Origin of the sequence: Nitrosomonas aestuarii, assembly GCF_003046585.1 — a bacterium.
GTDB classification, from domain to species: domain Bacteria; phylum Pseudomonadota; class Gammaproteobacteria; order Burkholderiales; family Nitrosomonadaceae; genus Nitrosomonas; species Nitrosomonas aestuarii.
This window is the reverse complement of record NZ_QAAE01000001.1, coordinates 1-343323: the sequence shown is the minus strand read 5'-3', so window position 1 is coordinate 343323 and position 343323 is coordinate 1. Positions and strand designations below refer to the sequence as shown.

The window sequence follows — 343323 nt, the reverse complement described above, 5'->3', positions numbered from 1 at the left end:
CTCGCTTTACATGATGGATATCATGCGCCCAGCCTCTCAGCGTTTCTCGTTTCACCACAATGTGTTCATCGGTCTCAAGCTTTTCAGCAAGGTGCTGCAAATTCAAATCAAAATACTTGTCTTTAATTAAGGCTTGCACCGTTTTTTTAATCGACGTTGGCGTTTTATTTGACGGTAACTTGCCACTGTTACCATGCACGACAAACTGAATACCGACTTGCTGATATCGCGTCACATAGCGTTCAATGGTGCGTCGACACTTACTGAGTAATTTGGCACCATTAGCAATTGTTATTCTGCCTTCAACAATTTTAGCAATTATATCAACGGTGAGTTGAGCTTTAGAATCCATCACAATCATCCTCAACATGCCTCCAGTATTCAAAAAAAGAACACTAACAAACATGTAAAAAAGAGACCGACAGTTTCCCTTGGTAATTAGCGATTACGACAGAATCGCCTGGTAATTAAGATACGACAAAGTCGCTTGGTGTTAACAATGAGTCATGAGGGTTACTTCCTTATGGTTGTAATAAAATATTACACTTCTATCAAAACCGGCAACTCTCACTTTTTCAAGTCAAATAACAGATTAAGTCTGAATCAGCACCCCTTATCCGTGTTTACAACTGTGTTTCACCAATACAACTTATCTCGATCCTCAAGGACAGACCGCCCCCCTTGGCTCGGAGAACAACAAAGTAAGCTTGCGCGCATCGGCAATGTTGACAATACCATCTCCGTTGAGATCGAACCGATCGTCTGTCGATGCTGCGCGAATGGCATTCAGGAGGATCGACATATCCCCAACTCGATCAACGCAACCATCTCGATCGAAATCCCCTGGCAGCTCTCGAACTTCCGGCACAGATGAGTAGACAAACTTGCCCGGAGCCGGGATAGCGGAATGTCTGCCAATAATAGTGTTCGTTTCTGGATCCAGTCGGAGTATCCCACTGAATGCGTCACTCCGACTTATATGCAGAAAGCCATCCGGGCCAAATGCCAGTCCTCCCGTACACGAAAACACTGCTCCATCAGGCAGTTCAGTGGCATCCACGAATTGGCCAGGATTTATATCGAACGGACCCTGATAACGATGCACAGCGTAGGTATTCGAATTGCCCACTGAAACATAGAACTGTCCATCTGGGCCGAATACGCTATTGTAGATCTCTGCACTAGCGGCAACAAAGACGCCCATATCTGCACCCGGATTGATATTGAACGGTCCCTGGAACCGCGAGACCTCGGTGCCACCACAGTTGACTACGTAGAGATTGCCATCCGGGCCAAACAAGGTCTTTCCTGGTGAGCGCAGTGTATTCTCAGAAACAAATGTATCTATGAAGGCGCCAGTTTGCCCATGATAGCGCAAAATCCCACCCGTCAGATCATCACTGACATAAAGGTTACTGTCAGGCCCGAAAACTAATCCGCCAATACTCTCAAGGCCTCCCTCGCCGTAATTGACAAAGGCAGCATTAGGATCAGGATCATTGAAGTCGTTATATTTTCCTGTAGTTCCGTTATATCTTTTCACCGCAATGCCAGTCGGAGCGAACCCGAACGATCCAATCGGAGCGTCTGCAACATAAAGTTTCTGATCAGGTCCATACGTCATATCAACTGGATTCTCGGCAGCTCCTGGAATTGAATCGCACTGCCCCAACGGATCCACGCTTGAGCAGTTCGGGATAAACTCGTCGATGAAAACACCAGACCTTCCGTCATATCGCAGAATACTGCCAGCGCCGAGCGGAAAACCAAGCCTGTTAATGACCAGTACCTGGTCACCGGGTGTGCAGGGAACTGGAACCTGGTCCGTTTTCAGGTTGAGACTCGTGATAAGCCTGGGAATGATCCGGTCTGCGTTCTTGAAATTGCTGTAATTTCCTGAAGCATCCAAGGTAAAGTTTCCGCCGGCTGGTCCCGCGACCTTTGCCTGAATGCTCAGAACATTACCACTATTGAAGGTATAGTCTGCCTCGTTAATATCTGGGTTTGTCGATGCACGCAAATCCTGCACTAAATTTGCCAATGTCTCGCTTATCGCTAAGCGTTTATCCTGGTTCACACCAATCTCAGTTTGATTTGGCGCGTTCTTTTGGTTGACGAATGTCCACACAACACCGTTCAGTGTCATGGTTTCGTTGTGTACCGGGTTTCGACTGAAAAAACCATCAGCGCGGGCACGCGTCATATGATTATCCGACCATACGACGTGCGCGACACAGCCATCGACCGCGACACCGATGTATTCAGCGTAATCGGATTTGCTCGTCAGGTGGGTGCCGTGGTTGGATTCGTCGGATTCTGCATCTGCAATCGCGATGTTAGGACTGAATGTCCGTCCGCCATCCACACTGGTAGTCAGATATGTCCTTACTTTAACATTGTCGGGCTGGTCGCCGCGGGTGTCGTACCATACAACACTTACAGTGCCGGTCTTCTGGTCAACATCCAGCCAGGGCAGGAACTGCGTTGCACCAACGTTGTCGTCATTGAGACGGATGGGCGGCGTCCAGGTCTGTCCGTTGTCACCGGATCGTACCAGGAAGATATCGTAGTCGTACGTACCGAGAGGACCTTTAACGACGTAAACTACATAAATTGAACCACTATAGGGCCCGCCACTGCGATCGACATCGATGACTGGGCCGGTATAAATGTTTCGCTCGGGTTGTGCTGGAACACTAGCGATAAAATATGTGGCATTTGGGTCGGCAGCGAGCTCTGGGCCGAAATTTTGTCCGCCATCCGTCGACCGAGCGACACGGATTCCATCACTACTCATCCATGCCACATAGACATCGCCATTTGCGGCAACAACAGGGCGTGGGAACTGCCCGTCCCCTAGTTTTTGGTTTGACTGCTGGAATGTTTCGCCGCGATCATATGAATAGCTCACATGTATCGGTCTGGTAAGCAAAAAACCACCTTCTGCTGCATACGCCATATATACATTTTGGGTCATGGGATCCCCTGGTGCGGGTCCAGCACCGATATGCCACTTGTCGGCGGCTGGCGTCACTGAGCAGGTAGAGGGAACTGGATCATGTTCAAATGCACCATTTTCAAAGCGGCACACGGCTACCTGTTTTGAACTCGTGCTACCCATGGCAGCATACAGCGTGCCTTCATCATCGAAGGCCAGCGATGGGTCTGTTAAAAAACCTGTCACTTGACTGGGAATTTGTACATCAACACTTCGCCAGCTATATCCTCCATCAAGGGATGAATAGAGGAAGTGTTCCGTATTTGCTTTCACTACAAGATGCTTCGGATTCAACGGATTGACTTCGATAATGACCTCACTTGCCTGATCAATATTATCGTCTTGTGCGGACTCGCTGATATTTACGTCTTTGCCCACGCTAACAGTTTGTGCGTAGACGATGCGGACCGCATCCTGCATCGCGTTCACAGACATCATAATGACAATACACAGTACACTATGTAATGAGTATCTCATAATTGAACCTCCATGACTATATTGCACAAACAAAGAGCAAAACTTAGCAAGTGATTTGCATATTATATATTAGGCAAATTCATCTCTTGAAATATTTAATCAAAAATTAACTAATATTTTGTTCTGCAGTCAGAGTCCTTAAAGGAGGTCAAAACTATTGATTATTAAATCTTCTACCTTACACATTGACGCTGCCAAATGTGCGTTTTCGTTAATTCACAGTTCAAATTTTGCAACTTAACCTGACTCGCTGCCATAGTGACTTAACCCAAACTGTTCTACAATGTCGTTTAATGGTTGACCAGTCATTTCCGGCATTTCCGCGTCAGCAGATAATTCAGAATGAACCGACTCTCTAAAATTATCACTGCCCACCACTAAAGTTGCGACACGTGGAACTTATTAATATAAATTGACACGTATCGCAGACTATTAGTTACAGCTTATTCGAAGATCCGAAACTAAAAAGAACCTGTCGGACTTCCTAGCCAGAGACAATCAGAAATCAAACACATACCGCCCAAGTCTTTCATTATTGGTTGTATTTCAGTTAGCAATTTTTGTGCTTTCTCTTCTTGACAGGCAAGAATAACAATAACATTTTCTTCATTAAGGATCACATCACCAGGATCTACGGCGCCACTGGATCCTAAACCGCCAGCCTGTTTAATAACGGTATAGCCACGTACCTCAGTTTTCGATAGCAAACTAACTATTTTAGAGAGTTTATCTTTTCTTATGACTATCTCGAATCTTTTTATTTCTACAGTATTATTCATAGTTTCTCCCAAAGAATGATTAGAAAATAATTATGCATAGAGGCCTGCAAATTCGATCGTTTTGCAATGGCAATACCAAAACAGACTCACAGTTTGTCTTATTGAAAAACAATTCAATGTTTAAATTTCATAATTGCATTTATCAAAGTGCTGGCTTCAACCGTTACAATTTTTTGTAACAGAGCATTCAAAATTACTTAAGTCAGAATTGATCTCTTTTCTCGATTATTGCTATCACAGTCCTCCCGAATATTTGGCTTGACAGATACTGATCTGACCTTGCTCATCATATGCAACTAAAACCATACTAAAATGACTGCAACAAAATAATAATATTTCATAGTATCAATCTCTTATAGTTAATTCATGTCAGATGTGAAATATGGTTCTATCGAAAATATTAAAAAACTGATTTTTACGTTACCAGGCTGTAGTTGTCTCCATTTTTATAACATAACCAATGTTAAATTCTCGTTAAAAACCTTTGATATTATCGGTTTCCCGGAAAATTATGCGCATTCCAATTTAATGTTCTGTGGCAGAATTCCAAATATCAAGGGAATTATCAGTGGACTTCATGCATGACCAGCTGGAGGATAGCCGAAGCTTTCGGCTACTGAATATACTGGACGACTGTAACCGTGAAGGATTGGGTATTGAGGTGGATTTTTCCTTACCTGCGGAGCGCTTCATACGCACACTGGACCGTCTGATCGAATGGCGTGGCAAGCCTGTGACCGGCTTCGCTGTGACAACCGCCCCGAATACATCAGTGGTGCATTAGTCGCGTGGGCGGAAAAGAAAGGTACACAACTGGCATTCATTCAACCGGGCAATCCCCAGCAAAATGCTTATATTGAACGTTACAGCAAAACCGTACGCTATGACTGGTTAAACTATCACTGCTTTGAATCAATCAACGAGGTTCAGGGCTGTGCAACAAAATGGCTGTGGACCTATAATCATGAACGGCCTAACACCGCCATTGGAGGAATAACACCGAAACAACAGCTTGCTCTATTGGCTCATTAACCCCTACTTTTAACTTCGGTTAATAATGGGGGAATTACCAAGAAGAAAACTGCCAACTAAAAAGATACATGTTGAGGAGCGAACAAAATCCGAGTTACCCATATACAAATCATGACGCACGGTTATTAGCATATATCATTGACTTGCCATTACAATTTACCAATGCTGTGGCATTAACACATATAATTGATTGGTTATACTTTACGAGTAAGCTCTAAATTGAGAAAGCAGACATGAAAGAAGCCGGTAATAAAAAATAATCAAAACGTCATTGGTACTCTAAAGTTCAGGTTAATATCCTGCGCATTATTAGTTGTTCCCACACCTACCGACAAATTGTAATTCGTTCGTTTGGAGTATTTAAATGAATAACCCAATAATAATTGTCCGATATCCAGCGCACTACCCCCAATTTTATCTCCGCTGACGTAAGTATTGAAAAAATGCCGGTGTGAATATCCCAGGTTAAATGACGACCGGTTATTGACTGCAAACCCCATTCCAAAAGTTAAGCCAACAGCATCGCCTGGGTTGATTTTACCTGCATTCTCATTGGTACTCATGGTATAGGTATAATTGATATTGCTAAAAAACACCGCTGGGTCAGTTGGATAAAGCGCAGTTACACTGGGCTGAAAAGTAAAAAACCCGATACCAGTAGGGGCTTCTGTCGGAAACATGGCGCCAGGGACCTCTTGTGATTCAACGAATTCAATGTCAAACGGGCTTTTTCCGGTGGGTAGCGTTGTAATTAAATTACCGACCAGAATAGGCCAGCCATTTGAGCCAGTGGTGAGCTGATAACGTGCGGCCAGCTCGATATCACCGATGTTATTTCCATCCGCGTTAAAAGTTTCATTAATACTGGCACCAATGCTGACAGGCCGAGACCGTTGTATATCTGCACGATAAACGTAAGGTACTCTGGCCTCCACCTCGAAGCGATTTGTCACGCCATAGCGTAGCCCAAGGCTGGCAAAAAGGCTGTGGCGCTTGACTTCACGAATATCGGTCAAACCAATGACGATTGCCGGCAGAAATGTAAAAGCGTCCAGAAAGACCCGATTGTTGTCTGAAAATGCATAAGCCAGAGAAGGCTCAACAACGATATTTCCTTTTTTTGTTAATACGCCGCCAACCGTTTCAGATAATCTTGGCATTTCAGGCGGTCTTTCTGGGTCGGTTGTCTGCGGCGGGGCTTGACCGACTGGTCCGGTGGGTGGCTGATCAGATGGTTTTTTTTCTTCTTCTTTTGCCTGTGGGGTCGAGGCAGTTGCCTGAGTCGGCAAACTTTCTTTCGGAGGACTTACTTTTTCTGATATGTTCGCCGTTTGTTGAGACAACGCATCCAGACGTTCTCTTAAACGTTCAAGCTCTTTACCCTGTTCATTGAGGAGTTGACGTTGTTGTTCAAATTTCCTTTCCTGTTCAACAAGTAATTCTTTGTATTGTTCCAGTGTGCCTTCTGATTTACCGGTTTGAGCAAAACTCCCGGTCATAAAAAAAAGGCAAATAAAAAAAATTATGTATTGGATTGGTTTGATCACAAGGGAACTCATATAAAAAATTTTTTATTCATTTTATTGAAGTCTTTTATCATTCGGATTAAATCGGCAAGACTTTATAAATAAAACAAATATCATTATAACTGCCTTATATAATCAGTGTTATTAGAAATTGCGATATAAAACAGCGTCTGTTTTTTATATATATGCGTTACTTATGATTAATAGATTCTAGGTAAGTTAATCATCAAGGCGTGTTTGTGCATTTTGCTTTCTAAGCACCAGGTATTTATGCACAAAAAGAATCACCGGTTACAAAGAAGTAACCTAATAGCATTATGAATCTACAACGATTATCTGAAAAAGAAGTTAATCTAATCATCGAGAAAAAACAGGTGCCTGAAAATCATTACTGCAACATCGGCAAAATAGAATCAAAGTGAGTGTGATGGTTGCTATGATCAAATCCGGCATTTTGCAGATTACTGATTTCTATGTTGATTTCGTTAATTGCTTTGATAATTTGATCGTCCAGGCTATTCTGGATGACAGTACCCAATGTTGAACCAATCGAGTCCGGTGCCATGTTCTCATTGCCACTTTGTAGCAGCAGTGTATTATTTTCCGGAAATTGAAAGAAAGTGGAGCTGGTTTCTATTCCATTGAGAAGAATAATTCGCTCCAGACTAATATCGATTGTTACGCCATTAGGCAGTACAAATCCGCCTCTTTGTAGCGCTAGTTCTTCATCGGTTGCAACAACCCAGTATTTATCAATGCTGTTAATGACAGCCGATTTACTTGAATAATTATGCGCCCATACTTGCCCGGCGATACTTGAGCCCACGACTATAATGAATACGGATTTTAATAATTTTTGGCAGATATTTAACATATATACGCTCGCTTTAAAGACCCGAAAATTTTAAAAGTCTAATGGGCCGGGAGTAGTGTTACCTCGCATTAATACATGATATTCAGCTAAACTTGATCGGTCGATTGCATTAGCCAGCGGTGCCATACGCGTTTGCCATTCTTCTTGATTCTGAAAGTTGCCTGCCATCAAATCATTATCTGTCTGTATCAGAAACAATATGCGGTTCTCCCACATTTCTTCAAACTGGTCACGCGGTATAATATTTACACCTATGGCCGGATCACCGACAAGAACCTGTCGCTCCGTCAATCCCTTAATAATAATAAAGTGCAAATAACCATCGGCATTGATAATCGTTATTGCCGGACTGTTAGCATCATGCAGACGATCCAATTCCATTTTGAAGCCGTTTGATCGATAACCGCGGCGATCAAGATAATTTTTCATGTCCAGCAGCGAGAATCCTAATTCCTTTATTTTTTCCTGATCACCGTTCTGGAACATATCAAGAAATACATTCTGTTCATTTACATCGTCGTCATAATGGAAAGTAAGCAGGCTCGCTAATGCCGCCGAGCCACAGCTGAAATCAAATTGCTGTTTGTAAACTGTGCTAAAACGCATATCGGCAAAACTTTTTCCCGATATATTAAAGTTCCCTCCACCTGCAATACTATTAATATCAAGAGTGTATGCTTTGGTGCTAATTAGAGCAATCATCGATAGCAAGGCGTATTTGATATGTTTCATATTCGCAGGGAGGCATTTAAAATGCTGTCATTATAAATATCAGGGAAGTATCGTTACATTCACGATGGTTGAATCCTGAATAATAACATTATTGCCTGTGTTCTGAATAACCGAAAACATGCCGCTTGCACCAGTAAATGCGCTGGCATCAATCATGTTAGTACCTGTTAAATTGTTGTTAGCAGTATTGCCTGTTAATGTCGCGCTGACATCCAGATTGTTAAGAGCAGTAATATCAATGCCCTCGCGCCCTCTTGCATTATCAAGTTCGTCCAAAGATGCTTCTTTCGCAGTAAAATGCTGCAACGCAATTTTCTCATCCGATTGTGTTGATGTCGCACTCGCCGAATGGAAGGGTAACACCAGGATCAGGAAAAAAAACCTAAAGTTCTTTAAAATCCATTCCATATTATCCCCCTAGTTCTTATATATTTATTATTATGTTTTGCCCGAACTTGCCGGGAGGGAACAAGTCCCGCCCGGCAGTTTTGATCATCAACTAAAGTTACATATGGGCGGCAACTTTAGCTAACAGACAAAATTAAGGGTTAACATTTACGTTGCCTTGGAATGACACTTGTTGTTGTGCCAGTGCGCCGGGAGCGTGATTCTGAACCACCTGATTAATACCTGCGGCGCCGTTGAAGGATCCGCTGATGGTGTTATCAGCTGTATATGCAGCATCGGCAGATCCAGATGCGACAGATACGCCCGTGCTACCTTCGCCTGTTACCGAACCGCTTAGAACAGAATCGTTAACTGAGTAGGTGGCAGTAGCATTTCCAGTTTGTGCTGATGCAGAGCCATCACCGTTTGCAAGCGTCTGGCTGTTATCGCTGTTATCGGTATTATCGACTGTTGCGGTACTGCCATTATTGGCTGAAGCTGAGCCACCGACTGAATCAGCGAAACTATTGTCGCTATTATCGCTGTTGTCTGCTGTTGCGGTGCCGCCATTGTTAGCTGATGCGCCAGAAGATGCAGTAGCGGTACTATTGTTGCTATTGTCACTGTTATCTACTGTCGAAGTGCTGCCATTGTTAGCTGCTGCTGAACCAGCGCCACTGGCGTCTGCACTGCTATTATTTGAGCGATCTGACGAAGCGGTGCTGCCGTTATTCGCAGCGGCATCGGTTGCATTAGCTGAACTGTTGTCTGAATGATCATCAGTGGTTGCGACCTGACTGTTGTCACTGTTGTTGCTGTTGTCGCTATTGTTGCTGTTGTCGCTGTTGTTGCTGTTGTCTGAATGATCATCAGTTGTTGCGAGCTGACTGTTGTCACTGTTGTTGCTGTTGTCGCTGTTGTTGCTGTTGTCGCTGTTGTTGCTGTTGTCACTGTTGTTGCTGTTATCTGTATGATCATCAGTCGTTGCGAGTTGACTGTTGTCGCTGTTGTTGCTGTTGTCGCTGTTGTTGCTGTTGTCACTGTTGTTGCTGTTGTCTGAATGATCATCAGTGGTGTTTAGCACACTATTATCAGTGTTATCAGAAGCAGTTGAATATTCATTAGCAGCGATGCCAGAAGAATTCTGGTCGCTGGTTGCTGTCGCTGTCTGATCATTGACAAATTCTGCATTGTTGGTTGGATTTGCCCATGCATTTGCACTGACACCAAAGGCAAGCACAATACTTGCCGCTATAATTCTTTTGTTAAATTGATTCATTTTATTTCTCCCAAGAGATTTAAGATCAAATAATAGTGTTGTAGCGTAGCTTTAAACTGTTTGTGACAGTATTAAGGTCCAACAGCAGCGGGATTGACATTAACGTTACCCTGGAATGAGACTTGCTGCTGCGCCAGAGCATTGGCACCATGATTTTGCACAATTTGGTTAATACCAGCTGCGCCGTTAACGGAATCGGCAATAGTGTTGCTCGCTGTATAAGTAGCTGCGCCACCACTGTCTCCAGAAGTCACAACTGCGCCAACACCTGCACCTGTTACAGTACCTTCAAGCATTGAGTTGTTAACTGAATAGGTAGCAGTTGCATCCCCATTTTTTGCAGCTGCAGATCCGGCACCATTGGCTTCGGTATAGCTGTTATCACTGTTATTGGTGTTATTCACCATGGAGCTGCTATTATTGTTGGCAGATGCAGCACCGGTCTCAGCATTTGCAAAACTATTATCGCTGTTGTTGCTGTTATTTGCTGTTGCAGTGCCACCATTGTTGGCAGATGCGCCATCTGTTGCGTCAGCAACGCTATTATCACTGTTGTTGCTGTTGTTCACAGTTGAGTTGCTGCCGTTGTTAGCTGATGCTGAGCCATCTGCAGACGCATTTGCAGAACTGTTATTTGAGTTATTTGACGTAGCGGTGCTGTTGTTATTCGCAGCTGCATCAACCGCGGTAGCTGAGCTGTTGTCACTATTGTTGTCAACAAAAGTCTGCACGCTGTTGTTGCTGTTGTCGCTGTTGTTGCTGTTGTCGCTGTTGTTGCTGTTGTCGCTGTTGTTGCTGTTGTTGTCAGCAATATTCTGGACACTGTTGTTGCTGTTGTCGCTGTTGTTGCTGTTGTCGCTGTTGTTGCTGTTGTCGCTGTTGTTGCTGTTGTCACTGTTGTTGCTGTTGTTGTCAGCAATATTCTGGACGCTGTTGTTGCTGTTGTCGCTGTTATTGCTGTTGTCGCTGTTATTGCTGTTGTCGCTGTTGTTGCTGTTGTTATCAGCCGTAGTTGTTTGACTGTTATTTGTGTTGTCTTCCGCCGTTGAAAATTCGTTGGCAGCAATACCTGAGCCACTTTGATTGCTATCAGCAGTTGCTGTTTGGTTGCCAACAGCCTCAAAGGCGTTATTAGTCGGATTTGCCCAGGCATTACCTGCCGCACCAAAGGCGAGCGCAATACTCGCCACTAAGATTTTTTTGTTAAATTGATTCATAGTTCATTTCTCCTTGATAAAAAGTAATACCAGGTAACAACCAAGCTATAAAATTAAATAGTCGAGGCTTAATCCATTATTGTGGATTCATAAAAAATTTAATATAAGCAAATTGCTTAATCCCCACTAAAGAATTTGCTTAAAAAGCTTCCTGAATGGTTAATCTTCTCTGCAGGCAGGCCTCTGGAATAGAAAGCAAAAACAAGAGAAAGAGATTCCGAGTGAAAAACACTGGCAACAATGAATAACATTCAATTTCAGGCCGACATATCGCTGCGTGATTTTCTGCGGCGGTAAGGCACTGAGGCGCAATATCAAGCAGCATTGTTTGCTTCAAAAAACAGGGCCGCAGGATTAATAATGTTTACGCTGCGGCAGAAAGTGATATACCTGTACCCATAACGATCGCAGTCTATGGGGATGTCTGAATTGTAGCTACCAATAATTTCCAACTGCAGGTACTGTACTGAAAATACCAAACTTCCACTGACAATCTGGAATCTGGAATCTGGAATCTGGTCATTTATATGATGACGTAATGGAAGAAAGCGACAAGCGCTCAGGAACTCAAGCGCCAGCTGGATGTGACAGTTTTTACACATGAGGCGCTTAAACAAAAACCAGCCTAAACTTTTAACAGTCAAGCACGTTAATTCGGTAGAAAAATGCTGCGTTATCAGGATATATGGGCTATCTTCTAGCTCTGCAATTTCTATCTGAGATCGGCACTTCGGTTCTCAAAAAATAAATTACGGGCAAATAATATTGCAGCGAATAGCCAGACGTATGAGCTGAAGGTTATTTTGCAGTTTCAATTTTTTCATGATATTTGCATGATGAACGCCGACAGTTTTCGGGCTGATTGAGAGAATTTCAGCAATTTGCGCAATTGAATTTCCTTCAGCCAGCAATTGAAATAACTGGAACTCACGTTTGGACAGCACGTCCAGTGGTTCGTTAGAAGAATTCATTGAAAGTTCGGTAAGTGCGATTGAGTTGATTTCTGGGTCAATGTACATACGCCCCTGACTTACCTGGCGTACCGCTTTGAGTAATTGTTCAGCGCTTTCCTCTTTTGTTATATATCCGGAAACGCCCATTTGCAATACGCGTTTTACTATTGGCTCATTGGTATGCATGCTGAAAACAAGTATTTTTGCATGAGGATTTTTTTTCTTGATGCGATAAATAGTTTCCAGCCCTCCAATGCCAGGCATATTCAAATCAATAATAGCAATATCAGGCTTATACTTCTGGTACAACACGCAACCCAGTTCGCCGTTATCCGCCTCTGCCACAACCTTGATATCCGTTGTGTTCTCGAGCAAACGTCGATACCCGGAACGCACCACAGGGTGATCGTCAATCAACAATACAGTAATAGTTTTGTTTGCGGTCATTACGATAGCTTTCTACTCATTTGTAACAACAAACTGCGTTGATATTGCGGCGTTAACAACAAGAATTCAAGGCCCATTTAGTATGCATCAGCCCTTCTTTCTCATCCTGTTTTGTCTTACATTCGCTATCTAAAAAGTGTTTCTCAACGGCCTGTCAGGGGTAGTTTGGCAAGTATTAATGTGCCCTCTCCGGGCTTGCTACGCAATGTAAAGTCACCGCATGCCGCAATGGCTCGTTCCCGCATCCCCAGCAGTCCATACCCTTTTGTGTTTTTGTTAGGATCAAAACCAACTCCATTGTCCTTAATTCTCAGGCATAAGTGATCCAAATTTACATATTCATTCTTTTCACAACTTAAACAAATCTGAACTTTGGTGGCCTGTGCATGTAAACAGACATTATTGAGTGCTTCCTGAATTATGCGGTACACAATAATACTGATTGATTCATCAATGTTTTTAAAGTCATCCTCGATAATCAATTCATAGTCGATTTCAGGGTGGCGGGTACCCCAGTCTTTTTTTTGCTCGTGTAAGCATAGCGTCAGTCCAAGTGTATCAAGCAAAACAGGACGTAGTTTCTGCAACATGCTGCGGATTACTTTATGCATGCTCTTAGCATATTTTTGAACGGCTCGTATACTTGACTGTAACGGTTTATTTTTACCGGCAATTTTTTTTATTTCTTCAACCTCTGTCTGGATGGCAATAAGCCATTGACCCAGCTCGTCGTGTAGATCGCGTGCAAGGCTACGACGTTCATCTTCCTGAACACTAAACAGTTTTTGTGTAAGCAATCTGTTTTCGCGCAGCAAGTTGTTATTAACTAAAGATGCTCTCATAGAGTGACTGATGTCATCATGGGTACCGACCAGTCCGGCAATCTGTCCCTCGTTATCATAAAAAGGTGCAATGAATATGGATAAATACAGATTTTCTCCATGGTCATTGGTTGGCCATTGATAAATATTGGTTAATTTTCTTTCAGTTTTCAATGCAAGCTTATAGCTTGCTTGAAGTTTCTCTGCTTGTTCAGCGGGGAATAAATCGGTAACGGATTTACCGACAATGTTTTCTGGGGGTTGACCTACAAATTGAGCGAATGCTTGATTGACGGAAATATATCGCAGATTTAAGTCCTGATAAAATATTGCAAGCGGTATTTCATTAAATAACGTGCTCTTTAACGCATTTTGAATACAATCATCCCTTCGTCTGCCTGGAATTTTCCTGTTATATTGAAACATGTTTTTTTGTATTTTTTTACTGGTAGTATTGCTCTGTTCATTTGTTTCAAACATTTCCATTTTTAAGTTGATCCCGGTATTCACATTGACCTCACTTTTCTTAGTAACAGGCGGTAAACATCACTCAATCAAGCAACTTGGCTAAAATTTAAAAGCAGGAACAAAGTAATCAAAATGACACGATCACACTATGATCAAAACCATAGAGTTCGTTAATAAAGTATTTTATATATAGGCCAATCTCTATCGAAATTTTTACTTATTATACGTGATGCAAGAAACGTGCCATGTGTTATTAACAATTAATTACAATGACTTATAGGATATAAATTATTCGACTGTAAGGTATTCCGACATTTTACCGAAGGCTATGTGACAATTATTTGTTGATTTTCTGTAACTCTCAGATTCAAAAGGAATTGAAATAATCTTCAGACTTATGATTGATATGAGCTTTATTTTATTGAGTATCGGATCAATTTTAGTAATTAATTGCTATGTAACTTTATCGAACTTGTTTCTCTAATGCCAGCAAATCAGCTTTCTAATTTTGAAGCAATCATTTCAGTTATAAATCTTGGATTCAAATAGTTAATATATTAACTGCAAGACAAATTAGAAATTTAATGTACAGGAATATTAACTTCTGGCAGCGACCTCAAACGCCATGTGACGGGACCAATAGGAGCTTACTGATTTACTGATTCGGAAATTCTAAGCTGTAAAATATTCTGACACATTGTAAATTACGGGAACTTTATGCCAACTAGCTAAATTGACATGTTTAATGTTAATTAAGAGATGACATTAACACGCAAGTAATTTCAGGAAAATATCGCGGCAGCTAACTTGCCGAATATATACACCGGGACTTTTACACAATGACCTCAGTGACAAAGTGGTGGAGGACATGGCCAATGTCAGTCTGCATGTCATGCGCTTTTCGGGACTATCCCTTGTGGATGATGTTTCCAATCACTCAGTATTTTCACGTTTCAGCATCCACCTGACAGCTGTCAAAGCATGGGATAGCCTGCTCGAGCAAAATCAATCAACAAATACACGCGTATCATCTTAATTGCCAGCACAGGCTATCACGTAGATGCGAGCATAACGCACAGCCCTCACAGACCAAAAAAACTGACCTGTAGCAAAGGGTAAGCGTTAGAAATTCTGTGTCATTCGGCAATTCCCCGAAACATAACCAGAGTCAAAAGTAAAATTTTCTTGAAAAGGGGTCAATTCTATTAACTAACTATTAAATTTTCTACTTTGTGCGGCAATTCTGCCTTTTGACATAACAGATTTAAAAAAGTCAACTAACAACAGCGCACGTAGTGCATATGTGGATCAACCGGCTGTTACGCCGCCAATAGCGCATATTGACGGAGCATTCGCACCAGAACCGCAGGCGTGTTAGCACTATGGCAAAGGCTTAAACGCGTTTTTTAAATTCATTGGCTTGCGGATCAATTTCAATGCGATCGCCTATTTCCACAAATGCCGGCACCTGAATCTCAAAGCCGGTTCCCTGCAAGCGTGCCGGTTTCATGACCTTGCCGGTGGTATCACCCCGCACAGCAGGTTCTGTATATTCGACTTCACGCACTATGGTGGATGGAAGCTCAACTGAAATTGCCTTGCCATCATAAAACGTCACCTGACAAACGTCTTCCATGCCATCAATCAGATAATTTAATACATCCTGCATGTTGTCCGCTTCCACCTCAATCGGATTATATTCAGCATCCATAAATACATGAAGCGGATCGGCATAATAACTGTATGTACAATCCTGGCGGTCCAGTACCACCATATCAAATTTTTCATCCGCCTTATAAACGGATTCGGCTGTTGAATTGGAAAACAGATTCTTTAACTTCATCTTTACCACAGATGCATTACGTCCGGACTTTGTGAACTCAGCCTTCTGCACGACCATAGGATCGTTTCCAATCATCACAACATTTCCTGAGCGTAGTTCCATTGCGGTCTTCATAGTTCTTCCTACTAAAAGTGATTGTAAACAACTTGTTGCACTACAGTATTTGCAGGCAAACGCTTTTAAAAAAACAGGGAATTATAGCTGATTTCTGACATACTTTACCAGATTGCACGTCAAATCATTCTGTAATGCCAGCTGTCGCATCCAATCCATACTATGTAGTGCAATCGCATGAAAACAATCGACAAATGCCAACCAGTCAGTTGAGTCGATTGCACTCATTGCATTCCAGCCGTACCAGAGCTTGTGTATTACATCGGCCGTTTCTTCTGATATCTGGCTGACTGCCTGATCGGTATAGCAATCAAGAAATGCGTCGAGTTTTTTCCAGTGAGTATTATCCAACTGTGGATAAATATGCCAGACCAGCGGTTTTCCCGCCCATTGCGCCCGGACGAATGAATCTTCACCACGTACAAAATTCAGATCGCAAGCCCACAGCAATCGGTCATACCGGGATTGTTCCAAAAATGGAATAATCTGTATGGATAACTGACCAGATTTGATTACACTACTATCTCGCTTCGATCGCGTATGCATTATCCGCACAACCTGATCCGCCACAACACCCTGCGGAATGATCAAAACAACGGAAACGGGAGATCGTATCCATACATCGATCAATTCCGCCAGTGGCGCATGTTCATAACAGAACAGCGATACACGGTATTCGTCAGCGCTGCGTTCTGGCAAACCGATAGATTGCCAGAATTGCCATTCTGCATTTTTATCAAATGCCTGACGCTGCTCAAGCAGATCCTTTTCACGCAACAGCCCGCCGGTACCCGGCACAAACCCCGGGAAAAAAAAAGTTTTATTCAAATGATGCCGCGGATGCGGCGAACACAAACCATGATATTCCGGCACCCAGCGCTCCGCGCTCAAGTATTCCAGATTGATCCAGATTGGGGAATGCTCTGACTGCACCATTGCGGTGACAAAAGTGTCCGGCAGATCACAGGCAAACATCTCAATCACGACATCTGCCGGCACCGCTGCCGAAAACGGCTGTTGCCAGTGGCAAATCTCGACACCGTGAAGGAATTGCCGCGTCAAATCAGGTTTTATTTGTGGCGCGATACATGCCAGGCTTTTCAAGTCATCCACCCATAGACGCACTGCCTGCTGATAATCCAGCCGCAATTGACGTGCAAGCCGCCAGCTTACGCCGATATCCCCGAAGTTATCAATTACCCGGCAAAAAATATCCCAGCTTAAGGCATTGTCCTTATCAATTTTCTCGGCTTCAAACATGGAATGTTTAATAATCAGGTTTGTAACGGTATGATGCCGCAATGTGTCATTAAAACGCTTTTCATTTATATCTCAAATATAAACAGAATTTAAAACTGAATGCCGCTGGCCAGTTCAGATGTTGTAAACCTGGACTTGGTAAGTCTTTTATATACAAGAAACAACACTTTTAAAATAGAATGAACATTCCCATCGAATACTGGCTGCATCATGCGGTTTTTTACGCATTATTATTTTTGATTCAGTACCTGAATGGGTTATTGGTTATTTATCGAGATTTAAAAGTTAACTATACACGGAAAATAAATCACTTCGCTTTCTTCTTCCTTCCGGTCTTCTTGTTGTCCGTAATCGAGTACTCATACAATGCAGCCACATTCTTCATGGATATGGTATGTGTATTTATTTTTCTAGCCTGCTTTATCACCCCTGTACGTAACAGGATTAAACCGTTGTTTATCATGTTTCGCTCATTTGACAGGCCGGAAGACAGGCCGCTGACACTGACCTGGCTTTATACACAGTTTATCGCAAGTTATGCAGTACTCATTCCATTGTTAATGTATTTCGAAAGCCATGATATGTTACCGCTCATCATGGTTATTATCATAGCCAACGGCGTGGGTGACGGCCTTGCTGAACCCATCGGCATACGTTATGGAAAACGAAAATATACCACCTATGCACTTTTTACCCGGAAAAAATACGTGCGCAGCTATATTGGCAGTGCCTGCGTATTTCTGACAACCTTGATCGCGATTGCAGCGTTTCAGCAACATTTTACTTTTGCGCAATTTATCGTTGCGCTGCTGACATTGCCGATATTAATCACACTGGCCGAAGCTTTTTCTCCACATACCTGGGACAGCCCTCTCATTTATGGTGTTGGCGGAATTACAATGATCGGCATCAGTTTTCTTGGCTAAAAGTTACAAAAACCACAGGGAAAGCTGTGCAGCCATCGTGTAGCAATTAACCTTGTTCATGATTGATACCGGGATTCGACCCATTCACGCAATGTCACATAATCGATTTTTCCAGTAGCCAATAAAGGAATTTCATCGATGATCAGAATGGTCTTAGGAATACTTAATTCGCTGATCCCATGTTGTTGTGCGTAGCTGATCAGCGTTTCACGCTGTGCATTGGCATGCGTTGTAACCAGAATAATCTGTTCGCCCTTTTTTGGGTCCGGCAAATGCGTTACCGCATGATTATAATCGGGCCAAAGCTGACTCACATAATTTTCCACTGCAACCAGCGAAACCATTTCACCACCGATTTTGGCAAAACGCTTTACGCGACCGAGAATAGCAAGATAACCCAGCGCGTCGACCGATACGATATCTCCGGTATCATACCAGCCCTCCCCCGGTGGCTGCAGCACAGCCGGTTGATCCGGCAGATAGTATCCTTTCATAATATTGGGGCCGGATACAAGCAGTTTACCGCCATTCTGAATGCCCGGAATCGCCTCCAGCCGATAGCACATACCCGGCATCAAACGCCCGACCGTGCCGGGTTTGGTATGCATGGGCGTATTGAGGCTCAGAATCGGCGCAGTTTCAGTTGTGCCATATCCTTCAAAAATTCGCACACCAAACTTATCCGCCCATAGCTGACGTGTTTCCTCTCGCAACCTCTCCGCGCCGGCGAACACATAACGCACACTCTGAAAATCGTAGGCATGCGCAAAACGGGCATATCCGGAAAGAAAAGTATCGGTCCCGAACATGAGCGTTGCGTTGGTATCGTAAACAAGCTCCGGAATGACACGGTAATGCAGTGGTGACGGGTAAAAGAAAGTTCGGATACCCGCCAGCACGGGCAACAGCGTGCCACCTGTCAATCCAAACGAATGAAAAACCGGCAGTGCATTAAAAACGATATCGGCCGGACCGAAATCGATACGGGATGAAACCTGAAAGCGGTTTGCCTGAATATTTTTATGACTGAGTACCACGCCTTTGGGTACATCCTCCGAGCCCGAGGTAAACAAAACAACCGCCGTTGCTTCTGAGTCACGGCTTTTATTCATAAAACGGTAATAAGTCTGTGGCGCGAGACTCGCCAGCATTCCCATGAGTTTAGCCAATGGTGAAATCTGCTGCACCAGATCTTCCAGATAGCAGACTTTAATCTGAGCTGATTCCAGGCCTTCGATCAAGTGAGTCAATTTGCCCGCTTTGATAAAGCGCCTGGAAGTAATCACTGTAATAATTGCCGCAGTTTTGCATGCGGACATCAGGTTTTTTTGGCTGGTAGAATAATTCAGCATCGCCGGTACGCGTCCGTAAGCCTGCAATCCAAAAAAACTGATCAGGGTACTCACCATATTCGGTAATAAAATACCTACAATCTCGCCGCTGTCTGTCTGTTTTTTTAACGCAGCACCCAATATGAAACAGCGCATAACGAGCTGCGAATAATTAACCGGCTTACGCTCCACATCCTCGGCAACCATATGGCGGCGACCATGAACAGTACGGGCATCCAGTAATGACTGAAACAATGTCTGGTTCAAATCGTTGCTTCGAAACATCATATTGGACATCACATCATACAGTTTGATACCGGCCATCTGCCGCCGTTTTCTGCCGTGCAGATCATCCGGCAGATCAAACTGTAAAGGTGGCATGACGGTAAGTGTAATTTTTGGAAACCAGCGTATACGCACCTTGCCGCGCAATCTGGAAAAAGTCGTGTATTGTGCGCCGGAGATAATAACTGGTAGTACCTGTGCCGCAGTTTTATCCGCAATCATCGCCGGACCTTCATAAATTTTCATTAACGAACCGGTTACCGTTAGTCGCCCTTCTGGAAATATCACGATTCTGCGCCCTTTTTTAACCCGGTCAATCAGTGACCGGGTTGACATGGGATTCGCCGGATCGAGTGCAATGGTATCGGTCAGGAACAAAAATGGCCGTAACCACCAGCGCCTGGCCATATGCGTGTTAATTGCAAAACTGACATGATGCGGGATGCTGGCGCCAATCAACGCTGCGTCAAGAAATGACAAATGATTGGCGACGATAATGGTTTTACTGTCCATTTTACGAAGATGCGCGGCACCTTTGATATCGAGCCGGTAGCAGACATGAAAAATCCAGTACAGGATGGATTTGACCAGTGCTTCCGGCAGCAGGCTGGAAATATAAACAGCCACCCCACCATTGATAATGGCGATTACCAGGAACACGTCGATGACAGAAAAATCAAACGCCAGCATAACGCTGATGCCGATGGCTGAAACCACCATGAACAAGGCATTCAGAATATTATTGGCAGCAAATGTGCGTGACATATGCGACATCTCGGCACGATCCTGAATAATCGCATAAAGCGGCACGATATAAATACCACCGCAAATGGCAATACCCAGCAAATCAATCAGAATACGCCAGTGCATGAATGATTCCAGGAAAAGAGTAGCGCCGATTAATGTTTCTGGGTTACTGCGTATCAACTGATTACTGGCAAAATACATATCCACGGTAAACACAGTCATTCCCAGAATGCCCAGTGGCACATAGGTTGCAGCCACCTCCCCTTTGAGCAGCCGGTTGCAGAATAATGCGCCGATCGCAATACCGATTGTAAACGTTGCAAGAAAAAGGGTGACGACCTGTTCATTGCCGCCAATGACATCTTTCGCGAATGTTGGAAATTGCGATAAAAAGCTGGCACCAAACAACCAGAACCAGGAAATTCCCAGAATAGAACGAAAAATAACCGGATGCTGGCGCACTTGCCGAATGATGGCGTGCGTTTCATGCAAGAAATGATAACGAATCTTCAGAGTGGCATCTGCACACTGGGTGGGCGGTATCGATAAACTGCTGACCAGACCCAGAACTGCAACAACAATCACGATACACGAAATAATAAACGCACCGTTTTCCGCCATAATCAATAAACCGCCACAAATTGTACCGAGCAGAATGGAAACAAATGTACTGCTGTCGATGAGCGCATTGCCGCCTATTAATTCGTTTTCCTGCAACTGATCAGGCAAAATACCGTATTTAATCGGGCCGAAAAAAGTCGATTGCGTTCCCATCAAAAACAAAACAGACATCAACAGCCAGGTCTGCTCTAAATAAAACCCCAGTGCAGCACCGAGCATCAGTACAATTTCAATCGCTTTGATAATACGTATCAATCGCGCCTTATCATATTTATCCGCGATCTGGCCGACAATCGCCGAAAACAAAAAAAACGGCAAAATAAATATACCGGCTGCCACGGTTACCATGATTTGCGGACTCAGCATTGATTCCTCAGCCAGTGTGTAGGTAATCAGAATCACCAACGCGTTTTTAAACACATTGTCATTAAACGCACCCAGAAACTGGGTCAGGAAAAGTGGCAAAAAGCGTCTGCTTTTGAGCAAGTGCCATTGGTCAGGGTACATATATTTCCTTTGTAAGCATGCTATCGCCAAACATCAATTAATAACATATTGTTAATTAATCGGGTCCTCTCAAATATCTGGAGGATTCAAGCACAACAGTTTTTCAACAAATTATTTTTACTCGTAAAGTACTCTGCATCAATGGACCGAGCGACAAAATTGTTTCTCTGATTCTACAGATTTGACTTGATGACTTTATTAATTTTTTCACGCTTAATTTTATTAACTTTAGGTTGACATTGTTCCCCAGTAAACTTTAATATGCACTACCAGTTACGTATTAAATATAACTTAATACTATATATAGTGGTTATATCCGTTATTTGGATTTTTTAGATTTAGCTTAATATTTTCCAAATAACACATTGGAATCATGGCGCTTTATATCACACCAATGAATCAGGGAGAGTCGAAAACATGCAGCTAGTCACTGAAACTTCAAACCAGAAGCCCATATCTGAAAACAACGCTTTTTTAGATACCCAGACCGATCACAAGCAATTTTCACACTACAAGATTATTCGTCGCAACGGTGCTGTCGTTGCATTCGAGCCGGTCAAAATTTCAGTGGCGATGACCAAAGCGTTTATTGCTGTCGATGGCGGACAGGGCGCTGCATCGGTTCGCGTACGAGAGCTTGTAGCCCGCCTGACTCAGGATGTCGTCAGTGCTCTGCTGCGCCGCAAACCTGAGAGCGGCACTTTTCATATCGAGGATATCCAGGATCAGGTTGAACTCGCGCTGATGCGCTCAGGCGAGCATGATGTGGCACGCGCTTATGTGCTATACCGTGAAGAACGCGCCCGCGAGCGTGCCCGCCTGAAGGAAAAAAATACAGCCAAGGCGCAACAGGACACACTATATGTTACCGATAACGGACAAAGAGTACCACTTGATACTGCTCGTTTAACCGCTTTAATCGAATCATCCTGCGCAGACCTGGGGGACACAGTCAATCCCGCCCTGATCCTCAAAGCCACTTTGCGTGAATTATACGATGGCGTCACACAGGAGGAAGTCAGAAAATCCGCAATTATGTCAGCACGGGTGTTGATCGAAAAAGAGCCTGCCTACGGTTATGTTACCGCACGCCTGCTGCTCAATAACATCCGTGCCGAAGTGCTCGGTGAAGAAGTATCGCATCAGGACATGCATACGCAATATGCGGAATACTTCCCGACCTTTATCAGGAAAGGTATTGAATCCGGCTTGCTTGATGAGCGTCTTGCGCAGTTTGATCTCGCAAAGCTGTCCGAAGCCCTGCTTGCTGATCGCGACCTGCAATTTGATTATCTTGGACTGCAAACGCTGTATGACCGTTATTTTCTACATATCAAGGAAAAACGCATCGAATTGCCGCAGGCGTTTTTCATGCGCGTCGCCATGGGACTGGCACTCAATGAAATTGACCGTGAGACCCGCGCCATCGAGTTTTATCATGTTCTCTCCAGTTTCGATTTCATGAGTTCGACACCTACGCTGTTTAACTCCGGTACCTGTCGCTCGCAATTGTCTTCCTGCTATCTCACCACTGTTTCCGATGATCTCGACGGCATTTACGAAGCAATCAAGGAAAACGCCCTGCTCGCCAAATACGCAGGCGGGCTCGGTAACGACTGGACTGCAGTACGCGCCATGGGTGCGCGCATCAAGGGAACCAACGGCAAATCCCAGGGTGTGGTGCCCTTTCTCAAAGTAGTATCGGATACCGCTGTCGCCGTGAATCAGGGCGGCAAGCGCAAAGGCGCCGTATGCGCCTATCTGGAATGCTGGCATCTGGATATCGAGGAATTCCTGGAATTGCGTAAAAATACCGGTGATGACCGCCGCCGCACGCATGATATGAACACTGCCACATGGATTCCCGACCTGTTTATGAAGCGCGTCATGGAAGGCGGCGAATGGACGCTGTTCTCACCCTCCGATGTACCGGATCTGCATGAAAAGTTCGGCCGTCAGTTCGAACAGGCGTACCTGGTGTATGAGGAAAAAGCAGCGCGTGGCGAACTGGCATTATTCAAAAAAATTCCAGCGGTACAACTATGGCGCAAAATGCTGAGTATGCTGTTTGAAACAGGTCATCCCTGGATCACTTTCAAAGACCCCTGCAACATACGCTCACCGCAAAATCATGTCGGTGTCGTGCACAGCTCGAATTTATGCACGGAAATCACTCTTAACACCAATGAAAAGGAAATTGCCGTTTGCAACCTGGGGTCTGTCAATCTGGTTGCGCACCTGAACAATGGCGAACTGGATAAAGACAAATTAAAACGCACTATCCGTACCGCGATGCGTATGCTGGACAATGTCGTGGACATTAATTTCTACGCTGTACCCAAAGCCCGAAACGCCAACCTGCGGCACCGCCCTGTCGGCATGGGTATTATGGGTTTTCAGGATTGTCTGCACCGCCTGGGCATCCCTTACTCTTCTGCTGAGGCCGTCGAATTTGCAGATCGTTCCATGGAACGTATCGCCTACGAAGCCTACTGGGCTTCCAGCGAGCTCGCCAAAGAACGGGGCTGTTACAATTCCTATAAGGGGAGCCTGTGGGACAGAGGCATACTGCCGCACGAATCGCTGAATCTGCTGCAGGAAGAACGCGGCGGCTACGTCGAAGCAGACATGTCTGCCACGCTGGACTGGGATGCCTTGCGCAAACAGATTAAAAAGCACGGCATGCGTAACTCCAACTGCCTGGCCATCGCGCCGACAGCAACAATTTCCAACATTATCGGTGTATCGGCCAGCATCGAACCGACCTATCAGAATTTGTATGTCAAATCCAATCTGTCAGGCGAATTCACCATCGCCAACAAATCGCTGGTTAACGACTTGAAACAGCGCAATCTGTGGGATGAAGTGATGATCTCCGACCTCAAATATTTTGACGGCGCGATCAGTAAAATCGACCGCATTCCGGATAACATCCGTACCCTTTACGCTACCGCGTTCGAAATGGATCCGGTCTGGCTCATCGAAGCGGCCGCACGGCGGCAGAAATGGATCGACCAGTCACAGTCGTTAAATATTTATATCGCAGGCGTCTCTGGAAAAAAACTTGATGAAACTTACAAACTGGCCTGGCTGCGCGGCCTGAAAACAACCTACTACTTACGATCCATGGGCGCGACAGCAGCGGAAAAATCCACTGTTCAGGCTGGTTCGCTCAATGCCGTGCCTGCACATGGCGGCATTTCCAGCGACAGCAAGAAAGAAGCGGCTGCAGAAATCAAGTACTGCGCCATTGATGATGAAAGTTGCGAATCCTGCCAATAAATCTGGCAACCCAAACTGTACATCCAAGCCATAACGAAAAGGAGTAATCACATGCTGACATTTGAAGATGAACCGACACAACCCGGAAAACCCGCGAACCCTACGAATCCCGCATCCTCTTTACCCAAAGGACTGATGCAAGCCGATAAGAGCCGGAACAAAACAGAAGCGTTTGCAACCCTGACGGTTGACACAATCGACTCATCAGACGGTGAACAGGCCGGTGCACAGCCGGTAGCCGGCAGCACGCAACGGCGGGTATCGGTTGAAGACAAAAAAATCATCAATTGCAGCGCGGATGTCAATCAACTGGTTCCTTTCAAATACAAATGGGCCTGGGACAAATACCTTGCCGCGTGCGCCAATCACTGGATGCCGCAGGAGATCAACATGAGCCGCGACATCGCATTGTGGAGAGACCCCAACGGATTAACCGAGGATGAACGCCGCATTGTCAAACGCAACCTGGGCTTTTTCGTCACTGCCGATTCCCTCGCCGCCAACAATATCGTGCTCGGCACTTACCGCCATATCACCAATCCGGAATGCCGCCAGTATCTGCTTCGCCAGGCGTTTGAAGAAGCGATTCACACGCATGCATATCAATATATTGTCGAATCGCTGGGCCTGAACGAAGGCGAAATCTTCAATGCGTACCATGAAATCAAATCGATCCGCGACAAGGACGAGTTTCTGATTCCGTTCATCGACACACTAACCGATCCGAACTTCGAAACCGGCACACTTGAAACCGACCAGCAGCTACTCAAAAGCCTGATTGTTTTCGCCTGTATCATGGAAGGCATGTTCTTTTATGTCGGCTTTACGCAGATTCTTGCACTGGGACGGCAGAACAAAATGACCGGATCAGCGGAACAATACCAGTACATTCTGCGCGACGAATCGATGCACTGCAACTTCGGCATTGATGTCATCAACCAGATCAAAATGGAAAATCCGTCTCTATGGACCAAGACTTTCCGCGAAGAAATCGTTGCCTTGATGCGCAAGGCCGTTACCCTGGAATACCATTACGCGGAAGACACCATGCCGCGTGGCGTACTCGGCATGAATGCTCCGATGTTCAAGGAATACCTGCGCTATATCGCCAACCGCCGTTGTCAGCAGATCGGACTGGATGTGCTCTATCCGGACGCCAACAACCCGTTCCCGTGGATGTCCGAAATGATTGACTTGAAGAAAGAAAAGAACTTTTTTGAAACGCGTGTCACCGAGTATCAGACGGGTGGTGCATTGAATTGGGAATAAGCCGTGCCTAAATTGACGGCTGGCGTATTGAGCAGGCTGATTGCAGTATTGGAGGTATTTTATGAGTTACCGTGAAGAACGCGACGCCATGGGCGTAGTGCAAGTGCCTGAATCCGCACTGTGGGGCGCACAGACGCAGCGTTCGCTGGAAAACTTTAAAATATCCGGCGAGCAGATGCCCGCAGCCTTTATTCATGCGCTGGCGCAGGTCAAGCGCTCGTCCGCCACCGTCAATCATAATCTCGATTTACTGAACGCCGCTTCCACCGCTGCCATTATACAGGCGGCGGATGAAGTCATCAGCGGTCAGCATGATGATGAGTTCCCACTGGTCATCTGGCAGACGGGTTCGGGCACGCAGACCAATATGAATATGAACGAAGTGCTGGCCAATCGTGCCTCGGAACTGCTCGGCGGCGGGCGCGGCAGCAATCGCAAAATTCACCCCAATGATGATGTCAACAAAGGCCAGTCTTCCAATGACGTATTCCCGACGGCAATGCATGTCGCTGCCGCACAAAGTATTCACCATCAGCTTATACCTGCCATTCAGCTGTTGCGCGATACGCTGGCCAACAAGGCCGAAGCCTTTTCCGGTATTGTCAAAATCGGCCGTACACATTTGCAGGACGCCACGCCGCTCACGCTCGGGCAGGAATTTTCCGGCTATGTTGCGCAACTCGATCATGGTCTGCAACATGCCGAAGCCGCCCTGCCTCACCTATATGAACTTGCGCTCGGCGGCACCGCAGTCGGCACCGGATTGAACGCACATCCTGAATTCGCCGCCCGCGTGGCAGCAGAAATCAGCTATCAGACCAAGCTGCCATTTGTCACCGCGCCAAACAAATTTGAAGCACTGGCGAGCAATGACGCACTGGTGCATGCGCATGGCGCTTTGAAAACGCTGGCCGCTTCGCTGATTAAAATTGCCAACGACATCCGCTGGCTCGCATCCGGCCCGCGTTGCGGCATCGGCGAACTCAAAATCCCTGAGAATGAACCCGGCAGTTCGATCATGCCCGGCAAAGTCAATCCGACCCAATCAGAAGCCATGACCATGCTGTGCTGCCAGGTCATGGGTAACGACGTTGCCATCAATATGGGTGGTGCAATGGGAAATTTCGAACTCAACGTGATGAAACCGCTGATTATTCACAATTTCCTGCACAGCGTGCGCCTGCTTGCAGACGGCATCACCAGTTTTAACGATCACTGTGCTGTCGGCATTGAAGCCAATCATGAACGTATCGACGCACTCATGCAGCATTCACTGATGCTCGTTACCGCGCTTAATCCGCATATCGGCTACGATAAAGCTTCGGAAATCGCCAAAAAAGCACACCACGAAGGCACAACACTCAAGGCCGCTGCAGTTGCCACCGGTTACGTTACTGCGGAACAGTTCGACGCCTGGGTTGTTCCTGAAAAAATGGTCGGAAAGCGTGACTGAAATGATTAACCAAATCAAGATTAACAATTTGATTTGTTGCACGAAACTTCACTGGTAATAAAACTTTAACAATCGACACTTAAACTTGCGCTGTAAACAAAATTACATATAAGGAGAACTACATGTTTTGTTACATCAAGGAATGGCCCAACAAAATGGCGACACTCATGACCGCCGACGGCGTAGTACTGTGCACCTGCCAGAACGCCGATGAAGCAAAAAAAGTCTGGCATGACTGGAAGCAACAGCAAAAACCGCAGGCACCGGGAGCAGCTGAAGCGGAACTGGAAATATTACCTTATTCGCCGACAATTTCGGATTGGTTGAAAGGGATTGTTTCTATTTGTTACGCGGGGATGAGTAAAAAAGTGGTGAATGAGTAATTTTATTGAAAGTTTTATGTAGATAGTCGTGATTCTTTACGATCCGTCCAGTTCTGGTTAATGAAAGGCCATGAACAGAATTTTAACTATTCAACTGGAATGGAAATATCCTCCCGTAAATTATCTGGAGGAACCGATTTCATTTTCTTTTGAGACTGGTGATCTTGATATTAAGAATGGAGTTGCAATCGCAAATATAGATCCCGATCTATATCATGCGGATAGCTCAATACAGGAAGTTTTGACCCGAAAAATCGAAAGTAGATTGCATGCTGTTCAAGTCATGACGCATAGAGACTTCGAATTGAGCGGTCCGTCCCGAACAGATATTCGAGAAGATGGAAAAAAGAATCACTTTCTAGAAGTTGAATCTTGTATACATGCCGTGAGCCTTGGAACAATTGACCTGATAGTAAAAGATAAAGATGGAGATGTAGTTTCAGACACAAAAAAAAGCGCTTAGAAAAACAAAAGCATTTTGCATCTCTTGTAGACAAGCATAGAAATTCCGATGCCACACTTGACCAAATGCTAAAGAGTTATCAAAAATCAGTCAAAGACGCTGATAATGAGCTAGTACATTTATACGAAATTAGAGATTCTCTCTCCGAGAGGTTTGGATCAAAGAAAAGCGCAATACAGAAATTAGGTATCACAAGTACTGTGTGGGATGAAATTGGAAAACTGGCTAATTCTCTTCCGCTCAAACAAGGCCGACACAGAGGCAAAGCATTAGGTGCGCTCAGAAACGCTGAACAAACGGAGCTGGATAAAGCACGCAAATCTGTGACTCATCTAATTGAAAAATACCTAGCGCATTTGGAACATGATAAATCCACTGATAATCACATGCATTCAAAGAATTAGAGTCCCTATATTTACGATATCAAATCACGCCACGCCCACGGAAACCACAAAACACCCTCGGTTCAGCAGACCCAAACAAACCAGACGATGAACAGGACGCAATCCGTTTCCTAGCATCGCTCTCCAGTCAGCCCGGACAATCCCATGCTGATGTGACTCAGTTATCGAACAGTGTAACCACTTTAAAAAAATGAAACTGTTCGATAATTTATAACTGTATCAGGTTAAATTGTAACTATTTCAGTTTTATTGCTGCGCTTCCTGCTGGAACAGGTCTGATGCGATTGTTTGGACTTTCTCCTGTAATTGAGTATCAGATTGGATAGTCTGTCCCATTGCATTGTACTTATCCGCCGTCAATCCGGTCTGCTCAAGTACCAGCAGCATCTGCTGATTGGTCGTTTCCATAACTTCCCGCTTCTGCTGATCAGACTCCATAGATTGTATCTGAGCGACAGCCTGTTGTTGCAGTTGATAAAGCCCGGCGTTTGCAATAATAAAAGACTTGAGTTCTTCATTACTGTATGTAACCTCAGCACCTTCGGTCTTCATCTGATCCTTGGCAAAAACCGGCGTCAGACAAAAAATACCTAATATAAAAGCCACAACTATACTGATAGTCCACTTGTTATGCATGCATAACTCCTTTGATTTATTGAAAATTAACGAGCCTGCCAACGGGCAGATTTGCCAGCCCGAGGGCTTGCTCCGTGGTCACCCTAACAGATAATCTGGTCGTATTCAAACGAACCTTTCGAAAAATTCACGTTCATTGTTTACAGATTAGCATCCCATTAACTTTGTAATAACCGATTCAAGCAACTTGTTCATATTACTGGCCGGGTAATGGTGGTTAGCATAATTTTGCATCGAAAACCACATTGCTGTAAGTTGTGAATATACCCAAAACTTGTAGTCATTAAATAAAATGTAAGACCAGATTCTCAGGTATCGGAATCGATACCGATTCTCAATATTCAGTCCATGAAAATCAATAATGTGCGATGAAGTATTAAAATTCTGGTTTGAAGAAATTGCTCCTGCCAAGTGGTGGTCGGCGCAGCAAGGGGTTGATGAATTGATCAACAAACGATTCCTGGAGTTGCATCAACGCGCTTCGCAGGGAGAGCTATATACCTGGAGAAACAAATCAAAAGGCCGGCTTGCCGAGATCATTGTTCTCGATCAATTTTCCCGCAATATTTATCGAAATACGCCTTGCGCATTCGCGCAAGACCCGATGTCGCTTGTCCTTGCACAAGAAGCAGTGGCGGCCAGTGTGCATTATTCACTATCACCCATCGAATGCAGCTTCCTGTTGATGCCTTACATGCACAGCGAATCCAGACAGATTCACATTCAGGCGGAGGCGCTCTATCGCACTTTTGCGCCACAAAAAGGTTATACATTCGAACTTCGCCACAAGGCGATCATTGATCGTTTTGGACGGTATCCACATAGAAATAAAATTCTTGGTCGCGTATCAACAGCTGAAGAGAATGTCTTTCTGGCGCAGCCTGGTTCCAGTTTCTGAACGTTGAAATCAGTTTTTTAACCATCAAATGGTCCAAGCAGTCTTGCTCTGTTTCAATTACGCTCTGAAAACTTTTTCCTGATTGCAAACGGGCGCATCGCTGAAGCATAAAAAACCATACCGGCATCATGTTTCATGTTTCATGTTTCATGTTTCATGTTTCATGTTTCATGTTTTTTTGAGGATAGATCGCTCTGCACCTTCTGCTTGATCGGTGTGCGCACTTCGGAACACACAAACAATCCGTCAGTGCTGGAATCTGGCTGAAATCATGCGCGGTTGTAGCTGTACCCATCAACCAGGCGTTGCCACCGCGGCAGTTAAGGAACGTAAAGGCGGTTTTCTCTCAAGGATATCAAAGGAAACAGGCCTTGTATTGCCGGAATCACTTTGGTAATAAATTGCATCCGGTTGCCTGTATTAATTAAAATCTGTTAATCCAATTTACGAGATCATGATCTTACGCCGTTTAATGCAGCGCGCGTTGAACAGCCTTAAATCATGACCTTTTACCGGAATACCGCATTTCTCACCAGACTGAAGAAAGGAAAAGGAAATCATGGATCCAAACGAAATCAAAGACTGGTTGATTCCCATCGCATCATTTGTTGGCATTATTTCGACTTCAGCAGGTGTATGGCTTGCACTTAAGGAATACAGACTAAAACTGAAGGCAGAGCAGCGTCTGGCGGAGAGTGCCCGGGCAGAAACCGATATCCGTCTATTTACTCATTTTACAGATATTCTTGAGGTCGCCACTGGAAGAAGAAGAGATCCGGTATATTCCAAGGAAGTAGCAGAAAAGGTTTTAAAAACATTGCGCATTGAACCTGACGATGAAAATTTCGATTATCGCGCGCTGCGGGAAAAAATCGCAAAAGCGGCACTGCTCCAGTCATGGGTCGGTAATTCGTCTTCTGATGCGGCTTTTGCCTCTATCACAACCTTGGCCCAAAGACACAAAGTTCTGGTTCCTTCAACCATTCAAGCTTTAGAGTCATTTTCTGACTGGAAGCCGGAATTGGCAAATAAATATATCAAAATATTGAAGAATTTAAAGACTGACACCTGACAATTATCTTAAACAAAGCTTACACGCAATGGACATCAACATGTGCAGGTCCAATTCACACAGCGTAATCCGGCGAATGCTATTCATCAACCTCAACTGACGGATTCACTACAGGATTCTAGACACGCCAACGCGACTTCAATTCGATACTGGGATATTCTTTCAACCACGCTGCCAGTTGTTCGTGCGGGGGTTGGCTATCGCGTCGCACCAAGTGCGTCCAGGCAAGTACGGCAATCGGTGCAATAATAAAAGTGCCTGCCAGAAACAGTTTCCGTGTCTCCGCAACAAAGCTCTCACGCTCGGCGGCGGTTACATGTTCAAGGTCGTATCCCCAGCCCAGCCATGCTGTGACTCCCAACGCGAAGACAGCAATACCGAACCAGAACAGCGGCGCAAATAACCCCTTACCGGGTATATACCGCAATTGCAGTGGCCTGTTTCCAGACAATTCACATCTGTTCAGCGCTGCATCCACCCGTTGGTTGATGAAAATGATCGTCCATCCGACGATGAACCAGCCGGCATAGTTGGCCAGCGTAATATCAAAATGCCAGCCAGGCGCGGGATAATGATAGATGTCCCCCAGAAACCAGTGTTTGCCGAGATGCGCGACAGGGTCAATGATTAGATCCAGTACCATCATGAAAAAAGCGCCAACGAACAGTACAGAGGTGCTGTTACGAAGATTACGAGTCGTCACGCGCTGCACGTTCCAGCCGCAACGCCAATGCGCAGACAGGAAAAACTGGGCAAACGTGAAGCTCACGTAACTCAAGAAAACAAATGAAAGCGAATCGAAAAAAGGAACGCCGAAAACAACCAGATCACGCGCCAGCACTTCGTAATGGTATGCGTAGTAACCAAACGGAATACCATGATTGATACTTCCCCACTCGGCAGCTAGCGCAACCAGACAGCCTGTCAACAACCAGATGCCGGTTCGCAGTCCGCCCTGCTCAAGCCAGCTCATAGTCAGAAATGCCAACAGAAAAAGGGTTACATAGGGGCGAAACGTGAAGCTGTAAAAAAGCTCGAACATGGATATATTATTTATTATTAGTTCATAGACGCATTCAACCGAATGCAACGGCATTGATAAAGGCGCCGACATCGGCGTGACAATATATGACGCAAGATAAACCGGAAATTGATGGCAGGATATTACCTGTGATTAGACTAAACTGCGCATTAACGTCGGGTTAAAAACAGGCTTCTGCAATTGAACGTCATTTTCTAGTCATGTTGCGCTTCTACTATGCACGTGTTGATATTCATGTGCACAGAAGAAAGTCTAACAGAAGAATGCAAAAAATACTGACATACACAACCACTCTTGCCATGCGTGCTTCAACCACTTCGGCCGCATGCCTGCCTTGCATCTGTCGCGCAACCCAGTTCCGTTTCGCTCAGAGAGCTGATTATTGAGAATTTTCCTGATTTTTATGCGAAAGCGCCAGTTGTGCACACTAATGATTCTTTTGCCGAGTGGCACTGGCAGCAGTTTATCCTAATGGAACAGCAGAGCGAGACAATTTCTGATTCCCTTTTTGATTCCTGACGATATGCACGTGACCCTGATCGAACAAACGAACCACAAATTTTCTTAACCGGAAAACCTATATACTATCGAAACCAAACTTGCCAGAACCTCCAGCCTGCGTTTACCGTAAGACAACAACAGCCTGTCAACACCACCGAAATCAGAAAAGGCTCATTTGCGGTTATAGCTGCGCCTGCCCGGAAAATAAGGCAAAAAACAAATACCGTGAAAAAGATAATTGCTTATAAAATTTTGGGGCGGCATAATTATCTACTAATCATTATGCTGCCCCAACGTTACAAAACTACAACGTGTGATGTGCCGGGATTCATATGTCTATCCCTGCACACATACTGTCAAGCTAATAATAGGTTAGTGTGCTCCACCACGACGGCGTAAACCTGCTATTGTAACCAAACCCATCACTACAAGCGCCAGAGAAGCGGGTTCAGGTACTTGATTTGGATTTTGTGTTTCTATACGCAATTTTTGCTTAACACCATTCTCGAAATCAGCAAAATCGGTGGCATGTATAGAAAAACCATTACTGGTTATTACATTGTTATTATAAAAAGTATTAATGGAACTTGATCCAATTGTAATACCGTTAACAGTCACACCAGCCGCTTGAGCTGCATCGCGTGCGGCCTGAGTAGGAGATGTGCTTGAGGTACCATCTCCCGAGACATCCATAATCAGATTAGTACTTTCAAAGCCGTTGTCTGCAAGCAAAGTGGCTAACGACTTATTCATACCAGATGAAATGACTGTTCCACCACTGCCTGGCCGAGTAAAATTGTCAAGGATGTCGGCAAATGCATTGATGCTAGCAGCAGAGTTCAACAATGTATAAGAATCAAGACTGGTCGTGTAAGCACTAGAATCAAAAAATATTGCATTGACAGCAATTGCACCATTCGTGCCGCCATTCAGAATGTTATTTTGAACAGTCGAATCACGAAATGCATTTGCATAACCATCCATCATCAGGTTGTATTCACTGCTACTTACACTACCTGAAACATCAATTACCAACGACAATTCCGAATCAACAAGTACGGCTGAAGCAAATGTCGAACTCATCAGTAATGGAATTGCTGCCAGGGCACTTTTCGTTGTTATTTTCATAATATGTATCCTCTTTTTTTAGTTTTAAAAATCCATACTTCATTATTACAAAGTATATTCAGGACATAAGCAAAAACCATGCCATAATTATTTTTACCAAACAATCAAATAGATAAGCTGAGCATCAATTGACTTTAAACGCAGGGTGTCAAATATGCCGACGTTTGCACATAAAGAAAAGAAATAATGAACTGCCCTTGAACTGTACCGTTAAGCAGTAAATTTTCTCGCTTCTATTGCTTGAACATCAATAGTTGTTCCGGTCAGCAGTACTTTTTGCACGAAACGGTTATGTCATTTTGGAATGGAAAATGAATATCAATGAGAAGTGATGCTGACACCAGGCACCGATTCGCAGTCTTTTTTGCTCAAGCCAGCGCATAGTCAGAAATGCCAGCAGAAAAAAAGTTACATAGGAACGAAACGTGAAGCTAAAAAAAATCTAACCTGGATATATTATTTTTTATTGGTTCAGAGACACATTCAACCGAATACAGCCATGCTGACAAAGATGACGAAAGCGGCATGACAACATATGACGCAACACAAACGGAAACTGATGACAGCCCATTATCTGTTATTAGACTAAACTTTTTGTTAACAATAAGTTATAAATAGATTTTTGCAATCAGTCATGGTTCTATAGTAATGTTGCCCATTTACTGTCCACTCGTCGATTTCATGCACACAGAAGAAAGCCGAAAATACTGGTATACAGAGATTGTAACGACCACTCTTATTATTGCGTACCTCAATCACTTCCATTTCGGCCGTATGCCTGCATTACATTTGACGCATAACCCTATTCAATAATATTCAGAGAGGTGATTATTGTGAGTTTTCCTGATTTTTATGCAAAAGCGCCGGTTGTGCGCACTTATGATTCCTTTGCCGCCACGCTGGGCGCCGCCCGTGACGGTCTGCTTGATTACCATTATGAGGATGCCGTACGATTGGCCGGACATTCTTGTCCTACCGTTGCCGGTGCATTTCTGATCGGCCGCGCGGCGCTGGCGGCACTTTATCCTGACGAACCGGCCGAACGCGGCAATATTTCCGTGCATATGCCTGCACCAGAAGATGAGGGCACGACCGGCGTCATGGCTCAGGTATTGACGCTGCTGACCGGTGCAGCCGCAAGTAATGGATTTCAGGGTATCCGCGGCCGCTTTAAACGCAAGGGACTGCTTAGTTTTGCGAATGATCGTCAGGGCGAAGCCATTGTCTTCAAACGACTTGATACCGGTGCCACTGTCTCAGTGACGCTCGATGTTTCCCTGATACCGGTCGATCCGGCTCAGGGGGAACGTTTGATGGCGATCCTGCAAAATTGTGCCGATGCCTCACAACAGACTGCCTTCGCCGATGCCTGGCAGGAACGTGTACGCCGGCTGCTGCTGGAGTTTGCCGACGATCAGCGCGTAATACGTGTCACACCTCTGCACTGAGCAGGTTATTTTATATATGCCATACGGAACATGACAAATTGTATCGTCGTTGCGAGAAACATTCATCATGCACGATGTGATTTGGACTGTTCCTTATATCCTTCATCCTATGATTCTTGTTACTTCATTCAGCAGAATGACCAGTGTCAGTATGAACAAGCGAAAGTGCATGGCATCTTCCGCTTTCCGTACCGATCTGTATCGCACGGTCAGATTGAGCTGGAGTGAATTTCGCCATTCATGTAGTTATATAGATTGATCAAATCACTGAAACGCTCATAGGGCAATTATCATGAATTTCAAGTATCCGGTATGGCACCGCCTGCACAAGCAGACAAACAAAACAGTTTTGCGCAGCGCTGCGGATAAATCCGGATTACCGGCAGGCTCACTGGTGCATATCGGCAAAAAACACGAGACTGCATGCCGCATATCGATCACGCAATACAACGAGGATACGTTGAAGCAGTGTGAAATCAAATCGATATCGGAATTACAGCAATTGCAAGATAATAAGTCGATTATCTGGGTTAATATTGACGGATTAAGTGACACCAGCATCGTTGAACACATTGGTGCTGAACTCAATATTCATCCCCTGGTACTGGAAGATATTTTAAGCACACATCAGCGGCCCAAACTGGAAGAATATGAAGATTATATTTATCTGGTTATCAAAAGCATCAGCGCACAATACAACGGCAATCTTGATTTACGATATGAACAGATCAGTATTTTATTACTCGCAAATTATGTCATTACTTTCAAGGAAAAAGCCGATGAGATTTTCAAACCTGTTTACTACCGCATGCAGAATCGTAAGGATCGTCTGCGGCAAAGTGGCAGTGATTACTTAGCGTATGTATTGCTCGATACCATTGTGGATGAATATTTTGTGGTTGAAGATTGCTTGGATGACATTATCGATCCACTGGAAGACAGTTTACTATCCAATCCAACCAAAGAAATGCTGCATACCATACAACTGCTTCGTCGCAATCTGATTGCCATGAAGCGCAGCATTTCTCCGCTACGCGAACTGCTGACGACAATACAACATGCCAATACTGCCCTGCTGCATGAAAAAACACTACGTTATTACGGCGATGTGCATGATCATGTGCTGCGTGTAACCGATTCACTTGATTCCTACCGGGAAAGAATTGCCTCCATCCAGGATATTTACCTCTCCAGTATCAGCAATAAATTGAATGAAACCATGAAGATTCTGACTATTTTTGCGTCCATTTTCATACCGCTCACATTCATCGCCGGTATATACGGGATGAATTTTGAGCATATGCCGGAATTGAAATGGCGCTGGGCCTATCCTGCTTTATGGATCATTTTTATTGCTATCGGCATTGGCTTATTGATTTATTTTAGGAAGAAAAAATGGCTGTAGTTCTTCAAGCCTGATGGCAGTCGGGTATCAGCAAGTGAAAGCGTATAGCATCTTACATAATCACAAAAATATCTATACCAGCAGAATTTCACAAGAATCAACTTGCAAAACTCCCGGCGGCCAAATCTCCCTCTACACCTGCAGTAAATCTGTAGGCCGTAATTCCCTCGTTCAAATTAAAGTCGATAGATATTAATTTCTCTGCAAGTGCGTTGCTATTTCAAAACATGCGCATGAATGGACGCTGTTTTATTTTCACATATACCCACAATATATGTAGGTATATTATCAGGACACGCATAAATAAGAATGATAAGATATGCCCTTTCATTAAACACAGCTTTTCTGTATGGTAAAAATCTGTTGTTTCCGATCACTTCAAGTGTCTATTTAATAATAATAATATGCCTCAGAATAAATTCGAAGTATTTCCATGGAATAAAAATTTTGAAATAGGCATTGAAGTAATCGATGAACAACACAAAATGCTCATTTCATTGTTAAATGAACTGGCCTCGACAATTACGCGAGACAACCCGATTGAAATTAATCATGTTTTTAGTGAATTGGCAAAATATGCTGAATATCATTTTCAAATGGAAGAGGCGATCTGGGTAGACTACTTTGGGGATGATTCGTGGCTGTCGTCCCACCAGCTCAGTCACTCATTTTTTTTACCCAAAGTGATCGAAATCAAAGAGCAGGAAACCAATAAATCACAGACAGAAATCATTGAATGCATCATATTGTTCCTCATTCGTTGGCTGGCATTCCATATTATGGATAATGATAAACGCATGGCACTGTGCATTGAAAATATTCACAAAGGGATGCCGCTTGAAGAAGCCAAGATTGCCGCCGACAAAAAAATGAACGGCTCAATCAGAATTCTGATCGAAACCGTAATGGAGATGTATGACAGTTTATCCACCCGGACACTGGCGCTCATCCGTGAAAGTCACGCGCGGCAGAAAATTGAAAAGAAGCTGCACAAAACCAATAAGCAATTGCGAAAAGCTAATTTACGATTGGAGTCGCTCTCCATTACCGATCAGTTGACGGATCTGTATAATCGCCGACATTTTAACAGTATATTTATGCGCGAACTCAAGCGGGCAAGACGGGAAAAATTACCTTTAGCACTTATCTTCATCGACATCGATTTTTTTAAACAAATCAATGATAATTACGGACATAGCGAAGGCGACCACATATTGATCAGGATAAGCCAGCAATTAAAAATAATTTGTCAGCGCCCCGGTGATTATGCCTTTCGGCTTGGCGGTGAAGAATTTGGTATTATTTCGTCCAACCTGGACATACACGGCACTGCAGAATTTGCTGAAATTATCAGAAAAGAAATTGAGGGCCTGCATATTCCGAATAAATACAGCAGTGTCTCACCATATTTGACGGTCACCGTTGGTACAGTCACCAGGATACCTGATGAAATCGATACCATAGACAGCTATATGTCTGCTGCAGATAAACATCTTTATGAAGCAAAGGAATCTGGACGCAACCGGATTATCACCACAAAATAAGTTTACATACGTCCAGTTCTTTTCAGGCGTTTTCTGACCATCCGTCGGTAAAGAGTCGACAACATTGGCCGTATCAGCGGCAAACTGATCAACCAGGCCAGCGGTTTGAGTCGCGGTACCCGTTGCATCAACAGTATATAGGCATCCAGTTCTGACACGACCCGCTGATGCTCATCACGCACATGCAATTCGGTCATCGCTTTATGGGGATCAATTCCGATTCCACGCAATTGCGTATCTTGTCCGGTAATATCAAACCAGCATACATCCTCCCCTGCTTTACCGGCCATTTTTTCATAACTGTCCCGGTCCTTTACACAACTGGGACAGGCGCCATCATAATAAACAGTAATTTTCCTGTTGCTTTGATCCATATGCGCTCTCCCTGAAAATAACTGATGAAACGATGAAGTAATATTCTTGGAAAAATTGGAGCTGAAGCTGACTCCTTAAAATTTTTTCAACAAACTGTTAATGCCAGCCGATGCAGGGCTAACTCAATTCCATCACGTTGTGATGCGCTGCACTGCTGATTTGTCGGAACCCCAGTTTTTGATACAACCGATACGCGCCCTGGTTGGCGTGTAATACGCGCAGACGCAACGGCAAACTCAGTTTTCGTGCGCGCAGGATGAGCTGCACAATAACTTCTGTGCCGATACCCTGGTTTTGATATTGCGGATGTATTTGAATTTCATCCAGCCACAAATAATCATTTTTACTATCGATAATAAACATACCCACAGAATTGCCTTGCTTCATAATGATATCGATTTTCTTTGTCTCCCAGGCTTCAAGAAACAATCCAAGTTCTTCATCATCATCCCAGTATCCAAATTCTTTTATAATCAATTCACGATAGACGGTATGATGAAGGTCTAGCAGCCAGTCGTAATCAGAATGTTCAACAGGTCGAATCCGAACGGTCATAGAAATCATGCTAATTGTCAATAATACTGGCACGAACAAGCTGTTGAAAATTTTTCTGCATCACATCACAGTATCAAAAATTATTGATCGTACTATCTGCATCGGTATCGGATTAAACACTTAACACCTGTTTCCCGAAAGCTGGTAAATTCTAAAAGATTGCATGAAAAAGAAAAAACCACCAGGTTACGCTGTTCAGAAAGGCATTCATTTTCAAATGATACACGTACTTTCCGGATATTTTAAACGTATTTGGCATAAGCATAAAAGGAGCATATACGATGAATTCCAGTCAGACTGATCAAAAGCAACAAACCGGACTCATAGATAAAATGTGTAAAACCATAGGTCTTGGCAAAGTTGAACGACGTACACTTGAAGTCAATGAACCGCCTGAGGACAGAGGCAATCGCCTGTGCGTCAGTGTTAGCGATATTCATTTAACAGATGGCACGGTTGGATTCCAGAACTTAAATGATGCGATCTGGAATTCCTTTTACGACACCATAAAGCAGCGCTGCATTCGATATGCCATTAACGAGCTTGTCTTTGTGCTGGACGGCGATGTCGTCGATATGATCCGCAGCAGTAAATGGGCAGCGCATGAGCCGCCTATCTATCCATGGGAACGGAATAGAAAAGAAGAATTTTCCGCTGTCGTCAATGCCATTATTCAAGATATCGTAGAAAATCAGCATGCATACTTTTTCCAATGGCTGCGTGAACTGGAAAGCAAACTCAGACAGGAAAACCAACTCAGCAATATCTCGGCCAGAATAGTGATCACGATCGGCAATCATGACAAGGAGCTGTTTTGTGATCCAAAAGCATTAAAGTATTTTTACGAACAAGGACTGGGGCGCAATGTCAGTCAAATTCCAGAAGAAGAACGCAGAATGCTGGGTCGCATGTACGGTGACGAAATCATGTTTCTAGATCCAGATCAAGCACCGTATCTACCTTTTTACTATGGTGATACCGGTTTTCGGTTTTTTACCACGCATGGACAATGGCGTGATGAAGCAAACAGTCGCCGTATCAAAGCAGAAAAAGGCCGACCCGGCTGGAAAGTTGCCAACGGCTGGCAAATTGAAACCTGGCAGCAATTGAAATTTTCACCTTTTTTCGAACCTTGTTTCGGTGACTCGGTTGCCGCCGGGGTATTGTCAACCTTTATATATAAAGCCAAGAAAAAACTGGATGACGCCAATTGCAATGACCCGCGCCTAGACAGTATTCTCGATGAACTGGATCTTTACCGTCCGACTTACGCCGCTGTCAATAGGGTACTGGAAGAAGCAGCGAAAATGCGCGAGCAGAACAAGGATCAAAAAATTATCGACATCATTGAAGACACACTATATGAATGCATTCTTGAATGGCTCAGCTGGGACTTTACTTACCAGTCTTCTCCGGCGCTGCGCAGAAAAGGGCTCAAGCTTGCCAAGCGTATTTTGGAAATCATGAAATCAATTGGCCATGGACTAGAAATTAAATCAATTGCTGCTCTGATGCGTATTCTGGCATTTTTCGACAGAATGCAACAACCCAGTGTCAAGCTGTCGGTGATGAAAACATTCCCCAGTTTTTTGCCCATATATCGTCACTACAATTTCCAGATTCACGGTGAAGGGCATACCCACAAACCGTTGCAGGAAGAACCTAATCTGAACACTGAGTACCCGGTAACCTATATCAATTTCGGTACCTGGCGGGATCAGATTGTTTCCAGAAAAAAGACCGGCTATCGCCGCCGCGGTGTTTTGCGCAGCTTATTTATTCTGGACATTATCAACTATAACGAAAAAACAAAAAGTGCGATGCCGCGCACTTTTGACTATTTTGTTGAAGATACCGTCAACTGGAGTGATGCCAAGGATGCGCTGGATGTAACCGGACATATTGCTCCCAGACTTTGATTATCAATGGCACTGCGCCTGAAAAAAACAGTCGCAGTGCGTCCCCAGAAACTAGCCATATGGCATAAAGTTAATACCGGCCTGCAATTCACTACACTGTCCAGATTAAAATACTCTGTTTACACCAGACACCAGAGCTGATTTTTTACGTTAACAATCAATTTATACCAAAACAAATGGCAGGGATATCAATATCACCAAAGATTTGACTGCACCTGTTAACAACCACCTCTCCCGCCGTGTGGCATCTGATCGCCGGCTACGAATCATTCTGAACTACCAGCCAATCAATCAATATCAGCCTAAAGCTGCACATAAACACTAAGAAATTTTCCACAAATAGACAATAGTTATAAGGAACAATTGCTTAGCCAGTAGTTTCTAAACGAAAATTCTTCATTGAATCAGCATTACTACACCATCAAAGAAGTTCACACTACTGTCGTTAACAATTTTATTTTTTTATGTAAACCGATTGAACAACGCAACGTTAATGTAGCGTTACCATTCTGCCTCGAAGATATGTGGTGCTCTAAAAATTTTACAGAAATGATTCCAACCTATGAAACCCCTTCTTATGTCTAACTTTATAAATTAATATCAATGTTGAGCATGATCATGTGTTTTGTTAATCGGCCGATGGAGGTTCTTTCTGAATATTTATTGACTTGACCCGGTTCACCTGAAAGACAGGTTTAATTTTATCAACTTTGCCTCAACCATGAAAAAACTCAATATTGCTTATACTTGTAACGTTAGAAAACCGGGTATGGAAGATGAACGATATGGTGAATTTGAAAGTCCTGCCACCATTGAAGCCGTGACGGCCGCACTGGAACGTACCGGCGCACATGTTGAACTGATTGATGTAGGTCCCGACATTTATTTTCAACTCGAAAAACGCAGGCATCGCATTGACCTTGTGTTTAATAATGCCGAAGGTCTCGATGAAAAGGAATTACGTGAAGCCATAGTTCCATTCTTTTGCGAACACCTGCATATTCCGTATACAGGCAGTAGTCCAAAGACATTTATCAACAAAATGGACAAAGCAACAGCAAAAAAAATCGTCGCGTATGATGCTGTGCCGACTGCGCGATTTCAACTTATGAAACCAGGAGAAAAGCTTAAGGATTTGTCCTTTCCCCTGATGGTAAAACCCTGCAGTGAAGGAACAAGCATTGGTATCAGTCAGAAAAGTAAAGTAAACGACACGCTGGAATTGAATGAAGTCGTTGAGTCGATCTACACACAGTTCAATCAGCCTGCACTGGTCGAAGAATTTTTACCTGGAAATGAATATACGGTAGGTCTTATCGGGAACCATATGCTACCGATCTTAGAGATTGACTTTGCCAAGATTCCAGGGCAACCACAAGTACGTGATCCACATGTAAAAGATATTGAGAACCCTTATATTTCGCATCTTGACTGGACTGACAGAGCAAAACAATTTGCTAAGTTTGCAATTGCAGCACATGAAGCGCTGGAAGTACGTGATTATAACCGCATGGATTTTCGTGAACGGGATAACCAACTCTATTTTCTTGAAGCCAATGTCATTCCCGGCATCCATCCAACAGAAGCTGATCTTACCAACATGTGCCGCCATGCAGGTATCAAACATGATGACATGGTTGCACTGATCGTAAATGCAGCAGCACAACGACTCACCAAGTCATATCCGACAAGATTCGCTGACAAGACCGAATTACTTGAGAATCTGGCAAATTCTGTGATTAATAATGTTGCGAAAGCTGGCACGATCATCTACCAGGACCGGACGTATACACTTTTAGGCAAACGGGCAGGAGAACAATGAAAACCGTAATCGTGCCTATCTCAGAAAACGTTTACCCAGACCTTGTGAAGATCGCCCTACAGGACATTGGTGCCATGTACCAATCTGACATCAATGATGAACTTGAGGATATCAAGCGCGGCAAGTGTTTTGGTATCTGTGTGATGCACAACGAACATCCTGTTGGCTATGTGATTGTTAAAAAAACGGTTGATACCTACCACTTACTTACCATCGCTGTAGACAAAAATCATCGCGGCCAAGGATATGGCTCACTACTGCTGGATGGCATCTTTGTCGAACTCGAGAAACAAGGAGGAAGAATCCTGAATGTAACTACAGATGCTGATGCAAACGAGAGCTTGAGCTTCTACCTCAAGAATGGATTTGTACTTACAGGTATTGTTCAGGATGAATTTATTTCAGGCGTGGCGCAGGCGCATCTGACAAGACGGATGGGTTATAAACCTTACTGAATATTTAAATAATGATCACTTCAGGATCTTCTTCGGAAAACCCGCCTAAATTTGAACTACCCATAATTAGAAATATTTATACCCCGGTCAATTTGTAGCCAATTTTTTATTCCAGCGCATGAGGCGATAAGACAATGAGAATCAAAGCAACGAAGATGGATGGATGCGGTAATTCTTTCTTGGTGGTCGATGAAATGAGAACACCTCTTGCGGGATTTGACCGAGCGCAGATTGCAAATGCATTAGCGACGCAGCATGATACCGATGGCATTCTCTATGTAGATAGACAGCAGGATTTTCCTACAATGCGGATTTTTGATAGTGACGGCACCGAAGAAACCATGTGCGGCAATGGATTACGATGTGCAACGCGCTATTTCCGTGATGCCTATATTCCCACCGACAGGTTTTCAATCTTGACCGGTGACGGCAAAAAGGATGTGTTTGTGCACGATGGTCTTGTTGAAGTAAATCTGGGAGAGGCACGCAGTTACCAACAGATTGATCAACATCTGCACTTCGTCTTTACCGGTGTCCCCCATGTCGTTGTTATCGGTTCCAGCCTTGATGAAGAAACCGCAAGAGCTGTGGGCAGATCCTTACGGGAAGAAAAATCCTTATGTGAATTCCTCGGTCATCCGGAAGGCGTTAACGTGAATTTTATCTGGCGCGATGAAGAAAGTATTTCTGTACGTACTTATGAAGTAGGTGTTGAGAATATCACCCAAAGCTGCGGAACCGGCAGTGCGGCAAGTGCTTTTGTTGCATCCCGTGTTTTCGGAACAGCGTTTCCGATCATCACACATTCACTGGGAGGTAGGCTTGAAATCAAAGACAATGACGGACATTTATCAATCAGCGGTCTGACGCGCTATCAGGGTAAGGTTATCGGATTTGTTAATACACTTCACCCGAAATCTGTATCACCTACCTTTCATTGGCCGCGAGACTATGCATGGTTAAGCATGTAAAAAATGTATGCCTCACATTAAACTGAACTAACGTTGCCACGGAAAATTACTATATCGCAAAATTGACTGAGAGAAAGCGTACTGAGCATTTACACGGCTAGCAATGTAAATGCACTTCCGAGCTTTAAAATGAGTTATCACCATATGCAGGATTTTGACATGGAATTTTCAGTTACGAAGTTTTTACTAATCATGATGGCAATGGCACTTGCAGATGTTTTCTGGACTCTTTATTTTATTGATGTAGAAGGAAGAAAAGCACACCCTGCATCGCTTTGGTCAGCGATGATAATTCTGGTTACTTCATTCACTGTGACTAATTATGTAGAAAATCAGATATATATATTTGCTGCCTTTATTGGTGCCTACCTGGGAACATACCTGACAATTAAATGGAAACGAAGAATCGAAAGCGGGGAAGAAAATTTCTGACAATAATTCGAGCATTCAATGCTCTCATATTTAGATGAAGCTGTTCCGAACATTTCAGACTAGATGAAACTAATCTCTTGTGCACAAAAATCCTGCAGATTCAAGCCCCGAGACAATCAAATGATGCACTCTTTGAATACGAATCTGCAGGATCATAAAATTTGCCACTATGTCGCCGGTTTATTTAATTTAAAGGCTAATTTACTTGGCTACAAGATCTGAATTTTCTGATTTTCTAGAGAAAGTTGAATTGCGCGCTTTCAAACAGGCCTTATTTGCTGTACGTGATGAACAGGATGCATTGGACATTGTACAGGATTCAATGATGAAGTTAACCAGCAAGTATGCCGACAAGCCTCCTGATGAGCTTCCTCCGCTATTCCAACGAATATTACAAAATACCATTCACGATCACTACCGGCGCCAAAAAACGCGTTCTTTATTTAGTTCACTGCTTTCCACATTTGCACCACAACGAATCCAAAACGAGAAAGAAATTTACGATTATGAATTTTCGGAAATATTACCCTCTCCAAGCGATCAGAGTTATGGTAAAAATCCAAATTTAGTACTAGAGCAGTCGCAATTAATTAAAATTATTGAGAAAGCGCTGGAAGCTTTACCTGCACGTCAACGGGAAGCCTTTTTATTACGTTATTGGGAAGGAATGGATGTAAGCGAAACCTCCAAAGTCATGGGATGTTCAGAAGGAAGTGTAAAAACACACTGCTCACGCGCAGCGAATACACTTGCTATACTTCTGAAAGAAAAAGGAATCACATTATGAATCACGATGATCAGATAAGTAAGACAATAGTCAGGTTATTGAATCAAGACTTGAAAAATATCAACCAAAACACTGCAACAAAACTGCAAACCGCACGTAGCGCTGCTTTGGAAAAACTAGAATCATCGAAAAATTTCATCCATACCGGAAAAAATATTGCAGCGCATGAAGGCATCTCATGGCACAAGAACACATCCTTATTGCTTTTTTCTTTGATTTTGTTATTCCTGATGTGGTTAAGTTTCTCATGGCAAGTTAATCATGATAACAGCGAGACTACAACTACCGAAACACGATTAGTTGACGATGACCTGACAGATGACACTTTTCTGGACGATGAATTTGATGAATAGTCTGGTATTTTTCGTCCGCCCCAAATCTGGAATATTGTTCTGCTTTTTAAATATGTCGTTTTGAGCGTTCAATGCGATTTTCTATTTTTTCACCGGCTTTATTAACTGTTTATCTAGACAATCAAAGTAAATAATTGCATCCGGTGCAGTCTGATTACGTTGCGCCTGCCACAGCATCTCGGCCAGACATTCCATCACCCGATGGGTTGCCTCGTGCTCGCTGCCTGTCTGTTGTTGTAATCGCAAGAAACGCTCGCAGATACCGATCGGTTGATCAATGGACAACTGCTCTTTAATCGCAACATGCATACTCATGTGCAAAAATGGATTGGTATCGCCCATTTCCGGAAGATAATCTTGATCGCGGTAACGCACTTCATTCTCAAGGATGCTGTGGTACTCAGGATGCAACAGGATCACTTCCAAAGCAATTTGTTCAATTCCCGTCAATACTTCTTTGCGGCGATATTTACCCCAGGTATCAAAGAATAATTGGCGTGCCTGATCTCTGGTTGGTTTGAACATATCATCAAAAGCTTAAATTATTAATTAAATCGTTTTGTCCTTGAATTCGCACAAATGCGCAATAATGCACTTGGCACATTCCGGTTTTCTGGCCTTGCAGATGTAGCGTCCATGCAAAATCAACCAGTGATGGGCATCATGCCTGTATTCTTTAGGTACCACCTTAAGCAACTTTCGTTCGACTTCCAGCACATTCTTACCGGGCGCAAGCCCCGTGCGGTTTGCGACACGAAAAATATGTGTATCGACTGCAATCGTAGGTTCCCCAAATGCGGTATTCAAGATAACATTTGCAGTTTTGCGGCCGACACCCGGCAATTTTTCCAGCTGCGCCCGTGTACGCGGCACTTCGCCGTCATATTGTTGAATCAAAAGTTGACAAGTTGCAAGAATATTTTTAGCTTTGGTTTTGTAGAGTCCAATACTTTTAATACAGTCGAGCAGCCTTGCCGCGCCTAACTCAAACAATTGTTGCGCTGTATTGGCTTGCGGAAACAGCTTTCGTGTGGCCAGATTGACACTTTTGTCAGTAGCCTGCGCGGAAAGAATTACCGCTATCAATAACTCAAAAGGCGTTTGATACTCCAGTTCCGTAGTAGGGTGTGGATTCGCAGATTTCAGGCATACAAAAATCTCGTGTCGCTTGACTGAATTCATACAATTACCTGCAATTGACTCAAATCAAGATTATTTATTCGCCTGCGCACGCATGGCAGCAGCGCGTTTAAGCGCCGCTTGCACAATGGCATGCTTACGTTCTTCATTTGGAAGTAGCGGGCCATCCGACCTGGACGGGGCTTCCAGAATGGTTTTTTCTTTTACACTGACTTTCTTCCGTCCAACCCTTTTCTGCCTGAATTGATAGCGCATACGCGCCCGATCAGCTCTCTTGCTGTATTCTTCAGTGGCATATTCAGATTGCTCGCTGACAGAGACCATACTAATACAATCCATTGGGCAAGGCGCGACGCATAACTCACAGCCGGTACATTCATCAGCGATCACAGTATGCATAAGCTTTGCAGCTCCGACTATGGCATCCACAGGACAAGACTGAATACAGAAGGTACAGCCGATACAAAGATTCTCATCAATCACTGCAACCGCCCTGGGTTTCGGCAAGCCGTGACTTGTATTTAACGGTTTGGGGTCGATATCCAACAACGCGGCAATTTTCTGTATTCCACTGGCGTCACCTGGCGGACATTGATTAATATCTGCGCGTCCTTCCACAATTGCAGTTGCGTAAGGTTCGCAACCATCAAACCCGCATTGACCACATTGCGTTTGTGGCAATACAGCGTCAATCTTTTTTATGAGTGCTTTGTCAAACTTCAAACAATAACCTGTTTATTTTTAATAAAAATTTAAAATTTATGGATATAAGTAATGGTGGACTCAAATAGCAACAGAGATTATCTTAAATGAATCAGCTTGACGGTCGAAAGCTGGTTACACCGTAATAGGCAGCAACAATAGTGGTTAAGAAACCACCTATCCATATCAGTAATTCCTTAATCTCACTGATACTTGCCATGATACCTTTACATGTTTTTTCTACCACGCACACACTTATCCCGTCATGCACTGCACCAAAAATCAAGAAAATCATGAACACGATTATAGCTATCAATGAAAGATAAGCCATGCGCCTGCGATTATTAAACCGGGAGACCGAGAAATCAAATAACCACGCCTTGGTATTGCTATCAATATCAGGATCTGCGGCAATTTCCATTAATATTCGCAACGGATCTCTCGCACTCTCGGGCGATTCCTTCTTGGTCAGGGGCGGAAAGGAAATTTTACCTTTCGTTGAATCTTTATTATTTTCAGTTGATTCATTGTTCATATGTACATCACCTTTTTTTACAGATCTCTACTTTCATTGGACAGCTGAACTATATCGAGTTTTGCATCAATAGAAAAGCTGCTTTCAATTCAGCACAGTCATTCAGTAAAATGTCCGTAACTCATATAAGCATTACCTGACAAATAAAAAATGTTTGTCGAAATTTCATCACGGAAGCTGAATTATTATAATTCGCCCGATTTAAATACTCATCAATGTTCCTGTGTGTTGTTGACTATGGAGTCCACAGGATTAAGCTGCCGGTATTCACTTGCACAATACTGACTTCGACGGATACGAGCGCAGAATCAGCCCCGCAGATGAATGTCTATCCGCTGTTGACCGAAATAATGCTTGTATAACCAGTTTCCTGGCAATATTCTCACTCATCGCAACCCTCCAGTCTACCACCAAATAAATCCTTTATTTCGGCCAGATTCAACCAGCCTTCAGCAGTAGCACTATAAGTAAGATCGCTTACCCGCGCTTTGTCAGGCGCGCTAACAGCAATTTACCGATTCAAAACAGTGGGAGCGACTGGCAAAGATTCTCTGGAATCAGTCGTCATTTTGAATTTTTGCATCTGTTTACAACGCAAAACCAGTTTCTCTCGTAATGTTCGCACGCCACGGTCTGTCAAATCACTATGCAGGCGCTTTACTCTATAGGTTTCCCGGATACACTGATGCGCAGCCGGCATTTCTATTTCAAGTCGTCCTTTCTCACGTTCCTGTTCACACTTTCGGCCGAAATATCCATGCGTGAAAGCCACTCTCTGAAACATCAAATACCCGACACATGAAAGTTGCCGGATAAGTTTGTCGCATAGAATCAACTATCCCGTATTTCACCGTAATTCCTTCACAAGAAGGACCGCACACTTTTTCATGAAGTCCCGATCCATCTTGGCTTCTGCCAATTCGCGTTTGACTCTCGAAAACTCAAATTCAAGTCCGACAAACAATTGGCTTTAGTTCTATACTAACGCAACAGCAATGGTAAAACATCCAAAATAAGCGACTCATAATCTGTAAGGCATACCAATAATTCACTTACTTGACAATTGATTCAACTTACCGTAGCTTCTGTGAATAAAAGCTTTTTTCCAGACTCTGCTACGTTTCCAGCTGCTTTTATGTTTACTGTTTGCAGAAATCAATGGAAAAGAATGCAGCAGATACAAATAGTTCTAAGACCCGTTCATAAAGCCATGGGGAATGCAAATGCAAAACCTGGAACCTGCTGTTGTTATCGGCCTTTTTGCACTGCTTATATTGTCTGCACTGTTGGGCTTGCTTTGGTTGTCCCGATGGCTGGGCGGCTACCGGTCACAGTGGGATAAAGAACAGCCTTATGAATGCGGCATTCCTCCAACAGGTGACGCGCGTGCGCGTATGCCGGTGCGTTTTTATATAGTTGCCGTCTCTTTTCTGGTGTTTGATATTGAAGCGGTCTTTCTTTTTATCTGGGCTGTAGCATATTGGGAACTGGGTGCCAGAGGTGTGGTTGGCGCTTGCATTTTTATCGCGATCCTGCTGCTTGGTTTAATTTATGAATGGCGCAAAGGAGGTTTGGCATGGGCCCCAGACAAAATAACCAAGGACCTTTGACAGCCGTTTTCGGCAAACTGGAAGAGGTCGTGTCCTGGGGACGGAAGTACTCCCTATGGCCGTTCAATTTTGGACTTTCCTGCTGTTTTGTTGAAATGATGGCAACTTTTACGCCGCGCCACGATATAGCCCGTTTCGGTGCCGAAGTCATGCGCGGCACGCCGCGCCAGTCTGATCTATTAATCATTTCTGGTACCGTATTCATCAAAATGACACCCATGATCCTGCGTCTCTATCATCAAATGCTCGAACCCAAGTGGGTTATTTCCATGGGTTCTTGTGCCAATTCCGGCGGCATGTATGATATCTACAGCGTGGTACAGGGAATCGACCAGATTCTTCCAGTGGATGTTTATGTACCGGGCTGCCCGCCGCGGCCAGAAGCATTGTTAGAGGGATTGGTCTTACTTCAAGAATCAATTGGTAATGAGCGTCGCCCACTAGGCCTGAAAGTCGGAGAGTAACTGATGACTGACGGCAAAATGACGCTAAGCACGCAATTAGAAACACGTTTTAACGCCACTCCCTGCGAGCTGTCGCATGATAGGGTCAAAACCCTTTCAGTACCGCTTGAACGCGTTACTGAAACGCTCGAATTTCTCAAATACGAGGCAACACCCCACTTTGAAATGCTTTTTGATCTGTCTGCCATAGACGAAACAGAGAGAAACGGCGGACTGACCGTGTTCTATCAGTTGTTATCCTTGTCAGGCAACGCCGATTTGCGCATCAAAGTCAATTTACCTGCGAAAAACCCGGTACTGCCCAGCATCTGTTCTGTCTGGCGAGCCGCGAACTGGTACGAACGCGAACTCTACGACATGTTCGGGATTCACGTAGACAATCACCCTAATTTAGTACGCATACTCATGCCTGAATACTGGGAAGGTCACCCTCTGCGCAAAGAGCACCCTAATCGCGCCACCGATATGCCACCCTACCAGCTACCTGAGGCACATTATCGTGAAATTATGGAAAGTTACCGTGCCGAAGATTATCGCGAACCGATGGATGACACTGAAGAGTTGACGCTCAATATCGGCCCCACGCATCCCGGCACGCATGGTTTACTTCGTCTGGTGGTAAGGCTGAAAGGAGAGGAAATTCGTGATGTTCGTCCCGATATTGGATTTCATCACCGCGGTGCAGAAAAGATGGCTGAACGTCAAACTTTTCACAGTTACATACCCTACACTGATCGTATAGACTATCTGTCCGGCGTACAAAATGAACTCCCTTACTTACTGGCAGTGGAACAGCTCGCCGGTATAACAGTACCGGAACGTGCTCAAGTAATCCGTGTGATGCTCTGTGAATTATTCCGTATTTCCAGTCACCTGGTCTGGCTAGCTAGTTACTCACATGATCTGGGCGCGTTGGCGCCTCCATTCTATGCATTTCGGGATCGCGAATATCTGTTCGACGCAGTAGAATTGATTACTGGCGGACGTATGCATCCAGCTTTTTTTCGTATCGGCGGCGTGGCTATGGATTTGCCCGAGGGCTGGCACGAAGCGATACAGGCATTTCTAAAACGCATGCCAGCTGCAATAGACGAATACCAAGCGTTGCTTACACATAACCCTATAATGCGTGGCCGTACCCGTGGCATTGGTATCCTGTCAGTTACGGAAGCAATCGACTGGGGCGTCAGCGGACCCAATCTTAGAGCCTGCGGCCTTGCGTGGGATTTGCGCAAGTGTCGTCCCTATAGTGGTTATGAACAATATGATTTCGAGATACCTACCGCCATTGAGGGCGACTCTCTGGCCCGTGCCGAAGTACGCCTGGAAGAAATCCGTCAAAGCTTGCGTATCGTCGAACAGGCCATACAAAACATGCCAAATGGCGCTGTACTTTCCGACCAGGCGCGCTACGCTTTTGCGCGCAAGGAAGCAACGCTGCAAGATATTGAAACACTGATTCACCATTTCATCACTGTCGGGCAGGGAATGACTTTTCCGTCTGGAGAAAGCCTATTTATCACCGAAGCACCCAAAGGAATGAACGGCTATTTTGTCGTCAGCAACGGCACAGAACATCCTTACCGTCTGCGTATTCGCACACCTTCATTCCCGCATATGCAAGCTCTTGCACCACTGGCTACCGGGCACCTTTTAGCAGACCTGATTGCTATTCTCGGATCCATAGACTATATCCTCGCCGACATTGATCGTTAAAGGAAACGCTGATATGAACACGTTTGAAGTCCTGCAAAAAAATCTAGCTCACCTGTCACGTACTCATCCAAGAAGACGAGCGGCGGCGGTGCCGGCCATGCAGAACCTGCAGGCCGAACTTGGCTATCTTGACGACATGGCAATTACAAAACTCGCTCAGATCACCGGCTTGTCAACAACCGAATTAGAAGAACTGGCCACCTTTTACAGCCTGATCTACCGTCGCCCTCCCGGTCGTCACGTTGTTCAAATCTGCGACAGCGTATGCTGCAACATGCGCGGAGCCGATCAATTATTGGAGTCAGCTGAAAAATATCTTCACAGACCTTTAGGCGCGATTACACCGAATGGCGCCCTTAGCGTGTTACCAAGTATTTGCCTGGGTCTCTGCGATAAGGCACCTGCGGCGCTTGTTGACGGAGAAGCACTGGGGCCATTGAATAATGCCTCTCTGGAAGCATTGCTTCAGCGCTTACAAAAAGGAGATTAGTATAGTGGAAACCCTGCTGACTCGTCATCTTGATGCTACCACCCCCCTGAACCTGGCCGCTTACCAAGCGATCGGTGGTTACTGCAGTCTGTCCGCCGCATTCGATCTCAAACCCGAGAAAATCATCGAAACAGTGGAAGCCGCTGATCTGCGCGGACGTGGCGGAGCAGGGTTTTCATGTGGACTGAAGTGGCGCCTACGGGGTGCAGATGCTCCATCACCACGCTATTTAATCTGCAACCTGGATGAATCAGAACCTGGCACTTTCAAGGATCGTTATCTGCTTTATGGCGGTCCACATCAGATCATCGAAGCTGTCATCGTTTCCGCATATGCACTCCAGGCTGAACGTGCTTTCATTTTTGTTCGGGGTGAATATGCCAAAGGCGGTCATAGTTTGAATCAGGCTATCCAGGAAGCAGAAACAGCCGGACTACTGGGGTCCAGTATTTGCGGCAGCGGCTTTAATCTGCAAATTGAAGTGCATCTAAGTGGCGGGCGTTATATTTGTGGTGAAGAGACCGCTCAGATTAACGCCATCGAAGGCAAACGCCCTAACCCGCGCCCTAAAATACCGCGACCCAGCACACATGGATTATGGGGTCAGCCCACCACCACGAACAATGTCGAGACACTGGTCAATATTCCCCATATTCTGCTCAATGGCGCAGACTGGTTTCGTAGTCTTGGTGTCAACGGTGGCTGCGGCCCCAAATTATTTTGTGTCAGTGGCAAAGTACGGCATTCAGGCTTGTTTGAATTGCCCTGCGGCACGCCGGCGGGGGAATTGATATTTGAACATGCCGGCGGTCTAGATGAGGGAAGAACACTGCTCGGCTTTTTACCCGGCGGTGCCTCAACAGCTTTTTTGTTGCCCGAACATCTTGATTTGCCCATGGACTTTGACCCGGTCGCTAAAGCGGGGTCACGACTCGGCACTGGCAGTCTTATCGTTTTGGATAATAGCACCTGTCCCGTCGAGTTTACGTTGAATTTAATGCGCTTCTTTGCGCGCGAATCGTGTGGCTTCTGCACACCCTGCCGTGACGGATTACCTTATCTGGCGCAGATCTTAACTGCCATTGCTAGCGGTGAAGGCCACGCTGACGATCTGGCATTACTGGATGAACTGTGCGCCACTGTTGCTTCACAATCTTTCTGCGCTTTCGCGCCAGGCGCCGTGATGCCACTCATCAGCAGCATACAGTGCTTTCACACCCACTACGAACAACATGTCACAAACGGACATTGTCCTTTTGACACAACCACTCAAGGTGAGAGACAACCATGAGTACGATTTTGATTGACGGTCGCACCATTGCTTTCAAACCTGGTGATAATATACTTCGCGCTGCGCTGGAAGCCGATGTGGAAATTCCCCATTTTTGCTATCATGCCGCGCTTGACAGTCTCGGCGCCTGCCGCCTCTGCGCCGTGGAAATCAAACCCAAAAATTCCAACGAGGCCCCACGACTGACAATGGCTTGTCTTGAGCCCGCCAAAGAAGGTCTGGAAGTTTCCGTCTCAGCTGCCGCAGCACAACAGGTAAGGCGACATGTTATAGAATTGTTGATGATCAATCATCCTCATGACTGTCCGATCTGTGATGAAGGCGGCGAATGTCATTTGCAGGAAATGACTGTCACTTGCGGTCCGCCCTATCGGCGCTACCGCGGCCGCAAGCGCACTTTCACAAATCAGGATCTGGGCCCCTTGATTCACCATGAGATGAACCGCTGTATTACTTGTTACCGCTGCACTCGCTTTTACCAGGATTATGCATTGGGTAATGATCTCGGTGCCATGCGTTTGCGCAACGAAGTTTATTTTGGACGCTTTCAGGATGGGCCGCTAGAAAGCCCCTTTGCCGGCAATCTGGTCGAGATCTGTCCGACTGGCGTTTTTACCGACGCCCTATTTCGGCAACGGTTTGCGCGTGCCTGGGATCTGAATACCGCACCTTCCATCTGTCCTCACTGCAGCGTCGGTTGCAATACGCTACCCGGCGCAAGAGACGGCACGCTGCGCCGGGTCCGCTCTCGGACGCATCCCGAACTCAACCGCTGGTTTATCTGTGACCGCGGGCGCTATGGTCATCAGTACAGTGAACATTGCGCCCGTCTGCTGTCACCACGCGTCTCAGGTGAAAACACAAGTTACCACAAGGCACTTAACGCAGCCACAACACGGATCAAAGCGACTCAAAACTGTATTGGAGGGATCGGTTCGGCACGGGAGGATCTGGAAGGTAACACAATGCTGCAAGCCTTGCTTAATGAAGTAGGCGGGGTCTTTACAGCATTTAATGATCCTGCACTGGAAGCTGCAACAATCGCTGCCGTCAGCTGGCTGCAAAATTCGGCAGGCGCCCCGTCCCTAATTGAAATGGAACAGATTGACGCAGCATTGATTATAGGTGATCTGACCGCACATGCCCCGATGATTGATCTGGCCTTACGCCAAGCGTATCGCAAAGGCGCTGAACTGACACTGTTTCACAGTAGCCCCACGCCGCTGGCCCAGTTCACAACCAGTGCAATAACGGTGCCGCCTCGGGAAATGTATGCAAAGCTATCACATTTGTGCACACTTATTAACGCCCTATTGGCAGGCAGAGACATTTCTGATGACCCAATGGCAGTCATCGCGAAATCCCTGATAAAAGCCCGGCAACCGCTACTGATCGGCACGATCGAAACGCTAACGGCAACGGATGCGTCCGTTCTTGCAAAACTGGCAATTACGTTAGGACCCAATGCCAGGCTCACATACGCATTATCCGGTCCCAATGCTTATGGAAGTGCTTTACTTGCACCGGAGGGCAATGCCATGCAGATTCTTGAGTCAGTTGAAACAGGAAAAATCAAGACTTTGATTGTTGCGGGTAATGATCCATTCAGCGACCCGCGTTTTGGCTTGCGCTGGCGTGCAGCATGCAGGAATCTCAACACGCTGATCGTTCTCGACTGTATTCTGACAGCCACTGCAGAAGCAGCTGATATTCTGTTTCCTGTAGCCGCATGGACAGAACGCGGGGGTACTTTTGTCAACTACGAAGGCCGTGCCCAGAGCTTCTTACCTGTTTTCCATCGCCCTGAATACCTGCCCAGTGCAGCGGACGTGATTGCAGACCTGGCCAAGTATCTCGAATGTTCACGGCAAGATGTTTTATCTGTACTGCAAGATACTTTTCCTGATTTCCAGGTACCTGCACCGGGTACCTTAGGATCACCGATCCCCGTATCCTTGCCACCCATATCAGACTCTCCATCTGCGGGCTCCCCACTGCTATCCAGCAATAATAGTACATGGCAGACTGCTCTGATGAGCTGGTACGGCGATGAAACGCTTGCCAGCTTTGCACCAGGCCTGACTTCGCTTGCACCAGCAACTATTGCAATGATTGAACAGGCAACTGCCACTGCAACAGGCATTGTGGATGGTTCTAAAATCAGACTGCGTGGCTCTGCCGATTCAGTAGTACTCCCCGTGCAGCTTAATCAAAACATAGCTGCTGGCACAGTCGGCATCGGACGTAACGTGCTCGTTAGACTAGGCCTCGGCCACGGCGACCCAATTGAACTGGAAAAAGTGTTATGAATCTCATTCAATGGCTTCTGACGCTTTCAGGGCTGGCGCTAGTACTGCTGGTATTGTTTTCTATCGCGGCCTTGATGGTTTATGGTGAGCGCCGGATAATCGCGCTGCTGCAGGATCGCCTCGGCCCCAATCGCGCCGGCCCTTTTGGCATATTGCAACCCGCTGCCGATTTTCTGAAACTGGTAACCAAAGAACACTTCGTGCCTCCTTTTGCCGATCGTAAAATCTATATTATCGCTTCAATTATTGTCCCTTTCACCGCGCTGCTCAGTTTTGTTGTCGTACCAGTAAGCTATAACTGGTGGCTGGCAGATATTAATATCGCTTTACTGTTTATAATGGCACTGTCTTCGTTGCGGGTTTACGGCATTATGCTTGGCGGATGGGCTTCCAACAGCAAATATCCGTTGTTTGGCGGCCTGCGCTCTGCTGCACAAATGATCAGTTACGAATTACCGATGGGACTCGCGCTCATGGGTGTCGTGATATTAAGCGGTTCATTTAGCCTGGTAGATATTGTTTCGGCTCAGGAAATACCGTTTATTATTTTGCAACCCATCGGATTCATTATCTTCCTGATATGCGGCATTGCCGAGACCAATCGCTTGCCATTCGACCTTCCTGAAGCTGAAAACGAACTGGCATCCGGTTACAATACTGAATACGGCGATATCAAATTCGCTTTCTTTTTTCTGGGCGAGTACATTGGTGTACTCCTTATTGCGGCATTGGCAACGGTTCTGTTTTTAGGCGGCTGGCATGGCCCATGGTTTCCTGGTGCCGTCTGGTTCACCATAAAAACACTAGCATTGATTTTTCTATTCTTCTGGTTGCGCACAAGTCTGCCGCGACTGCGTTACGATCAACTTATGCATATTGGTTGGAAGTTCTTATTACCCGCAGCCTTGGTTAACCTCATGGTTACAGCGGTATTAGGATTGTTCTGGATGGAAGGTTAATAGCCATGCAAAAGAAACGAACGAATAAACCCGTACCAACACTGATTTTGGGACTATGCCGCTCACTATGGACAGTGCTGCGCCACGCTTTTGTAAAACGTGAAACGGTGTCTTATCCCGAAATCAAACGCCCGTTACCCTCACGCTGGCGCGGGCGCATTGTGCTTACACGTGACCCTGACGGCGAAGAGCGCTGTGTTGCTTGTTACTTATGCTCGGCGGTATGCCCGGTGGATTGTATCCATCTGCAGGCACGTCAAAATGATGACGGGCGCCGCTATCCGGAAACCTTTTCCATTGATTTCAGTCGCTGTATCTTCTGTGGATTTTGCGAGGAAGCATGTCCAACGCTTGCAATTCAACTCACACCGGATTTCGAAATGTGCGAGCGCCGTCATGAAAGTTTGATATATAACAAAGAACAGCTATTGATCGATGGACAGGGAAAATACCCAGGCTATAATTTTTACCGGCATGCTGGTGTTGCGATAAGCGGAAAAAAGATTGGTGCTGCTGAAACCGATATGTCGCCAGTGGATCGTGATAATAATCTACCCTGACAAAAGACGGCCCCTTTTTGATGCGATGCATCATACAGCAATTGACAGTCAACTGAAGAGTACAAAAAATTGCCATAGTAACCCTCAATCCAATGAATACAGACTATGTATGAAATTATTTTTTATCTCACCAGCGCCATCGCAGTGCTTGCTGCCAGTGCGATATTGATAGCGCCTCATCCGGTGCATGCCGCACTCTATCTTGTCATATCTTTACTGGCGCTGGCATTGTTATTTTTTCTGCTCGGAGCACCACTGCTGGCCGCTCTTCAAGTCATGATTTATGCCGGAGCAATCATGGTATTGTTTTTATTTCTGATTATGGTGATGAATCTGCGACCCGGACAAAACCAGTCAGCGCCACTGGCATCCGGCTGGAAAGGACCTGCATTCCTGGCGCTGATACTATTACTGGAACTGTTGTGGATACTCAACAGATTCCAGATTACAGCAACAAATAATATTACAGCAATTGAACCCAAAGCAGTGGGACTTGCATTGTTCGGGCCCTATCTTCTGGTAGTAGAAGTCGCTGCCGTTTTATTATTGGCGGCACTCGTAGCCGCGCTTTATCTCAGCCGTAAGGAACGCTCATGATTCCGCTCAGCCACAGTCTTACTATTGCAGCACTCCTGTTCGTACTGGGGCTTGCAATCATACTGCTACGACGCGAACTGCTTTTCATTTTGATGGGCTTAGAAGTCATGTTCAACGGGGTAGCCTTGACGGCCATAGCAGCCGGTCAATACTGGAATAATCCTGATGGTCAGGTATTGACCATTTTCCTGATGGTAGTCACTGCAGCCGAACTGGCCGTAGCGTTGATTCTGGTGTGGTTAGCTTTTGAACACCTCAAAACGACACAGGTGGACATGCTCACCCGGCTTAAGGATGACACCAAAGGTGGAGCGCCATGAGCCAGTTTCTGTGGTTGATTCCCGGTTCACCCATGCTCGGTGCACTGATAATCGCCTTGCTGGGAGGATACCTAAAGCAAAGACATTTCTCTATTCTGGCAAGTTGTGCCGCAGCCGTTGCTTTTCTGACCGTGCTGTTGGCATGGTTGATGGGTGCCGCCACCAGCCAGCCGCTCCAGCAAACGCTTTACACATGGATAGGAGTAGGCAACTGGATGCCAACAATAGGATTTACGCTTGATCGCCTTGCCTTGGTAATGGTGAGTGTAGTCAGTAGTATCGGTTTGCTGATTCATATCTACTCGATAACTTTTATGGCCGGTGACAGCGATCAACGCCGCTACTATTTTTTTCTCAATCTATTTCTGGCGGGCATGCTGCTTCTGATACTTGCCGATAATCTGTTGTTGCTCTATTTGGGATGGGAACTGGTTGGACTCTGTTCTTTTGCCCTGATTGGATTCTGGTACCGGGACCCACTGCGTGCCAGTGCAGGTCGTAAAGCGTTCATCACCACCCGTATCGGTGACCTATCACTGGCGCTCGGTATTTTCCTGCTGTTCAACGAGTTTAATGAACTGTCGGTGTCAGTCCTACTTGCAAATGCCACGGTACAGTGGGAAACAGGTTCACAGATGCCCATCCTGGCAGCATTGCTGATCCTTGGCGGCGCTATCGGCAAATCGGCCCAATTACCGTTACAGATTTGGCTACCGGACGCCATGGCAGGACCCAGTCCGGTTTCTGCATTGATTCACGCCGCCACTATGGTTACAGCCGGCGTTTACTTGATCGCACGTACTTATCCTTTGTTCGAACTGGCACCTCAGGTTCAATGGTCTGTAGCGGCCATCGGCACGCTGACCATTATCTATGGGGCCAGCGCGGCACTGGCACAAAACGATATCAAGCGAGTACTGGCATATTCTACAATCAGTCAGGTTGGTTATATGTTTCTGGCACTGGGTTGCGGCGCCAACGCGTTGGCATTGCTCCATCTAACTACACACGCCTTTTTTAAAGCCTTACTGTTCTTGACAGCCGGCACAATGATCCGTACCAATGACAATGAACACAATATTCACAATCTGGGTAAACGCGGCAATCACTCATCACTGATACGCTGGTGTTTTCTGATCGGTGCTGCATCGTTAGCAGGCTTTCCTATCATTACCGCTGGCTTTTATAGTAAGGAAGCCATTCTAACCGCCACATGGTCTGCACCTACAGGCCCTTTATTATGGGCTTTTGCAGCTTTCGGTTCGCTGTTGACGGCAGTTTATATTTTTCGCGTTTACTTTTTTGTATTCCAAGGTTCACGATCCGGCTCACCAATGCCTCCAATCCCCGCTCCAATGACATGGTCATTGTCTATCCTAGCCCTTGCAAGCCTTGTCGTTGGCTTTGTTGAGTTTCCCGAAGGTTGGCCAGGCCTGCACCTGTGGAGTGACTGGCTGAGGGATGAACTTGGATCAGCAAGCCATCCCACACTTGCGACTGCTTACAGTCTGCAATTCATCGCCTGTGTGCTGCCGTTGATCGGTATCGGGGTCGCACTCGTTCTTGTGCGCCGTGAAAAGTTGGGATTCGAGCTGCCTTTGGCAGCGTTTTTGCGTACCGGCTGGAATTTTGACGCGCTCTATCAAATTATTCTGATACGTCCTTATTTCACGCTGGCTCGCTTTTTTAAGAATGTGGAAGCGCTCTTAATTGAGGGGACGCTGCAAAAAATGACACGTTCAGGTATGACTGTTGCTACAGCCTGCCGAGATGGCCTGGAGTACGGCGTGCTTAATAAAAGTATCACTGGATTGTTGGCAGGACTCCGGCTCGGACATATGCGGCTAAGCGCCACACAAAATGGCTTGTTAAGTCGCTACGCCCTGATGATCAGCGCTGGAGCCGTTTTCCTATTGGGTTATTGGCTATGGTGAGAATACTATGAACTGGTTGTTAAGTGTATTAATATTCCTGCCTTTGTCAGGCGCGCTCATGATCGCACTGACAGGCCACAACAAAACAATCTACGTTCGCTGGGCCGCGTTAACCATCTCCACTGTTGAGCTGTCTATTGCACTGGGTCTCTGGTGGATCGCAAGCCCTGACTCTGACGGCTACCTATACATAGTTCAGGTTCCCTGGATTCCGACAATGGGTATTCAGTTTCTGCTGGGGATGGACGGCCTGAGCCTGCTGCTGGTATTGCTAACCACACTGCTTGTTCCGATAGCGATACTCGTTTCATGGCGCTCAATTAGCCATAACTGGTCCACTTTCGCTGCACTGCTGCTTGCCACCCAGGCGGGTATTATTGGCGTCTTTCTGGCATTGGATCTGATACTGTTCTATGTGTTCTGGGAGCTTATGCTGGTGCCAATGTATTTTTTGATTGGATTATGGGGACATGAGCGACGGCTCTACGCTGCCTACAAATTCTTTCTTTTCACAGTAACGGGTTCTTTGCTGATGCTGGTAGCGATTCTCGGACTGTATTTTATTCACGGTGAGCAGACCGGCATTTACACCTTCGATTACTTTAAGCTGCTACATACCAATCTGTCTGGTGACACCGGAATGTGGCTAATGCTCGGATTTTTTGTTGCCTTCGCCGTTAAAATTCCGCTTTTCCCCATCCACAGCTGGCTGCCCGATGCTCATACAGAAGCGCCGACTGCAGGCAGTATTATTCTCGCTGGCCTATTGTTAAAAACCGGAGCCTATGGCCTGCTGCGTTTTTGCTTGCCGCTTTTCCCTGAAGCTTCTATAGATTTTGCACCATTTGCTATGGCACTAGGCGTGGTCGGCATCCTCTACGGCGCCTTACTGGCCTTGGTGCAGGAAGACATAAAGCGGCTGATTGCTTACTCCTCTATCAGTCATCTTGGTTTCGTCGTGTTTGGCATCTATACTTGGAACCAGGAAGGCCTGCACGGCGCCATGCTTCTGATGCTTGCGCACGGTGCAACAACAAGCGCCATGTTCGCGACTATCGGCATGTTGGAAGAACGAACCGGCACCCGCTTGCTGTCTTGTATGGGCGGTTTATTGTCACCGATGCCTCGCTTGGGTGCCATGCTGCTACTCTTCACACTTTCTGCTATGGGTATGCCGGGATTGGCCAATTTTGTGGGTGAATTTCTAGTTTTAGCCGGTGTATACCAAGTCTCAGCTAGTCTTGCCATAGCAGGCGCCATGGGTATTGTCGCCAGTGCTATCTATCTGCTATGGATGTACCAACGTGCAATGCTGGGTGAGCAAAGCAGCGATCGTATCTGGGTAGACCTTGATCGCCGTGAAATGCTGATACTGACGTTACTGGCAGTGACTGTGCTTTGGCTGGGTCTGTACCCAGCACCCTTCCTCGATTACCTGCAAGTCCCCGCAACCGGCATCATCGAATCTAATCCCGCAATAATGACAGGAACGGAAGATGCATTCCGCTGACCTGATTAGTCTGGCACCTTTTATTGCTCTCATCCTGGGCGGACTAACGATACTTGCTCTAGGTGTCTGGCCCAAACCTGTCTCGACGCAAATATTAACAATGGTTGCGATAGCTTTTTTATTCCTCGGGGCTGTAGCCACTTTGTTCTGGGATGCACCGCATGAAGTGAATGGCATGCTGGTAACCGACAACTTAAGCCGATTGTTTACTCAGTTTTTTATGTTTGGCACCGCAGTCATCATCATTCTCTCTTCCGGTTACACGCCGATTAAAAACGAGGTACGCGAAGAATATTTAAGTCTGCTTCTGTTTTCCACATTGGGCATGACGCTGCTCATAGCTTCACAAAATCTTATGATGGCCTTTGTCGGGCTCGAAATTTTAACGGTGCCTCTATTCGCTCTTGTTGCCTGGCAACCGGCACGCAACGGCGCAATTGAGGGTGGCGTAAAATATGCTCTACTTGCCGGTTTTGCAGCTGCATTTTTTCTATATGGAACTGCTCTGGCATACACAAGCGCCGGCACCATAGACTTAACGGTATTGGGCGCTGTGACCACCAACGCAGAATTGCTTGCGATTTCTGTAACCTTGATTCTGGTCGGTGTGGGGTTCAAACTGGCATTGATACCCTTTCACATGTGGGCACCGGATATTTATCAGGCTGCGCCCGCACCGATAACAGCATTGTTTGCAAGTATTGCAAAGGTGGCTGCTCTGGTATTTTTGATTCGGCTATTATGCATGCAGTTGCAACATATATGGGAAGCTTTGCTGCCATTAATATGGATGCTTGCGGTAGCCAGTATGGTAGCAGGCAATCTTCTGGCACTACATCAACAGAATTTAAAAAGATTGCTAGCCTATTCGTCCATTGCGCATCTCGGCTATATCTTTGTTGCTCTGGCAGCAGGGAATTCCCTGGGTCGTGACGCAGCCATTTATTATGCTCTAACCTATGCGCTGATGAATCTGGGAACTTTTGCAGTCATAACCGCATTCACTCGCCACGACCAGGATCGACAAGATCTGGAAGAATTTCGTGGACTGGGTCGACGCCACCCTGTACTGGGAATAGCTATGGGAGTATGTCTGCTGGCTCTCGCAGGTGTTCCTCCAACCGCAGGATTTATTGCCAAACTGATCGCCTTTGGCGCCGCCATTGAAGCCGGTCATACAATACTCGCAATCATAGCGGTACTCAATACGGCGCTTGCTTTTTATTACTACTTACGCATCTTAAATGTATTTTATGATACAAATGAAACAAACCTGGGTGCTGCACAATATTCACAGGGAACACTGATCATTGTAGTTACTATCACTCTGCTTATAATAGCTTTCGGTATTTTTCCTGAGTGGGTACTCGGACTTATTTAAATTTCTGATCACTACCTACTCGATGTTATATAAAAATAAAACTGCCACTATACATATAGTCACGTACTAAATAGCAAAATAGAACGTTCAAAATGCGGCTTTCAATGAAGCTTGCATAACTTAATTTCGATATGCCAGCTATTAATTGACTAACACCAGCCCCATCATCTCTCCGGTTAAAAGTTATACAGGATATCAAGGTCAAGGCGCAACGCGCTGCGGCATTGGAGTCGGGATTGATTGACGTCTTACCGTGCCATCCCCATGCCGATATACAAACATGCTAGTCGCGTTATCCTCATACAACACTAATACATTATTTCTAATATCATAATACATGAGTGACTCTTTCCTGGCATTTGGCATACCTGGTATGTTTAGCATCTCAATTTTATTTGTAACTGGTTCGTACGACCAGAACTTGCCTTGACTATGGAAAAACAGCAAACCATTGACCGGGTCATAAGCCACCGCAGTCCCCCCTGATTGTAAATTCAGCGGCCAAAAATTCTCTTCTTTTGTCCATTGGTTTGTTACCAGATCGTAGGTAAACTTGCTATGATGCTCCCAAGCGATGATTTTGCCGTTACCAACATACTCCATACCTAAACGATCCCTTGGAGTATTATCAAAGTTTTCAAAATATAATTCGCGGTTTGACAAAAGCGTCTCTACTTTGCCCGTTGTTAAATCTACTGACTGCATTCCCGAACCATCCCAGTTCCCGGCGTAGGTAATCAGTCGATTAACGTCAGGAAGCAGCACTGTTGCGCATCCAAAACCATTTTTGAGAGCATTCATATCCTGCAAAGGAAAAGCCTCCCACGTCTTTGTGCTTTTTCGCCACTGTATCAAATAAATATCGGGATCCGGATCTTGCAATAAAGGCCATTTACCGGTTGCATCACTGATTCTCGCATATTGGATTAACCTATCTGAAGCATCATCATAATCCAGGCACCAATAGGTATGAAGCGTATGGACTCCCGGCGTCGGCACACTCTCCATTGTCCAAGTATTCGTAACTACATCATATGACCAGACATCGTCATACTTGTGAGGTACACCATGATTACCGCCAGCATAATAGGCTTTTCCATTTTTTAGCGAATAAGGAAATTTTTGACTCCAGTCTCTAATACCTGGTCCATGGGTAGCAAAATTATGTAACTTTAAGCCTTCTGCCGAGCCTTCCACTTTAAACCGCGGCAATATTACTCCTTCTCCTACCTGTAGCTCAGGCATAAAATTGGACGGACTTGCTGGCGCACGGGACCTTGACATCACAGTTGCAGAATCATTTGTGTCTATGTTTCGAGCCATCACAATTGGTTCAGAAGCAAACGATACATTGCCGGAAACAGTTGGTGATGCATCTGATGCGGATTTTGAACTGCTTGTGTCGACTGAAGTAAATAATTGCGTGTTTGCTGTTGCCATAACCGGCACAAGAAACGACAGGATCAGAATGAGTCTAAACTGAATCATATATTTATAACCAATTGAATTAAAATTGATAAATAGCATATAGAAATAAGTGTTTTTACACAAATTTATTATACGTTGCCCCAACATTAAGTCAAACACACTCCCGAATGAACAAGAAAATATCTGTTTTTAGTCGCATTAATGTCAGGCAACTGACACTCATGCTGACAGGTTTAAACATGCCTGGACGCTTCAATTGACAAAAACTGCAGGTCTGGTTACAACAATCGTCCGAGAAATATTTTCATAAGCCTTCAGCTCAGGGTAACCGGGTTGTGCCCATTAAATAACGGTCGCATTCACGCGCGGCACCGCGCCCCTCGTTGATAGCCCAAACCACCAGGCTCTGACCACGTCGTATATCGCCCGCAACGAATACCCCATCAACATTAGTTCTGTATGCCCCTTCGTCGGCCTTTGCATTTGAGCGCGCATCCCGCTCAATGGCCAGTTCATCAAGAATCGTGTCTTCTGGGCCCAAAAATCCCATGGCCAGCAATACCAGGTCAGCCGGCCAGATTTTTTCAGTTCCGGGTATTTTTTTAGGAAAAAGACGGCCATGCTCATCCTTTGCCCATTCGATATCAATAGTATGTAACGCTTTGACATCGCCGTGCCCGTCTCCAACAAATTCTTCGGTCATAATAAGATAATTACGGGGGTCAGCACCAAAACGAGCGGCAGCTTCCTCCTGCCCATAATCAAGCCGGTATACTTTCGGCCATTCCGGCCAGGGATTGTCAGGTTGACGCACATCGGCAGGACGAGCCAGAATTTCAAACTGGGTAAGGCTTTTACACCGATGCCGCATCGCAGTGCCGACACAGTCCGTCCCGGTATCTCCTCCACCGAGCACGACAACATGCTTATTCTTAGCTGAGATATGGTTGCGGCATTCGAGGCCTGAATCCAGCAAACACTTAGTGTTGGCATGCAGAAATTCCATGGCAAAGTGAACACCCTGAAGATTGCGTCCTTCAATCTGCAAATCGTGCGGCTTTGTCGCACCACAACAAAGAACGATTGCGTCAAAATCTTCATGCAGCTTGATTGACGGCAGATCAATCCCAACAGTTGTATTGGTGATAAAACTCACTCCCTCCCGACTCAATAGATCAACACGCCGCTGCACAACAGCTTTATCAAGCTTCATATTCGGAATGCCATACATCAGCAGACCACCGATGCGATCGGCACGTTCATACACGGTTACCAGATGACCGGCACGATTCAATTGAGCAGCACATGAAAGCCCTGCTGGACCGGAACCCACGACAGCGACTTTCTTTCCCGTACGATGCACTGGCGGTTCTGCAACCACCCAGCCTTGTTCAAAGCCCTTATCGATAATTGCGCATTCGAGGTTTTTAATCGTAACCGGTGGATCGGTAATACCCAATACACAGGACCCTTCGCATGGCGCCGGACAGACTCGCCCGGTAAAATCCGGAAAATTATTGGTTTTATGCAACCGCTCCAGCGCCTGTTTCCATAGGCCACGATAGACCAGATCATTCCATTCGGGAATCAGATTATTGATCGGACATCCGGAAGCCATACCACCTATCAGTGTCCCCGTATGACAGAAAGGTATACCGCAATCCATACACCGCCCGCCCTGTTCCTGCAACTTATTTTCCGGCAAATGTTCATGAAACTCCTGCCAGTCATGAATTCGTTCCAGTGGTGGTCGATCTTTCGGCAGTTCACGCAGAAACTCTATAAATCCAGTCGGTTTTCCCATGCTATCGATCCCTCCCTGCTATGCCAATACTTGGTTCGAATAATTAGTAGTTTTAGTTCCCACTGACACGGACAATATCATTTTTGTTTTCTTCAAATGCAGCCATAACCGCACCCTCACCACTCAATCCATCATGCTCAGCACGCTGGATAGCCTCAAGCATACGACGATAATCCTTTGGCATCACTTTGACAAATTGATGCACTCTGCTGTCCCACAAGGCAAGAAATTTCCAAGCGAATTCGCTTTGGGTACACTCGGCATGCCTTCGAATCATTTCTTTAACTTCGCTCATATCTTCCGCGTCAAGACCTTCAATGACTACGCTGCCAGGATTGCAGCGTTTGCTGAAGTCTTCTTGCGCGTCAAAAACATAGGCAATACCACCGGACATACCCGCGCCAAAATTACGTCCGGTTGCCCCAAGGACTACAACGCGTCCACCGGTCATATATTCACACCCGTGATCGCCGACACCTTCGACCACGATGTTTGCACCGCTGTTGCGTACGCCAAATCGTTCACCAGCCATGCCCCGCACATAAGCTTCGCCGCCAGTGGCACCGTAAAACGCCACATTTCCGACGATGACATTTAGTTCAGGTATAAACGTAGACTCTGAAGGGGGGTAAACGATCAACTTACCCCCGGAGAGACCTTTGCCGAAATAATCATTGGCATCCCCTGCCAGTTCGAGCGTTAGGCCGGGTGGTATAAATGCGCCAAAACTCTGCCCGGCAGAACCTTGAAAATGAAAATGAATTGTATCGCACGGCAATCCTTCCGGGCCGTAACGCCGGGTAATCTCGCTGCCGAGTATTGTTCCTACCACACGGTTTGTATTACGGATTGGCAAAGTTGCCTTAACTTTTTCACGACGCACCAGCGCGGGTTCAGCCAAATCAAGGAGCACTAGATTATCAAGCGCGTTCTCAAGTCCATGATCTTGCGGAAACTGGCAATAACGTCCCACCTCTGGCGCAACTTCCGGCTGATAGAGAATATACGAATAGTCCAGTCCCTTTGCTTTCCAGTGCTCGATTGCCTGCTTAACTGTAAGTCTGTCCGTACGACCAATCATCTCGTTGACTGTACGAAAACCCATTTGCGCCATTATTTCTCGCATTTCCTGCGCGATAAAATACATAAAATTAACCACGTGTGATGGATCACCCATAAATTTTTTACGTAAAGCCGGATTCTGCGTGGCTACGCCAACAGGGCACGTATCAAGATGACAGACCCGCATCATAATACAGCCGAGCGATACCAGAGCTGTAGTTGCAAAACCAAATTCCTCAGCACCCAACAGGGCCGCAATCACTACATCACGCCCTGTCTTCAACTGACCGTCGGTCTCCACCACAATGCGACTACGCAGATTATTGAGTACGAGTGTTTGATGCGTCTCCGCCAGCCCAAGCTCCCACGGCAAACCGGCATGTTTGATACTGGTTTGCGGCGCTGCCCCAGTGCCACCATCATGACCACTGATCAGCACAACATCGGCGCGTCCTTTTGCTACACCGGCGGCAATGGTTCCCACACCCGCTTCAGAAACCAATTTAACACTGATACGGGCATGATGATTTGCGTTCTTTAAATCATGGACCAACTGAGCCAGATCCTCAATCGAATAGATGTCATGATGTGGCGGTGGTGAGATCAGGCCCACTCCAGGTGTCGAATGGCGTACTCTTGCAATCCAAGGATAGGCTTTGCGTCCCGGTAACTCGCCTCCCTCTCCAGGTTTGGCTCCCTGTGCCATTTTTATCTGCAATTCCTTCGCCTGCGTCAAGTAATAACTGGTGACGCCAAAACGTCCTGAGGCTATTTGCTTGATGGCGCTGTTACGTGAATCCCCATTTGAATCCGGAATATAACGTGCGGGATCTTCTCCGCCTTCACCTGTATTGCTTTTACCGCCAATACGGTTCATCGCTATAGCAAGCGCTTCGTGCGCTTCCTGACTGATTGAACCATATGACATTGCTCCGGTTTTAAAGCGCTTGACAATTGCCTCAACCGGCTCCACTGTTTCAATCGGAATAGATTCAGGCACCATCTTCAGTTCCATCAAACCACGCAGAGTCGCAAACCGTTTTGATTGATCATTCACAAGTGCAGTGTATGCTTTGAATGATGCATAATCGGCGTTACGACAGGCTTTCTGCAGCAAGTGGATTGTTTTCGGGTTAAACAGATGCAGTTCTCCATCGAAACGATACTGATACTGGCCATAGTTGTCCAACGTGCGCTGCGAAAGCACTGAGAAAGCACGTGCATGCTGCCGCTTGGCTTCCAAAGCGATCTCTTCCAAGCCGATGCCGCCAACACGAGAGACCGTACGGGTAAAATATCTATCAACCAATACCTGATTCAGACCGACGGCCTCAAAAATTTGCGCACCGCAGTAAGACTTAATCGTGGAGATACCCATTTTTGACATGACTTTCACGACGCCTTTGACTGCTGCCTGGATATACTTCTTAACCGCCTCCGAATATGTTACGCCGGTCAACATTTCCTCGCTGATCATACCGTTCAGGCTCTCAAAAACCATATAGGGATTGATCGCTTGCACACCATAGCCGAGCAGTAAACAAAAATGATGTACTTCTCGCGGCTCACCGGATTCAAGTACCAGTCCCACGCGTGTTCGTGTTCCTGTGCGGATCAAATGATGGTGCAAGCTCGCCGACGCCAGTAGCCCGGATATCGGTGCATGGTCACAGCCAAAGCCCTTATCAGATAATATCAGAATCGTAGCGCCCGTTGCGATAGCCTGGTCAGCAGCCTGAAATAGCTCATCCAGCGCCTGCTCCAACCCTGCTCTGCCGTCAGCCACCTTGAACAGAATCGGTAGCGTTACCGAATTGAGTCCGGGCTGATTGAGTCGTCGAATCTTTTCCAACTCGACATTATTGAGAATAGGTAGCTGCAATCTCAGTTGACGGCAGTTTTCCGGCTTCGATTGCAGTAGATTACCTTCAGACCCAAGGGTCAGTGTTGTAGCAGTAATCAATTCTTCACGTATTGGGTCGATAGGCGGATTGGTCACTTGAGCAAAAAGCTGTTTAAAGTAACTGTAAAGCAATTGAGGTTTGTCGGACAGGACAGCCAGCGGCGTGTCCGTGCCCATCGACCCGATAGGTTGAATCCCATTGGCCGCCATGGGGCCAATATTGACGCGCAAGTCTTCAAAATTAAACCCAAAAACCAGTTGCCGCTGCAATGTAATATTGCGTTCATAGGGCAACTGTGTTTCCTCGATGTCAGGCAATTCACTAAAATGCAGGAGATTGTCGTTCAACCATTGCCTATAAGGATGCTCACCGGCCACTTGCAATTTCAGTTCTTCATCACTGATGATCCGTTGTTTCTCAGTATCCACCAGAAACATACGCCCTGGCTGTAACTGTCGCTTCTCGAGTATCCTGTCCGACGGCACATCCAACACTCCGACTTCCGAAGCCATGATTACCAGATCGTCTTTGGTGACATAGTAGCGGGAAGGACGCAAACCGTTACGATCAAGCACAGCACCAATGCTGGTTCCATCGGTAAAAGCAATCGACGCCGGACCATCCCACGGTTCCATGAAACTGCTGTGGTATTCATAAAAGGCGCGTTTCTCATCTGGCATATTGGTATGATTTTCCCAGGGCTCCGGAATCATCATCATCATCGCATGCGGCAAGGAACGCCCACCCAGTGTCAACAACTCGAGACAATTATCGAACTTGGCCGAATCGCTGCCATCTTCATGAATGACCGGAAAAAGCTTAGACATGTCGGCACCAAACAAATCGGAAGCCAGCATCGCCTGACGTGCATGCATCCAATTCTCATTGCCCCGCAGCGTATTAATTTCTCCGTTATGTATGATGTAACGACAAGGGTGCGCACGTTCCCAGCTTGGAAATGTATTCGTGCTGAAACGTGAATGCACCACCGCCAGCGCCGACTCAACCAAAGGATCAGAGAGATCCGGGTAAAAAGTGACGACTTGCCGCGGCGTTAACATACCTTTATAAACAAGCGTCTTACAGGAAAGGCTGGGCACAAAAAAATAATCACCGCCGGCAATATCTCCGCTGCCAATAATATTTTCAGCTTGCTTTCGAATCACATAGAGCTTTCGCTCAAATGCCATATCATCCGAAAGCATTTCATTGCGGCGAATAAAAACCTGGCGTATAAATGGCTCGCACGATTTCGCGCTTTCTCCAAGATAGAAATTGTCTGTAGGAACGCTGCGCCACCCAATAACATCCTGACCTTCACGGCGCACGATATCTTCCAGGCGTTTCTCACAATCGTGACGCTGCTCTCTATCGGATGGCAAAAAAATCATCCCTACGCCATACTGCTTCGGCTTAGGTAGCTGAAAACCGAGACCTTCGCAAGCATATTGGAGAAAAGCGTGCGGAACTTGCATTAAGATACCGGCTCCATCACCGGTATTTTCTTCACAACCACATGCACCACGATGATCCAGGTTTTGCAGTACAGTGAGCGCCTGTTCCACGATCAGATGAGAAGTATTGCCCTTAACATTCACCACAAAACCAATCCCACAGCCATCATGCTCAAAGATGGGATCATACAGACCCTGTTTAGGCGGAATGTTGGATTTTGTCATATTCATGCCCTCCCCGACTTGCAACACATGGTTGAACCCATTAAACAAACTGATGCAGCACTGTTCATTTTAGCACCAGTGATTGTCTCATCATACGGCTGTCAAAAATTCCCAGCAACCAGTCCACGAGCCTGTGACTTTCACAGTCAAAGAATAACACCTTCAGGATCCATTGTATCCCTTTAACTCAATTGAACAACCAAAGCGTGCTTTCGTAATAGCATACAAATTCAAGCCAGTTCTTGCGAATTTGGGGGATGATGTGGCTCCGGATAATTGGACACTGGAATGCCGAAGCTGAGGAGTTTTTTTCTGTATGATTATTTTTATAAATAAAATGAGTATAGAGAACGAGCAAGAAACGCAGAAGTCATTCACCGGAATTTAAATCAAAAGTTGCGCTGGCTGCGATCAAGGGCGATAAGACGCTAACTGAACTCTCTCAGCAATATGGCATCAACAGCAATCTAATCGTGAAATGGAAGAAACATGTGTTTGTCGAACGTTTATGGCGCAGCGTCAAATACGAGGAGGTTTATCTCAATGCTTATGAATCAGCACCTGAAGCGAGACAATCGCTGACAAAATACTTTCGCTTCTACAACGAAAACCGGAAGCATCAAACCTTGAAAGTAACACCCGATCAAGTTTATTATGAGTCCAGTAAGTTGCCGAAGGCGGGTTAATGGTTTAAGAAAATAACGCCTAAGACACCTGTCCAAAAAATGGGGCCCACTTCTTATTCCACCGGCAGAATTTGAAATGGCATATTATCGCCAATTGGAAGAGTCGGCTGATGCAGCCTGACTCAAACAAAAAAATCTCCGAAAAAGCCGGGCCGATTCACACTCTGTTTTTTTAAAGTTGCTCACCCAATATAGCGATAGATGCAGGTTTTCAATGCCGACCAATTAATACATTGCTTTTATAGTTAAAATCTCATGACGTAATGTGATTGCTTATAGTTGTGGCCGGAATATTTTTTGCCAGTTTATTGACATCCCGAAACTGGCAGCCAATTGGATAACGGGCCCGCATTTTGCAATAATCCGTCTTCAGCTTTCATGTAATAAACATGATTATCAGCTGATGAAACACCAAGATAGGTGTTAGTCGACGAGTAATAACGATAGCTGTAAGCGTTCGAAACCTCTGTAGAAGCGCCCGTTGGCGCCAGTTCATTAGGATATGTTCCTTCCGCCCAAGCGAAAAAGCACTCAAGTGTTGTTGCTGACAACTGGTTTATAAATTTATTAACAATAGTACGGCCACCTGAAATAACCAGATCTGGATATTCCAATATTTTAAATTTCTCGAACGGATTGCCTCTTACTGCAATAACATCAGCCGGGGCACCGGGTGTTAATGTGCCTAAAGGAGCCAAACGCAGGTGTTCTCCGGCTTTTGAAGTTACTGATTTAAATACGTTTACAACATCGGCAAAATCTATGGATTCTCCGCTTGTCAAGTGCAGTATTTGGTGAAGCTCTTCCCCATTAATCCCCCAAGGAACGTTGTCGTGTCCAATTTCGGAACCGTAGATAAATTTTGCTCCCTTACTTGCCAAACTCACTGTATTGGAATGAATGCCTTTTTGTGTAGCGGAATTCACACATGACGAAAGCGTATCTATTGTCGTTACGAAAGTAACGCCTTGATCCACTGCACGTTGCAGCAGGTCTTCATCGATTTCGGCACAGGGAATGTGGGCAAATTCATCAACTCCGGCATTAAGCGCTCTTTCGAAACCAGTATTCTCACCGACATGTACAAGAACTCGCTTACCCAGCTCGTGAGCTTTAGCTACAATCGCGTTCGTTATATCCTGTGAAAGGATGGGCCATGGCGTAGGCGGTGGAAGGACACCCGCATGCGGTTGCATCCACGGCGCTCCCATTTCGCCACCGGGTTCCAGTGCTATCTTGATGGCTGTCGCACCTCCCGCAACAAGGGTGGTGACAACTTCTTCGGCTTCTGTAATGGATGCTACGTGAATGCCAATCTTGTCATATCCTCCATCACCGCCCCCGAATATATTCAGCGGATATCCGCCAACAGCCTGGATAATAGGGCCAACGCTAAACAATCGCAGCGTACCTTGTCCCCCTTCAGATGCAAATAATGGCCCCCCCGTTTCCTGCACAGTAGTTATTCCATGTTCCAGCACTATATTTTTATCTACGTTCTGGAATCTGATATGTGCATGCGACTCGATAAAACCAGGCAAAATAGTTGCATCACCCAGATTGATCTGATTGACGCACAACCCATTCAGCTTCGTGAGTGAGTCCACTTGTTTAATCGTATTTCCCTCAATAAGTACAGCCATATTTTCTTGAGGAAAGTTGATACCATCAAATAACCGGGTAGCTGCCAATATTTGGCAATCCGGGAGTTCTGGCACTTCCGATGTACCCGAACCCGTATGATCAACACCCTCATGACTGAAGGCGCTGAGACTAATCCCTTGCCAGAGCATCATGGAGAGCACAAGATTTTTTATATTAATACTGTATTTTCTATTTCTCATTTTATAGCGTGTTTCCTTTAACAAAGGTGGCATTCAGAAATTACTGCCTAATCTTTGGACACAGATTATCAGTTATCACTTGATCATTAGCAATGCGACAAATTGCCGCATTCTCACTCCCAATCTGGGTCAATGACCAGTGCTTTGAAAACTCTGATCCACTTGTTATTGACAGAGTCCAATATACGTGGACTCTGTCAGCCCGGATAAGTGGCATGTCACGCCAAACCATATACAAGAGCCGAAAGATGCTTAAAGAAAAAGGCCCTCAGACACTCAAATGTACATATCGCCAAGATCACCACCATAAAAAACGCACGACAAAGCGATAAAAAATGTGGTGATTGCGTTATCACTGGGAGCTCCTCACTTGTGACAAGCTCAGATCTCTGCTCAGCTCAAAGCAAATGACCAAATTGAATTAAGTCCAACTTGCTTTAGATACGTATGGTTGAGAGAAAATATGCAGACCAGCGCCCTAGAGTTCAACGGTCAAAATCATCACTAGTTGTAGCATAGCGATGATTGATTCATTGCCAGGCTAGTGACCTTACTGATAGGATGTTACGACAAAGTTCCATGGTAATTAGTCCGCCAGTTTCCCCTGGTAATGACGCCAATACACATTACGTCAATACACGAGTGGGTCAAGCTTTGATGCGATACAATACGGATCATATATACCAGCAGCGAACCATCTTTGGCGAGAAATGTTTGCGGGAAATCTGCTCACGATAGACAATGCGCCAAACCGTAGCAATTGAGAAAAGTGGATCTTTTTATTTGATGCTGACAGTACGCTTCTTTATACTTATTGATGATGGTTATTTCAGGCAATCGAAATTATTGTTCTTGAGACTGCGTCGTGCATAATAGGCAAAACCGATAGCGCTGCGTTGAGAACGCAGAATCCAGTCGTGTGCTTCACGACCTAATCCGGAATTGATTGGCTTAATCTCGCCTGCAGCAAGTGCGAGCAGTTGCATTTTGGCTGCCCGTTCAAATGCCATCGCCAGCAGACAGGCTTCTTCAATACTAGGACAAGCCACAAGCAAGCCGTGATGCGCCAGCAAAATAGCACGCTTTGTGCCAATCGCCTGAGCAATTAACTCACCTTCTTCATTTCCGACAGGAACACCCGGCCATTTTGGCAGGAAAGCAACATCATCGTAGAGTACGCAATTATCCATATGGGAAATTTCCAGTGGCATTTCGAGCATGCTCAATGCAGCCGTGTGCACAGCATGGGTATGTATAATACACTGAACATCCGCACGGGCACGGTATAACCACGAATGAAAACGATTAGCTGGATTGGCCATACCATCACCCTGCAATACTTCCAGATCTTCATTCACAAGCAATAAATTACTCACACAGATCTCATCAAATCCCAGGCCCAGACGCTGGGTCAGATATGTACCCGGTTTTTCACCACGTGCTGTAATTTGACCGGCTAGCCCAGAGTCATGGCCATTATCAAATAATATCCGGCAGGTTAATGCCAGCTTTTGTGCCTGGTTATACTGCGCACCCTGCAAATGCGCGTCCATCTGATTGAATGATTGATTGATTAATTCCTTTTTATCCAGATCGAAAGTTTTTCCAGTCATATTTTTGGTTTCCCTCAGGCGCAATGTACTTTTTTACAGATAATATTTTACAAAACCCAGCCAAGTCACTACCAAGGAACAATCTGACCATCAAAAGCAAAAAATTTTCCCGTATCCGTGTGCGTCAGTCCATCAATGACATGCCGCATTCCCGATACGCTTTTTTCAGCAGAAATTAAACCATTGGGGCCGCCCATATCTGTTCTGACCCAACCAGGGTGCAATAAAGCAACGATAAATCCTTTTGATTCTAAGTCAATGGCCAGACTTTTCATGACAATATTAAGAGCGGATTTGCTTGAACGATACACATAGCTGCCACCACCACGATTATCCGCCACACTACCCATTTTACTGGTTATGGTAACAATCTTTTTCAATTCGCTTCTTGAAATCTGGGAGAAAAAAGCATCCGCCATCTTCAGTGGCGCCATTGAATTGACTTTAAATGCATGGCCCCATGCATCATAGTCAACTTGATGAAAAGTAGCGCCTCGCACCGTAGGATAAACACCCGCGTTATTAATAAGTAGATCGATTTTGTCTGTTGACAGCTCATGCGACAGTTGTGCGATCTGTTCATGATTGGTGACATCCAGCGCGTGAATATGAATAACATCAGGAAACTGCGCTGCCAATTGATTCAGTTCACTTGAAGTTGACGGGTTACGTGTACAAGCCAGCACTCGCCAGCCGTCATCGGCATATTGGCGTACAAACTCCAATCCTATGCCACGGTTTGTACCGGTGATTAAAACAGTTTTCATTTGATTCGCTATTCCTATATTTTGCTGTTATGTTATTCAAATTGCCATATGCATAACCAATTCAAATAACCCATGCATTCGTCATCACCAACGATTATAAACGTATTCACAATGCGAACATTCCATATTTTCATCCAATTGGATAACATGAAAGTTCTATTCAGAATTATAAACGCCTCATTTTGTTCAAAATCAGATTTGAATTTCTAGTTATAATAATATAGGTGTAGGGCAGAAGCAGAACACAATTTTTGTGATCGCCTACAACCTCCAAAGTAATCACCTGAACGAAAACATCAACACAATCCCGCTGCAGAATTTCCAGAACATCTGATAATGATCAATATCACCGAAGAAAATGCAGCAGGTGTCACGCTGGTTAACTCTTTTCCGTGCAAAGTAGCTGTATTCAAATACGCTGCGTTCGGTATGCTGCATATTTCAAATCAATCTGACAATTCCTAACCAGAAAACCACGCTTCAGATTTAAGTTTACATCAAGAAGGAAAGCAGTTATTTTTAACAAGTATGAAGTAATCATTATTTTTCATATTTAATAAAAATCTCAAGTAATAGCGCTAGATCATTACTAAATTAAAAAAAACTTATAACTCACAATGTACAGAGCGCCGCCTTTGAATATTAATAATTATTTGTACGGCTTATGGAAAAAGCTGCTTGTCTGGCTGTCATTGATTCCATTCACAATATACCCTTCCACTATTTATCCAGCGGGTATTCCAACGCTCAGTGAAATCGAAGTGCGCGCCAATACCAGAGAATTGATGGGAGTTGCCAACTCTGCCAACGAAGGTACCGTACTCAAAGAACAACTAGACCAACGAACAGTATATCGCCCCGGAGAGCTACTGGAGACGGTCCCAGGATTAATCGTTACTCAACACAGTGGCGAAGGAAAAGCGAATCAATATTTTATGCGCGGCTTCAACCTGGATCATGGGACCGATCTGAGAATTGTTGTGGATGGGATGTTGGTCAATCAGCGTTCACATGGACACGGACAAGGGTGGGCCGATACCAATTTTGTAATTCCGGAGTTGATCAATAATCTGCATTATCAAAAAGGGCCTTATTATGCTGATCAAGGCGACTTTTCTTCAGCAGGGGCTATCAGTATGCGTTATCTCAATAAATTGCCGGTTGGTATCGCCAGTTTTAGCGCAGGGCAACAGGGATTTATCCGTGGATTGGTTGCAAAATCGCATGCAATCGGTCAGGGTGATTTATTGTATGCACTGGAATTGCTCAAAAAAGACGGGCCCTGGGTCAACAATGAAAAATACAAAAAATTTAATGGCGTACTACGATATAGCCAAAATACGGGCAAGACCAGATTCAATATTACTGCAATGGGTTATGGCGGCCGATGGAACTCGACTGACCAAATTCCTCAACGCGCAGTCGACAACAAGCTTATTTCGCGACTGGATACCATAGACCCGAGTGATGGGGCTGAAGCGCACCGTTTTAGCCTATCAAGTGCACTTGAACATACCAGCCGGTATGGACTTACCAAAATCAATCTTTATACATTGCATACTAATCTGGCCTTATTTTCGAATTTTACCTACTTTTTAGAGGATCCGGTCAACGGTGACCAGTTTTCACAAATTGACAAACGCTTCCAGTCTGCACTGGATCTAAGCCATGCATGGGTCAATAATTTCGCCGGGCTTGCGCTGGAAAATACAGTAGGATTTCAATTCCAGAATGATGTCATTGATAATGGATTGTTAAAAACAAAACAGCGCCAAAAATTATCTACCACTCGCAGAGATCATATACTGCAGAACAGTATCGCCCTATACTATCAGAACAGCGTACAATGGCTGGAAAAATTTCGAACTGTGGCGGGTGTTCGCAGCGACCTATACTGGTTTGATGTAAATAGCAATCTGGCTGCAAATTCCGGTACTGTTCATGACAGCATGACTAACCCCAAATTAAGTCTGATTTTTGGACCATGGTTTCAAACCGAATATTATTTTAACTATGGAAGCAGTTTTCATAGTAATGACGCGCGTGGCACGACAACCACGATAGATCCCAAAACCGGAACGCCGATAGATAAGGTAAGTCCCCTGGTACGCTCTACAGGATTTGAGGCTGGACTTAGAACGGCCATCCTGCCAGGATTGCAAGCTGCACTTACTTTTTTCCGGTTGGATATTGATTCCGAGTTGTTGTTCGTAGGAGATGCGGGTACCACTTTTGCAACCCGGCCAAGTACGCGAGAAGGCTTTGAGATTTCAACCTTCTATAAACCCCTGGATTGGTTAACCGTCGATCTTGACTATGCACTGACCAAGGCCCGGTTTTCAGATTCTGATCCTGCGGGAAACTATATACCGCAAGCTGTACAGGGTGTCGGAAAGGCTGCAATCGCCTTTAATCACTTAGGACCTTTTTTTGGCAGCTTGCAATTCCGTTATTTCGGCAAACGCCCACTTATAGAAGATAATAGCGTCCGTTCAAAATCCACCATTACATTGAATGGCCAGGTCGGGTATAAAATTGGCAAAAAAGTTCAGATAATGCTGCAAGCGTTTAATTTACTGAACTCACATGATCACGCCATAGATTATTTCTATACATCCAGACTACCTGGAGAATCTACTCAGGGTATCGATGACAGACATTTTCATCCAATTGAAACCCGCTCGCTCAGAGCCAGTATAGTTGCCAACTTTTGATAGCAGCAGTCAAGATAGCCTCATAAATTAAACTTTGAAAAACAAAGCAATGTACAGCAAGCTCAAATCAACACTTCTCTGTTAAACTTGAAACAATAGGCTTTTTCAACATAAAAATTAAACTATCAATTTCCATTGTCAACATCCAGTCGTTTGGAAAATAATATGATGCACTTGATTAAGCTTGGCTAATTTTATAAATTTTTTAAATATTACTTGCATGAAGCGTTTTACTATTTCACTGGATAATCAGTTGTCAGCACAATTTGATAAATTGATGCGATCAAGTGGTTATACGAACCGTTCAGAAGCTGTGCGTGACATGATTCGAAAGCAACTTGAAACTGAGCACCTTAAAAATGAAAGTGATGGCGACTGCGTTGCTTCGCTGAGTTATATATATAATCATCATGAAAGTGATTTAGCAAATCGGATTACTGCTATCCACCATAATCATCACAATTTGACTTTATCCAGTATGCATGTACACATGGATCATTTTAACTGTCTCGAAGTCGTTTTTCTGCGCGGATCTATCCAGAATGTTACAGATTTTGCCAATCAGGTTATTGCGACGCGTGGCGTTCGGCATGGAAAGCTATTTATGGTTCCGGTTGAAATTAAACAGGAACAGCATTTGCACGAACCTTCATCACATACTCACAGCAACCCACTCATTTGATTTTGCAAATGTACTGATCAAGAACGCGAATATGGAACTAAACACTTATTAAATGCATCAGATGATGTAACCATATTTAATTACAGAAAACAAGGAGTTGAACCATGTGTAACACAGAAAATCATACCAGCATCATTGAACAGAATAACCAGCACAGACGCTCTTTTCTGAAATTAACAACTGCATCCATTCTTGGATTGGGGCTTACGCCATTGGGAAATGTTCACGCCACTTCCGGTGTTATGAAATCTCCGCCTTTACCTGAAAATGTACTCACACCTGAAGCCGCATTAGAACGCTTGATGAAGGGTAATGAACGCTATGTTTCCGGACAATCGATACCACTCAATTTTAGTGACGAGCGTCTGGATTTAATGCGCGGGCAAAACCCATATGCTTGCGTTTTGAGCTGCTCGGATTCCAGAGTGAGTCCAGAATTCTGCTTTGACGAACAACGTGGGGATCTGTTTGTCGCACGTGTGGCCGGTAATTATTTGACAACCGACTTTATCGCAACACTGGAGTATTCTGCTGCTGTATTACATACACCCTTAATAATGGTATTGGGTCATGAAAATTGTGGCGCAGTAAAAGCTGCTATTGATGCGACAGATAATAATGAACAATTTCCAGGCCATATACAATCCATCGCTACCGCACTAACCCCGGCTGTAAGAGCCGTACAAAAAAAACCAGATTATGTTGCCGCCAATAGATATTACGAAATCGTCAAAATGAATGTTATATTAACCGTTAGAGAATTAAGAAAGCAACCGCCGATTTTGAGCAGTTTGGTTGACAATGGAAAATTAAAAGTTGCAGGCGGGGTGTACCAATTGGAAACGGGTAAAGTTAGGCTGGTCGCATAACCTTTTATATTTAGATTCAAGAATTTTTGGAGAATCTGATCGCGTATTTTGCACTCTCAGATTCTCCAATCCCAAACATTAGTTTGACCAGTGTTTCGACATACCTGCTGCAAATAAAAACATCCACATAACAAGCACAAACGGAAATGTTAATGTTGGCAAACCAATCGGCGCCAGAAAATTAGCCAGGCCAGCCTGACAAATAACAGTTAGAATTCCGGCTATGAGCGCTAGAAAAGCCGTGCCGGTTGAGGGCTTGAGAAAAACCCATCCGATAGCCATCATGGTTAACACCGGGTTAAACGCATACAGGCCCATTTCTATCAGATTCTGATTTGCACCAAGCAGTACCGGCACCAACACCCCCACGAAAGTGCCACAAAGTGCCATAAAAGCGCCACGCCACGAGGTTATCGCTATACCGATTAAAAATAAAATACCAACCAGAACGTTATCAGCAAACATGACTTCTGCGACGCCTTTTGTCAATGCCACGTACCACATTTCGGTTGTCTCTGCCGTCATGGACGAAAGCCAGGTTGTGGCAGGAAGGTCAGCGCTTGCGATTGCCGCCGGAATTTCCGGTGACGGCAGCACAGGCCCACGTGAGAAACTATCAAATGAGTAGACTGCAACCATAAACATCCAACAAGTCAAAACAAACGGAGAAGTAGATGCCGGTATTTTATAGGGTGTCAAAATCCTAATCAGGGCTGCCAGCACAACGCTTGACAAAATCGAAGCAAGAACGACATAAATCCACAGTTGCGGCGTGTTCTCAAGAAACAGGAATAAGCAGGGCCCAACCAAAGTACCATTAAAACCATATAAGCCGGCATCAATATCATCGTCAGAAAAACCGAGCAAATAAGCTGTAATCGTACTCGTCACGACACCAACTGTAGCAGCTAGCCCGGCGGTCACACCGCCAACATACAGTGCGATCAGAAAAATCAATCCAGTTACGGCATTACCGCAAAAAAATACTTGGCCTACACCTCTCAGAATTACACGCACAGGAACAGGCAGCGCCATGTCTACTTTCATTGACCATTGCATTATAGTTATCTCCAGGATTATTTTTTAATGAAAATGTTTATCAGGATCAAAATCTCACTATCTACAAATTTGCTTCTCGTAAATGTTGCAAATAATGCCAAGCAAATAACCCGTCTGAACTACTGTGTTTTCATTTCTTCCAACAGACCTTGCTTGACGATAAAATCAATAATTTCCTGTACACCCTGTCCAGTGCGTAAATTGGTAAAGACAAAAGGTCGATCTCCGCGCATTTTTTTAGCATCTCGCGCCATAACATCCAAATCTGCTCCCACATACGGGGCCAGATCGATTTTATTAATGACAAGTAAAGCCGAGCGCGTAATGCCCGGTCCGCCTTTCCGCGGTATTTTCTCACCTGCAGCCACGTCAATCACATAAATAGTTAAATCGGACAGTTCGGGGCTGAAAGTAGAAGCCAGATTATCACCACCGGATTCAACCAGAACCAGATCGAGGTTTGGAAAATCCTGGGTAATGCGTGCAATCGCCTCAAGATTAATTGATGCATCTTCTCTGATTGCGGTATGCGGACAACCGCCGGTTTCAACACCAATCAATCGTTCTGCGGGCAGTGCATCAGCACGTAACAAGATTTCCAGATCTTCTTTTGTATAAATATCATTGGTAATGACAGCCATGTCATAATGATCACGCATTCTTTTGCTGAGTACTTCACACAGCGCCGTTTTACCGGACCCAACCGGTCCGCCTATGCCAACACGCAGCGGATTAGATGTATTTGCCATTCTATATTCCAGTGTAATTGTTGAAATTGCTCATGATCGATAAATTCTACTATATTGTATTTCATGCTGCATCGAGAGTATGGACAGGCCTGGCGCCCAATTGGACAATTCATCATCGGATAAATTTTGTGCCCGGTGAGCTATCTCTTCGATTTTCGGATGAAGGGAAAGCAGTAACCGTTGACCTGAAACCTGCCCGAGCGGAACAGATTTCACACATACCAACACCTGATTCTCAACTATGGAAAATAATAACCCCAACAATGCCGCTTCATGCGATATCTCCAACGCAACAGCTGCAAAAGCAAAAGCTGTCGGCAATGGAATTTCAACTTGATCGGCCATAATCTTCTGCAGTGACTCATCCGCAATTTTTAAATCCAATACCAGCTTATTGAGCGAGTAACCCATTTGAATGGTTTCAGCACGAAATTCGTTGGTATCGCGTGCCGCGATAAAACGTTCCGTCCAATAAGTGACTGTTTGTTCATCACGGTTTGAGAACGCTTGTAGCAAACGCCAGAATATGGGCGCTTCAAAATCAGCAATTACTGCTAAAGACTCAGTAATCCAGGCATGTGCTGACGCTTCGTCTTTAACTTCGCCATTCTCGATGGCTGCTTCCAGTCCTTGCGAATAGGTATACGCGCCAATCGGAAGTGACGGGCTTGCCAGGTGAAGCAAACGAAGCAGTTCAGTATTTTGTTTTTCACGCAACATTTGTTCATCAAGTCCTATGTAAAATTCAACTTTTATTTAATAAATAGAAAATGTGCTGAGTGAATACACGGAGTCTGTCTTGTGGTATTTCCAGCCACCAACCACCATGATTGTTCACGAATGCATTAATAGGGCCAATAATATGACACCTAATGATTAATACCGCCCTCAATTCGTTTTGACAACAATATGGACAGTAAAAGGATATTCACTTTATCCTTTTACTGTTGGCATAGAAGCTGGTTTATTAAAATAAAAAGTACCGCTGAGCCATAGGGAGGGTATCGGCAGGCTCGCAGGTCAACAATTCACCATCGGCGCGAACTTCATATGTTTCTGGATCGATTTCCATTTTAGGTGTTGCACCATTATGGATCATATCTTTTTTGCGCAGACCACGCGTATTCTTAACAGCTATCAATGGCTTGTCAGCCTTAAGATGATCAACCAAGCCAGCTGCCAGAGAAGCTTCAGAAACAAAAGTGTAACAGGTGTGTTTAAGCGCTGATCCATAGGCACCAAACATATATCGGTAGTGCACGGGCTGTGGCGTTGGAATCGATGCGTTTGGATCACCCATGAGCGCAGCTGCGATCATGCCACCCTTTAGAATTACTGATGGCTTAACGCCAAAATGCGCTGGTCTCCAAATCACCAGATCAGCATATTTGCCGACCTCAATAGATCCCACCGCATGTGAAATACCATGAGTAATTGCTGGATTAATAGTATATTTTGCGATATATCGTTTGACTCTGAAATTATCATTTCTTGCAGAATCTTCCTTGAGCGCACCACGCTGTACTTTCATTTTATGCGCGGTTTGCCAGGTACGCGTAACAACTTCACCGATACGTCCCATGGCTTGTGAGTCGGAAGCCATCATGGAAATAGCACCGATATCATGTAATATATCTTCAGCCGCGATGGTTTCTTTACGAATTCGTGACTCAGCAAACGCAACATCTTCAGGAATATTAGCACTCAAATGATGGCAGACCATGAGCATGTCCAGATGCTCATCCAGCGTGTTCCGTGTATAAGGGCGTGTCGGATTGGTTGATGACGGCAAGACATTTTCCAGCTCAACCACTTTCATAATATCCGGCGCGTGCCCACCACCTGCGCCTTCAGTGTGAAACGTATGGATTGTTCTATCTTTGAAAGCATTGATTGTGTTTTCAAGATAACCGCCCTCATTAATCGTGTCGGTATGAATGGCAACCTGTACATCCATCTTGTCGGCAACTGACAGACAATTATCAATCGCGCCAAAAGTCGTACCCCAGTCTTCGTGCAATTTTAATCCACATGCTCCAGCAAGTACCTGCTCAACGTTGGGCTCCGGTACACTGACATTGCCTTTTCCAAAGAAACCGGTATTCATGACCATACCATCAGAAGCGCGCAGCATGGATTGAATATGCCATGGTCCAGGTGTGCAGGTGGTTGCATTTGTGCCCGCTGCAGGTCCAGTGCCGCCACCCAACATGGTGGTAATGCCGTTCATCATAGCGTCTTCTTCTTGTTGCGGACAGATGAAATGAATATGCACATCCAATGCGCCGGCGGTTACAATTTGACCTTCACCGGCAATAATTTCTGTTGCTGCACCAATAGCCATAGTCACACCCGACTGCGTATCAGGATTACCAGCTTTACCGATATTGGCTATTTTCCCGTTTTTAATGCCAATATCGGCTTTAACAATTCCCCAATAATCGATAATGACCGCATTGGTTATTACGGTATCCATAACGTTATCGTGTACACGCTGTGATTGTCCCATGCCGTCACGGATAACCTTGCCGCCGCCAAATTTAACTTCTTCACCGTATGTGCAGAAATCATCTTCGACTTCAATAAATAATTCGGTATCGGCCAGGCGAATTCGATCGCCAGTTGTCGGACCCATCATTTCAGCATAAGCCTGTCGAGAAATTTCAAAACTCATGTCTTATCCCCTATAAATTTAAAATAAAAATCCAAGTATCAGTTCAAGCCTATGATTTTGGGACTGCTTTTTGCGTCAAGGACCCCATCACTTTCTGGTTAAAGCCATACACAATTCTGCTTCCGGCGAGATTGACTAATTCGACAGTGCGCTCCTGGCCAGGCTCAAAACGAATTGCCGTGCCTGCCATAATATTAAGTCGCATACCGTAAGCTTCTTCCCGTTCGAAACTGAGCGCTGAATTGACTTCGTAAAAATGGAAATGTGATCCGACCTGCACTGGCCGGTCACCAGCATTTCGAACTCTGATTGTTTTCGTCTTACGGCCAACGTTTAATTGAATGTTACCCGCCTCAATGATTATTTCACCTGGAATCATTATGTTATCTCCTTTAAATTTTAAGAAATCGGGTTGTGAACGGTGACCAGTTTGGTGCCATCTGGAAAGGTGGCTTCAACCTGAATATCGTGAATCATTTCCGGCACGCCTTCCATAACATCCGCTCGCGTCAAAATACGTGTGCCTTCTGACATCAGTTCGGCGACGGTACGTCCATCACGTGCGCCCTCCAGTACTGCACAGGTAATCAATGCGATTGCTTCGGGATAATTGAGTTTAACACCACGCGCTTTGCGCCTTTCCGCAACTAGTCCTGCAGTAAATATCTGAAGTTTATCTTTTTCTCTTGGGGTTAGATCCATGGTTTTCTCCTCAGTAACAAATAATTAATAAAGGCCTGCCTGAAATAAATACTGTGATTACCCATCTACCGCTATCCGCTACACTAGGTATTCCACATGCGCGGAACTTCTGCTTTACGTCCAAGCATGGCTGGCCGCAAAATGCCCCAGATCCTGAGCATGATTTGACGAGCAATTTCGCTTGAGTCACCTAAATAACGCGCCACCAGAACTGACTTTACTTGTGACACACCCAGATGACCAACGCCATTTGCCAGCTTATCTGCATCCTCACGCAAAGTGTTAATCAATTCACTCGTGTGCGTCCTATCGCTCACCGCAATCAGTGTTGCACACACTGTTTTGTCAGCTAACACCAACGGACTCTTCATTGCCATACCACCGCCGGCTAAATTTAATTGTTCATACCAGATCAATTTACCGTCACAACGGATATTAACCTTCTGCCTGATTCGCCCGCCATTAAAAGACTCCCCAAAAGCGGTACGGCCAAAACAAAATATTTCACAACCTATATAAGATGAATCTTTCGCTAACGTTACAGTATGATCGAGTTCTACTTCTGCATTATCGAAGAAAATGGTTTCCTGCGGCAGCCACTCCAGCGCTCCGCCCGCTTTCACATCAAGCTGGACATTCTGGTGTGAAACATGGCCGTTTGCCTTGTACCATTTAGCTGCACCCGGCGTCGTTATCTGCACATTTGCAGCAGCGCCAACGCGACTGGCGATCTCAAGCCTGTCCCCACCGACAACGCCTCCGGGGGGATGCACAATGACAACATGGCATACTTCCGGACCTTCGGGATAAAAGGGTTTTTGCACGTATAACTGGCCAAAATGGTCACGCCCAACTAATCTGCATTTTTCATCTTCTCTGCTAAAGGCTAATGAAATACTTGCATCGGGTTTTTTATCCAACGCCGATGATGGCAGTTTGTTCTGTTCCGGCTCTTTATTGTTGAGAGTCTGATCTAGTGACAAACAATTAGCGTCTATTTTGTTCAATGAAAAAACAGAAGCATTTTTTTGGATTGTTTTTTTTTTAGCTGGTTTTGCGTCGTGAATATTAGAATTCATGAAATCTATATGCTTAATTTGAGGTATGTGCGTTTTCGTTTTTTTGCAAACACATTCAAAACAGATTATCAATCTTTTTTGGAGTGTCGATACATTAACCTTTGTACAAACATTACACTCAATTTCTGGCGATGTAAATATTGTAAATACAGAAAATTACATAAACATCAATATGATTTTTCTATGGTTTTTCATACTGAAGCAACTGTTGCCAGAAACCAGCACAAACGAATGATTATAATTTTGGCGTATACTTATGCTATTAATCCATTAAAAATGATCAGTTAATGGACTAATAGCATGAAAAATGGTCTTGATAAAACGCATTTGGTAACTAGATTTGTATCTGGAACGACAACTTAAATACATTGACTTTTTCGCCAAATGCGCCGGGTGCATAGTTTAAGCCTTTCGTAAACAAATCTCCGTACTGATAATACGCAGATATGCGCGCATTAAAACCGTCAATTATATAATTCATGCCGCCCTCAACCTCTTCACGGTTACTGCTGTTATCAGGTTGCACGCTGGTATATCTACCATAGGGCTGGAATTGACCAATTCCGATTTTGGTGGGAAACAAATAAAGTCCGGTTACAGTCCAGGATTGCCCGTCAAAAATACAAAAACAATCGGGATCAGCGAATGCTCTTCTGTCGTAATCCGCATAAAAATGCTTATACTCGCCGTTCACAGTGACGACACCGAGATTTTGCGGTAACACTTTTTCAAACAAAACATCGGTCACCAGTCCGAGAAAATCGCTGCGGCTCGCAAAGGAACCGGCACCATTCTTTTGATAAGCAAAGCCAAAAGCGACAGCCAGAATATCACCGGCGGTTCCGTAATAAGTACTGCTGGTATAGTAACCCGGATTATTTTCAGGGTTCAGGAAATTATACGTTACACGTCCAGCCCATTTTACGTCATCACCCTGATTGGGCCCCAGATCATTTTTTGAAGACAACCCTCTGTAAACGCCACCTGCGTAACTCAGTGTACCGGGAATAAACCTTGGTTCAACGCTGCCCCAGATTGTACCGCCGTCATCCCGGCCGTATCGCCCTGCGCCCCCGGCACCGAATTTAGTACTAAAGTCACTGGGGAAAAAAGGGGTTTTAAAAGGGTCGTGCGTAGCTTGATAAAAGGGACCGCTCAATTCTCCACGTTCGGTCGGCACCAGCATGCGCCCGCCCCAGACGTTAAAATGACTGTTGTATTCAAATTTACCCACTGCGTCCAGCACCGTAAATAGAAGTTTTGGGCTATCACCTGCATGTGTATTATTGCACCAGAAGCATTCGGTATTAAACTCAAACTTGAGAAAGCGATGAATCTGGCCATTCACATAGATACGGGCGTTGTCATTGCTATAACGATCACGGTAGTTGTTCTGCGCATTTTGCGCCCAGACCCCTGAGCCTCGGTAACCGGCGCCTATTGTTAACCATCGATAGTCATCATACTCCATTCGGAATTTGAGTTTATCAAAGCCAACTTTTACGTTCCCTATTTTGGCATGATTGGTTTTGAAGTCATTGCCACTAAGCCACCAATCTTGTTTTTCTCTATCACCAACACCGCCTGTTTCATCATGACCGGGATCAGCTTTGAAGTCATCCGCATGAACATTTGACACCGGAACCGCGGCAACAAGTAATGCAATTACTAAAGCAAAAATGAGGTAGCTGCTTTCTGGTCTATTACCCAAAAAAAAGCTATGTAACTTATTTCCCAGCTTACAACTGTCTGGACCGGATTCGTGATGCGTCTGCTCAACATTAATCTTCATTCATGAATCTCCCTTTAATTTATGATGCAAGATAAAACACAAACACTTCGAAGGCGTTAAACAAGAACTGTTATTAATGACCTCTAAATTACAAACATGTAAACATGTAATTACTGTGAAACAAAAACGGCTGCTGAAACTTGGCAGGTAATTGCGAGAATAATCTTTAAACTTCGTTGAAGTTGTTATTTTTTTTGAATATAGCTTTAAAATTTTTGAAAGTAAATAATAATTTTCCAAAAAACTGCAATACACCGGGGTATGTCAGCAAACATATTTATATGTGTGGTGACAAAGTGACCTTACTTATTTTTTTATTGATGCTTCATCAGCGTCATTTTGAATGTCACGCCTGTTGTCACGTGGATGAGAATGGATTAAATTGCCATGACGGTGCATATTGGCATGCAACATTCTTTTTTCCCGAATATGCCTGATCAAAACAGCAAAACAGAATATTAGTGCACCGAACAGTACAATTGTTGCGCCAGAAGCTATATCAAAAGCATAACTCAAATACATCCCACCTGCTCCGATCAGAGCGCCGACTGCGATGGAATATAGTTGCATCGTGCTAAAACTGTCCGTCATCATTCGCGCTGTCATTGCCGGCATGATTAAGGTTGCCGCGATCATGGTTACGCCAACGATATTCATTGAAACAATAATAGACAGTGTTAGCAGCAGTGCAAATATCAATTGCACTGCTTCTGTTTTAATGCCGAAAATCTTTGCAGCCTCGTTATCGAAAGTAGAAAAAAGTAATGGCCTGTACAAAAAAAACATTGCAACCATAGTTGCTGCAGTAACTAGTCCAATTATAATCAGATCGTAACCGGTAATACCCAGAATGTTACCAAACAAGGCAGAATCAAGACTGCGGTTTAAAGTACGCTGCTGGCTGATAATGACCACACCTAGGGCAAACATGGCGGTTGTTACTATACCGATAGCCGCATCGGATTTAATCTTTCTGTTTTTTGTCATTTGATTGATCAGCAATGCTGCAAGCAAACCCATGGCGCCAGCACCTACGTAATAATTAAAGCTGAAAACGAATCCAATGACTGCGCCACCAAATGCAGCATGTGACAGGCCATGCCCAACATAGCTCATACCGCGCAGTACAACATGCACACCAATTAATCCACATAACGCACCGACCATGACTGCAGCCAGCAGACCGTGTCGAAAAAATGCATAATCGAGTGGTTCTAACAAAAATTGCATCAAGGATTGTGATTGAGTTTCAAAGGCGTGCTATTGGCGATCAAATAATACTCGCCATGTTTGATTATGACGATTTCACTGCCATATGTCTTAGCGAGAATTTCATTGGTAAAAATATCGCCTGGGCGGCCTTCTGCGACAACACCGTTATTGAAGCAAATTACCCAGGGCAAATGCGAGGCAACAGCATTGAGGTCGTGTGTTGTCAGCAAAATCGTCATGCCCTGGCTGTTGATGTCGCCCAACAGATGCAGTACTTCGTGCTGGGTTTTAATATCCACACCGGAAGTCGGTTCATCAAGTACTAGAAACTGTGGATTATTGATTAAAGCGCGCGCAAGAAACGCGCGCTGGCGCTGTCCACCCGAAGTATGCGCGATATGCTGATGCAGGCAATTATAAATACCCAGCTTTTCAGCCAATTCATGGACACGTTCCCGCTCTTCCCTGCTTTGCCACGGCAGGCTGCATTTGTTGGTATACAATCCCATTAAAATGACTTCTTCCACTGTAACCGGAAAGCTCCAGTCCACACTTTCCAATTGAGGAACATAGCCAATTTTCTTGCCCGGCACACTATTTACTGGCTGAGTGTTCAACAATACCTCACCGGATAATACGGGTTGCACGCCTAAGATAGTTTTGAGCAAAGTTGTTTTACCGCAACCTGTAGGACCTACTATACCGGCAAACTGACCCGCATGAATATTAAGCGATAAATGTGTAAATACGATAGTGCTGTCATAACCGGCAGTCACATCGATCAAAGTGATGGCAGGGTTCATCCCGCAGATTTAACAGGCTGTTGAAAAACTATCTGGTTTACCGTTGCAGCATTAAAAACAAACTCAAGATGCTCATTTTTTACACATAGACTCTGCTTTCTAACCCCCACGTTCTGGGCTTCGTCCTTTGGGTCGGTTACCAGTCGTACAAAAATTGCCTGCAGCAATTTTGACACCTGTCTTTGCCTTGTACCGGCTGCGTCGGAAATGTCTTTCTTCGGTCTGTTAATGGATAAGATTACGGGTGTCAACATTTGCTGCACAATCTGGATCACCTCCCAATGCTTCTGACATAATGGTCATATTATTAACCATCATGCCAATAAAAGAATCGCTGGGTTTTGCGGGCAGCTCGTCATCAGAAAGTTCTTCAATGAATCTGGCGCCGGATTCACGGGCAATTTGCGCCATTATTTTACTGGGAAAAACTTCTGAGCCGAAAATGGCCGGAATTTTTTCATTCTTGATTTGCTCGATAATGCGTATTACTTCACGGGGGCCAGGTTCAGTAAAACTTGCCGGCTGGATTGCCGCAATCACTTTCATACCGTAACGGGGCGCAAAATAAGCAAAAGAATCATGATAAGTAACCAATTTCCGATTACTTTCCGGAATGGACTTGACACAAGCAAAAATCGCCTCATCCAATTGCTTTAATTTGGCAATATAAACAGATGCATTAGCCTCATAAGCATCTTTATGCAACGGGTCAAACTCAACCAGATAGTTCCGGATGATTTCCACATATTTTATTGTCAAAGCGATATTAGGCCAGAGATGAGGATTCGGATGACCGTGCTCACGCGGAAAACTGAAATCATATTGCCACTCTTCTTTTCGCAGCGTTTTATTGCCCAGGTGCACAATGGGGGCATCGGATTTCTTAACTTTTTCTGCCAGCTTAATCGTGGGCAATTCAAGATCCAACCCATTCACAAAAATGATATCTGCTTCGGCCAGTGATTTTGCGTCCGCGGGCACAGGCTCAAAGGTATGTGAATCGACTCCGTTTGGGACTATACCAACTACGTTGACATATGTACCGCCAACATTTTCAACAATATTGGTGATAGGCGGCACTGTTGTAGCGACGCGTATGTTTTTGCCGGACTCTTCAGCATTTGCGGGATTTAAAATTAATAAAATTACGAGAAATACAAAAACGGTCGATACAAATAATTGCGGTCTTTTCATGCCAGATATTTTAATTTGTCTGCTAAGCAGCATAGAGCACTCTATTAGGGGGTTTTTGTGTCTGTTGCCCGATGTATCTTCTGACGAGTCGGAATTGGTGCAAGAGGCCCATGCGCATGGCTATGACCATGATCTTGACCGTCATTATGATGGTGATGTCCGCCTGCACTATAAGCGCCAGATTCCGGTTCAAATTGCGCACTTTCTTCGATCACAACTGCGCCCAGTCCTTCCAGCATTTCTTTCAATACACTGTCTTGACAGATACGCAAAAAACCGTCACCCACCTGCGTCATCGTATGACGGTTCCCGAGATGAAAGGCGCAACGCAAAAGATCTAACGGCGTGCTGCAAGTAATGCGATAAGTTGGTTCATCTGCAGAAACTATTTGTACAACTCTGCCATCGTCACTGCTAAGCAGGTCATTATTGCGCAGAACAGTCCCTCTCTGGGTAAAAATGGCAACTTCCTCTCCCGAAGTCAATGCTGTACGTAATCGACTATTTTCTCGCAACTCATAAGGCAGAATCAATTGCGCAAAAATTGAATCTGCATGCGTAACCTTCGCATTCAATATAAGCATTTATACTCCTTTAAAATTAGAAGAATTTCATAATTGCTGTGATATTTATGTAATCAATTTCCTGTTCTGACTTTTTCAAACAGCTGTTTAAACAAATCTCACGACCATAGAATTATTATTGTATATAAGCCTTGTGAACAATCAACAGTCCACAAATCTGCCGGGATTTAGCAGAATTAAAGTGTCAAGTCAGCAGACAATCGACTTGTTTGTCATTATTGTAGAGTGAAGACCGGGCGACCAAGGGAGCTACGTTGTTCTGTTTCCGTTTGTCTCCTGATTTTCTACTATCCGGCAGATATCTCCGGTTCAATTTGCATTGAATCTATCATCAGCTAAGACTGTTCATCACTCTTCTTTAGGAATGACTAATACCGGATGTTTTGTCATTCTTAAAACTTTTTGCACTGTACTGCCAACAAATAAATTACCCAGTGCACCACGGCCCTGTCCTGTCATGACAATGATGTCTATTGGATAGCTATTAGCGTATTTACATATTTCAGACGCGACATCCTCATTGCAGACAATTACATCAGTTTGTACTTGCTTACCGGTAAAATATTGTGCAGCGATTGAATCAAGCTTAGCTTTCGTTTGCTTCAGCACATCCGCCCGATATTCCTGAACAGCATTGGGATTGGGCATTTGTTTTAATAAATCAGGCGGCACGTCTCCAGATTGCACAATACTCAACAGCGTAATCTGATTTACTTGCATTTTTGCAGCGTAAGTTAAAGCAGCAAATGAAACAGTTGAAAAATCGGTAGTGACTAATATATTTTGAGATTGCATATGATTCAGTCCTTCTTAACTAGTTGAAAACTGTTTTTCTTTATGCCAAACAAGCTTTGAAAGCTTTTTCGTGCTGGGGCGACTAATGTTCCTTCAACTACAACCTGACAATCAACAAGTCCCGACAAAGATCATTAATCATTTTATCCATAATAACTGACAGATTTTCTCTTTGACTTTGCCAGTACTCCATCAACATAGGGAATGCTGTGTTCAATTTGCTTTCCAACGATACTGGCAAGTCAGGTATCGCCAGCAAAAGACAATACAACCTTCGTCAAAAAGTCTAACGCAACCAATATCGTTTAAATAGCTAACCAGTCGCGTGTGATCAGAGTATGTTTCATCACCACGTAACAGATTCGCCAAGGACGACCGACATTGTTCGCACGCCGCGCCCTTCCTGTAACGAAACGATTTGTGAACGCTGCATCCAGCATTTCTAGGTTCATGGATTACAAGTAGACTCCATCTGATACAATACTGTCAAGATTTTCATAAAAACGATCTCTATTTTTTCAGCCAAATAACCGCAAATACTTTTTTCGACACCACCTGTGTTTTTTTAAATTCGTCTGAAAACTTTTCAAAACGGCGGTCGATCCTTTCTATTTTCTATAAAAAACTGCAAGACAATTGCCATTTCTTTCTACGAAGCTGTAAGAATTGTACTCACCCTTCCTTTACAAGGTTCCGAACCAACCGCTTCATACTATCTATCAATAGATTAAATTAAAAATATAGAGTATAAATATTCAAAAAAAAAGCATGAAAAAATCATCTTAAGTCTTGTCTTAACCACTACTGCTAGGGTATAGTGCGCGCACAGCCAACATATGTTCAAGCAGGAGAGCGCGCTAATGCAATTGCACAATCATAGCGCCGCCGAAGGCGTAACCCCCCCGGAACCGCTCAGGCATGGTAGTCACGACAATTCCCTAAAAACCGCTTGAAACAGGCAATCTGGAGAGTGTCAAGGTTTAACTTGACCACCGAAGGGGCACGCGGTTTTTCCGTAAATCTCTCAGGTAAAAGGACAGAGGGGTGAAATTATTAAGAACATCATGGATATGATGACTTATTTTTTATTAACGGGAGAAAACCGTGCTGAAAAAAACACCCCTTAATCAAGCTCACCGTGAAATGAATGCCAAGATGGTAGATTTCGGTGGCTGGGATATGCCATTACATTATGGTTCACAGCTTGAAGAACATCATAAAGTCCGCCAGGATGCCGGCATGTTCGATGTCTCGCATATGCTACCTGTCGATATTAAAGGCGATAACGCACGCGGCTTTTTACGCCAGCTTGTCGCCAATAATGTTGACAAGCTCACCATCCCTGGCAAAGCTTTGTATACCTGCATGCTGACGCCACAAGGCGGCATCATTGATGATCTTATCGTCTACTTTTTATCCGAATCATGGTTTCGTGTTGTTGTGAATGCAGGCACCGCCGACAAGGATGTTGAATGGATTCTTAAACAACGTGACGCCCTTGCAACCGCCTTAGAAATTACTCCCCGCCGCGATCTGGCCATGATCGCAGTACAAGGACCCAATGCCCGCGCGAAATTATGGCAGGTCATCCCAGATTCTCAAGCTGCAACAGAAGAGCTCAAATTATTTCAATCCACCACACACAATCAATTTTTTATCGCTCGCACCGGTTATACAGGTGAAGATGGTTTTGAAATTATTGTACCCGCCGACGAAGCGCCCGCATTCTGGAAAGCGTTATATGCAGCCGGAGTAGCTCCAGCCGGGCTTGGTGCGCGTGATACGTTGCGCCTAGAAGCCGGCATGAATTTGTACGGCCAGGACATGGATGAAACCAAAACACCACTGGAATCAGGGCTTGGCTGGACAGTCGACCTAAAAAGCGAACGCGACTTTATCGGAAAACAAGCACTCCTGGACGCAAAAGTAACGCAGCAACTGGTCGGCCTGGTTTTACTGGATCGTGGCGTGCTGAGAAGTCATCAAAAAGTTGTTGCGCAACACAATGGCAGCGAACTGGAAGGTGAAATTACCAGCGGCGGTTTTTCACCGACCATCAATCAATCGATCGCCCTGGCACGCATACCCGCTGAAATTTCTCCCGATGATGACGTACATGTTTTAGTCAGAGATAAGAAATTACGCGTCAAAGTGGTAAAATACCCATTTGTACGGAACGGAAAAGTTCTGATTTAATTCGGCATCGTCAATCAATATTATTTCTGGAGTAAAAATATGAGCATTCCATCAGATCTGAAATATACTAAATCACATGAATGGGTTAAATCCGAAGCAGACGGCACTGTCAGCATAGGCATTACCCATCATGCCCAGGAATTGCTGGGTGATATGGTATTTGTTGAATTACCCCAAGTTGGGGATACCTTTACACAAAAACAGGAATGTGCTGTCGCCGAGTCCGTCAAAGCAGCTGCAGACGTCTACTCACCGATCTCCGGTGAAGTTGTTGAAATCAACACGCCGCTTGTTGATAATCCTGAAAACATTAATCAGGATGCCTTTGGCGCTTGGTTATTCAAATTAAAGCCGAGCAACCCTGCTGAATTAGATGGACTACTGGACGCTGCAGGCTATCAAGAAGTGCTGGATAACGAAGATCACTAGGACTTGATTACCATCATACAGTGCGAACAGCAAGCAACTGGTTGTTTATTTTTATATTGATATTCATTAGATTTTTTCATAATTAATCATGCCGTTTATCCCACACACAAAAGAAGATATTGCCGAAATGCTTGACAGCATTGGCGCAGAGTCGATTGAAACACTTTTTGATGAAATCCCAACCGATTTAAAAAGTGGCCAGTTAACAGAAGTTCCACCCGGATTGAGCGAAATGGAAATCACCCGGCTCATGATGGAACGTGCTAATCAGGATGGCTTATACCAGAATTTTATTGGCGCAGGCGCATACGAGCACCATATTCCTGCTGCAGTCTGGCAAATCACAACACGGGGTGAGTTTTATTCTTCATACACGCCTTATCAGGCGGAAGCCAGTCAGGGCACACTGCAATTGCTTTATGAATATCAGACAATGATGGCGTCACTGACCGGCATGGACGTTTCCAATGCCAGTATGTATGACGGCGCCACTGCGCTGGCCGAGGCTGCGTTGATGGCCGTACGTTCTCACAGAACATCCCGCCGCATTTTAATCCCGCAAACCGTTCATCCAGTCTATCGGAAAGTAGTACGCGCAATTGTCAGTAATCAGAAAATCGACATTATCGAACTGCCTTTCTGTACAAAATCCGGCCAGGTCTTACCCGATACACTGGAAGAATTCGGTAAGGAAGATTTTGCAGCATTGGTTATACCTCAACCCAATTTTTTCGGCGTTCTGGAGCAAGTCGACGCGCTCACCGATTGGGCGCACAGTAAAAACGCTTTGGCCATCGGCGTTGTAAATCCAACAGCGCTGGCTTTATTAACACCACCCGGCGAATGGGGTAACAAAGGCGCTGATATTGCAGTCGGTGAGGGACAACCCTTGGGAATACCATTATCCAGTGGCGGTCCTTATTTTGGCTTCATGGCCTGCAAAAATAGCTTAATCCGCCAGATCCCCGGTAGAATCATCGGCCGCACAAATGATCTGGATGGAAAAACCGGCTATGTGTTAACACTACAGGCCCGTGAGCAGCATATCCGCAGATCCAAGGCGACATCCAACATCTGTACCAACCAGGGTTTAATGGTTACCGCCGCTACTATTTATATGTCTTTGCTGGGCCCCGAGGGGTTGCGCCGGGTAGCTGAACATTCACATGCCAATACGATGGAATTAGTTCAAAAACTTGAAAAAGTTTCTGGTGTTGATAGAGTGTTCAGTGGCCCGATCTTTCATGAAGCTGCCCTCAAATTATCAAAGCCTGTTGGCGCCATTCTGGACAAACTTAAAAACAAAAAAATATTGGCTGGACTGAATCTGCAAGAATTTTACCCAGACTTGGAAAACACATTATTAGTCTGCGCCACAGAGACAAAAACTGCCGCTGATATTCAGGCTTTTGCCGAACAATTTGAACAGGCATTTGACTAACTAATCGAAGACAGCCGCAGCCACATGCACCACATCGAATTATTTTTTTAAAAGCTATTAATTATTAAGGAAAAAATATGGTCACTCATTTAGGCAATCCAATTCGTATCGACGGTGCTTTTCCCAAAGTTGGTCAAAAAGCACCTGCATTTTCACTTGTGAACCGTGATTTAGCCGATGTCACACTCGAAAATTTTGCCGGTAAGAAAAAAGTGCTGAATATTGTTCCTAGCCTTGATACACCGGTATGTGCCCTATCCACCCGTAAATTCAATGAACAAGCCAGTAACATGGATAACACGGCCGTCCTTATTATTGCGGCTGATTTACCATTCGCAATGAGCCGTTTTTGCGACGCCGAAAATCTGGATAAAGTAGTTACACTTTCCACCATGCGCGGAACAAACTTTATGAAGGATTATGGTGTTGCCATTGCAGAAGGCCCTTTTGCCGGTATCACAGCACGTGCAGTTATCGTTCTGGATGAGTCAGATACAATCGTGCATGCAGAGCTTGTATCCGAAATCGCAGACGAGCCTAATTACGAAGCCGCACTGGCTGCATTGAAATAACTCTTAACACACATCCAATACATCTATAACAACCCTGACCATGCTGATATTTGAACATGCGCGCCCCGGGCGTCGTAATTATTCCCAGGCGCCGACAACAACTGCAAGTGTGGATGGCATTCCAGACCATCTGTTGCGCAAGAAACAACCGCTGTTACCAGAAGTCTCCGAAATGGACACGGTTCGCCACTACACGCGGCTATCGCAAAAGAATTTTTCCATTGATACCGAATTCTACCCACTCGGTTCTTGTACCATGAAGTACAACCCGCGTGCGTGTAATTCACTCGCCATGCTGCCTCAAAATCTGGCTAGACATCCCTTAGCGCCTGAGGACACCGGGCAGGGATTTCTCGCCTGCATGTATGACTTACAGGAAATCCTGAAAAATATTACAGGCATGGCAGGAGTTAGTCTGACACCCATGGCGGGCGCTCAGGGTGAGCTGATCGGGGTCATGATGATTCGCGCTTACCATGAATCACGTGGTGATTTTGCACGTACGGAAATTATTGTACCCGATGCAGCGCATGGCACTAATCCGGCTACCGCTGTCATGTGCGGTTTTAAAGTTGTTGAAATTGCCACTGACAAAGAGGGTAATGTCGATCTGGATGCTTTGAAAGCGGCTGTCGGCCCGCAAACCGCAGGCTTAATGCTGACCAATCCTTCCACACTCGGTGTTTTTGAAGAAAACGTAACCGAAATGAGCCGCGTCGTTCATCAGGCCGGTGGCTTGCTGTACTACGATGGCGCCAATTTGAATGCTGTGTTGGGTAAAGTTAAACCAGGCGATATGGGCTTCGATGTGATACATATCAATCTGCATAAAACTTTTTCGACACCGCATGGCGGCGGTGGGCCGGGTTCCGCACCGGTCGGTGTCGCCAAGCGTTTGCTTCCATTTTTACCGGTACCCTTTGTAACTCAGGAAGACGGCAAATACCGTTGGGTAAACGAAAAAGAAAGACCACAATCAATTGGCCGGCTTTCTGCGCATATGGGTAATGCCGGCGTACTTCTACGTGCTTATATCTATGTACGTCTGCTAGGTAAAGACGGCATGCATCGGATCGCTGAATTTGCAACACTGAACGCTAATTATTTAATGGCTGAACTCAAAAAAGCCGGATTCGAAATTGCGTATCCGACGCGGCGCGCGAGTCATGAATTTATCGTAACGCTAAAAGACATAAAGGATAAAACCGGAATAACAGCCATGAACCTTGCCAAACGTCTTTTGGATAAGGGCTTCCATGCACCGACAACGTACTTCCCGATGCTGGTACCCGAATGCTTGTTAATCGAACCAGCGGAAACCGAATCCAAACAAACACTGGATGCATTTGTAACCGCCATGAAAGAAATTCTGACCGAAATAAAGGAACAGCCCGATATGGTCAAGAATGCACCCCACACTATGCCATTGCGTAAGCTAGACGACGTTAAAGCTGCGCGCGAACTGGATCTTTGCTGGAAACCTGACGCTTAGACTTCTTTACACAATATCTACAAAAACGCATACGCGTTACACATATTAAATGTAAACTCAATTTATTTTTTCCCTTGCGCTTCAGATGCGCAAGGGAAAACAATAACACAGGCATCCTTTCAATTTGCTTGACACTCAGTTACGAAATTTTGGCAATTCTGATGTGCAAGCCAATCATCTTCTAATCATTCTCTAAATTAAAAAACTATGCGTACATTGATCTGCGGCTCTATCGCCTACGATAACATCATGGTCTTTCCTGACCACTTCAAAAACCATATTCTTCCCGAAAAAATTCATGTACTGAATGTTGCATTTCTGGTACCGGAAATGCGTCGGGAATTCGGTGGCTGCGCGGGAAATATTGCCTATAACTTGAAAATGCTGGGCGGTGAACCGATCATGATGGCCACGGTAGGCGATGATATTCAGCCCTACTCTGAGCGTTTTAGTCAACTGAACCTGGATCAGTCTTGCATTTTTCATGTAAAAGATACCTTCACCGCACAGGCGTTTATTACCACCGACCTGGACGACAACCAGATTACAGCTTTTCATCCGGGCGCCATGAACTTTTCGCATCTCAATTCCGTTAATGATGCCGCAGAGATCAAACTCGGTATTATTGCACCGGATGGCCGTGATGGCATGATACAACATGCCAACGAATTTCATAAAGCCGGTATCCCGTTTATATTCGACCCTGGCCAGGGATTGCCTATGTATAATGGTGAGGAACTGACCGATTTTATTAACAAAGCGGATTATGTCGCGGTGAATGACTACGAGGGCCAGCTGCTGCAAGAACGTACCGGACTCACCATGGAAGCCATAGCGGATAGGATCAAAGCGCTTATCGTTACTTTGGGTGGAGAAGGTTCAATCATTTATGCCGATAACAAGCAAATCAAAATTCCCAGCGTCAAACCTGCAGAAATAGTCGACCCTACCGGGTGTGGTGATGCATATCGCGCGGGATTGCTCTATGGTATTGTCAATGACATGGACTGGCAGACAGCCGGACAACTTGGATCATTGATGGGCGCATTGAAAATTGCGCAGCGTGGCGGGCAAAATCACCAGTTCACACGTAACGAAATTGACCAATACTATTTCGAGCATTTTGCAAGCCGTATTTTCTAGGCGCGCAACTTATACATGCTGTGTTTTTGGAAAAAAATAAGCACCTGCCAGTAATACCCATCAATCACTCACGTCCCTCTTGGTAATGAACTGTTAGACAAGCAAAAAAGTAATCATGAAATTATTAAGCTGGAACATTCAATGGGGGCGTGGCATGGATGGCAAGGTTGACCTTGCACGAATTCTCACGACCATTCAACAACTGGGTGATTTTGATATTATTTGTCTGCAGGAAGTCGCGATCAATTTTCCCGGCCTGCCAGGCAGTGAAGGTGAAGACCAGTTTAAAATACTTTCGGCCGGACTGCCCGGCTATACGGCAATTTACAGCCCGGCAACTGATGTTCCAAACAGGCATGATAACCACACTCGCAGCCACTTTGGCAACGCAGTTTTTTCCCGGCTGCCCGTAGGACAAATCTGGCGCCATCTCTTGCCATGGGCTGCAGAGCCAGCCACACCCAGTATGCAACGTTCTCTGGTAGAGGCTGTAATAATCTCTGATGATTTCGTGCCGATACGGATAATGACAACGCATCTTGAATACTACTCCCGGCAGCAGCGCGCATTGCAAATTGAAACTATCCGTCATCTGCATGCAGAAGCCTGCCGCATGTCGCAGCATTCAATGCAAACTGTAAAACAAAGCGGACCTTTTGAAACTTTTCCACGACCTGCTGAGGCCATATTGTGTGGGGATCTGAATTTTCCCGCCACAGCATGCGAACGCTCGCAGATACTCGCACCGTTTGATAGCGGCATTCCGGCCCTCCATGATGCACGCACACTGTTATATCCGTACGAACCACATGCCCCGACCGTTGGTATCCATCCGGTAGACTTTGTTGATCAACCGGAATGTTTCGATTATATTTTTATCACTGAAGGATTGAAAAGACGCCTCAGGTCTTACGGCACCGATTCAATCACGCAGGCATCCGACCATCAACCAGTATGGATTGAACTTGCTTGAGATAAACTGCCAGCAAGCACCCTTTACCCATAGTCAGTCGCACATTGCGACTCCTTCTTTAGGCGAACTCGACGTACGACCTGTTCGTTTCATATTTCACTGACAATTCTTTCAAATTGTAACAAACAACTTTTTTTGTAACCAAAGCACCTTGATTTTTTAATCCCGGAATAATTCGATTCTCTCTCAGCGAGCGACTACATGTGCTAGGATTTTTGTTCTATCCACGCAACAGGGGAAACAACAATGAAACGCATAATTGCAGCACTCGTCTTTTTATCCTCAACCACCACAGTACATGCCGCCGGGCCATTTGACGGCATATATGCATTCAATTATAACGGCGATGTGGCTGGTTTTGCCTCAATTCATGAAAATAATGGCTTAATGATCGCAGTTATTCTGGAACCTTCCCCGTTTGATTCAACCTGGGAAGCGCTTCAAGGTGCACGCAACGGCAACAATGTCCGTTTAAGCTCAATTTTCGGAACCATTCATCTTGTAATCGACGCAACATTTAATGACGACAATTTTACGGGAGCAGCGACAATAATTTCGTGCAGCGATAATGATGACGATTCGTCAAACGACAATGACAATTGTGATACACCAATCGGTACTGTTCTAGATTTAACCAAGATTTTCTAATCAATAACCTGCACAAATATGCCGCCGGTTGAAAACCGGTGGCATCCGGCTCTCTTTCCATTATCCCCTTTTCACCTCATTCGCTCTCAACCAGCTCGCTATCAACCTACAAGCCAGTGAGAAGGGTTATCAAAGTGAGCGGCGCAAAGTAGTAGCAAAGGACAAAATACTTCAGACAAAGCTTCTGACCGGCTAGAAATCGGCAACACATCATGTAACGCTGAAAAATTAACTGAACTTATTTCTAAATTGATGAAGTACCTATACGCTTTGCTCCGCACAGATTTTCTTTACGAATGTTTTTGCACTGAATGGTGGCAAGCACAGCTAATATCAGAGCACTGGTATTGGGCGTCATCATCCACCATCAATAGTTCGCAGACCCGTGCAACTTAACACAATCAGAAGAAACTATGCTTGACTAAACTAAAGTCTAAGCATTAAATCAAAGTACGATACCACTATCTGTTGATAGTAATCAGATATAATCAGTCTTAACAAACTGCTTAATAACTACACTTGCATCAATTTGACCGCAATCATTTTCAGTTCTCGCGCCTGTTGATTAGGCGCGACACTAAAATGTTTAGGTCTCAATCTAATTAACCATAAACTGCAAATCTAACAGAATCATGCAAATAACTAACGCACTATGATCAGATTATTCTGGGAGAAACTGCTTACGACGATTTGGTTTGTACCGACAATCATTGCAACAGGTCTCGTTATTACCGCTATTGGTCTTTTAAGCCTTGATCAACTTGTTAATGTACACAGTTGGTCGTGGACAGGCATATTTCAGATTGGAACCACTGGCATTCGACAAGTACTCGTCGTGACAACAGGCGCTATCATATCGTTAACCGGCGTTGTCTTTTCAATTTCAGTCGTCGCACTTACACTGGCGGCGAATCAGTTCGGATCAAAAATCCTGCACAACTTTTTACGGGACAACAAAAATAAAATCGTATTGGGAATACTGATCGGAAGTTTTTTATATGGTCTCACCTTACTCTCTTTTATTGACACACATCCAGACTCCACACAGCAAGTACCTATTATTTCCGTTATTGGCAGTTTATTACTGACTGTATTGGCAGTCATCGGTTTGATCTATTTTATCCACTATATATCAACAACGATACAAGCCGATCAGATTATTTCACTGATAGGACAAGAACTTAATCAGGCTATCGAAAAAACCTTACTTGATTTGGATGATCGGCAGACCATCCAGTCTGCCAAACAAAAATGGGATATCGCTACACATGCACTGCCTGTGGAGACAGTTTATGCTGCCACCAGTGGCTACGTTGAATTTATAGATCTGCTCAAGCTCAATAAAATTGCCGAAGAAGAAAACCAGCATATTGAATTGCTGTTACGTCCAGGCCATTTTGTTATTGAAAGCGCACCGATGATGCGAATATATGATAGTGAGGATATCAGTGAGAGCTACCCAGACACGCTGCGAGAAAATATATCGTTAGGTCGAAAAAGAACGCCGTTTAGTGATATTGAGTTTGCAATCATGCAGTTATTACAGATTGCGTTACGCGCATTGTCACCCGGCATTAATGATTCGTTGACGGCAATTTCTTGTATCGACTGGCTCAGTTCTTCACTTGGGCGCATGACCAATAAACGTTTTCCCTGTGATTATCTGGAAGACCAGAACGGCATTATACGGATAAAAAAACATGAATTTGGTTTTGCAGACGCTGCAGATACGATGTTTCATCCTCTGAGGCAAAATGCCAGAGGTAATGAAATGGTAATGATTCATCTACTTGAAACGATTTCCCGAATCCTTCAAGTCAGTAAAAATTCCCAGTATTCTCAGGCATTATTTCATCACGCAGAATTAATACTGGAAGCATCAAAAGAGAGTTTTCAAAGCACATCAGATAAAAATGAAATAATCGAGCGTTTTGAAAAATGTCAGGCAATTTTTGAACAAGGCCAGAAAATATTTCCTGACACGAATCAATCCGCGATTTGATTTTGAAGCTATTTTTCAATAAAGCAATAATTAACAAGAATGAAAGATAGAAAGGTAACTACCATGCGAAAATCGTTCACTGCATTCGTACTTTGGATGACACTCGTTGTTAGTCCGTCATATGCAGATCAACTGACAGACTTGATAGCGGGCGATACAGAATCACAAACGACACCTGGTGCCGACAAGGTCATTGACGTCAACAGTTCTGTCCAGGACGATAAAAAAATCCAAGAACGTCTGCAGAAAATTTTTTCTGAAATGGATAATTTGAAAAATATAAAGATACTGACTAGCAATGGCATTGTAACGTTACAGGGCGAAGTGAATTCTGCTCCAGCAGAAAAAAAAGCCATACAACTTTCCCAGCAGGTTGAGGGTGTGGTTGAAGTAGAAAGTGAACTGGTTATTACCCATGATGTGCAAGAACGTCTGGAAACAACATGGCAGAAACTTGTAAAAACTGCAAAAGCACTGGTTACAGGTTTTCCTCTTTTTTTACTGGCGATCATCGCGTTCACACTCACCGTGATTTTTGGCCGCTGGTTATCGCGCCGTCAAAGCCTTTATCGCAGAATCGCGCCAAATTATTTTATAGCAAGCCTATTGGGGCAAATTACACGTCTTTTATTTATCTTACTGGGACTGGTGATTGCACTATCCTTACTGGACCTCACCGCTTTGATAGGCTCAGTACTGGGAGCCGCCGGTATTATAGGTCTTGCGGTCGGTTTTGCAGTCAGGGATACGGTTGAAAATTACATCACCAGTATTTTATTAAGCCTGCGTAATCCATTTGAAGTCAATGATCTTGTAAACATTGACGGTAATGAAGGTAATGTTGTCCGTTTGACCACGCGTGCAACCATTTTACTCTCTCCAGATGGCAATCATATACGTATTCCCAACTCAATCGTATTTAAAGCTGTCATCATCAACTATACACGCAATGCTGAGCGGCGTTTTCAGTTTGACGCAGGCATTGACGCAAATCAGGATTTACAAATAGCACAATCGCTGGCCCTGCAGACTCTGGGTTCAATAGAAGGTGTGCTGGCTGAACCGAAACCAATGGTTATTATAGAAGAACTGGGTAATTCAAGCATCGTACTACGAATATATGCCTGGACTGATCAAGACAAATTTGATTTTCTGAAAGTTCGCAGCGAAACCATCCGGCAGATAAAACTGGCTTTTGACCAGGCAAATATTGTCATGCCCGAGCCAATTTATCAGATCAAGATAGGAAACGAAACAGGTATCGACTTAAAGCAAAAAAACAACGCCGACCAGGAACGCGTTTACCCTGCGCATAAACAGCCACGGATAATCACCCATGCAACGATTGATATCAGTACAGACAACACGATCGAAAAGAAAGTGGTGGAAGAACACGAGCATGGCGATACTGAGAATTTGCTCGGCAAAAATGCTTCGCAGGAATGATTGAATGCACCTTGACTTCATGTCAGCCACATTTCTCATAATAACGTTAATATTGGTTGCTCTGACTATGTTGCCAATCTGCCGTTATGAAGTATGGTGGATACGTTCCCTGGACTTTCCCCGGTTACAGCTGTTCCTGATTATTCTGACGGCATTTCTCCTGGAATTAGTATTACTGGATTTATCATTGCCACTAACATGGATACTTGTTGCGATTGCATTGCTGTGTCTTAGCTACCAGGCCTGGTGGATTGTGCCTTATACGCGATTATTCCCAGTGGAAGTGAAGGCTGCAGACACTGTTGATTATAAAAACCGGATAAAAATTATTACCGCCAATGTCTTAATGTCCAACCGGAACGCAAAAGGATTAGTTGCGCTGGTTCATGAATATCAACCGGATATTCTGGTAACGCTGGAATCAGATATATGGTGGCAAGCACAACTGGATAGTCTGGAAACAAAGTATTCCTTCACGATCAAATGCCCACTGGATAACTTTTACGGCATGCATGTCTATTCCAAAATTCCACTGATGAACAGTCAGATCGCATATCTGGTGGAACAGGACAAACCATCTATGCATACACTTGCACTTTTACCATCCGGGCATAAAATCCGTATTCATTTTTTACACCCGGCACCACCGAGCCCTACTGAAAATGAAGAATCGTCCGAACGCGATGCGGCATTAATTATAATAGCCAAAAGTGTGGCCGAAACCAACGTTCCCGTTATCGTAACCGGGGATTTAAATGATGTAGCCTGGTCGGAAACAACACGATTATTTAGAAAAACAAGCGGATTATTTGATCCAAGAGTGGGGCGAGGTATGTTTAATACCTTTCATGCAAATTACTGGTTTATACGTTGGCCGTTAGACCATCTGTTCCATAGCAAACACTTTACGGTTCACAATATAAAAAAACTCAGAAGCTTCGGTTCGGATCACTTTGCACTGTTTACTGAGCTCATACTAAAAGCTGACAATGATAACGAGCATAATGGACTGAATGCAGACACTGATGATTTATCCTGGGCTGAAGCCAAAATGAGCGATCAGAATGTCGACAAAAAAGATGTTCCGCGGCCTGAAAAAACCGAAGTGAACTAGTGTGCGTTTTCAGGCGCGCGGTCTTTCGTTTTACGCTCACAACTCAAGCTTGATTCTTGGTATCAAATAACTTATAACAGAATGATTACTTTGACAACAACAGTATTTGATAAATGAACAGATTTTTATCGGGGCGGCCCTCTTCTGCCTGACAACCAAAACACTAGCGCCAGTAACAATCCAATAAAAAAAGCTATTTTTGCCAATTCTACGGCAGTACCAGCAATGCCTCCGAACCCAAGTACACCGGCGATGATTGCAATAATGAGAAATACAACAGCCCAGTTAAACATACCTTTTTCTCCTTATAAGCGTAACCGCGCCATCAACTGATGAATGAATTGCACGGTTAATTCGATTCATCCCAACTGACCTGAATATTGCACCGGAACGATAAATTTCGGCTTGTAACCCTTATGCCTAATGTTCTTTGGGGAATTGAAAACAAATTATATTTGTGTTCAATTCCTTACTTACAAGTGGTGAAATATTTAGGCTAAGTTAAAGGAGCACTAATCATCGATAACATTCTTCATTTCATCATATTTATCTACAACTGCGTCAGTTGATTCCTGCAAACGATTTTTTGCTTCCTGTTTCAAACACTCAGTTTCACTTTTCATACAGGCCGCTTCTTCCAGCCGATTCATTTTTTGATTAGCTTCGCGCCGAGCGTCATTTTCGATATCCTGCATGGTTTCATGCATTGTTTCTGTTCCATTTACCTGAAATGACAAACTCAGCAGCAGGATCATTGGGATAATGAATATTTTTTTCATGTCAACCTCTCTGATAAAAATATTTCTGTGCAACAAAACAATATAATCGCTTCTATACACAACCTTGTTTGTTTCAAAAAATGATGCTTATTTGAAACGATCACTCGCCTTTTTAAAAGAATCTGCTACACGACTCCAAGCTGCTTCCATGCCATCGCGCATATCCTTCCATGCATCTCCGCTGGCACTTTTCAACTCTTCATACTTTTGCTTCATTTCATTGCGCTCGGATTCAAGGCTTTCTACTTGTTTGTTTAATTCGATCTTTGCATCAGCACTGGCCCCCGACATTTTCGCTTTCAGCGCATTAATATCAGCATCCCATTCATCCAGTTTTGCCTGCATTTTTTGTAAGTAAGCTTCTTTATCAGTCATTGTTTATCCTTCCTTAAATCAAGTTGAAAAATGATTGCTTTTAAAACACAAGCATATCGTCTAATAAAGCATACGCCCATTTGAATTTAATGCATTAACAATTGATAAAGCCGTTTAAAAAAATGACTTAAACGGTTACTAGTATAGTCCTCTATAACGCAAACGATGTTTTTGCAAATGAAATGGGTTCAAGATAGCTTTCATCGAAGTCAGCCATTGAAGCCAATACAGCAAGGTTCTGTAAAACTATACGTCCGGGAAATCGTTCAATTAACTGATGGTTCTCCAACTCACGAAAAACCCGGTGAGTATGGATATGACTCAGCCCTAATGCATCGCTCAAAAGTAGTTGATTGACCGGCAGAATAATAGCCTGCTCACGCGTATAGCCGCATAGTCGCAACCTTCGGTACAATTCGATGAACAAATGCGCCATACGCTTGGCAGATCTTCTACGACCAATCCTGACAATCTGTTCTTCAAGAATGCGCTCATCCTGTCCGGCCATCCAGGCCAGCGCAAGCGCCAATCGTGGCGCATCACGGAAAATCTCAATCAACTGACTCGCAGGAAAACTACCCAGTTTCATAGGACTGATGGATTCAACAGTATGTTCGGAATGCTGAAAAATGGGAGAAAACATACCGATGATGTCTCCCGGTAAAACAAAATTTACAATTTGTCGATTGCCGTCTTCCAGTGTTTTATACCTGACGGCCCAACCTTCTTGTACAAAGAATATACTCTCTTGTAAAAGGCCCGCTTCAATGATGACCATGCCTGAATCACGAATGTCCACATTCTTGATCAGATTTTCAGCAAACACAAAATCCTCAGAATTTAATAGTTCGAGTTTTTTTATTCGATACGCAAAAGGGGACAATGTGTCCATGTTTTTATATGGCGCGTTGTTAAAAAATGATTTTAATTAACGATTCTCAATGCGATTATAATCCAGCACACCATATTCAATTGGATTATGTTGCTGAAAAATCTGATGCAGGTAGTCACTGAACTGCCAGAATTCGTTATGAGAACGTCTGATGCCAAACTGATGCATTAACTGTTGATAATCGTTTTCTTTTTTAAGATTAACAAGCTTCGTAACAAAATCCTCTAATAACTCGGATTCAACCTGCCACAAAGCATCCGGATAAGCACCCACAAATCCCGGTATTACTGTCACATAATCCTCTTTTGGCACGCGATTGGATTGTTCCATCAGCATACTGGCTATGTGCGTATGTGCACTATTACGTATGACAGTATAAACCTTGTCACCTTGTTGCCTGTCACGCACCATTAACAGTCCCATTTCCGGCAACAAACTGGCCGACGTTCCCCGAACAGCATGTAATTGCTTTAATGACCGTCGATGCGCCTCTGGCACAGATGCTTGTTCCAAATGATAGCGTTCAGATAAAATTCTGAACAACCTTTGTTGCAGCTCTTCAAATAAATATTCCTTGGCGGGCTTATCTTTCGGATATGTAATGTCCGGTTCAATGTCCAAATAAGCATAACCGTAAACATAATTCTTCACCGCATTACTGGCACCTCGATACCAGTGTTCACGTAACAAAGTGCGTGCTTCTCCAGGCAGCAAGGCGAGAAAATTAAATTCACTTTCCATGCGAAGAAAATCCATATAGAGACGTGTTGACAGCTGGTGCCCGATATTACCGTATACATCATAACCGGCGACCAGCAGATAATGTATACGCTCGAGAATCGGGTAATCGATCAACCATGCTGTCTTGGGTGGCTGACCGACCAGGCCTTTAATGACGCTGGCACTGTCAAAATGCCTGAAAACCGTCAATGTAGCATTCTGGTTATGACCATCACCATCCCAAATCCAGTCCAAATTCAAACCGAAACCATCTTTTAATTTTTTATTGAGCGCATCGCTTTTTTCTTTCAGGTAAGACTTCTGCAATGTGGAATATTCGGTCCAGTGACTTAAAATACTGGCGTTGCTTTCCTGTTCGGATGGAATATTCAGTTGTTCGCTGTGCGTACTTAAAAAACGATCAATTTCAGCCAGTGCATCTAGATCGGGATTGACAAAAAATACCCAGAAATGATCGTTAATAACATTCAATGCAACTTGTCCGCGACAAACGGCGCCTTTAATAAAACCGTTTATCGTGAATTTAGCATGCTCGAGCATGAAGCGATAACGCACACTAACAGGAATTTCTGCAAAGGTTTCAAAAGGATTGGAAGCCTGTTTCGGTATATACCCGGCAAGTTCTTTTACTCGGTAAGGTGTTTCAAGAAATAGAGCCTTGAAGCGCAGCAAACGCTCCTCATTTAACGCGTAGGGCAAATGCTTTTTAGCAACAATACTATTTTGTATGCGCTGCAAACGATAGTAGACTCTGTCGACCTGCGGATCATCATAGGGTCTGCGGGTACTGATAATCTTGATCGCCTGTCCGGGTGGCGTGCGGGAACGTACAATATTAAAATAAGCTTGAACCTCGCTATTGTTATTTTCCAACACTTCAAAATATAAGTGCCCCAGAAACAAATGCTCGTAAATATAGCGTGCTACCAAGCGCTCTTTAATCGAGTCACCGTTTAAGAATTCTTCCCAGACAGCAATCTGTTGCTGATAAACGGCGTCCAGTTCCGGTAAATCAGTTAATGGCGCGCCAGCTTGCAGCCAGTGTTTCAAAACGTCAAGTTCAGATGACGCCAATTCTGGTAGACCATAAGGCATTCCCCAGTTTGGGTGTTCCGCTGCGTAATTTTCAAATTCACTCATATCCGGACAGATATTTTTAGGATTTAATGAAAAGTCAAATGCATCATCTGGAATGATTTCATTGTGTCCTGCAATTGTGGCCAAAGGGTTTTGTTTCTTAAGTGACAACATCTGATATAACAAACTGCCATTAAGTGGATCAGCTGCTGAATTTTCATCTAAGACTGCGAAGAATTTCTTTTCTCGCCATTCACGCACGGTTTGCGCATCCTCAAATAACCGCGTCAAAGGAGCGGCAGTCAAACGTGTACCGTTATAAACAGCTTGCGTATTGGCACCCCTATCAACACCCTGAGCAGATGCCAGATTTAATTGGCAAGGCGCATCATAACAACCATGACAAACAATGCATCGTTTATCTAACAGCGGTTGGATTTGTTTCCGGTATAACTGGCCGTGGTCTGTTTCGAATGCGACATATCGATCCGGAATCGAATCCGGGATCGATTGTTGATCAGTCCCACATGCCATTATCAGGCAGCAAATAACAAACATTACATATCTATTCAAGATCGCCTCATCATGCCTATGTGCAAAAACAAACCATCTTACATGAATAATGCACAGCAACAAGAATATGCGATAACTAGCTGGCCGTTTAAAAATTGAGTGGTTTACTGAGGAAAAGTAATTTGAGTTATATGAGATTTTTATGAACTTGCAAAAAATAATGCGCGATATTTTTTATTCTGATAACCATTTTGCCCAGAAATATTTAAATAAACGCGGATTTCCTGATCAATATGTCCATACGAAAAACAGACTTAATTCATTACCACCGACCGGTTAAATGTATTTTTCCGGTGTAACCAAGCGCCAGAGCATAATCAATCCGGAATGTTACACATGCGACACAGGTAGAATCTAGAACTGACTGTCAGCAGGATATAACGCAGATTCAAGAAATATGAACATGATGTGTTGATCACACACAGAGACTGTCCCATTAACTGTGTAATTGTCTACCATTTCTTTTTTTACAAATCTTAAGAACAATTGCATGAATCCGTTGCTATATCTTCCCCTTTTTGAGCCTTGCGCCGATATTGATAAACCCGTATACCGCCCTGCAAGACCATCTGACCCATTCATCAGCATCACTTAAAAAATAACAAACAATACTAGCTTTAAAGATTTTTGATTTTAGCTGCCAGTGCAGTCCTATTATGCACACCATATTTGGCGAAAATACGCCTCAAATGCGTTGAAACCGTGTATACACTAAGGGAAAGTTTGACAGCAATTTGTTTATTCAGAAATCCTTTTGCAACAAGTGTCGCAATTTGCAGTTCTCTTTCAGTCAGGGAAATAGCGGAACCGGGATCAAACGCTTCTTCTAATCCAGCCACATTTGTACTTATTTCCTGGTGTTTTGTGACTACGCGATAAAAAATTCCGTCAAGCACAAAGTCTCCCAGTAGTAGCAATCCCGAATATTGTTTTAGATTCCGTTCATCAGCATGACTTAAATCTCTTGGCAGAATAAAACAATCCTTACCATTATTTTTAAAACTGATTAAACAGCTGTCATCAACCTCCGCGATAATCTGGTCAATTTCAAAATTACTAAGCATATATCCACCTTATTTATCAGCAAAGTAATTTCCTGGCTAAAAACTGAATCCAGTAACTTTTATTGTCAGCCGTCTTTAGTTCTTCCAAATCAAATATTTCAACCAGAGAAAATCCACTTTGTTTAAGCAAAGTTAAAACAACTTCCAATGGATACCATCGCTGCAGATGTATTTCTGAAAAATGTGTGCTGGATTTTTGATTTTTTTTTACGGTAATCTGTACACGGCTTAAATTCTTGTCCGGGTATGTTTGAATATTCCAAAAAGACATCCATTGTCCATACCGTATTTTTCGTTTTTGATTCATTGTACAAGCACCGCTGCCTGTAATTAAATCAAACAACAAATAACCGTCAGGATTTAACGATTGATAACAGTTATCAAATACTTTTTTTACATCCTCCTGTTTTAATAGATAGTTTAATGTATTAAATTGACAGGTAATCATGTCAACCGGCTTAGACAATTTCAGTTCCCGTAAATCTTGCCGAAAAAATTGAATAGGTAAAGTTTTCTTTTTGCTAATTGCAATATCAAGCATTTCCTGTAAATTGTCCACGCCAATCGCCAATATTCCTTTACGTGCAATATAGCGCAAAAAATTACCCGTCCCACATCCCAGATCCGCTAATAACTCAAATTGTGCTTTATTCCGTTTAACGGCATGTTCGAACGCGCCGCAAAGCAATGGAAAAACGGGAAGCGCAACAGCCGAATCATATATATGCGCCAAAATTGAATAATCAGGTGAAGAAATGGATTCTTTTTTTTCAATACCATCCAGTTGCAATTATCATTGTTTTGAAATCAATCTTTTTTCCGGAAACTGAATGCAGAATTCGCTGCCTTTGCCAACTTCGCTATTTATCTTCAGCCGCGCCTGATGCCGGTTTAGAATATGTTTCACAATTGCCAGTCCAAGCCCGGTTCCACCTGTTTGTCTTGACCGGCTGTTATCAACCCGGTAGAAACGTTCTGTCAGACGCGGGATATGTTCCGGTTCAATACCCATACCGGTATCCCGCACGTAAAACATGCCCTTTCCATCCTTGACTTCCCAGTGAATATTGATTTCACCGCCTTCCGGTGTATAGCGAATCGCATTGCTGACCAGATTCCCGAATGCACTGCGCAGCTCTTCCCGACTACCCAGGATCTGGTCTTCACTGTCTATACCTGAATGAATAGTATGTCTGCCGCCACTCAATGATTCGGCTTCAGTTCTCAATTCACGCAGTATGGACGCAATATCCACTGAGCTTTCATTGAGCTTGTTAAGGGTATTTTCCAACCGCGAAAGCGTTAACAAGTCTTCCACCAGATGTTGCATGCGTGCAGCCTGTTCGGTCATTGCAGTCAAAGCATGGCGTTGCATTTCCAGATCAATTTCCGATTCAGCAGACAGCATTTCGAGATAACCGCTGATTACAGTTAATGGCGTGCGCAGCTCATGAGAAACATTCGCGATAAAATCCCGCCGCATGGCATCAATTCTTTCGTAACTTGTAATATCCCGGCTAATCAGCAGCTTCTGTTTATTTCCATAGGGAACAAGCTGCATTAATAACGTCAATCGATGATGACGCATTTGCTTCAGAATCAATGGTTTATTGAATTTACCCGAAGCCAGATATTCCACAAAAGGGCGCTGCCTGACCATATTGATTATCTGCTGACCAACGTCAAGTTCAAGATTAATTCCCAAATGTTTTTCCGCCACAGGATCGCACCACTCAATGTGATCCCGTTCATCTAAAATCACAATGCCATCCGGCATGGCAGCAGTTACACTTTGCAACTGTTTTAATTCAAGATTGATCAACCGCTGGCTCTGGTCTTGACTGCGCACATACCGCGCCAGATGTGCAAAAATATTGTCCCATATTCCTGAACCGGGCGGTATGCTCGACGGTGTATGGTCTGATACCAGCAACCACTGTTCCAGGGCCACCAGGTGTCTGGTATGGTGAATCACCAACCATAACAAAGCGACACTAAAAAAAATCAATCCACTCAAAGTTCCTGCAAACATCGCTATTAACAATGCCATTATTGCAATAACAACTATCCACCCCAGTCGCTGCCAAAAACCAAACACACTTTATTCCTGTAATAAGTAATAAAATTTTAATTGCGCAAAACTGTCCCAAGGTCTGCAGAAAAACAATAACCTGCCCCTCTGACCGTCTTAATCAGATTATCTTTGCCGACTGTTTCCAGCGCTTTGCGTAATCTGCGGATATGAACATCAACCGTCCTCTCTTCAACAAAGACATGATCACCCCAGACCCGATCCAGCAATTGACTGCGAGAATAGACTCGCTCAGTATGCGTCATCAAAAAATGTAACAGACGATATTCAGTAGGACCCAATACCACCAGTTCATTTCCCACGGCGACACGATGATTCACCGGATCGAATATTAAACCATCAATTTCAACTGTATCATCTAAAGCTTCAGGTGCACGCCTGCGCAGCACTGCCTTAATGCGCGCTATTAATTCACGTGGAGAAAAAGGTTTGGTGACATAATCATCAGCGCCAATCTCCAGTCCTCTGACTTTATCATTTTCATCCACACGAGCAGTCAGCATAATAATGGGTATCAGCCTTGTACGCGCGTCACCACGCAAAATACGTGCAAATTCAATACCCGTCATATTCGGCAGCATCCAGTCCAGCAAAATCAGATCAGGTAAAGCTTCATTGATGAATCGCATCGCTGCTTCCGCATCAATGGCACAAACCGGCGTATAGCCATTCTGCTCAAGGTTAACGGCAATCAGTTTCTGAATAGCCGGTTCATCTTCGACTATCATGATTTTGCCAGCCATTTATGTACACCTTATTAAGTTTATCGTTTTTCTTACGGGGTCTATTTGCAAACTTCAGTATTATCTACTAATCTTTAGCAGCCTGTTACAATTCTTATTCTAGCGATAAGGCAGAAAAAACCAACCGTGTTCGCACCGGATCGCTTTGACGGAATGGTGGCAGAACAGCGCACGAAGCATTTCAGCTGCCTGCAAACACAGTGCATTGTAAAAAAATTATTTTACCTACTCATTAAAAAGCATATATGGCCGGCCTAACAAAAAATACACCTGTTCCCACGGAAATAAAATTACACAAAAAATCCAAAATACTAGAAATAACTTTCTCCGATAACAAGACATTTCAATTTACCTGTGAATTTTTGCGTGTACACTCTCCTTCAGCAGAAGTATCCGGCCACAGCCCCGGACAGGAAATCCTGCAAATCGGAAAAAAAATGGTCAATATACTGAAGATCGAACCTGTAGGTCACTATGCGGTACAGCTTCATTTCAGCGACGGACATAACACCGGACTGTATTCCTGGGATTTACTCTACAAATACGGGCTTAATCAGGATAAAATGTGGCAAAACTATCTGCAACGACTGGAAGAAGCGCGGGCAAGCCGGGAACCGGAAAGCTCTGCACCAACACCGCTGCATAACGACCAACAAAGCAAAACTTGCGGTTGATCAGAACGCATAAAATCGACTTATTCTAATTCAATTATTTTAAAGCATTATGTCCAAGACTACACATTTCGGTTTTAATACCGTATCCGAAACAGAAAAAGCCGGCAGGGTTGCTGATGTTTTTCATTCAGTCGCTGAACGCTACAATCTGATGAATGATCTTATGTCTGTAGGATTACACCGTTTATGGAAACGTTTCGCCATTGATGTCAGTGGCGTCAAGACCGGAGACAAAGTATTGGACATCGCAGGCGGGACAGGCGATCTCAGTGCACTTTTTTTAAAGCAGGTCAGCAAAACGGGTGAAGTCTGGCTATCCGATATTAATAACTCCATGCTCTCCATCGGTCGCGATCGCCTGATTGACGAAGGCACACCGGCACCGGTGGCGCAATGCGATGCCGAAAAATTACCGTTTCCGGATAATTACTTCAACTGCGTAAGCGTTGCCTTCGGCTTGCGCAATATGACACATAAAGATACCGCACTGAAGGAAATGCTGCGCGTCATAAAACCGGGTGGCACCGTTATCGTACTGGAATTCTCCAAGGTATGGGAACCCTTGCGTCCCATGTATGACGCCTACTCATTTAAACTCTTGCCGGTCATGGGAAAAATGATAGCAAATGATTCCGAAAGTTATCGTTACCTGGCTGAGTCTATTCGCGTGCATCCTTCACAAGAAGCACTCAAGGAAATGATGGAAGAGGTGGGTTATGAACGTGTGGAATACTTCAATTTAACGGCGGGTATCGTAGCATTGCATCGTGGCTATAAATTTTAGCCTTATAACAAATCTCTGAATTCCAAGGTAACTGAACCTGTTTGAGCTAAATCTCACAATAAACAATTTGAACTTTACTCTATGCGCGGCAAATACAACGCGGACGATTATTGACACGCTGCCAATCGCAGACCGAATCAAGATTCGGGTTTCAACAAAGATCCACCCACATTTCCTGTTACATCCACCCACAAATGCGGCAGCCCTAAATCACTCAGCCAAGCTGGCCCCTGTGACTCCTTAAGCATGCCTATAGTGGATGCGCTGCCCGCGACAACACAGAGCTCCCCCACTACACTGACCGCCGCCAGATACCGCACGGGCCAGCCCGTTTTGGGATTGAGCACATGACCGTAACGAATACCGTTAAGTGTAATGCAGCGCTCATAATCGCCGCTACTGGCCAGCGCGCCTGCTTGAAGTAACAATGTTTCTAGAACGGAATCAGGCCGACGCGGATGGCGGATTGCGATCCGCCAGGGACTACCGTCCGGATGTGGGCCGACAATTTTAATATCCCCACCCAGATTAACGATACCATGTTGGACACCTGCTTGCAGACACAAGGCAGCAGCCCGGTCTACAGCATACTCCTTGACCACACCACCAAAGTCTATTTCCATACCGGGCACGTCGAAAGACAATACAGGACGCGCCCACTTCAGCTGATGCCAGCCTACTTTTTCTTTAATACGAATGATTGCTTCCTCTGTCGGCAATTGATGGGATTTAAAATCCCATATCTTTCGCAAAATACCAGAAGTTATATCAAAGAGGCCATCGCTTTGTTGATAGCAAGTTGCCGCGTAATCAAGCAATCCGGCAGTTTCATCGTCTACAGTAATGCATCCTCCGATGGCTGCAACGCGGTTAATTTCAGATAGAAAACTGTCTGTGCGATAACGCGAATAAAACTTTTCCAGCCGGTACACATCATCCATTACCATCCTGGAAGTATTGCGGGCTTTTTTATGGCTATCGGCATAAAACTGAATGGTGCATGGTGAGCCCATTGCTTTGAAGTCAACATGATTGTATTTCAGCTTTGCCATACCTGATATGTCTAAATCATACTTATTCGGGTATTGACAGTGAAAAAACGCATAAAATAAATCAATAATACGTCATTAGTGATTTAAAACCGATAACTCCACGACGCCGCCAAAGCACCCTTGCGGTCCAGTTGAAAGCCATTCACATCCGTGCTCACTGGTTGCAGCCATTCAAATCCAAAATGATTACCTGAAAAACGGCCACCCGGTATCATTGCATTCACACCAAAGCCGACATTCCAAAATTGTCCGCCATAATTCACCGGAAAATCCATCGGTCCAATACGTGCGTTAAATGAATTGAAATCGCCGTGAATTGAATCCTGTATCGTATAAACACCGCGAATACTGGCAGTCAGCCAATTGGTCAAATCAAAGCCACCCCATGTTGTTGCCTGAAAGATATCGCCCAGACGATAGCCTGATTCGTTTCGGTTTTCCATACGCTTAACGCCATTGACTTGCGCACCCCATGACCAGCGGTTGTGTTCACCGGTATATGTCAGGCTCGGTACGAAATCCCAGGTTCCACTGCCCAACTGCATGCCAAAGTGAATAGAACCCCCATCAATTTTTGCAATGCGGCGAAGCTGCAAATCAGTTTTTCCGGTTGGTGCATTCACACCAATACCAGCATGTATGCGGTGGCCCGGTATTTCATAGAGTTTAATCAAAGCGGAAATATTGGTATCCCCTATAATGCCGGTTGTATGACCCGCAATGCCGGTGTGTTCATGCACGTCCGGAACCGGCGGCGGCCTGCCATCCAGTTCGCGCAGATTCATTTCCATGTCCATAAACTGTGGCATCACCATCAAATTCAACCATTTAGTCGGTGCATACATAATATCAAGCATATGCATTTTCATGTCCATATAAGTAGGCGCGAAACGACATAACGCCGTATCACTGCAACCCTGATCGACTATCAATTGATCATGGGCTGCCTTGGTTCCATGTAATAGATTTCCCGCTGATCGGCTATACATGAAGCGGTATCCCACCATAAATTCACCCGCTTTATCCAGCATATGTCCAAACATTAACCCTGCCGGTTGATTGTGCATGTGATGCAAAGCGGGTAAATCGCCGCTTTTATCATTTTCATTGTGATGATGATGGTGGTGAATACGTCCGCCTGATGTAGGCAAACGCAACGATTCCAGGTTCAGCTTCAAAGCGGCATTGGCCACATAATAATCAAAGTCCGCAAAACTGTTACCGCCACCACCGCCCAGTTTCATTGAACTCGCACGCGTGTAGTATTCGAACCCGGCTTCGAGCGCGATCCCTTTGGCGAATTGTTTACTCAGCGTAAATCCGCCACTGAGAGAACCAAAGCCCGCCAGACGGTGATCACTTGAAAAATTATCCGGTAATTTTTCGGAATCAAACGCGATTGTTTTGGGCTGCACATTCAACATCGACTCGTCAACCGGATTACCTTCGCCGTCGAGTAGATTAAAATTCTCGTCACGCACGAATTCCATCTCAGGATTCAATGCGTTCACCCAGATCTCACGCCCCAGGCTATCAAATGCTCTGCTGGAGAAATTTTGTTGAGAAACCAGAAACGGATCGTAAAAATTGGCTCGATCCTGTGAGTAATATCGAATTCTTGGCGTAATAGTCCAACCAAAAGGCAACGGTTGAATCCAGTTTGCACTGAACGTATTGGTATTGATACCCCAGTCATCAGTGGTAAATTTGTAGTTCAAATGCAGCGCCGCATCCAGAGGCGTAATATGCTGAATATATTTGGTACTGAACGCCCACTGATTACGCTGATTGGGTCGCTGTTCAAGCAAAGCGCGTACATCGCCTAAAACAGGCGTACTCAGGCCGTCATTCAAAACGTCTGGATCTACAAAAATAACCGTCATTGCTTTATACGGGTTTTCCAGAAATCCGCTGCTATGCGTATAACCGAGATTGGCATCAATGAGCGCATGCTGAGTCAGCACCTGGCTTAATCCAAGATTAGCCGCCCAGTCCTGCCGTTCGCCATGGAGTATTTCTGAACCACCGCGAGTTTCGATTTGCCTGGAAAAGGCTGTTTTAGTCAGGTATGGCGCCGAATCATGATCGAGGATAGCACTGATATTGCTGCTGGTGTAACCCGCACCGAATTTAACGCTGGTTAATTTTTGATTAAAGTCCATGCGCCCACCCAGATTGCCAAAACTGGATCGATAGTCGTTTTCCAGAGAAAAACCGGCGCTGGCGTCAATTGCCGCATCATCCCACTCGTATCCCAATCTAAAATTGGCCTGATTGCGTACTTCAGGCGAAGCCGATGCAAGCACTAATACGGAACGCGTGTCCGTACCTAATTGCTGACCACTGACCGGATCCTGCATGATGGGATTTAAATCACGGTCCAAAAGTAGTCCTTGAGGATTAATGAGGGGTGATGCACCGACAACAGTAGCGCCGGAAGATGAGTTACCTAAAATGGACTGATAAGGATTGGCAGCTAAAGGAGAAGTTGTGATCGGTGTAGCACCTGACCAGACATCCTGCGTATAGCTGAAAGAGAATTTTGCACGACTGGTCAGGGAAAAGATTCCACTGCCATGCAACACATCCGCACGTATTGGTTCGAAATTATTTGGTGCACCGAACAGATTGCGCTTGCCTTCCTGATAGCGGCTGAACTGAAAATTTATGCGGTCTCCGCCCGCAACTTCTGTGGCATGTGCAGTAGTCAATAGCAAGCCGGGCAAAACCATGGCAGCAGAAGTCAGCGCTTGGAGTGTTTTACTGGCGCAGGTAGTGGCTTTTGCATGACCACCGGTTTTGTTCAACTGCGAAGGAAACGCATTTTTGTTATGAATTAAATACGAACCACCATGCGAACCATTCGATGGTTTTTTATATCTTACGGCCATTTAAATCGGACAAACTCAGTAGCAGCCGCAACCACCACCGCCGTCAGCGGAGTGGGTACTGGCAGCAGCCTCCCGACTCGAATAATTATGCAATTGAATATGATTCTGTAATGGATAAGGATCAATAGCCATCTGCGGCTTTGCCAGATGACCACGTTCCCACGCAGCGACATGCGCACAACCCGATATCACTGTACCGAGTACAAGTATCGATAAAATCACTAAAAACTGTTTCAATGTCATGTTGAATAATATCAAGGTTGATAATGGAGAAGCTGCTCAACAATTAAGCGCAATTCTTTTGTTTCTCCAGGACGAAAACCACGATGGATATAACGCACAATACCCTCCCGGTCAATTAAATAGGAAGAAGGCATGGCAATCACATCAAAATCTTTCGCACACTGCTTGGTTGGATCGGTAGTAATGGTAAATTCAGCCGGATATCTGGTCAGAAACTTATCAGCATCAGCCACTTTCTCATCCAGATTAACACCGATAATCTGGAGTCCCTGTTCTCCATAATCTTTCTGCAGTTGATTTAAAAATGGAAAAGACTGCGCGCAGGGCGGACACCAAGAAGCCCAAAAATCAACATAAACGACCTTACCCTTCAATGATTGCAGGCTTTCGACCGGTGCTCCATCCAGTGTGGTAAGTTCACACACAGGCGGCGGATTGTCAGCCAGTTGTGCTGCTATCACTGACGTTGCAGTCATAATTGGGCAGGTAACCAGCACTGCGCCCAATAAGATTAAATGCATGAATTGCCTTTTTATGAGACTTCGCGCTTTATGTTTAAAAATACACGTTCTATGGTTGACTGACACCATAACGATTACCCACTATTAATGCTCAATTAAATTGAGACACGGAAATATCCGTACCGGTATGGATGCCATCAACCGTTTGACAATGCCATTCAACGTCAAATGAACGCTCACCCGCATTTGTTTTATTAATAATCATAAAATAAACGCCCGGTCCGCCATGCAAGGTGACAAAAGGACTGTAATCCGCATCGCCCGAAACCGTATCTGTGATATTGATCGCTTTATTGCCTTTAAATAGTTGCAGATTAACCAACAATCCCGGTACAGGTGGTGAATTATCCCGAATTCTCGCAATCAGATGCTCAGCCGGTCCGTTACCATCGTCAAAACAGCTAACCAAAACCACACCGGTAAATGTTCTTGACAGTCCTGCCAGATCCATAGTGGCACCGCCACCGTGTGCATTGATTAGACTCGAGTAACCACTGACAACTAATAAAGATAGGCCGAATAATGTTTTTTTGACTATTGCCTGCCGCATGATCTTAAACTCCTTTTGTTACAGGCGCAGACAGGATATCTCGTCTGCGCCTTTATTCTTTGGTTATTGTGGCCAGATTTGCTGTCCATCAACTTTAATAGGCATATCACGATTAACTTGCGCACTCGAAGGCTTCAACTCTACCGCCACACCCTGGCCGCAATTGTCAGGGAGTGGATTATTCGCAAGGTCACGACTGATGGTAAATGATGCAGGACCTGGATCTGTTCCGGCTGCTACTGAGAAATGAAGATCACGGTCATAGGGTGTTCCCAATCCAGCATGTGTCCACAACTCAACGGTTCCTTCACCAAAACCATCCGTACCAGTCACCTCACAAATATCAACAATCGATATATACACCTTTACACTTGCTGCACAGGATGTCGGTTCAATACTCGCTGCAGTCAGTCTGAAAGGAAGTGCCACACTCAGATTTCCAGGCATACCAGGAAGGCCACCCGCCCAGAATCCTATCACATTACCGTTAGCATCTGTTTTCTCATCCATAAAATCAAAAGCAGAACGATCGTAAAACATTGACACATTATTGCCGTAGTTGGTCAGAAAATCGGTTATCGAACCGGTATGCTGAACGCCATCCACCAGCACAGCAGAATCAATACCATCCGGAAATACTACAGAAGTGCCAATGGTGCGCGTTGTTTCATCACAGGAGTGACCAATCATAATATGGTTAATGGCACGTTCACCCTCAGTAGCCGTTGGCACATTGAGCCGCGTATGCGCATGCACATTTTGTACCATACCAGCCATCATAACACTCGTTATTGCGCAGGTTAGCAATTTCATTTTATTCATTTTTTATTCGCCCTTCTTTATTATAAGTAGTATTCAGTCAGACACTTACGCTATTGATGCAAGCTGACGATCTACTTCATACGTTAATCTCTCGTTACAGTATCTGGCTTTCTAAAGCAAAAGACAATGCGACAAATTGTCGCACCTCGATTTTTCTCAACTGAAAAAACAAATAACCACCCGTTTTAGCGGGTGGTTATTGAGTGTAGATTTGATATCGTTCAGGCTAGATAAATACCTGGGCGAAAATAATACCGTTGATCAGTATTAAGGCAATGGCCATACCTGTTGATCATCTATTTTTACCGGCATATCACGGTTGAGTTGCGCTGCCGATGGAATAATACGCACAGCAAGACCTTCTCCGCAGCTTTCCGGCAGCGGGTTGTTTTCAAGATCACGCTCGACGGTATAGGTAGCAGGATAGCTCCATGATGGCGCGTCATAAGGTGAACCTACATCCGGTGCAGTCCAGAAATCAACATTGGGATTATCCGGATCCTGGCTGTTGATTTCAGCCATTGAGGTAATATTACAGATATTGGCTATTGCTGGAACCAAGACGACTTTACTGGCACAGGATTCCGGCTGAATAGCGACCGATGTAATATTAAACGGAAGCTGCCCAACCCAGTTATGCGCGGGTAATTCACCGCCAGCCGCCCAGAATCCGATTGGATTTCCCAATGGGTCCTTGATAAATTCCTGGTGGTCAAACACGTCCCGGCTTTTAATCAAACGAATGAACGGCGGATTGACAATGTAGTTCAGTGCAGTTGCGCCTTCGGGTGTTTCAAAATTGGCAAAATTATCTGTTGAAGTCTGAACGATAGCGCTGTCAGTATCCGGCAGAAATATGACATTCCCTATCACTGGATTATCACCACAACCGTGCGGTACATTCACAGCCGTTGTTGTGGTGCCATGCGCCGAAGAACTTTCGGGACTGGAATTAACTGTTAATCGTGTATGTGAAAAAGCGTTTTGGCTTGCTGTGGCCAACAAAACAGATGCAACCGCCACTAATGCAAAGTTGTTTCTAAAATGATTCACCATGTTTTTATTCTCTCCCGTCGAAACATGTTTCTAAAGATTTAGATTTATTTTATTTACTATTCTGATAAACAAGAATTGGACTGTATTCTTCTATGTCAAATACTTTTTTATGATGATTTAAACTACAAAAAAAAACAACGCGACAAATTGTCGCACCCTTGTATTTATTGCTATTCATTCAAAAACGCCATTATGCGCTACTGACAGATGAAGTATGGGAGGCGGGAGAATTGCAAACAGTCGTCAAGATCAGTTGTAAAACTGATACAGCGCTATCAAATTTTTGTATTGATCCAATACAGTTTTTCTGCCTACAAATCTCCCGTGGAGGAAAGAACTATTTAACAAAACAAATTCAGAACGAGTTATTGGTACCTATGGTCAATAACCAACCACATATTGTCTCCTGAACGTTTATTACTATGTCGCAAAAAAGCACAGGAAGCAATGTGGCATAATGCCGCATACAAGCGCAACAAATTCAACGAAGCGTAATAAATGATTGCATAGATGACGGACATGATAGCTGCCTCAACGTGGAATATCTGATAGAGGTGGGAATGCTGATAACGGTAGCTTACTTTATCAGTGATAATCCAGATGACAAACAGAGGGCTATCCATTAGTGAGACAGGATTATCAGATTCAGTAATTTTCCGCTAAACAGCACTCCCATAAAGGTTAAACTGAAACACGCTTAGATATATTCAGCCTGTAATCAGAAGCTTTAAGCAGACGCTTAAAAAAGCAACACATTGCTGTTTGTGTTATCTGAACTTTTTTACTATCGCGCAAAAAAGCCACAAATGCAATGTGACAAAATGCCGCACTCGACAACATTGCGCTTACACAAAATATAACTTGTAGCATGTTGATCAAAATGAGTGGAAGTGTTGACGGTATAAACAAACTTCATTTTTGACGACCCAGGCAATGAAAAGAGGGCTATCCATGTTGTCAGACAACAGATCATCAAATTATAAGTCATCATCACCATACAACACTTCCGTGGAGGACCGTTACATCACAGCAGCGAATACTGAGAACAGATTACATTCACGCATATAGCGTTTTTGTACAAAACCACCCTGCTACGTGTTTGTAATCTTCGATATGTTTCTACTATGCTCCACAAAAACCATAAAAGCAATGTGACATTTTGCCGCACTACGCACGATCTGTTTTATTAACACACTCAATTGATTTCTAGAATAAAATATATGATTGAATTGCATTCAGCCTGTATCAACCGAGAAACATCCGGTTAATATCCTACTGCTCTGAGCTCACAAAAAGATTGAGTAAAAAAACCAGAAAAACAAGGCTGGGATGTTGGTAGCGGCTATTCATATTTCCCTGATCTTTTATAAACTTGCACACAACTTAAGGGAGCGTACAAGATTCAACGAAATACAAACTTACCGTTACACAACAAACCCATGGAGGAAAAGATACAATAAAACAAATATCATGTTTCATTCAGCTTATAACAGCCATTAATCAAGAGTCAGTGAGCAAGTTTTTTAAATCTGACCATTTGCTGTTCAACGCTGAACGGTTTTTACTATCCAGCATATTCGCCGAAGAAGCAATGCGGCATAATGTCGCATCCGCTAAATCGTTGCATTTCAGGCAACAGATGCGACAATTTGTCGCATCACCGCAACATTGTCCTCATATACAATAAATACACTTACAAAGATTACATAGCGAGTTGGGGCTGTTCTTCATTCTGTTTAAATATATTGCAGATTTAAACTGACACGAACGCCTACTCCTTAAATTTTATGTAATTTCTTTTTAAAACCCTATATGGAATAGAATGTTAGATTTATTCATATGCTTAAAAAAACAATAAATATTTTTGTTGAGAGGAAACAGTGTTTTTTAACAATCGAATTATTGAAGTTGGTGCATATGACCAACTGAACAAAAAATGCAGAAAAAACTTGATTTAGGTGATGCAACTATTTTGCCTGGCTTTATTGAATCACATGCGCATATCTCGGTTCAAAATATTTCAAGCGAAACAGTCTTACGACATGGTGTAACAACAGTTAGAGATACCGGTGGACCATTATACAAACCATTAGGCGGTGACGGTGAATTGCGTATGCGGAACAAACCAATTCAAAATTTATTTATGGCTCTGAAATCGGTCATGACAATGTGCCCTAGGGAATCAATGGACAAGAAATGGGATTGATGCTCCAGCTAACCAGTGGCGAAGAAATTGACTTTTCAGATGTGTTAAAAGTATTCAAGGCGGCAACGTCAGAAGCCGGAAAGAATTTGGGATTGCCGTTGCTAGGCACCTTGATGCCGGGCGCACCGGCAGACATCATGGCGGTACGCGGCAATCCTTTTGAGTGGAATACCCTGACCTGGTACCTTCCGGCGACCATACTATTGTGAATAATTTTAAGAAAATTAAAAACCACCGAAACGATTACGACGATTATAACGATCACGACAAATAAATGAACGAACCTTCATCAAATATTCTGAAACATGCGTGGCTATACTGTACTGTTTTTTTAACTGGCGCCGCAGTCATGGTCATCGAACTGCTTGGCACGCGACTAATAGCACCTTTCTATGGAGCCAGCCTGTATGTCTGGACTTCCGTCATTTCGGTAACGCTGATCGCACTGGCATTGGGCTACTTCATTGGTGGACGTTGGGCTGACCAAGCAAAACGCACCGGACTGGCGTTGATTATCGCCTTGTCAGGTTTTCTGACATTGCTGGTACCCTGGTTAACCGGGCCTGTTTTACTGGCGACTGATCCTTTGGGTCTGCGGATGGGCACTTTTGTCAGCACACTCATCCTGTTTACGCCGAGTCTGCTCATGCTGGGCATGGTCGGTCCATTTGCTGTCAAGCTGGCCACATCCAGTCTGGAAGGCATTGGCGCCAGCACTGGTTCGATTTACGCTGTCAGCACTGTTGGCAGTGTCATCGGTACTTTATTTCTCGGCTTTTATCTGTTTCCACAAGTAGGTTCACGTGAAATTTTTATGGGTCTAGGTATTGGGTTGTTGTTGTTGTCGCTCTGCGTGGCATTTTTTGAACGCAATCGCATCAAGCCCGCTGTTGCGCTGCCGCCCGTTGCAGCGCTCATAGTTGTCAGTATCCTATCCTTACCTTATATCGCAGATTCCGGTAAACAGATTATGGGTAATGAGAACTATCAAACACGCTTTGAACGCGAAAGCCTGTATGGCTGGGTACGTGTGATTGACAATCCTGCCGGCAATTACCGTTTGCTGACAGTCGATGCTTCCACCATCGGTGCAGCCAGTCTCAGTCATGGTGAGAATGTATTGACCTATCAACAGATAGTTACATTTCTGCCTGATCTGGCACCCGATATGCGGCGAGCCCTGTTAATTGGACAAGGTGCTGGTCATATGGCCATGACGCTCAAACAGTATGGTATCCAGACAGACACACTGGAAATAGACCCGGTGGTCTCCGAAGCAGCACGTGACTACTTTGATTTTGAAGCCAGCGGAAAAACAATTATTGGTGATGCACGCTACGAAATCCGCAAACTGCAAGGGCCATACGACTTAATTATAATGGATGTTTTTACCGGTGGCTCCGAACCCGTGCACCTGCTGACAGTTGAATCCATACGTCAATTACAATCCCTGCTGTCAGACCGCGGTATTATGACACTTAATTTTGTTGCCTTTCTGGAAGACGGCAAAAATGCAGCGCTGGCTTCTGTCGCGAAAACACTGGCTCAGGTATTTCCACACCAGACTGCGTTAATCTCTGAGCCGGGTAGAGAATTCAACGATTTCATTTTTATTGCATCCGACCATCCGGTTAACCTTGAGACGGCTACTTTAAGTCCTGCACAGCGTATCTGGCTCAAACAAAGACGGATCAATCTGGATCAGAATTACGGGGTCATTCTAACAGACAATCTGAATCCATTGGAATCGCTTCAAACCCGAAAATCAGAACATTACCGGTGGATGATAGTTGACTCTATTGGATTAAATCATTTTGTCAGGTAAATCAAATAGATTCAATATTTCAGTTTTTTTCAAATTTGCTAAGATGCAGCATTTCGGCCGCATGCTTGCGTGTTGCCTCGGTAATTTTAACACCACCGAGCATGCGCGCGATTTCATCCACCCGCCCCTGTTCATTTAGTACCGTTATCCGGCTCAAAATCTGCTGGCTGTCACTTTGCATTGACTTGACCACCTGCCAGTGATGATTACCTGTCGCCGCGACCTGTGGCAGATGTGTTATACACATGACCTGCCGCGCGCTGCCAAGATGTCTCAGCAATTGCCCGACAATTTCCGCAACATGTCCGCCGATACCCACATCGACCTCATCAAAAATTAATGTCGGTACGGTTCCAGTTTGACTCGTTATGACTTGTATCGCCAGGCTGATACGCGACAATTCCCCACCTGAAGCAGCCTTGGCCAGTGGCCTGAGCGGCAATCCCCTGTGCGCGGCTACCTGAAACTCGATCTGTTCCAACCCATGCGCGTTGCCCTGCTCCAAAAAATCCAGCGTAACAGAAAACTCACCCCCTTCCATGGCAATTGTCTGCATCGAATCGGTGACCGCACGTGCTAGTTCTTTTGCCGATTTAAGACGTTTCGCGCGCAGCTTTTCCGCCAGTTTCCGGTATTTTTCCTGCGCTGCGTTCTCCTGTTCAACATACTTCTCAAGGTTACCGCCACTGTCAAGCGCCACTATCTGGGTATTTAATTTTTCCAGTAAATCCGGCAATTCATCCGGCGTTACCCGGTATTTTCTGGCCATACCATGAATAGCGGTAATGCGCTGCTCTACTTCCTGCAAATACTGCGGATCCAGATCGAGTTGCTGCCGGTAATGTCTGAGTTCATAAACACTCTCCTGCACTTGAATTTGTGCGGATTCCAGCAAATCAACCACTGCTTTCAACTGATGATCATATGCCAACATGTTTTGCAGCTGGCTTTTAACTGTATTAATCTGTGAAAGAGCGGCTGTTTCATGCTCCGATAACTGATTGATTCCTGCTTCAGTCGCTTCCAGCAAACTTGCCAGATGCGAAAGGCGATTATGATCTGCCTGTAGAGCGTCCCACTCGCCAGCTATAAAGTTGAGTTCCGAAAGCTCACGCTGTTGCCATTCGAGTTGTTCATGCTTTTCCCGGAATTCGGATAACTGTTGTTCACAGGCAATTCTTTGGCGTTGTATCGCCTGCCAATCCTGATACGCAGTTTTAACCGTCAGCGCATGCGTACGGCAGCCCGCAAAAGCATCCAGTAAATCGCGTTGCGCATCTTTCTGCAGCAAAGCCTGATGCGCGTGCTGGCTATGAATGGAAACCAGGTATTCCCCAGCCGTGCGTAATTGTTGCAACGTAGCCGTATGTCCATTGATAAAAGCACGCGAACGGCCATTGGCATCCAGTACACGACGCATTAAACAGACACCCGGATCACCTTGCAAATCATATTCAGTCAACCATGCAGCCAGTTCCGGCGACGCTGTGATATCAAACAGCGCACTGATCTCAGCGCGGTCATGCCCTTGACATATCTGGCTGGCATCGCCGCGCTCGCCTAACGTTAATGACAATGCGTCAATCAGGATAGATTTTCCGGCGCCGGTTTCACCTGTCAACACAGTAAAGCCAGATAAAAATTCCAGCTCCATCTGCTCAACGATAACAAAATTCCTGATGTTTAACAGTTTGAGCATGGTCACATGTTGGGCTAATGCAGTTCGCTCCAGCCCAGTTTTTCACGCAGCATACGGTAGTAACTATGGTTGACAGAATGCAGCAGGCGAACCGTTTTTGGAAATCGCCGAATAATAATCCGATCCGACTGTTCCAAATCATAATTAGAATGACTGTCGCAATGCACACGTGCATCCAATGAGCTGAGCACATGTACTTCCACGCTGGCATCGGGACCGATCACAATCGGCCGGTTACTTAACGTATGCGGACAGACCGGCACCAATGCAATCAAATCCAGACTCGGGTGCAAAATCGGCCCACCCGATGATAAAGCATACGCTGTTGAACCCGTCGGCGTGGCCACGACAAGACCATCAGATCGCAATGTAGCGACATATTCATTGTTGATGCTTATCTGAAACTCGATCATACCGCTGCTCATACCCCGGTACAGCACGACATCATTAAACGCCAATGCGCTGAATAGACTGTTATCATTACGCACCACTTCCGCATACAACAGCATCCGCCGTTCAGTCGTATATTGCCCTTGAAGCATTGCATTCAACGTTTCAAACATGGTATCGGTCGACAAATCAGTCAGAAAACCTAATCTTCCCTGATTGATGCCAATCAAAGGCACATCATACGATGCCAGCATACGTGCAATATTCAGCATCGTACCGTCGCCCCCCATGACAACAGCCAGATCAGCCTGACGGCCAATTTCCTCAAGTGTCAAGGCCTTATACACATCTGTGGGCAAATAGGAAGCTGTCAAGTGATCGACAAAGATTTCAAAATGAAGCTTCGACAGATATTCAGCAAGTTCCAAAATAGATGTCGCAATTTCTGAATTTTTATGCTTACCTATCAGTGCTATTGATTTAAAAGGAAAACTCATTACTGAATATTAAGATTAAGATTAGATACACTCATTCGGGAGATTTTTAAATATTTTTATGATTAATTAACTTGTTATCTACTGACATGAAATGAACCGATTTACTGAATTTTCGTCTATACGAAAGCAGAAAAATTAGCACAACGCAGCAGCGTAAAACAACTGTAAAATATCGAATACTTTAAACCAGTTTAAAAACCCATTATTTTTAAAGCGGGAGTCGAAACTTTCTTTTTAAAACAGGGGTAGAAAAAAAGCGTCACAAACATATATTCAAGTGAAGTTTAGCATTATATGAAAGGAATTAGGCAAGCGCGCCGTTTTCAAGCAGTATAAGACGGCATTATAATTTAAAGGTTGTTGTAAAATCACCATATGCTTAATGAAAGAGCTCAAATATTATTAAAAACACTGGTAGAACGATATATCCATGAAGGTCAGCCAGTTGGCTCGCGTTCGCTTTCCAAATTTTCCGGTTTGGAATTGAGTCCTGCAACCATTCGCAACGTCATGGCTGACCTTGAAGAGATGGGCCTTGTGATGAGTCCGCATACTTCTGCAGGCAGAATACCGACTGCCAAAGGTTACCGGCTTTTTGTTGATCAGTTACTGGTTATCAAATCGTTGCGCGATGAAGAGCTCCATCACCTGGAAAATCAGTTACACCCGGACAACCCATCACGTCTGGTTAACGCGGCGTCACAACTGCTCTCCGAATTAACACACTTTGCCGGTGTAGTGGTGACGCCGAAAAGAACGGGCGCTGTATTCCGCTATATTGAATTCATGGCGCTATCAGAAAAAAGAATTTTGTTGATTATCGTCACCCCCGAAGGCGACGTACAGAATCGCATCATTTTTACTGATACGCCCTACAGCCAATCAGATTTGATCGAAGCCGGTAATTTTATCAATCAGCATTATGCAGGCTGTACACTTGATCAAATTCGTGGCCGTATTCATACCGAACTCAAACAGCTCAGACAGGATATGACAACTTTGATGAATGCCGCCATTGAAGCCGGTGGCGACGCAGTCAATGAAAGCAGCGAAGTAGTTGTACTTGCCGGAGAACGCAAACTGCTGGACACGCTGGATGCTTCTGAAAGTCTGGCCAGTCTCAAAAAATTATTTGCACTTTTTGAACGCAAAACGAAACTGCTGCAGTTACTAGAGCTCAGCCGTCATGCACATGGTGTAAAAATTTTTATCGGTGGAGAATCCGATAATGCCGCTTTTGATGAGTTCAGCGTTATCACCGCGCCTTATGAAATGGAAGGTGCAATAGTGGGCACTGTCGGTGTTATCGGCCCCAGACGCATGGCTTACGAACGCGTTATCCCCATTGTCGATGTCACTGCCAAACTGCTGTCAAGCAGTCTGTCACAACAATAAATGGGTGTTGAAATTCTATTACGCACTTAAGTTCAGTGATAAAAACTGGCTTAAAATATTATTTTACACGCGATAAACTCCGCTCTCTTCACCAATTTTTGCCTGGAACCTGGTTTCGCTCACGACGAATTTCAACAACCTTATAAAAAACATTCATGTAGAATAAATTATAGAACTCCGTGCGCAAAGCAAATTAAAAATTAATAAGGCCACAATCCATGACAGCTGAACCCGACTACCGACACGGCACCCCCAGCAAAACAGGCGTACTGCTCATTAACCTTGGCACACCGGACGCGCCGACTGCAAAAGAGCTGCGTCCGTATCTTAAAGAATTTTTGAGTAATCGACGTGTTATAGAAATCCCACGTCCGATATGGTGGCCGATACTGCATGGATTCATCCTGCCTTTCAGGCCGAAACAATCCGCCGAGAAATATGCGCTGATCTGGATGCCGGAAGGTTCGCCGCTGAAAGTACATACCGAACGGCAAACGGCATTACTGGCACAGTCACTACAATCCAGCATGACGACTGCACCGGTGGTTGAGTACGCCATGAATATCGGCAGCCCTTCTGTCGCCAACGTACTCAATAAAATGAGAAATGAGGGTTGTGATCGCATTCTGGTTATCCCACTGTTTCCACAGTATGCAGCCAGCAGCACTGGCGCCGCTATGGATGCTGTATTTGCAGCACTTGAACAAATGCGCAATATGCCTGCCATTCGCACCGTCAAACAATACCACGACCACCCCGGCTACATCACTGCTTTGGCGGGAAACATACGCGACTATTGGAATCAACACGGCAGTCCCGACAAGTTAATTTTCAGTTTTCACGGCGTGCCACGCAAAACGCTTGACAAGGGCGATCCCTATCATTGCTTTTGCCACAAAACAGGCCGTCTGGTCGCTGAAGCGCTAAATCTGAGTAGTGAGCAGTACCAGGTCTGTTTTCAATCGCGCTTTGGCCGCGCAGAATGGTTGCAGCCCTATACCGCACAAACACTTGAAGATCTTGGCAGGGCGCACACCAACCGCGTCGATATTGTCTGTCCCGGATTCGTTTCAGACTGCCTTGAAACACTCGAAGAAATCGCCATCGAAGGCAAGAAGATTTTCACTGAAGCCGGCGGCAAGGATTACCACTATATCCCCTGTTTAAATGAACGTGGTGATTGGATTGAAACTCTAACCGATATTACGCGTGCCAATCTTCAAGGTTGGTTGGAGCCGGAGCCTTCTGAAGAAGTACTCGAACAATCAAAACAACGGGCGCTGGCTATAGGAGCACAAAAGTAAACCTGCCCTTTTCTGCAAAATCTGTAGTTAGTTACAGATAAAATATTTACTAATGTTTATAATGCTAGCGTCCACTGATGATGAATAAAACTCTGAGGTAAAAAATTTTCAACGCCGATTGACCTCTTTGGCTAAAGAGGTCAATGATCGTTCACAGACACCAGACTATTCCAGTTCAATTTAAGCAAATCAGTCGTTTGCCTGCATTGGCGATCGTGAGAAGCGCTGCTTCTGCAAATACACCCCGGCCAAGTACCCTAATGGCGACAATCAACGCCAATAGTGTTTTAGCCGTGTCTTCTGGATCTATTCCTTCTGGCATATCTCCTCTAGCCTGACCCACCTCAATACAACGCCGAAAAAACGCTTCAATCTCTCTTACACCATTGGTGACGATTTCGTTTACTTCCTCATCGTGTGCGGCGATCTCCGAAGCTGTATTGATCAAAAAACAACCTTTATGATCCCGGTCAGCCACAGTTTCGGCAACGATGGTATCGAAAAACGCGACAATCGCCTCTTTCGGATTGTCCAAAGCTTCCAGCTGCGCGAGTCTTGACTGACGAATGTCCCGGTCATACTTCAGCAAGGCTTTGACAAACAACTGCTGTTTGCCACCAAAAGCGTTGTAAAGACTGCCTCTGTTCAGTCCCGTCTCTTCGAGCAGGTCAGCGATGGAAGCAGGCTCAAATCCCTTTTGCCAAAATACCTTCATGGCCTTCTCCAGGGCGATTTCTTCATCAAACGACTTTTCCCACGGCATTTTCGGTTTCTCCTTTTCTTTTGTTTATAGCTCTTACATATTGACTATACCGTTCGATACAAATTAAGTCGACAGAATACAATATCAGGAAAATAACTTACAAGATCCGGCACAATACAAACTACTTTTTTATATATATATCAGACATATTTTATGCTTGACAGTATTAACATATTCATAAATGACGTTATAATTGTATTGACTGATCGGTATATACAGAGCTAGTCTATACTATCTGATACAAATAAACAGACTGCATAAGACAACTCAGCGGAGAACTTAATGACTGACTTTACTTTCCACACCGAAGACAGCGCACCTGAAGCCAGCAAACCATTCTTGACAGCAGCCAAACGTGCGTACCGTTTTATCCCAAATCTCCAGGCCGGTATGGCTGAAGCACCTGCACTGCTAGAGGGTTACATGGCCCTGGCTGGTATATTAGACAAGACCGGCCTCAGCGACACCGAACGTCAGATAATTCTGATGACTAATAACCGCTTAAACGGCTGCACTTATTGTATGGCAACCCATACGACCATATCCCAAGCCGCAAAAATCCAGACAGATGTGATTGAAGCGCTGCGCAAAGGCACCGTGATTCCTGATCCGAAACTGGAAGCCCTGCGTCAATTTGCGATTGTTATGAATGAACGCCGTGGCTGGGTCAATCAAGATAACCTTGACAAGCTATTCACTGCCGGTTATACCAAACAAACCGTGCTCGAAGTCATTCTTGGCACAAGCCTCAAAATTATGTCCAACTACACCAATCACGTCGCCAAAACGCCGGTTGATGCTGTATTCCAAGCTAATACCTGGCTGCCTCCGACAGCCAGTCAGCGCAAGATGTTTCATCCGGTGACAACCTGACTTCCCTTCTTCCCCACCCTTAAGGACTGCCATCGCGATTTTTTAGTAAGTAGTGATAGATTATTGGATACACTTGAAGCACAAACCGAATGGCAAAGCCAACCCCAACACAGAAAATGCTTAAACACAGGAGAAACTAATCATGAGTACAGTTCATGCGTATGCAGCTAACAAGGCCAATGGTGACCTAGAACCCTTTGAGTATAAGCTGGGCCCAATTGGTCCGGAACAAGTCGATATCGCAGTGGAGTCCTGTGGCATCTGTCACAGCGATCTGAGTATGCTCGAAAATGCCTGGGGTATGACGCAATTTCCTTTTGTTCCAGGACACGAAGTGATAGGAAAGATTTCAAAAATTGGAAATCAAGTTTCACATTTCTCAGTGGGTGATCGAGTAGGATTGGGTTGGCACGCAGGTTATTGTATGACCTGCGATCAGTGTTTAGGCGGGTATCACAATTTATGTTCAGGTGCTGAACCCACAATTGTTGGTCGTCACGGTGGGTTTGCTGATACAGTCCGCGCTCATAATGCGAGTGTTGCTAAATTACCTGATGCCCTTAATGCCAGGATTGCTGGCCCACTGCTCTGCGGTGGCATAACTGTGTTTAATCCACTGGTGCAATTCGGCATTTCGCCAACAGACCACGTCGGCGTCATCGGGATTGGCGGCTTGGGACACTTGGCTTTAAAGTTCGCGCAAGCCTGGGGCTGTCATGTCACTGCATTTACTTCGGAGAGAGCGAAAGCGCAGGAAGCCCTGAACCTGGGCGCTCACGAAACAATCAACTCGCGTGAACCGGATGCCATCAAGGGCGTTACAAACCGCTTTGATTTGTTACTCTCGACCGTCAACGTCAAACTTGATTGGAATAACTATATCAGCTTGCTCAAACCGCGCGGTCGATTACACATGCTGGGGGCAGTCACTGATCCTTTGGATCTGAACCTTATCCCAATGATGTTTGGCCAGTTATCAGTTAGCTCATCGCCAGTCGGCAGTCCCGCAACTATCCGTAAAATGCTTGAGTTTGCTGCACGTCACAATGTAGCGCCAGTGACTGAGCATTACCCAATGGATAAAGTCAACGATGCAATGGAACACCTTCGCTCCGGCAAGGCGAAATATAGGATAGTATTAGATCGATAGCAAATTCTCATAAACTGTGAAGCATCAGCTACGGACTACTTTGGATTCATCAATGGTGTTTTCTAGATTATGTTTATAGCGGTGCCTTGGCGGGACTTGCCGCTGTATTCTGAGGATTGGCGTATGGAAAAACTCCTGAAAATCCTGGTTGATACCCCTGATTATGAATCATGCGTCCCACTGCAGGGTTCATTCATATGTTTTGGGTGCTTGAGTAGAAGTTGAACGTAACCTGGTCAAAGACAGTACTTGTTCATGACGAGTGGCAACTTGTACCTAAGGTCGAACAGGCGAATGACTCAACTAGCTGGAAGCCAGCGAACACCAGTTGGTGATTGAACTATATCAAGAAAAGAAATTGCCAATGAAGACAATCTGCGAGATGATGAATATCTCAAAATCAACGCTTAATACGTATGTGAAGGAAGCTAACTTACAATCAGGCAATCCTTGACACAAAGGACACATGACTTACCTTCGCTGGAATTTCATTTTATACAGTCAAAGATGCCAAGAGAACGTAAAAAAACCGGGACACCTTGACCAGACCTCAATTACAGAGCACAACAAAAATTAAATGGGACTGCAAATGCCATTAATAGCGAACAACCCTAAATCTGACTTAATTAATACGTTTTTCGAACGTGATTTAACACAACTACAAAAAGATTATCGCTCCATCAAAGAAATTAGCGGCCCGAGCAAAGCTTTTCTTTATCGCCAGGGTGATCGTTGTTCGGATGTCTTTTGGATAAAGAGTGGCATCGTCAAGCTCTCTCATATAACAGAAGAGGGAGTTGAAGTTACCATTACTATTCTTGGAAAAGGAAGCGTCATTGGTTGTTTCTGGAATAATTCCACCAGCCCGGAAGCAGAAGAGACTGTGCAAGCATTGGGTGAAGTTATTTTCTACCGCATAGCAATAAGTGATTTCAAGGCATTAATGTCTCATCAATCAGAGTTGGCGTGGCATGTTTTTGAGGAAACATATGCGCGCAAGCAGAAAGTCGAACGCAAACTTCGAACTGTTCTGACACAACCAGTTGAAAATCGTGTTATTGCAACATTATTAGAATTAGCTGAAATATTTGGAATAAAGTGTACTCATGGATATGCACTGGAAATTCATTTAACCCAGCAGGAAGTTGCCGATTTAGTAGGCGCCAGTCGTTCGGTGGTAAGTACAATCTTAAATGATTTTAGGAACCGCGGAATGCTTGACTATACACGTGAACAGATTTGCATTAATGATGCTGCGTTCATTAGCCTCTAAAATGACCATTACTAATAGCTAAGTGCATTTATGTTCTGTAGCTAACAGACATTGTGTTTGGGCTGTATTAAAGTTTGAGCCTTAGTGACCCTTGAGGTTACCATCAACTTAAATACAGGAGAATTTACATGAAAGTAATTTCACCCCATATGCACGGCTATCTTGATTTTCTGACAGTCGTCATTTTTTTACTCGCCCCTACGCTGTTAGGATTAAGTCAAGTGCCAGCCATACTTGCCTATGGTCTGGCTGCAGTCCATCTGACGGTTACTCTCGCTTCTGATTCTCCCTTTGGTGTAACTAAGCTAATTCCATTTACCATTCACGGTTGGATTGAACGCCTGGTTGGTCCTTTACTGATTGCCTTGCCTTTTATTTTTGGCTTTGCCAATGAAGAAGTCGCAACAAATTTTTATATCGTAATGGCCGTTGTGGTTATCGTGGTTGGTATGCTCACTAATTATCAAGAAGAAGCAAGACACAGAAGCGGTAATGGAAAAGTAAGCACACAATAGCATTATTACCTATCATGTTGATGTATAGGTTGTTAATAGAAAATCAGAGACAAATACATACAAACCAAAATTGTATTTATTTAAACCCAATAAATGTTATTTAGAAAATTATTATTATGAGAACGATTAGTCAGATTGTAGATGACGGTGCAGTGACACCCGAAATTGATGAAAGCTTTAACCTGATAAAAAAGGCATTAAAATCACCCTTTACACCAAATTTTTTTCGAGTTTGGGTCACTTCCCCTGAATCGCTAAAAGGCATATGGCCGGTAATGAACCATATACTAACCTGTGGCCGGGTCGGGCGTCGACTCAAAGAAATGATCTTTGTTGCTATCTCGTCATTAAAGGGATGCCATTATTGTGAAGCAGCGCATCATGCATTTTGCCTGCATATCGGCGTTACGCCTGAACAGATAGACAGTCTAATTAAAAATTACACTGTAGAGACATCGGAACCCAAAGAGAAAGCTGCTATAGATTTTGCTGTCAGGCTTGCAAAAGATTCCCATTCTTCCAGTGAAGAGGATTTCCAGATGCTAAGAGAACTGGGATTTGATGACGAAGAAATCATGGAGATTATTGCCATGTCAGGCATGAGTGTTTTCTATAATCATCTGGCAAATGCTACAAAAATAAATATTGACGAAGGATTCACCAAGATAATCTCCAGGAAATGAACCTATATATTACTTAAGAATATCAGAGTACTCAGGGTTTACGGATTGACGATAATTGTTATAGGTTTCGCTTGGTTTTAAGCTACAACGGTGAAGTATTAAAAGAATAAATACATGACAACCACTTGCTTTTACAGTTTTTTTAACAAGTATCACAAACAGCGTATTTTCATTCACACAAATTTATAGTAGCCTATCTGACGTAAGCAAGGATATGATAGGAGTCCGTTGTGACGAGAACACGTGAATTTGATGTTAATGAAACTCTGGACAAAGCGATGCATTTATTCTGGGAAAAGGGCTATGTCGAGACTTCAGTGCGTGACCTGGTTAAGTGCACGGGTGTTGCCCATGCGGGTTTGTACTCGGCCTTTGGCGACAAAGAGGGACTTTTCAAGGCTGCTGTTAGAAAATATTGTCTCAAAATAGCTGATGAGATGTTTGGCGTTCTTGATCATGACAATGCCGGACGCGCTGAAATTGAACACGTTTTCGAAATCATTCTACAAATGAATAAAGACGGTCGATTGCGTAAAGGCTGTATGCTGGTCAATACAGCCGTTGAGTTTTCAGGAACAGACGAGGAACTCAATAACCTGGTATTGGGCAACTTTAAGAAACTGGAAAATGCACTGAGCAGAGCGCTCACGCATGCTGTTGCAGCGGGAAAGGTCCGTAATGACCTTCCTGTCAAGAGGATAGCCACTTCAATGGCAACAACAATTCATGGTTTATCCGTGCTATCTCGGGCTGGGATTTCAATTGCTACAATAGAACAAGTTATACTTGCTACGCTTGAGCAACTGGATTAAAAAAATTTTTACATTTAAGATCGATTGATCTTAAATGTGTGATATATTCAATGCACGTATTGATATAGATAAACCCAGGATTTTAGTCAATACTTATCAATTTCAAACATGCATTAACTAGGTTTGTTACGCGATTTTAAAAAAATTTAGACTTTAAAAGATCATCTGTTCTTAAATGGAGACTGCAGTGACTGCAATTAAAAACGAAACCAAACAAGTAAACAAAACTGATCGTTTTGCACTTCAATGGGCAGAATTCGTCATTAAAAATCGCCTGAAGACAATTTTTTTCGCAATTATTGTCTTTTTGATTTTTGCCGCAGGATTGACGCACATTCTGACTTCACATAATTATCGCGTCTTTTTTAGTGATAAAAACCCTGATCTGCTCACATTTGAAAAGTTTGAGGAAACTTATACAAAAAATGATAATTTTCTTTTTGTTTTTAAACCCAAATCAGGAACGATTGATCAACCCTTTGTTGCTCAGGCTATTGAAGAGTTTACAGCCCGCGCCTGGACCATTCCGTTCGCGATACGGGTCGATTCAATCACCAACTTTCAGCATACCTATGCGATAGATGACGATTTGATTGTTGAAGACCTGATTGAAGAGGCATCAAATCTTTCACAGGCAGAAATAGCCAAGCGCGTTGATATCGCACTTAACGAACCATTACTTGCCGGCAATCTTGTGGCGCTTGATCGTGGCGCATCAGGCATCAACGTCACACTGCAGTATCCGGGAGAGAGCCTGGATGAGCTACCGGAAGCCATTAATTTCGCGCGCGCACTCGTTGCTGAATTCGAACAAAATTTTCCAGACCTGAAGATTGCGCTTACGGGTATATCGGCACTCAATAATGCTTTTTTTGAGGCCACAATCAATGATGCAAAGACACTCTATGGGCCAATGTTTTTGGTGCTGATTGTTATCACATGGCTCATCATACGAAATCTCTCCGGTGTTGTTGCAACGGTACTTGTTATTACATTGGCTACACTGGCCGCCATGGGATTTGCAGGCTGGGCAGGCATCACTATTTCGCCATTCTCGGGCAGTGCGCCGGTCGTAATCCTAACACTCGCAATTGTTGACTCTATTCATATACTGATTACGATGGTACAGCGTATGCGTGTAGGGGATGACAAAATTGCGGCCATCAAAGAAAGTATTCGCGTCAATTTCCTGGCGGTTTCAATTACCAGTTTAACAACAATCATTGGCTTTCTAGCACTCAATTTTTCTGATGCGCCACCTTTCAACGCCTTAGGGAATATTTCCGCAGTCGGCATTGCTGCCGCCTGGTTTTATTCGCTGACGTTTCTACCGGCTTTGTTAGCACTTTTGCCATTTAATGTACAAACCTATGCAGATAAATCTCGAGGACCGCTTCAGGAAGCAATTAATAAACTCGCCGAGTTCGTTATTGCCCGAGCACGTGCTACGCTGGTTTTTGTCGGTCTCCTTTTTATTGGGCTGGCTGCCGCTATACCAACAATTGATCTGAACGATCAATGGGTTGAATACTTTGACGATAGAGTAGAATTTCGTGGTGACGCGAAATTTGCCATCAATCATCTGACAGGACTTTATATTCTGGAATATTCGGTACCTGCCGGAGAGCCTGGCGCCATCAGTGAGCCTCAATATCTGAACGATCTTGATGACTTTGCAAACTGGCTGCGGGAATATTCAAAAGTACGCCATGTATACTCGTATACAGACATCATCAAGCGGCTGAGCAAAAACATGAATGCCGACGACCCGGCCTATTATCATATTCCCGACGAGCGCGAACTCGCTGCACAATATCTGCTTCTTTATGAATTGTCATTACCTTACGGGCTAGACCTCAATGACCGCATCGACATTGATAAATCGTCAACTCGAGTTTCAGTCACGCTCGATGAAATTACCACAGGAGAAACGCGGCAATTCCTGAAAGATATTGATGCCTGGTGGGAAGCACGCTCACCCGGGAACGAAGTATATGGCACTGGCGCAACCTATCTTTTTTCCTTTATCTCCGAGCGCAATATACAGGACATGATCGGTGGCAACATCGTCGCTGTCCTTTTGATTTCCATGATTATGATAATCACGTTGAGAAGCTTCAGCTTCGGGCTTCTTAGCTTGATTCCTAATATTGCACCACTCATTATGACGTTTGGCGTATGGGCGCTGTTAGTAGGAGAAGTTGGTATGGCTGCAGCGACAGTATCAGCGACTTCACTCGGCATTATCGTCGACAACACGGTGCATATCCTTACGAAATACCAGCGTGCTCGTGAAGAGTTGGCACTCTCCATTGAGGATGCGATTCGCTACACCTTTGATACTGTCGGGGCTGCGGTTGTGGCCAATGCGCTGATTCTAGCGTTTGGCTTTAGTGTTCTCATGTATTCTTCATTCAAGATTACGGGTGATATGGGAACGTTGACGGCACTTGCCATTATTATCGCCTTGATTGTGGATCTGTTGTTGTTACCGGCGCTGCTCATGCTACGCGCTCAACCTAAAACAAAAGGAGTTCCTTATGTTAATACTAAAAAGACTCAAACAATTTAATACATTTAATTATGTAATTTTAGCAGGCGTTCTTGTGCTGGCAAGCTTCGCTAATATGCCTGTTGCTGCAGAAGATCTTGATCAAAAGGGATATGATGTTGCTGCGCGCAATGACCGCTCAGATCGAGGTTTTAATAACAGTCGGGTAGAACTTGAAATGGTGCTAAAAAACGCTTCGGGTGCAGAATCTCGACGTGTACTTGAGCAATCAACCCTGGAACTTCCAGATGAGTCTGTCGGTGATAAAAACCTTATTGTTTTTTTCTCACCCGCAGACATTGAGGGAACAGCTCTTCTTTCGTATGCCAAAATATTGGATCCGGATGATCAATGGCTCTATTTGCCAGCACTCAAACGCGTGAAGCGCATCTCATCAAAAAACAAATCCGGACCATTTGTCGGCTCAGAATTTGCATTTGAAGATATTACCGGCCAGGAGCTTGAAAAATATGAATATACCTGGTTGCGTGAGGAAGCATGTGGAGAGCTGACCTGCGACGTGGTCGAACGTCGCCCACTTTATAAAGACTCTGGCTATACACGGCAAATTGGTTGGGTTGACCAGACCGATTATCAAGCGCGCAAGCTTGAATATTACGATCGCAAAGGCAGTCTGTTAAAAACCCAACTGTTTGAAGATTATAAACTTTATGATGATAAATACTGGCGGGCACATGTATGGCGCATGAAAAACCACCAAACGGGTAAAAGTACAGATCTTTTTTTCAAGGATTATGAGTTCAATGTAGGCCTCAGCGACGGAGACTTTGTCAGAGGCGCGCTGTCGCGTCAACGTTAGAAAACCCGAGCAAGTACCATGAAGAAATTACAAAAGATTCTTTTATCAATGCGTATCTTAATCAGGGTACTTGCTGTTTTATTTCTATTCAAATTGCCTGTTGTGTTGGCGCAATCATTCGACTATAGCGGTCAGGTTGCTTTAGAGGTGCGTGGATTTCCTGAAGAGTCATTATGGCCCGGCCAGGTTGAAGGTGCACAGTTCTCAAGCTTTCTGGAACCAGAATTTCGCTGGCGCAATGCAGACCGTGACTCATTGTTAAAATTCACCCCCTTCATACGCGTAGATGCAGCAGATGATAAACGCACACATTTTGATATCCGGGAAGCAAACTGGCGAAAAATTGCTGGCGACTGGGAATTTCTGGTTGGTGCCACGCGTATATTCTGGGGAGTTACAGAATCCCGCCATCTGGTTAATATTATCAATCAGATTGATTACGTAGAAGACATCGATGAAGAAGATTTTCTTGGCCAACCTATGGTACAGATAGGCCGTCAGTCAGATTTCGGTCGATTTGATATCTTTTTAATGACAGGGTTTCGTGAACGAACATTTCCCGGACGCGATGGGCGGATTAGAACACCGCTTCCTGTTAAAACGGGAGATGCAGTTTATGGCAATAGCACTGAACAGTGGCATCCCGATGTCGCCTTGCGTTATTCACATTTTTTTGGCGATTTTGATCTCGGGTTGCATGTCTTTCGCGGCATAAATCGAGAACCTTCCTTTGTTCTATCGTCTGATAACCAGAGCTTTACACCACACTACACTTTAATTACCCAGGCAGGTATTGATCTTCAATTTACTCGCGATGCCTGGCTTTGGAAGTTTGAAGGCATCGTCCGTGAAGGACAGGGTGATACTTTTGCCGCGGTGGTTGCCGGGCTGGAGTATACATTCTTCCAGGTTGCCGAAAGCGACATCGATCTTGGTCTCATTGTCGAAGGACTGTATGACGGCAGGGATAAACTGAATTTTAATAACATTCGGGACAAACAGATTTTTCCATCAATTTTTGACAAAGATATTTTTCTGGGTGCGCGCCTCGCTTTAAATGACGTTCAGGATTCATCTGTCCTCGTCGGTTTTATAACTGATATTGAGGATGGACCAGCAACTTTGCGTGTTGAAGCGGAACGCCGACTCGGTGAAGACTTGAAAATTGAACTTATCGGGCAAGCATTCTTTGAAGAGGCCCCTAAAAATCCTGCGTCTTTCTTCATGCAGGACAGTTTTGTTACCTTGAGGTTGTCCAAATTCTTTTAATTCAGTCTTGTCAAGTTGTGCAATTGACATATGGAATATGCAAAAAGTAATCGTAAGAATGACGCATTCGTCCTTTTATGAATTTAAACTCAACAATCAAGTACCACATACCCAACACTTCTTATTTCAGGAAATGTGCATTAGAATCCTTATTTATTATATTATTAATTAGTAAACCTTCAATGAACGAGGTACTGAATCCATCACTGTTCCGGCGATACGAGAGCGAAAGCTGTTATGGTGTAATCACTTGAAAGAGTTGTGCTGCGTTCAATAAAACGCGACAGCAGACAGATGAAATCATAGCTTTACTTGTACTAGTGTGATTACCAAGGGAAACTGTCGGTCTAATTACCGAGCGACTTTGTATGATGCCTATTATAGCGTGCAATAAAAAACCCCCTCAGTTTAATACTGAGGGGGTTTTTTATTTGGTATGCCTGGCGGTAACCTACTTTCACATGCGTATACACACTATCATCGGCGCTACTTCGTTTCACCATTCTGTTCGGGATGGGAAGATGTGGGTCCAAAGTGCTATGGCCGCCAAGCAAAACTTGTAATACGTAAAATTAAGTTCGTTAATTAAACGTATGAATATTCTGGAAAGTATTTGTTAGATTGTATTTTTGCAACTTTTGTTCAGTATAGCAAAAGTTCTAAAATTATAGGATCAAGCCTCACGGTCAATTAGTATCGGTTAGCTTAACATATTACTATGCTTCCACACCCGACCTATCAACGTCGTAGTCTTCGACGAACCTTTAGGAGGATTAAATCCTCGGGAAGTCTTATCTTGAGGTGAGTTTCCCGCTTAGATGCTTTCAGCGGTTATCTCTTCCGCACTTAGCTACCCGGCAATACGACTGGCGTCATAACCGGTACACCAGAGGTGCGTCCACTCCGGTCCTCTCGTACTAGGAGCAGGTCCACTCAAACTTCCAACGCCCACGGCAGATAGGGACCAAACTGTCTCACGACGTTTTAAACCCAGCTCACGTACCACTTTAAATGGCGAACAGCCATACCCTTGGGACCGGCTACAGCCCCAGGATGTGATGAGCCGACATCGAGGTGCCAAACTCCCCCGTCGATATGAACTCTTGGGAGGAATCAGCCTGTTATCCCCGGCGTACCTTTTATCCGTTGAGCGATGGCCCTTCCATACAGAACCACCGGATCACTATGACCTGCTTTCGCATCTGCTCGACTTGTCAGTCTCGCAGTCAAGCACGCTTTTGCCATTGCACTATCAGCACGATTTCCGACCGTACCTAGCGTACCTTCGTACTCCTCCGTTACAATTTGGGAGGAGACCGCCCCAGTCAAACTGCCTACCATACACGGTCCCCAATCCAGATAATGGATCTAGGTTAGAACCCCAACAACATCAGGGTGGTATTTCAAGGTTGGCTCCATGAGTTCTAGCGAACCCACTTCAAAGCCTCCCACCTATCCTACACAAATGTTATCAAAGTCCAATGTAAAGCTACAGTAAAGGTGCACGGGGTCTTTCCGTCTAGCCGCGGGTAGATTGCATCTTCACAAACATTTCAACTTCGCTGAGTCCCAGGAGGAGACAGTGTGGCCATCGTTACGCCATTCGTGCAGGTCGGAACTTACCCGACAAGGAATTTCGCTACCTTAGGACCGTTATAGTTACGGCCGCCGTTTACCGGGGCTTCAATCAAGAGCTTGCACCCCATCATTTAACCTTCCGGCACCGGGCAGGCGTCACACTCTATACGTCCACTTTCGTGTTTGCAGAGTGCTATGTTTTTAATAAACAGTCGCAGCCACCATTTTATTGCAACCCCATTCCGCTTCACACGCGAGGTGCTACACGTACCAGGGGCACACCTTCTCCCGAAGTTACGGTGCTATTTTGCCGAGTTCCTTCTCCTGAGTTCTCTCAAGCGCCTTAGAATTCTCATCCCACCCACCTGTGTTGGTTTACGGTACGGTCTTTATTTAACTGAAGCTTAGTGGCTTTTCCTGGAAGCATGGTATCGCTCACTTGGCACTCCGAGGAGTGTTGCGTCATCACGTCTCAACTCAGCTGCCCGGATTTACCAAAGCAGCACGTCTACTCGCTTAAACCGGGACATCCAACACCCGGCTGAGTTAACCTTCTCCGTCCCCACATCGCATTAAATAAAGGTACTGGAATTTTAACCAGTTTCCCATCAGTTACGCATTTCTGCCTCACCTTAGGGGCCGACTCACCCTGCGCCGATGAACGTTGCACAGGAAACCTTGGGTTTTCGGCGAGGGAGCTTTTCACTCCCTTTATCGCTACTCATGTCAGCATTCGCACTTCCGATACCTCCAGCCACCTTTACAGGTAACCTTCTCAGGCTTACGGAACGCTCTCCTACCACTTACATTAAAAATGTAAATCCCTAGCTTCGGTGCACAGTTTGAGCCCCGTTACATCTTCCGCGCAGGACGACTCGATCAGTGAGCTATTACGCTTTCTTTAAAGGGTGGCTGCTTCTAAGCCAACCTCCTGACTGTCTATGCCTTCCCACTTCGTTTCCCACTTAACTGTGTCTTGGGGACCTTAGCTGAGGGTCTGGGTTGTTTCCCTTTTGACACCGGACGTTAGCACCCGATGTCTGTCTCCCACGCTTACACTCTTTGGTATTCGGAGTTTGCAATGGTTTGGTAAGTCTCAATGACCCCCTAGCCATAACAGTGCTCTACCCCCAAAGGTGATACGTGAGGCACTACCTAAATAGTTTTCGGAGAGAACCAGCTATTTCCAGATTTGTTTAGCCTTTCACCCCTACCCACAGCTCATCCCCTAATTTTTCAACATTAGTGGGTTCGGACCTCCACGAGGTGTTACCCTCGCTTCATCCTGGCCATGAGTAGATCATCTGGTTTCGGGTCTACACCCAGCAACTAAACGCCCTATTAAGACTCGCTTTCGCTGCGCCTCCCCTATTCGGTTAAGCTTGCTACTGAATGTAAGTCGCTGACCCATTATACAAAAGGTACGCAGTCACTCGATATAAATATCAAGCTCCCACTGTTTGTATGCATGCGGTTTCAGGATCTATTTCACTCCCCTCCCGGGGTTCTTTTCACCTTTCCCTCACGGTACTAGTTCACTATCGGTCGATTACGAGTATTTAGCCTTGGAGGATGGTCCCCCCATATTCAGACAGGATTTCTCGTGTCCCGCCCTACTTATCTCAATCCTAGTTCCACATTCAAATTTTCATCTACAGGACTATCACCTACTATGGTTTAACTTTCCAGAAAATTCGATTAATTTGAATGCTAAATATTGATGGCTCCTCCCATTTCGCTCGCCACTACTTTGGGAATCTCGGTTGATTTCTTTTCCTCTGGTTACTTAGATGTTTCAGTTCACCAGGTTCGCCACACTTAACCTATATATTCAGTTAAGGTTGACCCTTGCTTAATCAATTCTTTATTCAAAACTGATTAAGCAAGGGTCAGGTTTCCCCATTCGGACATCTCCGGATCATAGCTCGTTTGCCAGCTCCCCGAAGCTTTTCGCAGGCTTCCACGTCCTTCATCGCCTGTAATCGCCAAGGCATCCACCACATGCACTTATTCACTTGATCCTATAATTTTAAAGCTTTCACTATTAGCACAAAATACATACTATTATTAAGCTACTTAGTATAGGTATTGCATATAACTTTGAATCATAATTTGCAATGTTGATACAATCTAACCCTTATTCAATTCTTAAACTTACCGAGTATTTACATCCATACAAATGGCTTATAAATAACATCAGCTCATTTTCAAACTAAATAATTAATACTTTCCAAATTTTTAAAGAACAAATAAAAAAAACTTTTGTTTTAGACAGCAGCTACCTTGACTTATCTTACACAGCTCACAACCCCAGTTTAACTATAACTTCGTTAAAATTTGGTGGAGGTGAACGGGATCGAACCGATGACCCCCTGCTTGCAAAGCAGGTGCTCTCCCAGCTGAGCTACACCCCCATGTTGTTGGTGGGTCTGGGTGGACTTGAACCACCGACCCCACGCTTATCAAGCGTGTGCTCTAACCAACTGAGCTACAGACCCTTATTATGAGTCTAAGCGCCATCTTTAATCAAGACATAAGTCAGAGTATGATTATTGGTTCTTAGCTCTGTCTAATAAAAACAATCGATAGGTTGTGAGTACTTAAGCTTGGATTACTCTAGAAAGGAGGTGATCCAGCCGCAGGTTCCCCTACGGCTACCTTGTTACGACTTCACCCCAGTCATGAATCTCACCGTGGCAAACGCCCTCCTTACGGTTAGACTATCTGCTTCTGGTGAAACCCACTCCCATGGTGTGACGGGCGGTGTGTACAAGACCCGGGAACGTATTCACCGCGACATGCTGATCCGCGATTACTAGCGATTCCGACTTCACGGAGTCGAGTTGCAGACTCCGATCCGGACTACGACGCGCTTTCTGAGATTAGCTCCCCCTCGCGGGTTGGCAACCCTCTGTACGCGCCATTGTATTACGTGTGAAGCCCTACCCATAAGGGCCATGAGGACTTGACGTCATCCCCACCTTCCTCCGGTTTGTCACCGGCAGTCTCATTAAAGTGCCCAACTAAATGATGGCAATTAATGACAAGGGTTGCGCTCGTTGCGGGACTTAACCCAACATCTCACGACACGAGCTGACGACAGCCATGCAGCACCTGTGTTAGCGTTCCCGAAGGCACTATTTTATCTCTAAAATATTCGCTACATGTCAAGGGTAGGTAAGGTTTTTCGCGTTGCATCGAATTAATCCACATAATCCACCGCTTGTGCGGGTCCCCGTCAATTCCTTTGAGTTTTAATCTTGCGACCGTACTCCCCAGGCGGTCAACTTCACGCGTTAGCTACGTTACCAAGCCTAGTAAGGCCCAACAACTAGTTGACATCGTTTAGGGCGTGGACTACCAGGGTATCTAATCCTGTTTGCTCCCCACGCTTTCGTGCATGAGCGTCAGTGTTAACCCAGGGGGCTGCCTTCGCCATCGATGTTCTTCCATATCTCTACGCATTTCACTGCTACACATGGAATTCCACCCCCCTCTGCTACACTCTAGCTTTGTAGTTTCAAACGCAATTCCCAGGTTAAGCCCGGGGATTTCACATCTGACTTACAAAGCCGCCTGCGCACCCTTTACGCCCAGTAATTCCGATTAACGCTTGCACCCTACGTATTACCGCGGCTGCTGGCACGTAGTTAGCCGGTGCTTCTTCTGTCGGTACCGTCATAAGTTGTGATTATTAGTCACAACCTTTTCTTCTCGACTGAAAGAGCTTTACAACCCGAAGGCCTTCTTCACTCACGCGGCATTGCTGGATCAGGCTTTCGCCCATTGTCCAAAATTCCCCACTGCTGCCTCCCGTAGGAGTCTGGGCCGTGTCTCAGTCCCAGTGTGGCTGGTCGTCCTCTCAGACCAACTACTGATCGTTGCCTTGGTAGGCCTTTACCCCACCAACTAGCTAATCAGGCATCGGCCGCTCCAAAAGCACAAGGTCTTTCGATCCCCTGCTTTCCTCCGTAGAGAATATGCGGTATTAGCACATCTTTCGATGCGTTATCCCCCACTTCTGGACACGTTCCGATGCATTACTCACCCGTCCGCCACTCGCCACCAGGTGCAAGCACCCGTGCTGCCGTTCGACTTGCATGTGTAAAGCATGCCGCCAGCGTTCAATCTGAGCCAGGATCAAACTCTTCAGTTTAATTCTGTTAAATCTCGCTTGACGTTTTATGTGTTTACAATTATTGCCAAAGCAATTAATTGTCATTCGTCTTGCGTACTTACTATATACTTGTTTATTTATCACCATTTCTGGTGAAAAATAATTCATCTCAAGTTAAGTACTCACACCTATCGATTGTTATTTTTTAAAGAGCAATTTGCTTTTTTCGTAACGCTTATTTATCGCGTCAGCAGCAAAGAAACGAGATTATACATGAGCTACGGGTTTGGTCAACACCTTTCTCTGCCAATTTCTAAAAGAAATTGCTTATCAGTTTTTTTTGGCAACTCTCTTTTTACAAATTGTTCCAAAAATACAAGTATATCTACTCTTTTCCCACAATTTGTACACATTAAAAAATTTTTTAATTGATTTGTTTTTGCCTCAAATCACAATTTATCTTGTGCGGATTCTACTCCCGACTACCTATATACCCTTGTGCACAGCACCAATAGCAAGCCTCTTTCTCCGTATATGAAAAACTCTTTCAGCTCTTCCCTTTTATATTGCTGTTTTGCTCTCCGGCAGACTGCTGCTTTTAAATCCCGCACCTTCATAGCTGATGTTTGCATATACAAAACTGGTTAGAAAATATCCATTAAGCCAACTCATTCCCCGAACAATGCGTGTCTTAATCAGTGGAACCTGGGAATCGCAATATATGCGCTGAACCTTTTAAAGGTGTTTTTTTTATCAATGCTCGCAAGGCTAACGGGAATTCCCTTTGTAATCGTGTCATGATCTCTGACAAGCTTTCGCGATAGTAAACGGCATCATATGTAATGGGCTGAACAAGCGTAGTTCTTTTTTTTCGCTGGAAGTTTTGCCACGCAATATCAATCCAACATTTCCGCTCACCATCGATAAAAACAAATTCATCTGCATCCACAATCGCCATATACTGCATACTGCGAATGGGAACAAACAAGTGTTTATTGTCGCTACGCGCTAGCAAAGTGATAGCCAAATTATATGTATCCGCAAGTAATTCGCGTGATTCTCGACTTTTCTCATTGTCCCGGTAACAAGTAATTTCCATAGCTAATATTTAATTCGGAATATGATTTCAGTTAATTGCACAAAATAACACCTACAATAAATGATACCTTACCATTTACTGCGACATTTTCAATGATAGACACACTTATTACACCATTACTTCTTGATATTGATCAGCAACGTTTATTTCTAAATACATTCCAAACCAAAACTAAACGATAACAATGACAATCCCAACAAAACTTTTTAATGGTTTCCTTTCAAAACTAGGACCGGGGTTACTTTATGCTGGCGCAGCAATCGGTGTTTCTCACCTAGTGCAATCCACCCGCGCCGGTGGCATGTTTGGATTTGATTTAATAATCGCCATTCTCGTTATCCATGTAATTAAATATCCCTTCTTTGAATTTGGACCACGTTATACTGCAGCAACCGGGAATAATATCTTGCATGGTTACCAGAAACTTGGCGAATGGGCAGTCTGGATTTATCTGCTGATGACCCTATCTACAATGTTCATTATTCAGGCCGCCGTAACCGTAGTCACTGCCGGGTTATTCACACATATCTTTGGACTTGAAGAACTGGGTGGTCATGATCCGCAAGTTATCGATGCCATTATCAGCAGCCTGATACTGATCATCTGTTTTACGTTATTGGTAAGCGGACGCTATATGCTTCTAGACAAATTGATCAAAGTGATCGTCCTGATATTATCAGCCACAACTATATTTGCTGTAATTGCCTTGACACTTGATAATTCGAATCACTATTCATCCGGAGCTCTTCATTTTGACATCACTGATACTGCACAGTTGTTATTCCTGGCCGCATTTCTAGGGTGGATGCCCGCACCAGTTGAAATTTCGGTATGGCACTCGATCTGGTCGGAAAGTAAAAATGATAATGAAGGCAGAGTAACCAGTATGCAAGAGACACTTTTCGACTTCCGCGTAGGCTTTATTGGAACCGCCTTTCTGGCAATGTGTTTTTTGGCAATCGGCGCAATGGTCATGCATGGCAGTGGCGTAGAGTTTAAAACTGGTGGCGCAGCATTTGCCGAGCAACTTCTCGACATGTATCGACAAGCTCTTGGTGACTGGGCCTATCCGATCGTTGCGATTGCTGCACTCACCACCATGTTCAGTACCACATTAACTTTATTGGATGCTTTTCCCAGAACCATCAGCATTTCACTCGAACGCATATCACCGCAGAAATTTCAGCATAACAAGAATAATCGTACTTATATCTCATGGTTGTTAATTACCATTACAGGCACACTTTCTCTGCTGTTCTTCTTTACTCCTTCAATGGGAGAAATGGTCAAAGTTGCCACCGTTATCGCATTTGTCGCCGCGCCGGTTCTCGCCATACTGAATACTCTGGCAATGTTTGACAAATCAATTCCCGCAGAATACCGTCCAGGAAAAGGCATGCTGATCTGGTGTTTGATGGGATTGGCGTCATTGATCAGTTGTTCAATCGGTTATTTGTGGTTAATGTAAGCCCGAACACAAACTGGTAATCTCTGATTAGTGTTGGTGAATTTGCTGCTTATTTAACAACTCAATGTCAATCACTCACTCTGAAAAAATTTCAACTTCTCAAAGCAGTCTAAAAACTATCGCCTCGCTGCTACCCTATTTATGGGAATTCAAGGCTCGAGTTATGCTTGCACTTAGCTTGCTGGTACTCGCAAAGCTAGCCAACGTTGCGGTACCACTGGTGTTGAAGGAAATCGTCGACGCGTTGAATCAACCACAAGCCATGCTGATGATTCCAGTTTTTTTATTGATCAGCTACGGCATATTACGCCTATGCAGCACTTTATTCGGTGAGTTACGCGATGCCGTGTTTGCCAAAGTGACACAACGTGCCATTCGGCGCATTGCCAACAAAGTTTTCACACATCTACACGCATTGTCATTGCGTTTTCATCTGGAGCGACAAACGGGCGGTGTATCCAGAGACATCGAGCGCGGCACACGCGGAATTTCGTTTCTGATGAATTTTATGTTGTTCAATATTTTACCGACATTACTTGAAATTGGACTGGTAATGGCGATACTGATCAATCAGTACGATATCTGGTTTGCCGTAATTATTTTTATTACGCTGCTGGCCTATATTACTCTGACATTGGTAATCACCGAATGGCGCATGATATTTCGCCGCACCATGAATATCATGGATTCAAAAGCGAACACTCAGGCCATCGACAGTTTGCTCAATTACGAAACGGTGAAATATTTCGGCAATGAAGCATGGGAAGCCAGACGCTATGATGAACACCTGCAGTCCTGGGAAAAAGCTGCAATACGCAACCAGACCTCTCTCGCCGCACTCAACTCCGGACAAAGTGTAATTGTCGCAATTGGTATTACATCGCTGATGTTTCTGGCAGCCGATCAAGTCATCCAAGGCGCCATGACTATCGGCGATCTGGTACTGGTGAATGCTTATTTACTGCAATTATATATGCCGTTGCATTTCCTGGGTTTTGTCTATCGCGAAATCAAGCATTCGCTCGCTGACATGGAACGCATGTTTTCTCTGTTAGATGAAAACCAGGAAATTAAGGATGAACCGGAAGCTGGGACACTGAACACTCAAAAACCGACCATACGCTTTGATCATGTTGATTTTGGCTATGATACCAATCGCCAGATATTGTTTGATATCAGCTTTGACATTCCCGCAGGACATACCATTGCGGTTGTCGGTCAAAGCGGTTCCGGAAAGTCAACACTGGCGCGTCTGCTGTTTCGCTTTTACGATATTCAATCAGGAGCCATTCGCATAAATAATCAGGATATTCGCGATGTCACACAGCAAAGCCTGCGCGCATCCATGGGCATTGTGCCGCAGGACACCGTATTGTTCAACGACAGCATTTATTACAACATCGCCTATGGCCGTCCAGATGCCACACACGAAGAAGTTTATGCTGCAGCAAGATCGGCGCAAATTCACGATTTCATTGAAAGTCTACCGAAAAAATACGAAACTGTCGTTGGCGAACGCGGCCTGAAACTTTCCGGTGGTGAAAAACAACGCGTCGCTATCGCGCGCTCCATCCTGAAAAATCCGGCTATCCTGATTTTCGATGAAGCCACCTCAGCACTGGACTCCAACTCCGAAAAACAAATACAGACCGAACTCAAGCGCATCGCCCAAAACCGCACTACTCTGACCATCGCCCACCGCCTCTCTACAATCGCTGATGCAGACCAGATTCTGGTAATGGAAAATGGCCGCATTATTGAACAAGGCAAACATACAGAGCTACTAGCGGCCAATAAAACCTATGCTCGTATGTGGGCTTTGCAACAACAGGCACAAAAACTACAGCTGATAGAAAAGCACAATAAATAGTAGTTACAAAACAATCCTGTGCAACACAACACACGTCAACATTCGAATAGGACTGTTATTAAGGCCGCTCCTGAGCTTCAGGTCACTTAATTTTCGGGTGAATTTTAACGCAGAAATTACAAGCGCAAGCATCCTGTTAGTCCTTTCTATCCACCACCACATGCTCTTTCTGTGCACTCAACGTGCCCTGTTCGATAATTGCAAGCGTCAGCCGGGAAATGGCAACACGCTTGCCTGTGGTTTCTTCAATGATATCGGTTTGCCAGACTTGGGTGCGGCGCCCGGTATGCAACGGCGAACACGTGCCGATGACATGCCCTTTGGTCACGGCACGAATATGATTGATGTTTAGTTCCAGGCCAACAGCGCGGTATTTATCGGGATCAATGGTCATCCAACCAGCAACACTACCGAGTGTTTCAGACATTACGCAGCTTGCGCCACCATGCATGATGCCAAATGGCTGTGTCGTGCGTTTATCGACCGGCATACGCGCTTTGAGAAAATCAGGGCCTGTTTCAACAAAATGAATACCGATATGCTCACCCATATTGGCATTGCGTAAACCTTCCAAATATTCAACTGTATAATCTTTAAACCAGATACTGTTCATTAACATTCCTTGATAAAATCATTTTGATGAGAAAAATTGTTATAACTGAATTCAAGTAATCACAGTGTTAATTTCATTCAACATTTTTTGATGATCGAGATATTCCACTTTAATGGGATGGATTTTTTCGTCTAGCATTAAGCACAAAGTTGGAAATGAAAATGCATTCAGCTTGCGCGCCACCTGAATTTCTTGTATCAGCGTGTTATTGATACTCTCACTCACCAAATCGGTTTCGAATAACGTTACATCGAGCCCAATCTCACTGGCACATACTGTTAAGGTTTCGGGCAAAGACGGATTCTGAGCTTTTTGATAGTAAGCTGTCTGAATCGCGCACAACATGTCAATAAGTCCGGCAATGCCTCTTTGTTTTTTCGCAGCCAGTATCGCCCGGCATGCAAGATAGGTCGAGCGTCTCGGTGTATTGCAAACCCAGAAGTCATGATTAAATTGAACACCTGGCACCATTTTTTCTATTTTTTGCCATGTATGTTGAATCATGATACGCATGGTTTCAGGCATGGGTTCTTCCGTATCCGGCGCCAGTCCACCCACGATATAAATAACCTGGACCTCTGCAGGCAATACCAGCCGCAACGCATGCCAGCTTTTAACAAAAGCATAGCACCAACTGCACATTGGATCATAAATATAAAACAGGCGGGGTGAAGTATGTGCTGAAATGGGGAATTCTGGCATCAGTTACGAGATTAAACAAGACAAGACAAAATAGAGGAACACACCACAAATTGTATAATTAATCCAGCACAGGGCTTATCCTTCGGTTTAGCCTGACGCACTGCGGTATCTGTGAGCATTTGACGGTATCTCGTGTAACAGTATCAAAAAGTACCGCCAAAAATACCGTCATTTTGTCAGTATGTCAAAAGACGTTATGCAATCTTCTGATACAAACAATTTAAATAAAACTGAATAAATACAATGAATTTGATGTGACGTGAGACTTTCTGAAAGTCCCTGTTGGTGCCAAGGGGGAGCAACAAGAATATAATTATATCAATCGTTTATAAAACAATTCCGCAATTAATCCGTAATTGCTTTTTGAAAGCAGAAATTACGAAACCTAATTGTAACAAATTGACTGTTAAATTTGAATCCGGGATCGATATTGATCCCGGATGTTTGGATTGGATTAAGGCATTGCGTTTAACATGGTATCAAGCTCTGTTGTATCACCTTTTGGACAGGTGAACGCATCGACATACTGTCGCGTTGTGTCATCGTTGCAAGTTGCTATCTCGCCCATGATTGACACGCCTAGATGTTGATCGCTGCACTCCTGATTAGTCAATCCGATTGTCGGGCAGTTATGCTTATCTCCGGCCAAAGGTGTGCCTGCAGGATAATCACGCGATGACATGACGTAATCAGCTTCTTGCTCATAAAAATAGACCTTGAAATCGTCGCCTTGAACTTTATTATACCCAAACACATAAAGCCGCGAATGCACGTTTAAAGTTGACAATGAGAACGGTGAAACGATGCTTGTCACGATGTCTGCCGGTACAGTTGACAGGTTGGGGTTAGATGGTCCTGTATTACGTTCAAACTCTACATCGCGCAACAGTGTATTTTTAGGTCCAACCAACGGGGAATGATCGGCGACATTAGCATAGTTACGCATATAAGAATTGTCTACCAAAATCAATCTTGGCGGTACCGGCCCAATCGGTTGATTGGTGTCTTGCATAAATGCGGGTAGATCAATGCCTAGGCTGAACCCTTCGATGTGCATGCCTTCAAGAACCACTGTTCCTGACTGATAACGCGGGTTAAATAGGTCGACACCTATTGTATAGGCTGGCAGATAATTTTGATTCGATAAAGCCTGGTCATTGTATAGCCGAACATTTGTATACTTCGCGTAATTGTTCCGCTGCGAGTAAATACCTTGCTGGCTGGTGTGCCAAATTAAAGTATCTTTCGTTTCACCTACGTTGCCTGAAAATCCATTCCAGATGCCAACTGTTGATGCATATACCTCATTGTTGCTGTAGTCGATAATTTCGGGTGCAAACTCAAGATTATATTGATACCATTCCGATTCGTTCGTTATGTCTGCGCCACGATGCAAAGGTACTTTCGGATAATGGTAACCAAAACCTGATGCGCCGCGTGCATTATCCATGACGCCAGCATAAGCGCAGGTGGCTGCTACATTGCCACGAAGAATATTGCTGTTTCCGGTGAGCCAATAACATGAACCTTCCCAGCCAAAATCATCCCACCTTTCCTTTCGGTACGGATTGAGGCCAGCAGTGCCGCCATATCTCGGATCATAGTAGTTATTAAATGGTGTTCCTGACAATATCGCAATATTATCAAGAATTTCGTTTGCAGTTTCGTTGCCATCCTCAGTCATAAAACTGGAACCAGTAGCGCCATAAAGCACATTATTTGAAAATAAACTCCAGTGTGCATCGTGGTAACTGACACACCACTTTTCACAGTCTACAAACGCATTGCCTGATACTATCGCTTGATAACCTTCATTAGCTGCATTTACCGGTCCCATATGATGGTGCAGGTGTACTGGGTAGCGGCCAATCTGGTTAGTCCCAATATGCGTGACATTGCCGTATGCATCGACCTCGGTATTATCCAGAGGATCGGCTGTGGTGCGCCCCATATTTATCCACGAAGAAAATCGAATTTCAATCCTGGCGCGCTCAGTCATCATGCCATGCGCCCGTACACCTCCAGCACTCTCAGAGCGAAAAATGACATTGCGAGTAGTATTGGCAACGTGCGGCAATGCAATCAATACCCCGTTACTATCCCGAACGCCTTTATGATTAAATGATAATGGCTGCGCAAGTGTGATCGTATTACCGCTGATCGCGGATATAGCACGCTCTTCGATGTTTAAAATGGTCAATTCCATAGGGTTGATTGTCCATTTATGCTTGATTACTCGTTGCCGTGAATCAGGCAAAACAAGAATATCGCCGACTTGCCAGCCAGGCGGAACAGATTCAAGTGTAATAGTATTCTGATTCGCAAGCGCCTCGGCGGTTAATCTCCGCCACGTCTCACCAGTTTCCGCGCCATGAACATTTATCTCCCCGAGGACGATCAATCCGTTTCCGTATTGCATAGGATCAAATTTGGTATCGATTGGCCGGTTGCTGAAAACAATCTCAGCAACAATATTTGCAGGCAGAGGATTTGCTGTTGTACCAACATCCAGTCGCCCCTCACGATACACAAGAATCGTCGCAACATTGATGCGGGTGTTTACGGTGTTGCTAAACTGTAGCGTGCCTTTGACGCCCAACGCTGTCAGCGAATCATTACTGACGCCGTTATACATAACTGCATGACCCTGATCAACCAGCGCAATATCATTTGTGGTTGGAACACGGCCACAGTCCCATGTGCCAACACTGAACCAGTTGCCGCTCTGTGTTGTCGTACAGGTTGGATTTGCTGCGAAATCTGGTATTGAATCCGTGGGTGTTACAATTGCGGCCTTAACTGCCACGGCAAACGCAAACACGAAAACACTTAAAAATAATCTCATCTAATTTAAATCCCTATTAATTGTACCAAACTAGTCCTGAGATTCATCCTGACTAGTCCAATCCGAAACATTGACGTTGATAAAGAAATCGCCGAGGCAAAACAGCGCCTGTATGATCAGATTCATGGGGTTGTTAGTTTTAAAAAGCATGGAGCGACCATTACTATTAAATTGGATCGTCCTGTATATGGCTTACATAATCCAGATATGATTATTGATCGCCTATTTGGTGCAGATGGGTACATATATTTTAGGTTCGACGCATGGATAAAGATTCGGCGATGAACACCCAGGACACAAGCATCATAGACCAACTGGCCGAAGCCATAGCACTGCGCGCACCACCGCCAGTGCCCATTGAAAAACAGGTATGGAACGCGAAACAATGCGCAGCTTATATCGGCAAAAGCTATCAGACTTTTATGAGCTATTACGCCCCGCTGCCATCGTTCCCCAGGCGCATCAACTTCCCGAGCACATCGGGAGGTAGGCCAGGCCCAATGTGGAAAGCAATCGACGTTATTAACTGGGTGTTTTCTCATCAGGAGAAGAGATGAAAAAAAGATTGACAAAAGCATATTGCACAACAAATCCGGAATATTTAGATAACCTTCTCTCCTGCCTTGCAGGGACCACAGAGGATTCATTGATACAAAACGGAGCGGCTCCGGGGCTAGACTATACTATCCTTGATTTGTACAAGCTAGCAAGCCCGTACGCACAAGTCATATTTGCTGACGAATCACAATGTATAGGATTCACAACATCATGGAGTCATTATATGGATTCAGAAAAAGAAGGTTAGCCAATTCCGTGATCACATGTAAATCAAATACGCCTTGCCACATCCTCCATCGACTCCCGGTAATCCTTGCCAGCGTCAGGATATCAACTTTGGCAGAAAGCCAGGTGATCGCCTCGGCGCGAGTATCATCAAAATTCAAATCATCAATCACGGATCGTTTTACCGCCTTGCGAAACAGCGCATTAACCTGCGATGTTTGCAGGTTAAAAACAGATTCACTATCCTTGTCCATTTGACCGATCAACCGCACCGCCTCAGCAGACAATGACACCTTGCGCGAAAATCCGTTTTTTGTTTTCGGCAAATTGCTACACGCGCATCAAGGTCAACGTCACGCCTGGTTAAACCACAAATCTCACCGGCGCACATGACTGTCTCAATCGTAAACAACATGGCACAACCGACCCGGGCGGATACTGTGCCAGGCTTTGCATCAAACTCATATCCAAGCACATACAAATAGCCTGTCAATCTCATCCTGGGATAACCGTCGGCCACACGCTGGCGGTGGCTTCGGTCTCTTTACGGATTTTAACGGATTGTCATTGAGCCAGCCCCAACTCATCAATCGCAACATTGATCGCGTGATTGATCAGATTAAATTCCCGCAACACAGTGCCAGGCAAAACAACCTCCAAACGGCGGTCACGGAACTCGACAAAATCAACTGCGCTTAAATCAGGCAGCATCACAGCAACAACAGGATCGCGGCAAATCGCATTGATGCGCAACACCTCCCACCTGCAACCGCACTTGGTTGGTGATACCTTTGTGGCATATTGTTGCAGCAAATCAGAGAACGGCCTGTTCTGAATACCGGAATATTTATTATTTGATAAAATATCCCGCTCGACATCAGCAGCCCATGCTGCGGCCTGCGCCTTGGTGCGTAAAGAATTGGTAAGGAATAAGAAAAGAGGGGGGAAACCAAAAAGACAGATTAACTTATTAAGTTAGAAAGTATTTTATTTTTTAAAGAGCAAAGTACCATCAATTTTGTTGACTGAACACTAAATAATAGATCATTTTTGCTATTTCAGAGGCACCGTCAAATTGCCCTACTGTACAAAAAATGATTTAAAAGTAAACAGTACAATTTAACAATTATCTACACTCACTCAACAAACTGAATATTATTATTGGGCACTTTTTGTATGCTAAATTTACTCGTTTAGCAATTAAAGTTTAAAATTTCAATTTTCAATTTCTAGCGTTTTTACGCGGTTTGCATTACCCGCATGGATGAAAGTTCAGAGAGTACCTTGTTGATATCTGTATAATAAAACTTCATTATGTACAAAGCAATAATTATGCCACAGTCATATACAATAATTTATTTGCATATATATCAAATACATAAATTGGCATAAACTAATTTAGTCTGAAAATTAGTTAAAGAATTAATGTATTTATTCAAGAAAGTGTAAAAAAATCCGACCATAGGAAAAACTCTCCTACCCAGCAACCACATCAAACACTAGCAAATTTATGCTCTTGTTTTCTTTCTATTTCTAAATCTTGAAAAATTTTATCAAGGGCAGACTGACCTGGTCAATTAAAACCGGACACACCAGTTAAGCGACTTTCATCGTTTTTTCTACTTTTGCCTCATATTGATTAGGGCTTCTGTATCCCAGGTATGAATGTAGCCTGTAGCTATTATAAAACACAGCGATATACTGCAAAATATCCTGTTTCGCCGCGTATCGGGTTTGATTGTGCCGCCACTGGCAGCGTTCCTGTTTAAGACTGCCAAAGAAGCTTTCAGCAACTGAGTATCCCAGCAGTTCCCCAAACGGCTCATGCTGCCGATATAGCCATGAGATTTCAATAATCTCCGGTATGCCTTGCTGGCATACTGTGAACCGCGATCCGAATGGACAATCAAGCCAGCCTGTGGCCGGCGCTGCCAGATGGCCATCCTCAATGCATCGCACACCAGCCTTGCTTTCATTCTTGCGCTCATGCTCCAGCCAACCACCTTTCTGGAAAACAAATCAATGACAACAGCCAGATACAGCCAGCCTTCCAACGTCCAAATGTACGTAATGTCGCTGACATAGGCTTGATTGGGTCTTGCAACATCAAATTGCCGATTCAGCCTGTTCTCAAATACCGGTTGCTTGTGGTTGCTATTCGTTGTTACCTTGCACTTCTTCCTGTATTTCACTTGTGCTTCGGCTTCCCTCATCAAGCTTCGTGTTTTCCAGCAACCGACCGGATAACCCAGCGCATTCAACGCTGTCTTCATTCTGCGGTGGCCATAGGTATAATGGCACGATTGCGCAATTTCTCGAACTGTTGCAAGCAGCTTCTTATGACAGAAATCATCAGTTTGACTTCTCTGGCGATGCTCATAATCATAGTAAGCGCTGCGACTCACACCCAATAGTCGGCACATCAGGCCAACCGGATAGGTCTTCTTATTTTGGACAATAAACAAATATTTTACTTCGTTTCTTCTGCAAAGAAGACCGCTGCCTCCTTTAAAATTTGTTTCTCCAGCTTGAGTTGCCTGACCTCGGATTTCAGTCGCCTAATTTCTTCCTGTTCCGGCGTCAGCTTCCTATTGCCGCGGAATGCCTGTCCATCATCACCAGCCTGAAACTCCTTGATCCATCGTCTGAGCATGTTGGTGTTAATTTCCAGGCTTCGGGCTGCTTCTGCTATCGTAAATCCTTGATCCTGAACCAGACTGATTGCGTCTAATTTGAATTCCTTCGTATATTGCTTCCTCGTTACCATCTCTTCCTCCAGTTAAGAATATTTTCTCTTAATTGGAGTGTCCGGGTCTATTGAACCACATCAGACTGAAAATCCTCTCTTTGTATTTGGGTAATTAAGGGTTCTCTTTTAATAGAATCAAAAAAATCTAATGCAGCTTTTACTCGTTGCTGGGATACTTTAACTTGTTGGTTTTCAAGCCGATAGCGTGTGTCTACTACGTTTCCTGCATAAAGTTGTAAATCATAGTAATGATTTGATCTTATATCTATTTCGGTTAACCAATCTCTGGCTGTACAGTTGGCCAAACCATTATAATTATCAAGCTTAAACCACGATGGAATTTCTTTCCAAGTTTTCATAATTATCTAAATTAAAGCCACAATTCAAATTTTACTAAAAGTTACCACGTTGGCACTTATCGCCAGTTAACCCAAATAATCCGCCCACCATTGCATCATTTCCTTACGCTTCGGCAAGTGCTGCTCAGCGAAGTTATAAGCCGCAGCAATCTTGTTACGTTCGGCATGGGCTAATTGCCGTTCTATGACTTGTTGCGGCCATCCATGTTCATGTAACAGTGTATTGGCTATACTGCGGAAACCATGCCCGGTCATTTCATCTTGTGTATAGCCTAAACGCCGTAATGCGGCATTAACGGTATTTTCAGACATTGGGCGTGAATTGCTGCGTATACTCGGGAAAACATATTTTCCGCTGCCTGTCAACGGTTGTATGGATTGGATAATTGCAACGGCCTGTTGTGACAACGGGACAATACGCAATTCTTTCATCTTCATTTTATGACCAGGTATGCGCCATTCTTTTTTATCAAAATTAAATTCCGGCCATTCAGCATGACGCAACTCACCCGGTCGAACAAATACCAGCGGGGCAAGTTGTAACGCGCATTTGGTAATATAAGAGCCGCTGAAACCTTGAATAGATCGCAGTAACGCCCCTACCCCTTGTGGATCGGTAATACTGGGATGATGTTTTACTTTGACGGGTGTCAATGCGCCCCTTAAATCGCCGCCAGGATCGCGTTCAGCGCGTCCGGTTGCCACAGCATACCTGAACACCCGCCCGGCATATTCACGGCAACGGTGCGGTTACATCTTTGATAAGACGATTACCCAACCAGGGAAAAATATCTTTTTCAAGATAGCGCTTGATATTATGCGCGGTGGAAGCTGCCCAGGTATGGATATGTTTTGTGTGCCATTCAAGCGCTATGGCTTTGAAAGTGTTTTCAGCGGCATGAAGTTTTGCTTTTTTGTTGATTGCTTTGATTAAAGCTGGATCGGTATCGTTTGCGAGGTGTTCTTTTGCTGTATCACGCTTTTTTCTGGCTTCAACCAATGACACCGTTGGATAGACACCGATTGCAAGCGTTTTTTGCTTACCTGCAAAGCGGTAATTCATACGCCAATATTTGCCAGTAGGTTTAATCAGCAAATACAACCCGCCACTGTCACTGATTTTATAGGGTTTGTCCCTTGATTTGGCTTGACGTACCGTAATATCGGTAAGCATTTGTTGGCACCTCGCTTGCTGGTATCTAAAAGTACCATCAAAAGCACCAACTATTTGTCGGTATATCAAAAGATGTTATGCAATCTTCTGACACAAACAATTTAAATAAAACTGAATAAATACAATGAACTTGATGTGAAGTGAGACTTTCTGAAAGTCCCTGTTGGTGCCGAGGGGGGGAATCGAACCCCCATGATGTCACCATCGCGGGATTTTGAATCCCGTGCGTCTACCAATTCCGCCACCTCGGCAAGCTGACTCTGGCTGTACCCTTGTTTCATGGTACGAAAAAAAGCAATTATCACTGAATTTATCTATCACAGCAAGTTGCATCGTAAAAATTAGCAGCGACAGTATATAATTTCACCTTTTTTGATGTATTTCCTGGAAAATTCTGATTGAACTTCCCAATTTATTAGCTTAGGTGTTTCACTCCAAGAGCCTTCTAACAGGCCAGACAACTATGAGACTGCTCCCAAAGACTGCATACTCGCGCCAAGTCACATGAAAACACAGGATTTTGATTTTGATTTGCCACCGGCGCTTATCGCAAAATATCCGGCAGAACAACGTACCAGCAGCCGGCTGCTTTATCTAGACAGCACCCAGAACCGGCTTCACGATGCACAATTTTTGAATTTGCCGGATTATCTCCGACCGGGAGACGTCATGGTATTTAATGATACTCGTGTGATCAAGGCACGCCTGCTTGGGCAGAAAGAAAGCGGTGGAAAAATTGAAGTAATGATTGAACGAATACTGGATGAGCATCGTGTACAAGCGTCAATTCGTGCCAGCCACGCACCCAAATCAGGCAGCAAACTGTTACTGGCGAACCACATCTCAACAATTGTCTCGGAACGTAAAGACAGTTTTTATACACTGTGTTTCGAGCATGAAAAATCGATTTACGAACTGCTTGAATATTACGGTCAATTACCTTTGCCGCCTTATATAGATCGCGCAGTATCAGCAGCGGATGAATCCCGGTATCAAACGGTTTATGCAAAAAATGCGGGTGCAGTAGCTGCGCCAACCGCTGGTCTTCATTTTGATGATGACTTACTGGCTCAGTTAAAAATAATGGGAGTTGTGATTGTTTATGTGACTTTACATGTGGGAGCCGGCACATTTCAGCCGGTACGCGTAGATAATATTGCTGACCATACCATGCACAGCGAGTTGTTTCATATTCCGGAAGAAACGGTCAGAACGATCGAACAAGCAAAAAAAACAGGCAACCGTATTATGGCAGTGGGCACGACATCGTTGCGTGCATTGGAAGCCTCAGCAACGCAGCACCAGGGTAAATTAGTTGCCGGTTTAAGCGAAACCAGTATTTTTATCACGCCGGGTTATCGATTTCAGATTGCCGAGCGCTTGCTGACCAATTTTCATTTGCCGCGCTCTACGTTATTAATGTTGGTTTCTGCGTTCGGCGGAATGGAAAACATACGCACTGCCTATCACCATGCCATCGCTAATAAATATCGATTTTTCAGTTATGGCGACGCCATGCTTATTGAGAGAAAGTCATGAAATTTGAAATACAAAATACAGATCACGCCGCCAGACGCGGCACGTTGACGCTGGCGCATGGCCGGGTGGAAACGCCCGCTTTTATGCCCGTAGGCACCTATGGCGCGGTCAAAGGTATGTCGCCAGCGATGTTACAGTCGGTTCATGCACAAATTATTCTCGGCAATACCTTTCATTTGTGGCTACGTCCCGGTTTAGACGTTATTGAAGCGCATGGTGGGTTACATGGCTTCATGAACTGGCAAGGACCGATTCTGACGGACTCCGGCGGATTTCAGGTGTACAGTCTTGGTGATTTGCGGAAAATTACCGAAGAAGGCGTAAAATTCAGCTCACCAGTAAACGGTGACCGCTGCTTTCTGACTCCGGAAGAATCAATGCGTATTCAACGTATATTAAATTCGGATATTGTGATGATATTCGATGAATGTACACCCTATCCGGCAGATGAAGCAACGACAAAGTCTTCCATGCAACTAAGCTTGCGGTGGGCCGAGCGCTCCAGACAGGCGCATGGCGACAACTCCAATGCCTTGTTCGGCATCGTACAAGGCGGCATGTATGAAAGCGTACGTGATCAATCGCTGGCCGGATTGATGGCAATCGGCTTCGATGGTTATGCGATAGGCGGCCTCTCGGTCGGCGAACCCAAGGCCGAGATGAGACGCATTCTCGAACATACGGCCCCGCTACTGCCTGTCGACAAGCCGCGTTACCTGATGGGTGTTGGTACACCGGCTGATCTTGTACATGCAGTCGCACAAGGAATAGACATGTTTGATTGCGTACTGCCAACTCGGAATGCACGTAACGGCTGGCTGTATACACGCCAGGGCGTCCTCAAGTTGCGTAACAGCCGATACCGGTTGGATACCACAGCGCCAGATGCGCATTGTGCCTGTTATACCTGTCGTAATTTTACCCGTGCCTATCTGCATCATTTACAACGCATTAATGAAATGCTCGGTGCACAACTGAACACGGTTCATAATCTGTTCTATTATCAGGAATTAATGACTGAAATACGCAGCGCAATTGAACAGAATCAATTGAGTCAGTTTATGCAAAAATTTACGAGGGAATTTCAGTGATATGGCCGCATCATGCTAATATGTGCACTTTTTAATTAATCGTTCCTGGAGAAATATCATGCTGATTAGTGATGCATACGCACAAGCCGCCGGATCTGGACAAGCTGAAGCAGGATGGGCGAATCTCATTTTGTTAATAGGTATTTTTGTTATTTTCTGGCTCTTGTTGATTCGGCCGCAAGCCAGACGCGCAAAAGAACATAAACAAATGGTCGAAAACCTTCAGAGAGGTGACGAGGTGATTACCAACGGCGGCATTCTGGGTTTAATCCTCAACGTCAGCGAAAGCTATGTGGTTGTTGAAATTGCACCCAGCCATGAAGTGATCGTACTTAAATCTTCCGTTCAAACGCTGCTGCCAAAAGGCACGCTAAAAAGCATCGAACCTTCCAAAAACATCAGACAGCCGAAAAACAAACCTGCCAAATCGGTTTCTACGCCTGCTCAGGAAAATAAAAGTACTGAAAACAAGGATACCACCTCGGACACTACAGCGAATGGTGACACGGATGACAGCGCCAAATCAGGTGACAAAAATTAATACATAAAACTGCAAATAGTGATTAAAGCACATTCAATACAGTCACCTTCTGATTTTTTTCTTTTTTTCAAATTATTTACTGAATAGTCATGAACCGCTACGCGCTTTGGAAATACCTGATTATTGCGGTTTCCTTATTACTTGGACTGCTCTACACCCTGCCGAATTTTTTTGGTGAATCGCCCGCTGTACAGATTTCTCCACTCAGAATGACAACCCAAGCTGATACCAGCTTGCTGCAACGGGTTGAAGACATCCTGGAGAAGGCGAAAATCACCAGCGACGGTCTTATTCTGGAAGAAGGCAGCATCAAGGTACGTTTTGAAGATACCGACACACAGATCAAAGCAAAAGACCTGTTGCAATCAACGTTGGGTGACGAACATATGGTCGCACTTAACCTGCTGCCTAATTCTCCGCAATGGCTGACTGATCTGGGCGCATTGCCCATGTACCTGGGGCTTGACTTGCGTGGCGGCGTACATTTCATGCTCGAAGTCGATATGGAAGGTGCTGTCAGCAAATCGCTGGATCGCCATAGCTCGGATATCCGCAGCACACTGCGTGAAAAAAGAATTCCCTATGCAGGGGTTGAAAAACTCGGAGAAACACTTACCATCAAATTTCGCGATGCCGAATCACGCACACAAGCTTTAAGCGAGTTAAGAACTGATTATGAAGATCTTCAATTTAAAGAAGAACAGTCAAATAATCGTTTTCATCTGATTGCATCTATCAAACCTGATACGCTGATCCAGATGCAGGATTCCACGGTTCAACAAAACATTACGACATTGCGTAACCGTGTCAATGAACTCGGTGTGGCTGAGCCGATTATTCAAAAAGCCGGCGCAGACCGCGTAATTGTGCAGTTGCCCGGTGTGCAGGATACGGCCAAAGCGAAAGAAATCCTCGGACGCACAGCGACACTTGAAATCCGTATGGTTGATGATGAACGCGATCTGGATGCCGCCCTGCAAGGTCAGATACCATTTGGAACCGAGCTGTACGAAGAACGGGGCGGTGGCCCGTTACTGGTCAAAAAACAGGTTTTGTTAACCGGTGAACGTATTACCGATGCACAACCCGGCTTTAACGAAGACAATCAAGCTGCAGTGCATATCAGGCTGGATAATAGTGGCTCACAAATATTTAAGAAACTGACACGCGAAAATGTAGGCAGGCGTATGGCGATTCTGTTGATTGAACGCAACCAGACCGAAGTCGTCACCGCACCTGTGATTCGCGAAGAAATCGGCGGCGGACGCGTGCAGATCAGTGGTCGCATGAGCACCATTGAAGCACGTGATGTAGCATTGCTATTGCGCGCAGGCGCATTGGCCGCACCGATGGATATTATCGAAGAACGTACTGTCGGTCCAAGCCTCGGAGCCGATAATATTGCCAGGGGATTTAATTCGACCCTATATGGTTTCTTGGCCGTCTCCATTTTCATCGCGATCTACTATATGTCGTTCGGTGTGATTTCGGTACTCACGCTCAGCTTGAACTTGCTGTTGCTGGTGGGTTTATTGTCTATTTTACAGGCAACTTTAACGTTGCCCGGCATGGCTGCGCTGGCACTGACTGTCGGCATGGCGATTGATGCTAATGTACTGATTAATGAGCGAATACGGGACGAGCTGCGTGCCGGCATTTCACCGCAGCTTGCCATCAATGCCGGTTATGAACGTGCAACCGGCACAATTTTGGATTCGAATATCACCACGCTCATTGCCGGTATTGCACTTTTTGCTTTTGGATCGGGACCGGTTAAAGGTTTTGCCGTAGTGCTCTGTCTGGGCATTCTGACCTCAGTATTTACGGCGATCTTTGTATCACGGGGTATGGTTAATTTCATGTATGGCAGCCGCCGCAGACTGGATGTTGTCCCTATTGGAAAAATCTGGATTCCGGAAAATGAAAGTGCCCGTAAGCAATTTAGATACGAAATTACCAATCCATCAGATGCTTCATCTGAAAATAATGCATCTGATGCAAACGAACCCGAAATTGAGGAAAAAACAGGGAAAAGAACCACGCAACCTGTAGTCACGGAAGCAGAGGCGTTTCAGGAGAAAAGCCAACCGGCAGCAGGTGAAAACACCCAGTCCGAATCAACGGCTCCACCAAAAAAAACATCAGTTAGCGCACGAAACAAACGAAAAACGGCCGCTCGGAAATTAAAGAAAAAATAATTTGTCCGAAAGAACCCATCCAAGGATATAGCAAAGGAATTTACAATGGAATTTTTTAGATTTAGCCGTGACATCTCCTTCATGAGCTGGAAACGGACTGCGGCTGTGATCTCACTTGTTACTTTTATTCTCTCCGTCTTTTTTATTGCCACAAGAGGACTGAATTTAGGTGTTGATTTTACAGGTGGAACGGTTCTTGAAATCAGTTATGAACAGACAGCTGATTTAAATAAAATCAGAGATGTTCTGGCTGGTTTGAATATGACTGATGTAACTGTGCAGAATTTCGGTACTTCACGCGATGTGATGATTCGGCTGCCGGTAATGCCGGAATACTCCAGTGCGCAGTTATCTGAAACGGTACTGGAAGCATTACGCCAGGCGGACGATACAGTTGAAATGCGCCGTGTCGAGTTTGTCGGCCCTCAAGTCGGTAAGGAATTATTGGAAAATGGCGCACTTGCCTTGTTATTTGTTTCACTCGGCATTGTTGCCTACCTGGCGGTGCGTTTTGAGTGGAAATTCGGCATAGCCGGCATCATCGCCAATCTGCACGACGTGATCATTATTCTGGGTTTTTTTGCATTCTTTCAGTGGGAATTTTCGTTGACGGTACTGGCTGCAGTATTGGCTATACTGGGTTATTCAGTGAATGAATCGGTAGTTATCTTTGACCGAATTCGCGAAAACTTCCGCAAGTTGCGTAAAGTATCTGTAGAAAAAGTCATCAATAATGCGATAACACGCACCATGGCACGTACGATAATGACTCACGGCAGCACTCAGATGGTCGTGATTTCCATGCTATTATTCGGCGGCGAAGTGTTATTTTATTTTGCACTTGCATTAACCATAGGCATCTGGTTTGGCATTTATTCTTCCATCATGGTTGCCAGCCCAATATTGATATTGCTGGGCGTTAAACGTGAAGATCTGGTGAAACTGGAGGAGAAAAAACCCGAAAACGATGGTGCCGTTGTCTAAACAGCTGTAATTACATACTACAGGGCAGACAGGTTTGATCGCGGAAATTATTGAATGGATTGTCAATACTATCGGTAGCCTGGGCTACCCGGGAATTTTTCTCCTTATGCTGCTTGAATCCAGCTTCGTGCCTTTTCCAAGCGAAGTGATCATGGTTCCCGCCGGATACCTCGCCTCAAAGGGTGAGATGCAAATTATCATCGTAGTCCTCTGCGGCATTTTCGGCAGCCTGTTGGGTGCGTTGATTAATTATTATCTGGCGGTATGGCTTGGACGACCGTTTTTACTGCATTATGGAAAATATGTCATGTTCAATGAGGTCCATTTACAAAAAATGGAGGTTTTTTTCCACCGTCATGGCCACATTTCCACTTTCACCGGCCGCCTGATACCGATGGTACGTCAATATATTTCCATTCCGGCCGGTCTGGCACGCATGAATCTACCCATGTTCTGTTTTTACACGAGTCTCGGCGCAGGCATTTGGGTCATCATTTTGACTTTACTGGGATATTTTATCGGTGAAAATGAAGCGCTGATCAAAGAATATCTGCGTGATATTATTGTTACCCTCTTTGTCGCTTGCACAATTGGTGTTGTCATCTATTGGCAGCTTCAACGCAGATCAAAATAACGCGTTTATTTTAAGATGAAGCCTACCCCCTCAAAATCGACCATCATCAAAAAATCCGGGCGTTTAACGATCCGGAATGCATCATTGAAGGATGTCCCTGCACTGGTAGCACTGGTTGATAAGGTATATGAAGGCTCCAACATTCCAAGTTATTCGGAAGGTGCTCTGAATGGTCAGATTAACAATTTCCCGGAAGGCCAGTTAGTCGCAGTTTATGATCAGGAATTGGTTGGTTACTGTGCTAGTTTTCGTATTACAGGCAAACTTGCATTAAGGTCACATACCTGGGTTGAGATAACCGGTAATGGTTATGCATCGCGACATAATCCCGAAGGCGACTATTTATATGGCATGGAAGTCTGCGTTGATCCAAATTTCCGGGGTTATCGTATAGGCCATCGGTTTTACATTGCCCGCAAACAATTGTGTCAACAATTTGGTTTGAAAGGCATAATTTTTGCTGGAAGACTGCCCAGTTATGCCAAAAAAGCCAAGCGCTATCCAGATGTAGAAGATTATGTGCAACAAATCGTAGAGAAAAAGCTGCGCGATCAGGTACTGTCGTTCCAATTGCGCAATAATTTCGAGGTCTTGGGTGTCATCAAAAATTACCTGCCTGCAGATACCGAATCATTGGGTTATGGCGTGCATCTTATCTGGCGCAATCCCAGTGTGCCGGAAGAATCAGAAATAAAGCGCAACAAGAATTTTGGTGGCCGGGTCCAGGAAACAGTCCGCGTTGGCACCGTTCAATATAAGATGCGGAAAGTAAATTCGTTTGAAGAATTCACCAGTTTTGTGGAATATTTTGTAGATGTGATCGCCGACTACAATGGTGACTTTGTCGTTTTTCCTGAACTTTTTACACTGCAATTACTGTCCATCGAGGATCAACACCTGTCACCAGCAGAATCAATTGAAGCACTGACCAAATATACAGATCGTTTTACCAAAGCTATGCGTGATATGGCTTTGCGCTACAATGTCAACATTATCGGTGGGACGCATCCTACGCATATGTCTTCAGGACGGGTGGAAAATATCTCTTATATATTTCTGCGTGACGGTTCCATCCATAAACAGCCTAAAATTCACCCTACACCCGATGAAGTCTACTGGTGGAATATCGAAGGCGGCGACACGCTGAATGCCATAGAAACGGACTGCGGCCCTATCGGAGTTTTAATTTGCTACGATGCCGAATTTCCGGAGCTGTCGAGACACCTTGCAGACCAAGGGGTTTATATGATTTTTGTGCCATTCTGCACGGCTGTACGCCAGGGGTATTTACGGGTACGGTATTGCAGTCAGGCGCGCGCTGTGGAAAATCAGGTCTATGTGATTATGTCCGGCAATGTAGGCAACCTGCCCAATGTAGCGAATATGGACGTTCAATACGCACAAAGCTGCATTCTGACGCCTTGCGACTTTCCATTCGATCGAGACGGCATCGCAGCTGATACCACGCCGAATGTGGAAACAATTGCCATTGCCGATTTACGCCCGGATTCGCTGCGTACGGCACGCAATGCCGGAACAGTACAGAATCTGAAAGACAGACGCCATGATTTGTATTCCGTACACTGGCGTGGCAAATAATACTTAAATTTACGGCTTATGTTTAGACGCTATAACTTCCCTCGATTGGGTATCATTATTGCAGTATTGGCCGCACTGCTTGCGATGCTGGCCGTCGTCCTGCACCGGTTTGAAGCAGTCGGTTTCCAAATCGCACTGCCGATGCTGGCGGTATCAGCACTTTCAGGTCTGCTGGCTGTTGTTCTAAGCGCGATCGGTCTCATTACCGCATGGCAACAGCAAAAAAGTGTTTTACCCGTTTTAGCGGGTCTTTTACTCGGACTTATTGTGGCGGCACCGACTATACTGACCATGCTGTCGGGTTCAGGTGTTCCACGCATACATGACATCACCACAGATATTGATAATCCACCGGAATTTAAAGCTGTTCTGGCTTTACGCACTCATACCGATAACACATTAGACCGCAAATCTCCGGAAAATCTTACGCAATTGCAACAGGAAGCTTATCCGGCGCTAAAACCATTGCTGTTAGACCGTTCCAGAGATATTGTATTTATACAGGCCCTGCAACTGGCCAAATCACACGGTTGGAAAATTGCAGCAGCCTCTGCAGATAAAGGCACCATCGAAGCAACAGCCACAACACCGATCATGGCTTTCAAAGATGATGTCGTTATTCGCATACAAAGTGTGGAAGATAAGACACGCGTGGACATGCGTTCAGTTTCACGTGTTGGATTAAGTGACCTGGGTGCAAATGCCGCACGTATTCAACAATTTATGAATGAACTCAGCACTAGTCTGAAATACCCTGGCAGATAGCTGCTTACCTCTATCAATAATCAATGGGCAACTAAAAGTGGATAGTTATTATACGAATCCAAGATTTATTTATTTTTAATCATTGAGTATAAGCCACTACAACTGACTATACATACATCTACCATCCAACCTAAACCAAAAAAGTTATTTGAACAAATACGCGATAAGATCTGTTTTAACGGTTATATCTGATGTTTATGCACCCACCTGTCTGTCCTGGTGCTTTCCTTCTAAACGACTCGATAGGCATGAGTAATTCCATACCCTGATCGCTCATTTGATGACTGACCGTATTGTGCATATTCGGCCTCTCGAGTATTGCTTTTCCTTCCATCATACTGCCACGCCATAATACAATATACACAGTTGTGAGTCAGTCCAATTATTATAACAAGGAGGCACCATGAAAATTGAAGGCATGAATCATTTTACTGTGATCAGCAGTGACCTGGAAAAAACCAAGGCTTTTTATCTGGAAATACTGGGTCTGCGTGAAGGTTACCGACCACCTATGGAATCAACTGGTGCTTGGCTGTACGCAGCAGACCAGAAACATTCCCTCCTGCACATTATGGCCGAGCGACCGATGCCGGAAAGTGCGCCCGGTGTCATTGACCATATGGCATTTACCGCGACCGGTCTGCAAACGACGATCAATATACTCAAGCAGCACGGCATCGTATACAAACTGAACCGTATGAAAGAACTGGGCGTCTGGCAGTTGTTTTTTTATGACCCGGATGGTGCAAAAGTTGAATTGGATTTTTCCGCTGATGAACCTGAACCGCAGCAATAATATTCCTTTGAATCCAACCGATACCAGTTAAAGCAAGCACCAGCCCAAAGAAGAATACCTGTCATACAAATAGCTACCCTTACAATCATCCAGAAGCCGCCCTGACCCTTATTTAACAAACTATTGACTGTTAACCCCGAGATTACTCAAATCGGGAAGTCGTTTTTTTCATGTACTTATGCTCATCGCCTGACTTTTGGGTTTTGGGTCAGAGGTGATGCAGGCTAAGCCTTTTTGTTGCAACTCAAATGGCACCAAGTCTAACAAAATAATAATAAATGCTGTATTGCAGGACCTGGTACCTTTTTGCTGTTAAACCCAGGCGCGCCCTAGTGCACCAGCATGGCCTTGCGACGGCGAAATCCAATGAGCAAACCGACCCCTGCCAAAATTAGCATGCCTGAGGAGGGCGAGGACACAACAACGGGCGGGTCAGGCGTGAAGAACGCCCCACCCACCGAAAACCCGGGGTTCAGGGGTATCGTACTAAGACTGCCAGAGCCATTGGTGTTGGTGAGCAGATCCGACAGAGTCGCGTAGGTCTGCACGAACAAATCAAGCCCACCCGCAGAGGCCGTGTCCCGTTCCAGCAGCAGATGGTAGGCCCCATCGTAAAACGCCCCACCCACCGAAAACCCGGGGTTCAGGGGTATCGCACTAAGACTGCCAGAGCCATTAGTGTTGGTGAGCAGATCCGACAGACTCGCGTAGGTCTGCACGAACAAATCAAGCCCACCCGCAGAGGCCGTGTCCCGTTCCAGCAGCAGATTGTAGGCCCCATCGTAAAACACCCCACCCACCGAAAACACGGGATTCAGGGGTATCGCACTAAGACTGCCAGAGCCATTGGTGTTGGTGAGCAGATCCGACAGACTCGCGTAGGTCTGCACGAACAAATCAAGCCCACCCGCAGAGGCCGTGTCCCGTTCCAGCAGCAGATTGTAGGTCCCATCGTAAAACGCTCCACCCACCGAAAACCCGGGGTTCAGGGGTATCGCACTAAGACTGCCAGAGCCATTGGTGTTGGTGAGCAGATCCGGCAAACTCCCATAGGACTGCACGAACAGATCAAGCCCGCTCCCGGAAGGCGTATCCCGTTCCAGCACTAACGAAATTAGTGCTGCCGACGCAAGCGATGGAAACAAAATGAATAAAATTATAACAACTTGAGTTTTAAGGTATTTCATAATCCATCCCAATTAAGAAAACATACAAAAACACTATTCAAATGAAGGCGAATCTAATCTGCTGAATGAACAAGAAAGTGTCAGCTTTTGCGTAAAGGTGCATTAAATTTTTAAAAACCAGAGACATGCTGGTTAGCGGGTTTTAGCTGGGCTGGTGGGTTAATACCCAATTTATTGGCGATTATTGCCCGTCACCGGCTTGCAGCAACATCAAATTAATCATTACCCTTCCGGCGGCGAACCAGACCTAGCATGGCAAGGCCAAGTCCCAAGAGGCCCAAACTGGCTGGTTCTGGCACGCCTGAGCTCGGATCGGGCAGGCGGCTACCGACCCCATTGAATCCTTCGACGGACGACACATAATAGCCTTCAGGCAATATAAATCCGAGCACAGCAGTCGATCCGAAAGTAGCAATCTGATCGCTGCGAACCAACAAGTCAATGATCGTGGAAAATGAAAAAGTCGAGTCGACGAGCACATCCAAAGAATAGGTCAAAACTTGATCGACGTTTATAGGGTGTGCCGCTTCATAATAAAAAATGGAGCTGCCAGCCACAAAGGCGCTGCGCCCAAAAGTTCCAAACCCAACTGCAGTGTTGGCGAGCGGGGAGCGAATCCCGGTCACATCCAATGTCGCAGAGACTGGCACAAGTCCTGTGCCAGCGGGACCGTGGAGTGTATAAGTATCCGCATGGCTCGCGATAATTCGACCACCCGCATTCATCCCATTAATATTCGCTTTTACTTCGGTGTGATTCACCGAACCGCCCGCTGACATGCTTAGGCTCCCGAGTGTTAAATGCCTGGTCCACGTTTGATCAGCGATAAAGTTCGTCCCTTCAGCGCAATAACCTGCGCAAGCGCCGCTGCTTTCGACAATGATATAACCGCCAGTTGGAGATGGCCCAGTTAGTGGTATAGCCTGCGCTGAAGTTGTAACCCCAAAAAACAAGAAAGCACCCAGTATTGAAACCAGTTTATTGTTCATACAAAAATTCCTCTTATTATTTATATTAATGAGCTTGTTATGAGTAAAATATGAGCAATATTCATACCAAAATAAATATAATCAATATTTCAGAGAGTTGGATGTTTTCTCATACAGGTTCTGTAAAAATTTTCGACACTTATAAGGGAGGCAAGGCAGGAGAGGCAACTGTCGACGGGTATTGTCAACTTCACCTTAAATCGGTCAAACTATAAGTATGAAAGACACGAAGCAGTTATAGCGAGTTTGCATATACTGACTTAAATGACTTTTTCGCATGTCAATAGTGATAACCTTTCTTGGTTAGTTAGGACAGCGCCTATTTATAAGGAGAAATGAACCAATGGATAGAATCTCAATTGAGATTCATGGTGCTTAGTGATCTTAGAGAGCATATTCCTGATGAGTATTTTGAAAGTGAAACCGAGAGGTTTAATTTGAATGAGTCTTTCGACAAAAGGGGTTTCTTATCAAAGGAGCTTAGATGGGGGTATTTAGCGGGGGATCTTGGTAGAAGGCTATGCTTTAGTAACGAAATTTTAATGTCTGCGAAGCAAAAATCAGCGGCAGAAGTCCTAATGAATTTAGGAATGTACGTGGCTGCAAAAGCAGCACATGAAGCATGCGATAAAATACAGAAACTTGTTGCTGAAAAAGAAGCAGATGAGGGAAATGCGGGGGAAGTCGCAAGACAGTTACAAACAAAACAACTGCCTGTACTTGAAAAGAATGTTACTGGATCGCTAAAGCAATACATTCGATATCTTAGCAACGAGGAAGCGAAGCCATTTGTACCTTTGTTAAGTGATAAAGACCAAATAGAACTTGGCTTTAAAAAAAGTATCAAGAATGAAGTATTGCAGTGGTCATTGAAAAAACTTGATTACATTTTCGGTCTATTATTGGCTGCATTGTTTGCTTATTTCGGTCTAAAATAGCCGTATCCAGTCGACTGGCTGCCCACTCTTGTTTGGTGCAATTTCGTTATTGCAACGTTATTGAATAAAGCTTGAGTAGGGATTAAACAGTTCAGAATCAATGGGGTCACCCATTGATTCTCTTACAAACAATTTGTGATTGACGCCTTTAATTATGTTTTATTTGACATGTACCGTGATACTTTGTCGCATAGCGAAACCATATGACCGATGTGCGCCGTCAGCAAATTGCAGTGTTAATGTATGTTTTCCTGGAGGGAGCGTTAGTGTGGTTTTAGTTTGTCCTTTGCCAAAATGCAAATGCGTAGGAGAACTGGGAATGACTTCGTTTTTTCTAACTGGACTTTCATCAACTAGCAAGTGATGATGGCCAGTGTTGGGTGTCATGTCTCCGGCGGGTTTGATCGCCATCCCTCTGATACCCATTTTAATAGTAAATTCCTGGTCAACAGTGGCATTGTTTTTGGGTTCAATAAAATACACAGCCTGGTCGGGTTCCGCTGCATTGCTGGGATTCGCTGTATAACCGCCACTGCCATATGATAGGGCATCTGCGCTGGCTAAGATAAAGATAGACATGGATGCATATATGAATAAGCGCTTGATAGATAATCTAGTTGTATACGAACTCATGACATTTTCTCCATATTGATTTTGTTTGGTCAGTTGTTGTCAAATTTGCCTGTAATAGAAGAGTGCGGCTACATAATTTTATGACTGCCCGGATTGGGTTTTGTTCCATCTAACAATGCGCTATAGCTCCCCCAGTCAAAATAGCAACATTGGGAGCAGGTCTTTCAATACAGCAATTCAACATCACAATACCCATCAAAGGGATCAAAACCATACTTTTCAGCACTGAATTTTTAAGAATCGGCAATATGAACACGTTACAAGCTCATTTTGCGCAGCGCGGATTTTTCCCGGCAGCATGTGCCTGCTGCATCAGAGCCATTGCTTCAGGCATTAAAGCCTGCAAATCTTCTATCCGGGTTCCATGCGATGGGTGCGTAGATAAAAATTCAATTGGTTGCGCACCCTGACTGGCCTGTGCCATTTTTTGCCATAGTGTAATGCTTTCCCTCGGATCAAATCCTGCCTTTGCCATGAGTTCGACACCGATATCATCCGCTTCACTTTCATGCAGACGGCTAAACGGCATAATAACACCGTATTGCGCACCCACGCCCAGCAAACTGACGGCAGTCTGCCCCAATGCGGTTTGTGGTGCTGCAACTGCTGCAATTAATGATACGCCCACCTGTGCACCCAGCTTCTGTGACATACGCTCATTGCTGTGTCTCGCCAATACATGCCCCACTTCGTGGCCAATGACAGACGCGAGTTGACCCTGATTATCGACCATATCCACCATTCCTGTGTGGACGCCGATCTTATTGCCCGGCAATGCAAATGCGTTAAGTGTTTCGTCTTCAAAGACGACCACTTCCCAGTTACCACCGACCTCGCGTGTAATCGCGTCCGCAATACACTGAACAAAAGCGTTTTCTTGCACATTGCGATTAATCAGCTTTTCAGATTTCAAATTATCAAAAGCCTGTAACCCCATTGCATCGACTTCATCGTCCGGCATAAAAATCAACTGGCTCCTGCCGGTTGGTGATGTCGCACAGGCCGTGATCATGACAAGCATCAACAGAATAATGATTGTTCGGATATTCATCAGTAACAGCTCCTTTAGAAAAGCTTCATTCATTTTCACTTATTTTATACCGAATAACAGTGTCAACTGCAGCTATTCTTTCAGCAAAGCAATCACCTCTTCGTCGCTGACCTGCTGAAACACTCGATAAAACTGTCCGACTGCATAAAAGAATTGTGGGGATTCAAGGCAAATCGTTTCATCTGCATAAGATGCCACTTTATCCAGCGTCTCTGGCGGTGCAACGGGTACCGCGCAGATTAATCTCTGCGGATGCTTCGCACGTAAGGCATGCAAGGCGGCAATCATGGTCGATCCGGTAGCCAGACCGTCATCTATCACAATTATAATACGTCCTTCTGGATTCAACGGCGGCCGCACAGGTGTATACATTTTTCGCCGTACCTGCATGGTTTCAAGCTGTTTTTTCTTTTCGGTCTCAATATATTCCTGATCGTGAACAATCAGCTCGGCTTCCTTGGTCAGATATATCCAACCGGTTTCGTCAACCGCACCAATGGCCAATTCAGGGTTACCGGGTGCACCCAGTTTACGGACAAGGACTATGTCCATGTCACCACACAATCTTTCAGCAATAATTTTTGCCATCGGTACCGCACCTCGCGGTATCGCTAAAACCAATGGGTGTTGTTCCTGATACGGCAATAATCGTTCTGCCAATTGTGCGGCAGCATCCTCACGATCTTGAAACATTGCACTATTCTCCCTTCGAGCAAGATTACGCACTGACAACCTTAGTAGTCATTAACAGGCTGTTAAAAACTATCTGCGTTGTCGTCCCGGCGTTCAAAACCTGCTTGCAAAAATTCGTCTGTTTTTACCTTGCATCGGTTGCCTTGAAAAAGTTTTGCAACGGCCTATTAAACCGATAAAATAGCAGAATAACGTATTTTGTGCGTTTTTTTGGAGAGAAATTTTGAAAAGAGCGGCTGCACTAAAAGCCTTGTCAATGGATCACCACTACGGTCTGGTGCTGGCACGAAAGGCCAAAATGGCAGCATCTGGCGAAAAAACACAGAATTCTGAGAAACAACAAATCTGGACAGAACTGCTTGCACATGCAAAAAGCGTCTTGATATCACACTTTGTCATTGAAGAATCCTATCTTGCAGCCGCCTTAAAAGCACTCAATGACCCGAACGTCGATCAATTGGTAGATCAGCTTTATGCTGAACATGAAACGTTACGCCAACTGTTATCCCCAAATACCGTGCGCGATACTGCCAATTTAAAAATGCTGGGCGAATTACTGGAACAGCATATCCGTTTTGAGGAACGTGAATTGTTTGAAATCGCACAAATGAAACTGGATGATCAAACGCTGCAGACAATTGCTGCTGCCTGCAGCACAAAACACAACTAAAAACAAAGTGTTTTCACTTACAGATTACAACATCCGGCTTTTATCGCCCTTGACAAATCCGACCAGCGGCTGTGCAATGTTTCTGCCAAAAGCAATCACTTTGAACAATTCCCCCATCTCAGCAGGACTGACCAGCTTCTGCAACTGATTGGCTGCTGGCAGGTAATTTTGCACATCCTCTACTGGAATCCGAGCCAGTATTTCCGTAACACCGCAATTTAATAAAAAATGGGCCTGGGTAGTATAACCCATCAATGACAATTCCGTTTCTTCAGCGATTTCCATCAGTGCGCTGAAATCTATGTGACTGGTAATATCCTGCAACCCCGGTAGGAAAAAGGGATCCGGGTGTGAATGATGGCGATAATGACACATGAGTGTTCCCTGGCTACGTTGCGGATGGTAATATTCACGACCACCAAATCCATAGTCGATCAGTATTGCAGCACCCTGCTCCAACATTCCGGCAAGACTGCGCATAAAGTATCTTGCAGCCAGATTGACCTCACTGATGTAGTTGAAGGCAGGATCCTGATCCGGATTTATCCGGGCCGACAGCAATTCAGCGTGGAACTTGAGTGTTTCATTCGCTATTGGCCGGCTCTCCCAAACAAAAACGCCATTTTGTTCGTGCTCATTCCAGGCAACGCCCCGTTCAAAAACTTCATTGCCCCGCCACTCAACCAGATGAACCGGCATCGCATCAATTACTTCATTGGCGAGCACGGTCCCGCAGAACCGGTCGGGCAACCGATCCAGCCAGACCACACGCGCCATCAGATGTGAAGCCTGCTCGGCCAGCAGCTTTTGCTGCCGCTCGCGCAGCTGGGCACTGACTTCGAGTATATAATAACACCGTGGCAAAGCATCCAGTTGTTCCAGTTCCCGCAACAGATCTAACGCCAGTTTGCCAGAACCTGCACCAAACTCAAGCATGTCTGCAAAGCCGGTATGTTTTGCAACATGTTCGTCAATCTGGCGCACCTGCCTTGCCAGCGTGCGGCCATATAATACGGAAATTTCGGGCGCGGTGACAAAATCACCGCCACCGCCCAGCTTTGTTGCACCACCACTGTAATAGCCCAGCCCCGGATGATAAAGTACCTTGTCCATATAACGTGCAAATGAAATCCAGCCACCCGCCGATTCAATTTCATCACGAATGATGGACTGCAGTTTATGACTGTGGGCCAACGCAATTTCACTACATGCCGGCAAGGTTGATAACTTCGAAAGGGTTGTCATGACTTCAGTTGGTGTCGTTAAAAAAGTATCATTTATGGTAAATTGTCGGAAACATGCTGTAGAACACGCTGTATTGTTTCAAAGATAACCTAATAATAATCGAAAATTGGCTACTGGAGAAAACTGTGCAAGAAAAAGTGATTCTGGTAACAGGGGGTGCAAAACGCGTAGGCGCGGCGATATGCCGCAGATTACATGCAAAAGGCGCGCGTATTACCATTCACTACCGCAGTTCGGCGGAGGAAGCGCGCGCATTACAGCATGAGTTCACTCGAAAAAGACCTGATTCAGCTTCCGTGGCGCAGGCCGATCTACTGGATATTGATCTGTTACCGGAATTGATCGAAAAAATAATCAAACGCTACGGCCGTCTGGATGCCTTAATTAATAATGCTTCAAGTTTTTTTGCAACGCCATTGAAAGCATGTACGACTCAAGCCTGGGACGATTTGATTGGCAGCAATTTAATGGCGCCGTTATTTCTAACGCAGGCGGCCGCACCGTATCTCAAGGCACAACGTGGCTGCGTGATTAATATCGTGGATATCCATGCCGAGCGGCCACTGAAAAACTTTGTCATTTACAATGCTGCTAAAGGCGGCCTGCTGGCACTTACCAAGTCCCTGGCACTGGAAATGGGGCCGGAAGTTCGTGTAAACGGTGTTTCGCCGGGTCCGATACTCTGGCCGGAAGAAAGTGCATGGTCGGATGAAGCAGCACGCAGGAAAATCATTCAGGGAACATTATTGAAACGGATTGGAGAACCCGAAGATATTGCCAAAACAGTACAGTTTCTGATTGATGACGCACCTTACATTACCGGTCAGATTATTGCAGTCGATGGCGGACGCAGCATTCATTTGTAAAATTATTCGCCAAAAGCATCCCTGACCCATTCAATTCTCGGGTTATGCGTTCCTGTCATGAGTATCGCATCAAAGCGGCAGGCGGGTTCATGTTGCAGTCCAGATAGATAATGGCGCGCAGTACGCAGCAGTTTTGTCTGTTTGGTTGTTGTTATACTGGCGGCCGCACCGCCAAAAGCATCACTGGCGCGCATTCTGACCTCTACGAAGACCAGTATTTGTCCTTCGGACATGATGAGATCGATTTCTCCAAAGCGGCAACGATAGTTTTGTTCGACCAGCTTAAGCCCCTGGCGCACTAAATAAGATGCTGCAATCTGTTCGGCATCATGCCCTTTCATCAATCGGCATACACTATTGTAATTATTTCAGTAATTGCACCTTACCATTTTCAATCTTGGCGGCAACCGGGACACGTACAAAGTAAGCAGGGGCGACAAAATGAATCTGGCCGGTAACGCCATCAAAGGCAATTTCATAGGGTGAACGCACTTGCAGCATATAGCTCATCAGACGAAATGCATCAATGCCTAACGCATAGAGACGTTCAGTATCTTTTTTTTGTTTTTTATCTGGACCTTGATACGCCATTACTGCCGGATGATCCGGCAGTAACAACCAGGGCATGTCCATAAATTGAATACCATTCAAATCGTGATTGAAGAGCGGATCCTGATTAGTAACAAAAATACGTGAAGTAGCATAAACAGGGGTTGCAGGATTCAGATATGCACGAATACGGCGTACTTTATCAGCATCCAGCGCCAGAAAAACCAGATTGTCTTCACCCGCGGTATGTCTCCGAAGCTGCGAAAAGAAAGCCTGGTTCTGCTCATATTCGATTGATTCAGCCGTATTGCCGTAATCGGACAGCCAGCGATTGGCAAAAGCGCTTTGTAAACGTACGGATAGCCCGCCAGCATCCTTGATGATAATGGCATGTCTTTTGCCGGCAGACAGGGCCATTTCCGCGACCTGAACAGCTTCGCTTTCCGTTTGCAAGCCAAACAAATATAAATTGGGCGGCAATAGCATGTCCACATCCGCGCTGTTTAAGGCCAATGTCGGCACTTCTACAACATGACTTGAAGCCAGCGCGGTTACACCATTACGCGTCAGTGGTCCGACAACAAGCACAGCGCCTGCATCCAGTGCCTGATGATAGGTAATCAAAACATCCAGCGGATCATCTGATGTTGCGTAAACCCGGATCGTCAAGGGTATTGCTGCTTCACGTTTTGCGGCGGCCTCAAAACCTTTTCTTACTGTTTCCGCTGCATCGCGAAAAGATGGCGAATCCAGCGGAAGCAATAACGCAATATGTGAAACGGGCATATAAACAGGTGCCGGCATCGGAACATTCGCATCAGGGAAATAACCTTCCGGATGAGTAGCAAAAGCGCGCGGGCTGCCGTATAGTAGTGCCACGACTGCCACCAAAATAACGATATAAAAACGTTGCATTGTAAAAAATTTGTTTATGCCAGTTAAAAGCGCATTATATGTGGTTGCAACACCAATAGGAAACCTAAACGATATCAGCCTGCGCGCGCTGGAAATACTTGCTCATGTTGACGTCATTGCAGCCGAGCATATTCAGAACTCCAAACACCTGTTGTCACATCACTCAATTTCAACGTGCGGTACGAAATTGGTCGCGTTGCATCAACACAACGAAATAACCGCTGCCAACAAAATAGTTGATTTTTTGACCGCAGGAAAATCTGTCGCTTTTATCACTGATGCAGGTACGCCGGCCATCTCAGATCCCGGTGCGATCCTGGTTCAGCATGTACGTGGACACGGTTTTGCTGTCATCCCGGTTCCAGGCGCAAATGCAGCCATTTGTGCATTATCGGCTGCAGGCATAACCGAACCACATTTTCTGTTTTATGGTTTTCTTCCAGCAAAATCCGGGCTGCGCCGACGCGAACTGAAGATAGTCGCGTCGCTGCCCTATCCGATCATTTTTTTTGAAGCACCACATCGTATTCATGAGAGTCTGGGCGATATGGCAGCCACACTCGGTATGCAACGTCAATTAACCATTGCGCGCGAGCTCACCAAATTGTTTGAAACAATCCATGTCTGTACGCTGGGTGAAGCAATTCCCTGGATGGAGGCCGATACACATCAACAAAAAGGCGAATTCGTTTTACTGGTTTCCGGTGCGGCAATCCAGGATAAATCCGAAATCAGCGAGCAGGCTCAAAACACGCTCAAAATACTGCTGCACGAATTGCCATTGAAACAGGCAGTCAAATTAACCGCGGAAATTTCTGGGGAGTCTAAAAAAGTACTGTATCAACTGGCGTTATCAATGAAGGAATAGCCCGAACAACATGAGAGAATGCATCGCGTATAATAGAGACATTTTTTCTAAAGCGACTCCGAGTTAAATCCCTTGAATACACTCAATACACTCTACATCACCCGCCCAGACGACTTCCATCTGCACCTGCGTGATGGCGCACATATGCAGGCTGTGCTGCCTTATTCCGCCAGACAATTCGCACGCGCGATTATCATGCCCAATCTGAAACCGCCGATTGTAACCACGGAACTGGCACGCGCATACCGGCAACGCATTCTGTCAGCGCTTCCGGATCACCTGAAAAATGATTTTGAACCGCTAATGACGCTTTATCTGACCGACAATACCACGCCGGACGAAATTGTCCGCGCAAAAACAAGCAATATTGTGCACGGGGTAAAACTTTATCCCGCCGGTGCGACAACCAATTCCGATGCCGGCGTTACCGATATCACGCGGTGCTATAACACTCTGGAGGCCATGGAGAAAAACAACATGCCGTTATTAATTCACGGTGAAGCCACCGATCCTGCCGTGGATATTTTCGACAAGGAGAAAGTTTTTATTGATAACGTATTAACTCCGCTCACCCAGCGCTTCCCGGATTTGCGCATTGTGCTGGAACATATCACCACAAAGGATGCCGTTGCTTTCGTGACCGCCACCCCCGGCCATATCGCAGCGACTATCACCGCACATCATCTACGCTATAATCGAAACGCCCTTTTTAAGGGCGGCATTCGTCCGCATCACTACTGTCTGCCGATACTCAAACGCGAGCAGCACCGTCAGTCACTTCTTAAAGCCGCAACCAGCGGAAATAAAAAATTTTTTCTCGGTACCGACAGCGCACCGCATGCACGCAGCCTGAAAGAAACAGCCTGTGGCTGCGCAGGTATTTTCACTGCCCACGCTGCTATCGAACTATACGCAGAAGCTTTTGAACAAGCCAATGCACTCGACAAACTGGAAGCGTTCGCAAGTTTTAATGGTGCCGATTTTTACCAACTGCCGCGTAACAGTTCGCATATCACGCTTAAAAAGGAAAACTGGCAGATACCCGAACAAATCAAATTCGCGGAAGAAACACTTGTACCGATCGGTGCCGGTGAAATGCTTGGATGGAAAATTTGTGCCTGATTGATTGAACACCCCCGCGTTGCTACCGCGCTGTTAAAAAAGACTCAAAACACCGCTCAACAGCCTGTCAGGTTCGACTTCTGGCAATGATACCGTTTGCTTTTGCCGGGCAATCGAATACTTTTTCAGTATGGTATTTTCAAAAATTATTGATTGTTGCCAGTAATTGCAGTTGGTAATTGCAGTTGGTACTTGAATCCATCACACATTAAAAAATTTCATCCAGAAAATTGGCTATGGACTGATAAGCTCTGTTTGCAGCCGTTTCCCTGTAAACCGTACCAAAATCAGGGTTATTAGCTACCGGATTGGTAAAGGCATGCATTGTGCCGCCATATACATGCACCTGCCAGTCAACTTTGGCATCAGTCATTTCCTGTTCAAAAGCAAGTACCTGCTCGGGTGGCACCATAGGATCATCGTGACCGTGCAAACATAAAACTTTAGCAGTTATGGCTTCATTGGCGACATTCCCCGGTGCGAAAATACCGTGAATACTGATCACGCCTTTAACATCAGCACCTGAGCGGGCCAGCTCCAATACGCACATACCCCCAAAACAAAATCCCATTGCTGCAATGCGCGATGCATCCACTTGCGGTAAATTGCGCACAGCTTCGAGTGCCGCATTGATTCTTTGTCGCAATAACGCCCGATCTGTAGCGAAAGGACTCATGAGCGCACCGTTTCCTTCAATATCGCCGTCGCGGCCATAAATCCCCTTTCCGTACATATCCAGCGCAAAACCCACATACCCCATCGCCGCAATCCTTTCCGCCGCCTTACAGGCGAATTCGCGCCGTCCGCTCCAGTCATGCGAGACTATCACTGCAGGTTTGGCACTAGCGGTATCCTCATAGGCCAGAAAACCTTCCAACAGCGTATTTCCGTCCTGATAATCAATATTTTTTGTAATCATATTGTCCAAGTCCCTATGTAATTCCAAATTTAGGATATCTTTGGCCCATCAGCCAAACATTCCGCTTATTCTTTTTATCCGCAACATACTAACATTGAGTATATTTATCATAAAGTTGCAATTTTTTGTAAATATATCATTGTTTTCAGCACCATTTCGTTATAATCTGCACAAGAAAAAATTATACACGCTCGTAACGTTCATATGCATCACTATAAAAGCATGATTATAAATACTTACATAAATACTTTAATAATAATGGATTAAAAAATGAAATCGCTAAAAAACAAACTTTGCTTGACTGCGGCAATCGTGCTTCTGTGTATGATGAGTACCGCGTTAGCAGAAAGTGTCATCATAAAACGTGATCGCATTTTCATCGCGGACAGAGGATTGGTTGTAAAAAACTTGGGTACCGGACAGATCAATCAGTGCACGGCCCCTCCTTTACTTGATCCAGCAGGTCATGATGTAACGCACCTGCTGCATACCGCAACCGATGTCGTGATTAAACATGATTATGCAGTCGTTACGGTGCACCCGCAGGACAGTAACGGTAATCCTTTCGTAGATACCGTAACCGTTGATGTTTCCAACTGTTTTGAAGTCAAAACAGTCAACGTTGATGCATGTATCTCAACAGTCGACATCCAGCAAGGACTGATGATTATCCCATGTGTCGAGATAAACGGCTCATACGTTACCGTACATATGGCTCGCCGCGGCAAATCTGAAAATTGGGAAGTTACCTTCCTCGGTGATAATATTCATATAAATAATTACAAACACCATCATCATGATGACGATGACGATGATGATGACGACGATTGACGAACTCGTTACGCCGGCGACCACCGTCCAGGTAAGCGTCGACGTTATCAGAATCTGAATTGAGAGGTGTTACAATCATACTCGCGACAGTATTGCTTCATGCTTAGTCTTAGCATGTTTTTACTGTGATACATCACATAGTTCTGGTATGAGTACCTTGACTGGATCGGCTGAGAGCGCAAGTTTGCACACCCGGATCGCATGACCATCCACACTGTCAGCAATGCCGTTCCCCCGGCGTTGCTGCCACGCTTTCTGTAGCACTTGGAACAAGAAATTCATATCCGTTGTTTCATCGACAACCAGCAAAATATAGTGCAGCGGCACCACGCTGACCAGCGTGTTCAGTTCGTGGATACAGCCAGGCTTTCTTGCGCTAAAGCTGCGCAAATCCATCAATACCGTATTTTGCTGTTTTACCAATTCAGCTAAGGCCAGTTTCCAGGTATCAGCATAGCAAAACAATTCGTTGATTCGAAAACGGCCATCGAAATCTTTCTGGGTATCCAAAGCTGCCAACCGTTGCTGCAGTGTTTTCTCATCATGAATAAACTTCTACTTTAAGCGCCCAGACAAAAAAGTGAGAAATTCATGCGGCTCTATCGTTGCTATAGCAAGATCTGGTCCGGCGATTAACTGCACATTGCCCAGATAACGCCACCGTTGGGTAATAGCCTGAAAGAGTGCTTCACTTTTATTTCCAAGTGAAAAAACGCGCAATACCAGCAGCGGCATCACTGGAGAAGAGCGGTGAGCAACGTACTTCATTCCTTGCCGCACAATAAGATTGTAGGCCACAAAAGCCGCCACACCGGAAAGTACCCATATTGGGCCTTCAAAAGCGATGTTAATTGCATAATAAATCGCAAAAATCAACATCACTGAATCGACAACCAACGACTGGTCGCTGATAATACGGGATGCATACACTTTGCCAATGCGTTTAAGCAGCAACCACCCACCAATGGAGAAAACAACAAAACCCGTCACTAGAATGAACGCAAAAATACCTGTGGCCTCGAATGAAACCGTTGCGCCCAGCTGGGTTAATACGCTCAACAACATTTCACTTGCATCGACCAGGCCTAGTGCTAACAAACTGCCTGTAATGGCAGCAAGCATAAAAACCCAGACCATGGGTCCAACAGCCCGTATATGCCGGTTTAGAAATGCCACCAGTACTAACGTCGGCGGCAGATTATAGGTTGCCCACACAACAAAAAGGTCAGCAAACCCCATGTGCGGATTACGCATCAAAACAATACTATTGATCATCAACAATGCGGCAAAATAGAACATCATGTTGACGAATGCCCGCTTGAAAGCGGTTGTCGTCAACTGATTGAAAACGAGCACAACAGGCCAGAAAAAAATAGTACCCATCACAATTAGCTGCATGGCGACAATTTCCTCAATGCCGGAAATCAAATATACCGACGCCATTATCAACGCAAACACTGAGCCTGCAAACAAATGAACGCAAGCAGCCCGCTGAAGTATTTTCAAAGACTTCAACCAGAGACTGTTCTCGGGTTTACTGGAAAAACGCTCGCGATCAACGAACTGCAGTCGTAGTCGCGATGCGTCGTCCAAAAGGAAATTATCGGATTTCGAGATGGATTTTACGCGTATTTCAGGCTGCATCTGAAACTGTACAGTCGGCTGACTGGCCCGTTCAGACATAATTTTACTGACCGCTTTACGGTAACGCCAGAGTAACAACCAGGACAACGGCATTGCCAGAACAGCTGAAGCAATCAATATAAAGGGCAACTGTCCCGTCAATAACGTGATAAAGAAATCATCCTGCATTGCGTTTTCGCCCTTTCAGATACAGACTTGGTCCAGCAACACCCACTCCACTTGTTAAGTATTAATCGGTGCTTGCTTTGGATGCTACAGACTGTCCCTCGTTTGCAGCTTCCCGGCTTTGCCAGAATATTTGTTGCTCTTCAGCAATAATCTGTTCGATTTGCTCAACAAACAACCGGTAAGCCCGGTCTTCGTCTTTCATCGTTGAATAAGATCCGGCATTATTAATATAAAGACGGTACTCACGTTTCATACTTTCTGAAGCTTTTCGGAAACTTACCCAGGATTCCTCGAATTTACCGATACGGTCTACGCCCTTGGCCAGCGTTATAACTAAACCCAGACAGGCCGTCAGGATTGTAACCCAACGCGCACCGGCATCAACTGGAAGCAACTGAACTACCGACACAAGTGAACCGGATGCAATTATCACGACACTCAAATGCTGTCCCCAACGTTTATATGAAGACGCTTTTTGACTGTACCACTCCCGCTGGCCGTTTAAATGAACCTGAAAATATTCGTCCGCTCGTTGTTGACGTTCAGTAGTTAGTGCGGGAACAACGGGTGTTTTATTCATCGTGCATACCTATATTAAATTTGTATAACAGCAGGTACGTTTTCCCAATTCTTATAACCTATTGAACCAACGCTATTCAAAAACCATAAAAAAGCAAGCGATAATACGAGCTCAATTTCGGTTACTGGATGTATTGTCAATAACACTGCTTACAGCCTATGCAATACCACCATTAAAATCGATCTTAGTTCGAGTATTTGTAATCGTCCAGTTCAGTGTCATGCGCAAGTTGCGCCAATTCTAATAAATTAGCTGCACCTGTCTTGTGCATAATATTGCCTCTGTGAATCTCCACAGTACGATGACTGATATCCAGTTGCGTTGCAATTTCCTTACTTGAAAACCCCTGGACAACAAGTACCATGACTTCTTTTTCACGCTCAGTTAATTTTGACAGGCGAGATTTCGCTTCACAGTTGTGCCTGTTTGTTTCCATCAACTTTTTACATTCAATGAATGCCGCGCGAATACTCACAAGCAGCTTTTCACGCGTGATCGGCTTAGTCAAAAAATCCACTGCGCCGGCCTTGATCGCCCGGACACTCCTGGGAATCGTACCGTAACCTGTAAGAAAGATAACCGGCATTGTGTACTGATGATGATGCAGTACTTCCTGTAGCTGCAAACCATCCATACCCGGCATGTTGATATCCGTAACAATACAACCTGTGAAGTCGGGCTTAAGCGCCTTTAGAAAAACCTCGGCGTTTTCAAAATCCTGTACGCGAATGTTCTCCTGTTCAATTAACAGCTTCAGGGAACGTCGCACAGCCGCATCGTCATCAATGATAAAAACTGTAAATTCAGAAAGACTCATGATGCGAAAGGCAGCGTAAAGTGAAACTGTGCGCCTTGCCGGAAGTCAGGATCGACCCAGAGCTGGCCGCCATTCGCTTCAATCAGCGCACGGCTGATAGACAAACCCATACCAAAACCGGTCGGCTTGGTTGTAAAGAACGGTTCGAATATACGACTGATGGTATTTCGATCAATACCCGGCCCATTATCCTTGATTGTTAACATCGACATACTCTCATTCGCCAGCGTTTTTACTGCAATGGTAATTTCTGAAACAGGTACACTCTGCGCACGAATGGCTTCAACCGCATTTCTGATTAAATTCACAAGAACACGCTGGATTTGTATCTTATTGGCTTTCACTGTACAAAGACTCGATTCCAGCTCAAGTATCAGATGAAATTCCCCATAACCATCTCCCCGTGCCTGTTTTAACGCGTCTTCCACGACATGGTTAAGGTTCAGCGCTTCGGTTTCAACTTCATTGCCCTGGAGAGAACTGAGTAATTCCCTAAGTTTATTACCGGCTTTCTGCACCTGATCAACACAGCCTGCAAACGCATCTCTTAGTTTGTCATGATCGATTATCTCATCGCCCAAAGTGCGCTGCGCAACTTCGCTATACGCCGATATTGCGGTCAGCGGAGAGTTAAGCTCGTGGGCGATAGCTGACGCAGTAATAATTGCAATCTGCTGGTTAGACAGCATCTCAGTTTCGTTGCGTTGCTGCTGAAGTGTCCGTTCGAGCATTTTTCGCTCAGTGATATCCCGTGCTATGGCAACAATGCGTTTTGCAGTGCCCTTTTCAAATTGTGTTTGTCCTAACGCAGCAATCCAGCGCTCCTCAAGATTTTTCGATTGTACAACCCGAAACTCTATCCGGCACAGACCATCCCTAGCTGGACTGGCCGCTTCGTCCAGTGCTGCCTGACACCGTGGACGATCATTAGGATGAATTTTATTTAAAAGTGCTTCCAGCGACATGATTTCATCAGCTTCATACCACAAGAGCTCGCGCATCCGTTCATCGCAATAAACTCTATCCCTCATGCAATCGATATCAAATACGCCCACACCAGCCGACTGCTTGATTAACCATAGACGTTCCTCACTCTCCCGCAGTGCATTTTCAGCTTGGCTGTGCTGAACCAGAACATTCAATGTCAATAAGGTGTAAACCTGCTTATTTAACGTTATGGAGTTCAAACCAAGTTCGACATCAATTTCCTGACCGCTCCGGTTCAAAAGCACGAGACCTTCACCATTACCCATTGACCGTTTGCGTGGTTGAGCAAAATACTGCCTGCGATACTGTCGGTGATGCTCCCGAAAACGAAGCGGTATGAGTTCCTCAACATTCAATCCAATCAGTTCACTCTGCACATATCCGACCACTTGCTGCGCAGCCGGGTTGGCTAACACAATTTGTCCCGACTCGCTCACAAGTAGCATTGGTTCCGTCACTGTATCGAACAATTCCCGGCAATCTGCTCCGCAGAGCGGTTCCTTCAATGAGTGATCGATATTTGATTTTTTGTTCGCCACAAATGATCCCTCATAACCAAGCATGACTGAAATTTCACCGTATTTAGACTAGCCATACAATCTCACAAGATACAAATATAAGGGTTATCACGTACGTGTCAATACGTATATTTTTTTATTTTACGTTTTGGTAGACTTTTCTCAGATAAAACACAGCGTAAGAAAAATCCAGAAACGCACATTTCAGCCATGTCCGTTACTCGGACATAAAGCGAATTACGTCTTTAACAAGGAGACCTGGATGGAAACAATAGTGACCAAACCTCAAAATAGCAACATCAATCCAAAACCAACTACTAGACGCGTCAAAACGACAGATCCCAGTGCTGATGATATGTCTCTATCACAATTGCGCATCAAAGAAGCAGCTTACTATAAAGCACTCGAACGCGGATTTGCATCCGGTCATGAACTGGATGATTGGTTGGCAGCAGAAAAGGAGGAGAACCAATGAAAACGCAAACGAGAGAAATGACGACAGACAATCAAGGGCAATGGCATGTTAATAATGTTAATCGACACAAAGATACACCGGCCATTCTTATGCTTTCAGACGATGGCATAATACTGAATACAAATAAAGAAGGCGCGGCATTACTGGGTTATTCAGAACACTCAAGCAAACTGCATGTTTCAAAAGTAATACCACAGTTGACCAAAATTGATTTGTTGGAAGATGGGAAGCGCATAAATTCATATTTACGCTTCCTCTCACGTATCGGACGTCGTTTTGAAGTGATCGGTTTGAACGGCACTCGGTTTATGGGCGAGTTGTATTTCAACGACATCAAAGTGTCTTATAAGCATCAGATAATTGTCATGATTTTCCCTGTTTATCATGACAGCGGAAAGTCAGCACATTTAATCATTTAGTTAATTATTGATATAAAAATGTATCAATAACAACCACAAAATAACAACGATATTCAAGCCGCTCCAGACTATTCTTACGGCTTGATATCATCTTTTCACTGATGATGATAGGGCACGTTTTCATTCGCCTGCTTCATAGTCAGAGCAAACTGTCGTGATGGCGTCGGCGCAACAACCAAGTACCTGATCATGTACGTAATGGAGACGACACGCTTAAAACGCACAACATCCAAGTTGATCAACTCTATTCGCCAGCAGCATGGTACATGAAATAACTCGTTTCTATAGATCACTGCCTCAATCAGTCTTCTGGATTGAAGTGAAAGGAGAGATTGTGCTCAAGCAAAAAACAGTTCGAGCGCATACCTGAATTTTTGTTGTAATTCAGTAATCTTTTGAGTATTGATCTGTTCGGTTTGTTCATCCAGCCAGCCTTTTTCAAGATAGAGCCTGCGGTTTAACTCTATCTGGATACAAGGTACCGGGTTGTTGCCATAATGCTTTGTAATATAGCCACCCGCAAATGGTTGATCGATCGTTAATTGATCTGCTTTAAGTTCAAATGCACGACGCATTGCATGTGCCATTTGTTTTACTATTGACGGGCCACAGCTTTGACCATAACGGCTGCCCAGGCAAATAGCCGGACGCTCAATACCCTGATCAGGGCCAATGACGGGGCCGACTGCTTCCATGGAATGACAATCGAGCATGAGTTCGAGGTTGTTGTGCTGCCCAAGTATCGTCTGTATTTTCTGATGATAGGGGTGATAATACTTTTCCAGCAAAATATTAACCAGTGATTGATTCTGCCACAAATCATGGCGATAAATCCGCACACCGTGACAGCTTTGGCTTTTGATAATGCCGTCCGGATTGACAGGCGGCAAATCTGACGCTGCACGATTCAAGTCCACATAAATACGTGCAATCGAGGTATCGACAATAAAAGCCACGTCTTTTTTTATACCATATATCTCGCGCGTAAATGCATCGCTGTCAGCCAGCATGTCCTGCTTTGAAATAACCGCATGCGCCACAAGCTCGGACGGAATTTGATCGCCTCCATGAGGAATAGAAAGTAAAACCGGAAATAACGCCATGAGTTGATATCCTAGACCTATATTATAGTCCTGCCGCGAAACCATCCCTTCGAATTTCAGCAACGCCGTGAAATAATTCATTGGTCTGACATTTGAGCACCGCATGCACAGCCCCAAGGTAAAATGAATATGGCTCGCGCAGGTCCATTTTGTAGCCCACTGATTGCAAATAGTCCAGCACTTCCACAGGAAACCGATCAGCCTCTATGCTCAATGTACCACCGACCGAACAGTGAAACCTGGGATGAATCATCGCTGTACTCATCGGCATATCGCCATCAATCATATGTGTCAGAAACTGGCTCATGGTAGAAAAAATTCTTTCACTTCCCGGACTGCCTGCTACCATCCACAATTTATCTTTATAAAAACAAATAATAGGAGCGACAGAACTCCAGGGCCTCGCATTGGGGCGCAAGTAATAAGGATGCGAAGGATCCTTAAACTCCAGCGAACTCATGTAATTGTTATATAAAAATCCCAGGCCCGCAGCAGCCACCTTGGAGCCGTACACAAGCTCAATCGACTGCGTTATCCCGATGGCATTGCCCTGATTATCCATGACTGATAAATGCGTCGTGTCGCTTTGTGCGGGATACAAGTCGTGCAGGGGCAAATCGGGATCTATCACATCACGGATTGATGCCGATAATCTTTTAGCATAAATACTGCTCAGCAGTTTTTTATCATCCGGCAATTGCGGATAAACATTGGGATCAAATGGACGTTCCTTATGATTGAGCAGCGCTTTCCTGAATGCCTCCGCAATAAAATGAAATGACTTTGGATCACGTTCCAGTAAAAAACGGGCTGGAAGATTCTTTAAAATCTGCAGTGTTAACAGCAATGTTCTACCCGCTGAAGGTGGCGGACAGGTAAATACTCTGACACTCCGGTAATTTCTGTGTAACGGCCTTCTTTCCACTGGCCAGGGGATGTATGCCAAATCTTCTGCCCTCAGAAATCCGTCATATTGACGCATATCTTCATCTATCTGTTCCGCCACAACGCCGGTATAAAATGCTTTGATACCATGCCAGGCTATTTTTTCCAGCAATCTGGCCAAGTCGGGCTGCTTGAAAATATCGCCGGCATCATAGGGTTGTACGCTATCTTTTAGGAAATAATGTGCGCCAGATCGTCCGGGAGCACCTAAAAATTTTTTCAGTTCCCGCTGCTGCAACTGATGCTGCAATGGCGTAATTGCATAACCACCGGATGCTATCTGAATGGCTGGCTCGAGAATTTCTGACCAATCCAGTGAACCATAGCGAAAATGTAAATAGCCTAAAACAGCGGGCGTACTGGGCACGGTAGTAGCACGATACCCTTTGATCAGTTCCCTGTTATCGCTAATTTGATCCAAGTGAGCCAGGGAAGGCACACGACTTGAACCGTCTATGGCAACAGTCTTTCCCTGAAAATGCAGCATAGCATGCGATTGCCCCCCCAGTCCGCTGGCCTGAGGCTCGCAAACACCCAGTGCAAATGCCGCCGCACAGGCTGCATCAACGGCGTTACCTCCCCGGCGCAGCATTTCAACGCCCGCTTCTGTCGCTTCCGGAAAAGCAGTTGAAACCATGCCGTTTTGCGCAACAGCACACTTACCATCCTCGGAGGGAACGAAACACCCTTCAATTTTATCGAGTTTCATCAACCGAATTGTCTACCGATTTTGTAAATCAGATAAGCCAGTAATACACTACGATCTATCATACTGTCACGCACAATATATTCATCTTTGGATCCGTAACCGCCTGTCCTCGGTCCCAAACCATCAACTGCAGGCACTCCTGGCGCAACATTAGCTAATAATGAAGTGATACCCGTTTCCTCTTTATTGATGCGAACCTCAACAACCTTGGCGATTTTTTCAATCTGATCATAAAACTGCAACGTACTGTTATTACTCAAAAAAGGCTTTCTTTGCGCACCCTTGGTAACATTGACACGCACCGATCCATGCGGTTTGGGTTCAAAAATACGCATAATCTGAACATCCATTTTTTTGCTCTGTTCCGGATTTTGATACCGTAATATAAAAGAGAGCGCGGCATGATAAACCGGTTGATCCTCATTGCCGCGTGTCTCCATCCCGGTCAAGGTCACAAAAACACTGTTTTCTTCAGAATTGAGTTTCTTCAACTGATTGATTTTCTGCGCACAATACAAAACGGGATCATCTTCATCCGAAAAAAACTGATTACGCACCTTGCTCCGGGTACGATTAACTTCGATATTAAAGCAGGTTGATCCAAGACTTGCCGTGATAATTTCACCACTCAGACCGGCGCCATTAAGACCGAGTACATAATTTGATTTGGCGGAAAGTTCCTGCATAATAGTCCGTGAAGAGCTGCCGCCTTTGGAATCATCGGTAATAAATAAAAGACCGATTTTCACGCGTTTGACGGTGCGCGTATAACGCAGCGCTTTCAATGCGCCCAAAAGTACTGCAATGCCCCCTTTTCCCCTGGATACACCCGTTCCGTAAATCCGTCCACGTTCTTCAGAAAACGAAATATAATCCTCATAATCAACCGGATTATCCAGATTGCCAACGATCAGAACATCATTGGCTTCCCCGGCATGATTCGTGAAGTAAAGTACATTACCGACCTCAGACATTGAAAATACCTGCCGATCGAAACCGGAACCAGACAATTGACTGGAAATCCATCGACCCAGCAAATTAACACCATCGATATTTTCCACGAATGAATTGATATCCACCATTTTTTCCAGATAATCTTCCATCGTGCCGATATTACTGCGCAGAAAACTCCGGAGTCTGACGCGCAGCGGATCTTTTCTGGTTATAGTCGTTTCTTCCTCTCGATTGAGTGCAGCATCATCAAATTCTTTGCCAAAATAACGTTCCACCGCCACATCCAGCATACGGTTAATCAATGATTCATAGGTATAGCCCGCTGCTTTGGCGGCACAAACGTAAGTTCCCGTCATACCCAGGCTGGCCATTGAATTCAATTCGAGGATATACAGGTTGCCATCTTCATCCATACGAAAATCGACCCGGCAAAAATCAAAAATACCCAACACTTTAAAGGTTTCTCTGGTAAGTCTGCGCAATTCATTGGCAAGCTTGTCATCTATTTGTGCCGGGCAGAGTTTGTTTTTAGGTTTTCTCAATTTGTCTTCCAGACTCTGGATACCAAATGCATCTCCTTCCAGATCAATTTCCACGATGGGTAGAACTTCAGGATCGTGGTTACCCAACAGGCCCACAGCAAACTCCCTGCCCGGAATAAACTGTTCCACTAAAACAGGTTGTTTGAACTGAGCCACCAGCCCGGTAATTGCTGTCCGCAGAGAATTCATATCATGAATTACCTGAATACCGAGAGAAACCGCTTCCATCTTCGGTTTTGTAATGACAGGGAAAGGAAGATCACCTTGAATCTGATCTGCATTATGAAATACCCAATATGGCGCAGTCGGAAGTCCTGCTGCTTGAATCATCACTTTAGTAGTCACTTTGTCCAGCGCGATGCCGTGTCCGGCAGGACTTGAACCAACGTAAGGAATACCGAGCATTTCCAGCAGGGAAGGAATATGTGTATAGCGGCTGACACCCTGAATGCCATACGCCATATTGAACACCATGCCAGGCTGATCACCTTGCATCACGCGTGGCATAAAGTCCTGCAACTGTTCAATGACATGAATATTGCCATCAATTACACGCACATTATGTCCGCCCTGTTCAAGTGCCGCAGCAACACGCTCCACCGTCGCAGGATTATAGGTCTCTTGATTTTGTGCGCCAAAAACATTGATAACGCCTTCGCCTTCAGTATTCTTGCGCTTATTAAAAATAACAGCAACTTTCACAGCGACACTCCAGCAAAAATTATATTTCCCCAGATGATCATTATGACACGCATCAAACACGCCAAAACACCGATTTTCCAAAAACTGGATATAGGACAACGCATTAAACTGATACTACCTGGTCCGTCTTTATATAAAAACAAACATTTTGAACCTGTTACCAACATCGTAACGTCAACATAGAAAGTTTTTTAACGACTTGCTAAACACTACTGTCAGTCGGTTGTATCTTAAAAAAGCCATAATAATTGCTTGTTATTTACCATATCGTTCTTCAGTAGGATATTTCATAATTCATGACATCAATTTCAGGAGCAAAAGTAATATGGCTGACAAACCAGACGCAGATAAAACAGAAAAGAAAAGTGGGAAGAAGGGAATGGTCATCATGATTTTAGTCGCCATCATTGCAATTGGGGCAGGTGCAGGTGGCGCATGGTTTTTCATGCAAGGACAACAAGAAGATGAATTTGAACGGGGGCAAACCAAAAAAATGCCGACTGCATTCAAAGAACTCGACATCTTTACGGTTAATTTGCAGCCTGAAGAAAAAGGACAATATCTCCAATTAGGACTTACCATAAAAATACGCGACACCGATGTGTCAATTGAGATAGATCGACTCATACCAGAAATTCGTAATCGAATTCTTTTGATATTGACCAGCAAAACAGCAAAAGATCTCTCCACGCTGGCAGGCAAGCAGTTCCTGAGTTCTGAATTAACTGATGAAGTAAGGAACACACTTGATTCTGAAATACATCGCGAGGCAATACTGGAAGTTTTATTTACCTCATTTGTTATTCAATAAAACATCATGGCTGAAGATTTTCTCTCACAAGACGAAGTTGATGCACTATTAAGAAGTGCAAATGGCGAACAGGATGAAGAAAACCAGGAAGAAAATGAATCCGGGGTTCGGACGTATAATCTCGCAACACAAGAGCGTATCGTTCGGGGGCGCATGCCCACCTATGAAATCATCAATGAACGCTTTGCACGTCAACTGCGTATTGGCTTGTTTAACTTTATTCGCAGAACGGTTGATATCGCGGTTGGACCGGTTAAAGTAATCAAATTCAGTGAGTTTATACGCAATCTGGTTGTGCCAACCAATCTCAACATGATTCAAATGAAACCATTGCGCGGCACCGCTCTAATGGTATTCGAGCCCGACCTGATTTTTTTGATTGTAGATAATCTGTTTGGTGGCGATGGTCGCTATCATTCGCGTGTAGAAGGACGGGATTTCACTGAAACCGAACAACGTATCATCAGACGATTACTCAATGTGGTTTTTGAGGAATTTGAAAAAGCCTGGAAACCGGTTTATTCAGTTCAATTCGAATATATCCGGTCGGAAATGAATCCACAGTTTGCATCTATAGCGACACCTAACGAAGTCGTCGTCTGCGTTTCTTTTGAAATTGATTTAGGTGGTAGCGGTGGACAATTTCATATATGCATACCCTATTCAATGGTTGAACCGATACGTGATTTACTTTACAGCACTTTACAAGGTGATCATATGGAAGTCGACAAACGCTGGGTCCGATCGTTATCTAAACAAATACAAGGGGCCGAAGTTGAATTAATTGCAAACCTGGGTCAAGCCAAAGTGACCTTTGAACAGATTCTCAGCATGCAGGTAGGTGATGTAATCCCCGTTGATATTCCTGAGACTGTGACAGCGCAAGTGAATAGTGTGCCGGTTATGGAGTGCCGTTACGGCATCATCAATGGCCAATATGCACTTAAAGTAAATTCAATGATTTCCCAACACGAAGCCGAATAAACTGGAGATTCAAATGTCAAATACAACAACGACCGAAAAAATCGCTGACCCAAGTGAAGCAGACAACTGGTCAGAGGCTATGGCTGAGCAGGAGGCAGGTGAAAACAATGTTACCGAGCCTACAAAAGAAAAAGCCCTGGATACCCCACCCAGTGAGAACAAGTCCGGCAATACAAATATCCAAAGCGGAAATTTTTCAGGCACACCATCCGCCAATGCGTCTGTTTTTAAAGACCTTGCCAGTGAAAGCATATCAAAAAGTACTTCAAATGATATTGACCTGATTCTGGATATTCCGGTTCAGCTGACAGTTGAACTCGGACGTACAAAAATTGCGATTAAAAACTTACTTCAGTTAGCTCAGGGCTCGGTCGTCGAGCTGGATGGATTAGCCGGTGAACCGATGGATGTGTTGGTCAACGGGTGTCTGATCGCCCAAGGTGAAGTAGTGGTTGTGAACGATAAATTTGGCATCCGGCTGACAGATATCATCACCCCGAGCGAACGGATTCGTAAACTTAATCGATAGCGTGAAATTCGTCATGTTAAAACGCCTGTGCATACTTTTTCTATTAACCATACCTTTACAGGTTTTTGCCGAAACAGCGCAAAAAACGCCTATGCCGGCACCAACTTCGGTTATTGCAGCAGAAAGTATGACGCAAATGATCACCGGCCTGGCACTGGTGCTGGTAATCATCATTGCCATCGCCTGGCTGTTAAAGCGCTTTTCAATTTTGCCTACAACCACAACGGAACATATCAAAATTGTTGCCATGACAAGCGTAGGCCAGCGGGAACGTATTGTTATTGTTGACATTGGCGAAACCAGGCTGGTATTGGGTGTTGCACCCGGTCAGGTTAACAAATTGCACAGCATGGAAAAATCTTCAATGGACACTGTGGACAAAAAATCTGCAAAAAAAGCCTCGCTGTTTTCCGAAAAACTGGATAGCAGCATTCATAAAGACAATCAATGTTAAAAATACTTTTTCTGTCAGTTATATCCATCAAATCGATAACATGCGCAAGTAAAATGTGCATGTTATCGAAGTTTGCCATTTTTGGCATCGGTTTTGTCGCAATGCCAGCCATGGCGCAGCAATCCGGTTTCCCTGCGTTTACCAGCACTCCAGGACCCGATGGCAGCGCGACTTATACACTGAGTCTGCAAGCCTTAATACTGCTCACTTCACTCACGTTTTTACCGGCGGTCGTTTTAATGATGTCCAGTTTCACACGTATCATTATTGTGCTGTCACTACTGCGCATGGCACTGGGCACGCAGTCGTCTCCACCCAACCAGGTGCTGATCGGACTTGCGCTGTTTTTAACATTCTTCGTAATGTCACCTGTTATAGATCGTGTCTATAACGAAGCTTATCTTCCATTTTCAGAAGACCAAATCGATATTATGCAGGCCGCAGAAATCGCAAGCGTTCCGCTTCGTACATTTATGTTGCACCAGACAAGAGAAAGTGATCTCGCGCTATTCGTTCAGATTTCCAATCATGATGATATTGAGTCACCCGAACAAGTTCCTTTTAAAATATTGGTTCCGGCTTATATCACCAGTGAATTAAAAACAGCATTTCAAATTGGTTTTATCATATTCATCCCGTTCTTGATCATTGACATGGTAGTAGCCAGCGTACTGATGTCCATGGGCATGATGATGCTCTCCCCCATGATTATTTCACTTCCTTTCAAGCTGATGCTTTTTGTTTTAGTGGATGGCTGGCATTTATTAATTGGTTCGTTGACACAAAGTTTCTTTACATGACAGGAAAATAAGAAAACCATGACTCCAGAAAACGCAATGACCATCGGTCGGCAGGCACTTGAGATCACATTTATCATTTCCGCACCATTATTACTGGCGGCACTGGTTACGGGTTTGATCGTTAGTATTTTTCAAGCGGCTACACAAATTAACGAAATGACTCTGTCTTTTATTCCCAAATTACTTGTCATGTTTCTGGTCATGGTGCTGGCTGGCCCTTGGATGCTAACCATCATGACAGATTATATGGAACGTTTATTTACCGGGATTCCCTGGCTGGCGGTCAGTTAGCCATTATCTCTAACAGGCTGTCAGCTTCGTCAAATCGCTCAAAACCATGCGTGTTATCTGTCATGTCATACAAAGCGGACTGCTTATGCTGTTTATTAATAAACTGATCCGATAAGTTGAATGATCAGCATTACCTCCGCTGAACTGCATGCCGTCATGGCGGCGTTTGTATGGCCACTTTTCAGAGTCATGGCGTTGATTGCCAGCGCGCCCATACTAGGCAACCCAAGTGTACCTGTAAGAGTAAAAATAGGTCTTGCTGTTTTAATTACATTCTTAGTTACACCGACCATTGAAGATCCATTGCCACAAGTTGACCCCTTTTCAGGTGTGGGCCTAATGATCCTGATACAGCAAATGATTATCGGAGTCGCAATCGGACTGGTGATGCGTATCGTTTTTGTTGCAGTCGAGATGGCGGGAGAGATAATCGGTTTGCAAATGGGGCTTGCCTTCGCCATATTCTTTGATCCGCAAAGTTCCGGCCAGGTAGCCCTGGTCGGTCGTTTTCTTGGCATCATCGCAAGTCTGGCATTTCTGGCTATCGACGGTCATTTGCTCATGATCGCCCTGATCGCACAAAGCTTTAATACGCTGCCTATAGGAACCGACGGCATCGCATTCCCGACTTTCAACACGTTGGCAAACTGGGGAAGTGAAATATTCAAATCAGGCCTGCAGCTCGCCCTGCCGGTATTGACAGCCTTATTGATTACTAATTTGGCACTTGGCATCTTGACACGTGCAGCGCCACAATTGAACATTTTTGCCGTCGGTTTTCCGTTAACGCTATCAATAGGATTTTTGATGCTTGCAGTGAGCATCACCTTTTACACACCCATTCTAGAAGCATTAATTCTCGAAGGATTCGAGTTCATGTCAAGCCTTGTCAATCTGGCAGAAATCAAAGTTCCCTGACTTTTATTTTCTGCTATCACCATCATATTTCCCATAACCACAATTCATTGTGTAAAATTACAATAACTTAGCTGTCTTTTAGCACACAATGTATTAGAAAGCTGATTAAAATGAGAAATAAGGTTTTTTTCATCCTTTATCTTCACAGCATCGCTTCTAAAAGCTGATAGAATATTTAATAAATAATCAGTTAGATTAAATTTTGGCTACTTTGTGGGTAACTACTTGACAGAAAAATGACATTCAAGTCCCGTTTAATAAAATCATTGCGAAAAATATCACCGGCTCATGAATCTCCAAACGGTACGGTCACTGACGCACCCGACGATGATTTGTATTTGTTAGATCCACCTAAAACACCTACCCAGCCACTTCAATCTTCTCAACCGGTATCTGCTGCTCCCGTCACTGCTGCCGAAATCGAGCAGGCAATCAAAAGCGAACACAGAGAACGCTTAAGCGCTGAAGATCGCGCAATCAAAGAAGCACAAAAAAGATTAGAAACCGAAACAAAAGCCAGGGTTGCGGCGGAAGCCAGAGCAAGAGCTGAAGCCAATGCACGTATGGCCGCCGAAGAAAGACTAAAGACTGAAACAAAAGCCACAGAGGAAGCCAGGGCACGTGCGCAAGCAGAAACACTTGCCATAAATGAAGCCAATGCTAACAGAGAAAGAGATATTCAGGCCAGACACCTTACTGAAGAAAAACTCAAAACCGAGCAAGAGCTGGCCGTATTGTTGCATACCAAAATCAAAACAGAATCAGCAATAGTAGAGGAAGCACGCGAACGTGCCCGCCAAGAAGCACTCGCACTGGATAAGGTAAATGCCCAACTGATTGCAGAAAAAGAAGCCGCCGAAATTGCACAGACCAGTGCAAAAAAAGCCGAAGAAGCACATCAAACTGCATTGGCTGTTATTGAGGCTGAAACCAGTGCCAGGGAAATAGCGGAAGCAAAAATCCGTGAAAATGAAAAACAGCTGGCTTTAGCCAGCGCTAACGCTGAAGCCGAGAAAAAAGAGTTTGAAGAAAAACAGATACGCACACGCCTGGAAACTGAGTTACAACAACAAATAGCCATGCGTCTGGAGGCTGAAACCAATGCCAGAATAGCAACAGAATCCAAACTACAGGCAGAAGCTGAAGCCACTCAGGCTGCTCTAGAAAAAGCTGAACAGGAATCACAGGCAACAGAAGCTGCTATTGAGGCAAAACGGCGTGCAGAACTGGAAATTGGTTCGCTTGCAGAACGAAAGAAAACAGTTGAAACAGAAGCTGCACAAGCCGCCCAGGCACAGTATGAAGCAGATCAAAAAGCTATCGCAGAAGCGCAGGCACGTATCCAGGCGGATACTGGCGCCAAAAACGCGGCACTAAAAAAAGCAGATGCTGAATCACGCGCACGCGAAGCTGCCGAGGCAAAAACAAAAGCAGATCTATTGGCAGCTGATGAAGCCAGTGCCAAAGCTGACATTGAGCAGCGTCAGCAAGCTGACGCTGAACTTCGTGCGCAAGCCATAGCGGACGCAAAACGGGCTGCGGCAGAACGTCTGGAAACAGAGCAGCAAATTACAGAACTTGCTGTTACCCGGGCACAGGCAAAAATTGCGGCTGCAAATAAAACCAGAATGCTGCTAGAAGCTGAAAAGAAAGTTGCTGAAATGGCCATTGCCAAAGCCAATGCGGAATCTTCCGCGCTGGCAATGATTGAACAACGCATTCAATTAGAAGCAAAAGCGCTTGAGGAAGCGACACAACGGGAAGCAGTCGAGCGCATGGCAAATGAAGCGCTCATTGCACGCTCTGAAGAAAACAAAAAAGCGACTGCAGCGGCAACAGCAAGGTTACGTGCTGCACTGGCAGCATCCGGACATTCTCGCGAACAATCGTCAACACCATTGCAACGCCGTGAAACAACAATAGAATCCGCACCACATACATGTGATCAATCTGATTTCGATACCTTGCCCAATACAGCTGAGAAAAATTTGGAACAATCAGCCAATATTGCAACAACCCGAAAATTACGCAAAGATTAACAGGCTGTAAAAACAGATACAGATATCATCTTTCAGCAACAGAAAAATAGCCATGAAAAAATTTTTGCACAACAAATTTTGCTTTATCAGTTTTAACAATTTTTCAGTCTGGATTGGCCTGATTATACTGTCTACAAGTCATCTGGCACAGGCTGCATCTGCTTCCAATGAAAAAACCGCAACTCCTGACGACCAGATAGAAATAACTATTTCACTCTATCAGCATGATCTTGCATTAATCAAAGATACACGTCGTGTTGCGCTTGACAATGGTAAGAATCACCTGGTTTGGCAGGATGTTTCCGCAAAAATAAAACCGGAAACAGCCTGGATAAGTGACCCAACACATCCAGGTCAAATTCATGTCATTACACAGCATTTTGATCTTGATACACTGTCACCTCAGAAATTACTGGAAAGTCATATAGGAAAGTCGGTCACGGTTATGCACACAAACCCGGTTACCGGAAAAGAACAGAAGGAAACAGCAAGTGTGCTGACAACAAACGGAGGAATCATCCTCAAATTTAGTGATCGCATAGAAACAGGAATACCTGGTCGCCTGGCATTTTCTGAAATACCTGCCAATTTGCGCGACAAACCTGCAATGATGACTTCATTAAATAATCTTGTGCCCCCAGTAAAGGATCTGCAAAATATTCAGTTGACTTATCTTACCCATGGTTTGTCCTGGCAGGCCGACTATATATTAGAACTTGATCCGCATGATCGCCATGCAAATCTTATTGGGCTGGCCACAATTATCAACCAGAGCGGCATTGATTACCCTAATGCCAAGCTGCAATTGATAGCAGGAGATGTCAACCAAGCAAGAACCGACAGAGCACCTGCTGCCAAACGATTAAGAGAATTTGAATCTGTCAGTGCTGCGTACATCACTACGAAAACCGAGCCTCATTTTGAATTGCACCGCTATCCACTGCAGGACCGAACTACTTTGCCTGACAATCAAAGCAAACAAATTGCTTTCATGTCAGCAAATCAAATTCCAGTTGAAAAGAATTTTATTTTGCAAGGACAGAGTCATTATTATTCTAGCCACAATCATCACCTCGAACAAAGACACGCCGTCGAGGTCTTTTTAAATTTTAGTAACACAGACGTTGGGCCGGACGTGTCTTTACCAAAGGGAGTTATACGCGCATACAAACGAGATGCAAACGGAGACCTGCATTTTGTTGGCGAAGATACCGTCCTGCATACGCCTAATAATGGAACCGTACGATTAAAGCTGGGGCATGCATTCGATATTACGGCTGAAAAAAAGCAAACTGATTTCAGAAAAATCCCGTCATCTGACCAGAATACCCGCCAATTCGAAACAGCACATCAGATAAACCTGAGCAATGCAAAAAAAGAAGCGGTCACTGTAATTATTCGCGAACCTATACCCGGTGACTGGACCATGATTTCCGATTCTCAACCGCACAAAAAGATTGCCTCGAATACGGTGGAGTGGCGCCTCAAATTGCCTGCCGAAAGTCATACCGAATTAACTTATCGTGTTCGCACACTATTATAAACACATTAAACATCACGATTTGATTGGGTGAAATGACCCTGTCCAATTACTCTTCCAACGCCATTTCCAGTTCCAGCCACCCTTCTTCCAGCTCGGCGACTTTCTTTTCAAGCGTCGCATGCACTGCACTTAATTGGTCTATCTCCTCGCGCGAGCGGGACGTATAGGTAGCAGGATCGGCCAGTAGACGGTTTATTGCAGCAAGCTCTTTCTGCGTAATGGCCAGGGTTGTTTCCAATTTTGATCGTCTGGATAATAATATTTTTTTATTGGGTTTGGCAGGTAATTTTTGCTTTGTTTTTTCTGCAACAGACTGCGATTGGGTTGCCTCATCACGCGTACGGCGTGCATCAATCCACTTCTTATAATCCTCCAGGTCGCCATCAAATAATTGCACCCGACCGTCTGCCACCAACCACAGTTCATCTGAAACCGCGCGCACCAGGCTGCGATCATGCGAAACCAGTACCACGGCTCCAGCATAGGCTTCCAACGCCAGAGTCAATGCATCGCGCATGTCCAGATCCAGATGATTGGTCGGCTCGTCCAGCAGCAGCAAATGCGGCTTCTTCCATGCAAGCAAGGCCAGTGCCAGACGACTTTTTTCGCCGCCCGAGAAAGTTGCCACCGGTCGGTTCTCAGCCTCGCCGCCCATTCCGAAACGACCCAAAAAAGTACGTAGCGTCAACTCGGTCTGTTTAGGGGCCAATCGCACCATATGCTGTAAGGGCGTAGCATCCGCATCCAGATTGTCCAGCTGGTGCTGGGCAAAATAGCCAATACTGATATCGGGCGCAAATTCCACAGTCCCAGAAACAGGTGTGATTTCACCGGTCAGCAGTTTGATCAAGGTAGACTTACCCGCACCGTTCGGACCCATTAGCGCAATCCGCGCACCCGCCTGCAATACCAATTGAACATTCTCCAGCAACGGGTTCTCCTCCTCATATCCAAAACTGACATGATTAACCCGCAGCAACACATCCGGACTTCGTTCGGGTGCATCAATCTGTAATTCAAAATACCCATTCTCAACATGCGCAGGCGCTAACCGTGTTAACCTTTCCAATGCTTTAATACGGCTTTGTGCCTGTTTGGCTTTGGTCGCTTTGGCACGAAAACGACGCACAAAATCTTCCATATGCGCGATCTGCTTCTGTTGTTGCTGATGCGCCTGTGCCTGCTGCTGAAAACGCTCAGCACGCGCACGCTCGAATGCATCATAGTTACCCGTATATAGTTCGATTTTATGATTGTTTATATGTGCAACACAATTCACACAGGCGTTTAGAAACTCCCTGTCATGCGATACAACTATAAAACTACCCGGGTAGCGCGCCAGATACTGTTCCAGCCAGAGTATTGCTTCCAGATCCAGATGATTAGTCGGTTCATCGAGCAGCAGCAGATCGGCCCGGTACATCAGCGCACGCGCCAGATTCAGCCGCATGCGCCATCCACCGGAAAACTGACTGACAGATTGATTCAATGCATCATTAGCAAAACCGAGCCCATTGAGCAATTGTGCTGCACGCGCATGTGCGCCATAACCGTCAATCATCTCATAACGCTGTTGGGCATCAAACCAGGCTGCATCATGCTCCGCTTGCGCCAGTATTTTCTCCAGTCGGCGCAGTACAATATCGCCATCAAGTACAAACTCAATAGCTGACTGACTTGAACTGATAATTTCCTGTTCTACAAACGCAATTGTTTTTCCTGCCTGCAAAGACATTTCTCCGGTATCCGGCTTTGCTGCACCGCGAATCAGACGAAACAACGTTGATTTCCCACAGCCATTCTTACCAACCAATCCCACCCGCTGACCTGAAAAAATTTGCAGGTTGCAATTTTGTAACAGTGGCGTTCCACCTTGTAGATAAGTCAGTGATCGGATATTCAGCATACAGTCTAGAAACTCAATAAACAGGAACTTTAATTGAAAAAGCTGACAAAACGATGATGATTTAACCATTCGTTCAGTTAAGGCCAGCGCAACGCAATGAACAAAAAAATGAATATTACCAGTCATATGAATGACACAATTCTGTCAATTATAAAATGATAAACAACAGGGGTTTACCACGTTTACTTCACTTACTGGTTCAATTTCTCAAACTTCTCCAAGCCTAATAAACGCAATTTTAATTCAAAAACTACTTGACAACTAAAAATCATCCACATTTTTGAAAAAATTACCAGATGATCTGGCTTAAACCCACATGAGCATTGACATCAATATAACCGTATGATTTTTATTATCATTTTAATCGTCTAAAAATTAATCGAATTAAAAAAAATCGTTATGTACAATTAAGTTAATAGCAAAACTTACAACCTATCCACAAAGTTATCCACAAATTTTGTGGACAAACCATTTCACCCCTGAAAGTCAGCTAATTACAAAAACAAAAACGATCCAAAGAAAGCATTGATAGCTGACAAATGTACATTTTGAATCTGTTTCAACACCGCAATGGTAGCGCTAAAGTTTTCAACAATCTGGCAGGGACAGAATCAAAATTTAAGAACGGGCGTACTTGAACACATCGTTTTTTATGTTGGATTTTACCAGAATCGGCAGGTGCCGATTGAAGACAACATTGTTACGCAGGAGAATATTAAAAATTTGGCAGCCAGATTTGATGAAGCGGTAAAAAGCCGCCTTAGTGTCTGCCGTGCCAGCCGCGTTCAAGAAATGCTATCAGCTGAGCATTACGGGAGGTTTTTAAGAAAAGAAATGATTTTATTTTATGCTATATCCCTTCACCCCCACCCGTACTAGCAGGCGGCAATTATAAGAATAAATAGCTCTGATGCATGGCTACAATATTTCAATTGTTATCTGGTTATTATTCATGATCGTAAGGGTAACCTTTGTTATCGGTTGAAGAAGTTGCAATGATGCCATGATCATTATTTGAATACTTAATGCTTTCAGTTGCCTTACCCGTTGCGAAGAACAAGAAGGCAGAAAGAGTACCTGCATAGAAAACCAGTGTAACAACACTTCCAATAAATTCACGCTTAATTAACATGAAAAAACTCCTTCTAAATTTGTACATTCGATAGAGCTGTTAACTGGCACAAAGTCATATTTACAAAATCAACGTAAAAAAACTAAAATTGATTGCATGCCCATACATAAATGATGTTGCATCAGTATTGATGCATATCATAAAAACAGTCCATCAATTAAAAGTGAGACGGCAATATATCGAGGAAATTATCAATAACTGCTTTCTAAGAACGTTTACAATAATAGTATTAATCGAGTATTGTAGATTTATTAAAAAAAGGGATAATTCGACTTCTTCTCAGTGAAGTAGCATCTAAGCTATGATGCGGAAACCACATTTTTAAACATGGCGCAACTACAACTCTCAATCAGGCTCAATAACAGATAACTTACAACCGGCAACGCTCACTATTGCAAATGATGTGTCTGATTAGATCGAATTAATACACATAAAAAGCTCCGCCTCACCGCGTTTTAAGCATTTATTTTGACCCAATAGATCACGCAACCATGCTAAAACGTTAAATCCCATTGCAACCAGAATCGATGGTCGGATTGATTTTGAACGATCAAGTGGCTGACTTGAAAATTTAGTTTGTTTAAGTGGCCATTAATGAAATAAGTCATGACACCACTGATTTCTTCCTGTAAGTCGTTATTCAACCTTGCATCAGGATCCACGAATGCATATCGTCCGGCAAACTCCAGATTCCTGGGTATAGACGGAATAATGTAGTGAGGGAAATAACCTGCTTGAATTAACCCGCCCAAAAGATTAGTCTCTCTGGCAGAATCGTATTGACCTTTAAGTGTATCGATAATTTCTTTCCAGTGCATTTCATGTTGCAGTGAAAAACCTCGCCATTTGAAACGCACTTCTTCCATCATCTGGTTGATACGGTATTGTCCATCCTGTCCTGCTTCGAATCCGGGCAAATCGCGGCAACTTCGGTTATCGGTCTGAAATGCTGTACATTTACTTCGATTTGTCGCGGCTGCAAAAGCAAAACTGAGTGCCGGTTTCTCATGAAATTCAAGGTCGGACTGGGAAAATGGTAATTCTCCTCCAAGCGCATTCCATTGGATTCGTCCAGAATACATCATATGATCGTCATCATTACTGCCCTCTCCCACTCCCAGACCGGAAAAAACACCTGCAAAATAACTGATATCATACCAATAACCGGGAAATAAATTACCGAATATCTGCACACCCTGCTGCCGATCAACAGTAAATATATCATTGACGATAGAACGATTTACGAACTGCTGACTGGCGGAAGAAGTGACACGTTCATCGTTATATATAACTTTTCCGCGACCAGCCCACACTCTGGCCCATTTAAATTTGTCTATAGTCAAATTTAAATCACGCAAGACAGGCTGAGACCAATCATATTGCAGGTAATATTTCAGCCAAGGCCTATAGGCATGTCCCCTAAGTCTCGTACGCGCACGGCGGATTCTGAATGAACTTTCCTCACGTTCAAGGTCGTCAATTGAACGCGGATCACTGTCAAAAGGATTGGAATATCGGGTTTGTATCCTGTTCTGAATCGCTAAAGAAAACTTGTTATCGTCAGTTCTAAATTCAAAACCATTCTTGCCATAGCTTAAGTTTGCGTGCGCACTCTGCGGTTTAGATTCTGTTACTTCAGGTTTTTCCGAAGTTTGAGTGAGCGTGATTTCTTGCTTTTTTGCTGCTTCAATATCACCAGACACTGTAGGCCCTGATATAGATGCAGACTCTAATGCAGATTCTAATTTTTCGAGTCGTTCCAGTTTCTCGTCAAGCGCCTTCAGTTTAGCATCAAGACGCTTTTCAATGGCAAGCAGCTCCTGTTTTAAAAGCGCTGGATTTTTTAACTCAGCCGATGATACGTAACCAGCAACGAGGCTTAACTGCCCAAAAATGATTACGTAAAACACCATCAAGAAACAATATTTTACACTCATAACTGCACACTTTTACATTATCAAATGCAATAATTATGACAGTTTTGTTACATTTTTATGACAATGTCATGGTATTAAGCACCCCTCTCCCTATAAAATATATACGCTCAAATCAGAACGAGCACTATATCGTTTTAAATACAGCCGGCTGAAAAAATAGGACAAAAGTGAAATTCGTCAAACTGTTGCGGCGTAATAATCGAGGGATTATTTCAAATTCATACAATTAGCATAGTAAGTAGTTGTTGCGGGCCAGTCAGAGAAAATGCCAGCGACGCCGACGTCTCTCGCCAACACATGCAAGGCATTCAACATATCGCTATCGTTGTTGATGACGTTGTCGGGATCAACTGGATTCGGGTTCTGACCATTCAGTGTCTGGAAATACCAGCCGCCTATGCTTTTCGACGAACCGTCGCGTTCAAAAGTCCAGGTAATAATATCCAATCCGGCGTCTCTGGCAGATTTTGCATAGCGTGAGGGAACAATCTGTCCGCCTTCGATTTCCAGCAGCATCCACATGGGCGGCGCGATAACCTGTATCCCGTTACCGACCAGTTGTTCCATCGAAGGTGACCAGGTTGCGGGGTTGCGATGGTCAAAGACCGGGTCGTCATAACGGCCGTCAAGGTAAACGGCCTGTGTGCCAAAATCCGGATCGTTTTGAATCCAGTACAATACATCGTTAATATTGAATGACTGCACCCATACTTTTGAAGCTCGCACTCCGGCTTCCCTGTATTCATCAATCATTTTCCGGGCGTAATCTTCCTGGGAGAATCCGTCGAAGGGCATTGGAACGTTCGGGGATTTCAGTTCCGGTGTCATTTTTACGCCCAGCTTCAGGAACAGCGCGATACTTTCCTTATGGGTTAACAAAGTACCGCGCGCTGCATACAGATCCGTTCTCCAGTCAGCTGTGCCTTCCATATAATCGGCAACTGTAGTGGCGCGCGGATTGGAAGCATCCATTTTGCCTTTGAGCGATCTGAATTCAGCCAGCGTAATATCACTGGTGCAGCACTGCACGCTGGCGGGTGTTATCAGATTGCCATTCGCGTCAAAAACTGCGGGCTGAAACGGCACCGAGCATTTATCTGCCAGTGTGGTTTGCAGAATGTCGGTCGTGGTATGCAGATCGCATTGCGAATGACGGCAAACCAATTCCTTATCCTGAGTGAAAGTCACATCACACTCGATAATGCCAGCACCCATTCTGGCAGCAGCTTGATAGGATTCCCGGGTATGCTCCGGATAATGCCTAGGCGCGCCACGATGCCCGATGGAAAAATCGGAGCGTTTGAACATATTGGCTAAATCGGACGCACATCTTTCCAATTTTTCCTTCAATGGACTATGGTCCATATTACGGATCAAAAACAATGGGCGAGCACCTGGCCGCACAAGGCTTATCGACTTTTTTTCGTAGCTTTTGACGGAAATATCTTCTGTCATATGCAAATTGGCACAGCTCGTTACAAATAACAACATAACAATCGTAACCGAAACGGTCACAATAAAATGATTGCCGCAACGAACAGGTTTATAATAATTTTTCTGAGTGATCAATGCTTGTTTTTACCTGGCCTATCAAATTGGCGAAACTAATGAACAGTAGCCAAAGTGATTACACCCGCTGTAAACAAATAATACAACGTTGGAATACTGTTCATCCGGATAATGCTTCCTTCGCGACCTAACAAACCCACTGTCGCCAGAGGCTGCAACTACATTATGAATGGCAATCATATTACCTGCCGCGGCGCCAACTGCTTGTGCGGCGACCAGCAAGCCACCCGACACTCCAATCAACTGTGCCGTATCAAACTGTAATTGCGCCAGCATCAAGTTAGATACCGAATCGGAGCCGGCAATAAACGCACCCAAGGCGCCTACTGTCGGTGCAAAAAACGGATAGATATCTCCCAAATTTCCGGCAACAAGTTGCGCCATGACTTGTGGCATTGAAGGCAGATTTTCCAGATTGACATCAGAATTGATCAAAATACGCACCATCGGTATGGTGAACACCAGTACAAATCCCGCTCCAAGCACCGTATGTGTAGCTTCTTTCAAGGCAGCTCTGAATACTGGAAATTGCATACGGTTAAGTAAACATGTCGCCAACACAACCAGATTCATAATACCGCCCGGCAAATACAGAAACTGGATGTTTCCGGAAATGTCCTGTTCACCGAGAATACCAACCCAGTCCAGTGTCAGATGAGTGCTCAGAAACACTTTCACATCTATACTGATGCAGGACAGCACCAGCATGGCAGCCAAAAACACATAGGGAAGCCATGCCAATCCAATAGAAACCGGCGAGTAGGCGGTCAGATTTTCCAGTCTGATTTCGACGCTGCCCATCCACGCCGCCGGCCAGTCTTTTGCAGCAGAAAAATTCCATTGTTGTTGTGGTATCAGAAAACCTGAACGGGCAGCAGGCGCGAGTGCCAGTCCTTCCAACCAGGATTTATTACTGCCGAGAAACCGCGTCAACATCATGCACATGAGCAGCGGCATCAACACACCGGATATTGCGTGGATTATGGTGACTTCTGCTGTAACAAGACGATAGAATCCATCCCAACTGGAACCTTCGGCAAGCAGCTTTTCAGATATGTTTATTTTATCCAATCCATCGATGTCACCAGCAACAATCAGCGTGCCCACCGCACCAAACGATACCGGTGTGGACGGCACCATCATGCCAGCCATCACCGCTGCCATTGCGGGAAAACCAAGCGCCACAAGCAAGGAAGCAATAATCGCTGCGGACGTACCAAATCCAGAAGCGCCTTCGATAAAGCAACCGAATAGCCATGCTACAATAATCACTTGTACACGGCGATCAGGAATGATATTGGAAAAGCTGTGCCGAATCGTGGCAATTGCACCGGAATACTTCAGGGTATTCAATAATAAAACAGCACCAAAAATAACCCACAGAATCGAAACCGCCAAAATCAAACCCTGCAATGTGGATGCAATTACGCGATTAATAGTCATTTCCCACGTAAAAAATGCAATTATTACTGTCGCAACAAGCACCAGCGGTATAGCCTGCCGCACTAACCAGTTCAGTCCCACCAATATGAGGGCATTGCAGAAACAGGCACGTTGATCTTGTGGCCTGATGCGCATGAGCCGCGTTTAATGTCGCTGGTACCGCCTGTACATATTGCTTTACTGGAAAAGTCCAGAATTTACAGTACATTCGTCGAAGCAGTAGAAGTACAAGGCTGGGAAAAACAGAATTACCGGCAAATATACTTTTGGTTTCGGGTCCTTCCAAATCGGCCGATATTGAGCAGACAATGACTTATGGCGTACATGGACCCAAAGAATTGGTGGTCATCTTACTATGAGCTAAAGATAATTGTTTATTTTCATTACAAAAATTATCTTTTCTTCAGAAAAAAAACAAATTCCATGCCGATCTCTGACATTGATAACAAAGTATTCCCTGTTTGCTCAGCAAAAACCTGAAAGTCAATCTCAGCACCAGGGTCCGTAGCGACAATTTTCAAAACCTGCCCACTGACCATGGCCGCAAGTGATTGTTTAGTGCGTAGGATAGGCAATGGACAAACCAGCCCACGCGCATCGAGTTCTTGATCAAATTTCTGCATTTCTTGTTATGTACATTTCCAAGTGCAGCTTTCAAAGCTTATTAGAATTTACAGACATAATCTGTACTAGCCTTCAACAACTTCAATCCACCAGCTTGTTTTTTATAGCATAGCGTATTAATTCCGAATTATTATTTAATTTAAGCTTTTCTAAAATGCGAGCACGATAAACACTTACAGTTTTGGGACTTAGAAACAGTTCTGCAGAAATATCTGATAAGGTTTTCCCCGATGCAATAAGACATAGCGTCTGGAATTCACGATCAGATAGTATGGTGTATAGCGGTTGATCGCTATCAGAGTTGATTGAGTTTGCAAGCTCTTGGGCTACAGCCGGACTGACATATTTATCACCGGATGCAACTTGACGAATAGCAATCACCAGTTGAGCAGGTGCGCTTTGTTTATTCAAATATCCCGCAGCACCTGCTTTTAAGGCACGAATGGCAAATTCATGTTCATTATGCATGCTCAAAACCAAAACTGCCAAATTCGGTTTATCTTTCTTTATCTGCTTTAATACTTCTATTCCATTCCTGTCTGGCAGTGAAATATCAAGCAACATGACGTCAAAATCATGATGACGAACAATCTTGATTGCCTGAAATCCTGTCTCAGCTTCACCAGTTACTCTGATATCCTCTGTTTCGTTCAATATCTGTTTCAAACCCTGGCGAACAATTGCATGATCGTCAGCGATCATCACATGGATCATTGTTTTCTCCGGCTATCGATTTTTACGAAACTATTTTGACCAGCGTCATGCCCGGTTCCAAAATTTTCTGCCAGATCATCTATGTACAGCGGCTTCACCTCTTGAATCGGTATTAAAATACTCGCTTTGGTTCCTTTGTCCTGCTGACCGGAGATATTAAAACTTCCCTTTAATTGCTGACAACGCTCGCGCATTCCTCTAATACCGAATGAATCTTGCTTCTCCATATCTTGTTGATTGATTCCACGGCCATTATCGAGTACTTCCAGCACGATTTTTCCTTCAGATTCTGCAAGTGTGACCCAGACATCAGTCGCCTGCGCATGTTTGGATATATTAGTTAATATTTCTTGAAAAATACGGAAAATTGCGACCGACAAATCCGAATCCAGCAAAATTTCTTCCTTATCACATGAAACATGGGCCGTAATGCCCGTACGCCGGCCAAATTCTTTAGCCTGCCACTGGACGGCCGCCACAATTCCAAAATCAAGTATCCCAGGCCGAAGATCTAGAGATATCCTTCGTGTACTGTCAATTACATGGTCTACTAAACCTTCTATTAATGCTGCTTTCTTTTCATAAAAAGTACTGGGCCGTGGCGTGGAATCCATACAAGGCACCAGCTCACATTTTATGGCGGTTAATGTGCCACCAATATCATCATGAATCTCGCGCGCAATGCGCGCACGCTCATGTTCTTTGACTTTTTGCAAATAAGAAGACAATTCAGCCAATTGCTCTCGGGAATAAGCAATTTCTCTTTCGGCTAATTTATTCCGGGTAATATTAATCATAATACCACCCCATAAAATACCCCCATCGGCAGCCATTCTCGGTGTTGCCCGAAGACTGATCCACTTAATATCGGCATCACCCTTGACTTGAATACGCCCTTCCCAATTTAATGTAGAGAGCTTTTCAGCTGAAACTTGTAGTAATCGCTCATAATTTTTTTTATCATCAGGCAAAATCAGCCGCGCAAACAATGACGCGTTTGACATCAATGTGTGCGGCGACAACCCCAACAATGTTTCGGAAGCACTACTCACATAAGGAAAGCTTTCATTTTGATCAGGCGCCAGCAAAAACTGAAAAACCACACCGGGGAGATTGGTTGTAATTGCACGAAAACGCGCTTCACTTTTTTGCAGTGCAACTTGTGTAATATTAATACGTCGATTATTTTCCGCCGCTTTTAAGCTACGACGAATAATTGGTGCAAGTCTGGCCAGATTCTTTTTTACAATGAAATCACACACTCCCTTTTCCATCAGAGAGATAGCCGCTTCTTCATTGTCTTGTTCTGATAAAACAATCAATGGAACGTCATGACCACGATCCAACAATAGGTGCAGAATCTCATCGACACCCAACTGCTGCAAATTAGCATTTGATAGCACAACATCCCAAACATTTGTTCTAAGTGCGTCGCGTAATTCATGCGCGGTATTTACCCGCTTATAATTCAATTGCAACCCACTTTTCACAAGCGCATCATGTATTAAATCTGCATCAGCGGCAGAGTTTTCAACTATCAAAATCTTCAGAACTCTTTTTTTGATCACTCAAATCCCAACTATATCTTGATTCAAATCAAACTTATCACCATTAATAATTACATAACCCTATGAACAACAGACTAATTGAGTTAAGTTGGCCAGCTAAAAGAAGCCACTTTGCAGTATTATAGTCCAACTCTTTCTTATCCATAAACGCCTGATTTTCTATTTCTTAGCCACACAGGGGTTTTACAAAGCTGACCGAGGAGCTGCCCAAAACTGCCATGTAAGCTCTAAGTGTGGTGGTTTTATCTTTTCCGTCATCTGACCTTCGGCCATACAAAATATCCTTAAACACACAAAAATATCTATCTCCGTATTATTTTTCCTCAGATGAACAAATTTCAAAACAGATTACTCAAACCGTTTGATCTTTATTTGGACTAGTCACCGCGTTTGGTAATGACATCTACGAAGTACAATCGACAGTATATACACATAATAAGTCCGAATCACCACACTCTCCTATAGATCTGCTTTCAATTGATTACCGTTTCTGCCGAAGCAACTCCCTTGCTCCTTCGGCTATTCCCCTTTTAGGTTTTGTATCAATAATTCGGTGAAATGGTATTCAATCTGACAAACCATATAGACTCCATATCTATAGCCCATATTACTCCACCAGCATGAAATATTCTCTCATCTTAACCAGTAGTTACAATCCGATGATAATGGAAAAGACTTTCAAAAATTGGTCTAAAAAAAATAAAAGCCCTTAACTTTCCAAAAAGTCAACCGATTACAGCTACAACGATGGTTAACTACCTCTTAAAGCGCAGGATTAAGCCACCGTAAAGGATTTAAACCACATATAAAGCATTTAAATAAGGAGAAACCAAATGCCACAAACAATTAACTCAAATATTGCATCACTGAACGCTCAACGCAACCTGAATATGTCACAAACTTCCCTCAACACTTCTCTGGAACGTTTGTCTTCCGGCCTTAGAATTAACAGTGCTAAAGATGATTCTGCAGGTCTAGCTATTTCTGAAAGAATGACTTCGCAAATTCGCGGTCTTAACCAGGCTGTACGTAATGCTAATGACGGCATTTCACTGGCACAGACCGCAGAAGGTGCAATGAATGAAATTGGCAACAACTTACAACGTATCCGCGAATTGTCCATCCAGTCAGCGAATGCCACCAACAGCGCCAGTGACCGCGCAGCACTGCAAGCTGAAGTTTCGCAATTAACCTCAGAGATCACACGTGTTGCAAGTCAAACACAGTTCAATGGCACAAACCTGCTGGATGGTTCATTTTTGAACCAGAGCTTTCAGGTTGGCGCCAATGCAAACCAAACGATTGATGTTACCTCAATCGGTGATTCACGTTCTACAGCATTAGGCAGCAACATTCTATCAACGAATGGCACCGCAATGGGAACCGCAACTGCTGCGGCAGCTGATGTTTCAGGTGGCAACGGTGTTCTTGTAGAAGCTGACCTGGTAATCACAACGAACAAAGGCGCAACCGGCGCAATTAGTTATGCAGTAGGATCTGACGCCAAAACAATCGCTGCTGCGATTAATTCTGCCGGAGCAAGCGTTGGCGTCACCGCAACAGCCAGCAATAGTGCCACACTGGGCAGCATTGGCTCTGCAGGCACTGTTACAATGACTTTAAATGGCAATTCCATCTCCGCAAATGTAACAGACACTTCCGATTTAAGCGGTTTGGCCTCAGCTATTAATGGCTTACAGTCTCTTACCGGAGTTACTGCCTCGTTTGCAGATCCCACTAACAAATCAGCAATAACATTAACAACAACTGACGGACGAGATATTTCACTGCAAGATTTCAATAATTCCGGCGCAACGAAGACTGCTGATTTCACCGCTGGTGTTACCACAAGAACATTAACTGGTGGCGCAGCAACTGATTCAGCAATTGCTACCGGTACTGTTGAACTTACAAGTTCTGCTGGACAAATTACTGTAGGCAACGGAAATGCTGATGTTTTTGGTGCTTCGACCAGTGCGTTTAATTCAGTTGCCACAGTGGACATCACATCGGCGTCAGGCGCACAAACAGCGATTAGAACTCTGGATGCTGCATTAGCTCAAATTAACAGCTCACGCGGCGATCTGGGTGCGATTCAGAATCGTTTTTCTTCAGCAATCGCAAATCTGCAAACAACTTCTGAAAATCTGTCTGCATCACGCAGCCGCATTCAGGATGCCGATTTTGCTGCAGAAACAGCCAATATGACACGTGGACAAATTCTGCAACAAGCGGGCACTGCGATTCTGGCACAAGCTAACTCATTACCCAACAACGTTCTTTCTCTTTTACGTTAAGAAAACGGGTATCAAAACTTAGATATGAAACGCGAAATTCTCAAATCGATAATTTCGCGTTTTTTTAAACTTAAGGAGTTATAAACATGGCAATAAATCATATAAATGATACAGCAGGCAGTTTCCTGCAGCCGTTGCTTACATTGCCAGTCTCGCAAAATTCGCAAACAAACAGTAATAAAATTGTATCTTCAGAATCAACTAATCTTGCCAGTATCGAACAAAACTCCAACTCGGATAAACATATCGAACAGGCCATTGAAAAGATACAAGAAACTGTCAATAACATGGCACAAAACCTGCGTTTTTCTATAGATGAGGACACAGGCAAAACTGTTATTAAAGTAATGGATGCGCAAACACAGGAATTAATCAGGCAAATTCCGTCACAAGAAGCTATCTCCATTGCACGAACACTGGATAAAGTCCAAGGCTTGCTATTAGACGACGAAGCCTGAAAAATGCAATCAATTAAAAAGGAGCAAGAATAATGCTATCAACACCGGGAATAGGCTCTGGACTTGATGTCAACGGCATTGTAAGCAAGCTAATGTCCGTAGAAAGCAGACCACTTGTAGTCCTTGATGCCAAAGAAGCAAAGCAGCAAACACAATTGACGGCATTCGGCACGCTCAAGGGAGCACTCTCCTCGTTTCAAAGCAGCCTTTCCGCACTCAAAAGTCCGGCAAATTTTTCTGCCATTACGGCTAAACTGACAGATACTTCGCTGGCAAGTGTCAGTGCAAATTCTTCTGCTGTTACCGGAAGCCATGATGTAGAAATCCAAACACTTGCACAATCACAAAAGTTAAAATCCGGCAATTTCGCATCGTCCAACACATCAATAGGCAGCGGAACACTCACTATACAGTTTGGCACCTATGACAGTGGTACATTCACACTGAATCCCGAAAAAGCAGCACAAGCCATCATAATATCCCCTGCTAATTCTTCTCTCGCAGGTATACGTGATGCGATTAATCAATCCGACGCCGGGATTTCTGCAAGTATCATAAATGATGGCTCAGGAGATCGACTGGTTATTGCTTCAAAAGATACAGGGTTAAGTAACGCACTCAAGATTACAACATCAGATGATGATGGGAATAACATTGATAACTCAGGCCTATCACAATTCGCCTACGATGCCACAATTGGTGGCACAGCTAACCTTTCCGAAACCGTGGCTGCAAATAACGCCACCATGGTTATTGATGGCATTCCAATCAGTAAAGCATCCAACAAAATCACAGATGCGATTGATGGTGTAACGTTTAATCTATTAAAAGCCGATTTAGGCACAACAACAACGCTGAACATAACACGAAATACCGCCGGTATTGAAAAATCTATTTCGTCTTTTGTCAAAGCCTACAACGATTTGAATCAAACGATCACAGATTTATCTAAATATAACGCAGAAACAAAAAAAGCTTCTATTTTAACAGGTGACTTCACAGTGAGGTCTCTGCAGAATCAACTACGTAATGCACTTTCCGATCCCCTAAAAACTGCGGGTGGCGGCTTGAGCATATTGTCTGAAGTAGGCGTCTCCTTTCAAGGTGATGGCTCACTTAAATTAGATTCAAGTAAATTAAGTGAAGTTGTTAACGATCCCAGCAAGGATATAGCTACGTTATTTGCTTCTGTAGGCAAAACCAGTGATAGCCTGGTTTCATTTGTCAGTGCGAAATCGGATACTGTAAACGGAAAATATCTACTGGATATCAATCAAATCGCCACTCAAGGAACAGCTACAGGCTCCGCCCCGTCTGCTCTCACAATTACCTCTGGCATAAACGACACACTCGATCTTACAATTAACGGCACTGCCGCCAGCATTACTTTAGGAGCAGGGAATTACAGTGCTGACTCACTTGCAGCTGAAATACAGTCAAAAATCAATGGCAAATCTGCTTTTTCATCAAAAGATATTGATGTTACAGTCACACAGTCAGCCGGGATTCTAACCATGACATCAAATCAATATGGTTCTTCATCTTCAGTAGAAATTACCGGAGGAAACGGCGAGCTGAGCTTATTTGGCACTGCTACTGAAACAATTGGTTTAGACGTAGCGGGCACTATTAATGGCATCAATGCCACAGGTTCTGGTCAAACGCTAACCGGAGCAGGCGACAGTAACGGGTTAGTACTTCAAATAAAAGGCGGCAGCACCGGTTCACGTGGAACAATTGACTTTGCACATGGCTTTGCCGCCAAACTGGACCAAGTAATTAACAAAATGCTTGATGGCAAACTGATTAACAACCGTATTGATGGTATTAATGCAAAAATTGATGACATCAATTCACAGCGCGAAACATTGTCCCGGCGTCTCGGTGATGTAGAAAAACGGATTCGCGCACAATTTTCCGCGCTTGATACGATGATTGCCAGCATGACTCAAACAAGCAATTTTTTACAGCAACAATTATCAAGATTACCTACTATTGGTAATAGTTAATTTATCCGTTTGTACAACAAAATTTCAGTTCTGAGAATATCTATCAAAGGAGTACTCGATGTATGCGACTATGAATAGTCCTATTTCCGCATATCAGCGGATTGGCGTTGAAACGGGTGTTGAGTCAGCCAATCCACACAAACTCATTCTAATGTTGTTTGAAGGTGCTCAAGAAGCACTTGCAAAAGCAAAAATGCATATTCGGCATAATGAAATTGCCAAAAAAGGAGAAATGCTTTCAAAAGCGATCATGATCATTGATCATGGTTTAAAAGCCAGTCTAGACATGAATGTTGGTGGCGATTTGGCACAGCAACTTCAGGCACTTTATGACTACATGACCAATCGCTTGTTAGTTGCAAATCTTAAAAATGACATTGAAATTATCGATGAGGTTAATGGGTTATTAAATGAATTAAATGGCGCGTGGAAAGCCATAGAAAATACTAACGGCATACATGACGGCACAAAAAAACCATAAGTTGATCTTACTTACAAAAAACTCAGAAGGTTCCTGGCAGAATGAATAGCGCACAACTTATCAATACATATGAACATATTCTGGTCATCACTCAAAAAATGCTGGCGGCTGCACAAAATAGCGAATGGGACAAATTGATAAAATTAGAACAAGAATGTAAACAGTTAACGAACATACTCATTAAAGACAAAACGGAACCTCTGTTAAGTCACGAATTGCAGCAAAGAAAATTAGTAATTATTCATCAGGTTCTTGATCATGACGCACAAATCAGAGCAATCACAGAACCATGGATGGAAAAACTACAAGTTCTTTTCAACACCAGCGAACGCAGGCGTAACCTGCAACAAGCTTACGAGGCTGGCAATGCTTACTGACTGCGAATAAATCTTTTTCTTTTTTATAGCATGCATTTGTAGCGGAAGCACCTTTTGTACTAAAAACAACCGTGATCCCTACTACGATAAAAACTGATCCGATTTCAAGCCAAACTCAAGCAAAGAGTGTTGCAGCCGTCAAACCCATTGTTCCCGTTGCACCAGTAGCAACTGGTTCTGATTCTAAACATGCCTCACATGAATTTGTACAAGGTCAGAAATACCAAGCACTTGTTGAGGCGCAGTTATCCAATGGCAACTTCAGGGTATTGATTTCAGACAAATTGCTCCAGATGCATCTGCCTGAGAATATCCGGCCCGGTGATAAACTGGAGCTTGTGCTGTTATCAAACATGCCAAAACTCAAGTTCGCCCTTGAACATCAAAGCCTCGGAGAAACAACAAAAAACAATACATCAATCAGTGCAACAGGCCGATTCCTGGATGTACTCACCCAGGAATCCGGAAAATCCGCAGCATCAAATATACTCACCAGCACCCATCCCATACTTACAGATTCTCCTTTAAATAGCCGGGAATTGTCGCTTTTATTACAAAAAGCAATTCATCAAAGTGGTTTATTCTATGAATCGCATTTAGCGAAATGGCTTAAAGGAAAAAATACAGTTGAAAAGTTACAACAGGAACCGCAGGGCAAAATAAGTACCACGACATCCACGGCCGCATCCGATTCAATGTCAGTCATACCTGTTAATACACAAAGTTTATCACTTGTACAACAACAGTTACTGGCACTAGAGACTGGCCATATTGCGTGGAATGGTGAGATATGGAAAGGACAAGATTTGCAATGGGACATTTATGAAGACACTACAAATAAAAATATTGCTGATGATAATACTGCGCTTCGATGGAAAACAACATTAACGCTAACATTGCCGCAGCTAGGGAAAATCATAGCGTCTATCACATTTAATTCACAAGGCACGCAAATTTCGATAGATATTGCAGACGACACAACCGTTAACCTATTGAAAACAGAAATAATTCATTTTAAGGTTAATATGCAGGCAGCCGGCATCACTGTTCAATCACTTGACATTCATCACAATGACTGAAAATAAGGCTAATCAGAAAGCTGTTGCACTGGCATATCGTGAAGGCCAGGCTGCACCTAAGATAATCGCTAAAGGACGTGGTTTAATCGCTCAGGAGATCATTAAACGCGCGAAAGAATCAGGTGTTTATGTGCACGAATCCCAAGAATTGGTGGCATTACTCATGCAAGTAGATCTGGACGACAGAATCCCCCCTCAACTATATGTGGCAGTCGCTGAATTATTAGCTTGGTTATATCGCCTAGAGCAAAATCAAAAAAAGATTACGCTGTAAACGGATTTTATTAGCAAATACATAGCCACTCTCTATTGGAGTACCAAATTATGGTTGAATCAATCCACAATGCCGATTCCTCGGACGCCAAGCACGACAGCAAATCATTACCACATAAAGATGAAGTTTATCGTATTTATTCAAAAATCGACATACTGTACATTCTGCGAGATATGATGCAGAAGAATACCTTGATTACGCTTTATTTTGATCGAAGCAACCAGTTTATCTTAACTTCCATTCTTGCCTTGGACGAAAATAAAAATGAAATGTTAATTGATGTTGGTGCTGAGCCAAAATTCAATGAAGCGGCTTTAGCTTCGAAACATTTAACTTTCATCACTTCACAAAATAGAATCAAAATTGAATTTACATGCGATCAAATCAAGACTAAACAATTTGAAGGTCGAAGTGCCTTTGCGGTCGAACTACCAGCATCCTTGATTCGCATGCAAAGAAGGAATTACTTCCGTATATCCACACCTACAACTAAACCATTAAAGTGCATTATTCCCTTACAAACCAGAGATACACCAACAAAGGCAGAAATCACGTTACTTGATATCAGCTGTGGTGGAATAGGCGTCATAGATCACCACCCGGTGATCCATTTTGATCCTGGAGTTTCTTATCACAATTGTCAAATCGACTTACCTGGCACAGGACGAATTACCACCACTATCCAGGTAAAAAACACATATGAGATTACGCTCAAGGGCGGCCAAACATGTAAGCGCGCAGGCTGTCAATTTATAGATCTCCCAAAATCAATGGAAATCATGATACAGCGCTACATAACAAAACAGGAGCAAACCAGGATCAACTCCTAGTTGCCGATTATTTATTTCCAGAATAAATTATGAGAAACTCACATCGAGTAGCTAAAAAATCCAATCTTCTGCAATCGACTGCAATGAATTTTTCGGAGTCACAATGATTTTCTCAGATCTTAATTTGACCGACAAACGAATCAGTGACAATGATCATGCTTGCCATAACCATTTACAATCAAATGAAATTGTAATTATTGATCAAGGCATCAAGGACTATCCAATACTCAGAGACAATCTGAGAAGCGATTTGATTGTCCATATACTGAATAGCAAACATGATGGCGTAGTACAACTCACCAATATCTTACGTCAATATACCAACCTAAATGCGATCCATATTTTTGCACATGGCCGAGAGGGTTATTTGTCATTAGGTGACAGTATTCTCTCAAATGAAACAATCGCACAATATCAAAACGCTCTTTTTTCCTGGCAAGCAGCGTTTTCTGGCAGTGCCGACATTTTGGTTTATGGATGTGAAGTTGCCAAAGGTGCAGCGGGTGAAATGTTTATTCAGCAATTAGCTGCGCACACCCATGTCAATATTGCCGCTTCACGTAATTTAACCGGAAATAGAAAATTAAACGGAGATTGGGAACTCGGTTATCGTGTGGGCTCAATCAGCACGCAATTACCTTTTAATTCAGACATAACTGATAGTTATCCATCCGTTTTGACACTGGAGGGTTTTACCGGGTTTGTGCATAATACCCACCGCGCCCCTTCGTTTGCCTTCAATGGGTTCACCTACGCAATTAATGATCCAAGTCCGGCATCAAGCGACCTGCGTGAAATGGTGTTTGGAGGAGACCCTTATCTGGAGCTGGGTGGCGGTCTCGGCACCACTATATTCAGCATTACCAGAACAGACGGATCAGAATTTAGCCTGTCTTCACTGACCATCCGGGATCAGTTTTTTTTAGGAGACACCTATTCCGTAAGCGGCTGGCGTGACGGCGTAAAAGTTACTGCTAACCGCAACCATACATTAACTGGAAGCGATGCGAATACGAATTCTTTTTCAGGCGCATCGGATATCGGCTTTCAAAATATCGATAGAATTGAATTTTCTGGAAACGATATCGGTTTTAGTCTGGAAGACTGGACATTTGGTGCTGCTGTTGGTAGCCCCACTATTACTTCAGCTACATATAATGCTGCAACGAATTCACTGGTAGTAACTGGCGCTAACATGACGGCCACAGCAGGTGCTGTCAACGATATAAATGTATCAAAATTGACTTTGACTGGACAAGGCAATACATCATACACGCTGACATCATCAAATGTTGAGATCGATTCCGCTACTCAGTTTACTGTCGGGCTCAATACGACCGATCAGATAAATGTGGAAGGGCTATTAAACAAAAACGGCACATCCGCTGTCGACGCCACCACGTTTAATATCGCAGTAGCCGATGACTGGAACCCTTCTCAGACAGGCAATGCAGATCTGACAGGTAATGCGGTCACCGTCAGTAATGTACAGACGCCTACCATTACATCCGCAACTTATAACGCTAATACAGGCAGTCTGGCAATTACCGGGACAAATCTAGTCAAAGCCAGTGGCGCCGCCAACGATATTACCGCCAGTAAATTCACGTTGACCGGTGAAGGCGGCGCAACTTACACGCTGACTGATTCCGCCAACGTCGAGATTACCTCAGCTACTGCATTTACCCTGACGCTGAGCGCAACCGACCGTGCAGCCGTCAATCAGATACTGAATAAAAACGGGACAACTTCCAGTGATATAAGCACCTATAATCTGGCTGCCGCCGAGGACTGGGCAGCGGGTGCCGATGCCGCAGTCGTGGTTGCCGACCTGACTGGCAATGCCATTACGGTCAGCAATGTCGCTGTACCTGCGATTACTTCGGCAACCTACGATGCCAGCACCGGCGCTCTGGCCGTTACAGGAACGGGTTTCCTGGCCAGTAACGGCGCTGCCAACGATATCATCGCCAACAAATTTACTTTGACCGGTGAAGGCGGCGCAACTTACACGCTGACTGATTCCGCCAACGTCGAGATTACCTCAGCTACTGCATTTACCCTGACGCTGAGCGCAACCGACCGTGCAGCCGTCAATCAGATACTGAATAAAAACGGGACAACTTCTACTGACGCTACTACTTACAACCTGGCAGCGGCTGAAGACTGGGCAGCCGGTGCTGATGTCGCTGTCAATGTGGTCGATATGACCGGCAATGGTATTACTGCGACAATTCCAGCACCCTCTTCCGGTGGCGGCGGCACACCTTCGACGCCACCACCTACAAAACCTGCGATTACTGTAACAACAAAAGTTATTGATGGCGTCACAGCAAGCATTCAGTCTGAAGCAGATAATTCTGTCACAATCAATGTTCCAGTTGTCGAGAGCACCCGTACCGAAGATCATAAAACCTTATCGGATATGCATGCGGACATTTCTGTTTTGATCAATGCCAGGGAAAAACCTATCCTCACTGTCAGCCTTCCTACAGGCGTGGGTCTTGTCATTAATGGCCAATCTAAACCAATGCACACACAGGATGCCCTCGTAGATTTAATTCAACGCATTGAACAAAAAACGGCTACCGACAGCGATGAACAATTGAAAATGACGATGCATGGCAAGAATTTCATTTCTTCATTGTCAGAAAACGACGTCATTTCAATACAGACCATTACCCCAACTGTCGACACTGACCAAATTCCCGGTTTACCCATTATTATCACCGGTTCAAATATATCGGGTGATGGCAAACAGGCTTTGATTATCGATGCCACCAATCTTCCTACCGGAACTGTTGTCCAGTTGGATAATGTCGCATTTGCAGCCATTATCGGCGCAGTCCGTGTTGTCGGCGGCGCCGGTGAAAATTTTGTTATGGGCAATGATGCTAACCAGTTTATTGTTCTCGGCGCTGACGATGACATTTTATTTGGCGGTGGCGGTGATGACACCATTGGCAGTTTGGGCGGAAATGATAAAGTCTCTGGTGATGCCGGTAACGACAAAATTTTTGGCGGAGCGGGTCATGACATCCTGACAGGTGGTACTGGAGACGATGTACTCAATGGTGGAATAGGTTTTGACACCGCCGTACAGATGGGTCAACTGAGTGATTATCAAATCAAGGTCAGTACAGATCATATTACACTCACAAAGAACAATGGTGAAAAGGACACGCTGACCGATATTGAGCTGGTTCAGTTCGAGCAGGGCGGCAGTCTTGCAATCGCACATTCTGTCGCTGAAGCGGCGGCGCATCATCTGGTCAAAACCTGGCTCGGTCGGGATTTGACTTCTGCTGAAGGCAACGCCGTACAAGGTTGGGTCGGGGCAGATACCGACAATATTGTGAATGCATTCCTGCATCTTCCAGAGGCCGTCGACTTACGAGAAAAAACAGCAGAGGAATTGCTTGCCGGTCTGGATGAAAACCCTAACATCATACAGGTGGACATTGTACGCAATCTCATTGGCGGCAATGGTAATGATCGTGGCTATCTACCTTTAGGATTGGCCTTCAATGTTGATGGCGGCGGCGGGTATGACGTGCTGCAGATAACTGGGAATCGCACCAACGTCCATCTTGAACAAGTCAGCGATGCGCTGGAAATTACAAGATTGCAGGATGGCGCCATGCTCAGTCTCAGAAATATTGAAATGATCTCTTTTGATAGCGGAGAAAACGTCTTGCTGGCACATAATCAAACAGAGAGCATACTCGGTCGTTTATTTCAAACTTTCTTCAACCGTGATGCCACAGTCGATGAATGGCAACTGGGACGCGAAGCCATCGCAAGCAAAATGAATCCAAACGTTATTCTGGATTGGTTCCAGAGCAACGCAAATTTACGCGATCTGAATGACGCAGATTATATCCAAATACTTTACAATCAAACACTGGGAAGACAGGCAACCGAATCCGAGTTCGCTCGTTACCAAACCCAACTCGGAAGCGGCGACATCTCACGCGAATGGCTTGCAGTTGATATTGCCAATAGTGGTGAAGCCATCTCCACAATCGGCAGCGTCCTCTTATTGGAAGGCGGCATATAGCTTATAATCAAGGCTGAAATAATCAGGACCCTACGCCAGCATGCCATCGACCAACCGAATTTGACGCGAACAGCGTTGCGACAATGTTTCATCATGCGTGACCAACACAAGCGTAGTTCCATGTTCACGATTAAGCTCAAACATTAATTCGATAATTTGTTCACCAGTAGCTGAGTCGAGGTTCCCGGTAGGCTCATCAGCAAGCAATAGTTTTGGGTCGGTAGCAAAAGCACGCGCAATAGCAACACGTTGTTGTTCACCGCCCGAGAGCTGTTTAGGATAATGATTCAAACGTAAAGCCAAACCAACTCGCTCCAGCAACTTCTGGGCTGTAGGCTCGGCTGAGCTTACACCGGCAAGTTCGAGCGGCAACATCACATTTTCTATCGCCGTCAGAGCGGGGAGCAGTTGAAATGATTGAAACACAAAACCCAGTATTTTCCCACGCAAAGCCGCCCTGCTATCCTCATCCAGCGTAAAAATATCGGCTCCATCAAGATGAACTTTACCTGAAGTGGGTATATCCAATCCAGCAAGCAGACCTAACAAGGTCGATTTGCCTGAACCGGATGCGCCGATGATTGCAACGGCTTCACCAGCATTCACATCGAGACTGATGTCTTTTAGAATAGTCAGTTTTTTATCACCGGTGCTTACCTGTTTAGTAAGCGCATTTGTCCACAAAATAGGTTTATTAGCAAGATTACTTACCATGAAAAATTTCCTAGCAATTTTAATATTATTTTTATTTGTCTTAAACGATGCAACTGCAGCGACCAATCAACAAATGCCGGCCAAAATAACAACTATAATGATATTTGGAGACAGCCTGTCAGCAAACTATGGCATCCCAACTGAAGCCGGGTGGGTCCATTTGCTGAAACAACGGTTGCAATCTTTGTCTCCCGTTTTTCAGGTTATAAATACCAGCATAAGTGGCGAAACAACACTTGGCGGACGAAATCGTATCGAACAGGCACTTAAAACACACCGACCTGATATCGTCATCCTTGGATTGGGTGCCAATGATGGTCTGCGAGGTTCCGCAATCAAAACAATTTACGAAAATCTGGAAGCGATTATCAAAATCTGTCAACAAAACAACACATCCGTACTGCTTATCGGGATGCAGCTACCGCCCAATTATGGCATGACCTATACACAGAAGTTCAAGAATATTTATTCACAACTCGCAGAAAACTATCAAATCGATCTAATTCCATTTTTATTGGCTGGATTTGGAGAAAAACATGAATTTTTTCAAGCCGACGGAATTCATCCAACAGTATCAGCTCAGGAAAAAATCGTTGAAAATGTCTGGAATGTTTTGCATACAATGATTTACGAAGATAATGCAACAATCAGGGCCGGTAATGAGCAATGAAATGTCGACATTATCTGATAATTCACGCCGTCATTTGCGTTCATTTAGATTTTCATTCAATTCCAGATGATTGATAAAAGTTTTCAAATCGGTGGGCAGCGGCGCAATCAGTTTCAGTCGTTGCCCACTCAATGGATGTTTAATCTGCATGTTACTCGCATGTAAAAACATCCGCGCTAAGCCTGGATTCAAGCATGATTCGCTTCGATTTTTCGCTAACTGCTTGTTAATTGAAAAATCACCGTATTTATCATCACCAACGATAGGAAAACCCAAATGTGCCAGATGTACGCGGATTTGATGCGTACGTCCTGTTTTAAGTTCGGCATCCAGCAAACTGTAATCCTGCCACGCCTTGATAAGATTAAACAGGGTATGCGAATCCATTTCTTTCTGCCCATGATGTTTATGCGGCCCCGGTTTACTATCTGCGACCGCTACACGTCGCTCACCTGCAACAGTTACATACTTGATCAATGGCAGCTTTACATTCTGTTTTGTATTAGACCATTGGCCTTTTACCATAACCTGATAATGCTTTTCAGTCTGACCAGAACGAATTTGCCGGTGCAGTTCAACCAGTGCGTTACGTTTTTTTGCAAGCAATAATACGCCTGAAGTCTCCCGGTCCAAGCGATGAACCAGTTCGAGAAATTTGAGTTCCGGTCTCTGAGCCCGTAACTGTTCAATAACCCCAAAACTGATACCACTTCCTCCATGTACAGCCAGTCCAGACGGCTTGTCAACGACAAGCAAGGCTTCATCTTCAAAAATTACATGAAATGAAAAATGCTTGGACTGTGGAATTTTCTGATGACGGATATCTTGTTTTTCAGTTTTATTGATAGGCGGAATGCGTAAAATCTCTCCTAACTGCAAACGATAATGAAAACTCACGCGCTTTCCATTTACACGCACCTGACCACTGCGCAGTAATTGGTAAATATGGCTTTTCGGTATATTTCTAAAGCGTTTAAAAAAATAATTATCAATACGCTGACCATCGCCATCTTCGCCGATACTTTCCATAACAACCGATGCACGCAACAGATTTCTTTTGCCTATAGTCCGAGTTTTACCTATAATTCTCAATATGTGGTTGGTATATTCTTTTTTCGCTAGCAAAATATTTAGACCCAGACAAAACTTCTTGTCCTATTCTCCCCTAAAGCTGCTGGTATTATAGTATAAATACCGATCGATAACTTTAACGCTATAAGAACAATACTTGATTTTACCAAAATTTGTGATTTTAATTAAAATTGTTTTTTTAAAAAAATACCGAGACAAGCATAATATTTAAATTTTAACAAACCAAGTATTCTAAAAAAATAAAATTAGATTTTTTTAACATAAGAAAATTGTCAAATAAAATTATAAACTACCAATCCGGCTAAAATCTCGTCATCAATTATGTTTTTGAATAATTTATCAATTGGCTTGTGTAGATACACGTAAAGCATATGTAAGGCATATAAATGAGACGAATGTTATTTAATGCAACACAACCTGAAGAGTTGCGTGTTGCAATTGTCAATGGTCAGAAACTGGTTGACCTAGATATAGAATCTATCAGCAAAGAACAACGTAAAAGCAATATATACAAAGCAGTCATCACGCGGCTTGAACCTAGTCTTGAAGCAGCATTTGTCGATTATGGCTGCGAACGCCATGGATTTCTGCCATTTAAGGAAATTTCCCCTTATTGTTTCGGCGAACAATCTGATATGTCGCCAAGCCGCATACAGGATTTCTTGCAAGAAGGACTGGAACTGATTGTTCAGGTAGATAAAGATGAGCGTGGCACCAAAGGTGCGGCGTTAACCACCTACATTTCCCTTGCAGGCCGCTATCTGGTGTTGATACCTAACAACCCCAACAGTGGCGGTGTATCACGGCGTATCACTGGCGATGAACGTAATGAAATGCGCGAAGTACTCGCAAAACTTGAAATCCCTGACGGAATGAGCGTGATTGCACGGACAGCAGGGATTGGTCGCAGCGAGGAAGAGTTACAATGGGATTTGAACTATCTCACTCAACTCTGGCGAGCCATCGAGGAGGCTGCCCACCATCAAAGCGGCGTTTTTTTAATCTATCAGGAAAGCAGTTTGGTTATTCGCGCCATCCGTGATTATTTCAATTATGAAATCGGTGAAATCCTGATTGACAGCCGAGAAATTTATGAACAGGCATGCCAATTCATGACGCATGTCATGCCGGTTAATGTTGATCGCTTAAAATACTACCATGATGATGTTCCATTATTTTCACGCTTTCAGATTGAACATCAAATTGAAACTGCCTATTCGCGACAAGTCACACTACCCTCAGGTGGGTCTATCGTAATTGATCATACTGAGGCACTGGTGTCAGTTGATGTCAATTCTGCACGCGCTATTCGTGGCGCCGATATTGAGCATACGGCACTGAATACAAATCTGGAAGCCGCTGATGAAATTGCACGGCAACTACGTTTACGCGATCTTGGTGGGCTGATTGTCATTGACTTTATTGATATGGATGCTTCACGTAATCAGCGTGAAGTTGAAGCCCGCCTCCATGAAGCACTGCGTCAGGATCGTGCGCGCGTACAGGTCGGAAGGATTTCCCGCTTTGGTCTACTGGAATTATCCCGTCAACGGTTGCGCCCGTCACTGGGTGAAAGCAACTACATGCCCTGCACACGCTGCCATGGCACTGGACACATTCGTGGAACCGACTCGTCAGCATTACATGTGCTGCGAATCATCCAGGAAGAAGTGATGAAAGAACATACCAGCGCATTGCATGTGCAATTACCAATTGATGTTGCCACATATTTACTGAACGAAAAACGCGCTGAAATTTATGAAATTGAAGAACGGCTCAAAGTTGATATTATCCTGATCCCTAATATTCATCTTGAAACACCGAAATACAAGATTACACGCCTGCGCCACGATGAAGTCAAGCAGATTGAGGCACAGGCCAGCTATAAAATGGTTGAAAAAGTCACCGATGATCTTATTCCGGAATTGACAGAAAAGAAACTAAAATCAGAACGCCCCAAAGCAGCGGTCCAAGGTATTACACCTGCGCAACCCGCACCAAACCGTGAAGAAAAACCCAGAGAGTCCTCGCTTCTAGATAAGTTTTTCGGTTGGTTCAAACCCGCCCATACCGAAGAAACAGGCAAAGATGCTGAACAAGCTGCAACCTCTCAAGAAAAGACCATATCACCGCAGCAAGAAAGAACCGAAAAAACAAAAAGAAGCGGTCGGGGGCGCGGGCGCTCACGCAACCGTAACGGTCGAAAAGATCAAACGCACACAAAACAATCCAGCGACAGTTCAGCTAATCCGAATCCAGAGGAAAACAACAACTTATTGACTGAATCCACAGTTGAAAGCAAACTTTCTGTTGCAGCATCAAATAGCGGGCAAGCCAAAACACAAGACCAGCAGCAAGAATTGAGTCAGGATCAGATTCAGCCGCAATTGCTTACTGCAGATACACCTTCAGTCACAACAGATAATGAGTATGAGAATTCCACTGTAACCAAGTCTGAAGAAAAGAGACGTCCACGCAGACGCCGTAATCCTAGACAACGCGACGGCTCAAAACATACCAAAGAAGCCGCAACATCAGAAACAGATACTACTGAGCCATTACCTGCAGATAAAAAATCTGAGAACTATTTATCCCAGAAACCGGATCAAATGGCTGCAGCAGAAATTCAAGTGGGACAAATAGCAGCCAACAATGCCGTTGCAGAACAATTAGAGTCAAAAACTGCCCAACAGCTCAGTCCAGCTGAAGCCACGATTCATACAGATGAATCTTCTGTAAAAGAAGATAAAAGAGAAACGCAGCATCAGGATGAAGATGCGTTGGCAGCACCTGCAGCTCCCGTCATTTCTGCACAAACGACCCAACCAAGTCAGTCACAGGCGAAAAACCTGAATCTCGAAGAAACCGGTTTAGTCATGATTGAAACGCCTCCGGAAAAAATAGAATTGACGAATGCTGAACCCTCTCAGCCAAAACGACAAAGACGCAAAGTTAAAAGCACGACTGTGGTTGAACCTGAAGAACTAATGCAGGCTGAAACACGCAAATAACAGCTACTAACGCTTCTGCTACAAACAGAACAGGCATACTACAGAAAAGTTAATGTGCCTGTTCCCAGTTTTTACCCACACCCACCTCAACTAATAGTGGCACATCCAGGTTAATAACATCACCCATATATTCTGGAAGTTTTGACCTGACCGTTTCAACTTCACTATCAGGCACCTCCAGGACAAGCTCGTCATGCACCTGCATAATTAATTTACTTTGCAAGTTTGCACCATCTAGCCATTGATGCACTGCAATCATCGCAAGCTTGATAATATCAGCAGCTGTCCCTTGCATAGGTGCATTAATGGCTGCACGCTCAGTTCCCTGTCGACGGCCAGCATTGGCATTTGCAATATCCGGCAACCACAATCTACGCCCAAGCACCGTTTCAACATAGCCGGATGCCTTGGCACTTTCCCGGCTACGATGCATATAATCTGCCACGCCCGGATAACGCGTGAAATACCGATCCATATAGGCACGTGCCGCACTGCGCTCAATACCAAGTTGTGTTGCCAGACCGAATTCCGACATGCCATAAATCAAACCAAAGTTAATCACCTTGGCATATCGGCGTTTTTCCTGATCAATCTCACTTTGTGGCAAAGCAAATATTTCAGATGCGGTAGCACTATGGATATCTTCCCCAGCGGCAAAAGCTTTAAGCAGACCTTCATCTTGGGAAATATGCGCCATAATTCGTAGTTCGATTTGCGAATAGTCGGCCGACACTATTTTATGGCCCTGTGGCGCAATAAATGCCTCACGAATACGGCGGCCTTCAGCAGTACGCACAGGTATATTTTGCAAATTGGGATCGGAACTGGCCAGACGACCTGTAACAGCGACGGCCTGCGCATAATTGGTATGGATTCGTCCGCTATCCGCGTTAATCATCTGCGGTAATTTATCTGTGTAAGTCGACTTCAATTTGGCAAGCACACGATAATCCAGCAGAATCTTCGGTAAAGGATAGTCCAGCGCCAACTTCTGAAGCACCTCTTCATTAGTGGATGGTACGCCTTTTGGCGTTTTCTTGATCACAGGTAATTTAAGCTGATTGAATAATATTTCCTGTATCTGTTTAGGTGAATTGAGATTAAAAGATTGCCCGGTGATTGAAAATGCCTGTTGTTCCAGATCATTCAATTTTTCGTTCAGCTCCCGGCTTTGTTGTTGCAATAACGCCTGATCCAGCAATACCCCATGGCGTTCCATTTCAAAAAGAACCGCCATAGCCGGTATTTCTATATTACGGTAAATATGGTCTTGCCGAGAGTCGGCCTGAATTTTTGGATAAAGAAACTGATGCAGCCGAAGCGTCACGTCCGCGTCTTCGGCAGCGTAAACTGTAGCCGATTCAATCGGCACTTGATCGAACGTGATGCGATTCGCGCCCTTCCCGGTTACTTCATCATAACTGATGGTTTTGATATCCAAATGTCGTTGCGCAAGACTATCCATATTATGCGGTTTATGCGATTCAAGCACATAAGATTGCAATAACGTGTCATGCACAATACCGTTTAAACAAATTCCATGATTGGCAAAAACATGTTTATCGTACTTCAGATTCTGCCCTAATTTAAATTTATCTGGGTTCTCCAGCCAGGATTTAAGTTTCTCCAGCACAATATCCAACTGCAATTGTTGTGGCGCATCGATATAATCATGTTTAAGCGGAAGATAAGCGGCATGCAAACTTTCTATGCAGAACGAAATGCCCACGAGCTGTGCTTGCATCGGATTTAAACTGGTTGTTTCAGTATCAATAGAAACCAGAGATGCTTTATTCAGTCTGTCTATCCATTCTGTCAGTTGCGCCTCAGTCAAAATAGTCTGATAGTCAACCGCAAAAGAGTTTTGCATATCTTGGACACCGTCCCCGCGTGTTTCAGCTGAGGCCGCATCGTTTTGCTGTCGTAATTCCTGCAATGCGGTTTTCATGCTTAACTCTTCATATAGCGCTGCCAGCCGTTGGGTATCCTGGGGCTTAGGTGCAAGATCAGCGATCGTTAACGGCAATTCGACATCACACTTGATTGCAACCAATTTTCGCGCGGTCTCAAACCACCCTGTCGCCTTGCGTAAATTTTCACCCGCAACACCCTTAATTTCGTCAGCGTGCGCAACAAGATTATCCAGCGAACCATACTGTGAAAGCCATTTGACGGCGGTCTTAGGGCCCACTTTATCTACACCCGGAATATTGTCAGCACTGTCGCCAACCAACATCAGATAATCCAGCATACGCTCAGGTTTGACACCAAATTTGGCATAAACCTTTTCCTCATCAAGCACCTCATTGCTCATGGTATTGACCAGTGTGACATGAGCGTCGACCAGCTGCGTCATATCCTTATCCCCCGTAGAGATAACACAGCGCTTATTCTCAACAACAGCCTGCCTGGCAAGCGTACCGATTACATCATCCGCTTCCACTTCATCAACAATCAAAATAGGCCACCCCATGGCTTCAATGCACGCATGCAGGGGCTCAATCTGCACGGCCAAATCAGCCGGCATAGGCGGGCGATGCGCCTTGTATTCGGAATAAATTTCATCACGGAAAGTTTTACCTTTTGCATCAAACACACACGCGCTATAATCGGCATGAAAATCCTTGTGCAAACGGCGCAGCATGTTGAGCACGCCATGAATCGCACCTGTCGGTTTATTTTGATGACTGCGCAAATCCGGCAAAGCATGGTAAGCACGATAAAGATAGGATGAACCGTCAACCAGCAGTAATGTTTTCATTTAAAAAGAGTTCCTATGAGCCTGCAAAATAAACCTGCCATGACACTGTCGCTTGAAAAACTATGGTCCGCTAAAGAATCATGGCGCTTATTCGGAATTATGGCAGAATTTGTCGAAGGAACGGAACGTCTTGATACGATTCAGCCTGCTGTCAGCATTTTTGGCAGCGCACGCACCGATTCCAATCATCCTCACTATAAATTGACCGAACAGATCGCCCGGCAGCTTTCAGACGCAGGATTTTCGGTAATTTCAGGCGGCGGACCCGGTATTATGGAGGCAGCCAACAAAGGTGCTTTTTATGGAAAATCTCCCAGCGTCGGCCTGAATATTCAACTGCCGCACGAACAACATCGTAATGCGTATCAGGATATCAGCCAGTCATTCCGTCACTTCTTTGCACGCAAGTACATGTTTGTTAAATTTGCTACTGCCTATGTCGTTATGCCAGGCGGATTTGGCACCTTGGATGAAATAATGGAAGCGCTGACACTGATACAGACCGGAAAAACACGTAAAATGCCCATTATTCTCGTGAACTCGGAATTCTGGAAAGGCCTGATTGATTGGTTTCAAAGCACCCTGATTACGGAAGGATTTATTTCACCTGAAGACATGCATCTCGTCGAAATTATTGATGAACCGTGTGAAGTCGTCAATGCTATATTTAAATACTATGAAACGCGTGGCTTTGAGCCCAATGCCAAAGAAAGAGAAATTCAACTGAATCTGTAACCAAGATTCACTAAATTAGGTAAAATACATTATACGAAAGCTCAAATCTCCTACGGGAACTCTTGGAACCACCATGCGCAGATTATTTTTGATTATATTGTTATGTTTCTCGCTATCCTTTGCCATGTCGCTGGTAGCGCAGTCCAACATACCCAAAAATCTGGTACCGCTGCCGGAAATTCCAGAGTTACCCGAATTACCACCTGACTCTGATTTGCCGGAATTAACCGCACCACCGCCACTGCCGCCAGATATGGAAATCGATCCAGATCTGGAGCCCCAGATTACCATTATCAAACGCGGAGAAGATACGATTGAAGAACATCGAATCAATGGTGAGCTTTATATGATCAAGGTGATTCCACGCGTAGGCTTTCCCTATTATCTGGTCAAAAATCGTGGCCGTTTGGACGCACATCCTGGTGAGCCTGGCAGTAATGTCAGCGCACCCATGTGGCGAATTCTGGAATTCTAGAATTGGTAAAAAAAACCGATCAATATAACCCAATTGTTTTTATACACCTTAGTCACTTAGCCGCACCCCTTATTCTATTTTCCTTCTTTTAACGCATGTCTGTTTTTACACCTGTCACTGAAAATCAACTCTCGGACTGGCTGAAAAACTATGCACTGGGCGAACTCATCAAGCTACAGGGTATATCTTCCGGTATTGAAAATACAAATTTTTTTGTTACCACTTCCCAAGGCCGATTCGTACTGACACTATTTGAAAAATTGACAGCCACTGAATTACCTTATTATTTGAATCTCATGGCACATCTTTCAAGTCATCACATTCCCTGTCCCGATCCGGTACCCATGCTAAACAATAGTTTACTGGGTGAATTAAATGGAAAGCCTGCTACTATTGTCACCTGTTTACCCGGAAAATCGCTGGAAAAACCCACCAAGGAACATTGTATTCAAGTCGGCAGCATGCTGGCCAAAATGCATTTACGTGGTCAGACATATCCCGCCCGCATGGAAAACCCGCGTGGCTTAAAATGGTGGCAAACCAAAGCGCCCGAAATCAAATCATTTCTCGATCAAGACGCACAAACGCTACTGGATGAGGAGCTTAACTTCCAGTTATCACAACAACTCCAGGATCTTCCCAGAGGCGTCATTCATGCCGACCTTTTTCGTGACAATATTCTGTTTACAGACCATAGTATTGGGGGCGTTATTGATTTTTATTTTGCTTGTAACGATTGCTTATTATACGATCTCGCTATAGTCGTGAATGACTGGTGTATTACCGAAAACAAAAAACTCGATGAAACGCGCACTTTGTCACTGATTGAAGCGTATCACACCGTCCGGCCGTTATCGCCTTCAGAACATTATTTCTGGCCTGTCATGTTACGTGCCGGGGCATTGCGTTTCTGGATCTCCCGTTTGTATGACTTTTATTTGCCACGCCCCGGAGAACTGACACATGCCAAAGACCCGGATGACTTCAAAATGCTGCTAAAAAGTCATGCAGCCAATAACGACGGACTGAAACAACTCTGGATATAGGAAATCAATTCTTTGAAGATTTCCAAGATAATTAATTCATAAAATCGCCATATCGAACTTAACAACTGGAGAAACATTAATGGAAATTCGTCAAGTCAGCGCAAAACATGGATGGCACTGGATAGCCAATGGTTTTCATATGTTCCGCAAGGCTCCAATGATCTGGGTATTGGTCTGCTTCACCCTTCTCTTAATCGCCATGACACTCGCTCTGATTCCTATGCTGGGACAATTTGTATTTACCCTCATCTCGCCGGTTTTTCTGGCCGGTATTATGATCGGATGTCGTGAACAAGACCAGGGAAGACAACTGGAAATTGCTCACCTATTTATTGCTTTTAAAACCAACGTCACGTCTCTGGTTACTGTTGGTGGAATTTATCTCATCGGACAGGTATTGATTCTCGGCCTGGTGATGATGATCGGTGGCAGTCAGATGACCGACATGCTGCTTTACGGAAAAAGAGTAGATGAAAATGAATTGATGGTCGTTATGGACAACATGTTAACGGCTTCGCTAGTTGCATTGCTGTTTTCCATTCCATTGATGATGGCTGCCTGGTTTTCGCCGTTACTGGTCGTTTTTCATAATCTGCAGCCAATCCCGGCAATGAAAAAAAGCTTTTTTGCCTGCTTAAGAAACATCATACCCTTTCAGCTTTATGGCATCTTACTAATTATATTTACAATATTTGCATTTATGCCTTATGGTGCCGGCTTAGTGATACTGATTCCAACCATTTTTGCCTCTATCTACGTGAGCTATAAAGATATTTTTCTTGGAGAAGACACCAGTATTACGGATGATTATCAACCGGAAACAAATTATCAGAAAGCGACCTGGTCTAACGAAGTGGATGAGCCTGAACCCACCCAAAAGGAAGAACAAAAGGAAAAAAGCAAACGCAGCGATACCTATAATGAAGATAGCCCACTCGCAGCAGAAGGTGATATCGTAGCTTGCGATGTATGCAAGATTCTTATCCCTAAAGAAGAAGCCATACGTTTTAATGGACGGTTCTTCTGCAGTGATGAGCATTTCCAGCAATATCAAGAAAACATGGATGCTGATACAAAGAAATAAGTCGGCAATAAAACTGGAAAGTTAGCTGTATTCCGGTTAATTCAACTTCAACAATGCTTCAGGGCTGATCACATGTCAGCGCTGAGGCGTGTTTAAGGTTTGCGTGAAACAACGACAAGACTATTCACAATGATACCTGTCTAACTATTGACATCACCACGAGTCTTTTTACTTTCTCTTTTGACAGTAGTTTCTTCAATAATCTCGGCATCTTCCACGATAATGGATTCTGAAGATTGAGCAGCCTGTCCTGAATGATCTGTATTTGCCTGTTCCATGGCACGCTGAAATTTTCTTCGCAACCACCAGATTCTCACACCAACAACAACCGCTATGATGGAAAACAAAGCAACGAAAATGGTAAAAAAGAACACACCCAGCACCGCCATCAGTGCTAAAACCGGAATCATAATCGCTAGCGCAACCCAACGATTGATCGATGACACCGATCCACGATCTTGCGAATCTGATCCCGCCTGTCCGTAACCGGAGATTCTTCTGATTATAATTCTGCGTTGTTCATCATTCATTTCATTAACTCCTCTATCTCTGTCACTGTTTTGGGTGCCTCCGCTGTCAAAAGTTCATTGCCATCTACAGTAACCAGTACATCATCTTCGATACGCACGCCAATTCCCCAAAAATGTTGCGGGACATTTTCAGCAGGTCGAATATAACAACCCGGCTCGACAGTCAACGTCATTCCTGGACAAAATTCCCGCCATGCACCTTGTTGCTTGTATTCACCTACATCATGCACGTCCATACCCAGCCAATGGCCCGTTCGATGCATATAAAAGCGCTTGTAATCTTCCGATTCCAGTACACCTTCCACACTGCCCTGACATAATCCGAAATCAATAAAACCCTGAACCAACACCTGCAGTGCCGCATCATGCGGATCATTCCAGGTATTACCCGGTCTCACTTTATCAATGGCTGCTTGCTGCGCGGATAATACTAATTGATAGATATCCCTTTGTACTGGTGAAAACCGGCCATTGACTGGATACGTGCGGGTTATATCGGAGGCATACCCTTCCAATTCACAACCGGCATCAATCAATAACAAATCACCTGACTTCAATTGCGCATTGTTATCGATATAATGCAAAATACACGCATTTGCACCGCCCGCCACAATAGATGTATATGCAGGTGTACGCGCACCATGACGATGGAAGGTGTATAACAACTCGGCCTCTATTTCATATTCGTACATGTCAGGATGTGTTGTCTGCATGGCTCGGCAATGCGCCTGCACCGAGATATCAGCCGCGTGGCGCATGATCTGCAACTCAAATTCATCCTTGATCAGGCGCATTTCATCCAGCAAGGTACGATAGTCGCGAATTTCACTCGGCGCTATCACACCACTTCGACCTTCAGCACGCACTTTATTGATCCAGCCGGCAATACGCTGGTCCCAGGCAGTATCATGTCCCAATGGTGAATAAACAGCAGGTTGATCACCCAAAAGCTTGGGCAATATCTCATCCAGTTTCGAGATGGAATAAGCCTCGTCAAAACCGAAGGCTTCTTTGGCAAGCTCCGGGCCACAACGAAAACCATCCCATATCTCACGTTCCACATCCTTATCACGGCAAAACAAAATATGTCTGGTGGGCTTTTCTTTCGATGCAGCCTCAATCACCAAAACTGCTTCCGGCTCCTTAAACCCAGTTAAATAATAAAAATAACTGTCAAATCGATACGGGTAATGCACATCCCGATTACGCAATTGCTCAGTTGCGGTTGGAATAACTGCTACCCCACCCTGCATTTTAGACGCCAGTTGCCTGCGTCGTGTTACAAAACGTTCAATATCATTCATAATTTTTTAACTTTAATAATGCGCTATACCTATTGCTTTTGAGCACTCAACTGTCTGTCCAGTTGCTGAAGTCGCTCAGGCGTACCAACATCCAGCCAGACACCTGCAAAATGCTCTCCTGTCGCTTTTTTTTCATTGATCGCAGCACGCAGTATCGGCGCAAGCTTGATCGGCATACCTGGTTCCACACTTTCAAATAACAAAGGGTGATAAATACCTATACCGCTGAATGTCAGATAGTTTCCGTCACCATTCAGTGCCAGTTTGTCATGAGTGAGCGCAAAATCACCCGAAACATGATGTACTGGATTATCAACCAGAACCAAATGTAAAAGGCGATTGGAACTATATTGATACATGGATTGCAAAACAGGCAAAAGCTTCCCGTAATCAAACTCACAATAAATATCCCCATTGACCACCAGGAACGGCAGATTACCCGCATCATCGGTTAATAATGGCAATGCATTGGCTATACCACCGGCTGTTTCTAAAACAAACTGTTCTGCCGAATATACAATCTGAACGCCATAGCGTTCACCATCGCCCAACGCTGCTTCGATCACTTCTCCGAGATAGGCATGATTTATGACGATATTCCTGAAGCCCGCCTGCGCAAGACGCATAATTTGATATTCAATCAACTTGTATTTACCAGCCTGCAACAGCGGTTTCGGCATGGTATCTGTCAGCGGACGCATCCGTTCTCCACGACCGGCAGCCAGAATCATGGCTTTATAAGGTAGTTTCAAAAGGTATACCCAACTCTCTCGTCCGACGATTCATTATTATCCAGCTCATCCAGCAACTTAAGGAAGGGACGCAACTCCTGATAGCGCTCACATGCTTTACGCAGATAAGTCATCACTAAAGGCATATCGTTCAGATAAGATTGCTTGCCGTCCCGATATGCTAAACGTGCGAATATACCCAATACCTTGATGTGGCGCTGGACACCCATCCACTCGAAATCACGATAAAAATTACCAAAATCACTCGATACGGATAAACCAGCCCGGCGCGCTCCTTCCCAATAACGAATGGCCCAGTCAAGTATATGCGTTTCATCCCAGCAAATATAAGCATCCTTTAGCAATGAAACCAGATCATAGGTGATAGGCCCCAGCACGGCATCCTGAAAATCAAGAATACCCGGGTTAGGAGTCGTTACCATGAGATTTCGGGAATGATAATCCCGGTGCACAAAAACGCGCGGCTGAGATAAATTATTCTGTAAAATTCGACCAAAAGTCTGCTCAAGAACCGTTTTCTGATTTGCAGTCAAATCAATCTGTAAATGCCTGGCGACATACCATTCAGGAAACAAATTCAGCTCATATCGCAATAAATTTTCATCATAAACCGGCATGCCGTCCAGTGGCACGATCAATTGCATATCGATCAGTGCCCTAGTTGCATCCGCATACAAAGCCTTTGCATTTTCAGGTCGGTCTGTCAGTGCCTGCAAATAAGTCAGATCACCCAAATCGGATAACAACAAAAATCCCCGCTTCATATCGCTTGCTTGTACTACTGGCACATGTGCCGTCCCCGCCAGCAGTTGCGCCACTTGCACGAAAGGCGCACAATCTTCGTGAGGGGGCGGCGCATCCATAGCAATCAAAGTTTCATCACCCAGTGTAACGCGATAATAGCGCCGGAAACTGGCATCCGCCGATGCCGGCTGCAACGTAAACGACTTTTCAGGAAATTGCTGTGCTATCCAGTTTTCAAGCAATTGCAAACGTTTCATGCTGATAATTAGAAAATTTAGATTGACTAAAGATGACCCTGTTGCTAAATCCTGTTACGATCAAAGATGATTAATGTATTCATATTAATTAAGAAAAGAAATAAAACCGTAATCCGTAACAATCGATAATAATACATTCATAAAAAACAACCGTCATCAAGTTACCGACGATCAAAATGGGATTTTACCACGTCAGAGTCGTTCCCTATTTCATCGATAGTTACAATTTAAACCATGGAGAAAAAAATGCTTAACAAAAATGTTATTGAAGAAATTAATTCAAAGGTTAGCGAGATACTTCAAAACAGCCCCGCCAAGGACGTTGAAAAAAATATGCGTGCTGTATTATCAGGCGTTTTTTCCCGTCTGGACCTGGTTACACGTGATGAATTTGATGTACAGCAGGAAGTCTTACAGCGCACAAGAGAAAAATTGATTTTACTGGAAGCCAAGGTAAAAGAAATAGAACAACAGTTCGGCCTGTCTGAAACAGGATCCAAATCCGCACCGGAATCTGAGATCACGTCCGAAAATTCACAAACAACCGGTGCAGAACAGCCTAAAGCAACTTCATTATAAAACGCGCTGATTGGTTATTTGCATACACGGTAACATGGAAACACTATTATTGCATTTACTGCCAGCATCTAGACACGCATAAAATTGACAGACCCCGATCATACAAATGTCTCTGGCTGTTCTTTATAGCCGCGCACTTTCCGGTATGCATGCACCGCTCGTGACGGTTGAAACGCATATCGCCAATGGACTACCGAGTTTCACTATTGTCGGTCTGCCGGAAACAGAAGTCAAAGAAAGCAAAGACCGGGTTAGAGCCGCTCTACAAAACGCGCAGTTTAAAATTCCGGCACAGCGTATTACCATTAATCTGGCACCAGCAGATTTACCCAAAGAAAGCGGTCGCTTTGACTTGCCGATCGCTTTAGGCATTTTGGCCGCCTCCGGACAAATCCCTGCCGACAAACTGGATCAATATGAATGGGCGGGCGAACTGGCTCTGACTGGTGAATTACGTCCGATACATGGCGCCCTGGCAATGACCTACAGCGCCGCAGAATCGGGGCGCAGCTTTGTTTTACCACAACAAAACGCAACCGAAGCTGCACTGGTTAAAAAAGCACATATTTATGCCGCACAATCGCTCCTGCAGATCAGCGCGCACCTTTCAGGAGACGCGCCTTTATCCGTTTATACGCGTTTACCGGGCACGCAAAATGACGCTGTCAATTACCTCGACATGGCCGAAGTCAAAGGACAGGCGCGAGTCAAACGCGCACTTGAAATTGCCGCTGCCGGAAATCACAGTGCATTGATGATTGGACCGCCCGGCACTGGCAAATCCATGCTTGCAGCGCGTTTTCCTGGCATACTGCCGCCCATGTCGGAAGTCGAGGCACTGGAATCAGCTGCCATACAGTCCTTGAGTCAAGGCAGCTTCGACATTGCCAATTGGAAGCGCAGACCCTACCGTTCACCGCATCACACCGCATCCGGGGTTGCGCTCGTAGGTGGCGGTAGCCACCCACGCCCCGGCGAAATCTCTCTGGCCATGCATGGCGTACTGTTTCTGGATGAATTAGCTGAGTTTGACCGCAGAGTGCTGGAAGTTTTACGCGAACCACTGGAATCCGGAAAAATCACCATTTCAAGAGCAGCACGCCAGGCCGAGTTCCCTGCCCGCTTTCAATTGCTTGCAGCCATGAATCCTTGCCCTTGTGGCTACTTAGGTCACCACAGCGGCAGATGTCACTGTACGCCCGACCAGATTACACGTTACCGTGGCAAAATTTCCGGGCCGTTAATGGATCGCATTGATCTTCAAATTGAAGTTCCGGCGGTGCCACAGGAAGAATTGATGCAACAACGCTCAACCGGTGAAAAAAGCAGCACCATACGAAAACGTGTTGAAGCGTCACACCAGCGGCAACTCAACCGACAGGGAAAAACCAACAATCGCCTGGGCGTCAAGGAAATCGATCAATTCTGCACACTGGATGCCACCAGTGAAACCCTGCTCAGACAGGCAATCAGCCGTTTGAATCTATCTGCCCGCGCATATCACCGTATTTTGAAGGTAGCACGAACAATTGCGGATTTATCGGCTGCTGAAAAAATAAACAATCAACATATCGCAGAGGCGGTCCAGTACCGCAGACTGGATAAACTCTAAGCACAAGTTCGTCTGAACTGACAAAACAAATTATCAATCGAGTCAGACATTTATAGTTTGTCATATGGGAATCACCCAATCAACGACTCCGTTACAAATCAAAAATCGTCGTCTACCAAACTAGCTTGTCTCTTTACAGAGACAAACAATATCCCTAAAAAACAATATGTTGATATTTATTCACAGTCCGCTGAATCATTGAACAACAACAAGATTCTTGCATAATTAACACACAACCATAACCCTTTGTTTATAGACAATAACATGATTGGCACAAAATTTGCTTTGCAATCTTGCAAGCAGAGCCATAGTAACAACTAACGATAAAACCATCTTTTTCAAGTAATCAGGTAAGCAAGAATAAACACAACCAGTATTGACAACGCGCTGCGCAAGCCAGTAACTATCAAAGAGATAATCAATAATATGAATTTAAAATGGCAAAATCTTCAAAAGAAGCATATCAAAAGAACAAATACCTGCATTAATGGCATGTAAGCGCCAGTATCCATAACAAACGATTCAACGATGAATGGTGTAGTTCTAGCCAATGCATAACGCACCTTTCAATTTCCCAACACCTAAAGGAAAAAAATAATTACACAATTAATTGTGTAATTACGTATTTTAACAACCAACCAACGGAGAAAAATGTGACGAACAACAATAAAACAATCACTACCAACAATGCACCTGCATTACTTGTGTCATCAAAAAATATATTCATCTTAACCATTCTCCAGCGCCGCACACATCATTGTCTGGCTGCTACCATCTTTGCTGGATTTGTATACTTCATATTTTTCACATCGGCTATTTCAAGCGCCGCGCCACCCACGCACGCTAACGGGCACGCTCAAAACAATATCACCGGCAAGGCTTTGCCAGACAATGTACACTCAAAGCGTGGCAACTCAAAAGAATGGGCCAGAGGTCGTATTCTGGTCATGCCGCGCGCAGGCTTGCCTGCCAAGGCACTCGCTAATATCCTGAAAGAACATGACGGCAAGGCCAGAAAAATAGGCCAAAGCGATTTGTATGTTGTCGATCTGCCCGAATATACAGAGGAAGGCGTAATCGCAAGACTCGCGCACCATCCGCATCTTAAGTTCGTGGAACTTGACTATCTCGAATCGCCCACCTATATCCCGAACGATACTTACTATCCAAACGCCTGGCATCTCCCCAAAATCGGTGCACCTCTGGCCTGGGACAACACCCTGGGCGCCGGCATAACCATTGCCAGCCTCGATTCGGGTGTTAACAGCGCACATCCTGATCTTGCAGCACAACTGGTTCCCGGATGGAATTTTTATGACAACAATTCCAATACATCGGATGTTTACGGCCACGGCACTATTGTCGCGGGCGCGGCTGCAGCAGCAAGCGATAATAGCACCGGCGTTACATCCGTAGCAGGGCAAGCCAAGATTATGCCAATCCGGGTAGCCGCTCCCAATGGCAGCGGCTATACCAGTATGATTGCCAATGGTTTGATTTACGCCGCCGACCGTGGCGTGCGCGTGGCCAGTATCAGCTTTGCTAATATGCCCAGCAGGTCGGCCGTAGTCAACGCTGCTCAGTATATGAGAAATAAAAACGGTCTGGTTTTTGTCAGCGCCGGAAATAGCGGCATTGATGAAAATTTCAACCCGACCACCGCGTTGATCCCCGTATCGGCAACCGGCGGCAATGATGCTAAAACCAGCTGGTCAAGCTATGGCAACTATGTCGCTGTATCTGCGCCAGGCCTGAGTATCTGGACCACAAACAATAATGGTGGTTATAGTGCATCTTCTGGCACTTCGTTGTCCAGTCCAGTTGCCGCGGGTGTCGCGGCACTCATGATGGCCGCCAACCCTGGAATGCGCAACACCGATATCGAAAATACTTTGTTTTCTACAGCGGTTGATCTCGGCGCTGCCGGGCGCGACCCATATTATGGCTATGGCCGGGTAGATGCCGCAGCGGCCGTACAGGCTGTTGTTTCAGACATACCTGAATTGGATAACGAAGCGCCTGTTGTAGCTATTCTCGATCCTCTGGGTGGCGCTTCGGTATCAGACCTGGTTCCAGTGGATATCGAAGCATTTGATAACGTTGACGTGACACGCGTCGAACTTTGGGTCAACAATACCAGTGTGGCCGTAGACACCACCGCGCCATTTGCCTTTACCTGGGATTCCAAGGGTGTTGCAAATGGCCCTGCCAATCTCATTGCGCGCGCGTTTGATGCAGCAGGCAATGCCGCATCCTCTGATACTGTCCAGATAATTGTGGATAATCCAAATACTATCGAAGAAACAAATGCAGGCGGTCCCACCCCAACAACAGCCATCGACACCAAGCCGCCAGTTGTTCAAATCATTAATCCAGTTTCTGGAAATGTTTCGGGTAACATCACCATCTCAGTCAATGCTTCAGACAATAGTGGCGCCGCCGATATTAATTTATTCATTTACGTGGATGGAAATCTAGAAGCAACCGGTACGGGCAGTACATTGAGCACTAACTGGAATACTCACCCCAAGCGCATTGAAGCTGGCACACACACCATTAAGGCAGTAGCCACAGATGCAGCAGGCAATTCCGCTTCCGCTTTCGTCAACGTAATCAAGCAAAGCCATAAAAGATAGATAACATACATCTCAGGATAAAGCGGGCTAATTACTCGCTCAGAGTTATTGCTTGCAATTATTGTCGATTTTTTTTACACAAGACAAATCTGGAGTTTGAGTTAATTAAACAAATCCTTATATTTCAATATATTATTATTTTGGCATGAATATTGCTATATTTATTAATAGCAATATTGAACAACTGCCGTACTGTAGCTCAACAACACCTAGAAATTTAAAAAGGATCAAATTACCATGAAAAAATTTAGAAATTTATCCATGTCTGTCGTCGCCATGGCAATTGGTTCGCTGTATGCGATGCCAAGCGCCTTTGCAGTTCCAACATTGCAGCTTTATGCGGAAGGCGCCACTTACGACACCACTACCGAAACATGGGTCAGCAGTTCAAACAGTTTTAAACTCTGGGTACTGGGTGATGTTGGAGCCTTTGGATCAATTTTTGATGTCAAGCTGGCTGCAGCCGTAAACAGCTCGGAAACCGGGAGCATCGCGCTCACATCGACCACTACAACTTTGCTGACAGACCCCAGCACACCGGGCGCCCCGATTTATAACGGTCTTTCTGCCGACGGCGCAAGACCTGTTCTGGGTGATGGTTCTTTGCTGCCGGCACATGGAATCTACGGAGCAGGCACCAGTTTCGAGGAATGGAGCATTGGCGATTTCACGTTGACGGACTCGCCGATTGGAGACTTTGACGGAGCCTCTCCATTTCCAACAACATTTCCGGATTTTGGACAGATCAATGTCTATAACGTTACGATAACGGGTTATACGAACGTTCATTTTGACGTTTACGATCACATCGTAGGCGGAAGAGACTTTAGATATATAAACGCCCCTTTCTCACATGATGGTCAAGGTGGCGGTGATCCTACTGATCCTCCGGTCGTTATACCAGAGCCCACGACACTTGCTTTGCTAGCTCTTGGTTTATTGGGTTTTGGCGCAATTCGTAGACAACAAAAATAATAAATATTTTTAATATACTCATTTACCCGCTTCGGCGGGTTTTTTTTAATGTTTCATTATGCAACGTTAACAATTAACTGCATTATCATTTTCATGTCTTTCCCCGCTGCAGCCACCATTATTTCAGCACACCTTGTCTCGAGTATATAACACGGCATTTTGCGCTTCGCCATCGCGTTGTCGATTTATTTTACACTTGCACCAATCTCAACAGCAAAATAAATAAATTTGATTTTTCCCTCAAAGGAAGAATCGAATGTGCCGTAATGCTTCTCAAAATACCCCGGTATTTTTTACTTGATGGAAGATGATGGTTATCGGTTTCGTTTACGGCCAGCAGATTACATCAACTTTAACAGGGCAAACCTCGCGAAAGTGAGGGACGCAAAGTCATTGATCTACAGGGCCAATGCCCCAGGATAGCAAGACTGCAAAATAGTGCGATTAGTTACTTTAACCATATTAATAGTTTTGGTAAATTTCGAACAAAAATTGTTCACCGTTAATTAGCTTTTGAGTTCGTAAGAATAGAGCTTTAGACGGGAGACTTAAGCAGTTCCTTTTCGGGGCTTCCCCTGAATTTAAATAGGATAAATTCATGGAAAGCATTCATCAACCAACTTTAACTCAGCATTCCTCTCCCATTTCTTACTCCACGCCAGGATTTTGGGATCTAAATGGCATATCTCGGGCACGTTATTTTTTCAACACCGCGGCTTTAACATGCCTTATGGTACTCACCCCAGTTATCTCGGACGCCGCGCCACCCACGCACGCTAACGGGCACGCTCAAAACAATATCACCGGCAAGGCTTTGCCAGACAATGTACACTCAAAGCGTGGCAACTCAAAAGAATGGGCCAGAGGTCGTATTCTGGTCATGCCGCGCGCAGGCTTGCCTGCCAAGGCACTCGCTAATATCCTGAAAGAACATGACGGCAAGGCCAGAAAAATAGGCCAAAGCGATTTGTATGTTGTCGATCTGCCCGAATATACAGAGGAAGGCGTAATCGCAAGACTCGCGCACCATCCGCATCTTAAGTTCGTGGAACTTGACTATCTCGAATCGCCCACCTATATCCCGAACGATACTTACTATCCAAACGCCTGGCATCTCCCCAAAATCGGTGCACCTCTGGCCTGGGACAACACCCTGGGCGCCGGCATAACCATTGCCAGCCTCGATTCGGGTGTTAACAGCGCACATCCTGATCTTGCAGCACAACTGGTTCCCGGATGGAATTTTTATGACAACAATTCCAATACATCGGATGTTTACGGCCACGGCACTATTGTCGCGGGCGCGGCTGCAGCAGCAAGCGATAATAGCACCGGCGTTACATCCGTAGCAGGGCAAGCCAAGATTATGCCAATCCGGGTAGCCGCTCCCAATGGCAGCGGCTATACCAGTATGATTGCCAATGGTTTGATTTACGCCGCCGACCGTGGCGTGCGCGTGGCCAGTATCAGCTTTGCTAATATGCCCAGCAGGTCGGCCGTAGTCAACGCTGCTCAGTATATGAGAAATAAAAACGGTCTGGTTTTTGTCAGCGCCGGAAATAGCGGCATTGATGAAAATTTCAACCCGACCACCGCGTTGATCCCCGTATCGGCAACCGGCGGCAATGATGCTAAAACCAGCTGGTCAAGCTATGGCAACTATGTCGCTGTATCTGCGCCAGGCCTGAGTATCTGGACCACAAACAATAATGGTGGTTATAGTGCATCTTCTGGCACTTCGTTGTCCAGTCCAGTTGCCGCGGGTGTCGCGGCACTCATGATGGCCGCCAACCCTGGAATGCGCAACACCGATATCGAAAATACTTTGTTTTCTACAGCGGTTGATCTCGGCGCTGCCGGGCGCGACCCATATTATGGCTATGGCCGGGTAGATGCCGCAGCGGCCGTACAGGCTGTTGTTTCAGACATATCTGAATTGGATAACGAAGCGCCTGTTGTAGCTATTCTCGATCCTCTGGGTGGCGCTTCGGTATCAGACCTGGTTCCAGTGGATATCGAAGCATTTGATAACGTTGACGTGACACGCGTCGAACTTTGGGTCAACAATACCAGTGTGGCCGTAGACACCACCGCGCCATTTGCCTTTACCTGGGATTCCAAGGGTGTTGCAAATGGCCCTGCCAATCTCATTGCGCGCGCGTTTGATGCAGCAGGCAATGCCGCATCCTCTGATACTGTCCAGATAATTGTGGATAATCCAATCATATCCATAGCCAACGATACCGAACAACCAGCTGTTCAAATCATAAACCCAGTTTCTGGAAATGTTTCGGGCAACATCACCATCACTGTTAATGCTTCAGACAATAGTGGCGCAGAAGGCATTAGCCTGTCCATTTATGTCAATGGCAAACTCGAGGCGACTGGGACTGGCAGCACCTTAAGTACGAATTGGAATACACGCCCCAAGCATATAAGTAAAGGAAAGCACACGATAGAAGCAATAGCGATAGATGCTGCAGGCAATTCTTCAGCTTCTTATGTAACTGTAAATGTTGTGAAATAAAATAGCAGACCCCACCGGCCAAAAGCCGGTGGCTTCTAGTCACGATTGAAAACGAGAGTATCCCATTTGCTCTCTACATGTACATACTCAATTCTAAATAGTATTTTATTTAAAATATTATGTTATAATCGTCTGTTACTCAATTTGCGCATCTCAGTTATTCCGGTTTTAATTTTATCGTTTCCTGACCTCTCTTCAGATTCTCAATATCTCCTAAGTATATTTCTATATTTATGGCAACTCTGGTTAGTGGCGATGCTTTATTGCGCTGGTAATATTCCAGTCATATGTTTTATGTCTGGTTGACAAGTGCGCCTCTCTCACTTTTTTAGGAAAATATTGTGTCATTTGAAGATCTCAATCTACATCCCTTGATAATTAAAGCCATTCAAGAATCAGGATATACGGCCCCCACACCGATTCAACAGCAGGCGATACCGGAACTCATATCCGGGGCTGACATCATCGCATCCGCACAAACCGGCACGGGTAAAACAGCCGCCTTTATGTTGCCTGCACTCCATCATCTGGCTGAACCCCCAAAAATACGCAGCCGTGGGCCGCGCGTACTGGTTCTCACACCTACGCGCGAATTGGCTGAGCAGGTTTCAAATGCGGCGAAAAAATACGGCAAGTTTCTACCCCGCACCAAAGTCATCAGCATACTGGGCGGCATGCCTTATCCATTGCAAAACAAGATGTTATCTCAGTCAGTCGATATTCTGGTAGCCACACCAGGACGGCTTATAGATCATATTCAGCGTGGTCGTATCGATTTTTCCCGTCTGCAAATGTTGATTCTGGACGAAGCAGACCGAATGCTCGACATGGGGTTTATTGCCGACGTAGAGCAGATTGCATCCGCCACACCTAAAGACAAACAAACAGTAATGTTTTCAGCAACACTGGATGGGGGGATCGAAAAGATCGCCACACGCTTATTAAGATCACCCAAGCGCATTCAAATTGCTTCTCAGAAAGCAAGACTCGACAACATCGAACAACGCTTGCACTATGTGGACGATCTTTCTCATAAAAACAAATTACTGGATCATGTATTGCAAGATACATCTCTTAAACAAGCAATTGTTTTTACAGCAACCAAACGTGATGCCGATCTACTTGCTGATAATCTCTACGCCAGAGGACACACGGCCGCAGCCTTACATGGCGACATGAATCAGCGCGAACGTAACCGAACATTGACCAGGTTGAGAAAAGGCGGACTCCGTGTACTGGTGGCTACCGATGTCGCGGCCAGGGGTATCGATGTTTCCGATATCACCCATGTGATTAACTTTGACCTGCCCAAATTCGCCGAAGACTATGTGCACCGCATTGGCCGTACAGGACGTGCAGGTGCTTCAGGTATCGCTGTTTCATTTGCGTCTAATAAGGATGGTATACATCTAAAGCGCATAGAACGTTATACGGGGCAACCAATAGCTTCCCATACAGTGCCTGGTCTTGAGCCACGTTTCAAGCCTAACCAACGCAGCAACGGCTTTAAAAAATCTGCCACGCCTGCACAGCAAAAACGCAAACGCACGCAGTCAGCCTTTGGAAAACCTCAAGGATTCAATGCTAATTTTGCACGTCCGTCCAGGCCAGCAAGAGCCTCTCTGAGCAAAGGCGGTTTCGAAAGAAGATAGCAGGTTTGTTTTATATCTATTGAATTGGAGCAACACACTTTTCAGTAAGATATATTTTTTTGATAACCGTTAGTGTTATCAGATCATACGCAAAAATTCCTGCAGCACTCGTCATTAAACGAGTCTGCAGGAATGATTTAAGTTATGCGCTTTGTTTTTAATAACATACAAATGTGACAGCATGACTTTCCCCGGTTGATCTCAAGCACCGTCTTACGGCTTCTGTTCAACCCGCTTCATTATCGCTGAAAGTACAATGCCAACCAGTACCGAAGCTAACCGGCGACATTCAAAACGCAGCAGGCGCTGCTGTTTATTCTGGCTTTTTGCCGGTCCCACGTACGGCAAATAGTTTAGAGATGGCATCGAACCAGAATGGCGCGCCAAGTGCACCGGCCAGCGCCGTAAGAAGCCAGCCAAGCCAGAAAAATCGTACATCTTGATGTGGCAGCAACAACGAGTCTGATTTTTCAGATAAATTCCAGCCGATTGGCAATCCCAAATGCTTAAATTCGTCAATCTTATGATTGATTTTCTGAACTTCTTTCAGAAAATCATCATCAATGGATTTCCTTTGCCCGGTTGCATCACTGTCTTCATCTATAAGGTTGTTGCTGCGAAAAGACGGCAAATTTCTTTCAACCTCGTCCGCTTTCAAAGAGAGCCTCTCTGCCGCTTGTACAAGCGTTTCAACCTGCGCCGGATTTCTTTGAAGTTGTTGTGCTATATAAATGGAGTCAACGTTTAAAACACTCGCGAGAACAAGTCCAATCAAGAAAATGACGACCTGAGCACGGCGTTTATACCAACCACCCACTCGGTCCATTACCGCATTAAAATGACTTTCAACTTTGGCTTTAAATTTCTCCAAGTCACCATTGGCTTCATCAAGCATGGGACCGAGTAATTTGCCCAGGGAAGTAGTGCGATTATCCAGTTTTTGACTGAGCGTCATAAACGAGCCATCGCTGGTCAGCACCTGCACAAGTGCCGTGGAAAAAGTCGAAGCCGATATATAGGAAGGTCGCGAACCACCCGGTGGTGATAACGTATCGATTAATGGGTGCTCGTAGAGCGATTTGGTTAAATGGGCGTTCTGATCCACGCCAAACCCGAGTTTGTGCCTCGCCTTCCTAAACCAACTTTTAATGCCAGCCCCGGTTTCTTTGGGCAATTCACCCAGCATCATGACGATGCCTTCGAATAAAATTCGACCACGCATCGCGAAAATTTGAACGATCATTTCGTTAATGCCACTGACCAGGCTGGCAAACAACGCATAAATCAAAAGAATTGCAATAATGATTTCGAGCATTTTAACTCCTCGTTTTTAGTGATTCCTAATGATGCTTTTTATTGCAAGAAGGCACCCGTATATTTATGTTTTAAACATTTTATACTGTCAATCGCGTATTTACTTTAGCAACGAAAAGGGAAATTCATGCTTAAATGTCCTGAGACAGAATGTAAAACTAACCGATTAGCTGCTTCGTATCCAGTGGACTATTTTAGACGCAACGCTTTATTTTTACAGGAAAAATGAATCCAATAACAGAATGATTATTCCCCTTGGCGAAAGACCAGCTACAGGACGAAACATATCTACGATTTATGACTACCCGTGATCGCTTCGAACCCCGAGACCACGTCCAGCAGCTCCGAGGTGATTACATTCTGACGTGCACGCCGGTAGTACATTGTCACTTCCTCCAAGCGTTCATCAAGGTTACGCTGCGCGGACTGCATTGCCGATAACCGGCTGGTATGTTCGCTTGCCTGAGATTCTGCGCATGCGCGAAAAAGTGTGACAAAAAGATATTGCCGCAGTAAACGGGTGAACAACAATTCGCGGTCAACACTGAAAGTGGGCAAACAGCGCGATGGCCAGGTTTCCTCCTCCAGGCGGTGAAAGCGGTGAAGATTGATAGGCAGCAACTCAAATCCAGTCGGGCGATAATTCTTACTGCCGGAATGCCGGTTATAAAACAGATAAACGTAGTACACATCAGCCTGCTCTCTCCATTCATCAATTTTGAGCAAAATCTGCTGCACAGTGATCGTTATCTGAGACGCCGAGCCTGGCACCAGGAAGTCATTTTCAACCACCTGTCCGGCCTGTTCAAGACTGGCAGCCACGCGCGCGCCAACAGCGAGCAACAAATGATTTTCTGTATCAGCAGCCGCTGATTTCATCCGGTCTAATGCATAACGCGTAATATCTTCGTTGAATCGACCGCACAGACCGTGATCAGAACCAAATACGATGGCGGCAAGACGTAACGGTTTCTGTATGCGCCTCGCGGTACCCGGAAATGACTGGGTATCTTTTAAAACCACGTGCAGTCCACGTTCTACTGTCCGGTAATATCCGGCAAGCGCACTGACCGCTTGCTCATACTGTCGAATACTGGCTGCTGATAACGCCTTCATGGTTTTAACAATCGTTCGCAATTCTTCCAGGTTATCCAGTTGTTTATGTAAGTATTCGAGGGTATGCATTTGATTTTACGCTTCTGTTGGTGTCCTAATAGTGGCTATTGCTTTGCGGGCCACATCAAGGACTTGCTCCCATTGTGCATCGTCAAGCTTTTTACCTGTTTCCATTAGCTCACAAAGCTCAGGTAATTCATCCAGGATCCGCTTTTGAATCAAAACTTCAGCATCGTCAAAGCTATTCAGCTCGAGAAGTGCAAATAAGCCAGCATTAACAGCCTTCAATACGACCATTTGTAGACTGCTGCGCAGCGGGTGATGCTCAGCCTGCTTTAAGATTTCCCGTACACGTCGGCCATGCTCAATGGTGGCACGGGTTTCGTCGTCAAGACGCGTGGCAAAACGTGCAAATGCTTCCAGTTCCTCAAACTGAGAGTAAGACAATCGCAAGTCTCCGGCCACACTGCGAAATGCCGGATACTGTGTCTTGCCCCCTACCCGGGAAACCGATTTCCCCACATCAATAGCTGGCAGCAATCCTTTATGAAACAAGGTCGGAGAAAGATAAATCTGGCCATCCGTAATGGAAATCAGATTGGTCGGAATATAGGCCGAAATATCCTGAGCCTGGGTTTCGATAATGGGTAGCGCTGTCAGCGAACCGCCACCACTTTCTTTGTTAAGCTGGGTAGCTCTTTCCAGTAACCGGGCATGTAGATAAAAAATATCACCCGGATAAGCTTCCCGACCAGGCGGGCGACGCAATAACAAAGATAACTCTCGGTAAGCTCGCGCATGCCGGGTCAGATCATCATAGACAATCAACACATCCTTGCCTTGCTGCATAAAATACTCGGCCATTGTCGTTGCTGCATAAGGCGTGATATAACGTAATCCCGGAGGGTCTTCATCTGAAGCCACCACTACAATGGTATTTTCCATAGCGTGATGCGTGCGCAGCGTTTCAACCACCCGAGCCACAGCTGTACCACGCTGGCCAATCGCACAATAGATGCATATCACCTCCTTGTCGCGTTGATTGATTATGGTATCGACAGCCACCGAGGTTTTACCCGTCTGCCGGTCGCCGACTATCAGCTCGCGTTGACCACGGCCAATGGGAATGAGCGCATCAATTGTTTTAATACCCGTTTCCAACGGCACCGTAACAGGCGCGCGTTCGATAATTGCTGGCGCCAACCGTTCTACCGGCCACCGCTCGCTGAAACTTAGCGGCTTACCACGGTCCAATATACTGCCAGTGGCATCAATCACGCGACCTAATAAATTTTCACCCACAGGAGTGTCTGCTTCACGGCCAGTGGCGTTGACATCGGTACCTGTCATTAACTTGTCGCTATCGCCCAACAATATAACCCCGACTTCATGCGGCTCCAGATTAACGGCAATACCCAGCACACCTCCGGGAAAACGTACCAACTCTTCAGAGGTGATACTGGATAGCCCCTTTATGCGTGCAATTCCACTACCCACATAAACTACTCTACCCGTTTCTTTTGCGCACAACTTAGGCTCATGCTGATCAACCACCCTGTTTATGGTTGTTAAAGCATCTTCCACCAGATGTTGTAACAAATGTGTACTCCTACAGTTTCTCGGGCGATGTGGTTGATACAAGCACATTTTCAATATGCTGATTCAGTTGCTCAAGATAATCAGCCAGATTCCAGCTCAACTGCCCTTCTCCAACAGTGAGTGCGATGCCGCATAACAACTCGGGCGACTTGCTATATTTCACATCAATGCCATCAATAAGGTGCTCATGAATTGCACGGGTAAGCCGGCTGCGTGCACCAGAGTCCAATTCAAATGCGCTGGAAATGCGAGCCGGTTCAGCAGAGTCATCAGATGAACCCAGCATCAATGCGCGGGATTCTTTATCCAGAGATACTAACCGACCAATAAACGAATGAACAATCTGTTCCTCAAGGTCGGCGTTGGCCAGATCCCCCAAAGCCTTACGCGCAATACCCTGAACAGCATTGGAAACTTGATGGCGCAAATTATCCAGCAATTCCTCTTTTTCCAGCCGGACCTGATTCTGCCAGTGCTCGCGGACTTTTGCCACTTCCAGACGCGCTTCATCCAGCAATTGTCTTTTTTGTTGCTCGGCTTTCTCTTGAGTCTTTGCCAGAATCTCATCGCGTGTACGCGCCAGTTCATTCATCTTTTCCAGATAATACTGCATCTTTTCATTGGCCTTCTGTTCACGTGCTTGCGCATCATCCAGTTGTTCAAAAATGTGTTGCTCACGACGATCCATCGCCTGCATGACCGGTCGGTATAAAAAACGTTTCAGCAGCCAGACCAGGATCAGAAAATTGATAATCTGAGCGGAAACCGTAATCCAGTCTATGCTCATGTGTTATCCTCCCGCTGCAATCACATGTTCCCAAAACGGATTAGCAAAAATCAAAATCATAGCCACTACAAAACAGTAGATTGCTGTAGATTCAATCATGGCCAATCCTACAAAAAGCGTACGTGTAATAGTGGCTGATTCATCAGGTTGCTGGGCAATGGCGCTCAAAGCCTGCGCCACAGCGCGTGCTTCACCGAGTGCCGGACCAATTGAACCGATCGCGATGGTTAAACCCGCCGTGACGATCGATATCATTCCAATGAGAGAAATACTATCCATACCGATACTCCTTTTTTCTGTTTCAGTATTTTTTATAAGTGCTTTCCGTATGCGCCGAAGTTGCCGCAGCGATATATACCATAGCCAGAATCGCAAAGATATAGGCTTGAATCATGCCTGTCAGCAGACCAAGTAATTGCATCACAACTGGAAAAAAATATGGTGTCAGGCTCAATAAAATGGCTACAATTACAGTACCGCTCATGATATTGCCGTATAAACGGACGGCCAGTGCAATGGTTCGTGAAATCTCACCAATGATATTGAATGGCAGCATCAGTATTGTTGGCTTAATATAGTGCCTTAAATAGTTGAACGGGCCTTCATAAGCAATGCCATAAAGCGGCACTGCGGCGAAAACGCATATCGCCAATGCGGTTGTCGTTGAAAGCGAACCGGTTGGCGCCATGTAACCCGGAATCATGTTAAGTATATTAGCCACGGCAATAAACAAAAACAACGTACCAATAAAAGGCAGATATTTATCCGGCTTTTGATGGCCGACCTCCCTGATCTGATCACGTATCCCTGAGACGAGTACTTCCAGCAAATTCTGCCAACGTGAAATTTTTGTTCCCGTAGATAATCGACGCATTACCAGCCATGAAATCAACGTCAGCAAAATCATCACAATCCAGGTGAATACAATCGTGGCATTCAGCGAAAACAATCCCCATCGCCAGAAAACAATATCATCTGGACTAATTGTCATGTCCGCTTCTCCTTTGTAAAATCCCATGCCGACAGTTGATGACGCATTCTGCTCGTGGACACAATACGCAACATTACAAATCCGGCGAGTGCCGCTAATAAATGTCCCCAATGGCCAAACTTTAAAATAAAATAAAACGCTGTCAGTAACAACAGCATGCGCAAGGCCAGACTGATGATCAACCAGAAAACCGGTTTTTCCGTATACTGGATGCACTTAACAGTAAACCAAAGACTTGAAAGGTACAACGCAGCCAGCATCACGCCACTAATAAACATCAGGAACAGGAATAACGCTTCATTCATGTCCGCTCTCCTGTTTGATCCAATACCAGGCGTTAAGACATCCAAGCGCAATGCCAATAATAAGGAAGGTCAACGTCCAGGAAGCCTCTCCCGGCCACTTACGGTCAAGCCAGATCCCGATCGCAATACCCATCATAGTCGGTATCGCAACGGACCAACCGACCAATCCGAACATACCGAAACCGAACCACACCGTGCGCTTGCTTCGTTCTCGTGCCTGCTGTTTTCGCTTGGCGCGATGTCCCACCTGTTCACCGAATTTATCCAGTTGACTGCGTTTATGTTCTTCTGTTTCTTTAACCATAATTTTTACCCTGCAATTCTCTGAAGCTGCGTAGCGTACCCGCTTCAAGCCGCGCTAGCGCCGTGCGAGCCTTGCGTTCATGCTCATCCAGTTCGAGAAAGCGTTCATCAATCAGTGTTTGCAAGTGACTCAGGTTGGATCCCCGGACACCGTTCAATGTCGAAATGAACACTTCACGGTCACACTTGACCAAAATGCCTTCATCTACAGCGGCAAAACATTCGCTGCCGTCAGAGGTGTAAAAACTCAGAATACCCGGCACCAGCGCGGATACAAAGTCAATATGACGCGGCAGCAGGCAAAAGGAACCATTCTCCGCTTCAGCAATGACCTTCACGACCCGTTCGTCCACCAGCACCTCAGTCGGCAGAAGCACTTGCAGACGCATGCCTGGTGTGCGCTCCGTATCACGTGCTTCCATATTTATCCTTCACTGCTGATTTCATCAACTGCACCAATCATGTAGAAAGCTTTTTCCGCTACCGTTGCAAATTCGCCTGCCAGTATACGTTCACACCCTTCAATCGTTCGATTCAATGGAACCCTTTGTCCCTTATGACCGGTAAATTGCTCAGTTGTTATAAAAGGCTGCGTTAAAAAACGCTCCAATCTACGCGCCTTGTTGACTGTCGTGCGGTCCTCGCGAGAAAGCTCTTCCATGCCCAGCATGGCAATAATGTCTTTGAGATCTTCATATTCAGCAAGTGTGCTGCGCACTGCCTGAGCGACACGATAATGCCGTTTGCCCACCACAGCCGGCGTGAGCATTTTGGATTCGGTCTGCAATGGATCAATCGCCGGATAAAAACCCTGGCTGGCGCGCTTACGGGAAAGCACAATAGAGGCGGACAAATGTGCAAATATATGCGTTGCAGAAGGGTCGGTCAGATCGTCAGCGGGCACATATACCGCCTGTACAGAGGTAATACTGCCGCTTTGCGAGCTGCAGATACGTTCCTCCAGTTTAGCCAGCTCTGTCGCCAGCGTGGGTTGATAACCTACCCGTGAAGGAATATGCCCCATTAAACCTGATACTTCTGTTCCCGATTGCACAAACCGAAACACATTATCAATAAGCAACAATACATCCCGTTTGATGACGTCGCGAAAATATTCAGCAACGGTCAGAGCTGCATGTCCGACACGAAAACGCGCACCCGGTGGTTCATTCATCTGGCCGTAAAGCAATATTGCCTTTTCCAGAACCCCTGATTCTTTCATGGCGCGGTACATCTCCTCGGCTTCGCGCATACGCTCACCAATACCGCAAAACAGGCTGATACCTTCATATTGTTCTGCCATATTGTTGATCAGTTCATTGATCAACACGGTTTTGCCTACACCCGCGCCACCGAACATGCCAGATTTACCACCACGCTCGAGCGGCGCCAGCAGGTCTATGGCTTTAATGCCGGTTTCAAAAATATCGGTACTCGTAAGCCGCTCAGAAAGTGGTAACAACGGACGATGGATGGGCCAATACTCCTGGGCGTCAATAGGTTTATGAATACCATCAATGGCTTCACCGAACACGTTAAGCATGCGTCCCAACAATGCATTACCTACCGGCATCTGAAGCGTGGCTCCCGTATTAAGTACCGACATGCCTCTCCCTAAACGCCTGGTGGGATTGAGTGCAATACAACGCACTGTCGTTGGATCCAGATGCGTCTGCACTTCAAGCACGACGCCATTTTCTGAACCGGCAAGTAATTTGAAATTATGCGCCGGCAGTGGCGGCGGGAAACGCACATCAACGATATTGCCGAGTACCGCAACAATTTCGCCTAGTGGATGGTTAGCATCAGATGTTCTCACCTTTAGCGCATTCATTTTGATACCAACATAGCCTGTTATATCGGATACTTTATTGCTGCTTTAGTAAGCAATAAAGAAATTCTTTTGCCTTCAGTTCATTTGGTCCTGAACAAAACCGGACTGAACATTCTATCAAGGTATACAAGATTTTCATCAAAAAAGGGGGTTTATCAGACAATAAACCGACTATCACCTTATGCCCGGCTTTCTTTCTTATACACTTTTAACAGATTAAGTTGTTGAAAAACTATCTGCGCAGTTAGAAACAGGCTCACTTATTACGCGAAAACTCCGTTTTTGCCTGTTTTTGCTTTGCATCGCCTGCTTAAAACGTTTTTAAGCGGTCTGTTAACGGTGCCGATAAATGACATCATAAACTCGCCAGGTCAGATCCAAAACAAATCAGCTTTCTAATTGTTGCTATAAGGCAGAGTTTTTTATGGAATTTCCCAAGTTTCCAGAAGTATCATTGAACAACATGTAAAAAAACAACCACCGGCTATAGCCGGTGGTCTTAGCTTTAAGGGTTACGTTCTATGGTGGACATAACTTATTCTAATAAATATTCAATTTCAAGTGCAGGCCGCAAAGTTGCATCTTCAGCATAATCACTGCTTACAAAAGTCTTTGTATTACTGTTGCCACTCACGGGTACCAATTTCCATCCAAAGTTTGCCCTGCCATTCTGAATCGCCTGTACTCCCTGGGTAACATCAATGGTTAACCATCCCGGGCTCCATGAAGCAGAAGCTTCACCATCAAATTGACTATCGATATCCACTCCCATACTGGTAGCACCAGCATGCCCCCAAAAAACTGCTAATTGACTTTCTTGCCAGGTAACTTGATCTTCATGCCAAGGTAATAACAATGGATGTGCTCGATAGACATGATCATAATAGGATGACTTATAGAGCTTTAATTTTGCTGAAGTAATTACCGCCTGATCAGGGATAAAACCACCTTCTGATTCAAAAATTGCAAATTGCACCAATGTACTCAAGCGAGAACCTGTCGATTTGTCGACCAGCTTTACACTTTTGCCAAAGTTTGAAAAATTATGAAATTCATATATATAACTGTCCCACACATTTGAAAAAGCATTTAGACCTTTCTGTAACGTAACGCGAAGGCTATTATTCGTTGATTGCGTCACGTCAATTCCCAATGAAGCCGAACTTACAGTTAACGCACCATCGTCGGTCGCCACTACGTGCAATGTATGCATACCCTCAGCAGCATTTAACCAGGTGAATTCATAGGGTGATTGCGTTATTTCTCCAAGCAAAGCACCGTCAGCATAAAAAGCTACTTTTGTAATGTTACCATCACTATCACTGGCATCTGCCGTGATCAGTATAGGAACGCCAATTTCAAATACCGCCCCGGCATTAGGGGCTGTCAATGTCACCACAGGTGGTTGATTGGTCAAGTTTGATATAGTAATTGACGCACTTAAAGAAGTTGCTTGCTTGCCATCATCATCAGTAGCTACAGCATATAGTGTGTGCGTGCCAGCTGATGCATTAGTCCAGGAAAATTCATAGGGACTGCTGACATCTTCACCCAGTAAAACACCATCTGCGTAAAATTCTACTTTGGTAATGATGCCATCGGGATCGCTCGCATTGGCTATCAATAAAACGGATGATCCCTCCGCAAATTCCGCACCTGATGACGGCGCCGTCAAACTGACATTAGGCGGTAAATTTATAGTACCAGTATCCGGTATATATTCAATTTCCAGCTTGGGCCGAAGCGCTGGATCAATCTCATATTCACTGCTGGCGAATTTTTTAGTATTATTATTTCCACCTGCCGGCACAAGCCTCCAGCCATAGTTCTGTCCGCTTGTACTCATGGCCTGAACACCATTTGTTACATCCAGATTTAGCCACCCAGGATTCCATGTCGCAGCGTCTTCTCCATCATGAATGGCAGCGATATCCTGACCAAAACTGAGTCCTCCAGCTACATCCCATAAAACTCCGGATTCTCTTTGTTCCCAGGTTACATCACTCTCTGACCAATTTAGCAAAATCCGGTGAGCACGAAAAATATGATCATAAAATGATGTTTTGTACACAGACAGCTTTGCGGATGTAATGGTAGAACCATCGGGCACTGGGCCGCCTTCACTATCAAAGATTGCAAAACGAACAATTGAGGCCAGACGGCTTCCGCTTGGTTTATCCAGTAACGAAACATTTTCTCCGTAATTGGCAGCACCAAAATATTCATATATATAGGAATCGGTAGTCCCTGTATAGCCGTCCAATCCTTCCTGCAAGGATATTTTTATACTATCGCCTGAGCTGGATTCAGTAACGGTAATCTGATTGACCTGTGATGCTGTCGCACCCCCGCTATCATCTGTCACAACTGCATTTAGATTATGCGTCCCAATTGTCGGATTCGCCCAGACAAACTGATAAGGTGCACTCAAAACCTCACTGAGTAAAGTACCATTAGCATAGAATGCCACTTTGGTCACAAAACCATCAGAATCATCCGCTGTTGCACTTAGTTGAATGGAAGAACCAATCTGAAAATTAGCACCCGAAACCGGTGAAGTTAAATTAACAGTTGGCGGTAAATTACCCGCAGTTGAAGAATTAACCGTAATCGACACACTTGTAGAAGTTGTTTTTTTATTATTATTGTCAATGGCAGCAGCTTCCAGTGTATGCGTGCCAGCTGATGCATTAGTCCAGGAAAATTCATAGGGACTGCTGACATCTTCACCCAACAAAACACCATCTGCGTAAAATTCCACTTTGGCAATACTGCCATCTGCATCACTTGCATTGGCTACCAATAAAACGGATGATCCCCCCGCAAATTCCGCACCTGATGACGGCGCCGTCAAACTGACATTAGGCGGTAAATTTATAGTACCAGTATCCGGTATATATTCAATTTCCAGCTTGGGCCGAAGCGCTGGATCAATCTCATATTCACTGCTGGCGAATTTTTTAGTATTATTATTTCCACCTGCCGGCACAAGCCTCCAGCCATAGTTCTGTCCGCTTGTACTCATGGCCTGAACACCATTTGTTACATCCAGATTTAGCCACCCAGGATTCCATGTCGCAGCGTCTTCTCCATCATGAATGGCAGCGATATCCTGACCAAAACTGAGTCCTCCAGCTACATCCCATAAAACTCCGGATTCTCTTTGTTCCCAGGTTACATCACTCTCTGACCAATTTAGCAAAATCCGGTGAGCACGAAAAATATGATCATAAAATGATGTTTTGTACACAGACAGCTTTGCGGATGTAATGGTAGAACCATCGGGCACTGGGCCGCCTTCACTATCAAAGATTGCAAAACGAACAATTGAGGCCAGACGGCTTCCGCTTGGTTTATCCAGTAACGAAACATTTTCTCCGTAATTGGCAGCACCAAAATATTCATATATATAGGAATCGGTAGTCCCTGTATAGCCGTCCAATCCTTCCTGCAAGGATATTTTTATACTATTGCCTGAGCTGGATTCAGTAACGGTAATCTGATTGACCTGTGATGCTGTCGCACCCCCGCTATCATCTGTCACAACTGCATTTAGATTATGCGTCCCAATTGTCGGATTCGCCCAGACAAACTGATAAGGTGCACTCAAAACCTCACTGAGTAAAGTACCATTAGCATAGAATGCCACTTTGGTCACAAAACCATCAGAATCATCCGCTGTTGCACTTAGTTGAATGGAAGAACCAATCTGAAAATTAGCACCCGAAACCGGTGAAGTTAAATTAACAGTTGGCGGTAAATTACCCGCAGTTGAAGAATTAACCGTAATCGACACACTTGTAGAAGTTGTTTTTTTATTATTATTGTCAATGGCAGCAGCTTCCAGTGTATGCGTGCCAGCTGATGCATTAGTCCAGGAAAATTCATAGGGACTGCTGACATCTTCACCCAACAAAACACCATCTGCGTAAAATTCCACTTTGGCAATACTGCCATCTGCATCATTCGCATTGACTGTCAGCAAAATGGCGGCACCCTCTGCAAATTCAGAGCCCGCAGATGGACTGGCCAGACTAACCGCTGGTGGAAAATTAATTGGACCGGAACTTGAAACATATTCTATTTCCAAGGAAGGTCGTAATAGTGGATCGTCAGTAAACTCACTGCTTGAAAATCTGACAAGATTATTGTTCCCTCCCTTGGAAACCAGTTTCCAGCCAAAATTTTGCCCATTTGTGCTGATGTCTTGAACACCAGATGTCACATCAATTTCAAGCCACCCCGGATTCCATTCCACTTCTCCTTCACCATCCGAATTGGTCGCATAATCAGCACCAGGTGTACTGGCCCCTGGTGTATCCCATAATGATCCGGATTCCTTTTGTAACCATGTCACACTACTCCCATTCCAATCAGATAGTATTCTGTGAGCGCCATAGACATGATCATATACAGAATATTTATTAAGTGATAACTTTGCCTTGCGGATCAAAGCACCATCGGGAATTGGTCCGCCTTCACTTTCGAAAATTTTAAAACGGACCAGGGGTACCAAACGGGATCCGGTCGGCCGACTAAATAGAGTGAAACTGCCAGACGCGTTACTCGTACTTGCAAATTCATCAAGATATGTATCGATAGCCCCTGTATACTCATTCAAACCATTCTGAAGGTTCAATGTTTCAATCGTATCAGAGGACACAACAACGTTTATGGCACTGGATTCGGCTGATGAGCCATCAGTAAATAAAGCAACAGCTGTTAATACGTAGGAACCCGGTATTCTGTTGGTCCAATCAAAACTATAAGGAGCGACATCGGATGAACCAATAACAGTTCCATCAAGAAGATATTGCACGCTCGATATCGTTTTTCCTAACGCATAAACCGAAATTTCAACAGACTGATTTGAGTATACAGTTTCGCCTTCTTTTATATTTGCAATAGATACGCCTTCACTCACAAGTTCGGGTTGCCAGTTTGCTGGCTTATACAACCAGACATCTCCAGACCACGGGTCAAATAGTCCTATGTAAGCATCAAGTGCTCGCGCATATTTCCATTTTCCAAGAATTGGGTTCACGACACTGTTCTGTTGGGGTACAGAAAGACCTTGTGGTGTAACACGATTCAATACCCAGCTTCCGGATGTCAAATCCTGCGGAGGTATCAATTGCCAGACATCCTGGTTACCATCCCACAAAAGAAAAACCTGCCGCAGATGATCATAATCAAGCCCATAGTCTCTCAATCTATAGAACTCAAATGTTCCTCCAACCACATCGGGTGAGAAAATTACATTCTGCGCAGTTATGCCCTGCGGTTGATTGAGGTTCCAGAAGGTAAATATACTGCCGGAAGTCCGTACAAAAATTTTACGCTGTGGATCATATGCGCCAGCACCTTGACCAGAAAATGTAGATCCTGATGCTACGTTACCAACCACTTCATAAGTATCCTGCGATGAATCCGAATTTGAATAAGCAGAATAACGAAACAATCGATTATTAGCCTGAAGATATAAAACATCCACACCATTTTCTTCAGCATAAGCGGTCGCCGTATTGATAAAGTAACTAGGCAGAATGTCGCCAGGTGTAGCAGGAATCAGATTATCCCGATTACTCCACATGTTTTTACCAACTACATTTGGAAATAACTGCGAATTAACCTGCGATCCAGTTGTGCCGCCAACAGCATCACCGTCTGCCAATGCGGGATTGAAAAAATAAGGCCCTGTAGGAGAGCCATCAGCATGAACAAATCGCGTACCTGTATTGAAAGCTGCTCCACCAAATGTGACAAATCTATCCAGAACTGGAAAAAACTCTGAATTATCATAGGTATGAGCAGCTACCGGCGCGTTAAAAACACCATCAATACTTTCGTAATGCCCACTGGCGATAAATTTTAATTCTGACGGTAATGAGGCACGCGCCCAATTGAGCGTTGAAGACTCCCAGAAATAAAGTTCATTCCCAGGATAATTCGCATGCCCGCCACCATAGATAATTATATTTCCTCGGTTGGCGTCCCATGCCATCGAACTCCATGCACCAATGATGCTATGAGGCGCACCAACAGCAGGTGCCTCTGGGGGTCTTGGTCGCTGCTCAAACGGTGTCCAAACGTCATCATATCGATTTGTATTTAGTTTTACCCAACTATTTTCAGGCGCGAGCGCCAGAATGCGAGCAATTTCAGAATCCAAACTTAACTTCCAGTTACCTTCGCTCTTTCCTGTCACAGACATTAAGCACACAAACAAAACAGAGAGGCAAATATTGCTTAACACTTTGATGCGCGGCGTGTTTTGTGATTCTTTCATACTCTGTTGCCTACAAAAAGGTGGTGTGATTTGCAGCTACTATGAGACTGTTTATCAAATTATAAAAGGTCATTAAGTACCTACAAATCCAAAAGGGAAATGATCAGTCCTGAAAAAGTTTTGAATACATATTTTTTCTGAAGGTATATTTGGCACGGATATCATTATCATTGGAAATATAAATATTTATACCCAACTTTATATGCAAGAAATATATCACAGTATTTATATGCAAGAAACATACCAAATAATTTTTATATCAATATAATCAATGACTAACCATGTTAGTTTTTGGCAAATGCGGGCAATACTTGACAGTACTGTAAAATATTCCGACAAAAGATCACAAAAAATTAGATTTCTCGACTAACAGGCATGTTCTGAAGTTAATCGGAGCGCGATTGGGAACGAAACGTGAAACAGTAAGTTACAGGTGTCGACACCTTATTAAGGAACAACTGACTGGTTTCAAAAGATAGGACTGCGATCGAACGTGACTGCAAGCTTTCGCCAACGGATACTACGAAAATGCAGACGTGTGAATGACACATCTCCGCCAACAGAGAGCCTGGACACCGGCAATGCCTCGCCATGACACACGTAATTGCTATTTGAATTTTAAACTGGAGCGTGTGGCTTAAATCTGAAATGACGAACCCTGTCATAAAAATTTGTTAAACCAGTTTTCTGGTTTAACATAAACAGTTAATTAAAATAAGACAGGCTTGACTACAACCAGCATCACAATTGCAAACAGGATCAGTACCGGAAATTCATTGAACCAGCGATAGAAGACATGACCGTGTGGATTGCTGTCCACTTTGAAGGCTTTTACGTACTTACCACAATAATAGTGATAGACAATTAATGTCAAAACCAGCGCAAGCTTGGCATAAAGCCAGTCACCCGTAAAACCATAACCCAGCCATAGCCAGACACCAAAAACAATTGTCAATACAGCACCCGGCGTCATAATGCCATAATAAAGCTTACGCTCCATTATTTTGAATCGCTCTTTGCCTGGTGTATCTTCACACATGGCATGGTAGACAAACAGGCGTGGCAAATAAAACAACCCGGCAAACCAGGTAACCATGAAAATAATATGCAGTGACTTTATCCAGAGCATGACAATGTATTCAGTTTGTTAAAATATTTTTTAGATTTGTTGCGAGCGTCAGATTTCATGCCTGATGAACATAATCTGTCAACTGATGACGTAAAATGCAAGCGATACAACTAGGGTGCAGAGTAGTCAATGGTCATTTTTTACGATGTACCAAAGCAGGAGACTCCAATAGTGAGAGTCATTTTACATACCAAAGCTGCTAGAGATAAAAAAATCCAAGTAACCGAATGGCACTCAAAACGCGGGTGACATTCAATCAAAAAATCATTCTCTTAGTGTAAAACCGACTTTAATCGTTACTTGCCAGTGTTTGATCGTACCTTGATCAATCTGACCACGCGTTTCTACAACTTCAAACCAGCGCATATCCTGAACGGTTTTGGCTGCTCTGGCAATGGCATTCTCAACCGCATTTTCCATGCTGACTGAAGATGAACCCGTAAGTTCCATTATTTTATAAATATGATCTGACATGATTTCACTCCCTTTCTAATGAATATTATTTATATTCAATCCCGCCGCTCACAATGTAAAAAACAACTATACTGATACTCTCACAAGTTCATCCTGTAAACAAGATGGCTTTTCGAATAAACCCTCACATAAAAACCTAAATAATCATTATGTGTTTTTCAACAGAAGCTAAGCTTTATCGTAGGCGGCTCTCTGGTCATTATGGCAGGGCCATTATCAAGAAAATTCAATATCAGGGAGATATTCCTGTCGTACTGATACCACTTATTTTTGCTTCACAGCAGATCATCGAAGGCTTACTGTAAGTCTCATTGCACAATGACTACTTGCAAGCTCAATTCTGGTTGAGCCATATTTATGGTGCTTTTTGTAGGCGTCATCTGGTCGCTTTATGTTCCTTTTGCAATTTGTTGTATAGAAACAGAGACGGAACACACAGAAAGAAATAACCGCAGCTGCCTGACTCCCCAATCTTACATTGGCACGCCACACCATCGGAGGTATCATCAATCAGCCGATCTCAGTCGAGATCATCAATAATCATATTTACTATGAACATGATATTCACATTTACCCGCTGGTTATCCTGGCATACCTACTCGCTACCTGCATACCTTTTATAATTTCGGGGTTTAGAAATTTGCATTTGACAGGTTTCACAGTCATGTTCGTTTTTTTTGTAGCCTATTTTATTTACACCAAGACTGTTGTATCTGTCTGGTGCTTTTTTGCAGCCATTGCAAGTGCATTAATTTTTCTGTATTTTATAAAGAGAGTTCGAAAACTGCTTATTCCGATATCTTAGTGATCAAAGCGAATACATTACGATCAACATCGTTATCAGTGTATCTTTTCAAAATTTAAGATCAACCTGTGCTCAAATAACAACCATTTTTTAAAATAAATATATATTGTTATGAAATCACAAAAAACCAATTCATTTTATTCCACTATTCTGCTTATAGTAGCCATACTTTTGTTTGTTTCAACATCTGCTGCAGCAAATAAGTCGGTTTATGGCTTTCTTGAACCTGTAACGTTGACTCCTGACAAAGTTACACTGACAGCAAAGCTGGATACTGGCGCGGAAACAGCTTCATTATCCGCAAAAGACATTCAGTTATATGAGAAAGAAGGTGAAGAGTATGTTAAGTTTAAAGTCTCGCACCCCAAGCTGGAACAAGCGCTCCACTACAATTTGCCGATTGTTCGCCATACAAAAATAAAAAAACGCGCGACCGAAGGCGCTAAAACCAACAAGTACCATTCTCGCCCCGTCGTAAATATGAAAATCTACTTTGACGGCAAACCGCATAAAATAATGGTCAATCTGATTGACCGTTCCCATTTTTCAACACCCATGCTGTTAGGCAGAAAAGCACTAGAAAAAGTCGGCGCCATTGTAGACAGCACTGTTGAAAACACACTTCTGACAAAAAATGAAGATTACTAATATTGCCTCTCACGCTCTGAACATTTGAGGAAATATTTTCTGAACATTGCCCACGCCATTACTAAGTTGGTGGAGTGCCGGTTTTATTGATTCTAACGCAGCAAATGAAACGCGGCCAACGCTGTCCTGTTTCAGTACAATTTCGAGTGTACCCGAAGCATTAGCTAACGGACTGTTGAAAACTATCTGTGCTGCAGCAGCAGCGCCAAAAACAAGCTTAAACACTTATTCATTACATATAAACTCTGCTTCATCGCTTGTTTTTGTCTAGCACCTGGCACTGCCTGCCTCGAAAACATTTTCTAACGGCCTTTAAAGGCCGAAGCTTTTACACCTTATCAAGACAGCGAACAATCCAACGGCTGGTTAATTTTTCCTGTGCGCTATTTTGCCGCAGGCGTGATGCCAGACCTGCAAAATCGACCTGATCCAAAGGTTGATCCTGATTAAAGCATGAAAATACATAAGTAATTTCTCCGGTAACAGGATCTTTATGTGGCTGCAGACATTGCGCACAGATTTCTTTCATCATGCATTGCATCGGTGAATTAATCGAGCCTATCGCAAAATGCTCCGCTTTTAAATACGGCTTTAACTGGTTATGCCGTGCCGCACCCACTGCAGCCATCATACGATCGGAACCAATTGCAATAATACGATCAGCTTCTATAAGCGGAACAGACTGCTCGCCCAGCTGGCCGCTTCCATAAGCCGTCATTGCTTCCACAATATTACCCACAAATTGCTTATCACCCGGTCGCGTCGGCTCAAATCCCGGTGCTTCATCGCAACACCATATCACCGTATCTGCGGCTGCTTCAATTTCTGTTACTTTATAGCGGTCCACCAGCTTCTTATAACCCGCGAAATAAAGTACTTTAGACCCTGCAGCACGCGCTGCAGCACCAATGGAAAACAGAACCGCATTACCTAATCCGCCGCCAACAAGCACCACTGTCTCGCCGGGTTCAATTTCAGTCGGCGTACCTGTTGGACCCATTAATATGACCGGATCACCCGGTTTCAGCGTAGCGCATAAATCTGCAGATCCGCCCATTTCCAATGCAATCAATGATACCAATCCACGTGAAACATCTACTGAAGCACCTGTTAACGCGATACCTTCCATTGCCAGACGGGTGTCGTTTGAAATGGGTGCAAGTGCAGCGTAATTCTGAAAGCGATAAAACTGTCCTGGATGAAAACGTTCTGCAGCTAAAGGTGCATGCACCACTACTTCGATAATATTCGGTGTCAGTCTCTCAACTTTATGTACTGTCGGTCGCAATTGACTATTGAAGTCAGCAAAAAATTGTTTGGCAGTTTTTTCAGAAGCTGATCCAATCCGCTCAAGTACCCGACAAACAACGGGATAACCTAGCTTCGCACTGGACATGGCTTTCACGACATTACCTGAATAGGATGGGTGCAGGTCACCGAAGAAACTGATAAAGCGGCCGTCCTGCGCATTCCTAAAGCGGGCCAACAGAACGGATGCGCCCGACTTGGGATTGCCATATTCAGGCACCACCATATTCCCCATCTCATCACAAGAGGCAAAATAGCGGCCATCAAGCTTGTAGATTTCCGCATCTTCCCGCGCCAGCACTGTATTCGGTTGCGTGCCCGCAGCTACCAAAAGCGCATGTGCGGGCAGCTCCACTTCGCCTGTTTTCTGCCATTGCCCTGTCTCATCGCGCTTTTGTACCATAAACTGCACAGACTGCACATGTTCCCATTGATCAATATTGATACGCACAGGTGTCAGACCTTCGGCAAAACTGATACCTTCCTCCAGTGCTTTCTCGACTTCTTCATGGTTTAATGTATAGGATGGACTGTCCACCAGACGTTTGCGATAAGCAATCGTAGCTCCCCCCCAGGACTGCAGTAACGACAAAATATCTGGCTCCCGCCCTTCCTGCTCGGCGGCTTTCCGTTCTGCACGAATAACGCGCGCATGCTTTAGAAACTCGTCCGCAATTTCTGTTTCTTCTGCATCCCAAATTGCACGAATTGTTTCCTCGCCTTGTACGGCGGTCAGCACTTCATATCGTTGCAGAAATTTTTCAACCTGCACTGGATAATAGGCCAATGCTTCTGTCGCAGTATCAATTGCCGTCAAACCACCGCCTATCACAATTACCGGTAATCGCAGCTGCATATTGGCAATCGAATCACTTTGCGCTGCACCGGATAATTGTAACGCCATCAAGAAATCAGAAGCGGCGCGTACCCCGCGCGCAAGTCCATTCGGCAAATTCAGCACCGTGGGTTTACCCGCACCTGCTGCCAGGGCGATGTGATCAAAGCCCATAGCAAACGCATCATCGGTTGTCAGTGTACCGCCAAAGCGCACACCGCCGAATAACGCAAACTGTTCCCTGCGTTCGAGTAACAAACGAATCAGCTTGAGGAAGTTTTTATTCCAACGTACAGTAATGCCATATTCTGCAACGCCACCAAAACCACTTGGCATCCGCTCATCCAGATTTTCTTCCAGTTCGCTGGCATACCGAATCGCCTGAAACGGCACACGTTCACCACGCATATTGACACCGGAAATATACTCCGGTAATGGCTCAATCTTGAGTCCATCAATACCCACAACAGTATGCCCTTCGTTCATTAGATGATGCGCAAGCGTATAACCGGCCGGCCCCATACCGACAACCAATACTTTCTTACCTGTCAATGGCTTAGGAACGGGTCGCTGCAAGTTTAATGGATTCCAGCGTGTCAGTAGGCTGTATATTTCATAACCCCACGGCAGTGCCAGCACATCTTTCAAGGTGCGTGTTTCCGCTTGGGGAATATCAACAGGATCCTGTTTCTGATAAATACAGGATTTCATGCAGTCATTACAAATACGGTGTCCCGTGCCTGCGCACATCGGATTATCCAGTGCAATCATGGCCAGGCTGCCTATCGAAACACCTTGTGATTTTAGCATCTGAAATTCCGAGATACGTTCCTCAAGCGGACAGCCGGCAAGCAACGCGCCCAATTCGCTTTTTTTGAAGGCAGGCACTTCATCCGGCGATTTGGCTTTTTCTTTCAAACCTTTTGAACATGAATCCTTACCCTGTTCATGACACCAGATACAGTAATTTGTCTCATCCAGCGCGCCTACCAGATCAGTACCCTCGTCGGTCAGAGCAAACCCTTTTCGCTGCCTTAGGTGACCAAGTTGGTGTAATGGAAAACCTTTTGATTCGTCGGTTTCCAAAGACAATAAATTTTGGAAATCAAGCTTTGCCGGTGATTTGAACAAAACACCAGCTTGTGTATGCGCTTGACCCTCCTGCGTTCTTAGCGCCCATGCAGCATAATGCAGCGCCATTTTCAAACGTTTCTCATGACCTGTTTCATCTTCCATCCACTGCGCCACTCTGGTAGCAAAAACCAATTCGGAGAAAGGTTCACCAAATTCAGCAGCCAGTTCTTTTTCCAATGCCAGACCATCAATTCCAGCCAATTCATCTGCACTGACTTTTCCTCTGGCCCGGCGCTGAACAAACTGCCGTTTACAAAAGTACAGTGGTGCGAGTTCATGATGTTTCGCAGCCAGTGCCTTGACTTCGGTCTCAATATTAAATAGCTGCGCAATAAAATCTTCTAGCCAGGGTGCGATTTCAATCAGCAATGCCGACTCATCTTTTGGCAGTAACGACTCTGATTGATTGCGAACCATACGCAATTTTTCATACACTGCTTCGTTGCCTTCGCGAAGAAAATTCAGAAAAGCCTGGTCAATCTTGAGTAACCCTTCCCGCTTGTATAAATCCGGCGTAGAGATATTAAATTGATAATTAGGTGAAGTATCAGCCAACTGGTCGTGGGATGTTAAATCCAAATTTGTCATAGATTAGTTAAAATTAAATTTTAAAGATAAAATAGTAAATTATTTATGCGTAAATATTGAGTGACAGGAAACTTTCAGAAGCATGGGATTGCCTCATTGCCATCACAAAAGAGCCGGCAAAACAGTTTATTCAATTCTCTTTTACACGCCCACGCTGAGCCTTGTGACGAAACCTCCTGTGAACGCTGTATCCATATTCCAAGCTGATGAAATCCAGCTTAAGGAATTGATCAATCTGATTCTCAGCGTACACCAACATGTATGATCCAGTGATTTCTCACCTGGCCTTGCCAACCGGCACCATACACTTGCTCGATGCAATGTTATTTTGTATGGAAAAACCACCTGCGATATAAGATAAAGTTACACGCGCTGCGATTTTGAAAACAATTTATTAATAAATATAATACTTATTGTGCTTATACGGTTAATTTGTCGCAGCACAAATCATGCCCGCCGCCACCGTATTATTGCTGCTCTCATCTATGACGATAAAGCAACCTGTTGCACGGTTACGTTGATAATCATCGCAAATCAAGGACTGTTGTACTTTAAAACCTACATGCGCAATATCATTCATTGTTAAAACGTCTGTTTGTTCATGATCCATTGTATTCACATCAACGCGATAATCAATACGACTGACTACCGCCTTGACAACGCGTGTAGTATGTTTGACCAGATACTTTCGACCTGGATCTAGCGGTTGTTCAGAAAGCCAACATAACATTGCATCAAACACTTTAGTCACCTGGGGCAAATCGCCTGTCTTTATCAGAACATCTCCACGTGAAATATCGAGGTGGTCTTCAATTGTTAGCGTAACAGACTGTGGCGCATCGGCTTCTTCAATATTACCTTCATATAACACAATTTCCTTGATGCGGGAGTGAAGCCCGGAAGGCAGCACCGTCACTGCATCGCCGACGCTAATTGAGCCCGATTCAATACGGCCCATATATCCTCTAAAATCATGTAACTCTTTAGTCTGTGGCCGACAAACCCACTGTACCGGGAACCGGAAATCCTCACGATTGACATCATGACTAATAGAGATATTTTCCAATAAATCCATTAGGGTCGTGCCTTTATACCAGTTCAAATGATTACCACGTTCGACAACCATGTCGCCAAGCAGGGCGGACATGGGAATAAAATCGACATGTCTCAGATCAAGCCGCTCAGCAAAAGCAGAAAAATCCTTGCAAATCGCATCAAATACCGATTGAGAATAATCCACCAGATCCATTTTGTTGACAGCCACAACCAGGTGCGGAATACCCACCAGACTGGCAAGATAGGCATGGCGTCTTGATTGAGTCAGCACTCCTTTGCGCGCATCAATCAGAATGACCGCCAGATTTGCTGTTGAAGCCCCGGTGACCATGTTGCGTGTATACTGCTCATGCCCGGGCGTATCCGCAATAATGAACTTGCGCTTAGGCGTTGCAAAGTAACGATACGCCACATCAATAGTAATACCTTGCTCGCGCTCAGCCTGCAATCCATCTGTCAGCAAGGATAAATCCACACCCTCCATACCGCGCTTGCGTGTGGTATTGGTAATCGAGCTCAATTGATCCTCGAAAATAGATTTTGAATCATGCAATAAACGGCCAATCAACGTGCTTTTACCATCGTCCACACTGCCTGCGGTAATAAAGCGCAACAATTCGGTCTGATCAAGCGAAATTTTTTCAATTTCAGACATTTGGATCCTTTCTAGAAATTCATGTCACCGCAAAAAAACAAATTTCTTGTAACTGATAGTTGGGAAATATTTGAATTGACTGAAAGCGGTGTTTTTTCTGTCAACAAAACCTACCCGCAAGAAATGTGAAAATGCTAGAAATAGCCCTCTTTCTTGCGCAATTCCATGGAAGCATCAGAAGTCTGATCATCCATACGTGTAGCGCCACGCTCGGTAATCCGTGTCAATGCTGTCTCGGCAATGATATCCTCGACGCTGGCCGCATTCGAAGCAACAGGACAGGTGCAGCTCATATCACCGACTGTGCGAAAACGTACGACTACTTTTTCAGCCTGTTCACCTGCGCCTGGCTGAACCAGATGAGAAACCGGCAACAGACCCGCGTCTCGCCGGATCACTTCCCGCTCATGCGCGAAATAAATGACCGGCACCTCGAGTTTCTCGCGTGCGATGTATTCCCAGACATCCAATTCAGTCCAGTTACTAATTGGAAAAACCCGAATATTCTCGCCCGGATGTGTTCGGGTGTTATATAAATCCCATAATTCAGGACGCTGGTTCTTAGGATCCCACTGACCAAACTCGTCACGAAAGGAAAAAATCCGTTCCTTGGCACGCGCTTTTTCTTCATCACGGCGCGCACCGCCGATACAGGCATCAAAACCGAATTCAGCAATCGCATCAAGCAGTGTCACCGACTGAAATGCATTGCGGCTTTGTGTTTCTGAACGCAACACCACCCTGCCTTTTTTAATGGAGTCCTCCATACTGCGCACAATTAGACGCTCACCCAATTCCTTGGCACGATGATCACGAAATGCGATCACTTCCGGAAAATTGTGCTCTGTATCGATATGCATTAGTGGAAACGGAAACCGTCCAGGTCGAAAAGCTTTCTCAGCCAGACGTAACAACACAATAGAATCCTTACCACCCGAAAACAACAGTACCGGATTGGCACATTCTGCAGCCACCTCTCGCATGATATGGACGGACTCACTCTCCAATGCATCAAGATGGGTGAAGGGACGATTACTCATACATTTTTTCTCTCTCTACTCGCAAAAACTTCAACAGGTATTGTTATCTGTTGATAACACCATCATTATCCGCACGTTATAGCTTTATTTCAGTGGAATAACATTATTCGTATGCAAACCACACTCTTTATTTTCCGGCGTTTCCCACCACCAGCGTCCAGAGCGGATATCTTCGCCCGGCGTAATTGCACGCGTACAAGGTGCACAACCTATACTGGGATAAAAATTATCATGTAGTTTGTTATAAGGCACTTCATATTTTTTGAGATAACCCCAAACATCGTCATGGGTCCATTCAAGCAGCGGATTCACCTTCTGCATGCGGTTTTCGATATCGTAAGAAGACACTTTCAAATCCACGCGCGTAGCCGCCTGCTCGCGCCGGATGCCCGTTACCCAGGCACGTTTGCCAAATAAAGCGCGCCGCAATGGTTCAACTTTACGCATATGACAACAAGCCTTGCGTAATTCGATGCTTTCATAAAACCCATTTACGCCATTTTTTGCAACGTATGCTTCGACCTGTTTGACATTTGGAAAATAAATACGCAGAGGTGTTTGATAACGATCACGTACTATCTGCATTAAATCATAGGTTTCTTGAGGCAAACGCCCGGTATCCAAACTAAACATTTCAATATCAAGCTTGTAGCGGTCAATCAGATCGGTCAATACCATATCTTCTGCACCCAGGCTGTTGGCAAAAGCTACCGGCGCATATTCATGTACGGTTTCAGTAAGCACTGAAACAACTTCTGCAATTTTCGATGTTAAATCTTCATTTTCAGCCATTTGCTATACCGACGAGGATTTACTCTGCCGCTGGGTACGCCTAAACAGAGGTTGTTTCTGGTCAAAAGAAGTTTGGTAGACTTCAGAAAAATCTTCAAATCCTTTTAACGCATCGTGAATATCACGATCCGCCCGTGGCGCAAATGCATCAAAACCAACACGCTGCATATAAAAAAGCTGATCACGCAAAACATCGCCTATCGCCCGTAACTCACCTACATACCCGAGACGCGCTCTCAAATTATAGGCAATTGAATATCCACGTCCATCTGAAAATTTTGGAAAGTCTACTGCAATAACCTGAAATTTCTGCACGTCTCCCTTCAAATCTTCAGGTCGTTCATCGCTGGCAAACCAGACACCCAATTCACCACGCTGCTGCAATTTGTCACGCTGCGCTAGCCAGACTTTAAGTGGCACAATCACTTTGCCATCATGCACAGTAACCTTTTCTGCCGTTTCCTGATCGCTTAACCGCAAAACTTGCCAGCTATCTTCTACGAGTGTTTTATTTTTTATAATCATAATGATTAAAACCTTGGAGAATAAAAAGGAACCACATATTCTGCAGGCGTAACAGACCTCTCGCCATCACTGCTTTGACCCGGTTCATCTTCATAATCCATCGAGTAAACATGTTCTTTAAACGGTTGATGCCCGATCCGACGCACCGTATCGATAAAACGTTCACCTTCGTCGATTCGTTCACGCAGATAAACCTGCAGAATACGTTCGATTGCCTGAGGAACCTGAAAAAAAGTAAAGGAGGGTCCCAGAATTTTACCAATAGAACAATCGTTTCCTTCAGCACCACCAATCGCTATCTGATACCACTCTTCGTGATTCTTTTTTTCAACGCCGGTTACACCAATATTACCGATATGATTCTGCCCGCACGCATTCATACAACCTGAAATATTTAGCGTTATTTCACCGATGTCATGCTGGAAGTCAAGACTCTCAAAACGCTCGGCAATCAGCTTCGCTAACGGAATTGAACGTGCATTCGCCAATGTACAAAATTCGGCGCCGGGACAGCTTATCATATCTGTCAACAAGCCAATATTCGGCGAGGCCAGTTCCAGTTTATTGACTTCCTGCCAAAGTTCGACCAAATCGGATTGTTTGACATCTGCAAAAACAACATTCTGCTTATGCGTGATACGCATTTCGCCAAAACTATAACGATCCGCCAAGTCTGCAATCGCGTCCATTTGCACATCGGTTACATCACCCGGTGCATTACCCGGTTTTTTCACAGATAAAACGACTATCGCATAACCCGGCACACGATGCGGTTTCACATTGCGCAACATCCAGTTGGAAAAATTGCGGTTATCCACCTTGAATTCATTCAGCTTTGAATCATGATCAGGCAGTATTTCATAATTCGGGTCGGTAAAAAAACTGGCCATACGCGCCACTTCTTCAGCAGTCAGCGTGCCCGGTCCATCTTTAATATCAGCCCAGTCTGCCTCAACCAGACGCCTGAACTCATCAATCCCTAAAGCTTTTACCAGAATTTTAATACGTGCTTTAAATTTATTATCGCGTCTGCCAAACTGATTGTAGATACGCAAGATCGATTCGACATAGGTCAAAATATGCTGCCACGGTACAAATTCACATATTTCGTTGCCAACAATCGGTGTACGTCCAAGACCGCCACCGACCAGTACCCGGAAGCCTACTTCGCCCTGTGCATTTTTGGTAACGGACAAACCAATATCATGCGCAAGAATAGCAGCACGATCCTCCTTGCCCCCACTGATAGCTATTTTGAATTTACGCGGCAAATAGGCGAATTCCGGATGAAAAGTACTCCACTGACGCAAGATCTCGGCAAATGGGCGAGGATCAACCACTTCATCCTGTGCCACACCGGCATATTCGTCAGAAGTAATATTGCGTATGCAATTACCGGATGTCTGGATAGCGTGCATTTGTACAGAAGCCAGATCCGTCAGAATATCGGGGGTATCTTCGAGTTTAATCCAGTTGAACTGGATATTCTGACGCGTAGTAAAGTGACCATAACTACGATCATATTTACGCGCAATGTGCGCAAACATCCGCATCTGTCTTGAAGAAATCATGCCATAGGGCACAGCAATACGTAGCATATAAGCATGCACTTGCATGTATAATCCGTTTTGCAATCTGAGTGGTAGAAACTCTGTTTCAGTCAATTCGTTTCCTAAGCGCCGACGCACTTGATCGCGGTATTGCGCAACACGTTCATCAACAATTTTTTGATCATACTCATCGTAGCAATACATAATTTATAACCTCCGTTTATTCATCCCATCATCTGGTCAGGCCACTCAGATTGTTCGGCCATATACACCATATTCCAACAGGAATACCCATTAAGTATAGCAATTTCTCTCGACTGACAATTCAAGATTCAGCTTTGGTGTAATCTTTGGAAACAGGTAGCAACAATGCCGCATCCAACGGGAACTTGGCGCCATACTTCATAATATGATCTACATCATCGTCTTCATCATGTCTTAATGCCATGCCGATGTATGCAAAATCACCCTTCTCACCTACTACAACGCCAATCCGTCCGCCACAACCATTAAACCAGGTAACCTGTTTCGGTTTATTTTCTACATTTGTACTCATAAAAATCAATCCTTTCTTTCGTACTTATTGATCTTAAAAATCACTAAAGTCACTCAGAGCCATAACTAAATTTACAATGCTGAACAGATTTCTTCGATCTCAAGTCTGTCTGATTCAAACTTTTTTAACCAATTATAAAACAACTATGGCATACACCTTAATGTGCATTGCCCTTTTAAACTGCATGGCTTTTTATCAAATTAGCTTGATACCAATCAGAATAAGCACCGTTGACAACACCGGGCGCAACAAACGGTCCGGTATGCGTTTACTGACATGACTGCCTATATATATGCCTGGCAGAGAACCCACTAACAAACTTGCCAGTAAGCTATAATCCACTGTACCCATATAGGCATGCCCCAAACCTGCCACCAGCGTCAATGGCACAGCATGGGCAATATCACTGCCCACCAGGGTCACCGCCGGGAGACGCGGATACAGCATAAACAAAACGACCATACCCAAAGCACCCGCACCGACTGATGAGATAGTGACAAGCACACCCAGAACAAAGCCGGTAATGACCGTGGCAGATACAATATGCTGATCCCGCCATTCTACCAAAAAACCAAAATGCGCCCTGCCCAAGCGCGTTAATTGCTGGCGAAATAATAGTGCCATTGCAGTTAAAATCAACGCAATACCGAGTGTGCTGGTTATCAGATTAGAAAAAAGTGCATTATCAACACTAATCGCATTTAAAACCAGAATTGTGATAAAAGCCGCTGGCACACTGCCCAGCGCCAAGCGCCCAACCAGTCCCCAATGCACTGTTTTCTGACGGCCATGCACCCAGGCACCGCCCGCTTTTGTCAAGGCAGCATAAAGCAAATCTGTTCCCACCGCAGTGGCCGGTGAAACACCAAACACCATAATCAATAGTGGCGTCATCAAGGAACCGCCACCAACGCCGGTCACACCAACGATAAATCCAACGACCAATCCCGATAACGTATAACCCCATTCCATTCACTATCCTAATTATTATTTTCAAAACTTTGGGAAGGCGGCATGATAACAACATCTCTATATAATTCAAAATAATATTGTGTTAGATTATTATAACTAAATATTATTTGGATGAATTGCATATGAAACTACAACAGTTACGTTACCTTTGCGAAGCCGATAATCAAAAACTCAACCTGTCAAAGGCCGCGCAAAAATTGCACACGTCCCAGCCTGCAATTAGCAAACAAATACAACTGCTTGAGGATGAGCTGGGAGTACCCATTTTTATTCGAAACGGAAAACGGTTAATTCAAGTGACACCACCTGGACAAATCATCATTCAAATTGCGCGCAAAATATTACAGGAAGCAGAGAATCTGAAAAAAGCCGCACAGGAATATACGCATGAAGGCAGAGGAACATTGACCATCGCCACTACACACACTCAGGCGCGCTATGCGCTGCCGCCTGTTATCAAACGTTTCACAGCACTTCACCCAAAAGTCCGGCTCATTTTACGTCAAGGCAGTCCTGTTCAAATTTCATCGCTGGTTACTTCCGGCGAGGCAGATATCGCTATTGCAACCGAGGCAATTGAACATTTTCACGAATTAATCATGCTGCCATGCTATCAATGGAACAGATGTGTTGTCGTACCACCCGATCACCCGCTATTGCATGAAAAAAAACTCTCACTGGAAGCGATCAGCCAATACCCTATTATTACTTATGACTTTGCTTTTACCGGCCGGTCAAAAATAAATCAGGCATTTGAGAAAAAAGGATTGACACCCAATGTCGTTTTAACCGCAATTGATTCGGATGTGATTAAAACTTATGTGGAACTAGGCCTTGGCATTGGCATACTGGCAAAAATGGCTTTTGACCCGCAACGTGACGAACAGCTTCGCGCTATTGATGCAAGCCACCTATTCGAGCCTAGTACAACACGCATCGGAATTAGTCGCACCAGCTATTTACAGCAATTTGTTTTTGATTTTATAGAGATGTTTGCACCACATCTGAACCGCGCCAGCATTCAAACAGAATTGAAAAACCATACAGTTTAATCACCCACTTCGCGCACACAGCTTCATGAAATCCTGGTGCGTTGAAAGTTTAGCCATGTAGTTCAATTGCCGCAGACAGCCCGATATAGAAATTGAAGTTTTCGCAGTGATTAACTGTCGCCATTTTCTGATCATCATTCAAACAATACGCTCCCACACGACATATTGCATTTATTAATAATAATCATTATCATTAGCATTATTATCAAAAATAACTTAATGATTAAAGTGCTATCAATATCACCAACTACCGCGGTTCTTTTACACTACAAGCCCGTCGCATCAACGATGAGGAGATTTTCTTTGAGTTAGATAATTTGTTACTCGCGCCGTGAATTTCTCACAACCACCCAGCTGCATCACCTTGCAAGCCGAATAAAACATGCTGTTTTAAAAAACTTATACGACTATTTTTATTATTAATTGGAAAGGACATCACTTGTTACAAAAAATACATTTGTGGGTCGGAATTGTTATCGGTGCAATTTTTAGTCTGTCAGGATTAACGGGAAGTATTCTCGTTTTCGATGATGAACTGGACGTCTACTTTAATTCCAACCTCTGGCACGTCAATCCGCAACCCGAACCTGTCCGGTTGGACGAAGCAACTGATAAGGTTCGGATCGAATTTCCAAATCACACCCTGTTACTGGCTCGTTTGCCACGAGAACCACACCGCAGCATCGAATATTGGATAGAAAATGATAAAGTGATACAGCTTGTATACGTTAACCCATGGAGTCTGGAGATCCTCGGCAAGCGTGATGAGCACGCTGGTCTATTAGGTTTTCTGCATGATTTTCATGTACACCTACTGGCAGGCGATAACGGATTGCTTGTTAACGGATTCATAGGAATAGTCTTATTGCTAACAGTTTTAACCGGATTATGGCTGGCATGGCCAGGCTGGCGGAAACTATTAAATGCACTGCGCATACCTCGTAAAGAGTCTCGATTAGCGCGATGGTTTGCGCTGCATCGCTCAGTTGGATTGATTTCAATGATATTGCTTTTTACTGCTGCGCTGACAGGCACCGCTATGGTTTTCTACAAACAAACCAACGCTGCGCTGATCGCGGTTTTTGGTGGTCCAGGACTACCCGAACCGCCGCTAATTGAAATTGCAGCACCGCAAGTCACACCTATTACACCCAGTGAACTACTGAAGACTGCCGAGTCTACTGTACCTGATGCGCAGGCGACCTGGTTGCGATTTCCAAGCCATCCGCAAGCACCTTTTGTTGTCAGACTGAAACATCCGGAAAATTCGCATCCAAATGGCACAAGTTATGTCGCATTAAATACTGTGACGGGCGAAGTGTTGATGAATCATGATGCTAAATATAGCGGGACTGGTCAACAAATTGCAGATCTAAAATACCCTTTACATATTGGAACCGCTGCAGGGTTGCCGGGCCGTTTACTGATGTTTGCAGCAGGACTGGCCCCATCTCTATTGTTTGTTACTGGCCTGTATACCTGGTGGTATCGGCGGCAGAAACCGCAGGCGAAATTCACAAAGGCACGGCTAACATGATGAAATATATAACCTGCGAAATATTTCATCATTTGAGACAAAGCAAGCACAGTTCAATACAAATTGCAAAATGGAATCAGCCGTTAACAACCGATTATTAGCAAGGCCTAAAAAATAGAATCGATCTTCTTGAGCCAATAGCTCAAACCAGCGATTTTTTTAAAAATACCACAAGTAGCAGTATCAAAAATAACGATGAATGTAATTCGATACATCCAATAAATTTTATATTTATTGAATGCTAATCATTATTGCTTAGTTTATTTTTCTCATTATTATATTAAAACTAAAATGACAACAATATTTAATTTAATCTACAGATGGCATCGCATGTTACCCGTTCAACTATTGTTGATTGGAGGCACATTATCCAACCAACTTTTCGCGCAGGACACATCTGGCCGCAATAGCGCTATGGAACCAGTCGTTGTCACGGCCACGCGGACTGAAACGCCCGTCTCGGAAACAACCCGTTCAGTGACCGTGATATCCAATAAAGATATTCAGCAACAAGCGGCATTTGCACGTAATTTAAGTGATGTTTTGGCCAAAACCGTACCTGGGCTGGGACCCAGCACGGAAGCACTTTCATCGTTCGGCCAGACGCTGCGTGGTCGTGATTACCTGGTGTTAATCGATGGTATTCCGCAGTCAACTGCCCTTCGCACATCCAGTCGTGATCTGAATACCATTGATGTCGATGCGATTGAACGTATCGAGGTTGTGCGGGGCGGCACTGCCGCTTATGGTTTTGGCGCAGCCGGTGGCCTGATTAACATTATTACCAAGCACGCCTCCAAGAAGTTGAGAGAAGGTTTTTCAAAAGGCGGCATACGTTTCTCAACACAGCATTTTGATGACTCAATTATGTGGGAGACAACACATCGGATTTCCGGTACACGGGACAATATGGATTATCTGGTGTCCGGTACATACGGTGAACGTGGCCAATTTTTTGATGCGAGCGGTGATCGTATTGCCCCCGATCCAATTGGCGTGCAGGGCGGACTGGCCGACACCAATACCTTTAATATTCTCGGGAAATTGGGTTTTAATTTTGACAATGACCGGCAGCGTGTGCAATTCACTGTTAACCATTTTAATATCAGACAGGACACCAACTATACATTCGGCCTCGGAGATCCGGCGAATGGCATCAAAACTCCGGCGGTGCGCGGTCAATTTAATCCATTTAATCCCGGGACAAAAAACACACTTGTGGGTGTTGACTATATCAATAAAAACTTTTTTGGCAGCCATGTTTCTCTGAAAGGCTATTATGGCGATCAGATCGCGCGCTTTGCCAAATTTCCAGGGTTTGCACAAACTGAAGTCAGGGCTGAAAAATTTGGCAGCCGGTTAACGATTAACACCCCCATTACCATTAAAAATTACGAGTTCAGTGCAATCTGGGGTCTGGATTATCTGCGCGATCAGGTGGTTCAGGCAGGACTTGATGGACCAACAGTCGTGCCTTTCATGCGACAAGATGCGCTTGCAGGATTTTTAGAGCTTGAATTACCGATTAGCGACTATGCGATATTGCGGGGCGGCGTCCGTCAGGAAGCCATCTCTGTCGACATTTCAAATGTAATCAATCGCGGTGGAAACAGCGTCAGCGGTGATGAGGTGGATTATAACAACACATTGTTTAATGGCAGTGCAGTTGTATTCATTACGGACTACCTTGAGCTCTACGGCGGCTATTCCCAGAGTTTTTCTATTGCGGATATCGGACGTGCAATCAGAGACGCAAATGCGGCAATTTCCAGCGCCGGTCAGCTGGCCTCCGAAGCAGCAAAGGTCGATAACTTCGAACTGGGCCTGCGCGGCCGCTATGGACCTGTGCAGGCGTCAGTAGTGGGTTTCTACAGCGACTCGAATAATGGCACTACCTTTAACAAAGACCTGAGCATCATTAAGCTACCCGAACGTATCTGGGGCGTTGAAGGCGAATTGTCTTATCAGGTGAATGAACAAGTAAATGTTGGCGGCACCGCAAGCTGGGCGGAAGGCGAGATGGACCTGGATAATGACGGCAAGTTTGATGAAGATTTACCGAATACCCGAATTTCGCCAGTGAAGTTATCAGGTTTTCTCGAATATAGCCCGTTAAGCTGGTGGCAAAACCGAATGCAGGCATTATATATCGGTGACCGAACACCCAATTCAACACAATTTGGCGGGCTGCCTGTAGATGATTATGTCATTGTCGACCTGACATCAAGTATTGCAGTAGGGCCAGGACATTTTACTGTTGCCGTCAAAAATCTGTTAAATGAAAATTATTTTCCATTAGTCAGTCAGGCTTCGGGTACGCCTTATGGTTTTGCCACGGGCCCGGGACGTATCGTCGGTTTTACTTACGCATTCAACTGGTAACAACAGTGACACATTCTATAGATTCAGAACAATCCAGCAAGACGATTGTTGGACGCACACACATACAGCAATTTAATCCAAAAAGAACAAGGTGTTATATATTTAACCAAATCAACCACAACACATAGAAATCAAGAGCAATATCATGACAATAACAACAGTTCTAATTAAATTTACAAAAAGCTTTATTACATTTTTGTTCATTTCAGTGCTCGGCATCAATGCAAGCCAGGCAACGTTAATGTTAAGAATAACGGATACACCACTTACAGGCGCGCCGACAGTTATCACGGCCACTGACCAAATAACCACTGGTGGAGCGAGCACAACACCCGATAATAGTCCGGGTATATTGGGTTTGCTCTCAACATCTTTCAGCACGCCAAATTTCTTTCTGACCGCCTCCTCAGGCGTATCAAAGCCCCTGCCCCCAAATACCAACACCCAGGCAGACCTTTTTTTGCGTGAACTTGCTGTCTCCTCTGCAAGCGGCGGCACACTCACCATTGAAATTTCAGATAATGATTTTATGCTGGATGGGTTGGGTGTTAACGGCTTTTTAAGCGCCGGAATTGCAGGAAGACTCGGCACAAATCCATTAAACACGGTTGAAGTAAATTACTTCTACAATACCTCTAATTTAAATTTTGATACGGTCGGCGCGACAACACTGGGCAATGGTATTTTCAGTGGCGGCAATGGATTTAATGGCAGCTATGGCCGAATTGCTGTCAATGACATTAACCAGCCTTTCTCCATTACCCAGATAATCAAAATTCATCTAGAGCCCAATTTTCAAATTATGTCCTTTGAATCCGGTCTGCAAGCGGTTCCGGCACCAGACACCCTGTTTCTGGTGGGACTGGGGCTGAGCGCTTTAATATTCGCCGCCCGACGACGCAACAAGCAGCAAGAACCATTTATATAACTCATCGTTTCCACAGCAGCATTTTGCCCTTAAAGAATGTTTGCACCTTTAAGGGCAAAATGCGAGCCACTTATACGCGGCACCTGATGCTTGCGACGCAATTTATATTCGCGTTCTAATCTTTAAAACAACTGTTTTATAACGTTGATCAGAATTTGAATATGAACCGGAATATAAATCTCAGGTTAAAAACACAAATAATATTGATAATCTAAATACAAATGATTATAATTCTCATTAATGTGAACAAACTAGTCTTGAATTGATTGAGATTGTTTTTAAAGTACTCATTTTTTCTTTACTGCTGATCACAGAGATAGCGCACGATAGTGTGACCAAACGAAAACCAATAATCAATTAGGAGTGAAGTATGACTGAAATTGTACGCGGCACTGGCCTTGTTTTTGGATCTAACGAAGGTGAAGTGATATGGACATCTGGTTCATCAGTAGTGCTTGCTGGTGGCGGTGATGACGGACTCAGGCTCGGTTACGAAAACGATGTTGCTTATCTGGGCGATGGCGACGACGTTGTTTACGCTGAAGCAGGTAATGACCTGCTATTCGGAGAAGCCGGCAACGATTTGATGTATGGCGGCTCCGGCAATGATTGGCTTGAGGGTGGCTTGGGCGCCGACCTTTTGTGGGGCGGAGTGGGCAACGATCAGTTGTTCGGTAATGAAGATGGCGATACATTGTACGGTGTGACAGGTACCAACGCTTTATATGGCTCACTCGGTAACGATTTGATTATCGGTGGTGATGGTACCGACGTTATTTTTGGGGGTGAAGAAGACGACGTTATTCTAGGTAACGGTGGAAACGACTGGATTAGCGGCGGTTCGGGTCACAATCAGATTTTTGGTCAGGCTGGCGACGATCTGCTCTATGGTTCAGGTTCACGAGACGATCGTTCGAATGAGCTTGTCTATAGAGGTGATGATGGTAATGACACGGTAAACAGTTTTAATGCCGAGACAGACCAGTTCATGATCGTCGCTGATATCAACGGCACAGGTATTCAGACCGCTGATGATTTTGCAACCCGCATTACCAGTTATGGAGAAGAAGGCAGCGATGACTTTGGAACCACAATTGATCTGGGTGGCGGCAGTACAATCCAGTTAGTAGGCGTATCGGTTGATGATGTCAGCGCTAATCTTACCGATTTCTTCACTGTAGCCGCATAATATTAATTTTATAGGGGAAAGAGCGCAGCGTAAATTTGTACCGCTGGGCTCTTTTTTGTGTTGACGGTATCTTTATTCGATGCAATGTCAAAATTATCGTATCTTCACTTAAAAGATAGTTTGATGTTAGTGCATAACAAACTGAACGTTTAAGCACTGGTTGTCAGCGCCCGCCGGAGTTTCGCGCTGGCAGGTATCGCCATAAGAGCAGATATTGCAGCGGCAACAAGCGGCAGGTGTGAAGCGATCTCGAACAAAGGACCGGCAATCGTTACACCCAGCAGATGCCCAAGAATTCGCGCAGTGTAAAGATCGGCACTGGCATGCGCCTGAGCTTTCGGATCACGGCCTGCAACAGCACCGGTAGCCGAGGCTGGCAGCAGCAAGGCAAGTGAAATCGCGATTAACATCAATCCTGCAGGCAATGTCGATGGATAGATAGCTGCAATAAACGCGCCCAACGCCATCCCTGCTGGAGACCAGATCAACAACTGACCGGGTTGGAGACGATAACGTAGACTTATGAATTGAGTAAGCATCATGCAGGCAGCTATGCTTGCGAGAAGAAGCGCTGTATAGATTAATGTGTTGCCAAGCGTAATCCCCCACTCAACGGAGAGATAAGGGCCGATAATGAACTCTGCGATCCCCAGACTCATGTGAACCAGAACTGCCGGCAGTACAATGGTAATTTCAGGCCATCGGTTTACAGGCGCGGCAAGCGATACATTGATTAATGGTATTTGCTCCCGGGGCAACAACAACAGCGCTGCAAGTGGCAATCCGATCAACAGCGCCAACACCATCTCAGATTGATACATTATCAGTCCTGACGCTATCAATGGAACCAGGACACGGGCAGCATTAATTGTCACGCTCATGTATGTCAGCGCTCTATGGCGAATCTGCTCAGACTCCGAGTGCTCACTGACCAGCCAGGCCTGTACTGTGGGATAAACACCCGATACGGTAAACCCGTAGATGAATCTTGTGACAAATAATGCGCTCAGCAGAATAAATGCGCCGAATATTTCGTAAGTACCGGCAAATAAGAGGACGACAAATAAAATTTGACTGATCGCCGCAACGGCCAGGAGTCTTTGCAGCAACTGACGACGCTGCCCCGGCATTATGCGTCTTGGCCAGACATATCCACCAATCAGAAATGCAAGCGCAGAAAGCCCCAGAACAGGACTCAGCTGACTGATCTTCAGTTCGGTCAACGCGATAATAATTGGCAATGCGATCACAAGTAAGCTCTGTGTGGCGCCTGTAATAGCAATTGGCAAAGCGAGCACTATTGGAGAGATCGCAGAAACTTCATGTTGGCTCATCAAGATTAAGAGAGTTAAAGTTAAGTTTAAAATCACAATAATAACAGTAATACAAATGATTTGCATTTACATTAATTGACTGCTATCTTATTGCATAACGCACTGAATAGTGGATCTACACTGTATTGGCGTAACTTATCACGCAAAATCCAAAAAATATGCTTATTCGCTGGATGTATATTGAAAATGAATCATCAGAATTTTAATACGAAGCAGCTTGCAGAAAAATTTTCTGCAACTGCACTGGTTAATTCTCTCCTGAGAGAATGGCATGATTTTGAAGTGGAAAATAATGAAATTGTATTTAGAAATGAACGCAAAACGTTAAGTATTGCACTTGAGCAATATTCTAATGTGGGTAGTCATGCTTATAAAAATGCTTTTTACAGAACCATAGACAGGAACAAGGAATCGCTAAGCTTTAAAATGTTTGTACAAGAGCTTTTCCAGATCATCAATAAAAAAGATGGTTTTCACGTGCTTTACCCACGCATCATGGAAAGCTACCAAAATCTGATAAAAATATTGATTTATAGAAAACCAGGCTATGGCGCCCTATTCCGAATAAAGCCTTTGTCTTTTATAGACGCTGAACAGGCACTCATACTCGGGCACAATTTTCATCCCTGCCCCAAGAGCAAGGAACAGTTTAAAAATCACGACCATCAGTTATTCGCACCCGAGTTCGGCAATGCATTCGCCTTAAAATGGGTTTTACTTAAAAAAGAATATTTTTTCCAAATGAATTCAAGTCATTTTGTTGATGAGGACTGGTGTGCCAATCTTTTTGAACAAGACCATCACGAAGTCGTTGACAGTCAATACAAGCCCTTTCCTTTTCATCCCTGGCAATTTAGAGTGATCAATAAACATCATGATATCGATACGTTAATAAAAAATAAACACCTGATACCGATTGAAAAAGAGGGCCTATTAAAATGGAAAGCGACGAGTTCATTGCGAACCATTTATTGTGAGAACAGCGATTATATGCTTAAGTTTTCACTTTCGCTCAGAATAACCAATTCAATCAGGCATTTGCAGGCAGTTGAAGTTGTCAGAGGACTTCAAGTCCACGAAGTCATGAATTCAACCAGCGGAAAGCAGTTTCTCACTGAGCATCCAAGCTTTCAAATATTGAACGAGCCTTCATTCCTGGCGATTAAGGGGCTGTCAAATCCGATTATCCTGGAAACAATCGTGCTTATCAGAGAAAATCCTTTCAAGGCGCATGACAAAAAAGAAGCCATCGTTTTGTCGACAATAACGCAACCCAATCCGTATCTGGACAAGGGATTTTTTTCATCGCGTAGTATAGATGCAAAAAAATGGTTTGGCCTGTATCTGGAAAATGTGCTTGATCCCTTTATTATGGCCCAAGCAGACTACGGCATCCTTTTTGGCGCGCATCAGCAGAATATCATTGTTCAATTAAATGACAATTATCCCTGCGGCGTTATTTTCAGAGATTGCCAGGGAACAGGCTATACCCGGCTTGGCTATGAAAAAATGAAAAACGAGACATTATCCCTCGACGTCAATAACGGTAATGTTCTAGATAACCCGATGGCACACGCGCTGCTTGGATACTATCTCATCATAAATTCAACATTCAGTTTAATCAATGCTCTGGCGGTACAACAGGCGTGTACCGAAGAAACGTTACTCAGGATGGTTCTAAAATACCTGCAGAATAAAAAAAGCAGTCATCTACTGGATTATTCCTTTATTGATTACTTACTGAATTCAAGCACGTTAAAACAAAAAGGGAATTTTTTTTGTTGTTTGAACGGCGTCAATGAAAATACCGAGAAGAACCCGTTAGATATCTATAACGCAATTGATAACCCACTCTATAAAATTTCCAAAGATTCTTGTAATGCATAGAACCGTTTCCACCATGAGAAGTTTTTTTCTGAATAACGAGGAACGATTAAAAGAATACTTCAGGCCCGGCGTTCAGGAAATAGAAGTTAACTCGAATAATCATAATATTATAATCAACCGCAGTGAGTTTTTTCAATTTTCCCCTTATTGGATAAAGCCGTCTGAAAACGATCTTTATCCAACAACCTGGATGAGAACTAACGATGTCTCCCACCCCGTGAGACACAACCCGGAGAAAAATACTTCGCTTTACGAGAGATACATTTATGAAATCAACAGAACAATCGTATTCAGAGTCATTGATCCGGCAAGAGATTTGGCTGTATTTTCTTCATGGCATAACAACGGACGTGTTTCGGAATACTGGGAGCTTGCAGGTACCCCCGAAAAACATCTCGAATATATAAAAAAGAACCTGGCCGATCCACATCTTATCCCGGCAATGCTGGAAGTCGATGGTGAGCCTGTTGGGTATTTTGAATTTTACTGGACGAAGGAAGACCGACTGGGGCCTTACTACGACAGCCACGATTATGACAGAGGCTTTCATTTTCTAATCGGAGAGAGAAAGTTCTTAGGTATCAAAAATACTGATGCAGTATTGAAATGCGTTGTTCACTACCTTTTTCTTGACGACCCGAGAACTTTAAAAATCATGGCCGAACCTCGCTCGGATAACAGAAAGGTGCTGCAATACGTAGATTCTTTTCCCGTATGGAGGCGAATAAAAGAATTCAGCTTTCCACATAAACACGCCGTGCTCTTGGAATGCACCCGGGAACGACTGTTTACCGGAGGGCACTTATGAGTTGGGAAACAGCGAACAGAAACCTTATCATTAAAGCCATCAGTGAACTGTATTTTGAAGAAATTTTTACTGATGAACTCAGTGAAACAGAAAAAAACACTTATAGTTTAAGAATAAATAAACAGGTAAATTACGCTTTCAAGGCATTTAAAAGCGTTTGGTGCGATCTCGTTATTGATGCAGATACACTAAAACGCAGTGATGGTCAGATGCTTGATGCTGCAAGGTTTTTTAAAGAAACGCAATATTTGACAAAAATGGGAGACATCACCCTCGCCAATTTTCTAGAAGAAATGTTCCATACGCTTTATAGCGATCAAGTTTTATTGCAAAAGCCGATATCTGTCGAAAAAATGTATCAACTCGATTCACTGGAGATAGAAACCTATCTCAATGGACATCCTAAGCTTATTCTCAATAAAGGGAGAATCGGCTGGTCTCCGGACGACCTGTCGGCTTTCGCACCAGAAAATAGTAACACGGTTAAGTTTGTTCGTTTAGCCATCAAAAAAAATCTGCTTACGATTAACTGCGCAAAAGAGCAATCTTTTGAGGCAATTGCAACTGCCGATTTGTCCAAACAAGCAATGAATCATTTAAAAGAAATATGTAATGATAATACAATTGATTTTGATTCTTATTATATTATTCCAGTACACGCTTGGCAGTGGGAAAATAAAATTCGAATCTTTTTTCAGAAAGATATCAGTAGTAAAAACATTGTCTTTCTTTCAAGCATCGGTGATTACTACAAACCGCACATATCGATAAGAACTTTTTCTAATTACAGTAACAGGCAGCGTTACGATCTAAAACTGCCCATTTCAATTTTAAATACCTCATGCGTTAGAGGCATTCCTGCACACTATATCTCAGTCGCTTCAGATATATCAGAAGGCATTGAATCCATTCTTAAGCAGGATGATGTATTAGTTGAAGCAAATACCGATTGTTTAAAGGATGTGGCCGCTTTCAGCTATGTTTCACCTGAATACAGCGATATTCAAGATGCGCCGTATCGTTATAAAGAATTTCTTGGCGCAATATGGCGGGAACCCAGTACAACCAAGCTCAAACAACATGAAAAATGCCTGATGACCGGATCACTCTCTTTTCAGGATAATAATGGAAATTCTTTAATCGGCCATCTGATAGATAAATCGTTGTTGTCCATCGAGCAATGGCTAGAACAGTATTTTAAAAAGGTGGTGATCCCCCTCTACCATCTTCAATCTCAATATGGGATCGGTCTTGTTGCGCATGGCCAAAACACATTACTGAAACTTAAAAACAGTATCCCGTCAGGCCTGATCATAAAGGATTTTCAGGGTGATTTACGATTCAATAAAAACTTGCCATCGCAGACAAGAAACAAATTCTCTGTACGCACATTGAATAAGATCGATTTTCTTCCTGCTGAACATATTATTTACGATTTGATAACCGGTCATTTTGTATCGGTGCTCAGATTCGTTTCCCAAGCACTTTTTATTTCACATCGTTTTAAAGAAACAAACTTTTATCACTTACTCGGTTCCGTAATTTCTGACTACGAAAAAAATTATCCGACTCAATCCAATGTGCCGAGTCTGATGACATCCAACTTTCACCGGATTCTCTTGAATAGAGTGCGTTTTGCAATCGGTTATCAGGATTCTGCACAAAGACCCAGACCAGAGCTTGGAAATCCGCTGAAAAATCCGCTGTTAGCAAAAGGCAATCACCATGGATAATATACTTGATCTCGCAGGCATCGGGATCGGTCCGTTCAATCTGAGTCTGGCTGCCGTTTCAGAAAAAAATAAATTTTTAAAAACCCATTTCTTTGATGAAAAGCCATTATTTCAATGGCACTCGGAAATTATTTTTCCGGACTCAGACATGCAAACGGCTTTTTTGAAAGACCTCGTGACCGGTGTCGATCCTACAAGTCCCTATTCTTTTCTAAACTATCTGGTACAGAATGGTCTTTTTCATTCATTTATGAATACCAACCGAAACGTCGTCACCAGAAAAGAGTTTGAGCTCTATTGTCAGTGGGTAGCCCAGCAAATGCCGGAAAAATTATCATTCAATTCTAAAATTGAAACGCTTCGTTATGACGGGAAATTTTTTACTATTGAGAATAAAGAAAAGAAATTTAAAACCAAAAATATATGCATTGGTACAGGAATCAGTCCCAAGATTCCGGCGTTTACCGTACCTTATATCAGCAAGACATTTTTCCATGCCAAATCTGCTTTTTTAGAAAGCTTGAATACGCATAATAAAAGTATCGTGATTATCGGCGGCGGCCAGACAGGTATTGAAGTTTTTAGAAATATATTAAAAGAAAAATGGGGCTGTGCAGAATCGGTAACGCTTGTTTCCAGCAGACCCAATCTGGAACCTTTAGATGAGTCCGCATTTACTAATGAGTACTTCAGTCCGAATTATGCAGAAGATTTTTTTACGATAAATATTGAACTGAAAAAACAAATTGTTAATTATCAAAAGTTGTCCAGCGATGGTAATACGCCAGCCTATTTACAGAATCTTTACAATGAACTTTATTATGCACAAAACGTAGTTAATTCTCAGATAAATTTCAAAATCCTTCCGTATCGACGACTCGAAAGCGTCAGCAATACCAACAGCTATTATGAACTCTGCTTGTCAAATCACTTTACACAAAAAAAAGAGCGCCTGAACGCTGACATTGTGATCTTATGTACCGGTTTTGAGAACAGTATTCCGAAATTCATCAATTCAATTAAACATTATATTCATTTTGATGAAAGTAACTGCTTTCAGGTAAATAAAGACTTCTCAATACAATGGGAAGGATCTGTCAATAACAAAATTTTCGTGCAAAATTTTAGCAGATATGAACACGGAATCTTCGAACCACAAACGAGCCTGATGGCATGGCGATCAGCGGTTATTACGAATGCTATTTCTCAAAAGACAATCTATCAAATCAATAATTTCGCTCCTAATTTTTTAAGCTATGAAAGCGTTTAGTCGCGCAGCTCAACAGCCCCCGATACTTGATCGGCTCTCTAAGCGATATTAAAAATTTATTAGCTTAGAGAAAAAATATCCGCAGTACCGCTGCAGCGTAAGAAACAGATTCTAAATGCACATTTATTATGCATTAATCCGCTATCTCACCTGTTGTTGCCTTACATCGCCCGCCCCGAAAATGTAAACATATGCATTTTTATAGCCAAATAAAGCCAGTTAGTGGACTCAGCCCAAACTCTATGAGCGACAGTTGATTAAAACTGTATGATGATACTGTGTCTGAGTATTGCGAGCCATAAATACCGTTTCTGGCAAGCCTGATTCAAAAAATACGTTTTACAAATATGGTTTTAGAGTTTTTACTAAAAGATCGTATTACAATGCGCATGTTGGCTACTCAAATTGAGTTTAATCAGCCATGGCTTGATTTTAGCCGACTGGACTGTCGATCTGCGTGAGAGTGGAATAGCAGTGAATTTTTTTGGAAAAGCTCAATCCCTTCATTCTGACACCCTTTATTCACCAATCTTGCAATCAAAAGGAAAGAAAATGACGACCATCACCACTATCCTGAAAGACGAGAGCGAAACACTCCTCGATCATATCTGCAAAGGCATTCCTAAAGACGGATTATACACTCCGGGTCCCGATTTCATTGATCGTGTATTCATTGCGAACAACCGCAAACCGTGTGTTTTGCGCAATCTTCAGGCGCTCTACAATCATGGGCGTTTGGCCGGCACGGGTTATTTATCCTTGTTACCGGTTGATCAGGGCGTAGAACACTCAGCCGGCGCATCCTTTGCACCCAATCCGATGTTTTTCGATCCTGAAAATATTGCCAAACTGGCTATTGAAGGCGGTTGTAATGGCGTCGCATCAACGCTGGGCGTACTCGGCAGTATTGCACGAAAATATGCGCATAAAATCCCGATGATTCTCAAGATTAACCATAACGAACTTCTGACTTATCCCAATAAATATGATCAAACCCTTTTTGCCAGCGTTGATCAGGCCTTCGATATGGGCGCCTGTGCAGTTGGCGCTACCGTTTTTTATGGTTCAGAAGAATCGCGTAGACAAATCCAGGAAGTGACTGAAGCCTTTGAACATGCACATGATCTGGGTATGGTCACCATTTTGTGGGCTTATACCCGCAACTCTGCATTCAAGAAAGCCGACAAAGATTACCATGTCAGCGCCGACCTGACCGGTCAGGCCAATCATTTGGCAGCCACCATCGGCGCCGACATCATTAAACAAAAAATGGCCATCAACAACGGCGGTTACAACGCCATTAAATTTGGCAAAACCAGTCCTAAAGTCTACGACGAACTGACGACAGGCCACCCGATTGACCTGGTACGTTATCAAGTTGCCAATTGTTATATGGGGCGCATCGGCATGATTAACTCAGGCGGAGAATCCGGCAGTGATGATTTACATCAAGCCGTTCGTACTGCAGTCATTAATAAACGTGCAGGCGGTATGGGACTTATTTCCGGACGAAAAGCATTTCAGAAACCGTTTGCAGAAGGCATAAAATTGCTTAATACTATTCAGGATGTCTATTTATCCAAAGAGGTGACAATAGCCTAGCACGCCATGTGAGCAGATCTCACGGATTAATTTCTCCCGCAATTAACATGGGATATGCTATTGTGACCGCGTATCTACAGATTTTTTATTTGTTCATCCACGCATAAGAATAAGGAGAGCAAAAGATGAAATTAATTGTTGGTCTGCTACTCGCATCACTGTTGGCAGCGGCATATGTCATGGGATCAGGCGCCTACAACATGGCAGCCACAGAAAAGCACTGGACGATTACCGAGAAAATGATTGAATGGGTGCGTGTCAATTCCATTTCAGCACGCTCAAAAGACCTGGAAATCCCCGTAATGAGCGCATCAAGCGACTTTGATTATGTGACTATAGGAGCCATGCACTATGATGCCATGTGCACCGCATGTCATCTTGCACCTGGGCAGGCAACCACTGAACTGGCACAAGGTCTCTATCCGCAGGCACCGGTGTTTCATCAGCGCATACCGCCTACCAGTCAGGAAGATTCACAGGAACAGATTAAAGCGTATTTCTGGGTTATTAAGAACGGCATCAAGATGACGGCCATGCCTGCCTGGGGAATTACACATGACAATAACGTTATCTGGGCAATGGCCTTTTTTGTTCAAGATTTAGCCGGCATGTCAACAGACCGCTACCATGAACTGACCAGCAAAAATGGCGGCAGTAGCACTGCTGAACATGACGACCACATGCATCACCATGATAAAGCACCGTTCGAATAAGCACTGTGCAGTGCATGCGCCTTTCATTGCAAAAATAATCAATTTTTGCAATGAAAAATCGGCTGATGTTTTTTAAACCGTTTTCATTTGACTGCAAAATGCGTCACCATACCAGCGCCAATATGATCATTGACATGGCAATGGTACATCCAGTCTCCCTGAGAATCGGGTCGCATATCAAGCGTTTTAGTAGCAGCCGGTAAAACTTCAGTCACATCCAGACGGTTACCATTATGTAGTAATGTTGCGCCGTGCCAGTGCGGCGTATGCAGATCGACTTCGGTGCCCATACCCAGAATATACCAGCGTACCCGTTCATGCTTAGCCATGACATAGCCCTGATTATTGCCATAAACCAGGCCATTCATACCATGCATCAGATTACTTTCCTGAAAATCTTCATCTTCCGGATCACAAGACCCACTGCAAGATGAAAGATTGACGTCGAGATAGCTGCTTACATTCTCATCGAATACCGTAAACAGCGTAACAAACTCCCGGTCGACATCTACAGGTGAACCATTTTGATCTCCGGCACCACGTTTAGTAATAATAATCGGTCCGATGAGTCCCGCATTGGTATCCACGGGCTCGTCAACATGACCGTGATAAATCCAAGCAATTGAACTGGGATCGTTGGGACCCGGGCCGGCACGTTCAGGAACATCCCATTGATAAGTATACGTTTTACCCGGTGCAACAATGTCATCTCTTTTATGATTATTACCATCGTCATAAGATGCCCCTTCATGGGCTTTGGTATAGAAAACACCGTGAGGGTGAATGTTTGCCGGGAAGCGCGTATTATTTTTAAAATGAACAATAATTCGATCACCCACTGTGGCGCGGATGATAGGTCCAAGGATGCCCAGATGCTGCTCTTCAACGCTTCTCGGTTTTAATGCTGCAAAACCAGCCGTGTATTCTCGATATACGGATTTTAAATAACGACGCCCAATCCCCGCCTCCACAAATACGCGCTCATCGTCGGTAAATTCTTGTCCCGACATCGCACTAACAGGAAAAGAAGGCGCATAATCCCAATTTACCTCATCTGCAGCTATCCAATAGACTTTTTCCTTGGCTTTCTTCGCCCAAACCGGATTACTCAATAATTCGAACAGTACAATTACTATCGCTATGCGATAGATTGTTTTCCAACACATCTGATCACCCCTTTATTCATAAAATTACAGGCAATACCCGTTGCTAAATATGCTCAAATCAATTCACTCGCTCAATAATAAGAAAAAGCACCTTGTCAGAAGAATTTTCCTGACAAGGTGCTTTGAAGATCAGATCAGTGTATTTGCGTATTCCGCAAGCAATCCGGTTATGGACTGTTGTGCGGTAACTCCTTTTGCCTGATCATTATTTGCACCAGCTTCGATTAGGTCCTGCAGGGCATTTTCTATTTTTACGCGTTTCGTTGCATCCAAACGTAATTCCAGATCCGGCAGTATGATTTGCGTATAAAGTGCTGCTATCTCAGCCACCAATTTTGCCTGTTCACTGTCTGAACCCAATGCTTGTTCGAATTCAGTCAGCTCATTATTAACCAAACCAATTAACGCTTTGCTAATTTCACTGACTATCTGGTTTGCATTTACAGCCGACAAATCACCGGATAACTGAGACTTAATTAAAGCATTCCCACTTGGATTAAACCGAGATACTGCCAACTCCACAATACGATAAAAATAGATACCTTCGACCTGCTTTTCCAATGCTTCATCAATATCGCGCGCTCTGTTCTCAACAATACCTTCCACCTCACGCAGCACGCCGATAAAATAACTGCGCACTAAAGGGGCTACAATTCTTTCACTTGCAAGGACAATCTGCTCCATTCCATCAGAAGCCGCATTCACTATGGCATCTTTACCCAGTATAAATGCCAGTGTTATTCGACTGTCCAAATAGGGATTGCTGCCGGATTCGATGGATTGCCTATCAGCGGTTAACACTTTGTTCTCTCGGGCTGTTGTGCCTTTAATCGCCTGAAAAGCAGCGAACGCCCTATCCCATTCCAGTTCTAATTCGGATACAGATAGATCGCCAAACGAATTCAGCACAAGCACGACACGATTATGCAGCGTCAAGACAAAAACACGTTGCAAAGTTTTATCAATGACCTGTGCCGCAAGCGGCACCTGCTGGTTATTGCTGATATTGTCTATGGCGGCAAGGATATCGGCATCCATGGCCAGTCCGTGGATACTATCGATAAACTTTGTTAATTGCTGCAATTCACCTGTATACGCATCCATAATAGCCTGGGCATCAACCGGAGATTGTCGACGCAATGCACCGATAGTCTGAAATGATGTTACTGCCGCATCGACAAAAGGCGTGTTCTGAGTTTGTTCATAATCTGCAACATTCAGTGTCTGCTCATACGCCAGCAAAATATCCGTTGCAGTCCGGCGTGCCTGTTCGGCAATTGCTGCATCCATATCATTGCTAGCCGCTTTAAGACTGTTTAAGGCGGTTTCCAAAGAAACGCGTGACGCGGAATCCAAACGCAATTCAAGATCGGCGAGGAAAGTGTTGGCGTACAAAATTGCTTCTTCTGCGACTTCCAAGGCTCGTCCGCGGTTATCCAATATGCTCGCTTCATTGGCAGTCAGTTCCGCGCGTACGCGACCTATGAATCCCTTACTGAGTTCACTGACTATCTGGTCTGCTTCAACCTGCGCCACATCCCCTGTAAACTGCGCCTTAATCAATTCACTACCCATCGCATTTTCCCGGGTAATAAAATCTTCAATAATCCGGTAAAAATTCTCACCTTCCTTCTGTTTTTCTCTGGCTTCTGCAATATCCCGATTGCGGTTCGATATGATACCCTCGACCTCCCGTAACACGCCGATATAATATGCCCTGGCCAACGATAAACGTATGATCTGCCGTACAATGCTGATCTCGATTTTATCTTCTGCCAGATTTTGTTTATTTAACGCATTTCTGCCGCGCTCAAATGCCATACCGATCTGAATATCCAGCGTTGGATTATCACCGGTTTGTATGGATTGCCTGTCGGCCGTAAGCACTTTATTTTCTCTGGCAGCAGTCCCTTTTATCGCTTCGAATGCGGCAACGGCTTCATTCCATTTTAAATTCAATGTTTCTGTGTCAGTCACATCAAAATCGTCACGTACAGCAGTAACGCGATCGAGAATAGTCAGGAAAAACACATGTTGCAAGGTTTTATCAATTACCTGTGCCGCCAGTTCGGGTTCATTGTTGCTGCCGATCTCATCTATCGCGGCCAATACAATACCGTCAAGTGCCAGATCATTGGCTGCATCGGCCTGTTGCGCCAGTGCCTGAATTGAATTCACATAGGCACTGCGTATGGCATCGGTATTGATCGGATCTTCTCTTCTGAGCGAACCGATCTCCTGAAATGCCGAAACAGCCGCGTTAACTTCCTCTACCGTTGTTTTCGATATTGTTTCAAGCGTCGCCGCATACGCGGCTGTGCTGTCATGGTTTACTGCAAAATGACCCCCCGTCATAACGACAAGACCACCGGCCAAAACAATCGTCTTAAATTTTTGAATCATAAAATTACCCTCTATTTGTTAAACACGACTAGATTTTTATCTAGTGTAATAATAACACTAATGTTAATGATAATAATTATTGTTAATGTAAAAAATGATAAAAAATAATTTGCTTGTGCATTAAAAAATTGATGCGCTAAAAATTAGCGACAAGCGTTGCACGTACTGCAAAAGGCGATCCAGGCGAAATGTTATTATTATTATGAACCGATGCAAAATAATGTGTATCGAAGAGATTTTCAATATTAATCTGTGCCCGGACCTGACGGGTTAGTTGTGCAAACAAAGCAGCATCAACACGGGTAAAATCAGGAATTCGCACTGTATTATCTACTGCTGCAAACATTGAGCTGCGGTAAATAACGCCAAATGCCGCACCGATCCTGGGTGTAATGTCATACCTGCTCCACATCGAAAAAGTATTGCGGGGAAGTTCTGCTACCGTTGCACCTTTTTGCGCATCTGATGATTGCGTACTGGTGAGTTCCCCCTCCTGATAAGCATATCCACCCATCACACTCCAATTAGATGTGAGTTGGCCGCTTAAACCAATTTCAACACCTTCGGTACGTTGGCCTTTAGTCAGAAAAGTCCGTGACGAATCATTTGGATCAATGGTAATAACATTTGTACGATCCAGTCTGTAAACAGCGCCCGTCAGTGCAAGACTCGGGTAAATGTCCCATTTAACCCCCGCTTCCCACGTAGTGAATTTTTCCGGCTTCAATGTGGCTCTGGTGACAATAATGGAAGTCAACTGCTCACCCGCTCTGGGCACAAATGCCTGGCTAAAGCTTGCATAGAATGAAACAGGCTCAATCGGTTTATAAATCAAACCGAATCGCGGCGAAATCAAATGATCGGTTGTTTTGATTTGCGTGCTCTCGCCATTTCTTTTCTGAAAATTTACTTCAAACAGATCATAACGGACACCCGCAATAGCCTGTAACTGGGGTAACAATTCGATTTGATCCTGGATATACAACGATGTGATATCGACAACGCTGCGGTTATCGGCATCTGAATCCTGAGTAATAAATGAGATGGGCACATTGGTAACCGGATTACTCAGCGGCACACGGAAACTGGTACCTCTTGGATCGTTATTAAATAAACCTGTCTGACGTATATTACTGGTAATCTGCTGGCCTATTTCAACACCGGCTAAAAATGTATGACTGATGGGTCCAGTGTTCAGTGAATACAATAAATCGGTCTGGTTAAATACATTTTCACGGTCCGAGGTATCGTTGTAGGCACCCAGCGACACCCGGTCTGCAAAAACAGGACTATTGGCAAAAACATTTTGATAGAATTTATCGTATTGTGCATAATTTGTCCGGTTGCGCAGCGTCATACCGAAGTCAAAGTGATGTTCGATTAATGAATTAAAAGCCAGCACTTCCACATCCGCATGACTGCGGTTGGGATCGCCAAAAAACTGCGACCTCTTGACATCTGCCGGACGGCCAAGAAAAGACGGGATACCCCGGTCTGCTGTTCTGTCGTCATGAAAGCGTTCCATATTCAAAACGACCTTGGTGCGCTTGGTGGGTTTAATCGTAACCGTCGGTGAAACGCCGCGACGACGCAAGACCACATCATCACGAAAACTATCAGAATCCTCAAACAGGCCATTTACCCGAAAAGCCACCTTGTCATTCAACACATGGCCGAAATCCGCCGTCATCCTTTTTTTGTTAAAAGAACCGCCCTGGAATGAGAACTCACGCACCGGATCCCAATTCGCCTGCTTGGTTACCCGGTTGACCACACCGCCCGAACCGCCACGGCCAAAAATCATACCGTTAGCTCCTTTCAACACTTCGACACGTTCGATATTGTATATATCCCGGAAAAACTGCACGTCATCGCGCACACCATCAATAAAAAAATCACCGGTCGAGCGGTTGCCACGAAATACCAAGGCATCACGATTACCCTCTCCTTGAGACACACCGACACCCGGCACATATCGCACGGCATCTCCCAAGCTCTGAATTGCCTGGTCCTTTATCAATTCCTCAGTCACGACGGTTATCGACTGTGGCACATCGCGTAACAGCGTATTTGTCTTGGTTGCAGTGACACTGCTGGTAGCGGCATAGTTTCCGGTATTGCCAGCTGATATCTGAATTGTGGGTAATACGGTGACACCTCCGGAGGATTGCGCGCCCGAAACTTCAAGCCCCCCCGCAGACTGCGCAGCAACAATTTCATAACCTTCAGTCTGTTGAACGAATCTGAGTCCACTGCCGATTAATAAAAAATTTAACCCTGACGATATGTCAAAGCTGCCTTCCAGTCCTTGTGTTTTAGCACCCTTCAAAAGCGCCGGGTCATAAATAAGATCAATACCTGCTTGTCGCGAAAATTTATTTAGCGCATCTTGCAGCAACCCAGCAGGAATATTGTATGTCTGCTCGATCACTTCTGCATGTTTATTTTCAGACACTTGAGCAAATGCATTATTCAGAAAAAAACAACTAAGCAAAACAAAACAGTTTAAGCAAAAATGTAGATAAAGCTTAAATTCATTTTGCTCTTTCTTGTATATAAGAATCATTTTTATTATTATACTCATTACTTTTCTTTGCTGCTATTGCCAGTTGATCCACTTTCGGTACGTTGAATGGCATGTCAGGAAAAGAGATCAGGTTTATTTTTTAGCGTCTCGACACCACCTGGTAAAAAGCGTCGTATCATAACAGTACTCCATCAACGAAGAGTGATGAGACCAGTTAGCTTTTCTTGAGCGCTATGTTACTGGGGTTACCACTCTTCATTGATGGAGTACTGTTGTCTTTAATTTTATCCTAGTGTACGGCTTGCATATCTCATCGAATGCGAGACACTACACTGATTCATTTATCGCTGCCACATAGTTAGGTGCCTTAAATGCCTAACCACGTTTTTATTAGGGCATTCCACCACAACACCATCAAAAAAATCCGGAATTAACAAAGAATTATATCTGACTCTGCAGCCAGTTTTGTATACCGACTTTCTTCATCACATCAAGCTGCGTTTCCAACCAGTCTATATGTTCTTCGGTATCCTCCAGAATACTTTCAAAAATCTCGCGTGAAACATAATCTCCCTTCGCCTCGCATACAGCAACTGCCGCTGTTAATGTCTCATGCGCCGTCAGCTCCATTTTTAAATCACAGGCAACGCATTCCTCAACGCTCTCACCGATCATCAACTTGCCCAGATCCTGTAAATTCGGCAGACCTTCAAGCATTAGAATGCGTTCTATCAGCTTGTCCGCGTGATTCATTTCCTCGATTGACTCATCATACTCATGCTTGCCCAGGCTGTTGAAACCCCAGTTTTTATACATACGGGCATGTAAGAAATATTGATTGATCGCGGTAAGCTCATGCAGTAATTGGCGATTAAGCCACTGAATAATATCGGTATCCCCTTTCATAGTCTGTCTCCTCAGGCTGCTCTGTTGTTAAGCACGTAATTTCTGGAATGGAAGAATGCAACTGCGCTTTTTCGGCGCGTGCCTGCTCTAGAATTTCCTTTGCATGGCAGGCACAGATTCCGCATTGTTCAGTCACACCGAGACAGGTTTTCAAATCACGCATACGCTCAGCACCATTATTGACCGCTTCGCGGATTGCGCTGTCTGTCACTCCCTTGCAAACACAAATATACATGATATACGCCCCAACTAAAAGATTTCAGTGCTTTGCAGCCTATAAAAACAAACTAACTAAAAACAATATTATTAATGAGAATGATTCGTAATTATATTCTTCTTTAAAAAGATTGCAAGAAATTTCAACAGAAATATTCGCCCGCATGCCATAATTTGTAGAAATACCTTGTTAAAGCGTACAAATTTCAACTTACCCGTCAACAATAATCATTTTAAAATAAGTGCTGCGTAATTCGCATGAGCGATTAGCCTCTACAAATTCGACACTTCAATCCACTCGATAAAACACATGCAAAAAAAAATCTACCTTGTCGCCGGCGCCAGACCTAATTTCATGAAAATCGCCCCTATCGTACGCGCATTGAACAAGCAAAACATATTGACATATCGAATTATTCACACAGGTCAGCATTATGATCCGGAAATGAACGAAGTTTTTTTTGAGGAACTGGGCATACCCCAACCGGATATTTTTATGGGCGTTGGCGGCGGATCACATGCGCAGCAAACAGCCAAAATAATGACCGCATTTGAAGAATACTGCCAGAACGACATGCCGGATGCAGTGCTGGTTGTTGGCGATGTCAATTCAACACTGGCCTGCTCTATCGTCGCAAAAAAACTGCAAATACCGGTCGCGCATGTTGAAGCAGGCTTACGCAGCGGCGACATGCGGATGCCCGAAGAAATAAACCGCCTGGTAACCGACAGTATCTCCGACTGGTTTTTTGTAACCGAACCCAGTGGATTGAGGCATCTGCAACATGAAGGCAAGCTGGATACGGCCACCTTTCTAGTCGGACATGTGATGGTGGATAACCTGCTATATCAGGCTGAAAAACTGGCCAATATGGATACCGGCTGTTTTCCCACAACGCCATTTAAGACGACACAACTTGATGCGGGAAAACGCTATGGCGTCATCACGCTCCATCGCCCCAGCAATGTAGATGACGCAAAAACCTTTTCCGGAATCAGCGAAGCACTTAAGGAAATCGCCCGTGAATTACCTCTTATCTTTCCAGTGCATCCACGTACACGCAACAATCTAGATAAATTCGCCATTGACCTTGGCCCCAACATCACGCTGATCGGCCCACAGGCTTACATGCCGTTTCTTCATTTGTGGAAAGATGCCGCGGTCGTCTTAACGGACAGTGGCGGTCTGCAGGAAGAAACAACCGCACTGGGAGTGCCCTGTATCACCATACGTGAAAATACCGAGCGCCCTATCACCGTTGAAGAAGGATCAAATACGCTTGTAGGCATCAATCCGGCGCGCATTGTTGAAGAAACCATTAAAATACTGCGCGGCCCGGACAAACCATGCCGCCGGCCTCAACTATGGGATGGCAAAGCCGCTGAAAGAATCGTGCGCATTCTGGCTGAAGCACTTATTACATCACCTGTGAATTCTGAATAAATGCGCATAAATGGTTTTATGACCCTCAATTGATTCATTACTCTTCGTAATTTATAGAAAATCGCTATGCATACACTTATTCCAGTTATCTTGTCAGGCGGCTCGGGCACAAGACTATGGCCGCTCTCCCGCGAAAAACATCCCAAACAACTATTATCACTGATCAGTGAGGATTCATTATTACAAGCCACGGTTCGCCGCATGGACGGACTCGACGATATTGAAGTAACAGATCCTATCGTGGTCTGTAATGAAGAATACCGCTTCGTGATTGCCGAGCAATTACGTGTAATGGAACGCAATGGCACCATTCTGCTCGAACCCAGCGGGCGCAATACAGCGCCTGCGCTCACAATCGCAGCACTTACCGCCCTTCATCAAGGCGACGACCCCATTTTACTGGTGATGCCGTCCGATCATGTCATCGTCGATACTGAAGTCTTTAAAAAAGCAGTTCAACAAGGCGTTCAGCTTGCGCTGCAAGGCCGCATTGTGACTTTTGGCATTACCCCCGACAAGCCGGAAACAGGCTTTGGTTACATACAAACCGGCGACCAACTGGAGAACAGCGATGCTTACAGTATCGCGCGTTTTGTAGAAAAACCGGATAGCACCACCGCACAAGCCTATCTTGATGCTGGCACCTTTCTCTGGAACAGTGGACTTTTTCTGATGCATGCATCAATATGGCTGCAGGCCATAGAGCTATGCCACCCAAATATTCTGTCTGCATGCCGCACCGCCTGGAATGGCGGTTCAGTAGATGGGAATTTCACGCGCGTCGAAAAAACCGCTTTTGAGCAATGTACCAGCAAGTCCATTGATTATGCTGTCATGGAACATATCGCGCTTGGGCAAAATCCGCAGTTACCTGCAGGCGCAGTGATTCCTTTGACAGCAGGCTGGTCAGATGTGGGCGCATGGGACTCACTGTGGCATGTTCTGCCCAAGGATCAATCCGGCAATGTTTCACAAGGTGATGTACTACTGCATGAATGCAATAATACGCTTGCCATTTCAGAAAGCCGCCTGGTAGCCTGTGTGGGCATCAGGGATATGATCGTTGTAGAAACTCCTGACGCCATTCTGGTTGCACATAAGGATCAAACCCAGGACGTCAAAAAAATCGTCGACAATCTCAAGAAAACCGGGCGATCAGAAAGCCATTTGCACCGTAAGGTTTTCCGCCCCTGGGGGTGGTATGACGGCGTGGATTCCGGAGAACGCTTCCAGGTCAAACGGATTGTCGTCAAACCCGGCGCTGCATTATCGCTGCAAATGCACCATCATCGTACCGAACACTGGATCGTGGTACGTGGCACTGCGCGCGTAACACGCGGGGATGAAAGCTTTCTGGTCACCGAAAACGAATCCACCTACATCCCGGTCGGCACCCAGCACCGTCTGGAGAACCCGGGCCGCGTCCCGCTGGAAATGATCGAAGTTCAATCCGGCTCCTACCTTGGCGAGGATGATATTGTGCGTTTTGAAGATGTTTACGGGCGGGACAAGACCTAGTCGACTTGTTTGAAAACAATCTAAAATAACACGATTAAAAAGATTATAGAAAAATGTCGCATATAAGTATGAACCCGGACAATCAAGAGCGGCACTGCCTCTTTCTGCTGTTATTGGTTGAAGTTTACGTGGAACGCCATGCATAACAAGAAAATAGATAATCAATATATTCATCAAATCTTGACTTATTTTCCATAGCAGTCTATCGGTTTCAGTGCCTTCCATATTCAGGCTTTTCACATCGAAACAGCACACTGGCGCAATACTCAGGTTAAGGTATAATAATCGGTTTATTTAATTTTGGATTGTTGGAGGTTTTTATGCCCATTTATGAATATCTTTGCAATTCATGCGGCGCGAAAAAAGAGCATATGCAGAAAATGAGCGATGCGCCGGTCAAAGCCTGCCCGGAGTGTGGCAGCGAAGATTACGCCAAGCAGATTTCTGCCGTCGGGTTTCAACTCAAAGGAAGCGGCTGGTATGTGACGGATTTCAAGAACAAACCTGCACAGCCCGCAGCAAAATCTGAGAAAAGCAGCGCACAGTCTGAATCTGCAGAATCTAAATCTTCTGATGCAAAGACGGATTCGAAAACCGATACCAACGCAGCATCGCCAACACCGGCACCAACTGAATCAAAAACAAAAACCGGCACCACGACCACCACACCTACTGATTAAAAACCCATGATGCGAATACAGCTCGTTCCACATTCCATACCCGTTATTTCAGGTTTATAAAAAATATACTATGCGTACAAATTACTGCGGAGCCATCAACACACACTATCTCGATGAAATCATAACACTCTATGGCTGGGTACATAGACGCCGTGATCACGGCGGTGTGATTTTCATCGATTTACGCGACCGTGAGGGGCTGGTACAAGTCGTCTGCGATCCCGATAATATTGAGACGTTTCAGCTTGCAGAAAAAGTTCGCAACGAATATGTTTTGAAAGTGACCGGAAAAGTCCGAAGACGCCCGGAAGGCACGGTTAATACAGCGCTATACAGTGGAGAAATTGAAGTACTGGTGGTCAATATGGAAATTCTGAATGCTTCATTAACGCCACCATTTTTGATGGATGACGATCATATCAGTGAGTTTGTTCGACTGGAACACCGTTACCTGGACTTGCGCCGCCCGGTAATGCAGTCCAATCTGCGCTTGCGGCATAAAGTCACCATGGCTGTACGTGTTTTTCTGGATCAACAGGGCTTTCTCGACATTGAAACGCCTATCCTCACCAAATCGACACCCGAGGGTGCGCGCGATTACCTGGTACCGTCACGTGTCAATGCAAATCATTTCTTTGCCTTGCCGCAATCACCGCAATTGTTCAAACAGTTATTGATGGTTTCTGGATTTGACCGCTACTATCAGATAGCACGCTGCTTCCGTGATGAGGATTTGCGTGCCGACCGGCAACCGGAATTTACGCAGATTGATATTGAAACCTCTTTCCTTTCGGAAGCAGAAATCATGTCGCTGATGGAAGAGATGATTCGCAGTCTTTTCAAAACAGTCAGCAATGTCGAATTGCCCGACCCTTTTCCACGCCTGACTTACGCAGAAGCGATGCATAAATACGGCAGTGACAAACCGGATTTGCGCGTCACGCTGGAGCTGACGGAATTAACCGATATTATGAAAGAAGTACCGTTTAAGGTTTTCCGCGAGGCTGCAGAAAAATCAAACGGACGTGTCGCCGCGTTACTCGTCCCCAACGGGGGCCGCCTGACACGCAAGGAAATTGACGATTACACGCAGTTTGTCGGCATTTATGGTGCCAAGGGACTGGCCTATATCAAAATCAACAAACTCGGCGACGGACAAACCGGACTGCAATCCCCTATTCTGAAGTTTCTGCCGGAAGACATAATTCAAATCATTCTTGAGCGTACTGGGGCGAAAGATGGTGATCTGATTTTCTTCGGTGCTGACAAGGCCAAAATTGTGAACGAAGCCCTCGGGGCACTGCGCATTAAAATCGGGCATCAACATGGCCATGCCGAATCCGGCTGGCGACCGGCCTGGGTGATTGATTTTCCGATGTTCGAATGGGATGAGGAAGATAATCGCTGGCAGGCATTACATCATCCTTTCACCTCGCCAGCCGACGGTCACGAGGATTTGCTGCAAAACAAACCTGGAGAAGCATTATCGAAAGCCTATGACATGGTTCTGAACGGCTCGGAAATTGGCGGCGGCTCGGTGCGTATTCATCGCAACGAGGTACAATCAAAAGTATTTCAGGCGCTGGGTATTTCTGAGGAAGAGGCCAAAGAAAAATTCAGTTTCTTGCTGGAAGCATTACAATATGGCGCACCGCCACACGGCGGTATCGCATTTGGTCTTGACCGTATCGTTACACTCATGACCGGCTCTGAATCTATTCGTGACGTCATCGCATTTCCAAAAACACAGCGCGCGCAATGCTTATTAACCCACGCACCCGATACCGTTGACGAAAAACAACTCAAGGAGCTGAACATTCGTCTGCGCAAAACAGAACAACCAAAAAATTGATCCTCTGATAAAAACAACCGGCACATTTAATGTATAAAATCCCTGTATCTGTTCTGGTTGTTATTCATACACAGAATCTACAGATTCTTTTACTTGAACGCGCAGATCACCCCGGATACTGGCAATCCGTCACAGGCAGCCAGCATCAAAACGAATCGCTTCAGCAAACCGCACTTCGTGAAATCGCAGAAGAAACGGGTCTGAATCCGCTAGATTATCAACTCTCAGACTGGAAAACACAAAACCGGTTCGAGATCTTCAAAGAATGGCGCTGGCGCTATGCACCGAATGTTACACATAACGCCGAGCATGTTTTCAGTCTCTGCCTGCCCGAGATAAAACCTGTCAGAATTGCGCCAAAAGAACATCTCGACTATCTCTGGCTACCCTGGCAACAGGCAGCTGCTAAAGTATTTTCCTGGAGCAATGCAGAAGCGATCCGAAGTCTGCCCATGCGTCAATCCGATATCAGTCAATACTCCTTTTCTCCTATTTGATCAGGCATGCATAAAAAAAAGTTTTACTGTCGATCTCATAAAATTTTCGACACATCAATGAATTGACTGAGTGTCTGCACATCGGGCTCAGATACAAACGGCACAACGCCCAGTAAAGGACAATCAAGCCGTTGTCGCAACGCAGCAATGTTTTCATCCAATACCAACGCGCCCGGGTCAATACAATTCGCTACCCATCCAACCAAGCGCAAGCCAGTATGTTGGATTATCTGCTGTGTTAATAACGCATGGCTAATACACCCTAACCGCATGCCGACGACCAGAATCACCGGTAATGCCAACAACTTCGCCAAGTCTGAAGTATCCTGCCGCTCATTGACAGGCACCAGAAAACCACCCACACCCTCGACAACAACGCATTCCACACTTTTTTTGAGTTCATGAAATGCGTTGTAAATTCTCGTCAAATCAATTTCAACACCTTCTTGCCGGGCGGCAATATGCGGCGCAATGGGTGCATGTAACGCATAAGGGTTCATCCACTCACAGGGAACATTTATATTACTGGCTGCACGTAGCAACTCCACGTCCAGCCATTTTCCGTTTTCTTGCCCGGCAGCAATGGGTTTCATACCGACAACTGTTTTATTTTGTGCCGCAAAAGCATGTAATAACAGGCAACTGACGAATGTTTTGCCAATGCCTGTATCAGTTCCGGTTACAAAAAAACTACCGGCCATGCTAGCTCATAATAATTTGTTTACGGATTTCTGGTGTTATCACCGATTGTTTCGGCGGCAGCTTCCAGGCATGGCCATAAATGACTTCAAAGGTTGCCGGCAGTTTGCCTTTTGAGCGCAATGTTTCATACCGCTCAATCACTTTTTTCCATCTCATCTTACCCGTCAGGCCCTGCCGCCTTCCTTGCGCAACATTATGTGCACCAATCGCTTTGAGGTCACGCATAACACGCATGACATCATCATAAGTCAGGGTTATATACTCCATATCCATAACCGGTGTTGCAAAGCGATTATGCACCAGCAGATCGCCAATATCATGCATATCAATAAACCGATTAACATGCACAGAAGCATCTACATGGCCAAAAGCCTGTCTTAATTCCTGCAAGGTATCCGGCCCGAAAGTACTGAACATAAAGAGCCCGTCTGTTTTCAAAACACGATTAACTTCACAAAAAGTCTTATCCAGATCATTGCACCACTGCAACGCCAGATTTGACCAAACCATGCCAACACTTTCGTCTTTGACGGGCAAGCGCTCCATATCAGCACACAGATACTGTATCTGTTTTTTTTGAAACGGCCAGAAACGCCGCCACCCTGTCGCTATCGGCTGCGCATGCTGCAACATGGCCCAGGCAATATCCATCGCCACGAGCCGGCTGTCCGGATAACGCACACTAAGTTTTTGTGTACCATAGCCCGTTCCACTGCCTGCATCCAAAATTGTATCTGGAGCATATTTGATATAATCCAGACGGGAAAACATACGGTCACTAATTTCCCGTTGTAAAACAGCGGCCTGATCATAGGTTGTTGCAGCGCGCCCAAAAGCATTCCGCAATTGGCGTTTATCCAGCCGATAATCTTCACTCATTGAGACAGGCCACAAATGTCTCTGGATCCGTTAAGAAAGGCGCATGACCGCAGCGCGGGAATAGCACTAACTTGGAATTTTCTAGCTGCTTATGCATCCAGTCTGCGGCACAAGGATGCGTTATTACATCATTTTCACCATGCAACAATAAAACCGGTTGTTCAACACGGTGCAAATTTTCACGCATATCATTTGTTTGCAAAATTAAGAGTCCTTCTTGTAACGTATTATAATTAGGTTGTTCCCGCTCAAAAACATATTCACGAAGTTGCGCCAAAGTATCTGTGACATTGCTTCCACCATTGATTTGAAGCGTCAGAAAACGATTGATCGATGTTCGATAATTTTGATGCAAGTTTTCTAAAAAAAATTTTAGAAACTTGCGCTCCACTCCCCATGGCCAGTCGTGCCGTTTTACAAAACAGGGGGTAGTGGAAACAAGCACCAGTTTGTTAACACGCGCAGGATTATTCAAAGCCAAAGCTATTGCTATTTGCCCACCCAGAGACCAGCCGCAGATAATGCTATTTTCAGGTAGTCTGTCTTGGATAATGTCGACAACATGATCGAAATTATCCAGCTTACAGGCGGAACTAAAACCATGACCGGGCAAATCGAACAAATGTACGCGAAAACGCAACGCCAGCAAGTCACGGACGCCTTTCCAGACACCACTGTGCATTGCCCAGCCATGCAGTAAAACCAGATCGGGTCCGTTACCCAGTGTTTCGATATGGATTGTTTCTGTTGACATCTACTGATATGCAGTCAGCGTATATTGATTATCACGCAGCGTTTGTGTTTTGTAACGCGCTGGCTAAACGAGCAATATCTTCGTCCCTGTGAGAAGCAGATAAAGAAATACGCAGCCGCGCTGTATTCCGTGGCACAGTAGGTGGTCGAATGGCTGGCACCAGAATACCTTGCGATTTCAAATTTTGACTGATACGCATCGCCTCCTTCGTATCACCGATAAGCAAAGGTTGAATCGGTGTATTCGAGGGCAGCAATCTCCATCGCAATGTCCGCATTGCATCTTTTAACTGCTTAATCAATTGGAACAAGCGCTCACGGCGCCAGTTATCCTGCTCAATCAGTTGCAAACTTTTCAATAGAACATGCGCCAGCATTGGCGGACTTGCGGTTGTGTAAATATAACTTTTTGCCGCTTGTATCAGTGTCGCAATGATTTCGGATGAAGCAGCGACAAAGGCACCAAAAACGCCAGCTGCTTTTCCAAGTGTCGCCATATAGATAATATTAGATGCATGCAGCGCTGTCCGAACTGATTCTCTTCTTTTTTCTGAGGTAAACAGTATACCGCGCCCATTCCTACCAAGCACGCCAAAACCATGTGCGTCATCCAGCAATAACATGGCATTGTATTTATTACATAGCTTAACCAGATTTTCAACAGGCGCCACATCACCATCCATGCTGAATACCGCATCGGTGATAATCAGTTTTCGCTTCGCCTTAGATGCTATCAGGCGCCGTTCCAACGTTAGCAGATCAAAATGCGGATAACGAATCAGCTGCGCTCTTGAAAGTATGGCGGCATCATTGAGTGACGCATGATTCAGCTTGTCTGCAAAAATAGCATCGTTGCGCCCGACAAGCGCCGTCACAACGCCTATATTTGCCATATAACCGGTAGAAAATAACAGTGCCTCAGAAAAACCGGTAAATTGCGCAAGCGCTTCCTCAAGTACATGGTGCGCGGTACTATGTCCATTCACCAAGTGCGATGCTCCTGAACCTACGCCATACAACTGAGCCCCCTGGCAAACAGATTGAACCAGCACAGGATGACTGGCCAATCCCAGGTAATCATTACTGCTAAAAGAGAGATACGCATGTCCGTCAATAGTCACATGTGTTGACTGAGGACTTTCAAGAATAGACCGGTAACGCTTTAAACCCTGCTGCTCCCGAATCAACAGTTGTTCAGCCAGATCAGAAAACATGCATCATTCCAAATTCATTTAAGCTGAAGCAGATAAGGATTGCATGCCTAATTTATCAAGCAATGCCTTATCTTGCTGTACGTCGGGATTACCAGTCGTCAATAATTTGTCGCCATAGAAAATCGAATTTGCGCCTGCTAAAAAGCATAACGCCTGCACCGCTTCCGACATCTCACGCCTGCCGGCCGATAATCGTACCATTGCTTTTGGCATGGTAATTCGAGCGGCAGCAATTGTTCTGACAAATTCCAGCGGATCAAGGACAGCAGTACCGTACAAAGGTGTTCCTTCAACCTGCACCAGATGATTAACAGGTACAGAGTTCGGATAAGGATCTAAATTAGCCAGCTGCGTAATTAAGCCAGCACGTGCTTCACGCGTTTCACCCATACCCACAATACCGCCACAACAGACATTAATGCCGGCATTACGCACTTCCCGCAATGTATCCAAGCGATCCTGATAGTTCCGGGTAGTAATAATCTCCTCATAATAATCGGGAGATGTATCAAGGTTATGATTATAATAATCTAATCCTACTTCTCCTAATTGTCTCGCCTGCTCCGGTTTCAGCATGCCCAGAGTTGCGCAGGTTTCCATACCCAACGCTTTCACAGCGCTTATCATTTGTGTCACTTTTTCCATGTCGCGCTGTTTAGGCCCTCTCCAGGCAGCGCCCATACAAAATCTTGTAGCGCCTTGCGCCTTTGCCGCAGCAGCAGCGGTTACCACGCTGTCAATGGATAGCATGTCCTGGTTCTCGACACCGGTATGATAACGGGCAGCCTGCGGACAATAACCGCAGTCCTCGGAGCACCCACCCGTTTTAACGGATATCAACGTAGACAACTGCACGGCATTCGCATCATGATGTCGACGATGTACCTGTTGCGCCTGAAATATCAGATCGTTAAAAGGCATGTCAAGTAACGACTGTATCTCGGTGACAGTCCATTGAGCTGATTCACCCGCCTTTTCAACCAAGCTTTTGTTAACTTTTCGATTATTTGGTATATCCGATGTGAGTGAATTACAATGCATAACAGCTTCCTTTGAATATTTTGAGATAGCTAATTTCGTTTAAATTTATAATGAAATGAATGATTACGGATTCAAGCAGTATTGTCAATTCAGGCAGATGTTTTTTGACCAGGGTATAACAATTTGAAAAATTTGATTGAAAAAAACTGCATTCTTTGTGATGCATTCTCAAATCAGCATCTGTGTAATGCCTGCCTTAAAAGCTTACCCTGTATCCCAGCCAATCATTGCCCCACATGTTTAAAAGCAACTCCTTTCAGCCAAGATCAGAAATGTGGTACCTGCTTATCCAAGCCGCCCGCTTTCACCACTACAATTGCTGCATTCACCTATGCCTTTCCGCTAGATGCACTTATACACACATTAAAATATAAAATGCAACTTGCGATAGCACCGATACTGGCTGAATTGTTGATTGACAAACTGAAATCTCAAGCGTTGACTGAAAGTCCTGACCTAATCATACCCATGCCACTGCATTCCAAACGATTACAAGAAAGGGGATTTAATCAAGCATTAGAAATAAGTCGTTATGTTGCCAGAAAAATTAATATTACTTTATCTTCTGATAGTTGTGAACGTATCAAGAATACACCACCACAAACAGGTCTATCATGGAAAGCGCGCAACAAGAATGTTCAAAATGCTTTTCGTTGCAAGACTGATTTATCCGGAAAACATGTAGCGGTAATTGATGATGTCATGACAACCGGCGCAACATTGAACGCGCTGGCACAACAATTACGCAAAAAAGGGGCTGCGAAGATCAGTAACTGGATCATAACAAGAGCCCGAACCGATCAATTTCGCACACGCGCTGACTTAGGCTTCTAGATATTTAACACAACAAACGAGCTGGCACATCATATTTCATGTTCAATATTATTCTATATCAACCAGAAATTCCACAGAACACGGGTAATATCATTCGTTTATGCGCCAATACAGGCGTGCAACTACATTTGGTCAAGCCGCTGGGTTTTATCTTGCGCGATAAGCAATTGTTGCGCGCGGGTCTTGATTATCATGAGTTTGCCAGCATCAAGATTCATGAAAACTGGTCGGACTGTGCACGTTTTATTGTGGGAAAGCGTCTTTTTGCCATAACTACCAGAGGAAAAACACGCTATGACTCGATCAAATATACAAATAGTGATGCATTTTTATTTGGATCGGAAACGATGGGATTACCTGAGGAAATTATAAGCAGCCTCTCTACTCAAATGCGCGTCCGTATACCCATGGTATCGAACAGTCGCAGCCTGAATTTATCCAACACCGTCGCCATTATCACATATGAGGCATGGCGACAGACTGGCTTTCAGAGTGGAATATAAGTTTTGCTATTGTAAATTAAGGCTTTCATTTAATATACGTGGTGTTACAAAAACCAGTAATTCCCGCTTATCATCCCGCTTGGATGTATTTCTGAATATGTGACCAATATAGGGTATATCTCCTAACAGAGGCACTTTATTAACTACATTATTCTCGTTTCGTTCGAAAATACCCCCAATGACAACCGTTCCACCATTTTCCACCAAGACTTTAGTCGTCACCTGTTTTGTATTAATCGCAGGTGGTAAAAACGCATTCACACTTTGACCGATCTTATCCTGATTAACACTCAGTTCCATATCAATTTGATTGTCAAAAGTAATCAATGGCTTAACTTTCAGTCTCAAAACTGCATCAACAAAACGAATACTTGTCGCACCGCTGCTGGTAGCCTGCTGGAATGGTACACGGTCACCTTGTTCAATAATCGCTTCTACCCCGTGTGCCGTTACAACACGGGGGCTGGCTATAACACGACCCTTGGTATCTGTTTCTAACGCGGACAATTCCAGATTAATTAATCTGGAATTATTTATTTTCAATAAACTTAAGCCCAAAGTAGCGGGTCCGCCAATCAAAGCAGCACCGGCAGCCGGAAGGTTTACATTTAAATTTTCGCCACCAGTTACAACACCACCACCGGCAGCCAGGTCGCTTGAACCGGCCACATTCCCGGAAACACCTATACGATTACCGCCTGCTTTCGAAGCATTTTGCACGCCAAAACGCACACCCAGATTACGACTGAATGTCTCTGTCGCATCGACAATCCGTGCTTCTATCATAACCTGCCTTTCGAATACATCCAGACGCCTTATGCGTTTTCTAATCTCGCCAATTTTTACAGGAATGTCGGTTATGGTCATTGTATTACTGATTTCATCCAGATTAATCGTTCCACGATTACTTAACATACCTTCAAATGAAATCGAATTCACGCGACGGTGGTTAAGCTGGAAAGTTTCCGTAATAAGCGGCTCTATTTCCGCAACTTGTTGCTTAGCTTCCAGATCAAGCAGTTCTCTATCGGCCATTTCTTTACTCGGCGCAACAAAAATGACATTTCCAGTCTGGCGTTTGGCCAGGCCATTTGCTTGTAAGACAATATCAAGGGCCTGATCCCATGGAACATCTCTTAAACGCAGAGTTAGATTACCACCGACAGAATCACTGGCAATAATATTCAGGTTTGTAAAATCAGCGATAACCTGCAATACTGCACGCACTTCCACATCCTGAAAGTTAAGCGATAACCTCTCGCCTATATACCCGCCATTTGCACGCTTCCGCTGAACAATTTCATCTTCGTCTTCTGTCAATGCACGCACTTCCAGAACAAATCGAGTATCCGTCTGGCGCGCCGAATGTTCCCAGCGGCCGGTTGGGTGTATTGACATGCGAACATTATCGCCTTGCATGGTTGTATCAACGATCTGTATGGGCGTACCGAAATCTACTACATCAAGCTTTCTTTCCAGATTATCTGGCAAATAAGTATCGATAAACTCAACAACGAGCTTTTCTCCTTGTTGATGCACATCAATACCTGCACCTGCGTGCATTAAATCAACTATGACTCTACCTTCACCACTTTCACCGCGACGGAAATCAATGTCCAACAGACTATTCAGCGCCTTCTCAATTGTGCCTTTGGCGAAATGCGCAGCTGATCTGACATTATGGCGCTCACCCATAGTTTTGAAAATAATTAATAATGTATTATCTTGCAGCACTGTTTCATGGTGCATCAACCCGGACAAATTAAATACTAGACGAGTACGATCACCAACCTGAACAATGTTGATACTATGCAAATCACCTTCTTCAATTTCCTGGTAATTTCTCCCCAGGCCGTTGGCCACATTATAAAAATCAAAATATATTCTATTTGGGTTGCTCAGAGAAACGCCTATAGGCACATTAACGAGTGGTTGATCAAGAGCCAGTTTGGCCACTACCTTACCACCTTCCCTAGTTGAAATATCAATAGAACTCATATTATTGAATTGCTGTTCGGGTATGGCATCTGCATAAACTGTGCATGACAGTATAAGTAACAATGCTACAAACCATGGCTTTAAAAACACAATTTTGTTTATTTGTAGTTTCATTGTTAGACTCCTAATTTTTTAGCATAAGCGTACTGGCGCGCTCAGTCCATTCGTTAACACCATCTTGTACCAGCTCTCTTAATTCAATTTGTGATTCCGAAATTTGTTTTATTTTTCCATAATCCTGACCCAGATAATTACCAACACTCACACGCAGCAAATTCCCCTCCGGCGTTTTAACAACGGCATAAATAATTTCTTTTTGCTCTAACGAACCCACCATTTCCAGACTTTCCAATGGAAAACTCTCCAAAAACTCCTTTCTTCTAACCAAGTCAGGCTTCATTCCATTTGTTGAACTGTGCACCTGTTCATTTTTCCTAGGGGCAAAGGGACTTGGAATTTCAAATGCATCATAAGTAAAGAATTCATATGACTTAACCTCTGGCAGTGGATCAACCTGCCCACGAAGCCCCTTGCCCGCATTGCTGATAAACGTATCAAGGTCACTATGATCACTGTTATCACAAGCTGTTAACAATGTTGTGGTAACCAGTATCGCCCAATAACTTATTTTCATTGGATTTTTACTCCCTGACTCAGTAATTCGTCTTCATCCAGATACCGGAAAGTTTTGGCGATAGCATCCAGTATCAACATATTGTCGTTGCCTGGCACTATATTGATGTTATTGAGTGTCACAATCCGCGGTAATTGAGCGATATCACTGGCAAATGAACCGATATCATGGTAACTGCCTGTCACTCTGACAGACACAGATAATTCAGCATAGAAATCATGGATTATTTCACTTTCGGCTGGCTTAAATAATTCGAACTGCAATCCGCGCCCTAAACCAGCCTGATTTACATCAACCAGCAACGCTTCCATCTCGGACTTATTGGGGAGCTGTTTTAAAAGCGCACTTAACGACTGCTCAATATCATTTAGCTGCTGCTTTAGAACAGGCAGATTAATCGCGCTGCTTTTTTTAACAAGATAACTGTCTTTCAATGTCTGCTCTTCTACACGAGCATTGTCGAGATTATTCATTTGATCCTGCCAAACAAAAAAATAACCAGCCATTATCATTACGAACAGCAATAAAAACAGTGCAATTGTCCTTATTGGCGTCGGCCATTTTCCCGGATCATTAGGGTCGAGATAACGCAATTCTTCAAGTACAGTCATAGCGAACAAATCTTACAAAACATTGGAATTACTAGAATTAATCGCATCATTGTCATCAATTGACGACTTTAATTTGATATTTAAATTAAACTCATTCTGACGAACGTTATTAACAGTCACGGCTTTTATTTCAATGAGTGCAGGAGATTCCAACCATGGAGAAGATTCAAGATTACGCATTAATGTCGATACCCAAGCATTTGATTGTGCGTAACCGGTTAAATTGATACTGTGTCCTTCTTGCTTGACACTTTTCAGATACACACCATCTGGTAGCAATCTGACTAATTGATCCAACAAATAAACGACTTCAGATCGATTGCCCTGGAGTGTCTCGACAACACTTTTACGTGCAAGCAGTTCATGGGTATGATTCTTAATGTCTCTTATATCTGCGATCTGTCTATCAAGAATAGCAATATGATTATTTAAGTATTGATTACGTCCATTCTGGTACTCAATTTTGCCGACAAAAATATTATGCACTCCCCAAATTGTAATTAAAGCGAACGCACAGACTACTCCAGCAAAAACCGCAAACTGTTGTTGTCGTGTTTTACGTTTTAACTCTCGATGTGGAAGAAGATTAATTTTAATCATGACGGATCAAAGCTACGCATAGCCAAGCCACAAGCAATTAAAAGAGATGGCGCATCATTATTGATTTGCCTCGGAATAATACGACTGGACAGCTCCATACTTGAGAATGGATTTATAACGAGTGTACTAACTTGTGTGCGTGATGTAATGACTTCATCTAAACTCGGTATTGCTGCACACCCACCAGCAATCAAGATGTAATTGATTTCGGTATATTGTGTTGAAGTATAAAAAAACTGAATTGCCCGCATCACTTCAATTGCCAATGTTTCACAGAATGGATGCAGCACATCTGTTTTATAATTTTCAGGCAAATTACCATTACGCTTGGCTTTTTCTGAATCTTCGAGAGATAAATTATATTGATTGTGAATTTCTTGCGTAAGTTGATCTCCCCCAAACGGCTGGTCGCGCATATATACTGACTCGCCGTTATGAAGCACATTGGTTTTCATCACAGTAGCACCAATATCGACTATTGCAATCACTTGATCATTACCGCTTTCAGGGAATTGATTCTTTATCAATTCGAAAACAGTCTGTGCCGCATAGGGCTCGGCATCCATCACAATGGTTTTAAGGCCAGCTGACAACGATGCGGCAACCCGATCTTCAACTTTATCTCTGCGCGAAGCCGCGATGAGCACTTCCACTTCATCTGGATTGTTAGGTAAAGGTCTCAAAACTTGAAAATCAAGATTGACCTCATCAAGGGCAAAAGGTATATATTGACTGGCTTCATTCTCAACCTGAAATTCCAGATCATCTTCGCGTTGTCCAGCTGGGACAATTATTTTCTTGGTGATGACATCGGAAGCCGGCAGTGCCATTGCAACTCTTCTGCACTTAGAACCTAATCTTTTCCAGGCGCGTTGTATGCTTTCACTGACAGTATCCATATTCACAATGGCACCATCTTGCATTGCATTTCCATGCAATGGTTCTATGACATACCGTTCAACACGATAATTGCCGGCCCCTTTTCCCGCTTTTGATAACTCCACCATTTTTACTGATGATGAGCTGATATCAACTCCAATTAAATGTGAGGAGTTAATTTTCATAAAGTCGAGATTAATATCAAATTTTCCCTTGAACATTGTTCTATTTGAGGTGATACTCACTGGTTAATTAATTTCAAACCATGCCAGGAACTAGTTTGCACCTGAACAAGCTTCCAGGCTTTAAAAACTGTTTTTTTAGAAGCTGGCAATCTGGCGACAATTCTGACAGACTCTAAAAAAAATGATTTGTAAAAAAAAGGGATATATACCCCCTAAAACTGTTTTAAATAAATTTTGTTCAAAATTTTGAATTTACTTTCATGATATCCCGCTGGCTTTATTCTTCTTTCATCACTATCTTGGCATTAAGTGTGGTCAGCATACTGCTGCTTTTTTTTGCCGCGCTTGTTACGTTCTCTTCGTTGCCTTCCCTTAATGCATTAACCGATTACCGCCCCAAAATACCATTACGGATATATAGCGAAGAAGGTTTTTTAATCGGCGAATTTGGTGCCGAGCGCCGCAATCTAGTCACCATTGATGAAGTCCCTTCACAACTTAAACAAGCCATCCTTGCCGCTGAAGACGATCGTTTCTATGAACATGGCGGTGTGGATTATTTAGGTGTTCTGCGTGCCGCATATTCTAATTTTGCAGCTGGTGGTGTCCGTCAGGGGGCCAGCACAATCACAATGCAAGTCGCGCGAAACTTTTTTTTAACAAGAGAAAAAACATTAACAAGAAAATTTAGTGAAGCGTTGCTGGCTTTTAAAATTGAACACAACTTGAGCAAAGATAAGATTTTAGAACTTTATATTAATCAGATTTATCTTGGTCAGCGCAGCTATGGTTTTGCAGCAGCTGCACAAACTTATTTTGGCAAATCACTGCAGGATATTAGTATAGCTGAGGCCGCAATGCTGGCCGGATTACCAAAAGCACCTTCCAGCTTTAACCCCGTGGTTAACCCCAAACGCGCTAAAACAAGACAACTTTATGTCCTTGGTCGTTTGTATAAACTCAACCATATTTCTGAACAAGAATTCAAGCAGTTAGAGAAGCAACCCGTGCCTGTTGTAAAACAGTCCAGAGAATTCGTCATGCCGGCTGATTATGTTGCTGAAATGGCCAGACAAGTTGTTTATGAACGTTTTAATGAAGAAGCCTATACCAGAGGGATCAGAGTTTACACAACAATTCGACATCGAGATCAGCATGCCGCATATCAGGCAATACGCTCCAATGTGCTGGAATATGACAAGCGTCGAGGATATCGCGGTCCAGAAGCATATATTGATTTACAGAAATACGAAAAAAATCAAGAAAAAGCACTTGAAGAAGCGCTGGATGATTTCAACGAAAGTGATGACATAATCCCAGCAATCGCATTGATTGTAAAGAATACCGAAATACAAGCCTACAAAAAGGGAGGTGAAATTATACAAATTAAAACAGAAGGTCTTAAATTTGTAGCAAAATACCTCGCTGAAAAAAAATCTGCCGAGAAAAAACATATCAGCCCCGGCGCAGTGATACGTATTCAACAAGACGCAAAAAAGATATGGCATGTGGTACAACTACCCAAAGTCGAAGCAGCATTAGTTTCCATAAATTCACACGACGGCGCAATTCGAGCATTAATCGGCGGTTTTGATTTTCATCGAAATCAGTTTAACCATGTCACACAAGCATGGCGACAACCCGGCTCAAGTTTCAAACCATTTATTTATTCTGCTTCATTAGAAAAGGGATTTACCGCCGCAACTATCATTAATGATGCGCCGCTTTCTTTCAGTGCTTCACAAACCGGAAGTAAATTATGGGAACCTAGAAATTTTGACGGCAAATATGGCGGACCTATGCGTATGCGAGAGGCACTAGCAAAATCTAAAAATCTAGCGTCAATCCGAATCTTACAAGCTATCGATTTGCAGTATGCACAAGATTACATCACGCGATTTGGCTTTGACGCAGATAAACATCCACCGTATTTACCAATGTCATTGGGCTCAGGTTCGGTAACTGCAATGCAAATGGCAGCGGGATATGCTGTATTTGCCAATGAAGGTTTTCGGATAGAACCCTATTTCATCAAACGTATAGAAGATGAAAATGGAAATATTTATGAACAAACACGACCAGCAACCGCTTCAAACGATGCCCCACGAGTCATTGACCCCCGCAATGCTTTTATTATGACAAGTATGATGCAGGATGTCATCAACTATGGGACAGCCGTCAGAGCAAAACAACTGGGCCGCTCAGACCTAGCGGGAAAAACGGGCACCACCAGCAATTTTGTAGATGCTTGGTTTTGCGGCTTTCAAAAAAACCTGGTGGCGGTTGCATGGATAGGGTATGACGAACCTCAGTCACTCGGGAAAAATGAAACTGGAGGACGTGTTGCCTTACCGATCTGGATGCAGTATATGAGCACGGCGCTAAAAGAAGAGCCTATTGCCAAATATAATCCACCAGAAGGCATTGTTGCAGAAAGAATTAATCCGGAAACCGGCCTGAGAGTATTATCAAACGGCATTCCTGAATACTTTTTTCGTGAACAACTACCGCCATTATCCAATGAGGATTTAGATGGCCTAGGTGAAACAACTCAAAGCTTAAGGGATCAATTATTTTAGTATACCATCGAATGGTGGGCGGTCACTTTTAAACGGCCAATACACCAGACGCATAATGTGCACTGGTCTCTATATATTGACTGACCGGGAGAATAATACTACTAAAAGAATTAGTTTTTATTTTTTAAGCCAACCGGCGGCTTCAAGTGCATAGTAAGTTAAAATTGCATCAGCGCCAGCCCGTTTAAAAGATAGTAAAGACTCCAACACACATGCTTCCTCATTCAACCAGCCGTTATTTGCGGCTGCTTTAAACATGGCATATTCACCGCTGACTTGGTAAACAAAGGTCGGTGCTTTAAACTGATCTTTTACCCGTCGTATAATATCTAAATATGGCATACCTGGTTTTATCATGACCATGTCCGCACCTTCGGCTAAATCAAGCCCAACTTCCCATAGCGCTTCATTGGTATTAGCTGGGTCCATTTGGTAAGTATATTTATTTCCTCCACCTAAACTAGCGGCTGATCCAACCGCATCTCTAAATGGACCATAAAAACTAGAAGCATATTTTGCTGAATACGCCAAAATACTTGTATGGATATGCTGATTTTGGTCAAGCGTTTTCCTAATAGCGCCAACACGTCCATCCATCATATCCGAGGGTGCCACAACATCTGCACCTGATTCTGCATGTGTTAACGCTTGCTTACAAAGCACTTCTATTGTCTCATCATTTAAGACATAACCGGTTTCGTCAATTAATCCATCCTGACCATGACTGGTATAAGGATCCAATGCAATATCCGTTACAATACCTAATTCGGGAAAGTTTTTCTTTAATTGCCTTACAATCCTCGGAACTAATCCATCTGGATTATATGCTTCAATAGCTAAAACACTTTTTAAGTGCGTTTCAATCACAGGAAAAATTGCTATTGCAGGAATGCCCAGGTGTAAACAACGTTCGGCCTGAGCCATCAAAAGATCACCACTTTGCCTGACAATTCCAGGCATTGACGCAACTTTTTCTTCTCGTTGGGATCCATCCAAGACAAAGACAGGATAAATAAAATCACATGCATGAAGTTGATTTTCCTGAACAAGTCGGCGTGAAAAATCTCTACGCCGTAAACGCCGCATTCTTTTTTGCGGAAACTGAGCATTTGAATTAATCATTATTCATATTCTCGAATAAATAGTAATTTTTAAGGAACTTGTATTGTAATTGCATTGTCTTCTAAATGAGCATAATTAGTTTGTGCCCTGTCTTATCTCCCTGTGACAGGGTCTTATGTGATATTAAGGCGGTTCCCCCCGGTTTTGCTCCCCTTTTTAACCGGGGGTTTTTATATTACATATACGTAAATGCCTGATGCTAATCTAACTGTTTGGGGTTCTTGTCAACCCAGCTTTTAATTGTCCTGTTTGCCTCTTCCACACCCACCGTTTTTGTACTTGAAAACAATTGGACACTTACTGCTGGATAATGTAGAACCAAAAAATCTGTAACCTTGTTAAGTGTAATATTAGCTTGCTGCCGACTTAATTTGTCGGCTTTTGTCAACATAATATGTACTGACTTATCGGTTATTGTAAACCAGTTCAGCATTTGTAAATCCAAGTCTTTTAAAGGATGACGAATATCCATTATCAAGACAAGCCCAAGTAATTCTTTGCGGGTTTGTAAATAATTGCTGAGAAGGGATTTCCAGTGATTCCGTATTTCAATTGGAACCTTCGCGTAACCATAACCTGGTAAATCTACCAGAAAAAGATCGGAACGAAGTTGATAAAAGTTAATAAGTTGTGTTCGCCCTGGGGTTTTACTAACAAAAGCAAGTTTCTTATGACTTGTCAGTGTATTAATTACACTGGATTTACCTGCATTAGAACGACCTGCAAAGGCAATTTCAACGCCATCATGCAAGGGCAAATCGATTAATTTGTTCACTGAAATGTAAAATGATGCTTCTTTGAATAAAGACATATTCCACTTTACGCTTGGTTGGCAATTTTCATGTCATTGGCAATAATATTTAATCCCTCTAAAACTAAATTATCAATAAACGTATATTCAAAATCAAAATGGGGAAGTATATCAGCAACTCCACCACCACTGATAATGCAATTTTTTGGGGGACTGCCGTGGTTCAAATGAAACAAATGTCTCATTCTTTCTATAGATCCCACTAACGATTGAATAATACCGCTGTAAAGAGCATTCTTAGTTTCTACTGGGAAAATTTCATATCGGTAATCATCGTTATTGTTAAATATTTGCGTATTTAATAGAACACTATTCCACATTAAATGTGGGCCGGGGAGGATTATTCCACCCAGAAAAACTCCATCATTAGATAGTGCATCAACGGTCATAGCTGTACCTATATTAACAACCAGACAAGACGCATGATATTTATGCCACGCAGCAATTAAAGAGGCCCAGCGATCACTGCCAAGCTGACCAGGATTATCATAGTTATTAGTCACACCGCATTGTTTGGTCAGGGGATAAATCCAACGCGGCTCACTACCCCAATTTTTAAAAAAAGAAGATATCTGATCTTTTATTCGTTGATCTGATACCTGAGAAATGAGGATGAGGTCAGGTTGTTTTAATGATGAAAACGAATCTGATAGTTGCGTAATCTCTTGATTTAGAATTTTATTATGACTTATACATTGATTATTTTCAAAATAAGCCCATTTAAGATAAGAATTACCAGAATCAATCGCAAGTAGAGAAAACATTTTAGACTATAACTCTTAAGCTGATTTCGCCAATAGCAAATTGTTGTCGACCGGAAGAAGTAATAAGAAACAAGGTGCCATCATCTGCAACACCTTCAACAATACCTTCAATAGGGTATTGGTCAGGCAGATGTAAAACCACATTCTGTCCTTGATATGCATGAAAGCTTTCCCATTCATTGCGAAAAATCCTAAAGCCTTCATTTTCGAAAGCTTGTAAAACTGAATCAAGCTCACTCAATAGCAAGGCTAATATCCGGTTACGACTATAGAACTTACCAGAAATATGATACAGATCAGTTACAGAATGATTGATACTATCTGGTATATGTGAAGCTAATTTAAGATTTACACCTATGCCAATGATTGCAGTTATGGAACCATCACTATTAGTGGAACATTCAATCAGAATTCCAGCAAATTTACGTTTATTATACAAGACATCATTAGGCCATTTTAATTGAACTTTATCGAGGGATAGCTTTTGAAATACTCTTACAAGACAGACGCCAAGTACCAAACTAAGAGACGACAAATGTTTTATGCTACGCTCAAATCGCCACAATATAGAAAAAGTGAGTGAACCACCTAAATTAGAAAACCAGCCTCTATTATGAGTCCCGCGGCCACTCGATTGTAGTTCAGTAACTACTACAGGAGTACGTTCGTCGGCTATATAGCATGACTTATTTCTTAAGAGGTAACTGTTTGTGGAGTCTAAAAAATCAAATATTGATATATTGTAATTTAGAAGGGAGACATTTGAATATGATCTAATTTTGCTTTCACTAATCCATTCAAATGGTCGTAACCAACATAAACCAAGTCCTCGAACTTGAATTATATGAATATCCAAGTTCGAAGAATGTTGAATGAGTTTAAATAAGGTTAGATTAGTACAACTTAAGTCTGCACTAAGTGATCTATAGGAGTGAATCCTCCTGTCCGATAGTATTCTAAGTAATCGAAAAATTAAGTTGTTTGTGCACTTAGAGACAACAACTGTGTTATTGATCTTCTTCTTTTACGTCGGTTATAGCAGTTTCTTCAATAGGCCGATCCACCAATTCAACCAATGCCATTGGGGCATTATCACCTTTTCTGAATCCGTACTTTAAGATCCTTATATATCCACCGGGTCGAGTGGCATAGCGAGGGCCTAATTCAGAAAATAACTTTGTAACGATTTCACGATCTCGTAACTTGTTGAATGCACGTCTTTTATTGGAGAAGTTAGAATTCTTACCAAGCGTTATCATGGGTTCGGCGTACCCTCTTAATTCTTTCGCTTTTGGTAACGTGGTTTTTATAATTTCATGACGCAAAAGTGAATTTGTCATATTGCGAAACATTGCAGCTCTGTGACTGCTTGATCTGTTTAGTTTACGAAAAGCGTTATGATGACGCATGATTAATGTCCTTAGTTAAATTCTCTAAATTTGCAGGTGGCCAATTATCTAATTTCATACCTAGTGTAAGTTCACGAGCAGCAAGTACTTCTTTAATCTCATTAAGAGATTTTCTCCCAAGATTAGGGGTACGTAATAGCTCTGCCTCAGTACGTTGTATTAGATCACCAATATAATAAATATTCTCAACCTTCAAACAATTGGCGGAACGCACTGTCAATTCTAGGTCATCTACTGGTCTTAACAAAACAGGATCAATTTGTGGAATGATAGGTTGCTCTGTAGGTATCGGGGTGCTTTCTAAATCTGCAAATACAGATAGTTGTTGCACTAATACTCTTGCTGCGTATCGAATAGCTTCTTCAGGATCTACAACCCCATTAGTTTCAATATCCATTATGAGTTTATCAAGATCTGTTCTTTGCTCAACTCTGGCACTTTCAACAGTATAACTAACACGTCGTATCGGGCTAAAAGATGCATCAAGTATTATAGTGCCAATACTCTTTTCTTCTTGAGAAATTTTCCGAGTGGTAGCAGGAACATATCCTCTACCACGGGATATCTTAAGCTGTAAATCAAGCTTTCCCCCAGTCGTCAAATGTGCAATCACATGATCAGGATTTAATATTTCAACATCATGACTTGATGCGATATCATTTGCTGTGACAACACCTTTACCAGACTTGGAAAGTCTTAACGTAACTTCTTCTGAATTATGTAATTTAAGTACAATACCCTTAATGTTAAGTAATACATCTACAACATCTTCCTGAACGCCATCTAAAGTGGAATATTCGTGTACGACACCAGCTATTTTAACTTCGGTTGGAGCGTAGCCCGACATAGACGATAATAATATTCTACGTAAAGCATTACCTAGTGTATATCCGTATCCCCTTTCAAATGGCTCCATTACAACTTTAGCATGTAATGGTGATATATTCTGAACATCTATAATACGTGGTGTTAATATATCATTACCTTGCATTTAATGACCTTAAAGAAAGTGATATTAAAATTTACTACTTGGAATACAACTCAACTACTAAAGATTCGTTAATAGTTGAAGGTAAGTCAGAGCGATCAGGTTTATTTTTAAAGGTTCCTTTCATTCCTTTTATATCGACTTCAATCCAAGAGGGATATCCACGGTTATCTGCAGCTTGAAGTGAGGCTTTTATCCGCAATTGATCGCTCGATTTTTGGTCAACAGCGATTGTATCACCGGGTTCTACGATATATGAAGGTATATTAACTCTACTTCCGTTGACGAGTATACTATTGTGCCGAATGATTTGACGCGACTCAGCACGCGAAGAACCAAATCCCATTAAGTAAACCACATTGTCCAAGCGACTTTCCAATTGTTGCAACAAGTTATCGCCTGTGACGCCACGTTGTCTATCAGCATTTTTATATATAATTCTGAATTGCTTCTCAAAAATGCCGTATATACGTCTTATTTTTTGTTTCTCACGTAATTGAACACCATAGTCCGATATACGCGATTTTTTTTGTCCGTGCTGACCAGGCGGGTAATTTCTACGATCAATTGCACATTTGTCCGTAAAACATTTCTCTCCTTTTAAAAAGAGCTTCTCACCTTCACGGCGACACAATTTGCATTTGGATTCAAGATATCTAGCCAAAGGGTTCTCCTTAAATACGACGTTTTTTAGGTGGTCGACACCCATTATGAGGTACAGATGTTACATCTGAGATACTTATTATTTTAAAACCAGCGCCATTTAGTGCTCTTACAGCAGAATCCCTTCCTGGTCCAGGTCCCTTAATTTTAACTTCTAGGTTTTTAACGCCGCATTCGATTGCAACCTTACTTGCAATCTCAGCAGCAACTTGAGCAGCAAAAGGAGTGCTTTTTCTAGATCCTTTAAATCCAGCCCCACCTGAGGTAGCCCAAGACAATGCATTTCCTTGTCTGTCTGTAATCGTTACAATAGTATTATTAAAGGAAGCATGTATATGCGCAATTCCCTCAGACACATTTTTTTTTATTTTTTTTCTTGTACGGACATTTGATTTAACCATGATTTTATCCTAAAAAGATCAACTTATATTTATCTTGCTCGAATTGCTTTTCGAGGGCCCTTGCGGGTTCGAGCATTCGTTCTCGTTCTTTGACCTCTAACAGGCAAACCTTTTCTGTGACGAAAACCTCTATAACAACCTAAATCCATCAATCTTTTAATATTCATCGAAACTTCGCGCCGCAAGTCACCTTCGATTACAATTTTTGCTATATGATCTCTCAGCAAATCCAATTGTTGATCGGATAATTCCTTTAGTTTAATGTCGGATGCAATACCAACCTGATCACATATTTGTAATGAAGTTGTACGGCCTATGCCATATATTGCCGTTAACGCAATATTCACATGTTGATGATTGGGTAAATTTACACCTGCTATACGTGCCATTTATTAAATAACCTATTATGAATTAAGTGGCTTAACCTTGTCTTTGCTTGTGTCGCGGGTCTGTACAAATTACACGTACCACTCTATTTCGTTTTATTATCTTACAGTTTCTACAAATTTTTTTTACTGATGCCATTACTTTCATTTAATCTCCTTAGTTTTTCTTATTTAGCTCTGAAGGTAATTCGTGCCCTTGTCAAATCATACGGTGTAAGATCAACGGTTACCTTATCTCCAGGAAGAATTCTAATGTAATGCATCCTCATTTTTCCCGAAATATGACCTAAAACTACATGTCCATTTTCTAATTTAACTTTAAACGTAGCATTCGGTAAAGTTTCAAGCACTTCACCTTGCATCTGTATAGTCTCTTCCTTAGCCATTATTTGTTTAATCTCTATCTAGCAGGGAGTCGTCCATTGCTACCTTTCAAATTAGCTTTTTTTAATAAACTATCATATTGAGAAGACATAACGTGCGATTGAACCTGTGACATGAAGTCCATTGTAACTATGACAATAATGAGTAATGAAGTACCGCCAAAATAAAAAGGTACATTCCATTTTAAAATTAAAAATTCTGGTAGCAAGCAAACTAGTGTCACATAAATAGATCCAGTTAATGTCAATCTCAACATTATACGCTCTATATAGCGAGTAGTTTGATCTCCCGGTCTGATTCCAGGGATGAATGCACCGCTTTTCTTTAAATTGTCAGATGTTTCTTTTGGATTAAACACTAGAGCAGTGTAAAAGAAACAAAAGAAAATAATCATGGTGGCATATAAAAAAACGTAGAAAGGTTGACCGGGTGATAAAGCAGCACTGATATCGCGCAACCATATCATTGATTCACCTGAAGCAAACCACCCAGCAAGGGTCGCAGGAAACAAAATTATACTAGAAGCAAAAATAGGTGGAATAACACCAGCCATATTAAGTTTTAAAGGGAGATGGGAGCTTTGTCCACCATAGATCTTTTTACCTACTTGCCTTTTGGCATAATTGACCAAAATTCTGCGCTGGCCTTTTTCGACAAAAACCACAAAACCAGTTACCAAAGCAGCGGCTATAAAGATGAAAAGAGCTACCAGGAAATGCATTGAACCAGTACTGACCAAATCTAACGTACCACCAATCGCGCTCGGTAAACCAGCTGCTATCCCGGCAAATATTATTAGTGAAATACCATTTCCAATACCGCGTTCGGTAATCTGCTCGCCTAACCACATTAGAAAAATTGTACCAGTAACTAATGTAATTACGGTAGTTAAGACAAACATTGATCCAGGGTTAATAACCAGCCCAGGTTGAGATTGAAGAGCAATCGAGATACCATAACTTTGTACCAAAGCGAGTACTAAGGTTCCATATCTTGTATATTGGGTTATCTTTCTACGACCGCTTTCGCCTTCTTTCTTCAAAGCTTCTAGATGTGGAACCGCAACAGTTCCAAGCTGCATAATAATAGAAGCTGAGATATATGGCATAATGCCTAATGCAAATATCGAAAACCGTGATAACGCACCGCCCGAGAACATATTAAACATGCCCAGTACGCCACCTTGTTGAGATTCAAATAAATCTTTCAATACGTTTGGATCAATACCCGGCACAGGTACATGCGCACCAATTCTATAAACAATTAGTGCTAATAATAAAAACCAAAGCCGACGTTTTAGGTCGGCAAACTTATCTACAGGTTTATGTGAGAATCCTTTATTAGCCAATTTTATACCTTTATTTACTTGACACTGCCACCAGCAGCTTCAATTTCTCTTTTTACTCCTTTAGAAACTTTTATACCTTCTAAATCTATTTTTGTACTAATTGAATCCTTTATAGCTAGATATAATTTAACTTGTTTCATACCACCAGGAATTAATCCTTTGTCTTTAATTGTAGCGATGGTTATAGGTGAATCAGAGATGTTTACTAGTGCATGCAAACGCAGGCTAGCTACTTTATTGGATTTAAGGGAACTGAAGCCTCTTTTTGGCAGGCGTCTATGTAAAGGCATTTGTCCGCCTTCAAACCCAACTTTATGAAAACCACCTGCTCGAGATTTTTGACCCTTATGACCTCTGCCCGCTGTCTTTCCATCGCCACTGCCGACACCTCTTCCAACTCTTTTTCTTTGCCTAGTGGCGCCATCTGAGGTTTTAATTGTATTTAAAAACATTTTATTCACACTTAACCAAATATTTAACTTTTTCTATCATGCCACGAACAGCAGGTGTGTTTTCTAATTCAGACTGACTGTTAATTCGCCTCAAACCCAATCCCTTTATGGTCGAACGATGTGATTTTTTGGTACCTATTAAGCTTTTAATTAAGGTAATTTTAATAGTTTTCTGCAATTTATCTGTCATAGCTATCATCGTTCCAATATTTCTTCGACTGATTTACCACGTTTGGCCGCTATCATTGCAGGCGTATTCATAGAATAAAGTCCCTGCAATGTTGCTCTAACAACATTATACGGATTTGTAGAACCTATGCATTTTGCTAAAATATTATGCATGCCCATTACTTCAAATATTGCCCTCATCGGTCCACCAGCTATAATACCTGTACCTTCAGGTGCAGGTTGCATATAAACCCGAGCAGCTCCGTGCCTACCGATAATCGGATGATATATTGTACCATTCTTTAGTTTAACTTTAATCATCGAACGCTTAGCTTCATCCATTGCTTTTTGTACGGCAACCGGCACTTCTCTCGACTTGCCTTTACCCATTCCAACGCCGCCATCTCCATCGCCAACTACTGTTAAAGCTGCGAATCCTAGTATACGTCCACCTTTTACTACTTTAGTGACGCGATTTATCGAGACCATCTTTTCTCTTAAATCATCTTGGCCAGCGTCGTCTTGCGGGTTATTCTTACTGTAATTTTTTGCCATAATATCTATTATTTAAAACTTTAATCCATTATCTCGTGCGGCTTCTGCAAGTACTTTGACACGACCATGAAATTTATAACCCGAACGATCAAAAGCTACTTGTGAGATACCAAGTTTTTTTGCTTTTTCCGCGATTCGTTTACCTATAATTGCTGCAGCCACTTTGTTACCGCCGAGGCTTACTTCATTTCTAACTTCGGACTCTAGCGTCGAAGCCCCAGTTAATGTTTTATGATTTCGATCGTCGATGATTTGGGCATAGATGTGTTGATTCGTTCTAAAAACAGAGAGTCGTGGTGTGCCCTGTTTAGCAATTCTCACCCTTGTTTGTTTAGCTCTTCTCAATCGATTTAATTTAAGGCTTTGCATAATATATTATCTTAGTCTTATTTTTTCTTGGCTTCTTTCAGAATTACTGTTTCGTCCGAATAGCGCACACCTTTACCTTTGTATGGTTCGGGTGGTCTAAACGAGCGAATTTCTGCAGCAACTTGACCAACTTGTTGCTTATCAATTCCTTTGATAATTATTTCGGTTTGAGTTGGAATTTCTATCTTTATACCTTGGGGAACTGGATAACTAACAGGATGTGAAAAACCCAAGTTTAAATTTATATTATCACCACTCAATTGTGCACGATAACCAACTCCCACAAGGAGCAATTTCTTTTCAAAGCCTTCTGCAACACCTTTAACCATATTAGCAACTAAAGAACGTATTGTTCCTGACATTGCATTAGAAAATTTAGACTCATCAGTAGAACTAATTAAAACAAGATTATTATCTTGTTTTAATTGAACTTGAGGCTTCAGTGCTTGCTCTAAAGTGCCATTTGGCCCCTTGACAATTACTCGTGACGCTTCTAATTTAACTTCAACGTTGGAAGGAATTGTGACAGGATTTTTACTAATTCGTGACATTTTTGTTTCCTTTATCACACAACTTCACATAATATTTCACCACCGACCCCGACTTGTTGCGCTTTTTTTCCTGTCATAACACCTTTGGACGTAGAAATTATTGATATTCCCAATCCATTCATGACCTCAGGTATTGCAGATGCAGGCTTATAAATACGCAAACCCGGTTTACTTACTCTGTTAATTTTCTCAATTACACCAGCACCAGCATAATATTTCAATGTTACTTCAATAGTATTATGACTACCATTTGCCTTTTTGTTTATATCTACTATATATCCTTCATCTTTAAGTACTAACGCTATTGCAGATTTAATTTTGGAAAAAGGAAAGCAAACGGTTGTTTTCTTTGCCATTTGCGCATTACGTATACGCGTTAGCATATCTGCAATCGGGTCACTCATACTCATGATTAATGCTCTTCTAATAAATAATTTATTTGCGAATTAGGTTATTTTTTACCAGCTAGCTTTAGTAATGCCAGGGATCTTGCCACTCATAGCTATTTCGCGCAGTTTAGTCCGACCCAATCCGAATTTCGAGTATACACCACGTGGACGCCCAGTTATTGAGCATCTATTACGCAATCTTACCGGACTTGAATTGCGTGGAAGATTTTGCAATTGTAATCGAGCTTCATACCTCTCATCTTCGCTAAGTGACATATTATTAATCTTATGATTCAACATTTTTCGTCGATCAAAAAATTTTAGAACCATTTGCTGTCTTTTTTTATTTCGGTTGATAATAGCTATTTTTGCCATCTTTTACTCAATTTTTAAATGGAAAGTTAAAAGCACCTAAAAGTGCTTTTGCTTCTTTATCATTCTTAGCTGTTGTATTTATCGAGATATTCAAACCTCTAAGCGCATCAATTTTATCATAATCAATCTCAGGAAATATTAGCTGCTCTTTAATGCCTAAATTATAATTTCCCCGGCCGTCAAATGATTTAGAAGAGATTCCACGAAAATCACGAATTCTAGGAATGGCAATTGATATCAATCTATCTAGAAACTCATACATCCGCACACCTCTTAATGTAACCATGCAACCTATCGGATATCCCTCGCGAACTTTAAAAGTAGCTATTGATTTTCTTGCTCGAGTTACTACTGGCTGCTGGCCAGAGATTTTTTTAAGATCAGCAACAGCAAAATCAATTACTTTTTTATCTATAGTTGCTTCACCAACACCAATATTCAAAGTAATTTTCAGTATCTTCGGAACTTCCATTATCGATTTATAACCAAACTCATTAGTCATTTGTTTGGTTATTGTCGTTTTATAATATTCTTGTAAGCGGCTCATTGTTTTCTATTCATTGTTTAAATTTTTTCGCCACTTGATCTGAACACTCTAATTTTTTTGTTGTCAGTGTCAAAATCAAAACCGACGCGATCATGTTTCTTAGATGCAAAGTTATATATAGCCACGTTGGAAATATGTATTGACAAGTCTAAATTAACAATACCACCAGCGGAACCAGTAGACGGATTGGGTTTTTGATGTTTTTTTACTGAATTAACACCTTGCACGTGAAGTCTTGAACTACCTGACAACTTCGTTACTGTGCCTCTCTTCCCTCTATCTTTTCCGGCAAGTATAATTACATCATCACCTTTTTTTATCTTTCTCATCAATTTATTCCAATGTGTTCAAAGAACTTCGGGCGCCAACGATACAATTTTCATGAATTTTGCAGTGCGTAATTCTCTTGTAACCGGACCAAATATCCGTGTACCTATAGGTTCAAATTTATTATTTAACAGAACAGCCGCATTACTATCGAATTTTAACAAAGAGCCATCTACACGCCTTACACCCTTAGCTGTCCGAACTACAACAGCATTATAAATTTCGCCCTTCTTAACCCTGCCTCGTGGCGCAGCATCTTTGACACTAATTTTTATTATATCTCCGATACTTGCATAGTGTCGCTTTGATCCACCAAGTACTTTAATGCACATTACGGATCTGGCACCTGTGTTATCCGCAACTTTCAGGATTGATTGCATTTGAATCATTATAAGTTCACTTATTTAAGAGTTGATTTTATGTCGTTGTAAGTTTTTATAATTTAATTGAAGCCATACAATTCTTGTTGATTTTTTTATAATTTTAATTAATATTCTTGGCTTCACTTGGATGCAGCGCGTGATTTTACTTACTAATAGTAAATTATGCAAACTTATGTCGAAAAAGATTTTGTTAGGCTATCGCAGCACGAGTAATAATTTTAACCAGACGCCATGATTTAGTTTTAGAAATTGGCCTGCATTCTTCAATTAATACTATATCCCCAATTTGACTTTCATTTGTCTCATCATGTACACGATATTTTTTGGATCGAGAGATTATTTTTCCATACAAAGGATGCTTTACTCTTCTGTCAACAAGTACGGTAACAGTTTTACTTGTTTTATCACTCGTTACTTTGCCACTAACGGTACGATTTATTTTTTCAGTACTCATAATTCATTATTTCTTTGTGTAATCAATGTTTTAACGCGCGCTATATCTCTTCTCACTTTTTTTAATTGATTTGGGTTTGAAATTTGCTGTGTCGCTAATTGCATTCTCAAACCAAACTGTGCTCTTAACAAGGAATGTAATTCTGTATTCAACTCGGTGAGATTCATATTTCGAATATCGCTCTTATTCATTATCAACCACCCAGTTGTCTAATTGTAAATATTGTTCGAATAGGCAACTTAGCCGCTGCTAAGCGAAAAGCTTCTCGCGCTAATTCTTCGTTTACACCATCCATTTCATATAACATTTTTCCAGGCTTGATCTCAGCTACAAAATATTCTGGACTACCTTTACCCTTACCCATTCTTACTTCAGCTGGTTTATGGGATATTGGTTTATCTGGAAATATTCGGATCCAGATACGACCACCTCTTTTGATATGTCTCGTCATTGCGCGCCTGGCAGCCTCGATTTGTCGTGCCGTTATACGCCCTCTCTCAACTGCTTTCAAACCAAACTCGCCAAAACTTACCTTGGACCCTCGTGTCGCTATCCCGGTGTTTCTTCCTTTTTGTTGTTTTCGATATTTCGTTCTAGCTGGTTGAAGCATCATTATCTCCAGAATCTTGTTTTGTTCCAGACTTTTCTGTTACTGGAACTAGCTTATCTTTTTTGCTGATCCTTTTCTTGTCAGTTTCTACGCTATGGGGCGAGGTTAATTGAGTACTATTCGTCTTTCCAATAACTTCACCTTTAAAAATCCAGACTTTTATACCAATTATTCCATAAGTTGTTTGTGCCTCTGAGGTCGCATAGTCTAAATCAGCTCTTAATGTATGCAAAGGCACTCTCCCCTCCCTATACCACTCTGTTCGCGCAATTTCTATGCCATTCAATCTTCCAGAGCTCATTATTTTAATACCTTGCGCACCCAGTCTCATGGCATTCTGCATCGCTCTTTTCATAGCACGCCGAAACATTATTCTTTTTTCTAATTGCTGTGCTATGTTATCTGCGATTAACTGGGCATCAAGCTCAGGCTTTCTAATCTCTTCAATATTTACATGAACTGGAACGCCCATTCTTTTTTGCAATTCTGCACGCAGCAGTTCTATGTCCTCACCTTTTTTCCCAATTACCACTCCAGGACGAGCACTATATATAGTAATTCTGGCATTTTTTGATGGTCGTTCTATCAAAACTCTACCAACAGATGCATGCTTAAGCTTTTTAGATAAAAAATTTCTAACTTTAATATCTTCATTCAACATAGTTGCAAACGCACTGCTATTAGCATACCATTTTGACAACCAGTTTCGTTGGACAGATAGGCGAAAACCAGTTGGATGTATTTTTTGACCCATTAATATTATTGCCTTTTTTAAAAAATTCTAATCAGTATTAATCAGCGACCGTAATTGTAATATGACAGGTCGGCTTCATAATTCGATTACCGCGCCCTTTTGCGCGCGCACTTGTGCGTGGCATATATGTGGCCCTATCGACATAGATACTGGAGATTTTTAGATCATCAATATCTGCACCATTATTATGTTCTGCATTTGCAATTGCAGACTCAAGCAGTTGACGAACTATAACAGCGCCTTTTTTTGTGCTAAATGCCAGTATATTTATAGCCTTATCTACCTGCAAACCTCTAATTTGATCTGCAATTAATCGTCCCTTTTGTGCAGATAATCGCACATCTTTTAATTTAGCTAGCGTTTCCATTATGACAGCACCTTAACGTTTACCTGTTTTTTTATCTGCAGCATGACCCTTAAATGTTCTAGTCTGCGCAAATTCACCTAATTTATGACCAACCATATTTTCTGTCACAAAAATTGGTACATGTTGCCTTCCGTTATGGACTGAAATAGTCATTCCGATAAAAGCAGGTAGGATAGTTGACCTTCTAGACCATGTTTTTATCGGGCGCTTATCTTTTGAATCTTGTGCCTTTTCGACTTTTGCGATCAGATGCGAATCAACAAAAGGTCCTTTTTTTATTGATCTTGCCATTTTTAACCTTTTCTTGAATATCTATGTCTTACAATCATAGTTTCTGTACGTTTATTAGATCGTGTGCGATAACCTTTTGCCGGCACGCCCCAAGGACTCACAGGATGCCGCCCACCTGACGTACGACCTTCACCACCACCATGAGGGTGATCTACAGGATTCATCGCTACTCCTCGTACTGTCGGCCTAATCCCGCGCCACCTTGTGGCGCCAGCTTTTCCTATTGACCTCAGATTATGCTCTGAGTTGCTGACCTCGCCGATAGTTGCCCTACAGTTTATGTGAACTTTTCGAATTTCACCTGAACGCAATTTTAATTGAGCATAATTACCATCTCTCGCTTGTAATTGCGCAGATGTACCTGCTGATCTTGCAAGTTGGGCACCTTTACCAGGCATTAGCTCAATACAATGCACGACCGTGCCAACAGGAATGTTACGCAACGGCAATGCATCACCCGGTTTTATCTGTGCACCGCTTCCACTTGTCACTATGCTACCTTGAACCAACCCCTTGGGTGCGATAATATATTTTCTCTCGCCATCTCGATAACACACCAACGCAATATTAGCTGAACGATTTGGATCATATTCTATCCTCTCGACTTTTCCAGGTATATTGTCTTTATTCCGCTTGAAGTCTATCAGACGATAGAATTGTTTGTGTCCGCCGCCTTTGTGACGAGTAGTAATTCTACCAGTATTATTACGTCCTGCTGTTTTAGCCTGCTTCTCTAGCAGCGCCTTATATGGCTCACCCTTGTACAAATCATTCTGTACCTGTCGGACTACCGAGCGCCTTCCCGGCGATGTAGGTCTTAGCTTAATGAGCGCCATTATTTACCCTCTGCTTTTGATAGGTGCGTAAAACTCAGTTCTTGGCCTTTTTTAATACTCACAATGGCTTTCTTCCAATTGCTACGTCGCCCCAAAAATCGTCCAAATCTCTTTTTCTTACCTTTTACATTCAGGGTTTGTACTTTTTCGACTTCAATTTTTTGCTCTTTCCATAAAAATTCAATAGCTGCTTTTATTTCACTTTTACTCGCATCTTTAGCAACCCGAAAAATTGTCTGATTATATGCCTCTCCTAAAAAGGTTCCCTTTTCAGAAATATATGGAGCATGAATCACCTGCATCAACCGCTCATAATTACTCACAGTTTTGTTCATGAAAATAATTCCTCAAATTTTTTGATGCTATCTGAAGTAACAATGGTCTGCTTATACTTCAAAAGACTTACCGGATCTGTGCTAACCGCTTCCAATGCCAAAGTATTCGGTAAATTTCGCGAAGACAAATACAGATTATCTTCCATTTCATGTGTTATTAGTAGAACATTTTCAATACCGAACTGTTTCAGCTTTTCTGACAATTCTTTCGTTTTATGCGACTTAACTGTAAATGAGTCAATTACAATTAATCTCTTATCCCGTATTAGCTTTGATAATATAACACTCATACCCGCGCGGTACATTTTTCTATTTATTTTTTTGCTAAAATTTTCATCCGGACTATTTGGAAAAACCTTACCTCCACCGCGCCAGATTGGGCTAGAAGCTCTGCCTACTCGCGCCCTACCCGTTCCCTTTTGCCGCCAAGGTTTACGGGTTGACTTAGAAACATCAGAACGCCCTTTTTGCGCTCGAGTAGCAGCTCTTGCATTAGATAGATAAGATGTAATTACTTGATGCACAAGCGCTTCATTATACTCCCTATCAAATAAAGAATCTGAGACTGACATGCTACCAGCCTCTTGATTTTGCTCATTGATCAACTTAAGATCCATTACTTATCTACCTTATCCTTTAATTTTATTGTTTTACCTTGATGCTTGGACGTATCAAAACTTTACCGCCCTTTGATCCCGGAATTGCGCCTTTTATTAGAAGCAAATTTCTTTCTTTATCAACTTTAACTATTTCAAGATTTTGGACCGTTCTTTTTACATTACCCATCTGCCCAGACATACGCTTCCCCGGGAAGATTCTACCAGGATCCTGTGCCATACCGATAGAACCCGGCTTTCTATGTGCTTTAGAATTACCGTGCGTAGCTCTATTAGAAGAAAAATTATGCCTTTTAATTGTGCCCGCATAACCTTTACCAATGGTAGTTCCTGACACATCAACTTTTTGGCCCGCTTGAAACAGGTCTATGTCTATTATTGACCCGTTTTCTATATGAGCTACATCTTCATCAGAATTTACGCGAAACTCTTTAATTAAACTCCCCGCTTCAGCTCCAGCTTTAGAATAATGCCCAGCTAAAGGCTTATTAACTCGAACTGATCTTTTCTTGCCAAATGACAACTGAACCGCAGAATATCCATCTGTTTCTTGAGTTTTAATCTGCGTCACTCGATTCCGAGATACATCTACTACCGTCACAGGCAGACTATCACCATTTTCCGCAAAAACTCGCGTCATCCCTATCTTTTGACCGATTAAACCTAAACTCATCATTTCTTCCTAAACCTTTGAAGCCACTTATTATTTAATTAAACCGGGCTTTACCCTTAACTCAAATCACCCAAGCGCTAAAGCTTGATTTCAACATCTACGCCAGCCGGCAAATCTAATTTCATTAGGGCATCAACCGTTTTATCTGTTGGATCAATTATGTCCATTAACCTAAGATGCGTTCTTATTTCAAACTGATCTCGAGACGTTTTATTAACATGAGGGGATCGAAGCACGTCAAATCTTTCTATTCGCGTAGGCAGAGGCACTGGGCCCCTTACAACCGCACCCGTTCTCTTTGCAGTATCCACGATTTCGAGAGCTGACTTATCAATTAATCGATAATCAAAAGCTTTAAGGCGAATTCTTATTTTTTGACTTTGCATATTCTGATCCTGAGGACTTGAATTAATTATTTACACTGCTGACGCTATTATTATCAAACAACAAATTCAGCCCTATTCACTTACATTATTCAATTATCTTAGCAACCACACCGGCTCCGACTGTTCTACCCCCCTCACGGATGGCAAAACGCAGACCCTCCTCCATCGCAATTGGTGCAATCAGATTCACCGTCACCGATACATTGTCACCTGGCATGACCATCTCTGTTCCCGCCGGCAACTCAATCGCACCGGTTACATCCGTCGTTCTAAAATA

General features: G+C 44.2%; 311 protein-coding genes, 3 tRNA genes, 3 rRNA genes, 6 pseudogenes and 2 riboswitches. Of the genes and pseudogenes, 139 read left to right on the top strand and 184 right to left on the bottom strand.

Annotated elements, in window-relative coordinates; all coding sequences use genetic code 11:
• From C8R11_RS01640 to C8R11_RS01630, 3 genes and pseudogenes are all read right to left on the bottom strand, one after another.
• Nucleotides 1-361: pseudogene (locus C8R11_RS01640) on the bottom strand (helix-turn-helix domain-containing protein); the annotation flags it as partial.
• A gap of 300 nt (nt 362-661) precedes the next feature.
• On the bottom strand, nt 662-3475 hold the full coding sequence (locus tag C8R11_RS01635) for a hypothetical protein (RefSeq protein ID WP_107794169.1): 2814 nt from the start codon (nt 3473-3475) through the stop codon (nt 662-664).
• Between the two features lie 461 nt (nt 3476-3936).
• Nucleotides 3937-4254: a P-II family nitrogen regulator gene (locus tag C8R11_RS01630; RefSeq protein WP_107794168.1), complete on the bottom strand. Its 318-nt coding sequence runs from the start codon at nt 4252-4254 to the stop codon at nt 3937-3939.
• A 565-nt stretch (nt 4255-4819) separates the two neighbouring features.
• Here C8R11_RS01630 and C8R11_RS01625 point away from each other — a divergent pair.
• Nucleotides 4820-5286 (top strand): annotated as a pseudogene (locus tag C8R11_RS01625) (integrase core domain-containing protein); the annotation flags it as partial.
• A 260-nt stretch (nt 5287-5546) separates the two neighbouring features.
• Here C8R11_RS01625 and C8R11_RS01620 read toward each other — a convergent pair.
• The 8 genes from C8R11_RS01620 to C8R11_RS01570 all read right to left on the bottom strand — a co-directional run bounded on the left by C8R11_RS01620 (nt 5547) and on the right by C8R11_RS01570 (nt 14032).
• Nucleotides 5547-6785 carry a transporter gene (locus C8R11_RS01620; protein ID WP_219908517.1) on the bottom strand — a complete coding sequence of 413 codons (1239 nt, stop codon included), beginning with the start codon at nt 6783-6785 and terminating at the stop codon, nt 5547-5549.
• Between the two features lie 415 nt (nt 6786-7200).
• The gene (locus tag C8R11_RS01615) at nt 7201-7686 is read right to left on the bottom strand and encodes a hypothetical protein (RefSeq protein WP_107794166.1); all 486 of its coding nucleotides are present in this window, start codon (nt 7684-7686) and stop codon (nt 7201-7203) included.
• 30 nt (nt 7687-7716) lie between these two features.
• Entirely contained in the window at nt 7717-8418 is a 702-nt protein-coding gene (locus C8R11_RS01610; protein ID WP_107794165.1) for a C39 family peptidase, read from the bottom strand.
• A 39-nt stretch (nt 8419-8457) separates the two neighbouring features.
• Nucleotides 8458-8826 carry a hypothetical protein gene (locus tag C8R11_RS01605; protein WP_107794164.1) on the bottom strand — a complete coding sequence of 123 codons (369 nt, stop codon included), beginning with the start codon at nt 8824-8826 and terminating at the stop codon, nt 8458-8460.
• Between the two features lie 133 nt (nt 8827-8959).
• Nucleotides 8960-10084, bottom strand: a complete 1125-nt coding sequence (locus C8R11_RS01600) for a hypothetical protein (RefSeq protein WP_107794163.1) — start codon at nt 10082-10084, stop codon at nt 8960-8962.
• A 71-nt stretch (nt 10085-10155) separates the two neighbouring features.
• Nucleotides 10156-11301, bottom strand: coding sequence for a hypothetical protein (locus C8R11_RS15960; protein ID WP_181258124.1), 1146 nt, complete (start codon nt 11299-11301; stop codon nt 10156-10158).
• A gap of 749 nt (nt 11302-12050) precedes the next feature.
• Entirely contained in the window at nt 12051-12701 is a 651-nt protein-coding gene (locus tag C8R11_RS01575; RefSeq protein ID WP_107794159.1) for a response regulator, read from the bottom strand.
• A gap of 143 nt (nt 12702-12844) precedes the next feature.
• A complete protein-coding gene (locus C8R11_RS01570; RefSeq protein WP_146159042.1) occupies nt 12845-14032 on the bottom strand; it encodes a sensor histidine kinase in 1188 nt (395 codons plus the stop codon).
• 748 nt (nt 14033-14780) lie between these two features.
• Between C8R11_RS01570 and C8R11_RS01565 the strand changes: the two genes are divergently transcribed.
• A complete protein-coding gene (locus C8R11_RS01565; protein WP_342352447.1) occupies nt 14781-15026 on the top strand; it encodes a transposase in 246 nt (81 codons plus the stop codon).
• Nucleotides 15027-15383: 357 nt separating this feature from the next.
• On the opposite strand, the gene C8R11_RS01560 is transcribed toward C8R11_RS01565, so the two are convergent.
• Nucleotides 15384-15947, bottom strand: a complete 564-nt coding sequence (locus C8R11_RS01560; RefSeq protein WP_107794156.1) for an elongation factor P — start codon at nt 15945-15947, stop codon at nt 15384-15386.
• An 81-nt stretch (nt 15948-16028) separates the two neighbouring features.
• Nucleotides 16029-17207, bottom strand: coding sequence for an elongation factor P maturation arginine rhamnosyltransferase EarP (gene earP, locus C8R11_RS01555; protein WP_107794189.1), 1179 nt, complete (start codon nt 17205-17207; stop codon nt 16029-16031).
• Nucleotides 17208-17386: 179 nt separating this feature from the next.
• Here earP and C8R11_RS01550 point away from each other — a divergent pair, with 179 nt between their 5' ends.
• Nucleotides 17387-18133, top strand: coding sequence for a hypothetical protein (locus tag C8R11_RS01550; protein WP_107794155.1), 747 nt, complete (start codon nt 17387-17389; stop codon nt 18131-18133).
• Between the two features lie 56 nt (nt 18134-18189).
• Here the strand turns inward: C8R11_RS01550 and C8R11_RS01545 are convergent, their stop codons facing one another.
• Nucleotides 18190-21624, bottom strand: coding sequence for an acyl-[ACP]--phospholipid O-acyltransferase (locus tag C8R11_RS01545; protein ID WP_107794154.1), 3435 nt, complete (start codon nt 21622-21624; stop codon nt 18190-18192).
• Between the two features lie 417 nt (nt 21625-22041).
• Here C8R11_RS01545 and C8R11_RS01540 point away from each other — a divergent pair, with 417 nt between their 5' ends.
• From C8R11_RS01540 to C8R11_RS01515, 6 genes are all read left to right on the top strand, one after another.
• Complete coding sequence (locus tag C8R11_RS01540; RefSeq protein WP_107794153.1) at nt 22042-24906, top strand: ribonucleoside-diphosphate reductase subunit alpha; 2865 nt, start codon at nt 22042-22044, stop codon at nt 24904-24906.
• A gap of 51 nt (nt 24907-24957) precedes the next feature.
• Complete coding sequence (locus tag C8R11_RS01535; protein ID WP_107794152.1) at nt 24958-26175, top strand: ribonucleotide-diphosphate reductase subunit beta; 1218 nt, start codon at nt 24958-24960, stop codon at nt 26173-26175.
• Between the two features lie 61 nt (nt 26176-26236).
• A complete protein-coding gene (gene fumC, locus C8R11_RS01530) occupies nt 26237-27628 on the top strand; it encodes a class II fumarate hydratase (protein WP_107794151.1) in 1392 nt (463 codons plus the stop codon).
• 122 nt (nt 27629-27750) lie between these two features.
• Nucleotides 27751-28011, top strand: coding sequence for a hypothetical protein (locus C8R11_RS01525; RefSeq protein WP_107794150.1), 261 nt, complete (start codon nt 27751-27753; stop codon nt 28009-28011).
• Nucleotides 28012-28081: 70 nt separating this feature from the next.
• Nucleotides 28082-28474, top strand: coding sequence for a hypothetical protein (locus C8R11_RS01520; RefSeq protein ID WP_107794149.1), 393 nt, complete (start codon nt 28082-28084; stop codon nt 28472-28474).
• A 65-nt stretch (nt 28475-28539) separates the two neighbouring features.
• Nucleotides 28540-28878 carry a hypothetical protein gene (locus C8R11_RS01515; RefSeq protein WP_107794148.1) on the top strand — a complete coding sequence of 113 codons (339 nt, stop codon included), beginning with the start codon at nt 28540-28542 and terminating at the stop codon, nt 28876-28878.
• 246 nt (nt 28879-29124) lie between these two features.
• On the opposite strand, the gene C8R11_RS01510 is transcribed toward C8R11_RS01515, so the two are convergent.
• A complete protein-coding gene (locus C8R11_RS01510) occupies nt 29125-29514 on the bottom strand; it encodes a DUF4168 domain-containing protein (RefSeq protein ID WP_107794147.1) in 390 nt (129 codons plus the stop codon).
• Between the two features lie 361 nt (nt 29515-29875).
• Here C8R11_RS01510 and C8R11_RS01505 point away from each other — a divergent pair, with 361 nt between their 5' ends.
• Entirely contained in the window at nt 29876-30412 is a 537-nt protein-coding gene (locus C8R11_RS01505; RefSeq protein ID WP_107794146.1) for a DUF924 family protein, read from the top strand.
• A gap of 559 nt (nt 30413-30971) precedes the next feature.
• Entirely contained in the window at nt 30972-31484 is a 513-nt protein-coding gene (locus tag C8R11_RS01500; protein WP_107794145.1) for a hypothetical protein, read from the top strand.
• Between the two features lie 118 nt (nt 31485-31602).
• Here the strand turns inward: C8R11_RS01500 and C8R11_RS01495 are convergent, their stop codons facing one another.
• Both C8R11_RS01495 and C8R11_RS01485 read right to left on the bottom strand, forming a co-directional pair.
• A complete protein-coding gene (locus C8R11_RS01495) occupies nt 31603-32526 on the bottom strand; it encodes a carotenoid biosynthesis protein (protein WP_181258123.1) in 924 nt (307 codons plus the stop codon).
• An 873-nt stretch (nt 32527-33399) separates the two neighbouring features.
• Nucleotides 33400-34155 carry a DUF1194 domain-containing protein gene (locus tag C8R11_RS01485; RefSeq protein WP_107794142.1) on the bottom strand — a complete coding sequence of 252 codons (756 nt, stop codon included), beginning with the start codon at nt 34153-34155 and terminating at the stop codon, nt 33400-33402.
• Between the two features lie 833 nt (nt 34156-34988).
• Here C8R11_RS01485 and C8R11_RS01475 point away from each other — a divergent pair.
• From C8R11_RS01475 to C8R11_RS01465, 3 genes are all read left to right on the top strand, one after another.
• Nucleotides 34989-35603, top strand: coding sequence for a hypothetical protein (locus tag C8R11_RS01475; protein WP_107794188.1), 615 nt, complete (start codon nt 34989-34991; stop codon nt 35601-35603).
• A 292-nt stretch (nt 35604-35895) separates the two neighbouring features.
• A complete protein-coding gene (corA, locus tag C8R11_RS01470) occupies nt 35896-37008 on the top strand; it encodes a magnesium/cobalt transporter CorA (protein ID WP_107794140.1) in 1113 nt (370 codons plus the stop codon).
• Nucleotides 37009-37412: 404 nt separating this feature from the next.
• Complete coding sequence (locus C8R11_RS01465) at nt 37413-38552, top strand: GGDEF domain-containing protein (protein ID WP_107794139.1); 1140 nt, start codon at nt 37413-37415, stop codon at nt 38550-38552.
• Nucleotides 38553-38554: 2 nt separating this feature from the next.
• Here the strand turns inward: C8R11_RS01465 and C8R11_RS01460 are convergent, their stop codons facing one another.
• Both C8R11_RS01460 and C8R11_RS01455 read right to left on the bottom strand, forming a co-directional pair.
• Nucleotides 38555-38926 carry a thiol-disulfide oxidoreductase DCC family protein gene (locus C8R11_RS01460; protein WP_090698578.1) on the bottom strand — a complete coding sequence of 124 codons (372 nt, stop codon included), beginning with the start codon at nt 38924-38926 and terminating at the stop codon, nt 38555-38557.
• Nucleotides 38927-39044: 118 nt separating this feature from the next.
• Nucleotides 39045-39491, bottom strand: coding sequence for a GNAT family N-acetyltransferase (locus C8R11_RS01455; RefSeq protein WP_244907508.1), 447 nt, complete (start codon nt 39489-39491; stop codon nt 39045-39047).
• A gap of 272 nt (nt 39492-39763) precedes the next feature.
• On the opposite strand from C8R11_RS01455, the gene C8R11_RS01450 reads away from it, so the two are divergent.
• The 7 genes from C8R11_RS01450 to C8R11_RS01420 all read left to right on the top strand — a co-directional run bounded on the left by C8R11_RS01450 (nt 39764) and on the right by C8R11_RS01420 (nt 46221).
• The gene (locus C8R11_RS01450) at nt 39764-41401 is read left to right on the top strand and encodes a metallophosphoesterase family protein (protein WP_107794137.1); all 1638 of its coding nucleotides are present in this window, start codon (nt 39764-39766) and stop codon (nt 41399-41401) included.
• Between the two features lie 721 nt (nt 41402-42122).
• Nucleotides 42123-43223, top strand: a complete 1101-nt coding sequence (locus C8R11_RS01445; RefSeq protein WP_107794136.1) for a D-alanine--D-alanine ligase family protein — start codon at nt 42123-42125, stop codon at nt 43221-43223.
• A complete protein-coding gene (locus C8R11_RS01440) occupies nt 43220-43678 on the top strand; it encodes a GNAT family N-acetyltransferase (protein ID WP_107794135.1) in 459 nt (152 codons plus the stop codon). Before C8R11_RS01445 ends, C8R11_RS01440 begins: the two co-directional genes overlap by 4 nt.
• Nucleotides 43679-43812: 134 nt before the next feature.
• Nucleotides 43813-44649, top strand: a complete 837-nt coding sequence (gene dapF / locus C8R11_RS01435) for a diaminopimelate epimerase (protein WP_107794134.1) — start codon at nt 43813-43815, stop codon at nt 44647-44649.
• A gap of 159 nt (nt 44650-44808) precedes the next feature.
• Nucleotides 44809-45081, top strand: coding sequence for a hypothetical protein (locus C8R11_RS01430; RefSeq protein WP_090698593.1), 273 nt, complete (start codon nt 44809-44811; stop codon nt 45079-45081).
• 205 nt (nt 45082-45286) lie between these two features.
• Nucleotides 45287-45868 carry an RNA polymerase sigma factor gene (locus C8R11_RS01425; protein ID WP_107794133.1) on the top strand — a complete coding sequence of 194 codons (582 nt, stop codon included), beginning with the start codon at nt 45287-45289 and terminating at the stop codon, nt 45866-45868.
• Nucleotides 45865-46221, top strand: coding sequence for a DUF3619 family protein (locus tag C8R11_RS01420; protein WP_181258122.1), 357 nt, complete (start codon nt 45865-45867; stop codon nt 46219-46221). Before C8R11_RS01425 ends, C8R11_RS01420 begins: the two co-directional genes overlap by 4 nt.
• Nucleotides 46222-46302: 81 nt before the next feature.
• Here the strand turns inward: C8R11_RS01420 and C8R11_RS01415 are convergent, their stop codons facing one another.
• The 5 genes from C8R11_RS01415 to C8R11_RS01395 form a co-directional block, all read right to left on the bottom strand.
• On the bottom strand, nt 46303-46746 hold the full coding sequence (locus C8R11_RS01415) for a DUF1841 family protein (RefSeq protein WP_107794131.1): 444 nt from the start codon (nt 46744-46746) through the stop codon (nt 46303-46305).
• A 24-nt stretch (nt 46747-46770) separates the two neighbouring features.
• Nucleotides 46771-47403: an endonuclease III gene (nth, locus tag C8R11_RS01410; protein ID WP_107794130.1), complete on the bottom strand. Its 633-nt coding sequence runs from the start codon at nt 47401-47403 to the stop codon at nt 46771-46773.
• 30 nt (nt 47404-47433) lie between these two features.
• On the bottom strand, nt 47434-48084 hold the full coding sequence (gene rsxB, locus C8R11_RS01405) for an electron transport complex subunit RsxB (RefSeq protein ID WP_107794129.1): 651 nt from the start codon (nt 48082-48084) through the stop codon (nt 47434-47436).
• A gap of 91 nt (nt 48085-48175) precedes the next feature.
• Nucleotides 48176-48598 carry a hypothetical protein gene (locus C8R11_RS01400; protein WP_090698605.1) on the bottom strand — a complete coding sequence of 141 codons (423 nt, stop codon included), beginning with the start codon at nt 48596-48598 and terminating at the stop codon, nt 48176-48178.
• 511 nt (nt 48599-49109) lie between these two features.
• Entirely contained in the window at nt 49110-49370 is a 261-nt protein-coding gene (locus C8R11_RS01395; protein ID WP_146159041.1) for a hypothetical protein, read from the bottom strand.
• 451 nt (nt 49371-49821) lie between these two features.
• On the opposite strand from C8R11_RS01395, the gene C8R11_RS01390 reads away from it, so the two are divergent.
• The 13 genes from C8R11_RS01390 to C8R11_RS01330 all read left to right on the top strand — a co-directional run bounded on the left by C8R11_RS01390 (nt 49822) and on the right by C8R11_RS01330 (nt 63739).
• Nucleotides 49822-50208 (top strand): NADH-quinone oxidoreductase subunit A, encoded by a 387-nt coding sequence (locus C8R11_RS01390; RefSeq protein WP_219908516.1) that lies wholly within the window; start codon nt 49822-49824, stop codon nt 50206-50208.
• Nucleotides 50175-50672 carry an NADH-quinone oxidoreductase subunit B gene (locus C8R11_RS01385; protein ID WP_244907507.1) on the top strand — a complete coding sequence of 166 codons (498 nt, stop codon included), beginning with the start codon at nt 50175-50177 and terminating at the stop codon, nt 50670-50672. Before C8R11_RS01390 ends, C8R11_RS01385 begins: the two co-directional genes overlap by 34 nt.
• A 3-nt stretch (nt 50673-50675) precedes the next feature.
• Nucleotides 50676-52388 (top strand): NADH dehydrogenase (quinone) subunit D, encoded by a 1713-nt coding sequence (gene nuoD, locus C8R11_RS01380; protein ID WP_107794125.1) that lies wholly within the window; start codon nt 50676-50678, stop codon nt 52386-52388.
• A gap of 13 nt (nt 52389-52401) precedes the next feature.
• Entirely contained in the window at nt 52402-52878 is a 477-nt protein-coding gene (gene nuoE, locus C8R11_RS01375; protein ID WP_107794124.1) for an NADH-quinone oxidoreductase subunit NuoE, read from the top strand.
• Between the two features lie 4 nt (nt 52879-52882).
• Nucleotides 52883-54169, top strand: a complete 1287-nt coding sequence (locus C8R11_RS01370; protein ID WP_107794123.1) for a complex I 51 kDa subunit family protein — start codon at nt 52883-52885, stop codon at nt 54167-54169.
• Nucleotides 54166-56478, top strand: coding sequence for an NADH-quinone oxidoreductase subunit NuoG (gene nuoG / locus C8R11_RS01365; RefSeq protein WP_107794122.1), 2313 nt, complete (start codon nt 54166-54168; stop codon nt 56476-56478). The genes C8R11_RS01370 and nuoG overlap by 4 nt, the downstream gene beginning before the upstream one ends.
• Nucleotides 56475-57437: an NADH-quinone oxidoreductase subunit NuoH gene (gene nuoH / locus C8R11_RS01360; protein ID WP_107794121.1), complete on the top strand. Its 963-nt coding sequence runs from the start codon at nt 56475-56477 to the stop codon at nt 57435-57437. The genes nuoG and nuoH overlap by 4 nt, the downstream gene beginning before the upstream one ends.
• A gap of 5 nt (nt 57438-57442) precedes the next feature.
• On the top strand, nt 57443-57997 hold the full coding sequence (gene nuoI / locus C8R11_RS01355) for an NADH-quinone oxidoreductase subunit NuoI (protein ID WP_181258121.1): 555 nt from the start codon (nt 57443-57445) through the stop codon (nt 57995-57997).
• A gap of 105 nt (nt 57998-58102) precedes the next feature.
• A complete protein-coding gene (locus C8R11_RS01350) occupies nt 58103-58594 on the top strand; it encodes an NADH-quinone oxidoreductase subunit J (RefSeq protein ID WP_107794120.1) in 492 nt (163 codons plus the stop codon).
• Nucleotides 58591-58914: an NADH-quinone oxidoreductase subunit NuoK gene (gene nuoK / locus C8R11_RS01345; protein WP_090698633.1), complete on the top strand. Its 324-nt coding sequence runs from the start codon at nt 58591-58593 to the stop codon at nt 58912-58914. Before C8R11_RS01350 ends, nuoK begins: the two co-directional genes overlap by 4 nt.
• Nucleotides 58911-60848: an NADH-quinone oxidoreductase subunit L gene (nuoL, locus tag C8R11_RS01340; protein ID WP_107794119.1), complete on the top strand. Its 1938-nt coding sequence runs from the start codon at nt 58911-58913 to the stop codon at nt 60846-60848. Before nuoK ends, nuoL begins: the two co-directional genes overlap by 4 nt.
• Nucleotides 60849-60855: 7 nt before the next feature.
• Complete coding sequence (locus tag C8R11_RS01335; protein WP_107794118.1) at nt 60856-62358, top strand: complex I subunit 4 family protein; 1503 nt, start codon at nt 60856-60858, stop codon at nt 62356-62358.
• Complete coding sequence (locus tag C8R11_RS01330) at nt 62345-63739, top strand: NADH-quinone oxidoreductase subunit N (protein WP_107794117.1); 1395 nt, start codon at nt 62345-62347, stop codon at nt 63737-63739. The genes C8R11_RS01335 and C8R11_RS01330 overlap by 14 nt, the downstream gene beginning before the upstream one ends.
• Nucleotides 63740-63940: 201 nt before the next feature.
• Here the strand turns inward: C8R11_RS01330 and C8R11_RS01325 are convergent, their stop codons facing one another.
• From C8R11_RS01325 to gltB, 3 genes are all read right to left on the bottom strand, one after another.
• Nucleotides 63941-65266 carry a Kelch repeat-containing protein gene (locus C8R11_RS01325; protein WP_146159040.1) on the bottom strand — a complete coding sequence of 442 codons (1326 nt, stop codon included), beginning with the start codon at nt 65264-65266 and terminating at the stop codon, nt 63941-63943.
• Nucleotides 65267-65486: 220 nt separating this feature from the next.
• Nucleotides 65487-66971 (bottom strand): glutamate synthase subunit beta, encoded by a 1485-nt coding sequence (locus tag C8R11_RS01320; RefSeq protein ID WP_107794115.1) that lies wholly within the window; start codon nt 66969-66971, stop codon nt 65487-65489.
• A gap of 52 nt (nt 66972-67023) precedes the next feature.
• Nucleotides 67024-71616 (bottom strand): glutamate synthase large subunit, encoded by a 4593-nt coding sequence (gene gltB / locus C8R11_RS01315; protein ID WP_107794114.1) that lies wholly within the window; start codon nt 71614-71616, stop codon nt 67024-67026.
• A 479-nt stretch (nt 71617-72095) separates the two neighbouring features.
• Here gltB and C8R11_RS01310 point away from each other — a divergent pair.
• Nucleotides 72096-72302 (top strand): annotated as a pseudogene (locus tag C8R11_RS01310) (integrase core domain-containing protein); the annotation flags it as partial.
• Between the two features lie 305 nt (nt 72303-72607).
• On the opposite strand, the gene C8R11_RS01305 reads toward C8R11_RS01310, so the two are convergent.
• The 3 genes from C8R11_RS01305 to C8R11_RS01295 all read right to left on the bottom strand — a co-directional run bounded on the left by C8R11_RS01305 (nt 72608) and on the right by C8R11_RS01295 (nt 76526).
• A complete protein-coding gene (locus C8R11_RS01305) occupies nt 72608-74179 on the bottom strand; it encodes an amidohydrolase family protein (RefSeq protein WP_244907506.1) in 1572 nt (523 codons plus the stop codon).
• 791 nt (nt 74180-74970) lie between these two features.
• The gene (locus C8R11_RS01300; protein ID WP_107794111.1) at nt 74971-75759 is read right to left on the bottom strand and encodes an aldolase; all 789 of its coding nucleotides are present in this window, start codon (nt 75757-75759) and stop codon (nt 74971-74973) included.
• Nucleotides 75760-75827: 68 nt separating this feature from the next.
• Nucleotides 75828-76526, bottom strand: a complete 699-nt coding sequence (locus C8R11_RS01295) for an SDR family oxidoreductase (RefSeq protein ID WP_107794110.1) — start codon at nt 76524-76526, stop codon at nt 75828-75830.
• 635 nt (nt 76527-77161) lie between these two features.
• On the opposite strand from C8R11_RS01295, the gene C8R11_RS01290 reads away from it, so the two are divergent.
• The 3 genes from C8R11_RS01290 (at nt 77162) to C8R11_RS01280 (ending at nt 80791) form a co-directional block, all read left to right on the top strand.
• Nucleotides 77162-79240 (top strand): TonB-dependent receptor, encoded by a 2079-nt coding sequence (locus C8R11_RS01290; protein ID WP_244907505.1) that lies wholly within the window; start codon nt 77162-77164, stop codon nt 79238-79240.
• Between the two features lie 220 nt (nt 79241-79460).
• Nucleotides 79461-79922, top strand: coding sequence for a nickel-responsive transcriptional regulator NikR (gene nikR / locus C8R11_RS01285; RefSeq protein WP_090698656.1), 462 nt, complete (start codon nt 79461-79463; stop codon nt 79920-79922).
• A gap of 104 nt (nt 79923-80026) precedes the next feature.
• On the top strand, nt 80027-80791 hold the full coding sequence (locus C8R11_RS01280) for a carbonic anhydrase (RefSeq protein WP_107794108.1): 765 nt from the start codon (nt 80027-80029) through the stop codon (nt 80789-80791).
• 78 nt (nt 80792-80869) lie between these two features.
• On the opposite strand, the gene yut is transcribed toward C8R11_RS01280, so the two are convergent.
• The 14 genes from yut to C8R11_RS15955 form a co-directional block, all read right to left on the bottom strand.
• Nucleotides 80870-81850 carry an urea transporter gene (gene yut / locus C8R11_RS01275; protein ID WP_107794107.1) on the bottom strand — a complete coding sequence of 327 codons (981 nt, stop codon included), beginning with the start codon at nt 81848-81850 and terminating at the stop codon, nt 80870-80872.
• A gap of 119 nt (nt 81851-81969) precedes the next feature.
• Nucleotides 81970-82599: an urease accessory protein UreG gene (gene ureG, locus C8R11_RS01270; protein ID WP_107794106.1), complete on the bottom strand. Its 630-nt coding sequence runs from the start codon at nt 82597-82599 to the stop codon at nt 81970-81972.
• Nucleotides 82600-82629: 30 nt separating this feature from the next.
• The gene (locus C8R11_RS01265; protein ID WP_107794105.1) at nt 82630-83319 is read right to left on the bottom strand and encodes an urease accessory protein UreF; all 690 of its coding nucleotides are present in this window, start codon (nt 83317-83319) and stop codon (nt 82630-82632) included.
• Nucleotides 83320-83566: 247 nt separating this feature from the next.
• On the bottom strand, nt 83567-85273 hold the full coding sequence (gene ureC, locus C8R11_RS01260; protein ID WP_090698669.1) for an urease subunit alpha: 1707 nt from the start codon (nt 85271-85273) through the stop codon (nt 83567-83569).
• Nucleotides 85274-85322: 49 nt separating this feature from the next.
• A complete protein-coding gene (locus C8R11_RS01255) occupies nt 85323-85652 on the bottom strand; it encodes an urease subunit beta (RefSeq protein ID WP_107794104.1) in 330 nt (109 codons plus the stop codon).
• 20 nt (nt 85653-85672) lie between these two features.
• Complete coding sequence (gene ureA, locus C8R11_RS01250; RefSeq protein WP_090698673.1) at nt 85673-85975, bottom strand: urease subunit gamma; 303 nt, start codon at nt 85973-85975, stop codon at nt 85673-85675.
• Nucleotides 85976-86058: 83 nt separating this feature from the next.
• On the bottom strand, nt 86059-87054 hold the full coding sequence (locus C8R11_RS01245; protein ID WP_107794103.1) for an urease accessory protein UreD: 996 nt from the start codon (nt 87052-87054) through the stop codon (nt 86059-86061).
• Between the two features lie 334 nt (nt 87055-87388).
• Complete coding sequence (locus C8R11_RS01235; RefSeq protein ID WP_244907504.1) at nt 87389-88846, bottom strand: hypothetical protein; 1458 nt, start codon at nt 88844-88846, stop codon at nt 87389-87391.
• 306 nt (nt 88847-89152) lie between these two features.
• Nucleotides 89153-90076: a metal ABC transporter permease gene (locus tag C8R11_RS01230; RefSeq protein ID WP_107794101.1), complete on the bottom strand. Its 924-nt coding sequence runs from the start codon at nt 90074-90076 to the stop codon at nt 89153-89155.
• The gene (locus tag C8R11_RS01225; protein WP_107794100.1) at nt 90076-90861 is read right to left on the bottom strand and encodes a metal ABC transporter ATP-binding protein; all 786 of its coding nucleotides are present in this window, start codon (nt 90859-90861) and stop codon (nt 90076-90078) included. The genes C8R11_RS01230 and C8R11_RS01225 overlap by 1 nt, the downstream gene beginning before the upstream one ends.
• A 225-nt stretch (nt 90862-91086) precedes the next feature.
• Nucleotides 91087-92055 carry a metal ABC transporter substrate-binding protein gene (locus C8R11_RS01215; RefSeq protein WP_107794186.1) on the bottom strand — a complete coding sequence of 323 codons (969 nt, stop codon included), beginning with the start codon at nt 92053-92055 and terminating at the stop codon, nt 91087-91089.
• Nucleotides 92056-92099: 44 nt separating this feature from the next.
• On the bottom strand, nt 92100-92639 hold the full coding sequence (ureE, locus tag C8R11_RS01210) for an urease accessory protein UreE (protein ID WP_107794098.1): 540 nt from the start codon (nt 92637-92639) through the stop codon (nt 92100-92102).
• A 348-nt stretch (nt 92640-92987) separates the two neighbouring features.
• Nucleotides 92988-93434 carry a universal stress protein gene (locus C8R11_RS01205; protein ID WP_107794097.1) on the bottom strand — a complete coding sequence of 149 codons (447 nt, stop codon included), beginning with the start codon at nt 93432-93434 and terminating at the stop codon, nt 92988-92990.
• A 305-nt stretch (nt 93435-93739) separates the two neighbouring features.
• Nucleotides 93740-93886 carry a hypothetical protein gene (locus tag C8R11_RS15955; RefSeq protein ID WP_181258119.1) on the bottom strand — a complete coding sequence of 49 codons (147 nt, stop codon included), beginning with the start codon at nt 93884-93886 and terminating at the stop codon, nt 93740-93742.
• 501 nt (nt 93887-94387) lie between these two features.
• A riboswitch (glycine riboswitch) is annotated at nt 94388-94484 on the top strand.
• Nucleotides 94485-94538: 54 nt separating this feature from the next.
• Between C8R11_RS15955 and gcvT the strand changes: the two genes are divergently transcribed.
• The 11 genes from gcvT (at nt 94539) to C8R11_RS01150 (ending at nt 106890) form a co-directional block, all read left to right on the top strand.
• The gene (gene gcvT, locus C8R11_RS01200; protein WP_107794096.1) at nt 94539-95630 is read left to right on the top strand and encodes a glycine cleavage system aminomethyltransferase GcvT; all 1092 of its coding nucleotides are present in this window, start codon (nt 94539-94541) and stop codon (nt 95628-95630) included.
• A 39-nt stretch (nt 95631-95669) separates the two neighbouring features.
• Nucleotides 95670-96059, top strand: a complete 390-nt coding sequence (gcvH, locus tag C8R11_RS01195; RefSeq protein ID WP_090698691.1) for a glycine cleavage system protein GcvH — start codon at nt 95670-95672, stop codon at nt 96057-96059.
• Between the two features lie 88 nt (nt 96060-96147).
• Nucleotides 96148-97500 (top strand): aminomethyl-transferring glycine dehydrogenase subunit GcvPA, encoded by a 1353-nt coding sequence (gene gcvPA / locus C8R11_RS01190; RefSeq protein ID WP_107794095.1) that lies wholly within the window; start codon nt 96148-96150, stop codon nt 97498-97500.
• A gap of 77 nt (nt 97501-97577) precedes the next feature.
• Nucleotides 97578-98072 (top strand): thiol peroxidase, encoded by a 495-nt coding sequence (gene tpx, locus C8R11_RS01185; protein ID WP_107794094.1) that lies wholly within the window; start codon nt 97578-97580, stop codon nt 98070-98072.
• 40 nt (nt 98073-98112) lie between these two features.
• Nucleotides 98113-99564 carry an aminomethyl-transferring glycine dehydrogenase subunit GcvPB gene (gcvPB, locus tag C8R11_RS01180; RefSeq protein WP_107794093.1) on the top strand — a complete coding sequence of 484 codons (1452 nt, stop codon included), beginning with the start codon at nt 98113-98115 and terminating at the stop codon, nt 99562-99564.
• A gap of 207 nt (nt 99565-99771) precedes the next feature.
• The gene (locus C8R11_RS01175; RefSeq protein WP_107794092.1) at nt 99772-100707 is read left to right on the top strand and encodes a carbohydrate kinase family protein; all 936 of its coding nucleotides are present in this window, start codon (nt 99772-99774) and stop codon (nt 100705-100707) included.
• Nucleotides 100708-100822: 115 nt separating this feature from the next.
• Complete coding sequence (locus C8R11_RS01170) at nt 100823-101680, top strand: endonuclease/exonuclease/phosphatase family protein (protein ID WP_107794091.1); 858 nt, start codon at nt 100823-100825, stop codon at nt 101678-101680.
• Nucleotides 101681-101926: 246 nt separating this feature from the next.
• Nucleotides 101927-102328, top strand: coding sequence for a hypothetical protein (locus C8R11_RS01165; RefSeq protein ID WP_107794090.1), 402 nt, complete (start codon nt 101927-101929; stop codon nt 102326-102328).
• A 652-nt stretch (nt 102329-102980) separates the two neighbouring features.
• On the top strand, nt 102981-104330 hold the full coding sequence (locus C8R11_RS01160) for a DUF2254 domain-containing protein (RefSeq protein ID WP_107794089.1): 1350 nt from the start codon (nt 102981-102983) through the stop codon (nt 104328-104330).
• A 63-nt stretch (nt 104331-104393) separates the two neighbouring features.
• Entirely contained in the window at nt 104394-105776 is a 1383-nt protein-coding gene (locus tag C8R11_RS01155) for a mechanosensitive ion channel family protein (protein ID WP_107794088.1), read from the top strand.
• Between the two features lie 4 nt (nt 105777-105780).
• A complete protein-coding gene (locus C8R11_RS01150) occupies nt 105781-106890 on the top strand; it encodes an endonuclease/exonuclease/phosphatase family protein (protein WP_244907503.1) in 1110 nt (369 codons plus the stop codon).
• A 125-nt stretch (nt 106891-107015) separates the two neighbouring features.
• Here the strand turns inward: C8R11_RS01150 and C8R11_RS01145 are convergent, their stop codons facing one another.
• The 9 genes from C8R11_RS01145 to phoB form a co-directional block, all read right to left on the bottom strand.
• Nucleotides 107016-107183, bottom strand: coding sequence for a DUF1328 domain-containing protein (locus C8R11_RS01145; protein WP_090698711.1), 168 nt, complete (start codon nt 107181-107183; stop codon nt 107016-107018).
• Between the two features lie 219 nt (nt 107184-107402).
• Complete coding sequence (locus C8R11_RS01140; RefSeq protein ID WP_139218523.1) at nt 107403-107669, bottom strand: hypothetical protein; 267 nt, start codon at nt 107667-107669, stop codon at nt 107403-107405.
• Nucleotides 107670-107756: 87 nt separating this feature from the next.
• On the bottom strand, nt 107757-108044 hold the full coding sequence (locus C8R11_RS01135; RefSeq protein ID WP_090698716.1) for a sll1863 family stress response protein: 288 nt from the start codon (nt 108042-108044) through the stop codon (nt 107757-107759).
• A gap of 151 nt (nt 108045-108195) precedes the next feature.
• Nucleotides 108196-108936, bottom strand: coding sequence for a Crp/Fnr family transcriptional regulator (locus C8R11_RS01130; RefSeq protein ID WP_107794087.1), 741 nt, complete (start codon nt 108934-108936; stop codon nt 108196-108198).
• 36 nt (nt 108937-108972) lie between these two features.
• The gene (locus C8R11_RS01125; protein ID WP_146159039.1) at nt 108973-111327 is read right to left on the bottom strand and encodes a fatty acid cis/trans isomerase; all 2355 of its coding nucleotides are present in this window, start codon (nt 111325-111327) and stop codon (nt 108973-108975) included.
• A 617-nt stretch (nt 111328-111944) separates the two neighbouring features.
• A complete protein-coding gene (locus tag C8R11_RS01120) occupies nt 111945-112391 on the bottom strand; it encodes a response regulator transcription factor (RefSeq protein ID WP_107794085.1) in 447 nt (148 codons plus the stop codon).
• A gap of 16 nt (nt 112392-112407) precedes the next feature.
• Nucleotides 112408-113181 (bottom strand): class I SAM-dependent DNA methyltransferase, encoded by a 774-nt coding sequence (locus C8R11_RS01115; RefSeq protein WP_107794084.1) that lies wholly within the window; start codon nt 113179-113181, stop codon nt 112408-112410.
• A 3-nt stretch (nt 113182-113184) separates the two neighbouring features.
• Nucleotides 113185-114489, bottom strand: a complete 1305-nt coding sequence (gene phoR / locus C8R11_RS01110; protein WP_107794083.1) for a phosphate regulon sensor histidine kinase PhoR — start codon at nt 114487-114489, stop codon at nt 113185-113187.
• A 29-nt stretch (nt 114490-114518) separates the two neighbouring features.
• Nucleotides 114519-115226: a phosphate regulon transcriptional regulator PhoB gene (gene phoB / locus C8R11_RS01105; protein WP_107794082.1), complete on the bottom strand. Its 708-nt coding sequence runs from the start codon at nt 115224-115226 to the stop codon at nt 114519-114521.
• A 245-nt stretch (nt 115227-115471) separates the two neighbouring features.
• On the opposite strand from phoB, the gene C8R11_RS01100 reads away from it, so the two are divergent.
• Both C8R11_RS01100 and ubiE read left to right on the top strand, forming a co-directional pair.
• Nucleotides 115472-115900 carry a gamma-butyrobetaine hydroxylase family protein gene (locus tag C8R11_RS01100; protein ID WP_090698752.1) on the top strand — a complete coding sequence of 143 codons (429 nt, stop codon included), beginning with the start codon at nt 115472-115474 and terminating at the stop codon, nt 115898-115900.
• A gap of 49 nt (nt 115901-115949) precedes the next feature.
• The gene (gene ubiE, locus C8R11_RS01095; RefSeq protein WP_107794081.1) at nt 115950-116684 is read left to right on the top strand and encodes a bifunctional demethylmenaquinone methyltransferase/2-methoxy-6-polyprenyl-1,4-benzoquinol methylase UbiE; all 735 of its coding nucleotides are present in this window, start codon (nt 115950-115952) and stop codon (nt 116682-116684) included.
• Nucleotides 116685-116821: 137 nt separating this feature from the next.
• On the opposite strand, the gene C8R11_RS01090 is transcribed toward ubiE, so the two are convergent.
• From C8R11_RS01090 to C8R11_RS01060, 7 genes are all read right to left on the bottom strand, one after another.
• Nucleotides 116822-117736 carry an FAD:protein FMN transferase gene (locus C8R11_RS01090; protein ID WP_107794080.1) on the bottom strand — a complete coding sequence of 305 codons (915 nt, stop codon included), beginning with the start codon at nt 117734-117736 and terminating at the stop codon, nt 116822-116824.
• 83 nt (nt 117737-117819) lie between these two features.
• Nucleotides 117820-120627, bottom strand: a complete 2808-nt coding sequence (locus C8R11_RS01085) for a DUF3570 domain-containing protein (protein ID WP_107794079.1) — start codon at nt 120625-120627, stop codon at nt 117820-117822.
• 15 nt (nt 120628-120642) lie between these two features.
• A complete protein-coding gene (locus C8R11_RS01080) occupies nt 120643-120870 on the bottom strand; it encodes a DUF4266 domain-containing protein (RefSeq protein ID WP_090698760.1) in 228 nt (75 codons plus the stop codon).
• A gap of 11 nt (nt 120871-120881) precedes the next feature.
• A complete protein-coding gene (locus C8R11_RS01075) occupies nt 120882-121391 on the bottom strand; it encodes a TlpA family protein disulfide reductase (RefSeq protein ID WP_107794078.1) in 510 nt (169 codons plus the stop codon).
• 91 nt (nt 121392-121482) lie between these two features.
• A complete protein-coding gene (locus tag C8R11_RS01070) occupies nt 121483-121941 on the bottom strand; it encodes a hypothetical protein (protein WP_107794077.1) in 459 nt (152 codons plus the stop codon).
• A 63-nt stretch (nt 121942-122004) separates the two neighbouring features.
• Nucleotides 122005-122763 (bottom strand): hypothetical protein, encoded by a 759-nt coding sequence (locus tag C8R11_RS01065; protein ID WP_107794076.1) that lies wholly within the window; start codon nt 122761-122763, stop codon nt 122005-122007.
• 267 nt (nt 122764-123030) lie between these two features.
• Complete coding sequence (locus C8R11_RS01060; protein ID WP_107794075.1) at nt 123031-123819, bottom strand: hypothetical protein; 789 nt, start codon at nt 123817-123819, stop codon at nt 123031-123033.
• Nucleotides 123820-125755: 1936 nt separating this feature from the next.
• Here C8R11_RS01060 and C8R11_RS01055 point away from each other — a divergent pair.
• The 3 genes from C8R11_RS01055 (at nt 125756) to C8R11_RS01045 (ending at nt 127850) form a co-directional block, all read left to right on the top strand.
• Entirely contained in the window at nt 125756-126025 is a 270-nt protein-coding gene (locus C8R11_RS01055; protein ID WP_107794074.1) for a hypothetical protein, read from the top strand.
• Nucleotides 126016-126234, top strand: a complete 219-nt coding sequence (locus C8R11_RS01050) for a hypothetical protein (RefSeq protein ID WP_107794073.1) — start codon at nt 126016-126018, stop codon at nt 126232-126234. Before C8R11_RS01055 ends, C8R11_RS01050 begins: the two co-directional genes overlap by 10 nt.
• Before the next feature lie 65 nt (nt 126235-126299).
• Entirely contained in the window at nt 126300-127850 is a 1551-nt protein-coding gene (locus C8R11_RS01045; protein WP_107794072.1) for a fused MFS/spermidine synthase, read from the top strand.
• A gap of 19 nt (nt 127851-127869) precedes the next feature.
• Here the strand turns inward: C8R11_RS01045 and recN are convergent, their stop codons facing one another.
• Together recN and C8R11_RS01035 are read right to left on the bottom strand one after the other, a co-directional pair.
• Nucleotides 127870-129549, bottom strand: a complete 1680-nt coding sequence (gene recN, locus C8R11_RS01040) for a DNA repair protein RecN (RefSeq protein WP_107794071.1) — start codon at nt 129547-129549, stop codon at nt 127870-127872.
• A 14-nt stretch (nt 129550-129563) separates the two neighbouring features.
• On the bottom strand, nt 129564-130436 hold the full coding sequence (locus tag C8R11_RS01035; RefSeq protein ID WP_090698781.1) for an NAD kinase: 873 nt from the start codon (nt 130434-130436) through the stop codon (nt 129564-129566).
• A 375-nt stretch (nt 130437-130811) separates the two neighbouring features.
• Here C8R11_RS01035 and hrcA point away from each other — a divergent pair, with 375 nt between their 5' ends.
• Together hrcA and hemH are read left to right on the top strand one after the other, a co-directional pair.
• Nucleotides 130812-131831: a heat-inducible transcriptional repressor HrcA gene (hrcA, locus tag C8R11_RS01030; RefSeq protein WP_107794070.1), complete on the top strand. Its 1020-nt coding sequence runs from the start codon at nt 130812-130814 to the stop codon at nt 131829-131831.
• 218 nt (nt 131832-132049) lie between these two features.
• Nucleotides 132050-133135 carry a ferrochelatase gene (gene hemH, locus C8R11_RS01025; RefSeq protein WP_107794069.1) on the top strand — a complete coding sequence of 362 codons (1086 nt, stop codon included), beginning with the start codon at nt 132050-132052 and terminating at the stop codon, nt 133133-133135.
• Between the two features lie 175 nt (nt 133136-133310).
• Here the strand turns inward: hemH and C8R11_RS01020 are convergent, their stop codons facing one another.
• Nucleotides 133311-133898, bottom strand: coding sequence for a TetR/AcrR family transcriptional regulator (locus C8R11_RS01020; protein ID WP_107794068.1), 588 nt, complete (start codon nt 133896-133898; stop codon nt 133311-133313).
• A gap of 282 nt (nt 133899-134180) precedes the next feature.
• Here C8R11_RS01020 and C8R11_RS01015 point away from each other — a divergent pair, with 282 nt between their 5' ends.
• The 9 genes from C8R11_RS01015 (at nt 134181) to C8R11_RS00970 (ending at nt 143844) form a co-directional block, all read left to right on the top strand.
• Nucleotides 134181-134771: a carboxymuconolactone decarboxylase family protein gene (locus tag C8R11_RS01015; protein WP_107794067.1), complete on the top strand. Its 591-nt coding sequence runs from the start codon at nt 134181-134183 to the stop codon at nt 134769-134771.
• A 142-nt stretch (nt 134772-134913) separates the two neighbouring features.
• A complete protein-coding gene (ahr, locus tag C8R11_RS01010; protein WP_107794066.1) occupies nt 134914-135921 on the top strand; it encodes an NADPH-dependent aldehyde reductase Ahr in 1008 nt (335 codons plus the stop codon).
• A gap of 577 nt (nt 135922-136498) precedes the next feature.
• Nucleotides 136499-137194 (top strand): Crp/Fnr family transcriptional regulator, encoded by a 696-nt coding sequence (locus tag C8R11_RS01000; protein ID WP_244907502.1) that lies wholly within the window; start codon nt 136499-136501, stop codon nt 137192-137194.
• A gap of 128 nt (nt 137195-137322) precedes the next feature.
• Nucleotides 137323-137709, top strand: a complete 387-nt coding sequence (locus C8R11_RS00995; protein ID WP_107794064.1) for a hypothetical protein — start codon at nt 137323-137325, stop codon at nt 137707-137709.
• Between the two features lie 116 nt (nt 137710-137825).
• Nucleotides 137826-138392, top strand: a complete 567-nt coding sequence (locus C8R11_RS00990) for a carboxymuconolactone decarboxylase family protein (protein ID WP_107794063.1) — start codon at nt 137826-137828, stop codon at nt 138390-138392.
• A 230-nt stretch (nt 138393-138622) separates the two neighbouring features.
• Entirely contained in the window at nt 138623-139204 is a 582-nt protein-coding gene (locus C8R11_RS00985) for a TetR/AcrR family transcriptional regulator (protein ID WP_107794062.1), read from the top strand.
• A 187-nt stretch (nt 139205-139391) separates the two neighbouring features.
• Nucleotides 139392-141776, top strand: coding sequence for an efflux RND transporter permease subunit (locus C8R11_RS00980; protein WP_219908513.1), 2385 nt, complete (start codon nt 139392-139394; stop codon nt 141774-141776).
• Nucleotides 141745-142575 carry an outer membrane lipoprotein-sorting protein gene (locus C8R11_RS00975; protein ID WP_107794060.1) on the top strand — a complete coding sequence of 277 codons (831 nt, stop codon included), beginning with the start codon at nt 141745-141747 and terminating at the stop codon, nt 142573-142575. Before C8R11_RS00980 ends, C8R11_RS00975 begins: the two co-directional genes overlap by 32 nt.
• An 18-nt stretch (nt 142576-142593) precedes the next feature.
• Nucleotides 142594-143844 (top strand): hypothetical protein, encoded by a 1251-nt coding sequence (locus C8R11_RS00970; RefSeq protein ID WP_107794059.1) that lies wholly within the window; start codon nt 142594-142596, stop codon nt 143842-143844.
• Between the two features lie 438 nt (nt 143845-144282).
• Here C8R11_RS00970 and rrf read toward each other — a convergent pair.
• The 6 genes from rrf to C8R11_RS00940 form a co-directional block, all read right to left on the bottom strand.
• A 5S ribosomal RNA gene (rrf, locus tag C8R11_RS00965) occupies nt 144283-144395 on the bottom strand.
• Nucleotides 144396-144513: 118 nt separating this feature from the next.
• A 23S ribosomal RNA gene (locus C8R11_RS00960) occupies nt 144514-147443 on the bottom strand.
• 317 nt (nt 147444-147760) lie between these two features.
• Nucleotides 147761-147836 (bottom strand) — tRNA-Ala (locus C8R11_RS00955).
• Between the two features lie 7 nt (nt 147837-147843).
• A tRNA-Ile gene (locus C8R11_RS00950) sits at nt 147844-147920 on the bottom strand.
• 122 nt (nt 147921-148042) lie between these two features.
• A 16S ribosomal RNA gene (locus tag C8R11_RS00945) occupies nt 148043-149578 on the bottom strand.
• Together the 16S, 23S and 5S rRNA genes with 2 tRNA genes alongside form the textbook arrangement of a ribosomal RNA operon.
• Before the next feature lie 652 nt (nt 149579-150230).
• Entirely contained in the window at nt 150231-150638 is a 408-nt protein-coding gene (locus C8R11_RS00940) for a hypothetical protein (protein WP_107794058.1), read from the bottom strand.
• A 184-nt stretch (nt 150639-150822) separates the two neighbouring features.
• On the opposite strand from C8R11_RS00940, the gene C8R11_RS00935 reads away from it, so the two are divergent.
• A complete protein-coding gene (locus C8R11_RS00935) occupies nt 150823-152106 on the top strand; it encodes an NRAMP family divalent metal transporter (RefSeq protein ID WP_107794057.1) in 1284 nt (427 codons plus the stop codon).
• A 64-nt stretch (nt 152107-152170) separates the two neighbouring features.
• Nucleotides 152171-153976, top strand: coding sequence for an ABCB family ABC transporter ATP-binding protein/permease (locus C8R11_RS00930; protein WP_107794056.1), 1806 nt, complete (start codon nt 152171-152173; stop codon nt 153974-153976).
• A 136-nt stretch (nt 153977-154112) separates the two neighbouring features.
• Here the strand turns inward: C8R11_RS00930 and C8R11_RS00925 are convergent, their stop codons facing one another.
• From C8R11_RS00925 to C8R11_RS00915, 3 genes are all read right to left on the bottom strand, one after another.
• Complete coding sequence (locus C8R11_RS00925; RefSeq protein WP_107794055.1) at nt 154113-154589, bottom strand: hotdog fold thioesterase; 477 nt, start codon at nt 154587-154589, stop codon at nt 154113-154115.
• 51 nt (nt 154590-154640) lie between these two features.
• Complete coding sequence (locus C8R11_RS00920; RefSeq protein ID WP_219908512.1) at nt 154641-155291, bottom strand: DsbA family protein; 651 nt, start codon at nt 155289-155291, stop codon at nt 154641-154643.
• Between the two features lie 454 nt (nt 155292-155745).
• Nucleotides 155746-158136 carry a G8 domain-containing protein gene (locus tag C8R11_RS00915; RefSeq protein WP_107794053.1) on the bottom strand — a complete coding sequence of 797 codons (2391 nt, stop codon included), beginning with the start codon at nt 158134-158136 and terminating at the stop codon, nt 155746-155748.
• A gap of 263 nt (nt 158137-158399) precedes the next feature.
• Between C8R11_RS00915 and C8R11_RS00910 the strand changes: the two genes are divergently transcribed.
• Nucleotides 158400-158693 (top strand): hypothetical protein, encoded by a 294-nt coding sequence (locus tag C8R11_RS00910; protein ID WP_107794052.1) that lies wholly within the window; start codon nt 158400-158402, stop codon nt 158691-158693.
• A 201-nt stretch (nt 158694-158894) separates the two neighbouring features.
• Here C8R11_RS00910 and C8R11_RS00900 read toward each other — a convergent pair whose 3' ends face one another.
• From C8R11_RS00900 to C8R11_RS00875, 7 genes and pseudogenes are all read right to left on the bottom strand, one after another.
• The gene (locus C8R11_RS00900; protein WP_181258116.1) at nt 158895-159206 is read right to left on the bottom strand and encodes a site-specific integrase; all 312 of its coding nucleotides are present in this window, start codon (nt 159204-159206) and stop codon (nt 158895-158897) included.
• A gap of 277 nt (nt 159207-159483) precedes the next feature.
• Complete coding sequence (locus C8R11_RS00895) at nt 159484-159675, bottom strand: hypothetical protein (RefSeq protein WP_107794050.1); 192 nt, start codon at nt 159673-159675, stop codon at nt 159484-159486.
• Between the two features lie 840 nt (nt 159676-160515).
• A pseudogene (locus C8R11_RS00890) lies at nt 160516-161686 on the bottom strand (IS3 family transposase).
• Between the two features lie 47 nt (nt 161687-161733).
• Nucleotides 161734-162027, bottom strand: coding sequence for a DUF6387 family protein (locus C8R11_RS00885; RefSeq protein ID WP_107794049.1), 294 nt, complete (start codon nt 162025-162027; stop codon nt 161734-161736).
• 66 nt (nt 162028-162093) lie between these two features.
• On the bottom strand, nt 162094-162732 hold the full coding sequence (locus C8R11_RS17040; RefSeq protein ID WP_342352445.1) for a tyrosine-type recombinase/integrase: 639 nt from the start codon (nt 162730-162732) through the stop codon (nt 162094-162096).
• 9 nt (nt 162733-162741) lie between these two features.
• A pseudogene (locus C8R11_RS17035) lies at nt 162742-163201 on the bottom strand (tyrosine-type recombinase/integrase); the annotation flags it as partial.
• 164 nt (nt 163202-163365) lie between these two features.
• A tRNA-Leu gene (locus C8R11_RS00875) sits at nt 163366-163452 on the bottom strand.
• Between the two features lie 253 nt (nt 163453-163705).
• Here C8R11_RS00875 and queA point away from each other — a divergent pair.
• From queA to C8R11_RS00835, 8 genes are all read left to right on the top strand, one after another.
• Complete coding sequence (gene queA / locus C8R11_RS00870; RefSeq protein WP_107794048.1) at nt 163706-164740, top strand: tRNA preQ1(34) S-adenosylmethionine ribosyltransferase-isomerase QueA; 1035 nt, start codon at nt 163706-163708, stop codon at nt 164738-164740.
• Nucleotides 164737-165831: a tRNA guanosine(34) transglycosylase Tgt gene (gene tgt / locus C8R11_RS00865; protein ID WP_107794047.1), complete on the top strand. Its 1095-nt coding sequence runs from the start codon at nt 164737-164739 to the stop codon at nt 165829-165831. Before queA ends, tgt begins: the two co-directional genes overlap by 4 nt.
• 58 nt (nt 165832-165889) lie before the next feature.
• The gene (yajC, locus tag C8R11_RS00860; RefSeq protein WP_107794046.1) at nt 165890-166372 is read left to right on the top strand and encodes a preprotein translocase subunit YajC; all 483 of its coding nucleotides are present in this window, start codon (nt 165890-165892) and stop codon (nt 166370-166372) included.
• 89 nt (nt 166373-166461) lie between these two features.
• Entirely contained in the window at nt 166462-168570 is a 2109-nt protein-coding gene (secD, locus tag C8R11_RS00855) for a protein translocase subunit SecD (RefSeq protein ID WP_244907501.1), read from the top strand.
• Between the two features lie 45 nt (nt 168571-168615).
• Nucleotides 168616-169554 carry a protein translocase subunit SecF gene (gene secF, locus C8R11_RS00850; protein ID WP_107794045.1) on the top strand — a complete coding sequence of 313 codons (939 nt, stop codon included), beginning with the start codon at nt 168616-168618 and terminating at the stop codon, nt 169552-169554.
• Between the two features lie 34 nt (nt 169555-169588).
• Nucleotides 169589-170188 carry a DedA family protein gene (locus tag C8R11_RS00845; protein WP_107794044.1) on the top strand — a complete coding sequence of 200 codons (600 nt, stop codon included), beginning with the start codon at nt 169589-169591 and terminating at the stop codon, nt 170186-170188.
• 15 nt (nt 170189-170203) lie between these two features.
• Nucleotides 170204-171787: a bifunctional GNAT family N-acetyltransferase/carbon-nitrogen hydrolase family protein gene (locus C8R11_RS00840; protein ID WP_107794043.1), complete on the top strand. Its 1584-nt coding sequence runs from the start codon at nt 170204-170206 to the stop codon at nt 171785-171787.
• 18 nt (nt 171788-171805) lie between these two features.
• Entirely contained in the window at nt 171806-172552 is a 747-nt protein-coding gene (locus C8R11_RS00835; protein WP_107794042.1) for a DUF1499 domain-containing protein, read from the top strand.
• Between the two features lie 175 nt (nt 172553-172727).
• On the opposite strand, the gene C8R11_RS15950 is transcribed toward C8R11_RS00835, so the two are convergent.
• Nucleotides 172728-172889, bottom strand: a complete 162-nt coding sequence (locus C8R11_RS15950) for a hypothetical protein (protein ID WP_181258115.1) — start codon at nt 172887-172889, stop codon at nt 172728-172730.
• 66 nt (nt 172890-172955) lie between these two features.
• Here C8R11_RS15950 and C8R11_RS00830 point away from each other — a divergent pair, with 66 nt between their 5' ends.
• Nucleotides 172956-173348, top strand: a complete 393-nt coding sequence (locus tag C8R11_RS00830; protein WP_090699804.1) for a VOC family protein — start codon at nt 172956-172958, stop codon at nt 173346-173348.
• A 329-nt stretch (nt 173349-173677) separates the two neighbouring features.
• Here C8R11_RS00830 and C8R11_RS00825 read toward each other — a convergent pair whose 3' ends face one another.
• Together C8R11_RS00825 and C8R11_RS00820 are read right to left on the bottom strand one after the other, a co-directional pair.
• Nucleotides 173678-174535 (bottom strand): hypothetical protein, encoded by an 858-nt coding sequence (locus tag C8R11_RS00825; protein WP_107794041.1) that lies wholly within the window; start codon nt 174533-174535, stop codon nt 173678-173680.
• A gap of 215 nt (nt 174536-174750) precedes the next feature.
• Nucleotides 174751-175524, bottom strand: a complete 774-nt coding sequence (locus tag C8R11_RS00820) for a PEP-CTERM sorting domain-containing protein (protein WP_244907500.1) — start codon at nt 175522-175524, stop codon at nt 174751-174753.
• 335 nt (nt 175525-175859) lie between these two features.
• Here C8R11_RS00820 and C8R11_RS00815 point away from each other — a divergent pair, with 335 nt between their 5' ends.
• Nucleotides 175860-176462, top strand: coding sequence for a hypothetical protein (locus C8R11_RS00815; protein ID WP_107794040.1), 603 nt, complete (start codon nt 175860-175862; stop codon nt 176460-176462).
• Between the two features lie 159 nt (nt 176463-176621).
• Here C8R11_RS00815 and C8R11_RS00810 read toward each other — a convergent pair whose 3' ends face one another.
• From C8R11_RS00810 to C8R11_RS00800, 3 genes are all read right to left on the bottom strand, one after another.
• The gene (locus C8R11_RS00810; protein WP_219908511.1) at nt 176622-177095 is read right to left on the bottom strand and encodes a DUF4399 domain-containing protein; all 474 of its coding nucleotides are present in this window, start codon (nt 177093-177095) and stop codon (nt 176622-176624) included.
• A 265-nt stretch (nt 177096-177360) separates the two neighbouring features.
• Nucleotides 177361-178146 carry a M48 family metallopeptidase gene (locus C8R11_RS00805; protein WP_107794181.1) on the bottom strand — a complete coding sequence of 262 codons (786 nt, stop codon included), beginning with the start codon at nt 178144-178146 and terminating at the stop codon, nt 177361-177363.
• Between the two features lie 72 nt (nt 178147-178218).
• Nucleotides 178219-178839: a phosphoribosyltransferase gene (locus C8R11_RS00800; RefSeq protein ID WP_107794039.1), complete on the bottom strand. Its 621-nt coding sequence runs from the start codon at nt 178837-178839 to the stop codon at nt 178219-178221.
• Nucleotides 178840-179062: 223 nt separating this feature from the next.
• Here C8R11_RS00800 and C8R11_RS00795 point away from each other — a divergent pair, with 223 nt between their 5' ends.
• Nucleotides 179063-179509, top strand: coding sequence for a hemerythrin domain-containing protein (locus C8R11_RS00795; RefSeq protein WP_107794038.1), 447 nt, complete (start codon nt 179063-179065; stop codon nt 179507-179509).
• A gap of 24 nt (nt 179510-179533) precedes the next feature.
• Here C8R11_RS00795 and C8R11_RS00790 read toward each other — a convergent pair whose 3' ends face one another.
• Nucleotides 179534-180754 (bottom strand): class I SAM-dependent methyltransferase, encoded by a 1221-nt coding sequence (locus C8R11_RS00790; protein ID WP_107794037.1) that lies wholly within the window; start codon nt 180752-180754, stop codon nt 179534-179536.
• 125 nt (nt 180755-180879) lie between these two features.
• Between C8R11_RS00790 and C8R11_RS00785 the strand changes: the two genes are divergently transcribed.
• Complete coding sequence (locus C8R11_RS00785; RefSeq protein WP_181258114.1) at nt 180880-181620, top strand: pteridine reductase; 741 nt, start codon at nt 180880-180882, stop codon at nt 181618-181620.
• Between the two features lie 2 nt (nt 181621-181622).
• Here the strand turns inward: C8R11_RS00785 and C8R11_RS00780 are convergent, their stop codons facing one another.
• The gene (locus tag C8R11_RS00780; protein WP_090699825.1) at nt 181623-181961 is read right to left on the bottom strand and encodes a YraN family protein; all 339 of its coding nucleotides are present in this window, start codon (nt 181959-181961) and stop codon (nt 181623-181625) included.
• Between the two features lie 22 nt (nt 181962-181983).
• Nucleotides 181984-183084 carry a penicillin-binding protein activator gene (locus C8R11_RS00775; RefSeq protein ID WP_107794035.1) on the bottom strand — a complete coding sequence of 367 codons (1101 nt, stop codon included), beginning with the start codon at nt 183082-183084 and terminating at the stop codon, nt 181984-181986.
• Nucleotides 183085-183100: 16 nt separating this feature from the next.
• Between C8R11_RS00775 and rsmI the strand changes: the two genes are divergently transcribed.
• Entirely contained in the window at nt 183101-183952 is an 852-nt protein-coding gene (rsmI, locus tag C8R11_RS00770; RefSeq protein WP_107794034.1) for a 16S rRNA (cytidine(1402)-2'-O)-methyltransferase, read from the top strand.
• Nucleotides 183953-184024: 72 nt separating this feature from the next.
• Entirely contained in the window at nt 184025-185074 is a 1050-nt protein-coding gene (gene pyrC / locus C8R11_RS00765; protein WP_107794033.1) for a dihydroorotase, read from the top strand.
• A 208-nt stretch (nt 185075-185282) separates the two neighbouring features.
• Here pyrC and C8R11_RS00760 read toward each other — a convergent pair whose 3' ends face one another.
• Nucleotides 185283-185993 (bottom strand): dienelactone hydrolase family protein, encoded by a 711-nt coding sequence (locus C8R11_RS00760; RefSeq protein ID WP_107794032.1) that lies wholly within the window; start codon nt 185991-185993, stop codon nt 185283-185285.
• Between the two features lie 270 nt (nt 185994-186263).
• Between C8R11_RS00760 and C8R11_RS00755 the strand changes: the two genes are divergently transcribed.
• A complete protein-coding gene (locus C8R11_RS00755; protein WP_107794031.1) occupies nt 186264-186824 on the top strand; it encodes a hypothetical protein in 561 nt (186 codons plus the stop codon).
• 120 nt (nt 186825-186944) lie between these two features.
• Here C8R11_RS00755 and C8R11_RS00750 read toward each other — a convergent pair whose 3' ends face one another.
• From C8R11_RS00750 to C8R11_RS00730, 5 genes are all read right to left on the bottom strand, one after another.
• Nucleotides 186945-187334, bottom strand: coding sequence for a hypothetical protein (locus tag C8R11_RS00750; RefSeq protein ID WP_146159038.1), 390 nt, complete (start codon nt 187332-187334; stop codon nt 186945-186947).
• Nucleotides 187335-187379: 45 nt separating this feature from the next.
• Nucleotides 187380-188636: a hypothetical protein gene (locus C8R11_RS00745; RefSeq protein ID WP_107794029.1), complete on the bottom strand. Its 1257-nt coding sequence runs from the start codon at nt 188634-188636 to the stop codon at nt 187380-187382.
• Nucleotides 188637-188697: 61 nt separating this feature from the next.
• On the bottom strand, nt 188698-189216 hold the full coding sequence (locus C8R11_RS00740; RefSeq protein ID WP_090703361.1) for a DUF4231 domain-containing protein: 519 nt from the start codon (nt 189214-189216) through the stop codon (nt 188698-188700).
• 184 nt (nt 189217-189400) lie between these two features.
• Nucleotides 189401-190033 carry a response regulator transcription factor gene (locus tag C8R11_RS00735; protein ID WP_107794028.1) on the bottom strand — a complete coding sequence of 211 codons (633 nt, stop codon included), beginning with the start codon at nt 190031-190033 and terminating at the stop codon, nt 189401-189403.
• Nucleotides 190030-191559 carry a PAS domain-containing sensor histidine kinase gene (locus C8R11_RS00730; RefSeq protein ID WP_244907499.1) on the bottom strand — a complete coding sequence of 510 codons (1530 nt, stop codon included), beginning with the start codon at nt 191557-191559 and terminating at the stop codon, nt 190030-190032. Before C8R11_RS00730 ends, C8R11_RS00735 begins: the two co-directional genes overlap by 4 nt.
• A 241-nt stretch (nt 191560-191800) precedes the next feature.
• Here C8R11_RS00730 and C8R11_RS16380 point away from each other — a divergent pair, with 241 nt between their 5' ends.
• Both C8R11_RS16380 and C8R11_RS00720 read left to right on the top strand, forming a co-directional pair.
• Complete coding sequence (locus C8R11_RS16380; RefSeq protein ID WP_219908510.1) at nt 191801-192013, top strand: DUF2934 domain-containing protein; 213 nt, start codon at nt 191801-191803, stop codon at nt 192011-192013.
• A complete protein-coding gene (locus C8R11_RS00720; RefSeq protein ID WP_107794027.1) occupies nt 192010-192432 on the top strand; it encodes a hypothetical protein in 423 nt (140 codons plus the stop codon). The genes C8R11_RS16380 and C8R11_RS00720 overlap by 4 nt, the downstream gene beginning before the upstream one ends.
• Before the next feature lie 338 nt (nt 192433-192770).
• Here the strand turns inward: C8R11_RS00720 and C8R11_RS00715 are convergent, their stop codons facing one another.
• The 3 genes from C8R11_RS00715 to C8R11_RS00705 are packed head-to-tail and all read right to left on the bottom strand — an operon-like array spanning nt 192771 to nt 197387.
• On the bottom strand, nt 192771-193535 hold the full coding sequence (locus C8R11_RS00715; RefSeq protein ID WP_181258113.1) for an N-formylglutamate amidohydrolase: 765 nt from the start codon (nt 193533-193535) through the stop codon (nt 192771-192773).
• 22 nt (nt 193536-193557) lie between these two features.
• On the bottom strand, nt 193558-195189 hold the full coding sequence (locus C8R11_RS00710) for a gamma-glutamyltransferase family protein (protein ID WP_107794025.1): 1632 nt from the start codon (nt 195187-195189) through the stop codon (nt 193558-193560).
• On the bottom strand, nt 195189-197387 hold the full coding sequence (locus C8R11_RS00705) for a M20/M25/M40 family metallo-hydrolase (protein ID WP_107794024.1): 2199 nt from the start codon (nt 197385-197387) through the stop codon (nt 195189-195191). The genes C8R11_RS00710 and C8R11_RS00705 overlap by 1 nt, the downstream gene beginning before the upstream one ends.
• A 325-nt stretch (nt 197388-197712) precedes the next feature.
• Between C8R11_RS00705 and fliL the strand changes: the two genes are divergently transcribed.
• The 9 genes from fliL (at nt 197713) to C8R11_RS00660 (ending at nt 205756) form a co-directional block, all read left to right on the top strand.
• Nucleotides 197713-198198, top strand: coding sequence for a flagellar basal body-associated protein FliL (gene fliL / locus C8R11_RS00700; protein ID WP_107794023.1), 486 nt, complete (start codon nt 197713-197715; stop codon nt 198196-198198).
• A 6-nt stretch (nt 198199-198204) separates the two neighbouring features.
• Nucleotides 198205-199182, top strand: a complete 978-nt coding sequence (gene fliM, locus C8R11_RS00695; protein WP_107794022.1) for a flagellar motor switch protein FliM — start codon at nt 198205-198207, stop codon at nt 199180-199182.
• A 13-nt stretch (nt 199183-199195) separates the two neighbouring features.
• Entirely contained in the window at nt 199196-199711 is a 516-nt protein-coding gene (gene fliN / locus C8R11_RS00690) for a flagellar motor switch protein FliN (RefSeq protein ID WP_107794021.1), read from the top strand.
• A gap of 13 nt (nt 199712-199724) precedes the next feature.
• On the top strand, nt 199725-200165 hold the full coding sequence (fliO, locus tag C8R11_RS00685; protein WP_107794020.1) for a flagellar biosynthetic protein FliO: 441 nt from the start codon (nt 199725-199727) through the stop codon (nt 200163-200165).
• A gap of 59 nt (nt 200166-200224) precedes the next feature.
• On the top strand, nt 200225-200965 hold the full coding sequence (gene fliP / locus C8R11_RS00680) for a flagellar type III secretion system pore protein FliP (RefSeq protein ID WP_244531802.1): 741 nt from the start codon (nt 200225-200227) through the stop codon (nt 200963-200965).
• 18 nt (nt 200966-200983) lie between these two features.
• Entirely contained in the window at nt 200984-201256 is a 273-nt protein-coding gene (gene fliQ, locus C8R11_RS00675) for a flagellar biosynthesis protein FliQ (protein WP_090698012.1), read from the top strand.
• 120 nt (nt 201257-201376) lie between these two features.
• Entirely contained in the window at nt 201377-202174 is a 798-nt protein-coding gene (gene fliR / locus C8R11_RS00670) for a flagellar biosynthetic protein FliR (RefSeq protein ID WP_107794019.1), read from the top strand.
• 266 nt (nt 202175-202440) lie between these two features.
• Entirely contained in the window at nt 202441-204213 is a 1773-nt protein-coding gene (locus C8R11_RS00665) for a coiled-coil domain-containing protein (protein WP_219908509.1), read from the top strand.
• Nucleotides 204214-204265: 52 nt separating this feature from the next.
• Nucleotides 204266-205756 (top strand): DUF4139 domain-containing protein, encoded by a 1491-nt coding sequence (locus tag C8R11_RS00660; RefSeq protein WP_107794018.1) that lies wholly within the window; start codon nt 204266-204268, stop codon nt 205754-205756.
• Nucleotides 205757-205802: 46 nt separating this feature from the next.
• Here C8R11_RS00660 and C8R11_RS00655 read toward each other — a convergent pair whose 3' ends face one another.
• Nucleotides 205803-207662 carry an ABC-F family ATP-binding cassette domain-containing protein gene (locus C8R11_RS00655; RefSeq protein WP_107794017.1) on the bottom strand — a complete coding sequence of 620 codons (1860 nt, stop codon included), beginning with the start codon at nt 207660-207662 and terminating at the stop codon, nt 205803-205805.
• A 678-nt stretch (nt 207663-208340) separates the two neighbouring features.
• Between C8R11_RS00655 and C8R11_RS00650 the strand changes: the two genes are divergently transcribed.
• Nucleotides 208341-208541: a hypothetical protein gene (locus C8R11_RS00650; RefSeq protein ID WP_146159037.1), complete on the top strand. Its 201-nt coding sequence runs from the start codon at nt 208341-208343 to the stop codon at nt 208539-208541.
• A 67-nt stretch (nt 208542-208608) separates the two neighbouring features.
• Here C8R11_RS00650 and C8R11_RS00645 read toward each other — a convergent pair whose 3' ends face one another.
• From C8R11_RS00645 to C8R11_RS00630, 4 genes are all read right to left on the bottom strand, one after another.
• The gene (locus C8R11_RS00645) at nt 208609-208794 is read right to left on the bottom strand and encodes a hypothetical protein (protein WP_107794015.1); all 186 of its coding nucleotides are present in this window, start codon (nt 208792-208794) and stop codon (nt 208609-208611) included.
• Between the two features lie 494 nt (nt 208795-209288).
• A complete protein-coding gene (locus C8R11_RS00640) occupies nt 209289-210731 on the bottom strand; it encodes a porin (RefSeq protein ID WP_107794014.1) in 1443 nt (480 codons plus the stop codon).
• A 207-nt stretch (nt 210732-210938) separates the two neighbouring features.
• Nucleotides 210939-212186, bottom strand: coding sequence for a glycerophosphodiester phosphodiesterase family protein (locus C8R11_RS00635; protein ID WP_244907498.1), 1248 nt, complete (start codon nt 212184-212186; stop codon nt 210939-210941).
• A gap of 135 nt (nt 212187-212321) precedes the next feature.
• Entirely contained in the window at nt 212322-213878 is a 1557-nt protein-coding gene (locus tag C8R11_RS00630) for an L-lactate permease (RefSeq protein WP_219908508.1), read from the bottom strand.
• Between the two features lie 12 nt (nt 213879-213890).
• On the opposite strand from C8R11_RS00630, the pseudogene C8R11_RS00625 reads away from it, so the two are divergent.
• Nucleotides 213891-214102, top strand: a pseudogene (locus C8R11_RS00625) (LUD domain-containing protein).
• Between the two features lie 33 nt (nt 214103-214135).
• On the opposite strand, the gene C8R11_RS00620 reads toward C8R11_RS00625, so the two are convergent.
• From C8R11_RS00620 to C8R11_RS00610, 3 genes are all read right to left on the bottom strand, one after another.
• Nucleotides 214136-214366, bottom strand: coding sequence for a sulfurtransferase TusA family protein (locus tag C8R11_RS00620; protein ID WP_090697994.1), 231 nt, complete (start codon nt 214364-214366; stop codon nt 214136-214138).
• Nucleotides 214367-214448: 82 nt separating this feature from the next.
• Complete coding sequence (locus C8R11_RS00615) at nt 214449-215081, bottom strand: response regulator (protein ID WP_090697992.1); 633 nt, start codon at nt 215079-215081, stop codon at nt 214449-214451.
• Nucleotides 215078-216622 (bottom strand): hybrid sensor histidine kinase/response regulator, encoded by a 1545-nt coding sequence (locus tag C8R11_RS00610; RefSeq protein WP_244907497.1) that lies wholly within the window; start codon nt 216620-216622, stop codon nt 215078-215080. The genes C8R11_RS00615 and C8R11_RS00610 overlap by 4 nt, the downstream gene beginning before the upstream one ends.
• Nucleotides 216623-217482: 860 nt before the next feature.
• On the opposite strand from C8R11_RS00610, the gene C8R11_RS16865 reads away from it, so the two are divergent.
• The 9 genes from C8R11_RS16865 to C8R11_RS00565 all read left to right on the top strand — a co-directional run bounded on the left by C8R11_RS16865 (nt 217483) and on the right by C8R11_RS00565 (nt 228514).
• Entirely contained in the window at nt 217483-218946 is a 1464-nt protein-coding gene (locus tag C8R11_RS16865) for a flagellin (protein WP_090697987.1), read from the top strand.
• Between the two features lie 86 nt (nt 218947-219032).
• Nucleotides 219033-219404 (top strand): flagellar protein FlaG, encoded by a 372-nt coding sequence (locus C8R11_RS00600; protein WP_107794012.1) that lies wholly within the window; start codon nt 219033-219035, stop codon nt 219402-219404.
• Between the two features lie 32 nt (nt 219405-219436).
• On the top strand, nt 219437-221413 hold the full coding sequence (fliD, locus tag C8R11_RS00595) for a flagellar filament capping protein FliD (protein ID WP_107794011.1): 1977 nt from the start codon (nt 219437-219439) through the stop codon (nt 221411-221413).
• 58 nt (nt 221414-221471) lie between these two features.
• Complete coding sequence (fliS, locus tag C8R11_RS00590; RefSeq protein WP_090697981.1) at nt 221472-221894, top strand: flagellar export chaperone FliS; 423 nt, start codon at nt 221472-221474, stop codon at nt 221892-221894.
• Nucleotides 221895-221935: 41 nt separating this feature from the next.
• Complete coding sequence (locus C8R11_RS00585; RefSeq protein WP_090697979.1) at nt 221936-222271, top strand: flagellar protein FliT; 336 nt, start codon at nt 221936-221938, stop codon at nt 222269-222271.
• Nucleotides 222272-222342: 71 nt separating this feature from the next.
• Nucleotides 222343-223350: a flagellar hook-length control protein FliK gene (locus C8R11_RS00580; RefSeq protein WP_107794010.1), complete on the top strand. Its 1008-nt coding sequence runs from the start codon at nt 222343-222345 to the stop codon at nt 223348-223350.
• Complete coding sequence (locus C8R11_RS00575; RefSeq protein ID WP_090697974.1) at nt 223343-223624, top strand: EscU/YscU/HrcU family type III secretion system export apparatus switch protein; 282 nt, start codon at nt 223343-223345, stop codon at nt 223622-223624. The genes C8R11_RS00580 and C8R11_RS00575 overlap by 8 nt, the downstream gene beginning before the upstream one ends.
• Nucleotides 223625-223674: 50 nt before the next feature.
• The gene (locus C8R11_RS00570) at nt 223675-224454 is read left to right on the top strand and encodes a flagellar brake protein (RefSeq protein ID WP_107794009.1); all 780 of its coding nucleotides are present in this window, start codon (nt 223675-223677) and stop codon (nt 224452-224454) included.
• A 103-nt stretch (nt 224455-224557) separates the two neighbouring features.
• Entirely contained in the window at nt 224558-228514 is a 3957-nt protein-coding gene (locus C8R11_RS00565) for a DUF4347 domain-containing protein (RefSeq protein WP_107794008.1), read from the top strand.
• Nucleotides 228515-228544: 30 nt separating this feature from the next.
• On the opposite strand, the gene C8R11_RS00560 is transcribed toward C8R11_RS00565, so the two are convergent.
• Nucleotides 228545-229228, bottom strand: a complete 684-nt coding sequence (locus C8R11_RS00560) for an ABC transporter ATP-binding protein (RefSeq protein WP_090697968.1) — start codon at nt 229226-229228, stop codon at nt 228545-228547.
• On the opposite strand from C8R11_RS00560, the gene C8R11_RS00555 reads away from it, so the two are divergent.
• Nucleotides 229227-229898 carry an arylesterase gene (locus C8R11_RS00555; protein ID WP_107794007.1) on the top strand — a complete coding sequence of 224 codons (672 nt, stop codon included), beginning with the start codon at nt 229227-229229 and terminating at the stop codon, nt 229896-229898. The two genes, C8R11_RS00560 and C8R11_RS00555, sit on opposite strands and share 2 nt — an antisense overlap.
• A 30-nt stretch (nt 229899-229928) precedes the next feature.
• Here C8R11_RS00555 and C8R11_RS00550 read toward each other — a convergent pair whose 3' ends face one another.
• Entirely contained in the window at nt 229929-230927 is a 999-nt protein-coding gene (locus C8R11_RS00550; RefSeq protein ID WP_107794006.1) for an RluA family pseudouridine synthase, read from the bottom strand.
• A gap of 449 nt (nt 230928-231376) precedes the next feature.
• Here C8R11_RS00550 and C8R11_RS00545 point away from each other — a divergent pair, with 449 nt between their 5' ends.
• Nucleotides 231377-234001 carry an Rne/Rng family ribonuclease gene (locus tag C8R11_RS00545; protein WP_107794005.1) on the top strand — a complete coding sequence of 875 codons (2625 nt, stop codon included), beginning with the start codon at nt 231377-231379 and terminating at the stop codon, nt 233999-234001.
• A gap of 49 nt (nt 234002-234050) precedes the next feature.
• Here C8R11_RS00545 and polA read toward each other — a convergent pair whose 3' ends face one another.
• Nucleotides 234051-236762 (bottom strand): DNA polymerase I, encoded by a 2712-nt coding sequence (gene polA, locus C8R11_RS00540; protein WP_107794004.1) that lies wholly within the window; start codon nt 236760-236762, stop codon nt 234051-234053.
• Nucleotides 236763-236777: 15 nt separating this feature from the next.
• Here polA and C8R11_RS00535 point away from each other — a divergent pair, with 15 nt between their 5' ends.
• The 4 genes from C8R11_RS00535 (at nt 236778) to C8R11_RS00520 (ending at nt 240102) form a co-directional block, all read left to right on the top strand.
• Nucleotides 236778-237497, top strand: coding sequence for an LOG family protein (locus tag C8R11_RS00535; protein ID WP_090697957.1), 720 nt, complete (start codon nt 236778-236780; stop codon nt 237495-237497).
• Between the two features lie 73 nt (nt 237498-237570).
• Nucleotides 237571-237972, top strand: coding sequence for a DUF2782 domain-containing protein (locus C8R11_RS00530; RefSeq protein ID WP_107794003.1), 402 nt, complete (start codon nt 237571-237573; stop codon nt 237970-237972).
• Between the two features lie 95 nt (nt 237973-238067).
• On the top strand, nt 238068-239018 hold the full coding sequence (locus C8R11_RS00525) for a homoserine kinase (protein ID WP_107794002.1): 951 nt from the start codon (nt 238068-238070) through the stop codon (nt 239016-239018).
• Between the two features lie 79 nt (nt 239019-239097).
• Nucleotides 239098-240102 carry a BPSS1780 family membrane protein gene (locus tag C8R11_RS00520; protein ID WP_090697951.1) on the top strand — a complete coding sequence of 335 codons (1005 nt, stop codon included), beginning with the start codon at nt 239098-239100 and terminating at the stop codon, nt 240100-240102.
• A gap of 140 nt (nt 240103-240242) precedes the next feature.
• Here the strand turns inward: C8R11_RS00520 and C8R11_RS00515 are convergent, their stop codons facing one another.
• From C8R11_RS00515 to C8R11_RS00500, 4 genes are read right to left on the bottom strand one after another with little or no spacing between them, the layout of a single operon-like run.
• Complete coding sequence (locus tag C8R11_RS00515) at nt 240243-240632, bottom strand: hypothetical protein (protein ID WP_090697949.1); 390 nt, start codon at nt 240630-240632, stop codon at nt 240243-240245.
• The gene (gene pepP / locus C8R11_RS00510) at nt 240629-241936 is read right to left on the bottom strand and encodes a Xaa-Pro aminopeptidase (protein ID WP_107794001.1); all 1308 of its coding nucleotides are present in this window, start codon (nt 241934-241936) and stop codon (nt 240629-240631) included. Before pepP ends, C8R11_RS00515 begins: the two co-directional genes overlap by 4 nt.
• Nucleotides 241937-241965: 29 nt before the next feature.
• Nucleotides 241966-242667 carry an N-acetylmuramate alpha-1-phosphate uridylyltransferase MurU gene (gene murU, locus C8R11_RS00505; protein WP_107794177.1) on the bottom strand — a complete coding sequence of 234 codons (702 nt, stop codon included), beginning with the start codon at nt 242665-242667 and terminating at the stop codon, nt 241966-241968.
• A gap of 17 nt (nt 242668-242684) precedes the next feature.
• Nucleotides 242685-243689: an aminoglycoside phosphotransferase family protein gene (locus tag C8R11_RS00500; protein ID WP_107794000.1), complete on the bottom strand. Its 1005-nt coding sequence runs from the start codon at nt 243687-243689 to the stop codon at nt 242685-242687.
• A gap of 246 nt (nt 243690-243935) precedes the next feature.
• On the opposite strand from C8R11_RS00500, the gene C8R11_RS00495 reads away from it, so the two are divergent.
• From C8R11_RS00495 to C8R11_RS00470, 6 genes are all read left to right on the top strand, one after another.
• Nucleotides 243936-244268 (top strand): accessory factor UbiK family protein, encoded by a 333-nt coding sequence (locus tag C8R11_RS00495; RefSeq protein WP_090697942.1) that lies wholly within the window; start codon nt 243936-243938, stop codon nt 244266-244268.
• Nucleotides 244269-244374: 106 nt separating this feature from the next.
• Nucleotides 244375-245880 carry a YifB family Mg chelatase-like AAA ATPase gene (locus C8R11_RS00490; RefSeq protein WP_107793999.1) on the top strand — a complete coding sequence of 502 codons (1506 nt, stop codon included), beginning with the start codon at nt 244375-244377 and terminating at the stop codon, nt 245878-245880.
• Nucleotides 245881-246533: 653 nt separating this feature from the next.
• Complete coding sequence (locus tag C8R11_RS00485; RefSeq protein WP_244907496.1) at nt 246534-248516, top strand: S8 family serine peptidase; 1983 nt, start codon at nt 246534-246536, stop codon at nt 248514-248516.
• Nucleotides 248517-248753: 237 nt separating this feature from the next.
• Nucleotides 248754-249491 carry a choice-of-anchor N protein gene (locus C8R11_RS16585; protein WP_244907495.1) on the top strand — a complete coding sequence of 246 codons (738 nt, stop codon included), beginning with the start codon at nt 248754-248756 and terminating at the stop codon, nt 249489-249491.
• Between the two features lie 349 nt (nt 249492-249840).
• Nucleotides 249841-249927: riboswitch (cyclic di-GMP riboswitch) on the top strand.
• Nucleotides 249928-250089: 162 nt separating this feature from the next.
• Complete coding sequence (locus C8R11_RS00475) at nt 250090-252018, top strand: S8 family serine peptidase (protein ID WP_244907494.1); 1929 nt, start codon at nt 250090-250092, stop codon at nt 252016-252018.
• Nucleotides 252019-252359: 341 nt separating this feature from the next.
• Nucleotides 252360-253670 (top strand): DEAD/DEAH box helicase, encoded by a 1311-nt coding sequence (locus C8R11_RS00470; RefSeq protein WP_107793998.1) that lies wholly within the window; start codon nt 252360-252362, stop codon nt 253668-253670.
• A gap of 313 nt (nt 253671-253983) precedes the next feature.
• On the opposite strand, the gene C8R11_RS00465 is transcribed toward C8R11_RS00470, so the two are convergent.
• The 13 genes from C8R11_RS00465 to C8R11_RS00405 all read right to left on the bottom strand — a co-directional run bounded on the left by C8R11_RS00465 (nt 253984) and on the right by C8R11_RS00405 (nt 269811).
• A complete protein-coding gene (locus tag C8R11_RS00465) occupies nt 253984-254985 on the bottom strand; it encodes a hypothetical protein (protein ID WP_107793997.1) in 1002 nt (333 codons plus the stop codon).
• Between the two features lie 287 nt (nt 254986-255272).
• Nucleotides 255273-256169 carry a F0F1 ATP synthase subunit gamma gene (locus C8R11_RS00460; RefSeq protein WP_107793996.1) on the bottom strand — a complete coding sequence of 299 codons (897 nt, stop codon included), beginning with the start codon at nt 256167-256169 and terminating at the stop codon, nt 255273-255275.
• A 6-nt stretch (nt 256170-256175) separates the two neighbouring features.
• On the bottom strand, nt 256176-257699 hold the full coding sequence (locus C8R11_RS00455; protein ID WP_280523851.1) for an alternate F1F0 ATPase, F1 subunit alpha: 1524 nt from the start codon (nt 257697-257699) through the stop codon (nt 256176-256178).
• 10 nt (nt 257700-257709) lie between these two features.
• Nucleotides 257710-258486 (bottom strand): F0F1 ATP synthase subunit B, encoded by a 777-nt coding sequence (atpF, locus tag C8R11_RS00450; RefSeq protein ID WP_107793994.1) that lies wholly within the window; start codon nt 258484-258486, stop codon nt 257710-257712.
• Nucleotides 258487-258489: 3 nt separating this feature from the next.
• Nucleotides 258490-258765: a F0F1 ATP synthase subunit C gene (locus tag C8R11_RS00445; RefSeq protein WP_107793993.1), complete on the bottom strand. Its 276-nt coding sequence runs from the start codon at nt 258763-258765 to the stop codon at nt 258490-258492.
• 22 nt (nt 258766-258787) lie between these two features.
• On the bottom strand, nt 258788-259477 hold the full coding sequence (locus C8R11_RS00440) for a F0F1 ATP synthase subunit A (RefSeq protein ID WP_107793992.1): 690 nt from the start codon (nt 259475-259477) through the stop codon (nt 258788-258790).
• On the bottom strand, nt 259474-259782 hold the full coding sequence (locus tag C8R11_RS00435; protein WP_107793991.1) for an ATP synthase subunit I: 309 nt from the start codon (nt 259780-259782) through the stop codon (nt 259474-259476). Before C8R11_RS00435 ends, C8R11_RS00440 begins: the two co-directional genes overlap by 4 nt.
• Nucleotides 259775-260086, bottom strand: coding sequence for an AtpZ/AtpI family protein (locus C8R11_RS00430; RefSeq protein ID WP_090697917.1), 312 nt, complete (start codon nt 260084-260086; stop codon nt 259775-259777). Before C8R11_RS00430 ends, C8R11_RS00435 begins: the two co-directional genes overlap by 8 nt.
• The gene (locus C8R11_RS00425; protein WP_244907493.1) at nt 260079-260507 is read right to left on the bottom strand and encodes a F0F1 ATP synthase subunit epsilon; all 429 of its coding nucleotides are present in this window, start codon (nt 260505-260507) and stop codon (nt 260079-260081) included. Before C8R11_RS00425 ends, C8R11_RS00430 begins: the two co-directional genes overlap by 8 nt.
• A gap of 2 nt (nt 260508-260509) precedes the next feature.
• Nucleotides 260510-261904, bottom strand: coding sequence for a F0F1 ATP synthase subunit beta (gene atpD / locus C8R11_RS00420; RefSeq protein WP_244907492.1), 1395 nt, complete (start codon nt 261902-261904; stop codon nt 260510-260512).
• Nucleotides 261905-262454: 550 nt separating this feature from the next.
• Nucleotides 262455-268208, bottom strand: a complete 5754-nt coding sequence (locus C8R11_RS00415) for an Ig-like domain-containing protein (protein WP_107793989.1) — start codon at nt 268206-268208, stop codon at nt 262455-262457.
• A gap of 709 nt (nt 268209-268917) precedes the next feature.
• Nucleotides 268918-269337, bottom strand: a complete 420-nt coding sequence (locus C8R11_RS00410) for a CopD family protein (RefSeq protein ID WP_107793988.1) — start codon at nt 269335-269337, stop codon at nt 268918-268920.
• Nucleotides 269338-269601: 264 nt separating this feature from the next.
• Nucleotides 269602-269811 carry a dodecin gene (locus tag C8R11_RS00405; protein WP_090697910.1) on the bottom strand — a complete coding sequence of 70 codons (210 nt, stop codon included), beginning with the start codon at nt 269809-269811 and terminating at the stop codon, nt 269602-269604.
• 149 nt (nt 269812-269960) lie between these two features.
• Here C8R11_RS00405 and C8R11_RS15945 point away from each other — a divergent pair, with 149 nt between their 5' ends.
• The 3 genes from C8R11_RS15945 (at nt 269961) to C8R11_RS00395 (ending at nt 271264) form a co-directional block, all read left to right on the top strand.
• Nucleotides 269961-270116 carry a hypothetical protein gene (locus tag C8R11_RS15945; protein WP_181258111.1) on the top strand — a complete coding sequence of 52 codons (156 nt, stop codon included), beginning with the start codon at nt 269961-269963 and terminating at the stop codon, nt 270114-270116.
• 173 nt (nt 270117-270289) lie between these two features.
• A complete protein-coding gene (locus tag C8R11_RS17080; protein ID WP_107793987.1) occupies nt 270290-270616 on the top strand; it encodes a DUF6629 family protein in 327 nt (108 codons plus the stop codon).
• Between the two features lie 111 nt (nt 270617-270727).
• On the top strand, nt 270728-271264 hold the full coding sequence (locus C8R11_RS00395; protein ID WP_107793986.1) for an ATP-dependent zinc protease family protein: 537 nt from the start codon (nt 270728-270730) through the stop codon (nt 271262-271264).
• Between the two features lie 9 nt (nt 271265-271273).
• On the opposite strand, the gene C8R11_RS00390 is transcribed toward C8R11_RS00395, so the two are convergent.
• From C8R11_RS00390 to C8R11_RS00350, 9 genes are all read right to left on the bottom strand, one after another.
• Nucleotides 271274-271489, bottom strand: coding sequence for a hypothetical protein (locus C8R11_RS00390; RefSeq protein ID WP_107793985.1), 216 nt, complete (start codon nt 271487-271489; stop codon nt 271274-271276).
• Nucleotides 271490-271592: 103 nt separating this feature from the next.
• Nucleotides 271593-275129: an FAD-dependent oxidoreductase gene (locus C8R11_RS00385; RefSeq protein ID WP_107793984.1), complete on the bottom strand. Its 3537-nt coding sequence runs from the start codon at nt 275127-275129 to the stop codon at nt 271593-271595.
• Nucleotides 275130-275556: 427 nt separating this feature from the next.
• Nucleotides 275557-276840, bottom strand: coding sequence for a sulfate adenylyltransferase subunit CysN (gene cysN / locus C8R11_RS00380; protein ID WP_107793983.1), 1284 nt, complete (start codon nt 276838-276840; stop codon nt 275557-275559).
• 134 nt (nt 276841-276974) lie between these two features.
• The gene (gene cysD, locus C8R11_RS00375; protein ID WP_107793982.1) at nt 276975-277880 is read right to left on the bottom strand and encodes a sulfate adenylyltransferase subunit CysD; all 906 of its coding nucleotides are present in this window, start codon (nt 277878-277880) and stop codon (nt 276975-276977) included.
• Nucleotides 277881-277964: 84 nt separating this feature from the next.
• The gene (locus C8R11_RS00370; protein WP_107793981.1) at nt 277965-278672 is read right to left on the bottom strand and encodes a phosphoadenylyl-sulfate reductase; all 708 of its coding nucleotides are present in this window, start codon (nt 278670-278672) and stop codon (nt 277965-277967) included.
• Nucleotides 278673-278675: 3 nt separating this feature from the next.
• A complete protein-coding gene (locus tag C8R11_RS00365) occupies nt 278676-279197 on the bottom strand; it encodes a DUF934 domain-containing protein (RefSeq protein WP_219908506.1) in 522 nt (173 codons plus the stop codon).
• Between the two features lie 5 nt (nt 279198-279202).
• Nucleotides 279203-280951, bottom strand: coding sequence for a nitrite/sulfite reductase (locus C8R11_RS00360; protein WP_107793979.1), 1749 nt, complete (start codon nt 280949-280951; stop codon nt 279203-279205).
• Between the two features lie 121 nt (nt 280952-281072).
• Nucleotides 281073-281303: a hypothetical protein gene (locus C8R11_RS00355; protein ID WP_090697887.1), complete on the bottom strand. Its 231-nt coding sequence runs from the start codon at nt 281301-281303 to the stop codon at nt 281073-281075.
• Between the two features lie 195 nt (nt 281304-281498).
• Nucleotides 281499-282275 carry a sulfite exporter TauE/SafE family protein gene (locus C8R11_RS00350; protein ID WP_107793978.1) on the bottom strand — a complete coding sequence of 259 codons (777 nt, stop codon included), beginning with the start codon at nt 282273-282275 and terminating at the stop codon, nt 281499-281501.
• Nucleotides 282276-282397: 122 nt separating this feature from the next.
• Here C8R11_RS00350 and cysB point away from each other — a divergent pair, with 122 nt between their 5' ends.
• The 5 genes from cysB (at nt 282398) to C8R11_RS00325 (ending at nt 289363) form a co-directional block, all read left to right on the top strand.
• Nucleotides 282398-283327, top strand: a complete 930-nt coding sequence (gene cysB, locus C8R11_RS00345) for an HTH-type transcriptional regulator CysB (RefSeq protein WP_107793977.1) — start codon at nt 282398-282400, stop codon at nt 283325-283327.
• Nucleotides 283328-283766: 439 nt separating this feature from the next.
• A complete protein-coding gene (locus C8R11_RS00340) occupies nt 283767-284864 on the top strand; it encodes a PepSY-associated TM helix domain-containing protein (protein WP_219908504.1) in 1098 nt (365 codons plus the stop codon).
• Between the two features lie 291 nt (nt 284865-285155).
• A complete protein-coding gene (locus tag C8R11_RS00335) occupies nt 285156-287246 on the top strand; it encodes a TonB-dependent receptor (RefSeq protein WP_107793975.1) in 2091 nt (696 codons plus the stop codon).
• A 145-nt stretch (nt 287247-287391) separates the two neighbouring features.
• The gene (locus C8R11_RS00330) at nt 287392-288174 is read left to right on the top strand and encodes a PEP-CTERM sorting domain-containing protein (protein WP_107793974.1); all 783 of its coding nucleotides are present in this window, start codon (nt 287392-287394) and stop codon (nt 288172-288174) included.
• Nucleotides 288175-288544: 370 nt separating this feature from the next.
• Nucleotides 288545-289363: a calcium-binding protein gene (locus C8R11_RS00325; RefSeq protein WP_107793973.1), complete on the top strand. Its 819-nt coding sequence runs from the start codon at nt 288545-288547 to the stop codon at nt 289361-289363.
• 149 nt (nt 289364-289512) lie between these two features.
• Here C8R11_RS00325 and C8R11_RS00320 read toward each other — a convergent pair whose 3' ends face one another.
• On the bottom strand, nt 289513-290697 hold the full coding sequence (locus C8R11_RS00320) for an MFS transporter (protein WP_107794172.1): 1185 nt from the start codon (nt 290695-290697) through the stop codon (nt 289513-289515).
• A 186-nt stretch (nt 290698-290883) separates the two neighbouring features.
• Here C8R11_RS00320 and C8R11_RS00315 point away from each other — a divergent pair, with 186 nt between their 5' ends.
• From C8R11_RS00315 to C8R11_RS00290, 6 genes are all read left to right on the top strand, one after another.
• Nucleotides 290884-292584 carry an IucA/IucC family protein gene (locus tag C8R11_RS00315; RefSeq protein WP_107793972.1) on the top strand — a complete coding sequence of 567 codons (1701 nt, stop codon included), beginning with the start codon at nt 290884-290886 and terminating at the stop codon, nt 292582-292584.
• Entirely contained in the window at nt 292577-293392 is an 816-nt protein-coding gene (locus tag C8R11_RS00310; RefSeq protein ID WP_107793971.1) for a GNAT family N-acetyltransferase, read from the top strand. The genes C8R11_RS00315 and C8R11_RS00310 overlap by 8 nt, the downstream gene beginning before the upstream one ends.
• Nucleotides 293389-295125, top strand: coding sequence for an IucA/IucC family protein (locus C8R11_RS00305; RefSeq protein WP_107793970.1), 1737 nt, complete (start codon nt 293389-293391; stop codon nt 295123-295125). The genes C8R11_RS00310 and C8R11_RS00305 overlap by 4 nt, the downstream gene beginning before the upstream one ends.
• Nucleotides 295118-296395 (top strand): lysine N(6)-hydroxylase/L-ornithine N(5)-oxygenase family protein, encoded by a 1278-nt coding sequence (locus tag C8R11_RS00300; protein WP_107793969.1) that lies wholly within the window; start codon nt 295118-295120, stop codon nt 296393-296395. The genes C8R11_RS00305 and C8R11_RS00300 overlap by 8 nt, the downstream gene beginning before the upstream one ends.
• Nucleotides 296396-296947: 552 nt before the next feature.
• Nucleotides 296948-297997 (top strand): class I fructose-bisphosphate aldolase, encoded by a 1050-nt coding sequence (locus C8R11_RS00295; protein WP_107793968.1) that lies wholly within the window; start codon nt 296948-296950, stop codon nt 297995-297997.
• Nucleotides 297998-298122: 125 nt separating this feature from the next.
• On the top strand, nt 298123-298710 hold the full coding sequence (locus tag C8R11_RS00290; protein ID WP_107793967.1) for a c-type cytochrome: 588 nt from the start codon (nt 298123-298125) through the stop codon (nt 298708-298710).
• Nucleotides 298711-298793: 83 nt separating this feature from the next.
• On the opposite strand, the gene C8R11_RS00285 is transcribed toward C8R11_RS00290, so the two are convergent.
• The 5 genes from C8R11_RS00285 to C8R11_RS00265 form a co-directional block, all read right to left on the bottom strand.
• Nucleotides 298794-299876, bottom strand: coding sequence for a multicopper oxidase domain-containing protein (locus tag C8R11_RS00285; protein ID WP_107793966.1), 1083 nt, complete (start codon nt 299874-299876; stop codon nt 298794-298796).
• 129 nt (nt 299877-300005) lie between these two features.
• The gene (locus C8R11_RS00280; protein ID WP_107793965.1) at nt 300006-302279 is read right to left on the bottom strand and encodes a hypothetical protein; all 2274 of its coding nucleotides are present in this window, start codon (nt 302277-302279) and stop codon (nt 300006-300008) included.
• A 136-nt stretch (nt 302280-302415) separates the two neighbouring features.
• Complete coding sequence (locus C8R11_RS00275; protein WP_244907491.1) at nt 302416-304734, bottom strand: TonB-dependent siderophore receptor; 2319 nt, start codon at nt 304732-304734, stop codon at nt 302416-302418.
• Between the two features lie 513 nt (nt 304735-305247).
• Nucleotides 305248-305712: a bacterioferritin gene (bfr, locus tag C8R11_RS00270; RefSeq protein ID WP_107793963.1), complete on the bottom strand. Its 465-nt coding sequence runs from the start codon at nt 305710-305712 to the stop codon at nt 305248-305250.
• The gene (locus tag C8R11_RS00265; protein ID WP_107793962.1) at nt 305678-305947 is read right to left on the bottom strand and encodes a bacterioferritin-associated ferredoxin; all 270 of its coding nucleotides are present in this window, start codon (nt 305945-305947) and stop codon (nt 305678-305680) included. Before C8R11_RS00265 ends, bfr begins: the two co-directional genes overlap by 35 nt.
• Before the next feature lie 291 nt (nt 305948-306238).
• On the opposite strand from C8R11_RS00265, the gene wecB reads away from it, so the two are divergent.
• The 5 genes from wecB (at nt 306239) to nudB (ending at nt 311919) form a co-directional block, all read left to right on the top strand.
• Complete coding sequence (wecB, locus tag C8R11_RS00260) at nt 306239-307372, top strand: non-hydrolyzing UDP-N-acetylglucosamine 2-epimerase (RefSeq protein ID WP_107793961.1); 1134 nt, start codon at nt 306239-306241, stop codon at nt 307370-307372.
• A 66-nt stretch (nt 307373-307438) separates the two neighbouring features.
• On the top strand, nt 307439-308890 hold the full coding sequence (locus tag C8R11_RS00255; protein ID WP_107793960.1) for a mannose-1-phosphate guanylyltransferase/mannose-6-phosphate isomerase: 1452 nt from the start codon (nt 307439-307441) through the stop codon (nt 308888-308890).
• Between the two features lie 320 nt (nt 308891-309210).
• Complete coding sequence (locus tag C8R11_RS00250) at nt 309211-309570, top strand: FmdB family zinc ribbon protein (RefSeq protein WP_107793959.1); 360 nt, start codon at nt 309211-309213, stop codon at nt 309568-309570.
• A gap of 70 nt (nt 309571-309640) precedes the next feature.
• Nucleotides 309641-311422, top strand: a complete 1782-nt coding sequence (aspS, locus tag C8R11_RS00245; protein ID WP_107793958.1) for an aspartate--tRNA ligase — start codon at nt 309641-309643, stop codon at nt 311420-311422.
• Nucleotides 311423-311451: 29 nt separating this feature from the next.
• Nucleotides 311452-311919 carry a dihydroneopterin triphosphate diphosphatase gene (nudB, locus tag C8R11_RS00240; RefSeq protein ID WP_090697842.1) on the top strand — a complete coding sequence of 156 codons (468 nt, stop codon included), beginning with the start codon at nt 311452-311454 and terminating at the stop codon, nt 311917-311919.
• 35 nt (nt 311920-311954) lie between these two features.
• On the opposite strand, the gene bioD is transcribed toward nudB, so the two are convergent.
• The 5 genes from bioD to bioB are packed head-to-tail and all read right to left on the bottom strand — an operon-like array spanning nt 311955 to nt 316508.
• Nucleotides 311955-312620: a dethiobiotin synthase gene (gene bioD, locus C8R11_RS00235; protein WP_107793957.1), complete on the bottom strand. Its 666-nt coding sequence runs from the start codon at nt 312618-312620 to the stop codon at nt 311955-311957.
• Between the two features lies 1 nt (nt 312621).
• Nucleotides 312622-313500, bottom strand: coding sequence for a malonyl-ACP O-methyltransferase BioC (bioC, locus tag C8R11_RS00230; protein ID WP_107793956.1), 879 nt, complete (start codon nt 313498-313500; stop codon nt 312622-312624).
• Nucleotides 313493-314254, bottom strand: coding sequence for a pimeloyl-ACP methyl ester esterase BioH (gene bioH / locus C8R11_RS00225; RefSeq protein ID WP_107793955.1), 762 nt, complete (start codon nt 314252-314254; stop codon nt 313493-313495). The genes bioC and bioH overlap by 8 nt, the downstream gene beginning before the upstream one ends.
• 31 nt (nt 314255-314285) lie before the next feature.
• Entirely contained in the window at nt 314286-315467 is a 1182-nt protein-coding gene (bioF, locus tag C8R11_RS00220) for an 8-amino-7-oxononanoate synthase (protein WP_107793954.1), read from the bottom strand.
• Between the two features lie 18 nt (nt 315468-315485).
• Nucleotides 315486-316508 carry a biotin synthase BioB gene (bioB, locus tag C8R11_RS00215; protein WP_107793953.1) on the bottom strand — a complete coding sequence of 341 codons (1023 nt, stop codon included), beginning with the start codon at nt 316506-316508 and terminating at the stop codon, nt 315486-315488.
• Between the two features lie 375 nt (nt 316509-316883).
• Between bioB and C8R11_RS16580 the strand changes: the two genes are divergently transcribed.
• Together C8R11_RS16580 and trmL are read left to right on the top strand one after the other, a co-directional pair.
• On the top strand, nt 316884-317342 hold the full coding sequence (locus tag C8R11_RS16580) for a ComF family protein (RefSeq protein ID WP_244907490.1): 459 nt from the start codon (nt 316884-316886) through the stop codon (nt 317340-317342).
• Between the two features lie 38 nt (nt 317343-317380).
• Nucleotides 317381-317845: a tRNA (uridine(34)/cytosine(34)/5-carboxymethylaminomethyluridine(34)-2'-O)-methyltransferase TrmL gene (trmL, locus tag C8R11_RS00205; RefSeq protein WP_107793951.1), complete on the top strand. Its 465-nt coding sequence runs from the start codon at nt 317381-317383 to the stop codon at nt 317843-317845.
• Between the two features lie 6 nt (nt 317846-317851).
• Here trmL and C8R11_RS00200 read toward each other — a convergent pair whose 3' ends face one another.
• From C8R11_RS00200 to C8R11_RS00180, 5 genes are read right to left on the bottom strand one after another with little or no spacing between them, the layout of a single operon-like run.
• The gene (locus tag C8R11_RS00200) at nt 317852-319957 is read right to left on the bottom strand and encodes a type IV pilus secretin PilQ (RefSeq protein ID WP_107793950.1); all 2106 of its coding nucleotides are present in this window, start codon (nt 319955-319957) and stop codon (nt 317852-317854) included.
• A gap of 10 nt (nt 319958-319967) precedes the next feature.
• A complete protein-coding gene (locus tag C8R11_RS00195; protein ID WP_107793949.1) occupies nt 319968-320477 on the bottom strand; it encodes a pilus assembly protein PilP in 510 nt (169 codons plus the stop codon).
• Complete coding sequence (locus tag C8R11_RS00190; RefSeq protein ID WP_107793948.1) at nt 320474-321088, bottom strand: type IV pilus inner membrane component PilO; 615 nt, start codon at nt 321086-321088, stop codon at nt 320474-320476. The genes C8R11_RS00195 and C8R11_RS00190 overlap by 4 nt, the downstream gene beginning before the upstream one ends.
• A gap of 12 nt (nt 321089-321100) precedes the next feature.
• Nucleotides 321101-321688, bottom strand: coding sequence for a PilN domain-containing protein (locus C8R11_RS00185; RefSeq protein ID WP_107793947.1), 588 nt, complete (start codon nt 321686-321688; stop codon nt 321101-321103).
• A complete protein-coding gene (locus C8R11_RS00180) occupies nt 321685-322788 on the bottom strand; it encodes a pilus assembly protein PilM (RefSeq protein ID WP_107793946.1) in 1104 nt (367 codons plus the stop codon). The genes C8R11_RS00185 and C8R11_RS00180 overlap by 4 nt, the downstream gene beginning before the upstream one ends.
• Nucleotides 322789-323012: 224 nt before the next feature.
• Here C8R11_RS00180 and C8R11_RS00175 point away from each other — a divergent pair, with 224 nt between their 5' ends.
• Complete coding sequence (locus C8R11_RS00175) at nt 323013-325331, top strand: penicillin-binding protein 1A (RefSeq protein ID WP_107793945.1); 2319 nt, start codon at nt 323013-323015, stop codon at nt 325329-325331.
• Nucleotides 325332-325448: 117 nt separating this feature from the next.
• Here C8R11_RS00175 and hemB read toward each other — a convergent pair whose 3' ends face one another.
• From hemB to C8R11_RS00005, 34 genes are all read right to left on the bottom strand, one after another.
• On the bottom strand, nt 325449-326453 hold the full coding sequence (hemB, locus tag C8R11_RS00170; protein ID WP_425320571.1) for a porphobilinogen synthase: 1005 nt from the start codon (nt 326451-326453) through the stop codon (nt 325449-325451).
• A gap of 199 nt (nt 326454-326652) precedes the next feature.
• Complete coding sequence (gene yihA / locus C8R11_RS00165) at nt 326653-327264, bottom strand: ribosome biogenesis GTP-binding protein YihA/YsxC (protein WP_107793944.1); 612 nt, start codon at nt 327262-327264, stop codon at nt 326653-326655.
• A gap of 8 nt (nt 327265-327272) precedes the next feature.
• Nucleotides 327273-328028 (bottom strand): type III pantothenate kinase, encoded by a 756-nt coding sequence (locus tag C8R11_RS00160; protein ID WP_107793943.1) that lies wholly within the window; start codon nt 328026-328028, stop codon nt 327273-327275.
• A 1-nt stretch (nt 328029) separates the two neighbouring features.
• Complete coding sequence (locus C8R11_RS00155) at nt 328030-328884, bottom strand: biotin--[acetyl-CoA-carboxylase] ligase (RefSeq protein ID WP_181258110.1); 855 nt, start codon at nt 328882-328884, stop codon at nt 328030-328032.
• 151 nt (nt 328885-329035) lie between these two features.
• Nucleotides 329036-329437: a 50S ribosomal protein L17 gene (gene rplQ, locus C8R11_RS00150; RefSeq protein WP_090697803.1), complete on the bottom strand. Its 402-nt coding sequence runs from the start codon at nt 329435-329437 to the stop codon at nt 329036-329038.
• Nucleotides 329424-330428, bottom strand: coding sequence for a DNA-directed RNA polymerase subunit alpha (locus tag C8R11_RS00145; RefSeq protein WP_107793941.1), 1005 nt, complete (start codon nt 330426-330428; stop codon nt 329424-329426). Before C8R11_RS00145 ends, rplQ begins: the two co-directional genes overlap by 14 nt.
• Nucleotides 330429-330462: 34 nt before the next feature.
• On the bottom strand, nt 330463-331089 hold the full coding sequence (gene rpsD, locus C8R11_RS00140; protein WP_090697796.1) for a 30S ribosomal protein S4: 627 nt from the start codon (nt 331087-331089) through the stop codon (nt 330463-330465).
• 10 nt (nt 331090-331099) lie between these two features.
• A complete protein-coding gene (gene rpsK / locus C8R11_RS00135; RefSeq protein WP_107793940.1) occupies nt 331100-331489 on the bottom strand; it encodes a 30S ribosomal protein S11 in 390 nt (129 codons plus the stop codon).
• A 29-nt stretch (nt 331490-331518) separates the two neighbouring features.
• Complete coding sequence (gene rpsM, locus C8R11_RS00130; RefSeq protein ID WP_107793939.1) at nt 331519-331878, bottom strand: 30S ribosomal protein S13; 360 nt, start codon at nt 331876-331878, stop codon at nt 331519-331521.
• 31 nt (nt 331879-331909) lie between these two features.
• Nucleotides 331910-332023 carry a 50S ribosomal protein L36 gene (gene rpmJ / locus C8R11_RS00125; RefSeq protein ID WP_090697790.1) on the bottom strand — a complete coding sequence of 38 codons (114 nt, stop codon included), beginning with the start codon at nt 332021-332023 and terminating at the stop codon, nt 331910-331912.
• Nucleotides 332024-332042: 19 nt separating this feature from the next.
• The gene (gene infA, locus C8R11_RS00120; RefSeq protein WP_107793938.1) at nt 332043-332261 is read right to left on the bottom strand and encodes a translation initiation factor IF-1; all 219 of its coding nucleotides are present in this window, start codon (nt 332259-332261) and stop codon (nt 332043-332045) included.
• 14 nt (nt 332262-332275) lie between these two features.
• A complete protein-coding gene (gene secY / locus C8R11_RS00115) occupies nt 332276-333607 on the bottom strand; it encodes a preprotein translocase subunit SecY (RefSeq protein WP_107793937.1) in 1332 nt (443 codons plus the stop codon).
• A 14-nt stretch (nt 333608-333621) separates the two neighbouring features.
• The gene (gene rplO, locus C8R11_RS00110) at nt 333622-334059 is read right to left on the bottom strand and encodes a 50S ribosomal protein L15 (RefSeq protein ID WP_107793936.1); all 438 of its coding nucleotides are present in this window, start codon (nt 334057-334059) and stop codon (nt 333622-333624) included.
• 1 nt (nt 334060) lies between these two features.
• On the bottom strand, nt 334061-334249 hold the full coding sequence (rpmD, locus tag C8R11_RS00105) for a 50S ribosomal protein L30 (RefSeq protein WP_219908503.1): 189 nt from the start codon (nt 334247-334249) through the stop codon (nt 334061-334063).
• A 5-nt stretch (nt 334250-334254) separates the two neighbouring features.
• On the bottom strand, nt 334255-334782 hold the full coding sequence (rpsE, locus tag C8R11_RS00100) for a 30S ribosomal protein S5 (RefSeq protein WP_107793934.1): 528 nt from the start codon (nt 334780-334782) through the stop codon (nt 334255-334257).
• A gap of 12 nt (nt 334783-334794) precedes the next feature.
• Nucleotides 334795-335151, bottom strand: coding sequence for a 50S ribosomal protein L18 (rplR, locus tag C8R11_RS00095; RefSeq protein ID WP_107793933.1), 357 nt, complete (start codon nt 335149-335151; stop codon nt 334795-334797).
• Nucleotides 335152-335168: 17 nt separating this feature from the next.
• A complete protein-coding gene (gene rplF, locus C8R11_RS00090) occupies nt 335169-335702 on the bottom strand; it encodes a 50S ribosomal protein L6 (RefSeq protein ID WP_107793932.1) in 534 nt (177 codons plus the stop codon).
• Nucleotides 335703-335716: 14 nt separating this feature from the next.
• Nucleotides 335717-336112, bottom strand: a complete 396-nt coding sequence (gene rpsH / locus C8R11_RS00085) for a 30S ribosomal protein S8 (protein ID WP_090697773.1) — start codon at nt 336110-336112, stop codon at nt 335717-335719.
• 48 nt (nt 336113-336160) lie between these two features.
• Nucleotides 336161-336466: a 30S ribosomal protein S14 gene (gene rpsN, locus C8R11_RS00080; RefSeq protein WP_107793931.1), complete on the bottom strand. Its 306-nt coding sequence runs from the start codon at nt 336464-336466 to the stop codon at nt 336161-336163.
• A gap of 7 nt (nt 336467-336473) precedes the next feature.
• Complete coding sequence (gene rplE / locus C8R11_RS00075; protein WP_090697769.1) at nt 336474-337013, bottom strand: 50S ribosomal protein L5; 540 nt, start codon at nt 337011-337013, stop codon at nt 336474-336476.
• A gap of 17 nt (nt 337014-337030) precedes the next feature.
• The gene (gene rplX / locus C8R11_RS00070; protein WP_107793930.1) at nt 337031-337342 is read right to left on the bottom strand and encodes a 50S ribosomal protein L24; all 312 of its coding nucleotides are present in this window, start codon (nt 337340-337342) and stop codon (nt 337031-337033) included.
• A gap of 18 nt (nt 337343-337360) precedes the next feature.
• On the bottom strand, nt 337361-337729 hold the full coding sequence (gene rplN / locus C8R11_RS00065) for a 50S ribosomal protein L14 (RefSeq protein ID WP_090697764.1): 369 nt from the start codon (nt 337727-337729) through the stop codon (nt 337361-337363).
• Nucleotides 337730-337913: 184 nt separating this feature from the next.
• Nucleotides 337914-338177, bottom strand: coding sequence for a 30S ribosomal protein S17 (gene rpsQ, locus C8R11_RS00060; RefSeq protein ID WP_090697762.1), 264 nt, complete (start codon nt 338175-338177; stop codon nt 337914-337916).
• Nucleotides 338174-338368, bottom strand: coding sequence for a 50S ribosomal protein L29 (rpmC, locus tag C8R11_RS00055; RefSeq protein ID WP_090697760.1), 195 nt, complete (start codon nt 338366-338368; stop codon nt 338174-338176). Before rpmC ends, rpsQ begins: the two co-directional genes overlap by 4 nt.
• A 2-nt stretch (nt 338369-338370) precedes the next feature.
• A complete protein-coding gene (gene rplP / locus C8R11_RS00050) occupies nt 338371-338787 on the bottom strand; it encodes a 50S ribosomal protein L16 (protein ID WP_090697758.1) in 417 nt (138 codons plus the stop codon).
• A complete protein-coding gene (gene rpsC, locus C8R11_RS00045) occupies nt 338771-339541 on the bottom strand; it encodes a 30S ribosomal protein S3 (protein ID WP_107793929.1) in 771 nt (256 codons plus the stop codon). Before rpsC ends, rplP begins: the two co-directional genes overlap by 17 nt.
• Before the next feature lie 37 nt (nt 339542-339578).
• Complete coding sequence (gene rplV / locus C8R11_RS00040) at nt 339579-339908, bottom strand: 50S ribosomal protein L22 (protein ID WP_107793928.1); 330 nt, start codon at nt 339906-339908, stop codon at nt 339579-339581.
• A gap of 12 nt (nt 339909-339920) precedes the next feature.
• On the bottom strand, nt 339921-340199 hold the full coding sequence (rpsS, locus tag C8R11_RS00035) for a 30S ribosomal protein S19 (protein WP_090697751.1): 279 nt from the start codon (nt 340197-340199) through the stop codon (nt 339921-339923).
• Between the two features lie 2 nt (nt 340200-340201).
• Nucleotides 340202-341035 (bottom strand): 50S ribosomal protein L2, encoded by an 834-nt coding sequence (gene rplB / locus C8R11_RS00030; RefSeq protein WP_107793927.1) that lies wholly within the window; start codon nt 341033-341035, stop codon nt 340202-340204.
• Entirely contained in the window at nt 341035-341370 is a 336-nt protein-coding gene (gene rplW, locus C8R11_RS00025; RefSeq protein ID WP_181258109.1) for a 50S ribosomal protein L23, read from the bottom strand. Before rplW ends, rplB begins: the two co-directional genes overlap by 1 nt.
• Nucleotides 341367-341987 (bottom strand): 50S ribosomal protein L4, encoded by a 621-nt coding sequence (gene rplD, locus C8R11_RS00020; protein ID WP_107793926.1) that lies wholly within the window; start codon nt 341985-341987, stop codon nt 341367-341369. The genes rplW and rplD overlap by 4 nt, the downstream gene beginning before the upstream one ends.
• 25 nt (nt 341988-342012) lie before the next feature.
• Nucleotides 342013-342660, bottom strand: coding sequence for a 50S ribosomal protein L3 (gene rplC, locus C8R11_RS00015; RefSeq protein ID WP_107793925.1), 648 nt, complete (start codon nt 342658-342660; stop codon nt 342013-342015).
• A 77-nt stretch (nt 342661-342737) separates the two neighbouring features.
• Nucleotides 342738-343046: a 30S ribosomal protein S10 gene (rpsJ, locus tag C8R11_RS00010; RefSeq protein WP_090697743.1), complete on the bottom strand. Its 309-nt coding sequence runs from the start codon at nt 343044-343046 to the stop codon at nt 342738-342740.
• 85 nt (nt 343047-343131) lie between these two features.
• Nucleotides 343132-343323: EF-Tu C-terminal domain-related protein (locus C8R11_RS00005; protein ID WP_483406938.1), on the bottom strand; the 192-nt coding region annotated here is incomplete at its 5' end.

Coding starts and splice junctions, on each gene's coding strand:
- C8R11_RS01635 (WP_107794169.1), bottom strand. CDS start 3,475: ATGAGATACTCATTACATAGTGTACTGTGTATTGTCATTATGATGTCT.
- C8R11_RS01630 (WP_107794168.1), bottom strand. CDS start 4,254: ATGAATAATACTGTAGAAATAAAAAGATTCGAGATAGTCATAAGAAAA.
- C8R11_RS01620 (WP_219908517.1), bottom strand. CDS start 6,785: ATGACCGGGAGTTTTGCTCAAACCGGTAAATCAGAAGGCACACTGGAA.
- C8R11_RS01615 (WP_107794166.1), bottom strand. CDS start 7,686: ATGTTAAATATCTGCCAAAAATTATTAAAATCCGTATTCATTATAGTC.
- C8R11_RS01610 (WP_107794165.1), bottom strand. CDS start 8,418: ATGAAACATATCAAATACGCCTTGCTATCGATGATTGCTCTAATTAGC.
- C8R11_RS01605 (WP_107794164.1), bottom strand. CDS start 8,826: ATGGAATGGATTTTAAAGAACTTTAGGTTTTTTTTCCTGATCCTGGTG.
- C8R11_RS01600 (WP_107794163.1), bottom strand. CDS start 10,084: ATGAATCAATTTAACAAAAGAATTATAGCGGCAAGTATTGTGCTTGCC.
- C8R11_RS15960 (WP_181258124.1), bottom strand. CDS start 11,301: ATGAATCAATTTAACAAAAAAATCTTAGTGGCGAGTATTGCGCTCGCC.
- C8R11_RS01575 (WP_107794159.1), bottom strand. CDS start 12,701: ATGACCGCAAACAAAACTATTACTGTATTGTTGATTGACGATCACCCT.
- C8R11_RS01560 (WP_107794156.1), bottom strand. CDS start 15,947: ATGAAGACCGCAATGGAACTACGCTCAGGAAATGTTGTGATGATTGGA.
- earP (WP_107794189.1), bottom strand. CDS start 17,207: ATGTTTGAAGCCGAGAAAATTGATAAGGACAATGCCTTAAGCTGGGAT.
- C8R11_RS01550 (WP_107794155.1), top strand. CDS start 17,387: ATGAACATTCCCATCGAATACTGGCTGCATCATGCGGTTTTTTACGCA.
- C8R11_RS01545 (WP_107794154.1), bottom strand. CDS start 21,624: ATGTACCCTGACCAATGGCACTTGCTCAAAAGCAGACGCTTTTTGCCA.
- C8R11_RS01540 (WP_107794153.1), top strand. CDS start 22,042: ATGCAGCTAGTCACTGAAACTTCAAACCAGAAGCCCATATCTGAAAAC.
- C8R11_RS01535 (WP_107794152.1), top strand. CDS start 24,958: ATGCTGACATTTGAAGATGAACCGACACAACCCGGAAAACCCGCGAAC.
- fumC (WP_107794151.1), top strand. CDS start 26,237: ATGAGTTACCGTGAAGAACGCGACGCCATGGGCGTAGTGCAAGTGCCT.
- C8R11_RS01525 (WP_107794150.1), top strand. CDS start 27,751: ATGTTTTGTTACATCAAGGAATGGCCCAACAAAATGGCGACACTCATG.
- C8R11_RS01520 (WP_107794149.1), top strand. CDS start 28,082: ATGAACAGAATTTTAACTATTCAACTGGAATGGAAATATCCTCCCGTA.
- C8R11_RS01515 (WP_107794148.1), top strand. CDS start 28,540: ATGCTAAAGAGTTATCAAAAATCAGTCAAAGACGCTGATAATGAGCTA.
- C8R11_RS01510 (WP_107794147.1), bottom strand. CDS start 29,514: ATGCATAACAAGTGGACTATCAGTATAGTTGTGGCTTTTATATTAGGT.
- C8R11_RS01505 (WP_107794146.1), top strand. CDS start 29,876: ATGTGCGATGAAGTATTAAAATTCTGGTTTGAAGAAATTGCTCCTGCC.
- C8R11_RS01500 (WP_107794145.1), top strand. CDS start 30,972: ATGGATCCAAACGAAATCAAAGACTGGTTGATTCCCATCGCATCATTT.
- C8R11_RS01495 (WP_181258123.1), bottom strand. CDS start 32,526: ATGTTCGAGCTTTTTTACAGCTTCACGTTTCGCCCCTATGTAACCCTT.
- C8R11_RS01485 (WP_107794142.1), bottom strand. CDS start 34,155: ATGAAAATAACAACGAAAAGTGCCCTGGCAGCAATTCCATTACTGATG.
- corA (WP_107794140.1), top strand. CDS start 35,896: ATGAATTTCAAGTATCCGGTATGGCACCGCCTGCACAAGCAGACAAAC.
- C8R11_RS01465 (WP_107794139.1), top strand. CDS start 37,413: ATGCCTCAGAATAAATTCGAAGTATTTCCATGGAATAAAAATTTTGAA.
- C8R11_RS01460 (WP_090698578.1), bottom strand. CDS start 38,926: ATGGATCAAAGCAACAGGAAAATTACTGTTTATTATGATGGCGCCTGT.
- C8R11_RS01455 (WP_244907508.1), bottom strand. CDS start 39,491: ATGATTTCTATGACCGTTCGGATTCGACCTGTTGAACATTCTGATTAC.
- C8R11_RS01450 (WP_107794137.1), top strand. CDS start 39,764: ATGAATTCCAGTCAGACTGATCAAAAGCAACAAACCGGACTCATAGAT.
- C8R11_RS01445 (WP_107794136.1), top strand. CDS start 42,123: ATGAAAAAACTCAATATTGCTTATACTTGTAACGTTAGAAAACCGGGT.
- C8R11_RS01440 (WP_107794135.1), top strand. CDS start 43,220: ATGAAAACCGTAATCGTGCCTATCTCAGAAAACGTTTACCCAGACCTT.
- dapF (WP_107794134.1), top strand. CDS start 43,813: ATGAGAATCAAAGCAACGAAGATGGATGGATGCGGTAATTCTTTCTTG.
- C8R11_RS01430 (WP_090698593.1), top strand. CDS start 44,809: ATGGAATTTTCAGTTACGAAGTTTTTACTAATCATGATGGCAATGGCA.
- C8R11_RS01420 (WP_181258122.1), top strand. CDS start 45,865: ATGAATCACGATGATCAGATAAGTAAGACAATAGTCAGGTTATTGAAT.
- C8R11_RS01415 (WP_107794131.1), bottom strand. CDS start 46,746: ATGTTCAAACCAACCAGAGATCAGGCACGCCAATTATTCTTTGATACC.
- nth (WP_107794130.1), bottom strand. CDS start 47,403: ATGAATTCAGTCAAGCGACACGAGATTTTTGTATGCCTGAAATCTGCG.
- C8R11_RS01400 (WP_090698605.1), bottom strand. CDS start 48,598: ATGAACAATGAATCAACTGAAAATAATAAAGATTCAACGAAAGGTAAA.
- C8R11_RS01390 (WP_219908516.1), top strand. CDS start 49,822: ATGCAAAACCTGGAACCTGCTGTTGTTATCGGCCTTTTTGCACTGCTT.
- C8R11_RS01385 (WP_244907507.1), top strand. CDS start 50,175: ATGGGCCCCAGACAAAATAACCAAGGACCTTTGACAGCCGTTTTCGGC.
- nuoD (WP_107794125.1), top strand. CDS start 50,676: ATGACTGACGGCAAAATGACGCTAAGCACGCAATTAGAAACACGTTTT.
- nuoE (WP_107794124.1), top strand. CDS start 52,402: ATGAACACGTTTGAAGTCCTGCAAAAAAATCTAGCTCACCTGTCACGT.
- nuoG (WP_107794122.1), top strand. CDS start 54,166: ATGAGTACGATTTTGATTGACGGTCGCACCATTGCTTTCAAACCTGGT.
- nuoH (WP_107794121.1), top strand. CDS start 56,475: ATGAATCTCATTCAATGGCTTCTGACGCTTTCAGGGCTGGCGCTAGTA.
- nuoI (WP_181258121.1), top strand. CDS start 57,443: ATGCAAAAGAAACGAACGAATAAACCCGTACCAACACTGATTTTGGGA.
- C8R11_RS01350 (WP_107794120.1), top strand. CDS start 58,103: ATGTATGAAATTATTTTTTATCTCACCAGCGCCATCGCAGTGCTTGCT.
- nuoK (WP_090698633.1), top strand. CDS start 58,591: ATGATTCCGCTCAGCCACAGTCTTACTATTGCAGCACTCCTGTTCGTA.
- nuoL (WP_107794119.1), top strand. CDS start 58,911: ATGAGCCAGTTTCTGTGGTTGATTCCCGGTTCACCCATGCTCGGTGCA.
- C8R11_RS01335 (WP_107794118.1), top strand. CDS start 60,856: ATGAACTGGTTGTTAAGTGTATTAATATTCCTGCCTTTGTCAGGCGCG.
- C8R11_RS01330 (WP_107794117.1), top strand. CDS start 62,345: ATGCATTCCGCTGACCTGATTAGTCTGGCACCTTTTATTGCTCTCATC.
- C8R11_RS01325 (WP_146159040.1), bottom strand. CDS start 65,266: ATGCTATTTATCAATTTTAATTCAATTGGTTATAAATATATGATTCAG.
- C8R11_RS01320 (WP_107794115.1), bottom strand. CDS start 66,971: ATGGGAAAACCGACTGGATTTATAGAGTTTCTGCGTGAACTGCCGAAA.
- gltB (WP_107794114.1), bottom strand. CDS start 71,616: ATGACAAAATCCAACATTCCGCCTAAACAGGGTCTGTATGATCCCATC.
- C8R11_RS01305 (WP_244907506.1), bottom strand. CDS start 74,179: ATGCCACCTTTGTTAAAGGAAACACGCTATAAAATGAGAAATAGAAAA.
- C8R11_RS01300 (WP_107794111.1), bottom strand. CDS start 75,759: ATGACTGGAAAAACTTTCGATCTGGATAAAAAGGAATTAATCAATCAA.
- C8R11_RS01295 (WP_107794110.1), bottom strand. CDS start 76,526: ATGAAAACTGTTTTAATCACCGGTACAAACCGTGGCATAGGATTGGAG.
- nikR (WP_090698656.1), top strand. CDS start 79,461: ATGAAGCGTTTTACTATTTCACTGGATAATCAGTTGTCAGCACAATTT.
- C8R11_RS01280 (WP_107794108.1), top strand. CDS start 80,027: ATGTGTAACACAGAAAATCATACCAGCATCATTGAACAGAATAACCAG.
- yut (WP_107794107.1), bottom strand. CDS start 81,850: ATGCAATGGTCAATGAAAGTAGACATGGCGCTGCCTGTTCCTGTGCGT.
- ureG (WP_107794106.1), bottom strand. CDS start 82,599: ATGGCAAATACATCTAATCCGCTGCGTGTTGGCATAGGCGGACCGGTT.
- C8R11_RS01265 (WP_107794105.1), bottom strand. CDS start 83,319: ATGTTGCGTGAAAAACAAAATACTGAACTGCTTCGTTTGCTTCACCTG.
- ureC (WP_090698669.1), bottom strand. CDS start 85,273: ATGAGTTTTGAAATTTCTCGACAGGCTTATGCTGAAATGATGGGTCCG.
- C8R11_RS01255 (WP_107794104.1), bottom strand. CDS start 85,652: ATGATTCCAGGTGAAATAATCATTGAGGCGGGTAACATTCAATTAAAC.
- ureA (WP_090698673.1), bottom strand. CDS start 85,975: ATGGATCTAACCCCAAGAGAAAAAGATAAACTTCAGATATTTACTGCA.
- C8R11_RS01245 (WP_107794103.1), bottom strand. CDS start 87,054: ATGAATTCTAATATTCACGACGCAAAACCAGCTAAAAAAAAAACAATC.
- C8R11_RS01235 (WP_244907504.1), bottom strand. CDS start 88,846: ATGAAGATTAATGTTGAGCAGACGCATCACGAATCCGGTCCAGACAGT.
- C8R11_RS01230 (WP_107794101.1), bottom strand. CDS start 90,076: ATGCAATTTTTGTTAGAACCACTCGATTATGCATTTTTTCGACACGGT.
- C8R11_RS01225 (WP_107794100.1), bottom strand. CDS start 90,861: ATGAACCCTGCCATCACTTTGATCGATGTGACTGCCGGTTATGACAGC.
- C8R11_RS01215 (WP_107794186.1), bottom strand. CDS start 92,055: ATGAAAAGACCGCAATTATTTGTATCGACCGTTTTTGTATTTCTCGTA.
- ureE (WP_107794098.1), bottom strand. CDS start 92,639: ATGCTTATATTGAATGCGAAGGTTACGCATGCAGATTCAATTTTTGCG.
- C8R11_RS01205 (WP_107794097.1), bottom strand. CDS start 93,434: ATGCAATCTCAAAATATATTAGTCACTACCGATTTTTCAACTGTTTCA.
- C8R11_RS15955 (WP_181258119.1), bottom strand. CDS start 93,886: ATGAACCTAGAAATGCTGGATGCAGCGTTCACAAATCGTTTCGTTACA.
- gcvH (WP_090698691.1), top strand. CDS start 95,670: ATGAGCATTCCATCAGATCTGAAATATACTAAATCACATGAATGGGTT.
- gcvPA (WP_107794095.1), top strand. CDS start 96,148: ATGCCGTTTATCCCACACACAAAAGAAGATATTGCCGAAATGCTTGAC.
- tpx (WP_107794094.1), top strand. CDS start 97,578: ATGGTCACTCATTTAGGCAATCCAATTCGTATCGACGGTGCTTTTCCC.
- gcvPB (WP_107794093.1), top strand. CDS start 98,113: ATGCTGATATTTGAACATGCGCGCCCCGGGCGTCGTAATTATTCCCAG.
- C8R11_RS01175 (WP_107794092.1), top strand. CDS start 99,772: ATGCGTACATTGATCTGCGGCTCTATCGCCTACGATAACATCATGGTC.
- C8R11_RS01170 (WP_107794091.1), top strand. CDS start 100,823: ATGAAATTATTAAGCTGGAACATTCAATGGGGGCGTGGCATGGATGGC.
- C8R11_RS01165 (WP_107794090.1), top strand. CDS start 101,927: ATGAAACGCATAATTGCAGCACTCGTCTTTTTATCCTCAACCACCACA.
- C8R11_RS01160 (WP_107794089.1), top strand. CDS start 102,981: ATGATCAGATTATTCTGGGAGAAACTGCTTACGACGATTTGGTTTGTA.
- C8R11_RS01155 (WP_107794088.1), top strand. CDS start 104,394: ATGCGAAAATCGTTCACTGCATTCGTACTTTGGATGACACTCGTTGTT.
- C8R11_RS01150 (WP_244907503.1), top strand. CDS start 105,781: ATGCACCTTGACTTCATGTCAGCCACATTTCTCATAATAACGTTAATA.
- C8R11_RS01145 (WP_090698711.1), bottom strand. CDS start 107,183: ATGTTTAACTGGGCTGTTGTATTTCTCATTATTGCAATCATCGCCGGT.
- C8R11_RS01140 (WP_139218523.1), bottom strand. CDS start 107,669: ATGAAAAAAATATTCATTATCCCAATGATCCTGCTGCTGAGTTTGTCA.
- C8R11_RS01135 (WP_090698716.1), bottom strand. CDS start 108,044: ATGACTGATAAAGAAGCTTACTTACAAAAAATGCAGGCAAAACTGGAT.
- C8R11_RS01130 (WP_107794087.1), bottom strand. CDS start 108,936: ATGGACACATTGTCCCCTTTTGCGTATCGAATAAAAAAACTCGAACTA.
- C8R11_RS01120 (WP_107794085.1), bottom strand. CDS start 112,391: ATGCTTAGTAATTTTGAAATTGACCAGATTATCGCGGAGGTTGATGAC.
- phoB (WP_107794082.1), bottom strand. CDS start 115,226: ATGGCTGGCAAAATCATGATAGTCGAAGATGAACCGGCTATTCAGAAA.
- C8R11_RS01100 (WP_090698752.1), top strand. CDS start 115,472: ATGGCCGGCCTAACAAAAAATACACCTGTTCCCACGGAAATAAAATTA.
- ubiE (WP_107794081.1), top strand. CDS start 115,950: ATGTCCAAGACTACACATTTCGGTTTTAATACCGTATCCGAAACAGAA.
- C8R11_RS01090 (WP_107794080.1), bottom strand. CDS start 117,736: ATGGCAAAGCTGAAATACAATCATGTTGACTTCAAAGCAATGGGCTCA.
- C8R11_RS01085 (WP_107794079.1), bottom strand. CDS start 120,627: ATGGCCGTAAGATATAAAAAACCATCGAATGGTTCGCATGGTGGTTCG.
- C8R11_RS01080 (WP_090698760.1), bottom strand. CDS start 120,870: ATGACATTGAAACAGTTTTTAGTGATTTTATCGATACTTGTACTCGGT.
- C8R11_RS01075 (WP_107794078.1), bottom strand. CDS start 121,391: ATGCATTTAATCTTATTGGGCGCAGTGCTGGTTACCTGCCCAATTATG.
- C8R11_RS01070 (WP_107794077.1), bottom strand. CDS start 121,941: ATGCGGCAGGCAATAGTCAAAAAAACATTATTCGGCCTATCTTTATTA.
- C8R11_RS01065 (WP_107794076.1), bottom strand. CDS start 122,763: ATGAATAAAATGAAATTGCTAACCTGCGCAATAACGAGTGTTATGATG.
- C8R11_RS01060 (WP_107794075.1), bottom strand. CDS start 123,819: ATGGTGAATCATTTTAGAAACAACTTTGCATTAGTGGCGGTTGCATCT.
- C8R11_RS01055 (WP_107794074.1), top strand. CDS start 125,756: ATGCAGAAAAAACTTGATTTAGGTGATGCAACTATTTTGCCTGGCTTT.
- C8R11_RS01050 (WP_107794073.1), top strand. CDS start 126,016: ATGGGATTGATGCTCCAGCTAACCAGTGGCGAAGAAATTGACTTTTCA.
- C8R11_RS01045 (WP_107794072.1), top strand. CDS start 126,300: ATGAACGAACCTTCATCAAATATTCTGAAACATGCGTGGCTATACTGT.
- recN (WP_107794071.1), bottom strand. CDS start 129,549: ATGCTCAAACTGTTAAACATCAGGAATTTTGTTATCGTTGAGCAGATG.
- C8R11_RS01035 (WP_090698781.1), bottom strand. CDS start 130,436: ATGAGTTTTCCTTTTAAATCAATAGCACTGATAGGTAAGCATAAAAAT.
- hrcA (WP_107794070.1), top strand. CDS start 130,812: ATGCTTAATGAAAGAGCTCAAATATTATTAAAAACACTGGTAGAACGA.
- hemH (WP_107794069.1), top strand. CDS start 132,050: ATGACAGCTGAACCCGACTACCGACACGGCACCCCCAGCAAAACAGGC.
- C8R11_RS01020 (WP_107794068.1), bottom strand. CDS start 133,898: ATGCCGTGGGAAAAGTCGTTTGATGAAGAAATCGCCCTGGAGAAGGCC.
- C8R11_RS01015 (WP_107794067.1), top strand. CDS start 134,181: ATGACTGACTTTACTTTCCACACCGAAGACAGCGCACCTGAAGCCAGC.
- ahr (WP_107794066.1), top strand. CDS start 134,914: ATGAGTACAGTTCATGCGTATGCAGCTAACAAGGCCAATGGTGACCTA.
- C8R11_RS01000 (WP_244907502.1), top strand. CDS start 136,499: ATGGGACTGCAAATGCCATTAATAGCGAACAACCCTAAATCTGACTTA.
- C8R11_RS00995 (WP_107794064.1), top strand. CDS start 137,323: ATGAAAGTAATTTCACCCCATATGCACGGCTATCTTGATTTTCTGACA.
- C8R11_RS00990 (WP_107794063.1), top strand. CDS start 137,826: ATGAGAACGATTAGTCAGATTGTAGATGACGGTGCAGTGACACCCGAA.
- C8R11_RS00975 (WP_107794060.1), top strand. CDS start 141,745: ATGTTAATACTAAAAAGACTCAAACAATTTAATACATTTAATTATGTA.
- C8R11_RS00970 (WP_107794059.1), top strand. CDS start 142,594: ATGAAGAAATTACAAAAGATTCTTTTATCAATGCGTATCTTAATCAGG.
- C8R11_RS00940 (WP_107794058.1), bottom strand. CDS start 150,638: ATGGAAATTACTTGTTACCGGGACAATGAGAAAAGTCGAGAATCACGC.
- C8R11_RS00935 (WP_107794057.1), top strand. CDS start 150,823: ATGACAATCCCAACAAAACTTTTTAATGGTTTCCTTTCAAAACTAGGA.
- C8R11_RS00930 (WP_107794056.1), top strand. CDS start 152,171: ATGTCAATCACTCACTCTGAAAAAATTTCAACTTCTCAAAGCAGTCTA.
- C8R11_RS00925 (WP_107794055.1), bottom strand. CDS start 154,589: ATGAACAGTATCTGGTTTAAAGATTATACAGTTGAATATTTGGAAGGT.
- C8R11_RS00920 (WP_219908512.1), bottom strand. CDS start 155,291: ATGCCAGAATTCCCCATTTCAGCACATACTTCACCCCGCCTGTTTTAT.
- C8R11_RS00915 (WP_107794053.1), bottom strand. CDS start 158,136: ATGAGATTATTTTTAAGTGTTTTCGTGTTTGCGTTTGCCGTGGCAGTT.
- C8R11_RS00910 (WP_107794052.1), top strand. CDS start 158,400: ATGGATAAAGATTCGGCGATGAACACCCAGGACACAAGCATCATAGAC.
- C8R11_RS00885 (WP_107794049.1), bottom strand. CDS start 162,027: ATGAAAACTTGGAAAGAAATTCCATCGTGGTTTAAGCTTGATAATTAT.
- queA (WP_107794048.1), top strand. CDS start 163,706: ATGAAAACACAGGATTTTGATTTTGATTTGCCACCGGCGCTTATCGCA.
- tgt (WP_107794047.1), top strand. CDS start 164,737: ATGAAATTTGAAATACAAAATACAGATCACGCCGCCAGACGCGGCACG.
- yajC (WP_107794046.1), top strand. CDS start 165,890: ATGCTGATTAGTGATGCATACGCACAAGCCGCCGGATCTGGACAAGCT.
- secD (WP_244907501.1), top strand. CDS start 166,462: ATGAACCGCTACGCGCTTTGGAAATACCTGATTATTGCGGTTTCCTTA.
- secF (WP_107794045.1), top strand. CDS start 168,616: ATGGAATTTTTTAGATTTAGCCGTGACATCTCCTTCATGAGCTGGAAA.
- C8R11_RS00840 (WP_107794043.1), top strand. CDS start 170,204: ATGAAGCCTACCCCCTCAAAATCGACCATCATCAAAAAATCCGGGCGT.
- C8R11_RS00835 (WP_107794042.1), top strand. CDS start 171,806: ATGTTTAGACGCTATAACTTCCCTCGATTGGGTATCATTATTGCAGTA.
- C8R11_RS15950 (WP_181258115.1), bottom strand. CDS start 172,889: ATGATGGAAGGAAAAGCAATACTCGAGAGGCCGAATATGCACAATACG.
- C8R11_RS00830 (WP_090699804.1), top strand. CDS start 172,956: ATGAAAATTGAAGGCATGAATCATTTTACTGTGATCAGCAGTGACCTG.
- C8R11_RS00825 (WP_107794041.1), bottom strand. CDS start 174,535: ATGAAATACCTTAAAACTCAAGTTGTTATAATTTTATTCATTTTGTTT.
- C8R11_RS00820 (WP_244907500.1), bottom strand. CDS start 175,524: ATGAACAATAAACTGGTTTCAATACTGGGTGCTTTCTTGTTTTTTGGG.
- C8R11_RS00815 (WP_107794040.1), top strand. CDS start 175,860: ATGAACCAATGGATAGAATCTCAATTGAGATTCATGGTGCTTAGTGAT.
- C8R11_RS00810 (WP_219908511.1), bottom strand. CDS start 177,095: ATGAGTTCGTATACAACTAGATTATCTATCAAGCGCTTATTCATATAT.
- C8R11_RS00805 (WP_107794181.1), bottom strand. CDS start 178,146: ATGAATATCCGAACAATCATTATTCTGTTGATGCTTGTCATGATCACG.
- C8R11_RS00800 (WP_107794039.1), bottom strand. CDS start 178,839: ATGTTTCAAGATCGTGAGGATGCTGCCGCACAATTGGCAGAACGATTA.
- C8R11_RS00790 (WP_107794037.1), bottom strand. CDS start 180,754: ATGACAACCCTTTCGAAGTTATCAACCTTGCCGGCATGTAGTGAAATT.
- C8R11_RS00780 (WP_090699825.1), bottom strand. CDS start 181,961: ATGAAAGGGCATGATGCCGAACAGATTGCAGCATCTTATTTAGTGCGC.
- C8R11_RS00775 (WP_107794035.1), bottom strand. CDS start 183,084: ATGCAACGTTTTTATATCGTTATTTTGGTGGCAGTCGTGGCACTACTA.
- rsmI (WP_107794034.1), top strand. CDS start 183,101: ATGCCAGTTAAAAGCGCATTATATGTGGTTGCAACACCAATAGGAAAC.
- C8R11_RS00760 (WP_107794032.1), bottom strand. CDS start 185,993: ATGATTACAAAAAATATTGATTATCAGGACGGAAATACGCTGTTGGAA.
- C8R11_RS00755 (WP_107794031.1), top strand. CDS start 186,264: ATGAAATCGCTAAAAAACAAACTTTGCTTGACTGCGGCAATCGTGCTT.
- C8R11_RS00745 (WP_107794029.1), bottom strand. CDS start 188,636: ATGCAGGATGATTTCTTTATCACGTTATTGACGGGACAGTTGCCCTTT.
- C8R11_RS00740 (WP_090703361.1), bottom strand. CDS start 189,216: ATGAATAAAACACCCGTTGTTCCCGCACTAACTACTGAACGTCAACAA.
- C8R11_RS00735 (WP_107794028.1), bottom strand. CDS start 190,033: ATGAGTCTTTCTGAATTTACAGTTTTTATCATTGATGACGATGCGGCT.
- C8R11_RS16380 (WP_219908510.1), top strand. CDS start 191,801: ATGGAAACAATAGTGACCAAACCTCAAAATAGCAACATCAATCCAAAA.
- C8R11_RS00720 (WP_107794027.1), top strand. CDS start 192,010: ATGAAAACGCAAACGAGAGAAATGACGACAGACAATCAAGGGCAATGG.
- C8R11_RS00715 (WP_181258113.1), bottom strand. CDS start 193,535: ATGGCGTTATTTCCGGTTTTACTTTCTATTCCTCATGGAGGCGATCAA.
- C8R11_RS00710 (WP_107794025.1), bottom strand. CDS start 195,189: ATGAAACTCGATAAAATTGAAGGGTGTTTCGTTCCCTCCGAGGATGGT.
- fliL (WP_107794023.1), top strand. CDS start 197,713: ATGGCTGACAAACCAGACGCAGATAAAACAGAAAAGAAAAGTGGGAAG.
- fliM (WP_107794022.1), top strand. CDS start 198,205: ATGGCTGAAGATTTTCTCTCACAAGACGAAGTTGATGCACTATTAAGA.
- fliN (WP_107794021.1), top strand. CDS start 199,196: ATGTCAAATACAACAACGACCGAAAAAATCGCTGACCCAAGTGAAGCA.
- fliO (WP_107794020.1), top strand. CDS start 199,725: ATGTTAAAACGCCTGTGCATACTTTTTCTATTAACCATACCTTTACAG.
- fliP (WP_244531802.1), top strand. CDS start 200,225: ATGTTATCGAAGTTTGCCATTTTTGGCATCGGTTTTGTCGCAATGCCA.
- fliQ (WP_090698012.1), top strand. CDS start 200,984: ATGACTCCAGAAAACGCAATGACCATCGGTCGGCAGGCACTTGAGATC.
- fliR (WP_107794019.1), top strand. CDS start 201,377: ATGATCAGCATTACCTCCGCTGAACTGCATGCCGTCATGGCGGCGTTT.
- C8R11_RS00660 (WP_107794018.1), top strand. CDS start 204,266: ATGAAAAAATTTTTGCACAACAAATTTTGCTTTATCAGTTTTAACAAT.
- C8R11_RS00655 (WP_107794017.1), bottom strand. CDS start 207,662: ATGCTGAATATCCGATCACTGACTTATCTACAAGGTGGAACGCCACTG.
- C8R11_RS00645 (WP_107794015.1), bottom strand. CDS start 208,794: ATGTTAATTAAGCGTGAATTTATTGGAAGTGTTGTTACACTGGTTTTC.
- C8R11_RS00640 (WP_107794014.1), bottom strand. CDS start 210,731: ATGAGTGTAAAATATTGTTTCTTGATGGTGTTTTACGTAATCATTTTT.
- C8R11_RS00635 (WP_244907498.1), bottom strand. CDS start 212,186: ATGACAGAAGATATTTCCGTCAAAAGCTACGAAAAAAAGTCGATAAGC.
- C8R11_RS00630 (WP_219908508.1), bottom strand. CDS start 213,878: ATGCGCATCAGGCCACAAGATCAACGTGCCTGTTTCTGCAATGCCCTC.
- C8R11_RS00620 (WP_090697994.1), bottom strand. CDS start 214,366: ATGCAGAAATTTGATCAAGAACTCGATGCGCGTGGGCTGGTTTGTCCA.
- C8R11_RS00615 (WP_090697992.1), bottom strand. CDS start 215,081: ATGATCCATGTGATGATCGCTGACGATCATGCAATTGTTCGCCAGGGT.
- C8R11_RS16865 (WP_090697987.1), top strand. CDS start 217,483: ATGCCACAAACAATTAACTCAAATATTGCATCACTGAACGCTCAACGC.
- C8R11_RS00600 (WP_107794012.1), top strand. CDS start 219,033: ATGGCAATAAATCATATAAATGATACAGCAGGCAGTTTCCTGCAGCCG.
- fliD (WP_107794011.1), top strand. CDS start 219,437: ATGCTATCAACACCGGGAATAGGCTCTGGACTTGATGTCAACGGCATT.
- fliS (WP_090697981.1), top strand. CDS start 221,472: ATGTATGCGACTATGAATAGTCCTATTTCCGCATATCAGCGGATTGGC.
- C8R11_RS00585 (WP_090697979.1), top strand. CDS start 221,936: ATGAATAGCGCACAACTTATCAATACATATGAACATATTCTGGTCATC.
- C8R11_RS00575 (WP_090697974.1), top strand. CDS start 223,343: ATGACTGAAAATAAGGCTAATCAGAAAGCTGTTGCACTGGCATATCGT.
- C8R11_RS00570 (WP_107794009.1), top strand. CDS start 223,675: ATGGTTGAATCAATCCACAATGCCGATTCCTCGGACGCCAAGCACGAC.
- C8R11_RS00565 (WP_107794008.1), top strand. CDS start 224,558: ATGATTTTCTCAGATCTTAATTTGACCGACAAACGAATCAGTGACAAT.
- C8R11_RS00555 (WP_107794007.1), top strand. CDS start 229,227: ATGAAAAATTTCCTAGCAATTTTAATATTATTTTTATTTGTCTTAAAC.
- C8R11_RS00560 (WP_090697968.1), bottom strand. CDS start 229,228: ATGGTAAGTAATCTTGCTAATAAACCTATTTTGTGGACAAATGCGCTT.
- C8R11_RS00550 (WP_107794006.1), bottom strand. CDS start 230,927: ATGGAAAGTATCGGCGAAGATGGCGATGGTCAGCGTATTGATAATTAT.
- C8R11_RS00545 (WP_107794005.1), top strand. CDS start 231,377: ATGAGACGAATGTTATTTAATGCAACACAACCTGAAGAGTTGCGTGTT.
- polA (WP_107794004.1), bottom strand. CDS start 236,762: ATGAAAACATTACTGCTGGTTGACGGTTCATCCTATCTTTATCGTGCT.
- C8R11_RS00535 (WP_090697957.1), top strand. CDS start 236,778: ATGAGCCTGCAAAATAAACCTGCCATGACACTGTCGCTTGAAAAACTA.
- C8R11_RS00530 (WP_107794003.1), top strand. CDS start 237,571: ATGCGCAGATTATTTTTGATTATATTGTTATGTTTCTCGCTATCCTTT.
- C8R11_RS00525 (WP_107794002.1), top strand. CDS start 238,068: ATGTCTGTTTTTACACCTGTCACTGAAAATCAACTCTCGGACTGGCTG.
- C8R11_RS00520 (WP_090697951.1), top strand. CDS start 239,098: ATGGAAATTCGTCAAGTCAGCGCAAAACATGGATGGCACTGGATAGCC.
- C8R11_RS00515 (WP_090697949.1), bottom strand. CDS start 240,632: ATGAATGATGAACAACGCAGAATTATAATCAGAAGAATCTCCGGTTAC.
- pepP (WP_107794001.1), bottom strand. CDS start 241,936: ATGAATGATATTGAACGTTTTGTAACACGACGCAGGCAACTGGCGTCT.
- murU (WP_107794177.1), bottom strand. CDS start 242,667: ATGATTCTGGCTGCCGGTCGTGGAGAACGGATGCGTCCGCTGACAGAT.
- C8R11_RS00500 (WP_107794000.1), bottom strand. CDS start 243,689: ATGAAACGTTTGCAATTGCTTGAAAACTGGATAGCACAGCAATTTCCT.
- C8R11_RS00495 (WP_090697942.1), top strand. CDS start 243,936: ATGCTTAACAAAAATGTTATTGAAGAAATTAATTCAAAGGTTAGCGAG.
- C8R11_RS00490 (WP_107793999.1), top strand. CDS start 244,375: ATGTCTCTGGCTGTTCTTTATAGCCGCGCACTTTCCGGTATGCATGCA.
- C8R11_RS16585 (WP_244907495.1), top strand. CDS start 248,754: ATGAAAAAATTTAGAAATTTATCCATGTCTGTCGTCGCCATGGCAATT.
- C8R11_RS00475 (WP_244907494.1), top strand. CDS start 250,090: ATGGAAAGCATTCATCAACCAACTTTAACTCAGCATTCCTCTCCCATT.
- C8R11_RS00465 (WP_107793997.1), bottom strand. CDS start 254,985: ATGCTCGAAATCATTATTGCAATTCTTTTGATTTATGCGTTGTTTGCC.
- C8R11_RS00460 (WP_107793996.1), bottom strand. CDS start 256,169: ATGCATACCCTCGAATACTTACATAAACAACTGGATAACCTGGAAGAA.
- atpF (WP_107793994.1), bottom strand. CDS start 258,486: ATGAGCATAGACTGGATTACGGTTTCCGCTCAGATTATCAATTTTCTG.
- C8R11_RS00445 (WP_107793993.1), bottom strand. CDS start 258,765: ATGGATAGTATTTCTCTCATTGGAATGATATCGATCGTCACGGCGGGT.
- C8R11_RS00440 (WP_107793992.1), bottom strand. CDS start 259,477: ATGACAATTAGTCCAGATGATATTGTTTTCTGGCGATGGGGATTGTTT.
- C8R11_RS00435 (WP_107793991.1), bottom strand. CDS start 259,782: ATGAATGAAGCGTTATTCCTGTTCCTGATGTTTATTAGTGGCGTGATG.
- C8R11_RS00430 (WP_090697917.1), bottom strand. CDS start 260,086: ATGGTTAAAGAAACAGAAGAACATAAACGCAGTCAACTGGATAAATTC.
- C8R11_RS00425 (WP_244907493.1), bottom strand. CDS start 260,507: ATGGAAGCACGTGATACGGAGCGCACACCAGGCATGCGTCTGCAAGTG.
- C8R11_RS00415 (WP_107793989.1), bottom strand. CDS start 268,208: ATGAAAGAATCACAAAACACGCCGCGCATCAAAGTGTTAAGCAATATT.
- C8R11_RS00410 (WP_107793988.1), bottom strand. CDS start 269,337: ATGCTCTGGATAAAGTCACTGCATATTATTTTCATGGTTACCTGGTTT.
- C8R11_RS00405 (WP_090697910.1), bottom strand. CDS start 269,811: ATGTCAGATCATATTTATAAAATAATGGAACTTACGGGTTCATCTTCA.
- C8R11_RS15945 (WP_181258111.1), top strand. CDS start 269,961: ATGTGTTTTTCAACAGAAGCTAAGCTTTATCGTAGGCGGCTCTCTGGT.
- C8R11_RS00395 (WP_107793986.1), top strand. CDS start 270,728: ATGAAATCACAAAAAACCAATTCATTTTATTCCACTATTCTGCTTATA.
- C8R11_RS00385 (WP_107793984.1), bottom strand. CDS start 275,129: ATGACAAATTTGGATTTAACATCCCACGACCAGTTGGCTGATACTTCA.
- cysN (WP_107793983.1), bottom strand. CDS start 276,840: ATGTCTGAAATTGAAAAAATTTCGCTTGATCAGACCGAATTGTTGCGC.
- cysD (WP_107793982.1), bottom strand. CDS start 277,880: ATGAGTAATCGTCCCTTCACCCATCTTGATGCATTGGAGAGTGAGTCC.
- C8R11_RS00370 (WP_107793981.1), bottom strand. CDS start 278,672: ATGGCTGAAAATGAAGATTTAACATCGAAAATTGCAGAAGTTGTTTCA.
- C8R11_RS00365 (WP_219908506.1), bottom strand. CDS start 279,197: ATGATTATAAAAAATAAAACACTCGTAGAAGATAGCTGGCAAGTTTTG.
- C8R11_RS00360 (WP_107793979.1), bottom strand. CDS start 280,951: ATGTATTGCTACGATGAGTATGATCAAAAAATTGTTGATGAACGTGTT.
- C8R11_RS00355 (WP_090697887.1), bottom strand. CDS start 281,303: ATGAGTACAAATGTAGAAAATAAACCGAAACAGGTTACCTGGTTTAAT.
- C8R11_RS00350 (WP_107793978.1), bottom strand. CDS start 282,275: ATGGAATGGGGTTATACGTTATCGGGATTGGTCGTTGGATTTATCGTT.
- cysB (WP_107793977.1), top strand. CDS start 282,398: ATGAAACTACAACAGTTACGTTACCTTTGCGAAGCCGATAATCAAAAA.
- C8R11_RS00335 (WP_107793975.1), top strand. CDS start 285,156: ATGACAACAATATTTAATTTAATCTACAGATGGCATCGCATGTTACCC.
- C8R11_RS00330 (WP_107793974.1), top strand. CDS start 287,392: ATGACAATAACAACAGTTCTAATTAAATTTACAAAAAGCTTTATTACA.
- C8R11_RS00325 (WP_107793973.1), top strand. CDS start 288,545: ATGACTGAAATTGTACGCGGCACTGGCCTTGTTTTTGGATCTAACGAA.
- C8R11_RS00320 (WP_107794172.1), bottom strand. CDS start 290,697: ATGAGCCAACATGAAGTTTCTGCGATCTCTCCAATAGTGCTCGCTTTG.
- C8R11_RS00315 (WP_107793972.1), top strand. CDS start 290,884: ATGAATCATCAGAATTTTAATACGAAGCAGCTTGCAGAAAAATTTTCT.
- C8R11_RS00310 (WP_107793971.1), top strand. CDS start 292,577: ATGCATAGAACCGTTTCCACCATGAGAAGTTTTTTTCTGAATAACGAG.
- C8R11_RS00305 (WP_107793970.1), top strand. CDS start 293,389: ATGAGTTGGGAAACAGCGAACAGAAACCTTATCATTAAAGCCATCAGT.
- C8R11_RS00300 (WP_107793969.1), top strand. CDS start 295,118: ATGGATAATATACTTGATCTCGCAGGCATCGGGATCGGTCCGTTCAAT.
- C8R11_RS00295 (WP_107793968.1), top strand. CDS start 296,948: ATGACGACCATCACCACTATCCTGAAAGACGAGAGCGAAACACTCCTC.
- C8R11_RS00290 (WP_107793967.1), top strand. CDS start 298,123: ATGAAATTAATTGTTGGTCTGCTACTCGCATCACTGTTGGCAGCGGCA.
- C8R11_RS00285 (WP_107793966.1), bottom strand. CDS start 299,876: ATGTGTTGGAAAACAATCTATCGCATAGCGATAGTAATTGTACTGTTC.
- C8R11_RS00280 (WP_107793965.1), bottom strand. CDS start 302,279: ATGATTCAAAAATTTAAGACGATTGTTTTGGCCGGTGGTCTTGTCGTT.
- bfr (WP_107793963.1), bottom strand. CDS start 305,712: ATGAAAGGGGATACCGATATTATTCAGTGGCTTAATCGCCAATTACTG.
- C8R11_RS00265 (WP_107793962.1), bottom strand. CDS start 305,947: ATGTATATTTGTGTTTGCAAGGGAGTGACAGACAGCGCAATCCGCGAA.
- wecB (WP_107793961.1), top strand. CDS start 306,239: ATGCAAAAAAAAATCTACCTTGTCGCCGGCGCCAGACCTAATTTCATG.
- C8R11_RS00255 (WP_107793960.1), top strand. CDS start 307,439: ATGCATACACTTATTCCAGTTATCTTGTCAGGCGGCTCGGGCACAAGA.
- C8R11_RS00250 (WP_107793959.1), top strand. CDS start 309,211: ATGCCCATTTATGAATATCTTTGCAATTCATGCGGCGCGAAAAAAGAG.
- aspS (WP_107793958.1), top strand. CDS start 309,641: ATGCGTACAAATTACTGCGGAGCCATCAACACACACTATCTCGATGAA.
- nudB (WP_090697842.1), top strand. CDS start 311,452: ATGTATAAAATCCCTGTATCTGTTCTGGTTGTTATTCATACACAGAAT.
- bioD (WP_107793957.1), bottom strand. CDS start 312,620: ATGGCCGGTAGTTTTTTTGTAACCGGAACTGATACAGGCATTGGCAAA.
- bioC (WP_107793956.1), bottom strand. CDS start 313,500: ATGAGTGAAGATTATCGGCTGGATAAACGCCAATTGCGGAATGCTTTT.
- bioH (WP_107793955.1), bottom strand. CDS start 314,254: ATGTCAACAGAAACAATCCATATCGAAACACTGGGTAACGGACCCGAT.
- bioF (WP_107793954.1), bottom strand. CDS start 315,467: ATGTTTTCTGATCTGGCTGAACAACTGTTGATTCGGGAGCAGCAGGGT.
- bioB (WP_107793953.1), bottom strand. CDS start 316,508: ATGCATTGTAATTCACTCACATCGGATATACCAAATAATCGAAAAGTT.
- C8R11_RS16580 (WP_244907490.1), top strand. CDS start 316,884: ATGCAACTTGCGATAGCACCGATACTGGCTGAATTGTTGATTGACAAA.
- trmL (WP_107793951.1), top strand. CDS start 317,381: ATGTTCAATATTATTCTATATCAACCAGAAATTCCACAGAACACGGGT.
- C8R11_RS00200 (WP_107793950.1), bottom strand. CDS start 319,957: ATGAAACTACAAATAAACAAAATTGTGTTTTTAAAGCCATGGTTTGTA.
- C8R11_RS00195 (WP_107793949.1), bottom strand. CDS start 320,477: ATGAAAATAAGTTATTGGGCGATACTGGTTACCACAACATTGTTAACA.
- C8R11_RS00190 (WP_107793948.1), bottom strand. CDS start 321,088: ATGACTGTACTTGAAGAATTGCGTTATCTCGACCCTAATGATCCGGGA.
- C8R11_RS00185 (WP_107793947.1), bottom strand. CDS start 321,688: ATGATTAAAATTAATCTTCTTCCACATCGAGAGTTAAAACGTAAAACA.
- C8R11_RS00180 (WP_107793946.1), bottom strand. CDS start 322,788: ATGTTCAAGGGAAAATTTGATATTAATCTCGACTTTATGAAAATTAAC.
- C8R11_RS00175 (WP_107793945.1), top strand. CDS start 323,013: ATGATATCCCGCTGGCTTTATTCTTCTTTCATCACTATCTTGGCATTA.
- hemB (WP_425320571.1), bottom strand. CDS start 326,453: ATGATTAATTCAAATGCTCAGTTTCCGCAAAAAAGAATGCGGCGTTTA.
- yihA (WP_107793944.1), bottom strand. CDS start 327,264: ATGTCTTTATTCAAAGAAGCATCATTTTACATTTCAGTGAACAAATTA.
- C8R11_RS00160 (WP_107793943.1), bottom strand. CDS start 328,028: ATGTTTTCTCTACTTGCGATTGATTCTGGTAATTCTTATCTTAAATGG.
- rplQ (WP_090697803.1), bottom strand. CDS start 329,437: ATGCGTCATCATAACGCTTTTCGTAAACTAAACAGATCAAGCAGTCAC.
- C8R11_RS00145 (WP_107793941.1), bottom strand. CDS start 330,428: ATGCAAGGTAATGATATATTAACACCACGTATTATAGATGTTCAGAAT.
- rpsK (WP_107793940.1), bottom strand. CDS start 331,489: ATGGTTAAATCAAATGTCCGTACAAGAAAAAAAATAAAAAAAAATGTG.
- rpsM (WP_107793939.1), bottom strand. CDS start 331,878: ATGGCACGTATAGCAGGTGTAAATTTACCCAATCATCAACATGTGAAT.
- rpmJ (WP_090697790.1), bottom strand. CDS start 332,023: ATGAAAGTAATGGCATCAGTAAAAAAAATTTGTAGAAACTGTAAGATA.
- infA (WP_107793938.1), bottom strand. CDS start 332,261: ATGGCTAAGGAAGAGACTATACAGATGCAAGGTGAAGTGCTTGAAACT.
- rplO (WP_107793936.1), bottom strand. CDS start 334,059: ATGTTTTTAAATACAATTAAAACCTCAGATGGCGCCACTAGGCAAAGA.
- rpmD (WP_219908503.1), bottom strand. CDS start 334,249: ATGACAGATAAATTGCAGAAAACTATTAAAATTACCTTAATTAAAAGC.
- rpsE (WP_107793934.1), bottom strand. CDS start 334,782: ATGGCAAAAAATTACAGTAAGAATAACCCGCAAGACGACGCTGGCCAA.
- rplR (WP_107793933.1), bottom strand. CDS start 335,151: ATGCAAAGCCTTAAATTAAATCGATTGAGAAGAGCTAAACAAACAAGG.
- rplF (WP_107793932.1), bottom strand. CDS start 335,702: ATGTCACGAATTAGTAAAAATCCTGTCACAATTCCTTCCAACGTTGAA.
- rpsH (WP_090697773.1), bottom strand. CDS start 336,112: ATGAGTATGAGTGACCCGATTGCAGATATGCTAACGCGTATACGTAAT.
- rpsN (WP_107793931.1), bottom strand. CDS start 336,466: ATGGCAAAAATAGCTATTATCAACCGAAATAAAAAAAGACAGCAAATG.
- rplE (WP_090697769.1), bottom strand. CDS start 337,013: ATGAGCCGCTTACAAGAATATTATAAAACGACAATAACCAAACAAATG.
- rplX (WP_107793930.1), bottom strand. CDS start 337,342: ATGAGAAAGATAAAAAAAGGTGATGATGTAATTATACTTGCCGGAAAA.
- rplN (WP_090697764.1), bottom strand. CDS start 337,729: ATGATTCAAATGCAATCAATCCTGAAAGTTGCGGATAACACAGGTGCC.
- rpsQ (WP_090697762.1), bottom strand. CDS start 338,177: ATGAGTACTGAAAAAATAAATCGTACCGTTAGTGGCAAAGTAACGAGT.
- rpmC (WP_090697760.1), bottom strand. CDS start 338,368: ATGAATAAGAGCGATATTCGAAATATGAATCTCACCGAGTTGAATACA.
- rplP (WP_090697758.1), bottom strand. CDS start 338,787: ATGCTTCAACCAGCTAGAACGAAATATCGAAAACAACAAAAAGGAAGA.
- rpsC (WP_107793929.1), bottom strand. CDS start 339,541: ATGGGTCAAAAAATACATCCAACTGGTTTTCGCCTATCTGTCCAACGA.
- rplV (WP_107793928.1), bottom strand. CDS start 339,908: ATGGAAACGCTAGCTAAATTAAAAGATGTGCGATTATCTGCACAAAAG.
- rpsS (WP_090697751.1), bottom strand. CDS start 340,199: ATGGCAAGATCAATAAAAAAAGGACCTTTTGTTGATTCGCATCTGATC.
- rplB (WP_107793927.1), bottom strand. CDS start 341,035: ATGGCGCTCATTAAGCTAAGACCTACATCGCCGGGAAGGCGCTCGGTA.
- rplW (WP_181258109.1), bottom strand. CDS start 341,370: ATGAACAAAACTGTGAGTAATTATGAGCGGTTGATGCAGGTGATTCAT.
- rplD (WP_107793926.1), bottom strand. CDS start 341,987: ATGGATCTTAAGTTGATCAATGAGCAAAATCAAGAGGCTGGTAGCATG.
- rplC (WP_107793925.1), bottom strand. CDS start 342,660: ATGAGTTTAGGTTTAATCGGTCAAAAGATAGGGATGACGCGAGTTTTT.
- rpsJ (WP_090697743.1), bottom strand. CDS start 343,046: ATGCAAAGTCAAAAAATAAGAATTCGCCTTAAAGCTTTTGATTATCGA.